Origin of the sequence: Winogradskyella sp. MH6, from assembly GCF_022810765.1 — a bacterium.
Lineage (GTDB): Bacteria > Bacteroidota > Bacteroidia > Flavobacteriales > Flavobacteriaceae > Winogradskyella.
This window is the reverse complement of sequence record NZ_CP094494.1, coordinates 2,710,561-3,171,933: the sequence shown is the minus strand read 5'-3', so window position 1 is coordinate 3,171,933 and position 461,373 is coordinate 2,710,561. Positions and strand designations below refer to the sequence as shown.

391 protein-coding genes and 2 other RNA genes (2 of these 393 cut by a window edge) are annotated in these 461,373 nt (G+C 33.8%); 163 read left to right on the top strand and 230 right to left on the bottom strand.

From position 1 onward, the window contains the following. Nucleotides 1-282, top strand: the 3' portion of a protein-coding gene (locus MST30_RS14165) for a threonine aldolase family protein (RefSeq protein ID WP_243472060.1). 738 nt of this gene lie to the left of the window's left edge; the window shows 282 of its 1,020 coding nt (coding positions 739-1,020); the start codon falls outside the window, past its left edge; the stop codon is at nucleotides 280-282. 4 nt (nucleotides 283-286) lie between these two features. Here the strand turns inward: MST30_RS14165 and MST30_RS14160 are convergent, their stop codons facing one another. Next, on the bottom strand, nucleotides 287-610 hold the full coding sequence (locus MST30_RS14160) for a YbaB/EbfC family nucleoid-associated protein (RefSeq protein WP_243472059.1): 324 nt from the start codon (nucleotides 608-610) through the stop codon (nucleotides 287-289). Between the two features lie 78 nt (nucleotides 611-688). Between MST30_RS14160 and MST30_RS14155 the strand changes: the two genes are divergently transcribed. The 3 genes from MST30_RS14155 (at nucleotide 689) to MST30_RS14145 (ending at nucleotide 5,324) form a co-directional block, all read left to right on the top strand. Beyond that, entirely contained in the window at nucleotides 689-2,752 is a 2,064-nt protein-coding gene (locus tag MST30_RS14155) for a S9 family peptidase (RefSeq protein ID WP_243472058.1), read from the top strand. A gap of 70 nt (nucleotides 2,753-2,822) precedes the next feature. After that, complete coding sequence (locus tag MST30_RS14150; protein ID WP_243472057.1) at nucleotides 2,823-3,860, top strand: cysteate synthase; 1,038 nt, start codon at nucleotides 2,823-2,825, stop codon at nucleotides 3,858-3,860. Between the two features lie 204 nt (nucleotides 3,861-4,064). Beyond that, nucleotides 4,065-5,324 (top strand): cysteate-C-fatty acyltransferase, encoded by a 1,260-nt coding sequence (locus tag MST30_RS14145; protein WP_243472056.1) that lies wholly within the window; start codon nucleotides 4,065-4,067, stop codon nucleotides 5,322-5,324. Between the two features lie 59 nt (nucleotides 5,325-5,383). Here MST30_RS14145 and MST30_RS14140 read toward each other — a convergent pair whose 3' ends face one another. Then, nucleotides 5,384-6,502 carry a GNAT family N-acetyltransferase gene (locus MST30_RS14140; protein ID WP_243472055.1) on the bottom strand — a complete coding sequence of 373 codons (1,119 nt, stop codon included), beginning with the start codon at nucleotides 6,500-6,502 and terminating at the stop codon, nucleotides 5,384-5,386. A gap of 8 nt (nucleotides 6,503-6,510) precedes the next feature. Then, entirely contained in the window at nucleotides 6,511-7,482 is a 972-nt protein-coding gene (locus MST30_RS14135) for a transporter (RefSeq protein ID WP_243472054.1), read from the bottom strand. Nucleotides 7,483-7,607: 125 nt separating this feature from the next. Here MST30_RS14135 and MST30_RS14130 point away from each other — a divergent pair, with 125 nt between their 5' ends. The 4 genes from MST30_RS14130 (at nucleotide 7,608) to MST30_RS14115 (ending at nucleotide 13,182) form a co-directional block, all read left to right on the top strand. Then, complete coding sequence (locus tag MST30_RS14130) at nucleotides 7,608-7,880, top strand: DUF4834 family protein (protein ID WP_243473885.1); 273 nt, start codon at nucleotides 7,608-7,610, stop codon at nucleotides 7,878-7,880. A gap of 75 nt (nucleotides 7,881-7,955) precedes the next feature. Then, on the top strand, nucleotides 7,956-10,388 hold the full coding sequence (locus tag MST30_RS14125; RefSeq protein ID WP_243472053.1) for a YfhO family protein: 2,433 nt from the start codon (nucleotides 7,956-7,958) through the stop codon (nucleotides 10,386-10,388). A gap of 8 nt (nucleotides 10,389-10,396) precedes the next feature. Then, the gene (locus tag MST30_RS14120) at nucleotides 10,397-11,686 is read left to right on the top strand and encodes a glycosyltransferase family 4 protein (protein WP_243472052.1); all 1,290 of its coding nucleotides are present in this window, start codon (nucleotides 10,397-10,399) and stop codon (nucleotides 11,684-11,686) included. 38 nt (nucleotides 11,687-11,724) lie between these two features. Next, nucleotides 11,725-13,182 carry an oligosaccharide flippase family protein gene (locus tag MST30_RS14115; protein WP_243472051.1) on the top strand — a complete coding sequence of 486 codons (1,458 nt, stop codon included), beginning with the start codon at nucleotides 11,725-11,727 and terminating at the stop codon, nucleotides 13,180-13,182. A 94-nt stretch (nucleotides 13,183-13,276) separates the two neighbouring features. On the opposite strand, the gene MST30_RS14110 is transcribed toward MST30_RS14115, so the two are convergent. Beyond that, a complete protein-coding gene (locus tag MST30_RS14110) occupies nucleotides 13,277-14,548 on the bottom strand; it encodes a hypothetical protein (RefSeq protein ID WP_243472050.1) in 1,272 nt (423 codons plus the stop codon). 193 nt (nucleotides 14,549-14,741) lie between these two features. Between MST30_RS14110 and MST30_RS14105 the strand changes: the two genes are divergently transcribed. Continuing rightward, nucleotides 14,742-15,632, top strand: coding sequence for a YitT family protein (locus MST30_RS14105; RefSeq protein ID WP_243472049.1), 891 nt, complete (start codon nucleotides 14,742-14,744; stop codon nucleotides 15,630-15,632). After that, nucleotides 15,632-16,216: an HD domain-containing protein gene (locus tag MST30_RS14100; protein ID WP_243472048.1), complete on the top strand. Its 585-nt coding sequence runs from the start codon at nucleotides 15,632-15,634 to the stop codon at nucleotides 16,214-16,216. Before MST30_RS14105 ends, MST30_RS14100 begins: the two co-directional genes overlap by 1 nt. 153 nt (nucleotides 16,217-16,369) lie before the next feature. On the opposite strand, the gene MST30_RS14095 is transcribed toward MST30_RS14100, so the two are convergent. Beyond that, the gene (locus MST30_RS14095) at nucleotides 16,370-17,026 is read right to left on the bottom strand and encodes a hypothetical protein (RefSeq protein WP_243472047.1); all 657 of its coding nucleotides are present in this window, start codon (nucleotides 17,024-17,026) and stop codon (nucleotides 16,370-16,372) included. A 222-nt stretch (nucleotides 17,027-17,248) separates the two neighbouring features. On the opposite strand from MST30_RS14095, the gene MST30_RS14090 reads away from it, so the two are divergent. After that, nucleotides 17,249-18,319, top strand: a complete 1,071-nt coding sequence (locus MST30_RS14090; protein ID WP_243472046.1) for a DUF3667 domain-containing protein — start codon at nucleotides 17,249-17,251, stop codon at nucleotides 18,317-18,319. 3 nt (nucleotides 18,320-18,322) lie between these two features. On the opposite strand, the gene uvrA is transcribed toward MST30_RS14090, so the two are convergent. After that, nucleotides 18,323-21,112, bottom strand: a complete 2,790-nt coding sequence (uvrA, locus tag MST30_RS14085) for an excinuclease ABC subunit UvrA (protein WP_243472045.1) — start codon at nucleotides 21,110-21,112, stop codon at nucleotides 18,323-18,325. 229 nt (nucleotides 21,113-21,341) lie between these two features. Here uvrA and MST30_RS14080 point away from each other — a divergent pair, with 229 nt between their 5' ends. Further along, nucleotides 21,342-21,926, top strand: coding sequence for an RNA polymerase sigma factor (locus MST30_RS14080; RefSeq protein WP_243472044.1), 585 nt, complete (start codon nucleotides 21,342-21,344; stop codon nucleotides 21,924-21,926). Between the two features lie 230 nt (nucleotides 21,927-22,156). On the opposite strand, the gene MST30_RS14075 is transcribed toward MST30_RS14080, so the two are convergent. Next, nucleotides 22,157-22,708, bottom strand: a complete 552-nt coding sequence (locus tag MST30_RS14075; protein ID WP_243472043.1) for a hypothetical protein — start codon at nucleotides 22,706-22,708, stop codon at nucleotides 22,157-22,159. Between the two features lie 48 nt (nucleotides 22,709-22,756). Continuing rightward, the gene (locus MST30_RS14070; protein WP_243472042.1) at nucleotides 22,757-23,413 is read right to left on the bottom strand and encodes an endonuclease III domain-containing protein; all 657 of its coding nucleotides are present in this window, start codon (nucleotides 23,411-23,413) and stop codon (nucleotides 22,757-22,759) included. A gap of 36 nt (nucleotides 23,414-23,449) precedes the next feature. On the opposite strand from MST30_RS14070, the gene bcp reads away from it, so the two are divergent. Beyond that, nucleotides 23,450-23,905: a thioredoxin-dependent thiol peroxidase gene (gene bcp / locus MST30_RS14065; protein WP_243472041.1), complete on the top strand. Its 456-nt coding sequence runs from the start codon at nucleotides 23,450-23,452 to the stop codon at nucleotides 23,903-23,905. A 64-nt stretch (nucleotides 23,906-23,969) separates the two neighbouring features. Here bcp and MST30_RS14060 read toward each other — a convergent pair whose 3' ends face one another. Further along, nucleotides 23,970-25,421 (bottom strand): TonB-dependent receptor, encoded by a 1,452-nt coding sequence (locus MST30_RS14060; protein WP_243472040.1) that lies wholly within the window; start codon nucleotides 25,419-25,421, stop codon nucleotides 23,970-23,972. A 91-nt stretch (nucleotides 25,422-25,512) separates the two neighbouring features. On the opposite strand from MST30_RS14060, the gene MST30_RS14055 reads away from it, so the two are divergent. Then, on the top strand, nucleotides 25,513-26,274 hold the full coding sequence (locus MST30_RS14055; protein WP_243472039.1) for an MBL fold metallo-hydrolase: 762 nt from the start codon (nucleotides 25,513-25,515) through the stop codon (nucleotides 26,272-26,274). 9 nt (nucleotides 26,275-26,283) lie between these two features. Next, on the top strand, nucleotides 26,284-26,790 hold the full coding sequence (locus MST30_RS14050) for a thioredoxin domain-containing protein (RefSeq protein WP_243472038.1): 507 nt from the start codon (nucleotides 26,284-26,286) through the stop codon (nucleotides 26,788-26,790). Here MST30_RS14050 and MST30_RS14045 read toward each other — a convergent pair. From MST30_RS14045 to MST30_RS14025, 5 genes are all read right to left on the bottom strand, one after another. Continuing rightward, nucleotides 26,787-27,434 (bottom strand): alpha/beta hydrolase, encoded by a 648-nt coding sequence (locus tag MST30_RS14045; RefSeq protein ID WP_243472037.1) that lies wholly within the window; start codon nucleotides 27,432-27,434, stop codon nucleotides 26,787-26,789. The two genes, MST30_RS14050 and MST30_RS14045, sit on opposite strands and share 4 nt — an antisense overlap. Nucleotides 27,435-27,443: 9 nt before the next feature. Then, on the bottom strand, nucleotides 27,444-27,770 hold the full coding sequence (locus tag MST30_RS14040; RefSeq protein ID WP_243472036.1) for a hypothetical protein: 327 nt from the start codon (nucleotides 27,768-27,770) through the stop codon (nucleotides 27,444-27,446). Continuing rightward, nucleotides 27,770-29,023, bottom strand: coding sequence for a dihydroorotase (locus tag MST30_RS14035; protein ID WP_243472035.1), 1,254 nt, complete (start codon nucleotides 29,021-29,023; stop codon nucleotides 27,770-27,772). Before MST30_RS14035 ends, MST30_RS14040 begins: the two co-directional genes overlap by 1 nt. Continuing rightward, a complete protein-coding gene (locus MST30_RS14030; RefSeq protein ID WP_243472034.1) occupies nucleotides 29,020-30,945 on the bottom strand; it encodes a BatA domain-containing protein in 1,926 nt (641 codons plus the stop codon). Before MST30_RS14030 ends, MST30_RS14035 begins: the two co-directional genes overlap by 4 nt. A 76-nt stretch (nucleotides 30,946-31,021) precedes the next feature. Next, a complete protein-coding gene (locus MST30_RS14025) occupies nucleotides 31,022-32,029 on the bottom strand; it encodes a glycosyltransferase family 2 protein (protein WP_243472033.1) in 1,008 nt (335 codons plus the stop codon). Nucleotides 32,030-32,115: 86 nt separating this feature from the next. Between MST30_RS14025 and MST30_RS14020 the strand changes: the two genes are divergently transcribed. Next, nucleotides 32,116-34,005 carry a M61 family metallopeptidase gene (locus MST30_RS14020; protein WP_243472032.1) on the top strand — a complete coding sequence of 630 codons (1,890 nt, stop codon included), beginning with the start codon at nucleotides 32,116-32,118 and terminating at the stop codon, nucleotides 34,003-34,005. A gap of 188 nt (nucleotides 34,006-34,193) precedes the next feature. Here MST30_RS14020 and MST30_RS14015 read toward each other — a convergent pair whose 3' ends face one another. The 3 genes from MST30_RS14015 to MST30_RS14005 form a co-directional block, all read right to left on the bottom strand. Next, nucleotides 34,194-34,514, bottom strand: a complete 321-nt coding sequence (locus MST30_RS14015) for a GIY-YIG nuclease family protein (RefSeq protein WP_243472031.1) — start codon at nucleotides 34,512-34,514, stop codon at nucleotides 34,194-34,196. Nucleotides 34,515-34,745: 231 nt separating this feature from the next. Continuing rightward, the gene (locus MST30_RS14010; RefSeq protein ID WP_243472030.1) at nucleotides 34,746-35,516 is read right to left on the bottom strand and encodes a TIGR02757 family protein; all 771 of its coding nucleotides are present in this window, start codon (nucleotides 35,514-35,516) and stop codon (nucleotides 34,746-34,748) included. Nucleotides 35,517-35,745: 229 nt separating this feature from the next. Then, nucleotides 35,746-37,686, bottom strand: a complete 1,941-nt coding sequence (locus MST30_RS14005) for a hypothetical protein (protein ID WP_243472029.1) — start codon at nucleotides 37,684-37,686, stop codon at nucleotides 35,746-35,748. 480 nt (nucleotides 37,687-38,166) lie between these two features. On the opposite strand from MST30_RS14005, the gene ychF reads away from it, so the two are divergent. The 5 genes from ychF (at nucleotide 38,167) to MST30_RS13980 (ending at nucleotide 44,967) form a co-directional block, all read left to right on the top strand. Continuing rightward, a complete protein-coding gene (gene ychF / locus MST30_RS14000) occupies nucleotides 38,167-39,261 on the top strand; it encodes a redox-regulated ATPase YchF (protein ID WP_243472028.1) in 1,095 nt (364 codons plus the stop codon). Nucleotides 39,262-39,364: 103 nt separating this feature from the next. Further along, nucleotides 39,365-39,826 (top strand): SRPBCC family protein, encoded by a 462-nt coding sequence (locus tag MST30_RS13995; RefSeq protein WP_243472027.1) that lies wholly within the window; start codon nucleotides 39,365-39,367, stop codon nucleotides 39,824-39,826. Between the two features lie 123 nt (nucleotides 39,827-39,949). Then, on the top strand, nucleotides 39,950-41,809 hold the full coding sequence (locus MST30_RS13990; protein WP_243473884.1) for a DNA topoisomerase IV subunit B: 1,860 nt from the start codon (nucleotides 39,950-39,952) through the stop codon (nucleotides 41,807-41,809). Next, nucleotides 41,806-42,279 (top strand): hypothetical protein, encoded by a 474-nt coding sequence (locus MST30_RS13985; protein WP_243472026.1) that lies wholly within the window; start codon nucleotides 41,806-41,808, stop codon nucleotides 42,277-42,279. The genes MST30_RS13990 and MST30_RS13985 overlap by 4 nt, the downstream gene beginning before the upstream one ends. Beyond that, nucleotides 42,280-44,967, top strand: a complete 2,688-nt coding sequence (locus MST30_RS13980) for a DNA gyrase/topoisomerase IV subunit A (RefSeq protein WP_243472025.1) — start codon at nucleotides 42,280-42,282, stop codon at nucleotides 44,965-44,967. It abuts the gene before it with no gap. A 6-nt stretch (nucleotides 44,968-44,973) separates the two neighbouring features. Here MST30_RS13980 and MST30_RS13975 read toward each other — a convergent pair whose 3' ends face one another. From MST30_RS13975 to MST30_RS13965, 3 genes are all read right to left on the bottom strand, one after another. Continuing rightward, on the bottom strand, nucleotides 44,974-45,768 hold the full coding sequence (locus tag MST30_RS13975; RefSeq protein ID WP_243472024.1) for a TerC family protein: 795 nt from the start codon (nucleotides 45,766-45,768) through the stop codon (nucleotides 44,974-44,976). Nucleotides 45,769-45,773: 5 nt separating this feature from the next. Next, the gene (locus tag MST30_RS13970) at nucleotides 45,774-46,163 is read right to left on the bottom strand and encodes a hypothetical protein (protein ID WP_243472023.1); all 390 of its coding nucleotides are present in this window, start codon (nucleotides 46,161-46,163) and stop codon (nucleotides 45,774-45,776) included. Nucleotides 46,164-46,227: 64 nt separating this feature from the next. Beyond that, complete coding sequence (locus MST30_RS13965; protein ID WP_243472022.1) at nucleotides 46,228-46,596, bottom strand: helix-turn-helix transcriptional regulator; 369 nt, start codon at nucleotides 46,594-46,596, stop codon at nucleotides 46,228-46,230. Nucleotides 46,597-46,899: 303 nt separating this feature from the next. On the opposite strand from MST30_RS13965, the gene MST30_RS13960 reads away from it, so the two are divergent. Both MST30_RS13960 and MST30_RS13955 read left to right on the top strand, forming a co-directional pair. Then, nucleotides 46,900-48,045 (top strand): M14 family metallopeptidase, encoded by a 1,146-nt coding sequence (locus MST30_RS13960; protein WP_243472021.1) that lies wholly within the window; start codon nucleotides 46,900-46,902, stop codon nucleotides 48,043-48,045. 74 nt (nucleotides 48,046-48,119) lie between these two features. Continuing rightward, nucleotides 48,120-48,599, top strand: coding sequence for an Lrp/AsnC family transcriptional regulator (locus MST30_RS13955; protein ID WP_243472020.1), 480 nt, complete (start codon nucleotides 48,120-48,122; stop codon nucleotides 48,597-48,599). A 56-nt stretch (nucleotides 48,600-48,655) separates the two neighbouring features. On the opposite strand, the gene aroB is transcribed toward MST30_RS13955, so the two are convergent. Next, nucleotides 48,656-49,726 carry a 3-dehydroquinate synthase gene (aroB, locus tag MST30_RS13950; protein WP_243472019.1) on the bottom strand — a complete coding sequence of 357 codons (1,071 nt, stop codon included), beginning with the start codon at nucleotides 49,724-49,726 and terminating at the stop codon, nucleotides 48,656-48,658. Nucleotides 49,727-49,825: 99 nt separating this feature from the next. Here aroB and MST30_RS13945 point away from each other — a divergent pair, with 99 nt between their 5' ends. Then, nucleotides 49,826-50,998, top strand: a complete 1,173-nt coding sequence (locus MST30_RS13945) for a proline dehydrogenase family protein (RefSeq protein ID WP_243472018.1) — start codon at nucleotides 49,826-49,828, stop codon at nucleotides 50,996-50,998. Between the two features lie 5 nt (nucleotides 50,999-51,003). On the opposite strand, the gene MST30_RS13940 is transcribed toward MST30_RS13945, so the two are convergent. The 13 genes from MST30_RS13940 to MST30_RS13880 all read right to left on the bottom strand — a co-directional run bounded on the left by MST30_RS13940 (nucleotide 51,004) and on the right by MST30_RS13880 (nucleotide 67,773). Further along, complete coding sequence (locus MST30_RS13940) at nucleotides 51,004-52,131, bottom strand: polysaccharide deacetylase family protein (protein WP_243472017.1); 1,128 nt, start codon at nucleotides 52,129-52,131, stop codon at nucleotides 51,004-51,006. 29 nt (nucleotides 52,132-52,160) lie between these two features. Beyond that, nucleotides 52,161-54,521 (bottom strand): GumC family protein, encoded by a 2,361-nt coding sequence (locus tag MST30_RS13935; protein WP_243472016.1) that lies wholly within the window; start codon nucleotides 54,519-54,521, stop codon nucleotides 52,161-52,163. A gap of 17 nt (nucleotides 54,522-54,538) precedes the next feature. After that, nucleotides 54,539-55,318 carry a polysaccharide biosynthesis/export family protein gene (locus tag MST30_RS13930; protein WP_243472015.1) on the bottom strand — a complete coding sequence of 260 codons (780 nt, stop codon included), beginning with the start codon at nucleotides 55,316-55,318 and terminating at the stop codon, nucleotides 54,539-54,541. Between the two features lie 43 nt (nucleotides 55,319-55,361). Then, complete coding sequence (locus MST30_RS13925; protein WP_243472014.1) at nucleotides 55,362-57,257, bottom strand: polysaccharide biosynthesis protein; 1,896 nt, start codon at nucleotides 57,255-57,257, stop codon at nucleotides 55,362-55,364. Next, entirely contained in the window at nucleotides 57,251-58,378 is a 1,128-nt protein-coding gene (locus tag MST30_RS13920; protein WP_243472013.1) for a DegT/DnrJ/EryC1/StrS family aminotransferase, read from the bottom strand. The genes MST30_RS13925 and MST30_RS13920 overlap by 7 nt, the downstream gene beginning before the upstream one ends. Before the next feature lie 228 nt (nucleotides 58,379-58,606). Then, nucleotides 58,607-59,224, bottom strand: coding sequence for a sugar transferase (locus MST30_RS13915; RefSeq protein WP_243472012.1), 618 nt, complete (start codon nucleotides 59,222-59,224; stop codon nucleotides 58,607-58,609). Between the two features lie 68 nt (nucleotides 59,225-59,292). After that, nucleotides 59,293-60,426: a glycosyltransferase family 4 protein gene (locus MST30_RS13910; RefSeq protein ID WP_243472011.1), complete on the bottom strand. Its 1,134-nt coding sequence runs from the start codon at nucleotides 60,424-60,426 to the stop codon at nucleotides 59,293-59,295. Nucleotides 60,427-60,430: 4 nt separating this feature from the next. Beyond that, on the bottom strand, nucleotides 60,431-62,335 hold the full coding sequence (gene asnB, locus MST30_RS13905) for an asparagine synthase (glutamine-hydrolyzing) (protein WP_243472010.1): 1,905 nt from the start codon (nucleotides 62,333-62,335) through the stop codon (nucleotides 60,431-60,433). Nucleotides 62,336-62,339: 4 nt separating this feature from the next. Then, the gene (locus MST30_RS13900) at nucleotides 62,340-63,491 is read right to left on the bottom strand and encodes a glycosyltransferase (RefSeq protein WP_243472009.1); all 1,152 of its coding nucleotides are present in this window, start codon (nucleotides 63,489-63,491) and stop codon (nucleotides 62,340-62,342) included. A 114-nt stretch (nucleotides 63,492-63,605) separates the two neighbouring features. Beyond that, complete coding sequence (locus MST30_RS13895; protein ID WP_243472008.1) at nucleotides 63,606-64,688, bottom strand: glycosyltransferase; 1,083 nt, start codon at nucleotides 64,686-64,688, stop codon at nucleotides 63,606-63,608. Further along, complete coding sequence (locus tag MST30_RS13890) at nucleotides 64,681-65,625, bottom strand: ATP-grasp fold amidoligase family protein (RefSeq protein WP_243472007.1); 945 nt, start codon at nucleotides 65,623-65,625, stop codon at nucleotides 64,681-64,683. The genes MST30_RS13895 and MST30_RS13890 overlap by 8 nt, the downstream gene beginning before the upstream one ends. Then, nucleotides 65,618-66,199 (bottom strand): serine O-acetyltransferase, encoded by a 582-nt coding sequence (locus MST30_RS13885; protein WP_243472006.1) that lies wholly within the window; start codon nucleotides 66,197-66,199, stop codon nucleotides 65,618-65,620. Before MST30_RS13885 ends, MST30_RS13890 begins: the two co-directional genes overlap by 8 nt. Nucleotides 66,200-66,249: 50 nt before the next feature. Next, entirely contained in the window at nucleotides 66,250-67,773 is a 1,524-nt protein-coding gene (locus MST30_RS13880; protein WP_243472005.1) for a lipopolysaccharide biosynthesis protein, read from the bottom strand. Nucleotides 67,774-68,303: 530 nt separating this feature from the next. Here MST30_RS13880 and MST30_RS13875 point away from each other — a divergent pair. Further along, nucleotides 68,304-71,981, top strand: a complete 3,678-nt coding sequence (locus tag MST30_RS13875; RefSeq protein ID WP_243472004.1) for a T9SS type A sorting domain-containing protein — start codon at nucleotides 68,304-68,306, stop codon at nucleotides 71,979-71,981. 52 nt (nucleotides 71,982-72,033) lie between these two features. Here the strand turns inward: MST30_RS13875 and MST30_RS13870 are convergent, their stop codons facing one another. The 11 genes from MST30_RS13870 to MST30_RS13820 all read right to left on the bottom strand — a co-directional run bounded on the left by MST30_RS13870 (nucleotide 72,034) and on the right by MST30_RS13820 (nucleotide 84,046). Continuing rightward, nucleotides 72,034-73,164 carry an O-antigen ligase family protein gene (locus MST30_RS13870; RefSeq protein ID WP_243472003.1) on the bottom strand — a complete coding sequence of 377 codons (1,131 nt, stop codon included), beginning with the start codon at nucleotides 73,162-73,164 and terminating at the stop codon, nucleotides 72,034-72,036. Between the two features lie 48 nt (nucleotides 73,165-73,212). Next, nucleotides 73,213-74,646 (bottom strand): MBOAT family O-acyltransferase, encoded by a 1,434-nt coding sequence (locus MST30_RS13865; protein ID WP_243472002.1) that lies wholly within the window; start codon nucleotides 74,644-74,646, stop codon nucleotides 73,213-73,215. 8 nt (nucleotides 74,647-74,654) lie between these two features. Continuing rightward, entirely contained in the window at nucleotides 74,655-75,629 is a 975-nt protein-coding gene (locus MST30_RS13860) for a hypothetical protein (protein WP_243472001.1), read from the bottom strand. Continuing rightward, nucleotides 75,630-76,733: a glycosyltransferase family 4 protein gene (locus MST30_RS13855; RefSeq protein WP_243472000.1), complete on the bottom strand. Its 1,104-nt coding sequence runs from the start codon at nucleotides 76,731-76,733 to the stop codon at nucleotides 75,630-75,632. It lies immediately after the preceding gene. A 57-nt stretch (nucleotides 76,734-76,790) separates the two neighbouring features. Further along, nucleotides 76,791-78,170: a nucleotide sugar dehydrogenase gene (locus MST30_RS13850; RefSeq protein ID WP_243471999.1), complete on the bottom strand. Its 1,380-nt coding sequence runs from the start codon at nucleotides 78,168-78,170 to the stop codon at nucleotides 76,791-76,793. A 160-nt stretch (nucleotides 78,171-78,330) separates the two neighbouring features. Continuing rightward, the gene (locus tag MST30_RS13845) at nucleotides 78,331-79,353 is read right to left on the bottom strand and encodes an NAD-dependent epimerase (protein ID WP_243471998.1); all 1,023 of its coding nucleotides are present in this window, start codon (nucleotides 79,351-79,353) and stop codon (nucleotides 78,331-78,333) included. A gap of 81 nt (nucleotides 79,354-79,434) precedes the next feature. Beyond that, a complete protein-coding gene (locus MST30_RS13840) occupies nucleotides 79,435-79,812 on the bottom strand; it encodes a hypothetical protein (RefSeq protein WP_243471997.1) in 378 nt (125 codons plus the stop codon). Nucleotides 79,813-79,824: 12 nt separating this feature from the next. Further along, the gene (locus MST30_RS13835) at nucleotides 79,825-81,024 is read right to left on the bottom strand and encodes an alanine dehydrogenase (RefSeq protein ID WP_243471996.1); all 1,200 of its coding nucleotides are present in this window, start codon (nucleotides 81,022-81,024) and stop codon (nucleotides 79,825-79,827) included. A gap of 108 nt (nucleotides 81,025-81,132) precedes the next feature. After that, on the bottom strand, nucleotides 81,133-81,687 hold the full coding sequence (locus MST30_RS13830; RefSeq protein WP_243471995.1) for a hypothetical protein: 555 nt from the start codon (nucleotides 81,685-81,687) through the stop codon (nucleotides 81,133-81,135). Nucleotides 81,688-81,929: 242 nt separating this feature from the next. After that, on the bottom strand, nucleotides 81,930-82,394 hold the full coding sequence (gene tsaE, locus MST30_RS13825; RefSeq protein WP_243471994.1) for a tRNA (adenosine(37)-N6)-threonylcarbamoyltransferase complex ATPase subunit type 1 TsaE: 465 nt from the start codon (nucleotides 82,392-82,394) through the stop codon (nucleotides 81,930-81,932). 98 nt (nucleotides 82,395-82,492) lie between these two features. Next, nucleotides 82,493-84,046, bottom strand: coding sequence for a T9SS response regulator signal transducer PorX (locus MST30_RS13820; protein ID WP_243471993.1), 1,554 nt, complete (start codon nucleotides 84,044-84,046; stop codon nucleotides 82,493-82,495). 33 nt (nucleotides 84,047-84,079) lie between these two features. Between MST30_RS13820 and MST30_RS13815 the strand changes: the two genes are divergently transcribed. The 21 genes from MST30_RS13815 (at nucleotide 84,080) to truA (ending at nucleotide 105,984) form a co-directional block, all read left to right on the top strand. Then, nucleotides 84,080-85,309, top strand: a complete 1,230-nt coding sequence (locus MST30_RS13815; protein WP_243473883.1) for an HD domain-containing protein — start codon at nucleotides 84,080-84,082, stop codon at nucleotides 85,307-85,309. Nucleotides 85,310-85,360: 51 nt separating this feature from the next. Then, a complete protein-coding gene (gene lpxD, locus MST30_RS13810) occupies nucleotides 85,361-86,389 on the top strand; it encodes a UDP-3-O-(3-hydroxymyristoyl)glucosamine N-acyltransferase (protein WP_243471992.1) in 1,029 nt (342 codons plus the stop codon). Further along, nucleotides 86,376-87,782 carry a bifunctional UDP-3-O-[3-hydroxymyristoyl] N-acetylglucosamine deacetylase/3-hydroxyacyl-ACP dehydratase gene (locus tag MST30_RS13805; protein ID WP_243471991.1) on the top strand — a complete coding sequence of 469 codons (1,407 nt, stop codon included), beginning with the start codon at nucleotides 86,376-86,378 and terminating at the stop codon, nucleotides 87,780-87,782. Before lpxD ends, MST30_RS13805 begins: the two co-directional genes overlap by 14 nt. Nucleotides 87,783-87,873: 91 nt before the next feature. Next, nucleotides 87,874-88,659: an acyl-ACP--UDP-N-acetylglucosamine O-acyltransferase gene (lpxA, locus tag MST30_RS13800; protein ID WP_138434034.1), complete on the top strand. Its 786-nt coding sequence runs from the start codon at nucleotides 87,874-87,876 to the stop codon at nucleotides 88,657-88,659. Nucleotides 88,660-88,679: 20 nt separating this feature from the next. Then, nucleotides 88,680-89,246, top strand: a complete 567-nt coding sequence (gene efp, locus MST30_RS13795; protein ID WP_243471990.1) for an elongation factor P — start codon at nucleotides 88,680-88,682, stop codon at nucleotides 89,244-89,246. Nucleotides 89,247-89,295: 49 nt separating this feature from the next. Continuing rightward, complete coding sequence (locus tag MST30_RS13790) at nucleotides 89,296-90,231, top strand: UDP-3-O-(3-hydroxymyristoyl)glucosamine N-acyltransferase (protein WP_243471989.1); 936 nt, start codon at nucleotides 89,296-89,298, stop codon at nucleotides 90,229-90,231. 97 nt (nucleotides 90,232-90,328) lie between these two features. Further along, on the top strand, nucleotides 90,329-91,201 hold the full coding sequence (sucD, locus tag MST30_RS13785) for a succinate--CoA ligase subunit alpha (protein WP_243471988.1): 873 nt from the start codon (nucleotides 90,329-90,331) through the stop codon (nucleotides 91,199-91,201). A 127-nt stretch (nucleotides 91,202-91,328) separates the two neighbouring features. After that, complete coding sequence (gene fabG / locus MST30_RS13780) at nucleotides 91,329-92,075, top strand: 3-oxoacyl-[acyl-carrier-protein] reductase (protein WP_243471987.1); 747 nt, start codon at nucleotides 91,329-91,331, stop codon at nucleotides 92,073-92,075. A gap of 39 nt (nucleotides 92,076-92,114) precedes the next feature. Beyond that, the gene (locus tag MST30_RS13775; protein WP_243471986.1) at nucleotides 92,115-92,651 is read left to right on the top strand and encodes a hypothetical protein; all 537 of its coding nucleotides are present in this window, start codon (nucleotides 92,115-92,117) and stop codon (nucleotides 92,649-92,651) included. A 4-nt stretch (nucleotides 92,652-92,655) separates the two neighbouring features. After that, complete coding sequence (locus MST30_RS13770) at nucleotides 92,656-94,689, top strand: VWA domain-containing protein (protein ID WP_243471985.1); 2,034 nt, start codon at nucleotides 92,656-92,658, stop codon at nucleotides 94,687-94,689. Between the two features lie 10 nt (nucleotides 94,690-94,699). Then, entirely contained in the window at nucleotides 94,700-95,515 is an 816-nt protein-coding gene (locus MST30_RS13765) for a prohibitin family protein (protein ID WP_243471984.1), read from the top strand. 253 nt (nucleotides 95,516-95,768) lie between these two features. Then, on the top strand, nucleotides 95,769-96,626 hold the full coding sequence (gene hisG, locus MST30_RS13760) for an ATP phosphoribosyltransferase (RefSeq protein ID WP_243471983.1): 858 nt from the start codon (nucleotides 95,769-95,771) through the stop codon (nucleotides 96,624-96,626). 49 nt (nucleotides 96,627-96,675) lie between these two features. Continuing rightward, nucleotides 96,676-97,962, top strand: coding sequence for a histidinol dehydrogenase (hisD, locus tag MST30_RS13755; protein ID WP_243471982.1), 1,287 nt, complete (start codon nucleotides 96,676-96,678; stop codon nucleotides 97,960-97,962). Between the two features lie 39 nt (nucleotides 97,963-98,001). After that, the gene (gene hisC / locus MST30_RS13750; RefSeq protein WP_243471981.1) at nucleotides 98,002-99,051 is read left to right on the top strand and encodes a histidinol-phosphate transaminase; all 1,050 of its coding nucleotides are present in this window, start codon (nucleotides 98,002-98,004) and stop codon (nucleotides 99,049-99,051) included. Between the two features lie 60 nt (nucleotides 99,052-99,111). Beyond that, a complete protein-coding gene (gene hisB / locus MST30_RS13745; protein ID WP_243471980.1) occupies nucleotides 99,112-100,245 on the top strand; it encodes a bifunctional histidinol-phosphatase/imidazoleglycerol-phosphate dehydratase HisB in 1,134 nt (377 codons plus the stop codon). A gap of 84 nt (nucleotides 100,246-100,329) precedes the next feature. Further along, nucleotides 100,330-100,923 carry an imidazole glycerol phosphate synthase subunit HisH gene (gene hisH / locus MST30_RS13740; protein ID WP_243471979.1) on the top strand — a complete coding sequence of 198 codons (594 nt, stop codon included), beginning with the start codon at nucleotides 100,330-100,332 and terminating at the stop codon, nucleotides 100,921-100,923. A gap of 15 nt (nucleotides 100,924-100,938) precedes the next feature. Beyond that, complete coding sequence (gene hisA, locus MST30_RS13735; protein WP_243471978.1) at nucleotides 100,939-101,673, top strand: 1-(5-phosphoribosyl)-5-[(5-phosphoribosylamino)methylideneamino]imidazole-4-carboxamide isomerase; 735 nt, start codon at nucleotides 100,939-100,941, stop codon at nucleotides 101,671-101,673. 77 nt (nucleotides 101,674-101,750) lie between these two features. Then, nucleotides 101,751-102,506 carry an imidazole glycerol phosphate synthase subunit HisF gene (gene hisF / locus MST30_RS13730; RefSeq protein WP_243471977.1) on the top strand — a complete coding sequence of 252 codons (756 nt, stop codon included), beginning with the start codon at nucleotides 101,751-101,753 and terminating at the stop codon, nucleotides 102,504-102,506. An 88-nt stretch (nucleotides 102,507-102,594) separates the two neighbouring features. After that, entirely contained in the window at nucleotides 102,595-103,197 is a 603-nt protein-coding gene (hisIE, locus tag MST30_RS13725) for a bifunctional phosphoribosyl-AMP cyclohydrolase/phosphoribosyl-ATP diphosphatase HisIE (protein WP_243471976.1), read from the top strand. A 92-nt stretch (nucleotides 103,198-103,289) separates the two neighbouring features. Further along, nucleotides 103,290-105,089, top strand: coding sequence for a zinc-dependent metalloprotease (locus MST30_RS13720; protein ID WP_243471975.1), 1,800 nt, complete (start codon nucleotides 103,290-103,292; stop codon nucleotides 105,087-105,089). A 109-nt stretch (nucleotides 105,090-105,198) separates the two neighbouring features. Continuing rightward, on the top strand, nucleotides 105,199-105,984 hold the full coding sequence (gene truA / locus MST30_RS13715; RefSeq protein WP_243471974.1) for a tRNA pseudouridine(38-40) synthase TruA: 786 nt from the start codon (nucleotides 105,199-105,201) through the stop codon (nucleotides 105,982-105,984). 56 nt (nucleotides 105,985-106,040) lie between these two features. Here the strand turns inward: truA and MST30_RS13710 are convergent, their stop codons facing one another. Continuing rightward, a complete protein-coding gene (locus MST30_RS13710; RefSeq protein WP_243471973.1) occupies nucleotides 106,041-106,475 on the bottom strand; it encodes a hypothetical protein in 435 nt (144 codons plus the stop codon). Nucleotides 106,476-106,637: 162 nt separating this feature from the next. Continuing rightward, nucleotides 106,638-106,859 carry a hypothetical protein gene (locus MST30_RS13705; RefSeq protein WP_138434016.1) on the bottom strand — a complete coding sequence of 74 codons (222 nt, stop codon included), beginning with the start codon at nucleotides 106,857-106,859 and terminating at the stop codon, nucleotides 106,638-106,640. Between the two features lie 248 nt (nucleotides 106,860-107,107). Between MST30_RS13705 and MST30_RS13700 the strand changes: the two genes are divergently transcribed. From MST30_RS13700 to MST30_RS13675, 6 genes are all read left to right on the top strand, one after another. Next, nucleotides 107,108-107,599, top strand: coding sequence for a Dps family protein (locus tag MST30_RS13700; protein WP_243471972.1), 492 nt, complete (start codon nucleotides 107,108-107,110; stop codon nucleotides 107,597-107,599). Nucleotides 107,600-107,649: 50 nt separating this feature from the next. After that, a complete protein-coding gene (locus tag MST30_RS13695) occupies nucleotides 107,650-108,552 on the top strand; it encodes a mechanosensitive ion channel family protein (protein ID WP_243471971.1) in 903 nt (300 codons plus the stop codon). A gap of 107 nt (nucleotides 108,553-108,659) precedes the next feature. Further along, nucleotides 108,660-108,824 carry a DUF1328 family protein gene (locus MST30_RS13690; RefSeq protein ID WP_243471970.1) on the top strand — a complete coding sequence of 55 codons (165 nt, stop codon included), beginning with the start codon at nucleotides 108,660-108,662 and terminating at the stop codon, nucleotides 108,822-108,824. A 45-nt stretch (nucleotides 108,825-108,869) separates the two neighbouring features. Beyond that, nucleotides 108,870-109,052 carry a hypothetical protein gene (locus MST30_RS13685; RefSeq protein WP_243471969.1) on the top strand — a complete coding sequence of 61 codons (183 nt, stop codon included), beginning with the start codon at nucleotides 108,870-108,872 and terminating at the stop codon, nucleotides 109,050-109,052. Between the two features lie 13 nt (nucleotides 109,053-109,065). Next, nucleotides 109,066-109,278 carry a hypothetical protein gene (locus tag MST30_RS13680; protein WP_243471968.1) on the top strand — a complete coding sequence of 71 codons (213 nt, stop codon included), beginning with the start codon at nucleotides 109,066-109,068 and terminating at the stop codon, nucleotides 109,276-109,278. A gap of 100 nt (nucleotides 109,279-109,378) precedes the next feature. Continuing rightward, nucleotides 109,379-110,056: a DUF2461 domain-containing protein gene (locus tag MST30_RS13675; RefSeq protein WP_243471967.1), complete on the top strand. Its 678-nt coding sequence runs from the start codon at nucleotides 109,379-109,381 to the stop codon at nucleotides 110,054-110,056. Here the strand turns inward: MST30_RS13675 and MST30_RS13670 are convergent. Both MST30_RS13670 and MST30_RS13665 read right to left on the bottom strand, forming a co-directional pair. Next, nucleotides 110,051-110,497 carry a hypothetical protein gene (locus MST30_RS13670; RefSeq protein ID WP_243471966.1) on the bottom strand — a complete coding sequence of 149 codons (447 nt, stop codon included), beginning with the start codon at nucleotides 110,495-110,497 and terminating at the stop codon, nucleotides 110,051-110,053. The two genes, MST30_RS13675 and MST30_RS13670, sit on opposite strands and share 6 nt — an antisense overlap. A gap of 8 nt (nucleotides 110,498-110,505) precedes the next feature. Beyond that, nucleotides 110,506-110,922, bottom strand: coding sequence for a glyoxalase (locus MST30_RS13665; protein ID WP_243471965.1), 417 nt, complete (start codon nucleotides 110,920-110,922; stop codon nucleotides 110,506-110,508). A 179-nt stretch (nucleotides 110,923-111,101) separates the two neighbouring features. On the opposite strand from MST30_RS13665, the gene MST30_RS13660 reads away from it, so the two are divergent. Both MST30_RS13660 and MST30_RS13655 read left to right on the top strand, forming a co-directional pair. Next, nucleotides 111,102-111,989: a DUF72 domain-containing protein gene (locus MST30_RS13660; protein WP_243471964.1), complete on the top strand. Its 888-nt coding sequence runs from the start codon at nucleotides 111,102-111,104 to the stop codon at nucleotides 111,987-111,989. A gap of 40 nt (nucleotides 111,990-112,029) precedes the next feature. Next, nucleotides 112,030-112,425: an acyl-CoA thioesterase gene (locus tag MST30_RS13655; protein WP_243471963.1), complete on the top strand. Its 396-nt coding sequence runs from the start codon at nucleotides 112,030-112,032 to the stop codon at nucleotides 112,423-112,425. On the opposite strand, the gene MST30_RS13650 is transcribed toward MST30_RS13655, so the two are convergent. Together MST30_RS13650 and MST30_RS13645 are read right to left on the bottom strand one after the other, a co-directional pair. Continuing rightward, nucleotides 112,422-113,660, bottom strand: coding sequence for a mechanosensitive ion channel family protein (locus MST30_RS13650; protein WP_243471962.1), 1,239 nt, complete (start codon nucleotides 113,658-113,660; stop codon nucleotides 112,422-112,424). The two genes, MST30_RS13655 and MST30_RS13650, sit on opposite strands and share 4 nt — an antisense overlap. Beyond that, a complete protein-coding gene (locus MST30_RS13645) occupies nucleotides 113,653-113,946 on the bottom strand; it encodes a DUF3817 domain-containing protein (RefSeq protein WP_243471961.1) in 294 nt (97 codons plus the stop codon). Before MST30_RS13645 ends, MST30_RS13650 begins: the two co-directional genes overlap by 8 nt. 135 nt (nucleotides 113,947-114,081) lie before the next feature. Here MST30_RS13645 and MST30_RS13640 point away from each other — a divergent pair, with 135 nt between their 5' ends. The 3 genes from MST30_RS13640 (at nucleotide 114,082) to MST30_RS13630 (ending at nucleotide 117,638) form a co-directional block, all read left to right on the top strand. After that, nucleotides 114,082-116,553 (top strand): zinc-dependent metalloprotease, encoded by a 2,472-nt coding sequence (locus MST30_RS13640; protein WP_243471960.1) that lies wholly within the window; start codon nucleotides 114,082-114,084, stop codon nucleotides 116,551-116,553. 5 nt (nucleotides 116,554-116,558) lie between these two features. After that, nucleotides 116,559-117,014, top strand: coding sequence for a DUF4251 domain-containing protein (locus tag MST30_RS13635; protein WP_243471959.1), 456 nt, complete (start codon nucleotides 116,559-116,561; stop codon nucleotides 117,012-117,014). A gap of 168 nt (nucleotides 117,015-117,182) precedes the next feature. Next, nucleotides 117,183-117,638 carry a cold-shock protein gene (locus MST30_RS13630; RefSeq protein WP_243471958.1) on the top strand — a complete coding sequence of 152 codons (456 nt, stop codon included), beginning with the start codon at nucleotides 117,183-117,185 and terminating at the stop codon, nucleotides 117,636-117,638. A gap of 133 nt (nucleotides 117,639-117,771) precedes the next feature. Here the strand turns inward: MST30_RS13630 and MST30_RS13625 are convergent, their stop codons facing one another. Both MST30_RS13625 and MST30_RS13620 read right to left on the bottom strand, forming a co-directional pair. After that, complete coding sequence (locus tag MST30_RS13625; RefSeq protein ID WP_243471957.1) at nucleotides 117,772-120,003, bottom strand: type IA DNA topoisomerase; 2,232 nt, start codon at nucleotides 120,001-120,003, stop codon at nucleotides 117,772-117,774. A gap of 47 nt (nucleotides 120,004-120,050) precedes the next feature. Next, nucleotides 120,051-120,986 carry a LysM peptidoglycan-binding domain-containing M23 family metallopeptidase gene (locus tag MST30_RS13620; RefSeq protein ID WP_243471956.1) on the bottom strand — a complete coding sequence of 312 codons (936 nt, stop codon included), beginning with the start codon at nucleotides 120,984-120,986 and terminating at the stop codon, nucleotides 120,051-120,053. Nucleotides 120,987-121,110: 124 nt separating this feature from the next. Here MST30_RS13620 and MST30_RS13615 point away from each other — a divergent pair, with 124 nt between their 5' ends. From MST30_RS13615 to MST30_RS13555, 13 genes are all read left to right on the top strand, one after another. Further along, entirely contained in the window at nucleotides 121,111-122,664 is a 1,554-nt protein-coding gene (locus MST30_RS13615; RefSeq protein WP_243471955.1) for a DEAD/DEAH box helicase, read from the top strand. Between the two features lie 359 nt (nucleotides 122,665-123,023). Next, nucleotides 123,024-124,148 (top strand): Kelch repeat-containing protein, encoded by a 1,125-nt coding sequence (locus MST30_RS13610; protein WP_243471954.1) that lies wholly within the window; start codon nucleotides 123,024-123,026, stop codon nucleotides 124,146-124,148. 11 nt (nucleotides 124,149-124,159) lie between these two features. Next, the gene (locus MST30_RS13605) at nucleotides 124,160-124,588 is read left to right on the top strand and encodes a hypothetical protein (RefSeq protein ID WP_243471953.1); all 429 of its coding nucleotides are present in this window, start codon (nucleotides 124,160-124,162) and stop codon (nucleotides 124,586-124,588) included. A 100-nt stretch (nucleotides 124,589-124,688) separates the two neighbouring features. Continuing rightward, nucleotides 124,689-126,503, top strand: coding sequence for an adenylate/guanylate cyclase domain-containing protein (locus tag MST30_RS13600; RefSeq protein WP_243471952.1), 1,815 nt, complete (start codon nucleotides 124,689-124,691; stop codon nucleotides 126,501-126,503). 597 nt (nucleotides 126,504-127,100) lie between these two features. Next, nucleotides 127,101-128,156 (top strand): NAD(P)-dependent alcohol dehydrogenase, encoded by a 1,056-nt coding sequence (locus MST30_RS13595; protein ID WP_243471951.1) that lies wholly within the window; start codon nucleotides 127,101-127,103, stop codon nucleotides 128,154-128,156. A gap of 640 nt (nucleotides 128,157-128,796) precedes the next feature. After that, entirely contained in the window at nucleotides 128,797-129,369 is a 573-nt protein-coding gene (locus MST30_RS13590) for a DUF4251 domain-containing protein (RefSeq protein WP_243471950.1), read from the top strand. A 71-nt stretch (nucleotides 129,370-129,440) separates the two neighbouring features. Beyond that, the gene (locus MST30_RS13585) at nucleotides 129,441-130,313 is read left to right on the top strand and encodes a helix-turn-helix transcriptional regulator (protein ID WP_243471949.1); all 873 of its coding nucleotides are present in this window, start codon (nucleotides 129,441-129,443) and stop codon (nucleotides 130,311-130,313) included. Nucleotides 130,314-130,404: 91 nt separating this feature from the next. Further along, on the top strand, nucleotides 130,405-130,806 hold the full coding sequence (locus MST30_RS13580; protein WP_243471948.1) for a DUF5367 family protein: 402 nt from the start codon (nucleotides 130,405-130,407) through the stop codon (nucleotides 130,804-130,806). Nucleotides 130,807-130,809: 3 nt separating this feature from the next. Next, nucleotides 130,810-131,316 (top strand): anthrone oxygenase family protein, encoded by a 507-nt coding sequence (locus MST30_RS13575; RefSeq protein ID WP_243471947.1) that lies wholly within the window; start codon nucleotides 130,810-130,812, stop codon nucleotides 131,314-131,316. Between the two features lie 42 nt (nucleotides 131,317-131,358). After that, a complete protein-coding gene (locus tag MST30_RS13570; protein WP_243471946.1) occupies nucleotides 131,359-132,207 on the top strand; it encodes an NAD(P)H-binding protein in 849 nt (282 codons plus the stop codon). 45 nt (nucleotides 132,208-132,252) lie between these two features. Beyond that, the gene (locus MST30_RS13565; protein ID WP_243471945.1) at nucleotides 132,253-133,752 is read left to right on the top strand and encodes a serine hydrolase domain-containing protein; all 1,500 of its coding nucleotides are present in this window, start codon (nucleotides 132,253-132,255) and stop codon (nucleotides 133,750-133,752) included. Then, nucleotides 133,745-134,167: a hypothetical protein gene (locus MST30_RS13560; protein ID WP_243471944.1), complete on the top strand. Its 423-nt coding sequence runs from the start codon at nucleotides 133,745-133,747 to the stop codon at nucleotides 134,165-134,167. Before MST30_RS13565 ends, MST30_RS13560 begins: the two co-directional genes overlap by 8 nt. Before the next feature lie 1,246 nt (nucleotides 134,168-135,413). Then, nucleotides 135,414-136,313 (top strand): TolB-like translocation protein, encoded by a 900-nt coding sequence (locus MST30_RS13555; RefSeq protein ID WP_243471943.1) that lies wholly within the window; start codon nucleotides 135,414-135,416, stop codon nucleotides 136,311-136,313. 48 nt (nucleotides 136,314-136,361) lie between these two features. On the opposite strand, the gene MST30_RS13550 is transcribed toward MST30_RS13555, so the two are convergent. The 5 genes from MST30_RS13550 to MST30_RS13530 are packed head-to-tail and all read right to left on the bottom strand — an operon-like array spanning nucleotide 136,362 to nucleotide 140,551. Further along, on the bottom strand, nucleotides 136,362-137,501 hold the full coding sequence (locus MST30_RS13550) for a macro domain-containing protein (RefSeq protein ID WP_243471942.1): 1,140 nt from the start codon (nucleotides 137,499-137,501) through the stop codon (nucleotides 136,362-136,364). Beyond that, complete coding sequence (locus MST30_RS13545) at nucleotides 137,498-138,832, bottom strand: DarT ssDNA thymidine ADP-ribosyltransferase family protein (RefSeq protein ID WP_243471941.1); 1,335 nt, start codon at nucleotides 138,830-138,832, stop codon at nucleotides 137,498-137,500. The genes MST30_RS13550 and MST30_RS13545 overlap by 4 nt, the downstream gene beginning before the upstream one ends. A 38-nt stretch (nucleotides 138,833-138,870) precedes the next feature. Continuing rightward, nucleotides 138,871-140,121: a hypothetical protein gene (locus MST30_RS13540; protein WP_243471940.1), complete on the bottom strand. Its 1,251-nt coding sequence runs from the start codon at nucleotides 140,119-140,121 to the stop codon at nucleotides 138,871-138,873. Nucleotides 140,122-140,169: 48 nt separating this feature from the next. Further along, on the bottom strand, nucleotides 140,170-140,319 hold the full coding sequence (locus tag MST30_RS13535; protein WP_243471939.1) for a hypothetical protein: 150 nt from the start codon (nucleotides 140,317-140,319) through the stop codon (nucleotides 140,170-140,172). A 58-nt stretch (nucleotides 140,320-140,377) separates the two neighbouring features. Then, nucleotides 140,378-140,551 (bottom strand): hypothetical protein, encoded by a 174-nt coding sequence (locus tag MST30_RS13530; RefSeq protein ID WP_243471938.1) that lies wholly within the window; start codon nucleotides 140,549-140,551, stop codon nucleotides 140,378-140,380. Nucleotides 140,552-140,685: 134 nt separating this feature from the next. Here MST30_RS13530 and MST30_RS13525 point away from each other — a divergent pair, with 134 nt between their 5' ends. From MST30_RS13525 to MST30_RS13515, 3 genes are read left to right on the top strand one after another with little or no spacing between them, the layout of a single operon-like run. Further along, entirely contained in the window at nucleotides 140,686-141,330 is a 645-nt protein-coding gene (locus tag MST30_RS13525; RefSeq protein ID WP_243471937.1) for a sigma-70 RNA polymerase sigma factor region 4 domain-containing protein, read from the top strand. 4 nt (nucleotides 141,331-141,334) lie between these two features. Continuing rightward, nucleotides 141,335-141,640 carry a hypothetical protein gene (locus tag MST30_RS13520; protein ID WP_243471936.1) on the top strand — a complete coding sequence of 102 codons (306 nt, stop codon included), beginning with the start codon at nucleotides 141,335-141,337 and terminating at the stop codon, nucleotides 141,638-141,640. Then, the gene (locus tag MST30_RS13515) at nucleotides 141,624-142,436 is read left to right on the top strand and encodes an ImmA/IrrE family metallo-endopeptidase (RefSeq protein WP_243471935.1); all 813 of its coding nucleotides are present in this window, start codon (nucleotides 141,624-141,626) and stop codon (nucleotides 142,434-142,436) included. Before MST30_RS13520 ends, MST30_RS13515 begins: the two co-directional genes overlap by 17 nt. Nucleotides 142,437-142,529: 93 nt before the next feature. Here MST30_RS13515 and MST30_RS13510 read toward each other — a convergent pair whose 3' ends face one another. Then, entirely contained in the window at nucleotides 142,530-142,985 is a 456-nt protein-coding gene (locus tag MST30_RS13510) for a hypothetical protein (RefSeq protein ID WP_243471934.1), read from the bottom strand. Nucleotides 142,986-143,248: 263 nt separating this feature from the next. Here MST30_RS13510 and MST30_RS13505 point away from each other — a divergent pair, with 263 nt between their 5' ends. Beyond that, nucleotides 143,249-144,043 carry a hypothetical protein gene (locus MST30_RS13505; protein ID WP_243471933.1) on the top strand — a complete coding sequence of 265 codons (795 nt, stop codon included), beginning with the start codon at nucleotides 143,249-143,251 and terminating at the stop codon, nucleotides 144,041-144,043. Between the two features lie 1,421 nt (nucleotides 144,044-145,464). Here the strand turns inward: MST30_RS13505 and MST30_RS13500 are convergent. Further along, entirely contained in the window at nucleotides 145,465-146,130 is a 666-nt protein-coding gene (locus tag MST30_RS13500; protein ID WP_243471932.1) for a hypothetical protein, read from the bottom strand. Nucleotides 146,131-146,311: 181 nt separating this feature from the next. Between MST30_RS13500 and MST30_RS13495 the strand changes: the two genes are divergently transcribed. Beyond that, a complete protein-coding gene (locus tag MST30_RS13495; protein ID WP_243471931.1) occupies nucleotides 146,312-146,836 on the top strand; it encodes a 5' nucleotidase, NT5C type in 525 nt (174 codons plus the stop codon). 81 nt (nucleotides 146,837-146,917) lie between these two features. Here the strand turns inward: MST30_RS13495 and MST30_RS13490 are convergent, their stop codons facing one another. Then, nucleotides 146,918-147,502, bottom strand: coding sequence for a peptidase associated/transthyretin-like domain-containing protein (locus MST30_RS13490; RefSeq protein WP_243471930.1), 585 nt, complete (start codon nucleotides 147,500-147,502; stop codon nucleotides 146,918-146,920). Between the two features lie 425 nt (nucleotides 147,503-147,927). Here MST30_RS13490 and MST30_RS13485 point away from each other — a divergent pair, with 425 nt between their 5' ends. The 6 genes from MST30_RS13485 (at nucleotide 147,928) to MST30_RS13460 (ending at nucleotide 163,476) form a co-directional block, all read left to right on the top strand. Then, nucleotides 147,928-148,386 (top strand): hypothetical protein, encoded by a 459-nt coding sequence (locus MST30_RS13485; protein WP_243471929.1) that lies wholly within the window; start codon nucleotides 147,928-147,930, stop codon nucleotides 148,384-148,386. A gap of 269 nt (nucleotides 148,387-148,655) precedes the next feature. Further along, nucleotides 148,656-149,978, top strand: a complete 1,323-nt coding sequence (locus tag MST30_RS13480; RefSeq protein WP_243471928.1) for a beta-helix domain-containing protein — start codon at nucleotides 148,656-148,658, stop codon at nucleotides 149,976-149,978. 71 nt (nucleotides 149,979-150,049) lie between these two features. Continuing rightward, nucleotides 150,050-151,519, top strand: a complete 1,470-nt coding sequence (locus MST30_RS13475; protein ID WP_243471927.1) for a T9SS type B sorting domain-containing protein — start codon at nucleotides 150,050-150,052, stop codon at nucleotides 151,517-151,519. A gap of 1 nt (nucleotide 151,520) precedes the next feature. Next, complete coding sequence (locus MST30_RS13470; protein WP_243471926.1) at nucleotides 151,521-154,166, top strand: PorP/SprF family type IX secretion system membrane protein; 2,646 nt, start codon at nucleotides 151,521-151,523, stop codon at nucleotides 154,164-154,166. Nucleotides 154,167-154,233: 67 nt separating this feature from the next. Further along, nucleotides 154,234-162,456, top strand: a complete 8,223-nt coding sequence (locus MST30_RS13465; RefSeq protein ID WP_243471925.1) for a T9SS type B sorting domain-containing protein — start codon at nucleotides 154,234-154,236, stop codon at nucleotides 162,454-162,456. Between the two features lie 30 nt (nucleotides 162,457-162,486). Continuing rightward, on the top strand, nucleotides 162,487-163,476 hold the full coding sequence (locus MST30_RS13460; protein ID WP_243471924.1) for a PorP/SprF family type IX secretion system membrane protein: 990 nt from the start codon (nucleotides 162,487-162,489) through the stop codon (nucleotides 163,474-163,476). 77 nt (nucleotides 163,477-163,553) lie between these two features. On the opposite strand, the gene MST30_RS13455 is transcribed toward MST30_RS13460, so the two are convergent. Then, complete coding sequence (locus MST30_RS13455) at nucleotides 163,554-163,934, bottom strand: hypothetical protein (RefSeq protein ID WP_243471923.1); 381 nt, start codon at nucleotides 163,932-163,934, stop codon at nucleotides 163,554-163,556. A gap of 12 nt (nucleotides 163,935-163,946) precedes the next feature. Continuing rightward, nucleotides 163,947-166,067 carry an elongation factor G gene (locus tag MST30_RS13450; RefSeq protein ID WP_243471922.1) on the bottom strand — a complete coding sequence of 707 codons (2,121 nt, stop codon included), beginning with the start codon at nucleotides 166,065-166,067 and terminating at the stop codon, nucleotides 163,947-163,949. A 144-nt stretch (nucleotides 166,068-166,211) separates the two neighbouring features. Between MST30_RS13450 and MST30_RS13445 the strand changes: the two genes are divergently transcribed. Next, on the top strand, nucleotides 166,212-166,778 hold the full coding sequence (locus MST30_RS13445) for a pseudouridine synthase (RefSeq protein ID WP_243471921.1): 567 nt from the start codon (nucleotides 166,212-166,214) through the stop codon (nucleotides 166,776-166,778). Here MST30_RS13445 and MST30_RS13440 read toward each other — a convergent pair. Together MST30_RS13440 and MST30_RS13435 are read right to left on the bottom strand one after the other, a co-directional pair. Then, on the bottom strand, nucleotides 166,768-167,502 hold the full coding sequence (locus MST30_RS13440; protein WP_243471920.1) for a hypothetical protein: 735 nt from the start codon (nucleotides 167,500-167,502) through the stop codon (nucleotides 166,768-166,770). The two genes, MST30_RS13445 and MST30_RS13440, sit on opposite strands and share 11 nt — an antisense overlap. Nucleotides 167,503-167,599: 97 nt before the next feature. Next, the gene (locus tag MST30_RS13435) at nucleotides 167,600-169,108 is read right to left on the bottom strand and encodes a DEAD/DEAH box helicase (protein ID WP_243471919.1); all 1,509 of its coding nucleotides are present in this window, start codon (nucleotides 169,106-169,108) and stop codon (nucleotides 167,600-167,602) included. A gap of 137 nt (nucleotides 169,109-169,245) precedes the next feature. Here MST30_RS13435 and MST30_RS13430 point away from each other — a divergent pair, with 137 nt between their 5' ends. After that, nucleotides 169,246-169,812, top strand: a complete 567-nt coding sequence (locus tag MST30_RS13430) for an ExbD/TolR family protein (protein ID WP_243471918.1) — start codon at nucleotides 169,246-169,248, stop codon at nucleotides 169,810-169,812. A gap of 485 nt (nucleotides 169,813-170,297) precedes the next feature. On the opposite strand, the gene MST30_RS13425 is transcribed toward MST30_RS13430, so the two are convergent. Together MST30_RS13425 and MST30_RS13420 are read right to left on the bottom strand one after the other, a co-directional pair. Next, nucleotides 170,298-172,610, bottom strand: coding sequence for a T9SS type A sorting domain-containing protein (locus MST30_RS13425; protein WP_243471917.1), 2,313 nt, complete (start codon nucleotides 172,608-172,610; stop codon nucleotides 170,298-170,300). A 153-nt stretch (nucleotides 172,611-172,763) separates the two neighbouring features. Further along, the gene (locus MST30_RS13420) at nucleotides 172,764-174,764 is read right to left on the bottom strand and encodes an alpha-ketoacid dehydrogenase subunit alpha/beta (protein ID WP_243471916.1); all 2,001 of its coding nucleotides are present in this window, start codon (nucleotides 174,762-174,764) and stop codon (nucleotides 172,764-172,766) included. Nucleotides 174,765-174,908: 144 nt separating this feature from the next. On the opposite strand from MST30_RS13420, the gene MST30_RS13415 reads away from it, so the two are divergent. The 5 genes from MST30_RS13415 to MST30_RS13395 are packed head-to-tail and all read left to right on the top strand — an operon-like array spanning nucleotide 174,909 to nucleotide 178,884. Then, entirely contained in the window at nucleotides 174,909-175,859 is a 951-nt protein-coding gene (locus MST30_RS13415) for an isopenicillin N synthase family dioxygenase (RefSeq protein ID WP_243471915.1), read from the top strand. Next, nucleotides 175,859-176,188 (top strand): translation initiation factor, encoded by a 330-nt coding sequence (locus tag MST30_RS13410; protein ID WP_243471914.1) that lies wholly within the window; start codon nucleotides 175,859-175,861, stop codon nucleotides 176,186-176,188. Before MST30_RS13415 ends, MST30_RS13410 begins: the two co-directional genes overlap by 1 nt. Nucleotides 176,189-176,192: 4 nt before the next feature. Next, a complete protein-coding gene (locus MST30_RS13405) occupies nucleotides 176,193-177,134 on the top strand; it encodes a DUF1835 domain-containing protein (RefSeq protein ID WP_243471913.1) in 942 nt (313 codons plus the stop codon). Next, nucleotides 177,124-177,996 carry a nucleoside phosphorylase gene (locus MST30_RS13400; RefSeq protein WP_243471912.1) on the top strand — a complete coding sequence of 291 codons (873 nt, stop codon included), beginning with the start codon at nucleotides 177,124-177,126 and terminating at the stop codon, nucleotides 177,994-177,996. Before MST30_RS13405 ends, MST30_RS13400 begins: the two co-directional genes overlap by 11 nt. Nucleotides 177,997-178,029: 33 nt before the next feature. After that, the gene (locus tag MST30_RS13395; RefSeq protein WP_243471911.1) at nucleotides 178,030-178,884 is read left to right on the top strand and encodes a substrate-binding domain-containing protein; all 855 of its coding nucleotides are present in this window, start codon (nucleotides 178,030-178,032) and stop codon (nucleotides 178,882-178,884) included. A 350-nt stretch (nucleotides 178,885-179,234) separates the two neighbouring features. On the opposite strand, the gene MST30_RS13390 is transcribed toward MST30_RS13395, so the two are convergent. Continuing rightward, the gene (locus MST30_RS13390) at nucleotides 179,235-179,909 is read right to left on the bottom strand and encodes a uracil-DNA glycosylase (RefSeq protein ID WP_243471910.1); all 675 of its coding nucleotides are present in this window, start codon (nucleotides 179,907-179,909) and stop codon (nucleotides 179,235-179,237) included. A 100-nt stretch (nucleotides 179,910-180,009) separates the two neighbouring features. Between MST30_RS13390 and MST30_RS13385 the strand changes: the two genes are divergently transcribed. Next, complete coding sequence (locus MST30_RS13385) at nucleotides 180,010-182,175, top strand: endonuclease MutS2 (RefSeq protein WP_243471909.1); 2,166 nt, start codon at nucleotides 180,010-180,012, stop codon at nucleotides 182,173-182,175. Between the two features lie 47 nt (nucleotides 182,176-182,222). Here MST30_RS13385 and MST30_RS13380 read toward each other — a convergent pair whose 3' ends face one another. Further along, a complete protein-coding gene (locus MST30_RS13380) occupies nucleotides 182,223-183,806 on the bottom strand; it encodes a thiol-activated cytolysin family protein (protein ID WP_243471908.1) in 1,584 nt (527 codons plus the stop codon). A gap of 382 nt (nucleotides 183,807-184,188) precedes the next feature. Between MST30_RS13380 and MST30_RS13375 the strand changes: the two genes are divergently transcribed. From MST30_RS13375 to MST30_RS13365, 3 genes are all read left to right on the top strand, one after another. Further along, nucleotides 184,189-186,054 (top strand): tetratricopeptide repeat protein, encoded by a 1,866-nt coding sequence (locus MST30_RS13375; RefSeq protein WP_243471907.1) that lies wholly within the window; start codon nucleotides 184,189-184,191, stop codon nucleotides 186,052-186,054. 102 nt (nucleotides 186,055-186,156) lie between these two features. Further along, nucleotides 186,157-186,576, top strand: a complete 420-nt coding sequence (locus tag MST30_RS13370) for a thiol-disulfide oxidoreductase DCC family protein (RefSeq protein WP_243471906.1) — start codon at nucleotides 186,157-186,159, stop codon at nucleotides 186,574-186,576. A 576-nt stretch (nucleotides 186,577-187,152) separates the two neighbouring features. After that, nucleotides 187,153-187,899, top strand: a complete 747-nt coding sequence (locus MST30_RS13365; protein WP_243471905.1) for a hypothetical protein — start codon at nucleotides 187,153-187,155, stop codon at nucleotides 187,897-187,899. 1 nt (nucleotide 187,900) lies between these two features. Here the strand turns inward: MST30_RS13365 and MST30_RS13360 are convergent, their stop codons facing one another. From MST30_RS13360 to aroC, 8 genes are all read right to left on the bottom strand, one after another. Then, on the bottom strand, nucleotides 187,901-188,656 hold the full coding sequence (locus tag MST30_RS13360; protein WP_243471904.1) for a hypothetical protein: 756 nt from the start codon (nucleotides 188,654-188,656) through the stop codon (nucleotides 187,901-187,903). Nucleotides 188,657-188,668: 12 nt separating this feature from the next. Beyond that, a complete protein-coding gene (locus MST30_RS13355; protein ID WP_243471903.1) occupies nucleotides 188,669-189,829 on the bottom strand; it encodes a peptidase MATCAP family protein in 1,161 nt (386 codons plus the stop codon). Beyond that, nucleotides 189,829-190,659: an N-formylglutamate amidohydrolase gene (locus MST30_RS13350; RefSeq protein ID WP_243471902.1), complete on the bottom strand. Its 831-nt coding sequence runs from the start codon at nucleotides 190,657-190,659 to the stop codon at nucleotides 189,829-189,831. The genes MST30_RS13355 and MST30_RS13350 overlap by 1 nt, the downstream gene beginning before the upstream one ends. Then, nucleotides 190,659-190,994 (bottom strand): hypothetical protein, encoded by a 336-nt coding sequence (locus tag MST30_RS13345; RefSeq protein ID WP_243471901.1) that lies wholly within the window; start codon nucleotides 190,992-190,994, stop codon nucleotides 190,659-190,661. The genes MST30_RS13350 and MST30_RS13345 overlap by 1 nt, the downstream gene beginning before the upstream one ends. Nucleotides 190,995-191,002: 8 nt before the next feature. Continuing rightward, a complete protein-coding gene (locus tag MST30_RS13340; protein ID WP_243471900.1) occupies nucleotides 191,003-191,815 on the bottom strand; it encodes a sulfurtransferase in 813 nt (270 codons plus the stop codon). Between the two features lie 33 nt (nucleotides 191,816-191,848). Next, complete coding sequence (gene gshB / locus MST30_RS13335; RefSeq protein WP_243471899.1) at nucleotides 191,849-192,886, bottom strand: glutathione synthase; 1,038 nt, start codon at nucleotides 192,884-192,886, stop codon at nucleotides 191,849-191,851. Nucleotides 192,887-192,949: 63 nt separating this feature from the next. Continuing rightward, on the bottom strand, nucleotides 192,950-194,272 hold the full coding sequence (locus MST30_RS13330; protein ID WP_243471898.1) for a dicarboxylate/amino acid:cation symporter: 1,323 nt from the start codon (nucleotides 194,270-194,272) through the stop codon (nucleotides 192,950-192,952). A 40-nt stretch (nucleotides 194,273-194,312) separates the two neighbouring features. Further along, complete coding sequence (gene aroC, locus MST30_RS13325; protein WP_243471897.1) at nucleotides 194,313-195,386, bottom strand: chorismate synthase; 1,074 nt, start codon at nucleotides 195,384-195,386, stop codon at nucleotides 194,313-194,315. A 208-nt stretch (nucleotides 195,387-195,594) separates the two neighbouring features. On the opposite strand from aroC, the gene MST30_RS13320 reads away from it, so the two are divergent. Next, the gene (locus MST30_RS13320; protein ID WP_243471896.1) at nucleotides 195,595-196,446 is read left to right on the top strand and encodes a UDP-2,3-diacylglucosamine diphosphatase; all 852 of its coding nucleotides are present in this window, start codon (nucleotides 195,595-195,597) and stop codon (nucleotides 196,444-196,446) included. Here the strand turns inward: MST30_RS13320 and MST30_RS13315 are convergent. Continuing rightward, nucleotides 196,438-199,371, bottom strand: coding sequence for an FAD-binding and (Fe-S)-binding domain-containing protein (locus MST30_RS13315; RefSeq protein WP_243471895.1), 2,934 nt, complete (start codon nucleotides 199,369-199,371; stop codon nucleotides 196,438-196,440). The two genes, MST30_RS13320 and MST30_RS13315, sit on opposite strands and share 9 nt — an antisense overlap. A 145-nt stretch (nucleotides 199,372-199,516) precedes the next feature. Here MST30_RS13315 and MST30_RS13310 point away from each other — a divergent pair, with 145 nt between their 5' ends. The 6 genes from MST30_RS13310 (at nucleotide 199,517) to MST30_RS13285 (ending at nucleotide 204,543) form a co-directional block, all read left to right on the top strand. Further along, nucleotides 199,517-199,999 (top strand): porin family protein, encoded by a 483-nt coding sequence (locus MST30_RS13310; protein ID WP_243471894.1) that lies wholly within the window; start codon nucleotides 199,517-199,519, stop codon nucleotides 199,997-199,999. A gap of 138 nt (nucleotides 200,000-200,137) precedes the next feature. Beyond that, a complete protein-coding gene (gcvT, locus tag MST30_RS13305; protein ID WP_243471893.1) occupies nucleotides 200,138-201,220 on the top strand; it encodes a glycine cleavage system aminomethyltransferase GcvT in 1,083 nt (360 codons plus the stop codon). 27 nt (nucleotides 201,221-201,247) lie between these two features. After that, nucleotides 201,248-202,078 (top strand): sugar nucleotide-binding protein, encoded by an 831-nt coding sequence (locus tag MST30_RS13300; RefSeq protein WP_243471892.1) that lies wholly within the window; start codon nucleotides 201,248-201,250, stop codon nucleotides 202,076-202,078. 141 nt (nucleotides 202,079-202,219) lie between these two features. Further along, entirely contained in the window at nucleotides 202,220-202,507 is a 288-nt protein-coding gene (locus MST30_RS13295) for a 4a-hydroxytetrahydrobiopterin dehydratase (RefSeq protein WP_243471891.1), read from the top strand. A gap of 54 nt (nucleotides 202,508-202,561) precedes the next feature. Then, on the top strand, nucleotides 202,562-203,308 hold the full coding sequence (locus MST30_RS13290; protein ID WP_243471890.1) for a YebC/PmpR family DNA-binding transcriptional regulator: 747 nt from the start codon (nucleotides 202,562-202,564) through the stop codon (nucleotides 203,306-203,308). 71 nt (nucleotides 203,309-203,379) lie between these two features. Further along, nucleotides 203,380-204,543: a heparan-alpha-glucosaminide N-acetyltransferase domain-containing protein gene (locus MST30_RS13285; protein ID WP_346346967.1), complete on the top strand. Its 1,164-nt coding sequence runs from the start codon at nucleotides 203,380-203,382 to the stop codon at nucleotides 204,541-204,543. Between the two features lie 64 nt (nucleotides 204,544-204,607). On the opposite strand, the gene MST30_RS13280 is transcribed toward MST30_RS13285, so the two are convergent. After that, nucleotides 204,608-205,657, bottom strand: coding sequence for a hypothetical protein (locus MST30_RS13280; RefSeq protein ID WP_243471889.1), 1,050 nt, complete (start codon nucleotides 205,655-205,657; stop codon nucleotides 204,608-204,610). Between the two features lie 102 nt (nucleotides 205,658-205,759). On the opposite strand from MST30_RS13280, the gene MST30_RS13275 reads away from it, so the two are divergent. Continuing rightward, nucleotides 205,760-206,224: a nuclear transport factor 2 family protein gene (locus tag MST30_RS13275; protein WP_243471888.1), complete on the top strand. Its 465-nt coding sequence runs from the start codon at nucleotides 205,760-205,762 to the stop codon at nucleotides 206,222-206,224. A 101-nt stretch (nucleotides 206,225-206,325) separates the two neighbouring features. Here the strand turns inward: MST30_RS13275 and MST30_RS13270 are convergent, their stop codons facing one another. From MST30_RS13270 to MST30_RS13250, 5 genes are read right to left on the bottom strand one after another with little or no spacing between them, the layout of a single operon-like run. Continuing rightward, complete coding sequence (locus tag MST30_RS13270) at nucleotides 206,326-206,874, bottom strand: 1-acyl-sn-glycerol-3-phosphate acyltransferase (RefSeq protein WP_243471887.1); 549 nt, start codon at nucleotides 206,872-206,874, stop codon at nucleotides 206,326-206,328. 1 nt (nucleotide 206,875) lies between these two features. After that, on the bottom strand, nucleotides 206,876-207,958 hold the full coding sequence (locus MST30_RS13265; RefSeq protein ID WP_243471886.1) for an iron-containing alcohol dehydrogenase family protein: 1,083 nt from the start codon (nucleotides 207,956-207,958) through the stop codon (nucleotides 206,876-206,878). A 40-nt stretch (nucleotides 207,959-207,998) separates the two neighbouring features. Next, a complete protein-coding gene (locus MST30_RS13260; RefSeq protein ID WP_243471885.1) occupies nucleotides 207,999-208,709 on the bottom strand; it encodes an HAD family hydrolase in 711 nt (236 codons plus the stop codon). Beyond that, nucleotides 208,700-209,428 carry a 3-deoxy-manno-octulosonate cytidylyltransferase gene (gene kdsB / locus MST30_RS13255; protein WP_243471884.1) on the bottom strand — a complete coding sequence of 243 codons (729 nt, stop codon included), beginning with the start codon at nucleotides 209,426-209,428 and terminating at the stop codon, nucleotides 208,700-208,702. Before kdsB ends, MST30_RS13260 begins: the two co-directional genes overlap by 10 nt. 40 nt (nucleotides 209,429-209,468) lie before the next feature. Beyond that, on the bottom strand, nucleotides 209,469-210,911 hold the full coding sequence (locus tag MST30_RS13250) for an ATP-dependent DNA helicase (RefSeq protein WP_243471883.1): 1,443 nt from the start codon (nucleotides 210,909-210,911) through the stop codon (nucleotides 209,469-209,471). 148 nt (nucleotides 210,912-211,059) lie between these two features. Between MST30_RS13250 and MST30_RS13245 the strand changes: the two genes are divergently transcribed. The 4 genes from MST30_RS13245 (at nucleotide 211,060) to MST30_RS13230 (ending at nucleotide 214,103) form a co-directional block, all read left to right on the top strand. Then, the gene (locus MST30_RS13245) at nucleotides 211,060-211,782 is read left to right on the top strand and encodes a hypothetical protein (protein ID WP_243471882.1); all 723 of its coding nucleotides are present in this window, start codon (nucleotides 211,060-211,062) and stop codon (nucleotides 211,780-211,782) included. 2 nt (nucleotides 211,783-211,784) lie between these two features. Then, nucleotides 211,785-212,591 (top strand): DUF3822 family protein, encoded by an 807-nt coding sequence (locus MST30_RS13240; protein ID WP_243471881.1) that lies wholly within the window; start codon nucleotides 211,785-211,787, stop codon nucleotides 212,589-212,591. Then, nucleotides 212,591-213,124 carry an RsmD family RNA methyltransferase gene (locus MST30_RS13235; RefSeq protein WP_243471880.1) on the top strand — a complete coding sequence of 178 codons (534 nt, stop codon included), beginning with the start codon at nucleotides 212,591-212,593 and terminating at the stop codon, nucleotides 213,122-213,124. The genes MST30_RS13240 and MST30_RS13235 overlap by 1 nt, the downstream gene beginning before the upstream one ends. Before the next feature lie 217 nt (nucleotides 213,125-213,341). Then, nucleotides 213,342-214,103: a hypothetical protein gene (locus tag MST30_RS13230; protein ID WP_243471879.1), complete on the top strand. Its 762-nt coding sequence runs from the start codon at nucleotides 213,342-213,344 to the stop codon at nucleotides 214,101-214,103. A gap of 52 nt (nucleotides 214,104-214,155) precedes the next feature. Here the strand turns inward: MST30_RS13230 and rnpB are convergent. Continuing rightward, nucleotides 214,156-214,472, bottom strand: an RNA gene (gene rnpB, locus MST30_RS13225) — RNase P RNA component class A. A gap of 102 nt (nucleotides 214,473-214,574) precedes the next feature. On the opposite strand from rnpB, the gene MST30_RS13220 reads away from it, so the two are divergent. The 3 genes from MST30_RS13220 to MST30_RS13210 are packed head-to-tail and all read left to right on the top strand — an operon-like array spanning nucleotide 214,575 to nucleotide 217,474. Next, entirely contained in the window at nucleotides 214,575-216,299 is a 1,725-nt protein-coding gene (locus MST30_RS13220) for a DNA polymerase III subunit gamma/tau (protein WP_243471878.1), read from the top strand. A 4-nt stretch (nucleotides 216,300-216,303) separates the two neighbouring features. After that, nucleotides 216,304-216,888 carry a hypothetical protein gene (locus tag MST30_RS13215; protein WP_243471877.1) on the top strand — a complete coding sequence of 195 codons (585 nt, stop codon included), beginning with the start codon at nucleotides 216,304-216,306 and terminating at the stop codon, nucleotides 216,886-216,888. A gap of 4 nt (nucleotides 216,889-216,892) precedes the next feature. Continuing rightward, entirely contained in the window at nucleotides 216,893-217,474 is a 582-nt protein-coding gene (locus MST30_RS13210) for a MiaE family protein (protein ID WP_243471876.1), read from the top strand. A gap of 56 nt (nucleotides 217,475-217,530) precedes the next feature. Here the strand turns inward: MST30_RS13210 and MST30_RS13205 are convergent, their stop codons facing one another. The 4 genes from MST30_RS13205 to MST30_RS13190 all read right to left on the bottom strand — a co-directional run bounded on the left by MST30_RS13205 (nucleotide 217,531) and on the right by MST30_RS13190 (nucleotide 221,620). Beyond that, entirely contained in the window at nucleotides 217,531-218,064 is a 534-nt protein-coding gene (locus tag MST30_RS13205; RefSeq protein ID WP_243471875.1) for a porin family protein, read from the bottom strand. Nucleotides 218,065-218,167: 103 nt separating this feature from the next. Beyond that, on the bottom strand, nucleotides 218,168-219,076 hold the full coding sequence (locus MST30_RS13200) for a Ppx/GppA phosphatase family protein (protein ID WP_243471874.1): 909 nt from the start codon (nucleotides 219,074-219,076) through the stop codon (nucleotides 218,168-218,170). A gap of 1 nt (nucleotide 219,077) precedes the next feature. Further along, the gene (gene ppk1, locus MST30_RS13195; protein ID WP_243471873.1) at nucleotides 219,078-221,132 is read right to left on the bottom strand and encodes a polyphosphate kinase 1; all 2,055 of its coding nucleotides are present in this window, start codon (nucleotides 221,130-221,132) and stop codon (nucleotides 219,078-219,080) included. Then, nucleotides 221,129-221,620, bottom strand: a complete 492-nt coding sequence (locus MST30_RS13190) for a SixA phosphatase family protein (protein ID WP_243471872.1) — start codon at nucleotides 221,618-221,620, stop codon at nucleotides 221,129-221,131. Before MST30_RS13190 ends, ppk1 begins: the two co-directional genes overlap by 4 nt. Before the next feature lie 310 nt (nucleotides 221,621-221,930). Here MST30_RS13190 and MST30_RS13185 point away from each other — a divergent pair, with 310 nt between their 5' ends. From MST30_RS13185 to MST30_RS13165, 5 genes are all read left to right on the top strand, one after another. Continuing rightward, the gene (locus MST30_RS13185; RefSeq protein ID WP_243471871.1) at nucleotides 221,931-222,380 is read left to right on the top strand and encodes a hypothetical protein; all 450 of its coding nucleotides are present in this window, start codon (nucleotides 221,931-221,933) and stop codon (nucleotides 222,378-222,380) included. Nucleotides 222,381-222,416: 36 nt separating this feature from the next. Then, on the top strand, nucleotides 222,417-234,854 hold the full coding sequence (locus MST30_RS13180) for a T9SS type B sorting domain-containing protein (RefSeq protein ID WP_243471870.1): 12,438 nt from the start codon (nucleotides 222,417-222,419) through the stop codon (nucleotides 234,852-234,854). Nucleotides 234,855-234,865: 11 nt separating this feature from the next. Then, complete coding sequence (locus MST30_RS13175) at nucleotides 234,866-235,801, top strand: PorP/SprF family type IX secretion system membrane protein (RefSeq protein ID WP_243471869.1); 936 nt, start codon at nucleotides 234,866-234,868, stop codon at nucleotides 235,799-235,801. A gap of 12 nt (nucleotides 235,802-235,813) precedes the next feature. After that, nucleotides 235,814-237,715, top strand: coding sequence for an OmpA family protein (locus tag MST30_RS13170; RefSeq protein ID WP_243471868.1), 1,902 nt, complete (start codon nucleotides 235,814-235,816; stop codon nucleotides 237,713-237,715). Between the two features lie 205 nt (nucleotides 237,716-237,920). After that, a complete protein-coding gene (locus MST30_RS13165; protein ID WP_243471867.1) occupies nucleotides 237,921-238,694 on the top strand; it encodes a hypothetical protein in 774 nt (257 codons plus the stop codon). A gap of 78 nt (nucleotides 238,695-238,772) precedes the next feature. Here the strand turns inward: MST30_RS13165 and MST30_RS13160 are convergent, their stop codons facing one another. Both MST30_RS13160 and pdxH read right to left on the bottom strand, forming a co-directional pair. Next, nucleotides 238,773-239,270, bottom strand: coding sequence for a CAP domain-containing protein (locus MST30_RS13160; RefSeq protein WP_243471866.1), 498 nt, complete (start codon nucleotides 239,268-239,270; stop codon nucleotides 238,773-238,775). 189 nt (nucleotides 239,271-239,459) lie between these two features. Further along, nucleotides 239,460-240,107 carry a pyridoxamine 5'-phosphate oxidase gene (gene pdxH, locus MST30_RS13155; protein ID WP_243471865.1) on the bottom strand — a complete coding sequence of 216 codons (648 nt, stop codon included), beginning with the start codon at nucleotides 240,105-240,107 and terminating at the stop codon, nucleotides 239,460-239,462. An 82-nt stretch (nucleotides 240,108-240,189) separates the two neighbouring features. Between pdxH and MST30_RS13150 the strand changes: the two genes are divergently transcribed. After that, complete coding sequence (locus tag MST30_RS13150; protein ID WP_243471864.1) at nucleotides 240,190-240,603, top strand: hypothetical protein; 414 nt, start codon at nucleotides 240,190-240,192, stop codon at nucleotides 240,601-240,603. Here the strand turns inward: MST30_RS13150 and MST30_RS13145 are convergent. The 6 genes from MST30_RS13145 to rpsA form a co-directional block, all read right to left on the bottom strand. Next, nucleotides 240,600-241,505 (bottom strand): ribonuclease Z, encoded by a 906-nt coding sequence (locus tag MST30_RS13145; protein WP_243471863.1) that lies wholly within the window; start codon nucleotides 241,503-241,505, stop codon nucleotides 240,600-240,602. The two genes, MST30_RS13150 and MST30_RS13145, sit on opposite strands and share 4 nt — an antisense overlap. A gap of 11 nt (nucleotides 241,506-241,516) precedes the next feature. After that, nucleotides 241,517-241,948, bottom strand: coding sequence for a hypothetical protein (locus MST30_RS13140; protein ID WP_243471862.1), 432 nt, complete (start codon nucleotides 241,946-241,948; stop codon nucleotides 241,517-241,519). Nucleotide 241,949: 1 nt separating this feature from the next. Next, nucleotides 241,950-242,282, bottom strand: coding sequence for a ribonuclease Z (locus MST30_RS13135; RefSeq protein ID WP_243471861.1), 333 nt, complete (start codon nucleotides 242,280-242,282; stop codon nucleotides 241,950-241,952). 3 nt (nucleotides 242,283-242,285) lie between these two features. Further along, nucleotides 242,286-243,215, bottom strand: a complete 930-nt coding sequence (locus tag MST30_RS13130; RefSeq protein WP_243471860.1) for an aspartate carbamoyltransferase catalytic subunit — start codon at nucleotides 243,213-243,215, stop codon at nucleotides 242,286-242,288. Between the two features lie 14 nt (nucleotides 243,216-243,229). Continuing rightward, nucleotides 243,230-243,769: a bifunctional pyr operon transcriptional regulator/uracil phosphoribosyltransferase PyrR gene (pyrR, locus tag MST30_RS13125; protein WP_243471859.1), complete on the bottom strand. Its 540-nt coding sequence runs from the start codon at nucleotides 243,767-243,769 to the stop codon at nucleotides 243,230-243,232. A gap of 123 nt (nucleotides 243,770-243,892) precedes the next feature. After that, complete coding sequence (gene rpsA / locus MST30_RS13120; RefSeq protein ID WP_243471858.1) at nucleotides 243,893-245,728, bottom strand: 30S ribosomal protein S1; 1,836 nt, start codon at nucleotides 245,726-245,728, stop codon at nucleotides 243,893-243,895. Nucleotides 245,729-245,985: 257 nt separating this feature from the next. On the opposite strand from rpsA, the gene MST30_RS13115 reads away from it, so the two are divergent. Next, a complete protein-coding gene (locus MST30_RS13115) occupies nucleotides 245,986-246,393 on the top strand; it encodes a hypothetical protein (RefSeq protein ID WP_243471857.1) in 408 nt (135 codons plus the stop codon). Between the two features lie 139 nt (nucleotides 246,394-246,532). Beyond that, a complete protein-coding gene (locus MST30_RS13110) occupies nucleotides 246,533-246,910 on the top strand; it encodes a LysM peptidoglycan-binding domain-containing protein (RefSeq protein ID WP_243471856.1) in 378 nt (125 codons plus the stop codon). A gap of 46 nt (nucleotides 246,911-246,956) precedes the next feature. Here the strand turns inward: MST30_RS13110 and cmk are convergent, their stop codons facing one another. The 4 genes from cmk to lon form a co-directional block, all read right to left on the bottom strand. Continuing rightward, nucleotides 246,957-247,640, bottom strand: coding sequence for a (d)CMP kinase (cmk, locus tag MST30_RS13105; protein WP_243471855.1), 684 nt, complete (start codon nucleotides 247,638-247,640; stop codon nucleotides 246,957-246,959). A 10-nt stretch (nucleotides 247,641-247,650) separates the two neighbouring features. Further along, nucleotides 247,651-248,685 carry a type IX secretion system protein PorQ gene (gene porQ, locus MST30_RS13100; protein ID WP_243471854.1) on the bottom strand — a complete coding sequence of 345 codons (1,035 nt, stop codon included), beginning with the start codon at nucleotides 248,683-248,685 and terminating at the stop codon, nucleotides 247,651-247,653. A gap of 72 nt (nucleotides 248,686-248,757) precedes the next feature. Further along, complete coding sequence (locus tag MST30_RS13095; protein WP_243471853.1) at nucleotides 248,758-249,531, bottom strand: LysM peptidoglycan-binding domain-containing protein; 774 nt, start codon at nucleotides 249,529-249,531, stop codon at nucleotides 248,758-248,760. After that, a complete protein-coding gene (gene lon, locus MST30_RS13090; protein ID WP_243471852.1) occupies nucleotides 249,515-251,968 on the bottom strand; it encodes an endopeptidase La in 2,454 nt (817 codons plus the stop codon). Before lon ends, MST30_RS13095 begins: the two co-directional genes overlap by 17 nt. Before the next feature lie 229 nt (nucleotides 251,969-252,197). Between lon and MST30_RS13085 the strand changes: the two genes are divergently transcribed. The 4 genes from MST30_RS13085 to MST30_RS13070 are packed head-to-tail and all read left to right on the top strand — an operon-like array spanning nucleotide 252,198 to nucleotide 255,163. Then, entirely contained in the window at nucleotides 252,198-252,749 is a 552-nt protein-coding gene (locus MST30_RS13085) for an RNA polymerase sigma factor (RefSeq protein WP_243471851.1), read from the top strand. Nucleotides 252,750-252,760: 11 nt separating this feature from the next. Next, nucleotides 252,761-253,324: a hypothetical protein gene (locus tag MST30_RS13080; RefSeq protein WP_243471850.1), complete on the top strand. Its 564-nt coding sequence runs from the start codon at nucleotides 252,761-252,763 to the stop codon at nucleotides 253,322-253,324. Continuing rightward, on the top strand, nucleotides 253,299-254,390 hold the full coding sequence (locus tag MST30_RS13075) for a hypothetical protein (RefSeq protein ID WP_243471849.1): 1,092 nt from the start codon (nucleotides 253,299-253,301) through the stop codon (nucleotides 254,388-254,390). Before MST30_RS13080 ends, MST30_RS13075 begins: the two co-directional genes overlap by 26 nt. 47 nt (nucleotides 254,391-254,437) lie before the next feature. Further along, complete coding sequence (locus MST30_RS13070) at nucleotides 254,438-255,163, top strand: head GIN domain-containing protein (protein ID WP_243471848.1); 726 nt, start codon at nucleotides 254,438-254,440, stop codon at nucleotides 255,161-255,163. A 550-nt stretch (nucleotides 255,164-255,713) separates the two neighbouring features. Here MST30_RS13070 and MST30_RS13065 read toward each other — a convergent pair. Further along, a complete protein-coding gene (locus MST30_RS13065; protein WP_243471847.1) occupies nucleotides 255,714-257,240 on the bottom strand; it encodes a polyamine aminopropyltransferase in 1,527 nt (508 codons plus the stop codon). Between the two features lie 39 nt (nucleotides 257,241-257,279). On the opposite strand from MST30_RS13065, the gene MST30_RS13060 reads away from it, so the two are divergent. Together MST30_RS13060 and MST30_RS13055 are read left to right on the top strand one after the other, a co-directional pair. Beyond that, nucleotides 257,280-257,840: a Cj0371 family chemotaxis-regulating polar lipoprotein gene (locus MST30_RS13060; RefSeq protein ID WP_243471846.1), complete on the top strand. Its 561-nt coding sequence runs from the start codon at nucleotides 257,280-257,282 to the stop codon at nucleotides 257,838-257,840. Further along, a complete protein-coding gene (locus MST30_RS13055; RefSeq protein WP_243471845.1) occupies nucleotides 257,803-258,984 on the top strand; it encodes a glutathionylspermidine synthase family protein in 1,182 nt (393 codons plus the stop codon). The genes MST30_RS13060 and MST30_RS13055 overlap by 38 nt, the downstream gene beginning before the upstream one ends. Here MST30_RS13055 and speD read toward each other — a convergent pair. The 10 genes from speD to MST30_RS13005 all read right to left on the bottom strand — a co-directional run bounded on the left by speD (nucleotide 258,977) and on the right by MST30_RS13005 (nucleotide 273,292). Then, nucleotides 258,977-259,351, bottom strand: coding sequence for an adenosylmethionine decarboxylase (speD, locus tag MST30_RS13050; RefSeq protein WP_243471844.1), 375 nt, complete (start codon nucleotides 259,349-259,351; stop codon nucleotides 258,977-258,979). The genes MST30_RS13055 and speD overlap by 8 nt on opposite strands. A 13-nt stretch (nucleotides 259,352-259,364) precedes the next feature. Then, on the bottom strand, nucleotides 259,365-259,916 hold the full coding sequence (locus MST30_RS13045) for a hypothetical protein (RefSeq protein ID WP_243471843.1): 552 nt from the start codon (nucleotides 259,914-259,916) through the stop codon (nucleotides 259,365-259,367). A gap of 78 nt (nucleotides 259,917-259,994) precedes the next feature. Next, nucleotides 259,995-260,900, bottom strand: coding sequence for a hypothetical protein (locus tag MST30_RS13040; RefSeq protein ID WP_243471842.1), 906 nt, complete (start codon nucleotides 260,898-260,900; stop codon nucleotides 259,995-259,997). A gap of 31 nt (nucleotides 260,901-260,931) precedes the next feature. Then, a complete protein-coding gene (locus MST30_RS13035; RefSeq protein ID WP_243471841.1) occupies nucleotides 260,932-262,305 on the bottom strand; it encodes an MFS transporter in 1,374 nt (457 codons plus the stop codon). Between the two features lie 69 nt (nucleotides 262,306-262,374). Further along, nucleotides 262,375-263,205: a M48 family metallopeptidase gene (locus MST30_RS13030; RefSeq protein WP_243471840.1), complete on the bottom strand. Its 831-nt coding sequence runs from the start codon at nucleotides 263,203-263,205 to the stop codon at nucleotides 262,375-262,377. A gap of 78 nt (nucleotides 263,206-263,283) precedes the next feature. After that, nucleotides 263,284-265,704, bottom strand: a complete 2,421-nt coding sequence (locus MST30_RS13025; RefSeq protein WP_243471839.1) for a glycoside hydrolase family 31 protein — start codon at nucleotides 265,702-265,704, stop codon at nucleotides 263,284-263,286. Between the two features lie 152 nt (nucleotides 265,705-265,856). Then, a complete protein-coding gene (gene glgB, locus MST30_RS13020) occupies nucleotides 265,857-267,767 on the bottom strand; it encodes a 1,4-alpha-glucan branching protein GlgB (RefSeq protein ID WP_243471838.1) in 1,911 nt (636 codons plus the stop codon). A gap of 4 nt (nucleotides 267,768-267,771) precedes the next feature. After that, on the bottom strand, nucleotides 267,772-269,403 hold the full coding sequence (locus MST30_RS13015) for a phosphotransferase (RefSeq protein WP_243471837.1): 1,632 nt from the start codon (nucleotides 269,401-269,403) through the stop codon (nucleotides 267,772-267,774). 2 nt (nucleotides 269,404-269,405) lie between these two features. Next, nucleotides 269,406-271,343 (bottom strand): alpha-1,4-glucan--maltose-1-phosphate maltosyltransferase, encoded by a 1,938-nt coding sequence (locus MST30_RS13010; RefSeq protein ID WP_243471836.1) that lies wholly within the window; start codon nucleotides 271,341-271,343, stop codon nucleotides 269,406-269,408. Between the two features lie 149 nt (nucleotides 271,344-271,492). After that, a complete protein-coding gene (locus tag MST30_RS13005) occupies nucleotides 271,493-273,292 on the bottom strand; it encodes a glycoside hydrolase family 15 protein (RefSeq protein WP_243471835.1) in 1,800 nt (599 codons plus the stop codon). A gap of 81 nt (nucleotides 273,293-273,373) precedes the next feature. On the opposite strand from MST30_RS13005, the gene MST30_RS13000 reads away from it, so the two are divergent. Continuing rightward, nucleotides 273,374-275,557, top strand: a complete 2,184-nt coding sequence (locus MST30_RS13000) for a bifunctional alpha,alpha-trehalose-phosphate synthase (UDP-forming)/trehalose-phosphatase (RefSeq protein WP_243471834.1) — start codon at nucleotides 273,374-273,376, stop codon at nucleotides 275,555-275,557. A 14-nt stretch (nucleotides 275,558-275,571) separates the two neighbouring features. Here the strand turns inward: MST30_RS13000 and MST30_RS12995 are convergent, their stop codons facing one another. After that, entirely contained in the window at nucleotides 275,572-276,837 is a 1,266-nt protein-coding gene (locus MST30_RS12995; protein WP_243471833.1) for a glucose-1-phosphate adenylyltransferase, read from the bottom strand. Continuing rightward, complete coding sequence (gene glgA / locus MST30_RS12990) at nucleotides 276,837-278,045, bottom strand: glycogen synthase (RefSeq protein ID WP_243471832.1); 1,209 nt, start codon at nucleotides 278,043-278,045, stop codon at nucleotides 276,837-276,839. The genes MST30_RS12995 and glgA overlap by 1 nt, the downstream gene beginning before the upstream one ends. A gap of 263 nt (nucleotides 278,046-278,308) precedes the next feature. On the opposite strand from glgA, the gene msrB reads away from it, so the two are divergent. Genes msrB through lpdA form a run of 3 tightly spaced genes read left to right on the top strand, consistent with a single transcriptional unit; the run spans nucleotide 278,309 to nucleotide 280,780 of the window. Next, nucleotides 278,309-278,803 (top strand): peptide-methionine (R)-S-oxide reductase MsrB, encoded by a 495-nt coding sequence (gene msrB / locus MST30_RS12985; protein WP_243471831.1) that lies wholly within the window; start codon nucleotides 278,309-278,311, stop codon nucleotides 278,801-278,803. Beyond that, nucleotides 278,796-279,347 (top strand): DUF1572 family protein, encoded by a 552-nt coding sequence (locus tag MST30_RS12980; RefSeq protein WP_243471830.1) that lies wholly within the window; start codon nucleotides 278,796-278,798, stop codon nucleotides 279,345-279,347. Before msrB ends, MST30_RS12980 begins: the two co-directional genes overlap by 8 nt. Nucleotides 279,348-279,403: 56 nt before the next feature. Next, entirely contained in the window at nucleotides 279,404-280,780 is a 1,377-nt protein-coding gene (gene lpdA, locus MST30_RS12975; RefSeq protein ID WP_243471829.1) for a dihydrolipoyl dehydrogenase, read from the top strand. A 53-nt stretch (nucleotides 280,781-280,833) separates the two neighbouring features. Here the strand turns inward: lpdA and MST30_RS12970 are convergent, their stop codons facing one another. The 5 genes from MST30_RS12970 to MST30_RS12950 form a co-directional block, all read right to left on the bottom strand. Next, entirely contained in the window at nucleotides 280,834-281,307 is a 474-nt protein-coding gene (locus MST30_RS12970) for an outer membrane beta-barrel protein (protein ID WP_243471828.1), read from the bottom strand. Nucleotides 281,308-281,309: 2 nt separating this feature from the next. Next, nucleotides 281,310-281,729 carry a type II 3-dehydroquinate dehydratase gene (gene aroQ / locus MST30_RS12965; protein ID WP_243471827.1) on the bottom strand — a complete coding sequence of 140 codons (420 nt, stop codon included), beginning with the start codon at nucleotides 281,727-281,729 and terminating at the stop codon, nucleotides 281,310-281,312. 77 nt (nucleotides 281,730-281,806) lie between these two features. Then, nucleotides 281,807-282,427, bottom strand: coding sequence for an outer membrane beta-barrel protein (locus tag MST30_RS12960; protein WP_243471826.1), 621 nt, complete (start codon nucleotides 282,425-282,427; stop codon nucleotides 281,807-281,809). Nucleotides 282,428-282,631: 204 nt separating this feature from the next. After that, nucleotides 282,632-283,189, bottom strand: coding sequence for a porin family protein (locus MST30_RS12955; protein WP_243471825.1), 558 nt, complete (start codon nucleotides 283,187-283,189; stop codon nucleotides 282,632-282,634). 83 nt (nucleotides 283,190-283,272) lie between these two features. Further along, a complete protein-coding gene (locus tag MST30_RS12950; protein WP_243471824.1) occupies nucleotides 283,273-283,752 on the bottom strand; it encodes an outer membrane beta-barrel protein in 480 nt (159 codons plus the stop codon). A 219-nt stretch (nucleotides 283,753-283,971) separates the two neighbouring features. Between MST30_RS12950 and xerA the strand changes: the two genes are divergently transcribed. Next, nucleotides 283,972-284,880, top strand: a complete 909-nt coding sequence (xerA, locus tag MST30_RS12945) for a site-specific tyrosine recombinase/integron integrase (protein WP_243471823.1) — start codon at nucleotides 283,972-283,974, stop codon at nucleotides 284,878-284,880. Nucleotides 284,881-284,935: 55 nt separating this feature from the next. Here xerA and rny read toward each other — a convergent pair whose 3' ends face one another. The 4 genes from rny to MST30_RS12925 form a co-directional block, all read right to left on the bottom strand. Beyond that, nucleotides 284,936-286,513, bottom strand: coding sequence for a ribonuclease Y (gene rny, locus MST30_RS12940; protein ID WP_243471822.1), 1,578 nt, complete (start codon nucleotides 286,511-286,513; stop codon nucleotides 284,936-284,938). Nucleotides 286,514-286,569: 56 nt separating this feature from the next. Then, nucleotides 286,570-286,690: non-coding RNA, 6S RNA (ssrS, locus tag MST30_RS12935), on the bottom strand. Between the two features lie 60 nt (nucleotides 286,691-286,750). Further along, entirely contained in the window at nucleotides 286,751-287,038 is a 288-nt protein-coding gene (locus MST30_RS12930; protein WP_243471821.1) for a cell division protein ZapA, read from the bottom strand. A gap of 19 nt (nucleotides 287,039-287,057) precedes the next feature. Beyond that, nucleotides 287,058-287,348 (bottom strand): coiled-coil domain-containing protein, encoded by a 291-nt coding sequence (locus MST30_RS12925; protein WP_138434496.1) that lies wholly within the window; start codon nucleotides 287,346-287,348, stop codon nucleotides 287,058-287,060. A 178-nt stretch (nucleotides 287,349-287,526) separates the two neighbouring features. Here MST30_RS12925 and MST30_RS12920 point away from each other — a divergent pair, with 178 nt between their 5' ends. The 4 genes from MST30_RS12920 (at nucleotide 287,527) to MST30_RS12905 (ending at nucleotide 294,348) form a co-directional block, all read left to right on the top strand. Then, nucleotides 287,527-289,212: a M23 family metallopeptidase gene (locus MST30_RS12920; protein WP_243471820.1), complete on the top strand. Its 1,686-nt coding sequence runs from the start codon at nucleotides 287,527-287,529 to the stop codon at nucleotides 289,210-289,212. A gap of 11 nt (nucleotides 289,213-289,223) precedes the next feature. Continuing rightward, entirely contained in the window at nucleotides 289,224-291,689 is a 2,466-nt protein-coding gene (locus MST30_RS12915) for a TonB-dependent receptor (protein ID WP_243471819.1), read from the top strand. 2 nt (nucleotides 291,690-291,691) lie between these two features. Continuing rightward, nucleotides 291,692-292,348: a hypothetical protein gene (locus MST30_RS12910; RefSeq protein WP_243471818.1), complete on the top strand. Its 657-nt coding sequence runs from the start codon at nucleotides 291,692-291,694 to the stop codon at nucleotides 292,346-292,348. A gap of 146 nt (nucleotides 292,349-292,494) precedes the next feature. Then, a complete protein-coding gene (locus MST30_RS12905) occupies nucleotides 292,495-294,348 on the top strand; it encodes a T9SS type A sorting domain-containing protein (RefSeq protein WP_243471817.1) in 1,854 nt (617 codons plus the stop codon). On the opposite strand, the gene MST30_RS12900 is transcribed toward MST30_RS12905, so the two are convergent. Further along, nucleotides 294,338-295,483: a cysteine desulfurase family protein gene (locus MST30_RS12900; protein WP_243471816.1), complete on the bottom strand. Its 1,146-nt coding sequence runs from the start codon at nucleotides 295,481-295,483 to the stop codon at nucleotides 294,338-294,340. The genes MST30_RS12905 and MST30_RS12900 overlap by 11 nt on opposite strands. An 87-nt stretch (nucleotides 295,484-295,570) precedes the next feature. Here MST30_RS12900 and MST30_RS12895 point away from each other — a divergent pair, with 87 nt between their 5' ends. After that, entirely contained in the window at nucleotides 295,571-296,497 is a 927-nt protein-coding gene (locus MST30_RS12895; protein ID WP_243471815.1) for a hypothetical protein, read from the top strand. 2 nt (nucleotides 296,498-296,499) lie between these two features. On the opposite strand, the gene MST30_RS12890 is transcribed toward MST30_RS12895, so the two are convergent. After that, entirely contained in the window at nucleotides 296,500-297,051 is a 552-nt protein-coding gene (locus tag MST30_RS12890) for a DUF8465 domain-containing protein (protein ID WP_243471814.1), read from the bottom strand. Next, nucleotides 297,038-297,265 (bottom strand): LPXTG cell wall anchor domain-containing protein, encoded by a 228-nt coding sequence (locus MST30_RS12885; protein ID WP_243471813.1) that lies wholly within the window; start codon nucleotides 297,263-297,265, stop codon nucleotides 297,038-297,040. Before MST30_RS12885 ends, MST30_RS12890 begins: the two co-directional genes overlap by 14 nt. 90 nt (nucleotides 297,266-297,355) lie before the next feature. Here MST30_RS12885 and MST30_RS12880 point away from each other — a divergent pair, with 90 nt between their 5' ends. Both MST30_RS12880 and MST30_RS12875 read left to right on the top strand, forming a co-directional pair. Beyond that, complete coding sequence (locus tag MST30_RS12880) at nucleotides 297,356-297,655, top strand: DUF2752 domain-containing protein (RefSeq protein WP_243471812.1); 300 nt, start codon at nucleotides 297,356-297,358, stop codon at nucleotides 297,653-297,655. A gap of 12 nt (nucleotides 297,656-297,667) precedes the next feature. Beyond that, nucleotides 297,668-298,030: a CCC motif membrane protein gene (locus MST30_RS12875; protein WP_243471811.1), complete on the top strand. Its 363-nt coding sequence runs from the start codon at nucleotides 297,668-297,670 to the stop codon at nucleotides 298,028-298,030. Between the two features lie 73 nt (nucleotides 298,031-298,103). Here MST30_RS12875 and rocD read toward each other — a convergent pair whose 3' ends face one another. Beyond that, on the bottom strand, nucleotides 298,104-299,345 hold the full coding sequence (gene rocD, locus MST30_RS12870) for an ornithine--oxo-acid transaminase (protein ID WP_243471810.1): 1,242 nt from the start codon (nucleotides 299,343-299,345) through the stop codon (nucleotides 298,104-298,106). 237 nt (nucleotides 299,346-299,582) lie between these two features. Between rocD and rlmD the strand changes: the two genes are divergently transcribed. The 4 genes from rlmD (at nucleotide 299,583) to MST30_RS12850 (ending at nucleotide 302,897) form a co-directional block, all read left to right on the top strand. After that, nucleotides 299,583-301,034 (top strand): 23S rRNA (uracil(1939)-C(5))-methyltransferase RlmD, encoded by a 1,452-nt coding sequence (rlmD, locus tag MST30_RS12865; protein WP_243471809.1) that lies wholly within the window; start codon nucleotides 299,583-299,585, stop codon nucleotides 301,032-301,034. Between the two features lie 3 nt (nucleotides 301,035-301,037). Further along, nucleotides 301,038-301,589, top strand: a complete 552-nt coding sequence (locus MST30_RS12860; RefSeq protein ID WP_243471808.1) for a DUF6452 family protein — start codon at nucleotides 301,038-301,040, stop codon at nucleotides 301,587-301,589. Next, nucleotides 301,555-302,310 (top strand): DUF6048 family protein, encoded by a 756-nt coding sequence (locus tag MST30_RS12855; RefSeq protein WP_243471807.1) that lies wholly within the window; start codon nucleotides 301,555-301,557, stop codon nucleotides 302,308-302,310. Before MST30_RS12860 ends, MST30_RS12855 begins: the two co-directional genes overlap by 35 nt. A gap of 62 nt (nucleotides 302,311-302,372) precedes the next feature. Then, a complete protein-coding gene (locus MST30_RS12850; protein WP_243471806.1) occupies nucleotides 302,373-302,897 on the top strand; it encodes a DinB family protein in 525 nt (174 codons plus the stop codon). Here MST30_RS12850 and MST30_RS12845 read toward each other — a convergent pair. Beyond that, nucleotides 302,894-303,850 (bottom strand): phosphoribosylaminoimidazolesuccinocarboxamide synthase, encoded by a 957-nt coding sequence (locus MST30_RS12845; RefSeq protein WP_243471805.1) that lies wholly within the window; start codon nucleotides 303,848-303,850, stop codon nucleotides 302,894-302,896. The genes MST30_RS12850 and MST30_RS12845 overlap by 4 nt on opposite strands. Continuing rightward, the gene (locus tag MST30_RS12840; RefSeq protein ID WP_243471804.1) at nucleotides 303,850-304,803 is read right to left on the bottom strand and encodes a PhoH family protein; all 954 of its coding nucleotides are present in this window, start codon (nucleotides 304,801-304,803) and stop codon (nucleotides 303,850-303,852) included. The genes MST30_RS12845 and MST30_RS12840 overlap by 1 nt, the downstream gene beginning before the upstream one ends. Nucleotides 304,804-304,924: 121 nt before the next feature. Here MST30_RS12840 and MST30_RS12835 point away from each other — a divergent pair, with 121 nt between their 5' ends. The 7 genes from MST30_RS12835 to dnaN all read left to right on the top strand — a co-directional run bounded on the left by MST30_RS12835 (nucleotide 304,925) and on the right by dnaN (nucleotide 310,641). Further along, nucleotides 304,925-305,761 carry an SAM hydrolase/SAM-dependent halogenase family protein gene (locus tag MST30_RS12835; RefSeq protein WP_243471803.1) on the top strand — a complete coding sequence of 279 codons (837 nt, stop codon included), beginning with the start codon at nucleotides 304,925-304,927 and terminating at the stop codon, nucleotides 305,759-305,761. A gap of 3 nt (nucleotides 305,762-305,764) precedes the next feature. After that, on the top strand, nucleotides 305,765-306,061 hold the full coding sequence (locus MST30_RS12830; RefSeq protein WP_243471802.1) for a putative quinol monooxygenase: 297 nt from the start codon (nucleotides 305,765-305,767) through the stop codon (nucleotides 306,059-306,061). Beyond that, entirely contained in the window at nucleotides 306,058-306,555 is a 498-nt protein-coding gene (locus MST30_RS12825; RefSeq protein ID WP_243471801.1) for a hypothetical protein, read from the top strand. Before MST30_RS12830 ends, MST30_RS12825 begins: the two co-directional genes overlap by 4 nt. Before the next feature lie 6 nt (nucleotides 306,556-306,561). After that, the gene (gene gldF, locus MST30_RS12820) at nucleotides 306,562-307,284 is read left to right on the top strand and encodes a gliding motility-associated ABC transporter permease subunit GldF (RefSeq protein WP_243471800.1); all 723 of its coding nucleotides are present in this window, start codon (nucleotides 306,562-306,564) and stop codon (nucleotides 307,282-307,284) included. After that, nucleotides 307,281-307,781, top strand: coding sequence for a hypothetical protein (locus MST30_RS12815; protein WP_243471799.1), 501 nt, complete (start codon nucleotides 307,281-307,283; stop codon nucleotides 307,779-307,781). The genes gldF and MST30_RS12815 overlap by 4 nt, the downstream gene beginning before the upstream one ends. Then, nucleotides 307,768-309,432, top strand: a complete 1,665-nt coding sequence (gldG, locus tag MST30_RS12810; protein WP_243471798.1) for a gliding motility-associated ABC transporter substrate-binding protein GldG — start codon at nucleotides 307,768-307,770, stop codon at nucleotides 309,430-309,432. The genes MST30_RS12815 and gldG overlap by 14 nt, the downstream gene beginning before the upstream one ends. A gap of 90 nt (nucleotides 309,433-309,522) precedes the next feature. Next, nucleotides 309,523-310,641 carry a DNA polymerase III subunit beta gene (gene dnaN / locus MST30_RS12805; protein WP_243471797.1) on the top strand — a complete coding sequence of 373 codons (1,119 nt, stop codon included), beginning with the start codon at nucleotides 309,523-309,525 and terminating at the stop codon, nucleotides 310,639-310,641. A gap of 129 nt (nucleotides 310,642-310,770) precedes the next feature. On the opposite strand, the gene MST30_RS12800 is transcribed toward dnaN, so the two are convergent. From MST30_RS12800 to MST30_RS12675, 26 genes are all read right to left on the bottom strand, one after another. Continuing rightward, nucleotides 310,771-312,834, bottom strand: coding sequence for a T9SS type A sorting domain-containing protein (locus MST30_RS12800; RefSeq protein ID WP_243471796.1), 2,064 nt, complete (start codon nucleotides 312,832-312,834; stop codon nucleotides 310,771-310,773). A 104-nt stretch (nucleotides 312,835-312,938) separates the two neighbouring features. Continuing rightward, on the bottom strand, nucleotides 312,939-313,691 hold the full coding sequence (locus MST30_RS12795) for a LytR/AlgR family response regulator transcription factor (RefSeq protein ID WP_243471795.1): 753 nt from the start codon (nucleotides 313,689-313,691) through the stop codon (nucleotides 312,939-312,941). 4 nt (nucleotides 313,692-313,695) lie between these two features. Next, entirely contained in the window at nucleotides 313,696-316,521 is a 2,826-nt protein-coding gene (locus tag MST30_RS12790) for a sensor histidine kinase (RefSeq protein ID WP_243471794.1), read from the bottom strand. Nucleotides 316,522-316,759: 238 nt separating this feature from the next. Beyond that, a complete protein-coding gene (locus MST30_RS12785; RefSeq protein WP_243471793.1) occupies nucleotides 316,760-317,122 on the bottom strand; it encodes a DUF4870 domain-containing protein in 363 nt (120 codons plus the stop codon). Nucleotides 317,123-317,268: 146 nt separating this feature from the next. Continuing rightward, on the bottom strand, nucleotides 317,269-320,001 hold the full coding sequence (gene ppdK, locus MST30_RS12780) for a pyruvate, phosphate dikinase (protein ID WP_243471792.1): 2,733 nt from the start codon (nucleotides 319,999-320,001) through the stop codon (nucleotides 317,269-317,271). 163 nt (nucleotides 320,002-320,164) lie between these two features. Beyond that, a complete protein-coding gene (locus MST30_RS12775) occupies nucleotides 320,165-320,368 on the bottom strand; it encodes a YgaP family membrane protein (RefSeq protein ID WP_243471791.1) in 204 nt (67 codons plus the stop codon). An 11-nt stretch (nucleotides 320,369-320,379) separates the two neighbouring features. Then, nucleotides 320,380-320,685, bottom strand: coding sequence for a hypothetical protein (locus tag MST30_RS12770; protein ID WP_243471790.1), 306 nt, complete (start codon nucleotides 320,683-320,685; stop codon nucleotides 320,380-320,382). A 1-nt stretch (nucleotide 320,686) separates the two neighbouring features. Then, nucleotides 320,687-323,881: an efflux RND transporter permease subunit gene (locus MST30_RS12765; RefSeq protein WP_243471789.1), complete on the bottom strand. Its 3,195-nt coding sequence runs from the start codon at nucleotides 323,879-323,881 to the stop codon at nucleotides 320,687-320,689. A gap of 38 nt (nucleotides 323,882-323,919) precedes the next feature. Further along, the gene (locus MST30_RS12760; protein WP_243471788.1) at nucleotides 323,920-325,002 is read right to left on the bottom strand and encodes an efflux RND transporter periplasmic adaptor subunit; all 1,083 of its coding nucleotides are present in this window, start codon (nucleotides 325,000-325,002) and stop codon (nucleotides 323,920-323,922) included. A 1-nt stretch (nucleotide 325,003) separates the two neighbouring features. Then, a complete protein-coding gene (locus MST30_RS12755; protein ID WP_243471787.1) occupies nucleotides 325,004-326,317 on the bottom strand; it encodes a TolC family protein in 1,314 nt (437 codons plus the stop codon). Nucleotides 326,318-326,408: 91 nt separating this feature from the next. Beyond that, nucleotides 326,409-327,323, bottom strand: coding sequence for a hypothetical protein (locus tag MST30_RS12750; RefSeq protein ID WP_243471786.1), 915 nt, complete (start codon nucleotides 327,321-327,323; stop codon nucleotides 326,409-326,411). Between the two features lie 60 nt (nucleotides 327,324-327,383). Then, on the bottom strand, nucleotides 327,384-328,061 hold the full coding sequence (locus MST30_RS12745) for a DUF6799 domain-containing protein (RefSeq protein WP_243471785.1): 678 nt from the start codon (nucleotides 328,059-328,061) through the stop codon (nucleotides 327,384-327,386). A gap of 111 nt (nucleotides 328,062-328,172) precedes the next feature. After that, nucleotides 328,173-328,805 carry a DUF2202 domain-containing protein gene (locus MST30_RS12740; protein WP_243471784.1) on the bottom strand — a complete coding sequence of 211 codons (633 nt, stop codon included), beginning with the start codon at nucleotides 328,803-328,805 and terminating at the stop codon, nucleotides 328,173-328,175. A 161-nt stretch (nucleotides 328,806-328,966) separates the two neighbouring features. Beyond that, nucleotides 328,967-329,104, bottom strand: a complete 138-nt coding sequence (locus MST30_RS12735; RefSeq protein WP_171032517.1) for a hypothetical protein — start codon at nucleotides 329,102-329,104, stop codon at nucleotides 328,967-328,969. 13 nt (nucleotides 329,105-329,117) lie between these two features. After that, on the bottom strand, nucleotides 329,118-330,575 hold the full coding sequence (locus MST30_RS12730) for an NAD(P)/FAD-dependent oxidoreductase (RefSeq protein WP_243471783.1): 1,458 nt from the start codon (nucleotides 330,573-330,575) through the stop codon (nucleotides 329,118-329,120). A 121-nt stretch (nucleotides 330,576-330,696) separates the two neighbouring features. Then, entirely contained in the window at nucleotides 330,697-332,310 is a 1,614-nt protein-coding gene (locus MST30_RS12725; protein ID WP_243471782.1) for a T9SS type A sorting domain-containing protein, read from the bottom strand. A gap of 215 nt (nucleotides 332,311-332,525) precedes the next feature. Beyond that, entirely contained in the window at nucleotides 332,526-333,647 is a 1,122-nt protein-coding gene (locus MST30_RS12720; RefSeq protein WP_243471781.1) for an ABC transporter permease, read from the bottom strand. Next, nucleotides 333,647-334,753, bottom strand: coding sequence for an ABC transporter permease (locus MST30_RS12715; protein WP_243471780.1), 1,107 nt, complete (start codon nucleotides 334,751-334,753; stop codon nucleotides 333,647-333,649). Before MST30_RS12715 ends, MST30_RS12720 begins: the two co-directional genes overlap by 1 nt. Continuing rightward, nucleotides 334,750-335,478, bottom strand: a complete 729-nt coding sequence (locus tag MST30_RS12710) for an ABC transporter ATP-binding protein (RefSeq protein ID WP_243471779.1) — start codon at nucleotides 335,476-335,478, stop codon at nucleotides 334,750-334,752. Before MST30_RS12710 ends, MST30_RS12715 begins: the two co-directional genes overlap by 4 nt. Then, entirely contained in the window at nucleotides 335,478-336,380 is a 903-nt protein-coding gene (locus tag MST30_RS12705) for an ABC transporter ATP-binding protein (protein WP_243471778.1), read from the bottom strand. Before MST30_RS12705 ends, MST30_RS12710 begins: the two co-directional genes overlap by 1 nt. Continuing rightward, a complete protein-coding gene (locus tag MST30_RS12700; protein ID WP_243471777.1) occupies nucleotides 336,377-337,273 on the bottom strand; it encodes an HlyD family secretion protein in 897 nt (298 codons plus the stop codon). The genes MST30_RS12705 and MST30_RS12700 overlap by 4 nt, the downstream gene beginning before the upstream one ends. A gap of 10 nt (nucleotides 337,274-337,283) precedes the next feature. Continuing rightward, on the bottom strand, nucleotides 337,284-338,534 hold the full coding sequence (locus tag MST30_RS12695) for a TolC family protein (RefSeq protein ID WP_243471776.1): 1,251 nt from the start codon (nucleotides 338,532-338,534) through the stop codon (nucleotides 337,284-337,286). A 1-nt stretch (nucleotide 338,535) separates the two neighbouring features. Then, entirely contained in the window at nucleotides 338,536-339,147 is a 612-nt protein-coding gene (locus MST30_RS12690) for a TetR/AcrR family transcriptional regulator (protein ID WP_243471775.1), read from the bottom strand. 133 nt (nucleotides 339,148-339,280) lie between these two features. Then, nucleotides 339,281-340,318: a cytochrome d ubiquinol oxidase subunit II gene (cydB, locus tag MST30_RS12685; RefSeq protein WP_243471774.1), complete on the bottom strand. Its 1,038-nt coding sequence runs from the start codon at nucleotides 340,316-340,318 to the stop codon at nucleotides 339,281-339,283. Nucleotides 340,319-340,328: 10 nt separating this feature from the next. Further along, nucleotides 340,329-341,684: a cytochrome ubiquinol oxidase subunit I gene (locus MST30_RS12680; protein WP_243471773.1), complete on the bottom strand. Its 1,356-nt coding sequence runs from the start codon at nucleotides 341,682-341,684 to the stop codon at nucleotides 340,329-340,331. A gap of 99 nt (nucleotides 341,685-341,783) precedes the next feature. Beyond that, on the bottom strand, nucleotides 341,784-342,506 hold the full coding sequence (locus tag MST30_RS12675; protein ID WP_243471772.1) for a peroxiredoxin: 723 nt from the start codon (nucleotides 342,504-342,506) through the stop codon (nucleotides 341,784-341,786). A gap of 88 nt (nucleotides 342,507-342,594) precedes the next feature. Here MST30_RS12675 and MST30_RS12670 point away from each other — a divergent pair, with 88 nt between their 5' ends. Together MST30_RS12670 and MST30_RS12665 are read left to right on the top strand one after the other, a co-directional pair. Continuing rightward, nucleotides 342,595-343,056 carry a hypothetical protein gene (locus MST30_RS12670; protein WP_243471771.1) on the top strand — a complete coding sequence of 154 codons (462 nt, stop codon included), beginning with the start codon at nucleotides 342,595-342,597 and terminating at the stop codon, nucleotides 343,054-343,056. Between the two features lie 64 nt (nucleotides 343,057-343,120). Continuing rightward, a complete protein-coding gene (locus tag MST30_RS12665; RefSeq protein ID WP_243471770.1) occupies nucleotides 343,121-345,217 on the top strand; it encodes a TonB-dependent receptor domain-containing protein in 2,097 nt (698 codons plus the stop codon). 138 nt (nucleotides 345,218-345,355) lie between these two features. Here MST30_RS12665 and MST30_RS12660 read toward each other — a convergent pair whose 3' ends face one another. The 7 genes from MST30_RS12660 to MST30_RS12630 all read right to left on the bottom strand — a co-directional run bounded on the left by MST30_RS12660 (nucleotide 345,356) and on the right by MST30_RS12630 (nucleotide 351,278). Then, nucleotides 345,356-345,502: a hypothetical protein gene (locus MST30_RS12660; RefSeq protein ID WP_243471769.1), complete on the bottom strand. Its 147-nt coding sequence runs from the start codon at nucleotides 345,500-345,502 to the stop codon at nucleotides 345,356-345,358. A gap of 140 nt (nucleotides 345,503-345,642) precedes the next feature. Then, the gene (locus MST30_RS12655; RefSeq protein ID WP_243471768.1) at nucleotides 345,643-346,905 is read right to left on the bottom strand and encodes an NAD(P)/FAD-dependent oxidoreductase; all 1,263 of its coding nucleotides are present in this window, start codon (nucleotides 346,903-346,905) and stop codon (nucleotides 345,643-345,645) included. A gap of 258 nt (nucleotides 346,906-347,163) precedes the next feature. After that, entirely contained in the window at nucleotides 347,164-347,460 is a 297-nt protein-coding gene (gene trxA / locus MST30_RS12650) for a thioredoxin (protein ID WP_243471767.1), read from the bottom strand. A 9-nt stretch (nucleotides 347,461-347,469) separates the two neighbouring features. Next, on the bottom strand, nucleotides 347,470-348,498 hold the full coding sequence (locus MST30_RS12645) for a c-type heme family protein (protein ID WP_243471766.1): 1,029 nt from the start codon (nucleotides 348,496-348,498) through the stop codon (nucleotides 347,470-347,472). Nucleotides 348,499-348,508: 10 nt separating this feature from the next. Next, nucleotides 348,509-348,847, bottom strand: coding sequence for a rhodanese-like domain-containing protein (locus MST30_RS12640; RefSeq protein WP_243471765.1), 339 nt, complete (start codon nucleotides 348,845-348,847; stop codon nucleotides 348,509-348,511). A 142-nt stretch (nucleotides 348,848-348,989) separates the two neighbouring features. Beyond that, a complete protein-coding gene (locus tag MST30_RS12635) occupies nucleotides 348,990-350,405 on the bottom strand; it encodes an MBL fold metallo-hydrolase (protein WP_243471764.1) in 1,416 nt (471 codons plus the stop codon). Between the two features lie 72 nt (nucleotides 350,406-350,477). Beyond that, the gene (locus MST30_RS12630) at nucleotides 350,478-351,278 is read right to left on the bottom strand and encodes a sulfite exporter TauE/SafE family protein (RefSeq protein ID WP_243471763.1); all 801 of its coding nucleotides are present in this window, start codon (nucleotides 351,276-351,278) and stop codon (nucleotides 350,478-350,480) included. Between the two features lie 204 nt (nucleotides 351,279-351,482). Here MST30_RS12630 and MST30_RS12625 point away from each other — a divergent pair, with 204 nt between their 5' ends. Next, nucleotides 351,483-353,612 (top strand): MORN motif precursor, encoded by a 2,130-nt coding sequence (locus MST30_RS12625; RefSeq protein ID WP_243471762.1) that lies wholly within the window; start codon nucleotides 351,483-351,485, stop codon nucleotides 353,610-353,612. A gap of 106 nt (nucleotides 353,613-353,718) precedes the next feature. Here the strand turns inward: MST30_RS12625 and MST30_RS12620 are convergent, their stop codons facing one another. The 8 genes from MST30_RS12620 to MST30_RS12585 all read right to left on the bottom strand — a co-directional run bounded on the left by MST30_RS12620 (nucleotide 353,719) and on the right by MST30_RS12585 (nucleotide 363,962). Further along, nucleotides 353,719-354,807 (bottom strand): alpha/beta hydrolase family protein, encoded by a 1,089-nt coding sequence (locus MST30_RS12620; RefSeq protein ID WP_243471761.1) that lies wholly within the window; start codon nucleotides 354,805-354,807, stop codon nucleotides 353,719-353,721. A gap of 20 nt (nucleotides 354,808-354,827) precedes the next feature. Next, entirely contained in the window at nucleotides 354,828-357,998 is a 3,171-nt protein-coding gene (locus tag MST30_RS12615; protein WP_243471760.1) for a M1 family aminopeptidase, read from the bottom strand. 2 nt (nucleotides 357,999-358,000) lie between these two features. Beyond that, a complete protein-coding gene (locus tag MST30_RS12610; protein ID WP_243471759.1) occupies nucleotides 358,001-358,873 on the bottom strand; it encodes an ABC transporter ATP-binding protein in 873 nt (290 codons plus the stop codon). A 118-nt stretch (nucleotides 358,874-358,991) separates the two neighbouring features. Then, entirely contained in the window at nucleotides 358,992-360,215 is a 1,224-nt protein-coding gene (locus MST30_RS12605) for an alpha/beta hydrolase-fold protein (protein ID WP_243471758.1), read from the bottom strand. Continuing rightward, nucleotides 360,212-360,937, bottom strand: a complete 726-nt coding sequence (locus MST30_RS12600; RefSeq protein WP_243471757.1) for a DUF4386 domain-containing protein — start codon at nucleotides 360,935-360,937, stop codon at nucleotides 360,212-360,214. The genes MST30_RS12605 and MST30_RS12600 overlap by 4 nt, the downstream gene beginning before the upstream one ends. Before the next feature lie 134 nt (nucleotides 360,938-361,071). Beyond that, nucleotides 361,072-362,205 (bottom strand): type 1 glutamine amidotransferase domain-containing protein, encoded by a 1,134-nt coding sequence (locus tag MST30_RS12595; RefSeq protein WP_243471756.1) that lies wholly within the window; start codon nucleotides 362,203-362,205, stop codon nucleotides 361,072-361,074. 151 nt (nucleotides 362,206-362,356) lie between these two features. Continuing rightward, nucleotides 362,357-363,334 (bottom strand): AraC family transcriptional regulator, encoded by a 978-nt coding sequence (locus MST30_RS12590; protein ID WP_243471755.1) that lies wholly within the window; start codon nucleotides 363,332-363,334, stop codon nucleotides 362,357-362,359. A 4-nt stretch (nucleotides 363,335-363,338) separates the two neighbouring features. Further along, on the bottom strand, nucleotides 363,339-363,962 hold the full coding sequence (locus MST30_RS12585) for a CatB-related O-acetyltransferase (RefSeq protein WP_243471754.1): 624 nt from the start codon (nucleotides 363,960-363,962) through the stop codon (nucleotides 363,339-363,341). Nucleotides 363,963-364,110: 148 nt separating this feature from the next. Here MST30_RS12585 and MST30_RS12580 point away from each other — a divergent pair, with 148 nt between their 5' ends. Further along, nucleotides 364,111-365,157: a serine hydrolase domain-containing protein gene (locus MST30_RS12580; RefSeq protein ID WP_243471753.1), complete on the top strand. Its 1,047-nt coding sequence runs from the start codon at nucleotides 364,111-364,113 to the stop codon at nucleotides 365,155-365,157. A gap of 79 nt (nucleotides 365,158-365,236) precedes the next feature. Here the strand turns inward: MST30_RS12580 and MST30_RS12575 are convergent, their stop codons facing one another. The 3 genes from MST30_RS12575 to MST30_RS12565 are packed head-to-tail and all read right to left on the bottom strand — an operon-like array spanning nucleotide 365,237 to nucleotide 368,969. Continuing rightward, the gene (locus tag MST30_RS12575) at nucleotides 365,237-367,651 is read right to left on the bottom strand and encodes an outer membrane beta-barrel family protein (protein ID WP_243471752.1); all 2,415 of its coding nucleotides are present in this window, start codon (nucleotides 367,649-367,651) and stop codon (nucleotides 365,237-365,239) included. Nucleotides 367,652-367,676: 25 nt separating this feature from the next. Beyond that, nucleotides 367,677-368,432, bottom strand: coding sequence for a COG4705 family protein (locus MST30_RS12570; RefSeq protein WP_243471751.1), 756 nt, complete (start codon nucleotides 368,430-368,432; stop codon nucleotides 367,677-367,679). A gap of 3 nt (nucleotides 368,433-368,435) precedes the next feature. Continuing rightward, complete coding sequence (locus MST30_RS12565) at nucleotides 368,436-368,969, bottom strand: phosphatase PAP2 family protein (protein WP_243471750.1); 534 nt, start codon at nucleotides 368,967-368,969, stop codon at nucleotides 368,436-368,438. Between the two features lie 418 nt (nucleotides 368,970-369,387). Here MST30_RS12565 and MST30_RS12560 point away from each other — a divergent pair, with 418 nt between their 5' ends. Both MST30_RS12560 and eptA read left to right on the top strand, forming a co-directional pair. Further along, nucleotides 369,388-370,275: a phosphatase PAP2 family protein gene (locus tag MST30_RS12560; RefSeq protein ID WP_243471749.1), complete on the top strand. Its 888-nt coding sequence runs from the start codon at nucleotides 369,388-369,390 to the stop codon at nucleotides 370,273-370,275. Continuing rightward, a complete protein-coding gene (gene eptA / locus MST30_RS12555; RefSeq protein WP_243471748.1) occupies nucleotides 370,253-371,773 on the top strand; it encodes a phosphoethanolamine--lipid A transferase EptA in 1,521 nt (506 codons plus the stop codon). Before MST30_RS12560 ends, eptA begins: the two co-directional genes overlap by 23 nt. Before the next feature lie 108 nt (nucleotides 371,774-371,881). Here eptA and MST30_RS12550 read toward each other — a convergent pair whose 3' ends face one another. The 9 genes from MST30_RS12550 to MST30_RS12510 form a co-directional block, all read right to left on the bottom strand. Continuing rightward, on the bottom strand, nucleotides 371,882-372,346 hold the full coding sequence (locus MST30_RS12550; RefSeq protein ID WP_243471747.1) for a PepSY-like domain-containing protein: 465 nt from the start codon (nucleotides 372,344-372,346) through the stop codon (nucleotides 371,882-371,884). Between the two features lie 128 nt (nucleotides 372,347-372,474). After that, complete coding sequence (locus MST30_RS12545; protein ID WP_243471746.1) at nucleotides 372,475-373,722, bottom strand: sensor histidine kinase; 1,248 nt, start codon at nucleotides 373,720-373,722, stop codon at nucleotides 372,475-372,477. 3 nt (nucleotides 373,723-373,725) lie between these two features. Then, nucleotides 373,726-374,400 (bottom strand): response regulator transcription factor, encoded by a 675-nt coding sequence (locus MST30_RS12540; protein ID WP_243471745.1) that lies wholly within the window; start codon nucleotides 374,398-374,400, stop codon nucleotides 373,726-373,728. A 210-nt stretch (nucleotides 374,401-374,610) separates the two neighbouring features. Beyond that, nucleotides 374,611-375,903, bottom strand: a complete 1,293-nt coding sequence (locus MST30_RS12535) for a DUF885 domain-containing protein (protein ID WP_243471744.1) — start codon at nucleotides 375,901-375,903, stop codon at nucleotides 374,611-374,613. Continuing rightward, the gene (locus MST30_RS12530) at nucleotides 375,903-376,793 is read right to left on the bottom strand and encodes a TolB family protein (protein ID WP_243471743.1); all 891 of its coding nucleotides are present in this window, start codon (nucleotides 376,791-376,793) and stop codon (nucleotides 375,903-375,905) included. Before MST30_RS12530 ends, MST30_RS12535 begins: the two co-directional genes overlap by 1 nt. Beyond that, complete coding sequence (locus tag MST30_RS12525; protein WP_243471742.1) at nucleotides 376,793-377,488, bottom strand: S1 family peptidase; 696 nt, start codon at nucleotides 377,486-377,488, stop codon at nucleotides 376,793-376,795. Before MST30_RS12525 ends, MST30_RS12530 begins: the two co-directional genes overlap by 1 nt. 69 nt (nucleotides 377,489-377,557) lie before the next feature. Then, entirely contained in the window at nucleotides 377,558-379,093 is a 1,536-nt protein-coding gene (locus MST30_RS12520) for a S41 family peptidase (RefSeq protein ID WP_243471741.1), read from the bottom strand. Further along, complete coding sequence (locus MST30_RS12515) at nucleotides 379,093-380,466, bottom strand: CocE/NonD family hydrolase (protein WP_243471740.1); 1,374 nt, start codon at nucleotides 380,464-380,466, stop codon at nucleotides 379,093-379,095. The genes MST30_RS12520 and MST30_RS12515 overlap by 1 nt, the downstream gene beginning before the upstream one ends. A 123-nt stretch (nucleotides 380,467-380,589) precedes the next feature. Beyond that, a complete protein-coding gene (locus MST30_RS12510) occupies nucleotides 380,590-381,693 on the bottom strand; it encodes a DUF2911 domain-containing protein (protein ID WP_243471739.1) in 1,104 nt (367 codons plus the stop codon). Between the two features lie 144 nt (nucleotides 381,694-381,837). On the opposite strand from MST30_RS12510, the gene MST30_RS12505 reads away from it, so the two are divergent. Continuing rightward, nucleotides 381,838-382,827, top strand: coding sequence for a helix-turn-helix domain-containing protein (locus MST30_RS12505; RefSeq protein ID WP_243471738.1), 990 nt, complete (start codon nucleotides 381,838-381,840; stop codon nucleotides 382,825-382,827). Between the two features lie 186 nt (nucleotides 382,828-383,013). On the opposite strand, the gene MST30_RS12500 is transcribed toward MST30_RS12505, so the two are convergent. Then, nucleotides 383,014-383,655 (bottom strand): DUF6266 family protein, encoded by a 642-nt coding sequence (locus MST30_RS12500; protein WP_243471737.1) that lies wholly within the window; start codon nucleotides 383,653-383,655, stop codon nucleotides 383,014-383,016. Nucleotides 383,656-384,079: 424 nt separating this feature from the next. Between MST30_RS12500 and MST30_RS12495 the strand changes: the two genes are divergently transcribed. Then, a complete protein-coding gene (locus tag MST30_RS12495) occupies nucleotides 384,080-384,406 on the top strand; it encodes a YegP family protein (RefSeq protein WP_134200220.1) in 327 nt (108 codons plus the stop codon). Between the two features lie 940 nt (nucleotides 384,407-385,346). Here MST30_RS12495 and MST30_RS12490 read toward each other — a convergent pair. The 23 genes from MST30_RS12490 to mnmE form a co-directional block, all read right to left on the bottom strand. Beyond that, nucleotides 385,347-385,790: a heavy-metal-associated domain-containing protein gene (locus MST30_RS12490; protein WP_134200222.1), complete on the bottom strand. Its 444-nt coding sequence runs from the start codon at nucleotides 385,788-385,790 to the stop codon at nucleotides 385,347-385,349. 77 nt (nucleotides 385,791-385,867) lie between these two features. Beyond that, entirely contained in the window at nucleotides 385,868-387,643 is a 1,776-nt protein-coding gene (locus tag MST30_RS12485) for an efflux RND transporter periplasmic adaptor subunit (RefSeq protein WP_243471736.1), read from the bottom strand. Beyond that, nucleotides 387,630-388,115: a DUF305 domain-containing protein gene (locus MST30_RS12480; RefSeq protein WP_129760632.1), complete on the bottom strand. Its 486-nt coding sequence runs from the start codon at nucleotides 388,113-388,115 to the stop codon at nucleotides 387,630-387,632. Before MST30_RS12480 ends, MST30_RS12485 begins: the two co-directional genes overlap by 14 nt. 17 nt (nucleotides 388,116-388,132) lie before the next feature. Further along, on the bottom strand, nucleotides 388,133-390,634 hold the full coding sequence (locus MST30_RS12475; protein WP_243471735.1) for a heavy metal translocating P-type ATPase: 2,502 nt from the start codon (nucleotides 390,632-390,634) through the stop codon (nucleotides 388,133-388,135). A 3-nt stretch (nucleotides 390,635-390,637) separates the two neighbouring features. Beyond that, nucleotides 390,638-391,861: a TolC family protein gene (locus tag MST30_RS12470; protein ID WP_062618778.1), complete on the bottom strand. Its 1,224-nt coding sequence runs from the start codon at nucleotides 391,859-391,861 to the stop codon at nucleotides 390,638-390,640. Next, entirely contained in the window at nucleotides 391,858-395,559 is a 3,702-nt protein-coding gene (locus MST30_RS12465) for an efflux RND transporter permease subunit (protein ID WP_243471734.1), read from the bottom strand. The genes MST30_RS12470 and MST30_RS12465 overlap by 4 nt, the downstream gene beginning before the upstream one ends. Nucleotides 395,560-395,668: 109 nt before the next feature. Further along, nucleotides 395,669-396,082 (bottom strand): HYC_CC_PP family protein, encoded by a 414-nt coding sequence (locus MST30_RS12460; protein ID WP_241974209.1) that lies wholly within the window; start codon nucleotides 396,080-396,082, stop codon nucleotides 395,669-395,671. Between the two features lie 60 nt (nucleotides 396,083-396,142). After that, on the bottom strand, nucleotides 396,143-398,095 hold the full coding sequence (locus MST30_RS12455; RefSeq protein ID WP_243471733.1) for a heavy metal translocating P-type ATPase: 1,953 nt from the start codon (nucleotides 398,093-398,095) through the stop codon (nucleotides 396,143-396,145). Nucleotides 398,096-398,153: 58 nt separating this feature from the next. After that, nucleotides 398,154-398,567: a Fur family transcriptional regulator gene (locus MST30_RS12450; RefSeq protein ID WP_103051058.1), complete on the bottom strand. Its 414-nt coding sequence runs from the start codon at nucleotides 398,565-398,567 to the stop codon at nucleotides 398,154-398,156. A gap of 2 nt (nucleotides 398,568-398,569) precedes the next feature. Further along, nucleotides 398,570-399,775 carry an efflux RND transporter periplasmic adaptor subunit gene (locus MST30_RS12445; RefSeq protein WP_103051309.1) on the bottom strand — a complete coding sequence of 402 codons (1,206 nt, stop codon included), beginning with the start codon at nucleotides 399,773-399,775 and terminating at the stop codon, nucleotides 398,570-398,572. A 4-nt stretch (nucleotides 399,776-399,779) separates the two neighbouring features. Then, complete coding sequence (locus MST30_RS12440; protein WP_243471732.1) at nucleotides 399,780-404,114, bottom strand: CusA/CzcA family heavy metal efflux RND transporter; 4,335 nt, start codon at nucleotides 404,112-404,114, stop codon at nucleotides 399,780-399,782. A 95-nt stretch (nucleotides 404,115-404,209) separates the two neighbouring features. After that, nucleotides 404,210-404,521 (bottom strand): DUF6660 family protein, encoded by a 312-nt coding sequence (locus MST30_RS12435; protein WP_103051056.1) that lies wholly within the window; start codon nucleotides 404,519-404,521, stop codon nucleotides 404,210-404,212. A gap of 46 nt (nucleotides 404,522-404,567) precedes the next feature. Continuing rightward, nucleotides 404,568-406,679 (bottom strand): Piwi domain-containing protein, encoded by a 2,112-nt coding sequence (locus tag MST30_RS12430; RefSeq protein ID WP_243471731.1) that lies wholly within the window; start codon nucleotides 406,677-406,679, stop codon nucleotides 404,568-404,570. A 44-nt stretch (nucleotides 406,680-406,723) separates the two neighbouring features. Continuing rightward, nucleotides 406,724-407,956: an ApeA N-terminal domain 1-containing protein gene (locus MST30_RS12425; protein ID WP_132704064.1), complete on the bottom strand. Its 1,233-nt coding sequence runs from the start codon at nucleotides 407,954-407,956 to the stop codon at nucleotides 406,724-406,726. A gap of 7 nt (nucleotides 407,957-407,963) precedes the next feature. Further along, a complete protein-coding gene (locus MST30_RS12420) occupies nucleotides 407,964-408,260 on the bottom strand; it encodes a helix-turn-helix domain-containing protein (protein ID WP_132704066.1) in 297 nt (98 codons plus the stop codon). A gap of 151 nt (nucleotides 408,261-408,411) precedes the next feature. Further along, the gene (locus MST30_RS12415; protein ID WP_132704068.1) at nucleotides 408,412-410,166 is read right to left on the bottom strand and encodes a DUF3987 domain-containing protein; all 1,755 of its coding nucleotides are present in this window, start codon (nucleotides 410,164-410,166) and stop codon (nucleotides 408,412-408,414) included. Beyond that, complete coding sequence (locus tag MST30_RS12410; protein ID WP_132704070.1) at nucleotides 410,163-411,071, bottom strand: BT4734/BF3469 family protein; 909 nt, start codon at nucleotides 411,069-411,071, stop codon at nucleotides 410,163-410,165. Before MST30_RS12410 ends, MST30_RS12415 begins: the two co-directional genes overlap by 4 nt. Further along, on the bottom strand, nucleotides 411,058-411,354 hold the full coding sequence (locus MST30_RS12405) for a helix-turn-helix domain-containing protein (RefSeq protein WP_132704072.1): 297 nt from the start codon (nucleotides 411,352-411,354) through the stop codon (nucleotides 411,058-411,060). The genes MST30_RS12410 and MST30_RS12405 overlap by 14 nt, the downstream gene beginning before the upstream one ends. Next, complete coding sequence (locus MST30_RS12400) at nucleotides 411,351-411,650, bottom strand: helix-turn-helix domain-containing protein (RefSeq protein ID WP_132704074.1); 300 nt, start codon at nucleotides 411,648-411,650, stop codon at nucleotides 411,351-411,353. The genes MST30_RS12405 and MST30_RS12400 overlap by 4 nt, the downstream gene beginning before the upstream one ends. Before the next feature lie 156 nt (nucleotides 411,651-411,806). Further along, nucleotides 411,807-412,754: a DUF6617 family protein gene (locus tag MST30_RS12395; RefSeq protein WP_243471730.1), complete on the bottom strand. Its 948-nt coding sequence runs from the start codon at nucleotides 412,752-412,754 to the stop codon at nucleotides 411,807-411,809. Beyond that, on the bottom strand, nucleotides 412,754-413,848 hold the full coding sequence (locus tag MST30_RS12390) for a site-specific integrase (RefSeq protein ID WP_243471729.1): 1,095 nt from the start codon (nucleotides 413,846-413,848) through the stop codon (nucleotides 412,754-412,756). Before MST30_RS12390 ends, MST30_RS12395 begins: the two co-directional genes overlap by 1 nt. A gap of 6 nt (nucleotides 413,849-413,854) precedes the next feature. Beyond that, on the bottom strand, nucleotides 413,855-414,220 hold the full coding sequence (locus MST30_RS12385) for a helix-turn-helix domain-containing protein (RefSeq protein ID WP_243471728.1): 366 nt from the start codon (nucleotides 414,218-414,220) through the stop codon (nucleotides 413,855-413,857). A 217-nt stretch (nucleotides 414,221-414,437) separates the two neighbouring features. After that, the gene (mnmE, locus tag MST30_RS12380; protein ID WP_243471727.1) at nucleotides 414,438-415,823 is read right to left on the bottom strand and encodes a tRNA uridine-5-carboxymethylaminomethyl(34) synthesis GTPase MnmE; all 1,386 of its coding nucleotides are present in this window, start codon (nucleotides 415,821-415,823) and stop codon (nucleotides 414,438-414,440) included. A gap of 147 nt (nucleotides 415,824-415,970) precedes the next feature. On the opposite strand from mnmE, the gene MST30_RS12375 reads away from it, so the two are divergent. Next, complete coding sequence (locus tag MST30_RS12375) at nucleotides 415,971-417,125, top strand: TlpA disulfide reductase family protein (RefSeq protein WP_243471726.1); 1,155 nt, start codon at nucleotides 415,971-415,973, stop codon at nucleotides 417,123-417,125. Between the two features lie 49 nt (nucleotides 417,126-417,174). Here the strand turns inward: MST30_RS12375 and MST30_RS12370 are convergent, their stop codons facing one another. Then, nucleotides 417,175-417,828 carry a rhomboid family intramembrane serine protease gene (locus MST30_RS12370; RefSeq protein WP_243471725.1) on the bottom strand — a complete coding sequence of 218 codons (654 nt, stop codon included), beginning with the start codon at nucleotides 417,826-417,828 and terminating at the stop codon, nucleotides 417,175-417,177. A gap of 62 nt (nucleotides 417,829-417,890) precedes the next feature. On the opposite strand from MST30_RS12370, the gene MST30_RS12365 reads away from it, so the two are divergent. Continuing rightward, nucleotides 417,891-418,781 carry a lysophospholipid acyltransferase family protein gene (locus MST30_RS12365; protein WP_243471724.1) on the top strand — a complete coding sequence of 297 codons (891 nt, stop codon included), beginning with the start codon at nucleotides 417,891-417,893 and terminating at the stop codon, nucleotides 418,779-418,781. Nucleotides 418,782-418,787: 6 nt separating this feature from the next. Here the strand turns inward: MST30_RS12365 and MST30_RS12360 are convergent, their stop codons facing one another. Both MST30_RS12360 and glmM read right to left on the bottom strand, forming a co-directional pair. Beyond that, entirely contained in the window at nucleotides 418,788-420,293 is a 1,506-nt protein-coding gene (locus MST30_RS12360) for an aminotransferase class V-fold PLP-dependent enzyme (RefSeq protein ID WP_243471723.1), read from the bottom strand. Nucleotides 420,294-420,304: 11 nt separating this feature from the next. Further along, nucleotides 420,305-421,693, bottom strand: a complete 1,389-nt coding sequence (gene glmM / locus MST30_RS12355) for a phosphoglucosamine mutase (RefSeq protein ID WP_243471722.1) — start codon at nucleotides 421,691-421,693, stop codon at nucleotides 420,305-420,307. Between the two features lie 91 nt (nucleotides 421,694-421,784). Between glmM and MST30_RS12350 the strand changes: the two genes are divergently transcribed. The 4 genes from MST30_RS12350 to MST30_RS12335 all read left to right on the top strand — a co-directional run bounded on the left by MST30_RS12350 (nucleotide 421,785) and on the right by MST30_RS12335 (nucleotide 428,290). After that, nucleotides 421,785-422,387, top strand: coding sequence for an acyl carrier protein phosphodiesterase (locus MST30_RS12350; protein ID WP_243471721.1), 603 nt, complete (start codon nucleotides 421,785-421,787; stop codon nucleotides 422,385-422,387). Continuing rightward, nucleotides 422,384-424,087 carry a gamma-glutamyltransferase gene (gene ggt, locus MST30_RS12345; RefSeq protein ID WP_243471720.1) on the top strand — a complete coding sequence of 568 codons (1,704 nt, stop codon included), beginning with the start codon at nucleotides 422,384-422,386 and terminating at the stop codon, nucleotides 424,085-424,087. Before MST30_RS12350 ends, ggt begins: the two co-directional genes overlap by 4 nt. Nucleotides 424,088-424,173: 86 nt before the next feature. Beyond that, on the top strand, nucleotides 424,174-427,446 hold the full coding sequence (locus MST30_RS12340; protein ID WP_243471719.1) for a S41 family peptidase: 3,273 nt from the start codon (nucleotides 424,174-424,176) through the stop codon (nucleotides 427,444-427,446). A gap of 112 nt (nucleotides 427,447-427,558) precedes the next feature. Next, on the top strand, nucleotides 427,559-428,290 hold the full coding sequence (locus MST30_RS12335; protein WP_243471718.1) for a hypothetical protein: 732 nt from the start codon (nucleotides 427,559-427,561) through the stop codon (nucleotides 428,288-428,290). Between the two features lie 56 nt (nucleotides 428,291-428,346). Here MST30_RS12335 and MST30_RS12330 read toward each other — a convergent pair whose 3' ends face one another. Further along, nucleotides 428,347-428,871: a DUF8685 domain-containing protein gene (locus MST30_RS12330; protein WP_243471717.1), complete on the bottom strand. Its 525-nt coding sequence runs from the start codon at nucleotides 428,869-428,871 to the stop codon at nucleotides 428,347-428,349. A gap of 348 nt (nucleotides 428,872-429,219) precedes the next feature. On the opposite strand from MST30_RS12330, the gene MST30_RS12325 reads away from it, so the two are divergent. Both MST30_RS12325 and MST30_RS12320 read left to right on the top strand, forming a co-directional pair. Continuing rightward, nucleotides 429,220-430,206 (top strand): endonuclease/exonuclease/phosphatase family protein, encoded by a 987-nt coding sequence (locus tag MST30_RS12325; RefSeq protein WP_243471716.1) that lies wholly within the window; start codon nucleotides 429,220-429,222, stop codon nucleotides 430,204-430,206. 356 nt (nucleotides 430,207-430,562) lie between these two features. Beyond that, a complete protein-coding gene (locus MST30_RS12320) occupies nucleotides 430,563-431,363 on the top strand; it encodes a hypothetical protein (protein ID WP_243471715.1) in 801 nt (266 codons plus the stop codon). A 137-nt stretch (nucleotides 431,364-431,500) separates the two neighbouring features. Here MST30_RS12320 and MST30_RS12315 read toward each other — a convergent pair whose 3' ends face one another. The 12 genes from MST30_RS12315 to MST30_RS12260 form a co-directional block, all read right to left on the bottom strand. Next, on the bottom strand, nucleotides 431,501-431,953 hold the full coding sequence (locus tag MST30_RS12315; protein ID WP_243471714.1) for a hypothetical protein: 453 nt from the start codon (nucleotides 431,951-431,953) through the stop codon (nucleotides 431,501-431,503). 802 nt (nucleotides 431,954-432,755) lie between these two features. Continuing rightward, a complete protein-coding gene (locus MST30_RS12310; RefSeq protein ID WP_243471713.1) occupies nucleotides 432,756-432,905 on the bottom strand; it encodes a hypothetical protein in 150 nt (49 codons plus the stop codon). Further along, entirely contained in the window at nucleotides 432,902-433,630 is a 729-nt protein-coding gene (locus MST30_RS12305) for a hypothetical protein (RefSeq protein WP_243471712.1), read from the bottom strand. The genes MST30_RS12310 and MST30_RS12305 overlap by 4 nt, the downstream gene beginning before the upstream one ends. Continuing rightward, nucleotides 433,620-436,634, bottom strand: coding sequence for a type I restriction endonuclease subunit R (locus tag MST30_RS12300; protein WP_243471711.1), 3,015 nt, complete (start codon nucleotides 436,632-436,634; stop codon nucleotides 433,620-433,622). The genes MST30_RS12305 and MST30_RS12300 overlap by 11 nt, the downstream gene beginning before the upstream one ends. 5 nt (nucleotides 436,635-436,639) lie before the next feature. After that, nucleotides 436,640-437,641 carry a hypothetical protein gene (locus MST30_RS12295; RefSeq protein WP_243471710.1) on the bottom strand — a complete coding sequence of 334 codons (1,002 nt, stop codon included), beginning with the start codon at nucleotides 437,639-437,641 and terminating at the stop codon, nucleotides 436,640-436,642. Next, a complete protein-coding gene (locus MST30_RS12290; protein ID WP_243471709.1) occupies nucleotides 437,642-437,974 on the bottom strand; it encodes a hypothetical protein in 333 nt (110 codons plus the stop codon). Between the two features lie 2 nt (nucleotides 437,975-437,976). After that, the gene (locus MST30_RS12285) at nucleotides 437,977-439,230 is read right to left on the bottom strand and encodes a restriction endonuclease subunit S (RefSeq protein ID WP_243471708.1); all 1,254 of its coding nucleotides are present in this window, start codon (nucleotides 439,228-439,230) and stop codon (nucleotides 437,977-437,979) included. Next, on the bottom strand, nucleotides 439,230-441,182 hold the full coding sequence (locus tag MST30_RS12280; RefSeq protein WP_243471707.1) for a type I restriction-modification system subunit M: 1,953 nt from the start codon (nucleotides 441,180-441,182) through the stop codon (nucleotides 439,230-439,232). The genes MST30_RS12285 and MST30_RS12280 overlap by 1 nt, the downstream gene beginning before the upstream one ends. A gap of 110 nt (nucleotides 441,183-441,292) precedes the next feature. Further along, nucleotides 441,293-443,311 carry a hypothetical protein gene (locus MST30_RS12275; RefSeq protein ID WP_243471706.1) on the bottom strand — a complete coding sequence of 673 codons (2,019 nt, stop codon included), beginning with the start codon at nucleotides 443,309-443,311 and terminating at the stop codon, nucleotides 441,293-441,295. Between the two features lie 250 nt (nucleotides 443,312-443,561). Continuing rightward, nucleotides 443,562-443,846: a DUF2188 domain-containing protein gene (locus tag MST30_RS12270; protein ID WP_243471705.1), complete on the bottom strand. Its 285-nt coding sequence runs from the start codon at nucleotides 443,844-443,846 to the stop codon at nucleotides 443,562-443,564. A 393-nt stretch (nucleotides 443,847-444,239) separates the two neighbouring features. Next, entirely contained in the window at nucleotides 444,240-445,334 is a 1,095-nt protein-coding gene (locus MST30_RS12265; RefSeq protein WP_243471704.1) for an adenylate/guanylate cyclase domain-containing protein, read from the bottom strand. A 554-nt stretch (nucleotides 445,335-445,888) separates the two neighbouring features. Beyond that, entirely contained in the window at nucleotides 445,889-447,331 is a 1,443-nt protein-coding gene (locus MST30_RS12260; protein ID WP_243471703.1) for an OmpP1/FadL family transporter, read from the bottom strand. Nucleotides 447,332-447,652: 321 nt separating this feature from the next. Between MST30_RS12260 and sqr the strand changes: the two genes are divergently transcribed. Genes sqr through MST30_RS12245 form a run of 3 tightly spaced genes read left to right on the top strand, consistent with a single transcriptional unit; the run spans nucleotide 447,653 to nucleotide 449,739 of the window. Beyond that, nucleotides 447,653-448,891: a type III sulfide quinone reductase, selenoprotein subtype gene (gene sqr, locus MST30_RS12255; RefSeq protein WP_243471702.1), complete on the top strand. Its 1,239-nt coding sequence runs from the start codon at nucleotides 447,653-447,655 to the stop codon at nucleotides 448,889-448,891. A gap of 33 nt (nucleotides 448,892-448,924) precedes the next feature. Further along, a complete protein-coding gene (locus MST30_RS12250; RefSeq protein ID WP_243471701.1) occupies nucleotides 448,925-449,233 on the top strand; it encodes a TusE/DsrC/DsvC family sulfur relay protein in 309 nt (102 codons plus the stop codon). A 32-nt stretch (nucleotides 449,234-449,265) separates the two neighbouring features. Continuing rightward, entirely contained in the window at nucleotides 449,266-449,739 is a 474-nt protein-coding gene (locus tag MST30_RS12245; RefSeq protein ID WP_243471700.1) for a DsrE/DsrF/DrsH-like family protein, read from the top strand. Nucleotides 449,740-450,218: 479 nt separating this feature from the next. Here the strand turns inward: MST30_RS12245 and MST30_RS12240 are convergent, their stop codons facing one another. From MST30_RS12240 to MST30_RS12205, 8 genes are all read right to left on the bottom strand, one after another. Further along, nucleotides 450,219-450,506, bottom strand: a complete 288-nt coding sequence (locus MST30_RS12240; RefSeq protein ID WP_243471699.1) for a GIY-YIG nuclease family protein — start codon at nucleotides 450,504-450,506, stop codon at nucleotides 450,219-450,221. Between the two features lie 156 nt (nucleotides 450,507-450,662). Then, on the bottom strand, nucleotides 450,663-451,664 hold the full coding sequence (locus tag MST30_RS12235; RefSeq protein ID WP_243471698.1) for a PorP/SprF family type IX secretion system membrane protein: 1,002 nt from the start codon (nucleotides 451,662-451,664) through the stop codon (nucleotides 450,663-450,665). 5 nt (nucleotides 451,665-451,669) lie between these two features. Beyond that, a complete protein-coding gene (locus tag MST30_RS12230; RefSeq protein WP_243471697.1) occupies nucleotides 451,670-457,717 on the bottom strand; it encodes a PKD domain-containing protein in 6,048 nt (2,015 codons plus the stop codon). 189 nt (nucleotides 457,718-457,906) lie between these two features. After that, complete coding sequence (locus MST30_RS12225; RefSeq protein ID WP_243471696.1) at nucleotides 457,907-458,641, bottom strand: LytR/AlgR family response regulator transcription factor; 735 nt, start codon at nucleotides 458,639-458,641, stop codon at nucleotides 457,907-457,909. Next, on the bottom strand, nucleotides 458,638-459,672 hold the full coding sequence (locus MST30_RS12220; RefSeq protein WP_243471695.1) for a sensor histidine kinase: 1,035 nt from the start codon (nucleotides 459,670-459,672) through the stop codon (nucleotides 458,638-458,640). The genes MST30_RS12225 and MST30_RS12220 overlap by 4 nt, the downstream gene beginning before the upstream one ends. 26 nt (nucleotides 459,673-459,698) lie before the next feature. After that, complete coding sequence (locus tag MST30_RS12215; RefSeq protein WP_243471694.1) at nucleotides 459,699-460,061, bottom strand: DUF4907 domain-containing protein; 363 nt, start codon at nucleotides 460,059-460,061, stop codon at nucleotides 459,699-459,701. 146 nt (nucleotides 460,062-460,207) lie between these two features. Further along, nucleotides 460,208-461,218, bottom strand: a complete 1,011-nt coding sequence (locus MST30_RS12210) for a Kelch repeat-containing protein (RefSeq protein WP_243471693.1) — start codon at nucleotides 461,216-461,218, stop codon at nucleotides 460,208-460,210. Continuing rightward, a protein-coding gene (locus MST30_RS12205; RefSeq protein WP_243471692.1) for a putative outer membrane beta-barrel protein crosses the window boundary here: on the bottom strand, nucleotides 461,199-461,373 show its 3' end. It continues 755 nt past the right edge of the window; the window shows 175 of its 930 coding nt (coding positions 756-930); its start codon lies off the right edge, out of view — the gene reads right to left on this strand; its stop codon occupies nucleotides 461,199-461,201. Before MST30_RS12205 ends, MST30_RS12210 begins: the two co-directional genes overlap by 20 nt.

Below are 461,373 nucleotides of genomic sequence, written 5' to 3'. Positions count from 1 at the left end.
GACCATCATATAGAACGTCTTAGTGAAGACCATAAAAAAGCTAAAGAAATAGGTGAGGTTTTGTCTCAGCTATCTTTTATAAAAACTGTAGAGCCAATAGAGACTAACATTATTATTTTTGAACTAAACGATACAATTAGTGAGACCGATTTTTTAAACAGACTCAAAACAAAAAACATACATATTATTGGCATGGGAAGTAATAAGCTACGAATGGTAACACATTTGGATTATACCAATAATATGCATGAAGTGTTGCTAACAACACTAAAGAGTTTGTGAAAAGCTATTTAAACATATCTAAGCCAGGAATATTTGGCATGCCTTCTTTGGCAACAGCAGCAATCTCAGTTTCATTAACGTTTGTTGCTTTTTCAATGGCTTTGTTAAGTGTTAAGATTAGATAATCTTCAAGCATTTCTTTGTCTTGCAATAGCTCTTCATCTATAGCAATAGACTTAATTGTTCTATTTGCTGTAATGGTTACTTTTAGCTTATTGTCGCTACTAGCTTCATCAATTAAAACTGTATCTAAACGCTTTTTGGTTTCTTCAACTTTTTTTTGAGCTTCTTTCAATTTGCCCATCATGCCCATCATATCTCCAAACATATCTTTATCTTTTAAAAATTACGAAGCAAAATTACTAAATTGCGCCACTTTTTTAGATTAAATTTTTCTTAAAACCGTATGACGAAGTCCTCAGGTATAAATCCGCCAATAGCTAAGAAGATTCAACACAAGCTGGAAAAGCATGGAGATGTAAGAGTTGATAATTATTTTTGGATGAAAGACAGAACGCATCCTGAAGTTTTAAATTATCTAAAAGACGAGAATGCATATTGCGATGCAGAGATGGAGCATACCAAAGCCTTTCAGAAAAGTTTGTTTGAAGAAATGAAAGCCAGAATAAAAGAAGACGATTCTTCGGTGCCCTATAAATATAATGGCTATTGGTACATTACTAAGTTTGAGAAAGGTAAAGATTATCCTATTTACACTAGAAAAAAAGAGTCTTTGGACAATCCTGAAGAATTGCTTTTTGATTGTAATAAAATGGCAGAAGGTCTCAGCTATTTTAAGTTAGTAGGTATTAGCGTAAGCCCAGATAATAAGAGGATTTCGTTTGGTATTGATACTACCGGAAGAAGACAATATACCATCCAAATTAAAAATTTAATAACGGATGAGATTCAAGAAGATAAAATCGAAAACACTACAGGATCTTCAACATGGGCAAATGATAATGAAACCTTGTTTTATACCAAAAAAGACCCAATAACGCTTAGGGCTTACCAAATTTTTAGACACAAATTAGGGACAAACGTAGAAGATGAATTAATATTTCAAGAAGGTGACGACACCTTTGGTGCTACGGTCTATAAATCAAAATCCAGAAAATACATCATCATTGCCTGTTACAGTACTTTAACTAATGAGTATCATGTTCTCAATGCAGATAATCCAAATGGTAAGTTTGAAGTCTTTCAACCACGCGTTAGAGGTTTAGAGTACAGTATTTCTCATTACGATGGTCATTTTTATATTCTAACAAACAAAGATAAAGCCACTAATTTTAAGCTCATGAAATGTTCAGAGAACGACAGAGCTATAGATAAGTGGATAGAAGTTATTCCGCATAGAGAAGAAGTACTTTTAGAGGATATAGACATTTTCAAAAATTATCTTGTAATAAGTGAACGCGATAATGGACTTAATAAAATAAGGATAAAGCGTTGGGATAATTCACAAGATTACTATCTACCTTTTGATAACGAAACGTATACTGCATACACAACAACTAATGTTGAGTTTGATACCGAAAGCTTGCGTTATGCTTATAATGCATTAACAACACCAGCTTCTGTTATTGAGTTTAATATGAAAACCCAAACAAAAAAAGTATTAAAGGAGCAGGAGGTTTTAGGTGGTAATTTTAATAAAGATAATTACGTTTCCGAGCGTATTTGGGCTACAGCAGAAGATGGTACAAAAATTCCTATGTCTGTTGTTTATAAAAAGGGCATAAAAAAGGATGGAACTAATCCTTTGTTACAATATGCGTACGGCAGTTATGGCTCTACAGTAGACCCATATTTCTCAACAATACGATTGAGTTTGCTTGATAGAGGTTTTATTTACGTTATTACCCATGTAAGAGGAGGAGAATACCTAGGAAGGCAATGGTACGAAGATGGTAAACTTTTAAAGAAAAAAAATACATTCTCAGACTTTGTAGCTTGTTCTATTCATTTAATTAAGGAAAGGTATACGTCATCTAAGCATTTGTATGCTATGGGTGGTAGTGCAGGAGGTTTACTAATGGGAGCAATAATTAACATGGCTCCAGAATTATATAATGGTATAATTGCAGCAGTGCCTTTTGTAGATGTGGTAACCACTATGTTAGATGATTCTATTCCGCTAACGACAGGTGAGTATGACGAATGGGGAAATCCTAATGATAAGTTATATTATGAGTATATGAAATCGTATTCACCATATGATAATATAGAAGCAAAAGATTATCCAAATATGCTGGTAACAGCAGGTTTACACGATTCTCAGGTACAGTATTGGGAGCCTGCAAAATGGGTTGCTAAGCTTAGGGAGATGAAAACTGACACCAATAAATTGTACCTTAAAACTAATATGGATGCTGGTCATGGTGGTGCTTCAGGACGTTTTGAAAGCATCAAAGAAGACGCAGAAGAATATGCTTTTCTGTTAGATTTAGAAGGTATTTCGAGTTGATTTAAAAAAAAAGTATTAGTTTTGCGAGGTTTTAGAGTGTAATATTTTTACACTTGATTAAATAGCATTTATGGACAAAAACAAAAATGTATTTGATAATGTATTACAAATAATAGGTAATACACCGCTTATCAAGTTAAACAGAATGACCGCAGACTACGACGGCGAGTTTTATGCTAAGGTAGAAGCTTTCAATCCAGGTCATTCTTCTAAGGACAGAATCGCATTACATATTATTGAAGAAGCTGAGCGTCAGGGTATTTTATCACCTGGTGATACAATTATAGAGACTACTTCTGGTAACACAGGGTTTAGTATTGCTATGGTTAGTATTATAAAAGGCTATGAGTGTATTTTAGCTGTAAGTTCAAAGTCTTCTGCAGATAAAATAGACATGTTAAGGTCTATGGGCGCTAAGGTTTATGTATGCCCAGCTCATGTTAATGCAGACGACCCAAGATCTTACTACCAAGTAGCAAAAAGATTACACGAAGAGATTAAAGGCTCTATTTATATCAATCAATATTTCAACCAATTAAATATTGATGCACACTATAATTCTACTGGTCCTGAAATTTGGAACCAAACCAATGGTGAAATTACTCATTTAGTAGCATGTAGTGGTACAGGTGGAACGATTTCTGGAATTGCTAAATATTTAAAAGAGCAAAACCCTGAAGTTAAAATCATAGGTGTAGATGCTTATGGTTCTGTATTGCAAAAATATCATGAAACCAGAGAGTTTGATGAAAAGGAAATTTATCCATACAGAATTGAAGGTTTAGGGAAGAATTTAATTCCAACAGCAACAGATTTTGATGTTATAGATAAATTTATCAAAGTAACTGATGAAGAAAGTGCACACACTGCAAGAGAAATTTCTAATTCAGAAGGCTTATTTGTAGGTTATACAAGTGGTGCTGCAATGCAAGCTGTAAAGCAATTAAATGCTGAAGGAGAGTTTAAACCAACAGATAAAGTCGTAGTTGTTTTTCCAGATCACGGATCGCGCTATATGAGCAAGGTTTATAGTGATAAATGGATGGAAGATCAAGGCTTTTTTGATAGCAAAAATGTGGTTTCTGAAACCATTCAGTACATAAAATAAAATAAATTAAAGGATATATAAAGCCTACCTGTGATTGGTAGGCTTTTTTATGTTCAAAACTTAGTGAATAGTTAGGTTAAATTATATTATGCAGTCATGATAATATTACCTAATTTTGCTGATACTAATAAAACTAAATTAAAACTAAAATCTAATCTATAACTCTTATAATTTATAGATAACGATTAATGGCAAACGCAACGTATGAAGGATTTATTTGAAAAGATTTATCGAGATAAGGGACCTTTAGGAAAGTGGGCAGCACAAGCGGAAGGTTATTTTGTATTTCCAAAGCTAGAAGGAGAAATTTCTAATAGAATGAAATTTCAAGGAAAAGAAGTAATTACATGGAGTATTAATGACTACCTAGGATTGGCAAATCACCCTGAAGTAAGAAAAGTAGATGCAGAAGCTGCTGCTAAATACGGTTCTGCTTACCCAATGGGAGCTCGTATGATGTCTGGTCATACAGAGTTGCACGAGCAATTACAAAATGAATTAGCTGAGTTTGTAAGTAAAGAAGCTGCTTATTTGCTAAATTTTGGTTACCAAGGAATGGTATCTACAATTGATGCCTTAGTTTCTAAAGATGATATTATTGTTTACGATGTTGATGCGCACGCTTGTATTATTGATGGTGTTCGTCTTCACATGGGAAAACGTTTTACATACAAGCACAATGATGTAGAGAGCTTAGAGAAAAACCTTGAAAGAGCTACTAAAATGGCTGAACAAACTGGAGGTGGAATCTTAGTGATTTCAGAGGGTGTGTTTGGTATGCGTGGTGAGCAAGGACGTTTAAAAGAAATCGTTGCACTTAAGAAAAAATTTAATTTTAGATTGTTTGTAGACGATGCTCATGGTTTCGGTACTTTAGGTAAAACTGGTGCAGGAGCAGGTGAGGAGCAAGGTGTACAAGATGATATTGATGTGTATTTTGCAACTTTTGCAAAGTCTATGGCCAGTACAGGTGCATTTATTGCTGGAGACCAAGAAATAATTGACTATTTAAAGTATAACTTACGTTCGCAGATGTTTGCTAAATCATTACAAATGCAGCTTGTTGTTGGTGCATTGAAGCGATTAGATATGTTGCGTACTATGCCTGAGCTAAAGCAAAATCTTTGGACAATTGTTAATGCGTTACAATCTGGTTTAAAAGAGCGTGGTTTTGATATTGGTACAACGCAAAGCTGTGTTACTCCTGTATACTTAAAAGGAAGTATTCCTGAAGCTATGGCTTTAGTTAAAGATCTTCGTGAAAATCACGGAATATTCTGTTCTATAGTGGTTTATCCTGTAATACCTAAAGGATTAATTTTATTAAGAATGATTCCTACAGCAACACATACATTACAAGATGTACAAGATACATTAGATGCGTTTGATGCTATTAGAGAGCGTTTAGAAAATGGAACTTATAAAAGAATGTCGGCTGCTTTAATGGCTGCAATGGGAGAATAATATTTCTTCTGATATAAAGAAAAATAAAAGGCTTTGCTAATCGCAAGGCCTTTTTAATTTTATAAATCTTTTCTTAATGTTTTACGTCGTTTATAGACTACGGGATCAAAATGTTTCCATATTTTATGTATAGCTTCATTATCCTCTAATTCTGGTGTTCTGTAACAGGTTTCAATTCCTTTTTGAGTAAAAGTCTCATAATATTCATTAAATATCACAGCATGTACACCTTTGTTTTGATATTCAGGATGGATTCCTATTAAGTAAAAAATAACATCCTTACTGTTTTTCTTAGCTTTTAGTATGTGGGTAAATCCAAACGGAAATAATTTTCCATTTGCTTTTTGAAGTGCTTCTGCAAATCTAGGCATAACAATAGCAAAGCCAATAAGTTTGTCGTTTTCATCAACAACAAATTTTATGTATTCAGGATTAACAAAGCTTATAAATTTCTTCTTAAAATATTCTTTTTGAATATCAGTAATTTCAACAAACGAAGAGAGTGATGCATAACTTTCGTTAAACAAATCAAACATCTTATCAGCATAAGGCATTACCTCTTCTGTTTTGGTGAACTTTAGGGCTCTTAGTTTGTATCTTCGTTTTATTAATTCTTGGGCTTTGCTAAATGCTTCAGGATTAACATTTCTAAAAGGGAATTTACTCTCTGAATATTCCTTTTCTATAACATAGCCATGATTTTTGTAATGATCAATATAGTATGGATGATTGTACCAAGTTATCATAGGCGCAATACTATCAAACCCTTCGGTCATTACTCCAACTTTATCTAAGTTTGAAAACCCAACAGGTCCTTCAGCATACTCTAGGTTGTGATTACGACCTATGTTTTCAACAGTTTCTAATAATGCTTTACTGACTTCTAAATCATCGATAAAGTCAAACCAACCAAAACGCATCTTTTTTATCTGTTGTTTGTCTACTTCCAGCCAATTTACAATAGCTGCAATTCTTCCAACGATTGTATTTCCTTTATAGGCAAGGAAAAAGCGAGCTTCAGCATCTTTAAAAATTGGATTTTTGTCTTTATCAAATGTTTCTAATTCTTGCTTTATAATTGGCGGAACCCAATATTTTGAGTCTTTATAAAGTGAAAACGGAAACTTAACAAAGGTTTTAAGACCTTTTTTGGTTGTAACTTCTTTAACTGTAATCATGTAGAAATTTAATTACCTTCGGAATCAGAATCGTCTTTTTTCTTCTTCTTTTTATTTTTTCGCTTTTTCTTAAACTTACCTGTGTTGCCATTACCGTTGTCAATCTTTTTGTCTTTATGAAAATCTAAGCGGTAAGAAGCGCCAAAGGCAATATTAAAAACAGAAGGTGTGTCTTTTGTGTTAAAAGCAATATTAGCATCTAGTTGAAAATCTTTTGTCCACAAGTAAGCACCACCAACTCTAAAAATATTATCGGCATAAAAGTCACTGTTAATCCCTTGTGCTTCACCAAATACAACCCACTGCGGAGTAAAAGAGTGTGTAAGCGTAAAGATGTATTGAAAGTCTGAAAAATCAGAACCAATTCTATCTTTTATCAAGTTCATAACAAACACCCAACCTCCATTAAAGTTGTTTTGGGTTGCAATCATAACTTTTGGACTAAAGCCTTCAACATCTGGTGCTGTGTAAGGATTGTTTTTAGTATCAAAATTTGCACCAACATAAACAGATACTGCCGGAATTAGAGATTTCCACTGAAATTTTCTGTTAGCGTGGTAACTGTATATATTTGGCTTAGCTTCTTCAGCATTTTTATACGGATCGTATACTAAATATTTAGCTCCCAATGTGAAGTTTCTAAAGTTGGAACGTTTATTTTCTATAGGAACAGAAGCATTATTGTAAGTTATTTTATCATTTTGATAAACACCATCTAATGAGATCTCTAGTTGCTCAAATAATAAACCATATCGCAAGGAAAAGTCTAATCCAAAACCAGAGACTTCATATTGTAGTGGTGTATGCTTTTCATTTACAGTAAAAGCACCAAATTCTGCTTGAGCAACATTAGTACCCACTGCAAATGCACTTTTAGATACACCAGGACGATTTGAGTTAATAACTTCGGTATACTGGGCATTTGCCAGATTGTAGGTAAGTGCTATAAGGAGAATGAAAACTGATTTGAGAACTCTCATTGTTTATGTGTTTAGGTTCAAATATATTGATTTTATAGTTTTTTTAAGGAAATATAACGGAATATAAGTAAGTATAATTGTATTTTTGAATATTACTTTTCTATATGGTACATGAAGCTTCAATGATGGGATTATTAAGAACAATATTAATTATTCTTTTGGTATGGTACGGCATAAAGATTCTCGCAAGACTTTTTGCTCCGTTCCTTATGAAATATGTAGCAAAAAAAGCTGAAGAACGTTTTGGACAACAATTTGGTGGTTTTCAAAATCAATCACAGCAACGCAATGCGCAAAAACAAAGAGAAGGCGAAACCGTTATAGATAAAATGCCTGAGCGTCATAAATCTTCTAACGAAAAAGTTGGCGAGTATATAGACTACGAAGAGATAGACTGATATAAGTGGTCTCAAATTTGAGATTATTATTAAAATTTAAGTACTTTTCAGTCAGAATTTTTTAGATACTTTTTCATGTCATTTTCATTCAAACGAATTTTACCACACATTCTAGTTGTTATAGGGTTTGTTGTATTATCATTAGCCTATTTTAGTCCAGTTTTACAAGGCAAAAAGATTTTTCAGAGCGATATTATGCATTACATTGGTATGGCTCAGCAGCAAAAGGATTTTGCGCAAGCAACTGGTGAAGAAACCTATTGGACCAATAGCGCTTTTGGTGGTATGCCAACCTATCAATTAGGTGCTCAGTATCCTCATAATTACATTAAAAAACTCGATTTATCGTTACGATTTTTACCCAGACCAGCAGATTATTTGTTTCTCTATTTTATAGGGTTTTACATTTTGCTGTTATCGCTTAAAGTAGATTATAAACTTTCTGCACTTGGTGCATTAGCCTTTGGTTTTTCTACCTATCTTATTATCATATTAGGAGTTGGTCATAATGCTAAAGCCCATGCTATTGCTTATATGCCAATGGTTTTAGCAGGAATAATTCTCACCTTTAGAAAAAAATACGTGATAGGATTTTTGCTCACAGTTATTGCTTTAGGTTTAGAGATTGTGGCTAATCATCCTCAGATGACTTATTATTTACTGTTTTTGGTAATCATTTTAGGTATTGTGTATTTAATCGATGCCTACAAAAAACAAGTTCTACCTTATTTTTTTAAATCTGTCGGATTGTTAACTGTAGCAGCTTTATTAGCGGTTGGACTCAATGCTACCAATTTAATGGCGACTCAAGAGTATGCAAAGGAAAGTACGAGAGGAAAGAGTGAATTAACTATAAATCCTGATGGTTCACCAAAAGAAGCCACTTCAGGTTTAGAAAAAGATTACATTACGGAATATAGTTACGGATTGGCAGAAACGTTTAATCTATTCATTCCGCGTTTTATGGGTGGCGGAAATACCGAAGATATTGGTAAAGATTCTGAAACTTATAAAACCTACGTTACTATGGGAGCTTCGCCTATTGAAGCTTTAGAGCTTTCTAAAAATGCACCAATGTATTGGGGAAATCAACCCATTGTAGAAGCACCAGCTTATGTGGGAGCAGTTATTCTGTTTTTGTTTGTTCTTGGTTTGTTTTTGGTAAAAGGACGCTTAAAAAGGTGGCTAGTTGCTGGTACAATATTTTCGCTATTGTTATCCTACGGAAAAACAGAACCTTTTAGTTTTATAACAAACTTCTTTATAGACTATGTGCCGCTTTATGACAAGTTTAGAGCAGTAACATCAATTCAGGTGTTGTTAGAATTGTGTATTCCTATACTTGGAATTTTTGCTCTAGTACGATTATTTAATGATTTTGAAAAAGAAGAACAAAAGCTAAAAGCACTTAAGTACACTGTTGCTATAACTGGAGGTTTATGTGTTGTCTTTTTGCTGTTTAAATCTGTGTTTTTTGATTTTACAAGCTTTAGAGATCAAGGAATTCCTGAAATGCTCGTAGAGGCATTAATTGAAGACAGAAAATCGCTTTTTAATACCGATACCATAAGATCTTTGGCATTAGTACTCTTATCTGCTGGTACTATTTATTACTTTTTAAAGAAGAAATTATCAGAAAGTCTAGTGGTTGTGGTCTTTGCCGTTTTAATACTTTTCGATTTAGTTTCTATAGATAGAAATTACGTTAATAACGATAATTTTGTTTCGGCACTAAAAGTTGATAGACCATACCAACCAAATGCTGCTGATAAAGAAATTTTAAAGGATAAAGGGCATTTCAGAGTACTAGACATGTCAACTCAGGGTCAACGTCAACCAGCGAGAGCAGCCTATTTTCATAATTCTCTATTTGGATATCATGCTGCAAAATTGGGACGATATAATGAGCTGATGGAATTTCATATTTATAACAATAATATGAATGTTCTCAATATGCTGAATACCAAGTATATTATTGCTGAAGATCAAGGACAGATATTCCCTTATGACAACCCAGATGCCAATGGTAATGCATGGTTTGTTAGTGAGTTAGAAGAATTACCAAGTGCCAACGAAGAAATAAAAGCTTTGGATAGTTTGGACACAAAACATAGGGCAGTTACTACAATGTCAGAATTTAGTAGTCATCCGGAAGTTTTAAAATTTAAAGTAGACTCAACAGCTTCAATAGAACTTAAAGCGTTTAAGCCAAATTACTTTAAATACGAATCTAATAATGCAAACGATGGTTTTGCAGTTTTCTCTGAAATCTATTATAAAGATGGATGGAATGCCTATATCGATGGAGAATTAAAACCACATATTAGAGTTAATTATGTGTTACGAGGCATGGAAGTTCCTAAAGGAAAGCATACTATTGAGTTTAAGTTTGAGCCGCAAGTTGTAGAAACAGGAAGCAAAATAGCTTTAGCAAGTTCTGCTGTTTTGGGTATTTTATTGTTGTTGGGTATATTTTTTCAATTTAAGAAGAAAAAGGAAGTTGTTTAGCTCTAATAATGAACCCTCAGAAAGTACTTATAATCACATATTATTGGCCACCAGCAGGAGGGCCAGGCGTGCAACGTTGGCTTAAGTTTGTAAAATATTTACCTGAGTTTGGGATAGAACCTATTGTATATTGTCCTGAAAATCCTAATTATCCAATCATTGATAAAAGTTTGGTCAATGAAGTTTCAAAGGATATTAACATTTTAAAACAACCCATAAAAGAGCCTTACCAATTAGCAAGTTTCTTTTCAAAAAAGAGTTCTAAAAAAATAAGTTCTGGAGTTATTCCTAAGGCAAAAAAACAATCCTTTATTGAGCGTTTAATGCTCTATGTTCGTGGTAATTTCTTTATTCCAGATGCGCGTAAAAATTGGATTAAACCCTCTGTCGCATTTCTTTCAGAATATATAAAAAAGCATCAAATTGAAACCATAATAACAACTGGACCACCTCACAGTTTGCATGTTATAGGACTTCAACTAAAACAGAAGTTAAGCGTCAAATGGATAGCAGATTTTAGAGATCCTTGGACAACGATAGGTTATCATAAAGCCTTAAAACTTTCAAAAGCTTCAGCGCATAAGCATCTTCAATTAGAATCTCAGGTTTTAAATTCAGCAGATTCTATTATCGTTACAAGTAATCACACTAAAAACGAATTTTCAACCAAGACCAAGCAACCCATTTCGGTCATTACCAATGGATATGATAACCATTCGGTTAGAGTAGAAGGGAAGGACAAAAAATTCACTCTATCTCATATAGGATCGTTATTGTCAGAACGAAATCCGAAGATTTTATGGGAAGTTCTTTCAGAATTAATTTCTGAAAATGAAGCATTTTCAAAAGCATTTCAACTAAATCTTATAGGTGTGATAAGTGACGATGTGCTAGAGTCAATTTACTCTTCAGGTTTAAAAAATCATGTAAATCGTGTTGGTTATGTGAGTCATGATGATGCTATAAAATTTCAAATGCAATCGCGCTTATTATTATTGATTGAAATTGATTCTGAAGATACCAAAGCCATTATTCCAGGTAAATTATTTGAATACTTAATTTCAGAAACACCTATTCTTGCTATTGGTCCAGAAGATTCTGATGTGCAACAAATCATTACAAAGACCAATACAGGTGTGTATTTTAATTATCATCAAAAGGAAACGTTAAAGACTCAAATACTGTCCTATTTTGATACTTATTTAAGTAACAATCTTAATGTACATGCTATAGGATTACAACCATACAGTAGAAAAGCATTGACAAAGCGCCTAAGTGAAGTTATAAAGGGACTGTAAGCTTCAAGTTAACGTCTTAAGTTGTATTTTGCGGTATCATGGGAATCGTATTAAATCAATCGTTTAAAAACACAATAAGTACCTATTTTGGTTTTGGTATTGGTGCCATAAATACCCTTTTCTTATACACTAATTTTTTAACTGATGAATATTACGGTTTGGTTGCATTTGTGTTATCTGCAGCCAATATTATGATGCCTTTTATGGCATTTGGAGTCCACAATGCCATTATAAAATATTATTCAACATTTAAGACAAAAAATAGCATCAATAGTTTTTTAACGTTGATGTTGTTTTTGCCATTTGTCTTTATAATTCCTGCAATGATAATTGGTTTCTTGTCTTATGAAAGTATTTCAAGACTACTTTCAAACGAGAATAATATTGCTGGAAATTATCTCTGGCACATATTTGTTTTGGCTGTAGCCATGGCATATTTCGAAATATTTTTTGCTTGGTCTAAAGTGCAACTTAAAACTGTTTTTGGCAATGTGATGAAAGAAATTTTTCATCGTTTCTGCATAATGATTTTGTTGTTTTTAGTGTATTTAGAATGGTTGACTGCAGAACAGTTTATTTTAGCTTTAGTTGGTGTTTATGTGTTACGTATGATGATTATGAAATTGTATGCGTATTCGGTACGGTTTCCAAAGCTAAAGTTTGAAACAATTAATGGACTATCAAATATTATAAAGTATGCGTTGTTGATGATTATTGCTGGTTCTGTTGCCATGCTAATTTTAGATATAGATAAGTTTATGATTGGTCTTATGCTAGAAGATATTGAGCAAGTGGCTTATTACAGTGTTGCAATTTTTATCGCAACTGTTATTGCTGTGCCACAACGTTCTATGCATCAGATCATGATGCCTTTAACCGCAAAATACTTGAATGATAAAGACATAACTTCGTTAGAGAACTTATACAAACGAAGTTCTATAAGTCTGTTGGTGATAAGTGGTTTTATTTTTCTTTTAATTATTCTAAATATCAACGAACTCTATAAAATTCTTCCAGAGGAATTTACTGGAGGACTATTTGTAGTTCTTATAGTGAGTCTCGCTAAGTTATACGATAATAGTTTAGGTAATAATAATGCCATTTTATTTAATAGCGATTATTATAAAATGGTACTGTTTTTTGGTGTATTACTAGCCGTTTTAGCTATCGTACTCAATTTTATATTTATACCTATTTATGGAATAGAAGGCTCGGCATTTGCGACCTTTTTGGCTGTTGTGGTTTATAATACCATTAAGATTGTTTTCGTAAAGCAGAAGCTTAATGTTCAGCCATTTTCAATATCAACCTTAAAGATAGTTTTGCTACTTATGGTAATGATTTTAGCGATGTATTTTTGGGAATTTCCGTTTCATCCTGTGGTGAATATTGCTTTAAAATCTGTCATGATATTGATAGTATATTTTGCATTAGTACTCAAGATGAATATTTCAGAAGATATATCTATGCAAATAAAAAAGCACCTAAAATTTTAGATACTTTTTATAAACGAGAAATCCCGTAAGGTGCTCTGAGGCATACATCATACGGGACTTCTACTAACCAACCAAAAAAATCATATTTTATCTTTTATCCTCTAGTTCGTCTTGAGCTTGATCTTGTAGAACTTTGGTTGCTTTTTCTACTTGTGTTAGATCTTGCCGAAACAGAAGATGATTGTCTTTTGTTTTGAACTGTACTTCGTTGTCTGCTACTTTGCGAACTACTTCTGTTATATGTACGAGAATTAGTTCTATTTGGTTTTGATACCGAAGTACTTTTTGTTCTATTTACTTTATTAGACACAGAACTATTGCTTCTGGTCACATTATTTCTAGAGTTTGTACTTCTAGAGATGCTGTTAGAACGTGTAGATCTTGTTGGTGTAGATACTTTGTTACTAGATCTTGTTGTTCTAATGGTTCTACTATCATTATTGCTTCTTGTATTTGGAGAAGAAATTCGATTTGTAGAACGTGTTCCTGAGGTGTTATTATCTCTGGTAACTGTACGAGATGTATTAGCCTCAGAATTACGAGAAGCTGTACTTCTTGTTGTACGTGTGGTAGTTTGTTCTGCTAAACGTGTTGTGCGTGTTCTTGTAATTTCTGCATTTCTTGTACTAACCGTTCTTTGTAATGTACGCTCTCTACTGTTTCTAGGAGTTTGTACATAACTGCTACTACTATTTCTTCTTACAACTTGAGTGTTTCCTCGTCTTCCTGTATTAACATTATAATATCTTACATTGTTTCTATATGGTCTGTACCATATATGTCTTACAGGTGTATAATATTGTCTGTATGGATTTACATTAACTACACAATAGTTTACTGGTGGAATAATATAGAATCTGTGCCAAGGTCTGTAAACATAAGCTCTGTTATAGATATTTATGTATCCATCGTATCTCCAATACACATTGTTTCTGTAGTATACATTTAATCCACCGATTCTGCTAATTCTATTAAAACTATTATATGTAATGAAGATGTCACCTATTTGGTTCACTCTTCCATAAAAATCATAGTAGATTGGAGTGTTTTCAATTTGAATAATGGCACCAAAACTATCGTACTGTACATAAGGGTTATAATTGTATCCAGAATTAAAACTGAGTGTAAAACCAGGTGCATCTATATTGACATTTACATCTGGTCCGTAATCCGGAATATAAAAGTCGAACTGACCATCTCTGTAAACAGAAAACTCAATACCTCCTTCTGTAAATATGAAAGAATTACCATAACCTCTCACATAGTTATTTGTTGAAGCATTAGCTTCTGATGTGGTTGTAGTTGTTGCGAATGCAGCAGAGCTAAAAGCTACTATACTTGCAAATAAAAATAGAATCCGTTTCATAGTTAAAAGGGTATTAAATTAAACTCATTTACTAAGAATCAAACAGCGTGCCAAAAAAATAGATGTAAGTTTAATGTGCTGAAAAACAATATTTTAAAAAGTGCTTTTAATAGTTTTAATTAGAGTTAGCAGATACTCAATGTTAAAAACAGTATTTTAGTAACTCAGTTAAATTCTAACCAACCAAAATGTTATGAATGCTACTTTAACAGAACCACTCGATTGGCGTACAATCTTCTCTTTCAAATCGTTACTCTTAAAACTTATTGGTGTCGTATGTGCCGTTGTTGCCATTAAGGGATTTATGATTCCAAACCATTTTTTAGATGGTGGTTTACTGGGAATATCCATTTTGGTACACGAGTTTTACCACATAGATGTATGGATTCCTTTGTTGTTATTAAATATTCCTTTTGTAATGATAGGATTTAAACGAATAGGTAAAAATTTCGCCATGCATTCCTTGTTATCTTTGGTTTTGTTGGGAGTTGCCTTAATTGTGCTACCTATACCAGCAGTTACTAAAGATCATTTTTTGGTTGCAGCTTTTGGTGGTGTTTTTGTCGGCTTGGGTATTGGCTTTGTAATTAGAGGCGGAGGTGTTATTGATGGTTTGGAAATTATTGCGGAATTTACCAACAAAAGGTTTGGTTTAACAACTTCAGAAATTATCATGGCTATTAATACCACAATATTCTTAGTTATTGCCATATTTCTCGGATTAGAAAAAGCCATGTATTCTATTCTTACCTTTTTTACAGCTGTAAAAGTTTCAGATTATGTGGTTGACGGATTTGAAAAACTAATCTCTTTAACGATTATTTCACCCAATTCCGAAATGATAAAAGCAATGATAGTAAACGATTTTAACAAAGCCATTACAGTCTATAAAGGAGAACGTGGAAATCTTCCTGGTACATTTGGTGTCAAACACGATTGTGATATCATCGTGGCTGTAGTAACCCGATTAGAAGTTCATAAAATCAAAAAAGCTATTTCAGAAAAAGATCCTAAAGCTTTTATGTTTGTACAGAACATTAGTGAAGTAGGTGGAGGCATTTTAAGTAGAAAGCCTAGTCACTGATGAAATTATCATTTTCTACACTACAGAACCAAGTTCTTAAAACTTTAAAAGATAAGTTGCCCAATTATTTAAAGTATCATAGTGTTGAACACACCAAGTACGTTTTAGAAAAAGCAATCTATATAGCTTCAAAAGAACAAGTTTCTGGTCATGATTTGTTTTTATTAAAAATAGCAGCTTTATATCACGACATTGGTTTTACAAAATCCAATATAGAGCATGAAGCGATAGGATGTGATATAGCTAGAAATGAATTGCAAAAGTATGGTATTTCAGGAGAAGATGTTGACATTATCTGCGGAATGATTATGGCAACTAAAATTCCACAATATCCCAAAACGCACTTAGAGAAAATTCTAGCTGATGCCGACTTAGAATACCTAGGGACAAAACATTTTAAAACTGTAAGTGAGTTGCTCTATAAAGAGTTAAAACATTACAACCCAAACCTAACTAGGAGTGAATGGAATTCAATTCAAATTAACTTTATGCAGAATCACCAATACCACACCAAGTTTTGTAGACGTTATAAATCTTTTAGAAAGGAAAAGCATCTTGAGGAACTGAAAAAGCAAATAGACTAAACTTTTTTGGGCAACATAGATTAAAATATAAGACCGTTGAAGGTTAACGTTTTGTTACATCTAATTATAGTGAAATAAAAAAATCCCAAAGGCTTGGGGAAGCACTTTGGGATTAAATAAGCTCATATTAATATATAGGGATGAGCTTAACTATTATCTTCGTTTTTTACTTTTTTTGATCTTACCATTTTTTTTATAGTAGTAATAATCCTCATCATAATTTTCAATCTCATGAAAACCAATAGTATTGTGGTTTCCATTACTATAATCCATACCATAGATGAGTGTGGAGTTGTATTGATTAACAACACCTGAGGTATGAACAATTTGTCCTCTACCATTGTAATTAACTCTTAAACCACCAACTTGTCTTAAGGTTCCATTTCTTTTGTAGCTTATGTAAACGGATCCTGCACGTTTAATACGTCCATGTCTGTCATAATTGATGAATACATTACCAATTCGTCTAACTTTACCAGATCTATCATGTCTAATAATTACACCTCTATCAGTAAGATTTTGGTTAACACCTGGTGCTCCATACGTTCGGTTTGTACTACGTCTGTTTCGCTTGTAATAATAATCGTCATTATCGGTAATGGTAGTAAATACTTCGGTATTAAAGTCGAAGCTTCCATCTGGAAAGATTAAAAATTCTATACCTCGTTCTACAAACGATATTGGTTGTGTAAAACTATAACGATTAGTTTTTAAATCTTCCCCATTTAAAACAGCATCTCCTGCTGTTGTTGCTGTGGCAGACGTTAGTCCAACTAACATCATTGCTGTAAAAAGTAATTTGCTTTTCATAATGTAATAGGTTTTTAGATTTACCCAATTCTAGCTCATCTAGAATTTTTTGGTCTAATGCTTTAGAAAAACCAATTAACGTGCCAAAAATTTAAAGAACTGGTATTCAGTATGTTAAAAAATATGTTAATGAAATATGAGAAGTCATTTTATCATCAAGCTTAAAAAACAAAGTCATTTTATTGTAAAAATTATTACTTTTAGTGGTAACTAACCAAAACAATGAGTACTAACTTAGATACTTGCCAAAATTGCGAACAGCAATATGAAAAGGGCTTTAAATTTTGTCCTCACTGTGGGCAAAAAACAAATGAAGAGCTTACACTAGGAGTATTGTTTTACAATACCATAAGTAATTATTTTTCTTTTGATGCTCGGTTTTTAAAAAGCTTCATTCCTTTAATGTTTAGGCCAGGTTATTTGGCAAAAGAGTTTATAAAAGGTAAGCGCTTGTTGTATTTGCATCCTGCACAGATGTATTTGTTTATTGCTGTTATTTTCTTTTTTGTGTTTAGTTTTTACACAAGAGAGGGCAGAGAAGAACTCGATAAAAGTATGCAACGCGTGCTAGATAATAGGTCTGAAAAGTTAACAGAAACAGATAGTGTTACGACTGAAGATTCTTTAGATTTAAAAGCATTAGCGGCACCTCTAAAAAACAATGGAACAACAATAGGTTTAGATGAAGAAGAATTAAAAGCATTAGATTCTTTGTCAAATATAAAAATACCTAAAAGCAATATAGGCAAGACTTTTACTTTTAATGAAGAAAAAATGGATTCTTTAATTGCTGCTGGTGCTACAGACGAAGAACTATATAAAGCAATGGGAATGTCCGATGATGCAGGTTATTTTACACGAAAAATGTATGCGCAAGGATTAAAGTTTTATAAAAACATGGGATTGGGTCAAGTCTATCAAACTTTTATAGATAGCATACCTCTTGCCATGTTTTTCTTACTGCCAATTTTTGCTTTTCTTTTAAAGCTTTTCTTTTACAAAAGGGGACGATATGCTCATCATTTAGTGTTTAGTTTCTATTATTTTTCGTTCTTATTTGTTGTATTTACCATTATTTTTGGTGTTAATAGATTTTGGCCAATACCAGACGTTATCGATTGGTTAATAGCGCTATCTACATTCTTTTATTTGTTAGTGGCTATTATTAAATTTTATGGGCAGAATTGGTTCTTAAGTTTTATAAAAAGTGGAATGGTTAGCTTTTTGTTTTTGCTATTTGTACTTCCTTTATCCTTTGCAATTTTAGGTTTTATCTCGTTTTTGTTTTATTGATATCTATAGTTTTTCTAAAAGGTATTTTCCTGTAACCGAATTTTTATTAGCAACAATGTCTTCTGGCGTACCAAAAGCTATTAAATCTCCACCTTGTTTTCCGCCTTCAGGACCTAAATCTATTATATGATCAGCACATTTTATTAAATCTATATTGTGCTCAATTACGATGATGGAATGACCTTTTGCAATCAAGGCTCTAAAAGATTTTAGTAACTTCTGAATATCGTGAAAATGTAACCCTGTAGTTGGCTCATCAAAAATGAAAAGCGCATTATCACTTTTACTGCCTTTACCTAAAAATGTAGCCAGTTTTATACGTTGTGCCTCACCACCAGAAAGGGTAGAAGAGGACTGACCTAAAGTAACATAACCCAAACCTACATCTTGCAAAGGTTGTAATTTACCTTCAATTTTAGTTTGCTTGTGAGTTTTGAAGAATTCAATAGCATCGTCAATGGTCATATTTAAAATATCGTCAATTGATTTGCCTTCAAACTGTACTTCCAACACTTCTTTTTTAAAGCGTTTGCCTCCACAAGTATCGCAAGTAAGGTGCACGTCGGCCATAAACTGCATTTCTATAGTCACTTCACCTTCACCTTTACAGGTTTCGCAACGTCCACCATCAACATTAAAACTAAAATGTTTGGCTTTGTAGTTTCTGATTTTACTCAATTTCTGAGAAGCATACAAAGCTCTAATGTCATCGTAAGCCTTTACATAAGTTACAGGATTAGAGCGCGACGAACGACCAATTGGGTTTTGGTCTACAAATTCAACATGCTTTATGTTGCTGAAATTTCCTTTCATCTCAGTAAACTGCCCAGCTTTATCACTAAAACCAGTGAGTTTCTTTTGTATCGCAGGAAATAAAATTTTCTTTACCAAAGTACTTTTACCACTACCAGAAACTCCAGTAACAACAGTTAACATTTCTAAAGGAAAAGTAACGTCAATATTTTTTAAATTATTTTCTCTGGCACCAACAATGTCAATATGATATTTTGATGTTTTTCGTTTTTCGGGCACTTTAATTTCTAATTTACCATTCAGGTATTGCGCTGTTAATGAGTCTGATGCTAAGATGTCTTTAAATACTCCAGTAGCAACAACTTCACCTCCAAATGTTCCTGCTTCTGGGCCAATATCAATGATTTCGTCAGCAGCTTTCATAATGTCTTCATCATGTTCTACCACAATAACAGTATTGCCTAAATCGCGTAGTGATTTTAAAACATTAATTAAACGCTCGGTATCTTTTGGGTGCAGACCAATACTAGGTTCATCTAAAATATACATAGAACCTACAAGGCTACTTCCTAAGGATGTAGCTAGATTAATACGCTGACTTTCGCCACCAGATAAGGTGTTAGATCTTCGGTTTAGAGTTAAATAACTTAAACCTACATTAGTTAAGAACTCAAGACGTGTGTTTATTTCTGTTAATAGACGTTTGGCAATTTTTTCTTCGTATTTGTTTAGTTTTAAATCCTTAAAGAATACAGTTAGTTCATTAAGCGGTAAGTCTACTAAATCGGTTATTGTGGCTCCATTAATTTTCACATAGCTTGCTTCTTCGCGTAAGCGTTTACCTTTACAAACGTTACATTTGGTTTTACCTCTGTAGCGCGACAACATCACACGATTCTGAATTTTATAAGCTTTAGATTCTAGCTCGGCAAAAAAGCTGTCTAATCCTTCAAAGTATTCATTGCCTTTCCAGATTAAAGCTTTATGCTCATCGCTTAATTGAAAATAAGGTTTGTGAATAGGAAAATCGAATTTATGAGAGTTATTTACCAGCTGATCTCTGTACCAACTCATACTTTCACCTCTCCAAGGAAAAATAGCATTTTCATAGATTGAAAGTGCTGTATTCGGAATCACCAAATCCTCATCTAGACCAATAACATCACCATAACCTTCACACTTTGGGCACGCTCCATAAGGATTATTAAAACTGAATAAATGTACATTAGGTTCTAAAAACGTCATGCCATCTAATTCAAACTTATTATTAAAAATAGTTTGTTTGTTATCTTCCAAAGATTCTACGATACAAGTACCAACACCTTCAAAAAATGCAGTGTCTATAGCATCTGCGAGTCTGTTGAGAAAGTCTTCATCATCTTTGTAAACAATTCTATCTACAACTAGATATAGCGCTTTAGTGGAATTTATATTTTGCTTTAAAGCATCATCAATTCTTAATACGTCTTCTTTATATTTTATTCTTGCATATCCTTGTTGCAATAAGGTTTGCAATTTGTTTTCAATCGTTCTGCCTTCTTCTAAAATGATAGGAGAGAGCAGCAATAGCTTAGAACGTTCTTCAAAAGTTTTAATGAATTCTATAACATCTGTTACGTTATGCTTCTTAACTTCATTACCAGAAATAGGTGAGTAGGTCTTACCAATTCTGGCATACAATAACTTTAGATAATCATAGATTTCTGTAGTGGTACCAACAGTCGATCGTGGATTGGTAGAATTTACCTTTTGCTCAATCGCAATAGCTGGTGCAATGCCTTTTATATAATCTACTTTAGGCTTGTTTAAACGTCCTAAAAACTGACGCGCATAACTGGATAAACTTTCTACGTAACGACGTTGACCCTCAGCATATAAGGTGTCGAAAGCCAAACTAGATTTTCCAGAACCCGATAATCCTGTAATGACAACTAGTTTGTTTCTAGGAATAGCAACATCAATATCTTTTAGATTATGCAATTTTGCACCTTTTATGATGATGTTTTCTTTTGGGTTTAGGTCTAAAACTGTAGTGTTCATAGGATTATTGAGCATATAATTTTGCAAAGATACGTTATCTATTTAAGCTGATAAAATGCGTTATTGTTAGATAAAATGTTAAAATTTGGTGCGAAATTTTGTTTTTTCGGAATGATTGTTGTTATATTTACCACATAATCATTAAAAAACACCTGCGTATAGCATAATATTACTTTAAAAAATTAACCCCTTGCTAAGAAGTTCGCTTCTGGCTACTAAGAGTAATATTATGAAAAGAGAACTTATCCAAGACGCAGAGTTGGTCAGCAACTACATTAGAGGAGACGAAAGTGCACTTTCGGTATTGATCGAAAGGCATAAGCAAAAAATCTACAGTTTTATTTATTCTAAAGTTTACGATAGAGATATTACTGAAGACATTTTTCAGGATACCTTTATTAAAGTGATTAGAACCTTAAAACGAGGAAAATATAACGAAGAAGGTAAGTTTTTACCTTGGGTAATGCGTATAGCACATAATCTTGTTATTGATCATTTTAGAAAAAACAACCGTATGCCTAAGTTTGATAATGCAGGCGAGTTTAGTATTTTTTCGGTATTGAGCGACTCTAGTCTTAATGCGGAAAAAAGTATGATAAAAGATCAGGTAGAGTCTGATGTTAGACGTGTTATCGAAGAATTACCAGAAGATCAAAAACAAGTGCTTTTAATGCGCATGTATCAAGATATGAGTTTTAAAGAAATATCTGAGCGTACAGGTGTAAGTATTAATACTGCACTAGGAAGAATGCGTTATGCACTTATAAATATGCGTAAAGTTATAGAGCAGAACAATATAATTTTAACAAATTAATACAATAAAGTGTTTTAAGTTGCGTTTTAGCCATATAATAACCCTAAAATTGGTAATATGGCAAACATTTACTTTAACGCTTCCCCAAAAAAAAATAATAACCTACAGCCAAAAGACGAAACGATAAGTTTTCTTTTGAATTACTCAAAGGCTTTAAGTGTTATACATTATAATAAATTGAAGTTTGAAGCACTTCAGAATTAAGTTGGAAGAAATCCTGATTAAATAAATCAGGATTTTTTTGTGAATAATAATTCTTCGTAGTTGTGTGTAGAAAAGTATTCTTTCTTTAAGTTTTTTAAGTATTCGAGTACTTTATTATAAGAGGGATGAGATTCCTTGAGGCAATCATTAGAATCATTGTCAATAACAGTAATGACTAAATACCAGCTTCCCATTCTTGAAACATAGTTATCATATAAATCGGTCTCTAAATCTGTTCCACTTGTTGCACCATCAATAAAAATGGGTAAAAGGTTTAGTGTTTTTGTTGTTTTCTCAACTTCGTAATATGATAAAAAATACAACTTTTCATCAATTCTAAATGGTACTTCTAGCCCAACATCTAAGTGATTAAGTTGATATTTGGTATTAACAAAGTTGTAAAATTCATCTGCGTCTTTTGTGTCCTCAAAAATGAAAGCATTTTCTTTTGGTAACTTTCGCTTAAATTTTTTTGCTTGTTTTATCTTATAGCCTTCTTCATGGAAGTTAGGGGCTATTCTTAGAGGTATACAAGATGTTATTGTTGTAAAAAATAATGCTATAAGGAAATATTTCATTGATTGATAGTTTCCAGAAAAGGCATCAATAATTATACCAACCAAAAGCTATTTTTTCTTTTTGTAGTAATCGTCAATAACCGATTTTCTACCAATAGTTTTAGTAATAATATCTTTTTCTAAGTCCCAACCACGAGCAGGAGAGTATTCTCTACCGTACCAAATGATTTGCAGATGGAGGTCGTTCCACAAATCTTTAGGAAACAAGCGTTTTGCATCTTTTTCGGTTTGTACTACGTTTTTGCCATTGGTTAAATTCCAACGATACATTAAACGATGAATATGCGTATCTACAGGAAACGCAGGTATACCAAAGGCTTGAGATAATACTACTGCTGCAGTTTTATGACCAACAGCAGGTAAGGCTTCGAGTTCTTCATACGTTTTTGGAACTTCACCGTTGTGTTTATCAATCAAAATTTGAGACAAACCGTAAATGCCTTTACTTTTCATAGGAGATAAGCCAACAGGTTTTATAATTTCTCTAATTTCTTCTACGCTCAACTTCACCATATCGTAAGGATTATCAGCTCTTTCAAATAACAACGGTGTAATTTGATTAACTCGTACATCTGTACTTTGCGCAGACATCAATACAGCTATTAATAAGGTGTAAGGATCTTTATGATCTAGAGGAATAGGAATTTCAGGATACAATTCCTTTAACGTATTTATAACAAAATCTACCTTTTCTTGCTTAGTCATTCATTGTATTTTTACAAAAAACAAATTTAAGCAATTATGACGCATTTAAAAGTAGGTGATAAAGCACCAGAGTTTTCGGCAAAAGATCAAGATGGTAATTCAATCTCACTATCAGATTATAAAGGTAAAAAATTAGTGGTTTTTTTCTATCCAAAAGCTAGTACTCCAGGTTGTACTACAGAGGCTTGTAATCTTAATGATAATTACGAAAGATTTAAATCTAAAGGTTATGAGATTTTGGGAGTAAGTGCAGATAGTGCAAAACGTCAATCTAATTTTAAAAACAAATACGGTTTTAAATATCCATTATTAGCAGATGAAGACAAGTCTGTTATAGAAGCTTTTGGTGTTTGGGGACCAAAAAAGTTTATGGGAAGAACGTTTGATGGTATTCATAGAACAACCTTTGTAATTGATGAGAATGGTATTTTAGAAGATGTAATTACTAAAGTAAAAACCAAGGCACATACAGATCAAATTTTAAGTGAATAACACTTATATAGTTTTAAACAAAAAAGCGACCAAATTGGTCGCTTTTTTTAGTTGATTCGTTTTCTTATTTATGCAGTACTTCTTCAGATTCGCAACCAAATAAGCTTTTCTCCTTAATGAGTTTAGCAACACCTTCTGGTAGCATTTCTTCCCAATCTGTGTCTCCATTAGCAATCTTTTTAAGTACAGTTCTTGAGAAAACGGATAGGTTAGAGGTGTCAAAATCTGTAATGTCTACTACTTTTCCATTGTATTTAAAGAATTTGTAAAGTTCTTTCATACGAGGGTGAACCTTAAGGTTTTCGCTATTGGTTATGCTACCATCCTCATTTTGCATAGGGTAAAGGTAAACTCTGAGGTCTTTGTAAAATAACTTTCCGAAAGCCTCTAATATTCCGCCACTTAGGTGACGATAGTATTTTTCATCAAAGATGTCTACGAGGTTACTAACACCCATGGTAAGTCCCATTCTATTTTTAGAGTACTGAGAGAAATATTCAACAAGTTTGTAATACTCTTGAAAATTAGAAATTAAAACCGTTTGACCCAATGAACAAAGTAATTTTGCTCTATCCATAAAGTCCTGCTCGTCTATTTCGCCCTCAGCTCTTAGATTAGATAATGTTATTTCAAATATTACTTGAGTATTTTCTTTGTCTACCTTGTTTTCTTTTATAAACATTTCATACGATTTCTCATACATATCCATGTTTACCTTAGTTACAGGTCTGAAGCTTCCTCTTAATGCTAATATGTTTTTCTTATAAAGTACACGTGCTGGTAGTACGTTATTGCCGTCTGGAGCAAACATTACAGCATCTGTCATACCATTTTTAACCAATTGTAGACTCATTAAACGATTATCTACATCTTTAAACACAGGACCAGAGAAGTTAATAGTATCAATTTCTAATTGATCTTTATCTAAATGGTCATATAAGTAACGAAGTAATTTTTTTGGTTGATTATACTTATAAAAAGCACCGTAAATTAAATTGGTACCTAATTTACCTAATGTCTCTTGCTGTAACCTGGCATCATTTTCCTTAAAACGAATGTGTAATACAATTTCATTGTACTCTCCTTCTGGTTTTACCTGAAATTTAATACCAACCCAACCGTGGCCTTTATATTTTTTTGCAAAATCTATGGTAGCAACAGTGTTTGCATAAGAGAAGAAAATCTTGTTAGGATTGTCGTCTCTTGGAATACGCTGCTCCATAAGATTAACTTCGTGAATTAGCATTTTACGAAGTCTGGCTTCAGTAACATAACGCTTATCGTCTTCGATACCATAAATAGCATCACTAAAATTCTTATCGTAGGCAGACATGGCTTTTGCGATAGTACCAGAAGCACCACCAGCTCTAAAAAACTGACGCACAGTTTCTTGTCCTGCGCCAATTTCTGAAAAAGTACCATAAATGTCTTTGTTCAGGTTAATACGTAAGGCTTTGTCTTTTAATGAAGGAATATTTTCTATTTCAAAGTCGCCTTTATACGTTATTTCTTCCATGGTTATTGGGATTACATCGTTTTCGCAAAGGTATTAATTTAGTATTGCAAACAAAAAAATAACCTTATTTTTGTTTTAAACTTAACACCCTTTGAAAGTAACATTTTTAGGTACTGGAACTTCGCAAGGTATACCAATAATAGGTAGCACTCATCCTGTTTGTTTAAGTGATAATCCAAAAGATAAGCGTTTGCGAGTTTCGGTGTTGGTAGAGTGGGATAATTATACCTATGTTGTAGATTGTGGTCCAGATTTTAGACAACAAATGCTCAGTGCTAACGTCTCTAAAATAGATGGTATTATTTTTACACACGAGCATGCCGACCATACTATGGGTTTGGACGACATTAGACCATTTTTCTTTAAACAAGGAGATATTGATTTATATGCACACAAGCGCGTTTTTAAAGCTTTAAAAAAACGTTTCGACTATATTTTTACCACCAAAGAAAAATATCCTGGAGTGCCAAGTGTAACAAAGCACGTTATAAAAAACAAACCATTTAAGCTTGGTAATCTAAAAGTTGTGCCAATAGACGGATTACATTATAAACTACAAGTTTTTGGGTTTAGGTTTAAAGATTTTGCTTATCTCACAGACATGAAAACTGTTGCCGATGAAGAAATTGAAAAACTACAAAACTTAGAGGTTTTGGTTATCAATGCACTCAGGGAAGAGCCACATATGTCGCATTTTAATCTTAAAGAAGCTTTAGATTTTATAGAAAAGGTTAACCCAAAGCGTGCTTACCTAACACATATAAGTCATGATATGGGTTTTCATGATGAAGTGCAACAAAAATTACCAGAAAACGTTTTTTTAGCATACGATAATTTACAAATCACCATTTAATATATAGATATGAAGAGTAGAATTTTTATGTACCTGTTTATTTTTTCAGCATTAGCGTTCATATTTCAATATGTGAATTCTAAAAATATTTTAGATAAGTACGAAAAAGATATAAAGACCTTTAAAAACACTATAGCCACTCAAGAACAAACGATATCAGCGTTAGAAGATCAAAATTTTGAACTGAATTATTTTAATATTGACAGGAACGATAATGCTCTAGATTATTTTATTGCACAAGGGTTTGATGTGGATGAATTAATTACAGCCATTAAAGAAGGACTTTACGATACCAATCATTATGAAGGCGAAGACCATCCTATAGTGCCATTTGTGTCTATGACAGGTTCTAAGTTGTTAATAAATAAGATAAGAATTGTAAATCATAAATGGATTTTAGCCAATTTTACCGATGGTGAATATTGGGGAGAAATCTTTGTGAAATATGATATTGACGAAAATAACGACCTAAAATACAAATTGGTTGAATACTTTATGTACCCTAAAATAGGCTAGAGGTAATTTTTAAGCCAATCTTTAAAATCATAAAAATTCTGAGGAGCAACTCCGTGTCCTACAGGGTATTCTTTGTAAACATAATTAATGCCTAAGGCTTTTAAAAAGTCTGGTGTTTTTCTGGCCCATTCAACAGGAATCACCTGATCTGCATAGCCATGAGATGAAAATATGTTTAAGTGAGATACCTTGCTTTTATCAATACTTTCAGGTAAAATGTCTTCGTTAAGATAACCGCTAAGTGCTACAACATTTTTTAGTTTTTCAGGGTAGTTCATAGCAACAGATAAACTTAAAATAGTGCCTTGACTAAAGCCTAAAAGTGTTACATTATTTTTGTCTACAGGATAAGTCTCACAGGCATAATCAATAAAATTAGCAATTAAATCAACAGATTGTCTGGCTTGTACATTATCGCTCCATTTTCCTTTTTCGGCATCAAAATTTATAGCATACCAAGCATTTCCGTAGGGTTGCATTGCGTATGGAGCTCTTAAAGAAATAATGAAGAGCTCTTCTGGTAATTCTGACGCAAAAGAGAACAGATCATTTTCATCACTTCCGTAACCATGACACATAATAAGCAAAGGAGCATTTTCTTTTAAGGTACTTGGTCTTTTTATATAGTGTAGTTCAGTAGTCATTTTTGAGTTTTATTTTAAGTTTTTAAACCAATCCTGAAAATAATGACCTAAAAACGGAAGTAATTTATATTCACCTATAATTGCGTAAATCAAACAATAGATCCAAGAGACAAAGGTTATAAACCATAATGCGGTGCCAAACCAAGAGTTAACATGCTTTTCGCATATGTTAGAAACACCTACCATAATAATTAAACCAATCATTTGTCTTGCATGAAAAAAGATATATGGGTTCTTTTTTTCAAGATTTAGAGAAATAGCAATAAGCAAACCAAGTGGAGTAATGTAAGCAACGGTTGCTAGGGTTTTACCGTCTTTAATCTCAGGTTGTCTCATTATTTGATAACCACTTTATTATTTGCAATAACACCGTAAACTTTTCCTTTTAATTCCATCCCTAGAAAAGCACTGTTTTTAGATTTTGAAGTTATATTCTCTTTATTGAATTGATATTTATCGTCAGGATTGAATAAACTTAAATTAGCAACTTCACCAATGTTTATTGAGTTTTCGGGTATACCAAATCTAGCTTTGCCTTGAGTAAGCAAACTAACCGTTTTCTTTGTGGTAAATACAGTCTGCAAAGCACCAAATGCTGATTCTAAACCTATGGTTCCGTATTTTGCATGGTCAAATTCTACTTTTTTAGCTTCTATATCAATTGGGTTGTGGTCTGTGGTAACCATATCTATTGTTCCGTCCTTTAGTCCTTCAATTAAAGCATCACAATCGTTTTGTGTTCTTAGTGGAGGTAAAACCTTATATCTGGTATCAAATCCTTCTAGGTTATCATCTGTTAATACTAAATTGTGTATCGCTACACTACAAGTCACATTAAGTTTTTTGGCTTTTGCATCTCTAATGAGTTCTACAGATTTAGCCGTAGATATCGTTGGTATATGTAGTTTACCTTCGGTATATTCTAGAAGGAATAAATCTCTGGCAACTTGCAATTCTTCTGCTAAACCGGGATTTCCTTTTAAACCTAAACGTGTACTGTTTATATTTTCGTTAACCACACCTAAACCAGAAATCTTTGATTCTTGAGGAAAAGACAATACTAAACCGTCAAAATTACTCGCATATTGCAGGGCAATCTTTATAAGGTTTGGGTTGGAAATAGGTTTCTGATAATCATAGAAAGCTACCGCTCCTGCATTTTTCATATCAAATAACTCAGCCAGATCAGTACTATTGCTAGCTTTTGTTAAAGCACCAATAGGATAGAGACTGGTGGCTTTGTTTTGTGCTTTTGCTTTGACCAGAGTAATATCTGCAAAACTATCTATTACAGGATTGGAATTTGCATTAAGCGCTACGGCAGTAAAACCTGACTCAGCAGCAGTTTTTAGTCCGTTTTCTATAGTTTCACGTTCTTCATATCCAGGTTCTCCAAAAGAAACACTACTGTCAAACCAGCCTTGAGAAACGTGGAGGTTATCTAGTTTAATTTCTTTGTAATTATCAGGATTAGAAATGCGTTTAGAAATCTTAGAAATGCGTCCTTTTTCAATTAAAATATCTACTGTGTCGTTGTGAAATTCACTTTTAGAATCAACGATGGTGGCAGATTTTATGAGTGCGTTCATTTAAGATATTTTAGTAGAAGTATCTCTATTATTAAAAATACTAGCGCAAAAATAACAAACCATTTCCATAGTGCATTAATAGTTGAGCTACTTTTTATGTCGTTTATAGTTGTGGCTAAACTTTCGTTTACTGAAACATTAGTATTGTTCTTAATGTCTAAATAACTTAAGTTGCTTTCTTCTCTATTATAGTTAAAACTTAGGCTTTGTATTACTTCAGATTCATTTTTAACGATAAAAACACCTGCATTTTCAGGGTAATCAGCGGTTTCTAAAACCACTGTTTTACTAAACGTTTTTTGTAATGGAATTACAGTGTTCTCATCCGTGCCAAGCGTTAAAATATCATCTTGTCCTAAAGCAGCATTTATGGCAATTGAATTTGGTTGACCAATAGTATAATACAACCGTGGTAACTTTAAACTTTGCTTACCTATATTATATAGTACAGGAACTATTAAAGGCGAATTTTTAAAGTTAGAGTTGTCATCATTTAGGGCACTCGAAAACGAATAAACACCATTATTTCCTATTAGGAAAGCATTACCATTTTCATAAGACAATACACTATTTGCATTGGAAGAAAAACTATATGAAGATTCTACTTTTGGATACTGAAAATTACTAACTTTAGAATAAAATGCATTGGCTAAAAGCGGATGATTATAGTTAATTGTAGTGATACGTTTTTGTTGACTGCTTAGAGAATTGTATTGAGGTAAATTAATAGTTTTAAACAACTGATTGTAAGCCTTTAAATTTATTTCTTTTGAAGGAATAGTTAAAATGTATCCTCCGTCAGTTTTAAAAGAAACAAGAGCTGTTTTTAAAGCATCAGAAATAGCCTCTAGCTCATTTAAAATAATTAAATTTTGGTCCGGAATTAAATTGAAATTAAGGTTGTTTATTTTAAAAGAATTATACTCAAATTCATCATCTGTATAGATGCGTTTTAAGAAATTATCATCAGTATTTTCGTTTATGGCAAGAACTTTAATTTTTGGTTTAGAATTAATATTGAAATAAAAGCTATTATCGTATTGCAAACCTGCATCTTCAATCACTAATTTTCCATTAATTACGGCATTGTTAGAAACCGAAAATGTAGCTTCAGAACTTTCGCTTATGTTAACAGCATTTTTTGCTAATAACACGTCATCATTAAATAAGGAAACTGTAATATTATCAATAGCTTCACCTTGATTGGATAGTTTTACATTTAAGTCTAAAGTTTCGGAATTAGAATTCGCAATATAAACACTATCTATACTCACATTAGAAACTAATGCAGATTTTGGTTGAACCAACTTAAGATTAATCGTACTGTCGGTTTCAAACGTAACAGGATTGCCTTTTTGCTGAAAATCTGAAATTAAAATCAGGTTTTTGGAAGAGGATTTATCTTTAGAAAACAATTCTTTTCCTTTAATAAAAAGCGCATCATAATTTAGTTGCGTAGGTGAGTGCTCTAATTGAATTAAATCATTTTTTAAAGCCTTTAAACTTGTGTTTCTAAAGGTTTGCGTATTAGTAAACAAACTTATTTTTTCATCCTCAGGAAAGTTGTTTATTATATCCTGAATGGCCTCATTTAACAAGCTTCCGTTTTTACCTGTGGCCTGCATACTGTATGAATTATCCAGATACACAACGGTTTCTTGTGCTTCATTAAAATCTTCAGTATTTGGTATAAATGGTTGGGCAAACGCAATAATGGCGCAAGCCAACAACAACATTCTAGTAAGTAATGTTAACCACTTTTTTAATTGTGAGCTTTTACGGGTTTGCAGTTTTACGGCTTTTAAGAATTTTACGTTGGTAAATTGTACTTTCTGAAAACGGCGTAACTGAAATAGATGAATAAGTATAGGAACTATCAGTAAAAAAAGTGCGTAAAGTAATTCGGGATGTTTAAACTGCATTCCTAGTGTAAAGCTTTTTTAATTGTTTCAAATATAGAAAATGATATAGGATAACGGTAATGCGCTTTTGAGAAATTTAACAAAAGAAAAAATAATCAGTCATAGTCTGCATGTTTAGCTTTTTGTAATACTGTTTTATGTCTTTTTGTGCTTCTTCATTAGCAACGGTAATAATACTTTGAGGAAGATTGAGTTGTTCTATGTATTTGTATTCTAATAACTCTTGTCCGTAAATTTCTTTGCCTATTTTCTTTTTGTTATTACAAATCCAGTAAAACGAAATATCATTTTCAATTAAGAGTTTAGCTAAAGTTTTTCCTTTTTTTCCTGCTCCCCAAACAACTAAAGTTCTTTCGGGTTTGTAATCTAGCTCTAAGAAGTAGTGTAATTTTATGTCTAAAAAGTAATTTGCAGCATAATGCTCGTGCGTTCTGGACGTTCGTGTACTGTAATCGCGCCAATGGAGTAGTACTTTGTCGCAAGGAATACATTTATATTTTGCTCTGTAAAACCGAAACGTTAAATCATAATCTTCAGGATAACGGTTAGGCTCAAAACCTTCACATTCTACAAAATCATCACGATGTAGCATCCAACAAGGTGATGGAATTACGCACTCTTTGTAAATTTCAGAATAGTTATTTCCTTTTTCGGTAAGCCCATTAAGCCAATGTTCGTAGCGTGCATAACCATTACTAATGCCATCAGTTCTAAAATACTTTACTTGCCCAACAGCAAGGTGATGTTTGCCATATTTTAAAAGACTATTCAGCATTACTTCAAGTCTGTTTTTGGTCATTATATCATCGCTATCCATTCTGGTAATATAATCGCCTTTACAGTTGTTAAATGCTGTTTGGAGTGCAGAAATTATACCTTCGTGTTTGTTGTTGTAAAGTTGAATTCGGTCATCATTTTCTGAAAATTTTTCAACAATAGTGTAAGATGCATCATCAGAATGATCATTTACAAAAATAGCTTCCCAATTGGTGTAAGTTTGGCTAATGATAGAAGTAACACATTCAGAAATAAAGGCTTCGGTATTTTTAAAAGGAATTAAAATGCTGACTAGTGGCTGAGACATGCTACGAATTTAACAAAACCTTTAGACTTAAAGTGGTAACAGATTGTAGATTTGTGCGTCTCGTAAAAAAAATAAAATAATTATTCATGAAGAACTATTTAGCCGTTTTGGGCTTAAGTGTAATTTTGGTAGGTTGTGGTTCAGCCAAGCCAAAAGTAGATGATTTAGCAGTTAATAATCCTATCGAAACTGCTTTAGATTTAACAGCAGTGGTAGATGATAAAGTGCCAGTAACTATTAATCCTGGTCGTTTTACCACAGAAACGGTAACGTACAGATTGCCTCGAGTAGTACAAGGAACATATTCTGTTAGTGATTTCGGTAAGTATGTAGAAGGTATGAAAGCTTTAGATTATAAAGGTAATGAGCTTAAAGTAACTAAAGTAGATACCAACACTTGGACGATTGCAGATGCTACCAATTTAGACAAATTAACCTACTACGTTAATGATACTTTTGATATTGAATCTACAGGTGGCATAGGTGGTGAAAACCCATTCTCACCAGCTGGAACAAATATTGAAGAAGACAATTATGTATTAAATCTTCATGGATTTATTGGTTATTTCGATTCTTTAAAAAACAATCAATATGCTTTAGATGTTACTGCGCCAGCAACCTTTGTAAGAACTTCAGCTTTAGAAGACAGAGGCATGAAGTCTAGTGCAGACGGAAAGTCTATAACCAGCAGTTATTTTGCACAACGTTATTTTGAAATTACCGACAACCCTATGATGTATGGTAAGCTAGATGTTGAAGAGTTTATGGTTGGTGACATTAAAATTGTATTAAGTGTATTTTCACCAAACAAAGTGCACACTGCAGCGAGCCAAAAAGAAACGGTTTATAAAATGATGCAGGCACAAAAGAAGTATTTAGGCGATGTTAACAGTACAGCACGTTACGACATCTATTTATACTTATCAGACGGTTCTGATACAGCGCCAAAAGGTATGGGAGCTTTAGAGCACCATACATCTACAGTAGTTGTGTTACCAGAATCTTCAAGTAAAGAAGGCTTGGCAGCTTCTATTATAGATGTTGTAGCACATGAGTTCTTTCATATTGTAACACCATTATCTGTACACTCAGAAGATGTACATTATTTCGATTATAACAAACCAACATTCTCTAAGCATTTATGGATGTACGAAGGTGTAACTGAGTATTTTGCACAACACTTTCAGGTTTATGAAGGTTTAATTGAGCCAACTGATTTTTACAGCACTATGATGGGTAAAATAGCAACATCTAAAAATTTGGATGATGCCATGAGTTTTACTGTAATGAGTGAAAACGTGCTAGAAGAGCCATATGCACATAATTACTATAATGTATACATGAAAGGGGCTTTAATCGGTATGTGTATCGATATTTTAATGCGAAAAGAAAGCGATGGTAATAGAAGCATGTTGTCTTTAATGAAAGAATTGTCTGCTAAATATGGTAAAGAAAAACCTTTTGATGATGACAAAATCATTGCAGAGATTACTGAAATGACATATCCTAGCGTTGGCGAGTTCTTAAAAACACATGTTGAAGGTGATGTACCAATTAACTATAACGAGTTTTTTGAAATGGTTGGTTTAACCCTGGGTGAAACTGAAGTACCAACAAACTACATTTTTGCAGGTGGACAAAACATCATTTTTGATGGTGATCCTAACAAAGGTATTTTCTTTTCGCCAATGGCATTACAGAATTCATTTTGGGCATCTCAAGGAGTGCAAGCTGGCGATATCATCAAAAAAGTTAACGGTAAAGATTTAACGCTAGAAAATGCACAACAAGTTATTGGTGGCATGTACGGCTGGCAAGAAGGCATGGAGTATAGCTTAGATTTAGAACGTAATGGGGAAGCTGTTGTTTTAAAAGGTACATTAGGTAAAGCAACTGCTAAAAGTGAATCTTTAGTAGAAGATGAAAACGCTACAGAAGCACAAAAAGCTTTAAGACAAGCTTGGTTGAAAGGGTAATCAATTCCTGCGAAAGCAGAGATCTTATAATACAAAAAAGGCTTCCTAATTGGAAGCCTTTTTTTGTATAGTCTTGTCATTTTCAACTTGCCTGAGCTGAACGAATCTAAAATCAAAATCCTTAACGGTAAGATGCTGAACTAAATTCAGCATGACACAAGTTAGTAGTAACTATTCACAATGATTTGTCATTCTGAACTCGTTTCAGAATCTAGTCTTTCCCAAAGATTATCCCAATTCGGATTTTCTTTCTCAATTAAGTTAATTTTCCAATCTCTTCTCCAATTTTTCAATTGTTTCTCTCTTTTGATAGCATCTCCAACATATTGAAATTCCTCAAAATAAACGAGTCTCTTTAATCTGTATTTGGAAGTGAAAAAACTACCATTACCATCAGCGTGTCGTTCCATTCTATCATCTAAACCAGCTGTAAGTCCAATATAAAGAACACCATTTGGTTTATTTGTTAAAATGTAAACCCAATAATTATGGTAGTCTCTTTTTGGCATGAAGTTTTATTCTAATCGTTGGCTGTTTAGGTTTGTTTGCAATTAAATATAACTAATTTGTCATTCTGAACTTGTTTCAGAATCTAGTATTTGGTTTTCTGAGATGCTGAATCAAGTTCAGCATGACAGTACGCTGTTTGTTATTTTTTATATTGACTTGTCATTCTGAACTCGTTTCAGAATCTAATTTATTTAACTTCATAATTAAGAGATTCCTGCTTTCGCAGGAATTTAAAACCCCTCAAAAACACCCAAGCCAAACAATGCGAAATCATATTTTACAGGATCGTTAGGGTCTAACTTACGTAAGTTCGCATCCAATTCTGCTAAAGCTTTAGCATCATTCTGCTTACGTTTTAGTAAGCCTAATTGTCGTGCAACATTACCAGAATGCACATCCAACGGACAACTGAGTTGAGCAGGAGAGAGGCTGTCCCAAATACCAAAGTCTACACCAGCATTATCGTTACGTACCATCCAACGTAAGTACATGTTTATTCGTTTGGCAGCAGACTTTTTAAGAGGGTCGCTCACATGTTTTTTGGTACGCTCTAAATGGGGAATTTCAAAAAATAGTTTTTTAAACTCGTGGATGCTTTGTTGTAAAGATTTGGGCTCAGCATGTTTTGCAAACACAGCTTCTAAACCATTATGCGCTTTATAAATATGTTGCAGACTTTTTATAAACTGAATAAAATCATCACCATTAAACGTTCTGTGTACAAACGACTGCAAAGCCTCTAAATCTGAGTCTTGGTGCTGGGTCACAAACTCATAAGGTGCGTGGTCTAACAGCACCATCATTTTATTGGCATTATTAATAATGCTTTTACGATTTCCCCAGGCAATGGTAGCAGTTAAAAACCCAGCAATCTCAATATCCTCTTTTTTAGAAAATTGATGAGGCACTTGTATTGGGTCGCTCTCAATAAATTTTGGGTTATTGTAAAGGTGGACTTTCTCGTCTAAAAAGGGTTTAAGTTCTGATGATTTGAGTTTCAAAAAGCTAAAATTTAGACTGCAAAAATAAGGCTTTGTTAAAAATACGTAACATTACATATTGACATATTGACATATTGGTTTAAAAATGCGAACTTCGTTTATCAATCGATATAGTTCATTGAATATGGAACCATATCTTAACGTTGTGTATAATACTACCGAAACTCTGTAAAATACATCCAACCTTCTGCAATTTATAATGACTTTTTATTGTTTAGGTTATCCTAACTTATTTTTTCCTAAATTTTGCATTATTTTCTATTATAGCTCTATCTTTTTCATTTAGTGTAATAACGTTATTTACAAAATTAGGAATTTCTTTATCGGTTAATTTGATACAATTTATTTTCAAATACGGTTCTATCCTTTTTATTGCAATAAGCCCATCTGATTTAGTTTTTTTAATATATTCTATAAATTGTTGCGTTTCAGAATCATCCTTACCTTCTTTTTCCAAGAATTCCAACATATATTCATCTAATTGAGTTGAAGATCTTATAGTGGATAAATATTTTTTTGAGATAGATTGAATTTCACAAGGACCGGCAGTATGACTTACTAAATAATTTTTCATATTTCTTTCAGAGGTTTGAAAAAGTACCAACTGACGGGCGGAATATTTATTTCTCCTTTTTTTGTAATAATTAAAGTGTTGAGAAAATGAAACATAGTTAATTCGCTCAAACGTTTTAGGAGTGGTGATTGCATTTAACATGTCTAAATGTTCTATAAGATATTTGTTATATTTGGGCGTAGGATGTAATTTTAAAGCTGATTTTTCGTATAAAGTGTCTTTATCAGAAACCAAGAAAAGGTTTTTTATATTTTTCTTAGGTGCTAACTCAAAGTTTCTTGAATTTCGTATTTCACTTAGTAATATGGCTTTAGAGTTAAATTTTTCGAAGCTTATCTCACCTAATGGAGCGGTAGCCATAAAGGTACTGTCTTTGTTGTAGTATGTAAATGTTCCGAAATCTAATTGAATAATATCTTCGGTAAAAGTTTCATTAATTTTATTAGAATAAGCTGCTAGTAAAAGCTCTGTTGGTGCTTTATAAGTCTTACCACTAAAATCTAATAGAACACCTGCATATTTATTTTTAGTGTTTGGTATGGTTATATCAAAAGCTTTCCATATTCCAGTACTTCCTTTAATAGAATATGCATAGTAACTCATATTAGCACTATTAAATACCATGCGTTTGGGTAGTCCATACACGTTAAATTCAATATCTATTTTATAGCGTTTGTTGTCGCTCGTCCAAGTTCCAGTAATAGGTCTTGTATTTATTAGTTCTAGTACAAATTCTCCATATTCCATTTTTAATCGAACGGTTCCATTTTTGCAATCGCCAGTTAAACAATCCAATTTTTTATTGTTAGTCAAACTTCCTATTGAGATAACATTGGCTTCTGACAACGGGTATTTACCCAAGGGTTTTGGCTCATCGTTTTTTAAGTTGGCATCATTAGATATAGCATTGGGTTGTTTTATAACCTTGCTCGCCAAATAATCTTCATTTGTTGATAGGCTTACCCAATATATACTATTATCAGAAAATAATTCCTTAAATTTCCAATAGGCTCTTTCCTGTTGTTCTCTAGAGGCTCCCTGTTGTTGGCCCCAAATTTTAGTTAAATATGCTGGGAAATGCCGTGCCAATAATTGATTAAAATGAACAGTATTGTTTAATGTAGCTTGTGAAAACTGCCAAGACCACACTACTTCTTCGTTTTTGGCAGGTGTGTAATCATAAGGAGAGCCCGATGTTTTACCTTTATACTTATCTAATTTAGCTGTGAGATAAGCACCTTTGGGCAAATCTTTAATGGTAATATCAATTGCTCCATAACCGTCAAACGCTCCCCCATTTTCAAGAATGGAATATCCAAAACTTTTCCTATTGTATTCACCAGATAAGGAAGTATTACCAACTTTTATTTTCAATGGCAAATAATAACCTTTCTTGTGGGGTACTTCTAATAGTATACCTTTAATATAATCAATACCATTTAATTGACCTTTAAGATAACTAACAGATAAAACTTCATCATTTTCTGTTAATCCATGAAATTTTAATATTTCACTTTTAAATTTATCAAAAACATAGTCTGCATCTTTGGTAATGGGTGCACCTATCAATTGCTTTAGATATGGATTTATGTCCATTTCTTTGGTTTGACCCTGTAGCGTATATGTTGTGGTACATAATAGAGTAAAAACTAAAGTAATTATGTAATTTCTATAAGAAAATAACTTCATAATTTTTGATGCCGGATTTAATGGTAATTATATTATATAGGTAAAGCTATCAATAATTACGAAGAAATCAAAAATGTAATGAATCTAAACCTTGGTGGAAAATGTAGTAAAAGTACTGCACACTTAAGACGTATATAAAAAACAGCGGTTTATTCTCTTAATCGAAAGAAAATGAATAAATTAAAGGTCAGTTATAAACCGAAAAGCTAGTGCTTAAAACCCGCTACTTTTCATATATAAACACGATAAGCGCAACCAAAAACCACCCACAAACTTTTCAAAAAACTTTAATCAAAACTATTCTAGTATTTAATTACATTTGCAATCTCTAAAAAGAGAGAAGAAGAGTTTAATTAAAAAAGATTCCTGCCTTCGCAGGAAGTTAATATGAAAGCTGGAATAGTAGGATTACCAAACGTAGGAAAATCAACCTTATTTAACTGTTTATCTAACGCTAAAGCGCAAAGTGCAAACTTTCCGTTTTGTACTATAGAACCAAACATTGGTGTGGTTAACGTGCCAGATCCAAGATTGGCAAAACTAGAGTCTTTGGTTAATCCAGAGCGTGTAATGCCTGCAACGGTAGAGATTGTAGATATCGCAGGTTTGGTAAAAGGTGCGAGTAAAGGAGAAGGTTTAGGAAACCAGTTCTTAGCCAACATTAGAGAAACCGATGCTATTTTGCACGTATTACGTTGTTTTGATAACGATAATATTGTTCACGTTGATGGTTCTGTAGATCCTATAAGAGATAAGGAAACCATTGATATGGAGCTTCAGCTTAAAGATTTAGAAACGACTGAAAAGAAGTTAGATAAGGTAAAGCGTGCTGCTAAAACTGGTAATAAAGAAGCGCAAGCAGAAGAAGCAGTGCTTTTAAAGATAAAAAATGGTTTAGAATCTGGTGTGTCTGTGAGAGCTTTAGAGTTTTCGGATGAAGATTATGCAGACTACGTAAAGCCATTACAGTTTATTACAGATAAGCCTGTTATGTATGTGTGTAATGTAGATGAAGGCGCTGCAAACACTGGTAATGCTTATGTAGAGCAGGTGAGAGAAGCGGTAAAAGATGAGCAAGCAGAAGTATTGGTGTTAGCTGTTGGTACAGAAGCCGATATTAACGAGTTAGAAGACTACGAAGAACGCCAAATGTTCTTAGAAGATATAGGTTTAGACGAGCCAGGTTCAGCAAAATTAATTAGAGCGGCTTATAAGCTTTTAAATCAGCAAACCTACTTTACTGCTGGTGTAAAAGAAGTAAGAGCGTGGACGGTTAATGTTGGTGCTACTGCGCCACAAGCTGCTGGAGTTATTCATACCGATTTTGAAAAAGGCTTTATTAGAGCAGAAGTTATTGGTTATGATGACTATGTTAACTACGGAAGCGAAGCCAAAGTAAAAGAAGCTGGTAAAATGCGTGTAGAAGGGAAGAATTACATTGTTAAGGATGGAGATGTGATGCATTTCTTGTTTAATGTGTAAAATTCCTGTGAAAACAGAAAACATATGTTTTATTCACTTTTAAAAATAAAATACTTTATGTGACTTTTTAAGAATGTAAGTGTCTTACTACAAAACTAACGTTATGCCCCAAATTGTAATAGAAACTGAAATTAATGCCGATATAGATATATGCTTTGATTTAGCTCGAGATGTTGGTTTCTATTCACAATCCTTAAAAAACCGTAATGAAATACCTATAAGTGGTAAAATATCAGGTTTAGTAGAGAAGGGAGACTACGTAACTTGGGAAACAACACATCTTAATCTATTGCAACACCTAACGCTCAAGGTATCAGAGTTTGAAAAGCCTTACTTGTTTGTAGATGAGATTGTTAAGGGTGAATTTAAGTCTTACAAGCATAATCATGTTTTTAAAGAAAGAGAAGGCAAGACTGTAATGATTGATGAGCTTTACTTTGCATCTAAATATGGGATCATAGGTAAGATTACAGATTATCTTATTTTAAAAAGGTATTTAAAAGGGCTTATGATTACCAGAAACAAAATTTTAAAGCAAAAAGCTGAAGAATTATCAAAACGGTAAAATTTCTTAAAGGTTCTCAACAATAACGGTACTTTATTGTTAATTACTTTACCCAAAGCGTATTTCATTTTTTAAGCTATAGTCTTATATTAGCGTTCTATCATTAATCTCGTCCTAATGTCTATGACAGAACAAACTAACTATACTGAAGATAATATTCGCTCACTCGATTGGAAGGAACACATCAGGATGCGTCCTGGTATGTACATCGGAAAATTAGGTGACGGATCCTCTCCAGATGATGGTATTTATATTCTTGTTAAAGAAGTACTCGATAACTCTATAGATGAGTTTGTAATGGGTGCTGGTAAAACCATTGAAATTTCCATACAAGGCGATCGTGTTATTGTGCGCGATTATGGTCGTGGTATTCCGTTAGGTAAGGTAGTAGATGTAGTGTCTAAGATGAATACTGGTGGAAAGTACGATTCTAAAGCCTTTAAAAAATCCGTTGGATTGAATGGTGTTGGTACCAAAGCTGTTAATGCGCTATCTACGTATTTTAGAGTAGAATCTACCAGAGACGGAAAATCAGCTTCTGCTGAATTTGAATTAGGAGAATTAAAAGACCAGGAATTTTTAGACGATACATCAAGGCGAAAAGGAACCAAGGTAACTTTTGTACCAGATGACAGCATCTTTAAGAACTATAAATTCAGAAATGAATATGTGGTGAAAATGTTGAAAAACTATGTGTATCTAAATCCTGGATTAACCATAGTTTTTAATGGTGAAAAATACTACAGTGAAAACGGTTTAAAGGATTTGCTTTCAGAAAATATTAATGAAAGCGATATGCTTTATCCAATCATTCACTTACGAGGCGATGATATTGAAGTTGCTATAACACATAGTAAAACGCAGTATAGTGAGGAATACCATTCGTTTGTAAACGGACAAAACACAACACAAGGAGGAACGCATTTAGCAGCTTTTAGAGAAGCCATTGTAAAAACAATCCGAGAGTTTTACGGCAAAAACTACGATGCCTCAGATGTAAGAAAGTCTATTGTTTCTGCAATAGCCATTAAGGTGATGGAGCCTGTTTTTGAGAGTCAGACCAAAACCAAGCTAGGTTCTACAGATATGGGAGGCGATTTACCTACTGTGCGTACGTACATCAACGATTTTGTAAAAACCTATTTAGATAATTACCTTCATAAGAATCCTAATGCCGCTGAAAAAATTCAGCGCAAAATTCTTCAAGCAGAACGTGAGCGTAAGGAGTTGTCTGGTATTAGAAAGCTAGCCAAAGAACGTGCTAAAAAGGCAAGTTTGCACAATAAGAAACTTCGCGATTGTCGCATTCATTTTGGCGATACAAAAAAAGATAAATATTTAGACACCACGTTGTTTATTACAGAGGGTGATTCGGCTTCTGGTAGTATCACAAAATCACGAGATGTTAATACACAGGCTGTTTTCAGCTTAAAAGGGAAGCCTCTAAATTCATACGGATTGAGCAAAAAGATTGTATATGAAAATGAAGAGTTCAATCTTTTGCAAGCTGCTTTAAATATAGAAGAGTCCATAGAAGACTTACGATATAACAATATTGTCATCGCGACTGATGCCGATGTAGATGGTATGCACATTAGGTTGTTATTGATTACGTTCTTTCTACAGTTTTTTCCTGAAGTGATTAAAGAAGGGCATTTGTACATTCTTCAAACACCATTATTTAGGGTAAGAAATAAAAAAGAAACGATTTATTGCTATTCTGATGAAGAGCGAAGAAATGCTATTGAAAAATTAAAACCAAAACCAGAGATTACACGATTTAAAGGGTTAGGTGAAATTTCACCAGATGAGTTTAAGCATTTTATTGGTGATGATATACGCTTAGATCCTGTAATGCTAGATAAGGACATGTCTATTGAAGAATTATTGTCTTTCTACATGGGAAAAAACACACCGTCGCGTCAAGAATTTATTATTGAAAATCTTAAAGTAGAACTTGATATCGTTGAAGAAAACGCATGAGAACCGATAATAGAACAGTAAAAAATACGGTTGTATCCATCTACTTTATACTCATTGTCTTTGGGATATTATTGGCAACTGTATTTAATTCACTAGAGTTTTTTGTGGATAGTACCTTTTTTGTTTTTCTGGGTTTGTTCATTGTTTTGGTGTTATTTCATTCTATTGCAGGTTATTTTGAATACGATAGTGACGGAGCAAAAATTATAATCCTAAATAAAGGATTGATACTAACAGAGTATATCAATTACCGAGAAAATAAGGTTGAATTTGCTAGACATCAACTTGTTGGGTATAAAATAAAAGATTACTTCCTTTATAAGTCTTTGGTTGTACTGATTAAAACTTATGATGGTAAACATATAAAAGAACGCTTCAACGTAACCCTTCTTAAAAGAAAGAAGATGAGGTATGTAAAGCAATCGCTACGAAAAACACTAAAAGAAAACAAAAAGCGAAAAGAAGGATAGATGGCAGAAGATCAAAATGAAGAATTGTTAAATGAAGACAATGGTAATCAAGAAACGATTACCAAAGTCACCGGAATGTATAAAGACTGGTTCTTAGATTACGCTTCGTACGTAATCTTAGAGCGTGCGGTACCAGCTATTGAAGATGGTTTTAAGCCAGTGCAGAGACGTATTATGCATTCTATGAAAGATTTGGATGATGGTCGCTACAATAAAGTAGCGAATATCGTAGGACATACAATGCAGTACCATCCGCATGGAGATGCAAGTATTGCTGATGCTATGGTACAAATAGGCCAGAAAGATTTACTGATTGACACCCAAGGAAACTGGGGAAATATTTTAACAGGAGATAGTGCTGCAGCATCGCGTTATATTGAAGCCAGACTATCTAAATTTGCTTTAGATGTTGTTTATAACCCTAAAATTACAGAATGGCAAGCCTCTTATGATGGCAGACGTAAAGAGCCTATAAATTTACCTGTAATGTTTCCTTTGCTTTTGGCACAAGGAGGAGAAGGGATTGCGGTTGGACTTTCAACTAAAATTCTGCCTCACAATTTCTTAGAGCTAATAGATGCCTCTGTAAAGCATTTAAAAGGAAAACGGTTTACGATATATCCAGATTTTCCGACAGCAGGTATTGCAGATATAAGCAATTATAATGATGGTTTGCGTGGCGGAAAAGTAAGAGTACGCGCCAAAATTTCGCAACTAGATAAAAACACGCTTGTAATTACAGAAATTCCATTCGGAACGACGACTTCATCATTAATAGACTCAATTCTGAAAGCTAATGATAAAGGGAAAATTAAAATAAAACGAATTGAGGATAACACGGCAGCCGAAGTTGAGATTCTTATTCATTTACCACCTGGTTTATCACCAGACAAAACCATTGATGCGCTTTATGCATTTACAGCTTGCGAAACATCGATTTCTCCTTTAGGTTGTGTTATTGAGGATAACAAGCCTCTATTTGTTGGTGTTTCTGAAATGCTGCGTCGTTCAACGGATAACACTGTTCAGCTTTTAAAACAAGAGCTAGAAATAAAACTAGGTGAGTTTGAGGAACAGTGGCACTTTGCATCGTTAGAGCGAATTTTTATCGAAAATAGAATTTATCGCGATATAGAGGAAGAAGAAACATGGGAAGGTGTAATTAAGGCTATAGATAAAGGCCTTCAACCACATATTAAGCATTTAAAGCGTGCTATCACAGAGGAAGATATCGTTCGTTTAACAGAAATAAGAATTAAACGTATTTCAAAGTTTGATATAGATAAAGCTCAGCAAAAGATAGATGCTTTAGAAGACCAAATCGCAGAAGTAAAACATCATTTGGCTAATCTTATCGATTACGCTATTGCTTATTTCGAAAGACTAAAAAAGGACTACGGAGAAGGCAAAGAACGCAAAACAGAGTTGCGTGCTTTTGAAGATGTAGATGCTACTAAGGTTGTCATAAGGAATACAAAACTCTATGTTAATAGAGAGGAAGGCTTTATTGGTACGTCGCTAAAACGTGATGAATACGTCTGTGACTGTAGTGATATAGATGATATTATTGTTTTTACTCAAGAGGGTAAAATGATGGTAACCAAGGTAGATTCTAAAACCTTTGTTGGCAAAAATATTATTCATGTTGCTGTGTTTAAGAAAAAAGACAAGCGTACTATTTATAACATGATTTATAGAGATGGTAAAAAAGGACCATCTTATGTTAAACGCTTTGCGGTAACAAGCATTACTAGAGATAGAGAATACGATATGACCAATGGTGATAAAGGTTCTGTGGTATGGTATTTTTCTGCAAATCCTAATGGAGAAGCCGAAGTTGTTACTGTTTTACTACGTCAGGTAGGAAGTATTAAAAAGCTGAAGTGGGATTTAGATTTTGCGGATATTTTAATAAAAGGACGCTCGTCTAAAGGTAATTTGGTTACTAAATATTCTATAAAGCGAATTGAGCTAAAAGAGAAAGGTGTTTCTACATTAAAGCCACGCAAAATATGGTTTGATGATACAGTACAGCGCCTTAATGTGGATGAGCGAGGTGAACTTATTGGTGAGTTTAGAGGTGAAGACCGTTTATTGGTTATTACCCAATCAGGAACTGTAAAAACAATTATTCCAGAACTTACAACTCATTTTGACAGTGATATGATTGTACTTGAGAAATGGATTCCTAAAAAACCAATATCTGTCATCTACTATGATGGTGAAAAAGAACGTTACTATGTAAAACGCTTTTTAATAGAACAAGAAGGAAAAGAAGAAACATTTATTTCTAGTCATCCAGAGTCGCAATTAGAGATTGTATCGACAGATTGGAGGCCAATGGCTGAGGTAGAATTTACTAAAGAACGAGGTAAAGACCGAAAGCCTAACATGGAAGTTAATCTTGAAGAATTTATTGCAGTAAAAGGCATTAATGCACTTGGAAATCAGTTAACTAAAGAAAAGATAAATCAGATAAATTTATTAGACCCATTACCTTTTGAAGCACCAGAAGAAGTCCATGCAGATGAACTTGATGTGGTAGATGAAGAAACGGTATCAGTAGATTTAGAAGTTGATAGCAGCGATGATAAATCAGAGCAATCTAAAGATGATTCTTCAACAAAAACAGATGAAAATGATGATGATTTAGATGTGGATGACAAGGGTCAGGTGACGCTTTTCTAATTTGTACTATTCTTTTTTTGTTTTCTTTTTTGTTTTGAAATTTAAAAACTCCACAAATAAAGAAAATGCAATAGCGAAATATAAGTACCCTTTTGGTATTGCTCCAACAGTTTTGCCAAAGAATTCTGTGTGAGACAGGTGTGCAGCTTCGGTAATTAGCATAAAGCCAATAAGGATTAAAAAAGCCAAACCTAGTATTTGCATACTTGGATTTCGGTCAATAAATTTTCGAATTGGGTTGGCAAAACCTATCATTACAACTATAGAAATTACAACTGCAATAATCATTAAAATAAGTGTGTAGTTGCTGTTTGGGTGCAAGCCGTTAGTCATGCCTACAGCAGTTAAAATTGAATCTACTGAGAAAATAAAATCAATGATTAAAATTTGTGTGACAGCCTGAGATAAAGATTTGATGGCTTTTGATTTAATGCCTTCTTCATCATGCCCAGGATCTTCAACCTTTTCTCTAATTTCAGAAGTGCTTTTGTAAATTAAAAATAATCCACCAGCAAATAAGATGATAGCTTGCCAACTTAGTGCAATTTTTAACCATTCAGATTCGTATGTAAAGAATGGTTCACTTAGGCCAATCAAAAACGTAACAAAGAGCAGCAAAATAATGCGTTGTATCATTGCTAAAACTAAGCCTATGTTGGTGGCTTTGCTTCTTTGGTGTTCTGGGAGTTTGTTGGCAGCTATAGAAATAAACACAATATTATCAATCCCGAGAATTATCTCAAGAAAGGTTAATGTTAGAAGTGCCATTATAGCATCTGATGTGAATAAAAACTCTAGCATAACATCTATTTAATCCTATAAGCAACTCCTTTTTGAGCGCGTAAGGGTTTGTTGCGCTTTTTTACTGCCAATTTATATTCAAAAGTATACGAAGATGTGCCATCTGTAGATAGTATCTTCATATGCATATCATCTTTTTCAGAATTTGTTTTAGGGTTGATTGTTTTTAAAACAAACTCACAGTCGTTAATCCAGCGTACTGATGAAGAGTCTATTTTGCCATCATAGTAATTGATGCTTAAGTCCTCGGTACGCACAAATCTTCCTGTCTTTTTTACACCGTCTATAATGTAATCAAATTCAAATTCTCCAGTTTTAAAATCGCTGCAGTTACGTTCAACTTCAAAACAACTGGTAAGTAACAGTAGAGCGCAAAGCAAAAAAATAGTCTTCATTCTTAAGGTTTGTACAAAGATAATTAATTGGTAAACTATATCTGAGCAAATTCTGAAGTTAAACTTATGGATTGTAGCTTTTAAAGGTGCCATCTTTGTAGAAGATGACTATTTTTTCAATTTCAGAACTTTCAAAGTTAGGTTTGTTGTTTTTTTCAATTGTTAAATCCAGTTCTGAATTAGGAATGTTTGAAGCTTCAATTTTTTCAGACGGAAAATGACCTTTACCATTTAAGAGCCAATATAATTCTACTTCAGGATAGGAGTGAAGTACCTTCATTACAAAATCTAAACTAGGTTTATTTCTACCGGAAAGAATATGAGAAATACTTGATCTCTGAACTCCAATTTTTTCAGCAAAACCAGAAGCAGTTTCATCATAAAAATCTATGACTTTTTGTAAGCGATTGGCAAAATCTGATGAGTTTATCATTGTAAACACTTATTTCTCTCTTATAACGATACAAATGTAAACAATAGTGTTTTTTTAATCAAAATTTCAATGTTAATCTTTGTGAATGAAATAAAGTTAAACTTTATATAACATATATAAAATACTGAAAATAAATATTTTAAACATAGCAAATAATTTTCATTGAATTTTCTTCAATATCCAAAAAGATACCGAGGTCTTGCGAGTTGAATTCTGTATACAAGTGTAACAAAACTTAAAATTTCAGCTGTTTACAATTGTAAAAAATCAAATAGTTACATTTGTAACACATAAAAATCGGAAATGATATTAGAGCAACTAAAAAGTTTATTTTCTTTACTTAAAACACCAGACTTATTTGGTAGGTATATAACCAATTCTGACATAGAAAAATGTCTAAAAAAAATTCCGGATTCAATGACTTCGGTTGTAGGCTATTCTGTAGAAAATAAACCAATCTATAGTTTAACATTTGGTAATGGACCCAAAAAAGTTTTGATGTGGTCTCAGATGCATGGAAATGAATCTACGACTACAAAAGCGCTTTTTGATTGCTTTAATTTATTTTTAACCAACAATACATTACCAAATTCTATTTTAGAATCCTGCACATTATTGGTAATACCAATTCTTAATCCAGATGGTGCTGAGCGTTATACACGTCTCAATGCTAATGAAGTTGATTTAAATAGAGATGCGCAAGACTTGTCGCAGCCAGAAAGTAGGATTTTAAGGGAGGTTTTTGATGATTTTAAACCAGATTATTGCTTTAATCTTCATGGGCAGCGTACTATTTACAATGTAGGAGGAACAGGTAATTCTTCCGTGCTCTCTTTTTTATCTCCTTCGCAAGATGAAGAACGTTTGCTAACCATAAACAGAAAGCAAGCCATGGGAATTATTGTTGAAATCAATTCCGTATTACAGCAACTAATACCTAATGGTGTAGCGCGATACGATGATGGTTTTAACCTTAATTGTGTTGGTGACACATTTCAAAGTTTAAACGTGCCAACAGTTTTGTTTGAAGCTGGTCATTATCCTAATGACTACAATAGGGAAGAGGTAAGGTATTTAATGTTTTTGGCTATTCTAAAGGCTTTAGATGCTATATCTAAAGGGATAGAGGTTGGTAACTATAAAGATTATTTTTCAATCCCTGAAAACGCTAAACAGTTTTATGATATCATTATTAGAAATGCTACACTAGAAGAAGGTTCTACACAAAAAACAGATATAGGCATTCAATATCAAGAACGATTACTCGATGGTAAAATTGAGTTTATTCCGGTTATTGAGGCTATTTCAAAGTTAGATGACTTTTATGGTCACAAAGAGATTGATGCTAAAGGACAAGTTGTAAAAAGTCAACACAATAAGAGGTTGAAAGTTACTAACGAAAACGATTTCGTATTAAAAAATAATGAAAAAATCTCACTAAAACCTTAAAAAAACTTGGTTTTGATGCGTAATTGGTAATAAAAATCGTTTATTTTTGCATAAAGTTTAAAGATTATACAATTATGCCAAAGTTTAAATTAGACGAAGTTGACCACCAAATATTGGATATGCTTATAGATAATACGCGTATTCCTTTTACAGATATTGCAAAAAAATTATTGATTTCTGCAGGTACAGTTCATGTACGTGTTAAGAAAATGGAAGAAGCCGGAATCATTAAAGGCTCTTCGCTTACATTAGATTATAAGAAACTAGGTTATTCATTTATAGCTTATGTGGGTATTTTTCTTCAGAATACATCTCAGACAAAGTTTGTTTTAGAGCGTATAGAGAGTATCCCTTATGTTACAGTAGCGCATATTACTACAGGGAAATTCAATATTTTTTGTAAAATTAGAGCAAAAAATACCATGCATGCTAAGGATATTATCTTTAATATAGATGATATTGAAGGTGTTTACAGAACAGAGACTATGATATCTCTAGAAGAAAGCATAAATGACAAAAAACGCTTAATGCATACAATATTTAATGAGCTATAGTATAAAGTATAGTAAATAAAAAAACCTTAGCACTTCGCTAAGGTTTTTTTATTTCTTCAAGAATTATAATGCTTAAATGCATCTAGTATAATATCATTATCAACTTCGCAATTTATTTTAGGTTTACCAATCGCTTCAAGTAAAACAAATTTTATTTTACCGTGGCTGTTCTTTTTGTCGTATTGTAACAGATTGATAATAATTTTTTGATCATTCTCGGTTATTTCAACCTTAGAGAAGGTTTTTAATATACCTTTTTCAATTTCTTTAAACTCTTCTTCTGATAATCCAGTAGTTTTTGTAGAAACATAGGCTTCTAGCAACATGCCTATAGCAATAGCTTCGCCATGCAATAAAGGAACTTTATCTCCATTGCCTAAAAAGTAACTTTCAATGGCATGGCCTAGAGTATGCCCAAAGTTTAAGACTTTTCTGAGTCCTTTTTCAGTTGGGTCTTCAGAAACTATGTTGTTTTTTATGACAACAGAATCATAAATCATGTTATCTAAAGCAGAGCCATCTAAATTCTCAAAATTTACAAGAGTGTTCCAGTAAGACTTATTTTGAATTAGACCGTGTTTTAACATTTCAGCATAACCAGAAACCATATGATTATTAGGTAAAGTTTCTAAGAACGAGGTGTCTATTAAGACCATACTACCTTCGCTAATGATACCTATTTGATTTTTTAGATTGCCAAGATCTACACCTGTTTTACCACCAACAGAGGCGTCTACCATTGCTAGTAAAGATGTAGGAACATTAATGTAATCTATGCCACGCATAAAGGTGCTGGCTACAAATCCTCCTAGATCAGTTACAACTCCTCCTCCTAAATTTATCATTAGGCTTTTTCGGTCTGCGTAATACTCCGACATAGCTTCCCATACTCCAGTGCAAATATCAATGGTTTTGTGGTCTTCTCCCTCTGGCATTTCCATAACCTCTACAACTATATCACCAGATTCAACTTGAGACAAAAACTTGGGTAAACATGCATCATGAGTGTTTGTATCTACAAGCACAAATATTTTTGAAGGGTTAGAGGATTTTATATATGCATTAAGTTCTTTGTAGATATTATCATTAAAGTGAACAATGGCATTTTTGGTCTTTATAGATTTCATTTTGTTAATTCCTCAATTTTGCTGTGAAAATACTCCCTTTTTTTAGAAAAAAGTAAGCAAAGGATTAAATATATTTGCAATATTTATTTTCTAAAATCTATGATTAATCGTTCTCTCTTTGAAAATACAGCAACTGCTTTTGCACTAAAATCTGATTCTGAATTGGAGCGTGCTTATTTCTTGTTTAAAATGATATCTTCTCAGCCACTTGTTCGTATTGGAACAGCTGCGACTAACTTTGCGCTTAAGGCTAATTTGCCTGTGGAGGGTTTAATTCGGTCAACAGTTTTCGATCATTTCTGTGGTGGTGTTAATGAGGAAGATTGCTTGTCTGTTATAGATAAGCTTTATACAAAGTGTGTGAGCTCTGTTTTGGATTATTCGGTTGAGGGTAAAGAAGTGGAAGAGGAGTTTGATAATGCCCTTGAAAAGATTTTAAAGATTATTCATTTCTGTGATGAAAGGGACGCTATGCCAATAGTAGTGTTTAAACCTACAGGATTCGGAAGGTTCTTGTTATATCAAAAGAAAACCGAAGGAAAAGCGCTAACAGCTTCTGAAAATGATGAGTGGGACAGAATTGTTGGGAGATTTAATGCTGTTTGCAAACTAGCCAAAGAAAAGGATGTTGAAGTTTTGATTGATGCCGAAGAAAGTTGGATGCAAGATGCAGCAGATAATTTGGTAGAAGATATGATGCGCAAGTACAATAAGGGTAAAACGATTGTTTATAACACGCTTCAATGTTATCGTTGGGATAGGTTAGATTACCTTAAAGCATTACATGAGAAGGGTAAGAAAGAAGGTTTTAATATTGGGATGAAGATTGTACGAGGTGCATACATGGAAAAAGAACGCAATAGAGCAGAGGAAAAAGGTTATAGATCACCTATTTGTGAGAATAAAAAAGAAACCGACGATACTTTTAATAATACACTCATTTATATCTTAGAAAACTTAAGTGACATCTCTGTTTTTATTGGTACACACAATGAGGCTAGTTGTTACTTAGCTATGGAGCTTATGGAAAAATATAATATTCATAAAGAGGATAATAATGTTTGGTTTGGTCAATTGTATGGCATGAGTGACCATATTAGTTATAACTTAGCAGCTGAAGGTTATAATGTAGCTAAATATATTCCTTTTGGTCCGGTTAAAGATGTTATGCCTTATCTTATAAGAAGGGCAGAGGAGAACACTTCTGTTGCAGGCCAAACCAATAGAGAATTGACCCTGTTGAAGACTGAGAGGAAAAGACGTAAGGTCTAACCTTATTAAAACAGCTTATCTAGAATAACGAGAACTAATTTACGAAAACGGTACTTATATTTATTCAACAAACTACCATTGTGATATTTGAATAAAGTTACTAAAAATTGAGGATTTTTAATATAATGGTTTCTTTTAGAAGTCTGTATAAATGATGTCATTGCATTTCTTTTAATAATCTGCATATCATCTAAATTTAGCGATACAGTTTTTTTTGCATTGGCTGTCATAGCTTTGTAGTTGGCCTTTTCCGCAACATTTACGCTAGATTGATTAAAACCTCCACCAGGCCAGCATATAAACTCAACAGGTTTATTTAGTTTTTCTTCTATTATTCGTTTGCTTTCTGCTAGTTCATAATTGAAGCGATTTAGCATGTCTTCATCTGATTCAAATTTGCCAGGAAATTCTTCTAGCTTTTCGTTTAAATTTTCAATGAACTTTTTTTTGTCTAGTGTATCACCTAATTTTGAAAATTCATTTATAGAATATTCAACAAACTTGTCATTTGGTATATATCTTCTAACTCTCAAAGCTCTATCATATTCAAATATAGGTAGTCCATCGTCAACAAATTTAGATTGATCCTCATTGATATAGTAAGGTTTTCTTTTTGGTTGTGATAACCATGGTAACCAATTATATTTTGGTTGTCCTGTGTAAATGTCTACTATTTTATTCGAATAAAAATAAAAATCATGACTCATGCTGTGAGATTGAATATCAATCACACCTGAATCTTGCATTAAACTTAGTTCGGACCAATTTAAAAAACCTAGCTTAGCAAGTTTAGATTCATCTATCTTTTTACTCCATACATCCTCAAGGTTAGGTCTAATTTCAGTCTCATTTTGAATAAATTCAGGATTTACAAATATTGTACCTTTCAATCCATATTTCTTTAATATTGGATATGCGTAAACCCAGTTATCTAAATAACCATCATCAAAAGTGAGAACAACCTTATTTTTTGCATTAGGATCCTTAGCCCATGAATCTAGAAATACAGTTTCAAAATTATTATTAACTAGATATTTGCAAAAATTCTCAAAATGATCTAGAGAAATAGAAAGCCATTTCCTGTACCAATTATCGTTTTCACAACCAACACTATGTAGCATTAAGGTTTTCATAAATATTAAATTTTTTCGAAATATATTTTTTAAGAAAAGCTATACCACTTTTTCTTCTTGTTTGGATTGTTACCATAACCATACCCGTAACCATATCCCTTTTTGCCTGGTTTGATACCATTTAATAGCATTGTCATATTTGGAAGGCGTTTGTCTTCAAATAATGGTTGAGCTATATTAACAAGCCTTCTTTTATCTACGTTATCAGCGCTAACAACATAAATGAATAAGTCTGCAAGTTCTGAAATAAGTAGAGTATCGCTTACTAATCCAACAGCAGATGTGTCAGCCACTATATAATCATATTTCTTTTCAAAATATTTAAAAAGCTCAGTTACCCTTGGACTCATTAATAATTCTGAAGGGTTAGGAGGGATGGTACCCGAAGGAATTATATATAAAAATTCGTTCTCTGGATGTTTTACAACAATATCCTGAGGTTTAATAGAGCTATCAGCTAAGTAATCTGATAAGCCTTTTTTTGGTTTTTCTTTAATTCCTAAATAATCTAAAATTTTAGGAACACGTATGTCCATTTCGATTAATAAGACCGATTTTTCTGAAAATGATATTGAGCTTGCTAGGTTAGTACTAGTATGTGATTTCCCTTCTTGGGCTTTAGTAGATGTAATAAATATTCTCTTTTGTTGATCTTTTTGATTTCTAAGAATAAAATCAATGTTAGATCTTACTATTCTAAATGCTTCAGCTTTAGGAGAATAATCAACACGCTTTATTAGCTTTTGTTTTTTAGATGTTTTAGGAATATCACCTAAATAAGGTATGTCTAGCATATTAACTAGATCATTCTTGTTATAAATCTTAGAGTCCAAAAGATTTATCAGATAAATAATTCCAATAGGAATCATTAAACCTAAAATTAAAGAAGCTAGATAAATAATAGCAGGTTTAGGAGCAATAGGCATGAAAGAGGAGTATGCATTCTCTATAATTTTAGCATTTGGAGTATACATACCAAGTCTAATAGCTGATTCCTCACGCTTTTCTAAAAGATATAAGTATAAAGATTCCTTGATATCTTGTTGTCTTTTGATATCTCTAAACTGTCTTGCTTTTGTAGGTGCGGCATAAAGTTGACCTCTAATTCTTGAATTTTCCTTGTTTAAGTTATTTAATGTTAATTCAGAAGTTTGTTTCATATTGCTTAACGAACGTTCTAAATTAGATTTAAGTGCGTTGATTTGATCGTTAAGATTAATAACTACAGGGTTTTTTGAACTAGAATTTTTTAGTATTCGATTTCTCTCAGCAACTAATTCATTATGGCTGGCAATCATTTGTGCTGTTGAAGCATCTCCAATACCTACGTCGGCAGGAAGCATGTCACTACTTCTGCCTTCAGCCTGAATTTCTTCCTGTAAGAAAGAAATAAGCTGAATATTTGTAGCAGTACTTGCTATTTGTTGTTCTAACTGTTTGTTAGCTTGTAGGTTAAGGTCAGCTTGAGCTCCTAAAGCGGTAAGATTATTTCGCTTTTGAAGTTCCTCAGCAGTATAATCAACCTCTTCTAATTCTTTAGATACCTTTTGAAGTCTATTTGTTATAAAATCGGATGTTACTTTTACAACTTCCTCTTTATCTTTAAGCACATCATTATTGTATTCTTTGATGAGCTCGTCTAAATAATCAATGGCTCGTTGTGCTACAGTTTCTTTAAGTTCTAAACCTATGACACTAGAACCTTTTTCAGTGGATATAGTTACGTTTTTAGAATATGCATTAATTAACTTTCTTACAGGAATAATAGCGATTTTTATGTTTGTTCCCGGTTTTGGGGCATATTTACCATCATTAGGGACTATATAAAAGCCTCCGTAAGGCGTGTTAACTTTCTCTCCAAAATCATATAGTTTCCCATCAGCATCCTCTCTGTCATCAAATAGAGACTGCTCTTTTTCGTTGAAAAGCAGATATTGAGTTGGTGATTTTATTTTTATGAATAAGACTCTGCCTATTTTATCAATAATAGAATCACTTTCATAGAAATTTATCTTAATAGGAGAATCTTTGTAAAATTCTTTTTCTTTTATTTTTCCGTCAGCATAGTATCTAATATTAAGATCTAAATTTTTAACTATATTTTCAGCAATTTCTCTAGATCTAATAACTCTAATCTCATCTTTAATTTTATCTGCACCACCCGAAAACAAACCATTCGCCTTAACATCATCTAAACTTGGTAATTTTTGAGATTGCTCTTCGTCTCTAATTTTTATGGTTGCATTTGCTTTGTATTCATAATCAGCATAACGAAGATGCGTAAAACCGAGCATTATGGCTATAATTACACATAGAAGAATCCATTTCCAATATGAAAGGAATAATTCTAATGTTTGTTTTAAGTCTACAGTGGGTGTTTTGGATTTCATAAATTGTAATTACCTTCTTAATTTCTTACCAAGAATACAGCAATAATAGTTGTAAGTGTGCCTATGGCAGATATCAAAACACTATTGTTTTGGTTGTATGATGAGGCTCTAATTTTTGCATTATTTGGTTCAACATAGATTACATCATTCTGTTGAAGATAATAAACAGGTGAGTTTACGGCATTAACAGAGGTCAAATCTATTTTAGCAAATTTCTTTTTACCATCTACCTCTCTGATAAGTAAAACATTTTTGCGCTTTCCAAATATAGTGAGATCATCTGCAAGTCCTAAGGCCTCTAAAACAGTAATTCTTTCATCTTTTATAGTGAATGTACCTGGATTCCTAACTTCACCTAAAATAGTAATTGTAAAGTTAGACAGTCTGACATTAACAATTGGATTATTAGCATATTCACTTATTTTTTCAACTAACATTGCTGTTAATTCTGTACGATTTAAACCAGCAACTTTTAACTTACCAAGTACAGGGAAATCAATATTTCCATCATAGTCTATTAGATAAGATTGAAATTGTTGTTGTCCTCCAGCATTTAATAAATTTGTATCGTTATTAGATACAACCATAAGGTTAAATGGTTTTACTGTGTCTGGATCTAATGCAGATACATTAATAGTTAGGATATCATCTGGTTTATATATTATTGGTTTGGGTTCTGAAACTAAAACACCATCTTCAATAGGCTCATCTTGAAAATAAACAATATCTTTTCTGGATCCACAAGAAGTAAAAACTAAAATAGCTATTAATTGAAGTACAAAGTTGCGTGTTTTCATGTTTTTGTTTTTAGGAGTAATTTTTTTGTATTGCTTGATTTGATTATTTCTTTGAATCTAAAACTTCATATGTGGAGTTATTAGATATATATTCTGGGATTAATGCTTTAATATACGATACAATTTCTAACGGTTGTGTTAGGGAGTTAATACTTGTCAATTTATTGATTTGTTTTTCAACTGTTATAGTGTCAACATATCTGGTTTTTGCAATCATTATTTTTTCGTGATAGGTTTTTTTTGTGTTTTCACCATCAGCTAATAATTCTTCATAAATTTTCTCCCCAGGTCGTAAACCAGTAATTTTTATATCTATATCTTCAGGATAACGTAAACCAGATAATATTATCATGTTTTTGGCAAGGTTAAAAATCTTTATAGGTTCTCCCATGTCAAACACAAATATCTCACCGCCATTACCCATGGCTGCTGCTTCTAATACGAGTTGACATGCTTCAGGAATCGTCATAAAATAACGTGTTATTTCCTTGTGGGTTACTGTTAAAGGACCGCCTTTTTCAATCTGTTTCTTAAAAAGTGGAATAACAGAACCATTAGAACCTAATACGTTTCCAAAACGAGTTGTTATAAACTTAGTATGTCCTTTTCCTTTAAGACAAGAAACGTATAACTCAGCAATACGCTTAGTTGCACCCATTACATTGGTTGGGTTAACGGCTTTATCGGTAGAAATTAAAACAAACTTATCTATACTATGTTTTACTGCAATATCAACTACATTTTTAGTACCTCCAATGTTTACACTAACAGCTTCAAATGGATTGTTTTCCATTAGTGGGACATGTTTGTATGCTGCAGCATGGAAAACAATTTTTGGCTTATATTGATTAAATATTTGATCTATTCTAGTCTTGTTTCTTACATCTGCAACAATAGCTTCAATATTATCTAAACCTTGTTGTCTAAACTCTTGTTGAATATCGTATAAAGCAGACTCTGCATTATCTATAAGTATGAGTTTTTTATAGTTATAAAGACTAACTTTTCTACAAATTTCACTGCCTATAGAGCCTGCGGCACCTGTAATAAGTATTACTTTGTTGTCATACAGGTCTATTAAGTCAGGGTTTTTGATGTTTATAGGATCTCTTCCTAATAAATCTTCAATTTTAACCTCTTTTATTTGACCAACACTTAAATCTCCATCTATCCAACTTTGAACAGGAGGAACAATTTTGACTTTAAGACCAAGGTTGAATAAACTACCTGTTATTTGAAGTAATCTTGTAGGGTCAATATTCTGGATTGAGATAATAACATCTTCAACATCATTCTTTTTGATGAATTCTTCATCTATGTCAGAAAGGCCATAAACGGTAACTAAGTTTATTTTCTTATCTATTTTCCTTTCGTCATCATCTATAAATCCAACAACTTCGAAGCCATTTTTTGTGTCATTTTGAATAGCGTCATAAGTTAACATCCCTGAATTACCAGCTCCAAAAATAAGAACGTTAGCAGTTTTATGAACGTCTTGTGTAATTTGATTGTATAAAGATTTGATAAATAACTTAGCTCCAATTAAGAAGAGAATATTCAATAGTAAATGAATATATATAATTGATCCAGAAATATTAAAAATTTCATTGTCGCTTATCAGTTTTCTGCTTAAAAAGGTACAGCAAATTAGTATTGTTGCTAAGATATTTGCTCCAATGACAACGTTGAGTATGTCTTTAAAACCTGTAAATCGTACAACTCCTTTATAAGTTCCTACAGCAATTAGGCTTATAGCAGCCACAATCATTACGTATGGTACTTGTTTTAGAAGTGTAGAAAAATCAAAATCTAGAGCAAAGTTGTATCTGATTAAATATGCTAAGAAAAAAGTTGCAGCTACAACCATTGTATCAAATAGCAGTACCAGCCATTTAGAGGCATATCTCTGAGATATTTTATTTAGAAATTTTTCTAACATACTGCAAAATACATATTTATAGCTGAAATTACTCTATCTAATTCTTCTTTGCTTAGGTTTGATCCACTAGGTAAACATAACCCTCTATTAAACAGTTCATCTGAAACACCATTTAGATAGCTTGGCGCATCTTTAAAAACGGGTTGCTGGTGCATAGGTTTCCATAAAGGTCTAGATTCTATGTTTTCTTTCTCTAAAGCCAATCTTAATCCTTCTCTTGTCTCAAAAGAATCTAAAAGAATACAAGATAACCAACGATTAGAAAAATGACCTTCAGGTTCTTGTAAAAAGGTTATTTGATTGTTGTCCTTAAAAGTATTGAAATACAGCTCATGGTTAGAACGACGCTTTTCAACATGACTATCTAAAATTGTCATTTGTCCCCTGCCTATACCTGCAACAATATTAGACATTCTGTAATTGTAACCAATATGAGTATGCTGGTAATGAGGTGCATTGTCTCTAGCTTGAGTAGCTAAGAAGACAGCTTGTTTTTTGTGATCTTCAGTTCTTGCAACTAATGCTCCACCTCCAGAAGTGGTAATTATCTTATTTCCATTAAAAGAAAGAATGGACAAATCGCCAAAAGTACCACAATTCTGACCTTTATAATGGCTTCCTAGAGATTCAGCGCTATCTTCAACAACTGGGATTTCGTATTTTTCAGCAATTTTATGGATTTCGTCTACTTTATATGGCATTCCATATAAATGTACAGCAATAATCGCTTTAGGCCTCTTGCCTTTAGATATTCTATCCTTAATTGCTGTTTCTAATTGAATAGGGCAAATATTCCAAGTATCAGCTTCACTATCAACAAAAATAGGTGTAGCTCCCTGGTAAATAATAGGGTTAGCCGAAGCTGAAAATGTTTTACTCTGACAGATAACCTCATCTCCGGTTGTAACTCCGAGTAATATTAAACTTAAGTGAAGGGCAGAAGTACCAGATGCTAATGCTGCTACGTGTCTATCTTCTTTTAGATAAGATTCTAAGTCTTTTTCAAATCCATTAACATTAGGTCCTAATGGAGCGACCCAATTGGTATCAAAAGCTTCCTTTATGTAAGTCTGTTCTGCTCCACTCATATGAGGTGAAGACAACCATATTTTCGGTTTCATAAGTAAAAATTGTTTAAGTAATTAATCATTACTCTATCAATTTCATGTCTTAGAGGGATTTGGGACACGATCTAAAATCGATTTAAAGATGCATTAATATTGTTGCTTATCCCAAATAAAGACGATAAAAGGTAAATATTTACGTTGTTAAATTGAAGACTCAATACTTTAAATACTAAAGATTTAAGATAAAATCTAAGTGTATTGACATATAACAAATAGGATAAGCTAATCAACTTTACCTTCGGTACCCATAAACTCAGGCATAGGTTGATTAGTAGAAGAATTTATATCCTTTTTACCAATCACATTTTGTATAGTCTTAAAGAAGATTTTACAATCTAAAATAAACGATTGATTATCTACATAATATGTGTCTAACTTAAACTTTTCTTCCCAGCTTATGGCATTTCTACCGTTAACTTGTGCCCATCCTGTTATTCCTGGCGTAACATTATGGCGTCTAAACTGTTCTTTAGTGTAACGTGGTAGATATTTTGGAAGAAGAGGACGAGGGCCAATTAAACTCATATCTCCTTTCAGCATATTAAATAACTGTGGAATTTCATCTAAAGAGTAGCGTCTGCATATATCACCGACTTTAGTAATTCTTATATGATCTGGTAAAAGATTACCCTCTGCATCTTTTTTGTCGTTCATTGTTTTTAGTTTCACGATAGTGAAGATTTTTCCGTGCTTCCCTGTTCTCTTTTGATAGAAAAACGGTTTACCATTGTTGGCTATGGCTAATAAAATTATAATTGTAATTATGATTGGAGAAAGAATTAAAAGTCCTATCAAAGCAATCATAAAATCGATTAGTCTTTTGAAAAATAACTTATACATAATAGGTTGATTATTTGTTGGTTATTTGCGTTATCCTGATCTATAAATTTAAAATAAATTAACAGCTTTTATTTTAATGATTTATTGATAAGTTCAATTAAATCGTTGTTAATGATTTTTACATCAAAACGTTCTTCAGCATATTTACGGCTGTTTATTCCCATTTCCTTTATTTTATCAGGATTAGTAATAAAGAATTCCATAGCATCAATTAATGCTTCTAAATTTTGAGGCTCTATTAACTTTCCGTTTACACCTTCTTTTACAGACTCTCTACAACCTACAGAATCTGTAGTAATAATTGGGTTTCCACAAGCGAGGGCTTCTAATGTTGTTCTTGGTATGCCTTCTCTATAATAGCTAGGTAATACAAATACATCGCTTTTGTGTAGATATTCATCTACATTCATTTTTCTACCATGAAATACAATAATGTTTTTTTCATGCAATTCATGCAATTCATCTGCACTTATAGCAGTAGGTGAAGCTTGTAAGGCGCCAATAACATGAAATTCTGCATTAGGGTATTTTGGTTTTAATGTTCTCGCAGCATCCATGTAAAGGGCAATACCTTTTTCTTTGATTAATCTGGCTATGAGTAAAAAACTAACTTTATCAGTCGGATTTTTTTCTTGAAATGTGAATTCATTTAAGTTAACACCAGAACCACTAACAAACGCCACCGGTTGTTTTTTTGAAATCACTTTTCTGTCTAAAAAAAGTTGATAGTCATCCTTATTTTGAAAAACAATACACTTATTTTTTCTAATTGATAGTTTATATAAAGTTTCGTTGAAACGCTGTAAAATTCTGGCTTTACGGGTGAAACCTGAAAAGGCAAATCCCAATCCCGTAATTAATGAAATTACAGGAACCTTGATCATGTTAGCTGCTATAGAGCCATAAATAACAGGTTTTACCGTGTATGGAAAAACCAAATCAATTTTGTTTTCCTTCATGATGGATTTTAACTCTAATATAGATTTAAAATCTTTAAAGGGGTTTAAACCTATGCGATGAAGGTTAAATTCTATAGGGTGAGCACCACGCTCTTTTATTAACTTTATATCCTCTTCGGTATAACTAGGTGAAGCTGTAAAAACCTCAAAACCATTCGCTACTAAGCTTTTAATAAAATCACCTCTAAACCGAATTAAAGAACCAGCAAATGATGCTATGATTAGTATTCTCTTTTTTTCCATTGTTTTAGTTTTCATTTAGAAAATTAAATTTATACCATTTTTGAAAGCAGTAGTAAGACCATACCCTAAACGTACTATCTTTCTTGCTGTCAAGGTGATCTTGAACCAATTTGGTTATAATGTCTACTTTAAAAATGCCTTGTTTTTTCAGCATTTCTGGTTCTATATAACTTTCTAATTCTTTTCGCAGACTTTGTCTTAGCCAATCTCCAGTAGGTGAGCCAAACCCGCTTTTGCCTTTTTCTAAAAAGTCTTGCGGAAATTGATCTCTAAAAGCTTCTTTTAGAATGTACTTTTTATTCCAACCCTTCATGAGATAACTCTCTGGTAATGTATTGGTAAATTCCCAAATAGATTTGTTTAAAAATGGTGCTCTACATTCTAAAGAGGTTAGCATACTGGTTCTGTCTACTTTTGCTAACATACCTCCTTCAAGACTTAAAATTTTGTCTACAAGCCTAAAGTCTGTAAGAGATTCAATTTTTTGTTTACCTAAAACTTCTTTATACTCTTGAAATAAATCACTATCGTAATAATCATCTTGCATTATTTCAGAAAGCAATTTACTAGTATTAGCTAATGAAATGATATCCCAATAAAAATCACCTTCGTAATTGATAGCGTTTAATAACTTATTAATTTGAAATCTCTTACCACGTGTATCATCTTTATTGATTAAGTACTTATTACTTAGTTTGGCAATAGTTTTATGAAGCGTTTTTGGTACCACACTGGTGTACCTTTTGTTCATCTTGCCAATGTAATACTTGTTGTAACCTCCAAAAACTTCGTCACCACCATCACCAGTTAAAGCAACAGTAACGTGCTCTCTGGTTTTTTCTGAAAGTAGGTGAGTTGGTAAGGCTGCTGTATCTGAGAAAGGCTCATCAAAATTCACCAGTATCTCATGGATATTGTGCTTTAAATCATCTTCATCTATAATAAATTCATGATGATTACTGTCTAACATTTTAGCAACCACACGAGATTTATCGGTTTCATCATAAGATGCTTTTTTAAAACCTATTGAAAAGGTATCAATCTTTTTGTCTGTTGCTTGCGATAAACAAAGCGACACGATAGATGAATCTACACCTCCAGATAAAAATGTACCTAAGCCAACATCTGCAATAGATCTGCTATCTACACTGTTGTAAACCAGTTCTTTTGTTTTCGCTTTAGCATCTTCAAAAGAGATATCTGCTGTTTTTGGTGCTGGCTCGTGATTGATTTTATGGATACTATATTGAAATGATTCAAAATCATATTCTAAATAGTGATTGGCCTCTAACTTGTGAATGCCTTCATAAATTGTATGTGGAGCAGGAATGTAGGTGAGTCTAAAATAAAGATTCAATCCTTTCTTTGAGATATTTGGCTTATAATCAATAGTTTTTATAATAGACTTTAATTCTGACGCCCATAAAAACTGATTGTCATTTTGAGTGTAGTATAATGGTTTTTCACCAAAGAAATCTCTAGCAATAAAAAGCTTGTTTATCTTTTTATCATATAAACTGAAACCATACATGCCATCTAACCATTGAAATGACTCAACACCATATTTTTCGTAAGCTTTTAAGATAACTTCAGTATCACTTGTAGTGTTGAAGGTTACACCTTCAGACACTAATCTAGATTTAATAGCTCTGTAATTATAGATTTCGCCATTAAAGACAATGACAATCTGCTTGTCATCAGAAAAGATAGGTTGTTTCCCAGATGATAAATCTATAATAGACAAACGGCGCATTGCCATACCCACTGTGCAATTATCATTCTGCTCTGCAAAAACACCATCCTCGTCAGGTCCTCTATGAATGATGAGATTATTCATAGCATTGAGTATCGAAGACATTTGATCTTCGCTCATCTTAGTTTTATCTATAAGTCCGTTAATTCCGCACATATACTTAGCTTTTAATAAATTGATTGAATTGGCTGTAAATAGATTTTAGTTCGTAAGCTTTTGCACGTTCTACGCTAAGACGACTAAATCTTTCTCTTTCAGCTGGATTTTGATGATAATAATCTAAAGCTTTACTTAGCCCAATATGATCATCATTATTGACCAACAAACCATATTTTCCAATATGAAACTCGCCATTTTTTATGTTAATAGGGTCGTTTTCATTTAATAATTCTAAAGGGCCAGATAAACAATTTGTTGATACACTCGGTAAACCAATTGCCATGGCTTCTATTAATGCGTTTGGGAAACCTTCTGTAAACGATGAAAGTACAAAACATTCATTATCTATGAGGTACTCGTTTACTTTTTTTACTCTTCCTTTGAGTGTAATTTGATCTTCTAATTTAAACTTAGCTATTTCTTCTGTTAAATAAGTTCTTAAATCTCCATCACCAAGAATAGAAAAATCATAATCTAGCTTAGATTCCTTAATAGCTCTAACGACCATGATTTGATTTTTTCTCTTATTGATGGTGCCTGCTGTAATAAGCTTTAACTTGTTTGTGTTATTGTTTAGGCTTTCAGGATGTATTGTTTTGCTTGGTAATTCTATTGGATTATAGATAACTTCCATAGGAATTTTAATACCAAAATTGTCTTTTAAATCTTCATTGATATACACCGAATTGGAAAACAATTTATCACATTTATTATACAAAATAGGGTAGAAAATCTTAGAAATGTAAAAGGATAGCTTACTTGTTACATTGTCTGAAGGAAAGCCTCTTTCACTAATAATCGTTTTTACGTTTTTATTAAAAGTCGCAACAATACCATTAATTAAGTTTGGAAATGCTAAAAATGAAATTGAGATATCTATGTTATTCTTTTTAATGAAACGATAATAGGTGAAAACAAAACGAATAGAATCACAAAACTTCTTGTAGAAAGGTCTGTCAGCATGTTTATCGCTCATGGCAAAAATTTCTACACCCTCAGGAACTGGGAAGTGCAAAACTTTATGGAATAAAACTAAAGTAACATTATAGTCATGTCTTAGTTCTTTTAAAAGTAAGCTAATGACTTTTTCTGCGCCACCACTAGCTAGTGATATGCTTAGAATGGTAATATTTTTTTTCTGATTTGGGGTCATAAAATAAATATCTTATTGATATTATGCATATTAGTACCAAACATAACAACAATTAATATACTATACTTATTTTCTCGATAATTGTAGGTTTTCTGTGTTTAAACGGAAAATGTGCTATCTTTTTGCGATCTCTATAAAAAGATCTTCATATTTTTTTAAAATCTTTTCACTATTAAATTTTTTGTAAACAGAATCTCTTACAATTTTAGGATCCCAAATCTTGTCTTCTTTTAGCTTACTAATATAATCTTCTTCGCTTTCTACTATATAACCATTAATATTATTTTCAATAATTTCTTTAGTTCCGCCCGGAGCATTAAAGGCTATTACAGGAACACCAACAGCACAACTTTCCAATAATGCATTAGGGAAACCTTCAGAATAAGAGCCTTGTAAAAACATATCGTGCTTTATGAGTTCCTCAAGGACTTTATCAGTATACTTAATATGATTGATTTTATCTTCTAAATTCAGTTCTTTTATTTTCGCATAAATCTTATCCTCATAACTTCCTGAACCAATAATTGTAAATTTGAAAGGAAAATCTAATTTAGATAAAATGTCTAGTAGTCTTAGTTGTCCTTTAATTTTACTTAAACGACCTACAGTTATAAGTTTTTTGATAGAATTTTTATTTCTAATTGTTTTTACTTTATCCGTGTCGGTTAAGGGATTATTAATTACTTTTATTTTTTTCTCATCATAATTATACGATTCTAAAAAATCAGCCTTCATGTCCATAGATTGACATATTATAACATCCAGCTTTATTGTGCCATAATTAAAAATTTTTGACAGAATGATAGATAATATTTTATTCTTTTGAGCCTTGTGTTTTCTTGCAACTTTATTTATAGTAGCTTGTCTGCCAATAAATTTTGTATTCTTAAAAAATATCGACATGTATCCCATAAAAGAATTTAAATGAGAAATTGAGCTCAAAACGATATCTGGACTTTCCTTCTTTAAGACTTTATATAAAGGAATGATAGATTCAGATACTTTATTCTTATTTAGATAGATAGTTGTGATTTCATTTGTGTTATACTTAGAATCTTTTTCAAAACCAATAACTATAAGTTTAACAGTAAATATTTCTTTTGAAATATTCTGAGAAATAAATGTTATGACTCTTTCAGCACCTCCTGCAAATAATGTTGGTAAAACAAAATAAACTTTAATCTTTTTTTTATTCATTTTCAATACCTAATTTTAATAGTTTTCCAAATTTAAGATCACACCCAGGGGTTTTAAATTTTTGTGTACCTGAGTGGTGGTGAAATGTAATTTCACCAAAATAAATTTTCCCTTTCACGGCATAAAAATCAACTCTAGAATAGATAAAGTCCTTAGCTATAGTTTCTGCTAGACTTTTCATCTTTTCAAATAACTCTGGTTTTTCTTCCATCTCACCATTATCATATTGCCAAACACAAGGTATAAAATTCCAATTGGCATCATATAAATTTCTTCTTCGGTCACCAAAACGAGCAATATCAACATGTACAAAAGCTAATTTGCCATTAAAACAATGAAATTTATAGTCATTGGGTATTTCTCCTTTTTCTGTTGATAATAGTTCCTCTACTATTATCCTTGGTTCAATGTTTTTATATTGCCATTCTCTTGTTGAATAATAAAAATTCTCTTTTAAACTTCTCTTAAATTGTTTCTGTACCTTTGGCCAATCTACTGAAGCTTTGTCTTTAACAATTAAGTAACCACCGCTGTCATGGTTGTTTTTAATGATAAAATCACAATCTGGTAAATTTTCAGGTTTTATATCTGAGGCATTCTTTGTGTGATAGAGTAAAGGAATTAGATATTCTTCACCAATTTTATCTGCTATATAAGATCTAACGGTATATTTATCAGCAACTAGTGTATGTAGGTCTGTTCTGTCATATAATTTTAACCAAGTTATTTTTTCATTTAATGTTTTAGGGTTGTCAAGATCAAAGGAGTAACCCATATATCTTTTAAAATACCATTTTATAAAAACCTTATCAGGTATAAGTTTAAGGCCAAATTCATATACTTTATAAAAAGGTCTCATTAGATTATATCCAAAATTTGAATTTCTATAAAAATTTGAAATTCTGCCTCTTAAGGTCTTTTTGTCATTTTTACCCATGCCTAATTAGTTTTTTTATATCGATGCTGCCCAGCTCTTTCGCAGGTATACCAGCAATAATTGTATGCTCTTTTTCAAAAGATTTATTTACTACAGAATTAGCTCCAATAGCAGTATTATTGGGTATTCTAATATTACCAAAAATTTTAGCGCCTGGTGCTATATATACATTGTCACCTAAAATAGGACCTTGTATTTCTCCACCTGATGCACCAATATTAACACAGGCATGCATTCTGCAGTTAGCACCTATCTTGGTGGTGTAATTAATTATGATGGTTCCGTAATGTACTATTGAAAGTCCTGGACCAAAAATATTAATTGGAATAGAAAAATTAAGTTTTATTGAAATTGACCTATATTTATATTTAAGATATAGAATATAAATTTTGTATAGTCCTTTGTTTTTACAGTTTGTGTAATACTCTAGTTTTCTCATTAATCTTTGAAAACGCCACACTGGGTTTGGAAAAAAAAGATTTTTTATTTTACTAGACAAGGAATCATTATTTACTTCTAAAGCAATTCTATCTCTATTTAAGTATTCTATATAATCTGCTTTATTTTTTATCATCTTAATTAATTTTGAAAATCATAAAGACCATATATTAGGTTTTTACTGTATTAATGACTTATTTTTTGCATTATTAAGTTTTTAACTCTGTAAATAAAAACTCGAAAACTTTTAATAAAACTAAACAACAAGGTTCCGTAAATGACAAGAACCAAAATGGTAATTTTTGTTGAATGCAATATCCAATCAATTATACTCAGGCTTGAATCGGAAACAAAAAACTTATCAACCAAAAAGTTCACAGAAAAAGCAGATAATGCAAAAATAAATAGAATGGGTAGTAACCCTTTCCAATAGGTTAAAACATTTTTTTTAAAACCATGTTTAAACAAAAAATAGGGTTTCCAAAGTACAGCAATTATAAACATACTAGAAAGAGTACCCATTATTATGCCAGCAATACCATAAATTTTCCCTAAGATAAATGATACGGCCAAATTGATAATTGCTTCAAAAACAGCTGCCCATACGTCAGAATATAGTCCATATGCATTTTTAAAACGGTCTATGGTCGAACTAATCTGCATAACAAAAAAGTTTGAAATAAATAGAATAAGGATGAGTTGAGAAAGTACGTATTTTTCCCCTAACCATAAAACAATAAGATTATCTAAAGTGTGATAGATTGTTAAACTAAAAAAACCAGCAATAAAAAATTGTATTGTTACTAATTCCCAAAATACTTTTTTTATGTTCTCGTTATCGTCTTCGGCTATAAGATTTCCAACTGCAGAGCCTGTTCCTGCAAAAGCCATCATAATAAGACTATTTAATTTTGAAAACACCAAAAAATAGTTTCCGAACATTGCGACACTCTGAAGATTAATTAACCCATATATTAAAAGATTATCTGTTCCATTTTTTACAAATTGACTCATTTTATGGAAGAATACTTGCTTTATCTTTTTAATGATCTGTGGGTATTCTTTAATTATTGAAGATTTCTCATTATAATTTATAATTAACCAAGGATAAATTTGTTTTATTTTTTTTCTTAAAGCAATGCTGTAAATTATACTGAATAAGAGTTCTAATATTATGTACAAGTAGAAATTTTTATAATACAATACAATAACTACTTGTAGTAATACACGGATAATATTAAAACTCTGAAAATACTTTTGTATAATGTATCCTTTTTGATCAGCACCAAACAAACTTGCATGATAGTTTACAAAATAAGCTAATAGAGTAGAGGTCATTAAGGTATAGAATACAAAGTATATAAGTAGTAGAGAAAAATTTGTGTCAGAAAAAATGAATGGAAAAAAAAGAGAAATAATTACTCCAACTGCTAGAATAGCTAATCCAATTTTTTTATACAGTACGCCAAGTAATGCTATAATTTTATTTATTTCATTTTCATTTTTATCAAAAAGAGGTTTGTATAGTGTAAAGCCTATAGCAGTTCCAATACCTAGTTCAGCTAAATTAAGAAAGCCTAAAATACTTCTCAACGTCGATTCTAAGCCTATGAAGTCATCACCAAGTTCATCTAAGAAAATCTTTCTAGAAAAAAATTGAAGAAAAATAGATACGGTGAAAAAAAACACACCGACTTTTGCATTTTTCAAAGATTTGGAGACTCTAGACATATATGCATTGTTATATGTGACAATAATAAAAAATGATTAACATATTCATTAATTTATATGATAATTTACATTAAAATACGTCCAAAGTACAAAAAGATATAGGTGTTCAAATTTGATATTGTAAAGTTGTTCTTCACTTTCGTCATTCATTATCTCAAGTTTTTATACTTACCTTATTGTTAATAAACTTGTTATAACTTTTTAATAATCATAACATTCACTTAGTCGTTAACCTTTAGATATTTTATAATTTCGAATTTTATCGACGTAAGAAAAAAAAATGTAAGAAAAAACTACTATTAGTTAAAATTTAACTATTTGTAGTCCAACACCATGCATTTAAACGTATTTATTAGGTTTTTGTGGATAATAGTTATTTTTAAAAGTGTTTTCTTACAAAAAAATGATTTTAATCGAATATTAATGTATTTAGACTCCGAAATAGATTTTAAATAATTAATATTGTTTACCCCGAATAATTGATTAATAGAAGAATGAAAATGAAAATTTTGAAAAACCTACATGTTAGAAAAGAATGCTATGTTCTCTTTTTACTTTTTTTATCCCTTTTTTATACTAACATTTATTCCCAGCAGTTAGCTTTCCCTTCAGCTATGGGTGCAGGAGCTTACTCTACAGGTGGTAGAGGAGGTGAGGTTGTACACGTAACAAACTTAAACGATAGTGGAGTAGGGTCTTTAAGATGGGCTTTAACGGATGATGTTAATAGAATTAATAGTAGAACAATCGTTTTTGATGTTAGCGGTGTGATTCAATTAAATAGCGATATATACATGAGTAATAATGGTAATCCGGGTTATTATGCTCATGGTATCACTATTGCAGGTCAAACAGCACCACAAGGTAATATCACTATTACTGGTGGTAAAATATTCTTAGTAGGTATAGATGATGTCGTTATTAGATATGTTAAGTTCAGATCAACTGCAAATGTAAGTGGATGCTTGCAATCACAAGGTGGTGATGATATAATATTTGACCATTTAACTGGCAGCCACGTAGAAGCAGCTGAAGTTACATTTAGTATGGTTTCAAATAATGCGGCTGAGGAAGGACTTACAACAGGGAAAACAATACAAAATTGTTTGATTCATGATTCAGGTTTGGGGCTCATTTTAGGAGATACTTCCCCTCCAAATGATACTCATCATGAAGAACATACAATTATAAATAATGTTTTCGTAAATGTAGGACATAGAGTACCTGGTAAAATTGGTGGTGCGGTAAGAATGGATATTATTAATAATGTTGCTCATAATTGGTTTGCTCGTCTAATTAGGCTTGATGATTGGTCCTATACACTTAATCATGTTGGTAATTATTACAGTAAAGGTGGTAGAAATAACGAAAGATCAAATCTAGCTTATTATGGTACAAGAGATGGTAAAATATATGATAGCGATAATTATATAGATCCAACTACAAATTATCCAGAGTGGACGGATTTTGTTCAACCAAGAATAGAACAATTACCTGCAACAAGTTTTGTAGACTCACCTTTTTCATACAATAATGCTAGTACATTAAACATTAAACCTGTGTCAGATTTAAAAACTGAAGTAGTACCATTTGTAGGTGCATATAAATATATTGATGATAACGGTGTAGTTGTAGAGGATAGAGATGTATTAGATGCTTCTGCAATAAATAAAGCCATTACAGAATTTGACGGAGACACATCTCAAGATGTTACATATAGTATTACTTTGGCTGAAATACCAACAGCGAATAATACCAGACCAACTGATTTTTATATATCAAATCCTCACATACCAGAGGCTTATCTAATTTCAAGAGGTATTACAGGTAATGCCACTATTCATAATCAAGTACAATCTTCAGGTTATACGTTATTAGAAGAATATCTTAACCAAGTAGATAATACAGCTCCTATTCCAGTTATTAATGTTACAGGTGTTGATGTAACTCCGGATACTGCAGAAATTTTAATTCCAGATACTATCGCATTAACAGCTACCATAACACCTAATGATGCAACAGACCAATCAGGAGTATGGACTAGTAGTGATGAAACTATTGCAACTGTTGATGCGAGTGGAATCGTTACTCCAGTTACAGTAGGTGAAGTAATAATTACTTTTACCACTAATGATGGTGGATATTCTGATACATCAGTCATAACGGTTTTTCCAGAAGCGTTCGAAGCGAACGCAGGACTGGATCAAACTATTTGCCAAGGGGAGTCCGTTGTGCTCTCAGCATCTGGTGGAATAACTTATTTATGGAGTAACGGGGAAACTACAGCTTCAATAGAAGTTAGTCCAACAGTTACGACCACATATACAGTTACTGCTTTTGATGACTCAGGAAATAGTGATGATGATACAGTAACGGTAACGGTTAATGAACTGCCTATTGCTGAAGCAGGAGACGACCAAACAATATGTGAGGGAGATACAGTAACACTTACTGCTAGTGGAGGAAATGAATATTTATGGAGTACAGGTGAGACAACAGCTTCTATTTCTGTTGCTCCAACTTCTGATACGTTATATTCAGTAGAAGTGACAACTAATGGTTGTTCAAGTACTGATGATGTTAATGTATTTGTAAATCCATTTCCAAATATTACTGTTAGTAATGATGTGACCATTATGGATGGAGAAACAACGACGCTTACTGTTAGTGGTAGTGATAATTATTTATGGAGTACAGGGGAAACTACAGAATCAATTGAAGTAACACCATCTGTAACGACCACATATACAGTAACATCTACTTCGGTAAATGGATGTACCAGTAACGGAGAAGTTACAGTTACTGTGGTTCCAGAACTTATTGCTAATGCAGGCGAAGATGTAGAGATTTGTAGCGGAGAAGAAACGATATTAACAGCTTCAGGCGGTGTAAGTTATACATGGAATACAGGTGAAACTTCTGCTCAAATAACTGTAAGTCCTAATACAACAACAACATATACGGTAACGGTTGAAGATGCTTTTGGAAATTCAGATTCAGATTCTGTAACTGTAACTGTTAATGATTCACCTACACTAAACATAACCGAAGATTTAACTATTGTAGAAGGAGAAAGTATTCAGTTGACTGTTTCGGGTGCCTCAACTTACGCATGGAGTACAGGTGAAACTAGTAATACAATTAATGTATCACCAAATGAAACAACAATATATACTGTTATTGGTACAACAGCAACTTGTTCAACAGAAGCACAAGTCACTGTAACCGTTGAAGAACTTTTAGTTGTGTCTGCTGGACAAGACGAGAATGTTTGTGAAAATGATACCTATGAAGTTGTTTTAACAGCAAGTTCAGGAGACAGTTATTTATGGAGTACAGGAGAAACAACACAAAGTATAATTGTTAGTCCATTATCTACAACTACCTATACTGTAACAGTTACTTCAGGTATACAAGAAGATACAGATGATGTTACAGTTTTTGTAAATCCTAATCCAGATGTTGTGATATTAAATGGAGAAAGTGTTGATATAATGAGTGGTGATTTCATTACATTATCTGCATCAGGTGCAAATACTTACGAATGGAATAATGGAGCAACCCAACCAAATATAGCAGTTAGTCCTTCTCAAACTACAACTTACGAAGTGAGGGGTTACATAGGTGATTGCTATGATGAAAAACAAGTAACGGTTAACGTCATTCCTGAAGTAGAAGCAGATGCTGGTGAAGATCAGGAAATTTGTTTAGGTGATGTTGTAACTTTAACAGCAAGCGGTGGTGACGAATACGTTTGGAGTACAGGAGAAACAACACAGTCTATTCAAGTATCACCAACTGAGACGACAGAATATACTGTTACAGTATTTAATGCACTTGATTTTGATGAAGATACAGTAACAGTCTTTGTTGATAGTAATTGTACTGACGATGGTGGAGTGATAGAAGATCCAATTGATGGGACAGAACTTGATTTTGAATTTTCCGTTTTTCCTAATCCTGCTACTGAATTTGTTGATATTAAACTTTCGGGAAGTGATCAATTAACAGGGTTTTATATATATGATATAACAGGCAAACTAATCTTACAAAAAAGAGTTGAAAATGAAAGTTTAAGTGTTTCTTCAACAACTAGAATAGATGTTAGCAGTTTTCGACCAGGTATATATTTGATAAAATTAGCAGATATTAGAAGAGAACTTTATAAAAGGTTAATTGTGAGATAAATTATAAATGAGCATCATAAAAAATAGGCAGGTTGTAGAACCTGCCTATTTTTTATGATGTAACCAAAATATTTTCACCTTCCTCAATTTCATCTAACTCGTCTTCATTTTTTGCTTCTTCAATTTGATATTGAATCCACATTGCAGCAAATGATACATAATAAAATGTAAAGAAATTATGATTAGCCATTAAGAAAAGTGATAGTGCAATAATTTGCATTATTAAGTTAGGCTTTTTATTAAAATAGACTATACTCATAACAATGAGGTATCCTATATATAGAACAAACAAGATAAAAGGCAATATGCCAGCTTCACCAATTACGGTAAGAAATGAATTGTGAACTCCTTTACCATGACCTTCTTTGCCAGAAAAAGATCCATAACCGTTTCCAATAAAAGGAGAGTCTAGAATTTTATCATAGAATTTAGCCCATGTATCAGCCCTTGAATCTTCATTAAGTTCTTCTGTTGAAACATTTTCATTGTTGACTATACTTTTTAATTGATCAAACCTAGGATTATTAAGTCCTACAACTTCATCGATAAAGAAAAGAGTTCCTATAATCAAAAAACCAAGACCAAAAACCCTGATATTTTTCACACTGATTTTAAGGGAAATTACATTTATCAACAACCATATAACAATAAAAGTCCTAGAGAATGTCAACAAACCAGCTAGTGTAAAAATAAATTGTCCTATTAACTTTACACTTACATTTTTAAGCCCATATGTCGTTGCATAGCCCGTAATACATATAAATCCTGCTTCATTTGGTTTTATATAAAAACCACTGTATCTACCATAATCACTAGTAAATAGAATTGCCTCTAAAATTATTGTGGCAGAGCCGATCAATAGAAAAAAATTATATTCTGAGACACTAATATTCTTTACCATTTCATAAGCACAAATAAGATATATAAAGTACTTAATGGTGTCATAAATAAAACCAGATGTTAAGCCAATAAATTGAAATCCACCAATCATAAAGAACAAAATGGAAATAATTATAAGCCACCAGTTAGGACGTGTCTTTTTTCCAAAGAAATAATATAAAGTAAGAGATAGTATAGTTAGGTAACTCATCAAACTACCAACACCTCCTCCAAAAGCAGATAGAGCTACAGATGGTATGTTTAGCAATATTAAACCAAAACATATGTACTTTAATATTCTCATTTAATCAGTGTTAGTAATTTTGGTTAGTTAAAAATATGGATTTCTAACTTAAAATTGAAAGTAAATAAACTCTTGTTGTTCACCAGTGTAGACAAACATTAGGACAATCAATAACATATAAAAACTCCATCTTAGAGGTTTATTTAAAAAATCAATTTTTTCAATAGCATATTCACCGGCTCTACCTAGCCATTCAATAGTTATAAATAAGCATACCAGTCCTAAAACTGTAATGGGGATAATATCAGGTTTGCTAAAAAGAGATTCAGAAAATATGTCTTTTATGTAGATAAAGGCATTGGTTACGTTGTCAGCTCTAAAAAACACCCATGCAATAAGCGTTATGAAAAAGGTTAACAACATTTGAAATAATTCTTTTACGGTTGGGAGATACTTTCCTTCGGCTACTAAATTGGTGTTCACTCTATTCTTTTTTAACAGAAGCAGAGGCAAAAAGTATATAGCATTTAAAGCTCCCCAAACCACGAATGTCCAGTTGGCACCGTGCCAAAATCCGCTTACAATAAAAATTATAAAGGTATTTCGAATTTTCATCTTTGTACCACCTCTACTACCACCTAAAGGAATATATAAGTAATCTCTAAACCACGTGGACAATGATATATGCCATCTTCTCCAAAATTCAGCAATATCTCTTGAAAAATAAGGAAAAGCGAAATTCCGTTTTAGATTAAACCCAAATAAGCGTGAGATGCCAATGGCAATATCAGAATAACCAGAGAAATCACCATAAATCTGAAACGCAAAGAAAAAGGCTCCTAGTAAGAGTGTGCTTCCGGAATACTCTTGCTGGTTGTTAAAGATCATGTTGGCATAAGTAGCACAATTATCAGCAATGACAACTTTTTTAAATAAACCCCATAGTGCTTGACGCAAGCCATCTACGGCATTCTCATATACAAATTCTCTTCTTTTATGGAATTGAGGCAATAGGTTGGTAGCTCTCTCAATGGGTCCAGCGACTAATTGAGGAAAAAAGCTAACAAAAGCCATAAAAGCCAAGAAGTCCTTAGTTGGCTCTAATTTCCTATTGTATACATCTATTGTATAACTCAAGGTTTGAAATGTATAGAAGCTAATACCAACAGGGAGGATAATGTTGAGTGTATTAATGCTTAATTGTCCTCCAAAAAATGTAAACGATTCAATTAGACTATCAACAAAGAAATTGTAGTACTTAAAGAATCCGAGAAAACCTAGATTCACGCAGATACTTATCCAAAGAAGTACTTTACGCTTAGACGGTTTATCTTCCGAATTAAGCTTTAGCCCAATAGTGTAATCAATCAAAGAACTAAAAAGGATTAAAAACAAGAATCGCCAGTCCCACCAACCATAAAAGACATAGCTAGAAATAGCAATCAATAAATTTTGCTGTTTAATACGCTTATTACCAATAAGCCAATACATAGCAAAAACTATTGGTAAAAAAATGAAAAACTCTAAGGAATTAAAAAGCATATTGGTTTTTAATTAAGTTGATGGGTTTTTATAATATCAACAACTTGTTGACTAATTTTTACTGCTCCCTTTCCGTTTGCATGATGGAAATCAGAAAAGTCTTTGTCTTTGAAATTGAATATGTTTGATTTGTAACTGTTTAAATCATAATACCCTACATCTTTATATTGACTGAAATAATTTTGATAAAAACTATTTTCATCAGTATTAGAATTTAGCATTAGTCTAGAAGGAGGGTAAGGGGTTCTTATGACTATTAGCTGAATTCCTCTTTCTTTTGTTAGTTCATATATTTTATCAAAAGAATTTTTGAAACGGTTCTTATTAAACACTTTGTTTCTGAAGTTTGGTATAGGTTCAAAATTATTAATATCATTTTGTTTAACTACAGTAGTGTCATTGTAAAATCCTTTGTACCAACCTTTCATCGGATTTTTACTTTTCTTTTTTGAAAAAAGAGATATTATGTCTTGTTTTATATAGTTATTAAACTTCATCATTGGTACAATATAATTTACTATTCCTTTACTGCCATAACCATCAACTACTAAGTCGTATTTGTGTTTAGTAGATTTAAAAAAAGAGGAATTTGAATATACTTGGTAATAATTAATAAAACTATCACAAGATCCAAAATATGTTTCTAAAACTATATATTTAGGATTTTGATAATCTAAGATTTCCTTGAGTGTATAATATGTTTCTGTAATATCCTGCGAAGAAGTTCCCATATTAAACGACTTGAGATTTAAGCCTGAATCAATAATCTTAGGGTTTAAAGATGTGTATGCTCTACTAGAACCAAGAATAATTACATCATATGTATTAGCATTATTATGAATACCATTCCATTTTAAATAGTTTTTATGAGTTTTATTTTTGATAGCTTCATGTGCAGGCAATTCATATTTTATAACTATTAATAAGTTAATAATTACAAAGAATAAAAACCCATATAAAATATGTTTTAGAAATTTTTTCATTTAAGACAAATGCTTCAATATTAAATTTCTCCAACTCGATGTTACATGTGTATCTAAAAACTTTTCGGTTGTTTTCTGTGATTCTTTAGAAAATGATATTCTCAATTCTTCACTTTCAACTAGCTTTTGTAAGTAATCAACAAATATGACCTGATCGTTAACTGGCGCTAAAAATCCATTCTCTCCGTTTGTAATTAATTCTGAGGGTCCGTAATTACAATCTGTAGATAAGGAAGGTAAACCAAAGTGCATAGCCTCTAACAATACATTTGGAAATCCTTCGGCTTTGGATGCAAAAGCAAAAATTGATGCCTTATTATAATAATCATGTACGTTTCTGATCTTAGGTAGTGTTTTCACTTTATCAGAAATATTCAATTCTTCAATTAATGCTTTCAGTTTAGATTCATTCGGACCTTCACCAATTAACAATAATTTCCAATTATTCAGTTGAAGCTCATGAAATGCTGAAATTATTCTTTCTTGTCTTTTGTCATTATTAAAGGTGCCTACAGATAAAATAATTTTTTCTCTATTTGTACTATAGTCTTCTCTAAGCTTAGAAAGTTCTGTAGAAATAGGATTAGGTAAAACCACCATCTCCTTTGCCTTAATCATACGTTCGTATACCTGTTTTACCTTTTCGGTCTGTACGATTAAACAATTAGCTTTGGGGTAAATGTATTTTCTAAGTATTACCCAAAACTTTGGTATATCATTCTTTAAAGGGTCATTCCGCTCACTTATAAGACAAGGTATTCCATTGAACTTTGCTGCTAATACGGCCTTTATATTGGCTTGTGTAATAAACCCTATAAGTAGATCGATTTTCTCTTCTTTAGTAATTTTACTTACACGTTTAAGAATTGAATAATTTAGTTTTAATGAACCCAAAAAAGATTTTGGATTCTTTAATTCTTTAAAACAAGACACTACATTAACTGAGTCGTTTAATGCATAGAATGGATCAGACTCTATAAAAGTAATTATTGTAACTTTAAAATCTTTTACTAAACTATTACTTAAATTAGTTATTACACGTTCTGCACCACCAGGACTTAGAGCACCAATAACAAAAGCTATATGTTTTTTTTTGGTATTCAAATTTTATAATTTTCAAGTTAATGGTAAGTTATCTTATTGCGTAGACAACCCAAAACTTTACTTTCCTATAGAAGAGTATTCGAATCCTATCTCAATCATTTCATCTTTGTTAAGTATGTTTCTACCGTCAAAAATGAAAGCTGGTTTTTTCATAAGGCCAAAAATCTTTTTCCAATCATAAGTTTTAAACTCATCCCATTCGGTCATAATAGCAATGGCGTGTGCATCTTTTACAGCATCATAAGGATCGTCAAAAGCTTCAACTAAATCTTTATTCTCTTGTTCAGTACGTGTTTGTAAGTAATCTAAATCACCGTAAACTTTTTTGCTTGGTACTTTTGGATCATATACTGCGATATTGGCTTGTTCACTTAACAAATGGTCAGCTACATAGATAGCTGCCGATTCTCTTGTGTCATTTGTATCCTTTTTAAATGCCCAACCAAGTATAGCAATTTTCTTACCAGATACAGTATTATATAATGTGCTTATTAAGTTATCTGAGAATCTTCGTTTTTGATGATCGTTAAGTATAATGACTTGTTCCCAGTAATCAGCAACTTCATTTAGTCCGTAGCTTCTAGCAATGTACACTAAATTTAATATATCTTTTTGAAAGCATGATCCACCAAAACCAATCGAAGCATTTAAGAATTTAGAACCTATTCTAGAATCCATACCAATAGCTCTAGCTACTTCGCTAACATCAGCTTCAGTTCTCTCACAAAGTTCAGAAATGGCATTAATAGAAGAGATACGTTGTGCTAAGAAAGCATTAGCAGTTAATTTAGATAACTCAGAAGACCATACATTAGTTCTTAAAATTTGATCTTGAGGTACCCAACTACCATAGATATTAGCTAAAGCCTCTATAGCTTCTTCAGATTCACCACCAATTAAAACTCTATCTGGATTTAATAAATCTTGAATAGCAGTACCTTCTGCTAAGAATTCAGGATTTGATAAAATATCAAACTTCACATCACTTCCAGTATTATGAAGAATACTTTTAATTGCTTGAGCAGTTCTTACAGGTAATGTAGATTTCTCAACTACAATTTTATCAGTTTTAGCTACGTCAGCAATATTTCTAGCACAAAGCTCTACGTATTTTAGGTCTGCAGCCATGCCTTTTCCTTTACCGTAAGTTTTGGTTGGTGTGTTAACTGAAATAAAAATCATTTCAGATTCATCAATGGCTTTATCTATTTCTGTTGAAAAAAATAGGTTCTTTCCTCTGGTTTCAGCTACTATTTCAGCTAATCCAGGTTCATATATTGGTAATTTTGAAACATCTTTATCATTCCAAGCAGCAATTCGTTCTTCATTAATGTCTACGATGGTAACTTGAATGTTTGGATTCATTTTAGCGATTACAGCCATTGTAGGTCCACCTACGTATCCAGCTCCAATACAGCAAATTTTTGAAATTTTCATTTTAAATCTATGTGTTTGACTTGGGTTAATTTATTTAGCGTAACAAAAGTGTGGGAATTATTTAATTATCTACAAATTAATATATCAACGACTAGTTTTTACGATAAACTTCATTTAATTCTTACAGAAGTAGCTATTATATCGTTGTACAGCATTAAAATTATTTGTTATAATATGATTTATACCAAGTTACAAAAGACTTAACTCCTTCTTTTATAGAGGTGTTAGGTCTATAGTCATAGTCTTTTATAAGTTGATCTACATCTGCCCAGGTTTTTTCTACATCACCAGGTTGAATAGGCATCATATTTTTATCTGCTTCTTTGTCTAAATTAAATTCTATTTCTTTAATGAAGTCTAAAAGCTTTACAGAGTTATTGTTTCCTATGTTATAAACCTTATATAAAGAATTTGAATCTAAGCGCTCTTGTGTTGGTTTTTCACATATGCGAACAACACCTTCTACAATATCATCAATATAAGTGAAATCACGCTCCATTTTTCCATGGTTAAAAACCTTAATAGGTCTATCATTCACAATAGCATCTGTAAATAGGAACATTGCCATATCTGGTCTTCCCCATGGGCCGTAAACAGTGAAAAATCTTAATCCTGTAGTTGGAATATTGAATAAATGGCTGTATGTGTGTGCCATTAATTCATTACTCTTTTTAGTAGCGGCATATAAGCTAATCGGATGATCTACATTATCATCTGTAGAAAACGGTATCTTTTCGTTTAACCCATAAACACTAGAGCTACTTGCATAAACTAAATGTTTAATATCGTTGTGTCTACAACACTCAAGAATATTTAAAAAACCAACTAAGTTAGAATCTATATAAGTTTCTGGGTTTTCAAGACTGTATCTAACACCAGCTTGTGCGGCAAGGTTACAAACAACATCAAATTTTTCTTGTTCAAAAAGCTTTGGTAATGCTTCTCGGTCTTCAAGATTCATTCTTACAAAAGAAAATTTATCATTAGTACTTTTGCATAAGCTATTGAAGTTTTCGGCGTCACTTCTGTTAATTCCTAATTCTTCTAATCTAGAATACTTCAGGTTAAAATCGTAGTAATCATTAATATTGTCTAGACCTACAACGACATGACCTTTTTCTAGTAGTACTTTAGATGTGAAAAAGCCAATGAATCCCGCAGCTCCGGTTACAAGTATTTTCATTTTTTAGGTAGATTTAAGTTTAGAATCCAAAGATTATAATTAAATTTTAAGAATAGATATTTATACTATGAAACTGTAATTTTATTCGTTAAGGTAACTCATAACTAATATTTTAGCTATGGAGTCACAATTTTCAATACTTAGTAGAATGTCTTTATCTTTATATATATTGTCAATATGGTAAATCTTACAAGAGTCTAACTCTGTGTTACTTTTTGAAAAATCTACATTTCCATATTTAATAAGGTTAACAACCGTTGAGGAATCTATAGAATGATTAGTAACAAAACTTGAAACCTCATTAGAGTAGGTAATGGGTTTAGAGCTAATGTTTTTTACAGTTCTGGCATTAGGACCATAATCGCATGAAGCCTCTTTACCATTCAAAAAGAACATTAATATAATAAGTCCTATAGCAAAGCCACCTAAATAATAGGCTAAGCGTTGTGTAAATTTCATATTGAAAAAGAATTAAAAAATTAACAGATTGGCATCGTTATAATCTAAACCAAACCATTCTGCTACAGATTTGTTGGTTAGGATACCGTGGTAAAAATACAACCCATTTTTTAATCCTCTATCAAAACGTAGTGCATTTTCTAGCCCACCATATTCGCCAATTTCTAGCAAGTAAGGTGTGAAAATATTACTTATTGATACAGAGGCGGTTCTTGAATATCTTGCGGGAATATTTGGAACACAATAGTGTATGACTCCATTATATTCAAAAGTAGGATGATCGTGGGTGGTAACTTCACTAGTTTCAAAACAACCTCCCATATCTATACTAACATCTATAACAACAGAGCCAGGTTTCATGTGTTCTATCATAGTTTCTGTAACTACAATTGGCGCACGGTTATTACCTCTTACTGCTCCTATAGCAACATCACATCGCTTTAAGGCTTTTAGTAAATTTTTAGGTTGCATAGTAGACGTATAAACAGATCTTCCAAGGTTATTTTGAATACAACGTAGTTTAGTTATAGAACTATCAAATATTTTAATATTAGCACCAAGACCTATGGCAGAACGCGCTGCAAATTCACCAACAGTACCAGCTCCAAGAATGACAACTTCAGTAGGTGGTACACCGTTAATATTTCCCATCATTAGACCGTTACCTCCATTAACATTAGATAGTAACTCTGATGCAATTAAAATTGATGCTGTCCCAGCAATTTCACTAAGCGATCGTACGGCAGGGTAAGCTCCGTCTTCATCCTTAATATATTCAAAAGCCAAAGCTGTGATGCGTTTTTTGGCCAAAGCTTCAAAATAGTTCTTTTTTTGCGTTTTTATTTGTAGCGCTGAAATAAGGATAGTTTGTGGATTAATAAGTGAGATCTCATCCAAAGAAGGTGGCTCAACTTTTAAAACCATAGGGCAGGAGTAGACCTTTGCTGTATCTTTAGTAACTTCTGCACCAGCTTCACTATAATCTTTGTCTTTAAAATTAGCACCTTCACCAGCTCCAGATTCAAACAAAACTCTGTGGCCATTTGCTGTTAGTGCAGAAACCGCATCTGGTGTTAAACAAACACGACTTTCTTGAAAATGGGTCTCTTTAGGGATGCCTATATAAAGTTCACCTTTTTGCTTAAAAACTTCTAAAGTCTCTTCTTGAGGTAATAATTGGGCCTTTGTAAACGGTGATAAAGATTTACTCATTTAAGTTAGTAATTGACTTAGTTGTTGCAAGATAATAAAACACGGTCTTGCATTACTAAATTATCTAACTTTTAAGTTACAAATTATATTTTATACGTAAAATGTTGATTAAAAATACTGTTTAACTTTACCCCAGAATGTTTTCGGTTTAATCATAAACTCTTCTTCAAGTTCCTCCATGGTTTTATCATGGTCATTAATTTTATTGAACATTCTTGCTCTTATTAAATAAATGGAAGGAAAGATTATTGCCATTATAGGTAATAACCAAATTATATCAAACTCATCTGTATATCTTGCGTCAAAATTTAAGGCACTAATAAGTTGAAATGAGAACATGACTATTGGCACCAATAAAGCATGATACCACCAATGACGACATGTAAAAAACCAAATTAATGAAAGAAATAGAGGAATAAATTTCATTGCTAATACCCAGAAAGCCACATTAGCACTTTCATACTCAATACTTTCATAAGTACCAAAAATAGTATCCCATCTTTTTACATCTGGAACATACTCATATAGGTAAAACAAAAAGGGAGTAGCAGCTACAAGTGATGCAACTATACTCCCTAAAATAATCTTTTTGTTGTAAGATTTTTTATCCGTGAGTCGGAACTTTAAGTTTTCTTTTGTCAACTTTTGTTGTTGTTTGTCCATCTAAGTCGATAATGTTAGTTGCTTGAGCAGTAAACAACATTCCTCCAAAGATAGCAATTGCTAGTACTAGTTTTCTAGATTTCATAATTCAAGGGATTTAATTAATTAATTTAGTACAAATTTACAGTGCTTATTAAGCTGCTGAAAATCAACTAATGTTAAAATCCGATAAATTATGAGGTTTTAATTACGGTTTTTCCGTAACTCCATAACTCTTCAGTAGAATGTTAAATGAAATTTGGTTAGAATTTCGGTTCTGTCATAGCGTTATTTTCGGTTAAAAGTTTCTTGTTTATAGTTAATTTGAGGGATCTTGTATTGTCGTCTATCTTAGTAATAGCAATAGTTTGGGTATTTTCGGGTAGTAATTCTTCTATACGGTCTGGCCATTCTATAAACAACCAATGATTACTGAATAAATAGTCTTCTACTCCAAAATTATAGGCTTCTTCAATAGTTTCTATTCTATAGAAATCAAAATGATAAACTTTGTCGTTTGGCAATATATACTCATTAACAATAGAAAATGTTGGGCTCGTTGCAACATCTTCACTATGCATAGCTTTTAATAAAGCATTAATGAATGTTGTTTTGCCAGCTCCCATTTTTCCGTTAAACAAAATTACTTTAGATTCTAAATGTTTAAGAACTTTTAGAACTACAGTGTTAATTTCATTTAAATGGTATGTTAACTCAATATTATGCACGTTTACCTATTACTAATTAGGGTACAATGTTAGTAATAAAATTTTGAAAAACCTAGAAAAAAGTGCATTTCATCGGATTTTTCATGCTTTTAACGGATTTATTTAGGGTCTAAAACCACAAATGGGATGATCATTTCTTCTAGCGAAACTCCTCCATGTTGATACGTATTCCTGTAATAGCTTACATAATGGTTGAAGTTGTTAGGATAGGCCAAAAATAAATCTCCTTTTGCAAAAATAAACGAACTACTCATCGTTAAAGCCGGTAAATGTACAGATTTAGGGTCTTTAACAGCCATCACATCCTTATCTTGGTATGTGAGACTACGACCTGTTTTGTACCTTAAGTTTAAGCTTGTGTCTCTATCTCCAATAACTTTAGAAGGAGCCTTTACATTGATGGTTCCGTGATCTGTGGTTAAAATTAATTTAAAACCCAACTGTTGTGATAATTGAATCATTTCTAACAAAGGCGAATTTTTAAACCAGCTCTGCGTTAACGAGCGATAGGCTTTGTCATTAGAAGCCAATTCTTTTACAACTTCCATTTCGGTTTTAGAGTGGGAGAGCATATCGACAAAGTTGTATACAATAACACTTAAATCATTGTTTTTTAAACTTCTAAAATTTTCAACTAGTTTTTTACCCGATTTTAAATTAGTGATTTTGTGGTATTCGTATTTAATATGGTTAAGCCCAAGACGCTTTAATTGTTCTCTCAAAAAATCATCTTCATGTAGATTTTTACCACCTTCGTCAATATCGTTTTTCCAGTACTGAGGAAATAACTTTTCCATATCAGCAGGCATTAAACCAGAAAAAATAGCATTTCTGGCATATTGGGTTGCTGTTGGGAGAATACTGTAAAATGGTAATTCTGATGTTTTTTTATAGTAGTTATTCACAACAGGTTCAAAAGCTTTCCATTGGTCGTATCGTAGGTTGTCTATCACAACCATGATTGTTGGTTGCTTATCACTTAATTCAGGCACAACTTTTTCCTTAAATAATGTGTGAGACATTATAGGAGCATCGGAATTGGGTTGAAACCAGTCTTCGTAATTCTTTTCTATAAATTTCCCAAACTGCAAATTGGCTTCAGTCTTTTGAGATTCTAAAATATCTGTCATTCCAACATCTTCAATATCTTCGAGTTGAAGCTCCCAATAAATCAGTTTTTGGTATAGTTCTGCCCATTCTTCATAAGAATTAACCATAGACAAATCCATAGCAATTTTTCTAAACTCTTGCTGGTAATTAGAGGTTGTTTTTTCTGACACTAAGCGAGAGTGGTCTAAATTCTTTTTTAAACTCAGTAAAATTTGATTTGGATTAACAGGCTTTATAAGGTAATCGGCTATTTTACTACCAATAGCTTCTTCCATAATATATTCTTCTTCACTTTTTGTAATCATCACAACAGGAAGATTAGGACGACGCTCTTTTATTTCGTTTAGCGTTTCTAGACCCGTAAGTCCAGGCATGTTTTCGTCTAAAAAAACTATATCAAAATTAGTGTCATTAATAATCTCTAGGGCTTCTGTACCACTTTGGCAAGTTGTTACCTTATATTGTTTTTGTTCTAAAAAGAGAATATGAGGCTTTAATAAATCAATTTCATCGTCTACCCAGAGAATATTTATGTTGTTCATGTATATTTGTTTTCTAATTAATGAATGTTCAGTTTGAAGTCTAATAATAAACTTAAAATATTTAACGATCCAATTTACGGATTTATTACGATTCCTAATTCGTTAATTTTCGACCTTATTCAGCATAAATATTTTCAGAGATTACGTCGTATTACACAAATGGGACTGTCTTATTTGGTGTATCCAGGTGCACATCATACGCGTTTTCATCATGCATTGGGAAGTATGCATTTAATGCAAAAAGCTATCAATGTGCTTCGTTTTAAGGGAGTTGCGATTTCTGAAGAGGAAGAAAACGGACTATTAATCGCCATTTTATTGCACGATATAGGTCATGGTCCATTTTCGCATGCCATGGAGCATAGTATTGTAAACGACATTTCTCACGAAGAAATTTCGCTTCAATTTATGGAAAAACTCAATGAAGAGTTTAACGGAAGTTTAACGTTAGCTATATCAATTTTCAAAAGTGAATATCCTCGCAAGTTTATGTGCCAGCTTATATCTAGTCAACTAGATATGGATAGAGCAGATTACCTAAAACGCGATAGCTTTTATACAGGTGTTGCAGAAGGAAACATTAATAGCGAACGTTTAATTACTATGCTTAATGTAGTTGAAGATGAGTTGGTTGTAGAAGAAAAAGGAATTTATAGCGTAGAAAAATTTTTGGTAGCCAGACGTTTTATGTACTGGCAAGTGTATTTACACAAAACGGGTTTAGTTGCTGAGCAATTATTGACTCGGATTTTAAAAAGAGCAAAAGAACTAGTACAAAATGGTGAAGTATTAAATTGTAGTGAACCTTTAAATTTCTTTTTAACTTCTGAAGTTAATCGTCATAGTTTTGATACAGAAACTTTAACCGTTTTTGCAAAGCTAGATGATTACGATATTGTTTCTGCTATGAAATCTTGGAGAAATCATGAGGATTTTGTTTTAAAGAATTTATGCGAAATGATTCTTGATAGGGATTTGTTAAAGATTAAAATGAAAAATAAACCTATCAAGATTTCAGATTTGGAAATGTACAACTCAGCATTAATGGATAAGTATAATATTTCAAAAGAAGAGGCAGATTACTTTGTGTTTAGTGGCGAAATAACAAACTTGGCATATCAGAGTAAAAAGCAGCACATTAATATCCAATTAAAGTCTGGTAAAATAAAAGATATCGTAAAAGCTTCTGATCAACTTAACCTAAAAGCACTAAGCAAACCCGTTACCAAATATTATATGTGTTACCCTAAAAAGAAAATGTGATACATTTTTTCTATTTTTGCGGAAACCAACTATTATTTTAAATTCAATTCATTGAAATTTACAGCTGAACAAATCGCAGGTATTTTAGAAGGTACAGTCGTTGGCGATCCAAATATTGAGGTTTCTAAACTCGCTAAGATAGAAGAGGGCACAAAAGGATCTTTAACCTTTTTGGCTAATCCTAAATACAAATCTTATATATATACCACAAAATCTTCAATAACAATCGTTAATTCAGATTTTGAACCAGAAGAAACAATAAGTACTACATTAATTAAAGTAGAAGATGCTTATGGAGCTTTTACAAAACTGTTAGAATATTATAACCAAATAAAACTGAATAAATCAGGAATAGAGCAACCTAGTTTTGTTTCAGATTCGGCAAAAATTGGTGATGATATTTATATAGGAGCCTTTACATATATAGGTGACAATGTAAAATTGGGTAATAACGTAAAGATATTTCCTAATTCATATATAGGAGATAATGTTACAGTAGGTGATAATACTATCGTTTTTTCTGGTGGAAAAATTTATTCAGATTGTATAATTGGTAATAATTGCGTTATTAATTCTGGTGCTATAATAGGTGCAGATGGATTTGGGTTTGCGCCAAACGAAAAAGGAGAATATTCTAAAGTGCCACAAATTGGGAATGTAATTCTTGAAGATTTTGTTGATGTTGGAGCTGGTACTACAATAGATAGAGCCACATTAGGTTCAACGGTTATTAGAAGAGGAGTAAAACTTGATAATCAAATACAGATTGCTCACAATGTAGAAATTGGTAAGAATACGGTTATTGCAGCACAAACAGGTATTGCTGGTTCCACAAAAATTGGAGAAAATTGCCAAATAGGTGGTCAAGTTGGTATTGTAGGGCATATTTCTATAGGAAATAATGTTAAAATCCAAGCACAGTCTGGTATTGGTAGACACGTAAAGGATAATGAAGTTTTACAAGGTTCTCCAGCATTAACTTATGGAGATTATAATAAGTCTTATGTATACTTTAAAAATTTACCTAAGATCGTAAAAAGTATAAATGAAATTGAAAAGAAAGTAGATGGCAATAATTAAAACTGAAATTAAGCAAAGGACCATTGAAAAAGAAGTTAAACTTCAAGGAGTTGGACTTCATACAGGAGCAGAAGTAACATTAGTTTTTAAACCTGGAGCTGAAAATTCTGGTTATTTATTTGAGCGTATAGACCTTGAGGGACATCCAAAAATTGAGGCAGATGCAAACTATGTAACCAATACACAGAGAGGCACATGTTTAGAGAAAAATGGTGTAACCATTCAAACTTGTGAGCATGTATTAGCAGCATTGGTAGGTTTAGATATTGATAATGCAGTAATAGAATTAAATGCATCAGAACCACCAATAATGGATGGCTCTTCAAAGTTTTTCGTAGAAGCTTTAGAAAAAGCAGGTATAGTAGAGCAAGAGGCTTTTAGAGAAGAATATGTAGTAAAAGACGTCGTTTCTTATGCAGATGAATCTACAGGTAGCGAAATAATCCTAATGCCATCAGAAACCTATAAGGTGACTACAATGGTAGATTTTGGTACAAAAGTTTTAGGTACCCAAAATGCTACTATGAATTCTGTATCTGAGTTTAAAGATGAAATCTCAGATTCTAGAACCTTCAGTTTTTTACACGAAATTGAAATGTTGCTTGAGCATGGTTTAATTAAAGGAGGAGATTTAAATAATGCTATAGTTTATGTTGATAAAGAATTATCTGAAGAAACTATGGATAAGCTTCGTAAGGCCTTTAATAAAGATAATATTGCAGTAAAACCTAATGGTATTTTAGACAACCTAACCTTACATCATCCTAATGAAGCAGCACGTCACAAATTGTTAGATGTTGTTGGAGATTTGGCTTTAATAGGTACAAGAATTAGAGGTAAGGTAATTGCTAACAAACCAGGGCATTTTGTAAACACACAGTTTGCTAAAAAAATGTCTAAGATTATAAAAAACGAAAGGCGTAATAACGTACCTCAAATAGATTTGAACTCAACACCTTTAATGGATGTCAATCAAATCATGAACATGTTACCGCACAGGCAACCTTTCTTATTGTTAGATAAGGTTTATGAGCTAACTGAAAATCATGTTATCGGCATGAAAAACGTTACCATGAATGAGGAGTTTTTCAGAGGACATTTTCCAGGTGCACCAGTAATGCCAGGAGTACTTATTGTTGAAGCTATGGCGCAAACAGGAGGTATTCTTGTGTTAAGCACAGTACCAGATCCTGAAAACTATCTAACGTTTTTTATGAAAATGGACAATGTTAAGTTTAAACAAAAAGTAGTGCCTGGTGATACGTTAATATTTAAATGCGAACTTATAACGCCTATAAGACGAGGCATTTGCCATATGCAAGGTTATGCCTATGCCAATGGTAAACTATGTGCAGAAGCTGAGTTAATGGCGCAAATATCAAAAGTTAAATAATGAACCGAGCGAATATAAATTTTCAAATCGTTCATAATATGTTGATAGGCGAACACATTTTCACCTATTTATCTAAAATAAAATTCCGAAAATGAATCAACCTTTAGCATACGTACATCCTGGAGCAAAAATTGCAAAGAACGTAGTAATAGAGCCTTTTACAACAATTCATAACAATGTGAAAATTGGGGAAGGTACTTGGATTGGTAGCAATGTTACTATTATGGAAGGTGCAAGAATTGGTAAAAACTGTAATATTTTTCCAGGTGCTGTAATTTCCGCAATTCCTCAAGATTTAAAATATAATGATGAGGATACTACTGTAGAAATAGGTGACAATGTAACTATAAGAGAATGTGTCACTATTAATCGCGGTACGTCTGACAAAATGAAAACCGTAATTGGCAACAATTGCCTAATAATGGCTTACAGTCATATTGCACACGATTGTATCGTTGGTAATTACTGTATTTTTTCTAACAATACAACATTGGCTGGTCATGTTACCATTGGAGATAATGTAGTACTAGCAGGTATGGTAGCTGTACATCAATTTGCGTCTGTTGGTAATCATGCATTTGTAACAGGTGGTTCTTTGGTTCGTAAAGATGTGCCGCCTTATGTTAAGGCAGCACGTGAACCTTTATCTTATGTTGGAATTAATTCTGTAGGATTAAGAAGACGAGGATTTACAACCGAAAAAATTAGAGAAATTCAAGATATCTATAGAATTCTCTACCAGAAAAATTATAATAATACACAAGCTTCAGAAATTATTGAAGCCGAAATGGAAGCTACACCAGAACGTGACGAAATTCTTCAATTTATAAAGAATTCGCATCGCGGAATTATGAAAGGCTACTTTAAATCAAATTAATAAAGAAATAAAAGAAAATAATGGCAAGTACATCAGATATTCGTAACGGATTATGCATTAGATATAACCACGATATTTATAAAATCATTGAATTTTTACATGTAAAACCAGGAAAAGGTCCTGCGTTTGTAAGAACAAAACTTAAGAGTGTTACCACAGGAAAAGTAATTGATAATACTTTTTCTGCTGGTCATAAAATAGATGACGTTAGAGTAGAAACTCATAAGTTTCAATATTTATATAATGATGGTGAATACTATCATTTTATGAATGAAGCAGATTACTCTCAAATTCAACTAACCGAAGGAGCTTTAGATAGACCAGATTTATTGAAAGAGGGGGAGATAGTTACCATTCAAATTAACACTGAGGACAACATGCCGTTGTCGGTAGATATGCCAGCAACAGTTATTTTAGAAGTAACACATACTGAACCTGGAGTTAAAGGTAATACAGCTACTAATGCAACTAAGCCTGCTACAGTTGAAACTGGTGCAGAAGTTAATGTCCCTTTATTTATTAATGAAGGTGATAAAATTAAAGTAGAAACCGAAAAAGGTACGTACAAAGAACGCGTTAAGGAATAATTACCATTCCTGCGAAGGCAGGAATCTCACATTCAAAAAAACATAGATTTTGAAATTTCCAAAGCCTCACACTTTAAAAGAGATAGCCCATTTAATCGGCACGGATTATGTTGGTGCAGACGATTTTCCTGTTTTAGGAATGAATGAAATTCATGTTGTAGAACCTGGAGATATCGTTTTTGTAGATCATCCAAAATACTATGATAAAGCGCTTCAATCTGATGCAACAATCGTCTTAATCAATAAAGAAGTGGAATGTCCTGAAGGTAAAGCACTATTGATTTCAGATGATCCTTTTAGAGATTTTAATAAATTAACGCTTCACTTTAAGCCTTTTAAATCATCTAATGTTTCTATTGCTGAAGATGCTAAAATAGGTGAGGGTACAATTATACAACCCAATTGCTTTATTGGTAATAATGTATCTATCGGAAAAAACTGCGTGATTCATTCTAATGTAAGTATATATGATGATGCAGTTATTGGTGATAATGTCATCATTCATGCTAACACAGTTTTAGGCGGAAGCGCATTTTATTACAAAAAAAGACCTGAAGGCTTTGATCAGTTAATTTCTGGTGGTAGAGTTGTTGTAGAAAACAATGTAGATATAGGTGCTGGTTGTACTATAGATAAAGGTGTAACAGGTGATACCACGATAAAAGAAGGAACGAAAATTGATAACCAAGTTCAAATAGGTCATGATACTGTGATTGGCAAAAAATGCTTAATTGCTTCTCATGTAGGTATTGCTGGTTGTACAGTAGTAGAAGACGAAGTTACAATTTGGGGACAAGTCGGTATTACTAGTGGAGTAACTATTGGTACCAAGGCTGTCATTTCTGCAAAAGCTGGTGTAAGTAAATCTTTAGAAGGTCATAAAAGTTATTTCGGAATTCCTGCAGATGATTTTAGGTCTAAATACAAAGAGATTGCGTCGATTAAAAAAATACCTGAAATTCTTCAAAAATTAAAAGATTTATAATTCCCAACAGAAAAAATAAAAAGGGCTCGTAAATACGTTTCAAAAGACTTATTTTTGTGCAACTAAATTTATAAAAACTTAAAAATAACAATATCAAATGAGCGTTTTAGTAAATAAAGATTCTAACATCATTGTTCAAGGTTTTACAGGTAGTGAAGGTACATTTCATGCTGGTCAGATGATCGAGTATGGTACAAATGTCGTTGGAGGTGTAACTCCAGGAAAGGGTGGGCAAGAGCACTTAGGAAAGCCAGTTTTTAATACAGTGGCTGAAGCTGTTGAAAAAGCAGGAGCAGATACAACTATTATTTTTGTACCACCAGCATTTGCTGCTGATGCAATAATGGAAGCTGCTGATGCAGGAATCAAAGTTATTATTACAATTACAGAAGGTATTCCTGTTGCTGATATGGTTAAAGCTGCAGATTATATTAAAGATAAAGACTGTAGATTGGTTGGTCCTAACTGTCCAGGTGTAATCACACCAGGTGAAGCTAAAGTTGGTATTATGCCAGGATTTGTATTTAAATCTGGTAAAGTTGGTATCGTTTCAAAATCTGGTACTTTAACTTACGAAGCTGCAGACCAAGTTGTAAAACAAGGATTAGGTATTACAACTGCAATTGGTATTGGTGGTGATCCAATTATTGGAACCACTACAAAAGAAGCAGTTGAACTTTTAATTAATGATCCAGAAACAGAGGCTGTTGTTATGATCGGTGAAATTGGTGGACAATTAGAGGCTGATGCTGCTAACTGGTATAAAGCTAGTGGAAGCAAAAAACCTATCGTAGGATTTATTGCTGGTGAAACTGCACCTGCAGGACGTACAATGGGTCATGCTGGAGCTATCGTAGGTGGTAGTGATGATACTGCGCAAGCAAAAAAGAAAATTATGAGAGCATGCGGAATTCACGTAGTGGATTCTCCTGCTGAAATAGGGAAGAAAGTAGCTGAAGTTTTAGGCTAATAACTTTCTCACAAACTGTTAAAAACCTTACAAAATCTTGTAAGGTTTTTTTATTTGGTGCAATTTGTAATTATTATATTTGAAAGACATCTAAGAAAGTAAACATAACTAATCAACAATATTAAAAATGAAATTATTAGAAGGTAAAACAGCTATAGTTACTGGTGCTAGTAGAGGAATAGGCAAAGGTATCGCTGAAATTTTCGCTGATCATGGTGCTAATGTGGCATTTACGTATAGCTCTTCTGTGGAAGCTGCAAATGAATTGGAAAAGGAGCTTAATAGTAAAGGAATAAAGGCTAAAGGTTACCAAAGTAATGCAGCAAGTTTTGAAGAAGCTCAAAAATTGGCAGATGACGTTGTTGCAGAGTTTGGTTCAATAGACATTTTGGTAAATAATGCAGGTATTACTAAGGATAACTTATTAATGCGAATGGGAGAAGAGGACTTTGATAAAGTTATTGAAGTTAACTTAAAATCTGTATTCAACATGACTAAGGCTGTTCAGCGTACTATGCTAAAACAACGTAAAGGATCAATCATTAATATGAGTTCTGTTGTTGGCGTAAAAGGTAATGCTGGGCAAACTAATTATGCGGCTTCTAAAGCTGGTATTATAGGTTTTTCTAAGTCTGTTGCATTAGAGTTAGGGTCTCGTAATATTAGAAGTAACGTAATTGCACCAGGTTTCATTGAAACTGAAATGACCGCGAAGTTAGATGAAGAGACTGTAAAAGGTTGGAGAGCTGCTATTCCTTTAAAGCGTGGAGGAACTCCTGAAGACATTGCTAATGCATGTGTTTTTCTTGCTAGTGATATGAGTGCCTATGTAACAGGGCAAACATTAAACGTTGATGGAGGTATGCTTACCTAAATATAAAACATTAAACTATTAACCATTAAGATATATACTATGAAATTATTAATGACATCCATCTTTTTGTTTGTATTTGCTTCAACAATAACAGCTCAAGATTGGGAAAAATATAAATCTGAAGAGCTTGCTTTTGTAACTGAATTTCCTGGAACTCCAGAAGAATCTGTTCAGCAGATTAAAACTGTTGTAGGGGAGTTAGATATGCACATAGTTGCGTACTCTACCTCAAACACTAACGACAATGCTTTTTATGGTGTTATTAGAAGTGATTATCCAAAGGAGCAATTCTCAGACATGTCAGAAGAAAAAATAAAATCCATACTAGATGGTGCTGTTAATGGTGCAGTGAGTAATGTTAACGGGACATTAGAGTCTGACGAAAACGTTACTCTCAATGGTTATCCTGGAAGAAAAATTAAGATCAAAGCCACTGGCATGGAAATGTTTATGAATGCTTATTTAGTTGATAACGTAATGTATATAGCTCAAGTAATAGGCATGGAAGGCAGTGTAAATACTGAAAATTTGAATAAATTTTTAGATGCATTCGACATTATTAATGTGAAACAGTAAAACGTTGACAGAAAGTAGCGTAATTTATATTATTCTAGCATTTATAACAGCGCTTTTATTAGCGCTGTTTCAATATGTATACAAGTCAAAGCTTAATAATAGGCTTAAAACAATACTTACGGTTTTAAGAACAGTTGCTGTATTTGGTATACTTCTATTGTTAATTAATCCAAAATTTGAAACAGAGACGTATCATGATGAAAAGCCATCACTTATTGTTGCTGTAGATAATTCTGAGTCTATTACATATTTACAACAAGACAAAAATGCAACTAGCATTTTAAAATCAATTACCGACAATCCTGAAATTGAGAAACGATTTAACATTGAAACGTATAGCTTCGGAAAAGCCTTAAAACCAATTGATTCTTTAAACTTTTCAGAGCAGCAATCCAACATTTCTAATGCGTTAAAACAAATAGGTGAGGTGTACTCAAATCAAGTTGCTCCAATTATATTGTTAAGTGATGGAAATCAAACTTATGGTGCAGATTATAGCTTTGTTTCAAATTCAGTAAAACAACCTATTTACCCAGTGATTTTGGGTGATTCTACAATATATTCAGATTTAAGCATCAAACAACTTAACGTTAATCGTTATGTATTTTTAAAAAATAGATTTCCTGTTGAAATTATAGCAAATTATAACGGTACCGAATCTATAACTACTGAACTAAAAATTTGGTCTGGTAATTCGGTAGTTTTCAGAAAACCAATTCAGTTTAATGCTACTAAAACATCAGAGGTTATTACTACAACTTTAGGAGCTAACTCCGTTGGTGTAAAAACCTATAAAGTAGAGTTAACACCATTAGATCTAGAAAAAAATACGGTAAACAATTCTAAAAATTTTGGTGTAGAAGTTATAGATCAAAAAACGAATATAGCCTTAGTTTCAGATATTATTCATCCAGATTTAGGTGCCTTAAAAAAGTCTATAGAAAGCAATGAACAGCGAAGTGTTTCAATTCTGAAACCTAATGAATATTTAAATAATAGTAATGATTATCAATTGGTTATTTTATATCAACCAAACAATAACTTTAATACAGTTTTAAATGAAGTTTCAGATCAAAAACTAAACAGTTTTATAATTACTGGCAATACAACAAACTTTAGTTTATTAAACAATTTACAATCTGCTTTCAAACAGACGGTAACCAATCAATCAGAAGATTTTCAACCACAATTAAATAGAAATTACAACACCTTTATCATAGATAATCTAAGTTTTGAAGATTATCCTCCGTTACAATCAGAATTTGGAACTATTGAGTTTTCTGTGCCAAACGCTATTATTTTATCAAAATCGGTAAACGGTATAGATACCAATCAACCAATGCTGTCTACTTATGAAGTTGGTAATACAAAACATGCATTATTGTCTGGAGAAGGTATTTGGCGATGGAGAGCACAATCGTACTTAGAGTCTGAAAGCTTCAATAATTTTGATAATTTTATAGGGAAATTAGTACAATATCTAAGCTCTAATAAAAAGCGTAGTCGACTCAATTTAGATTATAAATCGTTTTATAATGGCAATGATGATGTAATTATCTCTGCACAGTATTTCAACAAAAACTACGAGTTCGATAATTCTGCTGCGTTAACTATAACTCTTAAGAACAAAGAAGATGACAGTATTAGAGAAGTTCCTCTTTTGTTAAATAATGGGAATTATAGTGTAGATTTAAGTGGGATTGCTTCTGGATCTTATAATTTCACTATTAAGCATAATACAGAGTCTGTTGCAGCTACGGGTAGTTTTGAAATTCTTGAATATAATGTTGAACAACAATTTTTAAATGCTGATATAGAAAAACTTCAATCGTTAGCTAAAAATAGCAGTGGAAATGCTGTTTTTAATACCGAGATAGATGAGTTAATTTCTGATTTGTTGACAGATTCTAGATATGCTACCATTCAAAAAAGCACTAAAAATATTGTACCTTTGATAGACTGGAAATATCTACTTGGTCTAATAGCTTTGAGCTTATTTGTTGAGTGGTTTATCAGAAAATATAACGGTTTAATTTAAAAGTACTAAAATGGAAAAATTACCAAAAATCGGTTTGCCGATCATGATAGGAGTTGTGTTACTAATAATAATTGTAGCTAAATCTGCTGTAACGATAGGTTCTGGAGAAGCAGGTGTTTTATATAAAACTTTTGGCGGAGGTGTAGTTACTGACGAGCCTCCTTTAGGTGAAGGATTTCATATAGTGGCACCATGGAACAAAGTATACGTTTACGAAGTGCGTAGACAAGAAATTTTTGAAAAAATGAAGGTTTTATCATCTAATGGATTAGATATTCAATTAGACGCTTCTGCTTGGTATAAACCAGATGTTAAGAATTTAGGAAAGTTGCACCAAGAGATAGGTGATAACTATTTACAACGTATTATCTTGCCAACTATAAGATCAGCTGCACGTAGTGTCGTGGGTCGTTATACGCCAGAACAATTATATTCTAGTAAAAGAGATGCTATTCAACGTGAAATCTTTGAAGAGACCAAAAAAATTGTTGATGATCAATACATTGTTTTAGATGAAATTTTAGTGCGTGATGTGACATTACCACCAACAATTAAGGATGCTATTGAGCGTAAATTAAAGCAGGAGCAAGAATCTTTAGAATACGAATTTAGACTGGTTACTGCTGAGAAGGAAGCAGAACGTCAAATTATTGAAGCAGAAGGTAAAGCTGAAGCTAATAAAATTTTAAGCGCATCGTTAACTGATAAAATTCTACAGGATAAAGGTATTGAAGCAACAAATAAATTAGCAGAATCACCTAATAGTAAGGTAGTTATTATTGGTTCTGGTGAAAGTGGAATGCCTATAATTTTAGGAAATCAATAATTTAATTTTTTCTTAAAAATTGAAATTGATTTGGATTTGTAAATTTTAATTTACAATCTTTGTAAAGAACAAAAACAAGACATGACTTTTATTCAATTACATCATCATCATTTTCATACTTGCACTCAAGCGAGCTGAAAATGTATTGAATAAAACCAAGATATTTTTAAAACCGTTTGAGTAAATCAAACGGTTTTTTTATTTCTAAAACTTCACCAAGATTTACTCAAACACTTTTAACTAAAAAAGAAAAATGAGTAAACTAAAAATTGCAATTCAAAAATCTGGACGATTAAACGAGGATTCGATGAAAATCCTTAAAGACGTTGGTATTGCTATTGATAATGGCAAAGATCAACTCAAAGCTTCAGCTAAAAACTTCCCATTAGAAGTCTTTTATTTACGTAACGGAGACATTCCTCAGTATTTAAAAGATGGTGTTGTAGACTTAGCCATTATTGGTGAAAATGTTTTGGTAGAAAAAGGACAAGACATTTCTATTGTAGAAAAATTAGGGTTTTCTAGCTGTAAAGTGTCTGTAGCAATTCCAAAAGGAAAAAACTACAATTCCATTAAAGATTTAGAAGGAAAACGTATCGCGACATCGTATCCAAACACAGTCAACCAATTCTTAAAAAACAACAATATCGATGCGAATTTGCACATCATTAATGGTTCTGTAGAAATTGCGCCAAACATTGGTTTAGCAGATGCAATTGTTGATATTGTATCTAGCGGAAGCACCTTATTTAAAAATAACCTTAAAGAAGTTGAAGTCATTTTAAAATCGGAAGCTGTACTTGCAGTGTCACCTCAAATTTCCACTGAAAACCAAGCAATTTTAAACAAGTTACAGTTTAGATTGCAATCGGTTTTAAAAGCAAGAAACTCACGTTACGTCTTACTTAACGCGCCAAATAACAAGGTTGATGACATTATAAATATTTTACCAGGAATGAAAAGTCCAACCGTTTTACCATTAGCTGAAGAAGGTTGGAGTTCATTACATTCCGTAATCAATAAAAATGATTTCTGGGAAATTATAGATGAATTAAAAGCAAATGGAGCAGAAGGCATATTAGTTTGTCCAATTGAAAATATGGTTTTATAAGTAACGTCACTTCGAGTGATTTTGAGGAACGAAAATTGTATCGAGAAGAATGAAAACAATAAAATACCCAAATAAAAACACATGGTCAGAACTTTTAAAACGACCAACACAAACCGTAAACGATATAGAAAGTACAGTCAACCAAATTTTTGAAGATGTACAACGCAATGGTGATGCTGCAATTTCAAAATACACCAAGTTATTTGATGGTGCAGATTTACAATCTAATCTTGTAACTGCGCAAGAAATAGAAGAGGCTACTTCAAAATTATCATCAGAACTAAAAGCTGCAATTAACCAAGCAAAATCAAACATAGAAACATTCCACAAAGCACAAAAAACAGAAAAGGTAAGTGTAGAAACGTCTGTTGGTATTACCTGTTGGCAAGAAAAACGTGCCATACAAAAAGTTGGGATTTATATTCCTGCTGGTACAGCGCCTTTATTTTCAACAGTTTTAATGCTAGCAATTCCAGCAAATATCGCAGGTTGTAAAGAAGTTGTGTTATGTTCGCCGCCAAATAAAGACGGTAAAATTGCTAACGAAATTTTATACGCAGTTCAACTTTGCGGTGTGACTAAAATTATAAAAGTTGGTGGTATTCAAGCTATTGCAGGATTAACGTTTGGGACCGAAACTATTCCGCAAGTCTATAAAATCTTTGGTCCAGGAAACCAATTTGTAACTGTCGCAAAGCAATTAGCTACTAAATATGGTGTTGCTATCGATATGCCTGCAGGACCAAGCGAATTGTTGGTTGTGGCAGATGATAGTGCCAATGCAAGTTATGTGGCTTCAGATTTATTAAGTCAAGCAGAACACGGAACTGATAGTCAAGTGATTTTAGTCTCTACATCTGAAAACTTTATGAATGAAGTTGAAACTGAAATTAACATGCAAATTAAATTATTACCAAGACAAGACATTGCGCAACAAGCTATCAATAATTCAAAATCTATTTTAGTAAAATCTGATAAAGAAGCATTAGATTTAATTAATGATTATGGTCCAGAACACTTTATTGTAGCGACTAAAAGAAATGATTTTTATATTGATGGAATTCAAAATGCAGGTTCTGTATTTATTGGTAATTATACACCAGAAAGTGCTGGCGATTATGCGTCTGGAACCAATCACACCTTACCAACCAATGGATTTAGCAAAGCATATTCTGGTGTGAATTTAGATAGTTTTACAAAAGCGATTACGTTTCAAAATATCACAAAAGAAGGTTTAAAAAACATAGGAAACACCATAGAACTAATGGCGAAAGCTGAAGGATTACAAGCGCACAAAAACGCAGTTTCGATTAGATTAAAAGACTTAACGAACTAATGTCATTCAGAGCAAAGCGAAGAATCTAAAGACTATAATATGAAACAAACTTTCAACATAAATAACTTAGTCAGACCAAACATCGCAGCCTTAAAACCGTATTCTTCTGCGAGAGATGAGTTTAAAGACGCAACTTCAAGCCAAATGATTTTCTTAGATGCAAACGAAAATCCGTTTGAAAATGGTGTAAATCGTTATCCGGATCCAAAACAAAAAGATGTAAAATCGGTGTTATCAAAAATTAAAAACATTCCAACCGAAAATATCCTGTTAGGAAACGGAAGTGATGAAGTATTAGACTTAATTTTTAGAGCCTTTTGCGAGCCAAACCAAGATAATGTTATCACATTACCACCAACTTACGGTATGTATGAGGTATTAGCAAATACAAATGCTATAGACGTTTTAACGGTTGAATTGAATGCTGATTTTCAACCAAAAGTAAACGATATTCTAAACACTCAAAACAACAATACAAAACTGTTATTTTTATGTTCGCCAAACAATCCAACAGCGAATAGTTTTGAAGCGTCTAAAATTGAAAAATTATTGACTAATTTCAATGGAATTGTAGTAATTGATGAAGCATATATCGATTTTTCAGAAGATGAAAGTTGGATATCAAAATTATCAGATTTCCCAAATTTAATAGTCACGCAAACGCTATCTAAAGCTTACGGAATGGCAGGAATTAGACTAGGAATTTGCTACGCTTCAACCGAAATTATTTCAATTTTAAACAAAATAAAACCACCATATAATGTCAATCAATTAACGCAGCAAAAGGCAATCCAACGTTTAGAAAAGCAACAAGAGGTTCAAAACGAAATTCAAAACATAATTTCAGAAAGAAGCTTGTTAATTAAAGCCTTAAAGTCGCTGACTTGGATTGATACTATATATCCAACACAAGCCAATTTTGTGTTAATTAAGGTAGATGATGCGACTAATCGATACAATCAGTTAGTAGAAAAATGCATCGTTGTTCGCAACCGAACCAATCAGCCACTTTGTGAAAACTGTTTACGTTTTACGGTTGGTACAAGTGATGAGAATGAGAAATTGATTGCAGTATTAAATAATATATAAACGTCACATTAAGTGATATTCATAAGAAATTCACTCGAACTGACGAAAACATAGAAAAAAATGAAAAAAGTACTATTCATAGACCGTGATGGCACATTGATTAAAGAACCAGCAGATGAGCAAATCGATAGTTTTGAGAAGTTGGTATTTTACCCAAAGGTCTTCACGTATTTAAGTAAAATCGCCAAAGAATTAGATTTTGAAATTGTAATGATTACCAATCAAGATGGATTGGGAACAGATCTGTATCCAGAAAACACGTTTTGGCCAGTACATAATTTTGTGCTTCAATCTTTTGAAAATGAAGGTGTTATTTTTGAAGAACAATTTATAGACAGAACTTTCGCAAAAGACAATGCGCCAACACGAAAGCCAAATACAGGTCTGTTAACCAAGTATTTTGGTGAGGATTACGATTTAGAAAATTCGTTTGTTATTGGTGACCGATTAACCGATGTTGAATTAGCTAAAAACCTTGGTTCTAAAGGCATTTTTATTAATGACAATACCAATTTAGGAACGGATGAAATTACGGTAAAACGAGATTCTTTAGACCAGTTTATCGCTTTAGAAAGTAATGATTGGGAAGAGATTTACAAATTCTTAAAAGCCAAAGAACGTACTGGAAGCATCGAACGAAATACCAACGAAACAAAAATTAAGATCGATTTAAATCTTGACGGAACAGGACAAAGTAATATCAATACAGGTATTGCGTTTTTCGACCATATGTTAGACCAAATTGCGCGTCACGGACAATTAGATTTAAATATTAAAGTCGATGGTGATTTAGAAGTAGATGAGCATCACACTATCGAAGATACAGCTATTGCTTTAGGTGAAGTATTTGCAACGACTTTAGGTAATAAGTTAGGTATAGAACGTTACGGTTTTAGCTTACCAATGGACGATTGTTTTGCGCAAGCTGCAATAGATTTTGGTGGTAGAAATTGGTTGGTTTGGGAAGCCGATTTTAAACGCGAAATGATTGGCAAAATGCCAACCGAAATGTTTTTTCACTTCTTTAAATCCTTTACAGATGGTGCAAAATGCAACCTAAACATCAAAGCAGAAGGTACAAACGAGCATCACAAAATTGAAGCAATTTTTAAAGCATTTGCTAAAGCAATAAAAATGGCAGTAAAACGCGATGTTGAAAAAATGATTTTACCAAGTACAAAAGGAATGTTATAGTACTTTTCATTCCGTACTTGATACGGAATCTAAAAAAATGAACAATAATTAATAAGATTCCTGCCTTCGCAGGAATGACAATAAATGAAAATAGTCATCATAAATTATGGTGCAGGAAACATCAAAAGCATTCAATTTGCTTTTAAACGCTTAGGTTTTGAAGCGTTGTTAACTAATAATCCTGAAGAAATTAAAGCAGCAGACAGAGTGATTTTTCCTGGTGTAGGCGAGGCGAGTAGTGCAATGAAAAAGCTAAAAGAATCAGGTTTGGATCGTTTGATTCCGCAGTTAAAACAACCTGTTTTAGGGATTTGTTTAGGTATGCAATTAATGTGTAAGTCTACAGAAGAAGGACATACAAATGGCTTAGGTATTTTTAATGTAGATGTAAAACGCTTTTCAAATACAGTAAAAGTGCCACAAATGGGTTGGAATACGATAAGTAATCTTAAATCAGATTTGTTTAAACATATTAAAGCAAATGAATTTATGTATTTAGTGCATAGTTTTTATGCAGAAAAATGCCAAGAAGCAATTGCAACAACAACTTATGATGTTGAATACGCTTCAGCATTACAAAAAGATAATTTTTACGGAGTACAATTTCACCCAGAAAAAAGTGGAAAAGAAGGAGAAAAAATTCTTAAGAATTTTTTAGAACTAAATACTAACAACTAGAAACAAACAACTATTTTGAGAATAATACCAGCAATAGACATAATAGAAGGAAAGTGCGTAAGATTAACTAAAGGCGATTACAGCACAACAAAAATGTATAATGAAAATCCGTTAGAAGTTGCCAAGCAATTTGAAGATGCAGGCATAGAATACTTGCATATGGTAGATTTAGAAGGCGCTAAAGCAGATCACGTAGTCAATTATAAAGTGTTAGAAAAGGTAGCGACAAAAACCAATTTAAAAATCGATTTTGGTGGCGGACTTAAATCGGATGACGATGTATTTATAGCTTTTAATTCTGGAGCTAAACAAATTACAGGAGGTAGTATAGCTGTAAAAAATACAGACACTTTTTTAAGATGGATTAATAAATACGGAACGCAAAAAATTATCCTTGGAGCCGATTGTAAAAACGAAAAAATCGCCATTTCTGGTTGGTTAGAAGAAAGTAGTTTAGACGTTGTCCCATTTATACAAGACTATCAAAAAAACGGTATTCAATATGTGGTATGTACAGATATTTCAAAAGACGGCATGCTTCAAGGTCCATCGGTAGATCTGTATAAAAAAATTATTAACCAATGTACCAATGGTAGCGCAGATCAATCTGTAAAACTAATTGCTTCTGGCGGAGTAACAACTATTGAAGATGTTGAAGTTTTAGCAGACATAGGTTGCGATGGAGTAATAATTGGTAAAGCCATTTACGAAAACAGAATAAGTTTAAAAGAATTAGAACGCTTTTTATAAAACTGTCATTCCGCACTTGATGCGGAATCTATTTTGAAACTAAAAATGAGATTCCTGCTTTCGTAGGAAGTAAAACTATGCTTACAAAACGAATCATACCTTGTCTAGATATTAAAAACGGTCGCACTGTTAAAGGCGTTAATTTTGTTAATTTAAGAGATGCAGGCGATCCTGTAGAATTAGCAAAACAGTATGCTGAAAAAGGCGCAGACGAATTGGTGTTTTTAGATATTTCTGCAACTTTAGAAGGTAGAAAAACAATGATTGAAATGGTGTTAAAAGTCGCCGAACAAGTCAATATTCCATTTACCGTTGGTGGCGGAATTTCAAGTGTTGAAGATGTAGATGTACTTTTAAAATCTGGAGCAGATAAAATATCTGTAAATTCATCTGCTGTAAAACGACCAGAATTGATAAACGAATTGTCAAGTAAGTTTGGCAGTCAATGTGTTGTGGTTGCTATAGATGCCAAACAAGTTAAAGGACAATGGAAAGTGCATTTAGCTGGTGGAAGTATTCCAACCGAAATAGATCTATTCGATTGGGCAAAAGAAGTTGAAACAAGAGGCGCAGGTGAAATTCTGTTTACCTCTATGAATAACGATGGAACAAAAAATGGATTTGCAAATGATGCTTTGGCTAAACTATCAGACACTGTAAATATCCCAATCATCGCGTCTGGTGGCGCAGGAACTATTCAGCATTTTACAGATACCTTTAAAGAGGGAAAAGCAGATGCCGCTTTGGCTGCAAGTGTATTTCATTTTGGTGAAATAGAAATAAAAGATTTAAAAGAAGAATTAAAACAGAAAGGTGTTTCTGTTAGATTATAAATTGTCATTCAGAGCAAAGCGAAGTATCTTTAAATTTTGAGATTTCTCGTCGCTGTGCTCACTCGAAATGACAGAAAAGCTAAGAAAAATGAACATAAATTTTAATAAAAATAACGACGGATTAGTCCCAGCAATCGTTCAAGACGCAACAACCAAAAATGTGTTGATGCTTGGTTATATGAACGAAGAAGCGCTTAAAAAAACGCAAGACACTAAGTTGTTAACCTTTTTCAGTCGTACCAAAAACCGACTTTGGACTAAAGGTGAAGAAAGCGGTAATGTTTTAAACTTAGTAGATATTAAATTAGATTGCGATAATGATACTTTGTTAGTAACTGTAAATCCAAAAGGGCCAACGTGTCACAAAGGAAGTGATACGTGTTGGAATGAAGCTAATACCGAATCTTACGGGTTTTTAACCAAACTGGAAAACACGATACAAAGTAGGGTAGAAGCTGGTAACACAGAAAAATCTTATGTAGCTTCATTATTTGCCAAGGGTATTAATAAAGTGGCTCAAAAAGTTGGTGAAGAAGCTGTGGAAGTCATTATTGAAGCTAAGGACAATAACGACGACTTATTTTTAAATGAAAGTGCCGATTTATTATTTCACTATTTAATGTTGTTGCAGGCAAAAGGGTTTAAGTTGGAAGATGTGGTTTCTATTCTTCATAACCGTAATGAAAATTAATTTTTATCGATAAAATGTAAATATTCACGACAAAAGGTTGTTTTTTGTTGAAAATGTGTATATTGCAACACTTAATTTTAACCAAAATCTCGATGAAAAACTTTACAATTAGTACTGTAATAGTATTCTTTTCTTTATTTACTTATTCTGTTTTTGCGCAGCAATGTGCATTTGATCACCAAAGGGAAGAATTATTGCAAGATCCAAACTATGTTCAGCAAGAACAACTTACTGAGCAAAAAATTCAGAATTTTATATCAAATAATGAATTGGCTCAACGAAATGGTACCATTTATACAATACCTGTTGTTGTGCATGTATTACATTTGGGTGAAGCAGAAGGAATAGGTTCAAATATTTCTGACGCTCAAATTCAAAGTAGTATAGATAATCTTAATGATTTTTATAGAGGTTTAACACCAGGTAGTTCAGTTGATTTTGAGATTGAATTTGTTTTAGCTCAGAGAGATCCTAATTGTGCAGCTACTACAGGAATTAATAGAGTTGATGCTTCTGGAATTCCTGGTTATGCCAGTAATGGAGTTAATGTAGCTGATTCTGGAGGTGCTGATTATGAAACGATAAGAGATTATATAAATTGGCCATCCACGGATTATCTTAATTTTTGGATAGTAACTGAATTAGATAATAATGATGGTGGTTTTGGTTACCAAGGTTACGCTTATTTTTACAATGAATTTAGTAGTTATTATGGCTCTGTAATGATGGCTTCGGTTTTTGGTTATGATCCAGGAAACACCAATGGTTGGGGTTTAAATTCTAACGGAGATAATAGTACAGTTGTTCATGAGGTAGGTCACTATTTGCATTTGTATCATACTTTTCAAGGTGATGATACAGATAATGATGGTATTTCAGATACATGTCCTGCGGATATTACTGTAGGTACAGATAGTGATGGTTGTGCAGATACTGTGCCACATCAAAGAGAAACAAGTACGTGTCCTGCAAATAACACATGTACAGGTAGTCCTTGGGTAGATAATAATACAGTTAACAATGTAATGAGTTATTATTATTGTACAGATAGACTAACTGAAGATCAGAAAACAAGAGCAAGAGCAGCTATGACAGATACTGCTATTGTAGAGTCTAAAGGTGATGAAGCACCAGAAGTTGGTTTTGTAGCTCCTACTACTGTATGTTCTGCAAATTCACCTGCTAGTAACAATTTTTCTGGTATCATCAGTGTAGAATTAAATTCTACAACTTTTACATCATCGACAACAGCTGGTGATGGTGGTAACCTAGATAGAAGTGTTAATTGTAGCGGACTTTTCAATATAGATACAGATAATGCTTATACAATGAATGTTGAAATTACTGGTGGAAACGCTCATCAATTAGGTGTGTGGATAGATTGGAATAACGATGGTGATTTTGATGATGATGCTGAAACACAACATTATTCTCAAGATATTGTTGGTGGTGCTATAGTGCCTGTATCATTAACATATCCATCTACGATTCCTTATGATAGTTATGTGAGAATTAGATTGATGACAGATGTTGATGATGCTTATGGTGTAGGAATTATAAATTCAGCTTGCTACACATCATTAGGTTATGGGCAGTCAGAAGATTATGCACTATACATAGAGCCTGGTACATTATCTATAGACGATATTAATACTAATGAATTGATGATATACTCAGATGGTTCTAATGACCAATTAGTTGTTAAAGGACAATTATTAGAAGTATCTACAGCGAATCTATATGATATACAAGGTAGGTTGGTCAAGAGTCAAATATTAGAGACTTCTTCTTCCAGAAATACCTTGAATGTATCAGGATTAAGCAGTGGAATTTATATTGTAAAAGTTTCTAATAATATTCAATCAAAAGTTAAGAAAGTAATTTTAGATTAATGAATAGTTAGTTAGTAATGCTCAAAAGGCTGTCAAAAAAAGTATTTGGCAGCCTTTTTTGTTTGCTCTAAATTTTTGGAATTTTCTATAAAATAACGTTCTTGCTATTATGTTTGACAAACGCTACTATTACCTCATAAAAATTCAATATTTAGGCTATCGATTTCATGGTTGGCAAAAACAACCAGATGTAAAAACCTTACATCTTATGATTGATAGAACCTTAAAGTATATTCTCGGTGACACAAGATTTAAGACCCTTGGAGCAGGTAGAACAGATGCTATGGTTTCGGCTAATGAAGCTGCTTTAGAATTGTTTATTTACAATCAACCTATTGAAGATTTTGAAGGGTTTTTAGAACTGTTCAATTATAATTTACCACAAGATATAAGAGCCTTATCTATAAGAGAAGTTGATAAGGATTTTAATATCATACAAGATTCTAAAATAAAGGAATACCATTATGTATTTTCACAGGGACAAAAAAATCATCCGTTTTGTGCGCCTATTTTAACGACTATTTTAAAGCCTCTTAACATAGATTTAATGAAAGAAGGGGCTAAATTGTTTGAAGGAACGCACAACTTTAAAACCTATTGCTACAAAGCTACCAACAAGGGAGAATATCAGAGAACTATTGAGTATTGCGAAATTGTAGATAACACTATTTATACGGCTAATTTTTTTCCAAAAGAATCTTATGTTTTTATTATAAGAGGAAAAGGTTTTATGCGAAACCAAATCCGTTTAATGATGGGTTGTCTTATAAAATTAGGGAGAGGTGAAGTAACTTTAGATTATATAAAGGAAACTTTAAAAGAAGACAGTAAAGAGGTTATGGATTATATAGCACCAGCTTCAGGACTAATTCTTCATAGATTAGATTTTGAATAAAAAAAGGAACCAATAAATATTATTAATTCCTTTTCAAAGATTGATTGGTAATGTTTTTAGCTTATCCAGTCTTTTTTAGCAGAATGACTTGAAAACCAAACTAAAAATAGAGCAAATACCAAAACGGCATAAGAAAAGATTTTGTTTTGACTAAAGTCAACACCTTTTAAATCTACAATAAACAAGAAGTAAATCATCATTACTGCTGCTGCAAGGAAAGACAAAATTAAAATAGTCTTAGCTACCTTTTTTCTTAGTAACAATAATAAACAGCCTAGCACACCAGAAAAAACTGCAATAGCAAATAGTGCCGTATACCAAGCAGGCATGCTGTCCATAATTTCAATTTGCTCTACTGTATAATTGTCTGTAAATGATTTGGTTTTGTAGGCTTGGCTTATGTAGCCATGCACACCCATTCCATTCCAAATAAGTGCAATAACACTCACGATCCAAAACCAAATAGGTGGTTTTTCTAATGAATTTGCCATAATAAATCGATTTAATTAGTTAGTTTTTTAGCAGATATAAACTGCTGATTTAATTAACAATTTATAAAAAAAATCATAGACTGTAATTTTAGGCTATGATTTTGATATAATAAAAAAGGGTGAAATTTTACTTTCACCCTTCTTGTAATTAGTATATTTTAGTTATTCTACAACATGTAATTTTGGTTCTTTTTCTACAAACTTTCCATTTACAGATTCACCTAGTATAAGTACTTCTTTAGAACGTTCGTACATCTTTATTGCTCGGTGCATTTGTAGTTTGGTGCCGCTATATAGCTTAACACCAGATTTAGAACCTTTGTTTCGGATTTCAATATAGAAACCATCTTTAAGCTTTGTTGGTCTTGTTGCTGGTCTACCCATAAAATTAGTGTGTATTTTTAAAAGTACCGCATAATACTGAAAATTATAGCAACTCACAAGTTTATTTTTAACAATTCTAATTTAAAATATCAACACGTTAAATTCTATTAACATTTTAGAATTCCTTTAACAAAATATTATGTTAATAGATACCTCAAATGGTTAAATCCTGTTAAGTCTCTTGACAAAACTTTATATGCCCTATATATTAAATGGAAACGAAATAAAACAAACACAAAACAATAGTTATGAGCTACTTAAATATGAACGACGAAAAATTATTACCAACTGTTGTAGAATTGAATACTTTATTAGCAGATTACCATATTTACTATCAAAACTTAAGAAATTTCCATTGGAACATTCTAGGTGATAATTTCTTTGAATTACACGAAAAATTCGAAGAGTTATATACAGATGCAAGAGTAAAAATAGATGAAATTGCCGAACGTATTCTTACTTTAAGATATCATCCAATGAGTAATTTAAAAGATTACCTAAAGGCATCATCAATTGAAGAAGTATCTTCAAAAAAAACAGACAAAGAGATGGTAGACTCCATTTTAGACAACCATGCAATATTACTCAGACAAATGTCTAAAGTAATCGATAAGGCAGAACAAACAAACGACGAAGGTACCATAGATCTTATTGGTGCTTATATTAGAGAATTAGAAAAAAGTAGCTGGATGTTAGATGCATTTACCAAAGAAACCGCATCACAATTAAATGAAGTATAAAGAACTTTAAACAAGTAATTACTAACATTTAATTAATAAAAACATCTAAAATGAAAGAGCAATTTAATAATGCCCTTGGAAATCTTATTTCTAAACTCGAGGGTTGGTTTAACACAATTATAGAATACATACCCAATTTTATACTAGCCATTTTGGTGATGGTAGCATCATATTTTGCTGCTAAGTACATTAGCAAGTTAGTGAGTAAGCTGGTGTCTAAAAAAGTAAATCAAGAGTCTATAACTGCGGCTATAGCAAGAGTTACAGCAGTCGTAGTGGTTACCTTGGGATTATTTATTTCACTTGGTGTTATGAATTTAGGTAAAGCCTTGACTTCATTATTGGCTGGTGCTGGTGTAGTTGGTTTGGCAATAGGTCTAGCTTTACAAGGTACACTCGCCAATACGTTTGCTGGTCTTATATTATCATTCAGAAAGAAAATTCAGATTGGTAATTGGGTGGAAACTACAGGATATTCGGGTGAAGTTATAGATATTAATCTTAAAGACTTTACCCTAAAGGAAGCAGATAATAATATTGTTGTTATTCCTAATAAAACCATCTTAGAAAACCCATTAAAAAACTATTCCTTAACTACCAGAATGCGAGTTTTCTTAGAGTGTGGTGTAGGCTATGAATCAGACTTAGAAAAAGTAGAACAGCTTACAAAAGAAGTTATTGCTAAAACCTTTGACCAAGTTGAAAAGCCAGAGAACGTAGAATTTTATTATACTGAGTTTGGTGATAGTTCTATCAATTACTTATGTAGATTTTGGATTGATGCCGAAAGTATGCTCGAAAAGTTAAGAGCTAAAACCAAAGCCATTATAGAAATAAAAAAGGCTTATGATAAAGAAGGTATTAATATTCCTTTCCCTATCAGAACACTGCAATTTGACAATAAGCTTAGTGTAAAGTCTCAAGACTTACAAGAGGCGTTTTCAAACAATTAATACTACTAATTCCTACGCATTCTTATTGTTCGATGAAAATCATTGAATAATACTTGATTTCTGAAAGTCAGAAATCTAAAAACACTAATTATTAAAATTTTAAAATTATGTTACGTTGGACAATCACATTTATAATCATCGCAATTATTGCCGGAATCCTAGGATTTGGTGGAATAGCAGGAGGAGCAGCTACAATAGCGAAAATATGTTTCTTCTTGTTTTTAGTACTTTTTGTAATCTCTCTTTTTAGAGGATCAGCAAAAAAACTATAGGCAAAAAATACAAAAACAAAACACTAATCACTAAAATTTAAAACAATGAAAAAACTCACATATTTATTTATAGCATTATTTAGTCTTAGTTTATTAACAACAAGCTGTAGGGAACAAAAATCTACAGGTGAAAAAATAGAAGACGCAGTAGATGATACTGGTGATGCTATTGAAGATGCGGCAGATGATGTTTCTGATGAAGTTGAAGATGCAGTTGATAACAAATAAAAATTCAAAAAAGATGAAGAAAACAGTATATATGTTTTTAGCGCTATTCAGCTTAAGTGTTTTAACCACAAGTTGTAGAGAGCAAAAAACACCAGACGAAAAAGTTGAGCAGGCATTAGATGACGTTGGCGATGAACTTGAAGAAGCTAGTGATGATGTAAAAGATGCTGCAGAAGACTTAAAAGATGAAATAGAAGAGGTTAAAGAAGAAAATGGTGGTAAATAGTTTAGACCACTAATATAAAAATGTAAAATTATTCATTTACATAACCTCAAAAGCCATCAATTCTGATGGCTTTTTTCTATTTTTATACAAACAAAAAACTATGAGTGCCATTATACCAAAAGAAACATTTTCCTTCTTTAATAAACTAGCCAAAAACAATAATAGAGATTGGTTCAATGAGCATAAACCAGAATTTAAAGCCATTGAAACTAAAATCAAATCTGCATACAACCACTTAGGAGAATTGATGAGTGCTCACGATCAGATTGAAAAAATTAAAATCTTTAGAATTTACAGAGATGTACGTTTTTCAAAAAACAAGCTACCATATAAAACACATTTTGGAGGCTCTTTTGCAAGAAAAAAGCCAGAGTTAAGAGGTGGTTATTATCTTCACATTCAACCCAACAATGAATCGTTTATTGCTACAGGATTCTGGGAACCAAACAAGGAAGATTTATTTAGAATTAGAAAAGAGTTTGAAATGGATGATAGTGAAATGAGAGAAATTCTAAATGATAAAACGTTTAGTAAAACTTGGGGAAGCTTTTTTGGTGATGAGCTAAAAACAGCACCAAAAGGTTTTGATAAAGAACATCCAGCCATAGATCTTATTCGCAAAAAGCAATACATATTCATCAAAAAGTATTCAGATGAAGAAGTGCAACAAGAAGATTTTCTTGATAATGTAAATGATGCTTTTAAGAAAATTAGGCCTTTCTTTGATTATATGAGCGATGTACTCACTACAAACCTCAATGGAGAGTCATTGCTATAGTATATCTTTAATTTCATAAGATTTACCATTAAATTCAAATTGGTAACCAACAGATTTAGACTTAATAAGTTGTCCAATAGGAGACTGAATTGAGATAATGTAATAATCCTCATCGTTAACAGTAACTTTTCCTTTACTAATAGCAATGTAGAAATTAATGCTGTCAGTTTTTACAATACTTCCCAAAACAACGTTTTGAGAAACAACATTGGGTTTTACCAGATTAAGGTAGTCTTTTACTTTTTGAGCCTCATTAAGATAGTTAAGGTTTTTTTCTAAGTCCTCTAGCAATTGCGAGTTGCCAGATTCTCCGTCCTCATCACTAATCTTATCATTACTTTCTATAGACTCTTTTATAAAGGATATTTCGTTCTTATAGTTCGAAATTCTTTTGCTTACATCCTGTAAACAAATATCCAGTAGTTCTTGTTTTAATTTCATTATGGTGTCTAAACCGCCTTCAAAACCTCTGGCTTGGTAAATGCTTGAATACTATCAATAAAACGCTCTTTTACGATATTCATCATTCGCTTATTTAAAGCAGATGAATTCTGAATATAAATTGCATATTCTTCTTCTGTAAACTGACCAATAATCATTCCTTTTACAGAGTTTCTAAACTTCATATCCTTGTGAATAGCATTGTCTATATAAGACAGTTGTTTAGACACACTTAATTCGTAAAACACATTCTTGTGTTTAGCAATGTAGTTTTTAAAAACCGCGATAAACAAATCATGTTGCATTTTTATAATAGGTCGTAATGTTTTATTCTGAAATAGCTCATCAGAACTCATGGAATCATAAATTTTTGCAGAAGAAATTACAGGTCTAATAGACAATAAATGCTCAGTGCGTGTTGCCATGGTTAAGTCATTTTGGATTAATCTGGAATTAAATTTAGCCATTAAGATTATCTATTACCAGAGCAGCGGATATTGTTGTTAACGGTGTTATTAACATTTCAGATTTTAATATTTAAAAATCCAATTCAAAATACTATAGCAACTCACCATTTACTGCTATCTTTGAGAAAACTCGTATTATGAAATTTGGAAGTGTAGACCATCCTGAACATATAGATTTTACTCTGCCGCCAGACCATCCTGACACCTTAAAAACACTACAAAAAAATCCTTCAGATAATACTCAGGTTTTTGTAGGCTGTGCCAAATGGAACAAGGCAGATTTAAAAGGATTCTATCCAAGAGGAACAAAAGACGAGTTAGAATATTATTCACGTCAGTTTAATTCTATTGAGCTCAATGCAACGTTTTATAGAATTTTCCCTCCCGAACAGTTTGAAAAATGGTATGATAAAACACCAGATAATTTTAAATTCTTTCCAAAACTAAATCAAGAAATTAGCCATTGGAAACGTCTAAATGATGATGTTGCACCTGTGGTAGATAATTACCTTTACAGTGCTGTAAATCTCAAAGAAAAGTTAGGCTGTGTCTTTTTGCAAATGCACAATAATTTTGCTCCAAAAGATTTTGATCGTGTGATAAATTTTATTGAAGGTTGGCCAAAAGAGATTCCTTTAGCTGTAGAGTTTAGGCATACAGGCTGGTACAACGACAAAGCCATAGCTGAAGATTTATACCAATTATTAGAAGAAAACAATATTTCAAACATTATTGTAGATAGTGCAGGACGACGCGATATTATGCACATGCGTTTAACCAATTCTAGAGCATTTGTGCGTTATGTGGGAGCAAATCATCCAAGTGACTACACACGTTTAGATGATTGGGTAGAGCGATTAAAGCATTGGAAAGACAATGGTATTGAAGAAATAGACTTTTTTGTACATCAAAATATTGAAAAAGAGTCTCCTTTACTTTCAGCGTATTTAATTAAAAAGCTAAATGCCGAATTAGGAACAGATTTAAAGATTCCAAATGAGGAGCAGCAACAAAAACTTTTATAAACACCAAACTACTATAAACTAAACACTAATTACTAATAATATGAGATTCCATACAAGAAAATGGGTAAAACCCGAAGATTTAAATGCCAACGGAACACTATTTGGAGGTCAGCTTTTGGCTTGGATAGATGAGGAAGCGGCATTGTACACCATAATTCAACTCGAAAACTCTAAAGTGGTAACCAAATACATGTCAGAAATCAATTTTATGGCTTCTGCTAAGCAAGGTGATATCATTGAAATTGGTATTGAAGTAACCAAATTCGGTAAATCATCAATGACTTTAAAATGCGAGGCCAGAAACAAAATGACCAGAGAAACCATCCTAACGATTGACAACCTTATCATGGTAAATCTTGGTCCTGATGGTAAACCAAAACCTCATGGAAAAACAGAGGTAGAATTTGTAAAAGATAGATTAAAAGACAACGATTAGTTATTGTTACCTAAAGACAGTTCGTAGATTTCTAAATCAAAATACTTTACAGAGGCCAAAACATGGTCAAAAACATCACCAATAATATACTCGTAGTTTTCCCAACGAATATCGCTGCTAAAAGCGTAAATTTCCATAGGGATACCTTGTGGTGTAGGTTCTAGTTGGCGCACCATTAATGTCATATCTTTATTTATAGCAGAGTGGTTATCCATATAAGTCTGTAGATACTTCCTAAAAACACCAAAGTTGGTAAGGTTTCTACCATTGATAAGAATGGATTTATTGATGCCTTTTTCTGTATTAAACTTTTTTATCTCTTTAGAACGTTGTTCAATATAATTAGAAATAAGCTCAATATGTTTAAAGCGTTCTATATCATCATCAGATAAAAACTTAATAGTAGAAGCTTTTATAATTACCGATCGCTTTATTCGTCTGCCACCAGAATTCATCATACCTCGCCAGTTTTTAAACGAGTCAGATATCAGCGCATAAGTAGGAATCGTAGTTATGGTTTTATCCCAGTTTTGCACTTTTACTGTGGCTAGGTTAATTTCAATAACATCACCATCAGCACCATATTTTTCGAAAGTAATCCAATCTCCAATACGTACCATATCATTGATGGATACTTGAATACTGGCAACAAAACCAAGAATAGTATCTTTAAAAATCAACAAAATCACCGCAGAAGCTGTTCCTAAAGAAATGGCAAAATTCAAAAATGTTACGCCTGTAAGAATGGAAAAGGTTGCAAAAATTCCAAGTATCCAGGCAAAGATCATAAACACCTGGATGTAGCTATCTATAGGTTTGTCTTTATATCTTGGTAATGTTTTAAGATAATCTTTTACTGAGTTAAGGAAACTTCTAATAATCCTTAGCGTGAGTAAGATGGTAATAATCTTAAGGGTTTTCTCAACTATATTCTCAAAATATGAAAAGTCTGAAAATACATCTGGAACAAACTCAATAAGAATGATTAAAGGAATGATATGCGCAACATTTCTAGGAAGTTTGTTGCTTATTAATATATTGTCAAAGTTGGTTTTGGTACGGTTGGCAATACTTGCAGAAAATTTCCAAAGTATACGTTTGGTAATATAATCTACAATAAATGCAATAATAAGTAGTCCTAATAATAGTGCTAGCATATTTAAATACTGTGCAGTATTTTCAGAAACACCTTGCTCTATAAGCAAATCGTATATGTAATGTCTTATACTAAGCATTTACTGTTTTTAGGTATTTTCTATCAATATAAAACGTACCAAAAGGAATAATAGATGCAATAAGCACAATCCATAAAGTGCGGTTATCCCATTTCATGTCTTTACTCATTAAAACAGCCAAAACAACATAAGCAATAAACAAAAGTCCGTGTGGCATTCCTAACATTCTTACATACTGAGGGTCATCAGCAAGGTACTTTATAGGCGTAGCAATAAATAGTAATAAAATGTAAGACACACCTTCCAGAAGGGCTACTATTCTAAATGTCGGTAATAATTTTGACATACTTAAATTTTTATGCAAAAGTACTGTACAACTAAGGAATAACCATAGCATTTTAACAGGTTTTAAGAAATAAACAAAAACTAGATTTCAAATACTTATCTTTAGGCTTTCGATCAAAAATTAAATCCTCATATAATGAAAAAAATTCTGGTATTATCTCTTGTGTCAAGCCTATGTTTTTCATGTGCTACTGTAAAGAAATCTTCTAAAGCCAAAAACCAGCAAACTACAGCTGTTACAAAACCTCAAGCACCAAAAAAGAAGCAAGGTAAAATTAAAGACTACAACGAAGTAATTACTAAAGATGCTATAACAGACAAAGGGCTATTTGATGTGCATGTTGTGGACGACAAATACTACTTCGAAATTCCTACTAAATATCTAAATACAGATATGTTGTTGGTAAGTCGCTTGGCTAAATTGCCAGCAAATCTAGGTGGAGGCTATGTTAATGCAGGTACTAAAACCAGCACCAGAATGATTAACTGGGAACGTTTTAGAGATAAAATTCTCATTAAAGAAAAGTCCTCTAGTGCTGTAGCTGCAGATAGTTTGCCAATCCATGTATCTGTAAGGTCTAATAATTATGAACCAACCTTATATGCTTTTGATATTGCAGCGTTTTCTAAGGATTCTTCTGCTATAGTGGTTGATGTAACCAAGTTTTACAGTTCAGATATAAAAGCTATTAGTGGTTTACCATCTTTTTTCAGAAAACAATACAAGGTTAGAGGTTTAGATAATTCAAGAAGCTTTATTAATGCTATGCGTAGCTATCCTCAGAATATTGAGGTAATTCAGGATTTTACTTATAATGCCGCTGAGCCACCTTCAAATTCTGGAACAGAAACTATTAGTGTTCAAATGAATCAATCCATGATTTTGTTACCAGAAGAACCTATGCAACCTCGTTATTTTGATGAACGCGTAGGTTGGTTTACATTAAGCCAATATGATTATGGCAGCGAAGAACTTAAAGCTGACGAGAAAACATACATAAGACGTTGGAAATTAATACCAAAAGATATAGAAGCCTATAAACGAGGTGAATTGGTTGAGCCTGTAAAACCTATTGTATATTATTTAGATCCGGCAACACCTATGAAATTCAGAACATACATGAAAGAAGGTATAGAGCTTTGGCAAAAGGCTTTTGAAGCTGCAGGATTTAAAAATGCAATTATCGCAAAAGATCCTCCAACCAAAGAAGAAGATCCTGAGTTTAGTCCAGAAGACATTCGGTATTCTGTAGTGCGTTATGTAGCAAGTACCACACGTAATGCCACAGGACCAAGCGTTTCAGATCCACGTAGTGGTGAAATTATAGAAAGTGACATCATCTGGTATCATAACCATTTGCGTTCGTATAGAAATCGCTACATGTTAGAAACAGGAGCTGCAAATCCATCCGCAAGAACATTAAATACTCCAGATGAAGAAATTGGTGAAATGATGAAAATGGTGATAGCTCACGAAGTTGGGCACACATTAGGATTACCACACAACATGAGCGCAAGCTATGCCTATGATGTAGAAAGTTACAGAGATGGTGCTTTTACTCAAAAAAACGGAATTGCAGCAACAATAATGGATTATGCACGCTACAATTACATAGCACAACCAGGTGACGAGAACATACGTTTTATACGTCAGTTAGGACCTTATGATGATTACGCTATTAACTATGGTTATCGTTACATTCCTAATGCTACATCTGCTGATGACGAAAAGGAAACCTTAGATAATTGGATTACAGAAAAGGCTGGAAATCCTATTTATAAATTCGGAAAACAAAGCAGTCGTTTCGACCCAACTGCACAAACCGAAGACATTGGCAACAATAGCATTAAAGCAAGTACTTACGGACTTAAAAACCTAAAAGTTGTTGCTAAAAACCTATCGAGTTGGACGAGTGATAAGACTAACAATTATGAAGATTTAGAAGAACTATATAGTGAACTTTTAGGTGTTTGGAGTCGCTACGTTGGCCATGTGGTAACGCATGTAGGTGGTGTAGTAGAAGACACTAAAAATCCTTCTCAAAGTGGTTTAGTTTACAATCCTGTAGATAAAGGCTATCAAAAATCAGCAATACAATGGTTGCATAAAAATGCTTTTGATACTCCAGGTTGGTTAATAGACGAAACCATCGTAAAAAATATTGACTTTGCTGGCTATACAGATAGAATTAGACGATTACAAACACGCCATCTAAACAATGTTATGGATTTTGAACGTCTAGGCAGACTCATAGACCATAAAGCAATGGATAATAGCAATTACTCTGCATTAGATATGATGAAAGATTTACGCCTTGGAATTTGGTCTGAAACAAAATCAGCTGCTAATGTTTCTATTTTTAGAAGAAACTTACAACGTGCTTATATTGATAGAATGGAGTATTTAATGACTGAAAAAATAGATCCTAATAGAAGTAGACAGTATTTTAATGTCAATCAGTCTGATGTGAGATCAATTGTTAGAGGTGAATTAAATCAGTTAAAACGAGTTTTAGCTTCTGCAGCCAATTCTGGTGTAAACACAGATACAAAATACCATTACAGAGACTGTATTGAAAGAATTAACACTATATTAGAGCCAAAATAAAAATCATGAAAAAACTACTTATATTCTGTTTTTTAATAGTAATAGTAAGTCCTTCAATAGGCTTTTCGCAATCGGCTTTAACCAAAGAGGAAAAGGTACAAGCTATGTACAACCTTAATAAGAAAATAGTTGAATCAAAGAATTTCAATTTTATAGCAACTTGGGTTTTTAGTGATAGTGAAAGAGGTGAAGTAAATGAAGATACCAATACAATCACAATAAATAAGTCTAATATTTATGGTGCGCTTTCTACATTAAATGCTAATAAACCATCTATAATGTTAAAAGGTAGTATGCAGAATTATAATGTAAATTTTAATGATGAAACCCATCAAATTACCATCAGCTTTAGAATTGGTGCATACAACGCAACACTTGCAGTAAAACCTAATGGAATTGCATTTTTAACTTTGAATTCTCAAAATAACAAAACAATTACTTATAAAGGTTTCGTTAAATAATATTTAAAACAGTACCTTTGATTAGTTTATTGAAGATACACCTCACAAATAACATTAATTCTTAGTTATCTTTTTGGTTTAATACACTATTCATTGTTAAGTTAATTAACTCGTTTGCATTGTATATTTTCATGAGCAGACACAATTATTAACTACAAATTATATTGAATGGGTAGATCGCAACAGACATTTAGCAAAACCGAAAAAGAAAAAAAGCGCTTAAAAAAACGAGAAGAAAAACGTAAAAAAATGGAAGCTCGTAAATTAGACAAAGAAGAAAATGGAACTAATGGCATCCCTATAGCATACGTAGATCATAACGGAAATCTTACCGATACACCTCCTGATCCTTCTATGAAGGTTAAGATAAAGGCAAAAAATATTGAAATAGGCATACCTAAAAAAGAAGATGTAGAAGAAGAGTTTGATCCTATCAGAAAAGGTAAAGTGTCATTCTTTAATGAATCTAAAGGCTACGGTTTTGTTTTAGATACAGAAACCAATGAAAAACATTTTATACACATCAGTGGTGTCATTGACGATATCATAGAAAATGACAAAGTCACTTTTGAACTCGAAAAGGGACAGCGTGGTATGAATGCTGTTAAAGTCAAAAAAGCTTAAACTCAGTATGCGCGCTATAGATGATATACCGCATTTTCAAGTCATGGGTGTAGGCCAGATTCTGAAGAGGATTTTTATATTCCAATAAAGTCAATCTAAGTTTTGATGTCAGGCTGAGCGCAGTCAAAGTTTATTAAAAGCCAACCCTAAAGTCACACCCCGTTTTATAATTACTACACCCAAAAGCAGTTTTCCCTTTTAAAATGGTACCTGTTTTACACTTTGGGCAAGCATCACCAGCTTTAACCTGTCTTTTAGCGGTTTGCTTTGGTTCTAGTTTTAGTTTGAAGTTATCATCAAAACGCAATAAGCCCTCAATAGATTCTCCTTGTATTTTAAAACCTTTAAGATTCACCGTTGAACCTTTGCTTAGTAATCGTAAATACTGATTCTCAGAAATCTTTTTAGCACCATACATAAAAGGTAGTACAAAATCACAACCTTTGCCGTAAAGGGTACAGCCATAAGCCGATTTTCCTTTTACCAATTGTCCGTTTTGGCATTTAGGGCAAGTAGTACCAATCAATTTTTCATTTTTAGACTTCGCCTTCGATTTCGACTTTCCAACAGGTTTATTGTTTACGGCAGAAATACGTGTTTCTACCTTTTCGCTTCGTACTTCATATACCAAAGCATCAACCATGCGTTTCATACCTTTAATAAAAGCATTGGCACTAATGTCACCTTTTTCAATATCCTTTAATTGCTTTTCCCAAGTACCTGTAAGTTCAGCAGATTTTAAGAGTTCATTCTGAATGGTATCTATCAACTGAATACCTGTAACCGTTGGTAAAATCTGCTTTTTATTTCTTTTAATGTATTTACGCTTAAAAAGTGTTTCAATAATATTGGCACGTGTAGACGGACGACCAATACCGTTCTCCTTCATTAGGTCGCGTAGCTCATCATCATCCACTTGTTTGCCTGCCGTTTCCATAGCGCGTAGGAGAGAAGCTTCGGTATATTGTTTTGGTGGTTTGGTCAGTTTTTCTAAAAACGAAGGTTCGTGTGGTCCTTTTTCACCTTTGGTAAAAGTTGGTAAAATAGTATCTTTTGTCATGCTGAGCGCAGTCGAAGCATCTTTCTTCTCAAACACAACACGCCAGCCTTTAGATAAAATTTCCTTTCCTGTAGTTTTAAAGTTTACATCATCAGCTTTTCCAATAACTGTGGTATTAGACACTTTACAATCTTCATAAAAAACAGCAATAAAACGTTTTACGATAATATCATAAACTTGCTGCTCTGCTGGTTGCAAATGCGTTTGCATTCCGGTGGGAATTATAGCATGATGATCGGTAACTTTTTTGTCATTAAAAACCTTAGAAGACTTCTTTATCTTTTTATTTAATAAAGGTTGTATAAGCGAAACGTAATCAGTTAGTTTAGATAATATGCCTTTAACCTTTGGATAAATATCATTGGGTAAAAACGTGGTGTCAACTCTAGGATAGGTAACCACCTTTTTTTCATACAATCGTTGCGCTATTTTTAGAGTATCATCTGCCGAAAAACCAAACTTGGTATTACAATACACTTGCAGTCCTGTAAGGTCAAAAAGCTTGGGCGCATATTCGGTACCTTTTTTCTTGCTTATTGAAACAATTTCAAACTCATGCTCCTTAACTTTATTGGCTAGCTTTTCACCATCCTCCATGTTTAGGAAACGTCCTTCTTCGTAGCTAAAAAGCGTATCTCTGTATAAGGTTTGCAATTCCCAGTAAGGCTGTGGTACAAAGTTCTCAATTTCTTTATAGCGATTCACCAACATCGCAAGGGTAGGAGTCTGCACACGACCTACAGATAACACTTGTTTATAGCCACCATGTTTTACGGTATATAAACGTGTAGCATTAATACCTAAAAGCCAATCTCCTATAGATCTAGAAAAACCTGCATAATACAAATTATCATAGTCTTCGGCTGGCTTTAGGTTTTCAAAACCTTCTTTAATAGCTTCTGTTGTTAAGGATGAAATCCATAAACGCTGAACTTTGCCTTTGTATTTGGCTTCACTGAGTACCCAACGCTGTATTAATTCTCCTTCTTGTCCGGCATCACCACAGTTAATAACGACTTCTGCTTTATCAAAAAGGCTTTTAACAATTTTGAATTGCTTTTTGATACCTTGATTGTCTGCAACCTTAATTTTAAACTTCTCAGGAAGCATCGGAAGATTGTTCAAATCCCAACTTTTCCAATAAGGCTTGTAATCACTCGGTTCACAAAGTGTACAAAGATGACCAAAAGTATAAGTTACAGCATAGCCATTGCCTTCAAAGTAACCATCACGCTTGGTGTTGGCACCCAAAACACTTGCAATTTCTCTTGCAACACTCGGTTTTTCGGCAATACAGACTTTCAAATTTTACAGAGTTTTAAAGACTGCAAAATAAATAAAATATAGAATTTTTAAAGCTCTAAAATTAGCTTTTGACCAATCCGTAGTGTAGAAGTACGTTTTATCTTATTGGTTCTGCAAATAGAAGCAATACTCGTTTGGTTGCGTTTAGAAATTCGGGATAAAGTATCTCCTTTTCTAACCACATAAACTTTACGCTGTTTTTCTAAACTGGCTAAGGCTTCTTCCTTAGTGTTAAATAAGGTAAGTTTGGCCAAGCCTCTAGAGCTGTGGTAAGTGGTTCTGGTCCATTTGTGTGTAACCCAAAGATCTTGAGAACGAATCGTATTGGTAGCGTCAAAATTAAAAAGGTACTCAGGATGAATGTATTCTCCTTTATAGCTTGTTACAAGATGCAAATGGCTACCTGTTGAGCGTCCTGTATTACCACCTTTACCTAGATACTGACCTTTTTTAAGGGTGTCGTTGGCTTTTACTGCAATATGCGAAAGATGCGCATAAGTGGTTTCTAAGCCATTAAAATGACGCACAACAACCGTTTTTCCATGACCACGACTGTATCTGGCAAACCTAACTACACCATCTAGTATAGAAACAACAGAGTCTCCGGTTACCAAATCAATATCAATACCTTTGTGTGGTCGTCCTCTGCGCCAGCCGTAACGAGAGGTAATAACTTTTGTGTGTGGTACAGGTGATGCATAAGTACTATCAGAAAATGTGATGTTGATTGGGAACTCAGTTACCGCAATATTTTTATAAGGATTGTATACAGTTGTATCCCAATACTCAGCCTTAATATCTGGCAAATCGCTAAGTAGGGTATCGCTACCTGATGCTAAAGGAATTTCTATTTCTTTAACCAGATTGGCTTTCTTGTAAGTTGATGGTAATGTGATTTTTAAAGTTTCAGATGAGCTTTCATTTTGTGCAATAACACAGGTTAAACTCATAAAAAATGAAAAGGCAAAAAGAAGGGTTTTCATTAAATTATAAATATGCTTTCGGTTGAAAGAACGCTAAATTAAAACAAATATTGTTAATCGCAAATCACTTTATTCATCGACTAAAAAGCCTTAATTTTGCACTTTTAAATTTCACAATACATATATGTCGCAAACAAACCAAGCTGTTCAAGAAAAGAAAACCGATAAAGAATTATACGATTACCAACAAGGAGCCATAAGCCAGATCTTCGAAAAATTTGATAACGCTCCAGACGATTACCACTTATTGTATCAATTGCCTACAGGTGGTGGAAAAACGGTTATCTTTTCTGAAATGGTACGTCAGTACTTAAAAAACCACAATAAAAAGGTTTTGGTAATGACGCATCGTATTGAGCTTTGCAACCAAACATCTAAAATGTTGAATAGTTTTGGTGTTACCAACAAAGTGGTAAACAGTAAAGCAAATTTAGATGACCAGGCAGAATACTCGTGCTTTGTGGCTATGGTAGAAACCTTAAACAACCGTCTTAATGATGATATGCTAGACATCTCAGATGTTGGCTTGGTAATTATTGATGAGGCACATTACAACTCGTTTACAAAGTTGTTTAAGTTCTTTGAAAAATCCTTTATCCTAGGTGTTACCGCAACACCGTTGAGTTCTAATAAAGAGTTACCTATGAAAGGTAACTACAACGAACTCATTACCGGAGAAACCATTGAAAACCTTATAGAAAACGAATTCCTGGCGCGTTGCGAAACCTATGCTTATGATATGGGATTAACATCGCTAGAAGTAGGTTCTAATGGTGATTATACCGTAAAGTCTTCCGAAGATTTATACACCAGTCCGGCAATGCTTCAAAAAACAGTAGATGCCTACAAAAAACATTCGCTAGGTAAGAAGACGCTTATTTTCAATAATGGTATCAATACTTCAATTAGTGTGTATTATGCCTTTAGGGAAGCTGGTTTGCCAATTATGCATTTAGATAATACAGCTACCAAAAAGCAACGTAAACAGATTTTAGATTGGTTTCACGAAACTCCAAATGCCATCCTAACCTCAGTAAGTATCCTAACAACGGGTTTTGATGAGCCTACTATAGATACAATTATACTCAACAGAGCTACAAAATCCTTAACATTATACTACCAGATGATTGGTCGTGGCTCTCGTATTCTAAACAATAAAGAAAAGTTTACGGTAATAGACCTTGGTAATAACTTATACCGTTTCGGACCTTGGGGAGCCGATTTAGATTGGCAACTGATTTTTAAATCTCCTAACTGGTATGCAGACCGCATTAAGGATGACGAAGCTATTGAAGCTGGTTTTAAACACGATTTAGATGACGAAATAAAAGGGGAGTTTGCAAAGTCCGAGGACACCTACTTTGATATCAGACAATGCTACAAGGACGCTGTTGATGCTGGTGAATCTTCTAAAGTGGTTTTAGAGCGTTCAATAGAACATCATGCTAAAATCTGTATCGAGAACAGCGAAGATGTATACGATGCCTTAGCATTAGCCAAATTGTTAAAAGACGATATCAACCAACGTATTGAAGTATACGCTAAGTGTATTAGCAAGAGCACACACAATTTCTTAAAATGGTTAAAAGACGATTACCAAAAGAAACTCAACTCGTACCTACGTACTAATTTCGATGAAAAGTTCGAAGAAATCCATGGCTATCCGCCAGAGGATTAATACACTTGTATTAGAAAATAAATAATAGAAGCCTGATTTTTTAATCGGGTTTTTTTTATAAAATCAATAGCCATACAGACGTTTTATTAGGAAAGCATAAAAATATTGTGTATTTTTATATTCACCTCTTTTCTGCAAGAAACACTCCCAAACTTTTTGTTATCCCTAAATATACTATTGTGGTAGCACCATGATCTTGCTTATCATATGTTTAATTGTTGACCACATATGATACATTCCCGTTTACTTCAATATGTAAAGTGGCATTCTATTGAGTACCAGTAATACATAACGTCCTATTACTTCATAATTCCCTTACCTTATCAAACTAGCTATTAACCAATTAAACCAAAATAATTATGAGTAACCCAACACCAATTAATATTACGGTCACTGTAGACACAGATAACATTACAGAAGAAAACAAAAATTATGCTGTTGTGTTTTCACAAGGACTAGGAGGACCTATAGAGCAACCAGGCCATCCAGAAAACTACACCTCACAAGTCGAAAAAAACCAACAAATAATATGGACAGCTGTACCAAAAACTGGTAATACTGAAGTTTTTTTTCAAGATGTAAAGCACAAATCCGGAAAGGAGATTATGCAAACCATTAAACGTGGTGATGGTCATAACGTCTTTACTGCAAAAATTAAAAATGGCAATTTCAATCCAGACGATGAAGAAAAATACAGTATTACTATCGGATTAAATGGCTATGAAGGTATAGCGGGTAGCAATGAAAACGGTCCTATGGTGTATTTAGGCAAAACCGTGGCTTACATGGATAGTTATCAAGATAATGTTTGGCATGTTGTTGCTGAAGCTCCCTTCGAAATTGAGGGTATTGCAGGTTACAATACAAGTGGTGCTATTATTTATTCTGGAAATCGTGTAGCCTACATGAATGGTTTTGCGAGTAACCAATGGGTTGAAATAACACCAGCACCATTCCCAATCCAAGGAATTACTGGCGAAAACAGCAGAGGAGTCATCGTTTACAATGGCAGTCGTGTAGCCTACATAGACAATTATAACCAAGGGATTTGGGTAGAGGTAGCTAATGCTCCTTTTGATATAGAAGGCATTGCAGGAGATAATTTAGGAGGCCCTATTGTTTATGCAGGCAATAAAGTGCAATGTATGATGAGTTATAATGATAATAGATGGCAATCAATGATTGATGCACCAATTGAGATAGAAGGAATGAGCGGTACCTATAGAAATGGTACAGTAATTTATGGAGGTAATAAAGTGTATAGGTCTAATGATGGTATATGGACAGCTGTCGCCAATGCACCTTATGATAACGTTGAAGGTATTGCAGGAAACAGCGTTAGAGGACCTATTATCTTTTCAGGACCACAGCTGCAATACATGTCAAATTACAACGAAAATGCCTGGCACTCTGTCGCTGCCATGCCATTTAGCACACGAACTTTTATTATTGATCCTAAACTTCAAATTAAAAAAAGAGATTAAATTAATAAATCATGGGAAATCAATCTGTAGCGGTAAGTATTACAATCAATGCTGAAGATATGCATAGAGACCGAACTAACTTTTTAAAATATATAGATTTTAAAGACAATATCCCAAGTGATGGCTATGACGTCCCTGGAGATAAGACTAGCTTCGATAGTGTTGCAGATGCAAATACCTTGATAAGTTGGAATATTTCTGACGCAAGTGGACGTGAGCATCTTGCATTAATAACTAATATTGAATTTAAAGATGCACCCGAGGGCTTCTTTGAAAAGCCACCTTATGACGTTGGTGACGGCTCTTGGGTCGCTGTATTAGGTGATAATAATACCGATCATAATTTAGTGGCTAAATATTCTATAACCTTTGATAGTGGCTATCGTGGTGATGAGCTGTTTACAATAGATCCAAAACTTCAAATAAAGAAAAGAGATTAAATCATATCAATACTTAGAAAAACTAAACCACTAAAATTAAGCATTTATCAATATTTTATAATCACTTATGGTTCATTTTAATACTTTTTTTAAATATTCAATGAAGTATATTTATGCAGTATTAATAAATTTTTTAATTATTTCTATTCATGCACAAGAAGTTGATAAGGAACAATTACGAGTAGACATTTTAAAAAAGGAATATAGAGATTCCAAAGCCATTGAAAATAGAATTTTATTACTCTCATATATTGTTCAAGGAGAAACAAATCCTGATGAAAAATTATTGTATTCAAATTTATTAATTGAAGCAACTAATAAGGATTCTACTCTTAATAACAAATCTAGACCTAATTTCAGGTCAATTCTTCATTATAGAACTCTTGGATTTTTAGAAAAGGCTAATGCTTTACAGTTAAAAGGGGAATATCATAAATCCTTAGAAAACTATTTTATTTGTATGGATTTAGCAGAGAAAGGGAAATTTAAGACAACTTCGTCAAGTTTGCTAGTCTCAATTGCAGATACTTATTCCATGATTGGTAATTCAGAAAGTGCAGAGAAATATTATAAAGAGGCAATTACCGTTTTCAGAAAGAGAAATGACTCAATAGAGTTAGCCAATGCTCTTTTGAATGCAGGAGACGAATATTACAAAACCGAGCAATATGATAAAGCCTTAAGACATTTTGTAGAATCTGGAGAGCTGTTTGAAAAATTAGATTATAAAATAGGAAAGGCCTACAATTTAGGAAATACTGGTATGGTCTATGCCAAACAAGGCAAAGATGAGCTCGCTAAAGACTATATGAACGAAGCCATAGAAATTCTAGAAGCTAATGAAGAATATTATCCCATTTCAGAATTTTTAAACTACATATCAGATATATACCAAGAACAGCAAAATTTTGAAGCAGCTACAGAATATGCAAACAAAAGCTTAGAACTGGCAACCAAGCACAAACTAAAAGACCAAATCAGTAATGCGAATCTACAGCTATCAGAACTCATGCAGAATTCTGGAAACTACAAAGAAGCTCTAGAGCGGTATATCCAACACGATATCTATCAAGACAGCATCATTAATCTTGAGAATGTCCAAAATATGGCCAATCTCGAAGTAGGCAAAAAAGAAGCCGAACTAAAGGTTGAAACCCAAAAACGAAAAAATCAGCGCATTATCATCTGGTCAACCGTTGGTATTCTATTGCTTACATCCTTATTAGCGTATGGGTTGTTCAGAAGACACAAATATGTAAAAGCCACCAATAAAATCATTGCCGCAGAAAAACAACGTTCCGACGATTTATTATTAAACATTCTACCAGAAGAAACCGCCAAAGAGCTAAAAGACAAGGGTAGAGTAGAGGCCAAGAAGTATCCGTCCGTAACGGTACTGTTTACAGATTTTAAAGGGTTTACAAGTTATGCAGAAAACCTGTCTCCAGAAAAACTGGTAAAAACCATAGATCATTACTTTACAGAGTTCGATAGCATCGTAGAAAAATATGGACTAGAAAAGATTAAGACCATTGGTGATGCCTACATGGCAGTTGGTGGTTTAAGTTTTGATGAAAAGGATCAAGCCAAAGAAATGATTATGGCAGCCAAAGAAATGAATGCCTTTGTAAATAAAGCCAAACACGATGACTATACAGATGCCACCTTTGATATTAGAATAGGCATTAACACAGGTGCAGTAGTAGCAGGTGTGGTTGGCTCAAAAAAGTTTGCCTATGATATTTGGGGAGATACCGTAAATATTGCATCGCGTATGGAAAGTAGTTCCGAAGCTGGACGAATCAACATTTCAGAAGACACCTATAACATCGTTAAAGATGATTTTGAATGCGAATACAGAGGCAAAATAGCAGTAAAAAACAGAGGCGAAATGAAAATGTATTTCGTAAATTAATAAAATAATAAAGCGTTACATATGTTAAACAATTAAACACAAAGAGCGTCAAACCCAATTCCGATACAGTCGGAAGCCGCTGTCAGCAGTATATTAAAAATGCCTGAAGCCTTGGAAGCCATTGTTGTCATGCTGAACTTGATTCAGCATCTCATCAACAGGTATAACAATAATAAACCGTCACTGAGGCACAAAACATTATAATAAAAAGAAAAAAACAACCAAAGCCGTCACTGCGAGGAACGAAGCAGTCTCAAAACGTATTAAAAACCATATGCTAAGATATCCACAAAGAGCGTCAAACCAAATTCCGATGGAATCGGAAACTGCTGTCAGCAGTATATATAAACAAAATCCGTTAAAAATGGCTGAAGCCATGGAAGCCATTTAGGATTTTGGTTATGGTTTTAAGAGTACCAAAAGTGCTCTTAAAAATACCTTTGACAGCAAAGCACTTTTTGGTTCGTTTTTGGTGCATCAAAAATGAACGTAAGAAAAAACATGAAGAATCTAGTCTATCAACAACAAAACAATCATCAAGTACCACTAAAAAAATAACATCTACAAATTTATAAAAACCAAAAAACCACAGATAAAATGAAAACAAAACAAGTTAAAGCATACGGAACCCAATCACCAGAAGCAGATTTAAAAGAAGTACAAATCGATAGAAGAGAAGTCTTAAGCAAAGATGTAGAAATCGATATTTTATATTGTGGTGTCTGCCATTCAGACCTACATTTTGCACGCAACGATTGGGGAATGACACAATATCCAGTAGTTCCAGGTCACGAAATTGTGGGTAAAGTCACAAAAGTAGGTAGTGCCGTATCAAAACATAAAGTTGGAGATATTGTAGCAGTAGGCTGTTTGGTAGATTCTTGCAGAACCTGTAGCAGCTGTAAAAATGATTTAGAGCAATACTGTCCGGAATGGGTAGGAACCTATGGTGGATTCGATAAGCATTTACAAACCAACACCCATGGTGGCTATTCAGAAGCCATTGTCGTAGATGAAGACTTTGTATTACAAGTACCAAACCATTTAGACCTTGCAGGTATAGCACCTGTACTTTGTGCAGGCATTACAACATGGTCGCCTTTACGTTATTGGAATGTCAACAAAGACAGTAAAGTGGCTGTGGTTGGCTTAGGTGGTTTAGGGCACATGGCTATTAAACTGGCACATGCACTTGGAGCATACGTTACCTTATTTTCAAGATCAACAAACAAAATCGAAGACGCCAAAGCACTTGGTGCACACGAGGTTGTTATTTCAACCGATCAATCACAAATGGAAAAAGCCATGGGACAATTCGATCTTATACTAGATACTGTGCCATACGAGCATGATTTTAACCCATACATCGCAACATTAAAAACCAATGGTACATTAGTAGTTTTAGGGTATTTAGGACCATTAGATCCACCTCTGGTAACCGTTCCAATGATAATGGGACGCAAATCCATTGCAGGTTCGTTAATAGGTGGCATCGCAGAAACTCAAGAGTTACTCGATTTCTGTGGCAAACACAATATTACATCTGACATTGAGGTGGTAAACATACAAGATATAAATACCGCGTACGAACGCATGCTCAAGAGCGATGTTAAATACCGATTTGTCATCGATATGAAATCCCTTAAGAATTAAGAAGCTATTGTTGTCATGCTGAACTTGATTCAGCATCTAATCAAAGAATCACAACGATAACAAACTGTCACTGCGAGTAACGAAGTAATCTCATAAAAAGGTAACATACCCAGCAATGAGATTGCTTCGTTTATACCTCACTCGCAATGACTTTACCATTGTCATTCCGTGCGTAGCGAAGGAATCACAAAAAGAAAACACACATTACGTCAGTTCGAGTATTTTATTCGAAGCATGAGAATAAAATGTATTAACAACCACAACAACCAATACCCACTGAAGCGCGTCAAACCAAATTCCGACACAGTCAGAAGTCGCTGTCAGCAGTATATATAAACAAAATCCGTTAAAAATGGCTGAAGCCTTGGAAGCCATAATTGTCATGCTGAACTTGATTCAGCATCTAATCAAAGAATCACAACGATAACAAACCGTCACTGCGAGTAACGGAGCAATCTCATAAAAAGGTAACATTCACAGCAATGAGATTGCTTCGCTCGTACCTCATTCGCAATGACCTTACCATTGTCATTCCGAGCATAGCGAAGGAATCTCAAAAAGAAAACACACATATCACTGCAAAACCAAACATGTTAATATCCTAGCAAATCCCATAATAAATAACTACCTTTAATAGGTTATGAAACATCGTATCACCATAAAACCCTTAGCATACAGTTTGGCACTCTTAGCCATAACGCTTATAGTATCTTGTAAACCCTCACAAGCCAAAGCCGAACGCATACAAGCACTCAACAACCTAGAAACCATTCTCAATAGCAAAGACTTTAAAATAGACATCCATACAGCATTGCCGTATACAACCAGAGCAACAACACAAGTCTTAAATCAGCTCATGCGCAACACAGGCAATACCGCCAACCGCATTACAGTCAGTGGCTACGACATTACCGTTAAGAACGATAGCATTTCAGGACAACTACCGTATTATGGTGAGCAGCAACTAAGCAGCGGATCCTACAATGGTAATATGGGAATTGTCTTTAACGACAAACCACAAAGTTTCACGCTAACAAAGCATAAAAAGAGAGACGCGTATATCATAAAGTTCAATATTAATGATACCGAAGATCCTATAGAAACTTACAGAATAACCATCACAGTCTTTTCTAACAACACGGCAGATGTTAATATAATACCCTCACACCGAAATGGCATAAGTTATAAAGGACAATTAATATCAAATGAATAAACCCATACAACACACGTTCTTACACAGCTACCATTCAAATTCAAAAAACTATTTTTAAATTTGAACACCACATGACAAGAGACATCATCAATATCAACGACTTCATCATTCTGGTGGAAGAAGCTAAAGTTAGTACTAATGCCACAGATTTAGTATCAGAATCTAGCGCATGCGCTTTTGATGAACCAGTCATTGCAGTAGCCTTTTACGGCTCTGGTAACGTAGACCTTTCTGTTAAGTACGGTGACAAACAAAGAGACTTCAACTACACCAAAGGTTTGGCATTATCTTTTTATGCTGATGAAAACGTAGTATTCGATCATACCGTTGAAAACGACAAACCACTAGAGTGCTTACTCATTGCAACCACAACCAGTGCCATAGACAAGCTACCAAACCAGGAAGGGGAGCTGTTTGGGGAAATGCTCAACGAGCTGGTCAATCCGTCCGATCATTATGTAGAAGGTCCAAGCTTTATCATGACACCGCAAATGCAAGCCATAGTTGATGGATTGTTCAATATTCAATACGAAGGCAAAACCAAAATGATGTTCTTTCGCAGTCAGATTACAGCATTATTATCGCACTTCTTTGGAGAACTCGCCAATCTAAAAACCGAAAAACTAAAAACACCAGAGCGCGAAAAACTCAATCAGGCAAGAGATATTCTATTAAACAATCTCGACAACCCTCCATCCTTAAACGAAATATCAAAACGCATAGGACTCAACACTTTCAAACTCAAAAAGGAGTTCAAAGAACTATTCGGTGTACCAGTTTTCAAATACCTTCAAAACGAACGCCTTACCCTGGCACATAAGATGATTAGAAATCAAGATGCTACAGTACAGGAAGCCGCATGGCATGTGGGCTACGATAGCTTAAGTTCCTTCTCTAATGCCTTCGAAAAAAAGTTTGGCTACAGACCTAGTCAAATCAAGTAGATTCCGTTTCAAACAAATCATAATCCCTTTTAAACAAGTCAACCCTTAGCCTTACCCATAGCTTTGTCCTGAATTTAAAAACTAAAAGGACATGAAAACAAAAAGAGCTATTGTAATAGGATTCATCATTTGGATGATAGCCATACTATGCTACACCGTAGCAGGCAGTATCGCAACTTCAGAACAATTAGAACACCTTCCAGGAACCGTCTTATTTATAGTCGTAATGCCATTGGTATGGTTTGGTACTAAGTACTATTATAAAAAAGACAACAAAACTCACGGCTATTGGGTAGGGCAGACCATGCTACTTACAGCAGCGGCATTAGACGCACTCATTACAGTACCTGTATTTATTATACCAATGGGTGGTAGCTACTACAGCTTTTTCACCGCTTGGGAATTCTGGATCATTGCTTTCGAATTTTTAACCGTGGCAACACTATACTGGTACATACGTGTACATCCTAAACACAAAACCTCAAAAGCTTAAGCCATGAATGTCTCCTTAGAAAACACAGCAATTACAGTACTCATAGTACTAACCGGATTATCAGCAGGTTTATGCTTTACATGGTCTAATGCCGTTACTACAGGATTAGGACGATTAGATAACATCGGTTACTTGAGTGCCTTTCAGCAAATAAACAGAACCATTATCAATCCAACCTTCTTTATAGTATTCTTTGGACCATTCTTCTTAAGCATCATCAATATATACGTCTTTAGAAATGCGCCATCAAACATAAAGGGATTATTAATAGCAGCAGCAATAGTATATACTGTCGGAGTATTATTGGTCACCATCTTCGGAAATGTACCCTTAAACGAACTGTTGGACAAAACCAATATAGCGACAGCTAGTACAGAGGACTTACAAAACTTAAGAGCAACTTTTGAAACCAAATGGAATCAATTCCATGCCATCAGAACAGTAACAGCAACAATAGCCTTTGTGCTACTCGTCATTAGCGCAATGCAAATCGCTAAAAACAATTTATAATTCATCAATCAAAAAACGAACAATAATCAAAACATAACAATCATGGAAAACAAACAAAACATCTTAGTCATTGGCGGAACTGGTAAAACAGGTCGCAAAATTGTAAACAAACTAAACACCTTAGGACATAACGTAAGGGTAGGGTCAAGATCAGCAACTCCAGCCTTCGGTTGGGATAATCCAGACACTTGGGAAGACGCTATGCAAAACATAGACAAGGTCTATATTACCTTTCAACCAGACTTGGCAGTGCCTGGCGCATTAGAAGCTATTGAAACCTTAGTCAAAAAAGCCAAAAACTGTAAGGTAAAGAAGCTCGTACTCTTATCTGGTAAGGGTGAAAGAGAAGCAGAACTTTGTGAGCAGGTCGTTATACATTCAGGATTAGATTACACCATTGTTAGAGCCAGTTGGTTCAATCAGAATTTTAGCGAAAGCTTTTTAATAGACCCTATTCTCGAAGGTTTTGTAGCCTTACCACAAGCAGAGGCCAAAATCCCTTTTGTAGATACTGGCGATATTGCAGATGTAGCAGTAGAAGCACTTTTGCACGACAAGCACAACGGAAAAATGTACCAGCTTACAGGTGCCAGAACTCTAACCTTTAAAGAGGCCGTTGAAGAAATTGCTCAGGCTACCCATAGAGACATCGCATTTATACCTATTGCCATATCAGCATACACGCACATGCTAAAGCAACACGGTGTACCAACAGACTTTGTATGGTTAATAGAATATCTGTTTACCGAAGTTTTGGGCAACCCAAACAATTCAGAAATTACAAACGATATTGAATTGGTATTGGGCAGAAAACCAACCGATTTTTCAGACTTCGTAAAAGAAACTGCCAAAACAGGAGTATGGAATGCTAAAGTTGAAACCGTACTATAATCAACTTTTGTTGTAACTTTTATCACTAGGTAATAACTAACAATCATGAAAAACCAATCAATTATACTCAGCTTGTTGCTGCTACTTGGATTAAATCTGGTAGCAGCACAACAAGTAACGCCAGACACTAACGCCCTAAGTGACAGAATAGACACCTACCTAACAAACAGTGCTGCAAACGGATACGCAGCCTCAGTATTGGTGGCTAAAAACGATAAAATCATCCTATCCAAAGGCTACGGTTGGGCAAATAGAGAATACAAAATCCCAAACAGCCCGGCAACCGTCTTCAATATAGGGTCGGTAACCAAACAGTTTACCGCAGCAGCCATCATGAAACTGGTAGAACAAGGCAAACTCAAAGTATCAGATAAGTTAACACAGTTCTTTAGCAACGTACCAAAAGACAAAAAAGACATTACCATCCATCAACTGCTCACCCATACCTCAGGTATTTCGCCTGCAACAGGTGGCTTTAGATACGATGAAGCCAGCAAACAAGAGTTTTTAGACCTATGTTTTACGGCCGACTTACTAACCAAACCTGGCGAAAATCACAGATACGCCAATGCCAACTACATACTACTGGCAGCCATAATCGAGAAGGTCTCCAACCAAGTCTATGGCACCTTTTTAGAAGAGCAGTTTTTCAAACCACTCAACATGAACCACACAGGCTACAAAAGCATCAACTTTAGTACCGAGCAACTGGCACATGGTTATTATTTTAACTATACCGATGGCGAATGGAGAGATTGGGGAACCACACAACAACAATTGCCAGACACCAACAACCACTGGTTTAGCATCGGCAAAGGCGATATACACGCTACAACACAAGATTTATTCAGATGGCATCAGGCACTTAAAAACAATGAAGTCTTAACAGCCGAATCCCTAAAGCAAATAGAAACAGCACACGTAGCCGAAGACCAACAAGCACAATCCCATTATGGTTATGGCTGGGCAATTTTCACAAGCAGTAATAACACCAAAATCGTAACCCACAACGGTAGCAACGGCATCTATTTTGCCAATATCCTAAGATTTGTAGAAGAAGATATGGTCATCATTGTCCTGTCTAACACAAGGCTAAACCAAGATTCTGAAAACGCAGCATGGTACATAGCCAAAATGGTATCCGATAAAGACTATACACCAAAGCCAATCACTAAACTCACTTACCAGCTGGTCTATGACTTCATCAACCATAACAAACCCGAAGACAGCCAGCAACTGCCAGCATTTTTAGAAAGCAACCTCGGCACAGCATTCAGCGACAAAGCAGTCTTAAATAGAATAGGGTATAAGCGCATGGATAAAGAAACCACCGCAGCTTGGGGCTTAGAACTCTTAAAACTAAACACACAACTATTCCCTAACGATGGTAACCTTTGGGATTCCCTTGGCGAAGCCTACCTTAAGTACAACCAAAACCAAAATGCCATCACAGCATTTACCAAGGCACTACAACTCGGACAAGAAGACAATTGCCACTGGTGCAACAATGCACAGGCAAAACTAAAAGCACTAAAAAATGACTAAGCAAATACAACAATACAGCATCACTTTTGCCGTAATGCTCTATGCAGTGGCAGTACCAATACTCGAAATCAACCAAACCCATGTCTTCAATCCAGACTGGACACCACACGCCAAAATTCACGAAGTATGGCAACTCATCACCAACACAGCAATAGGCATGCTATGCCTGTACCTGGTTTGGGTCAAAAAACAACTTAAAACAAGCGCCATCCTAAGCATCATGGTCACAGGCGGATTCTTACTGGCATACACCATAAAACACCTGTACGGAGGATCAATGAAATACCTCGACGGCTCAGAAAAAACCCTGCTAGGCATCAACATAGGCATACTAGGTTTCGGCATCGCCAGCACCCTATTACTCATAAGCCTGGCACTAAACACCAAACAAAAACAAATGTCATTCCGAGCATAGCGAAGGAATCTCAAAACAGAAAATAAAACAAAACCCCAACCGTCACTGCGAGGAACGAAGCAGTCTCAAAAAGAAAACACACAAACCACGTCAGTTCGAGTGTTTTATTCGAAGCATGAGAATAAAACGTATCGAGAACCATAACCCAGAAAAAACAACCAAACGATTTGTCATCCTGAACTCGTTTCAGGATCTCATCAAAGCAACAAAACAAAAGTAAACCGTCACTGCGAGGAACGAAGCAGTCTCATAAAAAGCACACATGCATTACGTCAGTTCGAGTAAAATGCTGAAAGCATTTTGTATCGAGAACCAACATAAACAAAACACACAAAGACCGTCAAACCCAAATTCCGACACAGTCGGAACCCGCTGTCAGCAGTATATATAAACAAAATCCGTTAAGAATGGCTGAAACCTTGGAAGCCATTATTGTCATGCTGAACTTGATTCAGCATCTCATTTAAGTACAAGAATTTCTCAAGAAGAACTCAAGATGTCTTAAACAATGAATATCGACGAATAAAAATGAACGTAAGAAAAACATGTATATCAATAACCATAATCCAAAAAAAATAACCAAACGATCTGTCATCCTGAACTCGTTTCAGGATCTCATCAAAGCAACAAAACAAAACCCAAACCGTCACTGCAAGAAACGAAGCAGTCTCATAAAAACAACACATACATTACGTCAGTTCGAGTGTTTTATTCGAAGCATGAGAATAAAATGTATCGAGAACGAACATAAACAAAACACACAAAGACCGTCAAACCCAATTCCGACACAGTCGGAACCTGCTGTCAGCAGTATAATAAACAAAATCCGTTAAGAATGGCTGAAGCCTTGGAAGCCATTATTGTCATGCTGAACTTGATTCAGCATCTCATTTAAGTACAAGAATTTCTCAAGAAGAATTCAAGATGTCTTAAACAATGAATATCGACGAATAAAAATGAACGTAGAAAAATAAAAACACAAACCAACACACAAGAAACAGAACAGTCTATAAAAGAAAAAAACAAAACCCCAACTGTCACTGCGAGGAACGAAGCAGTCTCATAAAAGGTAACATACCCAACGCTTAGATTGCTTCGCTCGTACCTCACTCGCAATGACCTTACCATTGTCATTCCGAGCATAGCGAAGGAATCTCAAAAAAAACAAACAAACCACGTCAATCCAAGCATTTTCAATCACCACCAAAGCAATTAAAAACGTATCAAGAACCAAAAAACCAAACCCATGAAAACAACACTACTAACCCTAGCCCTAACCATAACAGCCTGTACCACCAACACCAAAAACACAACAACCATAGCCCAACCCTACCTGGGCCAGCAACCACCAGGCAACACACCAATACCCTTTGCACCAGGCATGGTATCAACAGAACATTACGAATACAGCGGAGTCTTTACACCCAACATGCAAGAGTTCTACTATATCAAACAAGGAGGAACCCACAAAGACGCCAAAATGCTAAGGTACATATACAAAAACAACCAATGGCAACAAGAAATCGTATCCAATTACATAGGGCAACCCGTCATTTCACCAAACGGCAAAACCATGCATCTCGGCAACAAATACAGAGAACGCACCCCAAACGGATGGTCGCAAGTCAAACAGCTCAAAGCCCCATTTAGCAACCAACGCATTATGCGCCTCTCATCCGCAGCCAACGGTAACTATTATTTTGATACCTACCACAAAGACCAACCCAAATTCCCCATACGCTATGCAGAGCAAGTAGACGGCAAGCACCAAACACCCAAAGCACTAAGCGCCGCCATCAACACAGGCATCAAAAACTTTAACCATCCCTTTATAGCACCAAACGAGTCCTACCTCTTATGGGATGCCGTAAGGGAAGAAGGCAACGGCAGCTCAGACATCTACATCAGCTTCAAACAGCCAGATGGCACTTGGGGAAACGCCATCAATCTGGGAGATAAGATAAATACCAAAGCATGGGAAGCCTCAGCAAGCGTCACACCAGATGGCAAATACCTATTCTTTTCCCGAAACATGGGCTCAGACAATTACGAAAACGTAGACATCTTCTGGGTAGATGCACAAGTGATTGAAGAGCTTAGGGATAATTCATCGTTTATCAACACTCTTTACACGAAACAACGATAAGAGAGTAGTGTAGTTTAATTTAGTGTAGAATAGCTATTAACGTTTAAATTATTTTAAGGCTTCAAGAACTTTAGTCGTGTTAGGTTTATTGGTTTTAGGATTGATTCCGATTTTTTCTGCAGAAATATTCTTATAAAAATCTATGTTATTATTCCAATAATTCAAAAAGAATTTTTTACTATCATTTGATTCAAGCTCATTATTAAACATCTTCAGTTTATCAAAATTCAAACTGTTAATTAAAATAATGTCAGATATTTTTATTCGAAATTTGAGAGCATTGATACTTTCATAGCTCTTCCAACTATCGTTAGGATTTGTAATTGAGGCAACTAATATATTTTTAAAACTCCAACTTTCTTTTAAATCTTTACGTACTTTCAGATTTAATATTCCAAAGGGTAGCACAAGAATAGTTTTAAATCCTCTATCAAGTATTTTTTTCACTATATCTATTTCATAACTATTGCTAAAGCCCATCAAAAAGACAAAGTCATTGTTGGGCAAAGCATCAATAAAAAGTTCTAGTGCCTTTTTCTCTCTTTCTTCTGGTTTCGATGTTACTACAATTGCTATATTTTTCTTTAATAATAATTCTGTATTTCCTTTAAAGTATATTTCTTTTGACGATCGGCCTTTAATTTTTTTAGGATAGATATTATCATTTGGCGAAATTCTATTAATATTATTTTTAATTAAAAGGTCATTAATTTCTTTTGATAAATTAATTTTAGTTGAACTTTTTGGTTCAAAAACTAAAATTGTATTATTAGAATCACTCAGTTCTTTTTTAATCAATTCTTTAACAATGGACCAATCTAATCCGCCATGTCCACAACCTAATGCAGGAACAGTAACAGTCAAATTATTATATGACTGAAGAATTTCTTTTAACCAGGTTAAACCCTTTTCTATAAATATATATTCAGATGGATTCTTCCAATGGTCTTTTGTTGGAAAATTAATAATAGTCAAAGACTTGAACATATTATCTTCTTTCCAAATATGTCCTTTCCCTATTTTTACTTCACCTTTACTACAAGCTAAAGCATAATCTTTAAACATTTTAGGAAATTTAGTTTTGAATTGTAAAGCAGCACCAGCACCCATTACACCAACGCAGTTAACGGTGTTTATCATTATGTCTGCATCAAAATCAAAAAAATTTCCTTTTACAAATTTTATCACGCTAAATTTTCTTTAACCTCTTTAATTATATCTGGTATAGCATGTTTTAAGTCATTATACCAAAATGTATTAATTGCTTGAACATCTGCCATTGAAAGAGCAATAAGCATCATTAGCTCTTTTTCATTTTCTATAATACTAAATAATTGACTTTTGCTTCTTCCTTTACCTACAATATCACCTAACAAATCATGATAGCCAACTAATTTACATATTATTTTAATCTCTGAATTTTTAATATCCTTTATATCCTCAGATAATATTCGTTGTAACATTAATAATGAGTCAACAGGATGATCGGGATATGCTGGTTGTTTACCATCTCTCCATTTCTTCTTGGGACCTTTGCCTATGTCATGCAAATATGCAGCTAACTTGACTATCTTTTTTCGCCTTTTATTTAAATCTTTATAGTATTGATTTTTTTTGAGGTTTTTAACAACCTTCAATGTATGATCACTGACATTATTTTCATGAACATCATTAATAGTTTCTAGTTCATATATTCCTTTTAGTTCAGGAATAACACAAAAATCTTCCTTGATGGCAAATAGTAAATCCTTTAGACTATCATATGAGTATTCATGATTAGTCTCTCTATTAGATTTAATTTTCTTAATAACATCAATCAATAAACTTTTCAAATGTTTAGGACCAGTAACAAGAGTTTCATTCTCTCTTCCAATTGCAAATTTTGTATAATAAAAATGTCTACCATTTAATGAGTATTTAATCTCAGGTGCATTTAATCCATAATTTTCAAAAGTTTTGATTACTCTATCTTTTCTATATTTGTTCCATACAATTACTTTCTCAATCCAATCAATAGGGACTGAACCATTTACTAAAACTTCAGCCATCCTTTCATGCTTCCAATCATCATCTTTATTGCTCCATTTTCTAGAATCGATTGCTTCCCAATTCAGCTGGTCTAGGTCTTTTGGGTTGTTGAAAAAATCTGGCGGAATAATTGTATTAGCTGATGCATTCGTATATACAACTGATTCTTCAGTTAATTTTTTAATTGGAATAGCAAAGAAAATTAAATCTATTTGATCTACATTCTTTCCATTTACAACAGCTAAAACCATAGGATTAGTTGAGGACAAATAAAAGGGAACATAGTCGTGGACTTTTCCATTTGGTGCGCATGTCACGTCCATAGAGCTACGCCTAGTCTGGATATTCTCAGAGGCCACATTAATATGATTTAACTTTAAAGCCTCTTTTTGATTTGTACTTAAAAAACCATTTTCTAAAATAGATTCTAGATTTTCAATGTGAGTAAAATGATAAAAGTATTTGCCTTTGTATTCATCTGGTATTTCCATATTTATTGTATTTTTTTTTTCATAGTCTTTCTTTTATGTTAATTATCTCTGTGCTTGCCGTAAAGAATAATATCTGAAATAATATAGCGTAATTTATCTTTTAAATCATATTCTATATTCAGTTCTTCTGCTTTGTTACACATTTCTAAAAGCTTTTTAAAGTTACTAACTTCGTTATCAATTTTTCTACCGAAAATATCTGAAAGCTTTTTAATAGATTTAAAGCTACTGCGAGGTGACTGTATTTTAGCTAGAATTTTAACTCTGAGTTCATCTGGAGTTTTAATTGTTTTAACAGCATTAAGTTCTTCTATAAAACTATCAGCCGTGTTAAGAATACCATCTAAATCTTTTAAAGCAGTAAAAACATTTTCCGGCTTGGTATTGTGATTAATCACTAACGAACTATTCTCAACAATTGAATTTTTTTTTGGTATCAAGTAAAATCCTGTTGAATCTTTTTGCATTACATTAATAACATTTACAAAGTTTAAAGAACCAGTACCTAAATCATTTGTAGTAATTTTAACTGCTGTTGATACATATCCAAATTTACCTGCATCTTTTATATGCTTTTCTGAGACAATCATCTCTAATTTTGATTCACTGATTGCTACATTTTTTATTTTATACTCTATACCATGATTAGCTTTCATATTTTTATGAAGGCTTAACATACCTACAACAAAAGTGAAATCAATCCCATATTCATAGTAACGTGTAGAAGTTATACCACGTAGATAATTTACATTTTCATGTTCAACTAAACGGTAGCTTTTCTCTTTATTATAACCGTCAGTATTCTTTGCCATCTCTTTAAAGTACTGTACATTATAGTTGGCAAGAGATGCTTGCCCAATTTTAAATAAATTGTTAGCATATTTTGTCATTGCATATTCATCTAAAAATGTATTCTTAGAATCATATAAGGCTATTGTTTTTAAGTTTACTTTAATTTCATCAATCTCTACATACTCTTCAAAATTAAAAACAATATTAGTGTCGCTACTTCCAGAAATTACTTCTTCATAAACATCAATATCTTTAGTTTGTGCTATTATTTTATAGCGACGATACTTAGTTATATAGTGATTAACTTTTTTGTAAATTAAGTCAACGAAATCTATAGAAATATACTCATTCCGAATACCATCTATATCAAACATTTTGTAGACATCCTCTTTATAAGGATGATTTTCGATTAGAGAACAAAGCTTCTCAATTTTAATTTTACCTGTGCTACTATCTGCATCAAGCTGAACTTGTTTCTGTCTAAATTTTTCTTCCATATTGCTTTTTTTTAAAAGCAGTTTAATGTCTTGCTAAGGACATTTTAATTATGATTTTAATAACGCTGACAATGCAAATAGGGCAAAAGCAACAGTTACAACTGTTCCTATTATTTTTGCCTGTTCGCCTTTTGCTGTAAAGCATAAATCTTGCTCGCAAATACTAACTTCATCTTTTGAAAATTTGTTTATATACATTATTCAAATATTTTAATTATTAAAATTTTCCTCACATAAAGCCCGAGGAACTATGAGCTTATTTTTCTTTTCTAACTCCTTTAAATTTTCCTCCGGTAGTTTTTACATCCATGAATCTACCAGTTTCGGTATCCCGTTTTACAAAATGATTTGTTTTTGGGTTTAATATTTGTGAACGCTTTTTTATTGCACCTTTTCTCGCGTTGTCACCAACAGGTTTGTTTCTTGCCATGTTAATTTATTTTGTTAAATTGTCATTGAATTATACTAATATCATTAACAATTATAATTTATCTACAATATCATATGTCTGAAGTGTGACAAACTTAAAAAGTCACACTTTTTACATATAATATTGAATGAAGTATGGACATAGAAACTCACTTATTATTTATTTCTGAAAAAGAACAAAACAATAAAGATGCTCAAGCTTCTATGGCCTATTTATATGAAGCATTTAAAGGATTTGTTTATAATGTAATACTTAAGAAAATTCATTTTAATTTAAACAAAGAAGAAACTGCATTAATTGTTATGTCTAATGTTTTTATGCATGTGTGGAATAATCCTCTTGACTGGGAATTTGATCCAACAATACACCAAACCCAAAAAGGAGGGTATAAATCATATTTATCAGTAGTTGCTAAATTTAAATTTTTTGAAGAGTTACGTAAAAGTGAAGACTCTAGAGAAAATGAAGAAAATTTGATTGATGATAACGATAATGAATGGAAGTGGTCATTATTAGATGATGAATTTGATTTTCTTAATGAGGAATTAGTAAAAAGAAGAAATCTAATAGATGAATGTTTAGCACAATTTTCTGCTAAGAAACAAGATATAATAAGAATGTACTTTTTGTTATACGAAGATGACAAAAACATGAATAGTCAAAATATTAGATTATTAGAGAGAATGTTTGAAACAACTTGGCAAAATATTAGACAAACTATTTCGAGGGCTAAAAGGGATTTAAAAAAAATAATACAAAGTAAAGCAGTCAATAAATAGAGATATGGCATCAGGCGAGAAGAAAATAGGTGAACTTTTAAGGAAATATGGTTACGGTTTTCCTGAAACTGAAGAAGAAGTTAATTCATTCGAAGAAAAGTTTGAAGAAAGTTATGAAGAGCCAAAAAAGTGGCCTGATTTATCTGATATCATTTGTAACAATAACAATTCTAAAAAAGTAGTCAGATTAAACTTACCAAGCAATAAGGCTGTTTCTAATCTTGCAATGGCGGCAAGAGAAGGTAAGGAGATTACTAAAAAGACTATTGAGCAAATGAAAAAGGATAAAAAGGATGCTAGAAAGAAATGATTTTTTATCGAGAAACGATGTAATTGAAATTAACGAATTAGCGAGTGGGATTTCTGAATATTATTTTCCAAATGGTCAAATAGACCCAATTTTTATCGCTGAAAGAAACGCTATATCATATAGTTTTGGCGATTATGATGATTCATTTGATGGATTACTTGAATGTGAAAATAATGAATTTCACATTTTTATGAATCTGACTAGACTTAAGCATGCGTATTCTGAAAGATCAAGATTCACTTTTGGTCACGAATTAGGACATTATTTTATTGATGACCACAGAAATGCCTTACTAAATGGGCTATCTCCAAGTCATTGCTCTTATACTGGATTTAAAAGCAGAAATAGGGCAGAGCGTCAAGCAGATTATTTTGCGTCATGCCTTCTAATGCCAGAGAATGGTTTTAGAAAATATTGTTTTAGAAAAAAGTTTGAGTTTAGAATTATTGATGAATTATCAAAAAAATATGGCACAAGCAAATCTGCTACTGCTTTAAGGTTTTGTGCAATAGGAAATCATCCAATAATGGTTGTTTATTCCTATGATAATAATATTAAATGGTTTTGGTCTTCTGAGGATTTTCGTTTCAAATGGCTAAAACATGGCAAGGATAGATTATCAGAAGATACAGTTGCTGGTGAATATTTTAATTTAGGAAGGAAAGTTTCAAGAACAGAACCAGTTTATGCTATGGATTGGTTTGATATTAAATATGACAATCAAGCAAATTTGCCATTTAAAGAACATTGTTTAATGCATGACAAACACTGTTTAAGCATAATTTGGGAAGAATAACTCAATAATATATTATGTATTAACTTATTATTTGTTAATATTTATAAAGCATTAGTTTTAACTAAAACTCATGCCTAGAGTACACTTCATTCTCTATTTTTTGTCTAAAAGATAACAATCAAATAAAACACTATCATCAAAAACTTTTCTTTCAAAAGCGTCTTCACAAATTGCTAATTTGGTCTCTGAGTCAAATTTAGTTTGATTCATTTCTTCAACTTCCGCTAAGTAAAACAACCAAATTAACTCGTCAACTTTATGTTGATTTTCGTAAAGAAGTTTTGCAATTTTAAGATCAGGTTCTGACGCCTTAATTAAGGCAGTCCACTTTTCAAATCCAGCCATTTTAGCTATAACATGTTGAGCTTTCATTAGAGTAAAATTCTCTTTATCAAGATTGAAATCGAAAATAACTAATTCGATATCGAAATGCTTTGGTTCATATTCATACGATAATCCACCAAATTCGTTGTTATAGACTAGTTTTCTTGTTTTAAAATCTCTGTGTAAGTTTTTTGATTGAAGTTTAAAAAAGTCAATAGTATTCATAATATAATCCGTTGTTCAAAGATTATTATCCTAAAGAGTTGTGCGTTCGTATACATTTATCGGATAATAAGCCTTGAGAGTTTATATTATCAATTATGGTTGATAAAATCTTTGCACGAACGAGCAGGCATACCATAAATACCTACTCAAATTTAAACATTTTATTCTATTAATCTTTAGTAATATTTTTTTGTTATCAACAATCAGAGATAAAACTACTAACTTTTTTCATTACCTTACAAGAGTTAAACAATTCAAAACCAATGCCTAAACAAAAAGGGCTTATAAAATTCACAGGCACATTAAATGGTATGTGTTATTACGTACTCAATGGGCAATACATTGTACGCAAAGCAGCTGGCCCATCAAAAGAACGCATTAACAACGATCCCGCTTTTACAAACGTAAAATCTAACAATCAGGAGTTTGCAGCAGCCTCAAAACTCTCAAAAGCTATAAGGCAAGGCTTAGGCAATACCGCCAAACAGTTCAAAGACACCTATATGGCAAGCCGTTTAACAGGAGCCTGCCGCAAAATTATACAAAAGGGGAGAGGTAACCTCGGTCAAAGACAAGCAAACCTGCACAATGCACCAACAGCACTCATCGGCTTTCAACTCAATAAAAACATACCATCGCACTACATATACAGCGCAAAAACAAAAGTAACAGCCAATAGTAACCGCACAACAATAACCATTAGCATACCAAAAAGTAGCAAAAACCACCTTAAACAAATCCCAAAAAACGCCACACATTACCAGCTCACAGCAGCACTAAGCATAGTATCAGCCTACCAGTGGCAACCAAACACCAACACGTACACAGCAGTAAACCCAGAGCAAAACGCATTCGGTACAACAACCCAAACCCAACCAATATTATGTAAAATACACCAAACAAATCTAAACCTACAACTACAAATACCCAACAGTACCAACATACCAGGTACAACAGCCATCACAGTGTGGCTAGGCATCACATACCTAAAAGAACAAAACAACACCCACACAGCCTACAAAACACCAAAAGCCATGCAATGCATCGCCATAATCTAAACATAATATGTTGTCATGCTGAACTTGATTCAGCATCTCATAAAACCCCAACAACAATAACAAACCGTCACTGCGAGGCACGAAGCAGTCTCAAAAAAGAAAACCCACACATCACATCAGTTCTAGTATTTTATTCGAAGCATGAGAATAAAATGTATCGAGAACCCCTCAACAACACACACTGGCATTGAAACAAACCCAAAACAACCAAACGATCTGTCATCCTGAACTCGTTTCAGGATCTAATTACAAAGCAGTCTCATAAAAAGAAAACCCACACATCACGTCAGTTCGAGTATTTTATTCGAAGCATGAGAATAAAATGTATCGAGAACCCCTCAACAACACACACTGGCATTGAAACAAACCCAAAACAACCAAACGATCTGTCATCCTGAACTTGCCTGTGCTGAACTTGTTTCAGTATTCAGTCTCATAAAAGAAATCACACACATCACATCAGTTCGAGTATTTTATTCGAAGCATGAGAATAAAATGTATCAAGAACCCCTCAACAACACACACTGGCATTGAAACAAACCCAAAACAACCAAATGATCTGTCATCCTGAACTTGTTTCAGGATCTCATTACAAAACAGTCTCATAAAAGAAAACTCATACATCACGTCAGTTCGAGTATTTTATTCGAAGCATGAGAATAAAATGTATCGAGAACCCATCAACAACACCCACTGCAGCGCATCAAACCCAAATTCCGACACCGTCGGAAACTGCTGTCAGCAGTATATATAAACAAAATCCGTTAAGAATGGCTGAAGCCTTGGAAGCCATTATTGTCATGCTGAACTTGATTCAGCATCTCATTTAAGTACAAGAATTTCTCAAAAAGAATTCAAGATGTCTTAAACAATGAATATCGACGAATAAAAAAGTACATAAGAAAAACACAAACCATCACCACAAGAAACAGAACAGTCTATAAAAGAAAACCCACAAATCACGTCAGTTCGAGTAAAATGCGACAAGCATTTTGTATCGAGAACCAACAAAACATAAACAAATGTCATTCCGAGCACAGCGAAGGAATCTCAAATAATAGAACACAATCTAAGCCGTCAAGTCAGTTCGAGTATTTTCAATCACTAACAAAGCGATTAAAAATAAACACCAAACAACAGGTTCACCCGTATGTACTTCGGGTCTAATCCCGATATAATTCGGCATTCCTTCGGATAAACCACGGATAACATTCGGGTAGAAAGCACAGCAAACAACACAGACCATTATAAAACAGCGATGCCCAGTACAACCCCTAAACATCCAAAATATATAATTGTCCTATAATTTACATTATGTAAAATAGTATTTTTACAACCACACTCTATTACTTAGATATTACCAAATGAAAAAGCCTGTACATAACATACAGGCCTCAATAACAAAATTTATGAACAATAACTTATTGATGTCTTCTAACAAGAATTACAGCGCTACTATCAAAACAAGATCCAAAAAACGCACTACCACCAAAGTTAGGATTAAAACTCATCACATAAGGATGATAACCAACCTTAGTAGACGTCCAGTAAAAAAGGTTTTCATTAAAGTTACCAATACCTTGCATATGCACATTATTAAATATAGCCTCTACAGATGCTTTACTTGGTACAAACCAATCGTCATAATCTCTGTACATTAAATCTGTAGCAATCTTAAAAACATAGTCATCACTACCAAACTCAAACCCATTTGGTACAGTACTATTATCGTTAAGGTTGCCATCTACTAAAAGCTGTGTATTAGTTTGACCATCACCAATAAGTTCTCCATTAGTTAAATCAAAATGGTCTCCCCAAGATTTAGTACCAATCTCAGAGTAATCAGCAGCTATCATTAAAGAACCATCAGTTTCATCAACATAATATATATATCCACCACCATATTCTATTCCATGTAAGGCTTCTACTCCAACTTCAGCAGTGATATCCAGGACAGCAACACCATTTTCTAAATTCTGTAATACAGTAAGATTGGCATTATACTGTGTAGGATCTATACTGTTGTCGTCGTCATTAGAACAGTTAAACAAGAGTAATGCAAATACGATAAGATAAACGTTTTTCATAGTAATTAATATTTTTTTGGTTTATATATAGAAAACAACCCAGTTATAAAAACTCCTGAAAAACGATTCATATTTTTCAAAATCACCACCACCATATTGCGAAATCATTAAATCTTTATAAAGTTTCCTTAAATACCTTGTCAACACTTTATATTATGGTTTGCTTTGTAAAAAAAGAACGATGCTCACAATATTTGTAGATATGGATGACGTACTTGCCGACACTTACGGTAAGCACATAGAATTATACAACGAAGAACACAAACAAGAACTCTCACTAGCGCATATAGAATCTGGAGAAGTATGGCAAAATGTCCCAGAAATTCATCAGGAAAGTATATGGCAACATGTACACAAAGAAGGCTTTTTTAGAGACTTAGAGCCTATAAAAGATAGTATTCAGGTTATGGAAGCATTGTGCAACAAGCATAACGTATATATTGCTACTGCTGCAACCCAGTTTCCTAACTCGTTAAAGGAAAAAAGCGACTGGTTAGATGAGCATATGCCTTTTATAACTTGGCAGCATCGTATTATGTGTGGCCATAAGTTTATCCTTAATGGTGATTTATTAATTGACGATAGAAGCTACAACTTAGAGCGCTTTGCTGGTGATACCTTGTTATTTGATTCCCCACACAACCAACACGAAACAGACTATACACGTGTATATAATTGGTTGGAAGTTGCTGAGCGTTTGTTGTAATTAATAGTGATACACCTTATTAATATAAATAAAAAAGCCCTGAACATAAAATCAGGGCTTTTGCGGTTATTAATTGTATGACTACTTTATAGGTTCAGTATCATCAGACAATATGATATCTTTTTCGGCAACTAAAATGCCATCCTCTTTCTTAGTGGTTAAAATTCTTGCAGTATTTCCTTTCTTCTCTAAACGTTTTCTGCAACGTTTGGTTAACATAGGATCTTCATCAAACAATAACGATTCTAATTGTACTTCTTCCTTGGAGGTTTCTTTAATAATAGGAAAGATTTGTTGCATTTGGTTATAACGCCTATCATTTCCAGGTACAAATGTGTAGAATGTATATCTACCATCAGCGTCTGTTTTTACCCAACTTCTATGGAATACGTAACGTTTGTCATCTGTATGTCTTAGATCAAAGTCACCATCTTCATCAGGTTGTTCTATAAAAAGAATAACGTCTTTGGCTGGCGTCACACCATCACTCTGGTAAATAACACCTGTTAATTTTAATTTATTAGTCTTAGATCTAAAATCTGGGATAGTATCTGTGTTAGTCAACTGGTCCTCTGCCCTATCGTAAATAGGACTTTCTTGTGCATAACTAACATTAAATGCACTATAAAAACAAATCAAACAAAAAGCTGCGATTAAATTTTTCATGACGAATACTGATTTGGGTTCCGTCAAATTTGGTTCAAAAAAATGGTAGTGCCCTAAAAATCATGTGATTGCAATAATTTTGCGATGAACTGTAAAAAGATGCAAAATTTGACGATGAAATACATCCAAAAATTCGCAATTTATAGATGTGTTTTTTATTTAAGCTTATTTTTATTTCTCTCTTTTTCCAAAAAAAAGTTAAAAAATATTGTCTTTTTTAAGTCTATATTCATGTTTAAAAGTGTTAAAATGCGCCTATGTATTTTGTCGGTAAAATTAGCACTTAATCCACTATTTATGCAGTTTATCCAAGAAATATGCATTTAAAGTGTTAAAATTTTTTGAAGAAAAATAGGTGAAATTAGTTGTTTTTGTGATTATTTTATATAGATTTGTCACAGTAAGCCCAAATCAAAACTATAAATATGAAAACAAAACTTACTTTATTTAGTGCTCTTTTTTTCCTTATGATAGGTTTTGGAAATGCACAAAAATCAAAGGATGATGATTCACAAAGTATCATTAGTGGTAAGGTTAATATATCTAAATATCACAGTAGAGAACAACTAGACGATATGTCTAAAGGTGAATTATTAACTTTATATATAGAGCGTATAGAAGTTATTGTAAATATTTTACCAAATATTGCATTTGCTACTAAGCCTGGTGTAACTATGAAATCATTGGGCATACCAGAAACAAAAGAAAATAAAAAGGCGTTAGAAGATAATAAAGAAGCTTCTGATGAATATTTTGAAAGTACTGTAGAATTTCAAACCAAAATCCTACCCTATTCGGATACCAACGATCTTATAGCAGCGATTTTGTTTTACGAATCTACTTTAAAAGCTTTACATACATACAACGATTTCAAAGAGGATTAGTCTATAATCAATTTCATGTTTTTTAACCTCGCAAAACTGCGAGGTTTTTTATTTTCTATTTTATAATATTCAAATTATTGATAATCAATTAGTTAATATCCAATGGATTTTTATGTACGAAAATCATATTTTTGTAGGAAAAATAATAAATATGTATTAAAATTATGTATTTCAACGATAATTTCTTGTATTTCATAGGATTAATTCCTATGTTTGAGGCAATTAGTTGAAAAATTACTTTAAAACCCAAATTAACAAATTTAACTACTATGAAAAATTGTATTAAAACCGCGCTTATTTTTCTATTAGTGTTAAGCAACTGTTTTGCACAACAGGAAAAAGGAATAATCGGCTACGATAACTGGCTGAATTCCTGGACAGAGTTTAAACCTAGTCAATCTGAGTATGGTGAACCAACCCAGATTTTAAGTGGAAAGATTTCTAAAGACACAAAATTACTAAAGAGAGATGTTTATCTTCTTATTGGCGATGTGTTTGTAACCGACAGTGCTACATTAACTATAGAACCTGGAACTAAAATCCTTGGTGATTTTGATTCTAAGGCTTCATTAATTATTAGCAAAGGGGCAAAACTAGTTGCTAAAGGTACTCAGACAGATCCTATAGTTTTTACCTCGAGTAGAGACAGTAAAAAAGCTGGTGATTGGGGCGGCATATTTCTTTTAGGTGATGCTCCTTTAAATACATACGGACAATTATCGTCTCTTAATTACGGTTTAAAACCTTCTTCTACAGAGCATATTGCTTATGGAGGTAATAATACTGAAAGCGAATCTGGTATCTTAAAATATGTAAGAATAGAATTTGCTGGTAAAAGAACTAAAAATTATGGCTACTTCAATGCTTTAACTTTAGCAGGTGTTGGTAACAAAACAGTTGTTGAAAACGTAATGGTAAGCTATTGTGCTGGTAATTCATTTAATATCCTTGGAGGATCAGTAATTCTAGAAAAATTAGTGTCTTACCGTTCCAAAACAAATGACTATGAGTTTAATTTTGGTACCCAATGTCAGTTAATCAATTCATTAGCTATTAGATCTCCTTATGTTTCTAGTGCAAACGGTTCTAGATGTATGGTTGTAAAATCTTATGACAATAAAGAAGAGTCTGATACTTCTAAACGTCAAACATTTGTAAATGCAGAAAACCTAACCTTGGTTAATGTTTCTGATAATATCAAGTCAGATATACAGGTTGGTCTTGTGCAAGAGGCTATTTATATTGGTGCTGATGCATCTTTCGCTATTAATAAAAGTGTAATTTCTGGCTTTTATCCTGCTGTTATTCTAGATGATAAGATTGCACTTAACAACGAAAACCTTGAAAAAATTCAGTTTACTAAAACCTACTTTAATAACTGTAAAGGAAATATTTACAGAAAGGGATATACCAATAATGATGATTTAGAAAGCTGGTATGGTAGTAGAGCTTTTAGCAATCTATATGCTAAAGGATCGGATAAAGAAACCTTTATTGCTGCTTCAGATAACAGAACTCCTGATTTTAGATTACAAGTAAATAGAATTATTGCCTCTAACGATTTTATAGATGACGATGAGGATGACGATTAGTTTTCAATAATAAACTATTGATTAACCTACCCTAACACCAAAAGCCTATAGATAAAAATTACAATAAGCATATGCCTCAAACTACTAAACTAAATAAACTGCTTATCTCCCTCTGCCTAGTTTTAGCTTTTCTTTCACTAGAACAAGTTCAGGCGCAGCTAGTTATTGGTCAGCCTAATTTAGGCTTTACTCAGGCGTGTGCTAGTGATTCTTTTAACACCTATAGTGCTACATTTGTATTTTCACCAACGTCTGCTTTAAACGCTTCAAATCAATTTACAGTTGAATTATCTGATGGTGATGGTGATTTTTCAAATGCTGAAGTTATTTATACATCTTCACCTGGATGGATTACAACATCGCCAGCAACTGTAGATTTTTCTATTCCTGAAACTACAGCTGGTGAGAATTATAGAATTAGAATAAAAAGTAGCTCTCCAGTAGCTACCAGCACACCTTCTGTACCTTTTGCGGCATATTACAAGCTTCAAGATTCACCTTTTACAATTAATAATTTAGTATCAACAGGTGCTTATTGTACAGGTGGAAGTTATCTTTTAACTATAGATAATCCGGGAACTGGCAATAACGATTCTCCATTAAATTATCCTTCTTTAACTTTTAACTGGTATAAGGAAACTGGCCCTACAACTTCTGTTTTTGTAGCTGAAGGGTCTTCTCTACTCGTTGATGAAGAAGGCACTTATTTTGTAGAAACTAATTATGGTACATGTACATCTAACTCATTTTCAAATCGAGTTACAATATCAGAAGTTAGTACTTCTGGTGAAGGAGATGTCACCATATCATCTAGCTTAGGAAATCCTTATTGCCCAGAACAAGGTCTTACAACATTAAGTACAGTTGGAGGTAATAGTTATCAATGGTTTAAAGATGGTGTAGAAATACCAGATGCAACTAATCAAATGTACCAAACTAATGAGTCTGGTATGTTTTCCGTTCAGGTAGATTTAGGAGAATGTTCTGCTTTTGGTACTATAGATTTAGTAAGCGAACTCTTTAATAGTGAAATAAATGTTGATGATGTTAATCAGATTTTTGAAGGAGAAACATTAACTATTGAAGTTACAACAGATGCTGTTAGTCCAGAATTTACTTGGTACTTCAACAATCAAATCATTGTTGGTGCCACTGAAGATTATTATGATGCTACGGAAATAGGAAGCTATAGTGTTGTTATTTCTGAAACTGCTGGTTGTAATGGCTCTAGAACCTACGATTTTGTTATAGAGCAAGGTGTAGAACCTTTTCCAGATGTACCTAATATACCAAATGTTATCAGTCCAAATGGTGATTTAATTAATGATACTTGGGTAATCCCATTACAATATACAAGCGGTACCAATACTGAGGTAATGATACTAAACGAACAAGGAAAAGTCGTTTTTCATACCTTAGATTACCAAAACAATTGGCCAGAAGATGATTTAAATCTTACAAGCGTCAATCAAGTATTCTACTATATCATAACACCAGTAGAAGGTGATGTAAAAAAAGGATCAATAACTATAGTCAAGTAGCATGAAAACACATCTATTCATACTATTCATATTGACCCTTTCTATGCAAATGGCATTTTCTCAGCAAGATGATGGAGTGGTTTCTTTTGATTTACCAATACGAAACTCTTTGGTATTTAATCGTTACAGCATCAACCCTACTTTCACTTTTGTTAGAGAACAAAACAAATACATCAGTTTTAACAACAAGCGTCAGTGGGTTCAATTTGATAATGCTCCAGAAATGTTCTTAGGAAGTTATTCTGGTCGTTTTTCTGAAAATATTGGTGCTGGTATTGCAGCCTTTCAACAAAATTATGGTGTCTTAACTACTTTTGGTGGCTTATTAAACTTTGCATATAACGTTAAGTTAAATACTAATAACAATTTAACCTTCGGACTTAATGCTGCTGCCTATAAAAGCGGTATCAATACGTCTAACATTATAACAAATTTTGATGATCCTTCATTACAAAATGTTCCAGAAAACTTTTTACTAACCGTAAATCCAGGTATCAATTTCGGAACTGAGTTTTTAGATTTTGGTGTTTCTATAAACAATTTGGTTTTATATAATATTGAAACGTCTTCAATGATAGAAGACGATCCTAAACAAGGCATTCAAGCACATATAATGCATACAGGATTTTTTGATGGACGCGGCTTTTTTAAGGATGCCAAATTCTCAGGAATCTTAATGTCAGAATTCAGAAAAGACGAAACACTAATATCTGGATTAGTAACATTAAGTGTGCCTAAAGGAATTTGGTTTCAAGCAGGCTATAACAATCGTTATGGTGTATCTGGTGGTTTAGGTCTTAATGTAACTAAGAATATTGCTATAGAATATAACATTGAAAAATCTATAGGTGAATTAGTAGAGTTTGGTACTTCACACGAAGTTACACTAGCATATAGATTCATCAGTAAAAAGAAATACGATTACAGCGGTGACGAAGAAGTTAGTGGATTGTTTACCAAAAAGCGTAATAAACCTATAGTAAAAGCTTCAGAAGAAGAATTAGCTGGTATAAGAGAACGCGCAGCAGAACGTAGAGCGCAAGCCAAATTAGATAGAGAAGCTGAAGAAAAAGCTAAGAAAGATGCAGAAGCCAACGCATTAGCTGAAGCACAAGAGAAAGCAAAACAACTTGCTGAAGAAAAAGTAGAGCGAGAAGCTAAAGAAAAACTTGCTCGTGAAGAAGCCGCTGAAAAAGCTAGATTATTAGCAGAGCAAAAAGCCAAGGAAGATGCTGAAAGAAAAGCTCAAGAAGAGGCTGAAGCGAAAGCAAAAGCATTGGCAGAACAAAAAGCTAAAGAGGAAGCCGAAGCACAAGCCAGAGCAAAGCAATTAGCTGAACAAAAGGCTCGTGAAGAAGCCGCTGAAAAAGCAAGATTATTAGCTGAGCAGAAAGCCAAGGAAGATGCCGAAAGAAAAGCTCAAGAAGAGGCTGAAGCTAAAGCAAAAGCAATGGCAGAACAAAAAGCTAAAGAAGAAGCCGAAGCACAAGCCAGAGCAAAACAATTAGCTGAACAAAAGGCTCGTGAAGAAGCTGCTGAAAAGGCAAGATTGCTAGCAGAACAACAGGCCAAGGAAGATGCCGAAAGAAAAGCTCAAGAAGAGGCTGAAGCGAAAGCAAAAGCATTGGCAGAACAAAAAGCTAAAGAGGAAGCCGAAGCACAAGCCAGAGAAAAACAATTAGCTGAACAAAAGGCTCGTGAAGAAGCAAGATTATTAGCGGAGCAACAAGCTAAGGAAGAGGCCGAAAAAATGGCCAATGAAGAATTGGTAGAAAATCCTAAAGATGAGATTGGTAAAACTATAGCTTCGCTTACTAAAGCTGCTGAATCTTCAAATGAGCAACAGAATAAACTTTTAGAAGAATATGAAAAGATTGTTAATACAAAAGACGAAGATTTAAAAGACTTAAAAGAAGAAAATGATTTAAGTGATCAAGGTATAGTTGTTAAGCCAAAACCTTTTAAAAGTGTTACTGCTGAGAACAATAAACTTAATGCTATTAAGTCTAATTTAGATGAAGTTATTGAATCACAATCTAAGAAAATCGACTCTTTAAATTCACTTTATGAAGAACGATACAAAACCACTAAACTTGATGAAGTAAACTTATTCTATAGAAAGAAAATCGAAGACTTAAAGCTTAAACAGGCAGAAGCTAAAACGTTAAGAATACAGCTTAATAATAGATTAGAGTTGATTAAAGAAGCAACTGAGTTTGAAAAGAGAAGACGAATTAAGCGTGCAGCTTACGATAATGAACAAGACAGATATACTCAGGATAGAGCAATGCTTCAAAACATTAAAAGAACAACAAAATTAGCTGAAACACCATACACTTCTGATGATTTTGATTTTGGTCAAGAGCAGAGTGAGAATATTCAGATTTTAAAGAATGTAAGCAATACCGAGAGTGGTTATTATCTCATCATTGCTGTTCATAGCGATATAAATAAGAGAAACGAATTTTTAACTAAAGTTGTAGCCTCAGGACGTACTAACGTAGATTTCTTCTACGATGTCAACACAAGTAAATACTATGTTTACTACAGTAAGTTTGATAGTATTAGTGCTGCCAATAAAGCTATGGAAGACAAAGGAAACAGACCATATAATGTAAAAATGTCCCTCGTGAAAATAGAAAATTAATAAGTTAAGCCATTCTTTACAGATGCTTTGCCCCAAGTAAATGTGAGGAATTAAAACCACAAGTATCATGAAAAAACCTACTTTTTCAAGAGCATTAATAGTCATAATAGCACTATGCTTTGGCATAGTCAGTTATGCACAAAATTATGTGCCATTCACACCAAGATTTAATGAGGATTTAAAAGGAGACATTGTATTAATTGGGAATAATATTTTGGGTCCAGATAATAATCCTTTCAATAATGGAAGTGTTTACAACCATAATGTCGATATGCAATATATCGATATAGATGGTGACCCTTCAACATTTAGTTCCTCGAGTGCAGATTTAGAAATTCCAAATCCAAATTGTTACCGCATTATTTACGCTGGCTTATATTGGGGAGCTGTAAATCCTGGTGATGAACCTATTACTGACGTAAGATTAAAAGGACCTACAGGTGGATATACTGACATAACTGGTACTATAATTTTTGATGCTAATGGCTCAACTATAGATGGTGGAGATAGCTTTTCTTATGCTTGTTTTGCCGACGTTACTGACTTTGTAACCAGCTTTGGTTCTGGTGCAGATCTTGGAACTTATACTGTTGCCAATGTTTCTTCAGGTGTTGGAGAAACAGCTAATTTCAACCCTTACAATGGTACAGGTCAATCAGCAGGATGGTCTTTATTCATAGTTTATGAAGACCCAACGCTTCCGGGTAAATCTATCACTAGTTTTGATGGATTTAGTGCTATAAGTGTTCCTGGTGGGAATCCTAACTTAGATATTCCTGTGAGTGGATTTAGAACAGTTCCTGCTCCTGCGCCAGTAAGGGCTAATTTTGCTTTTGCTACGCTTGAGGGAGATAGTCCTATTTTAGGTGATAGACTACGATTAAATGGTGTTAGTTTATCTACGGCAGATCGTCCTGTATCTAACTTTTTTAATAGCTCAGTAACACGACTTGATGCTACACCAGTTACTAACCGTGTGCCCAATAGTACAAATACACTTGGTTTTGATACAGGTACCATTGCAATACCTAATCCAGGAAACTCTGTAATAGCAAATGATGCAACATCTGGTACAATAAGATTAGAAACCAGTGGTGATACATATTTTCCTTACTTCTTTGCTTTTGCAGTGGAAATTATTGAACCAGACATTGTACTTACTAAAATTGTAGAAGATGATGCAGGTAATGATATTGGTGGTCAATTAGTAGATCTTGGAGCTCAATTAAACTATGTGATTGGTTTTCAGAATGTAGGTAATGATAACGCTACTAATTTTCAAATTAGAGATATTTTACCAATCAATATTATTTATAACCACCCAACAGATTTAATTCTTCCTCCAGGTGTAACTGTAGCTAGTTATGACCCTGTAACTAGAGAGTTGGTTTTTGATATTGATAATTCACTCGTGGAAGAAAATGATCCTCGTTATGAAATACGAATTGAAGTACAGGTTGTAAATAGTTGTGGTGATTTAGCAGATGCGTGTTCAAATATTATCAACAACCAAGCTTATGCAACTTATAATGGATTTTATAATCCAACATTTCAAATTACAGACGATCCAAGTTTGAATAGTAATACAGGCTGTTTATTATCACCTCAAGCAACTAACTTCTTAGCAGATTTAGATTGTGAATTTGTTGAAGAAATTATTCTTTGTGGTGATACTGTAGAACTTACAGCAGCCAATGGTTATGATTCTTATGCTTGGTCTACAAGTCCAACAGGTACACCTGTTATCGGAAATACTCAAACTATTACAGTTGATGCAACGGGAACTTATTATTCTTTTAATACTGCTGTAGCTCCTTGTCAATCTATAGAGCAAATTTATGAAGTTGAACTTTTTGGTGGTGACATTGAAAATCCTGTAATTCCTTATGCTGATGAAGTAGTAACTTGTCCTAATGATGGTAAATTACTACCAAACATTTTCTTATGTGGTGCGGATGACTCAAGATTTATTGAAACCAATATATCTGATTCAATTTCTATTATTTGGGAGCAGTTAGATGAATCTAGTTGCGCTGCTGTTTCAGATCCAGATTGCGCTAATGAAGATCCTGGTTGTACATGGAATGAAGTCGTTACAGGTGCTGACTTTTTAGCAAATACTGCTGGTCAATTCAGATTGACTATCAACTATCCTGGTGGTTGTTTCAATCAGTTCTATTTTAATGTTTATCAAAATCTATTAGTTCCAACGGTTGTTTCAACAGATATTATTTGTACTACTAACGGAAGTATTACGGTTAACGACGTGCCTTCTGGTTATGAGTTTAGTATAGATGGTGTTAATTATCAATCGAGTAATGTATTTACAGTTACAACACCTGGAACGTATTCAGTTTATGTAAGACAAGTTGGTGTACCAACAAACCCATGTATTTTTGGTGTTCCTGATGTATTGATTAGAGAACGTGATTTTACAGTAACTTCAACAATTACTCAGCCACTTTGTTTTGGTGATAAAGGAAGTATACAATTAGCTGCTAATGATGTAGATCCTCAGTATACCTTCACCCTTAGTGAAAATGACACTGTAGTAAATACAGTTGGTCCAATCATTGAAAACACCTATGTTTTTGACAATTTAAATCCAGGAACTTATACAGCAACTGTAGAAACTGAAAACGGTTGTTTATATTCTGAAGATGTTACAATTGTTGAACCACCTTTATTAACGGTAACTGCAGCTGTCACTGTACCTCTAACTTGTACTGATGGAGAAATAACTATTTATCCTGAAGGAGGAACACCTCCTTACTTCTACTTTATTAATGGTTCTACAGATTTTCAAACTGTACCAGAAATTGTGGTGACTTCAGCAGGAACTTTTGACATTCTTGTGGTTGATTCAAACAACTGTACAGCGACAACTACAATCTCGGTAGATGAAATTCCTGCACCAGAATATAATGTAACTACAACAGACATATTATGTGGTGGTACAGGTGATACAGGCACAATTACTATCAATGTTACCAATCAAAATGGAAATGCTATTGAGTACAGTATTGATGGCGGAGTTACATTCTCTAATGCATCATTGTTCACAGGATTAGCAGCAGGAAATTACGATGTTGTTTTACAATACACATCTGGACCTTCGGTTTGTACAACGAATCCTCAAACAGTAACTATTATTGAAAATACAGCCATTTCTGGTACAGCAGAGCTTTCTGCACCTTACACTTGTAATGGTACAGGAGAAATTACTGTAACAAGTGTGTCTGGCGGAAATCCACCATACGAATACAGTATAGATGGTGTTAATTTTCAAACAAGTAATGTGTTCACTGGCTTAACGCAAGGCACATATACCATCACTATTAGAGATGCTAATATTTGTACAGCTGTTACAAACACTATTACAATAGATGCTTTAAATCCTCCAACAGACATGGATTTTACAAGTACTCCTGTAACGTGTCCTGATTTAACTAGCGATGTAACCATATCTAACGTTGTTGGCGGAAATGGTACTTTAGAGTATCAAATTATAGCACCTGCTTCTGCTACTACAGCGTATCAAACTTCAAATGTGTTTACTGGTCTTGCACCTGGTACGTATACATTTCAAGTAAGAGATGAAAATGATTGTACATATAGCGAATCATATACTATAGATCCTATCCCAAGTCCAACTATAAATGTTGTACTTACTGAAACTTTAGATTGTACTGCAACTCCTGATGCTGAGTTAACAGGAACCATTACTGGAACTGCTCCTTACACCTATGAAGTTTCTATCAATGGTGCTCCTTACAGTGATTTAGGAAGTACAACTTCAACATTTACTTATAATACTGCTACCGCAGGCACATATCAATTCCAAGTTACGGATGCTAATGGTTGTACAGCTGAATCTAGTGTTATAACAGTAAATCCTATTTCTCCACCTGCTTTTAGCGCAGTTGTTGAAAGCCAGCCAATACTTTGTAGTGGAGATGCTAATGGATCTATTAGCATAACTATCGATAATACAGTAGGTACTCCTCCATTTACTATTAATGTTAATAATGATACAACAGGAACTGATTATGGCACACAAACTTCTGGCTTGACTGCCGGTACTTATACGATTACCATTACAGATGCTAATTCATGTTCAACTACTGAAAATATTACACTTACTGAGCCAGATGCTATCACATTTGATTTAAGTAAGGTTGATATTACCTGTAATAATCCTGGAGGTTCTTCTTTAGGTTCTATTACAGTTGAAAATATTGCTGGAGGTACAGCTCCATTTACCTATTTCATTTCTAACAATTTTGGAGATATCATTCCAGGCAACCCTTATAATGCAACTTCTAATGAAGATCATACGTTCAATATTATTAACTACGGAAATTATACTGTTAATGTTGTAGATGCTAATGGGTGTAGTTTGTCTCAACAAATAACGATGGCTTCTCCTCCATCTGATTTATTGATTAACGTCAATATTTCTGTACCAGATTGTACAACTGGTGGAACTGCTGAAGTTACCGCAATATCTGCTGTAGGTAGTGGTAGTTATGAGTTTGGAATTTTAGAATTCAATACTATTCCTTATACAACAAGTTATTTACTACCAGATACTCCAGGTGGAGATACAAGAACTTTTTCTAACTTAACTCCTGGTGTGGTTTACACCTTTGTGGTTCATGATTTAGTAACAGATTGTTACTTTGTAAAAGCTGCGGATTTTGCAATAGATCCTGCTTCTACCCTAACCTCTACTGTGGCTCCAAACAACGTTACTTGTCTTGGTGCAGCTGATGGAAGTGTAACCTTTACAATAGATAATTTTGATAGCACAACAACATCTGTTGATTACACCATCTATTCTGCTTATGATAATCAATTGGTAGATGGACCAAACACTATTGCGGTAACATTTGGTACTCCTGAAACGGTTACAACTCCAAACCCTGGAACATTAACTCCTGGTCAATATTACTTAGTGTTTACAGAAAATGGTTCAGGTTCTTTTAATGGATGTGAAACAGCTTCACAAATATTCGAAATTTTGGAATCTCCTGTAGCTTTAGATTTAACTGTTTCTGTTGATCAAAATGCTAATTGTAATCCAAACTCTGGTGTTATTAGTGCCATAGGACAAAACGGAACTGCACCATATCAATATCAAATCACGACAACTGCTACTGCTCCACTAGCTACTGATACTGGTTGGGATGTTACAAGTGTATTTAATGTCGATGCTGGCACTTACTACATTCATGTTTTAGATGCTTATGGATGTATTGTAACAAGTCCTGCTACTATTGTAGATATGGATATTTCACCTCAAATATCAGCTTCAGTTACTAATACTTGTGAGCTACAAGATGGTAATTATGAAATCGTAGTCAACTTAGACACACCTAGTACAGCTCCATATAGTTTTAGTATAGATGGAGGCGCTTTTCAAACACAGTCTGCACCTTTCACGATTTCTAATGTATTTGCAGGTACACATACCATAGAAATCCAAGATGCTAACGGTTGTTCTGATTTGGTAACTATTGATGTTGCTGAACCAATCGATGTTGTTGCAGATGCTACCGCAATGCCATCTTGTAATAATGATGATGGTGAAATTACAGTAACTGGTTATGGTGGTTCTGGTTCTTACGCATATAGCATTTCACCTAGTCCAGCTTCTGTAAGTTTATCTGGTAATACCTTTACTGGTGTGCCTTCAGGTATTTATACAATTACAATTACTGACACTGTACTATCTTGTACTTCTGAAACTACGATTTCAGTGAGTGAGCCTACTTCACCACAGTTTACGTTAACATCTGATAGTGTAACGTGTTTTGGTGACAATACAGGTGCCTTCGATATTAATATCACAAACTTTACTGGTGCTTATACCTATGAAGTATTTAATAGTCTTGGTACATCTGTTACGGGCATTGTAAATGCAAACACAGCTACAAATCCATTAACTGTAACAAGTATGGAAGCAGGTAGCTTTAATGTTGTTATAACTCAAACAGATTTCCCATATTGTTCTAATTCAGGAAGTGTGGTTATAAGTTCTCCGCAAGAGGCTTTGACTTTAAATCTAGTTGAATCTTCAAACGTAACGTGTACAGACAGTGAAGGTACAATAACAGCTATCGCTGATGGTGGTTGGGGCAATTATGAATATGAATTAACAGGTGATGCTACTGTTGCTTTTTCTTCAAATAATGTATTCGAAAATTTATCAGCTGGTACATATACTGTAAACGTTAGAGATGCTGAAGGTTGTATTGCTTCAGAATCTATAACACTTAGTTTACCAAATCCAATAACAGCTACATTTACACCAAGTACAACAGTTTTAGATTGTTTTAGTGATCAGAATGCAAGTATAACGGTAGATATGGTTTCTGGAGGGCAAGGTAGTAACTATGTATATACTTTAAATACTATTTCGCCAGTTGCAAGTTCTTCTGGTCCACAAACATCTAATGTATTTAACGATTTAGGTGCTGGAACCTACACAGTAACCATTACTGATGGGTATGATTGTGAAATGACTTCATTAGAAATTGAAATTGCTAATCCTACACCACTAGATGTTGATTTAGTAAGAACAACAACACAAACCTGTTTAACAGAATCTACATTAACACTTAGTGCTTCTGGTGGAACAGGTCCTTATGAGTATAGTGATACAAGTAGTTTTACAAGTGTTTTAGGAAGTTTTGCTTCTTCTACAACATTTTCAGTTACCGAAGGTACTTACAATTACTACGTAAGAGATACTAACGGATGTATTTCTAACGTATCAAATGATATTACAGTTGATCCATTACCTGAGTTAGTTATAAATCTACAATCTTCTAATCCAACCATTAATTGTGCTGGTGACAATACTGGATCAATTTTAGCCACAGCGCAAGGTGGATTAGGAGATTATAGTTATACACTTCAGGATACCTCTGGAACGACAATAAACGCCACTCAGAATACTCCAGGTTATTTTACGGACTTAGTAGCGGGTGATTATTTGGTCATGGTAGAAAGTGGAGATTGTGAGGTCACTTCTGCTCCAATATCAATCACAGAACCTTCTACTTCGTTGGACGCAACAATTGAGATAAACAATATTACATGTGCTGGTAGCGACAATGGTTCGGTTATCGTATCTGCTTCTGGTGGAACGGGAACAATTCAGTATGCTATTTCACCACAATTAAATCAATTTTTTGAAACGAATACGTTCGAAAATCTTTCAGCTGGAGACTACACATTAATTGTTCAAGATCAATTAGGTTGTTATTTAACGTTCGATTTTACGATTGTAGATCCTGAACCAGTAATCATTACTATTCTACCTGATGCTTTCTTCCCAGAAACTTGTGATGGTGAGGGAGATGGTGAATTTAGTATTGAAATTGATGGTGGAAATTTACCATACAGCGTGAGTCTAGACAATTATGATGGACCATATACAACTGGAAGTGCAACTCAAACGGTTTTCGATTTTACTAATCTTGAAGGTGGAGATCACATCGTTTATGTTAGAGATGCGCAAGGTTGTGAGTCTGAGTGGAACATCACATTCCCTGAGCCTGTCGTGATTAATCCTGAAATTAATTTAGAATACACCTGTGAGAATAATACACAAAGTAATATGGTTACCGTGACTATCGATGCTTCAAACGAAGATTTATCTGAATTTGATTACTCGTTAGATGGTGGTGACTATCAATTAAGCAATGTATTTGAAAATGTACCTGTAGGAACAGGACATTACATAGACGTAAGACATACTAATGGTTGTATTCAAAGAACAGAATTGTTTGATATTGAAGGTTATGAGCCTGTTGCTCTAACCTTAGCTGAAGGTGAACTTAATGAAATTATTGCCAATGCAACTGGTGGAACAGGAGATTATACATTCACAATGAATGATGAAAACTATGGTAGTACAAATACTTATAATATTACAGAGACTGGTGTATATGTCGTAACAGTTACCGATAGTGCTGGTTGTACTGCTGAGGCAGAAATTGAACTAGAATTTGTTGGTCCTTGTATACCAAATTGGTTTACACCAAATGGTGATGGCGAATACGATACTTGGGCACCTGGTTGTGTTGACAACTACCCTAACCTAACCTTTGATATTTTTGACCGTTACGGTCGTAAAATAGCTACCTACAGAGTTGGTGAAGTTTGGGATGGCAGATACAATGGTCACGAATTACCTACTGGAGACTATTGGTTTGTTGTACAAACTAACGACCCAAATGTGAACAAAGAATTTGTTGGCCACTTTACCCTGTATAGATAACCCTTAATCTAATGAACTAAACCTACTAAGATGAAAAGAATTTTAATATATATAGTTTTCCTAACGGTAGCGCAAGGCTTTAGTCAAGAGCTCAACTTACCTGTTTGGACGCAATACTTAGCAGATAACGATTTTGTGATTTCACCAACTTATGCAGGTATTGGTGACAATTTAAAAATTAGGGCTAATGGATTAACGCAATGGGTTGGTATTAAAGATGCTCCAGATAATCAATCGATTTATGCAGATTTTAGAATTTCTAATCGCTCGGGAATTGGTTTTTCAGCCTATAATGACAAAAATGGTAATACACGTCAAAAAGGTCTTAAGCTATCTTTTGCGCATCATTTAATCTTAGATTGGAAATCTAAGCAGTACTTATCCCTCGGTTTATCATATAATATTAATAACTTTAGAATAGATATTGAAAATTTTAATACAACTTATGAAATTCCAATTTTAGATCCTGCAATTAACGGAGACAGAGCTGTAAATAATAACAACTTTGATGCTGGTTTACTTTACCGTTGGAAAGATTTCTATTTAAGTTTTAATGCTAACAATCTAGTATCTAAGGATACCGAAGACTTTACTGGTGGAATTGAGCCAAGACTATTACTGAACTATCAGGTTTATTCGGGTTATGTTTTTACACCAAAACATAATAAATATGTAGAGTTTGAACCTTCTGTTTTCTTTCAATTTTTTGATAGTGATAATCGTTCTGCTACAGACCTTAATTTTAAGTATAGAAAATTTAACAGAAATGGAGATTACTATTGGATTGGTGCTTCTTACCGTTTTTTAAACGATCAGTTTTTGGATCCTTTAAACCTTGGCCCTATGGCTGGTATACTTCATAATAAACTTTACTTTGCTTATTCTTATCAGTTAACATTCAATGATTTATCTGGTTTTAATTCGGGAACTCATGTTGTGACCATTGGTCTTAACTTAATGCAAAGTGCTAGTAATTGTCCTTGTACTAAAGGTAGTAGTCAGAGTTATTATAGATTATAAAATTCAACTTAATAAATAAAGAAAAAAGCCACGATTCATCATCGTGGCTTATTCAAAAAATTAAGCTATGAATAGAACTAAAGAACTTCTAAAAAGTAGTCCATCATTTCTTCCTTAAGGTCATAATGTAGTTTAATGTAGGTACGCATATCTTCCCTTAATGTATGTTGTTCATTCTGAAGTCTGCCGTCTATATTTTCATTAAAATCTACATTGTTAATGTTTGCCATTTTGTTACGGCATCTATGTAAAAGCTTAGAAATAGCATCTTTCTCTATCATTATTCTATTTTGAAAAACTTCTAACTTTTTCAATGCTATTGGGTCATCAATTCTTGCTACTGCTTCTTCTAACTTTTCTTGAAAAGTATCCATCTCATTAAAATGAAATCTTAACTCTCTTTTCCATGTTTCTATATTAAACTTTAAATCGCTTAAATACATTACTTTACTGTGCATATCTCAATGTTTTTATGTGGTTATTAATTCTTGCTCTTTTACTAATTCTTTTTGTATGTGAGTTGGTACGGATACATAACCTTCAAACTTTGTTGAATAGGTTGCTCTACCTTGTGTTAGTGAACGCAGCTGAGTAGAAAAATCTGTTAACTCTGCTGAAGGAATTGTACATTTAAGAATCTGATAGTTAACTTCCGTATCTATACCTTGAATAATAGCTCTTCTACTTTGTAGTTCGGTCATAACATTACCGACCATTTGTTCTGGCACACGCAATGTCATTTGATCTATTGGTTCTAAAAGCTTAGGATTGGCATTTAAAAAGGCTTCTCTAAATGCATGAGATCCTGCTATTTTAAATGAGATGTCATTAGAATCTACAGCATGCATTTTGCCATCATATACCATAACTCTTACATCTCTAATAAAAGATTTGGTTAGAGGACCAGATTCCATAACTTCTAAGATACCTTTCATTATTGATGGTAAATAGCGTTGGTCTATAACTCCACCAACAATACAGTTGTAAAATACCAATTTGCCATCCCAAGGTAAATCTACTTCTTCTCTACCTCTAATTGAAAAACCTTCAGGTTCAGGCATTCCTTCGTAATATGGTTCAATTTTTAAGTGAACTTGACCAAATTGTCCAGAACCACCACTTTGCTTTTTGTGTCTGTAATTTGCAGTAGCACTTCTCTGAATGGTTTCTCGATATGAAATCTTTGGTGCTTCAAATCTTGCTTTAACATCATAGATGTTTTCTAAAATCCAAGTTATTGTAGCCAAATGCAATTCGCCTTGTGTACCAACTAAAGTCTGATGTGTTTCGTTATTATAACTTAAATCTACAGTTAAATCCTGGCTATGAATACGCTTTAAAGCTTCACTTAACTTCTCTTCATCACTACTATTTTCAGCAAAAACAGCTTTTACTAATCGTGGTTGTGGGAATTTAATTGGCTTAATAGTTCCTGCTTCGGCTTTAGAAGCCAAAGTGTCGTTGGTTTCGGTGTATTTTAGTTTTGTAGTTGCACCAATATCACCTGTAGTCAGTTTTTGTACAGTATGTTTTTCTTTACCGTCCATAATGTACAATTGGTTCAAGGTTTCACTTTCACCTGTTCTTGTATTAAACAACTTGTCGTTGACATTAACCTCTCCAGATTTCACTTTAAAAAACGTAATCTGCCCTAAATTTGGTTGATAAATGGTTTTAAAAACAAACAAGGATGTATCTGCATTAACGTCTGGTTTTACTAAATCACCTTCTAAAGTCTGTTCTGGTTTTAAATCTGCAGCAGCAGGTGCTACATTATCTATAAAGCCCATAAGTCTGCCTGTTCCCATATCATTTAAGGCAGACACACAGAACACAGGGAAAAAGTCGTGATTAAGCATACCTAACTTAATGCCTTTACGAAGTTCATCTTCATTTAGTGTTCCTTTATCAAAATAGAGTTCCATTAATTCTTCATCGTTCTCAGCTGCTTTTTCTACCAGCTCATTGTGAAGCTGATTGGCATAATCTAATTGATCTTCAGGAATTGGTAATTTTTCTGGCTTACCACCTTCTGGACCAAACTTGTAGCATTTCATTTTTAAAACATCTATGATGCATTGCGCTCCATCAATTTTAATAGGATACTGAACTAAAACAGCATTGTTACCAACGAGTTCTTTCAAACTATTATAGCTCATTTCAAAATTCGCCTTTTCGCTATCAATTTTATTGATAACAAATAATGTAGGCTTATGGTATTTATCTACATAGTTCCATATAATTTCTGTGCCAATATCGGCTCCATGTTTTGCATTTATTACTGTAACAATAGTATCTGCAACTCTAATGGATGACATTATTTCACCAATAAAATCGTCTAATCCTGGGGTGTCAATAATATTTATTTTGTAATTGCGCCACTCAGTATGCAAAGGGGTTGCAAAAACAGAAGCACCTCTGCGGTGCTCAAATTCATGGTAATCCGAAACTGTATTTTGTTGCTCTACTGTACCTCTTCTATTTATTAAACCAGCCTCAAAAAGCATGGTCTCAGATAGCGTGGTTTTGCCAGAGCGATGAGCCCCTACAAATACCACATTTTTAATGTGTTTGTTATCGAATACTTTCATATGTCATAAGATTTTGAATATTAAAACTCCTTGAAAATTATACCCTTAAAGGTAATCTTCATAAAAATGAAAAAACATGATATAAGTTAGTTTTTCAATATTTTTGAATTTTAAAAGACGGAAATTATAGAACCTACTTCAGAAATGACTACAAATAATAGCTATTACAAAATTTATAAACCTTATGGTTATTTAAGTCAGTTTATCAATAATCAAAATAAACGAAGGAATAAAAAGTTGTTGTCTGAGTTGTTTGATCTTCCTGAAAATGTAATGGCTGTTGGTCGATTAGACGAAAAATCTGAAGGTTTATTGCTACTAACAACCGATGGAAAATTTAGCAATTACATTACAAGTTCTAAAATTGAAAAGGAATATCACATAATGGTTGATGGTACAATTACTGAAGAGCAAATTGAAGCTTTAAAAACAGGTGTAGAAATTTCTGTTAACGGAAAGCTTTATCTAACCAAACCTTGCCTAGCTGAACTTTTGAAAGACACGTCTCACATTGTTGAGCGTTTTGTAAGAGACGAAAAGCATGGGCCAACATCTTGGCTAAAAATAGTTTTAACCGAAGGTAAATTTAGACAAGTTCGTAAAATGACAGCTAAATTGGGTTTTCCAACCTTGCGCTTGGTAAGAGTTAGAATTGGAGATTATAGACTAGAAATGATGAAACCAGGAGATGTTAAAGCGATTAGTTATTAGAAGCCGTTTCTTCTTTTTCGGCTGCTTTTTCTTCTTCAGTTTTTTCTTTTATGACTGTTTTTTCGTTGTTAAACACAATGATAGCTTTTACACCAGTAAGGAGATTCCATTCTTTAGAAGAAATTTGATTCCCTAAATCATCATATACAATAAACTCAGCTGTATTAGGGCCAGATTCCCCTTGGTTTAAGGCTGTTATTTCAACTGTATTTTTGCCTTGAATTAAATGCACTTCTACCCTTCTGTAGCTGCTTGTTAATAACAAGTTTTGTTTTATAACAGCACCATTTATAGAAATACTTACACGGTCACCGTCTGGATATTCATGGTCTCTACAAATGATATTTACAAACTTGGTATCTACACGATGCTCACCTAAAAATTGATCTGACATCGTTTTTATAACACCACCTTTTTCTAAATCTTTACTCCATCGCTTTTCGAAGATTTCCGCAGGACTTTTTAATCCATCTTCCTCAGTCATTGAAAAAGGTTTATCCGATTTTTTGATTATAAATTTCTTTTCATCTTCACCACTAGATTTATCTTCTTTCTTGTCTAGTTTTGGTGCTACTTTTATTTTAGTAGGTAATGTATCTTTTTTTGTTTCAGAAGGTTCTGCAGGAATACGTATAGTTTTATTCTCCTTATCTGGTACTTGAGAAAAAACAGCTGTACATGTGAATAAGCTAAATAAAAGTAATATGTGCTTTAAAGTTTTCACTAAAATTTAGATGTGTTATTGGTTCTAAACTTGTGGTACAAAAACTATACCCATTTCAAAATAAACGTATAAAAGTATATTTCCTTACAAAAAAACGTTAAAACTTACCATTAAAGCTAATACGCAGCTTACGGTTGTACTCTTCAAATAACCAATCTTTATAGTTATCTGTACTGTTCATAATACAATAGCAATATTGTTTTATGCGGTACGCAATTTCATCTTGCAATAACTTTACCAAATCCCTTGCATCGTACACATCATCGCTATTCTCAATACAGATTTGCGAGTGTTGTTCTATAGAACGTTCTATAACCGTAAACGATTTTTTACCAGATCCAATAACATCCTTATATTCAGACTTTACGTCAAATTCAAGATTATTTGAGTTTTTAAATTTCTCTTTTAATGTGTCTGGCATTACATAGACAAAATCGCGTTCTAAAGCTTCGTCATCTATGATGTTTTCAAGATATAAATCTGGATATTTAAAGATATGTTGCCAATCTACTGGCTGACTCCAAGGACCAAAACGAGATATATTATTACCTAAATCTATAACTTGAAACGTTTTTCTATCCTTATAAATACGACTTCCACGACCAATCATCTGAAAATATAAGGTTAATGAACGTGTAGCTCTATTTAAAATAATAGATTCTACAGAAGGCTCATCAAAACCAGTAGTCAAGATACTTACAGAGGTTAAAACAGCATCTGGTGTATGTTTAAACCACTTTAAAACATCTTTACGCTCTTGTTTGTTAGCTGTGTTATCCAGGTGTCTAACATTGTATCCAGCTTTCTTAAAGGTATAGTATACTTCTTTTGAGGTGTATATACCATTATTAAAAATTAAGGTCTTTTTGCCTTTAGCTAATTCTTCATAAGCAGAAAGCAGTTTAGTTTGCATTAAAGAATTGGTATATAAAGCTTCAGAAGATTTTACAGTATAATCACCATTAATACCAATTTTTAATGAAGTTAAACCAACATCATAATGGTATACTTCTGCGCTAGCTAAAAACCCATTATTTATTAAAGTAGAAATATCTTCTCCAACAATGAGTCTATTGTAGTTATCCTTCATTGGTAACTTTATATTACTACTCAATGGTGTTGCTGTAACACCAAGAATAAAACAATGCTCAAAGAATTTAAAAAGCTTTCTAAAGGAATTATAATGTGCTTCGTCAATGATAACAAGACCAACATTCTTTAATTGAAAATCATTGTCAGACAAACGATTATTCAACGTCTCTACCATAGCAACAAAACATTGGTATTCGTCTTGGTCTGGCAGCGTTTTTACTTTACTGTTTATAACCTTGTTCTTAACGTTAAAACCAGAAAGCACATTAGAGGTTTGCTTGCACAACTCTATTCTGTGTGTTAGTATCACTACTTTTTTGTTGTGCTTTTCTATGTAACGTCTAACGATTTCAGAAAAGATAACCGTTTTACCACCACCCGTAGGTAATTGATAAAGCAGATTGAAGTTATCTGCTTCTTCCGCCATAACATCAAAAATGCGATACAAATCCTTGATTTGATAATCGTATAATCGTTTTTCTGATGTGGTATCCTTAACGGTGCCTGTGGACATATTGCTCTTTCCTAGAAAGTTAATTTTGCAAAAATAACATATTGTAAGTGTTTTTGATACGAATTGTTAATAACCTTTAACAAGATTGGTACTGTTCTTGTGCTTAAGAAAATATTAACATTTTAAATATTTATATTATGAAATCATTTCGAAGACATTCTGCGACGGTCAACGCAGGATCAATGGCAGACATTGCCTTTTTGTTACTCATTTTCTTTTTGATAACAACGACCATTTCAGCTGATAAAGGCTTGTTAAGACAATTACCAAGCGATTGCCCTAATATTGAAGATTGTATTAAAGACATAAATGAACGAAACCTTTTAAGAATTAGTTTAAATCATAAACAGGAAATTTTTATTGAAGACAAAGTGGTAAAACTTGAAGACGTTAAAAACATTGTTAGCGCTTTTGTAGATAATAATGGTACGTCTGAATGTGATTATTGTGCAGGTGAAAAACTGTCAATATCATCAGATCATCCTAGAGAAGCCGTAATTTCTCTAAGTCACGATGCTTTAACAAAATATCAATTATTTATTTCGGTACAAGATGAGATTACGAAAGCTTACTACGATTTAAGAGCGAGATATATTGAAGATAAATTCAATAAAACACCAAATCAAATAACGGATGAAGAGTTAACAGCAGTAAAGAAAGCATATCCGTTTATAGTATCTGAAGTCATAGTGAAACGAGATTAAAAAAGAATCTTTAGTAAAATGCAAAATTCTATGTTCACCTTTTTTGCTCTATTAAAAACTAAACCTATAAAGGCTTTTATTGTCACAAAATAACGATACGTTAAAAAGTTAAAAATTGTTAAACTGTAACACTCTAGCATACAAGAGTGTAACATTTTTAATTTATGGTCGTCTATTTAGTGTAATCAATTAAAAAACGAAGAAATTATGAGAACTTTAAACAACAATCAGTTAACAAGTACAACAACAGAAACAAGAAGCTATTCTTGGAACAGTAAAAGACGTTACAGATAATAACGTAATTCATCAATCATTAAATCTATCAATCATGAAAGCCTTATCAAAAATTGTCAATACATCTCACAGTTTAGATGATGACTTAGAAAACATTAAATTATGAATTGGTCTAATCACCCAATAACATTAAACTAAAAAACCAACACTTTAATTGTGTTGGTTTTTTAGTTCTATTAAAATTGTTTTGATTAATCCTTCACAATTTTTTGCGTTAAGCTTCTAGATCCTGAAGTAAGTTTTATAAAGTAAATGCCACTTTGATACTGAGACATGTTTAAAACATGTGAAGTTGTATTAGCATTAAAGCTTCCCTTAGACATCTGTTGTCCTAATGCATTGTACATTTCAAAATTTACATCTTCACTTAAATTGTTAAAAACGATATTAAGATTATTATTTACAGGGTTTGGATAGAAATCAACCAAGTGTTCTAAGCTGTAATCATTAATACTTAATGCATCTTTCGCTGTAAATACGACTGATTCTGAGTTACTGAAATTTCCACCAGAAATGATAACATTTCCGTTTTCATCTTCTAAATTATAAGATCCATTTCCCCAACTACAGCATATTCCATCTCCATAAGAATCAAAAATTGAAAAACTATAGCATTCGTCTAAACTTGGGATAGAGATTATTTCTTGATATGTTGTATTATCTGCATAATCTACGGCAGGACCACTAGCAACAACATTACTTGAACTGTCTACTAATTGCCATGTTGTTTCATCACCATAGTTATCTGTGGTAACGTTAAACACTACTTGTGTTGTTGTGTATGATGGCGCTATATCAAAATTTAAAGTATAAGTATCATTAGCCATGTTTTCATCTGCCACTCCATTTGGACTAGCCACAGAAACATTAAATGTATGAGCTCCAGTAGCTAAATCAGTGTAAGAAGGTGTGGCAACAACAACTTGATTATCATTAGTAAGAGAGCCAGACCAGTTAATAACAGTATCAGCTTCCCCATCTAAAGAATATGTAATTATTGCAGAAGTCAGAGTTAAACTTCCTCTATTTACTAAAGCCACCTCTGGCATAAAATCTGTGTAACATGAGTTATTACCACCAGAAGCTAAAACCACAGTAGCATCATTATCATAAACAGGATATTGTTCTAAAGTAACTGCTCCTGTATTAGTTGGATCTAGCCAATCACTAAGTCTAGTAGATGCTGAACTACCATAGCCCCAAGCAACGCCAAATCTTCCATAGAAATCAGGTTGACCATTATTGCCTGTACCTGTACAAGCGGCACCACCACCTGATAGCATACCGATTAGCTGCCCTTCTTGATTAAATAATCCAGAACCAGAAGAACCAGGCTCAGTTACACCTAATTCCCACTCCGTTATATACCACATTTGAGTGTTTGCATTACCATTAAAAGCTATAGCTTGTCTGGTTGCTCCATCGTCATCTCTACAAACTTTTTGTATATCTCCACTAGGATGATGAATGCCAAAGTTAAGAACAGGCTCTTGAGATGTTGATCTATTCCATCCAGCCCATACAACGTCTGGGTTATTGTTGAAGAAACTAGCATCGGTAATTTCAACTAATTCCATATCAGACTGAGAACTACTTGCTCTTACTATAGATCCACTCACTGTTTGATTATATGAACCATTAGTGCTCGGTGTAGCTGTAGAGCAAGATGGGTTAGGACTTCTCCAATTGAACCTAAAAGCCCAGCCTCCTTCTCCACCACTACAGTGATTTGCGGTTATAAAATATGGTGTACCATCATTACTTGTGTTATTAATAAGTGTACCAGAACATATGCCTGTTCCACCTCCAACAGTAATCATAGCTGCTGCTCGCTTAACGTTTTCTTTTACATTATCTATTGCATATGGGTCAGCACCAGATGGAGTAATATCGCAATCAACGTCTTGGTTACAGTCACCAGAGTCGTTAAGAGCTTTTTGATAAGTTTCAGTGGTTCTGTATCCATGAATTACAGAGCCTATTGTTAATTTTGCTTCACCAACTGCATTAGCTGGTTCATAGTATTCAATCCATGCTTTATCACCAGTAACTAGCCAAGTACCAAGTACTTCTTCAGGGTTGTTATTATTGTGAGTAAAAGGTCTTAAAAGATCATCTTTCTCATTATTGTAAACATAAAGTTTAGCACCTACAGGTAATTTAAATACATCAAACATAAAGTTTAAAGATGTGGCATTCTCAGAATAATATGCCATTCTCCAAATTCTATCTCCATTGCTTAAAGTTGTCCATTTACCTACCTCATTAAAATCATGATCTACATATATATCATGACCAAATCTCCATGGTTTTGATTTGTCTTTATCATTGATGATATCCTCATCTTGAAGCGCTTTTAAGTCAAAAGTAGGAACTTTAAAAGCTTTTACAGCAGGCAGGTTTGCCATTGACCAACTTGGTGGTTTAACATCTTCTGGTATGACTTGCGCAAAAGAAAATATTGAAGTCATAACAAATGTAATAAGAAGTAATTTTGTTTTCATTTGAAGTTTTAATTAAGAATATGTAAAAATAAAGTTAAAATTCTATTTACATCATAATACAACTACCATTTACTAAACAATCGACTAACGGTAATTTCTTTCGGTAAAAAGTTTAAGTGGGTAAGAACAAACAAAAATGTCTTTGTTGCTTAATTAGTAATTTAATAAATCTTTTATAGCATCCTCAAATTTTCCTTTGGCAAGATATTGTTGCTCTAGCTGTGGTGCAAATGGTATAGGAGTTTCCATACTTGCGACACGTTTTACAGGCGCATCTAAATACTCAAAACATTCTTCCATTAGCATTGCAGAAATATCACTTGCAATACCTCCAAACATGCTATCTTCTTGAAGAATTATAGCTTTTCCAGTCTTCTTTACAGAACTTAATATCGCTTCTTTGTCTAAAGGTTGTAGTGTTCTTAAATCAATTAAGTCTGCTGAAATATCAACATTGTTTTCTAATGTCTCTAGAGCCCAATGCACACCAGCACCATAAGTAATAATGGTAACTGCTTCACCTTCTTTTAATAATGCTGCTTTACCAAAAGGTAACGTGTAATAATCGGTTGGCACATCTTGTCTTATACTTCTGTATAGTGCTTTGTGCTCAAAAAATAGTATTGGGTTAGGATCATTTATTGCAGTGGCTAACAAGCCTTTGGCATCATAAGGAAAGGCAGGATATACTACCTTTAATCCAGGTGTTTTTGTAAACCAAGCCTCATTAGTTTGGGAATGAAAGGGACCTGCTGCAACACCTGCTCCACAAGGCATACGTACTACAACGTCTGCATTTTGTTTCCAACGGTAATGTGATTTTGCTAGATAATTCACAATAGGATTAAAGCCAGAGGTTACAAAGTCAGAGAATTGCATTTCAACAACAGCTTTCATACCTGCAATGGATAGACCCATTCCAGCTTCTACAATCGCAGATTCGCATATTGGTGTGTTTCTAACCCTATCTTTGCCAAACTGATCTACAAAGCCTTCAGTAATTTTAAAAACACCTCCATACTCGGCAATGTCTTGTCCCATAATTACTAAGTCCTTATGCTTTTCCATAGATTGTTTTAAACCCTCTGAAATGGCATCAATAAGACGCAATTCCTTCAAACTCGAATTAGGTTTAAAATCTTCATAATCAAACGATTTATACACATCATTTAACTCAGTACTTTCATTAGGACTTATTTCAGCTTCTGCATACGCAGAATCCAAAGAAGCATCAATTTCAGCCTTAATTTCAGTGACGTATTTGTCGTCAATTTCAGCAGATAATATTTTTTTGCTAAACAAATAGCTTCTAAAATTCTCTATTGGGTCTTTGGCTTCCCACTCTTCCATTAATTCCTTAGGAACATATTTTGTACCACTTGCTTCTTCATGACCACGTCGTCTGAAGGTTTTAAATTCTATTAAAATTGGTCTCGGACGTTTTCTTATGCTCTCAGCAAGTTTTTTAACCTTAGAATATGTTTCAATAATGTTATTTCCGTCTAGAATAAAAGATTCAATACCATAACCCTTACCTCTATCTGCCAGGTGCTTACAGTAATACTGCTCATTTGTAGGTGTTGATAATCCGTAACCATTATTCTCAATACAGAAAATTACTGGTAGTTGCCAAACTGAAGCTACATTTAGTGCTTCGTGAAAATCACCTTCGCTTGTTCCCCCTTCACCTGTAAAAACAGCAGTAACCTGTCCATTATTTTTTAAAAGATTAGCTAATGCAATACCATCTGCAACACCAAGTTGAGGTCCTAAATGAGAGATCATCCCAACTATATTGTACTCTTGTGTGCCAAAATGAAACGAACGGTCTCTTCCTTTAGTAAAACCACTCGCTTTACCTTGCCATTGGCAAAATAAACGATGCAGAGGAATTTCTCTAGTAGTAAATACACCAAGATTTCTATGCATTGGCAAAATATATTCATCTGATTTTAGAGCCATTGTAACACCAACAGAAATAGCTTCTTGCCCAATACCAGAAAACCATTTAGATATTTTTCCCTGTCGTAGTAAAATAAGCATCTTTTCCTCTATTAATCGAGGTCTTAGCATGTTGTAATAAAGTTTTAATAATACTTTATCACTTAGGTTGCGCTTATCGTACTCTATATTACTTTTGGTTATAGTCGGCATACATTATAAATTCTAATGCACCAAATGTAAATAAAATGCATTAATATTACAGAATTCACCTTATAAATGTATTTACCGCATATACATATTTTATTACTAATTCGTTACTTTTGTATATTGACTTAATTTTTAAATAAAATTCCAATGGATAGAATACCTAGTGTAGATTTAAAGGATTTCCTTTCAGAAGACCCAAATAGAAAACAAAAATTTATTGATGAAATTGGTAAAGCATACCAAGACATAGGTTTTGTTGCTTTAAAAGGGCATTTTTTAGATGATGAATTAGTTGATAGACTATATGCTGAAGTGAAAAACTTTTTCGATTTACCGCTTGAGGTTAAGGAAAGTTACGAAATACCTGGTATTGGTGGTCAAAGAGGTTATGTGTCTTTTGGAAAAGAAAGTGCAAAGGGTAAAAAAGAAGGAGATTTAAAAGAGTTTTGGCATTTTGGACAGTATGTTGAAGATGATGAAGAGCGCAAAAAAGAATACCCTGAAAATGTTGAAGTAAAAGAATTACCTGAGTTTAATAAAGTAGGAAAAGAGACCTACCAAATGTTAGAAAAAACAGCAAAGTACGTACTGCGTGCTTTAGCTTTACATCTTGGCTTAGAAGAAACTTATTTTGATAATTATATTCACAATGGTAATTCTATATTAAGACCAATACATTATCCTCCAATTACACAAGAACCTAAAAATGCGGTAAGAGCTGCTGCTCATGGTGATATCAACCTGATTACACTTTTAATGGGAGCTCAAGGTAGAGGCTTGCAAGTACAACGCCACGATGGCGAATGGTTAGATGCTATTGCAGAACCAGACGAATTAATGATAAACGTTGGTGATATGTTATCTAGACATTCTAACAACAAACTAAAATCAACTATCCATCGTGTTGTTAATCCACCTAGAGAACTATGGGGAACATCGCGCTACTCTATTCCTTTCTTTATGCATCCAATTAGCGAAATGAAATTAGATGTTTTAGACAGTTGTGTAGATGAAGACAACCCCAAATTATATGAAGATATTACTGCAGGCGAATTTTTAAATGAGCGTTTAGTAGAACTTGGATTGATTAAAAAATAATGGACCTACAAGACCAATTAAAAAATCTCTTTCCAGATCACGTCCCTGAGCCATCACAAGACGAAAATGATGATAAAAGCGACATTTGGCTACAAGATGATCCTATTATTTGTAAGTATGAAAAGCGTAAAGGAAAGCCAATTACTATTTTAGAAGGCTACACAGGTGCTTCTGAAGATTTCAAAATACTTGCTAAAGAACTAAAAACCAAACTTAGTGTTGGTGGTAGTTTTAAGGATGATAAAATTATCATTCAAGGAGATTATCGCGATAAAATAATGACTATTCTTAAAGAAAAAGGGTTTAACGTAAAACGCGTAGGAGGCTAATTTTATGACTAAGAAAATCCTTCATATTACTAATGGTAGTGTGCTTACCGAGTATTTAAAAGAGCTCGATTTTAAAGATGATATTTTAACCTGGCAAGAAATGCTTTGCGAAGGACCTACCATTCCAAAGATAGATTCTGAAGAGTTTTTTAAAATAAGAAGCCAATTTTTAAAAGAATACTACGATATTGAAGTAGATAACAAAGAGCTTCAACAAGAGCTTTCAAAGCTAAATAATGCAGATAAGTATGACGAAATTCACTTGTGGTTTGAATATGATTTGTTTTGCCATATTAATCTCTTAGGTGTATTAAATCTTTTACATCAAAAAGAAATAAAAAAACCGCTTTACCTTATTTGTAGTGGTCGTGTTGAAGGTGAAAAAAACCTGAAAGGATTAGGAGAACTTACACAATCTCAATTATTAGATCATTATAACAAACGTGTAAGATTAACTAATGAAGACAAAGAACTAGCCATTACCTTATGGAGAACTTATTGTGGCAAAGACCATAATATTCTAAAGCCATATATAGTAAAAGAGTCTAGTTTTAAATATATGAGCAGTTGTCTAAAAGCACATTTAAAACGTTTCCCGCATCAAAAAAGCGGACTTAGTGTATTAGAAGACAATATACTTCGTTTAGTTAGAGATAATGACATTAAATCTAAACATCATTTATTAGGCTACAGCCTAAATTACCAAGGTTATTATGGTTTTGGAGACTCTCAGCATATTCGCCTAATTGAAAAATTGAGCATCTTTTTTGAAGAAAATGAAAGTAGCCTAAAACTTAATAGAGAAGGCCACGAAGCATTGCTAAGACAACATAATTTTGCAACTGAGGTTAATAACAATATGACCTACGGAGGCGTAAATCGTTTAGAATTTCAATTTAGTATAGACCAAAACAAACTTGTAAAGACCATATTACATGTCAATTAAAGATTCAGAACTTATTTTAAATCCAGATGGTAGTGTTTATCATTTAAATTTAAAGCCAGAAAATATTTCAGATACCATCATATTTGTTGGTGACCAAGATCGTGTAGAAAAAATCACAAAACATTTTGATAGTATTGAATTCAGTACTCAAAAAAGGGAGTTTAAAACACAGACAGGCTATTACAAAGACCGAAGAATCACTGTAATATCCACTGGTATTGGTCCAGATAACATTGATATTGTTCTCAACGAACTAGATGCTTTGGTAAATATTGATCTTAAAACCCGTAAACCAAAAACACAATTAACGAGTCTCAATATTATAAGAATTGGTACTTCAGGTTCATTACAAGCCGATATACCTGTTGATGCTTTTGTTATGAGCACACATGGTTTAGACCTTAATGGTATGCTTCATTTTTATCAAATAGATGGCATTAGTAATCCAGAAATTGAAGACGCTTTTATAGAGCACACCAACTGGGATATAAACAAAGCGCGACCAATAATTATTAACAATAGTAAGTACCTAGAAAAGTATTTTGAAAGCGACAAAATGTTTAAAGGCATGACAGGTACTGCTGGTGGGTTTTATGGCCCACAAGGTAGAGTGTTACGTTTACCTTTACATGATGCAGGTTTAAATGCCAAATTAGATAACTTTAACTATAAAGAATTCCGTATCACAAATTTTGAAATGGAAACTTCAGTCATATATGGGTTATCAAAACTATTAGGTCATGAAGCATTATCTTTAAATGCAATAATCGCTAATAGAGCTACAGGAGATTTTAGTAAAGACCCTAAAGGTACTGTTGAAAAATTAATTGTATACGCTTTAGAGCGCATAGTAAATATTTAATATCACTTAAATATTGATACAAATTCTGATTAAATGAAAAAAGTAAACATAGGCGGAGTTCCAGAACATTTTAATTTGGCTTGGTATTTAACCCTTAAAAACGGCGAATACAAAGCAGAAGACATTAACTTACGCTGGCACGATTATTACGGAGGAACTGGTGCTATGAACAAAGCGCTTCGATCAGGAGATATTGATATTGCAGTAATTTTAACCGAAGGTATTATAAAAGACATCATAGATGGTAACCCTTCTAGCATTGTGCAAACCTTTGTAGAAACTCCTTTAATTTGGGGAATTCATGTAGCAGACAAATCTAACTTTTATACTATCGAAGATATTAAAGGCACAAGGGCAGCTATAAGCAGATATGGTTCAGGTTCTCATTTAATGGCTTACATAAATGCTCAAAACAACAATTGGAATTTGGATACTGATCTAAATTTTGAAGTTATTAAAAATTTAAATGGTGCTGTTGAAGGATTAACCAACGGAGATGCAGATTACTTTATGTGGGAAAAATTCACAACAAAACCATTGGTAGACGATGGTGTTTTTAGACGTGTTGGAGAATGCCCTACTCCATGGCCATGTTTTGTCATCGCTGTACGAAATGAATTTATTGAGAATAACGAAGAAGAGCTTAAGACGATTTTAGATATTATCAATACAACAACATCAGATTTTAAATCCATACCAAGTATCGATAGAACTATAGCCAATCGTTACGACCAAGAAATTGAAGATGTACAAGAATGGTTGTCTTTAACTGAGTGGTCACAAGAATTAATAGATAAAAAGACCATTAACAATATACAAGAACAACTTTTTAGCCTAGATATTATTCCTAAAAAAGTTGATTATTCTGATCTAGTTCACAAGATTTAGTACTTAAATACATACAAATCAATGGAATTAGACCAAAAATGATTTGGTACTAAAAATCGTTGAAACACTAGTATACATCGACAAAAGATGTTAATTTTTGTTAAAGATTTTAAAGTTAAATCTTACACTTTTTGTTCATAACTTTCAGTATTTCAAATTTTTAGTTACATTTGTTTAACCAAATCAAAGCTATTAACACAAGAAAAAGATTAATATGATTATAACAATTACTCTGATTCTATCCTTTTTAGTCGCTGTTAACTTTTTATTATTAATATTTAGTTGTAACAAAACTTCTAAGAAAGTTGAAAACAAAAAGCCACGTGTTATTCGTGCTAAAAAACCTACATCTACTCTAGTTTCCAATCAATTACAGTCAGGTCAACTTGCTCCAACAGGGAGTTAGTCTTACTGAAGTGTTTATTGCCAAACCAATACCCTCTATTAGCGCTTAAAGGAGATGGATGTCCTGTTTCTAAAATTGAATGTGAAGCTGCATTAATTAATTTCTTTTTCTTTTTTGCAAAACCTCCCCAAAGTAAGAATACCACATTTTGTTTTTTCTCACTTATCACTTGTATAACAGCATCTGTAAATTGCTCCCAGCCTTTGTTTTGATGGCTTCCTGCTTGATGAGCTCTGACCGTAAGCGTAGCATTTAGCAACAGTACACCTTGATCTGCCCAAGGCATAAGATTGCCACTTTTGGGATATGAAATACCAAGATCTGTTTCAATTTCTTTAAAAATATTAATCAATGAAGGAGGATGCGGTATACCATCGTTAACAGAAAAACACAAGCCATTTGCTTGTCCATCACCATGATAAGGGTCTTGACCTATAATAACTACTTTAGTATCTTCGAATGAACAATGGTTAAATGCATTAAATATATCTGAACCTTTAGGAAAGCATTTATGGTTTTTATATTCAGTTTTTACAAAATCGGTTAAACTCTTAAAATATGGTTTGTCAAACTCAGTTTGTAAATATGGTTTCCAACTTGGATGTATATCAATATTCATAAATATTATTTTCCCAAAAATAAGAATTAGCACTTAATTATAGTGTTGGGTATATCACAACATTTACCCTAAATTTGCAACGCTTAAAAATTTAAAACTCATGATACGTATTCATGAAAAAACCTTAAAAGACCTCGAGTTTTTTACGGTTTTAGAACAAATTTCAGAACAAACAATTACTGCTTTAGGTAAAGAAGCTGTATTGAGTGTTCGACCTATTGAGGTCGAGACACAATTGGTTCGTGAGTTAGATTATGTAAATGAGTACCTATCTTCCTTTGATAATGATAACCGCATTCCAAATCATGGTTTCGAGTCGATTTCAAAAGAGATTAAACTTCTAAATATAGAAAACACCTATTTAGAGATTTCGAGTCTGCAAAAGCTAGTAAGCATGTCTCTAACTTCTAATGCTATTGTTAAGTTTTTAGAAAAATTTAAAGAATACTACCCAAAACTTCAACAGTATAGTAGTCATATTGAAGTTACAACTACCATCATAGAACAAGTAGATGCAGTAGTAGATCGTTTTGGAGATATTAAGGACGATGCATCACCTAAGCTTTCAGAATTACGACAAGAAATTGGTAAATTAAAAGGGAAAATAAACAGTAGTTTTTCCTCAGCCTTAACGAGATATCATGGCTTAGATTACCTTGACGATATAAGAGAGTCTGTTGTAGATAACAGACGTGTTCTTGCTGTTAAAGCTATGTACCGAAGAAAAGTAAAAGGTGCTATAATGGGAGGTAGTAAAACGGGTAGTATTGTATACATAGAACCAGAAACCACCTTACAGCATACCAGAGAGCTTAATAATCTTGAATATGAAGAGAAAGAGGAAATCATCAAAATTTTAAAAGAGTTAACGGATTATATTAGACTTTTTCTACCGCTTCTTAATGATTGCCAAACCTTTTTAACCAAGATAGACGTTATCTCTGCTAAGGCAAAATATGCCAGAAGCATGGATGCTATATTGCCAGAATTAACCAATGAACGCAAATTATTTTTAAAGGACGCCTATCACCCACTACTCTATTTAACCAATAAAGAAAAAGGTGAAAAGACATTTCCACAAACCATTGAATTAAGTACCGAAAATAGAATTATTGTTATTTCTGGTCCTAATGCTGGCGGAAAAAGTATTACACTAAAAACTGTTGGATTATTACAAGCTATGCTACAAAGTGGTATGCTTATTCCTGTGCACGAACGCAGTGTGGCATGTCTTTTTGATCGTGTAGTTAGCGATATAGGAGATAACCAATCTATAGAAAATCATCTAAGTACTTATAGTTATCGCTTAAAACAGATGAATTATTTTTTAAAGAAAGTCAATAACAAAACACTTTTTTTAATAGATGAATTTGGTACAGGTAGCGACCCTGAACTTGGTGGTGCTTTAGCAGAAACTTTTTTAGAGGTCTTTTATGAGCGTGAAGCCTTCGGAATTATAACCACACATTACTCTAACCTAAAGTTATTAGCCAACGAGTTACCAAACATGCAAAACGCTAACATGCTTTTTAACGAAAAGAGTCTGGAACCTATGTACAAATTGGTTACAGGACAAGCTGGAAGTTCTTTTACGTTTGAAGTTGCACAGAAAAACGGCATTCCGTATAGTTTAATCAATAAATCTAAAAAGAAGATTGAGCGTGGCAAAGTAAGATTTGATGCTACCATTGCTAAGCTACAGAAAGAACGAAGTAAGTTAGAGCGCACTGAGCGTTCATTAAAAGAAAACGAAAAAAAGAAACTCTCTGAGGCTGAAAAGTTAGAAGAAACTAACGAAAAGATTCAAAAGAAATTAGAGAGCTTTCAAGAGTTGTACGATAGCAATCAACGTCTCATTTACTTAGGTCAAAAAGTTAATGACCTTGCGGAAAAGTTTTTTGATAATAAGCGAAAACGTGAATTAATGTCTGAGTTATTCAGGTTGGTTCAAATTGAAAATGCAAAGCGCAAAAAAATATCTGCAAAACAAAAGCGTGCCGAAAAAGCCAAAGAAAAGCAGATAAAACAAGAAGCGGAAAAAAAGGTTGACGTTATCCGTAAAAAGAAAAAAGCAGCTAAAAAGAAAGAAGTTATTGTAGAAAAACCCAAACCAATATTAAAAGTTGGTGATCGCGTACGTATGCACGATGGAAAAGCTGTTGGAAGCATTGACGCTATCGAAAAAGGAAAAGCTACAGTAAACTATGGCTTATTTACAACTAATGTAAGTGTAGACTTGTTAGAATTGGTTGAAGCTAAAAAATAAAAACCAAGGCTTTAACTTCAAAAAAACCTTGGTTTTAAAATTAATTTTTAATTAGGGTAATTATCGCATGCACTAGCTGGGTTTGTTGAGCAACTTGTACAGAGTGCTATATCTCCATTTCCCCAACCTGTAGGATTATAACCTCTAAGACAAATATTTGAGCTCACATAACCAGGCGCACCAGCTGTAAATGGTTCCCATCCGCCAATGCCTAAAGTGCCAAAGTACTCTAGATCGTACTCTACATTCCATGCACCATCTGGTATATTAAAGGTTTGTTGACTTTCATCTGTAATAGTTGTCCATCCAGAATCAAAATACATTTCTTCATCAGCCTCGTTATAGCTATAATAATATCTAAATCGCAAATTACGCACTTCAAAATCATTATAAACTTTTATTTGTTCGTGTTCGTATGGATTACTACCACATTCTTCAACTGTGTAATCTGTTGTATAACCCATTTTTGCAATAGAATTGTCATTTAAGTATCTTATGGTATATGCAATAGGAACACCTGGATTTGTAGCACTGTAAACTGCATTTTCACCTGTAATAATATAATTTAAAGCCCCTGGACCTTCAGACATATTTGCAGCATCTACTGCACTAGAACTTACTTCTGCATTACCACCTATCGTTATAATATTAATTGACGATTCTTCAAGAACCTCTTCATAAGTTGAATTAATATCTATTTCTCCTTCATTAACACCTGTGGTATATTGCAAAACCGATTCTAAGCTTATATCAGTATTCATATTGGTCGTCTCCATTCGCAACATTATAATACGTCCATAGTTTACAGAGCTTACATAAGCCGCTGGATTTTCTTCATTTATTATCGTTTGCACATTTTCTAAACTAACGTTTGGTCCAAAAACACCCGCAGGATTAATGCTCTGTGGTGTATTCATGGTAACTGTATAAAACACTTGTTTAAAAACCATTGAAGCTACTCGTCGTTCTGAATTGCTTTCAAGTTCCATTTGAGATGCTATAGAACCTGTTGCCCAAGCTGAATTTAATCCTATATCTAAACTCAATTGTGTAGAAGAATACGATGTTGCTGCTTGGTAAGAAGAATTAGATGCATTAACATAACCATCTTGGTAGGCATTATTGTTCCACCAGTTTAAAGCGTCGTCAATACCCACTTGTACCGTGGCATTATTTGGGTCATCAATTTCTATAACACCATTAGATCCTATACCTGGTAAGTCTACGGTTAATGTCATAGGTGCTCTATCAATTGAAATCGGATTTGGTGCACCGTCTAACATATCTTGATTGCCTACTACCAGAGCACCTGGATAAATAACTCCTGCAACTGGTCTAAGAATAGCCACGTCATCAAAGTTAGATTCTAGAGTATAATCTTTTGTTACACAATTTACAATATTACCTTCATATACAGTATTGTCTGTATTTTGGCTGTTTAATGTTCTTTGTGATGCACTTCCGCCTGTATCTTGTACATTAAGCATGGCTTCTGGGTCATAGTTTAATCCAAAAATATACTCGTTAATACTCTCGGCATCTGGATTTATTGGGTCACTAAAATTTTCATCCTTATTACAACTGAATAGAGCTAGAATAAGTAATACAGTTAATACATAATTTGCTTTCATAATAATAGAATTTTGTGGTTAGTATTTGTAGTGATCTTAAATTGGCAAGTCTGCAGCCTTATCCAAATTAAGACACCACAAAATTGTTTTGTCGCTTTTCGACAATTCAAATCTATCTATGAAAATTGCTGAAATCTAATTTTTGGCATGGACAAAGTATGGACAAGAGTTTATAAATTTTATATATTCTTCATAAAAATTGAAAACCAAAAAATATTTTAAATAACTGTATTTCAACTAATTAAACACGTCTATCGAAAGCTAATCTATGGACAAGTTATAGACATTAGTTATATATTATTTCTTAAGCTAAACTTACAACTGTCCATGCCATTTTAAATTTAACTAACTTCGTTACAACTAATTACAAAATTATTTTGTTATGATTTTTCGCATTATAGTACTTATTGTTCTCTGCTTTTCGTCATCGCTATTTGCACAAAGACAAGCAAAAATTGATAGCCTTAAAAAGGAACTTTCAAAATCTAAAATGAATATGCAGCGATTTCATATTCTTAATCACTTATGGAATGAAAATATCAATAACAGAATTGAAGAGTCTCTATCATTTTCAGAGGATATGATAAACCTTGGTGAGGTTCTTAAAATTGACACTATTATAGGATTTGGTCTGGAAAGGAAAGCTGTAACTTATTCTTACATGAACAAATTTGACAGCTCTAATGTTTACTTTAACAAAGCTTTGAAAATTTACAAACAACTCAATGACTACAAAAAAATAGCAGGAATAGAACGTAATCTAGGACAGGATCATAACATGATTGGAAATTTAGACAGTGCATACTACTATTATGATTTGGCAGAAAAAAATTATTCAAAAGCAAGTGATATGGTCGGCATTGCAGATATATACAATTCCAAATCTATTGTTTATTTAATGAAAGGCTATTATAATTTAGCCTTGGAAAATGCACTAAAAGCCGAAAAAATATACACTGACAAAAAATTATCTATGGATCTAAATCAAAATAGATTGGTTATTGCTAGTGTGTATGGGGAAATGAAGGATACTGTAAACGCCATAGACTATCATAAAAAAACACTAAAATTCTTTGAAAACGAAAGTCAGAAAAGACAGTATGCGAGTACGCTAAATTTAATTTTAGCCTTACAATTACCTAACAAAGAAAAAAATGATGAAAACAAAAAGCTTATAGATGAGCTTGTAGAAATTAGTAGTTCCTTAAAAGATGAAAGTCTTATTGGTGATGCGCAAGAAAAAAAAGCACAATTTATGTTGATAAACGGGAACGTAAATGAAGCTAAAACTATTTTTGAATCGCTACTACAAAAAAATGATAGTTATTCATTAGCATATGTAAATATGTATTTAGGCGAGACATTGATTTTACTTAAAGACTATACTAATGCCTTAGAGCATTTAAATACATCAAAAATTGAAGCTGATAAAAATAATCTTGATGCTCTAAAACCAAAAATTCACAAACTAATGTCACTAGCCTATCAAGCAATAGGTAATTTTGAAAATGGCTTGAAACATTACAAAATCTATAAAAAATTAGAAGATAATATCTCTAGTACTGAGATAAATAATCGTTTTTCCGAATTGCAAACTATTTACGAAACCGAAAAAAAAGAAGCTGAAATAACCTTACAAGAAAAGGAAATTAAGACTTTAAACGTTCAAGCAGAAAACGACAAACTTACCAAAACACTATACGGTATTGGTATGTTCTCTTTTTTATCTATTGCAGCTCTACTCTATTTTGGGTTTAAACAACGTATAAAAAAGAATAAAATAGAACGCGAAAAACAAGAAGAAATGTATAAAAAGGAAATTGCTTTTAAAAAGAAGGAGTTAGCCTCTCAAACGCTTCATCTTGTTCAAAAAAACACGTTTATACAAGAACTCAAAGAAAACTTAGAGAAGATTAAAAAATCACCAGAACTGTTTAAAGTAGAATTCAGAAGGCTTGTCATGCTCCTTAAAAAGGAAAGTGCAGAAGATAAAGATTGGGAGGTTTTTAAATCTTATTTCTCAGAAGTACACAATAATTTTGACAATAAAATTAAAGCCATTGCTAAGGATATTACGGAAAAAGAGATACGCTTAGCATCGTTTCTACGAATGAACTTATCAACTAAGGAAATCGCATCTATGTTAAACGTGTTACCAGATAGTGTGCTAAAATCAAAATACCGTTTAAAGAAAAAACTTGAGCTAAGCAAAGAAGATGATTTAACGCAATTTTTAAATACTTTGTAGTAAGGCATAATATCTTTGTATTATTGTCATTCCTGCGAAGCAGGAATCCTCAAGTTAAAATTGTTTTAAAATAGATTCCTGTTTTCGCAGGAATGAGAAACTATGGAGAACATTCTAAAAGACAAACAACTCATACTCTTTGATGGTGTATGCAATCTTTGCAACAGTAGTGTTTTGTACGTTATTAAACGAGATAAAGAGAATAAATTTTTATTCGCACCACTTCAAAGTAATGTTGGTAAATCTATAACTGATCAATTTAAAATAGATACAAACAAAATAGACTCTATTCTTCTTTACAATCCTGTTAAGGAAAAAGTCTATTCAAAATCTACTGCTGCTTTACATGTTGCCAAACAGCTTAACCTTCCTACCAGTTTAATGACTGTTTTTTTTATTGTACCTCCTTTTATAAGAAATTGGGTGTATGATTATGTTGCTAAAAACCGATATAAATGGTATGGTAAAAAAGAGGCCTGTATGATACCAACACCAGAATTAAAAGCTAAATTTCTTATGTAAAAAAGCCTCTTAGCATATATACTAAAAGGCTTTCTTAAAAATTAACAACTTACTTAAAACTAATTTAACTTAAACAAAATTCAATTCGTTTTGAGGGAAAAATTTCGAATTGGTTAATAGCACAAATTTTGTTTCTTCAAAAATAAAGCAAACCTCTCTGCTTGAGTTAAAAAACTCGATATAAGCCCATAATTATTGTTCTAAATGATAAAAACGCAAAAATATTCCATGAAATGTGTGTTTACTCATTGAGTATATAACTTCACGTACCGAGAACCAAACCTCACTAAATTTTAGTTTTCATAATAACATACATGAAATACTTTTGAGTACAAGCTTTTTAAGTTAATGGTTTTAAGCTTAGTAATTTTTAAGCCTCAAAGCGAGATAATATTCAGTTTAACCCTAGCTTCTGTTAGTTAGGAATGAGTTAAATTCCTAAAAGAAACATGTCTAACTTCTTTTAGGTGCCTTAAAATAAGGTTAGAAAGTATTTAGCTTTGAGGTTTTTATTTTAAGTTTTGTGTATAGTTTAGATTCTCTATATTTAAGCTTTCATTTTTACTTCAGAATTACATGATAGTATTTGGTCACAATAATTTTAAGATAAAGACTTTTACGCCTAGAGAGTTGAATTTACCACCTGATGATAGTCTTAAAGGTGCAGAAATTCAAATTAGACAAAGATATGCGCATATATTCTGGATTCCATTTTTTCCAATAGGAAAAATCTGGGGCATTAAATATGAAGGCAGTAAAGATCTCTATGAGTTACCGGATGATATAAAATTGAAAATAAAGCAACGCCACTCCATAAAAACACCATGGTATAGTTTTTCTCTTTTAATATTAATATTTATAGGAGTTTCATGGTTTATGGCTTCAGAGGCAATACGTGAAGCTAAGTGGGAAAGTGATTACTATTTAGAGTTAGCAGAAAATAAAATGCAAATTAAATATCCTACAACAGGAGACTTTTATTCTTTTAATATACACGATGAGGACGATGATTATGGTTATACACCTGTTATATTAAAGGTTAAAAGCTATGATGATAATAGTATAGAATTTGTTGCTGGTTATGAAGATTTATTGGCTCAAGAACGCTACGAACATAATATAAACGACGAAATGACGAATGCCTATAATTATATTTATTCTCCTTTTAAAATTAAAAAAGAAGATTTACTCAAAATGCTAAATACTGAATACTCTAAATATTCTTTTACCTCTGCTGCAAACAAAGTTGAAGTACCAGAATTTTACAATAGAAAATTTAGCTTTAATAAAATTGAGAGGCAAAAATTAGAAAAAGAGGAGTAATTTATTTAGAGAAATTAAAATATTTTTCAGTTTCTACTCGCATATTTTCATTTATGTTTTTGTTAAAATCATTTATTAGATAATGATCAGTAAGGTCATATGCTCTTCCTCCCATATTTACAACAGATATTTCATCATTATTTGTAGCGCTTATTGAGTAGTTATAAATTGGTTTATCTTCATCTATATCGTAAACTACAATATCTGCAGCAAATAAACCGGGTTCAAAGGATTTCATGCCCATCTTTTTTGGTTCCATGAGTCTATAACCATCAATAATAAATACATATCTTATATCTAAAAATTCCTGTATTACGTCTGAATCAAGACTACTGCATTTTTCTTCATCATTTGTTTCACAAAAGTACAACGCATCGTAAGGTTCTTCTAATTTGTGGTAAAAGGAAGGTTTTCCTTCTTTTTCTTTCTCTATAAAAACAACTTTAAGGCCTTCTTTATTTCCGATATTATAATTAATGGATTGTAGTTTAACATCATTTAAATAAAAGTCTTCTGCATCATTAACATCTTCAAAAACAGTTGCTGTATCTTTTAGTTTTTTAAATAAATTTATTTTGCTAAAAATCTCATCTTTATTCTCTATGAAAAATGACTTATTACCTCCTTCCAATTTAGCTTTTAGCAATTCGTATTCTTGTTGTTCTTTTTTATAATCAGCTTCATCTAATTGAGGATTTTTTTCAACACAACTAGTAAGAATAAATAGCGATAGAAATACGATAAAAAAGGTTTTCATATTAAGTTTTTTTTACTTCAGGCTCTTTAAAATAAAATCTAAGTTGGGATTAGAATTGTCATTTACCGCATAGGCATCCGTGAAATATTTAGGTTTTACTGCCAAACCTAAATCTATTAATTTATTCATTGTTGGTATATATTCTTGACTTACCTTACCTGTTAACAAAATTCCTAAATCATTTCCAGCTTTAGCATATTTGTAAATGTTTCTAATACCTCTAAGGTATAAATGGTCCTTTGTGAATCCACCTCCTCTATGCACTCTTAGAGTTATTGCAAAAGCTTTGTCTCTATTTAATTTATGCTGGTTATGCAACAAATGAAATGTATCTGAGAAATTGTAGCCTTTATTAAGACTATCTACAGCTATGACCCTAAATGCTAACTCTTTTAAACGATCTATAGTAAGACAGTCACTCATAAACTCAGAAAATACTGCTAAACCTTCTTGTGTTTCAACATTATTTGGTAAACCATTAGAAAACACTTTTAATGGTTGTTCTAGACCATTAAAGGTAGTTACCATATGGACACCAATCTCATGATTGGTTAATACTTTAAGTTGATTTAAACTGTATTTATGGCTTTTTCGTAATACTAAAGTTTGCGTATTATTCAACACCATAGCAGCTGCAGAAAGATGATTAGAAATCTTTATGTTGTACTTAAAGTCGTAACGCTTAGAAAATTCAGCAAAGTAATCTTTTGCTTCGCTTGCATTGTACAGCGGTAGCATCTCTTCATCAAATTCAGAATCATCAAAACGAAGAATAAATTTTGCATTCTCTAAGTCTTTCTCCGTGGGTGTACCAAAGCTTTTAAGACTATTGAAGTAAAACTTACGTCCTTGACCAATAGTTTCAATACATTCTATCAAACCAGAATATTCGTAAATAATATCTTCGTATAGCTGTCTAATATCGTCATCATCTATACGCTCTAAGCGTTGAGAGAAAAATAGGCGATGTAACTTATAGCCATTAAATCGCATCTTTGGGTAATTAAACTCTGGCTCGTAGTTATATTTTGCAGAAAAAAACTTTTTCTTTTCGGCGGCAATGTTCTGAGGATTTATATAATTGAGTAATTCAATATTCTTTACCAACCGATTGAGATTGGCATCAATATCAAATAAATCTTGAAATTCTTCTGTTGTCTTAATTTGGGACATTAGGCTTTAAACTTTCTGTGAAATTCTTCTGCATGCTTTGGTATGAGTGTTTTTAATTGCTGCTCTACTGCTGCAACAACTTCAGGGTAAATAACCTGCTTATACTCATCGCAATACACCTTTGCTATTTCGGTTGCCAAAACTAAAGTATTTTCAAAAGTATTGGTAATGAATTTTAAGAAATATCCATTTCCTTGGAAGGTGTCGTTAATTTTCGCAGTCTGTTTAATGTTATTTGGCAATTCAATACTAGCAAGCATTTGTCTCCAGGATTCTACTTGCTCTCCAAAACGATTATTATCAATATTTGATGTTCCTAAATTCCAAGTTGGTACTTCCCTATCCCAACGTTGCCAATTATAGCTATGCATATCATAAACTACACATACACCAAACTTTTCTTCAATTTTAGAGATTAGAACCTTTACGACTTTGTAAAAATTAGCATGTTTTTGCAAACTTTTTGCTTTTTCTGCTTCTGGTAATGGATTCTTCCATAGTTGTTTTCCCCAAGCGGTATCAAAAACTGCATTTTCGGGATCGCGATTAAGATCGTATTCAAAACGAGAATCACAACCAGATATTAAAATTGGATGGGAAATAACCATATTTTTAGTTTCAGGATCTTCCTCGTACCATCTATCATATTCAGAGTGCAGGCAATTATCCCAAAGGTCTTTTCTAAATTGATGTCCATCATGTACAGCACCACAGACATAAGGTACATATTCATCTATTTTTAGTGTAAATGAATAATCATCAGAAACTGCATGAAAGGTTTCTTCTGCTTCTATTTTTGCTACAATAGCTTTTATTGAAAGTCGCTCCATTATAAAGTCTTAAACAGTCGTTCTAGAGATTTTAACATATTTCGTTCATTGATATTAAACTTACCATCAGAAAAGAATAAAGTCTTAATATCCGCCAATAGCACCTCAACATCGTCTCTATCGTAATTATGCTGACGAAGACTGGTCATAATTTTCTGAATGCTTTGATAGTCGTTATCCTTGTCAAATTCTTCATGAATTTCTGAAAAGGTTTTCATGTCTACCTTAGAAATAATGATATTACGTTCTTTATTGTCCTCTTTAAAGTCTGAATTTGCCGCAAACAGCAATATGTAGGCAACGAGTTCATCTCTGGTCCAGTCGATTGTTTTCATTTATTTTTTTAGGTTAAAGTTCCATATTCTGTCCATGAGCCATCATAAACAACTAAATTTTCATAACCGCATTGCGTTGCAGCTAAAGCTAAAATACAAGCTGTAATACCTGAACCACAACTAAACACCATCCTTGTTGTTTCTTCTACTAAGTTATCAAAGATTTTTAAAAGTTCTTCTTTAGATTTTAAAATATTACCATTAAATAATTCTGTGTATGGTAAGTTTTTGGAGTTAGGGATAGTACCGCGTCTTAAGCCTTGTCTTGGCTCATCGACTAAGCAATTAAATCTAGCTTCTGAACGAGCATCTAAAATTAAAGTTTTAGTGTCTTTTGAAAATTGATTAACTCCTTTAAAATCGGTCATTAATTCTGGTAGAAAACTAGCTTTAAAGTTTCCTTTTTCAATAGGTTCTTTCTTATATGTTTCAATAGGAAAATTTTGCTCTTTCCATTCTGGCAAGCCACCATCTAAAACTGCTACATTTTTAAAACCAAAAGTTTTTAAAAGCCACCAAGCTCTTGCGCTTGAGTAAATACCTTTATCATCATAAACGACGATGAAAGAATCATTATTAATACCCAAAGCTCTTGCCTCAGTTTTAAATTGCTCCATGCTTGGTAAAGTACTTGGAAACCTTGCATTGGTATCACTAAACTTTTGCTTTATATCAAAAAAACGAGCTTTAGGAATTCTTTCAGAATTATTTTCTATCTGTTTGTTTATTGTAGCATCAAGGATTATTAAGTTCTCAGTGTTTAAGTTAGTGTTTAACCATTTCACCGAAACTAACGATGTACTAGCTTTTAATATATTCATTTACAAAAATCTGATACAGCAAACACTAAAATTTTATGCCTCATCAACCGTTTTACGAAGCCTAGTACGTCTATCAAAAGCTTGTAACTGGTCTAAGACTTTGCTTTCTAAAAAGTCAATCACTTTTTCCTCAACCTTAGTTTTATTTTTGTAAACTTTATTGATGTATGTGATTCCACCAGGTGACATTACATTAACTTCAACTAATTTTCCACCTATAACATCGATACCAACAAAGTATAAGCCATCCTTTACTAATTTTGGTCCTATTTGTTTGCATAAGGCTTTTTCTTCTTTGGTTAAACTATGCTTGGCTATACTTCCTCCAGCAGAAACGTTAGAACGATGGTCATCTGAACCAGGAATACGTTTCATAGCTCCAACGGGCTCTCCATTAAGCATTAAAATCCTTACATCTCCTTGATCAGCACCTTCTATGTAGTCTTGTAGAATAACATAGTTAGAAGTACCATCAGAATTAGAGATATAGAAATCTAAAAGTGAATTAATATTACTCATGGCTGATTTTTCAATCAAAATAACACCAGAACCACCAAAACCATTGAGTGGTTTAATTATCATCTTATCTGCCTTAGATTCTTTAATCTGTCTAACTAAATATTTTTTATTTTTTGAAACATGTGTATTTGGAATGATATTACTGTGTGCATCTCCAAAAGCAGCTGTATATAGCTTGTTATTAGCCTCACGCATGCCTTCTAAAGAATTTATAATGAATACATCATCCTTTACTGAGTCTAAAAAATTAAGCATTATTGGATCCAAGGGCGGATTTGCTCTAAAGAAAATAGCATCAAACCCAGCAAGAGGAAGCATTTCCTCTCTTAATTTTACTTTATTATAAAATGATTTAAGTGTAGAAGGCACTTTATCCATTCTACCAATGACATTACAAAACGCATTGGTAACACTATCTCTAATGGTTAAATTGGCTGGTGTACACATAGCTACACCATGACCTCTTTTAGAACATTCTTTTATTAAGGCCAGACTCGTATCATTTTCAGGATCTATTTTATCCCAAGGATACATTATAAAGCAAATATTCATCTATATCAATGGTTTTGTTGGTTAATGAATAATCTAATTTAAGGAAATTATTCTTACAAAAAACTATTTTACGGCCTCGTAATTATCATCCCATTCTTTAGGCTTAGGTTCATGAAGTTTATCTAAAGATTTAGCTACCATCATAGAAACTGTAGCATCACCAGTTACGTTTACAACCGTTCTACACATATCCAAAGGTCTGTCTACTGCAAAAATTAAGGCTAATCCAATAGGTAATAATTCGGCAGGGAACCCAATAGATTCTAAAACAATTACCAACATTACCATACCAGCACTTGGTACAGCAGCACTTCCTATTGATGCCAAAAGAGCCGTTAATACAATAACCAATTGGTTGGTAAAGGTTAAACCTTCTGGCCAAATCACCTGCATAATAAATACAGCAGCAATCCCTTGATATAAGCTTGTTCCATCCATATTAACTGTTGCTCCTACTGGTAATACAAACCCAGAAACTTCTTTATCTACACCTAGATGTTCTTCTACACGTTCCATAGTTACAGGTAATGTAGCAGCACTACTACTGGTTGAAAATGCTAATAATTGCGCAGGACTTATTCTATTAAGAAACCACATTGGTGATTTTTTTGTAAAAACTTTAATCAACAACAAATAGAAACCTATCATTAATATTAAACCAACCACCACACATAATGCGTATTGAAGCAGTTTTAATAAAATTTCGGTATCATCAAAAGCTATAATGACATTTGCCATAAGTGCAAAAACAGCATAAGGGGCAAACAACATTATTAGATCAACCATCTTCATTACGACTTCATTGAGCGAATCAAAAATATCTATCATGGGTTTGGCCTTCTTTTCACCAATTAAAAGCAAACTAATTCCCACAAACAATGCGAAAAATATAACTTGAAGCATTTTAGCTTCACCCATAGCCTGAAAAATGTTACTCGGAAAAATATCAACTAAAGGCTGAAGAGGACCAGCATCTTTTTGAGCACTTGCCTTTGCTAGTTTATCTGTAACACCAGCATCATTTTCATACTTCTGTTTAATTTTTTCAATTGTATCTTCTGGCATGCCAGTTCCTGGCTGAACAACATTTACTATTGAAAGCCCTATGATAATTGCTATCAACGTAGTACCAATATAGATTGAGATAGTTCGTAAACCCATATCTCTAATTTTAGAAATATCCTTTAAATCTGAAATTCCTTTAATTAGAGATGCTAGTATTAATGGAACTGCAATTAACTTTAAAAGATTAATAAATATCGTTCCGAATGGTGCAATCCAATCGGTTACGAATTGCTGACCACTTACAGCATTCATAATAAACCCGAAAATAATTCCGAGAACCATTCCTATAATAATCTTCCAATGTAATGCGAGTTTCTTCATAATATTTGCCGCGAAAGCGGTAATCTCTTAAATTAATTCTTTATTTCCAATCGTTAGACTCCTGCCTTCGCAGGAGTATGTAATCCGCCAAAACCAAAGCAGCCATAGCTTCTACAATAGGAACAGCTCTCGGTACCACACAAGGATCGTGTCGACCTTTGCCTTGCATTTCAACCGTTTCTCCTTTACTATTTATGGTTTCTTGTTTTTGTAATGTTGTAGCAACAGGCTTAAAAGCAACTCTGAAGTAAATATCCATCCCATTACTTATACCACCTTGTATGCCACCAGACAGGTTAGTTTGTGTGGTTCCGTCTTCATTAAACTTATCGTTGTGTTCACTACCTTTCATTTTTGCTCCGCAAAAGCCGCTTCCGTACTCGAAGCCTTTTACTGCGTTTATAGATAGCATAGCTTTACCTAACTCAGCATGAAGTTTATCAAAAACAGGTTCACCTAAACCAACAGGTACATTTTGCAATACACAAGTAATGGTTCCGCCAATAGTATCACCTTGTTTCTTTACTTCTTGCACTTTGGCAATCATTTTTTCTGCAGAAGCTTCATCAGGACAACGGATGATATTAGATTCAATTTTACTAAAATCTAAATCCTGATAAGGTTTATCTATAAAAATATCTCCAACCGAAGATGTGAAGGCATTAATTTTAATAGAAGACAACATTTGCTTAGCAATAGCTCCTGCTACTACTCTACTTGCTGTTTCGCGTGCAGAACTCCTTCCTCCTCCTCTGTAATCTCTTACTCCGTATTTCTTATCATAGGTATAATCAGCATGACTTGGTCGATATACATCTTTGATATGCGAATAATCCTTAGACTTTTGATTGGTGTTTTTTATAACAAAACCAATTGGAGTTCCTGTGGTTACACCTTCAAAAATACCTGAAAGAAACTCTACAGTATCTGGTTCTTTGCGTTGTGTTACAATTTTAGATTGTCCTGGTTTGCGACGATCTAATTCATTCTGAATTGCATCAAAATCTAACTCTAAACCCGAAGAACAACCATCAATAATTCCACCAATTGCAACACCATGAGACTCCCCAAATGTGGTAAGTTTAAATAGTTTTCCGAAAGAATTTCCTGCCATTAATTCTTATTTTACGCTAATGTAAACGTATTATTACAGAAACCAAAATACACTATTTTCTTTTATGGCTTCTAATATTCAAATCCTGTTAGTTTTATAAACAGAAATGTTAGTAACAATATGGTAACATTCTCATTATAAATTATTAATTCTGAGGTTACAATGAGTTAATACATTAGTATGTTATTTGTATAGTTAAAATTTTGTCTTGAATTTAAAACGAAAAGTTGAAATAGCAGTTATATCAGATGTTCATCTTGGCACATTCGGATGCCATGCAAAACAGCTATTGACCTATTTAAACAGCATAGAACCAAAGAAGCTTATTCTAAATGGTGATATTATAGATATTTGGCAATTTAAGAAACGGTACTTTCCAAAATCACATCTCAGCGTCATCAAAAAAATAATGGACTTTGCTGCCAATGGTACTGAAGTGATTTATATTACTGGAAACCATGATGAAATGCTAAGAAAGTTTACCGATACTGAGATTGGCAACATTTCAATAGTCAATAAAGTAGTATTAGATTTAGATGGAAAAAAAGCATGGTTTTTTCATGGTGACGTTTTTGATATTTCTATACAAAATGCCAAATGGCTTGCTAAATTAGGAGGTTGGGGATACGATCTTTTAATTTTAATGAATAGCCTAGTGAATTGGGGATTAGAAAAGCTTGGAAAAGAGCGATATTCCCTTTCTAAACGCATTAAAAACAGCGTTAAAGGTGCTGTAAAATACATTAGCGATTTTGAAAAAGTTGCTACAGATTTAGCCATAGAAAATGGGTATGACTATGTGGTTTGTGGCCATATACATCAACCAAAAATGTTGATTAAAGAAAATAAAAACGGGAAAACGACTTACTTAAATTCTGGTGATTGGGTAGAAAACTTTACCGCTTTAGAATATCAGTTTAAACGCTGGAAAGTCTATAACTATAATAATGATAAACTTTCTCCATTCTTTGCCGATGAAGAACTAAAAGATATGGATGTAAAAGATCTCATTGCTGCCATTACTATAGTTGAGCAACCTAAAAAGAAAAAATCAAAGTAGAGCTTCTCGTAGAATTGTAACTGGGTGTTTTGCTAATCTTCCTGTTCCATCTTTTATTTGATGTCTGCAACTTGTACCGTTGGCAGCTATTATAACATCTTCTGAAGCTTTTCGTATTGCCGGAAACAAGGTTTGTTCACCAATTTGCATAGAAACTTCATAATGTTCTTTTTCGTAACCAAAACTACCTGCCATACCACAACAACCACTTGGAATTATAGTGACTTTATAGTTTTTGGGAAGATTGAGCACATCAAAACTCGCTTTTTGATTAGATAAAGCCTTTTGATAACAATGTCCATGGAACTTTATAGTTCTCGATTCTACTGAAAACTGATCTGATGTTATATTGCCTAGTTCAATCTCTTTTTGAATAAATTCTTCTATCAAAAAAGTACGATCTGCAATAGATTTGGCTGTTTTTTTATCATCAGCTAATTTTACATATTCATCTTTAAATGTTAGTATGGCTGAAGGTTCTATTCCTACTAAATAAAAGTCATCATTTACTACACCTTTAAAATAAGAAACATTTTTATTTGCAATAGCTTTAGCTTCTTCTAAAAAGCCTTTAGACAAAAAACTTCTTCCACTTTCTAATTCACTGATAATTATTACTCTGTAATTTAATTTTTCAAGTAAAAGTTTAGCTTCTTTAGCAATGCTAGACTCCAGATAATTTATAAATTCATCTACAAATAAATAGACTTTTTTTATCGGTTTTTTATGAGTGTTTTTATCAACCAGTTTATCTTCATAAAAGTGAGTACTAGAAAAAGATTTTGAAATTTCTGGAAGACTTCGCTTAGGATGAATACCCAAAGCAATATTCATAAATCCTTTTACAAATTTGGTTTTAAAAAGCGCATTGTAAAATCCAGGTGCACGAGATGCCATTTTATTATATTTTGTAGCGTTCGCAAAAAATTTATCTTTAAACGTTACACCATTTACTTTTTGATATTGGTATAAAAATTCTGCTTTTAAACTCGCCACATCAACACTACTAGGACATTCGCTGGCACAGGCTTTACAACTTAGACACAAACTAAAAACTTCCTTTAGTTCTTGATGATTGAATTTATTCGGCTTATCTGAATTTGTCAAATATTCTCTTAAAGCATTAGCACGTGCTCTTGTGGTATCCTTTTCATTTCTGGTTGCTCTGTAACTCGGACACATTACACCTCCAAACTCTGGTAGTTTTCTGCAATCACCAGAGCCATTACATTTTTCTGCTTCTCTAAGAATACCTTGAGCTTGTGAAAAATCTAAAAACGTTTCTATTTCTGGCTCTACTCTGTCTGTTTTATACCTCAGATTTTCATCCATCAGAAATGCATCTACAATTTTTCCTGGATTAAAAATGTTATTAGAATCAAAAGCAGATTTGATACGTTTTAATAATTGATAGTTTGCTTCACCAATCATTAAAGGGATAAATTCTGCACGCACAATACCATCACCATGTTCACCAGACATTGAACCTTGATATTTCTTTACAAGCTTGGATACATCTGTAGTTATGGCCCTAAATAATTTAACGTCTTCAGATTGTTTTAAATCTAAAATTGGTCTTAGATGCAACTCGCCAGCACCAGCATGTGCATAATACACTGCGTTTTGGCTGTACGAATGCATAAGTGCTGTAAACTCTTCAATATAATTATCTAAATCTTCTAAAGCCACAGCAGTATCTTCAATACAAGCCACTGCTTTTTTATCACCAATCATATTGCCCAAAAGCCCTAAACCAGCTTTTCGAAGTTCTAATGCTTTGGTTATATTGTCCCCTTTAAGAATTGGCGCTGCATAACTTAGTCCTAGTTTTTCTGAAGTTTTAAGGATTGCCGCAACATCTTCTGCTAACTGTTCTTCTGATTCAGCTTTTAGCTCACACATTAAAATAGCAACAGGATGTCCTTCTATAAATGCTCTATTTTCTTGTTGTGTTTTATTATGCTTTGTAAGATTTAATATGGTATCATCCATCATCTCACAAGTATGCAAATTATGTTGCATTAAAGGTTTTACAGCCTTCATGCAATTGGCAATACTTTCAAAATGAAAAGCTACCATTGCACTATATTTAGGTGGCAACTTATCTAACTGAAGCGTTATTTCTGTTGTAAAAGCAAGCGTTCCTTCGCTTCCTGATAACAACTTACACATGTTGAATTTTTCATCTGAATTGGTAAAAACTTCAGATGTAATTAATTCATCAATTGCGTAACCTGTGTTTCGTCTATGAATGTCTTTTTTTGGGAAGTTTTCTTTGATTTGTTTCTGTACCGCTTCAGTCTTTAATTCTTCATAAATAGTTCTGTATATATCACCTTCAAGCGTTTGCTGTTTTGCTTTTTGTTGAAATTCTTCTTTAGATATACTCTTAAATTCAGCTTCACTTCCATCGCTTAGAAGTGTCTTTAAACTCATTACTTTATCTCGCGTTACACCATACTGAATTGAAGTGGTGCCAGAAGAATTGTTACCTACCATTCCACCAATCATACAACGGTTTGATGTTGACGTGTTTGGTCCAAAAAACAATCCGTATGGCTCCAGATAATTATTTAACTGATCTCTAACCACACCAGGCTGAACAGTAATTGTTCTTTCGGCCTCATTAAGCTTAATAATTTTGGTGAAGTATTTGGATACATCGACTACAATTCCTTTTCCTACTACTTGTCCTGACAAAGAAGTTCCTGCTGTTCTAGGAATTAAAGACGTATTATTTTCTTTAGCAAAATCTATCAGTAGTTTAATATCCTTAATCGTCTTTGGGAAAGCAACAGCTGTTGGTAACATTCTATATACAGAAGCGTCAGTTGCATAAAGCTTCAGCATTAAATCATCAAAATACAATTCTCCCTCTAGTTTTGTACTTATTGAAAGTAAATTTTGATGTAAAATATCCTTCATTTTTAGTAATTTAGTAATGAACTACAAATTATAATGTTGTCTTAAAACTTATGGTTAACACTCAATTTTAACATATTTTTGTCGTTATAATCATACAAAACACAACTTATAGTTGGAAATATAAACACTAAAACTTAAAAACTTTATGAAAAAATTAATTTTGTTATTTGCCGTTTTTGCAACCTTCACTTTTGCTGCCAGTGCACAAGAAATTGCAGACAATGCTATTGGTCTTAGACTTGGTGACGATGATGGATTTGGAGCAGAAATTTCATACCAAAGAGCACTTGGAGGAAACAATAGACTTGAACTAGATTTAGGTATAAGAAGTGGAAATAACTATGATGGGTTTAAACTTACTGGTTTGTACCAATGGGTTTGGCACCTAGACGGTAGTTTTAATTGGTATGCAGGTGCTGGTGGCGGAGTTGGATCTTATAGTGTAGACGTACCTGGTGGAGAAGACTTTGATGATACATTTCTTTTCGTTGCTGGAGATGTAGGTATTGAGTACAACTTTGATATTCCATTACAACTTTCCTTAGATATTAGACCAGAACTTGGTTTTGGTGATTTTAGGGATGATGTTGGTATTGACTTAGCTCTAGGTATTAGATACCAATTCTAAAATTGAAAAATTCATATAGAAGCCACCATAATTTAGGTGGCTTTTTTTATGGTAATAAGCCATAAAAATTCTTTAATTTAGCGCAACTTTAAAAATAACTAACTATAATTCCTATTTAGGAAATAAAACATATTATTGATGAAAAATACTGCTTTATCAGAAACACATATAGCCTTAGGTGCTAAGATGGTACCGTTTGCCGGATACAACATGCCTGTACAATACGAAGGTGTAAATATAGAACACGAAACCGTAAGACAAGCTGTTGGTGTTTTTGATGTATCGCACATGGGAGAGTTTTTAATTGAAGGACCTAATGCATTAGACCTTATACAAAAGGTATCGAGTAATGACGCGTCAAAATTAGAAATAGGAAAAGCACAATACAGTTGTTTACCAAATGATGATGGAGGAATTGTAGATGATCTCATTATTTATAAAGTTAAAGACGAGACCTATCTGCTTGTTGTTAATGCCAGCAATATTGAAAAAGACTGGAACTGGATAACATCAAAAAATGATGTTGGTGCAGATATGCGAGATTTAAGTGAAGATTATTCCCTTTTAGCAATACAAGGCCCAAAAGCTGTGGAAGCAATGCAATCATTATCTAGTCATGATCTATCTGCGATTAAGTTCTACAATTTTGTAGTTGGTGATTTTGCAGGTATAGAGCATGTTATCATCTCCGCTACTGGCTATACAGGTAGTGGTGGCTTTGAGATTTATTGTAAAAACTCTGAAGTAAAACAAATTTGGGATAAAGTATTAGAAGCTGGTGCTGACTTTGGTATAAAACCAATTGGACTAGCTGCAAGAGATACGCTTCGTCTAGAAATGGGTTATTGCTTGTATGGAAATGATATCGACGATACCACATCACCTATTGAAGCAGGTTTAAGTTGGGTGTGCAAATTCAACAAGGAATTTACAAATAGCGAAGCTTTACAAGCTGAAAAAGAACGTACACCAGAGCGTAAATTGGTGGCTTTTAAATTAGATGAAAGAGGTATTCCTCGTCAAGGTTACGATATTGTAGACAACAACGGTAATATCATTGGTAATGTAACATCTGGTACTATGAGCCCAAGTTTAGGCATTGGTATAGGACTAGGATATGTACCTAAAGTTTTCTCTACAGTTGATAGCAAAATAAATATTCAAGTACGTAAAAAGGCTATTCCAGCTACTGTAGTAAAGCTTCCATTTTATAAAGGATAGTGAGTTTTAAATAGGTTGAAGGAGTTGATGAAGAAGAATTTAAGCAAACACAGAATCCTAATTCTTGGTGCTAGCGGTTACCTTGGTAACACGATCTATAAAGAATTGGGCCCTTATTTTAAGACTTTTGGAACTTATAGAACTCCAAAAAACGTATTTGAGAGTAATAAGCAATTTTTTCATTATAATGTTGAAGAGGATGATGTTTATGAAATTTTAGAAGCTACAAAGCCTACTATTATAATTTCAGCCTTGAGAGGAGATTTTAATGCTCAGACCATTGCTCACCAACACATAGCTGAATATGCATTGGAGTATGGTACAAAAATAATCTTCCTTTCTTCAGCCAATGTTTTTGATGCCTACAGTAAATATCCAAGTTACGAACTAGATAAAACGCTAAGTCACAGTATTTACGGACATTTTAAGATAAAAATTGAAAACATGCTACTTCGCTTACCCAAAAAGCAAGTAGCTGTGTTAAGATTACCTATGGTTTTTGGGCAGCAATGTCCGAGAATACAAGAAATGAAACTATTTATTTCTGAAAATGAATCGGTCGAAATCTTTCCTAACTTAATAATGAATGTTACACTAGACAAAAAAGTAACACAACAAATTCATTATATCATCAACCGTGAGAAATATGGAATATTTCATTTAGGGAGTACAGATTTGGTACATCATGATGAATTTGTAAAGCAAATTTTAGAAGCAATTAGTCCTAAAAAGTTCTTATTAAAACACGTTTACACAACTAATGACGATCGTTATCTCGCTGTATTACCAAAGTTTAACAAACTACCTAAGCATCTTCAAATTACAAGTGATAAGGTTTTAGAAGAACTTACAAAATAAGCTTGACAACCACATTGTATTTTATTAATTTCGAGTAATTAATAATTCAATTTATGAAACACCCATGACTAATTTATAGACACACAGAAGAATGTTAATTGGGTGTTCCATGTGACCTTTGAAAAAAATAAATATTAACACATGAAACTAGACGAATCTACTATTGAAAAGAAATTGCTTCACTTTCCAGAATGGGAATATTATGATAATGCTATACATATAGAACTTGAGTTTGACAACTTTAAGGATTGCTTTAGTGCCATGAGCAGAATTGCTTTTGAGTGCGAAGCATTGAATCATCATCCCAATTGGAGTAATGTGTACAATGTTTTAAACATATCACTATCTACACATGATGCAGGTGGAGTTACACAAAAAGATTTCGATTTAGCAGAGGCTATTGAAGCCATTGTAGAAGCTGAAGAATAGACTTTAAATAATTAACATATTTAATTACTTTTACGCGAATAAATTTTAAACACTATGGGAAGAGCTTTTGAGTTTAGAAAAGCAAGAAAAATGAAACGATGGTCTGCTATGAGTAAGGCCTTTACTCGTATTGGTAAAGACATTGTAATGGCAGTAAAAGAAGGTGGGCCAGATCCAGACAGTAACTCTCGTTTAAGAGCTGTAATACAGAACGCTAAGTCTGTAAACATGCCTAAAGACAATATTGAGCGTGCTATAAAACGTGCATCAGACAAAAGCCAAGGTGACTATAAGGAAGTACTTTTTGAAGGTTATGCACAACATGGCATAGCTGTACTAATAGAAACTGCAACCGACAACAATACACGTACCGTTGCTAATGTTCGTAGCTATTTTAATAAATGTGATGGAAGTTTAGGTACATCAGGTTCTGTAGTTTTTATGTTTGATCATACCTGTAATTTTAAAATAAAAGGTGATGATTTAGACTTAGAAGAATTAGAATTAGAGCTTATAGATTTTGGTGTTGAAGAAATTTTTGAAGATACTGATGAGGATGAAGATGGAAATGAAGTAACAAGCGTTATGATATACGCACCATTTGAAAGTTTTGGTAATATACAATCCTATTTAGAAGAAAATAAAATTGAAATTATTTCCTCTGGTTTTGAGCGTATTCCGCAAGTGACTAAAAAATTAACAGCCGAACAAGCTGAAGATGTAGAGAAACTTCTAGAAAAACTTGAAGAAGACGACGATGTACAGAATGTATATCACACCATGGAAGAATCAGCAGAATAGCATTGTATGCATATTATATTTAAGAGGGCTTCTGCCCTCTTTTTTATGCTATTATCTCAGAACTTTAATTTTTGAAAAAAGGATTAATTACTAAATCCTATATTTGTTACTCAACCAACCAAAAATTGAGCAAAAAACGTCTTTATTTTATTGATGCTGTAAGAGCCTTTGCCATCTTAATGATGCTACAAGGTCATTTTATAGATACACTTTTAGACGTATCTTACAGAGACGATCATAATACTGCATTTTCTATATGGAAATATTTTAGAGGTATTACTGCTCCAACATTCTTTACCATTTCAGGGTTAATATTTTCTTATCTGTTGATTAAAGCTAAACGTAGCGGAGATGTAGCCTTTAGAATGAAAAAAGGTTTATACAGAGGCTTGTTGCTTATAGGTATAGGATATCTTTTGCGTGCTCCAATTTTCCAATGGTTTTATGGTGATTTTAATTCACCATATTTCCTACTTGTTGATGTTTTACAGTGTATTGGGTTATCCCTAATATTAGTTGTGGGTATTTATAAGTTAACCTTTAAAAAAACACTTTTGTTTTCAATTTTAATGTGCCTTTTAGGATTTGCTATTTTCCTTACCGAGCCACTTTATAGATATTTAGATTTACCCAATGTCCCAAAAGTATTTGCCAATTGGTTAACTAAAGATTATGGATCAGTTTTTAATATCATTCCGTGGTTTGGCTATATTGCTTTTGGTGCATTTATAGCCACTATTTTCTACAGATATATAGAGCGTCCAAAGTTTAAGCTGAGTATAATTTTGGGTTTCGTTGTTTTTGGACTCGCTTTAATATTTAAATCGGGTTGGCTTTTAATGAAGCTTTATTATTTAACAGATTTTGAGCTTTTTAAAGGTGTAGCTAACTACAACTACCTTTTTATAAGACTAGGTAATGTACTATTACTGTTTGCTATATTCTATGCAGCTGAAGATTACATAAAACAACCGTTATTACTTAAAATTGGGCAAAAAACGTTATCTATTTATGTTATCCACTTTATAATTATATATGGAAGTTTTACTGGTATAGGACTGCATCAACTTATTGGTAAAACCTTGTTGCCATGGCAAGCCATAATTGGTGCTGCTTTATTTTTAACAACTGTTTGTTTCATCTCATTTTACTATGTAAAAACCAATGCGTTTGTTTATCAGCATTTGAGAAAACTAAGTGATAAAATAAGGCATTACAAAAGTAACTTGAAATAAAAAAGGCTTCCTAACTAAAGGAAGCCTCTTCTTTCTCATAACAATTTTAAAACTCAAAAAAATATTAATTGTTAGATAAATACACCGACGAAGCCGATGCTAAAGCACTATTGTAAAATGGCACTAAGTTACCACCAGAGCCAATATTATTGAAGGCTAAAATTCTTCCTCCTCCATTACCAGCTTCAGCGATATAAACTGTTTGAGTATTGGCATCATAAGCTACATCTACTGGGTTTCCTAATAATGTAGAGCTACCAGCAACACGTGTTTGGCTAGATAACGCTAATGTTCCTCCATTAGAGGTAGCATTTAATTTATTAGTAAAGTTTTCTATTACATGAAAACCACCATCATCTTGTCCATTAGACGCTAATGCAATATCTGTCATCACTAAAACATCCGAACCAGCATCGTAAGTTATACCATGAGTTCTTATTATTCCTTCTATTGCAATACGCTTAGAAGCATTTAATGTAGTTGTTGTAGTATTTGATAAGAAATTTGTAAAAACAGCTAATTCATTGGTTGCATCTACAACAGCATATAAATCATTTCCGTTAAAAGTAATTCCCCAAAGTTTAAAGTTTGTTGTAATTACATTTCTTAATGAAAAACTTCCATTAGCCATAGTATAAACATACAATCTACCATCTGGTGTGTTTGTATCACCATCTACATCTGCATTATCAGCTACAACAAATAAATTACCACTAACTGCAACTTCTCTTGGACTCATCATATCACTAGTACCAGTTACACCAACATTAATAGCAGTACCATTTACTAGGTTATCTACATTTAAGAATCCTTCAAGATTATTTCCTGATCTAGATGCTTGAAAAACTGACTCAGTACTCTTATTATAATAGATTCCATCTGCAGCTGTTGAAGTGGTCATTAAAGTTTTTGTCATAATATCTTGGCTAGACGTAACGTCATAAACTGTAATATTACCATTAGAATTGTTTGAGGCAAAAAGGCTAATTGTTTGATTATCTCCATTGTTGTTATCATCATCATCACTACACGATGTTGCTAAAAATGATACCATAACAACCATAGCTGCTATTAGTTTTGAATTTTGGTTTTGAATTAGATTTTTAATTTTCATGATTATATAAGTTTTTTGTTTGTACTTTACTTACGTAATTATGATTATGTGGGTTTTAAAAAAGTTGAATAAAATTTACATTTATCATGTATAAAACTGAATATGAAAGACTTAATAGTTTGTTTTTATCAAGCATTTCATCAACTCGATGCTAATAAAATGACTTCTTATTACCACAAAGATGTCGTTTTCGAAGATCCTGCTTTTGGTGTTTTAAAAGCAGAGCGCGCTAGAGCAATGTGGAAAATGCTTTGTGAGTCCCAAAAAGGAAAAGACTTTAAAATTGAAGCTACCAACATTACCGAAAATTCTGCACATTGGGAAGCATTCTATACCTTTAGCAAAACAGGAAGAAAAGTTCACAATAAAATTGATGCTAGGTTTGAGTTTAAAGATGGATTAATAATTAAGCATACTGATGATTTCAATCTTCATAATTGGGCAAAGCAAGCTATTGGTTTTAAAGGATTATTGTTGGGTGGTAGCGGTTTTTTTAAAAAGAAATTACAATCCCAGACCAACTATCTTCTCGATAAATATATGGCAGAAAAAAAGCTACCAAATTAATTTGATAGCTCTTTGAGGCAATGTTTCTTTTTAGGGACTTAAAAGTTTACTTTATGTTTCATTGCATGTATTATATATAAAACAAATCTTGTGCCAAAATTCTAGCTATATGCTTTTACCTTACCTTCTACTCCTTTGTAAAAAGCTTTCATATATCTAAAATCATCTTCAATATTATCTGTAGGATAAAACGGTTCTGAAACTTTGTTTTGCTTATTTTTAAAATCAAAAGTAAACATAATGATAGGCACTTTAGCTGCTTTAGCTATGTAATAAAATCCTGTCCTCCATTTATCCACTTTTTTTCGTGTCCCTTCTGGCGCAAGAGCTAATCTAAACTCTTCCTCTTCTTCAAATAGTTTAGCAATAGCTTCAACTTTGTTTTGACCCGAAGTTCGGTCTAAAGCTTTTCCTCCAACAGCTCTAAAGTAATAACCAAATGGCCAACGAAACAGTTCTTTCTTAGCTATAAAATTGGTTTTAACACATGCTACTTTTCTTAATAAAATACCAATGTAAAAGTCGTGCCAACTCGTATGTGGTACACCAATGATTACAGCTTTTTTTATACTGTCTTTTGAGAAATTAGTGTTACCTACAATTTTCCAACCTAAAAGTTTGAAATAAATGAATTTTGCTAACCAACGCATTTTACATTTTTTTGTAGAGCTTTAGAAGCACATCTCTGGTAATTATAGTTTTCCAGTTTTTACCAACGGCATTTTCCCATAACGGCTCTAGGCTAAGTGCCACATCTATCATGGTGTTAAACTGATTATCATCCAGCCCAGCACAAATACCTTGTGGTAATTCAATACCATGCTTTTCTTTCATCTTTTTAAACATGGCTACTCCTTCTGGATAATAGTCTTCTAAATGATCAAATACAATACAGTTTCCTATACCATGTTTAACTCCAAGAAGGTAGCCTAATCCATAACTCATAGCATGGGCTACACCAACCTGCGAATAGGCTATACTCATGCCTCCGTGCCATGATGCCATCATTAGTTTATCTTGAGACTCTTCTTCAGATAGACTATCGCTTAAGAAAATTTCTTGACAAAGTTCATAGGCCTTTTCGCCATAGCTTTGGCTAAAGGCATTTAAATAGGTGCCATTGAGAGATTCTACACAGTGTACAAAGCAGTCCATCCCTGTATAGAACCACTGATTTTTAGGAACATCCTTTGTTAATTCAGGATCTAAGATAACCTGGTCGAAAGGTGTATAATCACTATTAATACCTAATTTACGTATTGGACCTGTTAAAATTGTAGTTCTAGATACTTCAGCTCCTGTACCTGAAATCGTAGGAATACCAACATGATATACGGCTGGATTTTTAATTAAATCCCAACCTTGATAATCTTTAGATTGCCCTTTGTTAGTTAACATCAATGATACAGCCTTAGCAATATCCATTACAATGCCACCTCCAATACCAATAATACCCGAAGGTAACTCACTATATTCTAATATAATATCTTCTACTAATTGGTCTATCTGAGAGGTTTTTGGTTCTTCTTTAGTAGGTACATAAACTATTTTGTCTTTATAAGACAACGTAATTCTTGAAGTTAGCCAATGATTACCCTTAAAGACATCATCTACATAAAATATAAATGGTGCATTGCGTCCTTTTCGCTTAGGAGCTAAAATTTCATCTAACTGATTAAAACTTCCGCGCCCAAAAACAATTCTGGACACCATTGGATAATTTTTATATATCATTTAATATTTAATCTTTAACAAAAATAAAAACTTAGTTTATTTATTTAGTCTTTATAAAACTTAAAATCTCTTTTAGATTATCAACAGTTTTATACTCTAACCCGTTTGTTTCTTTTTTACTTACTTTTTCGTGCTGCCAAGTTGTGTGAAAAGGCACATGAATGGCCTTAGCACCAATATTTACCAATGGTAAAATATCAGACTTTAATGAATTACCTATCATTAAAAATTCTGAGGGTTTAATGTCTAAATGTTTCAAGAGCTTTTCATAATTAGCTTCTTGTTTTTCGCTCAAAACCTCTATATGATGAAAATAATCTAACAACCCAGACTTTTCTAGTTTACGCTCTTGATCTAACAAATCTCCTTTAGTTGCTAGGATTAATCTGTAATCTTTGGATAAGGTTTTTAAAACATCTTCTACTCCATCTAACAATTCAATTGGCTTATTGATCATGTTTTTACCAATATCTAAAATCTTACCAACTATTTCATTTGAAACTCTACCATTAGACAATTCTATTGCTAACTCTATCATTGACAACACAAAACCCTTTACTCCATAACCATAGGTTGGAAGATTTTTCATCTCCATTCTAAAAAGTTCCTGGTCTATTTTATTTGGTGTCTCATAATGTGACAACAAATGGCCTACTTCTTCTTCTGCCTCTCTAAAATAGGTTTCGTTAACCCAAAGCGTATCATCAGCATCAAAACCAATTACTTTTATGTTGCTGTAATCTATTTCCACAAACGCTTAGCTTTTTCTAAATCTTCAGGTGTATCAATTTCTACTCCTTGCACTTCGGTTTCTACCATTTTAATTTTTTTACCATATTCTAAATATCGAATACATTCAATCTTCTCAGTAGCTTCAATAAACTGCATTGGTAAAACGGTAAAATCTAACAAAGCTTGTTTTCTAAAGGCATAAATTCCTTTGTGTTTAAAATATCTTGCTCCTGCTTCTTTATCTCTCGGAAACGGAATAGGACTTCTAGAAAAATATAACGCAAAATTATTCTGATCTACAATAACCTTAACTGTATTTGGATTATTTATTTCTTCCCAATCTGTAATTTCTACCATTAAAGAGGCTAAATCAATTTCTTTTTGTTCGTCTTCTTTAAAAACTTCTAGTACTTTTCGTAAACTTTCTGCTTCTGTAAAAGGCTCATCACCTTGTACGTTTACAACAATATCACAATCTACATTTGCAACAGCTTCTGCAATTCTGTCACTACCAGATTCATGTTCTTTTTGGCTCATTATAGCTTTACCTCCATTATTTACAATTTCATTATAAATAATGTCACTATCTGTTACAACATAAACTTCACTGAATAGATTGGTGGCAACAGTAGCTTCGTAAGTTCTCAATATAACTGATTTTCCGGCTAAATTTTGCATTAGCTTACCTGGAAAACGAGAAGCACTATAACGTGCAGGAATCATGGATATAATCTTCATATATCTGCTTTATCGGTATTCAAAAATAAAGTTTTCTCTTTTAATTAGCGTCGTTTTCAACAAACATTTCATCTTTAAATCCTATAAGATAAAGTTTCTCTTTTGCACGTGTTACAGCTGTATACAACCAACGTAAGTAATCTTTATCCATACCATTTGGCAAATAAGGTTGCTCTACAAAAATAGTATTCCATTGCCCACCTTGAGACTTATGACAGGTTATGGCATAAGAAAATTTAACTTGAAGCGCATTAAAATATTTATTGTTTTTAACACCTAAAAAACGCTTGTAATTACTCGTCTCATTAGCATAATCTTTAGCAACTTCTTGATAAAGCTTATTAGAATCATCATAACTTAATGAGGCGCTTTCAGCATCAATTGTATCTAAAAGCAAGACGGTCTCAAAAGGTCTCATACGAGGATAATCGACCATTTTTACTTTAACTTCAGCAAACTTAAAACCGTATAATTCTTTAATACTGAAGATTTCTAAAACTTCAACAATATCTCCATTAGCTATAAAGCCTGCTTCTGTTGTTGGTTTAATCCAAAAGTAGTTGTTCTTAACCACCATGAGATAATCACCTGCAGACAATTCGCTCTCATTAAATAAAATACGCTCTCTTATTTGCTTGTTGTAAAGATTTGCCCTTTTATTGCTACGAACTATGATTGCTGTTTCTTCATAACCATTGCTACTGTAAGCATCATTAATGGCATCCATAATTTCGTAACCATCTACTAATCTAACAATGTCTTCATAAGCTGTAACATTGAATTTAAAACTCTCGTAAAACCCTGATTCTAAAGTAGCTCTTAGCTCAGTTGCATTTTCTAGAATACCAGAGTCTTGCTCTTGTCTAACAACTTCATCTAATTCTTCGCCAGAAACATTCTTGTTATAATTAAGACTTAACTTATCTGAATCTAGCGCTGGACTTAAATCAGATTTTACTGGTGGCAATTGGGCTTTATCTCCTATTAATAATAGCTTACACTGATGACCAGAATATACATATTGCATTAAATCATCTAATAGCGAACCGTTTTCAAATAGTTTTGAATCCGATGGCGTGTCTGGTATCATAGATGCTTCATCTACAATAAAAATGGTGTTTCTATGCTTGTTTGGCTGCATAACAAACTTAACACCACCTCCCTTTTCTTTTTTAGGAAAGTAAATCTTCTTATGTATTGTAAATGCTTCTTTTTTTGAATAGTTAGAGATGACTTTAGCTGCTCTACCTGTTGGTGCCAACAAAACAGCGCTTTTCTTTGCTTGCCAGAGGTTATTAACTATTGTACCAACAATACTTGTTTTTCCTGTACCAGCATAACCTCTTAACAAATAAGTTTGATTAGAAGAGGTGTCAAAAATAAATTGAGACAACTGCATTAACACCTTATCTTGCTTAGCAGTAGGCACAAACGGAAATTTAGACTTTAAAAGCGAATAAAATGCAGAAGCATTAGTAATCATAGAGAATTAAATTGTGAGCAATATAATATATATATACCTTCATTAAAAACCTATCTTAATTTTGAATGATTTTTATTTAGATAGTTTTTCTCAATAAAAAAAAATTGTAGATTTGCGAGACAGCTAATTAATAAATAAAAACTAAAAAATGGTAATTGCAGCTATAATTGGTATTATACTCTTAACTATCCTAATTGTATGGTTAATTGACAAATTTGTTCCTAAAAAATTAAAACCAGTACTTAACCTAGTACTATGGGCACTTATTATATTTCTTGGTTACATTACCTTTATGTCTGTATACAAGGAAATAGAATTCAACAAACTAAAGGTTGAGCGTTACAAAGTTGTAATAGATAGATTAGTAGATATTAGAGATTCTCAAATAGCTTACAAAGAAGTAAAAGGAGAATATGCAGGCAGCTTTGATAAGCTTATAGATTTTGTAGAAAACGATAGTATTCCTATTACACAAAGACGAGATAGTACAGTTTTAGACGTAGAAAGAACTCGTGCGTTTGGTGGTGTAGAAACGTTTAAAACTATCACTCTAATAGACACATTAGATTATTGGAATGTAAAAGACTCTATCTTTAAAGGAGATAGTCGCTATAAAAACATGGCTAATGTTGGTATTGGTAAAGAAGGTGCTAAATTTAAACTAGAAGCTGGTAAAATAGAAGAAATTCCAGTATTTGAAGCTAGCGTTGATAAAGCTATTGTTTTAGATGGCCAAGAAAAATATCTAATAGAGAAAGAAAAGCAAGCTGTTTCTATTGCAGGTGTTAAAGGTGAAACCGTGAAAATTGGTTCTATGGAAGAAGTTAACACTAGCGGAAACTGGGGTAAAGACCTTTCAACAAAGGAATAATTTTGACTAAAAATAACATTAAAGAACTGTCCATTCAAGTTAATTTGAATGGGCTTTGTTTTTGTATACTAAACAGAACATCTAATACTATTGAGTTTCTTAATAGCATTTCATTTCATCATAAACTAAATCCTTTTGATGTTCTAAATCGTCTAAAAACCGAATTGAGTGCCAACTCTATTTTCTCAGATGAATTTGATGCTATTACGGTTATACATCAAAATGAATTGTCCACTCTGGTGCCAAAAGAACTTTATGACGAAAACAACAAAGCAGATTATTTAAAATTCAATACAAAAATCTTAAAGACAGATTTTATCACATATGATGATATTGCAGTAAATGAGAGTGTCAACGTATACATACCATACATTAATATCAACAACTATATTTTTGAAACCTTTGGCGAATTTACATATAAGCATTCCTCTACGGTTTTAATAGATTCAGTTTTGCAAAAAACTATTAAAAGCAATAATGCTAATGTGTACCTCCACGTTAACAGCTCTATGATTGAGATATCGGTTATAGAAAACGAACAACTTCAACTATTTAATGTTTTTGAATATCACAGTAAAGAAGATTTTATTTACTATGTTCTCTTTGTTTTTGAACAACTAAAACTAGATGTTGAAACCACAATAATTTATTTAAGTGGAAATATTGATAAAAACGACGAATTATATAATCTAATCTACACATACATAAGACACGTTGAGTTTGAAAAACTTAACTTTAGTTATAACTATTCAGAAGAGGTAAGCTCAGATAAGCTACACCACCACTATTTGATTCTAAACACTTTTTAATGCGTATCATCTCCGGAACATATAAAGGCAGAAAAATTATAGCTCCTGCTAAATTACCTGTTCGCCCAACTACAGACATGGCCAAAGAAGCCTTGTTTAACATACTTAATAACCAGTATTATTTTGATGATATTTCTGTATTAGACCTATTTTCTGGTACTGGCAACATTAGTTACGAGTTTGCCTCTAGAGGAACTGAAGACATTACAGCAGTAGATGATCACTACGCTTGTATAAAATTTATAAATGATACAGCTGAATTGTTTGAAATGCCAATAAAAACAATAAAAAGTGATGTCTTTAAATTTTTAGAAAATTTCGGACAACAGTATAGTATCATTTTTGCTGATCCTCCTTATGATTTTGAGGTTGATTTATTCTCAAAAATCCCTCAATTGGTTTTTGAAAATAACCTACTAGAAGAAGAAGGTCTTTTAATTATAGAACACTCTAAACATACTGATTTAAGTCTTTTAGCGCATTACTCTCACTCAAAAAAATATGGCGGCAATATGTTTAGTTTCTTTGCTTAAAAAGTATCTATTTTTACTTCATAATCTTTATTGATTCTTAGCTTTTTCCTAAGTTACATTTTGTAGTATAAATCTTAAATTAAATTTTTCATTAATTTAGCTGTATAAAATTCTGATTTTTAGATAAGTATACCTGTCCTGTTTATCTACGATTTAATTAGCCTCTTTGTTAGTACTTGCTATTAAATATTTTACTAACCAATTAAATCAAATTATTATGAAGAATTTAAAAACGGGATTACTAATTCTCTTATTAACAGTTTTTACTGTAAACTTTTCAAATTCACAAGAAGAAGAGCAACCTACAATGTTTGTTGTACATACAGACAATGTAAAGTTTGAAATGATGCCAAAATATGAAGAATTGGCACTAAAGCTAAAGAAAAGCTGTGACGAGAATAAAATTGAAGGTATGAGTTGGACAACCATTAGTGTGGAAGATGGTCGTTATGTTTATGTATCACCCATCAAGAACATGGCTGAGTTAGACACCAACCCAATGGAAGGTCTTGCGAAGAAAATTGGTGAGGAAGAAATGGGTAAAATGTTTGAGGGAATGGATGAATGTTATGATTCTCATAGTAACGAGATTATACATTTCATTCCTCAGTTATCATACATGCCAGAAGGCTACAGTACAAAGGATAAAAACGAAAGAGAATATCACTTTTTGTATTACGCTCCAAAAAATGCAAAAGCAATGAATGAAGGTATGGCAAAAATTAAAGAGATGTTTGAAACAAAAGGTGTTAAAAATGGATATGAGGTATATCACAGTGGATTTGGCAGCGAAGAAAGTTACTATATGGTCTCTGTAGCTGGTGAAAGTGAGTTAGCCATAGCACAAGACGGTGAAGATGATGATGAACTTTTAGGAGATGAAAGTCAAGCTACATTTTGGGAAGTTATTAAGCTCGCCACTAAATACAATGAAGTAGAAGCTAAAGTTCGTCCAGATTTAAGCTATTATCCTGAATAAAAATCTCAAATACAAAAAGAAACCCTTTACTATTTTAATAAAGGGTTTTTTATAGTTAAGCAAACCTATAAGCCGAATTCTGTATCGAGACAGTAATCGTCTCGACCCTTATCATTTATCTACGCTTACTGTTACCAGCAAACTTTAGCTGCCTACCCTCCAACATTGAACGTGCAGCCCTCAAACGTTGGTATACATGACATTGCACCACATAGAGTTTACCTGATTTCACTACAGCATTACCTGTACATCCTTTCTGTTGCACTTTTCCTAACCTCTCGGCTGGTGGCTGTTAACCACTATGCTTGCACTATGGTGTTCGGACTTTCCTACCCTAATTAAATTAGAATCGATAAGGCGATTTACTAGCTGTCAAAATTACATAAATTGTTAATAACTCCTATTAAATTTTAACCTATAGAAATGTCTATTTAGAGGTTATTCTTAAATTTGTGTTTCAGTTACTTTTCAATGGAGCATTTTGTAGTATCGGCACGTAAGTATAGACCACAAACCTTTAAGGATGTTGTAGGGCAACAAGCTATTACAAATACACTTCTTAATGCTATTGAAAATAATCATTTAGCTCAAGCACTTTTGTTTACTGGTCCACGTGGTGTCGGTAAAACTACATGTGCACGTATCCTCGCAAAAATGATTAATAGTGATGGTAACACTAGCGAAGATGAAGACTTTGCTTTCAATATTTTTGAGCTTGATGCGGCTTCTAATAACTCTGTAGACGATATTAGAAATTTAACCGATCAGGTTAGAATTCCACCTCAGGTGGGTAAATATAAAGTCTATATTATAGATGAGGTACACATGCTTTCTCAGGCTGCATTTAATGCCTTTCTTAAAACATTAGAAGAGCCACCAAAGCATTGCATTTTTATATTGGCAACTACCGAAAAGCACAAAATTATTCCAACGATTTTATCACGTTGTCAAATATTTGACTTTAAGCGTATTACCGTAACTGACGCTAAAGAATACTTAAAGTACATAGCAGAAGAACAAGGCATAAAAGCTGAAGATGATGCGTTACACATTATTGCCCAAAAAGCTGATGGCGCCATGCGAGATGCTTTATCTATTTTTGATAGGGTTGTAAGTTTTTCCGGTAAAAATTTAACCAGACACGCCGTAACCGAAAATCTTAATGTTTTAGATTACGAAACATATTTTGAAAGCACTGATTTAATCTTAGAAAATAAGATTCCGGATTTATTGGTTCAGTTTAACACTATATTATCCAAAGGTTTTGATGGTCATCATTACATTGCTGGTTTGGCTTCACATTTCAGAGATTTAATGGTTTGTAAAAATCAAGCCACTATAGATTTATTAGAAGTTGGTGAAGAAACCAAACAGAAGTATGTTGAGCAGTCTAGAAAAACCTCAAACACCTTCCTGCTCAAGGGCATTGAGCTTGCCAATGATTGCGATTTAAAGTACAAAACAAGTAAAAATCAAAGATTACTTGTTGAGTTAACACTTATGCAATTAGCCTCTATCACTTTTGATGGAGAAAAAAAAAATGATGGACATTTCATAATTCCTCCATCGTATTTTCAGGCAAAGGGTATTACTCCAATTCCTGTTAATAAAACAAAAGAAGAAGCAAGACCTGCTGTTCAGCAACCAAAAATTGAGAAAAAGGAAGAAAAGCAACAGCCAGTTGCTACAGTTTCTGAGCCTGTTACAATTCCAAAAATTTCAATTGATACAGCCAAAAAATCAACTTCTGGGTTATCTTTAAAAAGCATTAGAGAAAAAAAGGAACATCAAATACGACAATTAGATGTTGTTATTGATGAAGAAGATTTACCAAAAGAGCCTGTTTCTCAAGAAGCATTAACAAAAGCTTGGAATGAATATACAGTTTCAGTATCTAAAAAAGGTGAAAAGATATTAGCTTCTATATTACAGATGGATAAGCCAAAACTAAAGGACACTGCCATTCATCTTACCTATTCGAACAATACCAACAAGATTGAGCTAGAGCGTGCTCAATTTCCGCTTCTTGCCTATTTGCGTAAAGCCTTAAAAAATTATGACCTTCATTTAGAGATTACCGTGAATGAAGAAGTTGCAAAAAAATACGCTTTTACACCGAGAGAAAAGTATGAAAAGCTAAAAGAAAAGAATCCTAATATAGAATTACTGAAGAAAACTTTCGGATTAGATATATAAGCATATGAGAAATATACTTGGTTTACTCTTAATTATAGTTCTTGGTTTTACAAGTTGTGAAGGTCGCATTACCAAAAATCAAGCTTTAGCAAAAGATATTGAAGAATTTAACAAAACCGTATCTGTACAAATAGATGTTTATAAACCTGAAAGCTATACAGAACGCCAAGTTGACACTACACTAAACAATGGCTTTAGAGTAAAGATAAAGACCTACACTGATATGGACAACAGTGTGCTATTCACTAAAATAAAAGACACCATTAATTATCAAACGTATTATCGTAATTTTAAGTTCGATATTTTAGTTGAAAAGGACAACAAGGTTATCTACAACAAAAGCTTTGATAAACAAAAAGCGAATACAGCATTTAACTTTAACCCTAATTTATTAAAAGGCTCAGAGCTTTATAACTTTGACAAACTTGCTATTTTAAATGCTATACAATTAGATGACGACCCAAGCTATACCAATACAGTGGCTATAGATGTTATGTATGCTATACCTGAAACAGATAAGGTATCTCATCATAAAATACTGATCAACGATAAAGGAAAAGCAAATTTCATTCAAACCAAAAAACATTAAAACTATGTTAGGTCTCAAACTTCCAACAGACCCAAGGTGGGTAAACATTGTAGAAAAGAATATTGAAGAAATACTTACCGATCATGCTTACTGTGAGCAAAAGGCAGCGAGTACTGCCATTTCTTTGATTGTTGGTTTCCCAGAATACACAGAACTTGTACAAGAAATGATTGATTTAGTTGAAGAAGAAATGAGTCACTTTAAAATGGTACACGACCTTATTTTAGAACGTGGCTGGACGCTTGGCAGAGATCGCAAAGATGATTATGTACTTGCCCTTTTAAAGTTTTTCCCAAAAGGTGGAAGCAGAACTACACAATTGACTCACAGATTACTTTATGCAGCACTAATCGAAGCACGTAGCTGCGAACGTTTTAGATTACTCTCCGAAGAATTGGAAGACAAAAAATTGGCTAAATTCTACAGAAAATTAATGATTAGCGAAGCCAACCACTACACTATGTTTTTAAATTTTGCAAGGCAATATGGAGACAGAAAAGAAGTAGACCAAAAATGGCAACAACTTCTTGAATATGAGGCAGACATCATGAAAGATTTAGGCAAAAAGGAAACTGTACATGGATAATAAAAAAAGCTTCAAGTAATATTGAAGCTTTTTTTATAATTAAAAGTTGATTTTTCTTAAATCTTTATTCCAAAACCAAATTGCATTACGTGGTTTTTAGCTTCTAGATTTGGTATGTCATCTTCATCTAAGATGTTTGTTAATCCGTAAGAAAATCTTGCATCAACAAACAACTCATCAGTTATCATATATTCTGCACCAACAACACCAGAAAATGCAAATGTTGAAAAGCCATCATTATTTTTCCATGTTTTTAATGCTACCTGAGGTCCTGCCATAAAAGACAATCTATCTGAAGTTGATAATTTTAATAAAATTGGCATTTGTATGTAATCTGCTCTAAGACCTTCATCCTTACCGCCTTCTGCAGACCATTGTAATTCTGTATGTAAAGACAAATCTTCAGAAAAACCGTAATCAACAAATCCAGCAAATGCAAAACCATTTCTATGTTGATTGTCAAAATTTGCATCTGGATCAAAATCTAGATTAGATACATTAAGTGCACCTCTTACTCCATAACGAACTTCTTGAGCCATGCAAATCGTTGTAAAGCATATCAATAAAGAGGCAAGTAAAAATTTTTTCATAATATTAATTTGAGACAGCGAATATAATTTAAATTCTAATACAGGAATAAATGTATAGATTTTAGTAGTAAAAAAGTGGTTAAACGGTAAATTTCAACTTAATTTATTCTACAGAAACACTAGACACTGTTTCAAAATAAACACTTTTTATAATACCATCTGACAGTCCAATTTTTGGAACATAAATATCCTTAGCTCCACTCCATTTCATAGCAGATAAGTAGATTCTTGTTGCCGGAATAATAACATCCGCCCTATCTTGATTTAAATTGAGTTCGGTAATACGTTCTTCGTATGAGTATTGCTGCAAGGTTTGGTAATAATTGCTTAAATAGAAATAGGTTAAAGGTTTGCCAAGTTGCTTTCCTGAAATTTTAAATATTTTATTAATGTTACCACCAGAACCAATTAAATCTATTTTTTCATAAGGTGAAGTACTTTCCTTAATCCATTGCTCTAGCTCACTCCATGTTTCTCTGGTAACAATATCATTTAGAAGTCTAACAGTTCCTACTTTAAAAGATTTAGATTTTACCTTATTACCGTTATGGATAATTGAGAACTCTGTACTACCACCACCTACATCTACATAAAGATAAGTCTTGTTTTCATCAATATATGTGCTTAAATCAGTAGCAGCAATGATGGCTGCCTCTTCTTCACCATCAATAATATCTATACTGATTCCGCAACTGTCAATAATCTTCTTGGTGAGAGCCTCACTATTATTAGCCTCTCGCATAGCAGATGTCGCACATGCTTTGTAACGAACTACTCCATGGGATTTCATAAGTAGGCTAAATGCTACCATGGTATCTATCATGCGTTCTTGGTTGTATTCAGAAACTTCACCATTAATAAATACATCTGCACCTAGTCTTATAGGAACACGTACTAATGAATTTTTCTTAAATACAGTTGGTTTACCCTTTTGTTCTATAATGTTTGAAATTAATAATCTTACCGCATTAGAACCAATATCTATGGCGGCATATTTTTGAATCTTCAGCATATTATCCTTCTAACTTTTTTAAGTAATAATTATATGTATCGAACTGAGCTCTAACTTTTGGCTTATCATTTCTTCGATACGTATTATCTTGTGTTTCATTGATATGACGAGCTTTTACATTGTCGTTCCAGCATATCTCAAATAAATCTTGTAGTTCTTGCTTTAAATCTTCATCGTAAATTGGACAACTCACCTCTACTCTATGCTCTATATTTCTGGTCATCCAATCTGCTGAAGAAATATATACCAATGGATCGTCATTATTAGAAAATACATATAGACGCGTATGTTCTAAAAACTTATCAACTATACTGATAATTTCAATATTTTCACTCATACCTTCAACTCCAGGTACTAAACAACACAAACCTCTAACAATCATCTGTATTTTAACACCTGCTCTACTTGCTTCATAGAGTTTATCGACCATTTTATAGCTGCTTATACTATTCATCTTTAGCTTTATGTAAGCAGTTTTACCGTTTTTGGCATTTTCAATCTCTTTATCAATAAGAGAAAACAATTTGGTTTTGGTATAGTGCGGTGAAGCTATTATATGCTTGTATCTATTAACAATATAGTTGACCTCTAAAAAATTAAATACTTTATTAATGTCTTTAAGAATCTTTGGGTTAGATGTAAGCAGCGTAAAATCTGTGTAGAACTTTGCCGTTGATTCATTAAAATTACCTGTACTTATAAATCCATAACGCTTTAGTTTATGGTCTTCTTCTCGCTCTATAACACACATTTTACTATGCACCTTTAATCCTGGCACTCCAAACAACATATTAACACCAGCATCTTGCATCTGCTCTGCATAATTAATATTAGCCTCTTCATCAAAACGTGCTCTCAGCTCTATAGAAACCGTTACATATTTACCGTTTTTGGCTGCATTTATAAGTGAACTTGCCACATGAGAAATCTGAGCTAACCTATAAATAGTAATCTTTATAGCTCTTACTTTAGGATCTAATGCTGCTTCTCGCAAAAATTTAACAACATAAGAAAATGTATGATATGGCGTGTAAACTAAATAATCCTTTTTTGCTACTGTAGTGAAAATGCTTTCTTGTAAACTCAACCCCTTAACAGGTAATGGTTTAATTCTGTCATAAAGCAAATCTGTTCTCCCTAAGCTAGGAAAATCCATATAATCTCTACGGTTATGATAACGACCACCTGGAATAATACTATCCTTAGAGTCTATCTCCATTCGCTCTAATAAGAAATTTAATGTATCTGGTTCTATATTTTTATCGTGAACAAACCTTACAGGATCGCCACTTTGTCTGTCTTTTACACTTCGAGATAATTTATCTACAAAACTTTTACTTAAATCACTATCAAAATCTAATTCTCCGTCTCGGGTTATTTTTATCATATGAGACGAGATAGAATCGTATTTAAAAATATTGAAGATTTCATCTAAACAATATCTAATAACATCATCTACCATTATAATATAGTTTGCTTCTCCTCTATTTGGCAAAACAATAAAACGCTCCATACTTTTAGAAATCTCAATAAGCGCATATTGATCTTTTCCTCCTGAATTAGACATCGTAATGGTTAAATAACCTGCACTATCCTTTAGTTCTGGAAGAGCTATATCTTCATCCAATATTATTACAACCAATGCAGGGCTAATTTCTTGATAGAAATAGTTTTTTATAAATTCATGATGATCGGCTTCAATTTCAGTTTCATTAATAATGAAAATATTTTCACTTTCAAGTTCTTGTTCTATTTTATTTAAAATTTCAACACTTTCTCTTTGTTGATCAATAACTACTTCTGTAATTTCCTCTAATAACTCACCAGCTTTAATACCACCAAGCTCACTCTTACCACCTTTGCCTGCATCATAAATTCGCTTAACAGTGGCATATCTTACTTTAAAAAACTCATCTAAATTATTAGAAAAAATACCTAAAAACCGTAATCTTTCGATTAATGGTACTGTTTCATCAGCAGCTTCCTGTAATACACGTGCATTAAATTGTAACCAACTTAACTCTCTATTTATATAAGTGTTCTTATGTTTTGTCATGCTCTTAATTCCTTAGGAATTATTAATAATTCTGTAGTTCCTTGTTTTAAATCTTTCCAATCAGAAATATCAAAATTAATCTTAATTAGTCCACTTGTTGGAAGATTATCTATAAACTTATCACCAAATATATTAGCAATTGACGTAAAAGCATGGTTGTGACCAAATAACATAACCGAATTGTAATCATTGGGTAATCTTTTAATAAAGTTTATGACACTTTCACCTCCAAAATCGTATAAATCATCTTTAATTGTAACAGAATCTTCTGACAAGTTAAATGCCCCTAAAAATATCTTACATGTTGAGAAGGCCCTAACTGCTGGACTTGAGTATATAACATTGGGTAATAAACCTAAGCTAACATACTGATTAGCAACTAATTTAACATCATATACCCCTCTATTTTTTAAAGGTCTTAAGAAGTCTGAAACATCAAATTCCCATGAGGATTTTCCATGTCTTACGAGTGTAATTGATTTCATCATATTTCGATTAAAAGCATTTTTTTTCGATAAAATGTTGCATATTTCCGTTTTAACGACTATTTTGGCGCTTTAACTCTAATGTTTGTATAAAATATTAGATATAAGTTCTTTTGCTTTTGTAAAATTAATGTAAATGACCCCAAATCAAAAATATTAATCCATTCAAGATTTCATTTACATTAGTAAAACTTCCCTCTATAAATACTAATGAAATATGTAGTCACTAATGTGTCTATATTTTGTTGTTTTTAAGTTTTGACAAAAAGTATATCGCTAGGCGAGAAATAAAATTGAATTAAAAAATTTAGATATGAAACTATTAACCACAGTTATCTTATGTCTGTTTGTATCAATAGCTATTTACGGACAATCACCTTTAGTTTTAAAAATAAAGGAGGGTTCAGATAAACCTAATTATGAAAAAGAGCACTCTTATTTATTAGAGATAACAAACTCTTCAAAAAAATCAACGAGGTTTTTTGTAGATTCTAAAAATACTAAGTGTCAAAATCTCAAAGAAGAAAACCAAGTTGAACTTATTCAAAAGAATCTCAATAAAGCTTCAAAATCACAGTTTTCTGAACACATATTGAAACCAAATGAATCTTTTGAGTTTTATTTGAAAATATCTAGACCAGCTAACACAACTATAAATAAATGGAACTGTACAGAAGTAAAAGCAGTAGATGAAAACGGAAATACAATAAGTAATTCTGTTATAATTACTTCTTTAATTCCAGATCCTAAAGATAATAACTAGAGCTTACTTGCTAAATCATCAATTCAATTTGGGTTTATGAAAACTTTACTTAAAGAAATTCGCTTTCGCAATTTAATATTATCACTCACCTTTTTGTTGGGTAACTATGCAATTGCTCAAGTACAACAGCCATTCTCACCTCGTTTTAATCAAACGGTAAAAGGTGATTTTACCATGATTGCAAACAATATGTTATCTCGTAGTGCAACATCAAGTTATAATGGTAGTAGTGGTAACCACAATTTTACTGATAATGTATATGTTGATATCGATGGTAATACTGGAATTGGATCTACAACATTTAATTCGAGTAATGCTACTTTCGATAATCCAGAGCCTACGCTATCTTGTCTATCCATAAGAAAAGCATATTTGTATTGGGCTGCAGCCGATAAAGAACCTAATAGCAATAACTTAAATTCTGATAATCAACCTAACTGGAATTATAACGATGTTAAATTAATGCTCCCAGGTGAAACAAATTACAACACATATACTGCAGATGAAGTTATTTTTAGAGGTAGAGATACGCATTTTAGTAATGATCCTTATATATGTGTAAAAGACATAACATCTCAAGTTACAAACTTAAGTAATCCATATGGCACATATCAGGTTGCGAATGTTGAAGCAAAAACAGGCAGTCTTACATCACACCCTAGTGGTAACACTGGTACTTCGGGTGGTTGGCAAATAGTATTTGTATACGAAAGTCCATTAATGCCGTCTAAAAACATAAGCTTATTCGATGGATATGCTCATGTAACAAGTTCAGTAAATGATTTTGATATTAATTTTAATGGTTTTCAAACTATCCCAATAGGACCTGTAAATACAAAAATCATGATTGGATCTTTAGAAGGAGATCGTGATTTAAGTGGAGATCGTTTACAAATCCAAAATGTAGTAGGAAATTTTGTAGATATATCTGCGCCTCAAAGAGCTTCAACAAACTTTTTTAATAGTAGAATTACTATTGGTAACACTGACTTTACAAACAGAACACCAGCAAGTTTAAATACATTAGGTTTCGATGCTGCTGTATTTGACTTAAACAATGGTGGGGTTTTCAATACAATTATTGGTAATAATCAAACATCTGCAACTTTACGTTTAACATCTAACCAAGAAACATATGGATTATATCTTTTAGGTTTGTCAGTAGATGTATGGGCTCCAGATTTAAATCCAATTGAAATGACACTTAATTCTGGTATGAATCCTGCAAATCCAGGTGATAATCTTGGATTTAGTTTTGATATCATGAATAATGGTAATGATAACGCTGTTAATCTTCAAGTTTCAACCATCTTACCACCTCAGGTTCAATTTAATGGAGCAGATAATTTACCTCTAGGAGTTACTTATACATATAATGCTACTACAGGTGAACTTACCTTTTTTGTAGCCGATGGATTGGTAAATGTTTTAAGTCCCGAATTAAATATTGATTTTGACATCATAGTCAAAGATGAATGCTATTTTCTTGAAGATAGCTGCGATTTATCTTTCGATTTACAATTCGAAGCTACATATAATGGTATTTTAAATCCCAATACCCAAAATACATTGAGTTCTGCTACCTTAGACAATTGTCAGGTCGGATTACAAGACCCTACTAGTATTATTGTAAATCAACCTGATGCTGCTGTTTGGGTTAATCCCGCAAATGATCTTGACAGAACTATAAACTGTGATGACTCTGATGGGTTGAATGCTGCCCAATTGTTAGAACCTGCAACAGATAAATGTAATTTTACTCTTAACAAAACATCTGGCAGCTTTGTGGCTGATCCAAATTGTCCTAGTACTGGAACCTATACAAATACTTGGACATTTACAGATGCATGTGGAAGAACAAGTCCTCAATATGTTCAAGTAATAACAATTGCCGATCCTGATGGACCAACCTTTAATGAAACACTACCCTCTGATGTCTCCGTTGAATGTGACGATATTCCAGATGCTCCTACATTAACGGCAGCAACTAGCTGTGGAACTGTGACTGTAGATTATAATGAGGTCAGAACAGATGGTACTTGTGATAACGACTATACCTTAACGCGTACTTGGACGGCTACTGATGCTTGTGGTAATGAAACAGTACATACTCAGGTGATCACGGTTCAGGATACAGTAGCACCAACCTTTAACGAAGCATTGCCTGTAGATACAACTGTAGAATGTGATGCAGTGCCTACGGCTGAGACTTTAACTGCTGATGATAACTGTGGTACAGCTACGGTAACGTTTAATGAAACAACTACCGCTGGTACTTGTGATAATGACTATACCTTAACACGTACTTGGACGGCTACTGATGCTTGTGGTAATGATACTATACATATTCAAATTATTACAGTTCAGGATACGACGGCACCAACCTTTAACGAAGCATTGCCTGCGGATACAACTGTAGAATGTGATGCAGTGCCTACGGCTGAGACTTTAACTGCTGATGATAACTGTGGTACAGCTACGGTAACATTTAATGAAACAACTACCGCTGGTACTTGTGATAATGACTATACCTTAACGCGTACTTGGACAGCGACGGATGCTTGTGGTAATGAAACAGTGCATACTCAGGTGATCACGGTTCAGGATACTGTGACACCAACGTTTAACGAAGCATTGCCTGTAGATACAACTGTAGAATGTGATGCAGTGCCTACGGCTGAGACTTTAACTGCTGATGATAACTGTGGTACAGCTACGGTAACGTTTAATGAAACAACTACTGCTGGTACTTGTGATAATGACTATACCTTAACACGTACTTGGACAGCGACGGATGCTTGTGGTAATGAAACAGTGCATACTCAGGTGATCACGGTTCAGGATACTGTGGCACCAACGTTTAACGAAGCATTGCCTGCGGATACAACTGTAGAATGTGATGCGGTGCCTACGGCTGAGACTTTAACTGCTGATGATAACTGTGGTACAGCTACGGTAACATTTAATGAAACAACTACCGCTGGTACTTGTGATAATGACTATACCTTAACGCGTACTTGGACAGCGACGGATGCTTGTGGTAATGAAACAGTGCATACTCAAGTGATCACGGTTCAGGATACTGTGACACCAACGTTTAACGAAGCATTGCCTGCGGATACAACTGTAGAATGTGATGCGGTGCCTACGGCTGAGACTTTAACTGCTGATGATAACTGTGGTACAGCTACGGTAACATTTAATGAAACAACTACCGCTGGTACTTGTGATAATGACTATACCTTAACACGTACTTGGACGGCTACTGATGCTTGTGGTAATGAAACAGTGCATACTCAGGTGATCACGGTTCAGGATACTGTGGCACCAACCTTTAACGAAGCATTGCCTGCGGATACAACTGTAGAATGTGATGCGGTGCCTACAGCTGAGACTTTAACTGCTAATGATAACTGTGGTACAGCTACGGTAACATTTAATGAAACAACTACCGCTGGTACTTGTGATAATGACTATACACTAACACGTACTTGGACAGCGACGGATGCTTGTGGTAATGAAACAGTGCATACTCAGGTGATCACGGTTCAGGATACTGTGACACCAACGTTTAACGAAGCATTGCCTGTAGATACAACTGTAGAATGTGATGCAGTGCCTACGGCTGAGACTTTAACTGCTGATGATAACTGTGGTACAGCTACGGTAACGTTTAATGAAACAACTACTGCTGGTACTTGTGATAATGACTATACCTTAACACGTACTTGGACGGCTACTGATGCTTGTGGTAATGATACTATACATATTCAAATTATTACAGTTCAGGATACGACGGCACCAACCTTTAACGAAGCATTGCCTGCGGATACAACTGTAGAATGTGATGCAGTGCCTACGGCTGAGACTTTAACTGCTGATGATAACTGTGGTACAGCTACGGTAACATTTAATGAAACAACTACCGCTGGTACTTGTGATAATGACTATACCTTAACGCGTACTTGGACAGCGACGGATGCTTGTGGTAATGAAACAGTGCATACTCAGGTGATCACGGTTCAGGATACTGTGGCACCAACCTTTAACGAAGCATTGCCTGCGGATACAACTGTAGAATGTGATGCGGTGCCTACAGCTGAGACTTTAACTGCTAATGATAACTGTGGTACAGCTACGGTAACGTTTAATGAAACAACTACTGCTGGTACTTGTGATAATGACTATACCTTAACACGTACTTGGACAGCGACGGATGCTTGTGGTAATGAAACAGTGCATACTCAGGTGATCACGGTTCAGGATACTGTGGCACCAACCTTTAACGAAGCATTGCCTGCGGATACAACTGTGGAATGTGATGCGGTGCCTACAGCTGAGACTTTAACTGCTAACGATAACTGTGGTACAGCTACGGTAACATTTAATGAAACAACTACCGCTGGTACTTGTGATAATGACTATACCTTAACGCGTACTTGGACAGCGACGGATGCTTGTGGTAATGAAACAGTGCATACTCAAGTGATCACGGTTCAGGATACTGTGACACCAACGTTTAACGAAGCATTGCCTGTAGATACAACTGTAGAATGTGATGCAGTGCCTACGGCTGAGACTTTAACTGCTGATGATAACTGTGGTACAGCTACGGTAACATTTAATGAAACAACTACCGCTGGTACTTGTGATAATGACTATACCTTAACGCGTACTTGGACAGCGACGGATGCTTGTGGTAATGAAACAGTGCATACTCAGGTGATCACGGTTCAGGATACTGTGGCACCAACCTTTAACGAAGCATTGCCTGCGGATACAACTGTAGAATGTGATGCGGTGCCTACAGCTGAGACTTTAACTGCTAATGATAACTGTGGTACAGCTACGGTAACGTTTAATGAAACAACTACTGCTGGTACTTGTGATAATGACTATACCTTAACGCGTACTTGGACAGCGACGGATGCTTGTGGTAATGAAACAGTGCATACTCAGGTGATCACGGTTCAGGATACTGTGGCACCAACCTTTAACGAAGCATTGCCTGTAGATACAACTGTAGAATGTGATGCAGTGCCTACGGCTGAGACTTTAACTGCTGATGATAACTGTGGTACAGCTACGGTAACATTTAATGAAACAACTACCGCTGGTACTTGTGATAATGACTATACCTTAACGCGTACTTGGACAGCGACGGATGCTTGTGGTAATGAAACAGTGCATACTCAGGTGATCACGGTTCAGGATACTGTGGCACCAACCTTTAACGAAGCATTGCCTGCGGATACAACTGTGGAATGTGATGCAGTGCCTACGGCTGAGACTTTAACTGCTGATGATAACTGTGGTACAGCTACGGTAACATTTAATGAAACAACTACCGCTGGTACTTGTGATAATGACTATACCTTAACGCGTACTTGGACAGCGACGGATGCTTGTGGTAATGAAACAGTGCATACTCAGGTGATCACGGTTCAGGATACTGTGGCACCAACCTTTAACGAAGCATTGCCTGCGGATACAACTGTAGAATGTGATGCAGTGCCTACGGCTGAGACTTTAACTGCTGATGATAACTGTGGTACAGCTACGGTAACATTTAATGAAACAACTACCGCTGGTACTTGTGATAATGACTATACACTAACACGTACTTGGACAGCGACGGATGCTTGTGGTAATGAAACAGTGCATACTCAGGTGATCACGGTTCAGGATACTGTGGCACCAACCTTTAACGAAGCATTGCCTGTAGATACAACTGTAGAATGTGATGCAGTGCCTACGGCTGAGACTTTAACTGCTGATGATAACTGTGGTACAGCTACGGTAACATTTAATGAAACAACTACCGCTGGTACTTGTGATAATGACTATACACTAACACGTACTTGGACAGCGACGGATGCTTGTGGTAATGAAACAGTGCATACTCAGGTGATCACGGTTCAGGATACTGTGGCACCAACCTTTAACGAAGCATTGCCTGTAGATACAACTGTAGAATGTGATGCAGTGCCTACGGCTGAGACTTTAACTGCTGATGATAACTGTGGTACAGCTACGGTAACATTTAATGAAACAACTACCGCTGGTACTTGTGATAATGACTATACGCTAACACGTACCTGGACGGCTACTGATGCTTGTGGTAATGAAACAGTGCATACTCAGGTGATCACGGTTCAGGATACTGTGGCACCAACCTTTAACGAAGCATTGCCTGCGGATACAACTGTAGAATGTGATGCAGTGCCTACGGCTGAGACTTTAACTGCTGATGATAACTGTGGTACAGCTACGGTAACATTTAATGAAACAACTACCGCTGGTACTTGTGATAATGACTATACCTTAACGCGTACTTGGACAGCGACGGATGCTTGTGGTAATGAAACAGTGCATACTCAGGTGATCACGGTTCAGGATACTGTGGCACCAACCTTTAACGAAGCATTGCCTGTAGATACAACTGTAGAATGTGATGCAGTGCCTACGGCTGAGACTTTAACTGCTGATGATAACTGTGGTACAGCTACGGTAACATTTAATGAAACAACTACCGCTGGTACTTGTGATAATGACTATACACTAACACGTACTTGGACAGCGACGGATGCTTGTGGTAATGAAACAGTGCATACTCAGGTGATCACGGTTCAGGATACTGTGGCACCAACCTTTAACGAAGCATTGCCTGTAGATACAACTGTAGAATGTGATGCAGTGCCTACGGCTGAGACTTTAACTGCTGATGATAACTGTGGTACAGCTACGGTAACATTTAATGAAACAACTACCGCTGGTACTTGTGATAATGACTATACACTAACACGTACCTGGACGGCTACTGATGCTTGTGGGAATGAAACAGTGCATACTCAGGTGATCACGGTTCAGGATACTGTGGCACCAACTATAGATAATACTAATACAGATAATATTGTAATACAGTGTGGTGTGACACCTGATGGCACATTGGAAGCTTGGCTTGCCAATAATGCTGGAGCTACTGCCAATGATACTTGTGGAACTACAACCTGGTCTAATGACTATGGTTCTAATACTGATGTGGATTGTGCTAGTGGTGCTATAACTGTAACTTTTACTGCTACTGATGATTGTGGTAATGCATCTACGACTACAGCTACATATTCTATTATTGATACTGTAGATCCTATATTGACCATTCCTGCAGATACAACAGTAGAATGTACTGACGACACATCACCTGCTAGTACTGGTACAGCTACAGCTACTGATGATTGTGCTGCTCCTAATGTAACTTTCAGCGATACAGAGGTTGTCAACTGTGGAAATGCGATAACCATAACCAGAACTTGGACCGCTACAGATGCTTGTGGTAACTCTGTATCTGCAGATCAAACAATTACAGTTCAGGATACTGTGGCACCAACCTTTAACGAAGCATTGCCTGCGGATACAACTGTAGAATGTGATGCGGTGCCTACAGCTGAGACTTTAACTGCTAATGATAACTGTGGTACAGCTACGGTAACATTTAATGAAACAACTACCGCTGGTACTTGTGATAATGACTATACCTTAACGCGTACTTGGACAGCGACGGATGCTTGTGGTAATGAAACAGTGCATACTCAGGTGATCACGGTTCAGGATACTGTGGCACCAACCTTTAACGAAGCATTGCCTGTAGATACAACTGTAGAATGTGATGCAGTGCCTACGGCTGAGACTTTAACTGCTGATGATAACTGTGGTACAGCTACGGTAACATTTAATGAAACAACTACCGCTGGTACTTGTGATAATGACTATACCTTAACGCGTACTTGGACAGCGACGGATGCTTGTGGTAATGAAACAGTGCATACTCAGGTGATCACGGTTCAGGATACTGTGGCACCAACCTTTAACGAAGCATTGCCTGCGGATACAACTGTGGAATGTGATGCAGTGCCTACGGCTGAGACTTTAACTGCTGATGATAACTGTGGTACAGCTACGGTAACATTTAATGAAACAACTACCGCTGGTACTTGTGATAATGACTATACCTTAACGCGTACTTGGACAGCGACGGATGCTTGTGGTAATGAAACAGTGCATACTCAGGTGATCACGGTTCAGGATACTGTGGCACCAACCTTTAACGAAGCATTGCCTGCGGATACAACTGTAGAATGTGATGCAGTGCCTACGGCTGAGACTTTAACTGCTGATGATAACTGTGGTACAGCTACGGTAACATTTAATGAAACAACTACCGCTGGTACTTGTGATAATGACTATACGCTAACACGTACCTGGACGGCTACTGATGCTTGTGGTAATGAAACAGTGCATACTCAGGTGATCACGGTTCAGGATACAGTAGCACCAACCTTTAACGAAGCATTGCCTGTAGATACAACTGTAGAATGTGATGCAGTGCCTACGGCTGAGACTTTAACTGCTAACGATAACTGTGGTACGGCTACGGTAACGTTTAATGAAACGACTACCGCTGGTACTTGTGATAATGACTATACACTAACACGTACTTGGACAGCTACTGATGCTTGTGGTAATGAAACAGTACATACTCAGGTGATTACGGTTCAGGATACTGTGACACCAACGTTTAACGAAGCATTGCCTGTAGATACAACTGTAGAATGTGATGCAGTGCCTACGGCTGAGACTTTAACTGCTGATGATAACTGTGGTACGGCTACGGTAACGTTTAATGAAACGACTACCGCTGGTACTTGTGATAATGACTATACACTAACACGTACTTGGACAGCGACGGATGCTTGTGGTAATGAAACAGTGCATACTCAGGTGATCACGGTTCAGGATACTGTGGCACCAACTATAGATAATACTAATACAGATAATATTGTAATACAGTGTGGTGTGACACCTGATGGCACATTGGAAGCTTGGCTTGCCAATAATGCTGGAGCTACTGCCAATGATACTTGTGGAACTACAACCTGGTCTAATGACTATGGTTCTAATACTGATGTGGATTGTGCTAGTGGTGCTATAACTGTAACTTTTACTGCTACTGATGATTGTGGTAATGCATCTACGACTACAGCTACATATTCTATTATTGATACTGTAGATCCTATATTGACCATTCCTGCAGATACAACAGTAGAATGTACTGACGACACATCACCTGCTAGTACTGGTACAGCTACAGCTACTGATGATTGTGCTGCTCCTAATGTAACTTTCAGCGATACAGAGGTTGTCAACTGTGGAAATGCGATAACCATAACCAGAACTTGGACCGCTACAGATGCTTGTGGTAACTCTGTATCTGCAGATCAAACAATTACAGTTCAGGATACTGTGGCACCAACCTTTAACGAAGCATTGCCTGCGGATACAACTGTAGAATGTGATGCGGTGCCTACAGCTGAGACTTTAACTGCTAATGATAACTGTGGTACAGCTACGGTAACATTTAATGAAACAACTACCGCTGGTACTTGTGATAATGACTATACCTTAACGCGTACTTGGACAGCGACGGATGCTTGTGGTAATGAAACAGTGCATACTCAGGTGATCACGGTTCAGGATACTGTGACACCAACGTTTAACGAAGCATTGCCTGTAGATACAACTGTAGAATGTGATGCAGTGCCTACGGCTGAGACTTTAACTGCTGATGATAACTGTGGTACAGCTACGGTAACATTTAATGAAACAACTACCGCTGGTACTTGTGATAATGACTATACGCTAACACGTACCTGGACGGCTACTGATGCTTGTGGGAATGAAACAGTGCATACTCAGGTGATCACGGTTCAGGATACAGTAGCACCAACCTTTAACGAAGCATTGCCTGTAGATACAACTGTAGAATGTGATGCAGTGCCTACGGCTGAGACTTTAACTGCTGATGATAACTGTGGTACAGCTACGGTAACATTTAATGAAACAACTACCGCTGGTACTTGTGATAATGACTATACCTTAACACGTACTTGGACGGCTACTGATGCTTGTGGTAATGAAACAGTGCATACTCAGGTGATCACGGTTCAGGATACTGTGGCACCAACCTTTAACGAAGCATTGCCTGCGGATACAACTGTAGAATGTGATGCGGTGCCTACAGCTGAGACTTTAACTGCTAATGATAACTGTGGTACAGCTACGGTAACATTTAATGAAACAACTACCGCTGGTACTTGTGATAATGACTATACACTAACACGTACTTGGACAGCGACGGATGCTTGTGGTAATGAAACAGTGCATACTCAGGTGATCACGGTTCAGGATACTGTGACACCAACGTTTAACGAAGCATTGCCTGTAGATACAACTGTAGAATGTGATGCAGTGCCTACGGCTGAGACTTTAACTGCTGATGATAACTGTGGTACAGCTACGGTAACGTTTAATGAAACAACTACTGCTGGTACTTGTGATAATGACTATACCTTAACACGTACTTGGACGGCTACTGATGCTTGTGGTAATGATACTATACATATTCAAATTATTACAGTTCAGGATACGACGGCACCAACCTTTAACGAAGCATTGCCTGCGGATACAACTGTAGAATGTGATGCAGTGCCTACGGCTGAGACTTTAACTGCTGATGATAACTGTGGTACAGCTACGGTAACATTTAATGAAACAACTACCGCTGGTACTTGTGATAATGACTATACCTTAACGCGTACTTGGACAGCGACGGATGCTTGTGGTAATGAAACAGTGCATACTCAGGTGATCACGGTTCAGGATACTGTGACACCAACGTTTAACGAAGCATTGCCTGTAGATACAACTGTAGAATGTGATGCAGTGCCTACGGCTGAGACTTTAACTGCTGATGATAACTGTGGTACAGCTACGGTAACATTTAATGAAACAACTACTGCTGGTACTTGTGATAATGACTATACCTTAACACGTACTTGGACAGCGACGGATGCTTGTGGTAATGAAACAGTGCATACTCAGGTGATCACGGTTCAGGATACTGTGGCACCAACGTTTAACGAAGCATTGCCTGCGGATACAACTGTAGAATGTGATGCGGTGCCTACGGCTGAGACTTTAACTGCTGATGATAACTGTGGTACGGCTACGGTAACTTTTGAGGAAGAAATTACAAATGGTGCGTGTATGGGTGACTATATTATAGAACGTACTTGGACTGCAATTGATGCTTGTGGTAATGAAACAGTGCATACTCAAGTGATCACGGTTCAGGATACTGTGACACCAACGTTTAACGAAGCATTGCCTGCGGATACAACTGTAGAATGTGATGCAGTGCCTACGGCTGAGACTTTAACTGCTGATGATAACTGTGGTACAGCTACGGTAACATTTAATGAAACAACTACCGCTGGTACTTGTGATAATGACTATACCTTAACGCGTACTTGGACAGCGACGGATGCTTGTGGTAATGAAACAGTGCATACTCAAGTGATCACGGTTCAGGATACTGTGACACCAACGTTTAACGAAGCATTGCCTGTAGATACAACTGTAGAATGTGATGCGGTGCCTACGGCTGAGACTTTAACTGCTGATGATAACTGTGGTACGGCTACGGTAACTTTTGAGGAAGAAATTACAAATGGTGCGTGTATGGGTGACTATATTATAGAACGTACTTGGACTGCAATTGATGCTTGTGGTAATGATACTATACATATTCAAATTATTACAGTTCAGGATACGACGGCACCAACTATGGTGACACCAATGGATGAAAATATCACAGCTTCATGCGATGATATTCCTGAAGTTCCAAACTTAGTGTTTGAAGATGCTTGTTCTAATAATATTAGTGTTTCTTTCAATGAAGACTCAACTCAAGCTAATGATTTTGAAGATTATTCTATCATAAGAACTTGGACTGTTACAGATGATTGTGGTAATGTTGCAGAATTCACTCAAAATATTACTGTAGAGATTAGTAATGTTATTGATGCCTTTGATGCTAATCGTTGTGTGCTAGATTCTGAATTCGATTTATTCGATTTACTATCTGGTGACTTTAGCATGGATGGTACATGGAGTGTTGTATCTGGCAATGCTACTATAGATGGTAGCTTATTTGATCCATCTTCTGTAGATGTTGGTATGTATACCTTTATGTATTCTATTACCGAAGGTCCTTGCCCTACTGAAGTAGAAGTTAATGTAACTATTGATGATGATTGTGTTGTTTTAGCATGTGGTGAAGATGATGTTGTTATATCTAAAACTGTAACAGCAAATGGAGATAGTTATAATGAGTTCTTTACAATAAGTGGTGTTGAAGATTGTGGATTTGTTATTGAGTTACAGATATTCAATCGTTGGGGAGCAGAGATATACAAGAACAATAATTACCAAAATGATTGGAATGGCGATGCCCATGGCTCGTCTGTAGGAAGCTCTGGAAAAGTCCCAACCGGAACTTACTATTATATTATTAATTTAAAAAATAGTGGATTGAAACCTTTTGCAGGTCCTATCTACGTAGCAACTGATAAATAAACTTAACCGAGATGAAGTTATCTAAATCATTAAGTATTGTAATATTTGTACTGGGTGTTTCAGCTACATTTGCACAGCAGTTACCTCAATTTACACAATACATGTTTAACACCATTTCTATTAATCCGGCTTATGCTGGTAGTAGAGAAACATTCAGTGCTGTTGGCTTGCATAGAAGCCAATGGGTTGGATTAGAAGGTGGACCAGAAACCCAAACACTATCTATTCATACACCATTAAGGAATGAAAAGATAGGTTTAGGCTTATCATTTATAAATGATAAATTAGGTTATGAAAACTTTTCATACATATACGGAGATTTTTCATATACCATTCAAACTGGTGTAAACTCTAAATTAGCTTTTGGTATTAAAGGTGGTTTTACACACTACAATTTAGATGAAGAATTATTAAACGATCCTTCTGTTGTTAACGACCCTTTCTTTAATGAAGTTTCTAACCGCTGGAGTCCTAATGTGGGAGCTGGTTTATACTGGCATTCTCAACGTTGGTATGTAGGTCTTTCAGCACCTAGAATTTTAAACACGGACTATAATAACGGGCGCCAAGGTCAATTAGACTACGTTGCTTTAGAGCGCATTAGTTACTATATTACTGGTGGTTACGTATTTGATTTAAGCGAAACCACAAAGTTGAAACCTTCAGTTTTACTTAAAGCTACTAACGGAGCACCGTTATCATTTGATATTTCTGCCAATTTCTTATTTAATGAAACTTTTTGGATTGGTGGTGGATACAGAATTAATGAAAATGCAGCTGCCATTGGTGGTATTGCTGACTTTCAGATATCAAAACAATTACGAATTGGTTATGCTTACGAATATCCAATTTCAGACATAAGACCCTATACAAGTGGCACACACGAAGTATTACTCATGTTTGAAGTATTTAAAAGTAAACGTATAAAATCTCCTAGATACTTCTAAAAGAATCGCATTATGAAAACAAGAATATTAGTTCTAACACTTATCTTTAGCTGTTCGTTATCGTATGCGCAAACGAAGTTAGCTGATAAATTCTTTAAGAATTACGGTTATATAAAGGCTATTGAACTTTATGAAAAAGCTGTAGAAAACGGAGACAATAGTGCCCATGTACTCACGCGTTTAGGTGATGCATACTATAATAATTCTAACTCAGAAAAAGCAGCATATTGGTATGGAGAAGCTTTAAAGGAGCATAAGAAAATAGATGCTGAATATTTATATAAATACATTCAGTCGCTTAGAAGTATTGGTAATTACCAAGAAGCCGACAAATGGTTTAAAGAGCTTAGTGCTGCACAGCAAGGTGACAGTAGACTTAAAGGTTATAATCCTGATGAAGTAGATCTTTATGCTAAACTGACTTCTAAAAATGACGTCATAGTTAAAGTTGAAAATCTATCTTTAAATTCTGAAAATTCAGATTTTGGATCTTATATTTTTGAAGACAAACTCTACTTTGCCTCTGCCAGAGGTGGTGATGGCAAAGTTTATAACTGGAATAAAGAACCTTTTTTAGATTTATACGAAGTTAGCCTTTCTGAAGAAGATGGAGTTGTAACTTATGGCTCTACAACAGAACTTCCTGAAAATATCAACTCAGAATATCATGAAGCCTCAGTAGCTATAACCAATGATGGCAAAACCATGTACTTTACTAGAGATAATGTTAATAAGCGTAATCGTTTAAAATATGACAAAAAAGGCACTACACATTTAAAACTTTACAAAGCCACTTTAGAAAATGATCAATGGACTAACGTTACAGAATTACCATTTAATGATGAAGTATTTTCAACTGGTCATCCTGCATTAAGCCCAGATAATAAGACTTTATATTTTGTATCTGATCGCGAAGGTGGACTAGGCCAATCTGATATTTATTCGGTAGCTATAAACGAAGACGGTTCTTATGGTAAACCAGAAAATTTAGGAGAAAAAGTAAATACTGAAGGACGCGAAATGTTTCCTTATGTAGCTAAAGACAGTACGCTTTACTTTTCTTCTGATGGCCATTTAAACTTAGGGCTTCTCGATATCTTTAAATCAAATATTTTAAAAGGAATACGAAACGAACCAGAAAATATGGGCGCACCATACAACAGTGGTTACGATGACTTTGCTTTCTTTATAAATTCTGAAACAGAACAAGGCTACTTCTCCTCTAACCGACCTGGAGGAAAAGGAAGTGACGACATCTATAGCTTTAATGCAAAAGAATGTAAAGAAGTTATTTCTGGAGTTGCCAGAGACAGCAAAACCAATATTATCCTTTCTGGTGTTACTGTTCGTTTAATTGATGAAACTGGAAAAGTTATTGAAGAAATCTTTACTAAAGATGGTGGCGACTACACATTTACAGTAGATTGTAATAAAACATATACCGTTGTTGGTAATAAACCTGATTATAAAGACGATCAGAAAATAATTACCACAACTATAGAAAACGAAAAAATCAATAGTGTAGATTTAAGTTTAGAGCCACTGATTATTGATAATCAAATTGTTATTAACCCTATATTCTTTGATTTTGACAAATGGAATATTAGAACTGACGCTCAATATGAGTTAGAAAATATTGTAGATGTTTTGCGTAAGCATCCTACAATGATTATAAAAATTGAATCTCATACCGATAGTCGTGGTGGTGATAGATATAATATGAAGTTGTCTGATAGACGTGCTAAATCTACAAGAGATTACATAATCTCTAGAGGTATTGATGCCAGCAGAATTGAAAGTGCTATTGGTTATGGAGAAACTCAACTCCTTAACAAGTGCTCTAATGGTGTAAAATGTACGGAAGAAGAGCACCAATTAAACAGACGTTCTTACTTCTATATTGTAAACGAATAATTTTACCCTCAAAATTATAACTAAAAAGCAAGCTCATTTGGGCTTGCTTTTTTATTTATCTTTAAAGAAACATTGTATTATGAAAAATTGGGTTATAATTCTTCTTTTGTTTTTGTTTTCTTTTGGATACGCTCAACAAAATAAAGAATTAACTTTAGATAGCTTAAAACTTGAACTTGCTAAATTTTTGGTTAAAAAAAAACAATTGAAAAATTTAGAATTATATACAGAAAAGAAGCAAGGTCTAAATTTTAGAGGTATACATAATTTTTCAACAGTTGAAAAATTAGAAAATGGCATTTATACCTTTAGTAACTTTTCATCTCACAGACTAGTCTTCTTTTTAATTGTAGAAGATAATACTTTCCATATACTAGATGTTTTTTCAATAGATGATCTTAAAGTCTCTGTAGATAAAACTTTAGAATTTTGTTTAAAGCAAAAATATTGTACCGAAATTATTTCAGACTATATTACAAGATTATTTAGAGCACACTACACAGAGAACATGACTTGGAAACGAAATGATTCAGGTTGTAAATTTGAAAGGAAGCGTACAAAAAGTGTTTTCAATCTCATGAAATTAAAGATAAAACTTGCTAATTATTTTCTTAATCAAAAAGTCATAGAAAATATTAATACTGATTATTTATATGAATCAATATTTGTAGAAGATCTTTACTCTATGTATTATGGAGTTGACGAAGAAAAAGAAATAGATTGTGGAATTTATTCGTTCTTATACCTTCATGATGACGATTATTCAGAGAATGTATATTACGTAATTGTAAATGAAGATTGGATAGAATTTATTGCAATAGATAGTAAACAAGAAATAAGTAAATCAATACAAATGATTATTGACTTTTCTGTGAATCACAAATATTGTTATTTAAAAACAACACAGATTATTGATAAACTTCTTAAAATGAGAGAAACAAATAGTTGCCTTAAAAATGCGGCTTTTAAATTACCTTAAGTTCTAAGTTATATGTAATAAAAAAGCCACAACTATCGTCATGGCTCTTAGGGGCTATTAATCAACTTTTATTGCGGTCTAACGCTTAATGAAGATATTAGTAAAGTACCATTTGCCTTCATTATTCTTTTCGGCAGAGATATCAAAATCTGTAAAATCTCCTTCAATATTTTCTCTATGGCTTGCACTATTTAACCAAGCATTAACTACAGACTCAGCAGAACTAAATCCGTATGCTACGTTTTCTGACACTATATTAGCACTAGCATTGATTTGTAAACTCTGTTTTCTCTGAAAGAAGTTGTCATGAGACACATTATTTACTTCTACCATATAGTCTGTATGCGTAGAAGCAACTGCCTTAACTGTACTATGATCATTTAATGGATTTAAGCCTTGATTAATTCTATATGCATTAATAAGTTCCATAATTTCTATTTCTATTTGCTTAGCCTGTGGGGCAACAGGCACTTCAATAGAATTAATTTGATCCTCAGCAGCACTATCTGTAGAACAAGATGTAAAGCCTAAGAGGGCAACGATAGCCAATAATGGCAATAGCTTTTTAGCTTTCATAAGTAGGTTAAATTTAGGTTTGGGATTACTAATTTAACAGCCTACTTATGCTTAATTGTTAAAGAAATGTTAAAATCGATTAAAAACATGTATTTAGTCGATTTTTTATGTAAAACATCGATGAAATGCAACTTAAGTAAGAAAAATCAGTGACTTAAACGATGATAATTACACTTAAACGATGAATTGTTACGGAGAAAGTCGTTCTATTTTCCAATTAAAATCTTCTTGTAATTGGTAACGGATTCTATCATGCAGTCTGTTTGGCCTTCCTTGCCAAAATTCTATTTCAACTGGTCTTACTATATAGCCTCCCCAATGTTTTGGTCGTTCAATATCTTTTCCTTCATATTTTTGTTCCAGTGCTTTTAATTTTTTTTCAAGTACATTTCTGTTCTCAACAACTTCACTCTGGTTAGATACTATTGCTCCTAATTGACTGCCTCTAGGTCGCGACTCAAAATAACCATCACTCATATTCTCTGCTATTTTTTCCGCTTTACCTTTAATAATAACTTGTCGCTCTGCAGCATGCCAAAAAAAGGATAAACAAATATTTGGATTAGCCTCTATTGCTTTTCCTTTTTCGCTATTGTAGTTGGTGTAAAAAATAAACCCCTCAAAGGTGTACTTTTTTAAGAGCACTACTCTACTCTTAGGGTAACCATCTAGTCCCAAGGTAGATACTGTCATAGCATTGGCCTCGTCTATATTAAAATGGTTATCTACTTCTACAAACCAATCTCTGAATAATTCGATAGGATTGTCTGAAATATTATCTAAAAGTAGCTCACCTTTTTCGTAGGATTTTCTGTAATTACTTAAGTCTTTTTCCATGGTTTTACGAAGTTAAATCAATATTTTGTTTCTATCAAAAAAAGTGTAGTTTTGGATACCCTTAATTAAACATAACCCTAACATGCACTTTGAAAATTCTGATTTTTCAAAAACTTTAAACTATAAAAAAGTTGTATTAAACTTTTGTGTTTATTACTTACTTGACGATTTTTTCATCATGGAAGTCAATGAAGGAGAACATTTTAACTGGGACAAATTAAATACCCTTTTAGATTCTCTAAGAGACTATTACGGAAATCATAAAACACTGGCTTATATTGCTAATCGCGTTAATTCTTACTCTATAGACCCAGTACTCTGGTCTTATTTTGATAAAGATGATAGTCTATTAATAGCAGCTTCTATCGTTAGTTATAGAGACTCTTCGTTTATGAATGCCAATATTGAAAAACAAATGGCTTCTATATCATTAAAAAGAGCTCATAGTTTAGGTGAAGCTATTAATTGGGTGCAGCAATTAAAAGAGTTTAACTAAAACTCAAAAGACTTACCATCTTTTGCTAAAAGTACATTATCAAATTCTTCTTTAGCCTCGGACTTAAACTCATCATAACCATTATAGCGTGTAGAAAAATGACCGAGAATTAAAGTCTCTACATTTGCTTTTTTTGCAATGATTCCAGCTTGTCTTGCTGTACTATGCTTGGTACGCTCACATAGATTTTCATTCTTATCTAGGAATGTAGATTCATGATACAAAACAGTTGTCTTTTCTATTATAGGAATAATAGCTTCATTGTAAACTGTATCGCTACAATATGCATAACTCTTTGCAGGAATTGGATCTTTTGTTACAGTTGTATTATCTATTAATATTCCATCTTCATTAACAACATCAGCTCCTTGCTTTAATTTTCGATAATAAGCTTTATCAATATTAGCCTCTATAACGGCATTGATATTTAACTTACGCTCGTTTTCTTTCTCTTTGAACAAAAATCCGTTAGTATAAATACGATGTTTTAAAGGAATAGTATAAACTTCTACTTTATCATCTTCAAAAATTAACTCGGATTCTTTTGAAGTCAATTCATGAAAAATCAAAGGAAAATTTGTCCATGAATCTGAAAGCTTTAATTGCAAAGTTATCACCTCCTTAATGCCTTTTGGGCCATAAATATGAAGCTCAGTTTCGCGAGTTAATAATCGAAACGTACTTACCAGACCTATTAAACCAAAATAATGATCGCCATGAAGATGCGAAATAAAAATGTGTTTAATTCTTGAAAATTTTACTTTATTTCTGCGCAACTCTACCTGAGTACCTTCGCCACAATCTATAAGAAACATGTGGTTTTTAATCTCTAAAACCTGAGATGTAGGATTGGTATTGGTACGTGGTGTAGCACTATGGCAGCCGAGAATGGTGAGTTTCAAATTTATTAAAATTAAGTAATTCTAAAATAGCCTTTTATAAGTTCTAATTCCTTTAAAGCTGGATTTTTATTTGGCAGTTTGTTTAATATAAACTTTTCATTATTTTTCATTTTCGCAGTAATCTCAAAATATAACTCATCATTTTGATTAAGAAAGATTTCTTCAATTTCTGATACACGAAATTTTTTAATTGTTTTTAGGGTTCCAAAAAAATTAGAATATATTTCCTTTATTACAAACCCATTATATATAGAAGTTCGGTTTGATAATTTAATTAATCCAAGAATAAATACAATAAAGATATAAGATATAATTTTGTTTAATAACTCACTTTCAAACAACTCTACTGTAGAAAATATAGGTGCTAATGAAAAAAGCAATAATAAAACTTGATAAATAATATCTAATATTTGATAGTCATAAATAGTTATTCTATCATTCATATTAAAACCCTAAATCGCGTTCAATATCTTCCATTTCTATGATATCGTAGGCTTCCTGAATGGTTGGCACTACAGCAATTTCATCTGGCATTTGGTCTAAATCGGCTTTGTCTGTTACTATAACAAAAGAATTTTTATCACCTCTGTGATTATTACTAAGTCGTAAAAACTCGATAATATCTTCTAAACTGATTTTATCTAGGCTAGATAAATTAACTATTATATGGTAATTTTTATACTTATCGTAAGCCTGCTCTATATTATTTACTAAGGTTTTTACCGAAGCTTTTTCTTGGGTAATGATAGTAATATTACCGTCTCTATCTACAATCATAACTTACTGTTTTATTTTTGAAGCTAACAAATAAATCACAGCCATTCTAACCGCAACACCATTTTCTACCTGATCTAAAATGATAGCTTGTTTAGAGTCTGCCACATCGCTTGTAATCTCAACACCTCTGTTTATTGGTCCTGGATGCATTATTACAATATCCTTTTTAAGACTATCCAACAATTCTTTGTTTACACCAAATTGCTGTGTGTACTCACGTGTTGTTGGGAAATAGCTAATATCCATACGCTCATTCTGTACTCTAAGCATATTAGCAACATCACACCACTCTAGAGCCTTTCTTAAGTTGGTTTCAACCTTAACTCCTAAGTCTTTTATGTATTTTGGCAACAAAGTCTTAGGACCACATACCATAACATTAGCTCCTTGTAATTGTAAAGCGTAAATATTAGAAAGTGCTACTCTACTATGCAAAATATCACCAACAATAACGACATTTTTCCCTTTTACAGAACCTAATTTTTCTCTTATTGAATATGAATCTAGCAGTGCTTGTGTAGGATGCTCGTGCGCTCCATCACCTGCATTAACTATGCTAGCATTAACATGCTTAGATAAAAACACACCAGCACCAGGATTTGGATGGCGCATTACCACCATGTCTACCTTCATAGATAGAATGTTATTAACCGTATCTATTAAAGTCTCTCCTTTTTTTACTGAAGATTGTGAAGCCGAAAAATTTATAACATCAGCTGAAAGCCTTTTTTCCGCTAATTCAAAAGACAACTTGGTACGCGTAGAGTTTTCAAAAAATAAATTGGCAATAGTTATATCTCTAAGTGAAGGAACCTTTTTAATTGGTCTATTGATGACCTCTTTAAACTGATCTGCAGTTTCAAAAATAAGATCTATATCTTCTTTTGTAAGATATTTTATTCCTAATAAGTGTTTAACACTTAGTTCACTCATCGCTAGTTAATTTTCTATTTATCAATTAAATACACCGTATCTTCTCCTCCATTCTCAATCCAGTTCACTTTTACTTTCTGATTGTCTATAGCGTCAACTTGCCTCCCTTTATAATTAGGTTGAATTGGCAAATGTCTACTGAATCTTCTGTCTATTAAAGTGAGTAATTCTATATTATTTGGCCTACCAAAAGATTGAATTGCTGTAAGCGCTGATCTTATACTACGACCTGTGTATAATACATCGTCAATAAAAACAACGTTTTTTCCTTCAACTATAAAATCAATCTCTGTTGTATTTGCTTCAAGAGGTTTATCACCTCTTCTAAAGTCATCTCTAAAAAATGTAATATCTAAATGACCTATCTGAATATTTTTAATCTTATAATCTTCTTTCAGCATTTGTGCTAAACGGTCAGCCAAAAATTTACCTCTTGGTTGAATGCCTATTAAAACAGTTTCTGAAAAATCGTCGTGGTTTTCAATAAGTTGGCAAGCCAATCTGTGTAGTATAATATTGACTTCCTTAGAATTGAGTAATACTTTTTGACTCATGTAGTATCCAAACGTTATTGATTAGCAAAGTTAAGCTAAATTATGAGAGTTTCAAACTAATATAACGTCATAAAAAAAGCCTCTCAATTTTTGAGAGGCTTTAAAAATTATATTAGGATTGAATTACTTCTTTCCGTCCATTTTATCTTTAAGTGCTTGTAAAGCATCGTTTGCATCACCTAAAGTTGGTTTAGCTTCTGCCGCTTGAGCTTCTGCTTTCTTAACAGCTTGCTTAACGATCTTAGCTTCTTCTTCTCTAAACACTGCTGTGTGAGAAGCTACAACTCTTTTGAATTCTTTATTGAACTCAATGATTTTGAATTCTGCTTCTTCACCTTTCTTAAGTTTAGAACCATCTTCTTTCTCTATGTGACGAGAAGGAACAAATGCAACGATATCTTCGTTAAACTCTATTGTAGCTCCTTTGTCTACTATTTCAGTAATAGCAGCAGTATGAGACGTACCTACAGCAAACTCAGTTTCGTATTTATCCCAAGGATTCTCTTCAGTTTGTTTGTGACCTAAAGACAATTTACGTCCTTCAACATCTAATTCTAATACTACAACGTCTAATTTATCTCCAACGTTACAGAATTCTGATGGGTGCTTAATTTTCTTAGTCCAAGATAAATCAGAGATGTAAATTAATCCATCAATACCTTCTTCTAATTCAACAAATACACCGAAGTTAGTAAAGTTACGTACAATACCTGTGTGTCTAGAACCTACAGGATACTTAGACGTAATATCAGTCCATGGATCTGGTGTTAATTGCTTAATACCAAGAGACATTTTACGGTCTTCTCTATCTAAAGTTAATACTTGAGCTTCGATTTCATCACCTACAGAAACAAAATCTTGAGCAGAACGTAAGTGTGTAGACCAAGACATTTCACTAACGTGTACTAAACCTTCTACACCATCAGCAACCTCAACAAAAGCACCGTAATCAGCGATAACCACTACTTTACCTTTTACTTTGTCGCCAACTTTAAGATCTTCACCTAAAGCTTCCCAAGGATGCTTAGATAATTGCTTAAGACCTAATTGAATTCTAGATTTGTTTTCATCAAAATCAAGAATTACAACATTTAATTTCTGATCTAACTCAACAATCTCATTTGGATGGTTGATACGAGACCATGATAAGTCTGTAATATGAATTAAACCATCTACACCACCTAAATCGATAAACACACCGTAAGAAGTAATGTTTTTAACAACACCTTCTAATACTTGTCCTTTTTCTAACTGGCCAATGATTTCTTTCTTTTGTTCCTCGATATCAGCCTCGATAAGTGCTTTGTGAGAAACTACTATGTTCTTAAATTCGTGGTTGATCTTAACAACTTTGAATTCCATAGTTTTATTAACGTACTGATCGTAATCTCTAATTGGTTTAACGTCAATTTGAGAACCTGGTAAGAATGCTTCGATTCCGAAAACGTCAACGATCATACCACCTTTAGTTCTACACTTAACGAAACCATTAACGATTTCACCAGTTTCGTGAGCTTTATTAACTCTATCCCATGCTTTGATAACACGAGCTTTTCTGTGAGATAATACTAACTGACCTGTAGCATCTTCGCGTACATCAATTAATACTTCTACTTTATCACCAACTTTTAAATCTGGATTGTAACGGAACTCGTTAAGAGAAATTACACCTTCAGATTTAGCGTTAATGTCAATAATAGCATCTCTATCAGTGATGTGGATTACTTCACCTTCTACAACCTCGTCATCTAAAGTGTCAACGAAATTTTCAGATACTAATTTTTCAAATTCTGCAAGTTTAGTGTCCTCTACCTGCTCAATTCCTTCTTCGTAATTGTGCCAATCGAACTCTTTTAAGAATTTTTCTGGATTTGCTTGAGCTTCAGAAACTACTGGAGCTTCAACTGTTTTTGCTTCAGTTGCTTCAACCTCAGCTTGATTTGTTTTGTTTTCAGCCATTGCTGATTAAAAATTTGTATTCTGTATTTTTTGAAAAGCTAAGCGGAAAAACCTACAGAAGTTAATTAAAATTTGTTTTGATTTACCTTTTCTACTTTTCCAAGTCCGCTAAAAAGGAGCGCAAAATTAATCATTTTCAAACAATTAACAAACAAAATAATCATTTAATACAGCATCACTTCAATTAACCCAAGTATAACCTTTAATTAATATTTCTAAATGACAATTACATTAACTTTATTAGAAAAATTTTCACCATGGTAAAACTAAATTTCTATGTTGTTTTAATTTTTGTCCTATCAGTAATAAGTTGTGGTACTGAAGACAATAATACCTCCAATCCTTTAATTGATACTGGACTTGTTGGTAATTGGGAGATTAGTGTACAAGGAATTAATAATTTATCTTCTTTAGAAGCTCTTTGTTGTGAAACGTTGAGTTTTTTGGATGATGATAATGAACGAGATTTAAGTGGTCTCTATATTTTTGATGAACAAGGCATAATCACCAATGGAACTTTTTTAGTTGACCTAGAAAGCAATATTATTGAATATACTACGGAAAGCAGCAATACAAAAACATTAGAATTTAATATTAACAATGATGTATTAGAGGTCTGGTTTTATGATGGTACAAATCGTCATTGGACAACCTATAACAAATAATAAAAACTCAAAATATGTGACTTAAACAGGTTTTAAGTGTCTCAATAATAAATACCAATTTGGTACTTGAAAATCAAGATTTTTGGCATATAAATTGGTATATTTACAATACTATTAATACTTAAAAATTAAAACAATCATGGTTAAAGCAAAATACCAAGACGTTCTGGATTTAGGGGAACAATTAAACATTCAAGATGGTAAAGTTGAAGTTGAAAACGGTCAGCTTAAAGTTTGGGGAACAGCAGCTACTCAATATGAGAAAAACTTACTTTGGGATAAGATAAAAGAAATCGGTGGCGATGAACCTTCTGATATTATGGCAGATATTAAAGTTGCTGATGAATCAGTTTATGCTAGACATACTGTGAAATCTGGTGAAACTTTGGGCAAAATTGCTAAACACTACTATGGTGATGCAATGAAATACAAACAAATTTTTGAAGCGAATACTAATATTCTTAAAAATCCGGATTTAATTCATCCAGATCAAGAATTAGTGATTCCTAATTTATAATTAGAATTTGATTATAAAAATTAAAGCGACCGATTGGTCGCTTTTTTTATACTTTAGACTTTGCTAGTTTTAGCAACGTTTCTATTTGTTCTTCAATTGTTAAATCCGAGTTATCGATTTCGATAGCATCTTCTGCTTTAACTAAAGGAGAATCTTCTCTTGTAGAATCAATTCGATCTCTTGTGGTTACATTTTCTAAAACCTCGTCATAACTAAGATTGTGACCACGTTCTAATAATTCTTTATAACGTCTTTGAGCTCTGGTTTCAGCAGAAGCTGTCATAAATATTTTTAATTCAGCATCAGGAAAAACAACAGTACCAATGTCTCTACCATCCATTACAATGCCTTTATCCTTACCCATTAACTGTTGTTGTTCTACCAGTTTTTGACGCACTTCAGAAATTGTTGCTACGGGACTTACATACTTTGAGACTTCTAAAGTTCTAATCTCCTTTTCAATATTTTCACCATTTAAGTATACTTCGGCAAACCCTAACGCTTCATTAAACTTAAAAGTTATATGTATTTCATTGAGTCGTTCAATAAGTTTTTCAGAATGAAAGAAGTCTTCTCCTATCAATTCGTTTTTCATAGCAAAATATGTCACTGCCCTGTACATAGCACCTGTATCAACATAAATATAGTTGAGTTGTTTTGCTAATTGCTTTGCGATAGTACTCTTACCTGTTGAAGAAAATCCATCTATGGCTATGACTATTTTACTCATATATTTTTTATTATCGTCTTCGTCTTCCGTCTAAATCTATTTGAAGTCCAAAAAAACTAGTGTTAGATGCACTTGTATATCTGGCGTGTGTATAACTAAATCGCATGGAATTTAATCGAATACCCACACCAACTGACAAACCTGAAAAATTTCTTTGATCTACAATTCTTAATTCTTCTGCACGTCGAAAATTATAACCAAATCGTAGATTAAAGCCACGTTCTGGCCATAACTCGGCTCCCAAAATTAAATGACGTAATGCATTATTGAAAAATCCGACTTTTTCTTGGGTCTGGTTTCCATCTAAATCTGTTGTTGCTCTGGCAGGATTAGATACACCTATTGGCCATTCTTGCAAGTTTTCCATCGTTAGGTGCCATCTAATTGGAACGTTTTCTAAGGTTTGCGACATTCCAAAGTTTACCTCAAATGGTAAAGGTTCATTTTGGCCTGCATACGTTGTAAACTGAGTCCCGAGATTTCTTACCGTTAATGCTGCATGAAAATCTATCTTTTCATTGATGTACATGATACCCAAATCTACTGCGCCACCAACCGAATTATACTGTTCTAGTAAAGATGTAATAATCTTCACATTTGCTCCTACATAAAAATCCGTGAATGGAATATTGTAATTATAACCTGCTGAAATTGCTGCTTCGTTCCCACTGAAGGTTCCTGTGGAATTTCCATTAACATCATATCCATCAAACGTTCCGTAGTTAATATAAGTTACACCAAAATGAAACGTTTGTACATGTCTGTCCCAAGTATACGCATATGCAGCTGAACCATAAGTAATACCACCTAAATAACTAGATACATTTACTGCCAATTGGTTATGCATTTGCCAGTTTAATGATGCTGGATTATACAAGGCTTCAGTAACATCATGATCAAAGTTGGTAATAATTTTACCTCCTAATGCAGCTTGTCTTGGTGATGATACAAGGTTGAGAAATTGATAAGTAGATTCGCCACCCAATTGAGCAAACAACGGTAACGCTAAAAGCATAAAACAGAATTGGGTAACCCTCTTTATCATAGATTTTGCAAAATAAACAAATCTATCTTAAAACGATGATATGATTTTTTTATTTTTTGAGGTGATTTATTTCTACTTTAACTTCAAGGTCTGCCCTACTAAAATCAAATTATCAGTAAGTCCGTTTAGAGATTTTAATTCATCAACTGTAAGTCCGTTTCTTTTCGAAATGTTATATAAGGTATCTCCTTTAGACACAGTCCAAAAGGATTTGTTTGTTGATGAGTTTTTGTAGTCGGAATGAGAGACATTTAACTCTTGACCTACCTTTATTAAGTTTGAAGTTAAACCATTTTTAGTTTTCAATTCATCTACGGTAAAACCATATCGTTTACTTAAACTATAAAGTGTATCTCCATTTTCTACGATGTGAATACCAGAATTATTTTCGGAAGAAACAGTAACAGTAGAATCTTCTACTTCTTCAATTTTCAATGTACTTTCTGGTTGGGCTTCAAAATTGCTAACTCTAAGTTTTTGCCCTGCATCAACTAGAGTTGTTTCTAAATTATTAGCTTCCTTTAAAGCTGTTAATGTTGTGTTGTATTTATTAGCTATCTCTAAAAGCGTTTCGTTTTCTTTTACAGTATGATATTCCGCTTCTATTTGTATTACTGATGATTCTTTGAGTTCATTATTATATTGCTTTGTAAGAGAATCAGTCGTAACAATTACTGTTTCAGTATCGGAGTTCACTAAAGTAATTTCTCCAGTAATCACATTAAGTTTCGCTGGTTTACCATCTAAGATTACATCTTTATATTGCCCTTCTTCTTGACTAAAACAATTTAGCCATGATAAAAGGGCAATACTAATTGTAAAAACTAACTTAAAGCTTTTTAGCATTCTTTACTTTTTGATTTGTAATCGCAATATCCAAAACCTCACTCATATCTTTCACATAATGGAAGGTTAAGCCTTTTAGATATTCTGGCTTTATTTCGTCAATATCGCGCTTATTATCTTCACACAAAAGAATCTCTTTAATTTTTGCGCGCTTAGCAGCTAAGATTTTTTCTTTAATTCCACCAACAGGCAACACTTTTCCTCTCAAAGTAATTTCACCCGTCATAGCCAAACTTTTCTTCACTTTACGTTGCGTAAACAACGACACTAAAGACGTTAACATCGTAACACCAGCACTTGGTCCGTCTTTTGGTGTAGCGCCTTCCGGAACATGAATATGTACATTGTACTTATCAAAAACTTCAGGATTTATACCAAACTCATCTGCATTAGCTTTGATATATTCCATAGCTATCGTAGCAGACTCGCGCATTACTTTACCAAGGTTTCCTGTTATGGTAAGACTACCTTTTCCTTTTGAAAGTATAGACTCAATAAACAAAATATCACCTCCTACTCTAGTCCAAGCCAAGCCTGTAACCACACCCGCTACGTTATTATTTTCATATTTATCGCGTTCTAATCTTGGTGATCCTAAGACTTCAATAATATCTTCGTTAGAGACTTTGACATTGTAGTCCTCTTCCATTGCGATATTTTTGGCGGCATAACGCACCATTTTTGCAATTTGCTTCTCTAATCCTCTAACACCAGACTCACGCGTATAGCCTTCAACGATTTTTTCTAATTGCGGCTTTCCTATTTTTAGTGATTTGCTATCTAAACCATGTTCTTTGAGCTGCTTTGGTAATAAGTGACGTTTTGCAATTTCTACTTTTTCTTCAATAGTATAACCCGTAACATTAATGATTTCCATACGATCTCTTAATGCTGGTTGAATGGTATTAAGGCTATTAGACGTTGCTATAAACATAACCTTAGAAAGGTCGTAACCCATTTCTAGGAAGTTATCATAAAACTCACTGTTTTGCTCAGGATCTAGAACTTCTAACATCGCAGACGAAGGATCGCCTTGATGACCAGAAGACAATTTATCAATCTCATCTAAAACAAACACAGGATTAGATGTGCCAGCTTTCTTTAAACTCTGAATAATTCGCCCTGGCATTGCGCCAATATAGGTTTTTCTATGACCTCTAATCTCAGCTTCGTCACGTAAACCACCAAGTGAAATTCTTACATATTCTCTACCTAAAGCCTCTGCAATAGATTTTCCTAAGGATGTTTTACCAACACCTGGAGGTCCATACAAACAAAGTATTGGCGACTTCATATCATTACGAAGCTTTAAAACTGCTAAATATTCTATGATTCGTTTTTTAACATCGTCTAATCCAAAATGATCGCGATCTAGGATTTTCATAGCACGTTTTAAATCGAACTTATCCTCACTGTATTCATTCCATGGTAAGTCTAAAAATAAATCGAGATAATTACGCTGAATAGAATATTCTGCAACCTGAGGATTCATACGTTGCATTTTGGCTAATTCTTTGTCAAAATGCTCTTTTACTTTATCGTCCCAGTTCTTTTCCTTAGCACGTGCTTTCATATCTTCTATCTCCTGACCAGAAGATACACCACCACCCAATTCTTCCTGAATGGTTTTCATCTGTTGATGCAAGAAATACTCACGCTGTTGCTGGTTCATGTCACTCTGAACCTTACTTTGAATATCGTTCTTTAACTCAAGTTTTTGATATTCTAAGTTCATGTATTTTAAAGTCTGAAGCGCACGTTCTTTTAAATCATTGATCTTTAAAAGCTCCTGTTTTTCTTCGACCTTAAGATTCATATTTGAAGACACAAAATTCACCAAGAACGAGTTACTTTCTATGTTTTTTATAGCAAAAGTAGCCTCAGTAGGAATGTTTGGACTTTCTTTAATAATCTCTAATGATAAATCTTTTATAGAGTCTATAATTGCTGAAAATTCTTCATTTCCTGCTTCTGGTTTAGTCTCAGATAAATCAGAAATTGTTGCGGTTAAGTATGGTTTTTCTGAAATAACTTCATTAACCATAAAACGCTTTTTACCTTGAATAATAACCGTTGTATTACCATCTGGCATTTTTAGCACTTTAAGAATACGTGCAACTGTACCTGTTTTATAAATATCTTGAGCAGAAGGGTTCTCAACCAATTCGTCCTTTTGCGCTACAACACCTATAACTTTTCCTCCTTTATTGGCATCATCTATAAGTTTGATAGAGGTGTCTCTTCCTGCTGTAATAGGAATTACAACACCAGGAAACAACACAGTATTTCGTAATGGTAGAATTGGCAAGGACTCTGGTAAAGATTCATTATTAATTAATTCCTCATCTTCTGGAGTCATTAATGGAATTAATTCTGAATTTTCGTCAAAATCCTGTAATGACAAACTGTCAAGACTTAAAAAATTTGATTTCTTCATATTATTTTTAAGCCATTCTGTCATTAAAAATAGCAGAACAGCATTTGTTTAAATGTATTAATAATTAACTTTATATTGAATATCAACGTGTTAGAAGATATTCAAAGTTATTCACACTTGTAATAATTCAATTGTTATGCCATTACCTTTGGGACATCTTAAAAGTTTTTTTGCTAAAAGTGTAACAATGTACAAACACCTCCATCTATAGAATAAAGCAATTGTTTTTTTGACATCAACCAATCAAAATATCGAGCAGTTATTAGTGCTTTGTAAATCTTGTAACCAACGTGCGCAGTTAGAAGTTTACAATAGATACAACAAAGCCATGTATAACACAGCTTTGAGAATTGTAAAAGATTCTTATAAAGCTGAAGACATTATGCAAGAATCATTTTTAACGGCTTTTACAAAACTTGAAACTCTGGAGGATACCAAATTATTTGGTGCATGGTTAAAACGTATTGTGGTGAATAATAGTATTGCACATTACAACAAAACCGTAAAACAAAATGAAGTGCCTTTAGAAACAATAATGTATAAAGTTGAAGATGATAACGGCATTGAAGAGCATAGCCAAAACGATGATAAAGTGAAACAAATTATCAGTATAATGAAAACCTTAAAACCTAATTATAGTTTAGGATTAACGCTTCATCTCATTGAAGGCTATGATTATGATGAAATCTGTGATATTATGGATATTTCTTATGCTAATTGCAGAACCATGATTTCTAGAGCCAAAGAAAGTTTAAGAAAGAAATTAGAGCTAACAGCCTAAATTATTGATTTATGGAAAAAGATATTATAAAAGATTTGTTTGAAGGACTGAAAGGTGAGTTTGATATCAACGAACCTAAGTCAGGTCATGAAAGCCGTTTTTTAAAGAAACTGAATGCAACTGATGTTGCTTCTGTCGAAACCAAGAAAATTATAAACTTTAATTGGAAACCATTGATAGCTATTGCTGCCTCTGTAATTATTTGCTTAGGTGTATTTACGACTATCAATGCGCAACCAGAAGTTATGGATTTAGCAAGTGTTTCGCCTGAAATGTCCCAAACTCAAGATTTCTTTACAACCACAATTAATGCTGAATTAAAAAAGCTAAACAGTGAGCGTTCACCTTTAACTGAGCAAGTTATTACAGACGCTTTAAATCGAATTGAACTGTTAGAAAAAGACTATCAAAAGCTAAAAACAGATTTAACTGAAAGCAACAAAGACCAGCGTGTTATTTATGCTATGATCAACAACTTTCAGAACAGAATAGATGTTTTAAACACAGTTCTAGAACAAATTGAAACTATTAAAGAATTAAAAACCAACAATGATGAACCTAAAAATACACTTTAAAATAGCAATACTCGTTTTGCTAATGCCATTTATTGCATTAGCAAATACAAGCCCTAAGGTTGCTAAAACGACTAAAGAGCACAACATTAAGAAGTCTTTTAATGTATCTTCTAACGCTACGCTAAAAATCAGTAATAGTTATGGTAATCTCGAAGTGATTACCTGGGATCAAAACAAAATTGATTTTGATATTACCATTAAAGTTACTGGTAATAATGCCGAAAAAGTTGAAGACCGTTTAAAAAATATTGATGTTGAGTTTTCATCGAGCAACGATTATGTATCTGCCATTACCAAAATTGGAAAGAATGACAAAGGCTGGTGGAATTGGGGTAAAAAGATGAATCTTAAACTAGAGATCAATTATGTTGTAAAAATGCCAATGTCTGGCAACGTAGACCTTAATAACGATTATGGTTCAATAAACCTTGACAGATTAGAAGGTAGTGCCAAAATTATATGCGATTATGGCAAAATAACGACCAAAGAATTACTTTCAGACAATAACGAAATCCGTTTTGATTATACCAACAACAGTTACTTTGAATACATTAAAGGCGGAAGAATTAATGCCGATTATAGTGGCTTTACAGTAGCCAAAGCCGAAAACTTAAAAATCAATGCAGATTACTCCAATTCTGTTGTTGAAGTTGCAGAAAATGTAGAATATGTCTGTGATTATGGCTCTCTAAAAGTTGATAACGTCAATAACCTTAGTGGAAACGGAGATTATCTATCCCTTAGATTAGGAAACGTTTACAAAAGTGTTAGAGTTAGAGCTAATTATGGATCTTTTAAAATAGATCGTATGGCTTCAAAAGCCAAAAACATTGATATTGATTCGGAATTTATGGGCATTACCATTGGCTATGACAGCAACTATAGTTTTGATTTTGATATCAATTTAGAATACGCCTCATTGAGAGATTCAGACGCATTTAATTTTACCAACAAGGAAGTCGATTCTTTTGAAAAAAAATACAATGGTTATCACGGCTCTAAAGGTTCTGGCAACTATGTAAAAATAAAATCACAGTACGGAAGCGTAAGCTTTAAACAACAATAATCAAAAAAAAAAAAAAAAAACGAACAGTAACCAAACAATTCAAAAACATGAAATTATTAAAATCAATTATGCTAGTCGCTTTTCTCTTTAGTGTGACAACATCTTGTGCACAATGGGGAAAATGGAAAAAAGTTAAAGGCGATGGAAACATCACTACAGAAAACAGATCTACTGGCGATTATGATGGCTTAAAATCTGCAGGACCAATGAATTTTAAACTGGTACAAGGCAAAGAAGGAAACATTACGATTGAAGGCGATGCTAATCTTATGGAATACATTGTTACCAAAGTTGAAGATGGTAAACTCGTTGTAAAGGTTAAAGACGGAATTAATCTAAGACCAACAAAGACTATTATTGTAACAATTCCTTATGAATCTATCAACTCTGTATCCTTAGCTGGCTCTGGTGATATTGAAAATTCAGGGACTATAAAATCAGATCATTTTGATGTATCTATTGCAGGTTCTGGCGATATAGAATTAAATATTAGTTCTAATTCAGTAGAAAGTAGTATTTCTGGCTCAGGCGATATAGAGTTAAGTGGTTCTACCACAGATTTAATGACAAAAATAACAGGCTCTGGAGATTTTGATGGTAGCGATTTAGACAGCACTAATGTTACTGCAAAAATTACTGGTTCTGGTGGTGCTAACGTGGTTTGTAATGGTGAACTTAAAGTAAGAATTACAGGTTCTGGTGATGTAAAATATTCAGGAAACCCAACAAACAAAGACACTAAAGTAACAGGTTCTGGTAGCGTTAGCAACTAGTGCCCAATCAATCAACCAAAAAAGAAGAAAGGACAAGTGTTAGCTTGTCCTTTTTTATATTTATAATTCAGAATACTATATTAATCTCATATTCCTTATAATTCTAAAAAAATAGATAGAAAATACTAACTGAATAACATTAATTCCAAAATAAAAAATCTTTGAATTTGGCTCATATTTTATATAAAACTGATTTAAATATAAATTCAATTCAGTTTTATAAATCAAATCAGCATTTAATCCGAAACGACGCAATGATAGTAATAAAAAAGAGCCAAAAATAATTTTAACAGTCAAACCATAAATCGAGAATGGAAAAATTTGCACCAAATTTATTCCAAATAAAAAGTTGTATGCCATTCTATTTTCTGAATTATTCTTTCTGACCAGAATAAAAGAAAAGTAAATTCCCAAAAGACAAATTAATTGTGAAATAGCTATGTAATACAACTGAAATGAGTTTTCTAAAAAATAGAAAGTGTTCACTATAAAACTTAATAAAAATACTACTAGATGATATATCAATACTATGTTTCTCATATCAAAAAACCTATTTCGTCCCAGCTTCAAAATCTACTTTCCATTTTTCCCACTCGTCTAAGAAATAATTAAGAATAATTGGGTTGTCTAATGTATTCTGCTTAGTGTCTGCAATGGTAATATCCTTAGGAAAAATAAAGGCTTGCTCTATTTGGTTTGGGTTGAGATATTTTAAATCTTCTGGTAAAGCTTTAGTATCTACTTTACTGTCGTTTCCTTCATGTCTGGCAATAATAAATCCCCAATCTCCAAATGATGGTATATAGGTATGATAAGGTTGTACGTCTTCAAAAACTGATGCCAAGGTATTGTTGATACAACTAAAAACTTTATTTGAGAAATAGATTTCACCAGATTGTGTTACAAAAACACCATCTTTTTTAAGGTTTCGCTTTGCCATTAAAAAAAACTGCTTGCTGTACAATCTTGCCAATGCCTGATTGGTTGGGTCTGGCAAATCTGCAATGATTACATCGTACTTTTCAGTATTATTAAAAAGATAAGTAAACGCATCTTCAGGTATGAGATTTACTTTTTCATTTATTGCAGCATCAGCGTTAATGTCCTTTAAATACTTGTTCTCTTTTGCCAGATAAAACATGGTACTATCAATATCTACAACATCAACACGCTGCACAGAACTATGCTTTAGCACTTCTCTACTTGCTAAATTTTCGCCACCTCCAAGAATTAAAACACGCTTTGGGTTGTAATGCATCGCTAAAGGAATATGCACCAATGATTCATGGTAACGATGCTCATCTGCAGATGAAAATTGTATTACCCTATTTAGATACAACCTAACATCCCCTTGTGTTTTGGTCATTACAATTTTTTGATATGGTGTTTGCTCATTCAATACAATCGGACGCTTGTAAATTTTCTGATCCCAAACTTTTAAAAGTTTACCACCAAATAGCACCAAAACCAACAGTGCAATGACTGCTATAAACCCAAAAATACTGTTTCGTTTTTTGTCTTTGAGCAAGGTGTAATTCAAAAGAATACCTAAGACAATATTTACAATTCCGAAGATTAGCGACGAATAGTACAAGCCAACAAATGGAAGAATGATAAATGGAAAAATCAAGGTGGCAATAAGTCCACCAATATAATCTAAGGACAACACGTTAGAAAGGTTGTTTTTAATGTTGCTCTCCTCTAAGGCAAAGGTTAGTAATGGCACTTCCATACCTGTAAGTAAGCCTATTACAAAAATAATTGCCAAACAACTTATTTGTAAAACCATTGGAGATACGTACACAAATAGCATATAAAGCAGTGGCACAGAAACGCCTCCAATAAACCCAAGTAAATACTCAACATTGATAAAAAACGTCAGTGGTTTATCCTTAAAAAACTTAGACAAAAAGGCACCTATTCCCATAGAAAATAGATACACACCAATAATTATTGAAAACTGTCTTACTCCATCTCCCAAAAAATAAGTTGCAGTAGTACTGATTAATAATTCGTAGATGATTGAGCATAAACCTGCAATAAATACAGCAAATGGAATTAGTGCTTTTTTATTCATTAAAAATTGATTATGTTTGAGCAAATTAACCTGTCAAAGATGAATAAAAAAATTATAACTGGTCTTGCTTTAACTAAAAAAATAACGCTTATGGCTGCTGTAGCTGCTGCGTTAACACTTCAGAGTTGTGGCGACGACGATCCAAGTCCACACATTAAAGATGCACAGCAAGAAACTGTTTACGAATCTACTCAAGGTGTTATCACTGAGGTTGAAGAAGTAGAACCAGGGAATGATTATAAAATCATCGATGAGCGTTTAATTGACGATAAAGATAAATCTATTGCTATTGTACACACATTAGAAGGAACAACAGATACATTATCTTTAAGAAAAATGAAAAATGACGAGTCGTCTTACAGTCGTCATTCGGGTTTAAGAAGCATCCTATACTATTCGTTAGCCGCTTCTTATTTTAATAGAAGTTTACGCAACGTTACACCAAACCAAAGTAACTACAAAAACGCTTCTGCTTATAATAAATCTACAGGCTTAAAAAACGATTTAAGAAGCTCTGCAACATCTCGAAGAGTTAGTGTACCAGGAAAATCATCTAGAGGATATGGCAGCGGAAAGTCGTTTAGATCGTTTGGAGGATAGTCGTTTTAAAGAGATAAAACGTCTTAAAAAGAAACACGTTCCACATCGCTTACATTGGTATTTAGAAGAAGATTATTTTTCTGAAGAATTACTTGGTATTTACCGTTCTGAGGTAGAGCAACTACGTCGTATTTCTGATGAAGCGTTTTACTTATTTCAACGCGCTACAGACAAAATTATAGCCGAACATAAATTAGGTGAACTTGGTATTCCGTTATCGTTTCAAAAATGTATTGAGCATAGCTGGAAAAACAAGAACAAGCATCCATTTCTTTATGGTCGTTTTGATATTAATGGAGGTTTAAAATCTGATTATGGTCGCATTATTGAGTTTAATGCAGACACATGCAGTACATTGCCAGAAACTTTATTGTGGCAACCGCTTCAATTAGAACAATTAAAAGGCAATCCACAAAGTTTTAATACTTTAAAGTTTGATATAAAAGATGTTTTGTCTAATCTAAAATCTTATTTAGGTAAAGACAAACCCGTGTTTTTAGGCACTTCCTTTGGTTATATTGAAGACAAAGAAAACGTTAACTGCATTATAGATATTGCTTACGAAGCAGGCTATAAACCGTTTTATTCAGACTTGGAGTATGTTATTTTTTCTGATGAAGGTGTGTTTCATCAAATTGGTGATGAATATGAAGATGTTGATGTGCTTTTTAAAATGATTCCTTGGGATTGGATGTTTAACGATGAACCTGAATTAGCACATACGCTTTCTGACCTAATTTTAAACGATAAAGTGGTTGTTTTAAATCCACCCTATACAGCTATTTGGCAGAATAAAAAGTTTTTGGCTTATATCACACAGAACTTCCCGAATAACATATTGGCAGAAACGTATTTGAGCAAAGAGCCTAGCTTATACAATTATGTACAAAAGCCTGTTTATGGTCGCTTGGGTGAAAATATTTCTATTGAAGCTATGGGTAATTCTGAAGCCACATCTAAAGGTGATTTTGGACATCAGGATATGGTATTTCAAAAATTCTATCCACTAAACAAGGATGAAGAAAATTATTTTTATCAATTAGGAATGTTCTATACAACGAGAGCGTCTGCCATAAACTTAAGAGCACAAGGCTCTAAGATTATTACTGATGATTGTGAGTTTATGTCTCACTTTATTATATAAGATCTGGTGAAATAATAGAGATAGCCTCTCCCCTTTCAATCTGCTTTATAACAACTTTATCTGAGCTAAAAGACTCCATTAATAATTCTTGAATTTTCTTAGCGTCAAAAGGTCTGCATGAAAAAATATCTACTGCAGCAAATTGATGTTCTGGCCAGGAATGAATACTTACATGGCTTTCTTCTAAGAGAATAAAACCTGTGACACCTATGGGCTCAAACTGTTTGTAAGATTCATTGACTTTTGTGAGCTGTAATTCTTCAACTATGGCATTTAATACTGTTTTTACAGTAGGTATAAATGATAGCGTATCTGCATTACAGTTATACACATCCCAAGTGATATGTGTGCCGAGAGAGGTTTTCAAGATTTATGATAAATTATTCGTCCTCTGAATAGTCGTTATAAGAACTAAGCATTAAGCTCATAAATTCTGCAGGATCGTAAACTTTAACCAATGTTGTGTAAGATTCATCAGCATCTACTTCTACCATTTCTGGTAATGTTTCTCTTGGACCATAATCCCAAGTCACTTTATTGATAACATTAGTTAATACATCGTAGTTACCTTCAATCTCCATACCTAAAAATGTAACTACTTTGTTAGGTAAAGTAGAAGCATACGAATTTTGAAAAGCAGGTGGTCCGTAATATTCGTCAGCTACTAAATACTCAGATAACGACGGGTTAATCATGTATACAGACTCAGTGAAGTTATATTTTATTATACTATCATTCTCTAGAGTTAACTGATGCTCTCCTGGTCCCATTTCTACCCAAACAACATCTTTTGGTGGTACTAATACACGTAATGTATCTACTACAATTTCTACAGAGACATCTGTTGGATTGTCAATAGCTAGATCTACTTTACTACTACAAGATGAAAATACAGTTAAAAATAAAATAGAAAGAATAAATAGTTTTTTCATTACATATTGTTTAGTTACTGGCAATATAAGAATATTTATGAAGTATATATCGTAAATACTTAGAATAGTAACAAAAATCTAAAGTTTAATATAAATAAAGGTAATACGCTCAGTTATAACGGAATCATCTGTGGTACTTTCCGCATAGAATGCATCGTCAATAGCTACATACATGGAATTACCATTTCTAAAATATAGATTAGTAATACCTTCGTTATTAGTAATATAAATAGTGTTACCATCTTGTGACCAATCAAAAGTTGAAGCTTGATTAATACTAATACAGTTTATAAAAAAATCTTCACCACTATTATTAGGAGTAAAAGTAATGTCTGCATAAGACCTAAAAAACATAGTACCTGTTCCATCGGCATTAAATGTCATGGTTTCATTATTATAGCAGTCTATTTCATCTAAATAGTTGTTTGTAACAATACCATCGTTATCAATATCTCTTAAGTTATCGGTAACCCAACCTACAAGTATCCAGTCGCCAGGTGTTTCAACAAATTCTTGTTGGCAATCACCTAATTCTGAAAGTAATAATTGTAAAATTGCACTCTCACCACAAACTTCTAATTGATATTCTAATGCAGCCTTATACTGATTACATAATTGCTGGTAAGTATCTTCTGTATAGTTATTGAAATTATTCTCAGCTATTTCAGTAGCTTGCATCGCATCTGCACATAAATCATCATTATAACAATCATCTAAATTATCAGCAAGTAATTGCAAACTTCCATCGTCATCACCACAGATTTCTATCTGATTCAATAAAGCTTCCTTGTAATCTAAACAAAATTCATAGTAATCTTCTTGTGAAGTGTTAAGAAAGCTACTAAGAGCCATAGATGTAGCTTCTATAGCTTCTAGACAAGCTGTATCTTCAAAGATAATTTCACCTTCATAAGGCTCGTTATCACAGTTTACAGCCATAAAGAGTGTAGCAAATACAGCGAGTATAGAAATCTTCCTAACCATAGCATGCTAAAGTTAAGAATTAATTTTGAATTTATTTTTTAGGTACCCTTAACAATAAAATTATTCCGATTAAAAAGAACACAAAAAGAAATAGTATAGAATTACGCATACTACCTGTTATCTGATCTATAAAACCATAAATAAGCATTCCTATAACGATGCCTATTTTTTCTGCAACGTCGTAAAAGCTGAAATAGGATGTTGAATCTTCTGTTTCTGGCAAAAATTTAGAATACGTAGACCTAGCTAAAGATTGTACACCTCCCATTACTAAACCAACCAAAGAAGCAGCTATATAAAACTGAATAGGTGTTTTCATAAAATAGGCGTAAAAACACAAACACATCCATATAAAATTAACAGCAATTAACGTTGGTATATTTCCAAACTTAGAAGATGCTTTTGATGTTAACACTGCTCCAATTATCGCAACTAGTTGAATCACTAATATACTTACAATCAAGCCAGTTGTTTTAGCTTCATCACTTCCCCAATTAATTTCTTCCTCACCAAAATAGACAGCTACTAACATTATAGTTTGAACAGCCATACTAAATACAAAAAAGGCATTTAAATAACGTTTTAATCTTAAGTTGCCTTTTAGGTCTATCCAAACACTTTTCAATTCTTTAAAGCCATTGAATATGACATCCTTTGTAACCTTGTGTCCTGAAGAAGCACCTTTTGGTAAAATATAAAATGTATACTGGCTAAATCCTGCCCACCAGATTCCTACCGTTATAAATGAAACTTTCATAGCTTGAAATGAAGCCATATTCTTAGCTTTTTTTAACGCTTCAGCTATCTCTGCATCTGTTCCATTTTCTAAAATTGAAGTAGATATATTAACATCAAATCCAAACCAGCTCGGTTTCATTACCATTGCGAGATTTATCAATAAAAGAATAACGCTTCCTAGATACCCTAAACTAAAACCCTTTGCACTTATGCTATCCTGTTGTTCTTCGAATGCGATATCTGGCAAATATGAGTTGTAGTATACCAAACTTCCCCAATACCCAATTAATCCCATAAAATAGAATAACAAACTAAGATGTATTCTATCTAAACTAAACCAATACAAACCGATACAACCTGCAGAACCAACATAGCAGAAAAACTTCATAAAATTCTTCTTATTACCAATATAATCTGCAATACCAGATAAAATTGGTGATAAAAAAGCTACAACCAAAAACGTAAATGCGGTTACAAAAGTAATGAGCGCAGTACTTTTAAAATCATAGCCAAAAGCAGTTACTACTTTTTTCTCTGAAAGAAATAATGCCGAGTAAAAAATTGGAAAAATAGATGATGCTATTGTAAGGGTATATACTGAATTTGCCCAATCATAAAATGCCCAAGCATTAAGAAGTTTTTTACTTCCCTTTTTAAGTTCGCCCATATATATAAATTAAAAAAGCTGCTCTTTTTGAGCAGCTTCTAAAGTAATCATTTATTTTTTAAGCCAATATTAATTTATTGGTCTAAACGAAGTCACTCCAAACTTTTTTGCCTCCGCTTTTGCTTTTGGAGATAACTCTTGTAAAGTCTTAATTCTTGAGTCGTTACTTGGGTGTGTACTTAAAAATTCTGGTGGTGCTTGTCCTCCACTATTCGCCTTCATACGCTTCCATAATTCGGCAGCCTCGTCTGGATTGTATCCTGCAACTGCCATAAGAATTACACCTATTTTATCAGCTTCAGTTTCATGTGCTCTACTGAATGGCAACATGCCTCCTACGTTACTTGCTAATCCGTAAGCTTGCATCCACATCTGTTGTTTTTCTGGGCTTTCATTTCCTGTTGCTACAGCAACACCAATACCACCTAACTGTTGTAACATACCAGAACTCATACGTTGTTGACCATGATTTGCCAAAGCATGTGCAACTTCATGCCCCATAATTGCAGCTATTCCGGTTTCATTTTGGGCAATTGGTAGAATTCCTGTGTAAAAAGCTATTTTACCACCTGGCATACACCATGCATTTACTTGCTCTGATTCTATCAGCTTATATTCCCATTTATAATCATCTAAATAACCTTGATGTCCATTGGCATTTAACCAACGTTCTGCAGCAACTGCTATACGTTGACCTACTCTGGTTATCATTTCTGCATCCTTGGTTCCGGTAATAATTTTACTTTCATTTAAAACCTGATTGTATTGTGCGAAAGATGAAGGAAACAATTGGTCATTAGACACAAATGCCATTGTCTTTTTTCCTGTAAATGGATTTGTAGCACATGATACAATAACGGCTACTATTCCTAATATTGATATTCCTTTTTTAAAAGTCATAGCTAATGGGTTTAATTATGTATTTACTAATGTACGAAAATCTATTCGTAATTATAAGACACTTCTTTTGTTAGATGGTCACTTAGATTTTGCTTCTATTCCCATGATATGAAGTTCGGAGAAGTTTTTATCTACAACAAAAGAGTTTGTACCATTAGATTTTAAATGCTTTAAAGATATAACTTGATTATCTATCTGAATTTCTGAAATATCAAAAGGTAATCCATGAATGCGAATGTTGAATGTTTCGTATTCTGTAATAAACTTACCTTCTTTATATTGATTTATAATAAGCTCATTCTCCCTACCTGTAAGCCTAAAGTTTCTTAAGCTATAGCGCCCTTTTGTATAATCATAACCGTCATTAGCATCACTAAACAATTCGCTAACTTCTTTACCGTTTTTATAATATACATCTAGAGTAATCTCTTTTATTTCTTTTTCACCAACATACTGTTGTATTGGGAATTTTGGAATAATAGCACCTTCTTTTATAAAAATTGGCATGCTGTCTATATCTGCATCTATCCACATTTCTTTACCTCCTTTTATAATTTCATCTGTCCAGAAATTATACCAGTTTCCTCTAGGTATATACATTCTGCGACCTCTTGCATTTGGTTCTAAAACAGGACAAGCCAAAATCTGTTCTCCAAAAATAAACTCATCAGTTCTGTAATGGGTTTGAACATCATCTTGATCAAACATTACCAAAGATTTCAACAATGGTGTCCCATGATCTGCATAATTCCAAAAAGCAGTATATAAATACGGTAACAGTTGATACCTAAGCTCAATAAACTTACGTACAATATCTGTTACATCCTCATCAAAAGCCCAAGGTTCTTGGTCTCCATGATCACCAGATGAATGCACTCTAAAGAATGGGTGAAAAACACCTAATTGAATCCAACGTGTAAATAACTCTCCCTGTGGTTGCTCTGCAAAACCTCCTATGTCGCTTCCTGCAAATGAGAAGCCAGACATTGCTAAACGTTGTGCCTGAATATTCGCTATCCATAAATGCTCCCAAGTTGCTACGTTATCTCCTGTCCATGTAGATGTGTAACGCTGCGTACCAGAATATGCTGCTCTTGTGATTACAAATGGTCGTTTTGGGAATGAATATTTCTTTAATCCTTGATATGTTGCACGAGCCATTTGCATTCCATAAATGTTGTGCGCTTTTCTATGGCTGCAAGGGTTTCCGTCGTAATCATGCCTTACATCATCTGGAAAAGTTTTATTAGGCACTTCCATTACAGCAGGCTCATTCATGTCATTCCAAACTCCTTTAATGCCTATCTCTTCAATGAGTTCTTTAAATAAGCCAGACCACCAATCTCTTACTTCAGGATTTGTAAAGTCTGGAAAATAACACTCACCTGGCCAAACTTTTCCTTTCATATATGGACCATCAGCACGTTTACAGAAATAATCTTTTTCTAATGCTTCTTTATAAACTGAATAGTCTTTGTCTATCTTAATACCTGGATCTATTATGGCTACAGTTTTAAAACCTTGTTCCTTCAACTCCTTAACCATACCTTTTGGATCTGGAAAATAGTCCTTATTCCAAGTAAAGCAACGGAAACCGTCCATATAGTCGATATCTAAATAGATGGCATCGCAAGGAATTTGAAGTTTTCTAAACGTAGAAGTTATCTCTTTTACTTTACTTTCAGGATAATAACTCCACTTACATTGGTGAAAACCAAGTGCCCAAAGAGGCGGTAAATGATGTGGTTTTCCTGTTAAATCTGTATAACTTTCTACGACATCACTCATTTTTGGTCCGTAGAAGAAATAATAATTCATTTCACCTCCTTGCGCCCAAAAACTCGTTACATTCCGTCTTTCTTGAGCAAAATCGAATGAACTTCTAAAAGAATTATCAAAGAAAATACCATAAGCTTTCCCATGATGAAGTCCTGTATAAAAAGGAATAGCCTTGTAAATAGGATCTGTATCTTTTCCGTAAGCATAAGAATCGGTTACCCAATTATCATAACGCTTACCCTTTAAATTTAAGTGGTTAGGTTTATCTCCGAGTCCGTAATAACTTTCACCATCATTTGAGACTTTACTCATCTTTACGATGTTTCCACCGAACTCATAACTTTCTTCCCAATGAAAACCTATTTCATCTTGGTTTATTAAAATGTCATCTTTAACATCGTATAAAGAAACACGAAGGCTTTCTTTAGAAATTTCGCATCGTAATTTTGAAGTGATTACTACGTAAGAATCTTCATTTTCTTCAATTTCTAGCTTGTTGTAACCAATACTCGCATATTTAGTTATGGCATAAGAAAAATCGTTATCAAAAGTACCTACGGTTGTGTATCTAAATCTTAAAAGGCTATCGCGAACAACAGTTAATTGAAGAATAACATCATTGTCTGTTGAGAAATAAAGCTTATCTACATCTTTCTCGAAACCTATTATTTGTGAAGGAAACTGATTTCCTTTATTTTCTAATTCTGTATTTGTAATCATAGCATGATTTAATATAAAAGGGCGTGTAAAAAAACGGAAAAATTAGATATTAAGAAAGAGGTTAACACTGTTATTATACAGAATTGTTAACTACAACGTTTTCGAATAATATTTTTGCTTAAATCGCAATTAATAAACCGAATATCAAGACTTTATTTAGAATATTTTAATGCAACCATACCTAAAGGTGGAATATTAACCTCAACAGAATAGTCTCTGTATTGCCATGGTTCTGCTTTTACGGTTTGAATCGTATTTTTATACTTACCTGTACCAAAATATTTTTTCAAATCACTATTGAATATTTCTTTCAACTTGCCTTGTCTCGGAACTCCAATTTTATATTTATCTCTTGGCACTGGAGTCATATTACAAGCAATAATCAAATGGTCTTCTTTATCATTCCCTTTTCTAATGTATAACAAAACAGAATTTTCAGAATCGTTATAATCTATCCATTCAAAACCTTCACCTGTAAATTGTTTTTGGTGCAATGCTGGTTCATTTCTATACAAAGCATTTAAGTCCTTAATCAATGCTTGCACACCTTTATGTGGTGCATATTGCAAGAGATGCCAATCTAAGCTTTGTTGAAAATTCCATTCTTCACTTTGCCCAAATTCAGCTCCTTGAAATAATAAATTTGTTCCTGGATGTGTAAACATGTAAGAGTACAACAATCTTAAGTTCGCAAAACGTTGCCACTCGTCACCTGGCATTCTTCCTAAAATTGAGTGCTTACCATAAACAACTTCATCATGGCTTAGTGGTAACATAAAATTCTCTGTAAAAGCATATGTCATACTGAAAGTTAAGTCATTCTGATGATGCTTTCTATAAATTGGTTCTTTAGCAAAATACTGTAATGTATCATGCATCCAGCCCATCATCCACTTCATTCCAAAACCCAATCCACCAAGGTAGGTTGGTTTAGAAACCATAGGAAACGACGTTGATTCTTCTGCAATGGTTTGTACATCGGGAAACGAAGTGTAAACCGCTTCATTCATTTCGCGCATAAACGAGATAGCATCAAGATTTTCTCTGCCACCAAACATATTTGGTTCCCATTCACCTTCTTCTCTACTGTAATCTAAAAACAACATGGATGCAACAGCATCAACCCTTAGACCATCAGCATGGTATTGATCTAGCCAAAAAATGGCATTACTAATTAGGAACGATTTTACTTCATTTCTTCCGTAATTGAAGATTAAGCTTTTCCAATCTGGATGGTAACCTTTTCGTCTATCTGGATGTTCGTATAGAGCCGAGCCATCAAAAAAACCAAGTCCATGAGCATCTTCAGGAAAATGCGATGGTACCCAATCTAAAATGATTCCTATATCGTTTTGATGTAATTTATCTACTAGTAGTTTAAAATCTTCAGGATAACCAAAACGCGATGTTGGTGCAAAATAACCTGTAAGTTGATAACCCCAAGATGGATCATAAGGATATTCCATAATTGGCATAAGCTCTACGTGCGTAAAATTCATATCCTTTACATAGGTCACAAGATCTTCCGCAAGTTCTTCGTAAGTTAAGAATCTATTTTCTTCAACCTTCTTTTTCCACGAGCCTAAATGAACTTCGTAAACTGAAAAAGGAGCATCTAAAGCATTGTGATCCTTACGCTTTTTCATCCATTTGTTATCCTTCCACTTATAATCATCTTCCCAAACTATTGAAGCTGTATTTGGCGGATGCTCACAACGTCTGGCATACGGATCTGCTTTCTCTGTCTTTATATCGTTATGATGACTATGAATTTTATACTTGTAAATATTGCCTTTACCAACACCAGGTATAAAACCTTCCCAAATTCCGCTTTCATCCCAACGCACATTAAGTTTATGATCTCCTTCTAACCAAAAGTTAAAATCACCAACAACGGAAACTGATTTAGCACTTGGTGCCCAAACCGCAAAATAGGTACCTTCTACTCCATTAACGGTTGTGATATGAGAACCGAATTTTTCGTAAAGACGATAATGTTTACCAGATTTAAACAAATCGATATCAAAATCTGTAAATAAACTGTGTGCAATTACTTCTGCCATAAATTTAGTGGTTGATAATATTTGAAATTCCCTTTAACGGAATAACTGCCCAAAGTGGTCGAGAATTAAGCTCGTAACCTAATTCGTAAACTGCTTTTTCTAATAGTGAATATTTTAATAAAAATATACGTTCTTGCTGATAGCCAATGTTAATATTAGCATTTTGAATTTCTACAACATAAGTTCCTAAAAATAACCCTATAAAATATTGATACAAAATCTCGCCTGCCTTAAAAAGTTCTTCTTGGCTTTGCTTGTACTTCTCTTGGTTGTTGAAGATTGTTGCGTAAATGGCATAATGAAACGACCTAAATAATCCTGCAACATCCTTTAGTGGTGGCTGTTTTACTTTTCTGTCTCTAATGGTGCTTTCTGGTTCACCTTCAAAATCGAGGATGTAGAAATCATCGTTCTTAACGAGAATTTGACCCAAGTGGTAATCTCCATGTACTCTGAGTCGTTCGCCTTTTAACTTAGTCCAATCAAAATTTAAGAATCGTTTTCTAATTTCGTTTTTACGTTCCAGAAACTCATTTGCCAGTTCTAATGCCAAACCATCTAACTTATGAAGATTGTTCTCAACCGCATTTAAACGATTTTGAAATTGATACAACAATCTGTTTTTTAACCAAACTGTATAATCACCATTAAACCTTTCTGGCGTAAAGGATGTATCCTCAAACTCAGATCCCAAAGCTATATGCATCTCTGCGGTGCGTTTAGCTAGCGTCTGCATTTTTGTAAAGACATTTAAACCAGCCCAATCAATAATTTGCGCAGGAATATCTCTAATAGTCAATCGCTCAAAAGGTTCTGTGTGAGGCAGACGGTTTATGTTAATGTTTTTATACTCTAAATTTAAAAACACTTTATGAAGTTCCTGCAACATATAAGCCCAAGCATCACCTTCGTTTGGCACCAATTCGTTCATTAACGCAATGGTGATATTTATGTTTTCGTGGTCTTTAATTTGCATGCTTCCTAAGTAAGCAGGAGTATTTTTAAAATCTTTCTTTTCAGATAAAAAACGACTCATTTCATAATCAGGGTTGCGGTCTGCATAAATGCGTCTGAAGAATTTTAAAACATACTTATCATTATAAATAATGGACGTATTGCTTTGTTCCATACCCATAAATCTCGATGATTCGTACTTGCAATCATTAAATAATGAACTCTTTTTGTATTGTACTCGAGTACGATCTTTTGGTACAGCTGTTAGTATACGCTCAAAAACCACCTTTCTGAATGCTTCTAAGTTTATAGCATCTATTATAAAACCTTCTTGATTTTGAATGCTTATTGGTAAAATCCTGTCGTCCTTAGCAAAATTTTCATCAGACACAAAAGCTATAGGCAAAAAGTAATGTTGGTAAAAAGCTTCATTGAAATTAACTTCTAGTATAAGCCCATAGTATACTTCTTCGTTTTGTTGGATTCTGAAATATTCAGCAAGTTCAATATATTTTAGCTTACTCGACTTGCCACCGTACCAGCGTTGCTTTATGATATATTTTTCTAAGACGTCTGAAAGAAATGTTTTTACAAAATCTTCATTTTCCATCAACTCCTCCCACTGTACATTAAAATTGTACGGTGTTTTAAGATTGACTGATGTAGATTTCTTTTTAGACATTTCTATTTATTTATCTTAAATATATGAAATGGTAAGGTGGGATGCAACTCAATAAAATTCCATTCGTTATGCCAATTATAACTGCTTCCTGTAACTAAATCATTTACAGTTATTTGATGACCAGAATGGATTCCTAAATCTTGCAAAGGCAATTGAACCGTTCCTTGTTGTGCATAGTATTGTTCTAAACTAACAATGATTAATAACTCGTCTGTTTTTGAGTCATTCCATTTGTAAAAAGCCAATAGGTTATCGTTCTCTACATGGCAAAATTTAATGTTATTTGTTTGTTGTAATGCTTCATGTTGATGACGGATAGCATTTACCTTTGATATTATAGACGTCAGCTTATTTTGCACATCCCAATTGTAATGCTTCACTTCAAACTTCTCAGACATATAATATTCTTCTTTTCCAGGAATAGCATCATCTATCTGTTGTTCAAATACAGGGCCATAAATACCTATGTTAGAGCTTAATGTTGCAGCTAAAACATAACGTTGCAAATATTTAGACTCATTAGCTCCTTGTAAATGATAGGGATTGATATCTGGTGTATTTGGCCAAAAATTTGGTCTCATATACTCACGCTGATCGGATTGGGTAAGCTCTGTCATATACTCAATAAGCTCTTGCTTATTATTTCTCCAAGTAAAGTATGTATACGATTGTGTATATCCTTGTTTAGCTAATTGCTGCATTACCTTTGGCTTAGTAAATGCCTCTGCTAAGAAAAGGATATCTGGATGTTGTTTTTTTACTTCAGCTATAATCCAATTCCAAAAATAATAAGGTTTTGTATGCGGATTATCTACTCTAAAAACTTTGATACCACAATCTATCCAGTACATTAAAATGTCTAAACATTCTTTCCAAAGGTTTTTATAGTCTTTACTTTCCCAGTAAATTGGTAAAATATCCTGATATTTTTTTGGAGGATTCTCAGCATACTGAACTGTTCCGTCTGGTCTCCATTTAAACCAATCTGGATGCTCTTTTACCCAAGGATGATCTGGTGCTGCCTGTAATGCGTAATCCATAGCAATTTCAATACCCAAATCTTTAGCTTTTTTAATCAATGCTTTAAAGTCTTCAACTGTTCCTAGTTGTGGGTGAATATCTTTATGACCTCCATATTGCGAGCCAATTCCCCAAGCCGAACCTACATCTCCTTCTTTGGCATTGGTTGTGTTGTTTTTTCCTTTACGATTAACTTCACCAATTGGATGAACTGGTGGAAAATACAAGGTATCAAAACCCATTTCTGCTATTCGAGGTAATAAACGCTCACAATCTTTAAATGTTCCATGTTGACCTTCGGTTTGAGAAGAAGATCTAGGGAAGAATTCATACCAAGTGCTGAAAAGTGCTTTCTTTCTATCTACATAGATTTGTAATTCTTTAGATGCATTAGCCAAATGCTTTTCTGGATATTTTACAAAGATATCATGCAGTTTGTGAGATGTTGCTTCTTTGATAGCATCATCATATTTGTCCTCATTTTCAAAACAATCTATGCAATGGGCTAAGTATTCTTTTTCCTTTTTTGAAGCTTTTTTTAGTAATGGTTTAAGGTAAGTTACCCCTTCTAAAAGCTCTGACCTTACATGCTGATTATCGTCAATTTTTCGTTCAATACCATGTTGCCAATTTAATGCATAGTCTACCCAACCTTCAACCTTATAAGTGTAAAAGCCTTGTTTTTCTACTGTAAATGAGGCTTTCCATTCGTCATTAACTACATGATGCATTCTTACCTCGCTCCATTTTCGTTCTTTTTCATGCTTATAAAGTACAGAAGCCGCAATAACATCATGTCCATCTACAAGGACATGAGCATCTACATTTACAACTTCGTTTACAATGCGTTTTATATAAAACTCACCACAGTTAATTTGAGGCGTAACTGTGTCTATGACAACACGTCTTTGGTTTTGCATATTGCTATTTTGATTGTTTATTATGTAACGAATGTAATATACATTATCGACATTTAAAAAGAATAAATGTGGTTAATTAAACTACATCGTTGTATTACTTTTGGGTACTAATTTGTTTTTATTCATTTTTATAAAAGTTATTCAAAACATTAAGACAATACGTCTTTTACCTTTTCATCTTTTGTAACCTTAGATAGATTTATTGCTGTTTCAACAAGTGCTAAATGAGAATAGGCTTGTGGAAAATTTCCTAACAGTCGTTTTGTTTTAAAATCTAAATCCTCACTAAACAATCCTAAATGATTACTGTAAGACAATAATTTTTCAAAATGTTTTACAGCTCTTTCTTCCTCTCCTATCTTAAATAAGCTATTTATAAACCAAAATGTACAAATGGTAAACGATGAGGATGGTAAACCAAAATCGTCTTTATTTTTATAACGGTACAAAAGCCCATCATGAGATAACTCTCGTTCTATAGCTTTTACTGTACTTACATATTTGGGATGCTTAGCTTCTATAAATCCATAGTTTTCCATCAATAAAACAGAAGCATCTAAATCGTCTGAGCCGTAAGCTTGTGTAAAAGCCTGAGCCGAATCACTCCAAGCATTAACCATAATATCTTCTCTAATGGCTTGTTCTAATAATTGCCAACGAGCCAACTTTGAAGTTTTACCTAATAATTTGCCAACTTTTATGGCTTTATCTACAGCTGTCCAGCATAAAACCTTAGAAAAGGTAAAATGCTGATCTTCTGATCTAAATTCCCATATACCTTTGTCGGGTTCTTTCCAGTGCTTGTTTACAACCCAAACAATACCTTTTGTAATATTCCATAAGTCTTCACCATCATCTATATCATTACTAAAGTCTAATAACAATTGATGAATCATGTCCATTAAAATACCATAAATGTCATTCTGTTTTTGTTTATAGGCAGCATTACCTATCCTTACTGGACTAGAATTTTTATAACCCGCTAAGTGTTCTAAAAACGCTTCTGTTAACTTCTTTTCACCATTAATACCATACATAATTTGAAGTTTTTCGTCCTTATCCGGTATTAGGTTGATAATAAATTTTAAGTATCGTTTTGCTATATTTTTATGTCCTAAGGTTGACATTACTTTTATAACCATGGATGCATCACGAATCCAACAAAATCTGTAATCCCAATTTCTTACTTCTCCTATTGTTTCTGGAAGAGAAGTCGTAATAGCTGCTAAAATTGCTCCTGTCTTATCATAACTAAGCAATTTTAATGTCATAGCACTTCTTGCTATTTGAGAGTTATATTTTTTGTAAGATGTTGTACGCTCCATCCAATTTAACCAATAGACTTTGGTGCGTTCTAACTCTAAACGCGCCATTTTTAAAGTGGGTACAAAAAGCTTTTCATGATAGCCTACAAGTAAAAAGTGATCTGAGGTAATTTTAATATCTTCACCTTTTACAACTTTGTCTTTATCTAAATCTGTATATAAAAACAAGGTGTCGTACGTTTCTTTATCAGTTAAGCTAACTATAAAATCGTTTTTTATATACGTACTGGTCTCTCCTTTTGCATATTCTAATTTAGGATCGTAAACAACCTTTACAGTAGGTTTACCAGAAATGTATTTTATATATCTAATGAATTCTGGAGGAGAGTGGTAAGTACCATTTTGCTTGTAATATCTCGGCATAAAGTCTCTAACTTCAAAAGCATCTAAACCGTTACTAAATCTCGTAACCAAAACTACTGTATTCTCAATATATTGCTGGCTTATTTGATAACTATCATCGACCTCAAAACCAAAGGAACCTCCAATATTTTCATCTAATAGTTTTCCAAAAACAGAAGGTGAATCAAACTGAGGCAAACAGCACCAATCTACAGAGCCATTTTTTGAAATTAGAGCAGCACTTCTACAATTACCAATAACACCATAATCTAAATTGTTCATCAAATCTTTGTTTTTTATAATGTAAAACCTTTTATTTTCTTTAAATTAACGAAAACCTATCAATTAGCACAAATAATCTTTATGAATAAAACTATAATCGTTTCAAATCGTTTACCTCTTCAGGTTTCTATCCAAGAAAATTCTCTAGAAATTGTACCAAGTGTTGGCGGCTTAGCCACAGGAATGAAATCGGTACACGCAGAAGGTAATGGCATTTGGATTGGTTGGTCTGGAATACCAGAAAATGAATTAAGTACAGAGCTTTCTAATGAAGTGCAATCTAAAATTAGAAACGAAAAATGTGTTTCTGTTCCACTTACCAACCAAGATATAGAAGAATATTATGAAGGTTTTAGCAACAGAGCACTTTGGCCATTGTTCCATTACTTTATGGAATATTCAAAATTTGAACAGAAAGAATGGGAAGCGTATAAACGTGTTAATGAAAAGTTTGCTGAAGTTGTAATTGATAATTTAGAAGATGGAGATACGGTTTGGGTACACGATTACCAATTATTATTATTACCACAGCTTATAAAAGACAGAAAGCCCAATACAACTATTGGTTTCTTTTTGCACATCCCTTTTCCTTCGTATGAAATTTTTAGAACTTTTCCGTGGCGTGAAGAAATCCTAACCGGAATGTTAGGTGCCGATTTGTTAGGTTTTCATACGTATGATTACGAACGTCATTTTCTAAGTTCTGTAAAACGAATATTGCGATTAGATGTGCAATTCAACGAGATTAGTTACCATGACAGAATAATTAAAGTCGATTCTTTCCCAATGGGAATTGATTATGATAAATTTTATAACGCTGCTTTAGAGCATCATAATGAGTCTAGAGAAAAGTCGGACCTTAGAAAGCGTCTTGAAGAACACATAACTGAGGATAAAAAACTGATATTATCCATTGACAGAATGGACTATACCAAAGGTATTCCCAACAGGATTAAGGCTTTTGAATACTTTCTAGATACTTACTCAGAATATAAGGAAAAAGTTAGATTGGTAATGTTAGCTGTGCCTTCGCGCTCTAATGTTCCGCAATACCAAAAACTAAAACGCGAAACGGATGAACTTGTTGGTAGAATAAATGGAAAATTTGCAACGGTTAGTTGGACACCTATTTGGTATTTCTATAGGTCACTACCATTTGATGACTTAATTGATCTTTATATTTCATCTGATGTGGCTTTAATTACACCTATTAGAGATGGAATGAATTTAGTAGCCAAGGAGTATGTAGCGACTAGAACCAATGGCAATGGTGTGCTTATTCTTAGTGAAATGGCTGGTGCTTCTAAAGAAATGAACGAAGCGCTTTTAATAAACCCAAATAGTTATGAAGCTTTTGCAGTTAATCTAAAGCGTGCCTTAACCATGCCTTTAGAGGAACAAAAAACACGAATAAAGTTTTTGCAAAAGCGCTTAAAACGTTATGATGTTGAGAAATGGGCTGATGAATTTTTAAAGTCTCTAGAGAGTACAAAAAATGTAAAGAATCAAAAGGTTACCAAAAAACTTTCTAGTGATTATGAAACAGAATTTATAAAAAGCTTTAAAGATAAAGACAAAAGACTGCTCCTTTTGGATTATGATGGAACACTTGTTGGGTTTAAAGATAATCCTCAAGATGCAGAACCAGACGAGGCTTTATTCAATCTATTAGATAAATTACAAGAAAAATCTACTTTAGTACTTATAAGTGGACGAGACAGAGATACTTTTCAACGATGGTTTGGACACAAGCCTTATAATCTTGTAACCGACCATGGTGTTTGGCTTTATAAAAATAAAGAATGGAAAGCCTTAGAGCGTTTAAAAACAGACTGGATGCAAAACATAAGACCAATATTAGAAACTTTTGTAGACAGAACACCAGGAACGTTCATAGAAACAAAAAACTATTCCTTAGCGTGGCATTACAGAAAAGCAGATCCTGAACTTGCCAAAATCCGTACGATAGAACTTAATACTGTCCTCACGAGTATGGTGGCTAACAATGGTTTGTCTATTTTAAAAGGAAATAAAGTTATTGAAATAAAAAGCAGCAACGTTAATAAAGGACGTGTTGTAAGCCGCTTGCTCACTCAACAAGATTATAATTTTGTATCTGTTATTGGTGATGACTGGACAGACGAATACATGTTTGAAGAAGCACCCGATTGGGCCTATACCATAAAAGTTGGCTTCACCAAAACCAAGGCAAAATTTCAAATACAAGACACTGAGAAAGTACGCGAATTACTTCAACAATTATAAATGTAAAAACGCATTTAAATTATTGTTCCGTGAGGAATTATTGCGTCTTTTTTTATGACTACAATTCCGTCTTTTATAACGTATTTGTCCGTTTCCGTATCTTCTAGATGTGGACCGCCATTTATCCTTACATCATCTCCTATTCTACAATTTTTATCGATAATAGCATTTTTTATAAAGCAGCGTTCACCTATTCCCATTAAAATATCAATCTTTTTTGTCTCAATATCTTCAAGAGATTCATAAATATCACTACCCATCATATACGTGTTTATAACTGTAGATTCTTTACCAATCCTAGATCGTATACCAATTACCGATTTTTCAATAGTTGCTGCATGAATCAAGCAACCTTCTGCAATTACAGCTCTATTTAATGTAGTACCAGAAACCTTCGATGTTGGTAAAATACGTGCATTAGTGTAGACTCTATTGTTTAAATCATAAAGGTTAAATTGAGGTATTTCATCGGTCAATCCTAAGTTAGCTTCAAAGAAAGAATCTATATTTCCGATATCTGTCCAATAACCTTCAAAAGGGAAACTTATTACTTTGTGTTTATCTATATTTTGCGGAATAATTTCTTTTCCAAAGTCTACTGTGCTTTCGTCATTCATCAATTCAACCAAAAGGTCTTTATTAAAAATATAAATCCCTGTTGATCCTAAATATTCACGACCTTGTTGTTTCATTTCGTCGCTAACTTCAGACTTCCAATCTACAATAACCTCTGCTGATGGCTTTTCAATAAAAGATGTAATTCTATTATCGTCATCTGTCTTTAATATACCAAACGAAGTGCCGTCTTTAGCATTTACAGGATAAGTAGCCACAGAGATATCTGCCTTGGCTTCTATGTGAGCATTAATCATGTCGTTATAATCCATTTGGTACAATTGGTCGCCAGAAAGTATTAATGCATACTCAAACTCGTGCTGAAGAAAATGGTGCATACTTTGTCTTACAGCATCAGCCGTTCCTTGAAACCATTTATCGCTTTTAATAGTTTGTTCTGCTGCTAATACATCCACAAATGCTGAACTGAAAAAACTAAAATGGTAAGTGTTTTTTATATGTCTATTTAAAGATGCCGAATTAAACTGTGTTAAAACGTACATACGCTTTACTTCTGAATTGATACAGTTTGAAATAGGAATATCCACCAATCTGTACTTACCAGCTATAGGTACTGCTGGTTTAGAACGCTTTTCTGTCAGTGGATATAAACGAGAACCTTGTCCTCCACCTAAAATGATACTTAAGACTTTATTGTTTACCATTACTTATTAATTAATGATTGATATATATTTTTAGTTTGCTTTGCAATTGCTTTCCAGTCAAAAAACTCTTCTACACGCTGTCTCCCATTTTTTGCCATTTTATCCCTGAGTTCTTTATCTGCTATTACTTTGTTTACACCTTCTGCCAAATCTCTAGAAAATTGATCTGGGTTTACAGGTTCAAAAGGCGCTACATTTTGCTGTTCTAAGTTAACTAACAAACCTGTTTCACCTTCAACCACAACTTCTTTAATACCACCAACAGCACTCGCAACAACAGCTGTTTCACAAGCCATGGCTTCTATATTTATAATTCCGAAGGGTTCATAAATAGATGGACAACAAAACACATCTGCATGAGAATACAACTGAATGACGTCTTTCTTGTCTAGCATCTTATCAATCCAAAAGATATTATCTCTCGTTTTAGACGCTTCTGCCACAGCATCTTCCATCTCTTTGGCAATTTCTTCTGTATCTGGCGCACCAGCACATAAGACTATTTGAGTATTAGCATCTATATATTTTATGGCATTTACTAAGTGAACGATTCCTTTTTGTCTTGTAATTCTTCCAACAAAAAGCACATAAGGTTTGTTTTTATCTATACCATAAGCTTCAAGAACATTAGTTTCTTTTACAACAGCATACTCCTTTAAATCAATACCATTGTATACCACTTCAATTTTATCTTCATCAACATTAAAGTGGGTTAAAATATCTTGCTTTGTTTCTTCTGAAACAGCAATTAGACAATCAGCCATTTCTATTGCTGTTTTTTCAATCCAGGAAGAAGCATCATAGCCCCTGCCTAATTGTTCACGTTTCCAAGGTCGTAATGGTTCTAGGGAGTGTGTAGTTAAAACCATTGGCACACCATAACACAATTTTGCCATTATGCCTGCAAAATGAGAATACCAGGTATGGCAGTGTACAATATCTGCATCGATGATATCAGCATTCATGTGTAATCCAGTACTTAAGGTTTTAAATATAGATTTTAATTTGCTATCACTATCTTTAAAAAAACCATCTTCAAAAGGATAACCTTTAACACTTAAGTTGTTAGCTGTTTTATCTTGGTCGCCAAAAGCCCTGACTTCAACTTGCATTAATTCAGATAATTCTTTGGCTAAATATTCTACGTGCACACCAGCTCCTCCATAAACATAAGGAGGAAACTCTCTGGTAAGAAATAATGCTTTCATCTATAACTGTTTATTGCTTTAAAGTCTTATGATGTCATTCGTTCTTTAACATTTTTTTGGTGCTAATAATATTAGAACTCATTTCATAAAACTAAAACCGATGAGAAAAGTATCAAAAAAATCTCCTCTGAAAATTAAATAAATATTATGATTTTATCAACTCTTTAAGGTATTTCATTTATAAAAAATCACACTGCTAGTTTTGTAATTTTTCAAAACTTGATACGACGAAAATTACAATCAAAAATTTGTAAATTTAAACTATGAAAAAGATTTTATTATTCGCATTAGCTGCCATTTTATTTAACTGCAATGGCTCTGCCCAAAAAAAAGAAACAAAAAAAGACAGCTTTCCAATCACCAAAACCGATGCAGAATGGAAAGCAGAATTGACCAAAATGGAATATTATGTTCTTAGAGAAGCTGGCACAGAGCGTGCGTTTTCTAGTCCTTTAAATAAAAATTATGAAAAGGGTGTTTATCATTGTGCTGCCTGTGATACACCTTTATTTAAAAGTGAACATAAATTTGATTCTGGCACAGGCTGGCCAAGTTTTGATAAAGAAATTGAAGGTAATGTGGCTTTTACAACAGATTATGAAATTGGATATGCACGTACCGAAGAACATTGCGCAACCTGTGGTGGACATTTAGGCCATGTGTTCAATGACGGTCCAAAAGCCACAACCGGAAAGCGTCATTGTATTAATGGTGTAGCATTAAAATTTGTTCCAGAAAACAACACAAAAGATGAATAGTTATCTTGAAAGTAGCATAAAACAATTTGAATATTACAAAAGTCTTGGAGATCAAACTTTTGACCAACTAACGTTTGAAGAATTAAAAAACGAGTTTACAAAAGACTCTAATTCCATTGCCATTATTGTAAAACATATTGTTGGCAACATGCTAAGTCGCTGGACCAATTTTTTAACAGAAGATGGCGAAAAAGAATGGAGAATGCGTGATGAAGAATTTATGGATTCGTTTCATACAAAAGAAGAGCTTTTATCTACATGGAACAAAGGTTGGGATTGCTTATTTAATGCCATAAAACCACTTAAAACCGAAGATTTAGATCGAATTATCTACATAAGAAATCAAGGTCACACAGTTGTTGAAGCCATAAACCGACAAATGATGCACTATGCCTACCATGTAGGTCAGATTGTGTTTTTAGGTAAACTTACCAAAGGAAATAATTGGCAATCGCTATCAATACCTAAAGGAAAATCAAAAGATTACAATCAAGAAAAATTCGCAAAAGACAAAGGCAAAAGACATTTTACCGAAGACCTTTAATATTACGTTTTGGTTTCGTAAATTCGTACTCTTAAAATTCAACTAAAAAATTACTCATGAGTAAATACGATATCATAGTATTAGGAAGTGGTCCTGGTGGCTACGTAACAGCAATTAGAGCATCACAATTAGGTTTTAAAACTGCTGTAGTAGAAAAAGAAAGTCTTGGTGGTGTATGTTTAAATTGGGGTTGTATCCCAACAAAAGCACTTTTAAAATCCGCTCAGGTTTTTGAATACCTAAAACACGCTGAAGATTACGGTTTAAAAGTTAAAGATGCGGAACACGATTTTGATGCAGTTGTAAAACGAAGCCGTGGTGTCGCAGATGGCATGAGTAATGGTGTAAAGTTCTTAATGAAAAAGAATAAAATTGACGTTATTGAAGGCTATGGAAAAGTGAAGCCAGGAAAGAAAGTTGAAGTTGACGGTAAAGACTATTCCGCAGACCACATCATAATTGCAACAGGTGCGCGTTCTCGTGAGTTACCAAGCTTACCTCAAGATGGTAAAAAAGTAATTGGTTACAGACAAGCCATGACTCTAGATAAGCAACCAAAGAAGATGATTGTTGTTGGTTCTGGTGCCATTGGTGTTGAATTTGCTTATTTCTACAACGCAATGGGTACAGAAGTAACCATTGTAGAATATATGCCAAAAATTGTTCCTGTTGAAGATGATGAAGTATCAAAACAATTGGAGCGTAGCTTTAAAAAATCTGGAATTAAAATTATGACTTCTGCAGAAGTAACTTCTGTTGACACCTCTGGTGATGGTGTAAAAGCTACTGTTAAAACTAAAAAGGGTGAAGAAGTTTTAGAGGCTGACCTTGTACTTTCTGCTGTTGGAATTAAATCTAATATCGAAAATATTGGTTTAGAAGATGTAGGTATTGCAGTTGATAGAGATAAAATTTTAGTAAATGATTACTACCAAACCAATATACCAGGATATTATGCTATAGGTGACGTAACACCTGGACAGGCTTTAGCACACGTTGCTTCTGCCGAAGGTATTCTTTGTGTTGAAAAAATAGCTGGAATGCATGTAGAAGCTCTAGACTACGGAAACATTCCTGGTTGTACATATTGCGCGCCAGAAGTTGCCAGTGTAGGACTTACTGAAGCACAAGCAAAAGAGCAAGGTTACGATATTAAAGTTGGTAAGTTCCCATTCTCTGCATCTGGTAAAGCAAGTGCAGGAGGAAACAAAGATGGCTTTGTAAAAGTTATTTTTGATGCCAAATATGGCGAATGGTTAGGATGCCACATGATTGGTGCTGGAGTTACCGATATGATTGCAGAAGCTGTATTAGGTCGTAAATTAGAAACTACAGGTCACGAAGTTTTAAAAGCAGTTCACCCACACCCAACAATGAGTGAGGCGGTTATGGAGGCTGTTGCAGATGCTTATGATGAAGTTATTCATTTATAATTGAATAACAATTACAATAAATAAAAAATGCGATTCTATATGAATCGCATTTTTTATAACCTATATCCTAATCCTAGAAATAATACATTGGGAGATAATTCTTCGAGGCCAAAGGTATATTTCATATGCATACTTAAGTCTGATGAAAAATCATAGTCTAAACTAAGATCTGCTCTTACTTTAAATTTATTAGAGAAGAAATCAAAAAAATAATTTAAACTTGGACCTACCAGAATATGAACATTATCATAGATATCATATTTTAAATAAATAGGTGCATTTAAAAATTTAAAATCACCAACTCCATTATACAAGAGTTCAGTTTGAATATGAAACCCACTTTCTATTGGAAAATCTACAAAAACACCTCCATAATAACCTATCTCAGTATCTGGATTAGTACCAAAATCACCTTCCGTAACCTTAAAAAAAGTAAAGTTTAATCCACCTTTAACACCAAATTCTGTTTGAGCAGAAAGCATCAAACAAAAACAAGCAATTAGAATTGTAAAGGCACATTTTCTCATAGTTAAAGCATAAAACTTTCAATAGCAAGATCATAGCTTTTTAGACCAAAGCCGAGAATTACTCCTTTTGCATTAGGCGAAATATAGGATTGATGTCTAAATTCCTCACGCGAAAATGTGTTGGATATATGCACTTCTACAACTGGTGTATCAATAGCTTTTACAGCATCACCAATACCAACAGAAGTATGTGTATAGGCAGCAGCATTTAAAATGATACCATCATAACTAAAACCAACGTCTTGCAACTTATCAATAAGCTCACCTTCTATATTAGATTGAAAATAATCTAACGCAATATTACTGTATTTAGATTGAAGTGTTTTTAAATAATCTTCAAAAGTTTGACTGCCATAAATTTCTGGTTCACGTTTCCCTAATAGATTTAAGTTTGGTCCGTTGATTATAATCAGTTGCTTCATAGAGTAAATATAGAAAAATTAGTGCATAAAAAAACCGAAGCAAATGCTTCGGTCTTAATTATAATATAGTGTTTGGTTTAGAATACAAATAATAAACCAAAAGAAGCGTTACCACCAAATGGGTTAGCTACATCACCAAAACCGAAGTTAAAGTTAGTTTCTGCTTCTGCACCATCAGTATCATACTTAGCAGAAGAGAAAGATAATACATTCTTTAATCCGAAAGTTAAAGCAATGTTTTCAGTAGCAAAGTAGTTAATACCTAAACCTAAACCAGCTCCAAAGCCATTTAACTTTGCATCAGCAATTTTATCGTTGGCAGAAGAATAAGCAACACCAAACTCTGCATTAGTTTTAAAACGCTCTCCTAAATCTAAGAAATAGTAACGCGCAAAAGCACCAACACCAAATCCAGTTACGTCAGATGTATCTGTACCACCAACTTCTGTTTTGTATGAGTTGAACATTAACTCACCACCAATAGCTAAATCATCACTAATAAAATAACCTACCTTTGGGCTAATGTTAAAACTGTTTGATTTTTCATCAGTATTTTTGTCATTGTAGCTGTTAAAGCCAACGTTACCTTCTACAAAGATGTCTCCTTCAGAAAATCCGAAAGTTTTGTCATCTTCTTGAGCGTTCATATTTGTTAAACCGAATACTGCAATAGCAGCTGTAAGTAATACTTTTTTCATAATTGTATAAAGTTTAAAATTAATTTGGTCGGCAAATGTAAGTTATGAGCTACATATAAAACTTAAAAAATTGTTAACAAAAAGTGTATTTTATCGATATTGAAAAAAGCAAGAAAAAAATCTTAAACTATAAATAACTTAAAGTAATTTTAATTGGCTCTAAATAATTATAAAAATCTGAAAACATACTAAGTAGATATATTATCACTTAAATTTATATCCTAAACCTATTTGCAAAAAATTAACTTTAAGCTTTGCATCAAAACCATCGTAGGCATCGCCTAAACGATTGCTTAAGCCATAAGAAAAACGCATATCCATAAATAAACTTTGAGATATATCAAAAGTAACACCTGCAGCTAAGCCCACACCTAACCGCTTTATATCTTCAACATCTTTTTCTAATATATAATCTAATTGTGGCCCTAATAAAATGCTAAAAGACTCTTTTACCTTATATTTCCCCATAATAGGAAATACCAACACATCTCCATCAATATTATATTGAGTTACTAAAACATATAACAACTCTGGTTGGATACTAATTTTATCTGTAATTGAAAAATCGGTAAAGAATCCTAAATAAAACCCAGATCCACTTTCAGAAGCAGAATCGCCTTCAAAGGAAAATCTTTCGGTAAAAGAGTTGTAACCTCCCTTAATTCCATAAGACAAATTAACTGATTTAGTTTTAGCATCATTTTGTGCATTACCTATTACAGCCATTAAAAAGACTAAACTTGCAGATAAAATATTCTTCATAATTTTTTGTTTGTTTTTAATTGATAAAATAAAAAAAGAGAGGCAAAATTGCCTCTCTTTTTTATTTAGAATTTTTTTAATTCTTAAAATCCGTATTCAACTCCTAAAGTCAGTGCGCTAAAAGTAAATCCATCTGCACTAACATTTGAAAAAGCAAGTACAACATCAAGTGGTTCACTTACGCTATAAGAAGCTCTAGGTCTGTAATAAAATCCACCATCGTTACCTTCGTTTACACCTAAAGCATAACCTAAATCAGCACCTAATGTAAAATCATCAGAAACCGCATAACGACCAGTCGCAGCAATTGGAATAAATCCAGCTGAATCACCAAAATCCTTATATTCAGATTTAAGTGACGTATTAGAATAACCTGCTGTTACACCAGCATCAAAAGCATCAGACACCTCCCATAAAGCAGCAACATCTAATTGAATATTAAAGCTATATGCTGTATCAGCATCACCAACAGGTATACCAGCATTTAAACCTACTTTAAATTCTTGTGCATTAACACTTGCAAAAGCAAAAACTGCAAAAGCAGCTAAAAATAATTTTTTCATAATCTTTTAAGTTTTAAAATTGATTAATACAAACTAAAGCCTTTTTTTTATAATATTAAAATTTTCGCATAGAGTTATTAACAATTTTGTAAACATTTTTTTGTAAAGTTCTAAAAGTTAGATTTTTACGAATTACGTTATTAACATTTTTTATTAAAAATACGATGAATTACGTATCATTTTCATTACTTTTTAGCCCTAAAACCTCTATTTTTTACCATGAAATGGTCTCAGGCAATTAAAGATTATAGGCATTATTTGCAAATAGAACGTGGCCTATCTCATAATTCTATTGAAAATTATAGCTTCGATATAAAAAAACTCATCAACTATCTAGAAGATAATGAAATACATATAGCTCCAGATAAGATTGATAAAGACCAAATAAAACAATTCATCTATTCTATATCTAAAACTATAAATCCAAGATCTCAAGGAAGATTAATTTCTGGTTTAAGAAACTTTTTTGATTATTTGGTTTTTGAAAATTATAGAGATTCTAATCCTATGGATTTAATTGAGTCCCCAAAAATTGGTAGAAAGCTTCCAGATACGTTATCTGTCGATGATATTGATTTACTGATTAACACTATAGATCTAAGCTACCAATACCAAGGAGTTAATCTTGGAGAGCGCAATAGAGCTATCATTGAAACCTTATATAGTTGTGGTCTGCGTGTTAGTGAACTTATTGAATTAAAAATATCAGATCTGTTTTTTGACGAAGGTTTTATAAAGGTTACAGGTAAGGGAGATAAACAACGTTTTGTTCCTATTGGTGAGTCTACTAAAAAATACATATATATATGGAGAGATATTAGAAACCATATTGATGTAAACCCAGAATCAAAAGATATTTTATTCCTTAATTATAAAGGCAATAAACTAACACGCGCTATGATTTTTACGATTATTAAAAATCTGGTTAAAAAGTCTGGATTAAATAAAACCGTATCGCCACATACATTTAGACACTCTTTTGCAACGCATTTATTAGAAAATGGTGCGGACCTTAGAGCTATACAAATGATGCTTGGCCACGAAAGTATTACTACAACCGAAGTCTATATGCATGTAGATCGCTCTCACTTAAGTGATGTACTCAATAAGTTTCATCCTAGAAAATAAAAAGGTGTCCTAAACTAATAGAACACCCTTTTACCATTACTTGAGTTAGTTATCTTTATTTAGCAATATTCACTGCTCTTGTTTCTCTAATCACTGTAACTTTTACCTGACCAGGATAAGTCATGTCTGTTTGAATTTTCTGAGAAATTTCAAACGATAAGCTTGCTGCCTTTTCATCAGATACTTTTTCGCTTTCTACAATAACACGCAACTCTCTACCTGCTTGTATGGCATACGCTTTTTTAACACCTGTAAAACCAAATGCTACATCTTCCAAATCTTTAAGACGTTGAATATAAGAATCCAAAACTTGACGTCTCGCACCTGGTCTTGCGCCAGAGATGGCATCACAAACCTGAATAATTGGAGATAGCAATGTTGTCATTTCTATTTCGTCGTGGTGCGCTCCAATAGCATTACAAACTTCTGGTTTTTCGCCATGCTTTTCTGCCCATTGCATACCTAAGATAGCGTGTGGAGTTTCTACATCTGTCTCAGACGATGGTACTTTACCTATATCGTGTAATAATCCTGCACGTTTTGCTAATTTAGGATTCAATCCTAATTCGGCAGCCATTACACCACAAAGTTTGGCAACTTCTCTAGAGTGCTGTAATAAGTTTTGACCGTAAGACGAACGATACTTCATTCGACCTACCATTTTTATTAGTTCTGGGTGTAAACCATGGATACCTAAATCTATTACGGTACGTTTACCAACTTCTATGATTTCTTGCTCTATTTGCTTCTGCGTTTTCTTTACAACTTCTTCAATACGAGCTGGATGAATTCTACCGTCTGTTACTAATTTATGAAGTGATAAACGTGCTACTTCACGTCTTACAGAATCAAAACAAGATAAAATAATAGCTTCTGGTGTGTCGTCTACAATAATCTCTACACCTGTTGCTGCTTCTATAGCTCTAATATTTCTACCTTCTCTACCAATAATTCTACCTTTAACATCATCAGATTCAATATTGAAAACAGACACACAGTTATCAATTGCTTCTTCGGTACCAATACGTTGAATAGTATTGATGATTATCTTCTTAGCTTCTTGCTGAGCAGTCATTTTAGCTTCTTCTACCCTATCTTGTACATAAGCCATCGCATCTGTTTTGGCTTCTTCTTTCAACGATTCTACCAATTGCTCTTTAGCTTCTTCTGCTGATAATTGAGAAATAACCTCTAGCTGTTTTATTTGGCTTTTGTGCGCTTTCTCTATTTCATCTTTCTTTTTATCTAAGAATTCTAATCTAAAGTTGTAATCCTTTAATTTGTCTTCTAAAGACTGATTGGATTTTTTAGCTTTAGACAGCTCATTAGAAACTTGAGATTCTTTATCTCTAATGCGCTTTTCGGCCTCTGCCATTTTTTTGTCTCTAGACAGAATTACCTTTTCATGTTCTGCCTTTAGCTCAATAAATTTCTCTTTGGCCTGTAGTATTTTATCTTTTTTTAAAGCCTCAGCATCTGCTTTAGCTTGTTTTAAAATTGATTTGGATTCGCTCTCAGCATTAGCGATTAACTTAGACGCTTTGCCTTTCTCCAGAGATTTAGCAATTACGTATCCTATTATTAATCCTAATACTACTCCTCCAACAATATATAGTATCGTGTTAGTGTCCATGTTTATAGTTTAGTTTAGTATATAAAAAAAGCCTACATCAGTTTTGGATTTTGTATAAACTCCTTAAAAACAAGTTTAGGGCTAACAAACTGATCAAGGATCTGCCCAAATACTAAGCGTATTAGCAGCATGCTTTTACAATTCAAACTCACCCTTTTTAAAGAATTAACGTTGAGTTTATCAAAAAATATAACTAATGTAGGCAGTAACCTTTTTGTATTTTAAAGAACGTACGAGTTAAATATGCTTATTTAAAAGGTCATTTAAAGCTTCTAGCTTTTCCTGTACCTCTTCATTTACATATTCCTTATCTATCGATTTTTGCTCTACCTGAGCTGCAAATTGCAAGGCACACATGGCCAAAACATCTTGCTTATCTCTAACAGAGTAATTCTGCTCAAACTGACCAATCATAGCCTCAATTTTCTTTGTGGCCTTACGCAAACCTTCTTCCTGCTTAGGATTAATTGTCAACGGATATACTCTATTGGCAATAGAAAGTTTAATTTTTAATTGATCTGACATCTAGTCTAAATTTACAACTTTATTCTGAGAGTTGACCAATACAATGGTCAATTTCTCTTATAAGTGCATTTATTTTGAGCTTTGTTTCTCGTTTATTTTCGTCACTACCAAGCATTGAATTTGCTATTTTGAGTGTTTCATATTTATCTGCCCAAGAAGCAATCTCTTCTTGCTGCTCCAGAAGTTTTTGTTGCTGTTCTTCAAGCTGTTGAGATAATCTTGCATTGGTTTGCTTTAAGACTTCTTGCTTATGTAAAACCTTGCTAATTTTATTCTCTAAAGCATCAACAATTTCTTCTATTTTACTCATTTAAGTAATTCAATACTGTTGAAACAAATTTAACATACCTATTTAAAAAACACAATTCTTTTACAATTATTTTTAATTGATATAACATCTTAAAAATTAAAACGTTCAGAAAAATAATACAGATTTCTGGTTTGTAATTCTTGTTCAATTTGATATTTTAGCTGTAATAGTGCTCTTTATGAAAAAACTTTTGCTTTTATTCTTAGTTTCGAGTTCGATGTTTTCGCAGTCGGAATACCCTCAAGATTATTTTAGGGATCCTTTGGATATCACTTTAGTCCTTTCTGGCACTTTTGCAGAACTTAGATCGTCACACTTTCATTCTGGTCTAGACATAAAAACACAACAAAAAACGGGTTTAAAAGTATATACAGCCGCTGAAGGCTATGTAAGCAGAATAAAAATATCGCATTACGGTTACGGTAAAGCACTCTACATTACACATCCTAATGGATATACAACTGTATATGCACATCTTCAGAAATTTTCTGACCGACTAGAAAAATATATCAAAGAGTGCCAATATGACAAGGAAAGTTTTGAGGTTGAAGTTTTTCCAAGTACAGATGAATTGTTAATTGCTCCCGATGAAGTTATCGCCTATTCCGGAAATACAGGTGGCTCAGGTGGACCTCACTTACACTTTGAAATTAGAGATAATCAAGAACGTCCAATTAATCCCATGCTATTTGGTATAGATATCAAGGATTCCAAAAAACCATTTGTTTCTGCAGTATATGCTTATCCCAAAGATGAAAATGCTGTAATTAACGGTAAAAACGAACGTGTTCCATTACGTTTAATTCCTCAACAGAGTGGAGATTACGAGGTTGAAAAAATTACAGCTTACGGCAACATAGGCTTTGGTATAACCTCTTATGATAAGCAAGATTTAGCACCTAATAATAATGGTGTTAGTAACATTCAAACCTTTTTTAATGGCAATAAAAGTCTTGAAATAGATTTTAAACGCTTCAGTTTTGACGAAACCAAACACATTAAGCGTTTAATTGATTACGAATACTTTAAAACTAAAAAATCAAGAATTCAGAAATTATTCATTGAAAAAAATAATACGTTGAGCCTTTACAAAGATGCTTACGACAATGGCTACGTTACTATTGAAGACAGCACATCTTCGGTATACAAAACCAGAATAAGAGATTTTAAAGGCAACGAAACTTGGATAAACATTCCTATTAGAGGCAAACACGAAGTATTAGAAACACCTGAAAATCATTCTTACAATAAAACAACCATATTTGCAGACCAAGCAACAGAGTTAAAATCGGGTTTAATTACAGTTAATTTTTACCCAAATACGGTTTATGAAGATGTCAACATAGATTATAGTGTGAGCTCAGATACGCTTCACCTTCATGAAGATAACATTCCATTACAAAAGAATTTTTACATCAATTATGATCTAAATAATTATAAGTCTGAAGATTTAGACAAAATGTTTATTGCAAGATTATATGGTTACTACCAAAGACCGAGTTATGTTAGCACCAAGCGAAAAAGCAACATCTTAAGTGCTGGTAGTAAAATTTTTGGAACCTATACACTTGCTATGGATACTGTAGCACCAACTATTACTCCTTTAAATTTTAAAGACAAAAAATGGTTGAGTAAGTATCGTTATCTTAAAGTGAAAATTGATGACGATTTATCTGGAATAAGCAAGTATAGAGCAACTGTAAATGGTAAATGGATTTTAATGGAGTATGATTATAAGACAAATATGTTGGTACACGATTTTAACGATAACATCGTTAAGGATACTAAGAACGATTTAAAGATAATTGTTACCGATAATGTTGGAAATAGTTCTACATTTGAAGCAACCTTTTTTAGAAAATAAAACTAAACTAATTGAAACGCTTACAACTCACACTACTCCTTAGCTTACTTTTTAGTGCACTTTCTTTTTCACAAACTGCTGTTATTAGAGGTGTAATTCTCGACGAAACAAACAGCCCAATTGAAGATGTAAACATAAAAGCTTCTACTGGTGAAGGCACAGCTACCAATGAAAATGGCTTTTATGAGCTTAGAATACCTTCTGATGTTGAAGTGACAATAGAATTTACACACTTAGGGCATAGCCGAATAGTACAAAAGTTTCAATTAAAAAATGGCCAGGAGTTAGAGTTTAATCCTGTAATGAAGGTTGAAGCAGAGCAAATTGCTGAAGTTGTCATTTCTACCAATACACGACAAAATGACGATGGTGTCGTAAATATAGACCCAAAAACATTAAGAACCATAAAAGGTGCACAACCAGGAATAGAAAACATTCTAAAAACCTTGCCAGGTGTTAATATCTCAAACGAGTTAAGTACACAATATTCTGTAAGAGGTGGAAATTTTGATGAAAACCTTGTTTATGTCAATGAAATTGAAGTCTATAGACCTTTTCTAATACGTTCTGGTAATCAAGAAGGACTAAGTTTTGTAAATACTGATTTAGTGTCTAATGTCGATTTTTCTGCTGGTGGATTTCAGGCTAAATACGGAGACAAACTATCTTCAGTATTAGATATTACGTATCGTAATCCAGCAGCATTTGGTGTTCGTGCGGATTTAAGTATGCTAGGCGGAAGTGTTGCAGCAGAAGCCGTATCTAAAGACGGTAAATTTTCAGGTATTGCAGGTGTTCGCTACAGAGATAACAGTTTAATTCTTAACAACCTCGAAACCGAAGGTAATGTAGAACCTGTTTTTGCAGATGCTCAAACCTATTTAACGTATCGCTTTTCTGATAAGTTTCATTTAAATTTTCTTGGGAACATTTCACTCAACAGATATAATTTTCAGCCAGAAAACAGACAAACCAACTTCGGGACGCTACAAGAACCCGTAGCCTTATTAGTCTTTTATGACGGTAATGAAGAAGACCAATACCAAACTTATTTTGGTGCTTTAAAAGCCAATTACTTTGTCAACGAGGATTTAACACTGAAGTTTATTGGTTCAGCATATCACACATTAGAACAAGAATATTTTGACATTTTTGCGCAATACCGTTTAGGTGAAGTCAATACTAATATTGGAGATGAAAATTTAGGTGAAGTAGAATTTAGCGAAGGTATTGGATCGCAGTTGACGCATGCACGTAATGACTTAGATGCATTTATAGTTAATGCAGAACACAGAGGAGATTATAAAATTGACGAAGAATCTACGGTTGAATGGTCTGTAAAATACACTCACGAAGATATAAGAGACCGTTTGGTAGAATATGAGATTATCGATTCTGCTGGTTTCTCTATTCGTCCACCAAACTTTAGTATCCCTAACCTTCAACCTTATGAACCTTATGAAGGACCATTAACTGCTTTTGAAGATATTAGAGCGTTAAACAGAGTTAAGATAGACAGAATGCAGGCTTTTGCCCAATATAGCAAACGCACAGAATGGGGAAACAACGAGGTGTTTTACAATGCTGGTGTGCGACTGCACAACTGGACTGTTAGTGGCGAAAACCTAGAAAGCAATACGCAAACTGTTATTAGTCCAAGAGCACAATTTGCCATAAAACCAGATTGGGATAAGGACATGCTTTTTAGAGTTGCTGGAGGTTTGTACTACCAACCACCTTTTTATAGGGAATTAAGAGATTCTTCAGGTGTTGTACAACCTAACGTAAAAGCTCAGAAGTCTTTTCACGTCGTTTTGGGTAATGAGTATAGTTTTAAGATTTGGGATAGACCATTTAAGTTAGTTACCGAAGCCTACTACAAAGGCTTATCTAATGTTAATACCTACACACTAGAAAACGTAAGGATTAGATACAGAGCCGAAAACAATGCCAAAGCATATGCCTACGGATTAGACATGCGCTTAAACGGAGAGTTTGTTCCTGGCACCGAATCGTGGTTTAGTTTTGGATACCTAAAAACTGAAGAAAATATAGATAATCGCGGCTATATTGCAAGACCTACAGACCAACGATTAAAGTTTGGAGCGTTATTTCAGGATTATGTACCTAATATGCCACATCTAAAAATGTATCTTAATTTAGTGTACAACACTGGTGTTCCTGGTGGTTCACCAAGTTATGCAGATTCTTACGATTATCAAATAAGGCTAAGAGATTACAGACGTGCTGATTTAGGAATTCAATTAGAATTGGTTAATCCAACAAAAACATATAAAGCCAACTGGAAAAAGAAGTTTAGAGAACTCTCTCTTGGTTTTGAAATCTATAACATGTTTAATAACCAAAATTCAATAACCAATACTTGGGTTAGAGATGTGTATACCAAACGACAATTTGCAATTCCTAATTATTTAACACCTCGTGTTTTTAACTTAAGGTTGTCTGCGAGATTTTAATTATGAGGTTTTACTTCTTATTATTTACACTCTCACTAATTACGATTAAATCGTTTTCACAAAATGATAAACCAACTTATTATTATGATGAAAATGAGTTTCAAATATCAGATAGTCTTTATTTTGAAAAAGTAAAACAGAATAAAGGTGAATTTGAATTTTTAAATCTCCACTTTGAAGTAGACACTAGTTTTTTTAGAATTCTAGTTAGAAGAAAAAAGTACGGTAAACTGAAGCAAAGTGAGTTTGATAGCCTACAAAAAAGTCTTGTAGGAAGTACAACTAAATCTGGAAATAAATATACAGTAATTCAGTATCACCCAGGAAAAGACCAATGTAATAGCGGTAATGCTGAAGTTAGATTCGATAAAATCACAATCTTTGAAAAGGGATATTTAAAAAAAATAAATAAAGAAGTTGGAATAGATAAATTTTGGGTTCACAAAGAAGACGAAAGGATAGATTATGATAAAGTGAAATCAGTCAAATGGCAAGCTGACGTCAATAGAACTGTCGAAAACTTGTTCTTCAAACTTCCTTATCCTTGTCATAGTTTTGTTATTGTCAATAATTATTCTAAAAATTACATTTCTTTTTTTAGCGAATATCATTCTGGAAATATCATCGATTGTTTTAAAGAACTAATTGATGGTGGTTAATTTTTCACATAGATAGCTAAACTTTTAGCGAAACGACCTAAATCCTCGTTGTAATACACACTTACATTCCTCAAAATTTATAAATTTGTAATTGTCTAATTCACTTTAGGTTACCCTACTAAGCTATAGTTATAAATTTTTTAAGCATGAAAAACACCCTCATCGCATGCCTATTGCTATGTTTTAGTGTGGCCTCAGCACAATCAGATTTATTTGTAAGTAATGGAAGTTACATCTTTGTAGATGGAACAGGATTTTCTAGTGGACCAAATATTGCTCCGCTTTTTGTTACTGATGATGTCAACCTAGAAACAAACTCACATATTTATTTACGCAATGATGCACAACTGCTACAAGGTTCTGGAACCACAGGAAACTCAGGGCAAGGTGAATTAAGTGTTTATCAAAACGGAACCGCTAATCAATGGGCTTACAATTATTGGTGCTCTCCAATTGGAGATATTTTACCTAGTAATATTAATAATCCTTTCCAAGTGAATCTAATAGATGATTCCCTAATTGGTAATGCGGACCCTAGAGCTAGTAATAATAGTACTCCGACAACTGCATTTGAGGGAACAGCAGATCCTTTAGTAATATCCACTAGATGGTTATATTCATTTGTTGCTTCTGACCAATATGCTGAATGGATCTATCTTGGATTTAACAATGACCTAAACCCAGGCTTAGGTTTTACAATGAAAGGTCATGGTACAGCAACAACTGGTAACACTATCTATGATTTTAGAGGTAAACCAAATAATGGAGTAATAACAAACACTGTTTTAGACTCTCAATTTACACTAATTGGAAATCCTTATCCAAGTGCTATAGACGCCAGAGACTTTATTCATGATCCAGCGAATGTTAATGAAATAGATGGAACTCTCTTTTATTGGGAACAAGATGGTAATGTAGCGTCACATGTATTACAAGATTATGTAGGTGGCTATGCTACTTACACAATTGATGTAACAGGTACAAATGAGACATTTAATTACGCTTTGTTTTATACTTACGACGAACAAGACAACTCAACTCCTGTCTTCACTCCACCACCAGCTCCTGTTCAGGCTGAAGGCGTAAAAATTGCTGGAAGGTATATCCCAGTTGGGCAAGGTTTTATGGTAGAAGGAATTAATGGACCTAATGGTGAAGTTACTGTTAATAATTCGATGAGAGAATTTGTAAAAGAAAATGGTACAACTAGTTTTTTCTTCAGAACGACTAACAATAGTGGAGAAAACGAATCTGTGTCTAGCAATAACCAAATTCAATATCAAGACAATGGTTTGTCATTAGTTCCTGAGGATTATAAAAGATTCAGGATTAATGTTGATTTTACTGTAGGTGAAAGTCAATACACAAGACAATTAGTACTCAATTTTCATGATTCAGCTACACCAGATTATGATAGAGGTTTAGAGTTAAAACTAGCTCAGGTTTATGACTCTGATGCTTATTTTGATTTACAAAATAAGGCCTACGGTTGTCAAGCCTATGCTTTTGACGAAGCACTTACAATTCCATTAGTTGTAGATATAGAAGAACAGCAACCATTGCGTTTTAGAATCTTTGATATTCAAAATTTTGATGATACTCAAGGTATATATATACACGATATTCAAGATAATCTTTATGTTGACTTAAGAACTCAAGACTACAACTTAAATATAGAACCAGGAAGCTACACAGATCGTTTTGAAATTGTATTTACTCCCGGTCAGTCCCTCGGTATTGATGATTTTGAAGTTAGTGATTTAACTATTCGACAAGATAACAACATTCACCAATTATCAGTTATCAACCCTAATGGTTTAGATGTAAAAACTATCGAAGTTTTCGATGTCGCTGGTAAGCGTATGTTAAATGAATTGTACGATTCTGTTTCTAACCGTTACAAATTATCAACTATAGATTTAAGTGATGGTGTGTATATTGTCAATGTAACTTCTAAAGCCAATACTGTAAAATCTGAGAAGATTATTGTTAAGCACTAATAATGTCTTTTAAAACATTTAGAGTATAATCGATGTCTTCTTTGGTTGTGAAAATACTAAAGGAAAATCGTACCGAAGGATGCTTTAATTTTTCTTCATCTAGAATTTCTGTGAGCACATGAGATTGTTGACTGCTACCACTTTGGCAAGCACTGCCTCTAGAACATGCAATACCCTTTAGATCGAGTTGAAACTGTAATATTGATGTCTTTGACGGCTCTAAAGGCAAGCAAACATTTACTAGCGTGTACGTACTTTTTTCGTTGTCTTCGCATCCACCATTAAAACTTACATTAGGCACAGCTGCTTTTAGCTGATTTATAAAGTATGCTTTAATTGAAGTTATTTGTTCTTTTTCAGCATCAAGATTGTTGTAAGCTATTTTTAAGGCTTCATCCATACCAACAATGTTATGTATAGATTCTGTACCTGCTCTATGACCTCTCTCCTGCTCGCCTCCAAAGATTAAAGGCTTTAATCCGGATTCTTTTCTAACAAAACAAAAGCCAACACCCTTTGGCCCATGAAATTTGTGAGCACTTGCTGCAAAAAAGTCAATTGGTATGTTTTGTAAATCTAACTTATAATGACCTACAGACTGCACACAGTCTGAATGAAACAAAGCATCGTTACCCTTACACAACTTTGCAACACGTTCAATATCAAGGATATTTCCAATTTCATTATTTACATGCATTAAGCTTACAATAGCTTTTTCAGAATTTTGTAATAAGCTTTCTAAATGTGTGTAATCTACCATTCCACATTCATCAAGGTTAACAAAACTTAGCTTAACATTATATTCTTTCTGTAATTGTTCAACAGTATGCAAAACCGCATGATGCTCAATTTTAGAGGTGATGATTTCTGTTACACCCAAATCTCTAACAGCACTTCGTAAAGCTAAATTATCTGCTTCCGTACCTCCAGAAGTGAAAACAATTTCAGAGGCTGATACATTAAAATAACCAGCTATGTTCTTACGACAATGTTCTAAGAGTGCTTTAGATGAACGTCCAAAACTATGTGTAGAAGAGGCATTACCATAACTATTGGCAAGAACTTCCGTCATACGATGTATTACTTCTGGTCGTAAGGCTGTTGTAGCCGCATTATCTAGATATACTTGCTTCATGCTACAAAAATATCTCAAATAAAATTATTTAGATAATGCAACGTTATAATTTTACAAATCCTTTATTTTTGTTCAAAATGTAAGTTTATGACGCGTTTCTTTTATATAATTTTTGCCCTACTACTTTTAACTGCTTGTGATGATGGAGATATTTTTACGGTAGACCTTGAGTTTGATAAAGAATTAGACCTTTGCTCCAATAATACAGAGTCTTTCCTCATATACGATACAAGACAAGATCCTGACGAATCTTTATCGTTAATTATACCTCGCGGCATTAATGATGAGTTACCTTTTACGGAAGCTACTCCGGTAGATGAGCCCATAGAGTATGTTATCAACGGATCATCAGTTCGATTTTTATATAGAACCTATAATAGATCGCTTGCTAACAATGAATTGTGTAACCCTGTGCCTCCATCTGATTTAGCTATTGTTGATGATCACGAAGCACCCTCTGGAACGGCTTATGCAACAGTAACTATTGAAGATGATGATAACGATGGTATCCCTTCTGATTTAGAAGGTAGAGGTGAAATGGATGAAAATGGTGATTATCCTGATGCGCAAGATAGTGATGGAGATGGTATCCCTGATTATTTAGATCAAGATGATGATAACGATAATGTACCAACTATAAACGAGATTGATACTGATGATTTAGATGGTGATGATGACCCAACAACAAACCCTTTAGATACTGATGGTGATGGTATTCCAGATTATTTAGATGAAGATGACGATGGTGATGGTGTAAACACTATTTTAGAAGATGAAAATCAAGACAAAAATCCTCGTAACGACCTTAATCTCAATGCCGATGGTGCTACAGTGCCACATTACTTAAATACGCTTGAGAATACACCTTATGAAAATCCTGGACTGACAGATAATAATACTTACACCAGAACTGTTACTGTGAATTTTTTAGTAACAAATTTCAATTTAGATATATTATCAGCTGATGAAATAGATTTTGGTACTTTAACGTACTCTTTTAATCTACCTGAGTAAAATTAAGGCTCTATATTCTGAAAAATTCTGACTTCAGTAGCACCTATTCCATAGGTTTTATAGTCAGCATCATAAAATTGCACATTACTATAACGCCCTAAAAGTGTTTCGAGTTCTTGTCTAAGCACTCCTTCTCCTACTCCGTGAATGAACACCATTTTTGGGATACGCTTTCGAATGGCAAATTCTAATTGTCTTCTGGCCGTATCTAATTGTAAGTTCATCATGTCAAAATTAGTCATGCCTTTTGTAGAATCTGTAAGTTGATGTATGTGTAAATCGACTTCAAATTTTGGAGCATGACGTTCTTTTGGTTTTACAGATTGTGATGCTTTTCGTTTAGGAATTTCTTTTTCTTTTTTTACAGTTTCTATATCTGTATCGTAGATGGCATTGTCTAAAATTTTCTTTGAGGATATTAGCATTAACTCATTATCTTCAAACTGAAACTCAAAACCATTAGCATCTTCAACGGTAATGGTAGTGCCAGAAACACGTATAACGGTTCCTGTAATTGCATCATCAATGGTTTCTACAATATCACCTATCTTCATCGTCTTCTATTGGTTCAGATTTTACAAAAGAGTCTTCCTCTTGTTTTTCATACTTACTTGGAATATTTCTGGATGTTCTATAGAAACCAAACATTAATAATACAATACCTCCTATTAAGAGAAAAGTGTTTTGTTCTTCGCCTGCTTGAGCATAAATCGCTATTATGCCACCAACAACGATACAAATAAGATTAATAAGTCTTGAAATATTCATGTTAAGTCTAATAATTCCCCTACAAAAATAAGGCATAGAATAGTAATTTTAATATTATCGAAAATAAATGTAAATGATTAATTTAGCTTTATGTTTCTACTTGTAAAAGGTCTTGAAGATTACATGTTGCCATGTGTTACAAAAAAATACTTTGGCATTGACTGTATTGGTTGTGGCTTACAACGTTCTGCTCTGTTATTTTTAAAAGGTCAGTTTGTAGATTCGTTTTTAATGTATCCTGCTCTTTATCCTATGCTACTTTTTTTTGCTTTTCTTATTTTTGATTTATTCATAAAAATAAAGCATAGCGAAAAAATAAAACTAGCTTTGGCAGCCTTTACAATTTTAGCAGCTGTTACTAACTATATTTTAAAACTATATATCAACTAATTAACTTAATTCATGCAAAAACTTAACACCACACTAGTTTACATTTTATCTGTAATAGGAATCATATGCTGTTGTGTCTATGGTCTTGGTACTATTTCTGCTATTGTAGCGATTATCATTGCCACTCAAGAACTTAAAAAATACAATGCCAACCCAGAAGAATATAGCAACGGTTCTGCTATGAAAAGTGCAAGAATATTCGCAATTGTATCGCTGTTTATCTCTTTTATTGGAGTTGCATTTATTGTATGGTTAATTATTAATCCTTGCGAATTCTTTGATTGGTATATTGGAATGTTTGAAAACAATCCAAACATACCAGCCGAAACCATGCAACAACTATATGATGCTGCAGAAAACGCAGGTTGTAGATAATTAAACTAATAATCAAACAAAAAAAATACCACGACTTTTCATCGTGGTATTTTTTTTATGTAGCGTTTATGTATTATTCAAACTCCTTTAGAGTTTTTGTAATTATAGATACACAGTCCAATAACTGATCTTCAGTCATTACTAAAGGTGGTGCAAATCTTATGATATTGCCATGTGTAGGTTTTGCTAACAAACCGTTATCTCTAAGTTTTAAGCAAATATTCCAAGCCGTATCGCTATCTTCATCATCATTAATAACTACAGCGTTTAGCAAGCCTTTTCCTCTTACTAATTTAGCTATAGTACTAGTTTCTATATACTTGTTTAATTCACTTCTAAAAAGCTGACCTAATTTTTCAGCATTCTCAGCTAAACTTTCATCTTTAACAACCTCTAAAGCAGAAATAGCAACAGCAGCTGCAACAGGATTACCACCAAAAGTACTTCCGTGGTTACCTGGCTTTATAACGTTCATTACATTATCATTAGCCAATACAGCAGAAACAGGATATGCGCCACCAGAAAGTGCTTTACCTAAAATTAAAATATCAGGTTTAACATTTTCATGATCTACCGCAAGTAACTTTCCTGTTCTGGCAATACCTGTTTGCACTTCGTCTGCAATAAAAAGTACACCATGTGCTTCGCACAATGCTTTAGCTTTAGCTAAATAGCCTTCGCTCGGTACATAAACTCCAGCTTCACCTTGAATTGGTTCTACTAAAAATCCTGCAACATTTTTATTGTGCTTTAAAGCGGTCTCTAAAGCTTTTAAATTATCATATTCAATCTTGATAAATCCATCGGTATAAGGACCAAAGTTTTTACGAGCCACAGGATCGTTAGAAAATGATATAATGGTTGTTGTTCTTCCGTGAAAGTTGTTCTCACAAACTATAATTTCTGCTTCATTTTCTTCAATACCTTTTACTTCGTAAGCCCATTTTCTACAAAGCTTTAATGCGGTTTCTACAGCTTCTGCACCTGTATTCATTGGTAATAATTTATCAAAACCAAAATACTCGGTTGCAAACCTCTCGTACTTACCTAACATATCGTTATAAAAGGCTCTAGACGTTAACGTTAATGTCTGCGCCTGGTTGGTCATTGCACCAACAATTTTAGGATGACAATGTCCTTGGTTTACTGCAGAATATGCAGACAAGAAATCGTAATATTGTTTTCCTTCTAAGTCCCATACATGCACACCTTCTCCTTTACTTAATACCACTGGTAATGGATGATAGTTATGTGCACCATACTTGTTTTCTAAATCTATCGCTTGTTGCGATGTTAATTGGTCTAAAACAGCCATTTTAAAATAATTTAATTGTGAAAAAATAACCATTCCTGCTCTACCTTTATTCCTTCGTAAGCTTTGCGCAACCATTTTTGAAGTTATGGTGAAGCCTAGAAAAAGCAGCGTGGGAGAGAAATCATCCCTAGAGGTCGTAAATTTAGTAATTTCTATACGATATATAAATAATCACAATCAATTTTAAGCATAGAGTTTTACAAAATGCCACTATCTTTGCACTCAAAATTTTAGTACATGCCAAGACGAGAACGCAATAAGTTTGTAAAAAGAGGTGAGACAATAGAAATCTTAATAGAAGATTATGCTTTTGGAGGAAAAGGTATTGGTAGAATTAGAAATGAACATGGCGAATTTGTAGTTTTTGTACCTAATACATTACCTGGACAATTAGTTAAGGCACAAGTAAAAAAGTCGAGCAAAAAATATGCTGAATGTAAGTTACTTGATGTTTTAAAACCTTCTGAAGATGAAATAAAAATGCCGTATCAGGATATTCCTGGAGCACCTTATATTCAGTTACCAATAGAAAAACAACATGAGTATAAAAGGCAAAGTACTTTAGAACTTTTTAAGCGTATTGGCAAGGTAAAAGATATTGAAACCAAATTTGATGCGTTTGTCGGTTCTCCAAATACATTCCACTACCGTAATAAAATGGAATATGGATTTTCTGCGATTGGTTTTGATCGCGAAGCCAATACAGATGTAGATGAGTTTACACTAGGTTTTAAACGTAGAGGCCTTTGGTGGTGTGGAGATAACCTTAATAGCGATTCTGGTTTATTTGACGCTGACGTAGAAAACCACCTGAAAGACATTAGAACCTATTGCAAGAATACAGGTTTAGCACCTTGGCACGGACCAAAAAAGGAAGGCTTCTTTCGATATTTTGTAGTTAGAAAATCATATAAAACAAACAGATTACTTTTTAATCTTGTAACAACTTCTCACGATTTAGATCAGTTTAATTTAGATGCATTTGCCAGCTATTTAGTTGAATTGTTTGGTGATAGAGTTGCAGGATTACTTCATACTATAAATGATGAAATTGGTGATAGAACTATTGCTACAACAGGAAGTATAAATCTAATTTATGGTGAAGACAAGATTGTTGAAGAGTTATTAGGACTCAACTTTGAAATTAGCATGAAGAGCTTTTTTCAAACCAATCCTAAATGTGCCGAAAAACTCTATTCTAAAGTTGTAGACTATGCTTTAGAAAATAAAGACGCTATAGATAATACTGTTGTTTTAGATTTATTTTGCGGAACAGGAACTATTGGTCAAATTGTTGCCAGCAAAGCAAACAACACCAAAATTGTAGGTGTAGATATTGTTGCGTCTGCTATTGAAGATGCCAAAGAAAATGCAAAGCGCAACAATATTAAAGGTTTAGAGTTCTATGCAGCAGATGTTGGTAAGTTCTTAACTGAGCACCCTGAATACCAAAATAAAATACGAACCATTATTTTAGATCCAGCCAGAGCTGGGATTGCGCCAAAAACCCTTAAAAAAATAATAAACCTTAATGCAGACCGTTTGGTTTATGTATCTTGTAATCCAGCAACACAAGCTAGAGATACAGAGCAATTATTACTTGCAGGATATCAAATAAAAAAGTTAAGTTTGGTCGATCAATTTCCGCATACAGCGCATATTGAAACTGTAGTTTTGTTTGAAAAATAATTAATGAAAAAGTTAAAATTTACATTCCTATTACTTTTGGTAGCACTTATTAGTTGCGAACGCGACGATATTTGTGCAGAAACCACTCCAACGACACCTAGACTTATGGTAGAGTTTTATGACGCTACAGAAACAGAAGAACTCAAACCTGTAACACGTCTAACAGCTTATGGTGAAGGCTTAGCTAATAATCCAACTAATGATAATACAGAAGGTACATTAGTTTACAATACCAATGCTACAGCAATAGAATTACCGTTATTGATTGGTAATGAAGGTGAAATAACGACATCTCGATTTATTCTAGAAAAAGACACCAATCTTAGACTAGATGAAGATGTAGATACAGATTCTAACATAGATATTATTGAAATCTCTTATGAAACAGAATTCGTATATGTGTCTAGAGCTTGTGGTTATAAAAGTATTTTCAAAAACATACAAGTAAGCTTTGAAACTTCAGATGATGGAGCTTGGATTAGTGGTTTTGAAGTTGTTGACACAGTAGAAATAGTAGAAAATGAAAACACAGTACATGTACGCATCTTACATTAAAAGTATTATTCTGTTGTTATTGTTTTCTACAATAGCAATGGCTCAGGAAGAAAAGAAAACCGTAAAAGACACCTTAATTTATAAACAAAAATACGGACTGCGTTTAGGTACTGACCTCAGTAAATTAGCAAGGACTTTTTTTGATGACAACTACACAGGTATTGAAATTATGGGAGACTATCGTCTAACCAAAAAAATATATCTGGCTGGTGAAATTGGAAATGAAGAGCGTACCATTGAGAACGAAGTTTTAAGCAACACTACCAAAGGAAGCTATTTTAAAGGAGGAATTGACCTTAACTTCTACAAAAACTGGCTAGATATGGAAAATATGATCTATGTTGGTTTTAGAGGTGGTGCCAGTACATTTAGTCAAACCTTGAATAGTTACGATATCTACAATGTTTACAACCAATATTGGAATGAACAGTTTACCGTTGAAGAAGGCACAGAGTTTTCTGGTCTTACAGCAATTTGGGCAGAAATTATTATTGGTATAAAAGCTGAAATATTTAATAATTTTTACGCAGGTATCAATGCACAACTTAAAGGCTTAATTACCGAAACAGCACCAGATAATTTTGAAAATCTATACATACCTGGTTTTAATCGCACCTACGACAGTGGTCGTTTTGGTGTTGGCTTTGGCTTTAATATATCTTACTTAGTACCTATCTTTAAAAAAGACAAAATTGTTGTTCAGGAAAAGGAAGAAGAATAATTAACTGCTGAATAAACATTCAACAAAAATCCCTATCTTTTCTTTATCTAAAATCAACTCTTATGGATAAAGAAGAAATTGCTGAGCTTATCGATGCTAAGCATTCTGAGTTAATTCACTGGTTAGAACAACAACAAAACGATGCTTGGACTCAAGGTCCCGAAGGTAAATGGACACAAGGGCAGCAAGCACTTCATTTGCTACAAAGTATTGTTCCTCTCAACAATGCCTTAAGTCTCCCTAAATTTTTAATTCGCTATAAATTCGGAAAAGCCAACAGACCGGTTAGAGATTATGATACTATTGTTAATCGTTATGAAGAGCGATTAAAAGATGCTAAAGGAAAAACGTTCAAAGGCTCTCAAAACATGAAGGTTCCTGAAATTAACGAAAAGCAATACATCCTCAATAGATTGCAAACCGAAAGCAAAAAACTGAAATACAAAACAAAAAAGATAAGTGATAAAAACTTAGACAAGTTAATCTTACCACATCCATTAATGGGCAAAATGCCAATTCGTGAGATTATAATGTGGACAGCGCATCATGTTGAGCACCATACAGAGATTTTGAAAACTAAATATTAACTAGTTAAATACTCTAAAACATTAGCCTCTATCCTACTCTGAATATCAGATACATCCGCTTTTACAAAAGTTTCACCAGTAATGTTTTCGTATAACTCAATATAACGCTCACTTACAGTTTCTATGTATTCATCGCTCATAAATGGCACTTCTTGACCTTCTTTACCTTGAAAACCATTAGAAATCAACCATTGGCGTACAAACTCTTTAGATAGCTGTTTTTGAGCTTCACCTTTATCTTGACGTTCTTGGTAACCGTATGCATAGAAATAACGTGAAGAATCTGGTGTATGGATTTCATCAATCAAAACAATTTTTCCATCCTTGGTTTTTCCAAATTCGTATTTTGTATCAACAAGAATTAAGCCTCGCTTCTCAGCAATTTCAGTACCGCGTTGAAACAACTTTCTGGTATAATCTTCAAGAACCTCATAGTCTTCTTTTGAAACGATACCACGTTTAAGTATATCTTCTTTTGAAATATCCTCATCATGGTCTCCCATTTCTGCTTTTGTAGCAGGAGTTATAATCGGTTCTGGAAATTTATCATTTTCCTTCATTCCTTCAGGCATAGGGACTCCACAAAGCAAACGTTTACCTGATTTATATTCGCGTGCCGCATGACCAGACATATAACCTCTTATGACCATTTCAACCTTAAAAGGTTCACATAAATCACCTACCGCAACGTTAGGGTCTGGTGTTGCCACTAACCAATTTGGCACCAAATCTTCAGTATCTTTCATCATTTTGGTTGCAATCTGGTTGAGAATTTGCCCTTTATAAGGTATTCCTTTAGGCATCACAACATCAAAAGCACTTAATCTGTCAGTAGCAATCATTACCAATTGCTCATCGTCTATGTTATAAACTTCTCTTACTTTTCCTTTATAAACACTTTTTTGATTTGGAAAATTAAAGTTTGTGTCCGTTATAGTATTATTCTGACTCATTAATCTCTGTTTTCTATACTTTTATATGCAGCAATTACTTTCTTAACTAATTTATGACGAATGACATCTTTATCATCCAAATAAACCATACCAATACCTTCAATGTTTTTAAGAACCAATAAAGCTTCTTTTAAACCAGAAATGGTACGACGTGGTAAATCTACCTGACCAGGATCTCCTGTTAAAAGAAACTTGGCGTTTTTACCCATACGTGTTAAGAACATTTTCATTTGTGCATGCGTTGTATTCTGACCTTCATCTAAAATTACAAAAGCATTATCTAATGTACGACCACGCATAAAAGCTAATGGTGCAATTTGTATAATACCTTTTTCAATATGACTTTCGAGTTTTTCGTGTGGAATCATATCGCGCAAAGCATCGTATAAAGGTTGCATATATGGATCTAACTTTTCTTTAAGATCACCAGGCAAAAACCCTAAATTCTCTCCAGCTTCAACAGCTGGTCTAGTTAGTATAATTCGTTTTACTTCTTTATTCTTTAGTGCTTGTACAGCCAACGCTACACCTGTATAGGTCTTACCTGTACCAGCAGGACCAATAGCAAAAACCATATCATTATTACGTATGCTTTCTACCAGTTTTCTTTGATTAACCGTTTGTGCTTTTATCAGCTTACCACCTACACCATGTACAATAACTTCACCACTTGAAGCAGAAGTAGAATAATCTTCGCTACTGTTACTTGTTAATATACGCTCAATCACATTTTCATCAAGCTTGTTGTACTTACCAAAATGCTTCATTAGCATCATCATACGTGTATCAAACTCCTCTAGTAAATCTTCATCACCATAGGCTTTAATTTTGTTACCACGAGCAACGATTTTCAGTTTAGGGAAGTATTTTTTTAGTAGTTCAATGTTGGCATTTTGGGCACCGAAGAATTCTTTTGGGGTAATTTCTTCTAATTCTAGAATAAGTTCGTTCAAAAGGCTAATTAATTTAGTGTGTTAATCTGTTTTCTTTTCTTAGTTTTGTGTAACGATTGTGTACAAACAAATCTAACAATTTTACAACCTCAATTCTAAAAAAAATATCAACAATTAATCCATGGCAATTATCACTTTAACCACTGATTTTGGAGAAAAAGATCACTTTGCTGGTGCGATTAAAGGAGCTATTTATAGTGAATTACCTGAGGTTAGAATCGTAGATGTATCCCATTCTGTTTCCCCTTTTAATATTTCTGAAGCGGCTTATATCATTCAAAATGCTTACAGTAGTTTTCCAAAAGGAACAATTCATATTGTAGGAATTGATTCTGAGTTAAGCCCTGAAAATAAGCACATTGCAGTTAAGTTAGATGACCATTACTTTATATGTGCCAACAATGGTATAATGAGCATGATTTGCTCAGAAATAGCTCCAGAGAAAATTGTTGAGATTAATATTCATGATAAGATTGAAACTAATTTCCCGGTTCTCGATGTCTTTGTAAAAGTCGCTTGCCATATTGCCAGAGGAGGTACGCTTGAGGTTATTGGAAAAGTTATTAACACTATTAAGCCTATAAAAAATTTGAATCCATTTGTGAATGATGACAAAAATCAAATTATAGGAAGTGTTATATACATAGATAATTATGGTAACGTTGTTACAAACATAAAAAAGAAGTTTTTTGAAGATATACAGAAAACTCGTGCATACGAAATCTATGCACGCAACCATAAGTTTACTAAAATATATGGCAGATATAGTGATATAGTAAATTTTGAAATTGAAGAATCTAAACGAAATGATGAAGGCAAAGGCCTAGTGGTTTTCAATTCGTCTGGTTATTTAGAAATCGCTGTTTATAAAAGTAATTGCAGTACTGTTGGCAGTGCTTCAACCCTTATGGGATTAAAAACAATGGATACAGTAACGGTAAACTTTTTAAAATCTTAAGTAGTGTTAGTAAGAATTGTAAAAATGAGTTTTGAACCGTCTAAGATTGAAGAATTCTTGGCTAATTTTGAAGCTAATAAAGATAAAATAAGAGCGTTTGAAGGTTGTAATTTTTTAGAATTATATCGCGATAAGAACAATACCAACATCTTTTTTACGTATAGTTATTGGAAGTCTGAAAACGATTTGAATAATTACAGACATTCTGATTTATTTAAAAGTGTCTGGGCCAAAACCAAACCTCTGTTTAATGCTAAACCTGAAGCTTGGAGTGTGGATAAACTGGTAAGTTTAAAATGAAAAAAATCGCTTTTTTTTTACTGTTTTTAACTTTAAGCTGCGGAAATAAAACAGGGATAATATCTGGTGATGAATATGCAATATTTACAACAGTATATGATGATGAATCTTATTTTGAATTAAGTCACACTGAAGTAAGAGAGATAGAAAATATTATAGAAAAAGATATTAAAACCCTTAAGTATTATAGAGAATTAAAAGCCGATTACTTAGGTCTTAAAGGAAGGAAAAGATTAGAACACAATACCTACGTAAGACAATATTTTGCGCATTATGATGATAATATGAATAAGATTGTAGAAATATCTTTTATGTGCAATCCAACAAACAAGCCTAAAGAAATTGGCAATTGGAAAAAAGACATAATTGGTAATGTTTTGGATGGTGGAAGTTGTTACCCATTTATTAGAGTTAACTTGAGCACTAGAAAACCTGTTAGTTCTGACACTGAATTAATAAACAAATTTATAAGTAAAAATATATTTGATTACTAGATAAGTATGTTCGCAATACTAAAAAAAGAAATAAACACCTTCTTCGCCTCGCCAATTGGTTATTTGGTCATTGGTGTGTTTTTATTATTAAACGGTTTGTTTTTATGGGTATTTAAAGGTGATTTCAATATTTTTAATAATGGTGTCGCAAGCTTATCCTCGTTCTTTCTATTAGCACCATGGATTCTTATCTTTTTAGTTCCTGCTGTAACCATGCGTAGTTTTAGTGATGAGAAAAAGCAAGGTACTTTAGAGCTATTAGTCACCAAACCTATTTCTTATTTTCAAATTGTGTTGGGCAAATATTTTGGTGCTTTTATTCTCATTTTATTGGCATTAATTCCAACACTTTTATATGTATATACTGTTTACCAATTAGGTAATCCAGAAGGTAATTTAGATATGGGAAGCACCATTGGATCTTACTTTGGGCTATTATTCCTCATTGCTGCATATACAGCCATTGGAGTTTTTGCATCAACGCTTTCAGATAATCAAATCGTTACGTTTATCATTGCTGTTTTTATATGCTTCTTTATGTATTTTGGTTTCGAAGGGCTTTCAAACTACAATGTTTTTGGAGATTTAGTGTATATGGAAAATCTCGGTATGTCTGCGCATTACAACAGTATGAGTCGTGGTGTTATTGACACTAGAGATTTAGTTTATTTTATAAGCATCGCTTTGGCCTTTTTAATATTCACAAAACTTAGAATTCAGAAACAATGATTATAACACCTTTTTTAGTCATATTTATGTTAGTAGTTTTTATACTACTCTTTTTGTTTTTGAATACTGTAGACAAACGCAAATGGCTGACAGGATTGATAAGCCTAATTTTAACACCTTTTGTGTATTTCTATTTGTTTTATCCGTTTGTAAATATTGTTAGTAATTACCATCACCAGAAATATTTTGATAGTGAAGCATGGATTGAAAAACCAGCTCTACGCTACGAAATGATTGACTATACAATTGAATCTGATACACTTATAGGAGTCCCAAAAGAAAAAATTACTTCCCTTCTAGGAAAATACGAATGGCTAACATGGAGTGATAGTTTAAAAAATCACGACAATAATAAATGGAACTATGCTTTAGGTATTGAACCAGGAGCATTTAACGGTGAAAAAGAATGTGTAGAAGTCATTTTTAAGGATGGTAAAGTTAAAGAATTAAGGCATTATCAAGAAGAAATTTCATACGAGAGCAATGAAAAAGAATAAAAGTCTAATTTACATACTCATTGTATTGGCTGGGCTCGTAATAGTAAACGCTATATCGAGTTCGGTATATGGTCGTTTTGATTTAACAAAGGATAAACGCTATACATTATCTGATGCCACAAATACTATTATAGATAAAATAGATTCTCCATTAGTAATTGATATCTTTTTAGAAGGTGAATTTCCTTCAGAATTTAGACTACTTCAAACCGAAGTACGTCAAATCATTGAAGAATTTCAACTTAAAACCAATAACATTAGGGTTAACTACATCGACCCAATTGAAGATGAATCTACCAGAGAACAAATTATTGCTGAACTTACACGCACAGGATTAGAACCCTATATTAACACAGATAATAGCACTGGTAAAGTAACACAAGAGATTATTTTTCCTTGGGCATTTGCCAGCTATAAAGGTCAGACGGTAAAAATCCCGTTATTAAAAAAGAGCATTACTCAAGATCTATCAGAACAAATCAATAACTCAGTACAAGGTTTAGAATATGCTTTTGCGGATGCTTTTAGCAAGCTTGTAAATTCAAAATCCAAAACCATTGCGGTTTTAAAAGGCAATGGAGAACTCGCTGATATAAATATAGCAGACTTTCTCCAAACCGCTCAATCTTACTACAAAATTGCTCCGTTTACTTTAGATAGTGTTAGTTCTAATCCTCAAGGTACTTTAGATAAACTTAAGCAATACGATTTAATAGTTGTTGCTAAACCAACTCAAGCTTTTTCTGAAGAAGAAAAACTGGTACTCGATCAGTATACCATGAGAGGTGGCAAAAGCTTATGGCTTACCGAATCTGTTATTATGGATAAGGATAGTCTGTATAATAATTCTGGCTCTTCTGTTTCTATCATGCGAGATCTTAACCTTAATGATTTCTTTTTTAAATATGGTGTAAGGGTAAATCCTAGTTTGGTAAAAGACCTCTACTCTGCTCCCATTATGTTAGCTATAGGTGAAGGTAGCCAAGCACAATTGCAACCAATTCAATGGCAATATGCACCATTAGCAGCATCAAATCAAGACCATCCTATAACTAAAAACTTAGAGCTTGTTAGATTTGATTTTACAAGTCCTATAGACACACTTAAAAATGATGTTGATAAAACAATACTGCTTCAAAGTTCCCCTAAATCTAGATTAGAAGGTGTACCAACTGGTATATCTCTAAATGATGTTACCAAATCTCCCGATGAGAGTTTATATAATTCTGGCCCACAAAATTTGGCTGTTTTATTAGAGGGTGAATTTACCTCTGTATACGACCAACGTATTTTACCTTTTAAGGTGAAGAACTTTCAATCTAAAAGTATATCTACCAAAATGGTAGTTATTGCAGATGGTGACATTATAAAAAATGATGTTAGACAAAGAAGACCATTAGAACTCGGTGTAGATTATAGAGGCTTTCTTTATGGTAATAAAGAATTCTTGCTTAACACGGTAAATTATCTTTTAGACGACACAGGACTTATAAACATTAGAGCCAAAGAAATAAGCGTTGCTTACCTTGATGAAGATAAAATAAAGGAAGAAAGCAGTAGTTGGCAGCTCTTAAACATTGCATTACCATTGGCACTACTTGGTCTTTTTGGTTTGGCTTTTAACTTCTTCAGAAAGAAGAAATACACCTAGAATTTGTTAATAAGTTTGTTTTACAAAACCCTTCTATTAAGATATATTTGTAGGATACGTTTTAAATTTTAAAAATTTTACATTTTAAGCATGAAATTCATAGTTTCAAGTACATATTTACTCAAACAACTTCAAGTATTAGGAGGTGTTATTAATAACAGTAACACATTACCTATTTTAGATAATTTCTTATTTGAATTAAGCCAATCGAAACTTACGATTTCGGCTAGTGATTTAGAAACAACAATGTCTTCTACAATTGATGTAGAAAGTGATTCTGAAGGTAGCATTGCTTTACCAGCGCGCTTATTATTAGATACGTTAAAGACGTTTCCTGAGCAACCATTAACGTTTGTGGTTGAAGAAAACAATACCGTAGAAATCAGTTCTAATCATGGTAAATATGCTTTAGCTTATGCTGATGGTGCTGAATTCCCAAATGCTGTTTCTGTAGAAGATGCCAGCAAAACAACCATAATGGGAGACATTCTTGCTACAGCAATTAGCAAAACTATTTTTGCTGCAGGTAATGATGATTTAAGACCTGTAATGAGTGGTGTGTTTTTTCAGTTCTCTCAAGATAATTTAACCTTTGTAGCTACAGATGCTCATAAATTGGTAAAATATACTAGAGATGACGTCAGCGCAACAGAATCTGCTGAATTTATAATGCCTAAAAAACCTTTAAATCTTTTAAAAGGAATTTTAGCAGGAAATGAGGAAGACGTTTTAGTAGAATATAACGAATCTAACGCTAAGTTTACCTTTGATAATTCTGTGTTAATTTGCCGTTTAATTGATGGTAAATATCCAAACTACGAAGCGGTAATTCCTAAGGAAAATCCAAACAAACTTGTTATTGCAAGAACACAATTTTTGAATTCTGTTCGTCGTGTTAGTATTTTCTCTAATAAAACAACGCATCAAATCCGTTTAAAAATTGCTGGTGCTGAGTTAAATATCTCTGCCGAAGATGTTGATTACAGCAACAAAGCAGAAGAACGATTAACATGTGATTACCAAGGTGACGATATGCAAATTGGTTTTAACTCTCGCTTCTTAACAGAAATGATTAATAACTTAAGCTCTGATGATGTTCAGTTAGAAATGAGTTTACCAAACAGAGCTGGTATTTTAACTCCAGTTGATGGGTTAGATGAAGGTGAGCATGTAACTATGCTAGTAATGCCAGTAATGCTAAATAACTAAGCTTATAATAATATTGCTATTTCAACATTTACTTATTAAAAAGGCTTACTGTAATGGTAAGCCTTTTTTTTGTTCATAAAAAAAGCGCTCACAAAAGTGAGCGCTAAATCAAGTTGAAGTAGCATCAACTTAGCCCTTAAGGAACTTCTGATTAATAGTATTGTTAGAGGTTTTGATTTGAATCATGTATAACCCTGAAGGTAATACAGATACATCAATACCATTTGTAGTTTCAATAGCTTGCTTTATAAGTTGACCGTTAATATTGTAAATAGATATGCCTTCAATTTGCTCTGTAGACTTAATAAATAACCTATCACTTACAGGGTTTGGGTATAGTTTTACTGAATTTGTATTTAAAGAAACAGCATCAATTCCTAATGTAGAATTGTATTCATAAGCTCCTAAATCTATCGTAGTGTTAAATATTCTATCATTACCTGATAAATCTAAATCACCAAATAAAGCAGTATCGTATAAAGTATTGTCGCCTTGGTCTATAATGTAAGATGAACTTGCTGTTGGTTTATAATCTGTACTTAAATTAAGTGAAACAGTATTTGGATCTAAATCTTGAACATTATTAAATATTGGTGCTGCAAAAGCTCCTGATGCACCTCCATTGTTGGTAATTTGAGTTATTGAATTATTAATTACTAATTCATAATGATTACCTTGAGTACCATAAGAAATATCTCTGTCTGCATAAACTCCGTTTAACGTATTGCCAAAAAAGATAGAGTTATTTATCTCTAAGTGTCCTCTAGTATTATCAGATCCCATGATAATAGCCTGTCCATAAGATGTATTATTGACATTTACTACATTATTATTAATAAAAGATGAATTAGATATTATTAAATCTAAGTCTCTGTAGTTGATAAATGAGCCATCAGGAATTCTATATGCATTAATAACAGAAAACTTGGTTTCATTATCAGCAAACAGAACATTAGAAAAATCTGCATAAATATTATTAAAGCGATCTGTATGTAATAAAATAATACTTTGTCCAGTACTTACATTATTTGTAAAACTTACGTTGTAAAGTTTAAAATTATCTCTTAAACCAAATCCTTTAATTAAAAAATCATTACTATAGTTATTTTTAAAACTACAATTTTTTATACTCAGATTTTCAATCCAAGTTGAAGCACCACTATATCTTGAATAAATAACTCCGTTATCTTGATTAAGAGCATTACTTGAATTATCGTAAATATTTTCTAAAACAAAACCATCAATAGTAATGTTTGTAGCATCAACTAAAATTAATCTATCGGCATTATCAGATTTATTAGATGTAAAATCACCATCAATATCATCTCCATTCATATCACCAGTAATAACAGTTGCATTAGTTGTATTTATTAGTGTTAAATCTCTATCTGATAATTGAGTTTCAGTACCATCAAAACCTCCATAAATAGAAATACTAGTATCATTTATTTCTAAAGGTGTGTTTTGAGCTGAAGGCTTATAAACACCTTTAGCTACCCATATTTTTCTATTTGGACCTGCTACAGCCAATGCTGCATCAATTGTTGTATAAGCATCAATCCACGAGCTTCCGTCATTAGCTCCAGAAGCATTAGCATCTACATAAACAGGTCCATAATTACAGTTAGAAGAATAGCTAGAATTTGCATCTCTTGTCCATCCTTGTGCATACTGACCAGCATTAGTATATGAAGGTGTGTAATTAGAATCATGTTGAATACACGTTAAATTTGGGTTTCCGTAAGATTTCATATACGTAAAATTAGCATTGTTCCCATTAGCTAAATTTAATTCTACCAACTGATTATTTTGACAATGAATTTGATTTAATGTCGGAATACCACTAACATCTATTGTGGTTATTTGGTTATTTGCACAATGTAATCGTGTTAAACTGGTGTTGTTACTAACATCTAATGATGTTAAAATATTTGAATATACTTCTAATGTAGTTATATTTACAAAAGCTTCAATTCCTGTTAAGTCTGTGATTCCTAGACTTGTAGCCGATATTGTTCCTGTAAAAGCTTGCGCTTCAGCTACCGAAATTTCCGTATCAGAATTTGTATTAATTGCAGGATTGTTTAACAAATAATTTTTAAAGTTGAAATCTGGAATGTTTACATTTTGAGCAAAAATTGCAGACACTCCCAAACATAGGTAGGTTGTAAATAAGAGTAATGTTTTTTTCATTTTAGTCGAGATTTATTATTATTTTCAACTACAAAACAACTACTACATGTAAGGTTTTCAATTTGCTTTTTTCTGAATAGCTCTAATTTCTTTCTGAATGAAAATCACATAAACGTTTCCTTAATCACATCTAAAAACTGATCGTGTTTAGATTTTGAAATTGGGATGCGCTTTTGATTGTTCATTAGTAAATAATCACCATCGTCTTTCACCAATTCGTCTACATATTTTAAGTTGATTAAATACGAACGATGACACTTAAAAAACATAGCGTTTTTAGATAATTGCTCTACAAAATGCTTTAACGGTTTGCAAATGGTTTTTTGCTTTCCTTCTACCAATTGTACGTTGGTGTACATACCATCTGCCTCAAAATAAGCAATGTCGTTATGCGATGCAAAAAGAATTCCTTTAGGAATTTCTAGAGCTATTTTATCCATTGATAGTTGCCTTAAAGAGTCTCGTAACTTATTTAACTGACCACTTAAATTGTTGGCTTCTATAGCTTCTTTTGCTTTTATAACCGCTTCTTTAAGTTCTGTAATATCAACAGGTTTAAGTAAGTAATCTACTGCTGAAAGTTTAAAAGCTTCTATTGCATATTGGTTATATGCTGTTACAAAAATGATTTTAAAATCTATCTGATTAGGGAAATATTCTAAAATATCTAAACCTGATTGGTTTGGCATTTCAATATCTAAAAACACTATATCTGGATGCTCTGTTTTAATTAAATCTACACCCGATTTTAAATCTGAAGCTTCATAAATTTCTTCAATGCTTGAGCAATGTTCTGTTATTAAATTAGACAATAAATGTCTGGCGCGCTTTTCGTCGTCTATGATTATCGCTTTCATTTTCTTATTCTATTGGCATGGTTATAACCACTTTTGTACCTGAAGGTATTTGATTTTCATCCTGCAAATCTTCAATAGCAATGGTTATATCTCGTTTTAACTTGTTTTTGTATAGATGTACACGTTCTTCATTTGCTTTAGTTGCAAAAGGTTTGTGCTGTTGGTCTGGTCGTTTTAGCTTTTCGGATTGCGCTCTACCAATGCCGTTGTCTTCAACAATGATTTGCAATTTATTTTGCTGAATAATTTTTGCTTCAACCTTCAACTTTCTGTCTGTAGATTTATGTAACAATCCGTGTTTTAAGGCATTTTCAACATACGGCTGAATGAATAATGACGGAACTTTTATTTTATTGGTTTTTAACAAGTTATCAATCACTATTTCATATTCTAATTCATCCTCAAAACGAACCTTTTCTAACTCTAAATAAAGCTTTAAGGCTTTTAATTCTTCTTCTAAAGTAATTTCGTTTTGCTGACTGTATTCTAAATACATTCTAATCAATCGGCTAAACTTTACCAAATACGAACTCGCTAATTCTTTTTCATTTGAAATGATGTAATCTTGAATGGAATTTAAAGCATTAAAGATGAAATGCGGATTCATTTGAGATCGCAGGTTTTCTAATCTTAAATTCGTGATTTTTTTATCGATTAATATTTTATCTATTTCAGCAATGCGTTGTGCTTCTTTTTGCCTTAATCGCCTTATAAAATATAACCAGAACAAACCCAGAAAAACAAATAAAACAAGGGCATAAAACCAGTAGGTTTCCCAAAACGGCTTAGCAATTACAAAAGTTATTGGTGTCGCAAAAACTGGACTTTGATCACTTACATTTTGGGCTTTAAGCTCAAACGTATATGTACCATTAGACAAGCTATTAAAATTAACAAAATGTGTGTTTAATGGTATGCTTTTCCAACTTGTATCTATCTGTTTTACTCGATATTGATAATTGACATGTTGGTTGGTTTGAAATCCGTTTGAGTTGAATTTAATTGCGATTTTATTTAAATTATAAGGCAACCTGTATTTGGCTTGCACCAACGTATCACGGTCGTTAATACTTATTTCTTCTATCCTAACATCTGAAGTATTAAATGCTTTAAATAGACCGTCTTTTTTAGGAAGTATATAAAATGCTTTTGGTAATGTAACAATAATTTTATCATCAAGAATGAGAAAATCGTTTACCGCAGTGTTTAGACCATCTTGAGTACTTAAGGACTTTAGAACACTAGTTTTGATATTGTATTGAAATAAGCCTGAATCGGTTGATATCCACAATACATTGTCATCAAACTTTATATTGTTAATTTGAAGATTTTCAGGTAAATGTATTTCTAGTTTAGTTAAAATGCCATTTTCTAATTGTAATAACCCATTATGCTGCGTTGCTAACCAAATTACAGTATCACTTTTAGCAATTGCATTAACCATTAAATTATTTGATTTAAATCTAATTTCTTCAGAAGAAAATGTATTTAAATCATATTTATATAATCCATCGATATATGATACAAACAATAAATTATCGATTACTGCAGATGCCTTTACACGACTGTTACGAATGCTGTTTTTTATGGGTAAAGTGAATGGGTTTTTATATACGACACCTTGTCTGTAATTACCATAAAACAAAGTATTCTCATCAATTTTTGAAAAGGTCTTTGCTACTGAAAAAGTATTTGCAACATCTTTAATTTTATAGGTTTTTAAATCTATCACAAAAGAATCAGAAGCATTAATACTAACTATTAATTGTTGCTTTGCAGCATCGAAATAAAGTTTACCAATAAACTTTTTACCAGATAATTGAAGTGTTTTTACAAGTTGATCTTGGTTGTAAAACAAAAGCTTTCCATTGTTTGTCCCTAATACAAAATCATTGTTTTGCAGGGCAACAGATGCTGTTACTTTAGCTTCGGTATTACTTAGTTCTACGTGTCTTATATTTAGATTTGGAGATACAAAAACACCGTTATCTAAAGTTGTAAACCAGTAATTGTTGTTAAAATCTATTAGCACATCTGTAATAGATTCTGAAATGAAAAGTTGTTCTCTAAACGTAAACTTATCGTCGTTAAATGAATATACAAATACACCAGAACTTGTTAAAAACCAATAGTTGTCTTTAATATTTAAAATGTTGTAAATGGTTTCGTTCTCTAATCTAGAAGGTGTTTTTAGTTTTTTTGATGTGTTTTTCACTTTGTCAACACGATAAATAATATTACCATTTGCGCTATTGTGCGTTAATAAAACAAACTCTTTAAAAGCGAATAATTTAGGAGATTGTATACGCTTTGTACTTGTTATTTCTAGAATTTTTACAGCTTCTTTATTTTCGAATTTATATAAACGATGGCGTTTTATTTCACCTTCAAAATTGATTGCAAATGTGTAATTAGTTTGATTATCATTAGCATTACTAATACACATACCTTCAAAAACTTCAGTAATATTTTTTGTGGTTTTGTCTATATCGTAAATTCCTGTTACAGTAAATAATCTGATGGTATTTTCTGAAATTTCATAAGGAGCTAATTGTCCTTTTACTAATTTACTAGCATCAAAAAAAAGCTTTAAACTATCATTTTCAACATAAAAAATTTGACCGTAAATATTGTTTGACCAAAGTTTTCCATTAGTGTCCAACTTTAATTGAAATAAGGAATTTGCCTTTTGTTTAGGGTGGCTAAAGCGCTCATAAGTTTTGCCGTTGTAACGATACAAACCTTTATCTGCTGCAAGCCAAATATAATGTGCGTTATCTTCTGTAATATCATAAAATTCTACATCAGGCAAATTAGAGATATTAGACATGTGTTCTATCACTGGGTTTTGAGAATAAGCCAATGAAAAACTAAACAGGAAAAGAAATAAAATATGTCTAAAATTATTGAACATAACTAAGCAAAAACAAACATAATATTTAATTACCTAAACTAAATTTGATTTTTCTGTAATTGCTTGTTTTTTTTCTAAACAAACAAAAACGCCCACATTTCTGTGAGCGTTTTTCGACTATCTCTTTAACTCTGAAGTATTTCAGAAATGCTAACTAACTAATAAAACTAAGAGATAATGGGTAGCTAGGTAATTCTCCATTACTAGCTTTTATGGCATTTATAATTGGCATTACAAATGACAAAATTCCTATTGATATGAGAAGTAATATTCCTAATCCAAATAAAAGTATAAGTGGTACACTAAGTATACAATAAACAATTATACTCAATTGAAAGTTTATTATAGCCTTACCATGCTCGTCCATGCCATCTACTCTATCCTTTTGTGTTGCCCAAAGAATTAGCGGTACTATTAAACCACCAAATCCTGTTACATAGGTTAACATCTGTGCAAGATGAGTAATAACCAATAATTGATTGTCTGTGCGTTTAAGCGTATGATAATTAGATTCCATGATATTAATTTATTTACACTTATATGACGTAAACAATCTCAATATGTTACATATTTTAACTAATTTTTAGTTTAAAATGCTAAAGTTTAATGCAAAAAAAACTTCCTAAGAAAGTTCTTAGGAAGTTTTAATACAAAAAGAAAATGTTAGCTTAGTATTGCTTTAATGGCTGCTTGTGCAGAAGCAACTCTCGCAATTGGAACTCGATAAGGAGAGCAGCTTACATAATCTAAACCGTTATTGTAGCAGAATTCTACAGAAGATGGTTCACCACCATGTTCTCCACAAATTCCAACTTTTAATTTAGGGTTTGTACTACGGCCTCGCTGTGTACCCATTGTTACTAACTGTCCAACACCTTCTTGATCTAATACCTCAAATGGATCGTGTTTAAGAATACCCTGTTCAAGATATATAGGTAAGAATTTACCAGCGTCATCTCTAGAATAACCAAAGGTCATTTGTGTTAAATCATTGGTTCCAAAAGAGAAGAAATCGGCTCGTTTAGCAATTTTATCTGCTAAGAGCGCTGCACGAGGAATCTCTATCATGGTTCCTACGAAATAGTCTACTTTATCTTTTCTTTCAGCAAAAATAGCTTCTGCTGTAGTTCTAATAATTGTTTCTTGAGCCACAAACTCATCATAAGTACCAACTAATGGCACCATGATTTCTGGTTTGGTTTCAATGCCTTTTTTCTTCAAGTTTAAGGCTGCTTCAATGATAGCGCGTGTTTGCATTTCTGTAATTTCAGGATATGTGTTTCCTAAACGACAACCACGATGACCTAACATTGGGTTGAATTCTTCCAAATCCGCAACTTTAATCTTAACAGATTCTAAAGAGACATGCATCTCATCTGCCAACTCTCTTAAAGTAGCTAACTGGTGAGGCACAAACTCATGTAAAGGTGGATCTAATAAACGAATAGTTACAGGAAGACCTTCCATAGCTTCAAAAATACCTTCAAAATCTTCACGTTGCATAGGAAGCAGTTTAGCCAATGCTTGTTTACGACCTTTAACGGTGTCAGACAGAATCATTTCTCTCATCGCTTTGATACGATCTACTTCGAAGAACATGTGTTCGGTACGTGTTAAACCAATTCCTGTTGCACCAAAATTACGTGCTACTTTAGCATCTTCTGGAGTATCTGCATTGGTACGTACTTTCATACTGCTGTATCTATCAGACAACTTCATTACTTCAGCAAACTCACCTGTTAATTCTGGCTCTATGGTAGCTACCTTACCATCTATAATATTACCTGTAGATCCGTTGATAGAAATCCAATCACCTTCGTGATATTCTTTTCCTTCTACCCACATGGTTTTAGTTTTATAGTTGATTTTTAAAGCACCTGCACCAGATACACAACATTTACCCATACCTCTGGCAACTACAGCAGCATGCGATGTCATACCTCCACGAGCTGTTAGAATACCTTTAGCCAAATTCATACCTTCTAAATCCTCAGGAGAAGTTTCAATTCTTGTAAGTATTGAGTTTTTAAATTTATCAGCATCTTCAGCAAAGAATACTAATTGACCAGTAGCAGCACCAGGAGAAGCTGGTAAACCTTGAGCAATAACATGTGCAGATTTTAAAGCTTTAGGATCAAAAACAGGATGCAATAATTCATCTAATTTATTAGGTTCTATTCTTAATAAAGCTTCTTCTTCAGATATTATTTTTTGCTTTAATAAATCCATGGCGATTTTTACCATAGCTGCACCAGTACGCTTACCGTTACGTGTTTGAAGAATCCACAACTTACCTTCTTGAATGGTAAATTCCATATCCTGCATATCACGATAATGGTTTTCCAAGATTTGTTGATAGTCATTTAATTCCTTGAAAATTTCTGGCATAACTTCTTCTAACGAAGGATAAGAATTTTTTCTTTGCTTCTCGGTGATTTGTGCTAATTCAGACCAACGTTGAGATCCAATTTTAGTGATTTGTTGAGGAGTACGAACACCTGCAACCACATCTTCACCTTGAGCATTGATTAAATACTCACCATTAAATAAATTCTCACCAGAACCTGCATCGCGAGTAAAGCAAACACCAGTTCCTGAATTTTCACCCATATTTCCGAATACCATAGCTTGCACATTCACAGCTGTTCCCCAATCTGCAGGATAATCATGCATATTTCTATAATAAACCGCACGTTTTCCGTTCCAGCTATCAAAAACAGCCATAACAGCTAGCCATAGTTGATCCCAAGGATTAGCTGGGAATTCTTTTCCTATACGTCTGTAAATTGCTTTTTTAAAGTCGAAAACTAAATCTTTTAAATCTTGAACCGTAAACTCAGTATCTAAAGCAATACCACGTTTTTCTTTTAAATTGTCTATAATTTCTTCAAAAGGATCTAAATCTTCCTTGTTTATAGCTTTTACTCCCATGACAACACCACCATACATTTGTACAAAGCGTCTATATGAATCCCAAGCAAAGCGTTCATTTTTAGTTTTCTTAGCAAGACCTTCAACGACATCATCATTTAAGCCTAAATTCAATACAGTATCCATCATTCCTGGCATAGAAACTCTAGCTCCGGAACGCACTGATAATAACAACGGATTTTTAGCATCACCAAATTTGGTGTTCATGGTTTTTTCAATCTTGGCCACTGCTAATTCTACTTCGCTATTAATAAGATTGATAACTTCGTCTTTCCCTAATTGATTGTACTCTGTACAAACCTCTGTAGTAATGGTGAATCCAGGAGGCACAGGAATACCAATTGCACTCATTTCTGCTAGATTGGCACCTTTACCACCTAGCAAATTTCTCATGGAGCTATTACCATCGGCTTTCTTATTACCGAAGGTATAAACCCTTGTTTTTGTTTTATTTGCGAGTTCCATAATTATGAAATTTTTAGTTTCTATATATACCATTAAAGGTACTAAGAGCGCGCACTATAGATTATGATATTAATCATGTTTTCTTCTCAATTTCAAATATTTACATAAAAAAAAGCCCAGACCCAAAATAGGCACTGGACTTTTTTTAACACTCTAGTTGCTATTAATTACAGGATTCTTTTGAGTCTTTAATCCCTACTTTTCTTAAAATATCTTCCATTAAACACCATTTGGTGATTGATGACTGCAATAAATTGGCTCCAACAAAAATGGTAAACCATAACCAATTTTCATTGACATACATGCCTAAAAGGACACTTATAATGACAAATGTTCCTGCGATTGCTCTAATGTATCTGTTAATCATAATTTTAAATTTTAAATATATTTTTCAATAGGTAATACAACTCCTCTGATAGGATTATTGGTTTCAATTTTTGAATTAAATTCTGCAATAAGATGAAATAGACGCTCTATTTGCTCTTCTTCTGTAAATGAGAAAAACATATGAGATTCGCTTCCTCCCTTAACGCTAGGAAACCAACTTGATGTTGCCAATAAGTTTGGTATGTTTTTGTAGCCATCTATATCTGACGCACTAAAACTATCTATATTGGCACTTTTGAATAATTTCAAAACTTCATTTTGAAACTCTTCTACTGCTGTTACAATAACTAATTTCATTTTACTTGTGTTTTTTACGTTCTATCATATAATACACTAAAGGCACTACTAATAAGGTTAATACAGTCGAAACAATAGTTCCGCCCATTAACGAAATAGCTAATCCTTGAAAGATCGGGTCAAATAAGATGACGAATGCACCTATTACTACTGTTCCTGCAGTTAATAAAATTGGTGTTGTACGCACTGCTCCTGCTTCTATTACTGCTTGTTTTAATGGCACGCCTTCTTCTAACCTTAGATTAATAAAGTCGATGAGTAATACCGAATTACGTACCATAATTCCCGCTAACGCAATCATTCCAATAAATGATGTTGCGGTGAAAAATGCGCCCATCAACCAGTGACCTAGTATAATACCAATCATCGATAATGGTATGGCAACCATCATAACTACTGGTGCTTTAAAGTTTTGGAACCAACCTACAATTAAGATGTAGATTAAAGCAATTGCTCCTAAAAATGCTATTCCTAAATCTCTAAATACTTCCAAGGTAATTTGCCATTCTCCATCCCATTTTACGGTGTAATCATCTTCAAATTCTGGCTGTCCTAAATACATTTCATTAATCTCATAGCCTTGTGGTAATGGGATTGATTTTAATTTCTCTTCCATTCCTAAAATAACATAAGCAGGACTTTCTAATTTACCAGCCATATCAGCTAACACATACACCACGCGCTTTTGATTTTTACGATAAATGCTTTTTGCGCTTGTCGTTTCAGTAATATCAACCAAGTCTACAATTGGTACTAAGTTACCTTGTTGCGATTTTACTTTTAACTGTGAAATATCTTGAATAGTTGACTTTTCCTTTTCATCCAAAGCTAACACCAAACCTATTTGATTTACTGCATCTTCGTCATACAACACGGTTAAAGGTCTGTTAGACAATGCCATATTCATCGTGTATGCAATTTGCTTTGGTGCTACACCGTAAAGCATTGCTTTTTCTTTGTCTATGGTGAATTGAAATTCTTTTTGATCAGCTTCTACCATCCAATCGACGTCAACAACATCTTCTGTATTATTCAAAATATTTTGAACTTCGTTAGCAATTTCCATTTGCTTATCGTAATCAGGACCATAAATTTCAGCCACTAAAGTTGATAATACTGGTGGTCCTGGTGGCACTTCAACAACTTTTACATTCGCATTATATTTTGAAGCTATTTTTTGAATTTCAGGACGTAATAATTTAGCAATATCGTGAGATTGCGTACTACGCTCGCCTTTATCAATCAAATTTACTTGTATATCTGCCATATTACTTCCACCACGTAAATCGTAGTGACGTACTAAACCATTAAAAGTAATTGGCGCCGAAGTCCCAATGTAATTCTGATAATTGACCACTTCTGGTCGCGTTGATAAATATTGCGAAATTTCTTGAGCTACCACCGCTGTACGCTCTAAGGTCGTCCCTTCTGGCATATCGATTACTACCTGAAATTCATTTTTGTTATCAAACGGTAGCATTTTTACAACTACCGAATTGGTAAAGAACATCACCATTGTTCCCATTAACAAGATGAAAGTCAACCCTAAAAACAACCAACGTTTTGAGGAACTCTCAATTAACGGACGCTCAAATTTTTCGTAGAACTTGTAAATTAATGTGTCTTCTAATGGTTTTTTAGGCTTCTCCTCTGCTCCTTTTTTATCTTTTTCACGCAAGAAAATATAACCTAAATATGGTGTTATGGTTAATGCTACAAATAACGATAAAATCATTGCAATAGACGCACCAATTGGCATTGGCGCCATATATGGTCCCATTAATCCAGATACAAATGCCATAGGCAATACAGATGCAATTACGGTAAACGTTGCTAAAATAGTTGGGTTACCTACTTCGTTATTGGCATAAAGAGCCGCTTGTTTGAATGGCAAGCGTTTCATTTTAAAATGCCTATGCATATTTTCGGCAATGATAATGGAATCATCTACCACAATACCTGTTACAAATACTAACGCGAATAAGGTAATTCGGTTAAGCGTATAATCCAGCATATAGTAGCTTAACAGCGTTAATGCGAATGTAATTGGCACCGATAAAAACACGACCAATCCACCACGCCAACCCATAGCCAACATCACAACAAATGTTACTGCGATGATAGAACCAATAAGGTGTAATAATAATTCAGACACTTTGTGTGACGCTGTTTCGCCATAATTTCTAGTAATTTCTACGTGAACATCATCAGGAATCAAGGTTTTACGTAAATGATCTACTTTATCAATGATGACATCTGCAATTTTCATCGCATCTGCACCTTTTCGTTTTGCTACCGAAATAGTTACTGCTGGATATTCTGATTTGTAATCGCTTGCTTTTTCGCTTGCTTGACCAAAACCAAGACTAACGTAATTTTGTGGTACTTCAGGACCATCAACAATTTTCGCAACTTGTTTTAAATAAATGGGCTGATTTTGCTGAACACCAACGACTAAATTTTCAACATCAGTCATCGATTCTAAAAACTTACCAGTGTTTACAACAAATTCGGTATCATTTTTATCAAAAGTGCCACTATTTAATTGAGCGTTGTTGGCTTTAATCATTTCAGAAACCGATAAGAAGTCTAATCCAGCACTAGCTAATTTATCTTTATCTAAAACCACACGTATTTGACGTTCTCTTCCACCTATTTTATGTGTGATGGCAACATCATTCACTTTTTTAATTTCGGCTTCTAATTCTTGAGCCATTTGCCCTAATTGGAAATCGTCATAATTCTGACTCCACAACGTTAAACCTAACATTGGTACATCATCAATAGCACGTGTTTTTACTAATGGAAACGTAACACCTTCAGGCATTTGATCCATATGCTTATTGATTTCGTTGTATAATTTCACAAAAGAACGCTCGATATCTTCGCCAACATAAAACTGAACGATGACCATTCCTTGCTCTTTCATAGACGTAGAATACACATATTCTACACCTTTTATATTTGAAATTAATTGCTCTAAAGGCTTGATAACTCTAGATTCAACCTCGGTTGGACTTGCGCCAGGATAACCTACAAAAATATCTGCCATGGGCACATCAATTTGCGGCTCTTCTTCACGAGGAATTAAAAACGAGCTGTACACACCAATGACCATAAAAACAATCATTAAAAGCACTGTAAGCTTCGATGTCATAAAGACTTTGGCAATTTTTCCTGCTAAACCTTCTTTCATTTTTTCTTGAATTTCTTGTTAATGCTTACCGCGATTGCTTATTGAATATTGATTTTCGCTCCGTTAAACAACTTTCCTTCAGCTGAAACTATATAACTTTCATTGGCGTTTAAACCAGATAATACTTCTACTTCATTTCCAAATGTTCTACCTAAACGCAACCAACGTAAAATAGCTGTATTACTTTGGCTTACTGTATAAACGCCGCTTAATTGACCGTTTTTTACAATAGCTTCTTTTGGTATTAAAACCATTGAAGTTTCAGCTTTTCTTTCTATAGGAAATTGTACCGTTGTGAACATTCCTGATAGAATTTTTGCATCGGTTTTATCTAAGGTTATCTTTACTAAATATTGCCCGCCTGTTTGTGCTGCAGATGTGCTAACTTCAGTAACTTTTCCAGAAATAGTTTGGTTAATAGATTTTACATTTACACTTACTTTTGTATCTTTTTTTATTTCTGAAATTTCGGTTTCTGGAACCATCGCAACCACTTCAAAATCACCTGGTGCTTCGATTGAAATTAAAGGCTGACCTGGATTTGCCATATCGCCTTTCTTCACATTTTTACTTGTAATAACTCCGCTAAATGGTGCAGTAATATTTGTGTAAGCAAATTGTGCGTTAATTTCGTTTTTCATTTGTTTTGCAGCTTCAAGACCTGCTTTTGCCATCTCGTAATTGGCTGTCATATCATCCATTTCTTTTTGAGAGGCACTGTTTTGAGCAAATAGCGACTTAAAACGCTCGTAATCTTTTTTAGCGTTATTAAATGCAGCTGTAGCTTTTGTGATATTTGCATTTACCTGAGCCTTTTGCGCTTGTAAATCAGCATTATTAATTGCTACTAACAATTGTCCTTTGCTTACTTTATCGCCAACATTTACAGGTACGTTATTGACGTAACCCATCATTCTTGTACTTAAATTAGCACTGTTTTCGGCCTGAATTTTTCCGCTTACCGCTAAAAATGGACTGTCATTATTGTCGCTAACCTGTGCTACTTTTACTGGAATAGCTGGCGAGTTGTCTGCAACTGCTTTTTTTTCTTCGCTACCACAACTTAACAATCCTAGTAAAGTGATAACGGCAAATAATTTATGTATAGATAATGTCTTCATTTTAGTTTATAGTTAAAAAATTTAAATACGCTTTTGTGCTATTATATTCAAAAATGGTTTGGTAATATTCGAGTTCTTTTTGTGCAAATTGTGTTTCTGCAATAAGCAAATCTGTTGTTTTTTCTAAGCCTTCTTTAAATCGGTTTGTTCTAATTCTTAAAGCTTCTTTAGATTGCTCCATGGCTAATTTTGACAACTGTAGTTTACTTTCCATATCCTGAAGTAATCGCTTAGTTTTATTCAGTTCTAATTGACTTTTGGATACATATTGCTGATACTCTAATTTTGATTTTTCTAGAGTAGCTTTGGACTTTTTGGCTTTTCCAAAACGTTTGGTACCTTGAAGGATGTTCCATTTTAATTCGGCACCAACCAAATAACCATCAGCACCAAACTGAAATAAACTATCGTCATACAATTGATAACTACCAAAGGCATTCAATGTTGGTAGAAATGTCATTTTATCTGACTTGTACATAGTTTCTCTTGCATTGGCTGCTAATTGCATCGCTTTTATGTCAGCACGTTCTTCATTAAGACTTTTATCCGTTTCTAAAACAGTAGTTTCCAACTGTAGAGAGTCCTGAGGTTTTAAAACCACATCTGAAGTATCATTCATTAAAAATGATAAGTAGTTTGAAGCATTTTTCACATTACTCCTTGCTGTTTGTAATTGATTCTTTACCTCTGTTACTCTCACTTCAACCAAAAGCACATCAGATCTTTGCAAGTAGCCTTGGTCAAAACTGTTTTGTGCCAATTGTAAATTTGCCTCTGTTGCTTCTAACGCTTTTTCTAATACAGCCACAGCCTTATATGTCAATTGCAATTGCATATAGGCATTTTCGACTTCAAAATTCACATAATCCTTAACTCTGTCTGTTTGCAAAGCCATAGCTTCCATTTTATACTTTGCGGCTTTACGTTGATAAAACCCATCCATATTAATTAATGGTTGCTGAAACTCGAAAACCGTAGCATAATTTTGAATTTGACTAGGATTGTTTAACGCATCGGGATTAAAATCTGCTTGAGTTACAATCTCTTGATTTAGTTTTGAACCAAAAGCCATTAATGGATTTGTAGTAGCTATTGCAGTGTGAGACACACTAATATTTGGTAAAAACACAGCATTGGTCTGTCTGTAATCTGCTTTGGCCTCATTAAAAGCTTCAACCGAAATCTTTATCTGTTGATTTGCCTCTGAAACCCTATTCAATACTTCAGTCTTTGAAATAGGTTGTATTTCCTGAGCATAATTGCCAGATATAAAACCTACTAAAACGAATGTGATAAGATATTTTAGTTTATACATTTCTTTTTTAATTTGATTCAAAATTAAGTTGCGTTCAACTTTCACTTAGTAACAAAGGTTACTAAAGCAATAAACAAGCTTTTTTCTGCGCTTATATTTTTAAACTTACACCCAATACAAAATATAATGTAGGATCCAAGTCTTCTTCATAAACTACATCATCTACTATGAGTCTTGATGGACTTTGAGGGATGACGTAAGTAGGGTAAAACATAAAGATAAAAGGCTCTGCTTCGTACCAAACTGGTAAGCCAAACTCAATAGCCATTATATTAAATGTTTCACTCTCTTCTACAGTTATGTTATAACCACTTGTTGAGTTTACAGTACCTCCTTGACCTTGGCCTTGTCCTTGACCACTACTTCCTCTATTAGTATAATACTCTTGATAGAAATTTTGAGATCCGAAATACAAACCAACAGAAGGTGATATTTGAAACTTTTGATTACGTGTTATGAAATCGTGACTTACTTCTGTAGACAAGAAGAAATCTGAAGTACTATTATTATTAAAATAATTTGCGGCTGTGGCGGCTAAGTTAAAATACTGAAAGTCGTAACTTAAAACTACTGTTACATCAGCGCTAACTTGAGAAATAACATTATAACTATCCTCATTGAAAAAATACTTTGTAATGGATATATCACCATCAAAATTGTTATATGAGAAATCGTACCCTAATGATGCCAAAAACAAATCTACTCTACTTTCATTTGCTTTTGTGATATAAGATAATGAGCCCATTCCATAAATACCAGACTTATGATGGTACATTGCCGAAGCATATAAATATGGCATAGCTACAGAATCTTTTCTTCCTAAAAAAACAGCATCGCTTATGTAGCTGAGATTTAATGACACATAGCTTGAGTCTTTTTCATGCTTAACTTCTGTAGAATCTTTTGTTTTTGAGTTCTGGTTTACACTTTTAATTTTTTGACCTATCACATGATTACTGAAAAGTAAAAGGACTAAAAGTGCCAGCATATATTGAAAATTTTTCATCACTTTACACTTTAGTTAAATCGAAAAAGGGATTTAAAAAAACTTAAATCCCTTATTTCTTTAGTTACCCTTATTCATGGTCTTTTTGTTAACCTTATTTTTCTTATTAGCCTTTTTGTTTAGCTTATTCTTATTATTCAGCTTATTTTTTTTGGCTATTTTTTTTCGATGTTGATATGTGTTTTTAAACATTTCACCATCCATATTCAAACACTCTCCCTCTTGTAAGCGTAATTGTTTTTTTTGTTGTGTTTGATAAGAGCCATCTGGATTAACAACTGTACCATTACCCAACTTTATTTGATTTTCTAATCTCAATTGAGATTGATTTTGAATTTGAATAACTTCACCATCAACAAGCATGTAATGAGATCTGTTTTGATTTCTTTCTTGTACTTGCTCTTTAGTTAAACCTTTATTCTCTTTTTGTACCATTTGTCTGTATTGGTGTTCATTTTGGTACATTACACCATTCATATCTAAACATTGCCCGTTTTGAAGTTTTAATTTTTTCTTTTCTTTTGTTTGATATGTACCATCTGTATTTAATACAGTTCCATCATTTAAAGTTACTCGATCTTGTAAACGTACTTGATCTCGGTCTCTAATTTGTAAAACATCACCATCCACCAACATTAAACGATCTTGATCCCTAACTTGGTCTCTGTCTCTGTCTTGTGCGAAAATAGTTGTTGCACTTAACGCAACTAACACTATTGTTAAAATTGCATTTTTCATTTTTTTATTTATTTAAATTAAACATGTTAAATGTATTGTTATTAAAATTTTGCTACCATGATATTAATCAGAAATACTTAAAAACCAATAATTTATAATTAAACTAAATAGTTAATTACATCGTTCATGGCTTCCGTTAATTATAGTATAATATTCCTCTGAAGTTAAAAATTGAGGCTCATAAGTACTACCAGAATTTTCGATACCAAATACAAAACTTCTAAGGTGATTTCTAGAACCACATCGCAGACTATTAAAAACTGAAATTAGGTCTGTATTGGTTGTATCTTCAATATAATTTTGCAAATCAACTATGTCTAGATCTTCGATAGTTGCTCCTATTTTAAGTGCATTTATCTGGCTTACAGAGCCATCTAAAATAAATTGATCATAAAAATTTTGAAGATCCTGATTTGCAAATTCACCAATTGGCAAAATATTGTATTCTATATCGTATTGAATTAATAAACTCTCAACTGCATTCATGTGCGTTTGCTCACTATTCTTAATATTAGCAAACTGGTTTAAGGACCATTCGTTATTTAGAAATATATAAGTATCTCTTGCTAACTTTTCTTCCTCTAACATAAATAGCAAAGCATTTTTATCTGATTCAGTTAGAGTTTGTTTTATAGTGTTTGCACTATTATTATCTTCATTATCATTACTACATGCACATAGAAAAGATAATGATAGCATCAATACAATCAATATTGTAACCTGAGTTGATAATGACTTTTTCATCTTACTTTAATTTTAAAATTGATAATTAAAGTTCTGAAATAAAATACAATTAAGATGCTACTAATGTTACACAAAAAAGAGAGCTTTTAAAAAAGCTCTCTTTTAATCAAGATGCCTGAACAAGACACCTTAACACTAACCAAAAAAACTAGTTAACCAAACTAGTCGACCTTTCGCGTTCCACCATGTCCACCTGCAACAACAATCATTATTTTAATACTCAAATAGATGAATTTAAAAAACTGTAAAATAGGATTCATCATTTTAAAACGCTGATATTTTGAAATTCTTTGTGTCATAATTTTTAATTTTTTATTCAGGAATCAACCACCAAAATGGACGCATTTTTGCTTTGTATATAAAGGCATAATGCAATGCTAATTTTAGCCAATGACCTGCTAAGCCAATCTCTCCGAAGGTTTTTCCTAATTGTCGCCCTTGTGTTTTTGGATATTTCTTATAATCTGGCACAATGGGATACGTTGTAATACTTACTCCACTGCCTTGTGTCATTCCATAACCTGCAGAAGCGATACAAGCTGCTCCCATATTTCCTAAACTACCTTTGTGTTGCAGTGATTCTTTACCAGATTTTATACTATCAATAATGTTATCTGCCACTAATTTTGCAGTAATACCAGATGGCATACCTGTACGAGGTGGCGACGGAGAAATCGCTGTACCATTTTTACTCTGTCTTGGTTTGGATATAGCATGTGGAGGTGCAAATGCTATACCTGGTGCAAAAATGTTTTTATAATTTGGATTTTGATAGGTTTCTGGCCAATCTTGTACAGTCCATTCTTCATATGGTTTTGAAGAATAATCAGCATCCACAATCATAAATCCTTTGAACAGCTTGTCTGTGATGTCATTATCATTTTTATCATAAGCTTTAAAACCATGACCAGAAAATGCTGGAATTAACATTGCAAAATCATAGGTTTCGGTTTTAAACTCACCGTCAAGATTTTCGTAATGCGCAATTCCATCTTCAATTTTATTAACTCCTGCTCCTAAAATCCATTTTATGCCTCTATCCTCAAAAATCATTTCTACCATTTCACTAGATTTCATGGTCATGCCATGGTAACTCATTAGCATACCGTCCATACCAAAATCGCCTAAATGATATTCATTAGATATCCATGTAATTTCAGCATTATCTCTTACACCATGGCGTCTAAGTTCTTGCTCTACATTAAGAATGTATTCAAAAGCTGCTCCTTGGCATGTTGCTTTTCCGTGTCCAGTACCAATAAGAATTTTAGCTTTTTCCCCAGATTTTAGTTTTTGAATAACTCCGTTTAAACCTTCCCATGCATGCTCTGCATGACCATAAGTACAAACAGAATACACTTTATTTTCTCCTGGAATTAATCCTTCGGTCGCTTCAAAATTTAGTTTAGGGCCTGTAGCATTTATTAAATAATCATAGGTTACTTTCTCCGTTGTTCCTTTTTTATCACCAAAGACATATTCTGAAAGCACATAAGGTTTTGATTCATTAGCATCTCCTTCAGGATGAAAAGTAATTGCTTTAGCCTGTTTATATATAATTCCTTTTTTCTTGTATAAAGGTGCCAAAGGAAAAAGTACTTGTTTAGATTTCATTCTACCAATACCAACCCAAATATTAGATGGTATCCATTGGTAATTACTGTTAGGCGATACTACAACAACTTCATGTTCTTTTGATAGCTTACGTCTTAAGTGAGACGCTGCTACATGCCCTGAAATCCCGGCTCCTAAAACAACTATTTTTGACATTTCGTTGAGATTATAAAGTTAGTTTGAGATTAAAACGAAGTTTGTTTTTTTATCCTATGTAAAGATTAGATATAAAAATCACTTTTACAGTAACCTATGTTACAGTAGAAGATCATAATGGCTATATTTTGATAATTTTCTTTTCAATTTTGGTTAATCCATTTTTGAAAATCAAAATATATTCTCCAGAAGCCAAATCAGAGAAGTCCATTGGGATAATTTTATTGCCTATACCTTCCTCTACTATAGATTCCTTTACTTTTTTACCTAACAAATCAAAAATCTCTATTTTGGTTAGTTCTGTATTAGGAATAAAAACTTCGACTGAAAACATATCAGTTGTAGGATTTGGGTAAACTTTTATATTAAAAATGTTATTTGGGTTAAGTGGCACTTCATCAACACTCAATGCGCTTTTTAATATTGAAACCTTAAAAGCTAGATTACTTGCACTACTCTGTGTGCCAGTGTTAATAAAGAAAATATTTTCTTGTGTACTTTCTATACCTCCAAAAATATAGCCTATTAATGTTGTCCCTTCCTGTAGATTATTAACATTTACAATGTCTTTAGTTATATAAATATTTGTATCATCCACAGGTATAAATTCAGCACCTGAACCTAAAAGTGTTGGCATTTCAATACCAAGGCTGCTTTCCACCATTGATCCATCACTAAATCTTGTTACTTTACTTATCGTTTTTACAAAAGGCACATTGTTATCCTGAATCAAATTATCATTTGCATCTAATTTATATTGACTAATTCCTCCAAAAAATAAGGTATGCATGGCATTATTAGTAGCATCATACAATGGAATTTTAGCGCTATGATATTGGCTTAAGTACTGATTAAATGTATTATTAACTGTATAACCAGATGGTGTAACATCGACAGTATTTAGCCAAGGTAAATCAACATTATGTTGAAAAACACCACTAAACATGGTAAAACCTCGAAATCCATCAGGAAAAAATTGAGGCGCCATATTATAGTCTCGTCGATGTAAATTATTGGTATCGCTTTGAGCTGAATAATTTGTTATTGATAAGTTTGTACCATCATCTAAAATTTGAAAGGTTCTAATTTCTTCAGTATAATTTTGAATAAAACCTGGTCCATTATTTGGTCCCATAGGGTTATATCTACCTTCAAAATATTGCCCTCCACATAAGTAAAAGACATCATTTAAAAGTCCCAGTTGTCCTCCTGTAACGGCTAAATTACTATCCGGAATCTGCCTAAAATAAGGCAAAATAGTTGTGCTATTAATAACTGCATTAGCTAAACCATCAATATCTATTGCTGTTAATTTATCATAGGTAATGTGGTCATTTTGTGTGGCACTAAAACCATAACCACCTATAATGTATAATGTGTTCCCTTTTTGATAAAACTCCTGATTTGTGGACTGTAATTGCTCAAATATTGATGATTGCAAAACACTTAAAGATGTACTCCACGTTTGGTTGGCAATAGGATCTACTATAAAAACGCTTTTATTGTTATCATTTTCTAAAAAAGCAGCAAATGGCTGTCTTCTGTGCAAACCATCTATTCTACCGCCAATAATCACCCATTTACCATCAGAAGTTTTTCCCCAAGAATAGGAATGCACACTCGGTGCATTAGTTATTGATATAGGCTCTATTAAAACGGTAAACTCTTCTTGAGCATAACTACTACTAAAAATTATTAGACTAAGAATCGACAGAAAAGTAATTTTAATTTTCATTATAAGTGAGTTTGCAATAATTAATCGAAGTTGATGATTTAAATTCATATAAGCTGTTACAAATGTTACATAAAAAAAGAGCACCTTAATTGGTGCTCTTCTCATGAAAACAGTTATTGCTCATACCTTAATAACTGGTGTCATCTAACTTTACTTAACCATGAAATGTTTTGTATAAAAATTACTTTTATAATAACCTGTATTACAATAACAAATTATGAGGTTTTTTTATAGCTCCAAACAGCCAATCCATTCATAATAAAAGCATACAAAGCTGTTTTGGATAGTTGTGGTAAAATATCATGCAGATTAGAACCTTTTAGCATCACCATGCGCATCACTTCTACAAAGTATTTTATTGGGTTAAAATCTGTAATGGTTTGTGCCCATTTTGGCATGCTCTCAATAGGTGTAAACAAGCCACTCATTAGAATAAAGATTACCATGAAAAACCAAGCAATAAACATAGCTTGTTGTTGGGTTTCTGTAAAGTTGGAAATAAACAAACCAATGCCCAGAACCACTAAAATATAAATAGTTGTGTAGAAATACATTAAAAATAGATTACCTATGATTGGTACATTAAAAATCAATTTTGCAATGGTTAGTCCAACGGTCAACAAAACCAATCCTAATACCCAAAACGGAAAGAGTTTGCCAATGATAAACTGGCTTTTTTTAATTGGTGTCACGTTAATTTGCTCTAAAGTGCCAATTTCCTTTTCGCGTACAATGTTCATTCCTGAAAGGAATAGAGTAATCATGGTTACAAGCAACACCAAAATACCAGGAACCATGTAGGTTTTGTAATTTAAGGTTTCGTTGTACCAAAACGATGGGATGCTCGTGATGTTAATAGGCTGCAGTTGATTTTGCGAAAACTGCATCGCATTAATTTTTAATTTCTTATTAAAATCCCTTACAATTTGTGTCACATATACATTTTCCACTCCAGCTGCAGCACCATCAATCGCGTTAATAGTGACACCTAGTTTTGCGCTTTGTTCCTTTTGAAAATCGCGTTCAAAAAAACGTGGAATTTCCAAAATCACGTCTACATCACCTTTTAACATGGCAGCACTGGCGAGTTCTTCTGAAGGATAATCGGTTTCTACGTTGAAGTATTTAGAAGCTTCAAATTTTTCAACCAATGCTCTTGATGTTGAAGTGTGATCGTGATCGATATAAGCAAATTTGATGTTTTTTATCTCAAAAGTCGCTGCATTAGATAGAATAATAAGCTGTATAAAAGGCATCACAAAAATAATTGGTAACATGCCTTTATTTCTAAAGATTTGCTTGAACTCCTTTTGTATGATGAATGCAATCGTCTTCATTATTCCAGTCTAATTTTATATTTCTTCACACTCAGTCCTATAAAAAATAGCGTCATAGCTATCAGTATTAAATTTTCCTTCAAAATAAATCCCAATCCAACACCTTTTAGCATAATGCCCTTAACAATAATGATAAACCATTTCGCAGGTACAATATTGCTAATAACTTGTAATGGAAATGGCATGCTGGAAATAGGAAAAATAAACCCAGAAAGTAAGATGGTTGGCAGCATGAGTCCCATTAAAGAAATCATCATAGCGGTTTGCTGTGAAGCTGAAATTGTTGAAATTAAAATGCCCAACGCAAGTGATGTGATGATGAACAACACACTTTCCAATCCTAATAAAATCAAGCTGCCTTGAACAGGCATTTTAAACACAAAAAGACTTAATAAAATAATAATGGTTGCATTGATAATAGATAAAAATATGTAAGGCACTACCTTACCAATAATGACCTGGAATGGTTTTAAAGGTGACACCAGTAATACTTCCATTGTACCTAATTCTTTTTCGCGCGTGATGGAAATAGACGTCATCATTGCGGAAACCAACATTAAAATAACTGTCATTACACCAGGAACAAACATGTACACGCTTTTAAGCTCTGGGTTGAACAGAAGCTTGGTTTCCGGAATAATTTGATATGCTATTTTAATATGCTTGTTCTGTTGCTGCAAGTAATTCTGTAAAATGGCATTAATGTAATTGCTAATGGTGTTTGCTGTGTTTGGGTCTGTGGCATCTGTGATTACTTGTACAGTTGCATTATGGTCTTTGATGAGGTTTTGGCTAAAATCTTGTTCAAAATTTAAAATAGCCTTGACTTTTCCCTTCTTAAAAACCGATTCGATATCAGCTTCTCTATCGATGATTTGTTTGATGCTGAAATATTTAGAAGCTGAAATTTTATTGATGATTTCCTGAGTGGTGGCATCTTTTGAATGATCCAAAATGGCGATATCCACATTGTTGATTTCGTTGGTAATGGCAAAACCAAACAACAAAATCTGGGCAATAGGCATACCAAAAAGGATGAACAACGAGCGTCTGTCCCTGAAAATGTGATAAAATTCCTTTTTTATAAAACCGATGAATCGTTTCATTTGCGCGCCAATTTTAAAAATACATCGTTCATGCTTTCTGCCTTAAACATCGATTTGAGATTTTTGGGTGTGTCCAAGGCTTCAATTTTTCCGTTTACCATGATGGAAACACGGTCGCAATATTCGGCTTCGTCCATGTAATGCGTGGTCACAAAAATGGTTGTACCATTGTGTGCAGCTTTGTAGATGAGTTCCCAAAACTGACGTCTTGTAATTGGGTCGACACCACCTGTTGGCTCATCTAAAAACACAATTTTTGGATTGTGAATCATAGCCACCGAAAACGCAATCTTTTGCTTCCAACCCAATGGCAACGAACCCACTTTTGTATTGGTAACTTCGGTTAAGCCTAATTCCTCTATCATGTCTTTGGATTTCTTTTTGATATCTGCTCGACTCAAACCATAAATACCACCAAAAAACGTGATATTTTCCTTAACCGTTAAATCGTCGTACAACGCAAATTTCTGGCTCATGTAGCCAATATTTTTTTTGATTTTTTCTCTATCGTGAAATACATCAAAACCTGCAACATTGGCCTCGCCAGATGTAGGTTTAGAAATACCAATCAGCATTTTCATGGCAGTTGTTTTTCCTGCGCCATTAGCTCCTAAAAAACCAAAAATCTCACCTTTTTTCACATCAAAGGAAATAGCATTTACAGCAGTAAAATCACCAAACATTTTGGTGAGGTTTTCGGCTTGTATGACGTTGACGTTTTTCATTATTTGGCTAATTCCATAAAGGTATCCTCAATGGTTGGTTGCGTCTTTTCAATATGTATTTCAGATAGGTTTTTGGATACTAAATATTGCTTCAATTCATTGGTATCAAAATCGGTTCTAGAATCTGTGTAATGCACAAATTCGCCAAAAGGATAAGCACTGTGTGTATGCTGGTAAGTATTAAGCGCTTCCATAAGTGAATACATGCTATTGGTTTTTACATTGTAAATTTGCTTAGGAAAATGTTTAACGATGGCTTTTGGTGTGTCAATTTCTAAAATTTCACCATCTTGAATTAGCGCAATTCTATCGCATAAAGCCGCTTCGTCCATGTAAGGTGTCGATACCAAAATGGTAATTCCTTTTTTTTGTAAGCGTTTAAGCATATCCCAAAATTCCTTTCTAGAAACAGGATCTACACCAGTTGTAGGTTCATCTAAAAACAAAACTTTTGGTTTGTGAATGAGCGCACAACTCAATGCCAATTTTTGTTTCATACCACCAGACAGTTTGCCTGCTCGTCGGGTTTTAAAAGGCTCTATTTGAACATAAATATCCTTGACCAACTCGTAGTTTTCCTCGATGGTTGTGCCAAAAATAGTGGCGAAGAAATTTAGGTTTTCTTCAACGGTTAAATCTTGGTACAACGAGAATTTCCCTGGCATATAACCCACATTTTTCCGGATGTTTTTATAATCTTTAACCACATCAAAATTAGCAACAGTTGCAGTGCCTTCATCAGCAAAAAGCAAGGTGGTGAGAATCCTAAAAAGCGTGGTTTTTCCTGCGCCATCAGGACCAATCAATCCAAACAATTCGCCTTCATTGATATCAAAGGAAATGTTTTGTAATGCCTTAACGTTTTTATACGATTTTGATATGTTGTTAACGGTTATGCTCATTCTGGGTTGTTTAGCCACATTTCGGCTGGCATGCCAATTTTAAGGCTGCCATCGTTTTTTACATCAATTTTTACGGCATACACCAACGCGACGCGTTCTTCTTTAGTTTGAATGATTTTTGGTGTGAATTCAGCTTCTGAAGCAATCCAACTAATCGTACCATCGTAGGATTTCATATCATCTTTATCATCAATTTTAACCGTTACATTCTGGCCTATTTTAAGATTTGGCAATTGCGTTTCACTAACATACACGCGTAATTGCATGGTGCTTAAATCGGCTATTTTGTATAATGGTTTACCAAAAGCAGTGACTTCGTTTGGTTCGGCATATTTGGTTAAAACCGTTCCGTTTACTGGGTTTACGATTTTGCTTTTTTGAATTTGGTCGTCTAGTTGCTGCAATTGCACATCAATGTTTTTTAGCTCGTTAACCACAGGTGCATTTTGGATTTCCACACTTCTTATTTGGTTTTTTATCACATCAATCTCACCATTAACATCATCCAACTGTTTTTGGGTTGCCGCATTATCTTTAATCAGGTTTTCAACTCTGGTTTTGTTGGTTTTGGCTGTTTTTAATTTGGCATTTAGTACACTAATTTGCGACAACACGCCTTTGGATTTGGATGCAATCACATCTTTGGAAATCAATAATTGGTCTTTCTTGAGAGACAACGGAATCGTGTCAATATAACCAACCAATTGTTCCTTTTTTAGCACATCGCCTTCATCCACATTAAACTGCATGAGTTTGCCATTGTTTTCCGCAGAAATAGTGATTTCTGTCGCTTCAAAATTGCCATAACCATCAGCTTTTCCGTTGGAATCTCCGCAGGAAACCAAACTGAACATAATGGTGTATAATCCTAAAATATGTTTGTAATATTTCATCATAAAAATTTTATTGTCCTTTAGTAATATTGTAATTAGCCTTTGCCAATTCTAATTGAGTTTTATGCTTTACCAATGTGTTTTCTGCTTCCAATAAATTGGTGAACTCAGTCATGTAAGCTGATGATGTAATCACTCCATTTTTAAGTTGCGAATCGGCTGTTTTTAACACTTTTTTTTGGAGTTCGATAATCTTTAAATCCGATTGGATGAATGCTGATAGTTTATTGATATCTTTTTCTTGTCGGTTGAGTTCTATACTAGTGTTGAGTTTAAAAATTTCGGTTTGGTTATCAATAATCTCTTTGTTTACCGACAAAGCTTCACGTTTCTTTTTGTTACTATTCCAATCAAAAACGTTCCAATTCAATTTTACTCCAAATATGTAAAATGGTTGAAATGAATTGTCTAACATATTCAACCCAGGATTACCATAACCTCCTGTTGTAAAACCATTTAATTTTGGTAAATTCTGTTTGGAAATAAGATTCTCAGAGCTTTCAATTTCTTCTTTTTTATATTGAAACAAATCCAGTTCTGGTCTATTTATATCTGCTTGAAATTGGTTCTCTATCATTGGTTTTTCAAACTCAGTATCTTCGTTTAAATTTTGCCCTATTAAAGTTGATAACGATTCAATTAAGGCCAGTTTTGTACTTTCAACCTCTATGAATTGCTGTTCTATTTTAAGCATTTCGGTTTCTAAAACACTATCTGAAGCAGGTAACAACACGCCATATCTTATGCCAGATCTAACCTCGTCCAATTTTGTCAATAGTTGGTTTTTTTTGGCTTCTAATAAACTGTAGGTTTCCTGCGCCAAAAGGATGGAGAAATACAACTGGTTGATTTGTTGTTTTAGTTGATGAATGCTAACGTCAATCTGTTTTTGATTGCTTTTTAACTGAGCCATTTTCACCTTTAACGAAGCATCTGTTAAACCTCCATTATAGATCAGTTGATTAACCGAAAATGTTGCACGATATTGATCTTTATTTAAAGGTTTTATAGGTGAATTTTGTAGAGGTACTTCGGTAACATCAGATTGATAGGTGGCTTGAGCTTCTAAATTAAACTGAGGCAACTTACTATTATTTATGGCTTCAGTATCCAATTGGTTTTGTTTTGCTAACAATTGTCGTTGATTGATTAATGGATAATTGGTTTCCAATAAACTATAGCACTCGTCTAACGTTATGCTTTGTTGCCCTAAAGCTGAAATACTGATTATTATTGCTATAAATAAGATGATTTTCTTCATGTTAATTTATTTTAATGGCATCTATGATAAAATCTGCAACTTGGGTTTTACGTTCCTCAATAAGTTTGTTGTAATTATCGTCATCTATATTAGCGATACCTTTAATTAAAGATTCTCCTATAAACGGAAATGCATTTAAAGAAATAATGTTTATAAAAAGCTGTTCAGCTTTAATTGGCTTAAAAAGGCCTTTATCAATTTCTTCTTCTAACTGTTTTTTAAACCCATCTAACTTTGGAAACTCTTGTTTGCTTTTAAGCGACAAAAAGAAATCTGGGTTTTTATTTAATTCTTGGATAATGAAATTAGGCAGATAAGGATGCTCACTTATAAAAGAAATGTAGTTGAAAGAAAAATTTCTGACTTTATCTTCAATCGATGATTCATCGTTGAGGATTTTATTTAATCGAGGTGCCAACATGGAAAACGCTTTTATAAACACCGCTTCAAAAAGTAATTGCTTACTTCTAAAGTAATAATGTAGCATTGCTTTGTTTATTTCAGCCTCGTCAGCTATTTCTTGCATACGAGCTCCATCCATTCCTTTTTTATGAAAAATTTGTTCCGCAGCTTTTAGAATACGCTCTTCTATATTTTGCTCTTTTTTGGTCATTTTAACTAATTGGTTTAACTATTTGGTTAACAAAAGTACAAAAATTTGAACATCAATATCTTAATTGTAAAAAATTAACTATTAATTAGTACCTTTTTAAAAAGAGAAATTGATAAGAAAACTCTTTTTTTAATTAATAACTGGTGTCGTCTAACTTTACTTTACCATGAAATGTTTTATATAAAAACAAGAAGTAGAATGCTAAAAGTGGAGCTCCGATTAGCACAATGGTTAACATAATGCCTAAAGATTTCTGCGAAGAAGCTGCATTATAAATAGTAACACTATACTCAGGACTAATTGTAGAAGGTAACAAAACTGGATATAACTGAAATGCCACCAACATTAATAAAAATGCCATAATCAATGATGAAAATATTAAGGCATGCGAATATTTCTTCTTAGAGACTAACCTTGGCACATTTGCTACAGCTAAGAACGCCAAAATGGGCAAAGCAAAAAATACAGGTTGTTCTTTAAATTTATCGGTTACTCCATGCAGAAATGTTAAAGTGTATAATGACGTAATGGCAAAACTTATAATAAAGAATATCATACCTTTTTTAAGTAAAAATGATAATCTGTCGTGCAGTCTACCTTCAGTTTTTAATAGTAGAAAAATCGCACCTTGTGTCATAAAAATAGATAAAGTTGTTAGCCCTACCATTAATGCATAAGGATTTAAAAACGAAAAGAAAATGCCTCCTTTATATTCAAAATTTTCATGAAGCTCAAAGCCTTGTAACACATTACCCAAAACAACACCTAGAAGAAATCCAATTAAGGTATTGGACACAAAATAGATAATATCCCAGGTTTTTCGCCACCATTTCATTTCTTCTGCACTTCTAAATTTTATCGCTGCAGAGCGCAACACCAATAGCATTAAAAACAACATAAATGGAATATACATTGCCGACAACATGGTAGCATACATTACTGGAAATCCAGCAAACAATGCTCCTCCACCAATAATTAACCATACTTGGTTGGCATCCCAAAGCGGACCAATAGCATTAATGGCAATACGTCTACTTAAGTCTTTTCTTAAGAACAAATGCCATGCACCAGCACCATAATCAAAACCTTCTAAAATGGCGTAACCCGAAAACAATAACCCTACAACTAAATACCATAATGTTGGATAATCTATACCTAAAAATGTTTCCATAGTACTGCTATTAAGTGTATTTTAAAAATTCGTCTGGGTTTTCTGCTTCGTTATACGGTCCGTGTTTTATCTTTTTATTTAAAGAATAAAGGAACAGTAAAAACAATATTGCATATACCACTAAGAACAAGATTAAAGAGAATAATATTTGATTCGAGGAAACTTCTTGAGAAAAGGCGTCACTTGTTTTTAAGTGACCATAAACCACCCAAGGTTGTCTACCCATTTCGGCAGCAAACCAACCTACTTGATTGGCTATTTGAGGTAATAATACCGAAAATGCAAATATTTTAAGTAACCATTTTTTATCGAACAATTTTCCTCTCCACCATAAGTAAGATGCATAAAGGGTTAATCCAATTAAAAACATACCAATGGAAATCATGATATGATAAAACTGAAATACCGCATTAACTTGTGTTGGGATTTCATCCTTTGGAAACGCATTTAAACCTTGTATTGGCTCTTCAAAATCCTGATGTACCAAGAATGACAAACCACCAGGAATACCTATTCCAGTAACTTTTTGCGATTTGTCATCTACCCAACCAAATAAATACAAATCAGCGGCTGAAGATTCATCATAATGCCCTTCCATAGCTGCTAATTTGGCTGGTTGATTAACGGCTACACCATCTGCAGAACTATGCCCTGAAACTAATTGTGTTAGTGAGATAATTGTTGCAACCAACAATGAGATTTTGAAGGCTTTTTTTGAAATTTCTACATAACGACCCTTCAATAAATAATACGCATGCACACTCAATACCATAAAAGCACCAGCTAAAAATGCTCCTTGCCATACATGGATAATACGATCTACACTTGATGGATTAAAGACCATAGCCCAAAAATCAGTGACTTCTGCCCTAGCAGTTAATCCTTCGCCAACAATATGATATCCAGCTGGTGTTTGTTGCCAGCTGTTAGCTACCACAATCCAAACCGCAGAGAACATAGATCCCAGAAATACACCTATAGTTGAAATGAAATGTACTTTTGGTGACACACGATTCCAACCGAAAATTAAAATCCCCAGAAAGGTACTTTCGAGACCGAAAGCAAATAAACCTTCAGCGGCTAAAGCACTACCGAAAATGTCTCCTACATATTTTGAATATACAGACCAATTGGTACCAAATTCAAACTCCATGATGATTCCGGTTGCAACACCAATACCAAAAGTTATGGCGAAAATTTTCAACCAAAAACGCGTTAAAATTTCATACTGTTTTTTACCTGTTTTCAGATATAAACCTTCAAAAATCACCATGATTAATCCTATGCCAATACTTAAAGGCGGATAGATATAGTGAAATGCTACTGTGAAGGCAAATTGGATTCTGGCAAGGATTTCGGTATCCATATGAAAAGTTTTTTCAAAGATATAGATGATACAAAATTACTTCTGTAACCTATATTACAAAATAGGGTTTCCAAATTGGAAACCCTATTTCTTCTTTCATTATTTTAATACTTCTTTTAAAACAGTCTCCTTATCTAATTTTTTAGTACAGAAAAACCAATCTTTACATTCTAAGTCATCAGTATTGGTCATACGCTCTTCAGCCACACCACAAGAACCAGCTGGTGAAATAATCACATCTTTACCTGGTTCCCAATCTGCTGGTGTTGCCACGTTAAACTTATCAGAGGTTTGCATTGCGATTAATGCTCTATAAATTTCGTCAAAATTTCTACCTAAACTCAAAGGGTAATATATAATAGCTCTAACTGTACTGTTTGGATCAATAAAGAATACAGCTCTAACTGCTTGGGTCTGATGTTCACCTGGTTGAATCATACCGTATTTTTTAGCCACATTCATCGTAATGTCTTCAATTAATGGGAATTTCACTTCAATATCTTTCATCCCATTGAACTCAATTTTGTCTTTTATGGTTCTTAACCATGCAATATGGCTGTACAATCCATCAACAGACAAACCAACTAATTTACAATTCGCTTTATTAAACTTTTCTTCAAGATGAGCAAACGTCATAAACTCAGATGTACAAACTGGTGTAAAATCTGCTGGATGGCTAAATAAAATTGTCCAGCTACCTTTATAATCTGATGGGAAATTAATCTCCCCTTGAGTAGTAACAGCTTTAAATTCTGGTGCTTTATCACCTATTCTTGGCATTGAAAATGTTTGTTGTTCTTGTGATGTTTCTGTTGTATTCATGATAAATTGTTATTTAAATAATTTATTCAAAATTAAAAAACAATAGTCTAAAGCTATGTAACGAATGTTACTTTAAGAGTAAAATCTAATGAGGAACTTTATCATGATATTTTGTGAAATTTATGACGAAAGTCAGTATGATAATTTTACAATAAGCATACTTTTGCAAAGCATGAAAATAGGCACTTACATTCTTTCTATATTGCTTTCACTTCTTATTCTATCTAATAGTCTAAGAGTGTCTATTACCTATGCTTACTATAAACTTGATCCTGTTGGGTTTATAGAAGCGCTTTGTGAAAATAAGGACAAACCAGAGTTACAATGTAACGGTAAATGTCACCTTAAAAAGGTAGCAGAATCTCAAGACAGCAATGAGAAAACACCAGAAAGTATTGTAGATTTTAAAGAGCTTATGTTAGTTTCTTATCCTAAAGAAGATATTAAGCAGATCGCTGAGTTTGTGCTTAAAAGACAATCACCAAATTCTTATAACAATTTATATTCTTTTTTGAATACTGTAGATTGGTTTCATCCACCACGAGTATAATTTCCTTTTTTAAACGTAGATAATATCTACCCTTATTTTTTTAAAGATTATAATTATACTATAAATGAAAACATTGTATAGTGCACTGTTATGTGTACTACTTACTGCTGTGTCTTATGCTCAAAAAGAAACAGAGAAAGACACCTTAAATAAAAAAACAACAAAACTAAATGAGGTTATAGTTACAGGAAATAAAAATACCGATCCTGTACTAACAATAGTGTCCAACAAATATGTAGAGAATATTGTACAGCCCAAAAACGTAGCAGATTTATTCAATAATATCATTGGATTTTCTTCTATAAAACGAGGTAACTATGCCATTGACCCATCGTTTAGAGCTTCTCAATACGAACAGCTTAATATTCAATATGATGGTGGAACCAAAGCGATGCATGCGTGTCCAAATCGAATGGATCCAATTACAACACATATTATTCCTGAAGAGATTTCGAAAATTGAAATCATAAAAGGTCCATATACTGTTAGATACGGAGCTACGTTTGGTGGAGTCGTTAACATGGTGACCGAAAAACCAAATTATTTAGATTATGGATTACATGGCAAAATCTCTGGAGGCTATGAAAGCAATGGTAATTCTTTTGTAAATATGGCTCAACTACAATACATACAAGAAAAGTATGACATTGTAGCGAATGCTGGATACAGAGATTTTGGTAATTATGAAGATGGTGATGGCACCGAAATTCCATCGTCTTTTAGAAGTACCGATTATGGTGTAAAAGTTGGCTATAACTTTACAGAAAACCAACGCTTACAAGCACACTGGAGACAGTCTTTTGGTAGAGATGTTTTGCATGCTGCCTTACCAATGGATACTGATTATGATAACAGTAGTATTATCTCGCTAGACTATAAACTAGATAATATTGGCAAGGTCATTAAATCTGTAAATGCAAAGGCTTACTATAGTTATGTAGATCATTTAATGACCAACACAAACAGACCATCTTTTAATATGATGGAAGCAGCGTCTAATGTTGATGCTACAACAACAGGTGGTAAAGTAGAGTTACATTGGCAACCAGCAAAAAGCTTAAACATTTTTTCTGGTATCGATATGCTTAATGTTGCCAGAGATGGCAGTAGAGAGCGTTTAGTGAAAGTAATGAATGGAAATCTGTTACCACAGCCAATGCTATTTACAGACAAAGTTTGGCAAGATTCATACATCAATGATTTAGGTGTTTTTACTGAGGCTAAATACAGCGTTAGTCCAAACACAATTCTAACAGCTGGTATTAGATATGATAACGTTGTTTCAGACATTAAAGATCCTGAAGCAGATTTTGAAGCTATGTATGATTTAGAGAAACGAACGGAGCATAATATAAGTGCTACTGTTTCTGTTAAGAAAATCGTTTCAGACAAATTTACGATAGAAGCTGCTTATGGTCGTGGTGTACGCTCTGCAAACATGATAGAGCGTTTTATAAATCACTTCACTGTTGGCCAAGATCCTTATGAGTATGTTGGTAATCCTAACTTGGATGCTGAAGTTAATAACCAATTTGAAATCGGCTTTAAAGGTTATGAACCTTTAAAAAATGGTTTAGATGCTTTTAAGTATGAAGCGTCTTTTTACTATTCATTTTTTGAAAATTATATTGTTGCTGTTGTTGATGAAAACTTAGACCGTAAGTTTATGCCAATGGCACAGCCACAGCATGCTAAAGTTTTTAGAAATTTGGATGAGGCTTATAAAACAGGTTTTGAAATTAAAGCAGAATTAGATTTTCTAAAAGACTATTTCGTAAAAGGTGAATTTGCTTATGTGTATGCAAAAAACAAAGATTTAAATGAATCCTTACCGCTTACACCCCCTTTTACAACACGATTTTCAGCTGGTGTTAAAAAAGAGAAGTATTGGGCAAACCTACAATATAACTTAGTATCTCAACAAGATGATATTTCTGAAAGTTTTGGTGAAACTACTACAGATGGTTATCAAACTTTAGATGCTCGTTTTGGTATAAATGCTTTTAAGAATTTTACCTTAGGAGTCGCTGTATTGAATATTTTTGATGAGACTTACAATAATCATCTCAATTTTTCATTTACCAATCAGGCTGACTTTGGTCGTGTACCAATTACAGAACCTGGACGTAATTTTTCGGCATTTTTACAGTACAGATTTTAAAATTTTATTGACTTAATACAATAAAAAAAGAGGCTCGATTTTTTCAATCGAGCCTCTTTATTTTAGCCCAAAATTCTATATGAATTTTAAATAATCGCACGGTTTAAAAACCATGCAAAACATGAAAGTTAAATTAGTTTAGTTAGTTTCGTTGTTGTCGTTTTTCTTTTTTCCGCTTGTCATAAAATTAACAAGGACGCCTACTAAAATGACGCAAACTAAAGCAAACACTGCAATCATTATAACACCATTGCTGTGATCGTATATTAGTAAAGAATTGTTCATTGGTTAATCTATTTATCGTTTACAAAGGCTAAAGTAAGTTTTAAGTTTAATAATAAAGATGACATTTGTCAGTTAATAAAAAAGCATCTTAAATAATTAAGATGCTCTCAGTTGCTATTAAATCAAAATTAAGGGATTGACTAAACCTCTTTTCCTTTCATCATTTTATTCCAATATAAATATGGCAATCCATATTTTTTAAGCATCCAAAGTCTCCAATGCTCTTTTTCGCTATTAAAGACAAGCATTTGCTTTAACTTAGGATCTGGAATAAAGTTATTATCATAATCAAACTCGGCTAAAATCATTTTGCCATAACCCGTTACTAGTGGACAAGATGAATAACCGTTGTAGGATTTATTTCCTTTTTTGTTATGGGCAATTAACTGAAGTATATTATCAGAAACTACAGGTACTTGTTTACGTATTGCTGCACCTGTCTTTGCTGTTGGTAAGGCAGCCACATCACCTAAACCGAATATATTTGGATATTTGTTATGTTGTAGCGTATGTATGTCAACATCTAACCAGCCTGCTTCATTTACTAAAGAAGACTCTTTTACAAATTTTGGCGCAGTCTGTGGTGGTGCTAAGTGAAGCATATCAAAAGGCATCTCAATGATTTGTTCACCAGACATGACTTCTCTAAGTTCATTATCTTCATTAATCACACATTTATTTTCACCAGTACCAACACCTTTAAAGGTTACCATTTGGTTTTCTCCATCAATTTTTATTGGTGCATAAAATGGTTTAAAGTGAATGCCATATCTACTAATCACTTGCATTAAACTCTCTCTAATTTCCTTAACTCCAAAAATTACAGAGCCAGGTGTAGCAAAAACTACATTGCTCTTATTTTTAAGACCATTCTTTTTAAAATAATCTGCTGCTAAATAGGCTATTTTCTGTGGTGCTCCACCACATTTAATTGGTGTTGTTGGCTGCGTAAAAACAGCATTACCACCTTTAAAGTTTCTTAAAACTTCCCAAGTATGCTTTGGATCTGTGTAGTTGCTGCACACTACTCCTTTTCCTAGAGACTCTGTTAAACCTTCAATGAGTGATGTATCCATCACAAGTCCTGGAGAAACAATTAGATAATCATAAGTAATATCACCACTTTCTTTTGTTGATACTGCATTTCCTTCTGGATTAAAACCCGTTGCAAAATCTTTAATCCAATCAACACCTTCTGGCATTACAGAAGACATTGGTCGTTTTGTTTTTTCAAAATCATAGGTTCCACCACCTACAAGTGTCCATGCTGGTTGATAATAATGCCACTCAGCTGGCTCTATTAAACCTATATCTAAAGATTTATCTTTGGCTAATAAGTTGGCAGAAGTCATTATACCTCCTGTACCTCCACCAATTACTAAAATTTGATAGTGAGATTTCATGAATGTAAATTGTTTATTTAGTGTTAGTTAGTTATCAATCTGTTTAAAATTAGATTGTTTTAACTTAAAGAATGTAACTTTTGTTACATAAATGCCTATTAATTTAAATAAACATTAAGTTTTGATTCCTTTTTTTAATACAATAACAAAAAAACAACTCATTAATTAGAGAGTTGCTAAAACAATAAATTAGATAGGATATAGTCCTTAAAAAATTGAGGATTTTAAGAAAAATCAACCCAGCGATTAGCTTTAAGGCTAATCGTTACTGGTAATAATATTAATTAGGTCGTCTTTTTGAAGCACACCAGATTGCCTCCATACTTGCTCTCCATTTTTAAACAACATTAAGGTTGGCACACCTCTTACCTGATATTTAGTTGCTAGAGATTGGTTTTTATCAACATCAATCTTTATTATAGAGACTCTATTACCAAGGTTATCCTTTACTTGTTTTAGGATAGGAGACATCATTTTGCAAGGACCACACCACTCTGCAAAAAAATCAACTAAAACGAGCTTGTCTTTATTTATAATTTCTGAAAATTTGCTCATACCTGACTTTTAATTCTTTTTAAAAGATACATTCCACATACCTCTTACTTGGTTTTCTGAATAGCCTTTCGCTCTATCTTCAGGATATAGTAAAGTTAGTGATTTTAAAATATCTGGCTTAATATTAGTCTCTATTTTACCATGACACTGCAAGCACATTGTATTTGTTATAATTGGGTAATATACATGAACATCATTATCAGATTCCTTTACAATTGGATTGATTTCCTTCTTTTCTGAAAGAAGGTTTTTAAACGTTTCTATATATTCTAACTCTTCATTATTGGCTTTGTTCTTTTGATTTCTGGGTTTATCACTCACACGTTTTATAGACGCATTGTGTACTACTGCCATACTATCGGTTAATGGATACGCTCTAACATTACAAAATTCCAAGGCTTCTAAAGTTCCTTTTTTTTGAATAGTACCCATAAGATTTTTACCCAAAACAGCTTTGGTGGTTAAAGCATACTTTAAACCTCTTTCTCCATAAGGTAAATCTTCATAACTGGTCTGTGCTTGTTGCTGATGTTTTCCTTTACCTTGTCCCATGCCTTTGCCGTTGCCCATTCCTTTACCTTGCCCATTTCCGTTGTGTTTTCCTTTTTCTTCATTAAAATGATCTTCGAACCACTCTGGTTGATCGATTTCAAAATCGTACATGTAATCCGCTATTTTTTCAATAGTCTCCTCAGGAAAAACTTGCTTTGGCATTACACCAAAGCGTCTAACAGCACCTCTCATTTTGGCATCAGTTTCATTTGGATTTTTTATCCATGCCTTCATGTCTGCTATAAATTCTTCTTTAGTAGTTTTATCATCTATGTAATGCTTTTTTATAGCTACCATTGGCGGAGCAATTCTATCATCATGGCTTGCTGTTGGGCTATGGCACACATAACAATTGGTCTCCATTAGTTTTTTACCTGGATGATTGTTGGCTTGCATGTTTTTTTCAAAGGCAGATAAATCTTTATTCTTAGAGTTGTTGCAACTCAAAACAAAGACAGATAACAGTATTAATGCAATGTATTTCATAAAAATCTAATTAATATCTTAATATACCTCCCTTTAAATCATAGATTTCTGTAAATCCCATAGCTTCTAACTTTTTAGACGTTTGTCTACTTCTACTTCCACTTCGACAGTATACATAAACGGCTTTATCTTTATTTAACTTGTTAAATTCAACATTGAATTTTCCTGAGAAAAAATCTATGTTTTTTGCACCTTTTATATGGCCTCCTTTAAATTCAGGTGGTGTTCTAACATCTATTAACTGAACCTTTTTATTTTCAACCTGCTCTTTAAATTCTTCTGGTGATAATAGTTTTATAGTATCGCTTTGTGATACTTTAGAACCGAATAATGAAGCGAAAAATGACATAAGAATAATTTTTATTGTTAATGTTTTAACCATCATAAAATTAGTTGTTTAACTATTTTTATAGCGTAACCTATGTTACACAAAAAGCATATACCGCACTAGGTTTTGAAGTATATGCTTTTATTTGTTTATAACTTAAGAGCTATTTTAAAGTAGAGGGACAAACATAGTCTGTTCTTGGTATGTCTGTTTTCTTAATAGCATCATAACCTCCAGCTATATCTACCAAATTATGAATACCTCTACTCTTTAGTATTGAAGCGGCAATTACAGAACGATAACCACCTGCACAGTGCACATAAAATGTTTTATCCTCTGGAAATTCACTTAAGTAATTATTTAAATAATCTAATTGTGTATTCTTAGCTCCATCCACATGTTCAGCAACATATTCTCCTTCTCTTCTAACATCAAAAACAACATCTTTTTTATCTTCAAAGTCCTTTGCAAATTCCTCAGCAGAAATTGAAGTAATAGTATCTATTTCCATATCGGCATCTTTCCAAGCCTCAAATCCTCCATCTAAGTAGCCTATAACATTATCAAAACCAACTCTAGATAATCTGGTAACCACCTCTTCTTCTCTTCCTTTTGGAGCTACTAATAAAATAGGTTGTGTAACATCTACAATTAATGCTCCTACCCATGGCGCAAAATTACCGTCAATACCAATAAATACAGATCGTGGTATGTGTCCTTTAATAAATTCTGATTGATGGCGAACATCTAGGACTATAGCTTCGGTTTCATTTGCAGCAACTTCAAAAGCTTTTGGTGATAATGGATTTTGTGCTTTATCCATGACTTTATCAAAACTCTCGTATCCTTTAATATTCATTAATACATTTTGTGGAAAATATCCTGGTGGCTCGGTTAAGCCTTCTAATAGTTCTTCTATAAATTCTTCTCTGGTCATATCTGCACGAAGTGCATAATTAGTTCTCTTCTGATTACCAAGTGTATCTGTAGTTTCTTTACTCATGTTTTTACCACAAGCAGATCCTGCTCCATGATTTGGATACACAATTAAATCATCGCTCAATGGCATTATTTTATTACGTAAAGAATCGTATAATAGAGACGCTAATTTATCTTGAGTAAGTTCTGCAACTACTTTTTGTGCTAAGTCTGGTCTACCAACATCTCCTATAAACAAAGTATCTCCAGTTATAAGTCCGTGTTCTTTTCCATTTTCATCTATAAGCAAGTAGGTTGTACTTTCCATGGTATGACCTGGAGTATGAATAACTTTAACCTTGTAATCACCAACTTCAAAAATCTGCCCATCTTCTGCAACGATAGCATCGTAATTTGGCTTTGCTTTTGGACCAAATACAATTTTGGCACCTGTTTTTTCTTTAAGATCTAAATGCCCTGAAACAAAGTCTGCATGGAAATGTGTTTCAAAGATATATTTGATTTTTGCATCGTCAAGCTTTGCTCTATTAATGTATGGCTGTACTTCTCGTAATGGATCAAAAATCGCAGCTTCGCCTTTACTTTCAATGTAGTAGGCTGCATGTGCCAAACACCCTGTATAAATCTGTTCTATATTCATAATTATTTTTGGTTAATGTGAATAAATTTCAATTAAGATACTAACATTCCTAAAATCGGGCTGTAACAAAAGTTACATTGTTAGCTCCTTATAAATAATGTAAATACCCATTATCAATACAAACCATCCAAAGCCTTTTTTTAGCTTCTTTCCTTCAATAAAATTCGAGAGATAAATCCCTAAAAATATGCCTATTACAGATATTGATGTGAATATTAAGAGAAATTGCCAGTCAATGTCTAAGTTTTCTACATCACCAATAAACCCGATTAGTGATTTAATGGCTATTATAAGCAAAGATGTAGCTACAGCTTTTTTCATCGGTAACTTAGCAAGCAATACTAATGCAGGTATTATTAAGAATCCTCCACCTGCGCCAACAATTCCCGTTACAACACCAACTAAAGCGCCTTCTATAATGATTAAAGGATAGTTATAAGAGACTTCAGTAGTTTCACCTGTATCATCGCGTTTATTTCTTATCATAGATATTGAAGCTACCAGCATTACAAGAGCAAAGAATAACATAATACCTATGTTTTTTGTTACTATAAAATCTCCTATTGAAAATAATTCTTCAGGTATAGCTGGTACCAAATACCTTCTTGTTGTGTATACTGCAATAAAAGCTGGTATAGCAAATACTATGGCTGTTCTAAAATCTACTAAGCCTTTTTGAATATTTCTAATAGCACCTACTAAAGAAGAAACACCAACCACAAAAAGTGAGTATGCTGTTGCAGTTACGGGATTGATAAAAAGTAGATACACTAAAATAGGAACCGTTAATATTGATCCTCCACCTCCAATAAGTCCTAAAACAACTCCAATAAACAAGGCGCCTAAGTAGCCAAAAATTTGATTTACATCCATAAATAGTTAGTAAGTGAAGTCTCAAAGCTAATAGACTATTTCACTAATATCAGTAACTTTTGTTACAAAGTAATGATTGTTCTACAAACTAATAGCTAAAGCCTACAGATTCTTTACAAACTTTTATACATTATTGAAAATACGCATTTTATCGTATGGTTTTGCTAATTAAATTTTTTGACTTTTGTATAAACACTTTAAGTCATGAAAAACCTACTAAGCCTTATTTTTTTAGCAACATTTAGTTTAAGTATTTCTGGTCAAAGTTTTGATTTTGTCAACGCTCCGGTAAATCCCCTTGGTTTTAAACACAAAAAAGAGCATTTTTTCTTAAAAGGTGACATTTACGCTTCAGATGGGAAAATTTTTGATAAAAATGGTAATCTTATTTACAACTTCGGTACTAGATATTATTATGACAATTCAGGCAGGATAACTGGAAACAATTACGATGATGAATTTGAATACGATTCAAGAGGCAACATTATTCGTTATAAATACAAATCTGGTTCAGAATACAACTATCAATTTAACACTCAAAACCTCTTAGTTTATGAGAAAAACACCTACGGAGATGAAAAAACCTATAAATACGATAGCAAAAACCGTGTTACTGAAATGGTGTACAAAAAAAAGGGTGTGTTAGACCAAACCAGATATTACAGCTATAACAAAGCAGGAAATACACTTATTGTAACCACACAATATATATATGCAGACGGAAAGGCTGGTTATACAAATAAAATACATTATCGCAATGGCTATACAGTAAAGGAAGAACTAGCATCTGATGTTTTTGACTATGTTGTAGAAACTGATTTTAAAGGAAACAAAAGTAAATTTTATACTGCCGGTAAAGAAAATCCTAGAGTATTTGAAACGTTTAACCGTTACTACAGTGATACAAACAAACCTTTGAATATAGAATTTGGGTATTATTATATGTCTAGCAATCTAAAAAAAGGTAAAATATTACCTGCCGTATATATTAATGGCAAACATGCTAAAGATATAGAGATAAGCAAAGGAATGAAACCTAATGAAAAAGTAATTTATGATGGTCTTACAGAAACCTACTATTCAGTCCCAAACGTTATAGAAGCAGATCATACCATAGACACACGCATACCTGTAACAAAAGTATTATCCAAAGGTTTACCATATATCAATTATGCTTATGACGGAAAGTTTATCAATTACATTCATGGTCAAAACAGAGTAAAATCAAGAGAGTTTTCTTTTATTGGTCCACACATGATTGACTATCGTATAGATAAAAGTAGCGGTATTACTTACATCATTGATAATTACAACAACATTAAGCATAAGGAAATAAAACCTATACGTGTTTTTACCACAGATACAGCTTCAATTGTATACAATCGAAATTTAGAAAACGAAACCTTCTTTATTGTTGTAAAAGGAAAACATATCGATTATAAAAAAGCAAGATTTGAATACCTAAAAAATGGTGACCCAGTCATTTTTATTGATGATAAACCAACCTATGTTCTTTCTGGTTTTGATGCTGCTAGAGAGGGTAAAGTTTTTAAAGGAAAACATTATAATAATGAATTAAATACAGCTACCAATAGTAATTCATCAACTCAAGTTACGAGCACTTCAAATAATACTAATCCCGACAATTCTAGTTCTTCTGGTTACCAATGTATAGAAGGAGATTGTAAAAATGGTTGGGGCAAAATAAAACTACCAGAATCTGAAACTGAGTCTACTTTTAGTAATGGATCTCTTAATGGTGTAACCTACATTAGTTATACTAATGGTGGCTCGTACCATGGTGAATACAATGACAACAGACGCGAAGGTACAGGATTTTATTATTGGTCATCATCTGGTAACACGTACATAGGACAATGGAAAAATGGCAAACAAGATGGTTATGGTTATGTTGTTGATAAATATGGAAGTATAAATAGCATAGGAAAATACTTAAACGGAGAACTTGTAAAAAACCTAGGAACAGATTACAAAGCAAATAAAGTTTCAGGCAGTTGCGTAGGTGATTGCAGTAATGGGTTTGGTAAATACACGTATAATAATGGAGATTATTATATTGGCTTTTTTAATAACGGTTATCGTGCACATTTAGGCACATACTATTGGACTAACAATAGTACTTACACTGGTGCTTACTCAACCAACGGAAAAAGAAATGGGTATGGTAAATACACCTATGTAGACACGTCTGTTTTTAAAGGCTACTTTGTTGATGATAAAATCGATGGTTTAGGAAAAATGAAATATGCTAAATCTGGCAATGTAGTTAATGGTGTATTTAATAACAACGGTGCTAAGGTTAAGGATTATTAAAGTGAAAAAATTCCTTTCCAATACAGAAACTAATTTTGAGTCTAGACAAGTCTTTAATGGATAAGGATAAATTTTAAATCAAAGAGTTTAAGAATTAAATTGTAAACTATTTAGAATTAAGAATCCACTCTGAAATTTGATTTAAAAAATCAGGAACAAAATTCTTTTCAAGTGTGACATATTCCTTTCGTTCACCTGTTTTAGCCTCTTGAAAATAATGATTAGCCTTATCAAAAGTTAATAATTTAAATTGTGTTCGCGATTTAAGAAGGGCATTTTCCATCCTATCCTTATTTTGGTGAATGGGAACTTGATAATCCAGACCACCGAAAAGACTTAATACAGGAATAGTCAGTTTTTCAAAATCATTTGCAGGATCATAATAAAGAAAAGATGTTAACGAAGGTAGTTTATATATAATTTTAAATTCATCTGCTTTGGCAATAGCTTTTTGCTTAACTTTTGTCGAATCTATTTTGCTTTCTGAGTTCATTTCATATAAAATAGTTTCAGTTGTGTTACAAAATAACTGGTATGCTTTTTCTATTCCTGTACCATCTTCAATTGCCCTCATTAACCTGTTGTGTGCAGATACATCTGCTTCGATTAATGATTTGGAAATATTAGTCTGATCAAACTCTTGTCTTACTTGATACAATACCACCTCTACCAAAGGCACTGCTGGTGTAGCCATTAAAACTAGACCTTTTACAGATTCATTCTCAGCTGCAACCTTAGAGGAAAGTATACCTCCTTGACTATGCCCAAACAATATAAACTTATTAAAAGTATGTTTCTCTGAAGATTTAAAATAACTCATAATATGCTCCAAGTCCTTCGTATGGTCTTCGATTGTGCTATTTACAAAATCTCCTGTACTACTTCCTACACCTCTATCATCATATCGAAAAGATGCAATTCCTTTTGTAGCTAAATGGTCTGCTATAACTTTAAATATTTTGAATCCGTCTAATGTTTCGTCCCTATCTTGCGGCCCACTACCTGAACTCATAATTACTAAAGATGACGTATTAAAAGTTGCTGGCAAAGTCAGAGTACCTCCAATTTTAATTTTATCTGCCTGTATTATTAAGTCAACCTCTCTTAAATTTTGATGATTATCACCAACATTTTGAGCTATTATGTTCTGATTCCACAGTAAACTAATTATTGCTAGAGTTAATAATTTTTTCATTTTTAATTATCAATTTTTTGTCATATTGCCTTAAACAGCTTCACAATTTCAGACTTAGTGTCCTCATCTGGTGCAACATTGTAAAATTCTTCAAGTAAGTCTAAAGAGGTTGGTTTTTTTGGGTATTTGTTATTGGCTAAAAAATGTCTTAATGCTTCATTTACTTTGTCTTCACCTATTAATTCGGATAGTTTTACCATTGCAATAGCTCCTTTTGAGTAAGCTATATGTGTTGCACCATATGGTACTTTATACAATGGTGAATTTCCATAAAGTCCTTTTTCATTATCATAAATCTGCTCGTGTATTTTAACGCGTTCCTTCATACGTTCAGTTCCATATATCTTTTTATAAATCATCATTTCGGTATACATGGCCAAAGATTCCGTAAGCATGGACGCACCTTCTCTTTCATCAGGATTAATTAAACTATTTCCCCACCAAATGTGAGACAGTTCATGACCTGCCAGTTCATTTATAACATCTTTGCTTGGGTCACTATCTATATTAGTATGGAAGATCATGTTTTCGGTCATAAAAATGGTGGCTGGATATGCTGTAGCCGCAAATCCACTTGTAAAAGATGAAACTTCAACAAAGCTCATTTTTTCGAATGGGTAAACACCAAAATTATCTATACAATAATCTAAACTCAACATCGCATTGTTTAATAATCGATCTACATTCTCTGGATGCTTTTCATCATATAAAACTTCAATATTGATGCCTTTATGAGTTATAGATTTCTTTTTATATTCTGAAGATGCTACAGCAAACCGGAATGGAAGATCATTAGTTTTGTAATGACTATAAACCCTATCTTTTTCTGTCCAAGACTTTTTTAGGTTTCCTGTACCAATAGGCGTGTGTCCAACCTCCGTAGACACCACCATATCTAGATTAATAAAGTCATTTTTAAAAACCTCTGGCATCTCCAATGGTTTTAAAGCTGTTGGTTCACCTAAATCATAGTTTTCACGCTTTTGTACATCCTCTAATTCGTTATCAGATTGATAGCCTAGAGTTGGGTAGTAATTGCTAATCCTCATAAATGAACCATTATCAACGATGGCATTAAAAGATTCATGTCCATTAACAGCATACCATTTATACGATAAGTTAAACTCTAGAGTCGCTGTTTCACCTGGTATTAAAGGCTTATTCAGCTTAATCTCTGACACTAACTGATCAATTGAAATTTTTTCACCGCGAACACTTAATGTCGCTTCATCTATCCTTAAATCTGAATGAAAATTTAACAATATTTTCTCTATGGGTTCATCAGCTAAATTTTCCAGAATATAGGTTCCTTCAATTTGATAGGCGTTTTCAGAGGGATATAAGTTTATTTTAGTTTCAACATCAGTAATGGTTGGCTGTGCTATATTTTGATAATGGCGATATTTTTTTTCATAACTAGCAGCTTCCGTAGCTATGGTTTCGTCGTCGTTAGGAATATATCCTTTCATAAATTTGGAACCACTAAAAATTCCCAATCCAATAAAGACAACCACAAGACCCAATTTTAATTTTGTCCATGCTCTTGTTTTTAAATAGGAATGTAACATCCACAAAAGACCCAATAGAACTATTCCAAAACATAAACGGTAGGTAAACGCTGGAAGGTAAACTCCATAACCATTTAAATCACTATAAACTCCCTTAAATCCAGAAAAGACATGCAATAAAGGGTAAGGCAACACCATTTTTATTAATGGTGTAGTAAGAACGATTACCACCAAAATAGAGACTCCAAGCGCAGCATATTTATGTTTTAGAAGGCTATTGACGATTATTAAAAAAACAGCCAATAACATAAGAGGAAGCGTATTGAAAACAACAACTCCTAAATAAGCCTGCCAATTGATATGAAAATAGCCGTAACTTACTTGAAATACTAGAGCTAATACGACAAGTAATACTGTAAAGAACAAAATTAATGCACTTACCGAAATAAAGTGGCCTTTTAATTTCACCTTTGAATAAAATGTGCTCTGTTCGATTAAATAAAAATTAGTAGCAGAACTTCTCCAATACAAATCATTAACAAAATAGACCAGTATTAAGGCTCCCAAGAAATGGAAACTTTGAGAAATGGAAGTGGCTAAACGTCCTGAACTGGCATAGTATTCAGGTAAACGAATTCCTTTATCAATTTCAGCATACATCTCCATTCCTACAAAAAACACCAGTAAAATTGAAACTGCTACAATCGTTACACTTTTAAAAAGATAAATTAAATCGACTTTAGCAAAGGACAGAATCGCTTTAACTCCTGATGCTTTATTAAAATTGAATGTTGGTGTTTTAGTGTTCTGTAGTATGCTAGTTTTATGAGGTGTTTTTATTTTTTTAGGCTTTAATTCCTTTTTACTTACAGTTTTGGTAAACGCATAATAACGATAAGCCATCCACAAAAAGACTAGTGATAACAATAGATACACAGCTCTGTTTAAAGCTAAAAACCCGAATAATGGCGTAACGAACTGATTCTTATCTGATACACTAAAATTTCTGGCCTCAAAAAAGTAAGCAGATACACCAAAGGGATCAATAATTGATGATAATTGTTGTACCTCTATAGATTGTGGCATACTCCCAGCCATAAACGGGGAATTAGAAAACACTAACAGCACCATATAAAGTACATAGAGTAATAAACCACCGACAACAACCAATAATTTTTTTCGCGTGGTATAAGCAATCATAGACAGGAAGCTACACACAAAAAAACAATTCAACACTCCAAAAATCAAGAAAGGATACATGTATGACCACAGGTTGAATCCTGATTGTATTTCACTGCCAGTTCGTAAATTTTGACCAATTACAAAACCAACCATCAATAGGAAAAAGCACAATAGTGTTTTGGTAGCAAAAAATGAAAACTTTCCTATTAAATACGTCTTGAGAGAAACTGGGTAAGAGAACAATATGATATCAAATTTTGCATCCCATTCCTTGTACAGAATTTCTACCGCGAACAATATCGCTAAAAATATGACTGAAAGGCTCAATAAGGCAACCATAAAGCCTATGGTATAAGGTGAATTAAGATAGATCCCTTCTCCAACAGTTAGGTTGAATTTGTATCCTGAAAACCATCCTATGAACAACAGTATTACACCTGTTAAGCCCAAAACCCAACGGTTACTTCCATGCTTTAGTTGAAACTGATATATTGCGTTCATAATTAGTTGTTTTGAGAAAGCACATTAAAGTAAACATGCTCCAGTATTGGATCAACTTGTGAAAACCCTTCAGGTTGTGTACCTGCAAAAACTGTAATTTGAAGTTGACGCTCTATAAGTTGTTGACTAATAACTTTAAGGTTTGATTGGTAACTTTCTAATTCATCATTTTCAATAAATTTTGACCAAACTTTACCTTCTAATTCTTTGATTAATTCTTTAGGTTTTCCTGTTTTAAGAATTCGACCTCTATTCATTATAGTCATTTCAGAACATAAGTTTTTTACGTCTTCAACCAAATGAGTAGATAAAATCACAACAACCTCTCTACTAATGTCACTTAGCAGTGTGTTGAAACGGTTACGCTCTTCAGGGTCTAACCCAGCCGTTGGTTCGTCTACGATGATTATTTTAGGATTACCTAATAGAGCTTGTGCCACACCAAAACGCTGTTTCATTCCACCCGAAAACGTATGAACCTCTTTATCTTTAAAATGCCATAGATTCACCTTTTCCAATAAATATTGAATCTGATTTTGACGCTCTGTTTTATTGTTAATTCCTTTTAAAATGGCGATATGATTTAATAAATCATAAGCATTTACTTTAGGATACACTCCAAAATCTTGTGGTAAAAATCCTAGATTCTTCTTGATATAATTTGTTTGCTTAACAATGTCTATATCATTAAATTCTATAGTCCCAGAAGATGGTTTCTGTAAACCAACAATGGTTTTCATTAATGATGATTTCCCAGCACCATTTGGACCCAACAAACCAAACATCCCATTTTTTATGTTTAGAGAAATCCCATTAATAGCGTTGTAACCATTCTTATATGTAAGATTTAGGTTGGTGATTTTTAAGGTATTCATAATATGCGTTTTATAGTATATGCTGTTTTTAAAATTTTAGTAACATGTTAAACCTATGAATTAGTCCAATCAATAATCTTAATCTAGTTTAAGAAATTACAATAATTTGTTTTTTGCTTTAGTCCTGGACTTTACGCAATCTGTCTATTTCAATTTGCAGATCATCTTCTTGTCCAAGCTTATATTGTTTTGAAACTTCAACTCCAAGCAGATAGGCATCTATAGCTTTATCCTTTTGATTGGTTTTTTCATATAACTTTGCCAAATAGGTTAATAACCCAATGTACATAGGATATGCTTCTGAAGTGCTTTTGAGTACCGAAATGGCACCTAAGTCGTTTCCTTTTTCAATCAATACTGAAACAAGATTGAAATACTCTTCAGCTGGTCGTCGTGCCAACTCGCCATATTTATTTTTTAGCTGTTGTTCTGCTTTTAAAAAAGACTTAGCACTGAAATTATCAATAAAGTCCTCATGTATTTTTATATCTGAGAATAAAAACTTTAAACCATTGTAGTTCAATAATAATCGAGATGCCATGTGGCCTTCATCTCCAACCTCTTCATGAAACCATCTAAAGTTTTTTGAGGTATTCTGCTTTACAACGTCAACGTACCTGGTTAGTTCCTGACGCATTCCCCAACCATCTCCACCACCAATTCCAAAGTAGACTGTTTTATTAAGGCTTTCATGAGATTTAAAAAAGGTTTTTGCTTTTTCCGTCATTTCTTCCTTATTCCACCAAAGTGCTGGTGCTTCAACTATAAACGCATCAAAAAGATCTTTGCTTTCCATAAGTGCATAAACACTAAATAGACCTCCCAATGAATGTCCTTCTAGAATACGATAAGGATGTGTTCTGTAATTAGAATCCATATACGGAACCAATTCATCACTCAAAAACTTAAGAAATTTTGGTGCTCCACCACTTTGCGGAATCCCTGAATTGCCAGTACCACCATAAACATTCTGCCCTGCGTTAGATGGTGTTAAATCCCTCGTTCTGTCTAAACTCTCTATACCAACCACAATTAAAGGTGGAATTAATCCTGATTCTGTTAAAAGTTCCACAGTGCCAACGGTGTGTTTGATGTTTTGTAACCCATCCAACACATATAGTACAGGGTAATTTGCTTTAGAAGTATTGTAACCTATTGGTAGTGAAATAACAATTGGGCGGTCTTCTTCTAAAATAATTGACTTAAGATTATACTGAGCACCCAAACCCAAAAGTTGACCATCTTGAGTCCTATCAATCTTATTGGCTACCTGCCCATATAAGTTGTGCTCCACAAAGCCCAAAGCCATAAATAATGTTATTATTAAAATTCGATTTTTCATTGTGTTAATTTTTTTAAGCGTTTGTAAGATGCTGTTGCTCCTTTACTGAGCATGTATATTGTAATTCCAACTTCTCCTAAGGCTGCGGTAAAACCAACAATTAAAGCAGTATAGTTTTCATAACCTGGGAAATTGAAATTTCCAAAAGTTTCAATCAAATAACCTGCTCCTGCTCCTAATAATAAGCCTCCAAAGAATTTTGGAAATACATTAGATTTATAGATAAGCACTCCAAATAATATACAGTGAATTCCAAAAAAACCACCTGCAATTAAGTATCCGTAATGGTGTGTTTCCATTAACAGAAGACTCATTTCCTGAAGTTGCTCAACACTAAAAGATTCAGTCAAAATATTGGAATCCAATACCCTCATTGCCATGTAATGATTTAGAAGATTGATGCTTCCAATAGCGGGATGTGCAATGAGCCTAAAACACGAACTTATTAGAGCTAAACCTTTATGAAAAGGTTTAAAAATCTGATACAAGAATACCGAAATGACTACATCTAATAAGAATGCTATAAGGTCTGTTGTTAGGCCCAATTGAAAAAGAGCTTTGTTTTGTAAAATATTTTCAGCGGTTCTAGTAGCATCTCCAGGAATTATTAAAGTACCTCGTACATAGCCTTGGCTAAAGCCAGCACAAATAATTACAAACAGGTAAAATAAGCCTGTGAGACGTATCTGCTTTAGATTGACAAATGTGTTACTGCGATCCATAGCTTCTTAGTCTTTGTTACTAAAGCAAATTTCTAGTATAAGCAGAACTATTTTTTGACTATTTGTTCCAAACAATTGACTTTAGAGGACAAATTACCTTGTTATAATGGTTTAGAACTTTTACCTCCTTAGTATTAGTCTTCTATTTTAGAGTTTAATTCTTCGAGTAATTCTTCAGCTTTTTCTACTAGTAATTCTTTAGATATCAAATCCTTTACAATATGCCTTGCCTTTTCATTTTCATCTAAAGAAGCATAGGTCTTAGCTAATAAAAGCTGTAGATTTTCATTAAAAAAGTAAGGTGAAGTCAATTCAACAAGTTCTATACCTTTTAACAAACCGTTCTTGTCATCATTAGATGCTAAGATTTTATAGTACCCATAAACTGCAATTAGTGGCATATCGTACATACTAGCATCCTTGGCTAATAACTCTTCGGCTTTTTGAATAGTTATAGTTTCATCTAGAATGTCTTGTATTAGAAGAACACTATTTTCATCGGTATATAACTCTCTCGTTACAGGTTTTAAGCCCAAAGACTGTACTACTGCTTCAGCAGATTTTGCAGTTGAAAAAGGATTTTGACCTGTAACAAAACCTTTAGAAACAACCACTTTAGAGAGCATAAAATCGGTTTGCTCAAATTTAGCACCTCTTGACTTCAGTTTAGTTTCCAAACTAAAAGGAAACTCCTTAACCCACTTTTTACCGAAAAGTTCTTCTTCAACATTACTGAAACCCGTTAATGCCACATCTTTAATTATATATTCATCATTCTCTTTGACGTTTGCAAAAACTGCAGGACCATGACAAACCGAAGCGATAACGGTGTTTTCTCTATTAAAAAGGTTTAATATGATATCTTGAAGTGAAGGGTCAAAAGGCAAGTCAAACATCGCGCCTTTTCCTCCAACGATGTAAATGGCATCGTAGTCATCTGCATTAATACTAGCTGTTGACTTTGTATTATTTAATACATCTAATGCCTTTTGGTCTTCTAAAAGTTGTTGGTTATAAAGTTTTTCTTTATTGTAATTGTCAGGTTCAACCTTTCCACCTTTTGGGCTAGCTACATCAACTGATAAATTATTGTTTTTAAATACCAAATAGGCTTGAGAGAATTCATCAAACTCATATCCAGGTCTTACAGCTCCCATATCTTTTCCGTAGCTACTAACTACCATCAAGACTTTTTTCTGATGATCTGTAGATTGTGCAAAAAATAAAACAGGCATTAATAGGGCGATAAATAAAATAGTTTTTTTCATTGTTGAAATTTTAACGTTTAGATAAAAAACACGAATAAAACAGCATATTGTTACAATATGTGTTTAAAATTCAACAACAAACTTCTGAAGATTTACTATTTATTAATTGACCTTGTGCGCCATAGATTTGACATTTAAGGACAGAACATGCTTATAAAGTTTTTCTGTAATCGTTTGGTGTTTGGCCAGTCCATTTTTTAAATGCTCTATTGAATGCACTTTGTTCAGAAAAGCCTGTTAGAAAGGCAATTTCCCCAATAGATTGTGAGGTTTGAGATAATAATTGAATAGCTGTTTCCTCTCGGTTCTTTTGGACTAAATCTCTAAACGTTAAGTTGCGTTCAGAAAGTCTTCTCTTTAGCGTTCGGCCACTAATTCCTAAGTAGCCACCAATCTGAGCTAAAATCGGAATACCACTTGCCATGGATTCTTTGAGGATTTTATTGATTTCTTCGGTAAGCTCATCCCCTTTTTCGGATAGCTTTTTCTTTTCCTCCTCCATGCGCTGTGTTATGAAATCATGGATAAATCGATCGGCTTTAAGGGTAGTTATATTCAGAGATTTCGCATCAAAAGTTATAGCATTCTCTTTACTATTTGAATGTACAGGACATCCAAAATATTCAGCAAAATCTTCAACCATAGAAATACTATGTTTAAAGCACACCTCTAGAGGTATTATCTTTTTGCCTGTTACTTCATTTATAACTTCAAGCAACATAACAAAAGGCACCTCAATAGTAGTTTTGACTCCTTTTCGATATACGTCACGGTCTAAAGTTAACGTAATTGTAGACGCATTTTCACTTAAGCTAATGCTTCCATCATTAGTCACTAAAACCATGTAACGCTTAACATTTCGTAAAACATCTATAGCCTCTAAACAGGTTTTCCAAGATAAGCCTAAAGTGCCATAATCATTAGAATTTAGTTGCTTTCCTTGTCGTAACCCAAAATTTGGTGCTAAGTGGTCTTCAGCAAGCTCATACACATCTAAAAGTGATGTCATAGGCACATAAGCATCCGTCAAATTTAATGTATGATTTTCCCCAAGAAGTTCAGTTGACAATCCTTCTCTTATGGCAAGTTGTAATGCTTTTTTATAAATTGATGAAGAAACAAATGGCATAATATTATTCCATTAATTCGCCTAGGTCATTGCCTGTTAATAACTGTACATTTTTAGTAATCTTTTCAATACTCCAATGCCACCATTGTAATTCTAAAAGCTGGTTAATCTTATCGTCATCAAAACGTTTTCGTATAGCTTTTGCAGGATTTCCTCCCACAACAGAATAGGGTTCAACATCTTTAGTTACTACAGATTTGGTAGCAATAATAGCTCCATCTCCTATTGTTACTCCTGGCATAATGGTAGCATCATGCCCTATCCAAACATCATTGCCAATAATGGTATCACCTTTTGTTGGATAACTTTTTCCATCCATGGCATTTTGCCAATCTCCACCAAATATGGCAAATGGATATGTGGTTATCGCATCTGTGAGATGATTTCCGCCATTCATAATAAAAGTGACACCTGAAGCTATCATACAGAACTTTCCAATAATTAGCTTGTCTCCAATAAAATCGAAGTGGTATTTTACGTTGTTTTCAAAATTCTGAACATCTTCAAAATCATCATAATACGTGTAGTCACCAACAATAATATTAGGATTTTTAATAATATTCTTTAAATAGCAAAGCTTATTGTAATGCTCTAGCGGAAAAGTTGTATTAGCGTCAGGGATTTTCATAGGATGAATTTAAAAAATACTTTTTAATACTACGAAGGTTAATCAACAACTTTTAAGTAATAGAAGAATTAATTACTATTATTTACCAATATACGCGGTAACAAAAAAGAACTTCAATCGTTGAAAAGTAAAGCCAAACCAATTAACAATGAAAAACTTCTTATTACTACTTACTTTTTTAGTATCAATAACAGCATATTGTCAAACGACTAAAATAGATGACTTCATTAAAACAAAAATGACTGAAAGAAACATTCCTGGTCTTCAGCTTGCTATTGTAAAAAAAGAACAAATAATTCTGTCTAAAAGCTATGGTATTGCCAACATTGAAGATGATATAAAAGTTGATGATTCTACCACTTTTGCTATAAACTCCATGACTAAGGCCTTTACAGGTGTTGCGATAATGCAATTGCAAGAACAAGGTAAATTAGATATTGAAGACACAATTCAAGACTATTTAGACAATCTTCCTGAATCTTGGAAAAATATAACCATTAAGCAATGTTTAACTCACACTTCTGGCCTACCGAATATGATGAATGATTATGCTGAAATTCTAGCTACTTGGGAAGAAGTCCAACAATTACCTATAGTTTTTGAGCCTAACACTGATTTTGAATACAATCAGACTAATTATACAATCTTAGGAAAGATTATAAATAAATTAAGCGGAATGAGTTTTCAGAAGTTCATTCAAGAGCATCAACTAAAGCCAGTAAATGCAAATAGAACTATTGAAGCTGGTTTTGGTCATTACGAAGAGGTTATTCCACATTCAGCAAGAGGTTATTCTAACTTTAAAACAGGTAATCTAACCCATGCTTATGAGTACTTCCCTGAAGACATGAGAACTGCTGCTGGGATGAGCAGTACTGCGCTCGATTTAGCCAACTGGCATATAGCCCTTCAAAATGGAGAGTTAATAAGCAAACAAAGCTTGAAACAGTTATGGACGCCTGCCATTTTAAACAACGGAAAAACCAAGGCTTTTGGAGGTAATTTGAATGGATATGCAATTGGTACACCCATCATGCTTATGGATAGTGGTGAAAAAATTGTAGCTACCATTGGTGGTGGACGTGTTGCTGCGCTTACATTCCCTGATAAAGAAACTACAATTATTGTTCTAACCAATTTACAAGGAGCATTCCCAGAACGCCATATAGAAGAACTTTTAGAGTTTATTGATTAAATAACAAGAGCATAAAAACCGCTCAAAATGAGCGGTTTTTAGATAAATACACCTTGCTTTAATTTACTCTTTTCTATAGTTAAAACTTGTACTTATAGCCTAAACGAATGACTTGGGTTTCGTAATAATCATTACTTGTGTAATTAAATGTTTCTCCATTTACTTCTTTTTTAATTACCAAGGTATTGAACAAGTCGGTGGCATTAAGAAATAGTTCTCCTTTATTATTTTGGATTGGTTTTTTAATACCAAAATCTATCGAAAAACGAGACTTAATTTTACCTTGAGGAATAATATCTGGTGCTAAATAAATTGAGGTTAACTGTGCTTCAATTTCTTTAGGCAGTTTTGCTAAAACATTCAGTTTAATGTTTCCTGAATAGGCTGTTTGCTCTGGTATTGATATTGTACTTTCAACAGGATATTTATTAAGTACAGAAAAGGCATCAATTTTATTGTAATAACCGTTCATATTCAGATTAGCTGACCATACGTCTGATAGTTTTTTATCTACAACTATTTCTAATCCTGTATTAAAACTATTTCCTGCATTGTGCGACACATTATAAATTAAGTTAGAATCACCTTCAGTAGTTGCAATTCTGGTAATAGTACCATCGGTTATTCTATGGTATAATGCGGTATATAAATACCCTTTATTCCATTGGTTTTTATATCCTAATTCAAATGAATTTGTGAATTGTGGGTTAAGAGCAGGATTTCCAACTTTAATAATTTCGGCATCGTCATACTTTGGAAAAATACGAATATCTACTTCATCTGGTCTATCTACACGTCTATTGTAAAATGCTGAAAGTCTGTTTTTATCATTTATTTTATAACTAATCCTTGCATTGGGAAATGGTTGAAAATAGTTATAACCATCACTTTGGTAAGTATTATGATTTGGGTCTACTTGATACTCTAAATTCACGTATTCTACACGTAAACCTGCTTCGGCTTCCCAGTTTTCAGTTTCGTAGGTATAATTAGCATATACTGCTGGAATAATTTCTTTGTATTCTGCTTTACCATCTGCACCAGTATCTAATACCGAGTTTTCATCGGATGGATTGAATTGCATATCAGTTGGGATTATTCTATTTCTAAACTTAAAGCCTATTTCTAACAGTCCATGCTTTAAAGGTTTAGAGTAATCTAAAGCTACATCAACCACTTTTTGGTCTGCTATTAGGAAAAAGGATTCTTCTTCAGCAAAAGAAGGTGTAGTATTCGTGAAAAAATATTTTTCGTCTTCTCTATCAAACGTGTAATTGAATGAAGCGTTTAATTTATGACCAGGTTGTGAAAATTTATGTTCAAAGTTAGCCGAAAACATTGCAGCTGTTAAAACTTCATCTTCTAAAAATTGCCATAATCGTAACTGTTCTGCTAATTGTTGGTTGTAAAATGGTTGGTCTCCATAATCTTTAATACTTTCCTTACTAAAAAGTCCAGATACCGTTAGTGTATTGTTATCATTAATAAACCAATCCAGCCCTGCTTTTGATGTAAAGAAATTAGTATTACGATTGCGTTTTAGTTGTTGATTTATCACAGTACCATCATAGTAACTACGAGTGGTAAACTCATTTTTATTTAGAGTCTCTGTATATAAATTGTCTGCTTGCAAAAAGAAATTTATTTTTTCCTTTCTATAATTAAGCGCAATTGATGGATTAATTTTAGGTGTCATTTTATATTGTGGTCTTATACCTGGTAAATTTTCTTTCCGTTCCCATAGTGCTCCTAAACCTTTTGTTAAACCAAGCGTTCCATTAAAACCGTTTTGACTTTCTTTTTTTAAAATGATGTTTATAATACCTGCATTACCATTGGCATCATATTTTGAAGAAGGATTGTTTATAATCTCAATTCTTTCAATAGCAGATGCAGGAATGTTATCCAATCCATTTTGATTACCAAAACCTGTAATTGCCGTTTGTTTACCGTCTATAAGTACCAATACTTTGTCGCTACCACGCAATTGCACTTTGCCTTCTTGTGTTGTGATACCTGGCAGATTTTTTAATGATTGTAAAACCGTTCCGCCACTTTGTGAGATATTGGCGCTTACTGCATAGGTTTTTTTGTCCATTTTACTGCCTATGGTCTCTTTCTTTGATGTTATAACTACTTCATCTAATTGCGATACATCTTCTTCTAATGCAATAGTGCCTAAATCTAAATATTTGGAATTCTCTCCAACATAAATGGTGTTAGTATACGATTTATAACCTATGAAAGACACTTCTATAGTATAATTAGCGGAACTGATATTTTCTAGTGTGAATATCCCTTCATCATCGGTAATAACGCCAGCAACAATATTATTATTAGTGTTTGTTCCCTTTAAAACTACATTCACATAAGCCAAAGGATCTTTTAAATTAGCATCTATAATTTTACCTGATACTGTTATATTTTGGGTTTGTGACCATGTTAACACAGACCATAAAAGTATAATGGTCTTTACTAAAATTTTAATCTTCATCCGATTCGTTTTCTTCTTCTATTTTTTAAATTGTTTGTTCTATTTTTTGTCTTCTATGTTCCAGATATATAAGTATTACTATTACCACTAAAGCGACTATTGAGGCATTTAATGTACCAAGATCTAAGCCACCTTTAGATACAGGTTTTGTTAGAAAATCTCCGAATGTTGCCCCAAAGGGTCTTGTGAAAATAAATGCCAACCAAAACAAGACCACTTCATTTATTTTAGTTGCGTAATGGACTACAACTACCACTATGATAATAGCTGCAGTAACTAAAGCACCTTGTAAATACGTTAAGCCAACAACATCACTTAAATAATCTCCAAATGCTGTACCCAAGCTATTTGAAAACAGAATGGCCATCCAATAGTACATTTCCTTATTCTTGTTAATTATTGGGTACACATTTAAGCTATGGTGTTTCTTTTTCCATAAGAACAGTGTTGTTATTAAGCCTACAAACAGTAAAATACTTCCTCCTGTGTAACCAAGATGTAATGATCTATGTATAAAATCCGATATTTCTGTACCTAATGTAGTTGTAGCAATAATGACCAACCAGTACACATAAGGAATATATTTTTTACAGTTAAGCTGAGCCAATAGAACAACAATAAAAACTAATGCTGTTATCCCAAGACTTATTAAATAACCCAGGTTTAGTGTCATTGAAATAAAGTCTCCAAAAGTTTCTCCTAATGTTGTAGCGACAATTTTCATTAACCAAAACAAAATGGTTATTTGTGCTACTTTGTTGAATTGATTATTAGTTGCCATTTTTTAAAATTTATATTTAAAACCGATTAAATAGTTATTGTTTTTTCCTGAAAATGTAAATTCATAGTGTTCTTTTTGATAAGGAGTAGTAAATAAATAAGTACTCCCAACCCCAACAATAATACCTCCCAATACATCCCAACCATCATGTCTATCATTCAATCCTTCTAACCTTGAGTAAGCCACAAATCCAGAAAGTAGATATGCAGGAATACCATATTTCCATCCGTATCGTCGTTGAATAAAAGAGGCACTTTGAAAAGCAACCGATGTATGCCCTGAAGGAAATGCATGACCATCTGTGGCTCCTTCTGGTCTTGGCTTATTAATAGCATATTTTAACCCATAAGTTAGAGCCAAATTGGTAGCAAACCCTTTTGCGAATTGCCAAGTTCCCTTTTTGTCACCAATAATAGTTGTAAGTCCTGTAGCTATCGGCATTGAATAGTTGAGTACATCACCAATATCTTGAATTGTTTTTTCGGCTTTGTATTCTCTTGGTGTTTCATTTTGCGCTCGCAAATAAAAACCTGTCATTAGAAAAAATAATAGTAATACTTTAAAAATAACGGTACATCTCATTTGTTTTATAATTGATTTAGACACTACTAAACTTTAACTCTATCTTATATTCTACAGATTAATTAGTAAGCAAAATTTAATCTATAAACCTATCCATACTAGGCAGAAAAGCAATTTAGTTTTATCAAATGTAGTTTTGAATTCTAAAGAAATTATAAAGGCTATTTCTGTTTTAATTAAGATTAAACCAAAACCTTCAAAGACTGTTTTTTTTATAAAATTGTAAGTCCCTTGTCTCAAATTCTAAAAAAATATACTTTCTTAAAATTTCCTTTAGAATTGTGTTGTATTCTTATACATTGTAAAATACAAGCTGCTGCATTAGCATTTGGTTTTATGTCATATTTTATTGTATACAAACTGCCAATTAGTAATGATTAAAACGTTAGCAAACCAAACAGAATTAACCAAGGGGCATAATCTTAACAGCATTGTTGAGAATAATTTTAAAAAAGTGAATTTAAAATTGTTGATAGTGCCCATTGTAATACTGCTTTTTTTTATTTGCTTTTTTTTATTTTCAATGGAAGGCTCTTTTGTGAATACCTATGTAGAATCACAAAAAGATCTATTTTTAAATCTAAACCATCTTTTGTCCATTTACCCTAACCTAGAATACAATATTTCATATCTGGGCGATGCACTTGTACTTTTTCCTTTTGTTTTTATATTCCTTTTTCTTACACCAAAACTTTGGGAAGCTATATTAACTTCATCGCTTATTACATTAATCACATGTGCTATTCTTAAATCTTTTTTTGCAGTGCCTAGACCAGCTGCCATGATAGACATGAGTACGTTTACCATTATGGGCAGACCCAACATATTGCATACTTCATTACCTTCAGGACATGCCATGACAGCCTTTATGGTCATTACTATTTTACTGTATGCATTTATGCCCAAAAAAAAGGCATCTAAGATTCTATGGTCCGTTATATTAATTACAGTTGGGTTAGTTATTGCTTTTTCTAGAGTAGCTGTAGGTGCTCACTACCCTGTTGATACAATTATTGGCTGCACTATTGGCTATAGTATAGCAATATTTGGTGTTAAAATAAACACAAAACTAAACTGGTTATATTGGATGAAAAACAGAAAGTTCTATCCAATTATTATGTTAATTTTGTCTATCTGGGCGTATCTTGTCATTATGAAGCTTATAAAGCACAATATGGTTATATTTTATCTTTCATTATTGGCATTAATAGCTACGTTTGTTGTAATTGTAAATAAATATGCCAAAACAATTAAAGCTTAAATCCTACGCATTATTAGCTAGTCTTGTTAATCTAGTTCTTTACCAATATCCCTTTTTTAAGTTTGTACTTAGTAACAACAATCTAAAAAGTACAAGTGGCATTATGCTACTTATTAGCCTAATTGTTGCTTCTGTAATCTTAAATGCCTTTGTGTTTTATATAGGGCTTTATCTACTTCGCAATGTTGGCAAATGGCTCCTCGCCTTATTTTTCAATATTAGTGCAATAGCTGTTTATTTTATTAACACCTATGGTATCATTATAGATAGAACCATGATTGGAAATGTCTTTAACACCAATTATGAAGAATCTAGCAGCTTCCTTTCCTTTGGGTTAGTTTTATATGTACTTTTTTTGGGGTTATTACCAAGTTTCTTTCTTTTTAAGTTTAAAATAGTACGTCCAAAACTTAAAAGCTTTTTAATACATACAGGTCTAACCTTATTATTTCTTGGTGTTTTAGTTTTTGCAAACTCTACAAACTGGTTGTGGATTGATAAAAACTCTAAAACTCTTGGCGGATTGGTTATGCCCTGGTCTTATGTTGTGAATACCAGTAGATACTATAGTCATATTAACAAGAAGAATAAAAAACAGATTCTTTTACCTGATGCAACTATAAAAGATGATGAAAAATCAATTGCTGTATTGGTAATTGGTGAGTCTGCCAGAAGCGAAAACTTTTCCTTATATGGTTATGATAAAAACACCAATCCGTTACTATCTCAAATAGAAGGTCTAAAGCATTTTGAAACAGAATCTTGTGCCACATACACCACAGCAGGACTACAATGTATATTAGAACATAAAGACACCGGAAAGCTTTATGAAATACTACCCAATTACTTATTTAGAAATGATGTAGAAGTCATTTGGAAAACCACCAATTGGGGAGAACCTAAAGTGATTATCGATAATTTTCAGAACAAGGAAATGCTAAGGAAAAACTGTGAAGGACCAGATTGCGAATACGATGGCATATTACTTAAGGGTTTAAAAGATGAAATTTTAGCAAGCAAAAAAAATAAAATATTGGTTGTTTTACATACCAGTACGAGCCACGGCCCAACTTATTTCGAAAAATATCCAAAGCAATTTGAAAAATTCACTCCAGTTTGCAAAAGTGTTAAGCTGGCTAATTGTACACAAGAAGAATTAATAAACGCATACAACAACACCATTTTATATACCGATTACATTGTTGCTAATTTAATTGATGATTTAAAGCAATTAAAAGAATACAAAAGCACGATGATTTTCATATCCGACCATGGAGAATCTTTAGGTGAAAAAGGACTTTATATGCATGGAATTCCTGCAAGTTTAGCACCAAAAGAACAGTTAGAAATACCTTTTATTGTTTGGACTTCTGATAACTCAAGAAAGGTTAAAGAAAATCAAGGACACTCACAGCACAATATCTTTCATAGTGTTTTAGATTTTCTGGCTATAGACAGCCCAATTTACGAACAAGATATGAGCATCTTTATAAACTAAAGGTTTTTTCAAGATTGTGTTTATAAAAGAAAATGCCAAGATCTAGCATAGATCACGGCATTTTCAACCAATCAAATCAATCAACTATGAAAAAACTCAACATATCACTTAATCATTCTCTTTTTCACTATTTTCTTTATTAACTTCTTGTTTTACAATTTTTCCAGAAGAGTTAATGGCTACTTCAATTTCGGTTTTGCCTTTTTCAATTTCAAATTCATAAACCAAACCTTGAGGTGTTTCCGATAGTTCTACTTCTTCAATTTCATAATCTGGAAATGCTGATGTTAAAGCAGTTTTTACATTCTGTGGCACGTCCTTTTCTTCAATCTCATGCTCTGTTTCTTGCCAAGTGCCATCTTCCAAAAAATTAGCAGAATATTCTACTCTGTCTATTTTAAATTCCGCTTCCCATTCGGTGGCATTTTCCTTTTCCCATTTTACTTTTTTAGCCGTTGGAAATTTCTTTGCAAAGGCCTCTCTTACTTTTTGTGGTGCCTTATCTTTTACTGATGTAAAAGCAAACATAAGTGTTACCAAAAAGGCACCAAGTAGTATTTTTATCGTTCTCATCTTTTAAACTTTTAATTGTTAATAACATAAAGTTAGCTCCCAATTCTAAAGATGATTTTAAGGAATTCTAAAGAAATTTTCAATTAACATTATTTTAATAGTAAGCACACTATTGCGGTATGGTAACCTTAAGAAAAGTGTATTGAAAAAATGTGCTGTTTACCTTCAAACTCATAGGTAACTTCAAACTGATACAAATCGCAAATTTTCTTAACAATAGCCAATCCTAATCCTGTAGATTTTACACCATTAGATTCTCTATAAAATCGATGGAATAGTTTTTCAGGGTGCTCTAATGGCTTTTCACCTAAGTTAGAGACTACCAAAGAAGTCTGAGTAGTTATAATGGTGATCAACTCCCCTTTTTTACTGTACTTAACAGCATTAGAAATTAAGTTATTTACCAAAATATCTGCAAGATAGGAATCCATTGAAACTTTCAGTATTTCAGATGACTTATAAAATAGTTCAGCCAATTGTAGCTCCTTAAAACTTTCTACTTTTTCGTTTATTAGCTGTGATATATCAACAGTTTCAATATTAATAAATTGGTTATTATCTATTTTAGTAAGTGTGGTAATACGTTTGTTCAACTGCTTTAAACGTTGTATGTCTTTTTGTATAGAAGTAATCTCTTCAAACTGTTTATCATTTATTTCAGAAGCATTAATTATATTATCAATCTTAGCTTGTATAATAGCTAATGGAGTCTGCATTTCGTGCGAGACATCTTCTGTAAACTGCTTTAATGTTTCGTAATCTGTACGTACTTTGTTGGTTAATGTTAATATTTCATTCTTTAATTCAGAAAACTCAAGTACATCACTATCTACTAGTTCTAATTGCGCTTTTGTGGTAAGTGAAAAACGCTTCATTTGTTCTAAATTCTTAAAAAATGGATGCCATAATTGCAGATTTCTTTTTGTATTAAAATAAAAAAGAAACACAAATGCCAGCCCAAAAATGGCAACATTAGACAACACTATGGCAAAAAGAAAATCTTTAGACTCCAATACCATTTCTCTTATGGTAATTTGATAGTTTTTACCATTTATAGTTTTGTAAACAGAAAGCTCTTTAAAAAGTTCCATTTCATCTTGTGATGGATCGTAGATTATAGTGTCTTTTAAAAACTTAGCTTGTAAGGATTCAACTTCATTAATTTCGGCAAATGGCGGTAAAGAACTAACAACTCTACCTGAAGCCAAAGCACTTTCAACTCTTGCTTCAGCCGAATACAGCACTTCTTCAAGTTCGTTTTCTAGTTGATATTTGGTATAAAAATATAGAACAACAGTACTAAGTAAAGCTAGTACCAATCCTATTAAAAGAAATGTTCTTGATGTTTTTTTTATAAGTCTAACCTTTTTTGACATAGCTTATTCGTCAATAAATTTATAACCGCTACCATAGGCTGTTTTAATATATTTTGCTCCTTCTTTTGTTAGCTTTTTTCGTAAGTTATTGATATGAACATATATAAAATCAAAATTATCTAACAAATCGCTATCGTCTCCCCAAAGATGTTCTGCTATAATCTCTTTAGAAAGCACACGTTCTTTATTGGAAATAAAAAACAATAATAAATCATACTCCTTTTTTGTAAGTAAAACAGCCTTATTATTTATATATGCTGTACGAGATTTTGTATTAATCTTAATTTCATTAAACTCTATAATCTCATCTCCGCCATATTTTCCGCGTCTAAGTACTGCTTTAATACGAGAATTGAGTTCTGCTAAATGAAATGGTTTTGTAATATAATCATCTGCTCCCAGATCTAGGCCCTCTAGCTTATCGGTCAAAGAATTATTCGCAGATATAATAATGACTCCTGCTTTTTTCTTTTCTTTTTTTAGTGTCTTAAGTATTTCCAACCCACTACCTGTTACCAGATTAATGTCTAAAACAATCACATCGTAGTCATAAATAGCAACCTTTTCAGAAGCTTCCCTAAAATCTGAAGCCACCTCACAGATGTTGCCATCTCGCTCTAGATAGGTTACAATAGATTTTTGTAAATCGTGTTCGTCTTCGGCTATTAAAAACTTCATAACAATAAATTTAAAAAATATAAATCTAGTGCTATAATCTAAATTTATTCTAAAGAGATTTAAAATAACTACAAACTAAGGCTACTAAACCTTATACTACAGGTATTTGTGTCCAAACAGTCCAAGAAAAATTACAGATGATAAGTATTAAGATTATATTCTTTTTCATAATCATTTGCTACAGTAAAGACAAATGCAAAGTATTTAAAATCAATCATTTTTAAGATTAAATTCCAATAGAGACATTGGTATGTCACCATACATCAAAAGTTCTTTATGAAACTTTTGATAGTCAAAACGTTCTTTATCCTTTGCTTCATTTAATAATTTAAAAAACATATCTGAACAATATTTATACGTAATAACTTGGGCTGGCCAACGTTTCATACGAGCTATTTCTCGCCAACCAATATCATCTTGATCAGAGATATGCACTTTCCAAAAAGAAATAGCTTTTTCATCTGACCAACCATAGTAGTTTATACCCACGTCTAAAGCAACTCTGACAGAGCGTATTAAATCCCATTCCCATTTACCATATTCGTCATACAGCGTTTTATAAACACCTAGTTTCTTGCCTAAATACTCTACATAAGCTCCCCAACCTTCTACAAAACCAGAGTACCAAAATAATTGCTGTATATCTGTACGCTCTATAATATCATTAACCATGATTTGATAATGATGTCCTGGAACGCCTTCATGAATATAAATCCAATCTAACTGACGCTTATTAAAGGGCTCATTAAAATAATTGAAGTAGAATGTGCCATTGTTATAATATGCAGGAACATGTGAAAGTGATGCATTGGTACCTTGAGTTATCTCTACATCTGATATCTTGTCGAAATATGGAAAAAAATTTGTTGCTTTCTTTGCAACTTCTCTTTTGGTGTTCTCAAATGCTTGCTGAATATCCTTAATATTATACAAAAAGAATGAAGAGTGTTTTAAATATTCTTGAAATACCTTTTCTGAAAATCCAGATCTAACTTGTATGTCTGTCATACTAGACTTAACTTTTTCAATCTCATCTAATCCAAATTGAAACATAGCATCTGGTGTTACAGTTATATCAACCCACTTCTTCAATAAATAGGCATACCAATTTTTTCCATTCTCAATGGTGTAAATACTCTTTTTATCATCCAATTCTATTGTATTATCCCATTGTTTTTCTAAAGAGATACGTTCTAAATTCAATTCAACTTCGTAATTCATAAGATGATAATCTAAACGCTCATATTCATTTAAGTTTCTAACATCAACATTAGTTAACTGTTTTTCAACCGTTTTAAAAAAAATCTCCTGCTGAATTATATTTTCAATTGGTTTAATAGACTTTAAATTCTGTACATAATTGGCTTGGTGATATGGTATTTGTAATGCTATGTAGTTCTTTGCAAAATCTTTGCGAACAGCTTCAAAGTTTTTATTCTGAGAAAATAATATTTGTGAAACCAATAGAAGAATCACTCTAATATGTAATTTACTATACATCATTACCTCCAATCTTCAGAGTTAAATCGAACTATATAATGATTAAAAAAGGTGTTCTCATCTTTACTACCTCTACTACTAGTAAAAATGAGATATTTACCATCATGTGTTATAAACGGGCTTCCATCATAACCCTCAGAATTAATTTCCTTACCCAACCAAACTGGAACAGACCATTTGCCTTGATTATTAAAACTAATGAACAAATCGGACTTTCCTAGATTCTGTTCTCTTTCAAAACTTGCGAAAATAATATAGGACTCATCTGGCGCCACAAAGGCATCACCTTCTATGTTTTTAGAATTAATATGAGCAGGAAGCGCCTGAGGTGTTACATATGCGCCATTTTTATATTCAGATACATAAAGGTCACTATTACTAGAGCCATGAGGCGTGATGCTAAAATAGATGTTGCCACTTTGGGTTAGCCAAGGGTAGAACTGATTCCCTTCCAAATTGTGATTAAAAAATGGGGTTGGTGCTTGCCATTTGTCATTTTTCCTAGTGGATTTCCAGATATTCCAATCGGAAATGGTATCGTTATTATGCTCTTGCATTAATGAGGAAAACAACATGGTATCTCCGTCATTCGCAACATAAATATCTGAATGTGGGGAACCCTCAGGAAAGCCAATCTTTTCAAGGTTTTTGAAAGCACCATCTTTATAATCCATTTTATGAATGATGGATGCTGATTTGCCCATTTTAGTAAAATAAAACTCCTTGGTCTTAGCTACATAGACATTGTTCCATTGTACAGAGTCTGTAGAGAGTGTTCCTTTTCCTAAAATTACTGGGACTTTGGAATGCTCAAATTGTGCAAAGGGTGAGTCTTCATTTTTACAACTCATTAAGACCAATGCTATTGAAAGTATAACTATTTTTTTCATCATCAATTATTTATAACTGTCTTGAAGTAATCTAACGAAGCGGGTTCAAATATCATTTTGTTTTCTTTCTCATTGAAATATCCCATTGATACTATTCCAACCAACTTTCCTTCCGAATCTAAAAGTGGTCCACCGCTACAACCGTTATAATTACCTTTAGGCACATCAAGTCTTAGATTATTATCGTTTGTTAATCCAATATATTCTGCTTTAACATTTACAGGTTCTACACTTTTATATGGATAACCCAAAAAATGTACCTTATCGCCTATTTTTAATGGTCTATCTCTTATAGAATACACCACTACATCTTTTGGAATATCACCTTCGACTTCAAAAATTAACCAATCTCCTTTTGGAGGCATTTCCAGCTTTTCATTAGTGTCTTCGTTAATAAGTTTTCCTGCCTTTATGACTTTATCTTGTTGGGTTATAGAACTAAAGTTCCATGATTTTAAATCCTCTCCAAAACTAATGGTGTTCATACTATCAGTTTTGGCAAAAAACAATACATGCTTTGCTGTAATACCATATACTTTGTCTTTGTATTTCAATAAAAATCCACTTCCTGCATGAGAATTATCAAACTTTGAATTCTTGAATTTTACATCACAAACAAATACAGAATCTACTTGTGCATTGCTTGTAGTAATACCAAATAAAAGAAATGTACATATAGTGAAGAATAGTTGTTTCATATTTAATTCCATTAATTTAATATTGATTTTATGTTTTTAGATTTTATTTGATTCTTGATTTAGTAATGATTAATCAATATTTAGATTTAACCCTTTCCACTTTAATGATTCAAGCTTTATCTTATTAGAAGAATTTTTAGTATAAGCCAATGCTACACCATCAATATCTGTAGAAAGTATCCCTTCAGATTGGTAATAGAGCTCAGTATAAATCTCAAAAAAGCTTTTCATTTTTCTATTCATGGTTAAGAACAATCTTCCATTAGTGTTCTCAATACTTACTTTTCTTCCTTCGATATTGTAGGTACCTATTAATTGATTTTTTAAGTCAGAAGGAATTGATTGATAAAGTTCTTTTACTTCATAATTGTATACAACATCTAGCCAAGGATCCTGCTCTTTAGCTTTATCGGAATAATTATATTCTACACTTACATCTGGAGATAAAAATGTACTTCTATCCTTTTGCCAACTTGTGTGCCATAATGTATGTGTTAATGAGACTGTTATTCCAGAGTTTGGTAAGGTTATATATTTAATATCTCCAACGGTATTTACTCCTTCAGCAGTTGGTTCTCCTATTAAAATAGCTTTAGTATTTAATTTTAAAATTGAAGCTAGCTCTAAAAGAGTTCCTCGTGTTGCCTTACTAGTAAGAATAAATAGATTTCCTTTTTTATTAATTGTATTTGAATCTCTAAGTAAGTCTGTAAATCTTTTTAGTTTGAAACCATTACCACCTCCACCGTATCGTAGATCTAAGACTATTTTATCAGTTTTATTTGATTTAATAAACGATTCTATATGATTAACAAAATTAGAAAATGATATTCCTTCTTCATTATTTGCAATACGCTGCATTTGTACAAATAATGTTTTGGTGTTTGGCAACATTTCTGACCAGTAGTTCTTCCCTTTATAATCTTTATTGGTAAAACTAAATACCTCATCATTTGGTAATCCTCTCGACAACTGTAAATAGTCATTGATTGTACTACCTTTAATCTGTTTTGTATTTCCGGAAGCAAACTGTAAAGTAACTTCGCTATTACTTCTTCCGAATCCTACTAAATTTAAAACAGAGGGCATTAATCCGTAAACCTGAAATAAGTATTTTTTGTAATACTCATTATCTGCATTTAATAAAGGTTTTAGTTCATTAAAAACCTCATCAACAGTAGCATCATTAATTTTTACAATTTGTTGACCAATGACATCTTTATAGTTTTCAGACGCATCTAGAATAAAAAGTCCGTTGTTAAACCAATATGGTTTTATTGGTAAGACTTCTAAAGCAATACCGTTTTGAAATAAAGGCACATTACAGCCTTCGTCATTAAGCGTATTCAGTAGTTTTTGAATTCCGTAAACTATTTCCAGTTTATTATTACCAATCTGAGAAGTACTGATAACTTCATATATCTCATCAAATGCCTTTTTGTTTTCTGAAAAATGATAAGATGGGACTGTTTTTTCAACTTTCTTTTTTAAAAACTGAAAATCTTCTTGCCACGATTGTTCATCAATTTGAAAATTCACTTCCTGTGAGTTTACTGAGCATGACATAATCACTCCACATAAAACAGTTAAAATCTTGCTTTTCATTACTTTTTAACTTTTGCTTTCATCCATTTAACACTCTCTTTTCCTAATAAGAAACTATAATTGTCACGTGCATGTATCATGTAAGTACCATTTCCTAAAGTTTCAGCATTATGCTGCATTGAGTTAAAGTTTACAAAACCATGGTCAGCCTTCTCAACTACAATAAAGTCTCCTTTCCCACCATTTTTATTAACTATATCAGCTATTTTTCTCGCACCTTTTGGACTGATCGCCTGAATATCAAACTCTCCATACATTGCTAAAACATTGGTCTTTACTTTTGCCCAAGCTTCAGGAATATTTATATCTGCTAAATTTTGCCAAAAGTCGAAATGTCGACCTATGTATTGGTTTTGTCTGAAGTTCAATTCGTTCGCACTAAAAAAGTCTGCATAGGCCTTGTTAGCCAATATCTCTTCCCCAGATAGTTTATTGATCAAGAAATCTTCATTAAACTTTAGATTAACTTTATTGTCTTCCTTTATTTGTGCATCTGACACTCCAAAATGTTTTGGTTGTTTGGTATATAGATCTACCATATAATCGTACCAATTCTGGGCAATACTTCCGTAGGTTAAAATGCCACGAGGTGATTTCATTTCGTTTAAAAGTGGTGCAATGACACCTCCCATTGAATGCCCAAACATAAAGATGTTGTCAGCATCAATTGTTTCTTGTTTCAACAAGTCTTTATAGCCTTCTTTAAACGCAGTAAGCTCTTCATCAAAACTTATTTGCATACAATGCTTGCTACTCTTGCTGTCTCCTACTCCAGGCTTTTCTACTCTATAGACGGCAAACCCAGCATCTACCCAATCTTTCATTAGTTTTTTCATTGGGTTATCATTAGTAGCTGTTTCAACAGAACCACACGTATATCCTTGTAAAAAATAAACTACTGGAGCTTTACGGGCTTGCTTAGGTGTAACTAAAATGCTTCGTAATACATTGCCTTCATAAACTACTTCACCATAGTTAACATCCCCATTTTCAAAAGCTTCTATAGGTCTGCCCAACAAAGCAGTTGATTTAATTTTCTTTGAATTGCCTGAATAAAATTCGGCTTCAATATTATCCCCTTCATACAGCTCATTGGTAATTGTTAAAACATCTTGAATTGTACTAACAGATGAACCATTTAATTTTGTAAGTACATCATCTTGCTTTACTCCTAAATTTGCGAATGTTGAGTTTGGCATAACCGTAGTAATGTGGACTCCTGTTTTAACATAAATATTGTTCTGCATTGCAATACTATCGGTTAATGTTTGCATCATGATACCTAGTAAACCCTTTCTTTTAAGGGTTTGTGCTTCAAAAATATTTTGAGTTAATAACATTATGATTATTAGGCTTATGTATTTTCTTTTCATCTTTTACTTTAGCTTTATTAAGTTTTTAAGAAATGGTATAATCAGGAGCAACTCACAATATTAAATGAAGAAACCATCAACCTTCTATCTTCGTCACTCCCGATTTAATTTTGAACAACTATATTAGTTTTCAGGGATTTTGTAAGTTCCCGTTTCAATTTCTTTTATAATTTCGTTTAATCTTGATTGATATTGTTCTGGCGTTGTCTTTAGTGCTTTTCTGGCATCTTTTAATGCTGCTTTTTTATTGTTCAAGAAATATTGGCTAAGCCCTCTATTCAACTCTAAAAACCATATATCAGGATTTGATTTGAGTGAAATATTGCAATACTCTAATGCATCCTGATAAAAACCATTTTGAAGCAAGAATCTGCTAAAACCATTTGCCTCATAAACTGTAGCATCCAATTTCTTTGCTTCTGCAACAGTATTCTTAACTTCTTCAGTTTTGTTCAACTTTCTTAACAATCTGATCTTAGTTGACATATTCGTTATGTTCTTATCGGCTGCAAAACCTCCATAACCACCATTTATAGAACGATTAGCCCACTCTAATGCTTCCTCTAAATTGGTATTGTGATTTAAACACCATAATGCTGCATCGTTCCAAGCTTGCCAATGATACGTATTAATACCTCGTAATTCACTTCTAAAACTTTCCACAACAGTTGTATTTAAATCAACTTCTACTTTAAACGGAATTCGTTTTTCTCCCCACTCCAATCCAACAACTAAAGAATTTTCTGTTCTGTTTAAGAATTCATAATCTAATTGTTCTGATTTTGCACAAGATTCTGGTTGCACAGTTACTTTTAGACTTATATCCTTCTCCTTATCTAAATAATAGCTTCCCCATTGATCATGGTTGTGAGCAAATAATAAAGTATATGTGTCATTTTTAGGAATGATATGAAACCCATATATGCCTGCTTTTAACAACTGTCCTTCAACTAGTACATCTGTAGAAAATTCTATAGTAGTACCCATATTCGCACCAGCTCTCCAAGCTATAGGATTTCCTCCCTGAGGGATAATATTAGAGTTGTTCCAGACGTCTCTTCCTCTAAGTGCAGGACTACTGTAATTAATTGTAATATCTGTAACTCCTAATCTTTGACTTACTTTCACTTTAGGGCTTACCTGAGGTATATTAAGTGTATGAAATTGCCCATACGAAACAATAGTTATTAAAAATGTGATTGATGATAAGTAAATAGCTTTCTTCATTTTTTTATTTTTAAATTTTAAAGCGAATCTAGGTCTAGACAAATACTTTTATCTCCTAATTCCTGAAATATGGAGATAGATTTATGAGCATTTTAACAAATCATACATCTTATTTCTAGATATATTTGTGGAAACATAAAATTGATGAATACCTCTATTACACTGATTATATTTTCTAGTATTGCAGTAACCTCGTGTGTTTTTTTAGCAAGTTATTTTTTGTTCATAAAAAAAGAACATAGACTAAAAGATCTTACTTTAGGACTACTCTTTGTTGCAATAGCTTTTAGGATTTCAAAATCAATTTTTTATTATTCGCTTCCTGAGATTTCTTCTGTAGGTATTGCTTTAGGTTTCTTTGGGTTTGCCTGTATAGGTCCCTTGGCATTACTGTATTTCTCTATCAGTAAATCAAATAATACAAAACTAAATCCCATAGCTTTTTTACATCTCATATTTCCAATCGTTGGCTTTACAGTTATTGTTGTTAACAGAAATCTTGGCTATGAAATGTATTTGCTAGCCAATATCAGTTTAGCCAGTTATCTGGGCTACATTGGAGCTAAATTTATATTTAAGTCAGATTTATCGAGTAAATGGCTTAACGCTTTGTTTTATGGGTTGGTAGCTTTATCAGCAATATTGATCTATCAGCTTTTAGGAGAAACCATAACTAATTATGCCATTGGAATCGGGTTATCGTCTTTGGTTATATATTTCTTATTCTTTTATGCTTTACAATCGCCATCAGTAATTAAAAAAGCCAATAAAGTATTACCAAAATCTCTGCTGCAAAAAATAACCTCTGCAATAGAAGATGATAATATATACCTGCAGCCAGCAATTACTTTAGCAAAATTTGCTGAAGCTATCGACACACCAACCTATTTAGTATCTAGAGCTACAAAGTCTATTTATAAAAAAAGTTTTCCTGAAGTCATCAATAGTTTTAGAATCAAGTCTATTACAGAAAAATTATCAAAACCAGATCATGCCAATGAAAAAATTGAAGATCTAGCATACGATGTTGGTTTTAATACCTCTTCAGCTTTTTACAATGCATTTAAGAAAGAAACTTCAATGTCGCCTAGAGCATATCAAAAAGCGATACAAGAAAAAGCTTATAAAAAATAGATCTATTTACCGATACAATATGTAATTATCCTTGATTTTACGATAGTTACAGCATTTGGGCAACAAATAGGATACAAAAAATGCATAAAAGAGTAAAACAAGAGCAATCATTAATAAATTCACTTACGAATATAACATAAAAAAACCGCTCGATTTGAGCGGTTTTCAAATAAAAGCACCAAGCTATTAATTGGCTATCCCAGAGCCTAAATAAGTACTGTTTGATACTTGGCTACCATCGGCAGTTATAAATGCCATAAATAGCTCTACAGTATCTCCTGCGTAGGTTGTTGGAATTGCAACAATTTGGGTCCCTACTGTTCTGTCTGCTCCATCTGTTAAAGAAATAGATTCTTTCTTTGATGGATTGTAAACCAATAACATTGCTTTATCGGTAGCGTTGGCGTTACCTTCAGCAGAGTTATCATCCCAGTTAAAAGTTACCTCTCCAGGTGTTGCAAGATCTGTAGAAGGGTTCAAAGCAGTTGATAAACCGCCTCTACTTACTAATGCGGTTGCATAATCCACCTCAAAGTCTGGTTCGACTCCTGTAATGGCATTATTCAACACATAAGACATCGCAGCATTAAATGCTGTTTTCTTCACTGCTAAAAACTTATATCCTTTTTGGATGAATGGTTTTACAGCCTGAATAAATTCTAAAGTCACAGTAAACTTGGTTCTTTGGTTTACCTGACCTACTGTTCTTGGATTGGCTACACTTGAAGGTTTAATTCTGATGTAGTCAATACCTTTCCAGCTTCCACCGATAATGTTTCCAACCTTACCGGAAAGCCCTCCTAAAATTCCTTGAGCAATTTTACCCATAACATAAATGATTTAAATGAAACTTACTTTTCTTCGGACTTGGTACGGACTTGACACGAAGTTGTACATTCCGTTGAAATATATGGCAACTTTTATGCTATTCGTTAGATATGGATTTTGTTGCTTTAGATTGCTTCCTTTTGCATCAGAAATAAAAAAATGAATATTTTTTTTACAAAGAAAAAGAGAAAAAAGAAAGCCGTTTCTTTGATGGCGTTGACATACTGTCAAGTTTTTTGGAAAAAATATTGCTGATGGAAAGGGTTTTGAAATTTGCGCCTTACCAAAGGTGCAAGATTTTTTTCAAAACCCGTAGGGCTTGAACTTTATAGTATGATGAGCGTAGGATGAAGGTAGCCATCTATCTTTGCAATCTTTTTTTTCCTTTTCCGTATATTTAAGGATAATTATAAATAAAAGCATTATGGCAAAATTTGAAGTATATCAAGATGCTCGAAATGAGTATCGTTTTAGGTTAAAAGCTAACAATGGTCAAACCATATTAGCAAGTGAAGGTTATTCAGCAAAAGCTGGTTGTATGAATGGTATTGAATCTGTTCGGAAAAATTCGCAAGATGATAGTAAATTCGATAGAAAAATATCAAGTAATGGTAAACATTATTTCAATTTAAAAGCCAGTAATGGACAAGTGATTGGGACCAGTGAAATGTATGAGTCTTCCTCTGGAATGGAAAATGGTATAGCTTCTGTTAAAACTAATGCTCCAAATGCTTCTGTTGTGGAAGTTTAAGTTTAAACTAAAATCAACACCATAATAGTAAAGCCCTCTTTTCGAGGGTTTTCTTTTTTCGACAATGTTTCTTTAGCAGGTAATCGCGTAGCGTATGGCGATAGCCATAATAGCGAGCCGCCAGCGAGTTGAGCAAGGGTGGTGTGGGAAAATAGCCCGATAGGGCTACCACACCTACGTTGAAAACGCAAGGGTGGCGCAGGTTTTTGATGCCGGTGGCTTTAGCGTGGGTGTAGCGTGGGAAAGCAAGTGTAACAATTGAATGAAGCTATTGAAGGGTGGCTACCTTTTTTAAATTTTAGCAATTGTGAGTGCTTAACGCTATTTAATTATAAGGATTTAAGTAGATTAAGGAAATTGAGGATTATAAAATTTACTAACGAGCAATTGCCAATTTAAAAATGGGTTGTGTCGTGGCTGAAATAGCTGACTGAATGCGTTACTCTTGCTGTGCGTTTGCAATATAGAATAATCCGCTTTTGGGTTTTAAAATCTATTTAATCAGCTATTAAAGCGGTTTTAAAAGTATGCGCATACTTCAAATTTCTTGAAGCGGTTATTGTATATGCAAAATGGCTGCCTTCAAAAACTGTGACACCCTGATTAGCCCGCAGCGAACAGCAGGCGAGCCAAATTATTAAGCAGCGGTTGTACCCCAATTTATGTTTTGTGTGCCACGAGCACACACCTTATTGGGGTTTGGGGTGCAAGAGTAGCTGCGGGTGAGGAAGTTGTGTAGTGTGTGAAGTAAAGCAAATACATAGTGCTAACGAGGATGTGTCACCGCAGTAGTGCTATGTATGGTAAGCACCAATGCAACGCATTTGTGATTATGCTTTATGGAACAAAATGGAACAACTGACGAACACCTTATTACCTGCCCTTTTAAAATTAAAATGTAAAAAAAGAGCCTTCCGAAAAAGACTCTTAAATTATTTGCTTAATGATCGTGATTTGAATGGACATCACTTTTCATTTCACCAGATTGATTCATCATCATTTCGTGATCGTATTGGCAACAACCAGGTAAATTTTTATAGGCTTCTTCATTTCCTGCTACTTTTTCAGTATCATACCCTGAAGCTGCGATTGCATTATGAATTGCCATTGCATCTGTTTTGGTATCATCAAAAGAAACATCAATTTTCTTTTTATCAACATCCCAATTGGCACTTGCCACACCTTCTACACTATTGGCTGCTTTTTCAATGGTAGTTTTACACATACCACAATTACCTCTTACGCCAAAAGATAAATCTGTCATTGCGATTTCTTTTGATACTTCCGTTGTTGTAGTTTCTTCAACTTTTTTAGTTTCGTTTTTACAACTTGTTAATCCCATAGCTACTATTACAGCTACACTTAAAATTACTTTTTTACTCATAATTTCCATTTTTTTTAATTTGTTTTCGTGAATCTTCGATTTCATTGTTTAAAAATTTAATTATTATCTGTGTTTATTTATTCTATTGTTTGTTTAACCTCACCACATTTAAGCATTGCATCACCAAAATATGGATTCAAGATTTGTTCTTCTTTACTTAACCAATAGGCTCCGTTATTGTTATCTGCCATAGGGCAAAATTCTACATATACCTTTTCATTTACACCAAATATTTGAACCGCTTTTATTAAATGTGATGATAAATGTTTAAAATGGTCTCTTTGTGATTTTATATCGGACGTTTCAGAAATTGAAGTTGCAGAAGATTTTATTTCATCTACTAATGGCATCCAATGATTGTGCGCTTCATCTTTAAGCAATTTCATATCTACCCTACTCAAATTTGATAGTAAAGATGATGCATTTTGTGAACTACCTTTTGAGTCTTCTTTTACTAAAGCATCTTTTAAATTGATGTAATCATTGTATACCTCTTTTAATTGCTCTTGAAATTTCTCTGATACTTTTAAGCGTTCATTCATATTAGTATGGTCACTTTCATTTTTTGATGTATTATTATCCATACCTAAATGACCTTCGTGACCTGTCATTGTTTTACCACCTTGCTTGTTCATCATTGACTTTTTGCCCTGTAGTTGTGCAGCAGCATCCACCGTAAACGTTCCGTTGGTAACAATTTCATTTCCTGTAAATAATCCCTCTAATACCTCATAATTATCACCGATTTTTTTACCTAAAGCCACTTCTTTCAATTCAAAAACAGGTTCGTTTGGATTTGATTTGATATAGACTACAGAACGTTCACCTGTCCAAAGTACTGCTGACGATGGTATCGTTATTACTTCTTTTGCATTGGTTTTAGTACTTTCAATTTCTGCGGTTACAAACATTCCTGGTTTAAAAATGGCTTCTTTATTATTTAAAACCACACGTAAATCTACAGTACGAGTTTTGGTATTTAAAATTGGGTCTATAAAATCTACTTTTCCTTTAAATTGTTTATTAGGATAAGCATTGGTAATTATATTAACTTCTTGCCCTTTCTTGAATTGTTCAATTTGATTTTCATACACATCAAAATTTGCCCAAACCGTATTGAGATTAGCAATTTTCAACAAAGGCTGACCTTGCTTAATATAATCGCCTTGTTCCACTAATTTTTCAGTCACCGTGCCTGAAACGGTAGCATACACAGGGAAATTTTCAATGACTTTTCCAGAGGATTCAATTTGGTTGATTTGAGTTTCAGACAATTTCCAAAGCTTTAATTTATTACGAACCGCTTTGTATAAAGCAGGTTGCGATGCTTTTAAAGAAGCCGCTGTAATCAATTCTTGTTGAGCTGCATATAATTCTGGTGAATAGATTGTTGCCAACAATTGACCTTTACGTACTTCTTCACCTGTAAAACTGATATTCAACCGTTCAATTCTACCAGAAAAATAACTCACTTGTACTGCATTGGCTTCTTCATTTTCAGCTATTTTACCCGATAGTTTTATGATTCCATTTTCGACTGAACCATTACCTACAATTGTAGTTTGAATGTTTGCTAAAGCCATTGCATTAGCTGTTAATTTAAACTGGTCTGCTGTTAATCCATCTGCACCAGCCTCGGCAGGAATTAAGTCCATTCCACAAATGGGACAATCGCCTGGTTCTGGTTGCATAATTTGTGGATGCATAGAGCACGTCCATAATTGATTAGTTTGTGTAACTTCATTTTGATTATGGTCTGCTGCTTCTTTTGATGAACCACCAAATAGCAACCAACCTAATAATAAACCAACTGCTAATATTCCTAAATAGATTAGTATCTTATTTGTTTTCATTTTCTAATCGTTTTATCATTGCTTTCATTTCTTCTATTTCCTTGCGTTGTGCTTCAATAATATCTTCTGCCAGTTTTTTTACTTCTGGGTCTTGAATATCTGCCCTTTCACTTGTTAAAATAGCGATAGAGTGATGAGGAATCATTGCTTTCATCCAAAGGACATCACCAATAATTGGTGCTTGTGCTCTTACTAACCCTAAAGCCCCTATAAACAGAATAAAACTACCTGCAAGAATTGCTATATTTTTCTTTCTATCATTATACATTTTTCGCATAAAAAACCACATTATTACTGCCATTGCTGAAATACCCAAGCAAGTCATATAGAATCTTGTTAAACTAAAATACACATGGTCTATTGAATAGGTATTTAAATACATTGTAATGTACATTGCTACAAATGAGCAAGCCAACATTATAAAGAAGGTTTTATAGTTTCCTTTGTTTGAGTGTTCTTTTGAATTTTCCATATTATTTAATTTTATGGTTATACTTTAATTGTTCTTAATCGTAATGCATTACCTATAACTGAAACTGAACTAAAACTCATTGCCAAAGCTGCAATCATAGGTGATAATAATATTCCAAAGAATGGAAATAACACACCTGCTGCAATAGGCACACCTAATGTGTTATAGATAAGAGCAAAAAATAGATTTTGTTTGATGTTCTTCATTACTGCACTACTTAAATGACGGGCTTTTACAATACCGTGTAAATCGCCTTTTACCAAGGTTATCATTGCACTTTCAATAGCGACATCTGTTCCTGTACCCATTGCAATCCCTACATCACTTTTTGCCAATGCCGGTGCATCGTTAATACCATCGCCTGCCATAGCAACCACTTTACCTTCATTTTGAAGTTTCTCAACTTCTTTTAATTTGTCTTCGGGTAACATACTCGCTTTAAAATCTGCTAGATTTAATTCTGATGCTACTGCTTGTGCAGTATCGTGATTATCGCCTGTAAGCATTATTACATCAACCCCTTTGCTTTGCAATTCTTGTATAGCTTTTGCACTGGTATCTTTTATTTTATCTCCTATAACAACATATCCTACAACGGTTTCATCTAATGATAAATAAGAAACTGTCTTACCTTGTTTTTGGTAAGATTTAGCTTCGTCTTTCATTTTAGAAGTAATATCTGCTTTGGCATATTCCATCATTTTTGGATTACCTAAAGCTATTTTTTTACTATCAATTTCAGCTTCAACACCTTTTCCTGTAACTGCACTAAAATTGGTTGATTTTAGAATTTCGGCATTATGTTCTTTACCGTATTTAACGGTTGCTTCTGCTAATGGGTGTTCGCTATTAGTATTTAAGGAAACTATAAAATTTAACACCTCATTTTCACTAAAACCATTTCCAAAAGCGCCTACTTTTTCAACTGTTGGTTTGCCTTCCGTTATTGTTCCTGTTTTATCCACAATAAGGGTATTTACCTTATTCATTTTTTCAAGAGCTTCGGCATTTTTAATCAATACACCATTTTGAGCACCTTTGCCCACACCAACCATTACAGACATTGGTGTTGCTAAACCTAACGCACAAGGACACGCGATAATCAAAACAGCAATAGCATTGACCAACGCATATACATAGGCAGGTTCTGGTCCCCAAATAGCCCAAACAATAAAAGTGATAACAGAAATAATGACTACCACAGGTACGAAGTAACCCGATACTTTATCTGCAAGATTTTGAATAGGGGCACGACTTCTACTAGCATCGTTTACCATATGTATGATTTGGGAAAGTAATGTGTCGCTACCTACTTTTTCCGCTTTCATCAAAAAGGCTTGGTTGCCATTTATTGTACCGCTACTGACTTTATCTTCTTTAACCTTATTAACTGGGATAGGTTCACCAGTAATCATTGATTCGTCAATACTGGTTTCTCCCTCTGTAATAATACCATCAACAGGGATTTTATCACCTGGTTTTACTTTAAGAATATCGTTAAGTTCTATCTTGTCAATACTCACTTCAACCTCTTCACCATCAACTATTTTTATAGCTTTGTTAGGTGCTAATTTCAGTAATTCTTTTACAGCGGAATTGGTTTTACTATGCGCACGAGCTTCCAATAATTGACCTAACAATACCAAGGTTAAAATAACTGTTGCCGCCTCAAAATACACGTGAACTGCTCCCGATTCGGTTTTAAACTCATTAGGAAATACATCAGGAAACACCATACCAATCACACTAAATAACCACGCTACACCTGCACCTATACCAATAAGTGTAAACATATTGAGGTTCCACGTTTTAATGCTTTTGTAAGCTCGTTCAAAGAACATCCAAGTTGCATAAAATACCACTGGAATGGATAAAACGAATTGTACCCAATTCCAATATTTCTGTTCCATTATATCGTATAAGGGATTGCTTTGTAGCATTTCGCTCATTGCAATCAAGAAAATTGGTAAGGTAAATGCTGTGGCAATCCAAAACTTTTTCAATAGTTTTTTATAGGTCTTTTCTTCTGCTGAAAGGTCAGGTTGCATTGGTACTAAATCCATACCGCAAATGGGACAGGAACCTGCTTCATCTTTTACAATTTCAGGATGCATTGGACACGTCCATTGTTCTGCATTTGATGTTGATAGATTTTGTTCTTCAACCAAATCCATTCCGCATACAGGACAATCGCCTGATTTATCGTAGGTTTTATCACCCTCGCAATGCATTGGGCAGTAAAAAGTACCTGTTCCTTTGCCTTTTTGGGTTTTCTCCGTTTTCTGTTTTGAATGATGATGATGTTCCCCTTGGTTATGAATGCTGTATCTACCACCATCATCTTTTAAGGCCTTTTGAAAGATTTCTAACGGAATATGCTTTTCCATTTCGATGGTAGCTTCGGCTTTTTCAAGGTTAACAGTTACTTTTGAAACGCCTTGTACTTTTGAAAGTGTTTCCTCTACGTGAGTACGACAACCGTTACAAGTCATTCCGTGTATATGATATGTATGTTTCATTGTTTACTGAATTAAATAATTAATTATGGCACTTTGAACATAGTAGGACTTAACAGATTCTATTTGGTTCATTTGAAACTTTAATTGCAATTCCTGTATATCCAAAACATCATTAAAATCAATGTTTCCTGTTTCGTAGCTTTTGATTAAAATATCTTCTGCATCTTTAGCCTGTTTTAAGTTTTTGGTTTGGGTGGCATAACTAATTCTTGCAGAAATTCGTTCGTTAATGGCTTTGCTTAAAAGGGTTTCCAAAGTATTTAAGCGTTCTTGTTTTTGTGAAAGAATTTCTTGTTGTTGCAACTCATTCTGTTTGGTTTGTGATTTGTACTTTTTGTTGAATATTGGAATTGATACTGATACCATTGGCATTATAATGTCTTTTCCGTTATCGCTAAAATCCATATCTGGTCGCTTCTCAACATTGATATAATCCAACCCAAAGCCAATCATCGGACTGCTTTCTTTTTGGTTTAATAATTCGGATTGTTCTACGGATTGGTAGAGTTTATCATATTTGAGCAGTTCAGGATGCAATGCTAAATTTTGAGTTGTAGTATCAAAGTCTTCTAAAGGCATCATCAATTCTTCGATTTCGTTTACCACAACATCATTTTCTCTATTCAATAGATTATTAAAATTAGTTTGTTCCGCTAAAAACTGTTGTTGCAATACATCTTTTAATTGTTGCATTTCGTTTTGACGCATTTGCAAACGTAATACATCTACTGCTGACGCCTTACCTACCTCAACAGAAGTCAATGCCATTGTTTCATAGGTTTCCAACAATTTAATATTATCACTCAACACTTGCTGTTTTGCTTGGTTTGCATACAGATTGTAATAGGATTGAGATACCGAAGCCATTAGTTTACGTTTGGCAATAACAATCTCTTCATACTTCGCATCTGCAAGTGATGTTACATAATCTTCACGAGAGGTAATTGTACCAAACCAAGGCAACATTTGTTTTGCTGATACTTTAAACCGTTGTGCGCCTGTTCGTGTTTCGGGTTCGCTAACAAAGTAGCCAACACCAAATTCTGTATTTGGAATGGTATTGACTTCGTTTACTTTTTCTGAAACTCTTTTGTATTGCAACTCGAATTTTTGAATCTCGGGATTGTTCTCTAACGCCTCGTTAATTAATGTTTCTAATTGTTGGGCGTTTCCTTTGAGACAAAAGAGAATAGAAAAAAGAAAAAAGACTGTTTTTATAGATTTCATTTTGATGCACTTTTAAGTTGAACTTCGGCTTTCCAGCTATACAAAACTGGTACAACAAACAAGGTGATTAAAGCGATAAGCATTCCGCCAAAACTTGGTATGGCCATAGGAATCATTATATCGCTTCCTCGTCCTGTTGATGTGAGTACAGGCAAGAGTGCTAAAATGGTTGTTGCTGTAGTCATTAAACACGGTCTAATACGCTTCTCGCCTGCTTCTACAATAGAGGCTCTAATTTCCTTTTTTGTTTCTGGTGAATTTCTGTCAAATGTTTGTGTTAAATAGGTTGCCATTACTACTCCGTCATCGGTTGCTATACCAAATAGAGCAATGAAGCCTACCCAAACAGCTACACTTAAATTAATGGTGTGCATTTGGAATAAATCACGTAGGTTTTCACCAAAGACACTGAAGTTTAAAAACCACGATTGTCCGTATAACCATATCATTAAAAAGCCACCTGCAAAAGCTACTGCAATCCCTGTAAAAACCATTAAGGATGTACCCACCGAACGGAATTGGAAATACAGAATTAAGAAGATGATAGCCAATGCTAATGGTACAACTACCGATAAGGTTTTTTCGGCACGTAATTGGTTTTCGTAAGTTCCTGTAAATTGATAGTTAATGCCTTTTGGAACTATTAATTCGCCTGCATCAATCTTACTTTGTATCATGGCTTGTGCATTTTCTACTACATTTACTTCTGCATAGCCATCCATTTTATCAAACAACACATAGCCTACTAAAAAGGTGTCTTCACTTTTAATGACTTGTGGCCCTTGCTCGTAACGAATGGTTGCCAATTCGCTTAAAGGTACAGGACTACCTTTTTCAACAGGCACGTAAATTTGCTGTAAATCGGTTGGGTTGGCTCTTAATTCTCTTGGGTAGCGCACACGAACGCCATAACGCTCACGACCTTCCACGGTTTGGGTTAAGGACATACCACCAACAGCTACTTTTAATACGTTTTGCACCTCTTCAATACTTACACCATAACGTGCAATTTTTTCTCTATCAATATCAATTAGCAAATACGGTTTACCCACAATACGGTCTGCAAAAACGGCTTCATCCTTTACACCTTCAGCTTCTTTTAAAATGGTTTCTAACTGCATTCCAAAAGCTTCAATTTCTTTTAAATCTTGCCCTTTTATTTTGATTCCCATTGGTGCACGCATTCCTGTTTGTAGCATTACCAATCGGGTTTCAATAGGTTGTAGTTTTGGTGCTGATGTGACGCCTGGTAATTTGGTGACTTTTACAATTTCGTTCCAAATATCGTCTGGTGATTGTATTTCTGGTCGCCAGTTTCGGTAAAACTCGCCATCATCGTCTGGGATTAATTGTTCTTTTACATTTAGAGATTGCCACGCTTCACGTTGTTCCGCTCGCAATGACATTCCGTTTTTTAATACATACTCACCATCATTGTTGACCTTATAGCGTTGACGCCCTCCTTTATCATTCAGCATATATTCAGGTTTGTATTGAATGATGTTTTCATACATTGATAATGGTGCAGGATCTAAAGCTGATTCTGTTCTTCCTGCTTTACCCACAACGGTTTCAATCTCTGGAATACTGGCTACTGCCATATCCAATTGCTGTAAAACGCGCTTATTTTCTTCTACTCCAGAGTGTGGCATTGAAGTTGGCATTAATAGAAAAGAACCTTCGTTTAAGGATGGCATAAACTCTTTACCTGTGTTTTTCATTATGAAAAAGCCTGCTATGACAATTGCTGTAGGTATGGAAAGAAATAATAATTTATTGTCTAAACACCATCTTAAAATACGTGTGTAGTATTTAATGAATAATCCAAATACACCTAACAAGCCAAAACAAATAATAGCTACAAAAATGAGGTTTAAGAAGATGCTTTCGTTTACTCCTAACGGTCGCCAATATTCTGCTAATAAGAATACAATTGCCGAAGCAGAAATGATGATGTTGGCAAAGTTTGCTTGTTTATCTGAAATCTTGTTTTGAAGATTTAATAAAGCTGTGACACCAAAAGCGATGAGTATGACACCTAACCAATATCCATAAATTATTGCTGCTATTCCTAATACTATTAAAACACCGTTTAAAGCATATTTAAAATGTTTTTGAATGCTCTTTTTTCGGAATAAAAAGGCCGCAAACGGTGGTATTAGAAATAAGGCTACAATTATGGACGCTGTTAAAGCAAAGGTTTTAGTAAATGCTAATGGTCTAAATAGTTTTCCTTCTGCACCAATCATTGTAAATACAGGAATAAAACTGATAATGGTTGTCATTACTGCGGTTACGATTGCACCAGATACTTCTGCTGTTGCGTTGTAAACGACTGTGTTTATTGGTAATTTGTTTTCGTTTTCGTCTAAATGCCTTACGATGTTTTCTGAAAGTATGACACCAACATCTACCATTGTACCAATAGCAATAGCAATGCCTGATAGTGCTACAATATTGGCATCGACACCAAAGAGCTTCATTGCTATAAATACCATTAACACCGCAACAGGTAATAGCCCTGAAATCAATACGGAAGCACGAAGATTAAATACCATTATGATAATGACCAAAATGGTAATGAGTATTTCTAAAGTTAAGGCTTCATTGAGTGTACCCAATGTTTCTTGAATCAATTCTGTACGGTCGTAAAATGGTACTATAGTTACTTGTGATGTTCTACCATCTGCCAACGTTTTTGTAGGTAGTCCTGCGCTTAATTCGTTTATTTTGGCTTTTACATTATTAATCACTTCCATTGGGTTAGCGCCATAACGTGCTACTACAACACCACCAACCACTTCTGCACCTTCTTTGTCTAAAATTCCACGTCTTGTTGCAGGACCTAAAGACACTTTTGCCACATCTTTAATTTTGATAGCTGTGTAATCTTCTGAAGTTACAACTGCATTTTCGATGTCTGCTATGGATTTCACATAACCCAAACCACGTACCAGATATTCGGCTTGATTGATTTCTAAAGTCTGTGCTCCAATATCTCGGTTACTTTCTTTAACTGCTTTTACAATATGGTGCAAGCCAATATTATATTGACGCATTAACTCTGGGTTTACATCAACTTGATATTCTTGCACGTAACCACCAATAGATGCAACTTCAGATACACCACTTGCAGATGACAATGCATATTTTACATAGTAATCTTGAATACTACGTAATTCGTGCAAATCCCAACCACCCGTTACATTTCCATTTTCATCACGACCTTCGAGTGTGTACCAAAATATTTGACCTAATCCTGTAGCATCTGGTCCCAAAGCAGGATTAACACCATCAGGTAATAAACCACTTGGTAAGGAATTTAGTTTTTCGAGAATGCGACTTCGACTCCAGTAAAACTCTATATCTTCTTCAAAAATGATGTAGATACTGGAAAAGCCAAACATAGACGAGCTACGAATGGTTTTTACTCCAGGAATACCCAATAATGATGTGGTTAATGGATAGGTAATTTGGTCTTCTATATCTTGTGGTGAGCGACCATCCCATTTGGTAAAAACGATTTGTTGGTTTTCGCCTATATCTGGTATGGCATCTACAGCAACTGGATTACTTGGTAAGAAACCAGTATCCCTATTGAAAGGTGCATTAACCGTTCCCCATCCTACAAAAAGGACGAGTAGCAGAACTGCAACGAGTTTATTTTCTATTAAAAATTTGATGCTTTTATTGAGCATTGGCTTTGATTATTAAACAGTTAGACATTGGTGTAAGAAAAACACCGAATACAGCAAATTATCCTTACGACATTGCAGTCATAGGATAAAAAAGTCTATTGTTTAAAAATCAAATTAAGTATGTTTCGTCAATCTTGTAGAGTTGCCTTATGACGAGTGGCGGTTTATATTCTTCGTAAGTAGAAACGTTATTTTCTAAACCTTCAAAAAGGTTAATGTAAGTGTAAACAAATGAAGCTAAAAATACTTGTTGTTCAAATGTGATTTTGTCAACTTGCAATTGTAATTCGTCTTGACCTTCAATTGCTAATTGTTTATCATCACAACAATTTTTCTTGGTAATAGAACATCCTTCGGTTGAAGGCTTTTCCATTTCCATTCCGCACCCTTTGGCTTTATGAAAAATAGCAGTTTCTACTAACGTATCTCCGCAATAATGCATATTCACAGTAAATGACATTGTAGAGAATAACACTACAAAAGCCATTGCGAAAGCCATTATTTTATGCAATACTTTTTTCATTGTAATTGCAAAGTTACGAAATTTTAACAAATACTTATTTAATTAACAGAAGTTTAATGCTCAACTCCATTTCATTTTCTGTAACCTTACCGCATTTAGAATTGCTAATAAAGCCACGCCTACGTCTGCAAATACAGCTTCCCACATTGTTGCCAAACCTCCTGCTCCCAAAATCAGTACAATTACTTTAATACCAAAAGCCAAAATGATATTCTGCCATACAATTTTTCGAGTGGAACTGCCTATTTTAATAGCTCTCACTACTTTTGAAGGTTGGTCGGTTTGAATGATAACATCGGCTGTTTCTATGGCTACATCGCTACCTAATCCGCCCATTGCTATACCTACATCACTTGCTGCTAAAACAGGTGCATCATTAATACCATCACCAATGAAGGCTACTTTATTTTGTGGATTTTTCTTTAATGCTTCAACTTCATTTAATTTATCCTCTGGCAATAAACCTCCCTTGGCATTTTCTATTTTTAAATCCTTTGCCACTTGTTGAGTTATGGAATCTTTATCTCCTGAAAGCATCATTATTTTTTTAATCCCTACCCTATGTAAACTTGATATGGTTTCTTTAGCATCCTCCTTTAATTCGTCCGCAATTACCACATAACCTGCAAAAACATTATCAATAGCTACCAAGACAATAGATTCCACGATAGATTCAGTTTCATTAGGCACTTCTATATTATTGGATACCATTAAAGCCTTATTTCCAACCAAAACTTCTTTACCTTTTACCATACCTTTTAACCCTTTTCCTGCAACTTCAGAAACCTTATTTGCTTCAAAATTGTTGGTTCCTTTCTGGTATTCCATAATAGCTTTAGCAATAGGATGTGTAGATTGCTCTTCCATTGCCATTAGATAGTTCATAAATTCTTCTTCATCCCAATCAAAGGTCTTAATGCTTTTGATTTTGAAAACTCCTTTGGTAACCGTGCCTGTTTTGTCCATTACCAAGGTGTTTATCTTGGTCATAGCATCCAAAAAGGAAGCTCCTTTAAACAGAATACCATTTTTTGAAGCTGCACCCAATCCACCAAAGTAACCTAACGGAATAGAAATTACCAACGCACAAGGACAGGATATTACCAAGAAAATCAATGCTCTGTACAACCAATCCCTAAACACATAATCCTCTACAAAAAAGTACGGTAGAAACGTAACACCTATTGCTAAAAACACTACAATTGGTGTGTAAATACGGGCAAACTTCCTGATAAACAATTCGGTTTTGGACTTTCTTGCTGTGGCGTTTTGTACCAAATCCAATATTCTCGCTATGGAACTGTCTTCAAACTTGCTGGTGACTTCCACTTCAATCACACTTTGCAGATTAATGCTTCCTGCATATACTTTTGACTTTTTATTTATGGTGTCAGGTTTACTTTCGCCTGTTAACGCTGCGGTATTTAAAGATGCTTTTTCAGATAGCAGCATACCATCCAATGGTATTTTTTCACCTACACGAATTTGGATTTTTTCGCCTATTTCGACACTTTCGGGCGATACGCTTATATAATCACCATCTCGAAAAACATTGGCTTCCTTTGGTCTTACATCCAATAAGGCCTTAATGTTTCCTTTAGCTCTATTGACTGCTGCATTTTGAAAGAGTTCGCCCACTGCATAAAATAACATCACCGCAACGCCTTCGGGATATTCCCCTATTATAAATGCCCCAATAGTTGCTATAGACATTAAAAAGAACTCTGTAAACACATCGCCCTTTTTTATGCTTTCCCAACCTTCTTTAACTACCGGAAAACCAACAGGTAGATATGCTATGCCGTACCAAATTATACGAAGCCAATCCTTAAAAAAAGAAACATCAAAATAGTCTAATACTATTCCAATAATAAGCATTGTAAAACTTATAACGGCAGGAATGTATGCTTTAAATTGACTTGAACTTTTACCGTGATTGTGACCATCATCGTGACTATGCCCGTTATCAGAATCAGGCTTTAAGTCTCGTAGATTTATTTTCTTTTTTTTCATTTTTTATTTGTCTTAAATTCAAAGTTCCGTAAAAAAGGGATGCAACAGAAGTGCATTATTAACCGCTACATTTATCGCAAATACCTTTAACTACCAAGTTTACATTTTCGGAAATAAAACCTTCAGGAACCTTGATTTGAGGTATTTTGTGGTCTGTTAAACAAACTGTTTCTCCACAATTAGTACAATGAAAGTGTAAGTGTAAATCTGTTTTAATATTGCAACTGCATCCTTGTTCGCATAAGGCATATTTAGTGATGCCTGTACCATCGTCTATTTGATGTACAATATCCTTTTCTTCAAAGGTTTTTATTGTTCTGTAAAGCGTTGTCCTGTCGGCCTTTTCAAACGCATTCTCAATATCGCTCAAGGTTACCGCTACTTCTTTTTCTGCAAGAAACTTATAAATAAGCAACCGCATTGCTGTAACGCGAATATCTTTTGACTCTAATAATTGTTCTATTGTTTCCATAATTAATGAGCGTGTTCTGCTTCTCCTTTTTTCATTTCTGCTATAAGGTAATACGCATTATTGTAAGCAAACTTGGTTTTAGCAGATACTTCTTCTGAAAAAGTAACTGCAATCCAAACTCCATCTTTTTCACCAGTTATTACTTCTACAGGCTTAAAAGCCCAAGTTTCACCTTCTTTTTCTACCGTAAAAACAAAAAATCTATCGCCATCTTTTACAATGGCACTTTCGGGCAATGCCTTTGTTAATGTACTATCGGTTTGTATTCTTCCTTGAATGTACATACCTGGAATGAGATTACCTGATTTATTTTCTATTTCGGCGTGCACGTGAACCGCTTTAGGGTTGTCTTCAAAGGTTTTGCTTACCGAGTAAATCTCGGCCGTAAGTTCTGCATCTGGTATGGATTGCACACTAAAAGTTACCTTTTGCCCTTGTTTTACTTTATAGACATCTTTTTCAAACACCATTAAATCTGCGTGCACGTGGTGTGTGTTTACAATCTCGAACAGTTCCGTTTGTGGTTCTACATATTGTCCTGTTTTAACCTCTACTTTTTGCACAAATCCTTCAATGGGGCTTCGTAGTGGAATTTGTTGAGCGATACTCCCATTACGAACTGATGCTGTATTAATATTTAAAATACTTAATTGAGCTGCCAAACCATTTACTAATGCCGTTGAACCTTTGTATTCTGCTTCTGCTTTTTGGAAATTAGCACCAGATCCTACTCCTGCATCGTATAATTTTTTTTGGCGTTCGTAATTTTTCTTTAAAAGTTCGCTATTGCTATAAGCGTTTAGGTAATCGGTCTGTAAGGCTATAATATTTGGATGTGACAAATAAGCCACTACCTGACCTCTTTCAACTTTATCGCCTTCAATTACTTTTATGGATGTTACATTGGCACCTACTACAGAAGTAATAGCAGCTTCGTTTTGTGGTGGTACTTCCAATGTGCCGTTTGCCTCAACATAGCCACTCATATTGCGTAAGCCCAAGGTGTCTATTTTCATTTTTAAGGCATCAAACTGTTGCTGATTAAGCGTTACTTCGCCTTCTTCGTGGTGTTCTTCATTTTCACTGGTTTGTTCTGTTTTATCGTAAGAATGTCCATCATTTTCTGAATGGTCTTTTTTATTGCCACAAGACACCATAAAAAGTGCTGCAAAAATGACTGCGATGTATTTGTATGCTGTTTTTTTCATAATGTTATTGATTGAAATATTGTAATTGAAATGCACTTTCTAAATAATTGATTAAAGCGTTTTGAGCTTCCAGTTCTGACTGTACGGCTTCTTTTACCAATTGTGTAAAGGTGGTATAATCTATTTCTCCTTCCTTATACGCCAACAACGCTCCTGATTTTTGGTCTTTGGTTAACGGTAATACTTGTGTTTCGTAAAATTCCCAAGACAGTTTCCATTTTAAATAATTTTCTTTTGCTTGTGCATATTGTGATTGTAATTCTTGTTTTTTGAATAGCAAATTACTTTCTGCAATAGCATTGTCAATTTTTGCTGATTTAATTCGGGCCTTGTTTGAACCTGACAGGAATGGAATGGAAATTCCTGCTTGATAGGTATAAAAACCTGAATTACCATTAACTTTTTGTAAACCACCCTGAAGGTTCAATTTCGGTAAATTATCGGCTTTTGCCGCTCTCAATTCTGCTTCGGCGACATTCAATTGATTTTCTGAAACAGTAACCATTGGATGTTCATTTGTTGATAAGCTATCAGTTTCAATCGTTGCAATGTTTTCCAATTCTTCTGATACAGTATAAATTTCGTCTTCAAATAACCAAAGATTTAACTGTTGTATGGCTATGAGGTAATCTCTGTATGCCTGTACTTTTTTATTTTGAATTTGAAACACTTGATTTTTTGCCGCTGAATACTCCAATTTAGAAATGGCTTCCACTTCAAAGTTCAGCGTAACTGCTTGTTCAAAATTACCATAGATAGAATCAAGCTCTTTGTACAACTGAAAGTTTCTCATAGACTGATAACATTTTGCCCACGCTTTTTTCACTTCCAGTTCTACCTCCAATTCAGATAATTGCAATGCTTTTTGAGACAACTCAATGCGTTGTTGTTGCAGTTTTCGTTTTGCTCCGATTCCAAACACATCCATATTTGATTGTCCAACACCGACCGTTGTGTAGATTCCTGTTCCATCTTTGACTTCTTCACCTCCTGTAAAGATTTGAGTAGAACCAAAATCGTATGCCGTAGATTTTAGGTTTTCTTGTTTGGTAACTTCCAATTGTTTTTGTTTCAATAGCGGATAGTTCTTTTTAGATAAAGCAACAGCTTCGTTCAACGAAATTTTAGGCAAGGTATCCGTGATTTGTTGTGCATTACTTCGAGTTGAAAACACCAACATTAAAACCAGTACTGCGGTTGCACTCACTATTTTTTTGTTTGGTTTTAACCTAAACGATTTATTCTCAACCCAATGATATAAAATAGGCAATACAAATAAGGTGAGTAATGTTGAAGTCAATAAACCACCAATAACTACCGTTGCCAACGGACGCTGAACTTCTGCACCTGCCGATGCTGAAACAGCCATTGGTAAAAAGCCCAACACATCTGTAAATGCTGTTAGCATAATAGGGCGTATTCTTCGCTTTGTACCTTCCAAAATCCTTTCTTTTAAATTGGTGACACCTTCTTCTTTCAATTCATTTAGGCCACTTATCATAACCAAGCCGTTTAACACGGCAACCCCAAATAATACAATAAAACCAACACCTGCCGAAATGCTAAATGGCATATCACGCAACCATAAAGCCACCACACCACCAATGGTTGCCATTGGAATAGCAATGTATATCATTAAGGTTTGTGGTACTGATTTTAAAGCAAAGTATATCAGTACGAAAATAAGTAGTAAGGCAATAGGCACTACGGTTTGTAAGCGATTGCTGGCACGTTCTAAATTTTCAAAAGCACCACCATAACGGATAAAGTAACCTGAAGGCAGTTCCAATTGTGCATCTAATTTTTCTTTGATTTCTCCCACCAACGATTTTACATCACGCCCTCTTACATTGACACCTACATAGGTTCTGCGGTTGGTATTGTCCCTGCTTATTTGCATAGGCCCTGCTTTATAGGATATATCCGCTACTTCACGAAGTGGAATTTGTGTCCCCGAAGGCAAATTGATAAACAGATTTTGAATATCTGATATATCCTTACGGTTGTGTTGGTTTAAACGAACTACCAAATCAAACCGCTTTTCTCCTTCAAAAATCACACCTGCATTTCCTCCGGCAAATGCCGATTGCACCATTTTGTTTAGTGTATTGATTTGTAGCCCGTATTGCGCCAACTTATCTCTATTATAATTTATAGTCATTTGAGGCAAACCTGTTGTGGCTTCGGCTTTCATATCACCAATACCAGGTGTTCCTGCAATTATTTTAGTAATTTCTTCTGCTTTTTGCGATAAGATATCAATATCCTCGCCGTATAATTTTATGGCAATATCTTCACGAACTCCTTCCAGCAATTCATTAAAACGCATTTCTATAGGTTGGGTAAATTCATAATTCACTCCAGGAATAATTTCAACAGCTTCTTTTATTGCTTCAATAAGCTCGTCTTTTGTCTCTACCGTAGTCCATTCACTTTTAGGTTTCAGTATAACGAATACATCTGCTAAATCCATAGGCATTGGATCGGTGGGTATTTCGGCTACACCAATACGGCTCACAATTTTTTCGACTTCGGGAAATTTTGCCTTTACAATCTGCTCAATTTTGGTAGTAGTTTCTACTGTTTCAGATAGTGAACTGCCCGGTTTTAAAATGGCGTGGAATGCAATATCGCCTTCATCGAGTTGTGGGATAAACTCGCCTCCCATTCGGGTAAACATAAAAACTGTTACCGCAAATAACGCCACTGCAATTCCTACAATCCATTTTCCTTTTAAGAGTGCTCTTTGCAATAAAGGTTTGTATTTATCTTCAACCCAATGCACAAATTTATCTCCATAAGATAATTTGTTGTTTTTTGGCGGTCTCAATACTAAAGCAGACATCATTGGAACATAGGTAAGGCACAATACCATAGCTCCCAACATAGCGAAGATGAAGGTCAATGCCATTGGTTTGAACATTTTGCCTTCAATGCCTTGTAAGGCTAAAATGGGAAGAAATACGATAAGAATAATTAGCTGGCCAAAGAACGCTGCATTCATCATTTTTTTGGAAGCCGATGCAGCAACCTCATCACGCTCCTTGGTTGTTATTTTTTTCTTTTTAAGTACTTGGGAAGCGATAAGAAATACCGTAGACTCCACAATAATCACTGCACCATCTACAATAATACCGAAGTCTATAGCTCCTAAACTCATCAGGTTAGCCCATACGTTGAATACATTCATTAAAATAAATGCAAACAGTAAGGATAGTGGAATAGTTGAAGCTACAATTAAGCCACCTCGCCAATTACCCAACAAGAAAATGAGGACGAAAATAACGATTAAAGCCCCTTCAATAAGGTTTGTAGCAACCGTTGATGTCGTTTCTCCAATTAACTTACTTCTGTCTAAAAGAGGTTCAATAACAACGCCTTCTGGCAGGGATTTTTGTATTTGAACCATACGCTCTTTAACATTGGCAATCACATCATTTGAATTTGCACCTTTAAGCATCATTACCAAGCCACCGACAACTTCTCCTTCGCCATCTTGTGTTAATGCTCCGTAACGAATAGCTGCACCAAATTGAACTGTTGCTATATCACCAATGGTAATAGGCACATTATTAATGGTTTTAACCGTAATTTTTTTAATGTCGTCTAAATTTCTTGCCAATCCTTCCCCACGTATAAAATTAGCCTGATGGTTTTTTTCGATATAAGCACCACCCGTATTTTGGTTATTGGCTTCGAGGGCTTCAAATACATCTGTAATGGTAATCCCAATAGATTTAAGCTCGTTAGGGTCTACAGCAACTTCATATTGTTTTATTTTACCACCAATAGCGTTGACCTCGACAACACCAGGAACCATTGCCATTTGGCGTTGTACAATCCAGTCTTGCATTGTACGCACATCCGAAATGGAATATTTATCTTGATATTCTGGTTTTACTTTTAATGTGTATTGGTATATCTCTCCAAGACCTGTGGAAATAGGTCCCATTGTAGGTTCTCCAAAACCCGCCGGAATTTGTTCTTTTACTTCGTTGAGTTTTTCAGCAACCAATTGCCTTGGAAGATATGTACCCATATCATCACTAAATACAATGGTGACAACTGACAGACCAAAGCGTGAAATTGAGCGAATTTCTTCCACATTAGGCAAATTGCTCATTGCCACCTCAACAGGATAGGTAACTATTTGCTCAATATCTTCTGTGCCTAAATTTGGGGATTGTGTTATTACCTGAACTTGGTTGTTGGTAATATCCGGAACGGCATCTATGGGTACTTTGGTCATACTCCAGATACCTGCTCCAATAATGGTAAGCGTTAGCAAACCAATAATGAATTTATTATTGATTGAAAAATCAATGATTTTATTAATCATAAGAATGGTTATAATGAATTTATAAATAGAGATAAGCAACCTATTTTAAAATGGGTTACTTGAATTTATAAGATACCTGCATAGGCAGGCATTCATTAAACCTGTGGTGGCTGTAAAAGGGTGGTATTGAAGTCTTTTTCAAGACCATCAAAATAATAGAAAAGTTGTGTTGGAATAACAGTATTAGATACACTGTAATCTACAACCTTAAAATGTATCACGTGAATATGACAACAATGGCATTGGCAAAATGGTGAGCATAGATCTGCTCCTTGATGTTGATGGTCGTTGTCTAACGCTTGAGAAATTTCGGTTTTAACCTCATTATCTGGTATACCATTATCTTCACAAGGCACTAAATTGAGCGCAAAGATATAAATAGATAATATGAGTGCTAAAACTTTCATTGAGACAAAGATAAAAATATTTTAATGCAATGGTGTTGCAAAGTATTTATAAAAACCACAACGTATCTTTAGCGTCCTCTGGAACACCGTTTTCGAAACGAGGTGCTATTTGGGCTACCATTTCGGGATATTTTATGGTAATTGGTACATTTTGTTGGCGTAAGGATTTCCAATACAATCTGCTGAACTGATATACTTGGGTTAACAATTCTTCAATCACCTCAACATCTTCAAAAGCGTCTTCATCCGGACTGCTTATTTTTATCTTTATTGGAAATGGATAACCATCTGTATCTGCATAATAAATATCGTTTGGGTAATGTGCATTGTTAAACAATAAGAATTGGTTTTCGGCAATGCGAATGTATGTACCGCTTACAGGCATTAATTTATTACCCCAATTTACATCGTAAGCAATCATATCTTCTGCTTCGGTTTTATTGATATTCAGAATATATAAAGGCACTCCTAATTTTAGTTTGTTCATACCATCAATAATTGGTTGCAGTTCTTCGTAGCTCATTTCTTTATAAAAATGAATGACTACTTTATCTGCTTGGGCTACTGATGTAAAATCTCTAATTGCTTTTAATATGCTACCTGCTAATAGTTTTGTTTCGTTTTGGTTGAAGTATTCAAAATTTCTAAACAATCCATTATTTTGAAAACTAAATGCACTGGCAATATACCTTCTGTTTTCCCCTTGATTGGTAAATGCTCCTACTCCAATTACCAATTCTTTTTTATCAGTTACTGCCAGCTTCCAAGGTGCACCACCTAATTTGGCATGGATAGCCAAAGCCATGTTTTGTAATGAGAATTGGAAGTTGTATTGATTTTCAATATTGATGACCATTTTTTCATAATCTACCACTTGGGTAACTATGCCTTCGTTTAAAAACAGTTCTTTAATACGGATGTAAATTTCGCGGTCGTCAGGATCTGGTGTGAACCTATCGAATGGGCTTAAATAAAATGCTGCGTATTTTATATTATCGTGGTCGAAGGTTAGGCTTTCTAACTTTTCAACTATTTCTGGAATCGGGTCGTTTTCATTGGTAAATTCGATAAAGTGTTCTTTAGATGATGATGCTTTGATGTTTACATAAGCTTCTAAACCTTTGTAAAAAACTTTCTCTGTTTGTACACCATTTTTAAAATTGTCATAAAACTTCAATACATCATTTTTATGAGAGGTGTGGCAAATGAAAAATATCTTGATATTTTGATTGTTTGGTCTGCGATAAGGACTTAAGATATTCATTGCCTTTTTAGGCACTAAATGGGTTTTCTTATTGCCATATTGGTCTTTACCAAACTCTAATAAGCCCAAGTTGGGATTTATGTGATTGATACGGTTACCAGGAACATCTATAAAAGCATCTTGTTTAAATGGGAATAAGGCTTTAAATTCTTCTGTAAACAAATATTTTTCTGCAAAATTGGAAATGAGTGCTACATATTTTTGATATTTGTTTTTTGATCTTTCTGGTTCTTCAATTGGAATGCTTATAGCTCTTGCCAATTGTAAATTGAATATTGGAAAGGCTTGACTAAAATCTATGCTATTGTAAAAGTCTTCTCTATCCTCTGAATCGAGGTCCATTTGGTAATTGAATGTCTTTTGACCATACACGCAACGCTTAATAAACTCTGTTTCCTCAATATCCTGAACAGACTTTGTAAGTACTTTTGATGTACCATCATAAGACACTATTAGCTCTGGTAAGTCTGTAAGTTTTGCGAACTGTATCTTAAATGAAAATTTATAAAAGAGGTTATAGTCTCCTGTATTCCCGTTTTTTGAAGGCAACCACACTTGCACATCACGCACAAAGTTTTTGACTACGATATAGCCCTTTTCTAAAAAATATGTTTTTAATTGGTGTTTAAGGAATTGCTTGTAAATGCGTAGTTCTTTACCTTTTGTCAAGTCTATTTTGATACTTGGTGCATTGGGTATTTCTTGAGTAAACGTTGTATAAATATGCTCTACTTTAGATAAATCTGTATCTGGAAACGCCTCTTTAATCTGCTTTGAAAACTTTGACCAATGAATTGGATGGCTTTCTTCTATATCCTCCAATGATAAGTATATGGTAGGCGCGCTACTTGGCCATTTAAAATTGAGTATGTTGGTTTTTAAGTGTTCTTGCATAGATAATGAGGTGTTTGTTATTACTTCCTACATAATTAAATTATTTAAGTATTAATCTCTAAAATATCCTTATTCAACAATCTATTAACCGACTGCATATCTTGATAAGTAGATTTTGCCCTTAACATTATCTTCTCAATTACTTCTTCTGAAGCTTCCATCTTTTTCATTAAACCTATACCGACTATATAATCCAATAAAAAGGAAATGTATAGCAACTCAAATTGAGAAAAAATGTTATTCTTTGTCTTATTTCGATGAGTTAGATAATCCCTATGTCTTACTATTTTAGAAACATAACCTTTGATTTCGCTTTCTGGAATTGAAGTAATTCTATGAATTAACTCTTTATGTTCTAATAAATATTTTTCTACAGTTGGGTTTTTATGAGTTTTACCAAATTTAAAACTGTAAGCTTCAAAGGCTGAATATGAATTAGTGAACCTTCTACTATGACTTGTCTTTACAGTTAATAAATTTTCAATTATTATATCGGCACAATAAGTAATGTCTGGATTCGTAAACCAATGTTTGATTAATTTAGATAAGTCTTCATTAATTGTATCATAATCAAGTGTAATAAAACCAGAAATGTTCTCCTTATTAAAATCATCCTTATAATATAATGAAGCCCACTCACCACAACTTAAACACTTAAAATTAAAGGACTTAAACTGAACAGATTTACCGTAAATGAAATGAAATATTTTTTGAAATGAATTGTAAAGTTCAATGCTTTCCAGAATACTCAAATTCTTTGTAGACTTGAAGTCTACATAGCCTATGTTATCCATTCTTAAAAAGTCGTGATTGGAAGTGTATGAAGTAGATTTTGTTATTGTTAAAGTTAAGTCTTGTGAAATAACTGTTTGGTGTTTTATGTCTTCTTGTTTTTCAACCTTATCTTCAAATGAATTATACCAATTCATTTTTCTAACCCACTTTACAATTGCTGCATTGTCAATTTGAAATTCACTCACTTTTAAATTTACCGGTTCTATTAAGTGATGAGCACACACAAAGGTGTATTTAGGGCGATATACTTTAGTTTCAATTATACCTGTACTACTATTTTGTATATTACAATTAACAAAGGTTACATAACCTAAACCTGTGAACATTCCATAAATCACTTCAATTTGGTATGCTGCATATTTCTTATTCAAATTTGTGGTTATAAATATCTTGTTATCTTTTAGCTCAAGGACACAGAAGCACTTCACATCTTGTGATTCCTTAAACCATACCTCACCGAAATATTTATTCTCTTTAAACATTTAATTTTTACTGCTTTTTAACAATCTTACTAATTTTCTCTTCAGCTATTTTGAGGATTTCCGTACTGTCCTTTTCATTTTTTATCATTTGTACAATCTGTTCGGACATCCAAAGCTTAATTAATTTGTTCTCATCTTCTTTTAATTCTTTTGCAAATGCTATTACCTGCTCTCGTCTTGCCATACGGTTTCCTCGTTCAATCTTGCTTAAATAAGCCACATCCATATTGACGTTTGCAGCCATTTCCCTTAATAACAAATTGCGCTTTTCGCGCAATGAGCGTATGTATTCTCCAAACTCCATAATAGCATTAATTAGACTTGTCAGATTTTGTCTAATTTAAGAAAAGGAAGCTAAAGGAAAACAAAAAGATATAAACAGTTATTAACAGAAAGTGAGGAAGTTAAGGATTTAAGGAAACACATACGCAAATTCCTTTGTTTCCTCAATTTCCTTATAATGATTTTGCAGGATTTGAATAGCTATTATGTGCTTCTCTATGTATTAATCCTGCTTCTACAAATTTGGTAATGTAGCCTTCTGCCGTTTTATGTGGGATGTTTTGTTTGGTGGCTAAATCTAAATACTCTTGCCTACTGAATTGTTTTGGCAAGCTTTCTAAAAACCTTTCCTTTCTGTTTAAGCGTTTTACCGCTTTTTGTTCTATTGGTAAATCATTGAACACTTTACTACTGTGCTTTACTAAAATAGAAATGATAGTTAGCGCATTTTTGAAATCGACATCCTCACATTCTTTTACTTGATTCACATCACCATCTTCCATAATGCGAAATGCTGTGAATAGCATCATTAGCCGAAATGCAATTAAGCCTAATCGCCTTATGGTTGCAATATACTCTTCGGGTTGTAAGTTGATGTATTTAGTCTGTAAGGATTCAAAAAACGTATTGAATTGCTGTTGTTGAGGTGTAGTTAACCTTATTTCAATTTCGGGATTGTTTTTGAGGGTTTTATACAAGTCCAAAAATACCTTTCCTAATTGTGAGTAATAATCATCTAACCCAACATTATTATTACTTGAAAACACGTTTTTCCAAGTAGGTTTTATATTCATATAATAAAACATAAAACGACTAAACAAACCATTTTCGGCATTCGGGATTAATGTAGCTACTTGCTTGGGTGTTCCTGATAATACAGTAGATAAACACGGTTTTTCAATATCCACATATTCTCTGTCGGTTCTACGATAATAACTAATGGTTTCGTGATGGAAGGCTTTACGAAAACCATCGCTATAATTACCGTAATCGCTTTTAAAAGCTTGTGCTAATGTGTCTCCTTCAGTTTCAAAAATCAGTCCTTTGCCTTCATTATCAGAAATTAATTGATAGACACCCGTAACACTATTATTAGCAGGAATGAACAACATCCTTTCGGGTGGTTTACCTGGTTTTTCCAAGTTTTCATCTTTACCCTTGTTCATATTATAGGTTGCCATTTCTGTATTAAATTGTTGCTTTAGCACTTTAGCTTGTTCACGCTTTAACTTGTGTACAGGATCTACCAAATTTTTAATTTGGTTAAGCCTGCCTTTACCTGCAGATGCAGGTGCAGTAACAAAAAGATATAAATTGGCAAAGACTTTACGTTGGTCGTAAATACCAAAGAGTTTAGGAAAACAGGCACTAAAAGCGGTTAAAGCTCCCAATAACAAAATGTCTTTTTCCTCTTGACTGCTCGCAGGATTTACAACTTGTTGTAAAAACTGCGGTAAGCTATTAAATACCTCATCCGGTATTGTTGGCATTGCTTGCTCTGGTACATCAACAACAGTTGCTACATTTGTTACAATCTCGTTGTTGTTTTGTTGCTTCATCGGTTTTATACCTGCCTGATGTGCATAATGGTAAAACGTTGCAATGGTAATGCCGTGACCTTTTGCATTTAGGCATTTGTTAAATTGTTCGTCACATTCTTTTGAATCATAACCTACATAGTTTTTACTTATTCTGTGGAAATAATCTCTTCCTGTCTCTCCATATTCTTCAGCCAAAGAAAATCCTAAATCTCTCCAAGTGGCATAATTTCCTGTGATGTCTATACCTGATTGCTCAATTGTAGAAATGTAGGTTTCAATGTCGTTATCAGCAACAGCAACAACAAATGTTGTTGCGTTGTTGCTTGTTGGTTGCGGTTGCTCTTCTGGAACTTCCAACCATTCTTTTGGATTAAATATTTTGGTCATAATGCTTGGTGTCTTTTATGTAAAAAGGCTGTTGGGTCGTATGGTAAAAAACACGCTCTGGAAACGTCTTTACCTGACTGGTCAACCTCAATATTATAGGTATGCTTAATGTAATTGGCTACTGCGGTGAAATACTCTGAATGTGTTACTTCTGAAACATCAATTCTGATAATCCATTTTAGTCCATCTCCAGATGGTGATGTAAATAGCATTTCGGTTTCAAAGTATTCATCGTTTAGTAATTGCTTTTTTAACTCTTGAAGATTATCTAAATGGTCAAAATCAATAGTTAATAGATTGGAATGCTGTAACAAATTACTATCATTTCGCTTTTCAAACGTTCCTGAAAAGGTGACGTAATCAAAGCGATTCGCTTTGAATTTACGTGCTTCTTTTACATCGGTTATTGCTCTTAAATCTTCAGTAATTCTTTTGTATTTATCACTTGTGATTAATGCAAATACTTGATGTAACCGCATAGTTTCCGCAGGAAACACATTGCGAACTGGGGCTTTGAAAAAGCTACAGTAAGCATACCAGGTATCGTCTGGACCATTCAACCAATCTAATTCGCTTTTTTCCTTGACTTCTAAATTGAGATGTAATTCTTGGTTAATCTTGAGCAACAATTCTTCTTCATCGGTAATTCTAAAATGGTATTGTGCAAAATCAAATACATCACCGTTAAAGGTCTTTAGCTCTGTGTCTCGATGTGTTGCTATTACACCATCAATATGAATCCGTAAGGTTTCGTTACCACCATTAAAAGGGTTTCGGGTTATCCCGCAGTCCCTTCCTTTTACAGAAAGGACTGTTGTTTCAGGATAATACTGTCTTAACACGTAGGCATAAATTTTTAAGCCGTAATGTGTTTTGTCTAAAATTGCCTCTCTACTTACTTCCATCTCGTTTGAAATTATGGTTGTAGTAGTTATCTTGAAGCAATTGCTCCACATCGGAAACCTTGTAATAAAACTTACCCTTTACCTTGCTATAAGGTAGTGTTCCGTTGTCTCTAAAGGTCTGTAAGGTTCGCTTACTGATGTGTAAGGTCTGCAATACGTCTTGGTTGTCTATCCACTTATCTTTTAGTACTTCTGCTCTCGAATGTCGTAACAACTCGATACGTGCTTTTAAGTCCTTTATTTCTTGTGAGAGTGCCAAGAGTAAATCGATTATTTCAGTCATAACTTCACCGCTCCTTTCTTAATTAAGTAATCGGCAGCTTGCTGTTCGATTTCATCTTGTGAATCAACACGGTTAGTTAATAACCATTGCTCCAGTTCAACTCTGTTGAAATAAATTTTCTTACCATTCGGTTTGTAATGCGGAATGGTTCCAGTACTCGTAAGCTTGTATAAATGGGATTGTGACAATTCCAAAAATTTACAGGCTTCGTTAAAGCTCAATACGTTTTTAACAATAATGTTTCTGTCTAAAACGTGTGCTTCGATAATTTTAAGACGTTCTAATATTTCGTCCATAACTAATTAATTTTAAAATAGAAATGGACATCTGGCCAAATGTCATTCTTGGTTTTCAAGAACAGGACAAAGGTTTAAAAACAATGATTTTTAAAGAATGAGAGTTTTATATGAGTGTGAGAATACAATGAGATTTCTAAATAATCTCATTGTTTTTTATAGTATTTGTTTGAAGATATTATCAATGATTTCCTTTTTTAGAGGTGCTTTACTTTTGGTATAAAGATTTTGAGCTGTCAATGGTTTACCCAATTTTGTATAAAATAAACCTGTAGATTCAATTAAAGTGGGTGTCATATTTTTGAAATGAGGCTGCAACCGTTTAATAACATATTTAAACTCGGTTGTTTTGCAATCTATATAGATTTTCTTTTGAAAACCTTTAAAATCTTTAGCCACTAATAAATTATGTAAGTCTTTAACATCTGTTTTTGCATCAAGTAAATCAATACTTAATTGAAGCCTGCTCAATATTTTAGACAACCATTCGGAATCATCTTTTAAATATCCAAATGAGGTTTTAGGCTTATTTTTCGGTTTAGATGGCTTTTTAACTACCTCTTTTTTATCTGCTTCTAATTTTACAAATACTGAAGTATCAAAATCAGTATCATTAAAATACTTTTCTGCTATTTCTTGAATTGAGAATAACCCAGTATCTGAAAATTGTCCGTATTGCTCTTGTAATTCGATGTACAGGCGAATTGCCGATGCTTTTAAGTAATTGATGATATAATCGGCATCATTGCCTAAATCGTTACTTATAGACTGCTTTTTAATGTAGGTGGCAATATCCTTTAAGTACTTATTGAACTTATTAAATTGTACGGTATAGTTATACTTGTTTTCGGGTTCCGTAGCATCTTTTGGGAATTGGGATTTTAATGCTGCTAATTCAGTTTCAGTGTCATTTGAAATCAGCTTAAAGTAATATTCTTTTTTACTGTTTAAAGGTCTTTTAAAGTTTACTTTAAAAACCGCATTATCAGCTTTTGGTGTTTCATTTAATTCAGAGTTCAGAATGTTAAATTCTCGTTCTGATCTATCGTCTCTATGTAATCCGTTGGTAATCGACACCAAACTTGCAAACACATTTCCTTTCATTATAAATCCAATTGAATACGGTTAGCGGCTTCTTTCTTTTTATCATCAATTACTTTGGCATAAATCTGTGTTGTTCTCAACTCTTTATGTCCTAATAATTTTGATACTGTGTAAATATCCGTACCCAAAGTTAACTGTAAAGTGGCATAGGTATGACGCGCACAATGAAAGGTTATATCTTTTGTAATGCCTGCTTTTAACATCCATTGTTGCAATTTAAGGTTTGACCAGGCACTATAATGTAAGCCTTCAAAAACTTTTGCTTCGGGTTTTCCCGCGTCCCCTAATAATTCTCTTGCTTGTTCTGAAATTGGTAAAGTTTCAGCACCTTTGGTTTTCTTTTGTCTAAAGCGTATGTAATAACCCATTTCTTTAGAGTGTTGGATTTCTGACCACAACAATTTTTCAATATCTGACCAACGCAATCCTGTAAGTGCTGAAAATATAAAAGCATTTTTTAATAATGGTAATTCACATTCTGTGTTAACTGCCTTCTGTAATTCATCAAGCGTTAAAAACTCTCGTTGAGGTTCTCCTTGTTTGAAATAATCTACACCATTAGCAGGATTGACTTTTAAAATACCATCCTTTACCGCTTGCTTTAAAGCTGCGCAAAACTTACCATAGTATGAATATTTAGAGTTTTGAGACAGTTTTTTACCTGCTCTTGCCATAGCATCTTTGTCCAAATACTCTTTGAAACGCTCTACAAATGATTTATCCAAATCTTGAAAGCTTACATCCGTAGGACAAAAGGTTTTTAAATGTTTTAGCATACTGTTCCAATTCCCATAGTTGCCAGAGCTGGTGTTTTTCTTTTCAGCTAAAGCTGTAACATAAGTAATAAAGCTTCCTTTTAATTTCTCAATATCCTGAAAGCCATAAATACCATTTTGTATTTCTATTTGACGTTGTGCGCAAATGGTTTCCGCTAATTGCTTGGTTTTCTTGTTAACCTCTCTTTCGGTTTTAGTTTTAGGATTAGGTGTAAGGTATAATCGCAAATACTCGGTTTTGCGTTTTCCTTTATGATAGTAATCTAAATACAGACTTATTTTATCATTCTTTTTGCGTTGTCTTAATGTTACTTTCATAGGATGCTAATTAAAGAGGTTTTCTATTTGCCATCTGGCTACAATACGTTTTCTTCCAAAAGGGACTGCTTTTAAACGTCCTTGTTGAATCATTCTTTGAATGGTCCATCTACTTACACCAATCAATTGTGAAGCTTCTGTCACGCTTAAAAAATCTTTATTATTTACCGTGTTGAGGTTTGGAATTTGGACAGCTTCTTTTTGCTGCTGTATATCCATTGTAAGAGTAGCTTGTACTTTTTCTTTACGCTTACGCGCCTTATAGGCTTTTTTAGCGCAAGTATCACCACAGTATTTAGTTACTGTTGTGCGTGCTGTAAAGGCATTACCACAATGCTTACAGGTTTTTGGGATGTATAAATTACTGCTCATAAATGGTGCTTTATGTAGCGTTATGGTGCAACGTGGGGCAATATGGCGCATCATTTCGCCAATCTTTTAGCCAACAGATTTGGGCAACAAATCCATATTTAAGGCAACAGATATACAACAAATTTAGTTAAAAAAGAGCAAAAAAGCAACAAAAAAGAGAAGATAAAAACTCATAAAGTCAATAAAATCAACACATTAACAAACAAAAGAAAGCAAGTTACTTCCCGATACAGAAGTTAGCAAAAATATTACCCAATAGATCATCATTAGTAATCTCACCAGTAATTTCACCAAAATGATATAAGGCCTGTCTTATATCTATAGCCAATAAATCTCCTGACAATCCAGTCTCTAATCCATATTTTACTTTTTGGATTTCTTCAAAAGACTTTAAAAGAGCATCATAATGTCGTGTATTGGTGACTATGGTTTCATTATTTCGTAGGGCACCTGTATTTATAAGATTTAATAACGAATTTGTTAGTTGCTCTACACCAAATCCTGTTTTAGCAGAAAGTAGCAAAACATCTGCAATAGTTGTATTAATATTTGCCAATTGAATGTCATCCAATTGGTCTATTTTGTTAGCTATGACCAATAATGGTTTTTGAGGATATTTATTTCTAATCTTTTCAATCTCTATTCTTACGTCTTCGAGTGTGCTTATAGCTTTGCTAGCATCAAAAAGATAAATCGTTACTTGAGATTGTTCAATCTTTTCAAAGGTCTTTTTTATACCAATACTTTCCACCACATCCTTGGTCTCTCTTATTCCTGCTGTATCTATAAATCTAAAGCCAATACCTCCTATTGAAATTTCGTCTTCAATGGTATCTCTTGTGGTACCAGCAATTTCAGAAACTATAGCACGCTCTTCGTTTAAAAGCGCATTAAGAAGTGTAGATTTACCAACATTAGGTTCTCCTACAATAGCTACTGGAATGCCATTTTTAATCACATTTCCAACAGCAAAAGAATCTATTAAGCGTTTCAAAACAAAAGTGATACGCTCAATAAGGTCTTTAAATTGAGTTCTGTCTGCAAACTCAACATCTTCTTCGGCAAAGTCAAGTTCTAACTCTATCAGTGACGCAAAATTTAAAAGCTCCTCTCTCAACTTGGCAATCTCTGATGAAAACCCTCCACGCATTTGCTGCATCGCAATTTGGTGCGAGGCTTCATTATCACTACTAATTAAATCAGCTACAGCTTCGGCCTGACTCAAATCTAATTTCCCATTCAAAAAGGCTCTAAGCGTAAATTCTCCTGCCGTTGCCATTCTACAGCCCTTTCGTAAGAATAATTGAATGATTTCTTGCTGAATATATAGCGATCCATGACATGACACTTCAATAACATCTTCGCCTGTGTATGAATTAGGATTTTTAAACACAGATACTAAAACTTCGTCAAGAGTCTTGTAACCATCAACTATATGACCTAAATGAATTGTATGAGTGGCTTGATTCTTTAGTTTTTTACCAGAAATAGATTTAAAAGACGATGAGGCTATTTCAATAGCATCTTTACCAGATAATCTTATAACAGCAATAGCACCACTACCCGAAGGTGTTGCTAAAGCTACAATAGTATCGTTGTGCATAGTCATTTGCTTTGTTGCAAAAGTATTGCAAAATATGAGATTGTTAAAAGTTTAAGAATGCTATTTAAGATTTAATTCACAATCTATTCTTAGAATAATTAGCCTATGTTGTTATATTTGCTAATCAAAAAATTGAAAATGATAAACATGAAAAAAACACTGATTTTATTTGTCTTAACGTTTGTATTAGTAAGTTGTAATCAAAGTAAAGACACAGAATATGTTATAAACGGTAATGCTGAAGGCATAGAAAATGGTATAAAAGTGCGACTTGCTCAAATAGATGAAAAAGGAAAACAAGTATTTAGAGATTCTGCAGTTGTAATGGACGGAAAATTCACAATTAAAGGAGCTGTTGAAGAACCTAGTGTTTATTTTTTATCTGCTGACGGAACACCCGGAAATATGGTCTTTATGTTAGAAAACAGTAACATACAAATAGACTTTAATACAGAAATTCCTATGGAATCTAAAGTTACAGGTTCTGAATCTAACAAGAGTTATGAAGATTTTCAGAATGGTATGCTAAAATTTAGAGAAGAAGGTACAGCCATTATGACCAGATTTAAGGAACTTGGACAAGATCCTGCGCCAGAAACAAGAGATTCAATAAGAAAGGCTATGGATGATATGAGACAAAGACAATTGGCTTATCCGCTTAGCTTTGTTCAAGATCATAACGACAGTTATTTTAGTCTAAATCTTATTCAGCTAGAATCTAGTAGACCAACATTTGATATTATAAAATATAAAGAGATTTACGAAAGTTTTCCAACGCACTTAAAAGAGTCTAAGCGAGGACAACTTGTAAAGCAAAAACTAGATGAGCTATACAAAGCGTACGAAAAAACAGCTCATTTAGAAGTAGGTAAAATAGCACCTAACTTTGAGTCTCAAACACCAGATGGAAAAACAGTAAGTTTAAATAATCTTAAAGGAAAAGCAACCATAATAGACTTTTGGGCAGCTTGGTGTGGTCCTTGCAGAAGAGAAAACCCTAATGTGGTTAATATATATGAACAATACCACGATAAAGGATTAGAGATCATTGGTGTATCTTTAGATGGAGCTCCAAACCAAAAAGATCCTAAAAAAGCATGGTTAGATGCTATTGAAAAAGATGGTTTAAAATGGAACCACGTATCTAGTTTAAAATATTTTAACGACGAGGTTGCTCAATTGTACAATATTGATAGAATACCGGCTACTTACATCTTAGATGAAGAAGGTAAAATTGTTGCAAAAAATTTAAGAGGAATGGCTTTGGCGCTTAAAATTAAAGAGCTTCTTGATACTCCTTAATAAATAGTTTTTTTGATATATAAAGCCTGCAAATTGCAGGCTTTTCTTTTTAATGCAATTTCCCTGTTTTATACAGTACAAAAAGTATAATAATAGGAATAGCCAACAAACCAATATGTCCTAAATCGGTTTTGAACAAACTTGGCATTAAAATCAAAGTTATGGCATAACCTCCTACCGCTCCTCCAAAATGGGCATCGTGTCCTATATTTCCAATTCTGTTTTTCATACCATAAATGGAATATAACAAATACCCAATACCAAACACATAACCTGGTATTGGTATAGGAATAAAGTACATGTATAAACTCATTCCTGGATCTAATAAAATAGCTGAATAGAGTACACCTGTTACAGCTCCACTGGCTCCAACAGCAGAATACCAAAACTCTTCCTTATGAAAATAAAGGGACAGCAAATTTCCAAAAACCAAGCTCGCAAAATAAATGATTAAAAAATTATAGGTTCCTAGAGCCCCTATAACATTACTTGCAAAAAAGTAAAGCGTAATCATATTAAACAACAAATGGGCTGTGTCTACATGCAAAAACCCTGAACTAAACATACGTATTTGTTCGCCTCGCTTTATACCTCCTACATTGAATTTATACTTTTCAAAAAACAATCGGTCATCAAAACCTTTCAATGATATAATAACATTGGCTGCAATAATTGCAATTGTAACAGGATCTAAATTGTACATAAACTCTAATCTTATAAATCAAATATAGCATATATTTGCTGTTGCAAAACTAACATACTTTCATGCAACTTATTGCCTATATTCTCATTTATCCTATTCTTTGGTTAATTTCTATTTTGCCGTTTAGACTACTCTATGGTCTTTCTGATGTATTATACATCTTCCTTTTCAAAATTTTCGGATATAGAAAGTCTACTGTAAAAGAGAACTTACGTCTGGTATTTCCTGATAAGTCTGAAAAGGAAATTGCTACCATTACCAGTCAATTTTATCATCATTTGTGCGATATGATAGTTGAAGCGATTAAGTCTTTAACCATTTCTGAGGGGGAAATGAAAAAACGTTTCAAGTTTACTAATATTGAAGAACTTCACAAGCTAGAAGAAAAGCAAAGAAGCATTATACTTATGTGTGCTCATTATGGCAGTTGGGAATGGATCTTTATTCTACAAACCTACATTAAGTACAAAGGTTATGCTGTATACAAACGATTAGCTAATAAACATTTTGATAGACTTGTAAAACGAATACGTGCTAAATACAACTCGCATTTAATTACTACAAAAGAAACCTTTGAAGTACTAGCTAAAGAAAAAAAGAAAGGAGAACTTACTATCAACGGATTTGTCTCAGACCAATCTCCAAAAGCCACAAAGGCATTTCATTGGAATGAATTTATGGGCATAAAAGTACCAATGTACACAGGTGCAGAAACCTTAGCCAAAAAACTGGATATGGCTGTAGTCTTTTTTGGTGTAAAACGTATTAAACGTGGTTATTACGAAACTACATTTAAGACCATTACCGAAAATCCAAATGATTATAAAGACTATGAAATTACAGACTTGTTTTTTAAGTTGGTTGAAGAACAAATCTTAGAAGCTCCTCAATATTATCTCTGGACACACAAACGCTGGAAACACAGAAACAAAGTTCCTGCTCAATTTCAGTAAATAGGATTAATCTAAATTAAACCAACCATCTACATTGACGTCGCTTGATGGTTTTTCAATTAAAGACTTATGGATAAATTCATTATTACATTTTGAATATTCATAATCTTTTGCCCAATCCTTGTGATTATTGGCTAAAGCAATAATGCTCTCACAAACATAATCCATCTCAGCATTGGTTGTTGTAGGATGAATAGACATGCGTATCCAACCTGGTTTACGCACCAAATCTCCAATAGATATTTCGTTTGTAAGTTCTTTCGACGTTTGTTGGTCTACATGTAATAAAAAATGCCCATACGTACCTGCACAACTGCAGCCACCACGTGTTTGAATTCCAAATCTATCATTTAATAACTTCACCCCAAGATTATAATGTAAATCATCAATATAAAACGAAATAACTCCCAAACGGTCTTGATGCTGACCTGCAAGAATATTGATATTAGAAACTGGCTGAAGTTTCTTAAAAATAGTATCTACAAGTTCGTGCTCGCGTCCAAGGATATTGGTAACTCCCATTTGCTCCTTCAATTTTATAGACAAAGCTGTTTTTATAGTTTGAAGAAATCCTGGTGTACCACCATCTTCTCTATCCTCAATATTATCAATATATTTATGTTCTCCCCAAGGATTTGTCCAACTTACGGTACCTCCACCAGGACAATCTGGCACCATATTATGGTATAATTTCTTATTGAAAACCAACACACCTGAAGTACCTGGTCCGCCTAAAAATTTATGTGGTGAGAAAAATATAGCATCGAGTTGTTCTTCCTCATCCTCTGGATGCATATTTATATCTACGTATGGTGCTGAACATGCAAAATCTACAAAACAGACACCACCATGTTGGTGCATCAATTTAGCAACGTTATGATATGGTGTCTGTATACCTGTAACATTAGATCCTCCAACAATAGAGCAAATTTTTAATGTTCTGTCTTTATACTGTTCTAATAATGCTTCAAGATTTTTTAAACAGAATAAACCATTATCGTCTGGTGGAACGACCTCCACCTTCGCAATGGTTTCTAACCAAGAGGTTTGGTTAGAGTGGTGTTCCATATGCGAAATAAAAACAACTGGTCGCATTTCATCGGGAACCACTGTATAATCTCTTAGGTTTTCAGGAATTTTTAATCCCAAGATACGCTGAAACTTATTCACAACACCTGTCATACCATTACCTGTAACAATCAACACATCATCATCGTTGGCATTAACATGGTCTTTTATAATGTGTTTAGCCTTATGATAGGCTTTTGTCATTGCTGTGCCAGACACTGTAGTTTCTGTATGTGTGTTGGCAACAAAAGGTCCAAACTCGTTAAGTAGTTTTTCTTCAATAGGTCTGTACAAACGCCCTGAAGCGGTCCAGTCTGTATAGATTATTTTTTGTTCTCCAAATGGCGAAACAAAGGTTTGATCTTGACCAACAATATGTTTCCTGAATTGCTCAAAATAAGCTTCAAGAGTTGTAGAGTTTTGTGTTGTAGCTTCAGAAATCATAATTAAAGATACTAAATATTAGCGACTGCTTTAATTTCAGCAATAAAACGATCTGCTAAATCATCTGCCGCTTCTTGTGATTGCGCTTCTGTATAAATACGAATTATAGGCTCTGTATTACTCTTTCTTAAGTGTACCCAACTATCTGAAAAATCTATCTTAACTCCATCAATGGTTGTTAAGGTTTCGTGACTATAGTTAGCTTCCATAGTACTCAAAATTGCATCGACATCTAATTGCGGTGTCAACTGAATTTTCTTTTTACTCATAAAGTAATTAGGGTATGTAGCTCTCAAAGCACTTACAGATAGTTTCTTTTCTGCTAAAAGGCTCAAAAATAAGGCCACGCCAACAAGAGCATCACGTCCGTAGTGTAACTCTGGATAAATAATTCCACCATTACCTTCACCACCAATGACAACGTTGTTTTTCTTCATTAATTCTACCACATTCACCTCACCTACAGCACTGGCTTCATACATGCCACCATACTTTTCGGTAACATCGCGTAAGGCTCGTGTAGAACTCATATTACTAACAGTATTTCCAGGATTCTTACTCAACACATAATCCGCACATGCTACCAAAGTATATTCCTCGCCAAACATCTCCCCTTTTTCATCCATAAACGCCAAACGATCTACATCAGGATCTACAACAATACCAAAATCGGCATGCTCTTTTACCACAGCTTTTGCTAAATCACCTAAATGCTCTTTTAAAGGCTCTGGATTATGTGGAAAATGACCTGTTGGCTCGCAATACAATTTCACAGCTTCAACTCCTAAACGCTCTAATAATAATGGAATAGCAATACCTCCTGTAGAATTAACACCATCGACTACAACTTTAAAATTAGCAGCTTCAATAGCCTCTTTATTGACTAATGGTAAATCTAAAACCTCATCAATGTGTAAGTCGATATAGGCATCATTTTTAGTAATCTTTCCAAGGTCATCAACCTCAGCAAATGTCATAGCGTTAGAGGCTGCTATATCAAGAATCTTCTTGCCTTCTACTCCATTTAAAAATTCACCTTTATGATTCAATAACTTTAAAGCATTCCATTGTTTTGGGTTATGACTTGCAGTTAAAATTATACCACCATCTGCGTGCTCCATTGGTACAGCAACCTCTACAGTTGGCGTTGTAGATAAGCCTAAATCTATAACATGGATTCCCATACCAACTAAGGTATTCATCACTAAACTCTGAATCATTTCACCAGAAATACGTGCATCTCTACCAACAACAACTCTGTAGTTGTCCTTATTACGTTGTTGCTTTAGCCAAGTACCATAAGCGGCTGCAAATTTTACAGCATCAATTGGTGTTAAATTGTCCTCAACAGCTCCGCCAATAGTTCCACGAATGCCTGATATAGATTTAATTAAAGTCATAGATTTTTGATTTTGAGCAAATATAATATCTTAGAGACGCTTTAGAAATGATTTTTGAATTTTGTTATTACGAATTCGTAAATTCGAGCCTATGAATTTTCTAGCCCACATTTATCTATCTGGAGATGACGAGCTCTTAACCATCGGCAATTTTGTTGCAGATGGTATAAGAGGACATAACTACAAAATCTATCCTGAAAAAGTTCAGGCAGGTATCCTATTGCATAGAGCCATTGATACCTTCACAGATGCGCATCCTATTTTTAGACAAAGCACTAAGCGCCTTCATAAAAATTATAGCCATTACAGCGGAGTTATTGTAGATATTATTTATGATCATTTTTTAGCAAAGAACTGGAAAGAATATTCAAACATCCCTTTGGCAAACTATGTAGATGAGTTCTACAATACTCTAAATAAGAATTTTGAAATCTTACCCAAGCGCTTTAAACACCTAACACCAATTATGATAGAAGGCAATTGGCTATTAAGTTATGCTACTGTAGATGGTATTCAACTTGTGCTTAACGGAATGAACAACCGTACAAAAGGCAAATCTAAAATGAACGAAGCCACAAATGAACTAAAAGAATTTTACACAGAGTTTGAGGAAGAATTTACAGCGTTCTTTAAAGAGCTTCAATCATTTGCCAGCACAAAGAGAAACGACATCGAAAAGCAGTTTAAAATATGAAGAACCAAATAATCATCTTAATATTCTTTTTCTGCCTCGTTGGTTGTAAACAAGAGACCAGCATAAACAAAGCTCAAAAAGAAAAAAAAGGAACTATTGCCCAAAAAGCAATGGTCGTAAGTGCCAGAAAAGAAGCTTCAGAAATAGGTGTTAAAATATTAAAACTAGGTGGTAATGCTTTCGATGCCATGATGGCAACCGAAATGGCACTAGCCGTAACCTATCCGTATGCCGGTAATCTTGGTGGTGGCGGATTTTTGGTGTACAGACTAGCCGATGGCACCAAAGGTGCTTTAGATTATAGAGAAAAAGCACCTTTAGCAGCCTATAAAGACATGTATCTCGATGAAGAAGGTAACGTCATTAAAAACCTCTGTACAGTGGGTAGCATGGCTGTTGGTGTACCTGGAACTATTGCTGGAATTTTTGAAGCCCAACGTAGATTTGGCAAACTTGATGTTAAAACCGTTTTACAACCTGTTATTGAATTAGCACAAAATGGTTTTGTAGTCACCAATAAACAAGCAAAACGGTTTTCTGAATACGACAGTATTTTTTCTGCAGTAAACAACAAACAAATTCTTTTCAATAAGACGATTAAAGCAGGAGACACTATAAAGAACTTAGCTTTAGCAAATACATTACAACGCATTTCAGAGCATGGTCGTAATGAATTTTATAAAGGTGAAACTGCAAAAATGCTGGTGTCTTTTTTAGAAGCTGAAGGTAGCATCATAACGCTTGAAGATTTAGAAAAATACGAAGCCAAATGGCGAAACCCTGTATCTTTTGAGTACGACGATTTAACCATAACATCCATGTCTCCTCCTTCATCTGGAGGAATATGCCTAGGGCAAATCATGAAAATGATAGAGCCTTTTGATTTAAATGATTACGGTCACAACTCCTTAAAAACTATTCAGGTAATGGTCGAAGCAGAAAAACATGCCTATGCAGACCGAAGCTATTATCTAGGTGATCCAGATTTTGTAGATATTCCAACGGAAACTTTATTAAGCGATGTGTACCTTGAAGGTAGAATGGCTAATTTCTCGTTCAAAGAGCCAACACCTTCAGATACCTTATCGCATGGCTATATTGTCGGTTATGAAAGCGATGAAACTACCCACTACTCTATTGTAGATCAGTTTGGTAATGCTATAGCGGTTACTACAACACTAAATGGTGCTTATGGTTCTAAATTGTATGCAGAAGAGTTAGGCTTCTTCCTTAACAATGAAATGGACGACTTTAGCAGTAAACCAGGTGTACCAAACTATTATGGCCTTATTGGTGCCGAAGCCAATAGCATCGCACCAGAAAAACGCATGCTGAGTGCTATGACACCAACCATTGTAGAAAAAGAAGAAGAACTTTACATGACTTTAGGCACACCTGGCGGATCAACCATTATTACTTCAGTATTACAGACCATTATTAATGTCCATGAGTTTGGATTTTCTATGCAAAGTGCTGTTGATGCACCACGTTTTCATCATCAGTGGTTACCAGATGAAATTAGAATGGAACCTAATAGTTTTAATATAGACCTTATAAAAGCATTAGAAGCCTTAGGATACTCCATCAACTTAAAACGCTCACCTGTAATTGGTAAAGTAGATGCTATCTTAGTTCTAGATGATGGCGCTTTAGAAGGTGGTGCAGATCATAGAGGTGACGATACTGCTGTTGGGTTTTAACATTGTTTTAAAAAATACAACTGTACGATATTGTATCTTTAGCTTCACCAAGCCAAAATTAACCTACCTCATAAAATCAACCAAGCATGAAAAATTACATGGCTCTTGCAGCACTCTGCATTTCATTATTCTCATTTTCTCAAGGCACACAACTTTTAAGACAACCCACACTTCAAGGAGATGATGTCGTCTTTGTGTATGCTAACGACTTATGGAAAGCATCTACCAAAGGTGGTACTGCCATTAGATTAACCAGTGATGAAGGCTACGAGTCCAACCCTCACTTTTCTAACGATGGCAAAATGATTGCCTTTACGGCACAATACGATGGTAATGTCGATGTTTATGTAATGCCTTCAGAAGGTGGAGAGCCTAAACGTCTCACCTATCATCCTGATGGTGATTTTGTACAAGGATGGACACCAGATGGCAAAGTACTATTTCGCTCTGGTAGAGAAGCCCAACCAACCATGACTAACAAATTCTTCACAGTGTCTGCTGATGGAGGCTTACCTGAAGCTTTAGATATTCCGAGAGCGGCTTATGGTGAAATGTCTCCTGATGGAAAGCATGTCGCATACACACCAATCACAGGTTGGGATGCCGAATGGAGAAACTATCGTGGCGGACAAGCAATGCCTATTTGGGTTGTAGATTTAAAAACCAAAGACTTAGTAAGAACATCGCAACCTACTAAAGAGCGTCATTTAGACCCTGTTTGGTTAAATGGTTGGGTATATTTTATGTCTGAGCGCGATTATACCATGAATATCTGGGCTTTTAACCCTTCAAGTAAAGAAGAAAAACAAATCACCTTTCATAAAAAGTTTGATGTGAAAAGTTTGGATGCCAGTGATAACAAAATTGTATATGAACAAGGTGGATATCTTCATGTATATAACCCAAAGACTTCAAAAACATCACAGTTAAATATTGAAGTCAAAGCAGATCTCAATTTCTACAGAACAAAATGGGATGATGTGTCTGCAAGACAATTAATAAACCCTAATGTTTCACCAACTGGAAAACGTGCCATCTTTGAACATCGTGGAGAAATCTTTACAGTGCCAAAAGAAAATGGAACTTGGATAAACCTCACCAACTCACCAGGTGTTGCAGATCGCAGTCCTATATGGTCACCAAAAGGTGATAAAATTGCTTGGTTTTCAGATAAAAGTGGGGAATACCAATTAATGTTAGCTGACCAAAACGGTCAAAATGCAGAAGCGATTTCCCTACCTAACCCAACATTCTACTTTCAACCAGATTGGTCTCCAGACGGAAAATACATTGCCTACACAGACACACATTACAACATCTGGATATTAAATCTAGAAACTAAAAAGACCAAAAAAGTAGATACTGATAGATACGCACACCCTAATCGTTCTATGAATCCGGTTTGGTCACCAGACAGTAAATGGATTGCCTATGCAAAACAACAAGATAGTCACTTTAAAGCCATTTTTGCTTACAATATAGATACTAAAAAAATCATCCAAATTACAGATCCTATTGCAGACGCCATAACTCCAGTTTGGGATGCTTCGGGTAAATATCTATACACTTTGGCAAGCACCAACTACGGACTACAAAGTGGATGGTTAGATATGAGTAATTACGACCCTGCAGCCAACCTTACCAGAAGCTTATATGCTGTAGTACTTAGTAAAGATGATAAAGCACCCAACCTTCCTAAAAATGATATGGAAGACGTAAAAAAGAAAGAGAACGACGACAAGAAAGATGATAAAAAGGATGACAAAAAAGACGATAAAAAATCATCGGATGCTATTACAGTAACTATAGACGAAGAAGGAATTTTCGACCGAGCGGTAGCACTAGACCTACCTGCAAGAAATTATGTGGCATTGCTAAAAGGCCCAAAGCATAAAGTGTTTGTTGCAGAGGCAATTCCTAATGCAAGAGGACTAAAGGTGCATTCCTATGACGTTGAAAAAGAGAAAGCAACAGACTTTGCAGATGGTGTTTCTCAAATGGTAGCATCAGAAGATAGAAAGTCTATACTATTATCTCAAAATGGAGCTTGGGTTTTAACGGGCTCTGAAGCTCCACCAAAACCCGGAAAAGACAATCTAAAGATTGATATCAAAATAAAATTAGACCCTAAGGCAGAAGCACACCAAATCTTTAAAGAAGGCTGGCGCTACATGAGAGACTTCCTATATGTAGATAATGTGCATGGTGCGCCTTGGGATGAAGTGTACAAATGGTATGCACCGTGGATAGACCATGTACGCCACAGAACCGACCTAAACTACGTCGTTGACATTATGAGTGGTGAAGTTGCAGTGGGTCACTCTTACGTCTCTGGTGGCGATTTCCCTGATGTAGATCGTGTGCCTGTTGGCTTGTTAGGTTGTGATATAGAAAAGGTTAATGGCAACTATAAGATTACTAAAATCTATACTGGTGAACGTTGGAACCCTAACATTAATGCACCACTGGCAAAACCAGGTATAGAGGTTAATGAAGGGGATTATATACTAGCCATAAACGGAATACCACTAGATAGCAATACAAACCCTTACAAATTATTAGAGCAAACAGCTGGTAGAGAAATCAGCATGACAGTAAATGCCAAACCTAGCATGACGGATGCTAAAACCGTTTTGGTAAAACCTGTTAGTAACGAAAGAGGTTTAAGAAGCATTGAGTGGATAGAAAGCAACCGAAGAAAAGTTGACGAACTATCTAACGGCAAGCTTGCCTATGTCTATGTACCAAACACAGGTGGTGGAGGCTTTACGTCGTTCAACAGGTATTACTTCTCACAACAAGACAAAAAAGGTGTGGTAATAGACGAACGTAATAATGGCGGTGGCTCAGCAGCGGACTATATGATAGACATCATGTCTCGCGAATTGTTTGGCTATTTCAACAGTAAAGCCGGTGACAAACGTCCTTGGACTACACCTATTGCTGGTATTTGGGGACCAAAAGTAATGCTCATTAACGAGCGTGCTGGTTCTGGTGGTGATTTACTACCATACATGTTCAAAATGAAAAATATTGGTCCATTAATTGGTACCAGAACTTGGGGAGGCCTTGTAGGAACTTGGGATACACCTCGCTTTATTGATGGTGGTCGTATGGTCGCACCGCGTGGTGGCTTCTATGATGTTAATGGTGAATGGGCTGTTGAAGGCGAAGGCGTGGCTCCAGATATTGAAGTCATTCAACATCCTAAAGAAACTTCAAAAGGAAACGACCCACAATTAGAACGTGCCGTACAGGAAGCGATGAGACTTCTAAACGGTAATGAGTTTGAACTAAAACCAGAACCAAAAGCTCCAGTGCGTTGGAAACGTCCTAAAGGATACAAATCCGATAATTAAGCCTACATCAATAACTTAATAGCTATTGTTAACAAATACAAATGACTTAACTTCCACCACCAATAGTGATTTGGTGGTGGAATTGCTTGTAATACTATAAAACACACTAATAATGCCTAAAGCTTCAAAAACAAAACGCATCTTTAAGATTATAGGAGGAATCATCATCTTCTTTACACTGCCTTCGCTACTCTTCTTTGGGTTTATGTACCTCAAGTACGATGAAGATTTACCAACAGGCAAATTGGGTACTGAAGCTGACCAATTAGCAACGACCATGCTAAATGCCTTAAATGAAGAAGCCTATCTTAATACCGATTATATTGAATGGACTTTTAAAAGCAGACACCATTACAAATGGTATAAAAATGATAATACCTGTGAAGTATCTTGGGATGCCATGACCGTAATTCTGGATTTAGATAACATTAATAACTCAAAAGTATTTGCTGGCGAACAAGAATATAATGGCAGTGAAAAACAGGATTATATCAATAAGGCAGTGAAATACTTCAATAACGACTCGTTCTGGTTGGTAGCTCCATACAAAGTATTTGATAAAGGCACAGAACGCAGATTAGTAACAACCGAAAATGGTGAAAAGGCCTTATTAGTCACCTACACCAAAGGAGGCAGTACGCCTGGCGACTCTTATCTCTGGCATCTGGATAAAAACGGACTGCCTAAAAGCTTTCAAATGTGGGTAGACATTCTACCTATAGATGGTTTAGAAGCATCATGGGACCAATGGACAACCACCCAAAGTGGAGCCAAATTACCGACCTCGCATAAATTCATGGTGTTTAACCTTGATATGGGAGAGGTAATAGGACTTAAGTTATAGCTTATAAAAAAACCCATCTAACTACCTACTGCTTACTGAATACTGCTTACAGAACACTACTTAGAACGCTGCCCTACAAACTGCTGGCTTTTCAACTTAAACAGTACGTTAAAACTAGTTAAACTACCATAGCTTCTGGTAATGTATTGCTGTAAGTCTATCTTTTCCTGTTCATCGAGGTTGCTAGAGTTTATCTTCTGCTCCATCACACGTAAGCGGTCGCGTACCATAGTAATTTTATGAAAGAAGGTATCTATAGGTAGTTCCTTACCTTGTAAGTTAGTATCACCTGGCTCTAGAATCAGCTTACCACCCTTCCATTTATCGGCAATAGAAATAACTTCAGAAACATCAGACCATTTCTTAAGGATGCTTTTAAGACTCTTTTCAACCTCATAAAAACTTACCGTATCTACATCATCTTCAGCAGCTTCAATCACTTCAAAGTCTTCATCGAGTTCTATAGTCTCTAAACCTTTATCTATAAACGTCACCCAATAGTGCTTTGAGGTCACATTGGTAACCACTCCTTTTCCGTGTGCTGTATGATTGATGCGCGATCCTATTCCTAATAATTTCATTGTTGATTATAGTTTAATCTGTTATTCATTTTTATAAAATTCGTCAATTCGAGTGGGTTTTACGATTGAAAATGAGTAAAATCTGTATCGAGAATAGAATTTTTTACTTTAAACTGGTTCTCGATACGATTTTTCGTGCCTCAAAATCACTCGAACTGACGCTTGATTATGAACTTATTTATTTTATTTTTCGGATAACAAGTATACTAAATCTCTGTTAGATTTCTGCCTTACAAACAGGAATCTTATGCGATGGTACCCTATTTTGATTTTAGTTCAAAATCTGTTACTTTTAGACTTCCTCTATCACCTATCTAATTAATAGTCGTATCCCTAAAAATATATGATATGGACTACCACATGACCTTCTGGAATTTAGAAAACCTCTTTGACATTGAACACTCACCAAGGCGTACCGAGAAACTGCAACGTGCTATTGGTAGCGACGTAAAAGGTTGGGGACCTACACAACTCAATGATAAATTAGACCAACTGAACCGCATTATTATTCAGTTGAATAATGGTAATGGCCCAGATATCCTTGGGGTTTGTGAGGTAGAAAATGCCCATGTACTCAACTTATTAATTCAGAAAATGGGTGTGTTAAACCGCAACTATGCTTTGGTACATGATGACTCGGATGACCGACGTGGTATTGATGTGGCCTTTATCTACGATGCAGATCTATTTAGTGTTGAAGAGGAAAATGGCGAGCCTAAGGTTTATGATCACTTTGTGTTGCGCCGTACAGCCACGAGAGATATTCTACAGGTTAACTTCTTAACCAAGCATAGTCAAGGGCAACAACGCCTGGTACTCATTGCTAACCACTGGCCATCACGTAGTGGTGGACAGTACGAGTCTGAAGGCTACCGACAGATTGCTGGGGAAACACTGAGCTATTTCCATCAACGGATTAGAGAGGTGCATGGTGATGATACGCCTGTATTGGCAATGGGAGACTTTAACGATGAGCCTTTTAATGAGTCGTTAACCCGATTTGCGCTGGCTTTACGTAGCAGAGCGCGTGTGGTACGTGGACGTATTCCCTACTTTTTAAACCTCATGTGGCCCTTAATGGACTACGGAACGGCCAGTTTTTACTTTGGAAATCAACCCAATATGATCGATCAGTTTTTGGCTAATGAGAACATGCTAAAGAGCAACAGTGCTATTAAAATAGTGCCTGATTCAGTATGTATTGAGCGTTTTCCTGAGATGGTAAAGCCTGGTGCCTATGGTGTGCCTAAGCATTTTGGCGGTATGGGCAAAACCATTGTAACCGATGGTTATAGTGACCACTACCCTATTTCGGTGAAACTGAGAGAGTCTTAAGCCCAACAACCATAACTACCTCATTTTTATCATTTTAGCAACAAGTATTCGGGTGCTACTAAGAATATGTCGATAATGCCACAATTTTAGATAGCTTCTTTGAGATATTCTCTGCATTTCCTCTATTTCATTGTAAATTATTCATTACGAGGTGTTTGCATTTTAAAAATATTTTTATAGGTTTGGTTTTCAGTTGTTTAGCAATGTGATCAGTTGCACTACATAAATTACCGGTGTTTAAAACAACTGCCCTATCCCCTTTTATACCTTATCAAAAGCCTAAACTATAGGCTAAGTTTAACCAGATGTACTGCATTTTATAATGCCATATGCAGTATATCCCAAATCTTATAACCATGGCAGTAAATACAAGTTTTATTAAACTAGAAGGAACTCTGGATGGGTTAACCTTCTACAACAAAGACGGAGAGAATTTAGTAAAAAAGAAGACGCAAGTCAGTAAAAATCGAATTGCTAACGCTCCAGAGTATCAACGTACAAGAGAGAACAACCAGGAATTTGGAGGGTCTGCAAAATGTGGCAAGGCCTTTAGAGAAAGCTTCGCTGGTATATCTCGTCTGGTGAGCGACACCTACCTTAGTGCTAGAATTACAGCAAAAATAAGAAGTATCGTTCCTAATGGTCCTGGCTTAAGAGGTGAACGCAACATTGACCTTGTAGATAATTTAGAGCCGTTCATTGGTTTTAATTTCAACCTATCAAAACCATTCGATTCACAGTTCAATGCTCCATCTCCTGGGCCAGATATTGCAGATACTAAGGATAGTGTCCGTTGGAATATACCAGACTTTAATACCGATACATTTGTACACAAACCTGAGGGTGCTACACATTTCAAACTAGCACTGGCAGCGGGTTACGTAAGCAACTATGAGTGGGATGCCACTTTAAAAGCTTACCAGCCTGTGGAAGAACACCCAAATGCGGCAGGTGTAGTTAACTACAGTGATGCTATAGATATTGGTGGTATGGTAGGTAGTGATACCAATTTAGATATAGATTTATCTGCGTTTGCTCCTGTACCCGTAACTACAGCATTATTTGCCTCCACAGCTATTGTGTTTTATCAAAAGGTAAATGATGAATTGTATGTCTTAGCGCAAGGCCATAGCATGAAAATTGCTGCCGCTAAATAAACAGTGATAATCCCTTTTTATAAGCCCTTCTTGGTAGTATACTGAGAGGGGCTTTTCTTTTAGCTGTATCCACCTAACAATCTAATAATCTAAAAGTCTAGTAGTCTAACAGTCTAATAATCTAGTAGTCTAAAAATCTAATAATCCAACTGCCTGCCCTCCGCAGCCGCTTTTTTATCCATACCAGAGCCTACAGCCATACCTATGACCATACCAAGTGGGATGCCTGTACCCAAAAAAGCCATATTACCCATACTAGTACCAAATGCAACTCCCATTGGAACACCAAAAAGCGACATACCCAGTACCATCCAAATCTTTTGATAATGGCCTTTAGACACGATCTTATGGTGTTTTTCAAGGTATTTAAGAATGGTGTGCTGTGTAGCAAAAACCGCTTTGTACAACTTAGAATCTGCAGTAGATTTGGCATTAAGCTCCCTAAGCTGATGATTAATGTAGTCTATGGTAGCATCTGGCAATTCACGCTCTTGCAGTTCTTGTAACAGCTGTTGTAAGCTGCTCAGCTTATCCTGCAATTTAGGATTAGAATGTTGTGTTGCGCGATGCTTTAGTTCTATAAATGCCATGGTAATGTCGTATTGCTATAACTATAAGTAGCAAATCCCCATACATTGTTACTGACAATACCTATATAATGCCTTAACACAACTATATAAACATAAAGGCGTCGTCTTCTTTAACCGTTTTGGTAGCGTCCTTAGCTTTTGGTGATAGGTCTCCTATTGGTCGTGTAGTGTTTATGCTTTTTTGCCGGGACTTTAGTAGTCGTAATCGTAATTTTTGTAATGAGTTCATAGCACTGGTGTTTGGTGTTACTAAAGATACGGAGATAAACCCACTTTTAGACGTCCTAAACCATTAGATATAAAAGATTTAGCATTACCTTAACATTAGAAAGTAATTAACCGTCATTGCGAGTGGTCATTGCGAGGCGCAAAGCGACATGGCAAACCCGACGCAATCTCTAAGTGGTACCACACCAACCATAACTAAAAACCAAAACCACCCGTCAGTTCGAGTGTTTTATTCGAAGCATGAGAATAAAATGTATCGAGAACCCACACACCTATACCGTCATTGTCTATCTTCCCAACTACTCCAACCATCACACAAACCATAACGCCAAACAAACACCCAAGCCGTCATTGCGAGTGGTCATTGCGAGACGCAAAGCGACGTGGCAAACCCGACACAATCTCTTAATCAAAACCACACCAACCACCACCCATACTGTCATTGCGAGTGAGGAACGAGCGAAGCAATCTCTTAGTCATTACCACTACCCTTATAATGACACTGATTCGTGCCTCAAAGTGATAATGGTAAGATTATGGCGATACAGACCTAAAAGCGTCAGTAGAAGCAATCTTATTCATTCAAGGTATCCATAATCTCCCTAAAGCTTTCTAGTCCTGACTCTATGTTTTCTATAATTTCATTGGCTAGGATGTATAGCTCTAGTAGGTTATCCAAATCTGTAAGGCTTTTGTCTTTTAGCCAAAAGATATCCAAACTCATTTGTCTTCATGACATTTTAGAATTTCTTCATCTTGAAATGTATTTATACCACACTCCAAATTTGGCATAAAATAGGCTCTATTATCTACATGATTTGAAATTTCCTGAATTGTCAACTTTTCAGCACCTTCTCTTAATTTTGGTCTTGTAGCTGTGGCGATCAAAACATCGAGATTTTCTACTTCGTCAGGCCATGAAAATAGAAACTCTCCATTAATAGACATCGAAAACTCTGAGTATATATCTTCAAAATTCTTATACCCAATTTTATTTTCTCTTAGCGACCTAGACCAGTTGGAGAGCAAATCCTTTTTAATTAAGGTCTCAACTTTAGGATTAATAATTATGCCACACACACACCAGGGCTGTTTGTTACCTTTTATAAACTCATCTGTTTTGCCACCTTCGGAATTAGATAATCTATGTACTTCATCTTTCATCATCTTCCAATCTTCAAATTTGGTTTTGAATGGTACTACTTTAACATTACCATATTTTTCTTCTGGTAATTCTTTATCAAAAACCATTGTATAAGTCTGATTATTCAATTCTGCTTTACCGGAAAAACGCCCATATCTTACAGGGGCTTTTACATCTCGAACTGAAGTCATATCAAGATGATTATCTCTCCAATTTTTTCGAATATCATCTCCTTCTTCATTCAACCAATCTTGCCAATAAAGAGAACCTATAATTAAAACACCTCCTTCTAAATTATATTTCATTCATCTTGCGGTAAATCTTTTTCATCATTAATTCTTTCACCAAATCACCAAACATTTTATCCTCTAGTATTTTCTCAAATATGTCTTGATTTTGGTCCATTCGTCCAATTAGTTTGGTCATAAACATATCCTCAAACGCATATTTAAACGTATCCATTTTATTCGCTTTTGCCTGCTTTTGAAGTTTTTTATCTTCCATCAATTCCGCTTCTATTTGGTCAAAAAATAGTTTATCCGCATCTTCAAACTCAGTTCCGAATCGATCATTCAAAATAGAAACTATTTCTGATAATAAGGCTTCTTCGTCTTTAGTACGTTTTAAACCTGCTTCTGTTGTTCCACTGAGTTCTCCTTCTTCTCCTTTTAAAAGTTCTATTGAGCCTTCTTTAATCTTTTCTAAACGATAATATTCCAGCGCTACTTCATCAGAAAGTTGGAAAGTCTCAGATAAGTCTCTTTTAGGTAAACGAGTTTGCAATAATTTAGCAAATGCATAGAATTTTTCAAATTCTGCATCTACAAATGGCATTATCTGAGCTAAAAAAGAATACAAGTTTGTCCAAGAACGAATTGATTTTTTGAATTCATCTTGTTTCTCTTCTTCAAGTTCTTTGTAACGTTCTACAGATGGGTCTGTAAACGAATACAGATATTTTTGATTTTTAGCATTGTTCAAATTTGTATTAGGGTGGAAGTAGACATTTGCAAAGTCATCAATTTCTTCTTGCCAATACACTTGAAAATCATCTAATCTTGCTTTTAAATCGTACAAGTGATTAATGTCCGTTTCATCAGTTACAGTTGTTACTTCGTAATAGGGTTGAAAAGAATTAAAGATAGTTTCTCTGTCATTCGCAAAATCCAACACAAAAGTATCTTCTTTACCTGCACACATTCTGTTTAATCGAGAAAGTGTTTGAACTGCTTTTACTCCTGATAATTTTTTATCTACATACATTGTATGTAATAAAGGTTGGTCAAAACCTGTTTGGTATTTATCAGCTACAATCAAAATTTTGTATTCCTCTTTTTCAAACATTTGTGGTAATTCCTTTTCCTTAAATCCATTGAGTTCAGATTCTAAAACTCCATCAGGATAATTGTCATCTTTCAGTTTTCCCGAAAATGCAACAATCACTTTTAATTCATTCTGATATTTTTTCTTTTTGATGTATTTTTTAAATTCTTCAAAAAATCTTTTGGCGTGTAACCTTGAACCACAAACAACCATTGCTTTTGCTTTACCGCCAATTTTTTTAGAAACAATAGACCTAAAATGTTCTATAATTATTTCTGTTTTTTGAGCCAAATTATGTGGATGTAGTTCAATGTATTTACCAATTGCCTTTGCAGCTTTCTTTTTGTTAAGTTTCGGGTCTTCTTCTATCGCTTTGGTTAGTTTATAATAACGTTCATAGGTCGTATAGTTTTTTAGAACATCTAAAATAAAACCTTCTTCAATAGCTTGACGCATAGAATATAAATGAAAAGGCTTCGGATTGCCTTCTTCATCTTTTGCTCCAAAGACTTGAAGTGTTTTATATTTTGGTGTTGCTGTAAACGCAAAGAATGAAACATTTGTTTGTTGACCTCTTGCTTGAGCAGATTTTTCAATACAGCTATTCACAATATCCTGTCCTAAAATAGTTTCGTCATCATCTCCTTCTCCATAATTTGGATAAGGTTCTTGTGTTGAACTTTCATCATCTTCTACAACACCTAAAACCTCTTTCATTTTTTTACTGGCTTCACCACCTTGAGAACTGTGAGCTTCATCAATAATTACAGCATATTTACGGTCTGGTATTTCGCCCACTTTATCGATTACAAAAGGAAACTTTTGAAGTGTAGTAATTATAATATTAGTGCCATTGCTAATAGCATCTGCCAGTTGTTTACTGTCTTTATCAATTTTTTGAACGACGCCTTGTTTATGTTCAAATTGATAAATTGTATTTTGTAATTGTTGGTCTAAAACTCGTCTGTCAGTTACTACAATTACGGAATCAAAAATACGTTCGTTTGATGCATTGTGTAAACTTGTTAATCGATAGGCTAACCAAGCGATTGAATTACTTTTTCCTGAACCTGCTGAATGTTGTACTAGATAATTTTTACCTGCTCCATTTTCTAAAGTGTCATTTGTTATTTCACGAACAGCATCCAATTGATGATAACGCGGAAAAATCATTTTTTCCTTTTTGTAAATCTTTGCGTTTGATATGACTTCCTCAGTTTGCAAATGGATGAATTGTTGTAGTATTTGAAGCCAACTATCTTTTTGTAAGATGTAATTCCATAAATAAGATGTGCGATAATCATTATCATTTGGCGGGTTTCCTTTTCCGTTTCCATTGCCTTTATTAAATGGAAGCCAAAATGTTTTTGAACCTTCTAATTTGGTTGCCATATAAACTTCATCTGAATCAACTGAGAAATGCACCAAAGCACGTTTCTTAAATGAGAACAATAGTTCTTTTGGATCTCTAGTATCTTTGTATTGCTTTTTAGCGTGATTTACGTTTTGTCCCGTAAACTGATTTTTAAGTTCTAATGTTGCTACTGGCAAACCATTTAAACCTAAAACAATATCAACTGAGTTTTGATTCTTTTTACTGTAATAGATTTGACGATATACTTTTAAATTATTGCTATTGTACATTGCTACAGCATCTGGATTTAAACCCGAAGCAGGTTTAAAATATGCCATTTGAAAACGTACACCATAATCTACAAAGCCTTTTCGCAACACATCTAAAGCACCTCTTAAATCTAGTTCTTTGTACAAACGCTGTAAAACTCTGTTTTCGGTATCTTTTCCATGAATGGCAGATATTTTCTCCCATTTTTTGGGTTGTGAGTGTTGTAAAAAGGTTAGGATTTCATCTTTGAAAAACCCAAGTTCTTTACTGTATGTGTTTGGGTCACCAATGATATAACCACCATTTTGTAACAAGGCTTGTTCTATGGCAGTTTCAAATGTATTTTCAGTTGTTATGTTCATCCCTTTTAAATTTGTGGTTCACTTTGTTGACTACTTATAAATTGGCGATATGCCACATCTTTAAAAACCAAACGTAAAACGTGTTTTTGTTTTTCTGTAACAGTATCTTTTAAGTAACCTTCTTCATCATAACATTCTCTTACCAATTCGTAATCATTTGCATAGGTATCTTCATCTATGATTTGTAAACATTCAGGTAAATCAGATTCTATGATTTCAAACGTATCAGGATTAAAATAGCGAACTAGTGGTTTGTTGATTTCGTTATACTCACGACCTTGAAAACAAGGAATTCCTTTGCTAGATTCCCAATACACACCAAAAAACTCTGTGCGGTTAGATTTGTACACTTTGGCAATTTGCAAACTTCCGTCAACTTCTCTAATTGCTTTATCTAAGGAAATATCACTAAGAACCCGAATAGGTTCCATATCTAAATTGTCGTCCTGTTTATCTTCATCAAACCTAAGTTTGTTATATCTGTCTTTTGCTTCTTGAACTACATCTATTGAGGCATTGCCAATGAACGTATAAAACACTCGTTTTCCATTGTTTGTTAATTCATCAAAAACAAATCCTTCAATAGCTTCATTGTAATACAATTTCCAAACTCTAAAAGCACCATTTGCACCTTGTTGCCAATCCCAACCACCAAATAGAAATTGTGCAGAACCTCTTAACTCGTGAATGTTTTCTCCAGGTATTTCCGAAACTATTTTAGAAACTAATTCTGTAAATTGTTCTGACAAAAATTCTAAGACCTCTTCAAGTGTTGCCGAAGGTGATTGCAAATAATTGTCCAAATGAATAGAAGAAACCATATTTAAAACCAATGGATACGCTCTAAATGTATCTCCTGCAAAACAGAGCAAACAGTCTTTTCTAGGTAATTCAAATAATTTGATGCCGTGTTTCCATTTTTCGCCACCTGTAAGGCAACTATCAGTTGCGAACACCAATTCTTCGGTATCGTTTACTTGACGTATATGTGCTGTGCAAAGTGTCATTTATATATGTTTTAAAACAATTGTTTTATCATTAAGCGTTACTGATAACTCTTCTTTTATCTCATCCCAGCTAAAAAGACAGTAAGAACTCCATACAGGATGAAAATAACCCAAGGACTTAAAAGCGTTAGAGTAAAATATATAAGCAGGAACAAACTCTTTACACTCAATTTCTACTTCACTATTAAACCTCTGCGTAATATCAGTATGGTTTACTTTAAATGAACAGGTAAATATATTTCTCTCACTTAGGTGCTTTCCGCCTGAGCCTAGAAAACTATTAACCGCATAAAACGATTCATCAGCACTTCTAATATCTAGTTTTTCACTCATTTCTAATCAATTACTTTTATTTTACCTGTTACTACCTCACTAATTAATGCTGTTCTGTATTCAGTCAATAGGTTGATGTATTGTTCTGCTTTAGTGATTTTAGCATCTATTCTAGCAGATTCTTTGTCTATGTATTGTATTATTTTGGTTTGTTCATTAATTGGTGGAACGATAACCTCAATATTCATTAGGTTTTCTGAAGTTAATTTAGGCTGAGCAGAACCACTAACCCATATTGTAAAATCATATAGCTCTAATAATTCACAATAGTATTCTAATACTCCATTAATTACTTTTAATATATGTGCATGATTATTTACCCAATATTTTCCTTTGGCTAAGAAAACCAATCTTTTCGTTCTAGTTAAAAGATTCGCACCATCCTCTCCAATTAACATAAGAGGTTCCTCAAATAAATAATCTTCAACTTTATCTATTACTCCAGAAGCACCATAGTAATCGTATTTTCTTAAAGTCATTTTACCTCGTTCACTTGCACTAAGTGGTATACGAACACTATTTAAAGATTTAAAAACGTATTTTAATTTCTTAATAGCCCAATGCTCAGGGATATCTCCCAACCATTCAATGCCACTGTCTTTTAGTTCTACATCTGGGTTAATACCTTTGGTAACTGCTTGGTTGATAATAGCGGTTTTTTCTTCTTGGTAAAGTGCTACCAATTGTTTTTTATCAGCTATGAGTTGGTCTATTTCTGCTGTTTTATTGTCTAGGTAATTGGCTATTGCTGTTTGTTCTTCTGATGAAGGAACAATTAAAGTGGCGTTTTTAATCAATTCTTGATTTAGGATTTTCGCGCCATAAATATTCTCATTAGCATTTTTTATTATTTGTTCAGGTAATGAATAATAAAAGAAATTAAGATTTGTGTCTTCTCTTGGTTCTATAGAGAAGATAGCTTCATTAGTGTAACAATCTTTTGTAACAAAACCTACGCGACCTACTGATAATTTAAAACTGTAAAGAAGAGAACCTGTTTTTACAATTTCAGGCTTGTATTTTTTAATTGCTTTATCGGTTATTTTCTTCTCCGAATCTGAAATATACTTGCCTTGAAGGTCTGATATATTAATCCAAATATGTTCCCCATTATCATAAAATTCTCTTTTACCTGTTGGCGGCGTGAAACCTGTAGTAAATTTAAAATTATGCTTAACTGGTTTTACCTCCCAGTGCTCAGGGATATCACCAATCCATTCTATACCGCTATCCTTATATGTTTCGTAGGTTTTCATTAGTCAAGTACAGTTTGTTGGTTTTCTAATGAGGTTTTTTCCAAAGCCAAAATATCAGCTTTAATGTCTGTTAATGAGCGAAGTGGTTTAAACTCATAGAAATACTTGGTAAAGTTTATTTCGTAACCCACTTTAGTTTTATTTTTGTCTATCCAAGCCTCAGGTATATGTGGTGTTACTTCTCTTTCAAAATATTCTTCAATAGTTTCAGGTACAAGACTGTCTTCCTTTTCTGTTTTTAAAAAAGGGATGTTTTCGTAGTCTCTTTTGCTTGAAGATGGTTTTATTTTTATCTTTTTGTTCTTTTCAATCGTTAAAATATTTCCCTTTTGCTTCCATTTACCTTCTTCAATATGCATTTTAAATAAAGCCTCAAACTCATTTACTTGTTTTTGAATTTCCTCAATGCTAGCATTATTTAAGAAATCAACAAGTTTTTGCTTGTCTTGAGCAACCTTGGTCATTAAATCTCCATAATCTGGTTGTTCTACTGTAACACGCCAATATCCAAAATAGTCGTTTGGTAAAATTTTAGAAAAGGCATTTTCTTCAAAATTGCCATACAGTTGATTAATAAATCCAATACCTTTAGTGTTTCCGTTTTCAGGTATTTCTTTTCGTTTATTCCCTAGACTTCTGTCCATTTTTTTCCAAAAACGGTTAATGTCTAACTTATCATCAGCAATAAGCTCTTCGTCTTTTGTTCCTGTGGCATTTATAAGTTGAACTTTCCCTTTTCTTTTTTCTTCTTTTTTATTGTTCACTAACCACACGTAAGTGGAAATCCCAGTATTATAAAACAATTGGTCGGGTAATGCAACAATAGCTTCTAGCCAATCATTTTCAATAATCCATCTACGGATTTCGCTTTCTCCGCTACCTGCTGAACCAGAGAACAAGGGTGATCCATTAAACACAATCGCAATTCGAGTTCCTGATGGTTTCATTTTAGAAATCATATGCTGTAAAAACAGTAAAGAACCATCATTAATACGTGGTAAGCCAGCACCGAAACGTCCTTGCATCCCTTTATTTTCGTGCTCTGCATTGATGATTTTCTGGGCCTTTTTCCAGTCTACTCCAAAAGGTGGATTGGATAGCATATAATCAAACTGCTCATCTTCTAAACCATCAACAGTAAAGGTGTTTCCAAATTTTATGTTACTTGGATTCTGTCCTTTAATCAGCATATCCGATTTACAAATCGCATAGGATTCTGGGTTTATTTCTTGTCCAAAAACTTTTAATTCCGCATTTGGATTTAGTTCTTTTACGTGTTGTTCTCCAATGGATAGCATTCCACCTGTCCCACAAGCTGGGTCATATAGTGTTTTTACAATACCTTCTTTAGTTAGGATTTCGCTATCCTCGTTGAAAAGCATATTTACCATCAGTTTAATCACTTCTCGAGGTGTAAAGTGCTCTCCTGCGGTTTCGTTGGATTGCTCCGCAAAACGTCTAATTAAATCCTCAAACACATAGCCCATTTCCATCGAATCCATCTCGGACAAATCAATTTCTTGAAATGCTTTAACCACACGGTATAGAATATCTGCTTTCGGGTCGTCCATTCTATCAATTTGGTCATCAAAATTGAAGTATTCAATAATTTCACGAGCTGAAGTAGAAAATCCATTAATGTAGTTTCTTAAGTTGGAAGCCACATTGTTTGGGTCTGCTATAATTTTATCAAAGTCGAATTTGCTACGGTTATGGAAGTTCATTCCAGCGGTTGCGTTCAGCACTTTGTCTTTTGCAGTTTCACCTTCCAATTTTTCAACTTTAGGTAACGTGTCAAGTACTTTTTGTTTGTTTGGTGCCAATACGCAGTCTAGTCGTCTAAGTACAGTCATTGGCAAAATCACCTTTCCGTAATCAGAACGTTTATAATCACCACGAAGTAGATTGGCTACTTCCCAAATTTTATCTGCTTTTTCTTTGAAGTTTTTCATTAATCAATTTTGAATTCCTAAGGCTTTAAAGATAGAAAAAGCCCTTGGGTTTGCAAGGGCAACTCTCTACTATCTAATACATACATGTTAAAGTCCTTTTATAAGCTTTTCTAATTTAAACTTTCCTTATTCCTTCCAAGCAAATAAAATGAGAAACCCAGTTGAATTTGACTAAAATTATTTGCTGAATATCCCATTTCGTGAAATAAGCGCCATCTTAAAAATAATTGCCCATTTGACCCTACATCTACATATCCTTTAAATTCAAATTCATTCATCCAGTTAGAAACCTTTCGTCTAAATCCTGTAACTGGGTCAGCCAAACTTTTGAATTCCACTCTGTCACTAGCCAAATGAACATAGTTAGGCCTCCACATAGCATAAAAACCATAGCGTTCTTCGGGTAAAATATGCATTAAAAATTCAGGATAAAATGTCCAATAGCTCAAAGAATACTGTTCTTCCTTTAAATTATCAGCTCCTACAGTCTGTATACTATCTTGGATTGCTGTTCGATTAAAACGTAAGCCTCCATTGATATGAAATTGATGTTTTAAATTTGGGTTATCTATTAATAAGAGATTAAAATCTTGCCCTATATACCAATCCCTATAATTTAAAAGGTCTGTGGGTGTAGTATATCTTTTGGCATCGATTACTGTGGTAATACCATCATTAGACAGAACTTCCGTATCAATACGCTCTGGATTTAATCGTCTTTGATTGTCTTCGATTTTGGTGATGCCTCCTACAATTTCAGTATACTGAAACAATCCCCAGCCTTCTGAAATAAACTTAAATGGCCTAGAAGCATCTATTCTTTTAGTATTAATATTAAAATGCTTGGATAACTCCATTTGGATTAAGCCATTTGGTGTATCTGCATCAAAGCCTTCGAAATCGCTAAAAACTTCCACCTCAAGAATTTTTCGTGTTTGCTCTTTTGTTAAAGTTAGTTTTTCCCCACCTTTTACTGTTAATTTTTGATCCATTGGACTAAAATCTCTGGTTAGTTTATTCACATAGAAGTCATATACCATTATATCGTCCATCCTTATAAAAAATTCCTCGCGTAATTTTTTTTCATAGATTCTTTGCTCTTCTCCGAGAATATTAATATCCACGTCTCTAAATTGTTTGTTAGCCTGGTTTATATATAAACGAACGTTATCTAACCGTTTATAATTTGTTCTACTTGTAAAGCCTATACCGTATAGATTCGTAAAGGTTATAGAAGTTTCATCTTTAAGAAAAGAGGGAATGTAAGCACAATTAAACTTCATGTCATCGTTACATTTAAAATGTCCATTAACCTTTATTATTTCTAAAAAGCCCTTATAAAATTCGACTTGTACTTCGTCAATTATAAGGTAGGTAAATGGTGCTGAGTCCTTAGTATTTTCATACTGACTCATTAGAACCTTCACATATTGTTGCCTATATTTTTTGTACTTATCCTTAAAACTCAATAACTCTGCTATTAAGGTTTTAGAATTGGTCTCTTTTACTGAGAGGGTTTCTGAGGCAGTACTAATATTTTCATATTCTTCTATATTTAATTCATTTGCCAGTTTTATTATACTTTGGAGATTATTTGTATAATCAGCTTGTATCAAATTATCTAATTCTACAACTTTAGATTTAAACTCTTTTTTTGCTTCATCTTCTAATTTATCCTTAAAAATGGTTCCAATTACTTTCTTTTTCATGTAAACAGGTATTTGGTCATTGATTTTTAAATCACCTGTTTTAGGCTTATATTCTAAATCATCTAAAACTCTTAAGTTATTAGCAAAACTATAATATGTACTTTCTGCTTCTTCATCTACTCTTTTTAATATGCTTATATCGTAATCTGCATGTCCTTCTATTAGAGATTTACCTAGCAGTTCTACATATACACTCTTCCTAAATTGTTTTCTAAAATCATAAAAATCACCAACATTATTACCAATTACGAACTCTTTATTGTCACCGCCTTTAGACATTTTAATTTTATACTTTCCGTCAGTTTTTAAGATTTCAATTTCGACTCTCTCATTGTTAACTATAAAATAATCAGTTAAGGTAATCTGAGAATTGGCTAATTGCGCAATAAGGATAAAAATTAATAAGATTCTAATTTTCATAATTCATATAGTTTAGTTGGTTAACACTCAAAATAAAAGCATCTTCCATAGCAAACCATACCCAAAAAAGGGTATCATGCTATCCGATGCGGTCAACAACGAATTATGTAATCACATACCACTAAGGAAGCGGTACTAAGGGAATTGTCTATAAGATAGATATTATTACAATACGCTCATTTATAAATAGATGAACAACCTAAAAAAAACCATAAAGTGTTAAAAAAAGTAGTCTGGTAAAACTTTAAGATCATCGATAACTAATACGCTTACGGATACCACCACTGGCACGATGAATAATGACATCTGCATTATAGCGCTTGGCAAGGGTTTTGGCTTTACGTATGGCGGTGCCTTGTTTACGATGCTTAGACGTAACACGCTCATTGCCTTCGCGGCGCACTGCCCAGCCATCTTCATAAGGCACCACATGCTGATGCCACGTACGCTTGGGTGTACTGTGATAGCCTAAAGCATTTAGAACAGCAGTTAGCAACCGCTGTATAGCATCGGTTAGGGATTTTTGCTTAGACATTGTTAAGTATGAGCTATAAAAGTAAATATAGTAAATAAAACCATACAAAAACTATGGTAGTTGCGACACTGACGCTTATCGTTTGGTTGGATTGGTATTGAATCTGGTTTTATGGATAGATTCGTGTACTTAAATGAGATACTGAATCAAGTTCAGCATGACAAACAGTATGTTAAGTTATTTGGAGGTTCTCGATACATTTTATTCTCATGCTTCGAATAAAACACTCGAACTGACGGCTTGGATTCTGTTCTTTCTCTCTCTCTCTCTCTTTGAGACTGCTTCGTACCTCGCAGTGACAATAGTAACGTCATTGCCTCAGCCCCAACTACAAACGTCAGAATCTAACAATCTAAAGGTCTAGAGGTCTAACAGTCTAAAAATCTAACATGTCTAAACACCCACCAAAAACACCTCAACAGCCTGCGTTTTGCCTTTCAACTGAACTGACCCCAAACTTTCAAACGGATACTGCGCTGATGGTACTGCGTCTACAACCGCTTTAGATACCAGCAAATCCACACCATAGGTTTGGCATTCCGATTGTAAACGTGCTGCGGTATTAAGCACATCTCCTGTAAAGAAAATATCTTTTTTAAGGGCACCGATTTCACCTGTGGTTACTTCACCTATATGAATAGCCGCTTTAAAATCGGGATACACACCATACTGCTGCAAATAAAAAGGACGGCGACGTTCTAAATCTGCTTTCATGGCATAAAAGCAATCCAGACTCAAAGGCACAAAACGAGCAGTTGTACTTGGCCAGGTCAATACAATCTCATCACCAACATACTGGTACACTTCCCCTTTATGACGCAAAATGGCATCAGACAAATCGTTATAATACGATGCCAAAAACTCAAAATAGGTATCGTGGCCTAAGGTTTCGGCAATATGGGTTGAGGATTTCATATCACTAAACATAAACAATCGGGTCTCTGATTTGGGACGATGATACTTACCTGTAATAAAATTGGTAAGTACAGAATGCCCAAGATGCTCGCTTACCTCAACATAAAACAAAGACAACAGCATGGAAAATGCCAGCTGTATTAAGGTACTGGCATGTGTAATGCTTCCAAAAAACACCTGGTACTTATCCCAAACCACACTAGAGAACATGGAGCTGTTTTGCTCTATACTGGCAGCGATGATAAAGGTAACAAAGACAAGGAGCTCCATAAACAACAAATAGAACACAAACTTGCCCAACAACTTAACGACAAAACGATAAGGCTTAAAAAGTGCATTAATAAAACGATACTCTATAAACCCTACCAAAAACCCAATAAGAATAACGCTAATACTGGCAAACAAAAACACTTGAGGTGTTAATGAGATGGCAGAGTCTGGTGTGTTTTCCTCATGCCCTATAATAGCCTGTTCTGTCCACAAAAACACCCAACCGGTGAGCAACCATATAACAGCGATGGGTAAAGATTGACTTAATAGACGTTTGTGTTTTGCAGATAACAAGGCTTCCAAGTATTGAATGGCACTAAATTAAGCAACTTAATGAAATGTAACTCTAGTTGATTAATAAAATACACTCTGTCATTGCGAGTAAGGAACGAACGAAGCAATCTCTTAGTAGGCACCACACCAACCATCACCAAAACCCAAAAGCACCCGTCAGTTCGAGTGTTTTATTCGAAGCATGAGAATAAAATGTATCGAGAACCCACACATCTATACCGTCATTGTCTATCTTCCCTTCCGTCATTGCGATGCTGACCTGAAAGTGTCAGTAGAAGTAATCCAACCTCTATAACGTCATTGCGAGAGAGGAACGAACGAAGCAATCTCTTAGTCTTTACCTGTAATGACAATGCATCCTGCTTTACAGTAACGATGCTAATGCCATTGACTCAGCCCCAACTACAAACGTCAGAATCCAACAATTCAACAATCTAACAGTCTAAAGGTCTAACCATCTAACATATCTAACCATCTAACATGTCTAAACATCCAACCATCCAAAAAAAACCAGCACCAAAGTGCTGGTTTTTTAATAAAACAATAAGTATGGAAACTACCCTTTAGTCTTTTACCTTTTTCTTAAAAGTATAATTAATACCAAACATAGCCATGGATGTAGTCATCTTATAAGAAACCGATGTACCTGGCAGCTCTCCCAATGGGTTATTTGGAGTAATCTGTCTTGGGTCTAGAATTCGCCCTTCTGTAGAGCCGTCACTATCACCATAATGATAAACAGCATCGAGTCGCCAAGCATCATTAATCTCATAGCTTAGCCCAAACTGGTACGCATTTTTTATAATGGCGGTTGCTGGTGTTGAGAAGAAGGCTAAATCCTCGTCTATAGGATTACCACTGTAGGTATACCCAACACGCATTGGCAATCTGTTGATCCCTTTATACTGTAACCCAACGGAAAGAATAGAAATATCTTGCCAGCCAAACCCTTTTACAGCTCCTGTTGGATAACCGTTATCTCCAATCTCCCAGCCACTGGCTTCAAAACCTTCTGTACTTTCATAAAATACACGTCTAAAATCTAATGCAAAATCAAAATCAGTAAATGAATAGCCTAAACCAAGCGACATGATGGCTGGATAATCCATCTGAAACTCAACATCTGGGGCATCGGTACCATCCATGTACGTATTATCAAATTCAAAAGCTCCAAAGGTTTGATTGGTTTTATAGGAAGCTCCTAATTTTAAACCAGAACCTGAATCGTAGAAAATACCAAACTGTGCTCCAAAACCAAAGGCTGGTGTACTATCGGCTTTTGGATATCCCTTACCTGTACCACCCATAGAAGCCGGAAAATCTGGTGAGGCTATTGGATTAGGGTTTAAGGTTAAGGACGCATAATTAAAATTGGGTTGTATCCCTATAGATAACTTATCGCTAAGCTCATAAGCATAAGTACCACTAACCTGCAACAACATATAATCAGATTCCAAATGTCCAAAACCATTAAGCCCTTGTGGCCAGTTTATTGGGTTAGAATTATTCGGATTCCATTCCATATTAGGATTGCCATTAATATCCATTGGTAAATTGGTTTCTTGAGGAAACGTAACCCCAAAACCACTTATACCAAAGGCAGACACACCAAAAGTATGCTTGCTGTTTTCTTTTCCCCAAACCATACTCAGAGCAGGCATATAAGAGACACCTCTGTCATCTTTGGTGCTACCATAAACAGGAGGAGATGCAGGCGAACCTGGCCCTAGGTCTCCAGCATCGTACAATAAACCTGATGGTAAACTTGAGCTTAACTCTGGTGATGAAAAGAAAAAGCCTAAATCAAACTTTAGAATCTTATCATCAAAAACAGACAGTGCTGCCGGATTCCAGTGCATTGCACCAGAAATGTCTAAAGGCTGTGCCGTTGCAGCTCCACCCATCGACATATTTATAGATCCAACGCCTTGCATGATATGACCTGTCTGTGCATACATGCCAAGCGAAAATAATAATACAGTTAATTTAATAAATGATGTTTTCATAATGAGAAGTTTTAAACATTCTGCGAGTAAACTGGCTTTGTAACTAATAATTTATCGCATTTTTTGAATAGGGGTTAGTACCTAGCCAGTAACAAAAATAATGGGTTAATTAGTAAAGAGGTATGATAAAAATCATAGATGACTTTTTGAATAACCATGCATCTCAAACCCCTTTAAAATAGGGCACTGCAAAACCATTGCGCTATGTAACATTTGTTACATTAAGACATGACAATTGTCATGCATAAATTTTAGCTATCAAAGTAACTTTACAAGTAGAAATCAAATCATGTTGTAACACATAACCAAAAAATGAGAACGATGAAAAATTTAGTGATTTTAGGTGCGGGAACAGCAGGCACGATGATGGCTAACCACCTAGTAAAAAAACTCCCAAAAGAAGAATGGCAGATTACCATTATAGACCAGTATAAAACCCATTATTACCAACCTGGATTCTTGTTTTTACCATTTGATATCTATACAGAAGATCAGGTGAAAAAAGTGGGAAATAAATTTATTCCTAATGGTGTAAAGTACATTCAGAAAAAGATTGAACTTATTGTTCCAGAGGACAATAAAGTAACCCTAGAAGATGAACAGGATATTAACTATGATATCCTTATTGTAGCAACGGGATCTAAAATAGCTCCCGATGAAATTGAAGGTATGGATGGCCCAGAATGGCACAAAAGTATTTTTGATTTCTATACCTACGAAGGGTCTAAAGCCCTTAGAGATAAATTACGCACTTGGGAAGGTGGTAAATTGGTAGTACACATTACCGAGATGCCTATTAAATGTCCTGTGGCGCCTTTAGAGTTTGCCTTTTTAGCAGATTCTTACTTCAAAAACAAAGGCATGAGAGACAAGGTAGAGATTACTTATGTAACTCCACTAGATGGTGCCTTTACTAAACCTAAAGCCACAAAAGCATTACACCATTTATTAGAAGAAAAAGGAATCGCTGAAGTAGTTAGTTTTAATATTGAACGTGTTGATTATGAAAACAACAAAATCATCGATTATGCAGATACCGAAGTAGACTACGACCTTTTAGTTACAGTACCTACAAATATGGGAGATGCGCTTATTGAACGTTCGGGTATGGGAGATGACCTCAACTTTATCCCTACAGATAAAAACACCTTACAGTCCAAAGCCTATGAGAATGTTTTTGTTATCGGTGATGCCACTAACCTACCAACATCAAAAGCAGGTTCTGTAGCGCACTTTGAAGCTGAAATCTTAGAAGAAAACATCTTAAAATATATCAATGGGCAACCTCTTGAAGCCAAATTTGATGGTCATGCCAACTGTTTTGTTGAAACTGGCAATGGCAAAGCATTATTAATTGACTTTAATTATGAACAAGAACCGGTTGAAGGTACGTTCCCTATTGCTGGTATTGGACCTATGAAACTATTAAAGGAAAACAGAATAAACCACATGGGAAAATTAGCCTTTAGATGGGTCTATTGGAACATGCTCCTCAAAGGCATCCCTATCCCATTTGTATCTACAAACATGTCTACCAAAGGCAAAAAAATCGAAGCATAACACTAATATTTAAACCTTTTAAATTCTGAAATCATGAAAAAATTAATCGCAAATAGAGAAATCGATGTTAACGAAGAAGGCTATCTAACAGACTTTAACCAATGGGACCGAGACGTAGCCGAGGGCATCGCTAACGAAGCTGATGTTACTATGACAGACAAGCATTGGGAAGTCATAGACTACTTACAAGACAAATACCATAATGAAGAACCACTTTCTATTAGAGGTATTAAAAAAAGTGGTGTTATAAACATCAAAGAATTCTATAGCCTGTTTCCTGGTGGACCGCTTAAAGTATCCACTAAAATAGCCGGAATTCCTAAACCTAAAAGCTGTATTTAAAGCGCAGTATTAACCTTATAAAACAAATGATCATGGCCACAAAAGTTAAAAAAATGCTTTTTATTTTATCTAAAGCAACAATTGAAAACGTGTACGCTGCATTTATAATGGCTAATGGTGCGCGTATGGAAGGTATAGAATCCGAAATATTCTTTACGTTCTTCGGGCTAGAAGCCATACAGAAGAAAAAATTAGAAAGTTTGCATGTTGCCACAGTAGGTAATCCTGCAATGCACATCCCAACAATGCTGGGCGGCTTACCAGGTGTTGAAGCCCTAGCGACCAAGATGATGAAAAAAGAAATGGAAAAACTAGATATGCCACCAGTTGGTGAATTTTTAGAAATCCTTTCCGATTCTGGTTGTAAACTTTGGGGTTGTAAACTCGCTGTTGAAATGTTCCATCTTAAAGAAGAGGACTTTATAGACGACCTTGACGGTATCATAACTATTGGCGATTTTTACAATCGTGCAAACGAGGAAGGTACTCACCTCCTGTTTATATAAACTAAAACATTACAATACGTTGTAATTAAGTTTTGACGTTTAGGTAATTGCGGTATATGTTTTCTTAACCGAAAATATATACCGCAATCCTTTTAGCGTTTCCGACGATGTCGAAATCGTAAGTACAACGCTATTTTTACAATTAAGTTTGAAGTGTCATTGCGATGCTGACCTGAAAGCGTCAGTAGAAGCAATCTCTTAGTCGCAAATACCCAAACCATAACACCAATCTTAACACCAACCAACACCCAAGCCGTCATTGCGAGTGGTCATTGCGAGTCGCAAAGCGATGCGGCAAACCCGAAGCAATCTTGTTGTTGTTTCCTTTGGTATTAAATAAGACTACTTCATGCCTCGCAGTAACAACAGTTACGTCATTGCGAGTGAGGTACGAGCGAAGCAATCTCATAGTCATTACCACTACCCTTATAATAAGACTGCTTCGTACCTAGCAGTGACAACATTTTTTTTCAGTCACCTTACAAGTCCCCAAACAGATCATTCCACTCTGGATTCAATTCTTCAATAAGTGCTATTTTTTTAGCTCTACTAACAGCTTTTAATTGCTTTTCTCTGCCTATGGCATCACCTATCATTTGGTGTGCTTCATAATACACTAACTTACCGAGATTATATCGTGCCGTAAACGATTTTGGATCGCTCTTTTCTTTATGATGAAGTATGCGTTCCTTTAGATATGCGGTGACACCTACATAAAATGTAGTATTATTTTTATTAGTGAGTATGTAAACGTAACCTGGTTTCATTGTATATGGTCATTGCTTTTATTCCAACCATTATTGAGATTCCTTCGTCATGCTTCCTCGGAATGACAATGGCAACGTCATTGCGAGTGAGGTACGAGCGACGCAATCTAAAAATCTAACATATCTAACCATCTAAAAGTCTAATAATCTAGACCCCTACTTCTTCCGACTACGATCCGTATTACAACGCCTACAGCGCGACAAATACGTCATAGACAACTCATACACACCATCGGTACGACCTATATTAGAGGTATTCTTATCATACGAAAACCCAAAACGAAAGGTATCATACTCAAATCCTACAAAAGCATTCAAAGAAGTCAACAAATGGGCATTGCCATCATTACGCGCAGGATTAGTAGCTGCCGTAAGCCCTAATAAAATAGCATCGAGCTGAACAATAGTACCAATATCCAAACGGTTATAAGGCCCTTGCACCATAAGGTTCGTCGTCATCATAATGGTATTCTCGTACAAAAACGGAAACCTAACATTACCATGAAACGAATAGAAAATATCTAACGGTAACTTTTCGCCTTCAACAATAGAAATATTAGGACGATTAAGATGACGTACCGAGCCGCCAACCCAATAACTAATATCATTAAAGGTTTGCTTTTCCACCAAAAAGCCGGCGTTAATATCTAAAAAGTAAATGCTATTCAAGCGGCTCGCCAAAGGATCTACAGACACAGGATTGATAAACCCAGAACTAATATTAATCTGATCGGCTAACGTAAGATTCCTAAAACGGTTACTCTTGTTCCCTACTCCCACCTCTATAGCGGGTCTAAAGTACCAGCCGTTATTGAGATTGATACGGTGCGCATAATTCAAATTAACCTGAGCGTAGTTGTAATTGTTAAACGATTCGTACTGCCAAACAGCATTGAGTCCAATACCAAAGCCCAAACTTGGACCGTAATCATAAGACTTATTCACATAAGCATATTGGGTATGAATCTGCAAATCGAGATTGGGCCATTGCACACGACTTAGCAAACCTGCGGCAATACGGTCGTTATCTTCAAAACCTGAAAATGCAGGATTCAAAGTTTCCTGTATATAGTTAGACTGTGTAAAAACAGGGTCCTGAGCTCTAACAGCCCAACAGCTTATAAGTACAACAATGGTAAATATGGGTCTTATGGTCATAGGGTTTATTTTATAAATACAAAAGCGCCTTGGGCTGTAATGGTTTTTCCGTAAAATGTTTTAGCACTAAAGGTGTAATAGTAATTACCGTTCTCGGCGAGCTCATCATTAATCTTACCGTTCCAACCAGTGAAATTATCATCGTCTTCGGTATAGATAAGACTGCCCCAGGTATCGTAGATATTTAATTCCAAACTATTGAGCCCTTCGTACACAGGACCAAAGAAATCATTAATCCCATCCTCATTTGGTGTAAAGGCATCTGGCATAATTAACTTATAACCTTCTTCAACATACAAGGTAATCACACGCTCATATACACAGCCAAACGGATAAGTAACCGTTTGCGTCACCACATACGAACCAACATTGGCATAGGTATGGGTCGGACTCTCTTCTCCCGAAAAACTACCATCCCCAAAATCCCAAAGTATACTTACATAATCACCTGTCGCTAAATTGGTAAACGTTATTGGGTCTTCAATAGAATACACCCCAAAATTGCTAAAGCCAAAAGAAGACACATCAAAGTCAGGATCACCCAACACTGGGATATCCACATTGAGACTATAATTGGTGGTACAGCCTTGGGCATCGGTAACTTCAAGCAGTACCAAACCATCGGCATCGGTGGTCATTAATTCATTATTTGCACCACTCACAATACCACTAGACCAGTTATAGGTAAATGGTGGCACTCCACCACTGGCCATAGCCACAAAGGTTTGGTTTACGGTTTTGGTATCGCAATCCACTTCAGATTGGGTATCCACATCTAAAGTCAACGGTTCAAAACGGTTCACATCCCAACTGCCTTCTATACTACAACCATTAGCATCAGTTACCGTAACCACATAAGTATTAGGTGGTATGGCTGTTAAATCTTCGGTAATCGCTCCATTAGACCAGGACACCGAAAACGGTGGTGTGCCTCCTTGTATCAATAGATTAATAGCACCACTATTGGTATCATCACAATCTAAAGCATCGGTAACATTAGCCGACAATTGTAAAGGCAGTATATTGAAAATGGTAAAACTCTCCTGAATCACACAAGGCGTACCATCGGTAATCGTCACACTATAATTACCTGGTGCCAGATTATTACGCTCTACTCCTGCCGTAGCATCATCATCCCAAACCACAGTTATTGGTGCAATACCTCCTTGAAAATTAAGGACAATACTGGCATCGTTTTCCCCTGCACAAGACATTTGTGTCACAACAGGGTCAATGAGGAAAATTGGTGCTTCATCAATGACGATTGGAAACTCGCGCACACAATCTTCAGCATCGGTAATGGTAATAGTGTATGTGCCAGCTGAAAGATTAAACTGACTCATACCAGTACCAAAGTTACTCCAAGCCACATCATAAGGAGCTACACCACCTGATATATTATTTATAATTATGGACGCATCATTATCTCCATAACATTCTATTTCCGTGGTCGTAATAGCAATAGTAATTTGATCATTCTGAAGGATATCAACATTCAAAGTATCCGTACAACCCGAAGTATCGGTTACAGTCAACTCATAAGCACCTGCAAATAAGTTAGCGATATCAGCACTGGTACTGGTAAAACCATTAGGACCTGTCCAGCTATAGGTATAACCTGGGCGACCACCAACGGTAGAAACCGTGATAGCTCCTGTAGCGTCACCAAAACAAATAACGTCGGTCTGACTTTGTAAAGATACGTCCAATAAAGGAGGCTCAACAATCTCAAAAGTAGAACTGATAGGCCCACAAGTATTAGCATCGCTTACAGTAACCACATAAGTACCTGGCTCTAAATTATCAAGATCCTCAGCACTCGAAAACGGATTACCATTACGTGTCCAGCTATACGTATAAGGTGCTGTACCTCCACTTATATCTATAGAAATTTCTCCATCATTGGCACCGAAACAAGAAATGGTATCTGGGTCAAAATTTACCGCGCTAAAAACAAGTTCATCAGGCTCGGTAATGGTAAAGGTCTCGTTATACGGACAACCTCCATCATCCAGAATATCTAAAGTATAAGTACCAGCTTCTAAATTTGAAAGCGTCGTCGCACTACTCACAAAACCATTAGGTCCTGCCCAACTAACCTGATAGGCATCTCCCGTAGTAAAAGGGATACCTCCTGTTATCGTTATAGCAATAGAGGCATCATCAGAATTAAAACAACTGTTATTCTCTACAGTAGAAACGACACTAATAGAAGGATTAACCGTCACCACAACGTCAAAATCAACACCGATACAGCCATTGGTATCTGGTGTTACAGTATAAGTTACCGTTGCTGGGTTAATGGTTGTATTCGTCAATAACTGAGAAATGGTAGCACTAGGCGTCGCTTGGGCTGAGGCACCTGTAACACTTCCTGCCGGAGTCACAACAGGATCAGACCAAGTGTAGGTCGTCCCAGCAGGAACTACGTTACCAGCAATGCTTCCTGGTAAAAATTCAAACGTATTGCCACTACATATCAACACCGTACCATCAGCAATACTTGGGGTAGCATTAACAGTGATTTCTGCAACAGCAGATATAATCTCAGAACAACCTCCGGTATTAAACGTAATAACCACATAATAATAAGTCGTACCTACTGTACCAACAAGAGGTTGATAGGTATCCGTTGTTGCTCCGGCAATAGCAGTGCCTGTAGTCGTATCATTTACGGTATTCTCATACCATTGATAACTTGCTGTACCTGTACCATTGGTATAAGACACGCTCAACGCTGCGGTAGTATCTCCCAAACACAACGTGTCCGAAAGCGGCTGGCTGCTAAACTGAGCAGCAGCAGTCACTTCAATAGTGGCGACAGAACTTGTCACCTCACAACCAGAGACATCTTGAGTTACAATACAATAATAATATAACGTCCCTACAACATCCGAAGGTGGTGTATACGTTGCTCCTGTAGCTCCAGCAATGGCAGTACCTGTAGTGGTATCATTTATAGTATTGACATACCATTGGTAAGTTATGGTTCCTAATCCACCTGAAACTGTTACATCTAAAGCATTTACAGCACTATTCTGACAAACACTTTGCATTCCAAAATCAGGACTCGTAAGCTCAGGATCATCAACAACGATAACCTCTGCAACTGCACTTACCAATCCTGAACAGCCACTTCCTGTAAAACTAACCTCCGCATAATAATAAAACGTCCCTGAAGCTGTAAAAACAGGTGGTGTATAACTGGCGGACGTCGCTCCGGCAATGGCTGTGCCTCCGGTATTGGTATTAGTCGTATTGCTATACCATTGGTAACTTACCGTTCCTGCACCTCCAGTAATATTAACCACAAGGGCTTCGGAAGTGCCACCCACACAAAGCGATTGTGTTGGTATAGGCTCGCTGTCAATCTGTGCTATAGCTTCTACGGTAATCGCCGCAGTAGCCGATATAATCTCATTACAATCACCAGTCGTAAACGTGATAATCACATAATAATATAGCGTACCTACACTATCCGTTGGTGGTGTATACGTTGGGTTAGTAGCTCCTGCAATAGCCGTACCACTAGTGGTATCATCAACAGTATTCACATACCACTGATAACTTGGAGTACCTGTTCCTTGATAGCTTACGGATAAATCATTTGGTGTACCGTTAAGACAAATGGCTTCGGGTTGTGGTTGCACATCTATAAAAGGCGCAGGCTCTACGGTAATCGTAAAATTCACCGACGGCCCAACACAACCATTAATATCTGGTGTTACTGTATAAATAAGGTCAATAGGTGTACCCAAGGTATTCACAAGCGTTTGCGCCGGAATGGTATCTCCCGTACCATTAGGAATATATCCTGTTAAACCAGCAGGAGTATTAGAGGTCCATGTATAAGTGGTAGTCGCATTGTCAGACGTAAGCACAATCGCAATACTGTCATTACCCGAACATAAGGTTTGATCAAAATCGGTATTGGTAATCGTAGGACTCTCATTCACTGTAAAATCTTCAGTGACCGTAGCTGTACCACAGGCATTAGTCACACTAAACGTTACGGTATAGTCACCTGGCGTGGTATAGCTAATCGTTCCTGGGTCTAATTGATTGGATGTCGCTGGCGTACCTCCCGGAAAAGACCAGCTATAAGTTATGGTATCCGTAGCAGGCGCACACGTAGTAACCGTAGCTGTAGGATTAAAACTAGCCGTACCGCAAGCATCTGCAATAGCAGTAATACTAGCTGCTGGTGGACGCTTTACATTAATTTGTTGGGTCGTCGTAAAATCACCACAAGAATTACTAATGGTCATACTTATGGTATAAACTCCTGCATTTAAAAATTGAAATGAAGGGTTTTCTGAAGTCTCATCGGTATTGTTAGTAAAACCCCAAGATGCTGAGGTGCCACAAAAATCGGCAGCATAGCTCACCTCCCACAAATAGGTTTCACCACCACAAGATTGTGATAAATCGGTAGTATTAGTGGCTGCAACATCAAAAGGAATACAACCATCGTTGCTATCTAATGAAAAATCAGCCACCAAACCAGGCTCTATACAAATGGTCTTTACCACAGGATCCGACAAACCACAAAAGTTTTCCTCGGTTAAGGTCACAGTATACGTTCCTGGCGAGGTATAAGTATGGGTTGGGTTTTCTAAATTAGACGTCGTGCCATCACCAAAATCCCAGTTATGGGCAGCTTGGGTAACACAATTAGGCCCAAAACCTCCTTCAGTAAGATTGGTAAACTGTACAGCGGTATTAACACAACTAGGGTTGTCAAACTCAAAATCTACTTCGGGTTGCGACAATATAATAATCGGTCCTGCCGTCAGTACAGTCTGGCCGCAAGAGGTCGCAATAATCAGCGTTATCGTATAATTAGGATTCGGACAATTCGATTCGGTATATTCATGCGGAATCGGAAAAGGGTCTGCCAATTCAGGATTATTAGGGTCATAGTTCGCTACTGCTGCAATCAAATCGTCTTGCGTATAAGTCGCCTGTGCTCCATCACCATAATCTATAAAATACGTGGTGTCTGGCGGATTAGGGCCCCAAGAACCTATAGCAAAAGAGAGCTCATTGGCTGGCAAACATAGATTTACAGTGTTTCCCGGACTAATAATCGCACCTATAGGATTACTGGAATTTTTTACCAAAATGGTTTCCGTAGCATTACAACCACTATCTCCATAGCCTGTAATCACCATATTGAAAGATCCTAAATTAGCATAAGTATGCGTTAGAGGAAACGTAACATTGGTCTCAGATGTACCATCTCCCCAATCAATATCATAAGAGGTGATACATGCCGCAGAGGTTGAGGTATTACCAACATTTATCGTGTATGCAGGATCTACGGTATTATTACCACAATTATCAAAAGGAGCAGTAAACTGGGCATCTAAATCCTCAAAACTCAAATCCGGTCGTTGCTCCACATTCACAGTATTAGAAACTGAAGCGGTACAACCATTGGCATCCGTAACTTCTAATGTTGCGGTATAGTTTGAAAACCCACAACCAAAGGCATCATAGATATGCGAAGGGTCTTCATTGGTAGAGCTAGCTCCATCACCAAAAGACCAAATGTATGTAAAAGGACCATTACCAGAGGCTGTAGCATCAAAGTTCACCGCATCAGCAGAACAACCTCCATCATTAAAAGTGAAACTAACTGTTGGCGGATTTGCAACCGTAACAGTAGCCGTACCACTTGCAGTTTCAGTAGCGTTGTTATCATCTGTAACAGAAACTAACACATAAGTATAAGTACCTGCTGTACCTGTATTAACAGGCAATGTCGCAGAATCGTTTGTACCTGTACTCGATATCGTCTGATTGGCACCTCCATTCAAAGTATAGGTAAAGGTGTAAGGAGCAGCACCTCCCGAACCTGTAAAGGTAATTACAGGCTGTGGTGTCTCATTAAGACAAACGGTAGTGGTTCCTGTTATACTTCCCGAAGGTGGTAACTCTACTTTAGATTTAGGCTGAACCCTTATAAACGCAGATATATTATAAGCGGCAGCTATACCTATGCACATGTAAAAAAGCAATGCAAAGGCATGGCGTTTATGATATCCCATAATTGATTAATAGCTAATTAACAATGAGTAAAATAGAAAAAAAACCAAAACAAAATATATCCACAGGGTTATTTTTCGTTTAGATAGCCATATTTTCTTTAAACGGTAACCCTTTAAAGCTAAATTAGTTATGATATCATAAGTAAACTATACCTAATAAAGGGTATAGTATGTTTAATTATTAAAGGGTTATATATCTAGTCTGTTATACACCAAAGATTTGTAGCTTTCTCCAATAGGTATGCGCTCTCCATCAATTATAATTCGGTTTTTTTGTATTGAATTAATTTTGTTAACATTAACCACAAAGGAACGATGAACTCTAATAAAAGTAGTTTCTGGTAGTTTAGCTTGTATTTCTTTGAAATTCATCAAAGTAAGCACTGACTTATTGGTACCATTATGAATTTTTAAATAATCCTTAAGCCCCTGAATATAAGTAATATCCCTTACTTCCAACTTTACGTTTTCATATTCAGATTTTACAAAAATAAAATCATCTTTAGTACTTGATTCTAGACTAATACTACCTGCAGAAGAGACATTGAAAGATGTTTGAATATTATTCAGTTTTATCATCTCTTTTACTCTGTTCACTGCTTTTATAAAGCGCGGAAAAGGTATTGGCTTTACTAAGTAATCTACGGCATTGAGATCGAACCCTTCTAAAGCATATTGCGGATATGCTGTAGTAAAAATGAAGTATGGCACTTTGCCTTCTAAGGATTTTACCAAATCAATACCATTAATGTTGGGCATTTCTATATCAGAAAACACTAATTGTATATTTTGATTATTAATAAACTCTAGTGCCTCTAAGGCATTTGTAAAAGTTTTAATGACCTCTACACCTCCTATTGCTTTGCAGTAAGACTCTATAACGTCTACTGCTAAAGGCTCATCATCTATAATTATACATTTCATTGTGTATTAAGGTTTAAAGTTAGATTGACTTCGTAATAGCCTTGTTTAGAATCTATTGATAGATTGTGTTGTTCATTATAAAGATACTGCAACTGACTCTTTATGTTTTCTAAACCTATGCCTGAGTTTTCTTTATCTTCTTTATGTATACCTATATTATTCTTTACATAAAAATGAAGCTGATTCTCTATGATATTAATCTTAATGTCTATAAAAGTTTTCCCTTTGTAATCGGTTCCGTATTTAAAGGCGTTTTCAATAAACGTAATGAGTATTAACGGATAGATCTTAAGTCCTTTGGAATTGCCGTGTATATTAATTTTTACGTCTTCACTGTTTTTAATTCTAAGGCGCTGAAGTGAGATATAATTTTGAATATAGTCTAATTCTTTTTCTAGTGGCACTTCTTTATCGTTTGCTTCATACAACATATAACGCATTAACTCTGAAAGTGTAATCACTGCTTCTGGCGCATCGTCTGATTTTCTTCTCACCAAAGAATAAATACTGTTTAAAGAGTTAAACAAAAAGTGAGGATTTAATTGGTTTCTTAAATATTGAAGTCTTATATCTGTCTTCTCGTGCTCCATAGCTCTTGAGATTCGTTCTCTTTTATAAAAATCTATTACTAATGCATAAATTCCACCTAATAAATAAACAGTTAATGAAAAAACTGCAGGCACCACATACCGCATATTAAACGTAGGTTTTGGACCATTAGGTGGTTTACGAAAAGGCAATTGCTCCCCAATATCAGAAAAATTAAAAATTAATGTTTCTGTAATATAGTTGTAGAGAAATAAAAACAAAAAGGATACTAAAATATACAGAGCTACCTTCCGTCTTAATAGTAAAAAAGGGACAAATATTAAATAGTTGGTGTAAAACAAAACAGGTCGCAAAAGTTGTTTTATAAACAAGTTATTAGGAATAATACCTAAATCTACATACGTAATTAGTAATGGAAATAGGCTAAGTCCTACCCATACAACAATATGAATTATAATAATCTTACTTTGAAGTTTTTTCACAACACAATTTTGACAAAACTAGTATTTTATAAGGGCTGAAAAGCAATTTTACATGCAATTAACTCTTCTTTAGTAATTAAGGGTAATTGTTGTTTCTGTAACTTGTTTAAAACTAATTGTGCTACCTGGTTTGCATCATTTTTAGAGGCAAACCTTTGTTTACCATATACGGCTGGCACATATTCTTGTTTAATATACAGTAGATCATCTCTGTAAACTTTATACAACCAGTTACCATTTTCTTTTACAACTTCAATGCTATATGTAATTTCAGTTCTCTTTTCTTTTGGAGATTGTGTCTTTAGAAGTGTAATTATAAGAACACTTAACATAATCATAAAACCCAGAGTTTTTAATAGCGTACTGTATTGTTTTAAAACTGCTTTCATAAAAATAATTATTCTTAAAAATAAAGTTGAAGAGTGTCGAGGGCAAAACAAAATCATAGTTCTGCCACTCGAACACTACCAACCGCTATTAACCAGCCTCATTTAGGTTAATAACCATCAATCAAATCAAAATTTAAAACTAACTATCAATTATCGTCGTCATCTTGTTCTTCGTTAGGATAAAACTCCATAAAATCATCAAGATAAAGTGTACCATTTCTACCGAGACCAACAAATGCTCTAGAACCATTACCAAAGGCAATAGCATCTCGTCTGGCATAAAGTTCAAATTCGGTCTTCTCTTCCCATTCTTCTGTGGCTGGATTATACTCATAAACACTAGATTGGCTGCCAGAATAATCGCCACAAGCTACATAACCCCTACCATCCATAGTAAATGCTACAGCATTTGAGCGTTGTACATAATCATCATCGTCGTCATCTACATCTACTAAGGCTGTCCATGTTTCGGTATCTAAATTAAACTTCCAAAAATCCTCTTCATATATACCATTACTCACTCCTGTAACCAGATAGACCTCATTGCCAATAGTAAATGTGGTACCTTCTCTGCGCTTATCTCCGCCAAAGCCAAAGATTTCTTCCCATGTATCTGTGTCTGGATTGTATTTCCAAAAATCTTTTTTGTCGCTACCATCATAACCCGTACCGACATAACCATAAGTATCAGAACCAAAACCAACAGCACCATAGCGTGCTGATCCGCCAAAATCTGCTATAGCTTCCCAAGTATTGCTTATTGGGTTGTATTTATAAAAATCCTCTAATTCTTCATTACTATCGCCATTGTATCCTGTACCTATATAACCTTCTTCTCCAATAGTAAATGCTGTTGCAGAACTGCGCTCTATACCAGGATAATCTGCCAATTGCTGCCATGAATTGGTATCCATATTATAGCTCCAGAAATCGTTATAATAATCATCTCCATCGTAACCTGTGCCCATATAGCCTACATTACCAATAGTAAAAGCGGCAGAGCTACTACGTGCCTCTTCGTTAAAGGTTGATACCTTTACCCAGTTACCGTCTAAATCTGAACTGTCATCGTCATTATTACAACTACTAAAGGTTATAAATGCTGCTGTTAAAAGCATGAATAACATCCATTGTTGGTTATTTTTTGTTTGCATCATTTTGTTTGTTATTTATATTAAAATTTAATCCGAAACCTACCATAAAGCCATTATCAGCTTTGAAATTGTACATTGTATTGTCTGTATCTAAAGCTTTAATCTTCATTGTTGTTGAAGTTGTATAGCCTACTTTAAAAAATGAAGACCAATTGTTA

Bases quoted from the DNA above. Each gene is read 5' to 3' on its own strand.
- MST30_RS14160 (WP_243472059.1), bottom strand. From the start codon at position 610: ATGTTTGGAGATATGATGGGCATGATGGGCAAATTGAAAGAAGCTCAA.
- MST30_RS14155 (WP_243472058.1), top strand. From the start codon at position 689: ATGACGAAGTCCTCAGGTATAAATCCGCCAATAGCTAAGAAGATTCAA.
- MST30_RS14150 (WP_243472057.1), top strand. From the start codon at position 2,823: ATGGACAAAAACAAAAATGTATTTGATAATGTATTACAAATAATAGGT.
- MST30_RS14145 (WP_243472056.1), top strand. From the start codon at position 4,065: ATGAAGGATTTATTTGAAAAGATTTATCGAGATAAGGGACCTTTAGGA.
- MST30_RS14140 (WP_243472055.1), bottom strand. From the start codon at position 6,502: ATGATTACAGTTAAAGAAGTTACAACCAAAAAAGGTCTTAAAACCTTT.
- MST30_RS14135 (WP_243472054.1), bottom strand. From the start codon at position 7,482: ATGAGAGTTCTCAAATCAGTTTTCATTCTCCTTATAGCACTTACCTAC.
- MST30_RS14130 (WP_243473885.1), top strand. From the start codon at position 7,608: ATGGGATTATTAAGAACAATATTAATTATTCTTTTGGTATGGTACGGC.
- MST30_RS14125 (WP_243472053.1), top strand. From the start codon at position 7,956: ATGTCATTTTCATTCAAACGAATTTTACCACACATTCTAGTTGTTATA.
- MST30_RS14120 (WP_243472052.1), top strand. From the start codon at position 10,397: ATGAACCCTCAGAAAGTACTTATAATCACATATTATTGGCCACCAGCA.
- MST30_RS14115 (WP_243472051.1), top strand. From the start codon at position 11,725: ATGGGAATCGTATTAAATCAATCGTTTAAAAACACAATAAGTACCTAT.
- MST30_RS14110 (WP_243472050.1), bottom strand. From the start codon at position 14,548: ATGAAACGGATTCTATTTTTATTTGCAAGTATAGTAGCTTTTAGCTCT.
- MST30_RS14105 (WP_243472049.1), top strand. From the start codon at position 14,742: ATGAATGCTACTTTAACAGAACCACTCGATTGGCGTACAATCTTCTCT.
- MST30_RS14100 (WP_243472048.1), top strand. From the start codon at position 15,632: ATGAAATTATCATTTTCTACACTACAGAACCAAGTTCTTAAAACTTTA.
- MST30_RS14095 (WP_243472047.1), bottom strand. From the start codon at position 17,026: ATGAAAAGCAAATTACTTTTTACAGCAATGATGTTAGTTGGACTAACG.
- MST30_RS14090 (WP_243472046.1), top strand. From the start codon at position 17,249: ATGAGTACTAACTTAGATACTTGCCAAAATTGCGAACAGCAATATGAA.
- uvrA (WP_243472045.1), bottom strand. From the start codon at position 21,112: ATGAACACTACAGTTTTAGACCTAAACCCAAAAGAAAACATCATCATA.
- MST30_RS14080 (WP_243472044.1), top strand. From the start codon at position 21,342: ATGAAAAGAGAACTTATCCAAGACGCAGAGTTGGTCAGCAACTACATT.
- MST30_RS14075 (WP_243472043.1), bottom strand. From the start codon at position 22,708: ATGAAATATTTCCTTATAGCATTATTTTTTACAACAATAACATCTTGT.
- MST30_RS14070 (WP_243472042.1), bottom strand. From the start codon at position 23,413: ATGACTAAGCAAGAAAAGGTAGATTTTGTTATAAATACGTTAAAGGAA.
- bcp (WP_243472041.1), top strand. From the start codon at position 23,450: ATGACGCATTTAAAAGTAGGTGATAAAGCACCAGAGTTTTCGGCAAAA.
- MST30_RS14060 (WP_243472040.1), bottom strand. From the start codon at position 25,421: ATGGAAGAAATAACGTATAAAGGCGACTTTGAAATAGAAAATATTCCT.
- MST30_RS14050 (WP_243472038.1), top strand. From the start codon at position 26,284: ATGAAGAGTAGAATTTTTATGTACCTGTTTATTTTTTCAGCATTAGCG.
- MST30_RS14045 (WP_243472037.1), bottom strand. From the start codon at position 27,434: ATGACTACTGAACTACACTATATAAAAAGACCAAGTACCTTAAAAGAA.
- MST30_RS14040 (WP_243472036.1), bottom strand. From the start codon at position 27,770: ATGAGACAACCTGAGATTAAAGACGGTAAAACCCTAGCAACCGTTGCT.
- MST30_RS14035 (WP_243472035.1), bottom strand. From the start codon at position 29,023: ATGAACGCACTCATAAAATCTGCCACCATCGTTGATTCTAAAAGTGAA.
- MST30_RS14030 (WP_243472034.1), bottom strand. From the start codon at position 30,945: ATGCAGTTTAAACATCCCGAATTACTTTACGCACTTTTTTTACTGATA.
- MST30_RS14025 (WP_243472033.1), bottom strand. From the start codon at position 32,029: ATGTCTCAGCCACTAGTCAGCATTTTAATTCCTTTTAAAAATACCGAA.
- MST30_RS14020 (WP_243472032.1), top strand. From the start codon at position 32,116: ATGAAGAACTATTTAGCCGTTTTGGGCTTAAGTGTAATTTTGGTAGGT.
- MST30_RS14015 (WP_243472031.1), bottom strand. From the start codon at position 34,514: ATGCCAAAAAGAGACTACCATAATTATTGGGTTTACATTTTAACAAAT.
- MST30_RS14005 (WP_243472029.1), bottom strand. From the start codon at position 37,686: ATGGACATAAATCCATATCTAAAGCAATTGATAGGTGCACCCATTACC.
- ychF (WP_243472028.1), top strand. From the start codon at position 38,167: ATGAAAGCTGGAATAGTAGGATTACCAAACGTAGGAAAATCAACCTTA.
- MST30_RS13995 (WP_243472027.1), top strand. From the start codon at position 39,365: ATGCCCCAAATTGTAATAGAAACTGAAATTAATGCCGATATAGATATA.
- MST30_RS13990 (WP_243473884.1), top strand. From the start codon at position 39,950: ATGACAGAACAAACTAACTATACTGAAGATAATATTCGCTCACTCGAT.
- MST30_RS13985 (WP_243472026.1), top strand. From the start codon at position 41,806: ATGAGAACCGATAATAGAACAGTAAAAAATACGGTTGTATCCATCTAC.
- MST30_RS13980 (WP_243472025.1), top strand. From the start codon at position 42,280: ATGGCAGAAGATCAAAATGAAGAATTGTTAAATGAAGACAATGGTAAT.
- MST30_RS13975 (WP_243472024.1), bottom strand. From the start codon at position 45,768: ATGCTAGAGTTTTTATTCACATCAGATGCTATAATGGCACTTCTAACA.
- MST30_RS13970 (WP_243472023.1), bottom strand. From the start codon at position 46,163: ATGAAGACTATTTTTTTGCTTTGCGCTCTACTGTTACTTACCAGTTGT.
- MST30_RS13965 (WP_243472022.1), bottom strand. From the start codon at position 46,596: ATGATAAACTCATCAGATTTTGCCAATCGCTTACAAAAAGTCATAGAT.
- MST30_RS13960 (WP_243472021.1), top strand. From the start codon at position 46,900: ATGATATTAGAGCAACTAAAAAGTTTATTTTCTTTACTTAAAACACCA.
- MST30_RS13955 (WP_243472020.1), top strand. From the start codon at position 48,120: ATGCCAAAGTTTAAATTAGACGAAGTTGACCACCAAATATTGGATATG.
- aroB (WP_243472019.1), bottom strand. From the start codon at position 49,726: ATGAAATCTATAAAGACCAAAAATGCCATTGTTCACTTTAATGATAAT.
- MST30_RS13945 (WP_243472018.1), top strand. From the start codon at position 49,826: ATGATTAATCGTTCTCTCTTTGAAAATACAGCAACTGCTTTTGCACTA.
- MST30_RS13940 (WP_243472017.1), bottom strand. From the start codon at position 52,131: ATGAAAACCTTAATGCTACATAGTGTTGGTTGTGAAAACGATAATTGG.
- MST30_RS13935 (WP_243472016.1), bottom strand. From the start codon at position 54,521: ATGAAATCCAAAACACCCACTGTAGACTTAAAACAAACATTAGAATTA.
- MST30_RS13930 (WP_243472015.1), bottom strand. From the start codon at position 55,318: ATGAAAACACGCAACTTTGTACTTCAATTAATAGCTATTTTAGTTTTT.
- MST30_RS13925 (WP_243472014.1), bottom strand. From the start codon at position 57,257: ATGTTAGAAAAATTTCTAAATAAAATATCTCAGAGATATGCCTCTAAA.
- MST30_RS13920 (WP_243472013.1), bottom strand. From the start codon at position 58,378: ATGAAACCGAAAATATGGTTGTCTTCACCTCATATGAGTGGAGCAGAA.
- MST30_RS13915 (WP_243472012.1), bottom strand. From the start codon at position 59,224: ATGTATAAGTTATTTTTCAAAAGACTAATCGATTTTATGATTGCTTTG.
- MST30_RS13910 (WP_243472011.1), bottom strand. From the start codon at position 60,426: ATGGAAAAAAAGAGAATACTAATCATAGCATCATTTGCTGGTTCTTTA.
- asnB (WP_243472010.1), bottom strand. From the start codon at position 62,335: ATGTGCGGAATTAACGGACTTATAGATAAAACTAAGATGAGCGAAGAT.
- MST30_RS13900 (WP_243472009.1), bottom strand. From the start codon at position 63,491: ATGACCCCAAATCAGAAAAAAAATATTACCATTCTAAGCATATCACTA.
- MST30_RS13895 (WP_243472008.1), bottom strand. From the start codon at position 64,688: ATGAATAAAAAAAAGATTAAAGTTTATTTTGTTTTACCAACATTATTT.
- MST30_RS13890 (WP_243472007.1), bottom strand. From the start codon at position 65,625: ATGGGTAAAAATGACAAAAAGACCTTAAGAGGCAGAATTTCAAATTTT.
- MST30_RS13885 (WP_243472006.1), bottom strand. From the start codon at position 66,199: ATGATAAAAAATAAAGCAGATTATATAGAATACTTAAATAGAGATAGA.
- MST30_RS13870 (WP_243472003.1), bottom strand. From the start codon at position 73,164: ATGAGAATATTAAAGTACATATGTTTTGGTTTAATATTGCTAAACATA.
- MST30_RS13865 (WP_243472002.1), bottom strand. From the start codon at position 74,646: ATGCTTTTTAATTCCTTAGAGTTTTTCATTTTTTTACCAATAGTTTTT.
- MST30_RS13860 (WP_243472001.1), bottom strand. From the start codon at position 75,629: ATGAAAAAATTTCTAAAACATATTTTATATGGGTTTTTATTCTTTGTA.
- MST30_RS13850 (WP_243471999.1), bottom strand. From the start codon at position 78,170: ATGAAAATTTCAAAAATTTGCTGTATTGGAGCTGGATACGTAGGTGGA.
- MST30_RS13845 (WP_243471998.1), bottom strand. From the start codon at position 79,353: ATGAAAATACTTGTAACCGGAGCTGCGGGATTCATTGGCTTTTTCACA.
- MST30_RS13840 (WP_243471997.1), bottom strand. From the start codon at position 79,812: ATGAAATTTACACAACGCTTAGCCTATTATTTAGGTGGCTTTGCTATA.
- MST30_RS13835 (WP_243471996.1), bottom strand. From the start codon at position 81,024: ATGAGTAAATCTTTATCACCGTTTACAAAGGCCCAATTATTACCTCAA.
- MST30_RS13830 (WP_243471995.1), bottom strand. From the start codon at position 81,687: ATGGACAAACAACAACAAAAGTTGACAAAAGAAAACTTAAAGTTCCGA.
- MST30_RS13820 (WP_243471993.1), bottom strand. From the start codon at position 84,046: ATGAACAACATAAATATTCTCTGGGTAGACGATGAAATTGATTTATTA.
- MST30_RS13805 (WP_243471991.1), top strand. From the start codon at position 86,376: ATGGCAATAATTAAAACTGAAATTAAGCAAAGGACCATTGAAAAAGAA.
- lpxA (WP_138434034.1), top strand. From the start codon at position 87,874: ATGAATCAACCTTTAGCATACGTACATCCTGGAGCAAAAATTGCAAAG.
- efp (WP_243471990.1), top strand. From the start codon at position 88,680: ATGGCAAGTACATCAGATATTCGTAACGGATTATGCATTAGATATAAC.
- sucD (WP_243471988.1), top strand. From the start codon at position 90,329: ATGAGCGTTTTAGTAAATAAAGATTCTAACATCATTGTTCAAGGTTTT.
- fabG (WP_243471987.1), top strand. From the start codon at position 91,329: ATGAAATTATTAGAAGGTAAAACAGCTATAGTTACTGGTGCTAGTAGA.
- MST30_RS13775 (WP_243471986.1), top strand. From the start codon at position 92,115: ATGAAATTATTAATGACATCCATCTTTTTGTTTGTATTTGCTTCAACA.
- MST30_RS13765 (WP_243471984.1), top strand. From the start codon at position 94,700: ATGGAAAAATTACCAAAAATCGGTTTGCCGATCATGATAGGAGTTGTG.
- hisG (WP_243471983.1), top strand. From the start codon at position 95,769: ATGAGTAAACTAAAAATTGCAATTCAAAAATCTGGACGATTAAACGAG.
- hisD (WP_243471982.1), top strand. From the start codon at position 96,676: ATGAAAACAATAAAATACCCAAATAAAAACACATGGTCAGAACTTTTA.
- hisC (WP_243471981.1), top strand. From the start codon at position 98,002: ATGAAACAAACTTTCAACATAAATAACTTAGTCAGACCAAACATCGCA.
- hisB (WP_243471980.1), top strand. From the start codon at position 99,112: ATGAAAAAAGTACTATTCATAGACCGTGATGGCACATTGATTAAAGAA.
- hisH (WP_243471979.1), top strand. From the start codon at position 100,330: ATGAAAATAGTCATCATAAATTATGGTGCAGGAAACATCAAAAGCATT.
- hisF (WP_243471977.1), top strand. From the start codon at position 101,751: ATGCTTACAAAACGAATCATACCTTGTCTAGATATTAAAAACGGTCGC.
- hisIE (WP_243471976.1), top strand. From the start codon at position 102,595: ATGAACATAAATTTTAATAAAAATAACGACGGATTAGTCCCAGCAATC.
- MST30_RS13720 (WP_243471975.1), top strand. From the start codon at position 103,290: ATGAAAAACTTTACAATTAGTACTGTAATAGTATTCTTTTCTTTATTT.
- truA (WP_243471974.1), top strand. From the start codon at position 105,199: ATGTTTGACAAACGCTACTATTACCTCATAAAAATTCAATATTTAGGC.
- MST30_RS13710 (WP_243471973.1), bottom strand. From the start codon at position 106,475: ATGGCAAATTCATTAGAAAAACCACCTATTTGGTTTTGGATCGTGAGT.
- MST30_RS13705 (WP_138434016.1), bottom strand. From the start codon at position 106,859: ATGGGTAGACCAGCAACAAGACCAACAAAGCTTAAAGATGGTTTCTAT.
- MST30_RS13700 (WP_243471972.1), top strand. From the start codon at position 107,108: ATGAGCTACTTAAATATGAACGACGAAAAATTATTACCAACTGTTGTA.
- MST30_RS13695 (WP_243471971.1), top strand. From the start codon at position 107,650: ATGAAAGAGCAATTTAATAATGCCCTTGGAAATCTTATTTCTAAACTC.
- MST30_RS13690 (WP_243471970.1), top strand. From the start codon at position 108,660: ATGTTACGTTGGACAATCACATTTATAATCATCGCAATTATTGCCGGA.
- MST30_RS13685 (WP_243471969.1), top strand. From the start codon at position 108,870: ATGAAAAAACTCACATATTTATTTATAGCATTATTTAGTCTTAGTTTA.
- MST30_RS13680 (WP_243471968.1), top strand. From the start codon at position 109,066: ATGAAGAAAACAGTATATATGTTTTTAGCGCTATTCAGCTTAAGTGTT.
- MST30_RS13675 (WP_243471967.1), top strand. From the start codon at position 109,379: ATGAGTGCCATTATACCAAAAGAAACATTTTCCTTCTTTAATAAACTA.
- MST30_RS13670 (WP_243471966.1), bottom strand. From the start codon at position 110,497: ATGAAATTAAAACAAGAACTACTGGATATTTGTTTACAGGATGTAAGC.
- MST30_RS13665 (WP_243471965.1), bottom strand. From the start codon at position 110,922: ATGGCAACACGCACTGAGCATTTATTGTCTATTAGACCTGTAATTTCT.
- MST30_RS13660 (WP_243471964.1), top strand. From the start codon at position 111,102: ATGAAATTTGGAAGTGTAGACCATCCTGAACATATAGATTTTACTCTG.
- MST30_RS13655 (WP_243471963.1), top strand. From the start codon at position 112,030: ATGAGATTCCATACAAGAAAATGGGTAAAACCCGAAGATTTAAATGCC.
- MST30_RS13650 (WP_243471962.1), bottom strand. From the start codon at position 113,660: ATGCTTAGTATAAGACATTACATATACGATTTGCTTATAGAGCAAGGT.
- MST30_RS13645 (WP_243471961.1), bottom strand. From the start codon at position 113,946: ATGTCAAAATTATTACCGACATTTAGAATAGTAGCCCTTCTGGAAGGT.
- MST30_RS13640 (WP_243471960.1), top strand. From the start codon at position 114,082: ATGAAAAAAATTCTGGTATTATCTCTTGTGTCAAGCCTATGTTTTTCA.
- MST30_RS13635 (WP_243471959.1), top strand. From the start codon at position 116,559: ATGAAAAAACTACTTATATTCTGTTTTTTAATAGTAATAGTAAGTCCT.
- MST30_RS13630 (WP_243471958.1), top strand. From the start codon at position 117,183: ATGGGTAGATCGCAACAGACATTTAGCAAAACCGAAAAAGAAAAAAAG.
- MST30_RS13620 (WP_243471956.1), bottom strand. From the start codon at position 120,986: ATGAAAACCCTTCTTTTTGCCTTTTCATTTTTTATGAGTTTAACCTGT.
- MST30_RS13615 (WP_243471955.1), top strand. From the start codon at position 121,111: ATGTCGCAAACAAACCAAGCTGTTCAAGAAAAGAAAACCGATAAAGAA.
- MST30_RS13610 (WP_243471954.1), top strand. From the start codon at position 123,024: ATGAGTAACCCAACACCAATTAATATTACGGTCACTGTAGACACAGAT.
- MST30_RS13605 (WP_243471953.1), top strand. From the start codon at position 124,160: ATGGGAAATCAATCTGTAGCGGTAAGTATTACAATCAATGCTGAAGAT.
- MST30_RS13600 (WP_243471952.1), top strand. From the start codon at position 124,689: ATGAAGTATATTTATGCAGTATTAATAAATTTTTTAATTATTTCTATT.
- MST30_RS13595 (WP_243471951.1), top strand. From the start codon at position 127,101: ATGAAAACAAAACAAGTTAAAGCATACGGAACCCAATCACCAGAAGCA.
- MST30_RS13590 (WP_243471950.1), top strand. From the start codon at position 128,797: ATGAAACATCGTATCACCATAAAACCCTTAGCATACAGTTTGGCACTC.
- MST30_RS13585 (WP_243471949.1), top strand. From the start codon at position 129,441: ATGACAAGAGACATCATCAATATCAACGACTTCATCATTCTGGTGGAA.
- MST30_RS13580 (WP_243471948.1), top strand. From the start codon at position 130,405: ATGAAAACAAAAAGAGCTATTGTAATAGGATTCATCATTTGGATGATA.
- MST30_RS13575 (WP_243471947.1), top strand. From the start codon at position 130,810: ATGAATGTCTCCTTAGAAAACACAGCAATTACAGTACTCATAGTACTA.
- MST30_RS13570 (WP_243471946.1), top strand. From the start codon at position 131,359: ATGGAAAACAAACAAAACATCTTAGTCATTGGCGGAACTGGTAAAACA.
- MST30_RS13565 (WP_243471945.1), top strand. From the start codon at position 132,253: ATGAAAAACCAATCAATTATACTCAGCTTGTTGCTGCTACTTGGATTA.
- MST30_RS13560 (WP_243471944.1), top strand. From the start codon at position 133,745: ATGACTAAGCAAATACAACAATACAGCATCACTTTTGCCGTAATGCTC.
- MST30_RS13555 (WP_243471943.1), top strand. From the start codon at position 135,414: ATGAAAACAACACTACTAACCCTAGCCCTAACCATAACAGCCTGTACC.
- MST30_RS13545 (WP_243471941.1), bottom strand. From the start codon at position 138,832: ATGGAAATACCAGATGAATACAAAGGCAAATACTTTTATCATTTTACT.
- MST30_RS13540 (WP_243471940.1), bottom strand. From the start codon at position 140,121: ATGGAAGAAAAATTTAGACAGAAACAAGTTCAGCTTGATGCAGATAGT.
- MST30_RS13535 (WP_243471939.1), bottom strand. From the start codon at position 140,319: ATGTATATAAACAAATTTTCAAAAGATGAAGTTAGTATTTGCGAGCAA.
- MST30_RS13530 (WP_243471938.1), bottom strand. From the start codon at position 140,551: ATGGCAAGAAACAAACCTGTTGGTGACAACGCGAGAAAAGGTGCAATA.
- MST30_RS13525 (WP_243471937.1), top strand. From the start codon at position 140,686: ATGGACATAGAAACTCACTTATTATTTATTTCTGAAAAAGAACAAAAC.
- MST30_RS13520 (WP_243471936.1), top strand. From the start codon at position 141,335: ATGGCATCAGGCGAGAAGAAAATAGGTGAACTTTTAAGGAAATATGGT.
- MST30_RS13515 (WP_243471935.1), top strand. From the start codon at position 141,624: ATGCTAGAAAGAAATGATTTTTTATCGAGAAACGATGTAATTGAAATT.
- MST30_RS13510 (WP_243471934.1), bottom strand. From the start codon at position 142,985: ATGAATACTATTGACTTTTTTAAACTTCAATCAAAAAACTTACACAGA.
- MST30_RS13505 (WP_243471933.1), top strand. From the start codon at position 143,249: ATGCCTAAACAAAAAGGGCTTATAAAATTCACAGGCACATTAAATGGT.
- MST30_RS13500 (WP_243471932.1), bottom strand. From the start codon at position 146,130: ATGAAAAACGTTTATCTTATCGTATTTGCATTACTCTTGTTTAACTGT.
- MST30_RS13495 (WP_243471931.1), top strand. From the start codon at position 146,312: ATGCTCACAATATTTGTAGATATGGATGACGTACTTGCCGACACTTAC.
- MST30_RS13490 (WP_243471930.1), bottom strand. From the start codon at position 147,502: ATGAAAAATTTAATCGCAGCTTTTTGTTTGATTTGTTTTTATAGTGCA.
- MST30_RS13485 (WP_243471929.1), top strand. From the start codon at position 147,928: ATGAAAACAAAACTTACTTTATTTAGTGCTCTTTTTTTCCTTATGATA.
- MST30_RS13480 (WP_243471928.1), top strand. From the start codon at position 148,656: ATGAAAAATTGTATTAAAACCGCGCTTATTTTTCTATTAGTGTTAAGC.
- MST30_RS13475 (WP_243471927.1), top strand. From the start codon at position 150,050: ATGCCTCAAACTACTAAACTAAATAAACTGCTTATCTCCCTCTGCCTA.
- MST30_RS13470 (WP_243471926.1), top strand. From the start codon at position 151,521: ATGAAAACACATCTATTCATACTATTCATATTGACCCTTTCTATGCAA.
- MST30_RS13465 (WP_243471925.1), top strand. From the start codon at position 154,234: ATGAAAAAACCTACTTTTTCAAGAGCATTAATAGTCATAATAGCACTA.
- MST30_RS13460 (WP_243471924.1), top strand. From the start codon at position 162,487: ATGAAAAGAATTTTAATATATATAGTTTTCCTAACGGTAGCGCAAGGC.
- MST30_RS13455 (WP_243471923.1), bottom strand. From the start codon at position 163,934: ATGCACAGTAAAGTAATGTATTTAAGCGATTTAAAGTTTAATATAGAA.
- MST30_RS13450 (WP_243471922.1), bottom strand. From the start codon at position 166,067: ATGAAAGTATTCGATAACAAACACATTAAAAATGTGGTATTTGTAGGG.
- MST30_RS13445 (WP_243471921.1), top strand. From the start codon at position 166,212: ATGACTACAAATAATAGCTATTACAAAATTTATAAACCTTATGGTTAT.
- MST30_RS13435 (WP_243471919.1), bottom strand. From the start codon at position 169,108: ATGTCCACAGGCACCGTTAAGGATACCACATCAGAAAAACGATTATAC.
- MST30_RS13430 (WP_243471918.1), top strand. From the start codon at position 169,246: ATGAAATCATTTCGAAGACATTCTGCGACGGTCAACGCAGGATCAATG.
- MST30_RS13425 (WP_243471917.1), bottom strand. From the start codon at position 172,610: ATGAAAACAAAATTACTTCTTATTACATTTGTTATGACTTCAATATTT.
- MST30_RS13420 (WP_243471916.1), bottom strand. From the start codon at position 174,764: ATGCCGACTATAACCAAAAGTAATATAGAGTACGATAAGCGCAACCTA.
- MST30_RS13415 (WP_243471915.1), top strand. From the start codon at position 174,909: ATGGATAGAATACCTAGTGTAGATTTAAAGGATTTCCTTTCAGAAGAC.
- MST30_RS13410 (WP_243471914.1), top strand. From the start codon at position 175,859: ATGGACCTACAAGACCAATTAAAAAATCTCTTTCCAGATCACGTCCCT.
- MST30_RS13405 (WP_243471913.1), top strand. From the start codon at position 176,193: ATGACTAAGAAAATCCTTCATATTACTAATGGTAGTGTGCTTACCGAG.
- MST30_RS13400 (WP_243471912.1), top strand. From the start codon at position 177,124: ATGTCAATTAAAGATTCAGAACTTATTTTAAATCCAGATGGTAGTGTT.
- MST30_RS13395 (WP_243471911.1), top strand. From the start codon at position 178,030: ATGAAAAAAGTAAACATAGGCGGAGTTCCAGAACATTTTAATTTGGCT.
- MST30_RS13390 (WP_243471910.1), bottom strand. From the start codon at position 179,909: ATGAATATTGATATACATCCAAGTTGGAAACCATATTTACAAACTGAG.
- MST30_RS13385 (WP_243471909.1), top strand. From the start codon at position 180,010: ATGATACGTATTCATGAAAAAACCTTAAAAGACCTCGAGTTTTTTACG.
- MST30_RS13380 (WP_243471908.1), bottom strand. From the start codon at position 183,806: ATGAAAGCAAATTATGTATTAACTGTATTACTTATTCTAGCTCTATTC.
- MST30_RS13375 (WP_243471907.1), top strand. From the start codon at position 184,189: ATGATTTTTCGCATTATAGTACTTATTGTTCTCTGCTTTTCGTCATCG.
- MST30_RS13370 (WP_243471906.1), top strand. From the start codon at position 186,157: ATGGAGAACATTCTAAAAGACAAACAACTCATACTCTTTGATGGTGTA.
- MST30_RS13365 (WP_243471905.1), top strand. From the start codon at position 187,153: ATGATAGTATTTGGTCACAATAATTTTAAGATAAAGACTTTTACGCCT.
- MST30_RS13360 (WP_243471904.1), bottom strand. From the start codon at position 188,656: ATGAAAACCTTTTTTATCGTATTTCTATCGCTATTTATTCTTACTAGT.
- MST30_RS13355 (WP_243471903.1), bottom strand. From the start codon at position 189,829: ATGTCCCAAATTAAGACAACAGAAGAATTTCAAGATTTATTTGATATT.
- MST30_RS13350 (WP_243471902.1), bottom strand. From the start codon at position 190,659: ATGGAGCGACTTTCAATAAAAGCTATTGTAGCAAAAATAGAAGCAGAA.
- MST30_RS13345 (WP_243471901.1), bottom strand. From the start codon at position 190,994: ATGAAAACAATCGACTGGACCAGAGATGAACTCGTTGCCTACATATTG.
- MST30_RS13340 (WP_243471900.1), bottom strand. From the start codon at position 191,815: ATGAATATATTAAAAGCTAGTACATCGTTAGTTTCGGTGAAATGGTTA.
- gshB (WP_243471899.1), bottom strand. From the start codon at position 192,886: ATGAATATTTGCTTTATAATGTATCCTTGGGATAAAATAGATCCTGAA.
- MST30_RS13330 (WP_243471898.1), bottom strand. From the start codon at position 194,272: ATGAAGAAACTCGCATTACATTGGAAGATTATTATAGGAATGGTTCTC.
- aroC (WP_243471897.1), bottom strand. From the start codon at position 195,386: ATGGCAGGAAATTCTTTCGGAAAACTATTTAAACTTACCACATTTGGG.
- MST30_RS13315 (WP_243471895.1), bottom strand. From the start codon at position 199,371: ATGAAGGATATTTTACATCAAAATTTACTTTCAATAAGTACAAAACTA.
- MST30_RS13310 (WP_243471894.1), top strand. From the start codon at position 199,517: ATGAAAAAATTAATTTTGTTATTTGCCGTTTTTGCAACCTTCACTTTT.
- gcvT (WP_243471893.1), top strand. From the start codon at position 200,138: ATGAAAAATACTGCTTTATCAGAAACACATATAGCCTTAGGTGCTAAG.
- MST30_RS13300 (WP_243471892.1), top strand. From the start codon at position 201,248: ATGAAGAAGAATTTAAGCAAACACAGAATCCTAATTCTTGGTGCTAGC.
- MST30_RS13295 (WP_243471891.1), top strand. From the start codon at position 202,220: ATGAAACTAGACGAATCTACTATTGAAAAGAAATTGCTTCACTTTCCA.
- MST30_RS13290 (WP_243471890.1), top strand. From the start codon at position 202,562: ATGGGAAGAGCTTTTGAGTTTAGAAAAGCAAGAAAAATGAAACGATGG.
- MST30_RS13280 (WP_243471889.1), bottom strand. From the start codon at position 205,657: ATGAAAATTAAAAATCTAATTCAAAACCAAAATTCAAAACTAATAGCA.
- MST30_RS13275 (WP_243471888.1), top strand. From the start codon at position 205,760: ATGAAAGACTTAATAGTTTGTTTTTATCAAGCATTTCATCAACTCGAT.
- MST30_RS13270 (WP_243471887.1), bottom strand. From the start codon at position 206,874: ATGCGTTGGTTAGCAAAATTCATTTATTTCAAACTTTTAGGTTGGAAA.
- MST30_RS13265 (WP_243471886.1), bottom strand. From the start codon at position 207,958: ATGATATATAAAAATTATCCAATGGTGTCCAGAATTGTTTTTGGGCGC.
- kdsB (WP_243471884.1), bottom strand. From the start codon at position 209,428: ATGAAGATTATATCCATGATTCCTGCACGTTATAGTGCTTCTCGTTTT.
- MST30_RS13250 (WP_243471883.1), bottom strand. From the start codon at position 210,911: ATGATTACTAATGCTTCTGCATTTTATTCGCTTTTAAAGTCTAAATTT.
- MST30_RS13245 (WP_243471882.1), top strand. From the start codon at position 211,060: ATGGTAATTGCAGCTATAATTGGTATTATACTCTTAACTATCCTAATT.
- MST30_RS13235 (WP_243471880.1), top strand. From the start codon at position 212,591: ATGCGTATCATCTCCGGAACATATAAAGGCAGAAAAATTATAGCTCCT.
- MST30_RS13230 (WP_243471879.1), top strand. From the start codon at position 213,342: ATGAAGAATTTAAAAACGGGATTACTAATTCTCTTATTAACAGTTTTT.
- MST30_RS13220 (WP_243471878.1), top strand. From the start codon at position 214,575: ATGGAGCATTTTGTAGTATCGGCACGTAAGTATAGACCACAAACCTTT.
- MST30_RS13215 (WP_243471877.1), top strand. From the start codon at position 216,304: ATGAGAAATATACTTGGTTTACTCTTAATTATAGTTCTTGGTTTTACA.
- MST30_RS13210 (WP_243471876.1), top strand. From the start codon at position 216,893: ATGTTAGGTCTCAAACTTCCAACAGACCCAAGGTGGGTAAACATTGTA.
- MST30_RS13205 (WP_243471875.1), bottom strand. From the start codon at position 218,064: ATGAAAAAATTTTTACTTGCCTCTTTATTGATATGCTTTACAACGATT.
- MST30_RS13200 (WP_243471874.1), bottom strand. From the start codon at position 219,076: ATGCTGAAGATTCAAAAATATGCCGCCATAGATATTGGTTCTAATGCG.
- ppk1 (WP_243471873.1), bottom strand. From the start codon at position 221,132: ATGACAAAACATAAGAACACTTATATAAATAGAGAGTTAAGTTGGTTA.
- MST30_RS13190 (WP_243471872.1), bottom strand. From the start codon at position 221,620: ATGATGAAATCAATTACACTCGTAAGACATGGAAAATCCTCATGGGAA.
- MST30_RS13185 (WP_243471871.1), top strand. From the start codon at position 221,931: ATGAAACTATTAACCACAGTTATCTTATGTCTGTTTGTATCAATAGCT.
- MST30_RS13180 (WP_243471870.1), top strand. From the start codon at position 222,417: ATGAAAACTTTACTTAAAGAAATTCGCTTTCGCAATTTAATATTATCA.
- MST30_RS13175 (WP_243471869.1), top strand. From the start codon at position 234,866: ATGAAGTTATCTAAATCATTAAGTATTGTAATATTTGTACTGGGTGTT.
- MST30_RS13170 (WP_243471868.1), top strand. From the start codon at position 235,814: ATGAAAACAAGAATATTAGTTCTAACACTTATCTTTAGCTGTTCGTTA.
- MST30_RS13160 (WP_243471866.1), bottom strand. From the start codon at position 239,270: ATGAAAGCTAAAAAGCTATTGCCATTATTGGCTATCGTTGCCCTCTTA.
- pdxH (WP_243471865.1), bottom strand. From the start codon at position 240,107: ATGGAAAAAGACTTAAGTAATTACAGAAAATCCTACGAAAAAGGTGAG.
- MST30_RS13150 (WP_243471864.1), top strand. From the start codon at position 240,190: ATGCACTTTGAAAATTCTGATTTTTCAAAAACTTTAAACTATAAAAAA.
- MST30_RS13140 (WP_243471862.1), bottom strand. From the start codon at position 241,948: ATGAATGATAGAATAACTATTTATGACTATCAAATATTAGATATTATT.
- MST30_RS13135 (WP_243471861.1), bottom strand. From the start codon at position 242,282: ATGATTGTAGATAGAGACGGTAATATTACTATCATTACCCAAGAAAAA.
- MST30_RS13130 (WP_243471860.1), bottom strand. From the start codon at position 243,215: ATGAGTGAACTAAGTGTTAAACACTTATTAGGAATAAAATATCTTACA.
- pyrR (WP_243471859.1), bottom strand. From the start codon at position 243,769: ATGAGTCAAAAAGTATTACTCAATTCTAAGGAAGTCAATATTATACTA.
- rpsA (WP_243471858.1), bottom strand. From the start codon at position 245,728: ATGGCTGAAAACAAAACAAATCAAGCTGAGGTTGAAGCAACTGAAGCA.
- MST30_RS13115 (WP_243471857.1), top strand. From the start codon at position 245,986: ATGGTAAAACTAAATTTCTATGTTGTTTTAATTTTTGTCCTATCAGTA.
- MST30_RS13110 (WP_243471856.1), top strand. From the start codon at position 246,533: ATGGTTAAAGCAAAATACCAAGACGTTCTGGATTTAGGGGAACAATTA.
- cmk (WP_243471855.1), bottom strand. From the start codon at position 247,640: ATGAGTAAAATAGTCATAGCCATAGATGGATTTTCTTCAACAGGTAAG.
- porQ (WP_243471854.1), bottom strand. From the start codon at position 248,685: ATGATAAAGAGGGTTACCCAATTCTGTTTTATGCTTTTAGCGTTACCG.
- MST30_RS13095 (WP_243471853.1), bottom strand. From the start codon at position 249,531: ATGCTAAAAAGCTTTAAGTTAGTTTTTACAATTAGTATTGCCCTTTTA.
- lon (WP_243471852.1), bottom strand. From the start codon at position 251,968: ATGAAGAAATCAAATTTTTTAAGTCTTGACAGTTTGTCATTACAGGAT.
- MST30_RS13080 (WP_243471850.1), top strand. From the start codon at position 252,761: ATGGAAAAAGATATTATAAAAGATTTGTTTGAAGGACTGAAAGGTGAG.
- MST30_RS13075 (WP_243471849.1), top strand. From the start codon at position 253,299: ATGATGAACCTAAAAATACACTTTAAAATAGCAATACTCGTTTTGCTA.
- MST30_RS13070 (WP_243471848.1), top strand. From the start codon at position 254,438: ATGAAATTATTAAAATCAATTATGCTAGTCGCTTTTCTCTTTAGTGTG.
- MST30_RS13065 (WP_243471847.1), bottom strand. From the start codon at position 257,240: ATGAATAAAAAAGCACTAATTCCATTTGCTGTATTTATTGCAGGTTTA.
- MST30_RS13060 (WP_243471846.1), top strand. From the start codon at position 257,280: ATGAATAAAAAAATTATAACTGGTCTTGCTTTAACTAAAAAAATAACG.
- MST30_RS13055 (WP_243471845.1), top strand. From the start codon at position 257,803: ATGGCAGCGGAAAGTCGTTTAGATCGTTTGGAGGATAGTCGTTTTAAA.
- MST30_RS13045 (WP_243471843.1), bottom strand. From the start codon at position 259,916: ATGAAAAAACTATTTATTCTTTCTATTTTATTTTTAACTGTATTTTCA.
- MST30_RS13040 (WP_243471842.1), bottom strand. From the start codon at position 260,900: ATGGTTAGGAAGATTTCTATACTCGCTGTATTTGCTACACTCTTTATG.
- MST30_RS13035 (WP_243471841.1), bottom strand. From the start codon at position 262,305: ATGGGCGAACTTAAAAAGGGAAGTAAAAAACTTCTTAATGCTTGGGCA.
- MST30_RS13030 (WP_243471840.1), bottom strand. From the start codon at position 263,205: ATGACTTTTAAAAAAGGAATATCAATATTAGGAATAGTAGCCGTTATT.
- MST30_RS13025 (WP_243471839.1), bottom strand. From the start codon at position 265,704: ATGATTACAAATACAGAATTAGAAAATAAAGGAAATCAGTTTCCTTCA.
- glgB (WP_243471838.1), bottom strand. From the start codon at position 267,767: ATGGCAGAAGTAATTGCACACAGTTTATTTACAGATTTTGATATCGAT.
- MST30_RS13015 (WP_243471837.1), bottom strand. From the start codon at position 269,403: ATGTCTAAAAAGAAATCTACATCAGTCAATCTTAAAACACCGTACAAT.
- MST30_RS13010 (WP_243471836.1), bottom strand. From the start codon at position 271,343: ATGCAAAACCAAAGACGTGTTGTCATAGACACAGTTACGCCTCAAATT.
- MST30_RS13005 (WP_243471835.1), bottom strand. From the start codon at position 273,292: ATGAACAATTTAGATTATGGTGTTATTGGTAATTGTAGAAGTGCTGCT.
- MST30_RS13000 (WP_243471834.1), top strand. From the start codon at position 273,374: ATGAATAAAACTATAATCGTTTCAAATCGTTTACCTCTTCAGGTTTCT.
- MST30_RS12995 (WP_243471833.1), bottom strand. From the start codon at position 276,837: ATGGTAAACAATAAAGTCTTAAGTATCATTTTAGGTGGAGGACAAGGT.
- glgA (WP_243471832.1), bottom strand. From the start codon at position 278,045: ATGAAAGCATTATTTCTTACCAGAGAGTTTCCTCCTTATGTTTATGGA.
- msrB (WP_243471831.1), top strand. From the start codon at position 278,309: ATGAAAAAGATTTTATTATTCGCATTAGCTGCCATTTTATTTAACTGC.
- MST30_RS12980 (WP_243471830.1), top strand. From the start codon at position 278,796: ATGAATAGTTATCTTGAAAGTAGCATAAAACAATTTGAATATTACAAA.
- lpdA (WP_243471829.1), top strand. From the start codon at position 279,404: ATGAGTAAATACGATATCATAGTATTAGGAAGTGGTCCTGGTGGCTAC.
- MST30_RS12970 (WP_243471828.1), bottom strand. From the start codon at position 281,307: ATGAGAAAATGTGCCTTTACAATTCTAATTGCTTGTTTTTGTTTGATG.
- aroQ (WP_243471827.1), bottom strand. From the start codon at position 281,729: ATGAAGCAACTGATTATAATCAACGGACCAAACTTAAATCTATTAGGG.
- MST30_RS12960 (WP_243471826.1), bottom strand. From the start codon at position 282,427: ATGAAAAAAGTATTACTTACAGCTGCTATTGCAGTATTCGGTTTAACA.
- MST30_RS12955 (WP_243471825.1), bottom strand. From the start codon at position 283,189: ATGAAGAATATTTTATCTGCAAGTTTAGTCTTTTTAATGGCTGTAATA.
- MST30_RS12950 (WP_243471824.1), bottom strand. From the start codon at position 283,752: ATGAAAAAATTATTTTTAGCTGCTTTTGCAGTTTTTGCTTTTGCAAGT.
- xerA (WP_243471823.1), top strand. From the start codon at position 283,972: ATGAAATGGTCTCAGGCAATTAAAGATTATAGGCATTATTTGCAAATA.
- rny (WP_243471822.1), bottom strand. From the start codon at position 286,513: ATGGACACTAACACGATACTATATATTGTTGGAGGAGTAGTATTAGGA.
- MST30_RS12930 (WP_243471821.1), bottom strand. From the start codon at position 287,038: ATGTCAGATCAATTAAAAATTAAACTTTCTATTGCCAATAGAGTATAT.
- MST30_RS12925 (WP_138434496.1), bottom strand. From the start codon at position 287,348: ATGAGTAAAATAGAAGAAATTGTTGATGCTTTAGAGAATAAAATTAGC.
- MST30_RS12920 (WP_243471820.1), top strand. From the start codon at position 287,527: ATGAAAAAACTTTTGCTTTTATTCTTAGTTTCGAGTTCGATGTTTTCG.
- MST30_RS12910 (WP_243471818.1), top strand. From the start codon at position 291,692: ATGAGGTTTTACTTCTTATTATTTACACTCTCACTAATTACGATTAAA.
- MST30_RS12905 (WP_243471817.1), top strand. From the start codon at position 292,495: ATGAAAAACACCCTCATCGCATGCCTATTGCTATGTTTTAGTGTGGCC.
- MST30_RS12900 (WP_243471816.1), bottom strand. From the start codon at position 295,483: ATGAAGCAAGTATATCTAGATAATGCGGCTACAACAGCCTTACGACCA.
- MST30_RS12895 (WP_243471815.1), top strand. From the start codon at position 295,571: ATGACGCGTTTCTTTTATATAATTTTTGCCCTACTACTTTTAACTGCT.
- MST30_RS12890 (WP_243471814.1), bottom strand. From the start codon at position 297,051: ATGAAGATAGGTGATATTGTAGAAACCATTGATGATGCAATTACAGGA.
- MST30_RS12885 (WP_243471813.1), bottom strand. From the start codon at position 297,265: ATGAATATTTCAAGACTTATTAATCTTATTTGTATCGTTGTTGGTGGC.
- MST30_RS12880 (WP_243471812.1), top strand. From the start codon at position 297,356: ATGTTTCTACTTGTAAAAGGTCTTGAAGATTACATGTTGCCATGTGTT.
- MST30_RS12875 (WP_243471811.1), top strand. From the start codon at position 297,668: ATGCAAAAACTTAACACCACACTAGTTTACATTTTATCTGTAATAGGA.
- rocD (WP_243471810.1), bottom strand. From the start codon at position 299,345: ATGGCTGTTTTAGACCAATTAACATCGCAACAAGCGATAGATTTAGAA.
- rlmD (WP_243471809.1), top strand. From the start codon at position 299,583: ATGCCAAGACGAGAACGCAATAAGTTTGTAAAAAGAGGTGAGACAATA.
- MST30_RS12860 (WP_243471808.1), top strand. From the start codon at position 301,038: ATGAAAAAGTTAAAATTTACATTCCTATTACTTTTGGTAGCACTTATT.
- MST30_RS12855 (WP_243471807.1), top strand. From the start codon at position 301,555: ATGAAAACACAGTACATGTACGCATCTTACATTAAAAGTATTATTCTG.
- MST30_RS12850 (WP_243471806.1), top strand. From the start codon at position 302,373: ATGGATAAAGAAGAAATTGCTGAGCTTATCGATGCTAAGCATTCTGAG.
- MST30_RS12845 (WP_243471805.1), bottom strand. From the start codon at position 303,850: ATGAGTCAGAATAATACTATAACGGACACAAACTTTAATTTTCCAAAT.
- MST30_RS12835 (WP_243471803.1), top strand. From the start codon at position 304,925: ATGGCAATTATCACTTTAACCACTGATTTTGGAGAAAAAGATCACTTT.
- MST30_RS12825 (WP_243471801.1), top strand. From the start codon at position 306,058: ATGAAAAAAATCGCTTTTTTTTTACTGTTTTTAACTTTAAGCTGCGGA.
- gldF (WP_243471800.1), top strand. From the start codon at position 306,562: ATGTTCGCAATACTAAAAAAAGAAATAAACACCTTCTTCGCCTCGCCA.
- MST30_RS12815 (WP_243471799.1), top strand. From the start codon at position 307,281: ATGATTATAACACCTTTTTTAGTCATATTTATGTTAGTAGTTTTTATA.
- gldG (WP_243471798.1), top strand. From the start codon at position 307,768: ATGAAAAAGAATAAAAGTCTAATTTACATACTCATTGTATTGGCTGGG.
- dnaN (WP_243471797.1), top strand. From the start codon at position 309,523: ATGAAATTCATAGTTTCAAGTACATATTTACTCAAACAACTTCAAGTA.
- MST30_RS12800 (WP_243471796.1), bottom strand. From the start codon at position 312,834: ATGAAAAAAACATTACTCTTATTTACAACCTACCTATGTTTGGGAGTG.
- MST30_RS12795 (WP_243471795.1), bottom strand. From the start codon at position 313,691: ATGAAAGCGATAATCATAGACGACGAAAAGCGCGCCAGACATTTATTG.
- MST30_RS12790 (WP_243471794.1), bottom strand. From the start codon at position 316,521: ATGTCTAATATCTCTAATTTGCCTGATGTAGAATTTTATGATATTACA.
- MST30_RS12785 (WP_243471793.1), bottom strand. From the start codon at position 317,122: ATGGAATCTAATTATCATACGCTTAAACGCACAGACAATCAATTATTG.
- ppdK (WP_243471792.1), bottom strand. From the start codon at position 320,001: ATGGAACTCGCAAATAAAACAAAAACAAGGGTTTATACCTTCGGTAAT.
- MST30_RS12775 (WP_243471791.1), bottom strand. From the start codon at position 320,368: ATGATTAACAGATACATTAGAGCAATCGCAGGAACATTTGTCATTATA.
- MST30_RS12770 (WP_243471790.1), bottom strand. From the start codon at position 320,685: ATGAAATTAGTTATTGTAACAGCAGTAGAAGAGTTTCAAAATGAAGTT.
- MST30_RS12765 (WP_243471789.1), bottom strand. From the start codon at position 323,881: ATGAAAGAAGGTTTAGCAGGAAAAATTGCCAAAGTCTTTATGACATCG.
- MST30_RS12760 (WP_243471788.1), bottom strand. From the start codon at position 325,002: ATGAAGACATTATCTATACATAAATTATTTGCCGTTATCACTTTACTA.
- MST30_RS12755 (WP_243471787.1), bottom strand. From the start codon at position 326,317: ATGTATAAACTAAAATATCTTATCACATTCGTTTTAGTAGGTTTTATA.
- MST30_RS12750 (WP_243471786.1), bottom strand. From the start codon at position 327,323: ATGAAAAATTTTCAATATATGCTGGCACTTTTAGTCCTTTTACTTTTC.
- MST30_RS12745 (WP_243471785.1), bottom strand. From the start codon at position 328,061: ATGAAAAATGCAATTTTAACAATAGTGTTAGTTGCGTTAAGTGCAACA.
- MST30_RS12740 (WP_243471784.1), bottom strand. From the start codon at position 328,805: ATGAAAAAGTCATTATCAACTCAGGTTACAATATTGATTGTATTGATG.
- MST30_RS12735 (WP_171032517.1), bottom strand. From the start codon at position 329,104: ATGACACAAAGAATTTCAAAATATCAGCGTTTTAAAATGATGAATCCT.
- MST30_RS12730 (WP_243471783.1), bottom strand. From the start codon at position 330,575: ATGTCAAAAATAGTTGTTTTAGGAGCCGGGATTTCAGGGCATGTAGCA.
- MST30_RS12725 (WP_243471782.1), bottom strand. From the start codon at position 332,310: ATGAAAATTAAAATTACTTTTCTGTCGATTCTTAGTCTAATAATTTTT.
- MST30_RS12720 (WP_243471781.1), bottom strand. From the start codon at position 333,647: ATGAAGACGATTGCATTCATCATACAAAAGGAGTTCAAGCAAATCTTT.
- MST30_RS12715 (WP_243471780.1), bottom strand. From the start codon at position 334,753: ATGAAACGATTCATCGGTTTTATAAAAAAGGAATTTTATCACATTTTC.
- MST30_RS12710 (WP_243471779.1), bottom strand. From the start codon at position 335,478: ATGAAAAACGTCAACGTCATACAAGCCGAAAACCTCACCAAAATGTTT.
- MST30_RS12705 (WP_243471778.1), bottom strand. From the start codon at position 336,380: ATGAGCATAACCGTTAACAACATATCAAAATCGTATAAAAACGTTAAG.
- MST30_RS12700 (WP_243471777.1), bottom strand. From the start codon at position 337,273: ATGAAATATTACAAACATATTTTAGGATTATACACCATTATGTTCAGT.
- MST30_RS12695 (WP_243471776.1), bottom strand. From the start codon at position 338,534: ATGAAGAAAATCATCTTATTTATAGCAATAATAATCAGTATTTCAGCT.
- MST30_RS12690 (WP_243471775.1), bottom strand. From the start codon at position 339,147: ATGACCAAAAAAGAGCAAAATATAGAAGAGCGTATTCTAAAAGCTGCG.
- cydB (WP_243471774.1), bottom strand. From the start codon at position 340,318: ATGGAAACATTTTTAGGTATAGATTATCCAACATTATGGTATTTAGTT.
- MST30_RS12680 (WP_243471773.1), bottom strand. From the start codon at position 341,684: ATGGATACCGAAATCCTTGCCAGAATCCAATTTGCCTTCACAGTAGCA.
- MST30_RS12675 (WP_243471772.1), bottom strand. From the start codon at position 342,506: ATGAATACAACAGAAACATCACAAGAACAACAAACATTTTCAATGCCA.
- MST30_RS12670 (WP_243471771.1), top strand. From the start codon at position 342,595: ATGAGGAACTTTATCATGATATTTTGTGAAATTTATGACGAAAGTCAG.
- MST30_RS12665 (WP_243471770.1), top strand. From the start codon at position 343,121: ATGAAAACATTGTATAGTGCACTGTTATGTGTACTACTTACTGCTGTG.
- MST30_RS12660 (WP_243471769.1), bottom strand. From the start codon at position 345,502: ATGAACAATTCTTTACTAATATACGATCACAGCAATGGTGTTATAATG.
- MST30_RS12655 (WP_243471768.1), bottom strand. From the start codon at position 346,905: ATGAAATCTCACTATCAAATTTTAGTAATTGGTGGAGGTACAGGAGGT.
- trxA (WP_243471767.1), bottom strand. From the start codon at position 347,460: ATGAGCAAATTTTCAGAAATTATAAATAAAGACAAGCTCGTTTTAGTT.
- MST30_RS12645 (WP_243471766.1), bottom strand. From the start codon at position 348,498: ATGAAATACATTGCATTAATACTGTTATCTGTCTTTGTTTTGAGTTGC.
- MST30_RS12640 (WP_243471765.1), bottom strand. From the start codon at position 348,847: ATGTCATTTTTCGCTTCATTATTCGGTTCTAAAGTATCACAAAGCGAT.
- MST30_RS12635 (WP_243471764.1), bottom strand. From the start codon at position 350,405: ATGAATATAGAACAGATTTATACAGGGTGTTTGGCACATGCAGCCTAC.
- MST30_RS12630 (WP_243471763.1), bottom strand. From the start codon at position 351,278: ATGGATGTAAATCAAATTTTTGGCTACTTAGGCGCCTTGTTTATTGGA.
- MST30_RS12625 (WP_243471762.1), top strand. From the start codon at position 351,483: ATGAAAAACCTACTAAGCCTTATTTTTTTAGCAACATTTAGTTTAAGT.
- MST30_RS12620 (WP_243471761.1), bottom strand. From the start codon at position 354,807: ATGAAAAAATTATTAACTCTAGCAATAATTAGTTTACTGTGGAATCAG.
- MST30_RS12615 (WP_243471760.1), bottom strand. From the start codon at position 357,998: ATGAACGCAATATATCAGTTTCAACTAAAGCATGGAAGTAACCGTTGG.
- MST30_RS12610 (WP_243471759.1), bottom strand. From the start codon at position 358,873: ATGAATACCTTAAAAATCACCAACCTAAATCTTACATATAAGAATGGT.
- MST30_RS12605 (WP_243471758.1), bottom strand. From the start codon at position 360,215: ATGAAAAATCGAATTTTAATAATAACATTATTTATGGCTTTGGGCTTT.
- MST30_RS12600 (WP_243471757.1), bottom strand. From the start codon at position 360,937: ATGGATCGCAGTAACACATTTGTCAATCTAAAGCAGATACGTCTCACA.
- MST30_RS12595 (WP_243471756.1), bottom strand. From the start codon at position 362,205: ATGAAAAAAACTATTTTATTTATCGCCCTATTAATGCCTGTTTTATTT.
- MST30_RS12590 (WP_243471755.1), bottom strand. From the start codon at position 363,334: ATGCCATTTGTTTCTTCATCAATTTATAAAAAAGCATTACAACTTGCC.
- MST30_RS12585 (WP_243471754.1), bottom strand. From the start codon at position 363,962: ATGAAAATCCCTGACGCTAATACAACTTTTCCGCTAGAGCATTACAAT.
- MST30_RS12580 (WP_243471753.1), top strand. From the start codon at position 364,111: ATGAAAAACTTCTTATTACTACTTACTTTTTTAGTATCAATAACAGCA.
- MST30_RS12575 (WP_243471752.1), bottom strand. From the start codon at position 367,651: ATGAAGATTAAAATTTTAGTAAAGACCATTATACTTTTATGGTCTGTG.
- MST30_RS12570 (WP_243471751.1), bottom strand. From the start codon at position 368,432: ATGGCAACTAATAATCAATTCAACAAAGTAGCACAAATAACCATTTTG.
- MST30_RS12565 (WP_243471750.1), bottom strand. From the start codon at position 368,969: ATGACAGGTTTTTATTTGCGAGCGCAAAATGAAACACCAAGAGAATAC.
- MST30_RS12560 (WP_243471749.1), top strand. From the start codon at position 369,388: ATGATTAAAACGTTAGCAAACCAAACAGAATTAACCAAGGGGCATAAT.
- eptA (WP_243471748.1), top strand. From the start codon at position 370,253: ATGCCAAAACAATTAAAGCTTAAATCCTACGCATTATTAGCTAGTCTT.
- MST30_RS12550 (WP_243471747.1), bottom strand. From the start codon at position 372,346: ATGAGAACGATAAAAATACTACTTGGTGCCTTTTTGGTAACACTTATG.
- MST30_RS12545 (WP_243471746.1), bottom strand. From the start codon at position 373,722: ATGTCAAAAAAGGTTAGACTTATAAAAAAAACATCAAGAACATTTCTT.
- MST30_RS12540 (WP_243471745.1), bottom strand. From the start codon at position 374,400: ATGAAGTTTTTAATAGCCGAAGACGAACACGATTTACAAAAATCTATT.
- MST30_RS12535 (WP_243471744.1), bottom strand. From the start codon at position 375,903: ATGATGTATAGTAAATTACATATTAGAGTGATTCTTCTATTGGTTTCA.
- MST30_RS12530 (WP_243471743.1), bottom strand. From the start codon at position 376,793: ATGATGAAAAAAATAGTTATACTTTCAATAGCATTGGTCTTAATGAGT.
- MST30_RS12525 (WP_243471742.1), bottom strand. From the start codon at position 377,488: ATGAAACAACTATTCTTCACTATATGTACATTTCTTTTATTTGGTATT.
- MST30_RS12520 (WP_243471741.1), bottom strand. From the start codon at position 379,093: ATGAAAAGCAAGATTTTAACTGTTTTATGTGGAGTGATTATGTCATGC.
- MST30_RS12515 (WP_243471740.1), bottom strand. From the start codon at position 380,466: ATGAAAAGAAAATACATAAGCCTAATAATCATAATGTTATTAACTCAA.
- MST30_RS12510 (WP_243471739.1), bottom strand. From the start codon at position 381,693: ATGAAGAAAGCTATTTACTTATCATCAATCACATTTTTAATAACTATT.
- MST30_RS12505 (WP_243471738.1), top strand. From the start codon at position 381,838: ATGAATACCTCTATTACACTGATTATATTTTCTAGTATTGCAGTAACC.
- MST30_RS12500 (WP_243471737.1), bottom strand. From the start codon at position 383,655: ATGGGTAAAATTGCTCAAGGAATTTTAGGAGGGCTTTCCGGTAAGGTT.
- MST30_RS12495 (WP_134200220.1), top strand. From the start codon at position 384,080: ATGGCAAAATTTGAAGTATATCAAGATGCTCGAAATGAGTATCGTTTT.
- MST30_RS12490 (WP_134200222.1), bottom strand. From the start codon at position 385,790: ATGAGTAAAAAAGTAATTTTAAGTGTAGCTGTAATAGTAGCTATGGGA.
- MST30_RS12485 (WP_243471736.1), bottom strand. From the start codon at position 387,643: ATGAAAACAAATAAGATACTAATCTATTTAGGAATATTAGCAGTTGGT.
- MST30_RS12480 (WP_129760632.1), bottom strand. From the start codon at position 388,115: ATGGAAAATTCAAAAGAACACTCAAACAAAGGAAACTATAAAACCTTC.
- MST30_RS12475 (WP_243471735.1), bottom strand. From the start codon at position 390,634: ATGAAACATACATATCATATACACGGAATGACTTGTAACGGTTGTCGT.
- MST30_RS12470 (WP_062618778.1), bottom strand. From the start codon at position 391,861: ATGAAATCTATAAAAACAGTCTTTTTTCTTTTTTCTATTCTCTTTTGT.
- MST30_RS12465 (WP_243471734.1), bottom strand. From the start codon at position 395,559: ATGCTCAATAAAAGCATCAAATTTTTAATAGAAAATAAACTCGTTGCA.
- MST30_RS12460 (WP_241974209.1), bottom strand. From the start codon at position 396,082: ATGAAAAAAGTATTGCATAAAATAATGGCTTTCGCAATGGCTTTTGTA.
- MST30_RS12455 (WP_243471733.1), bottom strand. From the start codon at position 398,095: ATGAAAAAAAAGAAAATAAATCTACGAGACTTAAAGCCTGATTCTGAT.
- MST30_RS12450 (WP_103051058.1), bottom strand. From the start codon at position 398,567: ATGGAAACAATAGAACAATTATTAGAGTCAAAAGATATTCGCGTTACA.
- MST30_RS12445 (WP_103051309.1), bottom strand. From the start codon at position 399,775: ATGAAAAAAACAGCATACAAATACATCGCAGTCATTTTTGCAGCACTT.
- MST30_RS12440 (WP_243471732.1), bottom strand. From the start codon at position 404,114: ATGATTAATAAAATCATTGATTTTTCAATCAATAATAAATTCATTATT.
- MST30_RS12435 (WP_103051056.1), bottom strand. From the start codon at position 404,521: ATGAAAGTTTTAGCACTCATATTATCTATTTATATCTTTGCGCTCAAT.
- MST30_RS12430 (WP_243471731.1), bottom strand. From the start codon at position 406,679: ATGCAAGAACACTTAAAAACCAACATACTCAATTTTAAATGGCCAAGT.
- MST30_RS12425 (WP_132704064.1), bottom strand. From the start codon at position 407,956: ATGTTTAAAGAGAATAAATATTTCGGTGAGGTATGGTTTAAGGAATCA.
- MST30_RS12420 (WP_132704066.1), bottom strand. From the start codon at position 408,260: ATGGAGTTTGGAGAATACATACGCTCATTGCGCGAAAAGCGCAATTTG.
- MST30_RS12415 (WP_132704068.1), bottom strand. From the start codon at position 410,166: ATGACCAAAATATTTAATCCAAAAGAATGGTTGGAAGTTCCAGAAGAG.
- MST30_RS12410 (WP_132704070.1), bottom strand. From the start codon at position 411,071: ATGGAAGTAAGTAGAGAGGCAATTTTAGACAAAACACATTACGGCTTA.
- MST30_RS12405 (WP_132704072.1), bottom strand. From the start codon at position 411,354: ATGACTGAAATAATCGATTTACTCTTGGCACTCTCACAAGAAATAAAG.
- MST30_RS12400 (WP_132704074.1), bottom strand. From the start codon at position 411,650: ATGGACGAAATATTAGAACGTCTTAAAATTATCGAAGCACACGTTTTA.
- MST30_RS12395 (WP_243471730.1), bottom strand. From the start codon at position 412,754: ATGAAAGGAAATGTGTTTGCAAGTTTGGTGTCGATTACCAACGGATTA.
- MST30_RS12390 (WP_243471729.1), bottom strand. From the start codon at position 413,848: ATGAAAGTAACATTAAGACAACGCAAAAAGAATGATAAAATAAGTCTG.
- MST30_RS12385 (WP_243471728.1), bottom strand. From the start codon at position 414,220: ATGAGCAGTAATTTATACATCCCAAAAACCTGTAAGCATTGTGGTAAT.
- mnmE (WP_243471727.1), bottom strand. From the start codon at position 415,823: ATGCACAACGATACTATTGTAGCTTTAGCAACACCTTCGGGTAGTGGT.
- MST30_RS12375 (WP_243471726.1), top strand. From the start codon at position 415,971: ATGAAAAAAACACTGATTTTATTTGTCTTAACGTTTGTATTAGTAAGT.
- MST30_RS12370 (WP_243471725.1), bottom strand. From the start codon at position 417,828: ATGTACAATTTAGATCCTGTTACAATTGCAATTATTGCAGCCAATGTT.
- MST30_RS12365 (WP_243471724.1), top strand. From the start codon at position 417,891: ATGCAACTTATTGCCTATATTCTCATTTATCCTATTCTTTGGTTAATT.
- MST30_RS12360 (WP_243471723.1), bottom strand. From the start codon at position 420,293: ATGATTTCTGAAGCTACAACACAAAACTCTACAACTCTTGAAGCTTAT.
- glmM (WP_243471722.1), bottom strand. From the start codon at position 421,693: ATGACTTTAATTAAATCTATATCAGGCATTCGTGGAACTATTGGCGGA.
- MST30_RS12350 (WP_243471721.1), top strand. From the start codon at position 421,785: ATGAATTTTCTAGCCCACATTTATCTATCTGGAGATGACGAGCTCTTA.
- ggt (WP_243471720.1), top strand. From the start codon at position 422,384: ATGAAGAACCAAATAATCATCTTAATATTCTTTTTCTGCCTCGTTGGT.
- MST30_RS12340 (WP_243471719.1), top strand. From the start codon at position 424,174: ATGAAAAATTACATGGCTCTTGCAGCACTCTGCATTTCATTATTCTCA.
- MST30_RS12335 (WP_243471718.1), top strand. From the start codon at position 427,559: ATGCCTAAAGCTTCAAAAACAAAACGCATCTTTAAGATTATAGGAGGA.
- MST30_RS12330 (WP_243471717.1), bottom strand. From the start codon at position 428,871: ATGAAATTATTAGGAATAGGATCGCGCATCAATCATACAGCACACGGA.
- MST30_RS12325 (WP_243471716.1), top strand. From the start codon at position 429,220: ATGGACTACCACATGACCTTCTGGAATTTAGAAAACCTCTTTGACATT.
- MST30_RS12320 (WP_243471715.1), top strand. From the start codon at position 430,563: ATGGCAGTAAATACAAGTTTTATTAAACTAGAAGGAACTCTGGATGGG.
- MST30_RS12315 (WP_243471714.1), bottom strand. From the start codon at position 431,953: ATGGCATTTATAGAACTAAAGCATCGCGCAACACAACATTCTAATCCT.
- MST30_RS12310 (WP_243471713.1), bottom strand. From the start codon at position 432,905: ATGAGTTTGGATATCTTTTGGCTAAAAGACAAAAGCCTTACAGATTTG.
- MST30_RS12305 (WP_243471712.1), bottom strand. From the start codon at position 433,630: ATGAAATATAATTTAGAAGGAGGTGTTTTAATTATAGGTTCTCTTTAT.
- MST30_RS12300 (WP_243471711.1), bottom strand. From the start codon at position 436,634: ATGAACATAACAACTGAAAATACATTTGAAACTGCCATAGAACAAGCC.
- MST30_RS12295 (WP_243471710.1), bottom strand. From the start codon at position 437,641: ATGACACTTTGCACAGCACATATACGTCAAGTAAACGATACCGAAGAA.
- MST30_RS12290 (WP_243471709.1), bottom strand. From the start codon at position 437,974: ATGAGTGAAAAACTAGATATTAGAAGTGCTGATGAATCGTTTTATGCG.
- MST30_RS12285 (WP_243471708.1), bottom strand. From the start codon at position 439,230: ATGAAAACCTACGAAACATATAAGGATAGCGGTATAGAATGGATTGGT.
- MST30_RS12280 (WP_243471707.1), bottom strand. From the start codon at position 441,182: ATGAAAAACTTCAAAGAAAAAGCAGATAAAATTTGGGAAGTAGCCAAT.
- MST30_RS12275 (WP_243471706.1), bottom strand. From the start codon at position 443,311: ATGAAAATTAGAATCTTATTAATTTTTATCCTTATTGCGCAATTAGCC.
- MST30_RS12270 (WP_243471705.1), bottom strand. From the start codon at position 443,846: ATGTCTAAGCAAAAATCCCTAACCGATGCTATACAGCGGTTGCTAACT.
- MST30_RS12260 (WP_243471703.1), bottom strand. From the start codon at position 447,331: ATGAAAACATCATTTATTAAATTAACTGTATTATTATTTTCGCTTGGC.
- sqr (WP_243471702.1), top strand. From the start codon at position 447,653: ATGAAAAATTTAGTGATTTTAGGTGCGGGAACAGCAGGCACGATGATG.
- MST30_RS12250 (WP_243471701.1), top strand. From the start codon at position 448,925: ATGAAAAAATTAATCGCAAATAGAGAAATCGATGTTAACGAAGAAGGC.
- MST30_RS12245 (WP_243471700.1), top strand. From the start codon at position 449,266: ATGGCCACAAAAGTTAAAAAAATGCTTTTTATTTTATCTAAAGCAACA.
- MST30_RS12240 (WP_243471699.1), bottom strand. From the start codon at position 450,506: ATGAAACCAGGTTACGTTTACATACTCACTAATAAAAATAATACTACA.
- MST30_RS12235 (WP_243471698.1), bottom strand. From the start codon at position 451,664: ATGACCATAAGACCCATATTTACCATTGTTGTACTTATAAGCTGTTGG.
- MST30_RS12230 (WP_243471697.1), bottom strand. From the start codon at position 457,717: ATGGGATATCATAAACGCCATGCCTTTGCATTGCTTTTTTACATGTGC.
- MST30_RS12225 (WP_243471696.1), bottom strand. From the start codon at position 458,641: ATGAAATGTATAATTATAGATGATGAGCCTTTAGCAGTAGACGTTATA.
- MST30_RS12215 (WP_243471694.1), bottom strand. From the start codon at position 460,061: ATGAAAGCAGTTTTAAAACAATACAGTACGCTATTAAAAACTCTGGGT.
- MST30_RS12210 (WP_243471693.1), bottom strand. From the start codon at position 461,218: ATGATGCAAACAAAAAATAACCAACAATGGATGTTATTCATGCTTTTA.